Source organism: Pseudomonas triclosanedens (assembly GCF_026686735.1).
Lineage (GTDB): Bacteria > Pseudomonadota > Gammaproteobacteria > Pseudomonadales > Pseudomonadaceae > Pseudomonas > Pseudomonas triclosanedens.
This window is the reverse complement of the sequence record NZ_CP113432.1, coordinates 1,481,308-1,936,251: the sequence shown is the minus strand read 5'-3', so window position 1 is coordinate 1,936,251 and position 454,944 is coordinate 1,481,308. Positions and strand designations below refer to the sequence as shown.

Genomic DNA, 454,944 nt, shown 5'->3' with positions numbered 1-454,944 from the left:
GGTACCGATGGACCGCGGGCAAGCCCCCAGCGAAGGACGCCGCCCGCGCCAGGAGCCCCGCTCTTGGCCACTGAGCAAGCTCCACCCATCCTGCGGCGGAGCTCGATAGCGGCATTCGATGCCTTCGCCGGAGCGCGGCTTGCCCGCGCTCAAGCAAGCCTGCGGCCAGGGCCTCAGCCCTTCTTCTTCGCGTAGGCCGCTTCCAGCGCATCGTTGATGGTGCGCAGCACCTTAACCCGCGCAAACCGCTTGTCGTTCGCCTCCACCAGAGTCCAGGGCGCGATCTCCGTGCTGGTGCGGTCGACCATGTCGCCCACCGCGTCAACGTAGAGGTCCCACTTGTCGCGGTTGCGCCAGTCCTCCTCGGTGATCTTGAAGCGCTTGAACGGAATCGACTCACGCTCCTTGAAGCGTTCCAGTTGGGTCTCCTGGTCGATGGACAGCCAGAACTTCACCAGGACGATGCCGAAGTCCACCAACTGCTCCTCGAAGTCGTTGATCTCGGCATAGGCACGCAGCCAGTCGGCATCCGAGGCGAACCCCTCGACACGCTCCACCAGCACGCGGCCATACCAGGAACGGTCGAAGATGGTGAACTGCCGGCGTGCCGGGATATGCCGCCAGAAGCGCCACAGGTAAGGTTGCGCGCGCTCTTCCTCGGTCGGCGCGGCGATCGGCACGATGCGATACTGCCGGGGGTCCAGCGCATCGGTCACGCGGCGGATGGCGCCACCCTTGCCGGCGGCGTCATTGCCCTCGAACACGGCGATCAGCGAGTGGCTGCGGAAGCGCTTGTCGCGCATCAGCGTAGCCAGGCGCGCCTGCTCCTTGGCCAGTTGTTCCTTGTACTGGTCCTTGTCCAGGCTCAGAGTGAGGTCCAGCGCACCGAGCAGCCCCTTGTTGTCCAGGCTGGAGACCAGCGGCGCCGCGTGCGGCTGCGGCGTGGGCCGGGCCTTGAGCTTGAGCGCAGCCTGCAAGCCTTCGAGGATGGTGCGGCCCACCGTCAGGCTGCGGTAGCGTTCCTCGGCGCCCTCGACGATGTACCAGGGCGCATAGTCGCGGCTGGTGCGGCGCAGCACGCGCTCGCCATAGCGCACGAACTTGTCGTAGACCTCGCTCTGCTTCCAGTCCACCTCACTGAGCTGCCAGCTACGCTGCGGGTCGCTTTCCAGCGCCTTGAGCCGCTCCTTGAGCTGCTTCTTGGACAGGTGGAACCAGAACTTGAAGATCAGCGCGCCCTCGTCGCAGAGCATCCGCTCGAAACGCTCGGCTGCATTGATGGCGACGTCCAGGCGGCTGTCCTTGATCTCGCCGGAGACCCGCGCGTAAAGCATCTGGCTGTACCAGTTGCCGAAGAAGATGCCGATCCGTCCCTTGGGCGGCAGGCGGCGCCAGAAGCGCCACTGGGAAGGCCGTGACAGCTCCTCGTCGCTCGGCAGCAGGAAGCTCTCCACCTGGATCAGGCGTGGATCCATCCATTCGTTGAGCAGCTTGACCGTCTCGCCCTTGCCGGCGCCCTCGATGCCATTGATCAGGATGATCACCGGGAAGCGCGACTGCTGCTTGAGCTCGTACTGGGCTTCAAGCAGCGCCTCGCGCAGGACGATGACTTCCTTCTCGTAGGTTTCCTTGTCGATGGAATGACCGATTTCGGCGGACTCGAACATGCACCTCTCCCTGAAGTGAATCTGACGATGCTCCGGCGCGGCAGGAACACCCGATTCAGACTGCTAAATCTCTACAAGGTAGCGGATGTGACGCAGGCTGTCTGTGCGGAGGATCGGCTAAACTGCCGCCTTCGTTTCACTGCCAACCCGCATCACATGCCTGATATCCACAGTGCCCAGATCGACTGGGACGAGAACGGCCAGCCTACGTCCCGAACCTACGGCGACGTGTACTTTTCCCGCGCCTCCGGCATCGACGAAACGCGCCACGTATTCCTCGATGGCAACCGCCTGGCCGAACGCTTTGCCGCGCTGCCCGCCGGCGGCCGCCTGTGCATCGGCGAGACCGGCTTCGGCACCGGGCTGAACTTCCTCTGCACCTGGCAACGCTTCGAGGAGCTGGCCCCGGCGGATGCGCGGCTGCACTTCGTCAGCGTGGAGAAGTTCCCGGTAGCGCCGGACGACCTGCACCGCGCCCTGGCTCTGTGGCCGGAGCTGCTGCCCTGGTCGCGGCAGTTGCTGGCGCAGTATGTAGCGGTCAATCCCGGCTTCCAGCGCTTTGTCTTCGCCGGCGGCCGCGTGGTCCTGACCCTGCTGGTGGGCGATGTACTGGAAACACTGCCGGAACTGGACGCACGTATCGACGCCTGGTTCCTCGATGGTTTCTCGCCGGCGAAGAACCCCGAGATGTGGACCGACGCGCTGTTCGCCGAACTGGCCCGCCTCTCGGCGCCGGGCACGACCCTGGCCACCTTCACCAGCGCCGGCTTCGTCCGCCGCGGGCTGATTGCAGCCGGCTTCGTCATCCGCCGGACACCCGGTTTCGGCAAGAAATGGGAAATGTCGCAGGGCGAATACACCGGCAGCGAACAACCGACAGGCAAACCCTGGTATGCCCGCCCCGCCCGCCCGAAGGGGCCACGCACGGCACTGGTGATCGGCGGCGGCATGGCCGGCTGCGCCAGTGCAGCGAGCCTCGCCGCGCGCGGCTGGCAGGTGACGCTGATCGAACGACATGGCGCGCTGGCCGAGGAGGCCTCGGGCAATCCGCAAGGTGTGCTCTACCTCAAGCTCTCCGCCCACGGCACGGCGCTGTCGCGGCTGATCATCAGCGGCTTCGGCCACACTCGCCGGCTGATCGAGCGCCTGCAGGCAGGCACGCAATGGTCGGCCTGCGGCGTGCTGCAACTGGGCTTCGACGAGACCGAGACACAGCGCCAGGCGCAACTGGCCGCCGCCTTCCCCGCATCGCTGCTGCGCGTGCTCGACCAGAGCGCGGCCCAAGCCGTCGCCGGAGTCGGCCTGCCAGCCGGCGGGCTGTTTTTCCCCGAAGCCGGCTGGGTGCACCCGCCGGCACTCTGCCGTCTGCTGGCACAGCATCCGAACATCCGCGTGGTGACTGGCCGGCAGGTCCGCCTGCAACGCGATGCCGACGGCTGGAGCGCCTGGCACGGCGATGAGAAACTGGCCGCCGCGCCGGTCGCCATCCTCGCCACCGCCGCCCAGGTGCGTGACTTCGAGGGCGCCAGCAGCCTGCCGCTCAAGCGCATTCGCGGGCAGATCACCCGCCTGCCGGCAACCGCCACGAGCGAGGCGCTGCGTACCGTAGTCTGCGCCGAGGGCTACGTCGCACCGGCACGCGGCGGCGAGCATACACTCGGCGCCAGTTTCGACTTCAAGCGCACGGATACCGAGCCATCGCTGGAAGAACACCTGGGCAATCTGGAGTTGCTGGCGGAGATTTCCCCGGACTTGGGCCAGCGCCTGGGCGTCGCCACGCTGGATCCGGCAACCCTGGAAGGCCGCGCGGCGTTCCGCTGCACCACGCCGGACTACCTGCCGCTGGTTGGCCCGCTGGCCGAGCGCGCCGCCTTCGCCAAGGCCTACGCCATCCTCGGCAAGGATGCCCGGCAGGTGCCGGACACGCCCTGCCCCTGGCTCGACGGCCTGTACCTCAACAGTGCCCACGGCTCGCGCGGGCTGGTGACCGCCCCGCTGGCCGGCGAACTGCTGGCCGCCTGGCTGGACGACGAACCGCTGCCATTGCCGCGCTCCGTCGCCGAGGCCTGCCATCCGAACCGATTCTTCCTGCGCGAAGTCGTGCGCGGGCAGAACGCCTCCTGATCATCAGTCGCGGCACTCGCTGCCGCGACAAGCTTCCAGAGCGGACCACCGACATGGATGCACTACTGCTGGAATCTTCCGCCATCGGCCTGATCCTCGGCCTGCTGCTCGGTTTGACCGGTGCCGGCGGCTCGCTGGTGGCGCTGCCGCTGCTGCTCAGCCTGCACCTGCCGCTGCATGACGCGATTGGTGTCAGCCTGGGTGCCGTGGCGCTTTCCGCTGCGGTCGGCGCGGTGCCCCGGGCACGCCAGGGACAAGTGGCCTGGAGGCCGCTGTTCTGGCTGGTGATCACCGGCTGGCCAGGCAACGCCGCCGGCCAATGGCTGGGGCGCTACGTACCGGACTCGTGGCTGATCGTGGGCTTCTGCGTGCTGGTGCTCTGGTCGGCGTGGCGCATGTGGCAAGGCTCCAGCCAACCTCGCAAGGTCGGCAAGCCGATGCGCAACGGCCCGTTGCTCGGCGTCGGCCTGGCGGTGGGATTGCTCTCGGGACTGATGGGAGTAGGTGGCGGCTTCCTCATCGTGCCGGGGCTGCTGTGGTTCACGCCGCTGTCGATGCTGGCGGCGACGGCCACCTCGATGGCGGTGATCGCGCTGGTCTCCGGCGGCGGCTTCCTGCTCTACCTGAGCCACGCGCAACCGCCGCTGCCGCTGCTGGCCTGTCTCGCCGCGGGCGGTGCGCTGGGAGTGCTGTTCGGCAATCGCCTGGCGGTCCGCCTGGGTGGGCAGACCCTGCAGCGCCTGTTCGCCATGATGCTGGTAGCGGTCAGCCTGTCGCTGGCCGCGCAGAAGCTGCTGGGCTGAGGCTCAGAATTCCTCCTCCTCCGGCTCCGCCCCGACTTCCGGGGCTTCGAACAGTTCGGCGGCACGCAGCAGCCCGGCGAGGATGGCGTGCTGCTCCCATTCGGGCAGCCCGGCAAAGCGCTCCAGGGCATGTTCGGGCAACAGTTCCGGCGCGTTGCGCAACGCCCGCTGGCCCTCGCCCTCCAGGCTGAGCCATTGCTTGCGGCGGTCGTCGTCATCGCGGCGGCGGCTCAACAATCCCCGGCTCTCCAGCCGCGCCAGCGCGCTGGAAAGCGACGATTGAGACAGGGCTACATGCCTGGCCAACTGACCGGCGGTAATTTCACCCTCCAATTCCACCACCTGCAGGATCAGCAGGTGCAGCGGGGTCAGCTCGCCATCGCGCCCCAGGCTCTTGGAGTGCACCTCGGCCGCCTGCTGCAGCCGGCGCAGCGCCTGGAGCATCGAGAGGGCATGGGCATTGCGTGTCGGAGATTTGCTATCGGCCATGATCGTTCACCTGCGTCGTGAAACTTCCTCAATGAAATCAATTAGAACTCTCATCCAATCAGGCGGTCCTCCCCTAAGGCCCTCGTGAGGGGCCACCCACTCATCCCCAACGGAGAACCGGTAAGGACATGTGCGGAATAGCAGGAGAACTTCGCTTCGATAACCAGGCTGCCGATCTCGCGGCAGTCGAACGCATAACCCATCACCTCGCCCCGCGAGGCCCCGATGCCTGGGGCTTCCACAGCGAAGGGCCAGTGGCTCTGGGGCATCGGCGGCTGAAGATCATGGACCTGGCCCAAGCCTCGGGCCAGCCGATGATCGATACATCGCTGGGCCTGTCGCTGGTCTTCAACGGCGCCATCTACAACTACCCCGAGCTGCGCCGTGAGCTGGAAGCGCTTGGCTATTGTTTCTTTTCCGGTGGCGATACCGAAATACTTCTAAAGGGATATCACGCCTGGGGCGAACAACTATTGCCACGCCTCAATGGCATGTTTGCCTTCGCCATCTGGGAACGCGACAAACGGCGCCTGTTCATCGCCCGCGACCGCCTCGGCATCAAGCCGTTGTATCTGTCGCAGAACGGCCAGCGCCTGCGCTTCGCATCCAGCCTGCCGGCGCTGCTCAAGGGCGGCGACATCGACCCGGCGCTGGACCCGGTGGCGCTCAACCACTACCTCAACTTCCACGCCGTCGTGCCCGCCCCGCGCACGCTGCTGTCGGAGGTGAAGAAACTGCCGCCGGCAACCTGGATGACCATCGACGCCGACGGCCACAGCGAGCGTCATCGCTGGTGGTCCCTGGACTACGGCCCCTTGCCCGATGAGCGCGAACTGACCCCCGACGACTGGGAAGACCGCCTGCTCGCCAGCCTGCGCGACGCCGTCAGCGTGCGCCAGCGCGCTGCCCGCGAGGTTGGCGTGCTGCTTTCCGGCGGGGTGGATTCGAGCCTGCTGGTCGGCCTGCTGCATGAAGCCGGCGTGAACGACCTGCTGACCTTCTCCATCGGCTTCGAGGATGCCGGCGGCGAGCGCGGCGACGAGTTCCAGTATTCGGACCTGATCGCCCAGCGCTACGGCACCCGCCACCACCAGTTGCGCATCGATGAGAAGGAAGTCATCGCAGAGTTGCCGGCAGCATTCCGCGCCATGAGCGAGCCAATGGTGAGCCACGACTGCATCGCCTTCTACCTGCTCTCGCGGGAGGTATCACGGCACTGCAAGGTGGTGCAGAGTGGCCAGGGCGCCGACGAACTGTTCGCCGGCTATCACTGGTACCCGAAGGTGGCTGGCGCGAAGGATCCGCTGCAGGCCTACCGCGCGGCGTTCTTCGACCGCAGCCACGGCGAGTACCTGGACACCGTGCGCGAAGCGCTGCGGGTGGAGGACGTGGCCGGCCAGTTCGTCCGCGAGCATTTCGCCCAGCCGGGGGCAGACGACCCGGTGGACAAGGCGCTGCGCCTGGACAGCACGATCATGCTGGTGGACGACCCGGTCAAGCGTGTCGACAACATGACGATGGCCTGGGGCCTGGAAGCCCGCGTACCGTTCCTCGACTACCGCGTAGCGGAGCTTTCGGCACGCATCCCGTCGCGCTTCAAGCTCGGCGACGGCGGCAAGCAGGTGCTCAAGGCCGCCGCCCGCCGCATCATTCCCCGCGAGGTCATCGACCGTCCCAAGGGCTACTTCCCTGTGCCGGGACTCAAGCATCTGCAAGGCAACACCCGCGCCTGGGTCAGCGAACTGCTGCTGGACCCGAGCCAGGACCGCGGGCTGTTCGAGACAGCGATGTTCGACCGTCTGCTCAGTGATCCTTCGAGCGACCTGACGCCACTGCGCGGCTCCAAGCTCTGGCAACTGGCCGCGCTCAACCTCTGGCTGACCGAACAAGGCTTGTGAGGCCCAGGACGAATTCCTTCAGGGAGTGCATCATGAAGACCCATCTGAACCAACAGCGCCTGCTCAGAGGCCAGACGCCGACCTACGAACGGTTGCAGGCGCGTTTCGCCGGCGACCACGCCCAGGGCCACGAAGGCCCGCTGATCCTGCAATGCGGCTGGGGACGGCTGCTGATCGGGCATACCTTCGCCACCGCCGAACAACTGGCCGCGGAGCTGCTCAACGAACGGCCCGGCGAGCGCGATATCGCCCTCTACGTCGCAGCGCCCCAGCAAGTGCTGGCGCAGGCGCCGCAACAACTGTTCCTCGATCCCTCGGACGCCTTGCGTCTGTGGTTCACCGACTACCGCCCGGCGCGCCGGCCGTTTCGTGGATTCCGCATCCGTCGGGTGCACAGCGACGAGGACTGGGCGGCGATCAACCGCCTGTACCTGGCGCGCGGCATGCTGCCGGTCGATCCATCCAACGTCACCCCACGCCACCAGGGCGGCCCGGCTTACTGGCTGGCCGAGGACGACGAGACCGCCACGGTGATCGGCACGGTCATGGGCATCAACCACGCCAAGGCGTTCCGCGACCCGGAAGCCGGCTCCAGCCTCTGGTGCCTGGCGGTGGACCCACAATCGAGCCGCCCCGGCGTAGGCGAAGCGCTGGTCCGCCACCTGATCGAGCACTTCATGAGCCGCGGCCTGGCGTACCTGGACCTTTCCGTGCTGCATGGCAACCAGCAGGCCAAGGCGCTGTATCGCAAGCTGCGTTTCCGCGAGCTGCCAACCTTCGCCATCAAGTGCAAGAACGGCATCAATCAGTCGCTTTTCCTCGGCCCCGGTCCGGAGGAAGGGCTCAATCCGTATGCGCGGATCATCGTCGACGAAGCCCATCGCCGCGGTATCGAAGTGCAGGTCCAGGACGCCGACGCCGGTATCTTCACGCTGACCCAGGGGGGGCGGCGCATACGCTGCCGCGAATCGCTGTGCGACCTGACCAGCGCGGTGAGCATGAGCCTGTGCCAGGACAAGATCCTCACCCACCGAGCCCTGGAACGCAGCGGCCTGTGCCAGCCGCGCCAGCGCCTGGCGGGTAGCGCCAGGGAAAACGCCGAGTTCCTCCGCGAACACGGCGCCCTGGTGGTCAAGCCGGTGGACGGCGAACAGGGCCAGGGCGTCGCCGTGGATCTGCGCAGCCCCGCCGAGGTGGAGAACGCCATCGCCCACGCCAGGCAGTTCGACACACGCGTCGTGCTGGAGAGCTACCACACCGGCCAGGACCTGCGCATCGTAGTGATCGGCTACGAAGTGGTGGCCGCCGCGATCCGCCGCCCCGCCGAAGTGATCGGCGATGGCCGGCACAGCATCCGCAAGCTGATCGAAGCGCAGAGCCGCCGTCGCCAGGCCGCCACCGGCGGCGAAAGCCGCATTCCGCTGGATGGCGAAACCGAGCGCACCCTTGCCGCCGCCGGCTTCGGCTACGACGACGTGCTGCCCAGCGGCCAGCGCCTGGCCGTGCGCCGCACAGCCAACCTGCATACCGGAGGCACTCTGGAGGACGTCACCGAGCGCCTGCACCCGAAGCTTGCCGAAGCCGCGATCCGCGCGGCACGGGCGCTGGAGATCCCTGTCACCGGCCTGGACCTGCTGGTGCGCGAGGCCGACCAGCCCGATTACGTGATCATCGAGGCGAACGAACGCCCTGGCCTGGCCAACCACGAACCGCAGCCCACCGCCGAGCGCTTCCTCGATCTGCTTTTCCCGCTCAGCCGCGAGCTGCTGCACCGCGAATTCCACCCCGGCACGGAGGCTTCGGCATGAGCCCATTGCCACAACCCGACCTTAACTACCTGCAACGCGTGTTGCTGGAAATGCTCGCCATCCCGAGCCCCACCGGCTTCACCGACACCATCGTGCGCTACGTTGGCGAGCGCCTGGAGGAGATTGGCGTACCCTTCGAGATGACCCGCCGCGGCACCATCCGCGCAACGCTGGCGGGCCGCCGCAACAGCCCGGACCGTGCGGTCTCGGCGCACCTCGACACGATTGGCGCCATCGTCCGCGAGATCAAGCCCAATGGCCGGCTGGCGCTCGCGCCAGTGGGCTGCTGGTCGAGTCGCTTCGCCGAGGGGAGCCGCGTCACGGTGTTCTGCGAGAATGGCGTGCTGCGCGGCAGCGTACTGCCGTTACTGGCTTCCGGGCATGCGTTCAATACTGCAGTGGATACCCTGCCGATCAGTTGGGATCACGTCGAACTGCGCCTGGACATCTACACCGTGAGCCGCGCAGACAGCGAGACGCTGGGCGTGGCCATCGGTGATTTCGTCGCCTTCGATCCTCTGCCGGAGTTCACCGAGAGCGGCCACATCAGCGCCCGCCACCTCGACGACAAGGCTGGCGCCGCCGCGCTCCTGGCGGCATTGAAGGCCATCCGGGAGAGCGGCCGGGAACCGCCGATCGACTGCCATCCGCTGTTCACCATCACCGAGGAAATCGGCTCCGGCGCGGCGGGCGCGCTGCCGTGGGATGTCAGCGAATTCGTCGGGATCGATATCGCCCCCGTGGCCGAAGGGCAGAACTCCAGCGAGCACGCAGTGAGCGTGGCGTTGCAGGATTCCGGCGGACCGTACGACTTCCATCTGTCGCGGCACCTGCTGCGGCTCGGCGAACGCCATGAGATCGCCGTGCGCCGCGACCTGTTCCGCTACTACCACAGCGACGCACAGTCGGCGATCACCGCCGGCCACGACATCCGCACCGCCCTGCTGGCCTTCGGCTGCGACGCCACCCACGGCTACGAACGCACTCACATCGACAGCCTGGCCGCGCTAGCGAAACTGCTGACCGCCTACCTGCTCAGCCCGCCGGTGTTCGACAGCGACGCCAAGCCCCACGAAGGCACGCTGGAGCGCTTCAGCAAGCAACTGGAGCATCCGGTCCACATGGAAAGCACCACCCACGTGCCGCCGGTGGACGACCTGATCGACACCAGCGAAGACACCGACAAGAGCAGGGACTGAGGCTGCGCTCGCCGCCGCGCGGGGCTGCATGCCGCGCGGCGCCTTCGAGTGCCCCGCCATGCGGATTCCCTTTGATCTGATCGAAGCCGCCCTCGCCCGCCTGCTGGAAGACCGGCCGGTCCCGGAACTGGCGGACAGCTAGCCAAGAGTAACGGCTCGCACAGCGCCGCTCGAACGCCAGCGTCTCGGCTACATGAGCAAGCGGCATACCGGCAAGCACCCGGTCTAGCGCCTGACAGCAACCCCGCCCACCCCAGAAGCCCCACAACACCCTGGGTGCGCCCTGTTTCATTCTCGCGCAAATGAACTTAAATGGTCGCTAGGGACAACAACCTGCCACCGGAGCAATTGCAAACATCGGCCAACAGAATCTGAACAGCTACAAGCGCTACTGACCGTTTCATCCCCACCAGGCGCCCTTGGGCCACCCCATGCGCACATAAGGTTCCAACCGCCAGCCACGAGGATCGATATTCGTGAGCCGGCCAAGGTCCAGTGAACGGCATCGGCCAAACCGGACGAGCCAAGGATGAGCAATGAGCTACGTGGAGTTCGTGGGCACCGCTGATACCACTGCAGGGGCGATTGCCTTGGCATTCCTGCTGGCGGGAGGTTTGTTCTTCTGCGCCTGGCATGCGCTGCGTTGGCGTTGGCTGTTGTGGTTTGCGCTGGCTTACGGGCTCGGGGCCACGGCATTCGGGCTGCGCGGCGCGCTGCAAGTCGACGACTCGGCAGCCCCCATTTTGCAAGTCGCCTGGGTGACTGCCGCCCTGACCCTGGTGACGATGGGAATAGCCGGTGCAACGGGGGCATCGAACACACTGCGGAGCTGGACACTCGGGCTCAGCATCTTCGCCGCGGTTCTGGAAATTGACCTGTGGGCCATCGATCACCTTAGTGTGTTCGCAGCGCTGCACATCAGCGCCGTCTACTTCATCGGCTTCGGCCTCTTGACGATGGTTGCAATGCGCCGCGACTGGCAGGCCGGATACATCGTCGTGCTGGCGGCCCTGGGAATGCACCTCGGCGGTATCGCGATCATTTACCTGGGCTGGATCGAACCAATCACGGCGCAGAACCTGGGCACGTTGCCAGTGCTCATCATCGGATTGGCCATGCTGTGCACTCAGTTGCTGAAGCTGCATCGTCAGGAGCTGGCGCATGTCATCCAACTATGCGAAGCAAAAGCGCAACTCCAGGCGCTCAACCAAAGCCTTGAGGGCCAGGTAGCCGAGCGCACGGCACAGCTACAAAACTACAAACAGTTTCTTGACGACACTGTGCAAGCGCTGCCCGACGCCACGCTCGTATGCGACGCACTGAGCAACGTATTGCTCGCCAACCGCGCGGCAGCCGAATACTTCGGGGTATCCGCCCCTTCGGACCTCTCCGGGAAAAGAGCGTCCTCGCTACTCAAGAGACTGCGCACCCTGGATGGGGAAGCGGTATTCAGCGATTCGGGATTGGGAGTATTCGCCCATGAACAAGGCAGCATCGAATGCGGCGATGGCGAACGGTCACTCATGTTGCGCATGACACGGGTTCACGACACGGACTCCACCACCCTAGGCAACGAGTATGTCGTCATCTGTACCGACATCACCGGGCTGCGTCAGGCGCAAGCCGAACGCGATGAAGCCCTGCGCTTCATCACCCACGATATGCGCGCGCCCCAGGCTTCCACGCTCACGCTCATCGAACTGCTGCGCGTCAGCCCTGGTGCGGTAGAGCCCGAAGAGTTCACGCGCCGCATCGAGAGCAACGCCCGCAGGACACTGCAGTTGGCTGAATCCTTCTTACTCATGTCCAAAGTCCAGGAGGGCGAACTCCAGCTCTCCCCCTGCCATCTGGACGCCGTTCTTTACGAAGCGATCGATGGAGCCTGGTCAACGGCCAAGGCCAGCCAGATCGACATCAGAATTGACCAACCCGATGAGGGCGAAGTCCTTGCCGATACCGTGCTGTTGCAGCGGGCCCTGGCTAATCTGCTGGACAACGCCATCAAGGTCAGTCCGCGCGGTGCCGAAATCGTATGCCAAATCACTCACACCGCAGACTTGTGGCGCATCGACGTCATCGACCAAGGGCCGGGGCTGGATCCGCTACAGGTGCAGGCGCTGCACAAGCCATTCTCACACTCGCCATTCGGCTCACGGCACAAAGGCTTTGGCCTCGGCCTCGCCTTCGTATCAAAGGTGGCGCAACGACACGGGGGCAAACTCGTCGTTGACAGCACGCTCGGGCACGGCGCCCGATTCAGCCTGTTGTTACCGCTAAAGGCCCCCCAGAACTCATTGGCCGACCACACATAGAGGAATGATGCGGCCACGCAGTCATGGCGACTCCGCCACCCAATCAAGCCGAAGCAACTCCTCGTCGAAATCCTGCTGGCTATCGGCAAACCGCATGGAGATATCCCGAAACTCAACCTGCACCGCCTCGAAGGCATCCACCACATCGGGATCGAATTGCTGTCCCCGCCCCGCCAGGATGATGAGAGTCGCGTCATCATGCGACATGGCGGGCTTGTAAACCCGCTTGCTGATCAATGCGTCATACACATCGGCAAGCGCCATCAACCGGGCAGCGATTGGAATAGCATCGCCGGCCAGGCCCTGCGGGTAGCCACTGCCATCCCACCTCTCGTGATGACAATAGGCCATCTCCTTGGCAACTCGCAAAAAAGGCATTGAGTAACCCAGACGCTGTTCTGCCCGCTCGATTGCATCGCGGCCAATCGTGGTATGGGTTTTCATGATCTCCATCTCCCGGTGCGAAAGTCGGCCAGGCAACAAGAGAATGCGGTCTGGAATCCCCACCTTGCCAATATCGTGCAACGGCGCCGACTTGAAGATCGCCTCGATTGTTTCGCCGGTGAGCTGGTCAGCAAAGCGCGGATGAGCCCGCAGATGCTCGGCCAGGCATTTCACATAGTGTTGCGTACGCAAAATGTGGGTGCCTGTTTCATTGTCACGCGCCTCAGCCAGCGACGAAGTAATCAACAGCGTGACCTCCTGCACCCGGGCGATCTGCTCAGTGCGCCGTGCCACCTCCCTTTCGAGAAAAGAGGCCTTGTCACGGTACATTCCGGCCATGACGCCGACCGTCAGATGCGCCTTGACGCGCGAGAGCATGATCTCGGCCAATACCGGCTTGGAAATATAATCCACGGCCCCGGCGTCAAAACCCGCCGTCTCTTCGAGCGGCCCGGTCATGGCCGTGAGGAAAATCACCGGGATATCTCGCGTAGCCGCATCGGCCTTCAACCGCCGGCAAACGGCGTACCCGTCCATGCCTGGCATATCGACATCCAGCAGAATCAGATCCGGGCGAACTACAACCGCCAGGTGCAGAGCCTGCTCGCCGCACGTTGCCGCCTTGACGGTGTAATGCGGCCTCAATATATGGCTTATCAGCGTGAGGTTTCGTGCAACATCATCCACTACCAGGACGGTCTGCCTACCTCGTTCGTGATGCGTACTCATTTCACTTATCCCACGCTGGGTTCAGGCGCGTAATTTCGTCCAGTATCCGCAAAGCCAAGGGGTAATTGACCTCGTGAACAGCCTGCTGCAACTCATCAAAACGTTGCCCGAACATTGCCAGGAACACCGCCGCGTTATCGTCCCAAACCCATCTGGCCGTCATGTCGTTGCTCCGCAGCATTTCGCGCATTGCCGCCACGGCTCGCTGAGAGTCTGAATCAACGCCGGTTGCAGCCTCCCTCTCCGCCCCGGGCGGCGCTGCCGGCATTGCCGAGCGAATTGAACTCACCACAGAGGCCAACTCAGCTTCGAAGCGTGCCTGCAATTCAGGGTCGCCGTGCTTCTTGCGCAATGCCTGCTCCAGTTCAGCGGCGACCTGGGCACAGGCACTGGCGCCGATCGTTGCCGCGAGCCCCTTGCAGATGTGCACCATCCTGCCTGCCTTCTGCCAGTCACCGCGGCTAAGCGCTTGCGCCACCTGCTCAGCCGCTCCAGCCTGGTCGTGAGCGAACTCTTGCACAAATGTCAGGTAGGTATCGTATTTGCCCATGACATAGCGCAGCCCCGTATCCATATCCAGGCCCTGGATCACGATTGGCCAAGGTTCGGTCTGCTCCCGGGATGCGAGTGTCTTCTCCGCCGCATCGGCACCGCGCTCATTGCTGATCCAGTGCCGCAAGGTCTGCTGCAGGGTGTATGGCTCAACAGGTTTTGCGAGGAAATCATTCATGCCCGCCGCCAGGCAGCGTTGACGCTCATCCTCCATCACGTTTGCGGTGAGCGCGATGATAGGCAACTGCGCGAATTCGGGCCGCTCACGCAGTCGAATGGTGGCCTCGACGCCATCCATCTCCGGCATTTGAATGTCCATCAATATGGCGTCGTAGCTTTTCTGGCTCGCCATCTGGAGCGCCTGGCAGCCGTTGTCGGCAAACTCTGCCAGCACATCGAACTCCGCCAACAACTGCAACAGTACGTGCCGGTTCAGAAGATTGTCTTCCGCCACCAGTACGCGCGCGCCTTTCAAGCTACTGGCCGAAGAGGAGGCAGGTGCAGCCGGCGCAGGCGCCTCCTCGGTGCGAGGCCATAACGCCGCCCCCAGCAAGTCGGCTGGCACTGGCTTCAACAGCACGGTGTCGGCGCCCAGATCAAGCGCCTGCAACTGCTCATGCGCATAGGAAGTCACCAGAGCCAGGCGCGGCGCTGGCGTCAGCGCCAGGGTCTTAATGGCCGAAATCACCTGCAGCCCGTCCATTTCGCTCATGCGCCAGTCGACCAGCACAGCCTCGTAAGGCGTACCCACCTTCACAGCCGTCTGCAAGGCGGCTAGTGCGGCCTCGCCGTTAGCCGCCTCGCATGGCTCCGCGCCAAGGCTTCTCAATGCCTGGCACAGAGCCTGGCGATCGTGCGCGTCGTTATCGATCACCAGCACACGGCGATTGGCCTGTGTCGCCGCCTGCCAGATCTGTGGCGCGCCGTCGCGGCGCAACGGCAAAGTGAACCAGAACGTCGCACCCTTGCCGAACTCGCTGTTCACACCGATTTCGCCGCCCATCAGCTCGACAAGGCGCTTTGAAATCGCCAGCCCCAACCCCGTTCCGCCGTACTGGCGGGTCGTCGATTCATCGGCCTGGGTGAAATCCTGGAACAGCCTGGTTTTCTGCGCGTCGCTCAGACCAATCCCCGTGTCGAGCACAGAGAAGCGCAGCAGTACGTCCTTATCGTCTGCACGCAGGCACTCCACCGTCATGCTTACCCTGCCGCTGCGAGTGAACTTGACGGCATTATCCCCAAGGTTGAGGAGTATCTGAGAAAGGCGCAGCGAGTCGCCAATCAGCCCGTGAGGGATTGCCGCATCGACCTCAAGTGTCAGGTGCAGGCCTTTAGCCTGTGCGCGCTCGGCAAGCAGGTCCCGCACCTCATGGAGCATATTCGGCAAATCGAACGGTACCTTTTCAACCTTCAGGCAACCCGCCTCGATCTTCGAGTAATCCAGGATGTCATTGATGATGCCCAACAGGTGCTGGCTGGCCTGCATGATCTTGCGCACGTGGTCGCGCTGGCAGTCGTCAAGCTTCGTTCTTCCAAGCAAATGACCCAGGCCGTGAATCGCATTCATCGGAGTACGGATTTCGTGGCTCATATTGGCCAGGAAGCGCGCCTTGGCCTCCGTTGCTTCGTGCGCCATCTTCAGGGCGTCGTACAACGCCTGGGTCAACAGCGACTTCCAGCGCAAACTCAGAATCAGGAACAGCAGGAAGTACAGCGTAGAAAAGACGACCGACAGGGACTTGTGCAAACCCGGCTGCTTCGCCAACTCCAGAGCTGGCAGCCAGCCTTCCATCGCGCCCAAGGCGTGCAAGGCCACGAAAACGACCAACACACAGGCCTGCACAATACCTGCCCGCATCGAACCACCCAGCACGGTCGCGAAGGGCAAGACGGACATCCACCAGAACGCGGGTGAACCAACGCCACCCTGATAAACGGCATTAATCGTTACCATGACAAATGCCGAGCTGTTCATGAACAGCAGCGCACACCGATAGTTCCCCCAGCGCCATGCAATGAATGCCGCCACGGCAATGCCTGCAAAGTTCGTCAGTACATTGAGCAAGTGATGCGGCATTCCGTTATACAGGAAGAACACCGCATACACCGCCACAATGCACGTAATCATTGTCATGCCGTATATGAACATGCGTTTAAGAACCGGCTGCTCGATCGAGGCAAGCATTCCCTTACGCGACTGTCCATCTACAAACTGGCGAAGCATCAACTGGAACTCTCTATTGGCCATGACTGCCTCTTTAGAAGTTTTTATCGAGCTGCCCGGAGAGAAGTTTCAACTGATAAAGCGAACCCGCCACCCGGGCATTCGCGTCTTGCCAGGCATATTCATTTTGAGCCAGGTCACGCACCGCATTCATAACGTCCTGCCACGACTTTCGGCCGGCAATGAATTGCCGCTCATAAGAGCTGACTATCGAAGCACTGCTGTCGACCGAAGCACGCAGCGACTCGAGCCGGGCCTGGGTACCAAAGAAGGTTTCCACCTGCGCGTCCTGGAGTTTTCTCATCTCGCGAATGGCCGTACCGACATTTTCCTCGGCGGCCCCGACGCGGGTGGCTGCCGCCTTCGCCGCAGAAAACGAAGAGAATCCATTGCCGGGGGTGTAGCTCAACCCGATGAAGGCAGCCATTGAACGGTCGCCATTGTTGCTGCCATTGCCTCCCAGCGGCTGGTCCAGGCGCACAAACACCTCGGGCCAGCGCTCGGCTTGCCTGGCCTTCATCTGCTGCTCAGCCCGACTCACCGCATAGTGAGCAGTGACAACCAGAGGGGACTTGGCCGCCATCGCGGGCCAATCGGTGTCGGCATACTGCGCGGCTGCCATTTTCAGGTCCTGTACCGGCAAACGTTCAGGCTGGATGGAATCGATCGGCAACTGCGTGAGCTCCAACACCCCGCTGAGCTGCGCCAATGTCGCCAACGTAGTACGCAAGCCCACTTGAGCCTCCTGCAACTCCGTCTGCGCCTGCAATAGCCGCGCGTGCACCAGGTCGAGATCGATCTCGGGCGAGGCGCCAGTGGCCACACGTCTTTGCATGCTTGCCTGCAACTCTTCGAGCTTGGCAATCGTTGCGTGGGCCACATCGCGCTTGCCTGCAAAGGCCAGGAGCTGCTGCCACGCATCGATGATCTGTTGCGCCAGGCTCCACCATTGGCTGCGGATTGATTCGCGGGCAACCTGCTCGCCGACCAAAGCAGAGTCGATGCCCGCGCGGACCCGTCCGCCATCCCATATCGTCTGCTTCAACTGCACGGACGACCGGCTTTCATTCGAGTCCGTGCCGCGCTCCGCGCCCACAGTGAGTGACGGCAGGCGCTGGAGCTTCGCGGCCTCGACGTCCTGGCCCGCCGCCTTCACTTCGACACGCGCGGCCCCCAACGACGGATGGCTGCGCAGCGTTTCGTCCAGCAGTGATTGCAGCGTCAGACTCTCGGCACTGGTATCGCTGAAAGTATTGACAGTTGCATTGCCAGTACCACTGGCGATCAATAACACTGCCAATACGATCGGACGCAACGGCAACCTATTAATCGGACGGAGTCGACACGGGTCGGCTTTGAAGACTTTCATATTCATATCCCTCGTAAACAACGGATAGCCAATTCATGCAAATTGTCCCGTATCGAGTTCCGTCGCCCAATAAGGCAACAGTCAACAATTGCTGCCACTAAGCAAACAATTGCAAACGCCGCCGGTGACCTTCGTGTCGATAGAACGAAGCCCCCTTTAACAATCAATGGATTGCAAGCGAACCTATAACTTCATATGGCGAAGTTGTACTTTTGCTGCTCTTTCGGGGGCGAAAGTTGAACAGCCATACCCTGAGCCTCAATGAGGCCCTTGGTGATCTGAGCAAGATGCAGATGATGGCGCTGGGTGCGCCCCATGTGGCGGGAGCGGACGCTGAACCGGCTGCCCCGCCACCTTACGCTGCCGAGGGCAATCCCCCCTGCGGGCGGGTTTGATCCCTACCGATTCATACGCTGGGTGAGCCAGGTGATTCCCCGCCTGATCGTTCCGTGCGGGAATCCGGCAGCCAGGCGCGGGCCAAGCGGCCAATCCCTGCAATGACATAAATGAAAAACGGGGCACCGGCTTGCGCCGACGCCCCGTGGAAAAGTCGCCTTCCTGACCAGGGAACCGCGCACAACCCAAACGTCCGGGTTGTGCGCCTTCCCCTATCCGCCGAAGCGGAACCGAGGGTTACAGGACGGCACCGCTGTTGCTGCGCATGATCGCCTCGTCCAGCAACACCTGCGACTGGCCGTTGGTGCTGTTATACACGTCGTAGGTGTGGCCGCCGTGCGTCACAGTACCAGCCCTGGTCCAGTCAGCTGCGTTCCAGGACTGACCCAGTTGGACGGTATCGTCAGCTCCACCGGTGATCACCATCTGATGGCGACCGCCGCTGACCAGCCCTGTCCAGCCGCTGGCATTGTTGAACTGATCGACACCGGACTGGAGCACATCCGCCGCCGACAGCTTGAGCGTGTTGGCGCCCGTGCCATCGAGGAGGATCGAGTCAATGCGCAGGTCGGCGACCTTGTTGAGGTCGATGATCTGGTCATGGCCAGCCACATTCAGCGTCTTGAGGCCGCCAACGTCCTGCAGCAGGTGGGCCACTTCGCCGTTCTGCTCGACCACCGTAAGGTGCATGGTCTTCAGGACGCCCGACTCCTGGCCTTCCACCGCAGTCCGGAACTCCAGCGTGTGCTCGCCGAGGCTCAGGCCGTTGATCGTGCCGCCCCAGCCGCTGTCGTCCTGCGAGAAGCTGGCGATCAGCGAACCGTTGTCGTAGACGTTGACGGCGGCGCCGAGTCCATAATCGATCGAGCCACCCACCGAGACGCTGGTGGAGTCCGTGACCGCACCATCCTGCAGGGGGCCGGACCAACCGCTGACATCGTTGCTTGTGGTGAAGTTGTCATTGTTGATCGTGAACGAGTGGTTGTCGGAGCCAAACACCGTAATGAACGAACTCACGTTGGAACTCGTCCCCTCGGCGTGCGTCACGGTATCGACGACCCTCGCGGAGATAGCGTGGCTCCCGTGCTGGTTTACATCGACATCCATCGTCCAGGAGAGCCCGGATACCGTTGCGTAGCCGACCAGGGTGGCGCCGTCATACACAGCGAGCTTCTCGTTGGCTCCCAGGCCATCGGACAAACGACCGTAGTAGTGATTCACGCCGCCGTCGAAATCTCCGTAGGAAGTCTGGCCGCCGGAGCTGTAGGCCGTTGGCTGGGGACCGTCGAGGGTCACAACCTGGGTCGGGTGGTCACCCTGGACCGCAACATCCCACGCGGACGAAGCAGCACCTTGCTGGCCGGCTGTCGTCTCGACGCGCGCCGTCAGGGCGTGGCCGCCCAGCCCGAGGTTGCTAGTGGTGTAGGACCAGTGAGTGGCATCGATCATCGTGGCCACGCCCAGGCGGCTGGAGCCGTCGTACACCACCACCTGCTCACCTGTAGCCAGCGCGGCACTGACGGTGCCGTTCAGGCCGACAGTCGCGGCCGATGTCGTACCGCCATCGGTAATCGCTGCGTGCGAGGCCGGGTCGTTGACCGCAGTGATGGTCGCCGCCTGCGTCGGGGCCACAGCCGGCTCCACATTCACAGTGAAGGCAGTCGAGCGGACGTGAGCGTTGCCGCTGGCATCTTCCACCACAGCCGTCAGTTGGTGCGTACCAACCGCCAATGTGCTGGCGAAGCTCCAGGTGGTGCCGTTCAGCGTGGCGGTGCCCAGGCGAGTGGTGCCGTCGTAAATCACTAGCGATTCGCCCGGCTGCATGGCAGCCGAGAGCGTGCCGCCGAGCAACGGGGTGCCATCGTCGGTCACGAACTCGGTGGCCGTGGAGTTGGCCTTCAGGTTGCCCTGGACCCCACCCACATCGTCCTGGATCGTATCGAAGCCCAGGTGCAGCAGGTTGACCACCGCTGCCGGGCTGGCCGGGCCTTGGGCACCAGACAGCGTGCTCTCGACCCGTGCCGTCAGGTTATGCAGCCCGTCGGACCATACGACCTTCTGCAAGCCGGTGCGGGTATTGGTCAGATCCGTGAACGTCCATGTGGTGCCATTGACCGTAGCGGTGCCCAGACGCGTAGAGCCGTCGTAGATCGCCACCACCTCCGAGGAGAGCAACGCCCCGCTGAGCTGGCCCGACAGAGTGGGCGAGCGGCCGTCCACACTCACACCACCGTCATCGGTGTAGGCCACCGAACCGTCGCTGGTGATCATGAGCGTCGTCGTAACGGCAGGGGTGCCTACCTGGCAATCGACCGTATCGCTGACCACCGGGACATGCGTGGTGGAGTCTTCGATCCGGGCCGAAAGATGGTGCAGACCATTGGCCAAGGCCGCAGGCACCGAGTACGTCCAGGTGTGGTTGGCGTTGAGCGTTGCCGAACCCAGGCGAGTGTCGCCGTCATAGATGCCGACGACCTGGTTCGCCCGAAGGTCGGCGAGCACCGAACCGGTCAACGTCGGAGTGGCCGAGGACACGGAGACCGCGTTCGCGTCGATGGTGTTCTCGTAGACCGAGAAGGCCGGAGACGCTACACCGTCCACACCACCCAGCACGCGGGCCGTGATCGAGTGGTTGCCGCCCGCCAGCTCGTAGGCCGGGGTGAAGGTCCAACCCGAACCGCTGACGGTTGCGTAGCCCAGCAGTTCGCCGTTGTCGTACACACCCACCTTCTGGCCAGCCGTGAGGTTGGCGCTGAGGGTACCCACGATCTGCGGCAGACGGTTGTGAACATCCACACCGCTGGTGCTTTCACCACCGACGGAGGTAATGGCGGCCCTCTGGTGCGGCACGGCAGTATCGACCGTCAGGTTGTAAGAGGCCTGCGAGACCGGCGCATGGGTAGCCGAGTCCTCCAGCACGACGCGCAGTTGATGCTGCCCTGCGGCCAGGCCGGAGGTATTGAATGCCCACACGCCGTCGGCCACCGTCGCTGCACCGAGGTAGGTCGTACCGTCGTATACCGCGATCCGCTCCGACGCATCGAGCGCACCCTTGAGCAGGCCCGACAGTACCGGCGAGCTATCACCGCTCAGGCCGGAGGTAGCGCCATTGGCGGCCAGGTTGCCCTGTTGGGCACCCGTGCTGACAACCACCTGCTGGAGCTCGACAAACTTGATGTCGGCGTCGAACGACGCAGCAGGGCCATTGAGGCCGGATGCCGGGTTTTCCACCCGTACCGTCAGATTGTGCAGACCACCCTGGAGCGCTGCCGTGGTGTAGGACCAGGTGTTGCCAGTCACGGAGGCGGTACCCAAACGGGTTGCGCCGTCGTAGATGGCCACTACGTCGCCGGTATGGAGACCAGCCGACAGCGTGCCGGAGAGGGCCAGTGTGGTGTCGTCGGTGGACTGGCCGGCGCTCAGGTTGCCCTGCTGCACGCCGGCGTTGTCCGCCACGGCCACGATGGTCACGGTCTGGGTTGGGGCCAAAGGAGAGGCCACGTTGATGGTGTAGTTGCCCGAGAGGATGCGGTCGTTGCCGCTGCCGTCCTGGATATGGGCGCTCAGGGTATGTGCTCCCTGGGCCAGGCCGGTGCCCGGGGTGAAGGTCCAGGTGGTGCCGTTGACCACGGCGTCGCCGAGCCGGGTGGTACCGTCGTAGATGGCCACCTTCTCGCCTGCCGCCAGCGCCGCGCCGAGCGTACCGCTCAGGGTCGGGGTGGCATCGTCGGTGGTGCCGTTGTCTGCGACAGCGCCAACCACCGCGCCCACGTCATCGCCGACACTGCCGATGGCCACGGAGCTTTCGATGACCGCGAAGGCCGGGCTCGACGAGCCACTCAGGCCGCTGACGATGTTCTCGACGCGCGCCGTGAGGCTGTGCGCGCCGGACGCCAGTGCACCGGTGGTGTAGGTCCAGGTGGTGCCAGTCACGGTGGCGGTACCCAGGCGGGTACTGCCGTCGTAGATGGCCACCACGTCGCCAGCATTGAGGCCGGCCGACAGGGTGCCGGACAGAGCCAGCGTAGTGTCGTCGGTAGACTGGCCGGCGGTCAGGTTGCCCTGCTGGACGCCGACGTTGTCCACCGCAGCCACGATGGTCACGGTCTGGGCCGGGGCCGCTGGAGAGACTACGTTGATCACGACATTGCCCGAGACGATACGGTCGTGGCCGAGGCCATCCTGGATGTGGGCACTGAGGTTGTGCGCGCCCTCAGCCAACGGGGTGGCCGGGGTGAAGGTCCAATGGGTGCCATTGACCGTGGCTTCGCCAATCTTGGTGGCGCCGTCGAAGATGGACACCTTCTCACCCACGCCCAGCGCCGCATCCAGCGTGCCCTCCAGGGTCGGGGTGTGATCCTGCACGAGCGCATTTGCCACTACTTGAAGCGTCAGGGAGGAGACACCGTACCCGCCTTGCGAGGCCGAGTTAGCGATAGCGCTTTGGATGCCGCTGACATTGAAGTCGATGATGCCCAACTGGTCAGCCGACGAATGCTTCGCCTGCAGCACCGTCGCGATGATGTTGCCTTCCGCGTCATTGGTCAGCGAGACCTGAACGGCCTTGACGAAAATTTCATCGACTTTTTCAAGCCAGAACTTGACGACACCCGGTGTCGAGTTATCGAACAGGTAGACGCCGTAGGCGCTTACCCCGCCGACCTGCGTACCGCCGGACATGGCCGCGACCTGCGAAGCTGAGGTAATGCCGCTGACCAGCCCCGTGCCGATGATGGACCCCGTCGACTGTACGTACTGGTTGTAGGCAAGCTGGGTGGTGCTCGCCGAATCCGCCCTGATATTGCCCTGATCCACCGTGACTGCGAAGCCAATACCGTTCTCGATCGTCGAGTAGGCCGGGCTGGACGGGCCGTTCTGGCCGCTGACCGGGTTTTCGACGCGCGCGGTGAAGTTGTGCGCGCCGGAGGCCAGCGCGCCGGTGGTGTAGGTCCAGGCCGTGCCGGTAACGGTGGCGATACCCAGGCGGGTTGCGCCATCGTAGATCGCCACGATGTCGCCGGCATTGAGGCCAGCCGACAGGATGCCGGAGAGGGCCAGCGTGGTGTCGTCGGTGGAGCCGGCGGTCAGGTTGGTCAGGTTGCCCTGCTGTACGCCGACGTTATCCTCCACGACCACGATGGCCACGTTCTGGGTCGGGGGCACAGGAGAGGCCACTTTGACCGTATAGCTGGCGGAGACGACGCGGTCGTTGCCGCTGCCGTCCTGGATGTGAGCGCTCAGTTTGTGCGCACCGTCCGCCAGCGGGGTGGACGGGGTGAAGGTCCAGCCGGTGCCGTTGACCACGGCGTCGCCGAGCTTGGTGACGCCATCGTAGATAGCCACCTTCTCGCCGGAGGCCAGCGCCGCGTCGAGCTCGCCGTTCAGCGTCGGCATGGTGTCGTCGGTGATGTCCCCGTAGTCGACCGCACCGACCACCGCGCCTACGTCGTCGACGGCGCCGCTGATGGCGACGGCGTTCTCGACCGCCACGAAGGCCGGGCTGGACGGGCCGTTCAGGCCGCTGGCGGGGTTCTCGACGCGTGCCGTGAGGCTGTGCGCGCCGGATTCCAGGTAGCCGGTGAAGTAGGTCCAGTTGGTACCAGTAACGGTGGCGGTACCCAGGCGGGTGCTGCCGTCGTAGATGGCCACCACGTCGCCAGCATTGAGGCCGGCCGACAGGGTGCCGGAGAGGTCCAGCGTGCTGTCGTCGGTGGACTGGCCGGCGGTCAGGTTGCCCTTCTGCGCGCCGAAGTTGTCCGCCACGGCCACGATGGTCACGGCCTGGGTCGGTGCTACAGGAGAGGCCACGTTGATGGTGTAGTTGCCCGAGAGGATGCGGTCGTTGCCGCTGCCGTCCTGGATATGGGCGCTCAGGGTATGTGCTCCCTGGGCCAGGCCGGTGCCCGGGGTGAAGGTCCAGGTGGTGCCGTTGACCACGGCGTCGCCGAGCCGGGTGGTACCGTCGTAGATGGCCACCTTCTCACCTGCCGCCAGCGCCGCGCCGAGCGTGCCGCTCAGGGTGGGGGTGGCATCGTCGGTGGTGCCGTTGTCTGCGACAGCGCCAACCACCGCGCCCACGTCGTCGAGGGCGCCGCTGATAGCGACGGCGTTCTCGAGCGCCGCGAAGGCCGGGCTGGACGGGCCGTTCTGGCCGCTGACCGGGTTCTCGACGCGTGCCGTGAGGTTGTGCGCGCCGGATACCAGTACGCCGGTGGTGTAGGTCCACGCAGTGCCGGTAACGGTGGCGGTACCCAAACGGGTGCTGCCGTCGTAGATGGCCACCACGTCGCCAGCATTGAGGCCGGCCGACAGGGTGCCCGAGAGGGCCAGCGTGGTGTCGTCGGTGGACTGGCCGGCAGTCAGGTTGCCCTGCTGCACGCCGACGTTGTCCACCGCCGTGTCGATGGTTACTGTCTGGGTCGGGGTCACAGGAGAGACCACGTTGATGGTGTAGTTGCCCGAGAGGATGCGGTCGGTGCCGCTGCTACTCTGGATGTGGGCGCTCAGGGTGTGCACACCGTCCGACAGGTCAACGGTGGGAGTAAAGGTCCAACTGGTGCCATTGACCGTGGCCTCGCCGATCTTGGTGGCGCCATCGTAGATGGCAACCTTCTCGCCCGCGCCAAGCGCGGCATCCAGATGACCGGAGAATTCAGGCCGGTGATCGGCCGTCGGAGCATCGCTTACTCCGGTATCCAGGGTGAAGGTGGCCCCTTGGGCCGGGCCGTTGGACGGCGTCCTGCCATAGTTCACGACATTGCTGTCGGCCGTCAGGTCGGCCAGGGTGCGCCCGGAGAGCGAGGTGGTGCCGCCCAGGATCGTCAGGTTGTTGTTGTCGGTTGCGCCATACAGGCCGCCCACGTAGTGGATGCTCTCCACCGTGTAGTAGCCGCCCAGGTCGATCTGCAGCCATTCGGTCTGTGACCAGCCGCCGCTGGAATACTCGGCGTTCGGGTTGCCGTCCACTGCGCCACTGCCGTTGGTGCCGTTGTACGTGGTGACGGTCTTGCCACGAGCGACGTTGACACCGCCCGAGTAGACCTCGATCTCACCCGCCCTCAGCCACCAGCCCGAGATGTTCTCGCGCTGTACCAGGATGTAGCGAACGGATGGACCATTGCCAACCTCGGTACCCACGTCGTTGTATGCGGCGATCGTGGTGCCGTTCTCGACAACCGAGAAGGCCGGGCTGGACGAGCCGCTCAGGCCGCTGACCGAGTTTTCGACGCGGGCCGTGAGGTTGTGGGCGCCGGATGCGAGTGCGCCGGTGGTGTAGGTCCAGGTGGTGCTGCCGGTAATGGTGGCGGTACCCAGGCGGGTGCTGCCGTCGTAGATGGCCACGACGTCGCCGGTACTGAAGCTGGCCGACAGGGTGCCGGAGAGGGCCAGGGTGGTGTCGTCGGTGGATTGGCCGGCGGTCAGGTTGCCCTGCTGCACGCCGACGTTGTCCGCCACGGTGGTGATGGTAGCGGTCTGGGTCGGCGCCACGGGCGCGGTGATTGTGTTGATCGTGAAATTGGTCGAAACGATGCGGTCGGTGCCGCTGCCATCCTGGATGTGGGCGCTCAGGGTGTGCGCGCCCACGGCCAGGCCGGTGGTCGGGGTGAAGGTCCAGGTAGTGCCGTTGACCACGGCGTCGCCAAGCCTGGTGGCGCCGTCGTAGATGGCCACCTTCTCGCCCGCGCCCAGGGCGGCGCCAAGCGTGCCGCTCAAGGTCGGGGTGGTGTCGTCGGTGGTGCCGTTATTGGCCACCGCACCGACCACCAGGCCGGCATCATCGCTGACACTGCCGATGGCCACGGAGCTTTCGATGACCGAGAAGGCCGGGCTGGACGAGCCGCTCAGGCCGCTGACCGGGTTCTCGACGCGGGCCGTGAGGTTGTGGGCGCCGGATGCCAGTGCACCGGTGGTGTAGGTCCAGGTGGTGCCGGTAACGGTGGCGGTACCCAGGCGGGTGCTGCCGTCGTAGATGGCCACGACGTCGCCGACATTGAGGCCGGCCGACAGGGTGCCCGAGAGGGCCAGCGTGGTGTCGTCGGTGGACTGGCCGGCGGTCAGGTTGCCCTGCTGCACGCCGACGTTGTCCGCTACGGTGGCGATGGTTACGGTCTGGGTCGGAGGTACAGGAGAGATCACGTTGATGGTGTAGTTGCCCGAGAGGATGCGGTCGGTGCCGCTGCTACTCTGGAGGTGGGCGCTCAGGATGTGCGCGCCGTCTGCCAGCGGGGTGGACGGGGTGAAGGTCCAGGTGGTGCCGTTGACCACGGCGTTGCCGAGCTTGGTGGCGCCATCGTAGATGGCAACCTTCTCGCCTGCGCCGAGCGCCGCGCCGAGCGTGCCGGTAAGGGTCGGCAGATGGTCGTCGGTGGCGGCGCCGTTGTCCACCGCGCCAAGCACCAGGCCAATGTCGTCGCCGACGCTGCCGATGGCCACGGAGCTTTCGATGACCGCGAAGGCCGGGCTGGACGGGCCGTACTGGCCGCTGACGGTGTTCTCGACGCGCGCAGTGAAGCTGTGCGCGCCGGAGGTGAGGAGGCCGGTGAAGTAGGTCCAGTTGGTACCAGTAACGGTGGCGGTACCCCGGCGGATGCTGCCGTCGTAGATGGCCACGACGTCGCCGGTACTGAGGCTGGCCGACAGGGTGCCGGAGAGGTCCAGCGTTCTGTCGTCGGTGGACTGGCCGGCGCTCAGGGTGCCCTGCTGTACGCCGACGTTGTCGGTCAGCGTATCCAGAGTGACATGAATGGCGGAGGCATAGATGACGGTGAAGGGGGTGCCGTCCGCCTCTGCGATGTTGCCGGCCTTGTCAGTGAACTTGACGTGCGGCGTGTAGGTGTTATCTGGCAGCGGATCGGTGACCGCCACGGAGTAACGGCCCGCAGCATCGGCGGTGGCCGTGTAGGTGTGACCGTTGATCGTTACTTCTACCACGGCACCGGCTTCGGCAGTTCCCGAAATAACCGGCAAGTCGCTGGCGGTAATGCCGTCGCCCAAAATGCCCGTATCGCTGGACGGATCCAGTTGCGCAGTCGGTGTGCCAGAGGCGACGGTATCGATGGTGACGACCTGAACAGATACCGGGCCGACTACGTTGCCGGCCGCATCCACCAGTTTCGCTTCAATGTCGTGCTCGCCGTCGGCAAGAGCCGTTGCAATGGGGTAGCCCCACGCGCCGCCCGTCACAATGGCATAACCGGCGAACACGCCGTCTACGTAGACAGCGATACCGGTATTGTCTGGAGCCGAGCTGGTGCCCTGGATGACAAGGGTGTTGTCGTTGGTGATGTAGTCGGAGTCGCTTGCCCCGCTATCGTGCGAAATGTGGATGATGGTTACGGTCGCAGTGGCGAGCGGATCGGCAGAGCCGTCCGGCAGCAGGCTGCCTGAGGTGTCGACCGAGACGTTCAGGGTGCTGACCGGCGAGACATTGCCCGCAGCGTCGGTCTGCCGGACCTGAACAGTGTTCGCGCCTTCGGCAAGACCGGTGATCTGGGTACCCGTGCCATTCAGCCAGGTGGTGCCGCCATCGAGGGAGTACTGCCAGGAAGCGCCGGTTTCCAGACCGGTGACGTTGATGGTGCCGTTGCTGGTGATGCCGTCACTGGCGCTCACGCCGGTGTCGCTTTCCAGTGCCAGGCCGGGTGCTGCCGCAGCCGTGTCAACGGTGACGTTCAGCGTGCCGACCGGCGAGACATTGCCCGCAGCGTCGGTCTGCCGGACCTGAACAGTGTTCGCGCCTTCGGCAAGACCGGTGATCTGGGTACCCGAGCCATCCACCCAGGTGGTGCCGCCATCGAGGGAGTACTGCCAGGAAGCGCCGGCTTCCAGACCGGTGACGTTGATGGTGCCGTTGCTGGTGATGCCGTCACTGGCGCTCACGCCGGTGTCGCTTTCCAGTGCCAGGCCGGGTGCTGCCGCAGCCGTGTCAACGGTGACGTTCAGCGTGCCGACCGGCGAGACATTGCCCGCAGCGTCGGTCTGCCGGACCTGAACAGTGTTCGCGCCTTCGGCAAGACCGGTGATCTGGGTACCCGAGCCATTCAGCCAGGTGGTGCCGCCATCGAGAGAGTATTGCCAGGAAGCGCCGGCTTCCAGACCGGTGACGTTGATGGTGCCGTTGCTGGTGATGCCGTCACTGGCGCTCATGCCGGTGTCGCTTTCCAGTGCCAGGCCGGGTGCAGCGGCAGCCGTGTCGACGGTGACATTCAGCGTGGCAACCGGCGAGACATTGCCCGCAGCGTCGGTCTGCCGGACCTGAACAGTGTTCGCGCCTTCGGCAAGACCGGTGATCTGGGTACCCGAGCCATCCACCCAGGTGGTGCCGCCATCGAGGGAGTATTGCCAGGAAGCGCCGGCTTCCAGACCGGTGACGTTGATGGTGCCGTTGCTGGTGATGCCGTCACTGGCGCTCGCGCCGGTGTCGCTTTCCAGCGCCAGGCTGGGCGCTGCCGGAGCCGCTGTGTCGACGGTGACATTCAGCGTAGCAACCGGCGAGACATTGCCCGCAGCGTCGGTCTGCCGGACCTGAACAGTGTTCGCGCCTTCGGCAAGACCGGTGATCTGGGTACCCGAGCCATCCAGCCAGGTGGTGCCGCCATCGAGGGAGTATTGCCAGGAAGCGCCGGCTTCCAGACCGGTGATGTTGATGGTGCCGTTGCTGGTGATGCCGTCACTGGCGCTCACGCCGGTGTCGCTTTCCAGTGCCAGGCCGGGTGCTGCCGCAGCCGTGTCAACGGTGACGTTCAGCGTGGCAACCGGCGAGACATTGCCCGCAGTATCGAGCTCTCTGACCTGAATAGCGTATACACCATCGGCAAGACCGGTGATCTGGGTACCCGAGCCATCCAGCCAGGTGGTGCCGCCATCGAGGGAGTACTGCCAGGAAGCGCCGGTTTCCAGACCGGTGATGTTGATGGTGCCGTTGCTGGTGATGCTGTCACTGGCGTTGGCGCCGGTGTCGCTTTCCAGCGCCAGGCCGGGCGCTGCCGGAGCCGCTGTGTCGACGGTGACATTCAGCGTAGCAACCGGCGAGACATTGCCCGCAGTGTCGGTCTGCCGGACCTGAACAGTGGTCGCGCCTTCGGCAAGACCGGTGATCTGGGTACCCGTGCCATCCAGCCAGGTGGTGCCGCCATCGAGGGAGTATTGCCAGGAAGCGCCGGTTTCCAGACCGGTGATGTTGATGGTGCCGTTGCTGGTGATGCCGTCACTGGCGCTCACGCCGGTGTCGCTTTCCAGTGCCAGGCCGGGTGCTGCCGCAGCCGTGTCAACGGTGACGTTCAGCGTGGCAACCGGCGAGACATTGCCCGCAGTATCGAGCCCTCTGACCTGAATAGCGTATACACCATCGGCAAGACCGGTGATCTGGGTACCCGAGCCATCCAGCCAGGTGGTGCCGCCATCGAGGGAGTACTGCCAGGAAGCGCCGGTTTCCAGACCGGTGATGTTGATGGTGCCGTTGCTGGTGATGCTGTCACTGGCGCTCACGCCGGTGTCGCTTTCCAGCGCCAGGCTGGGCGCTGCCGGAGCCGCTGTGTCGACGGTGACATTCAGCGTGGCAACCGGCGAGACATTGCCCGCAGCGTCGGTCTGCCGGACCTGAACAGTGGTCGCGCCTTCGGCAAGACCGGTGATCTGGGTACCCGTGCCATCCAGCCAGGTGGTGCCGCCATCGAGGGAGTATTGCCAGGAAGCGCCGGTTTCCAGACCGGTGATGTTGATGGTGCCGTTGCTGGTGATGCCGTCACTGGCGCTCACGCCGGTGTCGCTTTCCAGTGCCAGGCCGGGTGCTGCCGCAGCCGTGTCAACGGTGACGTTCAGCGTGGCAACCGGCGAGACATTGCCCGCAGTATCGAGCCCTCTGACCTGAATAGCGTATACACCATCGGCAAGACCGGTGATCTGGGTACCCGAGCCATCCAGCCAGGTGGTGCCGCCATCGAGGGAGTACTGCCAGGAAGCGCCGGTTTCCAGACCGGTGATGTTGATGGTGCCGTTGCTGGTGATGCTGTCACTGGCGCTCACGCCGGTGTCGCTTTCCAGCGCCAGGCTGGGCGCTGCCGGAGCCGCTGTGTCGACGGTGACATTCAGCGTGGCAACCGGCGAGACATTGCCCGCAGCGTCGGTCTGCCGGACCTGAACAGTGGTCGCGCCTTCGGCAAGACCGGTGATCTGGGTACCCGTGCCATTCAGCCAGGTGGTGCCGCCATCGAGGGAGTACTGCCAGGAAGCGCCGGCTTCCAGACCGGTGACGTTGATGGTGCCGTTGCTGGTGATGCCGTCACTGGCGCTCACGCCGGTGTCGCTTTCCAGTGCCAGGCCGGGTGCTGCCGCAGCCGTGTCAACGGTGACGTTCAGCGTGCCGACCGGCGAGACATTGCCCGCAGCGTCGGTCTGCCGGACCTGAACAGTGTTCGCGCCTTCGGCAAGACCGCTGATCTGGGTACCCGAGCCATTCAGCCAGGTGGTGCCGCCATCGAGAGAGTATTGCCAGGAAGCGCCGGCTTCCAGACCGGTGACGTTGATGGTGCCGTCGCTGGTGATGCCGTCACTGGCGCTCATGCCGGTGTCGCTTTCCAGTGCCAGGCCGGGTGCAGCGGCAGCCGTGTCGACGGTGACATTCAGCGTGGCAACCGGCGAGACATTGCCCGCAGCGTCGGTCTGCCGGACCTGAACAGTGTTCGCGCCTTCGGCAAGACCGGTGATCTGGGTACCCGAGCCATCCACCCAGGTGGTGCCGCCATCGAGGGAGTATTGCCAGGAAGCGCCGGCTTCCAGACCGGTGACGTTGATGGTGCCGTTGCTGGTGATGCCGTCACTGGCGCTCGCGCCGGTGTCGCTTTCCAGCGCCAGGCTGGGCGCTGCCGGAGCCGCTGTGTCGACGGTGACATTCAGCGTAGCAACCGGCGAGACATTGCCCGCAGCGTCGGTCTGCCGGACCTGAACAGTGTTCGCGCCTTCGGCAAGACCGGTGATCTGGGTACCCGAGCCATCCAGCCAGGTGGTGCCGCCATCGAGGGAGTATTGCCAGGAAGCGCCGGCTTCCAGACCGGTGACGTTGATGGTGCCGTTGCTGGTGATGCCGTCACTGGCGCTCACGCCGGTGTCGCTTTCCAGTGCCAGGCCGGGTGCTGCCGCAGCCGTGTCAACGGTGACGTTCAGCGTGGCAACCGGCGAGACATTGCCCGCAGCGTCGGTCTGCCGGACCTGAACAGTGTTCGCGCCTTCGGCAAGACCGGTGATCTGGGTACCCGAGCCATTCAGCCAGGTGGTGCCGCCATCGAGGGAGTATTGCCAGGAAGCGCCGGCTTCCAGACCGGTGACGTTGATGGTGCCGTTGCTGGTGATGCCGTCACTGGCGTTGGCGCCGGTGTCGCTTTCCAACGCCAGGCCGGGCGCTGCCGGAGGGGTTACGTCGATATTGCCGGCATTGGTCGGCCGACTCACCTTGCCCGAAGAGTCCGTCTCGGTGACGGATACAGGGCCATTGGTGTGCATGGTTCGCGGTACGTCAATCCGCCAGCGGCCATTACCGTCCACAACATCAGTACTGGTGCTGCCGTCCGGCCAGGATACAGTGATGGTGTCACCCGGCTTACCGGTACCCGACACGTCCTGCTTACCGTCGCCGTCCTGATCACCGATCTTGGCCGACGGAGCGGACGGCAGATTGCTCGAGGGCGTGTTCGACGGAGCAGAGCGCTTCGACGAAGAACCGCCGCCACCGCCGCCACCGCCAGCCGCTGCCAGGCCAACAACACCCGCGCCGGCCAGCCCTACCGCCCACAGCGGGATGTCGCCTACCCCGAGAACTGATGAAGCGGGGGGAATCAGGCCTCCCTCAGGGCCTTCCGCAGTCAACGGCGAAATGCTGAAGTTCTCAGTAGTACCCGGCGCGGTATCGAAGTAACAGGGGGTCGCTACTGTGTCATCACTGTAGAACCCTTCCAGACTCACCACTTGCTGGCCGTCGACTTCGACCAGCAGGTCTTTCCGCGCCTTCCCACCACGCTTAACCGACAGATGCTCCGGCGGATTGCCGGTCGCAGAGTCAATCACGTCGTAATGCGCGCCCGGCTCGGCCTTGATCTTCACGATCTTCCCAGACTTGTCTGCAACAAGTTGGACAGTTTCAGTATGGCCGTTGGCCAGATGCTTACGAAGGAGCAGAGTCATTTTCATACCTCTATAGAAACCAGAATTCAAAACGCAACGACTAATTCTTTAATTGAGGGAAAGGTGAGGACATCACCCTCCCCTCTCAAAAGGGCCTAGGAATTTTCCGAAAAATTTAAGAGTTCGAATGGGGCTTGCCAGAGGCTCTGGACAAGCACCCGAATGATCGAACCCACAGGATTTGCAAGAGCACTAAAGTGCGCCATTGCACCGATAACTCCCTGAAATCCAAGATAGCCATATGCTCTCCCACCCAATACGGCTACCCAATAGGAAAATCGCAAACAATCCCTAACGGATTTCAAACAATCCCTAACAGATTCCAAACAATTCCAAACGCGGCTTGCCCGCGCCAATGCATGAGGATTCAGAAGTTCTTCCAGCGGGTATCGAGCCAGGCAGGGATGATTGGCGCAGGCTTTAATGCGGCAGTTTCAGGCTGCCGTTTGTGGGCTGGCCCTGGCGCAGCAGGTAACGCAGGCGTTGCGACCAAGCCAAGCGACAACGTCTGCCGGCAGCGCTGCCAAGGGATCATGGCAGCCCCTGTCCGTCTGCCAGGCGGCAAGGAGGGCTATGCCGTCGGCACTCCCAGCGCCTGGTTCCGCTCATTGCAATCTGCAGGCGCGCGGCGACTTCTTTACTGGCCGGTAGCGAAGCCCGCGCCACCTGGCAGGTAGGCCCCTGCCAGCCACGGAGGAACGGTCAGCGCTATAAATATCCGCGCCAACACCCGGCGCAGACAGCCTCAAGAAAAAGCCAGTACTTCAGCAGAAACAAAAAAGGCCGCAAAACGGGACATCCGCTGCGGCCTATATGATGGGTTGAATTGAGTTTAAATTTTAATTCATGCTCTTATTTCTCACTGAACAGCGACTAACTCAGCGTTCAGTCATCGCCTCAGATATTGTTTTGGTAATTGGCTTGATCAAATAGTTCAGAACCGTGCGATTACCCGTGCGCACATCAACCTGGCCAGTAATACCGGGTTGCAGATCCGTGCCGGGGATGCGATCACTGCCTTTGAGGCTAATGCGAATGCGGTAATAAACTTCTTCGCCACGTGCTGTCTTTTCGGTGAGGGCGTCAGGACTTACGAACGTGACCTGGCCTTTCAATACACCGAAGATGCTGTAGTCATAGGCGTCCAGCTTAACGCTGGCCGGTGCGCCTTTACGCACATATGCCACGTCGGCAGGCCGCAGCTTTGCCTCAAACACCAATTCACCATCACCGGGCACAATTTGCATGATCACATCCCCCGGGCGAACACTCGCGCCGACGGTATTAATGTCGATGTTGCGCACCACCCCGCTCATTGGGGCAACCAGTCTGGTGTGTTCGAGTAGCTCGTGGCGGTCGGCGAGCTCCTGCTCGCGAGTATTGAGGTCCTCTTCAGCCTTGGTCATTTCCGTCTGGGCATCCTGGAAATACTTGTTGTGCAGATTGACGAGCTGCCCCTCCAGCTCGGCCTGCTGGTGCTCCAGGCGCAACACGTCGGATTTGCCGACATCTTTGCTGTTCAGCAACGGACGCATGAGAGCGAGTTCAGCACGTACCGGGCGCAGGTTCTTCTCCAGGGCGGCCTCCGCTTCCTTGAGTGCACGCTGCCGAAGGGTGAAGAGTTCAGTCTGGTTACGTACGAATTCCGGGTAGGCATTCACTTCGGGAGGGAACTGCAGAGGACGGGAGAACACCTCTGCCTGCAGCCGAGCCAATGTCGCCTTCAATGCTATGACTTTGCCCTGGCTATCGTCGTTGGAGGCCTGTGCACGCGCTCGTTGCAGTTCAACCAACAACTGCCCCTTCTCGACGCGGTCACCTTCCTTGACCAGGACCGCGGAGATAATTCCCATGTCAGCCGGCTGAATGACTTGAGTTCCCGCAACAGCCACAATGCGACCGCTGGCATGCACAATTTCGTCGATACGCACCCAGGCAGACAAACTGATGGTGCCGATCAGCCCCAGGGAGGCGAGCACAATGAAAACTGCCGCCCTGCGCGACCCGCGCGTAGTTTTTGAGAGACGTTGCATGTTCATTACCTCGTAGTCATTACCTGCGCCGAAGGCGCAGAACGCGGCGCGGAGGGATTACCAGGCTGCGGCCTGTTCGAGGGGTTGCCACCGGGGCTTACCACCACACCTCCTTGCAATTGCCGCAATACAACATCGCGCGCACCATCCAGAACCACGCCCTGCGGGGTCAAAACCACAATCCGCTCTACCAGGCGCAACAATGCGTGCTTGTGAGTCACCAGCACTGCCGTAGCCCCATCCGCCATCGCCTGCTCAAGCGCAACAATGCAGCGCTCCTCGGTTTGCGAGTCCATGCAGGCAGTGGGCTCATCCAACAGCCAAACCTTGGGTGCCGACAGCATCAAACGGGTGAGTGCCACCAATTGCTTCTGTCCGCCAGACAAGCCCGCACCGCCTTCGGCGATAGGCAGATCCAGCCCTTTGGGGTGCCCCGCAATCAGAGCCTGGAGGCCAGTGGCCTGCGCCGCTCGCAGCACTTGCTCGTCGTCTTTCGAAGACAGGCCAAGCAGCAGGTTGTCGCGCAAGGTTCCGCCAAACAACGACACATGCTGCGGCAGATAACCGAGGACTTCGCTCAAGCGATCACGGCTGATCTGTTGAATATCCAATCCATCGAGCAACACCCTCCCTTGCTGCGGACAGTAGAAACCGCCGAGCAAGCGCAGCACTGTGCTTTTACCTGCGCCGATGGCGCCAAGAATGGCCACCCTCTCGCCAGGAGCGATTTCCAGACGAGGGATTGCAATTCCCTGACCTTCCGGGCCATAGGTGAATGCCACATCCTGGAGGGAAAGGCGCCCCTCAATCCGCTGCGGCACCAACGGGCGCTCGACTTCATGGTTGTCACACCGCAGGGCAAAGATGGCCTCAAGGCTCTTGTGTGCGGCCTTGGCGTTTGCCCATTGCACCAGCAACCCCGGGATCATGTTGACCGGAGTGAGTACGCGCCCGGACAAAATCGAGCAGGCAACTACCGCACCACTGGTGATGCTGCCCGTGGTAGCCACATAGGCGCCTGTGGCAACCATACATATGTAGGACAACTGCTGGAGCGCAGCACTCAGATACTGGGAGGTTTCACTCAGGTGGCGAATATCAGCATCCTGCCGTACGGATTCACGCGATAGATCGTTCCAGCGAGTGAGCACTTGCCACCCTCCGCCGCCAGCCTTGAGCGCCTCAGCACCGCTTACCGCTTCAACAAGAAGGCCGAGCTTGCGGTTACCGGCGCCGGTACCGGCCATCGCTGCCCGTTCAATGCGACTGCGAGACAACTGCCCCACCACAACGGCCAGTATCAGAAAGACCAGAGGCACCGCCGCTACGAAAGGACCACCGACCCAAAAGATCACCGCGAGAAAGAAGAGCGCGAACGGCGCATCCGAACAGGCAAACAGAGAGATGGCGGAATTGAATGCCCGGATGGTCTCGTAGCTGCGCAACTGCCCAGAAAGACTGCCAACCTGGCTAGGGAACTGATCCATGCGCAGGTTGAGCAGGCGCTCGAAGATCCCTGAAGACAAGTTAATGTCGATATGCGACAACGCTTCATTGACAATCGCCGAACGGGCCAGCTTGAGCAGCAGTTCCAGCACAATGGCAATCAACGCCCCCACCGACAGTACGATCAGGGTGGAAAACCCCTGGGTCGGGATAACCCGGTCGTAGACCTGCATGGAGTACAGCGACGTAGCCAGCGCCAGGATGTTACCCAGCACTGCAACCAGAGCGGCGTAAAAAACCCAGCGTCGATCAGCGAAAAAAGTTTCCTTGAAAAACGCTTTTGCACTGCGCCTTGCCGGCGCAACGCCGGATACTTCAACCTTGGTGAACTGCGCTCCTGGCTGCCAGTCGTGCGTATAGCCCAAGCCATCCGGCCCATCTATGCGCCAACTGCCGTCGGCGCCACGCGCCAGGACCACGCCCATTTCACCTTCAGGCGTGAGCATCAACATAGGCAGCATTGCCACGTCCGGCTCATCACTCCACCCACTCATCTGGAGCTTGCAGGCGTCGGACACCATAACGATCCAGGCACGCCAAGCCGCCGCAGGCATGGCATCGTCCGGAGCCTGATTGAGCAAAGCTTCAATCTGCGCCCGCGACAGCAATCCATCCTGCCTCGCAACCAGAGACAGGCGCCGTAACAACCAATCACCCTGGCGCTTGTTTCCGTTGGGTGATGCCGGCGACGACTTATCGCCCGCATCGCCCGTAGTAGTCATGTTCATGTTTCTGGCCCCGCTAAAAACTTATGAATCGGTGAATTTGCAGTACTCAATTTCAAGAGTCCTGCGTAGGAGATGCTTAAATTGTTGCTACGCGGAGCGCTTTGGCCAAGGCGGGCATTGCAAACATTTATCAGCAGAATCTGAACAATTCCAAACTCCCGTTATTACCCTCTTCCCAACCAATTTTTTAGAACAAACAATGGCCAGCATGAATAGTGAAATAGCCCCAAAAGGCTGAATCTCATGCGCCGCAACCATCTCTCCCCTGAACACCACAACCCAAACCGCACAAGCCAAACAGAGCATGAGGATTGAGTTTCGTGGAGTTCCTCCCAACCACCGACCCCCTTGGGTGTGCCATCGCGTCAACACTGGCGCTAACCGGGACGCTGTTCTTTAGCGCCTGGCGCGTGCATCGCTGGTACTGGCTACTGTCGTTTGCGCTGGCCTATGGCTTCGGGGGCGTGGCGTTCGGGCTCCGTGGCGTATTGCAGATCGGCGAGGCGAATGCCCCTTTCCTGCAGGTGGTATTGGTGGCAACTGCGTTGACGCTGGTGATGATGGGGATGACCGGCGCGACATCTGCGTCGGGCAATCTGCACCGCTGGGCGCTAAGGCTCAGCTTGCTGGTGGCGACGCTAGAAATTGGCTTAAGCGCCACCCATCAATTGAGCGTGCTGGCCGCTCTGTGCATCAGTGCTGTGTATTTCGTCGGCTTCGGCATCCTGACGCTAATCGCGGCGCACCGCGCCCCGCTTCCTGGCCATACGGTGGTGCTGACCACCCTGGCACTGTACCTGGGGAGCGTTGCAGCCACGCGACTTGGCTGGATCGAACCGGTTACAGCACAGAACCTTGGTGCATTACCCGTGGCCATGCTCGGATTGGCCATGCTGTTCACGCGGCTGCTAACTCTTCATCGGCAGACTCAGCCCTATGTCCCCGATTTATGCGAATCATGCGAAGTCCAGGCTCAACTCAGAGAGCTGAACCACTCCCTTGAGGAGCAAATAACAGAGCGCACGGCACAGCTCCACAATTACAGAAAGTTTCTTGACGATGCCCTGCAAGCAATTCCAGACCCTACGCTCATATGTGATGCACTCAGTAACGTGATATTGGCCAATCGAGCGGCTGCCCGCTATTTTCAGGTCAACACGCCGTCTGATTTATGCGAAAGAAAAGCCTCCTCGCTACTTAAGGGATTGCGTACCCTGGCGGGAGATTCGGTATTTGGAAAACTGGGACTGGGAATAATCGCGCACGAGCAGAACTGCATTGAATGCAACGATGGAGAGCGATCACTTTTATTGCGCATGACGCGCCTGCACGAAACCGTATCCATTACCCATGATGATGAATATGTCATCATATTTACCGACATCAGCGGATTGCGTCAGGCGCAAGCCGAGCGTGACGAAGCCCTCCGATTCATCACCCATGACATGCGCGCACCTCAGGCTTCGACACTTACGCTCATTGAACTGCTGCGCGTAAATCCGGATGCAGTCGAGCCCGAAGAATTCATACGTCGCGTTGAGAATAACGCTCGCAGAACGCTGCAACTGGCTGAATCCTTCCTGCTCCTGTCCAAAGCACAGGAAGGCGAGATCCACCTCTCCCCCTGTCAGTTAGATTCCATTCTTTATGAAGTGATAGATCAGGCGTGGTCAATAGCCCAAGCCTGCCGAATCGACATTAAACTCGACCGGCCAGATGAGGGGGAAGTCCTTGCCGATACCGCGCTATTACATCGAGCTCTCGCCAATCTGCTGGACAATGCCATCAAGGCCAGCCCACCCAATACCGAGATCGTTTGCCAAGTAACTCAATCGAATGATTCGTGGCAAATCAATGTCATCGACCAGGGACCGGGCCTGGCGCAGCACCAGGTGCAAGCCCTGCTCAAGCCCTTCTCGCGGTCACCAATAGGCTCAAGGCACAATGGTTTCGGGCTCGGCCTCGCGTTCGTATCCAAGGTGGCGCAACGACATGGTGGAAAGCTCACAATCGAAAGTACACTCGGAGTAGGAACTCGGTTCAGCCTGATCTTGCCGCTCAGAACCCCCTGTAACTCATAGAACAACGGAACAGCAAGGAGAAAGAAAATATGCATATGCGAATTGCCGCCCTGGATGATGACGCCGAACAATTGGCTCTTATTGAAACGGCCCTGTCGCTCTCAGGGTACGAAGTTATAGCTTTTGCAAAGGGCACGGAGCTGATTCATGCCCTGGCCCGCGATAGCTTTGACATGATCTTGCTCGACTGGGAAATGCCTACGATAAACGGACTGGACGTGCTGAGGGTCATCCGAACTGATCTGCAGATGGCAACTCCCGTCATGTTCATCACCAACCGCACCTCCGAAACCGACGTTATTCTTGGTCTCAATGAGGGCGCCGATGACTACCTCGCCAAACCCATGCGCACGGGAGAATTACTTGCCAGAGTGGCAGCGCTGCTGCGTCGAACCCAGGGCACGCAAATCGGCGACACTCCCCTGAAACTCAAGCACTATCTGATAGATCCCATTTCGCGCAGCATTCAAGTCAATGGCGACACCGTAACACTAAAACCCCGCGAATTTGAGCTCGCATTGTTTCTCTTCCGCCATGCAGGCGAACTGCTTTCACGGGCACATATCCTGCACAATATTTGGACACAAACCGAGCAAGCCAACTCAAGAACGCTCGATACACATATTTCCCGCTTACGCCGGCTGTTGAATCTGACAGCCACAAACGGCGTCCGCCTGAGCACTATCTACAGCTTTGGCTATCGCCTGGATATTCTGGATACGGTCTGAAGCATGGAGAAAGGAAACCAATCATATAATTCGAATAAACCAGAACAAGTCAGCACAATTCTGGTGGCTTGTTTAACACAACATAGTCCGGACGCAGCCAGTATATTTGCGCGTTACCGGACTTATGCATTTACAAGCGCCCCACGCCAAACTTCAAACTCCCGCCAGACTATCCACTGGTTCGACAAGACCAACAGCAGCATCAATCAGGCAATGCTGCCGGGCAATCATTCAAGATTTTTTTCCAATATAAATTGTGCTTACCCAGGTCCACCGTGAGGCTCGGCGTGGTGCAGGCCTTGGCGCTGATCGAGATCCCATCGGTCATCGTAAGCGTGTTGTAACGCGTACCGCCAGCAGTGCTGCCCGACACGCTATTCGCCCAGGACTCGGCAATCGGGGCTGGCAATGTGACCTGGCCTGTGGAAACCGGACCGATGACATAAAACTGGAAGTGAATATTGGTGATCCAGGCACCACCCGAAAAGGCGGCGCCAGGGGAATACCAGAACTTCAGGGAATTCCCCAGATAGACGGTGTTCTGGAAGTCGCTCCAGGCCTTCACGCCAATCCCTGGGACGTTGGTCTGGTAGATATCGGTATAGCCGGACGCCGTCATGGTTGATGTGAACTTGAGCATCAAATAGGTGGTGCCTGCGGAGCAGCTTATGGTGGCGGCTGTGCCATCGTAGGGACCATAGGTGGGGCCAATCGCCGTACCCGGGGCCACATCACGAGCGACGGATATGGTGGTACTGCCGAAGGTCCTGGACGCAGATGTCGTGGCCGAACTACAGCCTGCCCACGCAGTCTGCCCTGCGGCCAACATCGCGAATGAAAGCAGAAACTTGATACAACGATTCGAGAAACTCATTTGCTTTGCTCCAGAAGTCGGACCATTTGCAGGGCTGCCCATGGCGATGCTCACTGCCCGGTTGATGTTCAACGGCACACTGCCTCGACCGTGGTAAATGGCTCCGCCGCATCTTCGGCGCGCTTGGGTAACTGGTAATCGAGGCGACACTGGCGATCGGCGGTCTCGCCCCAACGCAGCGTCAATTGGCCGCCTTGCTCGGCTACGCGGACGAAGACGCTGCCACCCTGCCCCACTGTGCCGACTTCATGGCCTGCCTTATCCAGGGCCACTGCACCGAAGGGCAGTTCTTCGCCGTTGGCTCGGCGGGCGTTGATCAGGACGGCGCGACCGGTCTCGGTCTCGAAGGTCAGCTTCACTACGGCGCCAGCACGCGGCACGGTCTGCACACGGGTCGTCTGCAGTTGAACATCCATGGAGGTTCCTTCCGGGTCGAGGGTGACGTCATTCATGCGATAGGGCATCAGGCCGGTGGCCACGGCCTGACCGCTACCGTCGATGCGCCCCTCGCCGCTGCTGGAAACACGTGCACCCTTCGCGTTCCTGGCTTCGACGATGCCGATGGGGTTGCCGATGTCCTGGCTGGGCATGAACACGAGCCCGCCGGGGTGGACGACCAGGCCGCCCGATGCGCTGAGGGAGGCCTGCTTGTAGCTGCTGGACTGGCTATAGCTGCCACCCAGGTTGGCATTGGAGGCCTGCCAGCCGACGTTGCCAATGAATGTGGTGCCATCGCGGGTGTCGGAACGGCTGACCTGGGTGCCGTAGATGTACTGGTTGTGCTCGCCCAGCGACCCGCTAAGGCCGGCGTTGTGGCTGTCGCCATTGGCCTTGTCATGGGTGCTGGTCAGGCTGAGGGTGGCCGGATGCCGTGCGGAGGGACTACCCAGTGGCATCGACAGGTTGAGGGTGATCTGGCTGTCGTAGCCGTTGTTGTTGTCGTTGTGGGCGTTGTATGTGCGGGAGGCGGTCACGTTGACGTTGGCGCGCATTACACGGGTGTTGTAGCCAACGGAGAACGTTGTCGAGCCGGGTGCATCCCCCCAGTAACGGTCGCGGCTGGCGGTGACGTTGAGCTGGCCAATGCGCTGTCCCAGGTTCTGGTTGAGGGTCAGGGTCTGGCGCTGCTTGCTGCGCAAGTAGCCCACCGTATCCGGATTGCTGGTACCGGAACTCTTCATCAGATCATTCAGGGTGGCGGCGTCGACCAGATCCAGGTAACCGCTACTGGAGTAGCGGAAGGTCGCCAGAGCGAAGTCGGTGCCTGTCGAGGGGAAACTGCGCGAGTAGGCCAGGCGCGAGCTGTGGCCGGACTCCTGAGTATTGCCATACAGGTTGGCGTGGGACCGGCCAGTATGCTGTATGGCGCTCAGCTCAGGGCGCGAGTCGAGGGCCGAACAACACCACGCTGGCGCCGATCAGGCAGAGCGCCACACCCACCCAGTCGCTCCACAGTGGGCGGCTCTTCTCCACGAAGGCTAACCAGAACAGCGATGACGCCACATAGATGCCGCCATACGCGGCGTAGGCGCGTCCGGCGTAGTTGGCTTCGACGCGGGTGAGCAGCAGGGCGAAGACCGTCAGGCTGAGCAAGCCGGGGACTATCCACAGGGCGCTCCGGTCCAGCCGCAGCCACAGATAGAAGGCGTAGCAGCCGGCGATCTCGCAGAACGCGGCGAGGACGAACCAGAGGTAATTGATCATTGTTCGCTTCCCGGGCTCAGCCGCGCAGGCCGCCCTCGCGTTCCCAGGCGCAGCGCACTTTCAGTTCGCCTTCGCGCGGACTATGGAAGCCATTCTCGGACTCCCAGCGGAAGGTATGGCTGCCGTTGACTTCGGTTTCCAGGTGGACCACCGCGCTGGACCAGTACAGGCGGCGCAGCAGGGCTTCGAATTGCTCGACCCAGAGTTTCCACTCGTATTCGATGGTCTGGTAGCTGGCACCGAAATGGATCACCTGGGACTGGTAAAGACCGGCCCCTTCGGTTTCGCAGCGGCTGAACATCTCGCGGCCGAGGAACGGCCAGGCCTCCCCCATCGGCAGGCTGTCGAGCACCTTGCGGTTGGCGGCGCGGCGCAGGCGGCGCTCCATCGAGTCGCCGGGCCAGTCGCGGATGCAACCATAGACGATGGATTCGGACTGCAAGCGGGTTCTTCCTTCAATGACACCGGTGCCTTCTAACACAGGCCCGCCAACACGCAAAGCGCGAATCGACATCGATGCGCAATGGTCCGAAAAAGCAAAAGCCCCGCGACATTCGCGGGGCTTTCACCGGGGTCCAACGTACTTCAGCCAGGCAGGCCGGTAACTAAAACTAACCCTTTGCACCGGCCTGGGCAAGCCCCGCCTTGCGATGCACCGAAAGGGGGCGAAAATCATCGTTCGACACCCCCTCCAAGCCTGCCGGGCGGCACTAAAGGCACCCCCCAGGCTGCCCGGCAGGCCGGCGCAGCGTCGCTGTCAGGCGAGGTTGCGGCGCTTGGCCTGCATCTTCTCCGCCATCTTCGCCATCTCGTCGTAGATTGCCTGCGGGTTGTGCTGCTTGATCTGCCAGGCCATGCGGCCCTGTTCGTGGGGCAGGATCATGAAGGTGTCGCGGGCGACTTCCTGGTGGATGTAGTCGGCGATATCGGCGGCGCTGATCGGCGAGCTCTCCAGCAGCTTGCCGACCTGGCTCTTCATCTCCGGGCTGGGGCCGCGGAAGGAGTCCAGCAGGTTGGTCTGGAAGAACGACGGGCAGACCACATGCACCTTGACGTCCACCAGGCTCAGATCGGCCAGCAGACTCTCGGACAGTGCCACCACGCCGGCCTTGGCCACGTTGTAGTTGCTCATCGCCGGCCCCTGCATCAGCGCAGCCATCGAGGCGATGTTGATGATGCGTCCCTTGCTCTGCTCCAGCAGCGGCAGGAACGCCTTGCAGCCCTTGACCACACCCATCAGGTTGATCGATATCTGCCAGTCCCAGTCTTCCAGCGACAGCTCGCTGAAGAACCCGCCCGACGCAACGCCGGCGTTGTTGACGATTACATCAATGCCACCGAACTTCTCTTCGCAAGCCTGCGCCAGTTGGGTCAGTTGGCTGTAGTCGCGCACGTCGCAGCGCTGGGTGAAGCCATCGCCACCGGCGGCACGTACCAGCTTGAGAGTTTCCGCGAGGCCCGCCTCGTTGACGTCGGCCAGCGCCAGGTTCCAGCCCTCGCGGGCCCAGCGCAGTGCGATTTCACGGCCGAGGCCGGAACCGGCGCCGGTGATCATGATGCGGTTTTGCATAGGGAGGTTCGCCTTATCTGGTTCGGACAGTGAACCGAAGTGTAACCAAGGCTTTCCGCGCCCGGCGGTGACATCAGGGTGCTGAATGGCCGCGGCAAACCGCCGCCGCAGATGGCGAAACCTAGAGCAGCAGAACGCAGAGTTTGCCCAGCACCAGCGCCACCCCGGCGCAGATCAGCAGGTAGGCGGCGCAGTTGACCCGCTCATGGCGAAGCTGAGCGAAGCGCTGCACCCGATAGCGCAGCAGGAACAGGCCGAAGGCCAGGGGAACCGAAGGGCCGAGGAATGCGAACTGCCAGTAGCGCTCGGGCTGGCTCACCGGCTCCAGCGCGAATGAATCGGCCATTGGCAGCAACCCGACTCCGCACTGGACGACCAACCACAACAATCCCAGCGCGACCAGCACAACACCCGGCATCCTTTCGGCTCCATATCGGCAAAGGTCCGCTATGGTAATACGCCATCAACACCTGGGCTGTGCGACCAATCACCCCGTGGGCCGCACGGTTTGCCCAGGACGGGGCGTTGCGCAGTGCGTCACACATGCCCCAGCAGGACCAGGACCAGCAGCACCACCAGGACGACGCCGACGACGCTCGATGGCCCGTATCCCCAGTTGCGTGAGTGAGGGAAGACCGGCAGGCCACCGATCAGCAGCAGTATCAGTACGATCAACAGAATGGTCCCGAGTCCCATAGCATCTCTCCTCTTTCGTTCGACGAGGAGCGCGGCCCGTGCCCGGGGGCGCAAAGCCGGCGCCTGAAACTGGGACCGGGAGACGGATGGGAAGATTCAAAGAATCTCCACGCCGCCTCAGACCAGGTTGCGCGGCAGCGAGCCCTTGCGCAGGCGCAGGAACATCAGGGCAGTGGTGCACGCATCGCCGATGGCGGTATGACGGCCTTCGATGGGGATATCCAGGTTGCGCGCCAGGGTGTCGAAGCGCAGGTCCAGATGCAGGTCGGGGAAGCGCCGGCTCATCTTGCGGTAATACAGCTCGGAAACCTCGACCCGTGGATTGTCCAGGCGCAGGCCAAGCCGCTCGCGCAAGTGCCGGCGCAGGACGGCGACGTCGAACGACAGGTAGTAGCCGAGCAGCGGGCGGTCGCCGATGAACTCCACCACCCTGCGCAGCACCTCGTCCAGCGGCAGTTGCCCCTCCAGGTCAGCGCGGCGCAGCTTGTGAATGCGGATGGACTCGCCGTCCAGGCTAGGCGGCGCTTGCACCAGCAGTTCGAGGCGTTCGCCGAGGATCAGCTTGCCGCGCCGCACGACCACTGCACCAACGCTGAGGATATCGGCGCGGCGCGGGTCGAGGCTGGTTGTCTCCAGGTCCAGAGATACCAGTTCTTCGGCATCCGCTGGATCGTGTCTCCACCAGTAGAGGCGCCGCCGCCAGGTCGACCATTGGTGGTCGGGAAGACAAACGCAGGCGTTCATCGGGTCTCCAGATGGAATTGTCGAGTCAGACTCTGCTTGAACTTTTTCACCACATGCAAACCGTAGCGCAGCAGGTCGCGCTCGTGGCGGCTCAGACGCGATACGTCCAGCCCCTGCTCGCGGCCATCGCGTTGACCTGCCAGTTGCTGGCGCAGGCGCAGTTGCAGGAACAGTTCGAAGGATTCGGCGAGGTTGTCGGCCAGCGCCTCGTCCAGCACACCCAGCCGCTGGAGCGCCGCCAGGCGCGCAAGGGTGCCGCGTTCCGCCAGCCCCTCGCGCAGGGCGAGCGCGCGGGCGCCGTGGACGATCGGGAAGATGCCGCCACGCTTGATATCGAGATGGGCATCGTGGGTCTTGAGCTGGCCGAGGAAGGTGAGCGGCGTGTCGAACTGCAGTGCCGGTAACGCCAGATCGCTCAACCAGCGGATGTTGTCGCCGGCCAGTTCGCCCAGGCTCTCGCGCAGCCCCTCGAACAGTTGAAGGTTGCCGGCCACCGGCCAGGCGTCGGCGAGGATCGAAAGGCGCATCAGTTGCTCGGGGCGCCCCTGCAACGACACATCGAGCAGGTCGCGCTTCCACTCCGCCAGCGGCTTGCACCATTCGGGGCGACTGGCCATGACGCCTCCCGGGCACGGCGGGTAGCCAAAGTCCAGCAGCGCCGCGGAGAAGCGCTGCATCAACAGCAGGCCCTGCTCCGCCGGCAGGTCGTCGGCGAGGATCAGCGCATTGTCCTGGTCGGTCTTCAGCAATTGCTCGGCGCGACCTTCGCTGCCCATCACCATCAGACAGCAGCGCCCACGCAGGGCAGGCGGTACCTGCAGCTCGAAGAGACGCTCCAGCAGTTGTTCGTTGAGAGCACTGACCAGTTGCATGATGAAACGCAGGCGGATGCCGTTGCCGGCCAGCGTGGCGATCAGCGTATGCAGGGTTTCCGCCGCCGCGCGCAGTTCCATTTCGCTTTCCGCGCGGGCGATGCGCAGCGCCAGCACATGGGAGTGGGTGGAGAACAGGCTGAGCACCTGGGTCAGGTGCAGCAGCCCGACCACCTCGCCTTCCTCGCACACGGCGACCCGCTCGATACGCTGGCGGGTCATGAGGATCATGGCGTCGAACAGGAAGTCGCCCAGTTCGACATGGGACAGCGGACGGTGGGCCAGTGGGCCGATGTGCAGCTCCTCACCAAAGCCGTCGCGGAAATGCGCGGTCATCAGGTCGGTCCGGGTGACGATGCCCAGCTCGCCGTCTTCGCGCACCAGCAAGGCATCCGCGCCACGGCTCAGTTGCAGTCGCGCGGCGTCGCCCAGCGGCAACGTCGGTTCCACTTCGATGGCGGGCAGCAGGTGCTCGCGGGCGATGCGGGTCAGGATGAATTCGGCGAGGTTCTGCCCGTCGCGGCGCTCCAGTTGGCGCTTGCTCGCCAGGTCCGCCCGGAAGAAGCGCGCGAAATCGGGATTGCCGGCGCAGAGCTGGTGGAACACACCCGCCGGCAGTTCATAGACGATGCTCTCCTCCACCGCCTGGTAGCGATGCTTGCTGCTGCCGGAGAACAGGCCGCGCACATCGAACAGGTCTTCGGCGGCGTACTGGGCGAACAGCCTGCCGTCCTCGCCGCGCTCCTCGATCACACCCTTGAGCAGGACGAACAGCGACGGCACCGCCGCCCCGGCCTCCAGCAGCACTTCGCCGACGGCGTAGTAGCCGACGCTCAACGCGTCACGCAACTGCTCGCGCTCGAATGGCCGGAGCTGATCGAAGGGTGGTGAGGAAAAGTTGAAGTCGTCGGACATCGTGGCCTCCGGCTCGCATCATGGGGTCGCAAAAAAGCAGGGCCGGGGGCGTCACCGCCACCCGGCCCTCGACCGACAGCCTCAGGCTGTCAGTGGGCTACGGCACCAGTGGCGCCCAGGCCGGTCTGCGAACGGATGAACTGCGGGAAGAAGCGCGCACGCTCTTCGTCGGCAGCGGCAGACTTGTCGGTGATGGAGAAGAACCAGATACCGATGAAAGCCACGGCCATCGAGAACAGCGCCGGGTATTCGAACGGGTAGATGGGCTTATCGTGGCCGAGGATCTGCACCCAGATGGTCGGGCCAAGGATCATCAGCACCACCGCGGTGATCAGGCCCAGCCAGCCGCCGATCTTGGCGCCACGGGTGGTCAGTTTCTTCCAGTACATGGAGAGCAGCAGTACCGGGAAGTTGCAGCTCGCGGCGATGGAGAAGGCCAGGCCGACCATGAAGGCGATGTTCTGCTTCTCGAACAGGATGCCGAGAATGATCGCGACCACACCCAGGCAAACGGTGGTGATCTTCGATACGCGCAGTTCGTCCTTCTCGTTGGCCTTGCCGCCCTTCAGTACGCTGGCGTAAAGGTCGTGGGACACGGCCGAGGCGCCGGCCAGGGTCAGGCCGGCAACCACCGCGAGGATGGTGGCGAACGCCACGGCGGAGATGAAGCCCAGGAACAGGCTGCCGCCCACGGCGTTGGCCAGGTGCACGGCGGCCATGTTGTTGCCGCCCAGCAGGGCGCCGGTGGCATCCTTGAAGTCCGGGTTGGTGCTGACCAGCAGAATCGCTCCAAAGCCGATGATGAAGGTCAGGATGTAGAAGTAGCCGATGAAGCCAGTGGCGAAGAACACCGACTTGCGGGCTTCCTTGGCGTCGCCGACGGTGAAGAAGCGCATCAGGATGTGCGGCAGGCCCGCGGTGCCGAACATCAGCGCGAAGCCAAGGGAGAAGGCCGAGATCGGGTCTTTCACCAAGCCGCCGGGACTCATGATGGACTCACCCTTGGGGTGAACCTTGATGGCTTCGGAGAACAGGGTGCTGATGTCGAAGTTGACGTGCTTGAGCACCATGATCGCCATGAAGGTCGCGCCCGACAGCAGCAGCACGGCCTTGATGATCTGTACCCAGGTGGTGGCCAGCATGCCGCCGAACAGCACGTAGAGCACCATCAGGATGCCTACCAGCACGACCGCGACGTGGTAGTTCAGGCCGAACAGCAGCTCGATGAGCTTGCCGGCGCCGACCATCTGCGCGATCAGGTAGAAGGCCACGACCACCAGCGAACCGCAGGCGGACAGGGTGCGGATGTCCTTCTGCTTGAGACGGTAGGATGCCACGTCGGCGAAGGTGTATTTGCCCAGGTTGCGCAGGCGTTCGGCGATCAGGAAGAGGATGATCGGCCAGCCGACGAGGAAGCCGATGGAGTAGATCAGGCCGTCATAGCCAGAAGTGAACACCAGCGCGGAAATGCCGAGGAAGGACGCGGCGGACATATAGTCGCCAGCGATTGCCAGGCCGTTCTGGAAACCGGTGATGCTGCCGCCGGCGGTATAGAAGTCGGCAGCCGACTTGCTGCGCTTCGAGGCCCAGTAGGTGATGCACAGGGTCAGGCCGACGAAGGCGACGAACATGACGATGGCGGAGATATTCAGCGGCTGGCGCTGTACCTCGCCGGTGAGGGCGTCAGCCCAGATTGCGGGAGCGAAGGCGGCCAGCGCTAGGGCCGCTGTAATTCGGCCTTTCATTGCTGGGCCTCCTTGAGGACTTCCTGATTGAGGCGGTCGAACTCACCGTTCGCACGGCGCACGTAGATGCCAGTAAGCACGAAGGCAGAGAGGATCAGCCCGACGCCCATGGGGATGCCCCAGGTGACGGACGAACCGGCACTGATCTTCGCGCCGAGCAACTGCGGCTGGAAGGCAATGAGCAGGATGAAGACCACGTACAGGCCCAACATGATCAGGGAAAGCAGCCAGGCGAATCGCTCGCGCTTGGCTACCAATTCTTTGAAGCGCGGATTGGTATCAATCCGCTGGTAGATGCTGTCGTTCATTTTGTTCTTGTCCTCACAGCGGGGATGACGCGGATGTCGTCGTTTCCTAATTTATGTGTCCGCTGCAAGCGCTCCAGACGACTTTAGTCGTAGCGCGAACCTGATGAACGGCGAGGGTTTGCGAGGAAGCCCGGAATAGACACATCGGAATAAAAAAATCCCCCACGAACGTCGAAGTTCGCGAGGGATTTTCCTGTGCACGGGCTGGCGTCAGATGACGCTTACAGCCACTCCTTCACCCGATCCGGATGCGCCTCGACCCACTTCTTCGCAGCGACGTCGGGCTTTTCGCCATTCTGCACCGCGAGCATCACTTCGCCGATTTCCTGGCCGTCCTTCCACTGGAACTTCTTCAGGAACGCCCAGACTTCCGGCGCCTTCTTCTCCAGAGCCGGGTTGGCCACGCTGTCGACGTGTTCCTCTTCGCCGTAGACCTTCTTCGGGTCTTCGAGGAACTTCAGCTTCCACTTGGCGAACATCCAGTGCGGAATCCAGCCGGTGACGGCTATGGCCTTCTTGTCGTTCTCCGCGCGGGTCAGCTCGGCGATCATGCCGCTGCCGGAACTGGCCACCAGCTTGTAGTCCAGGCCGTAGTCCTTGATCGCCTGGTCGGTCTTGAGCATCACTCCGGCGCCGGCATCGATGCCGACGATGCGACCGTCGAAATCGGCTTTCTGCGCGTTGAGGTCCTCGATGCTGTTGGCTTTCACGTACTCGGGCACGATCAGGCCGATTTTCGCGCCCGGGTAGTTCACGCCCAGGTTGACCACCTTGTCCTTCATTTTCTCGTAGTAGGCGCCGTGGGTGACCGGCAGCCAGGCCGACAACATGGCGTCGAGCTTACCGCGCGCCACGCCCTGCCACATGATCCCGGCGGCGACCGGCATCAGCTTGACCTGATAGCCGAGCTTCTCGCGCATGATTTCCGCGGCCACATGGGTGGTGGCCACGCTGTCCGACCAGCCGTCTACGTAACCGATGGTGATCTCCGGCTTGGCCGCCGCTGCGGCCAGCCCCGCCGCCGCCGACAGCACAAGCCCTGCGCCCAGGCCCAACAGGCGTCGCATCATTCGCATGGTTTTCTCCCCTTGGTTTTGTGAGCGCCGGGCAGCCCGGCGCATGTCGCGGTCTTGGCCGCCCTTCCATCATCGGCGCGGACAACCGGGGGGCTGCTCTGAGAACGACACGCAACGGTCCGATAAGCGACAGAATCCAGCCATCCGCGACCCGCCCTGTCCATCCACGACGCCGGCCGTCTCCTATCGCGCCGATACGAACAGCCAATTACCCGGCAGGGCGGCACGGAACTAACCTCTTCTCAACAGAGAATCATTCTCAACTTGGAGAGAACACCATGCTCAAGACCGTTACCTTCACCCTGATGCACTTCGCTATCGCCTTCAGCGTGGCCTACGCCCTGACCGGCAGCGTGACCGTGGGCGGTCTGGTGGCGATCGTCGAGCCGCTGTGCAACGCGGTGGGCTTCCACTTCCACGAGAAGATATGGAAGCGCTTCGAGAACGGCTCGGCCAGCGAGACCGCGCCGACCCACAACTGGATTCACCGCCACGCGTGAGTGCCCCATCGGGGCACTGACGCCGCCGGGCGGCGTTGCTAAGATGCGCGCCTCGCCACGGCTCGCGTGCCTCAGCCTCCATGCCCCAGTCCTCGCGCTTTCCGCTTTTCCCCTACTGCCTCGCCCTGCTACTGGCCATCGTCGCGCTCTGCGGGCTCTGGTACGGCCTTGGCCAACCGGTGAACCTGCCGGATGCGGCGACGCCCACGCATAAGCTGCAATGCGCGTCGTACAGCCCGTTCGCCAAGGACCAGTCACCCTTCGATCAGCCGTTCGTACTGCGCCCACAGCAGATGGATGCCGACCTAGCACTGCTGGCGACGCGCTTCGACTGTGTGCGCACCTATTCGATGACCGGGCTGGAGCAGATCCCCGCCCTCGCCCGCAAGCACGGCCTGAAGCTGATGCTCGGTGCCTGGGTCAACGCCAATCCGGCGGACACCGACCGCGAGGTGAACGCGCTGATCAAGGCCGCCAACCAGTACCCGGACGTGGTGCAGGCGGTGATCGTCGGCAACGAGACCCTGCTGCGCAAGGAGGTCACTGCTCCCTACCTGGCCGGGCTCATCCAGCGGGTGAAATCGCAGGTTCGCCAGCCGGTGACCTATGCCGATGTCTGGGAGTTCTGGCACCGCCATCCGGAAATCGCACCGGCGGTGGACTTCCTGACCATCCACCTGCTGCCGTACTGGGAAGACAACCCGAGCGGCATCGACGATGCACTCGCCCATGTCGCGAAGATTCGCCAGGACTTCGGCCGCGAGTTCGCGCCCAAGGACATCCTCATCGGCGAGACCGGCTGGCCCAGCGAAGGCCGCCAGCGCGAGACCGCCCTGCCCAGCCGGGTCAACGAAGCGCGCTTCATTCGCGGTTTCGTGCACATGGCCGAGGAAAACGGCTGGCGCTACAACCTGATCGAAGCCTTCGACCAGCCGTGGAAGCGCCAGAGCGAGGGCGCCGTGGGCGGCTACTGGGGCCTGTTCAGCGCCGACCGCGAGGAGAAAGGCGTGCTCGCCGGGCCGATCAGCAACCTGCCGGGCTGGCCATTGTGGCTGGGGCTCTGCGGCGTGATCCTGTTCGGCGGGCTGCTGCTGGGCGGCCGTCCCGCCTCTGCCCGCAGCGCCTTCGTGTTGCCGCTGGTCAGCGCACTGGGTGCCGGCTGCATCGGCCTGTGGCTGGAGCTGTCGGTGATCACCAGCCGCTTCTGGGGCGAATGGCTCTGGGCGGCGGCGCTGGTCGGCCTCAACCTGCTGGTGCTGCTGCACGCCTGCCTGGCCTCGTCGGCCCGCACGGGCTGGCGATCGAAAGTTTATGAATGGCTGCAAAACCGCGCCGGCCTGTGGCTGGCGATCGCCGGTTTCGCTGGCGCAGTGCTGATGCTCGGAATGGTCTTCGATGCGCGCTATCGCAGCTTCCCCAGCGCGGCGCTGCTATTCCCGGCGCTGGTGTACCTGTGCCGACCGGCCGCGGCGCCACGGCGTGAAGCGCTGCTGCTGGCGCTGATCATCGCGGTCGGCATGCCCGCGCAACTGGCCCTGGAAGGAGCGAGCAATCTGCAGGCACTGGGCTGGGCGGCCGTAAGCCTGCTGCTGGTCGGCGCGCTGCTGCGCGGTGTGCGCCTGACGACTAGTCCGCGCCGTTCATCGCACCCTGCAGATAATCCCGCCGTCCCTGGTTGAGCCGCAGCAAGCAGCGATAGAAGACCTGCTGCGCGCCTGACGCGGCGGCGCCGGAATAGCCCACCTCGAAATCGCACTGGCGCTCGCTGAATGTCGCGTAGCGCCGGGCGGCGTCGCGCAGCGAGGAAACAGCCTGCTCGTGGTGAGTGCGGGTGATCCGGTCATCCCGCAGGCGCTGTGTGGAATGCGCGACGAGACGGTCTTCCAGGCGGCGAAGCTCCTGGTTGCTCTGGTAGTACAGCTGCGTGAGGCAGTGCACCGAGTCCGCACCGGAATTGGCCGCGATGCACGCTTCGCCTTCCGCGGGGAAATCCCGCGCCACTGCCAGTACCGGCAGCGCCAGCAGGAGCAGCACGCTGCGCCGGATCACGACGTCGCCCGGACCAGGCGCAACCCGGCCAGCACCACGGCGAACACGGCGAGACCGGCGTTATACAGCACCAGCGCCGGCAGCGTGACCAGCATCGCCAGCACTGCCAGCCACCAGCCGGCCCGGCGCGGGACGAAGAACGCCAGCAGTGCCAGCCCAGACGCCAGCTTGCCGAACACGCCGAAGTGGATCGCCCAGCCGAGCTGCGCACGCACACCACATTCCCAGCGCGTGGCCTCGTCGGCGCAGATGCCGACCCAGCGGCTGTCCTCCATCAGCCCGAAACGCACGCCATAGCTGGCGGCCAGCCAGAGCGCCAGGGCGAGCAGCAGGAGGATCACGGGCAATCGACGGGACATGGCGCCACTACTCCGGGCCGGCGGGGAAATCGGCGCCCAGCATAACCGGCGCCGGAGCCGATGCAAGTAGCCGCACACCTTGCGTAAACTGCCTCTCCCGATGGAGACACCGATGAAGCGATCGACCCAGTTCCTGCTTGTCTGCGTGGCGATCAGCTTCTGGTGGCTGTGGCCTGGCGGTCGGCAGCATACGCCGCCGCAGCCACAGCCGGGCCAGATGCTATCCAATGGCGGTTTCCGCGTGGCGGCGTACTCCATCTACCCGCTGCAGGATTTCAGCATCGAAGCCCGAGTACTGGGACGCGAGGATTATCGCCTGGACCGCGGGTCGGACCTCTCCCCCACCGACCTGGCACTGGGCTGGGGGCCGATGGCCGACCCGCAGGTGCTGTCCAGCATCCGCATTACCCAGGGTAATCGCTGGTACTACTGGCGCGCGGATTCCATGCCGATCCCGCGCCGCGAAATCGAAACCCACAGCGCCAACATGCACATGATCCCCGCCAATGACAGCGTGGCGCGAACCCTCGCCCAGGTCGGCAAGGACGACACCATTCGCCTGAGCGGCAAGCTGGTGCGCGTGGAGGCTGATGACGGCTGGCGCTGGATCAGCTCGCTGAGCCGCGAAGACACCGGCGCCGGCGCCTGCGAGCTGGTCTGGGTGGAGAGCCTGGAACGCCGCTAGGACGGTTGCCAGCGGCGGCGGCCACGGGGCATGCTCGAACATCCCACACTGCAAGGTGTTACCCATGCCGCGCGTTTCGCTCCGCCCCGCTGTCCCCGCCGATATCCCGCTGCTCATCGAGCTGATCACCGAACTCGCCGACTACGAGCGCCTGGTCCATGAGGTCAAGGCCGACGCCCAGCGCATGCACGAGCACCTGTTCGGCCCGCGCCCCTACGCCGAGGTACTGGTCGGCGAGGTGGACGGCGAAGCGCAGGGCTTCGCGCTGTTCTTCCACAACTACTCCACATGGCTCAGCCAGCCAGGCATCTACCTGGAGGACCTGTACGTCCGCCCCGCCGCGCGCGGTGCCGGGCTGGGCAAGGCGCTGCTCACCGAACTGGCACGGCTGGCAGTGGAACGCGGTTGCGGTCGGCTGGAATGGTCGGTGCTGGACTGGAACGAGCCGGCAATCGGCTTCTATCGCAGCCTCGGCGCCCTCCCACAGGACGAATGGACCGTCTATCGTCTTACCGGAGCGGCGCTGCATGACCTGGCCGGCAAGGCCTGAAACGCAACGTCGCACTTGTCGGCAATGCGCTGGTCATATTCGCCTGTCTCCCTAGAGTTGGCTTCTTTCCGAAAGGACTCCACATCCATGACACGTCTTTCACGCGCGGCCGTACTGCTCGGCTGCCTCGCCCTGGGTCTCGCCGGGCCGGCATTCAGCCGTGACGTCGACCTGGCCGGGTATGGCTACCCACTGGTCAACCCCTTCGAAGCGACCATCGCCACCACGCCGCCGGATCTGCGCCCGCAGTTGCCCGAAGACGGCGACATCAACCAGTCCGACTATGCGCTGAAGCTGCGCCCGGAGCGCGAGCACCAGTTGCCGGACAACTTCTGGCCGGTGAAGAAGCTGCACTACCGCCTGGCACGGCAGGACCATGAGGCGCCGCTGGTGTTCATCATCGCCGGTACCGGCGCGCACTACGCCAGCAGCACCCCGGAATACCTCAAGCGCCTGTTCTACGGGGCCGGCTACCACGTGGTGCAATTGTCCTCGCCGACCAGCTGGGACTTCATGGCCGGTGCTTCGCCCCACGCCACGCCGGGCTACTCCCCCGACGACGCCGACGACCTCTACCGCGTGATGCAGGCCGTGCGTGCCCAGCATCCGGAGCTGCCGATCAGCGATTACTACCTCACCGGCTATAGCCTGGGCGCCCTGCACGCGGCCTTCGTCAGCAAGCTCGACGAGACCCGCCGCAGCTTCAACTTCAAGCGCGTGCTGCTGCTCAACCCGCCAGTGAACCTCTATACCTCGGTGAGCAACCTGGACAAGATGGTGCAAACCCAGGTGAAGGGCATCAACGACTCCAAGACCTTCTACGAAGTTGTGCTGGGCAAGCTGTCACGCTACTTCCAGCAGAAGGGCTACATCGACCTCAACGATGCCTTCCTCTATGAGTTGCAGCAGTCCAGGCAGCACCTCTCCAACGAAGAAATGGCCATGCTGATCGGCGCGACGTTCCGCTTCTCCTCCGCCGACATCGCGTTCACCTCCGACCTGATCAACCGCCGCGGCCTGGTTACCCCGCCGAACTACCCGATCACCGAAGGCACCAGCCTCGAACCTTTCTTCAAGCGTGCCATGCAGTGTGACTTCGAGTGCTACATGACCGAGCAACTGATCCCCATGTGGCGCGTACGCTATGACGGCGGCAGCCTGCCGCAACTGATCAACCAGGTCAGCCTCTACGCCCTGCAGGACTACCTGCACGACAGCCGGAAGATCGCCGTGATGCACAACGCCGACGATGTCATCCTCGGCCCCGGCGACATCGGCTTCCTGCGCCGCACTTTCGGCGACCGCCTGACGCTCTACCCGCTCGGCGGCCACTGCGGCAACCTCAACTACCGCGTGAACGCTCAGGACATGCTGACGTTCTTCAAAGGACAGGATGCGCAGGCTCCGGGCCTGGCAACCGCGCAGACAGGGAACTGAATCATGCCATTTCGCCCTTCCTGGATTTTCGTCCTGGCGCTCGGCTGCGGCCTGGCCCAGGCCGACGATACGCCGACGCAACCGCTGCGCAGCAACGGCATGGTCACCGAACAGCCTGACGCCGACGGATTCAAGCACCCGCTCGACGCACTGAAGTTCAACCCCAGCCTCGATCAACGCGAGTTCGAGCGCGCCACCCTGGATGCGCTGAACGTTTACGACCCCTGGGAATCGTGGAACCGCCGGGTCTACCACTTCAACTACCGCTTCGACCAATGGGTGTTCCTGCCCGTTGTCCACGGCTACGAGTACGTCACCCCGCGCTTCGTCCGCACCGGCGTGAGCAACTTCTTCAGCAACCTCGGAGAAGTGCCGACCCTGCTCAACAGCATCGCCCAGCTCAAGCCCAAGCAGGCAATGAACAGCACCGCGCGGCTGCTGTTCAACACCACCTTCGGCATTCTCGGCTTCTGGGACCCGGCCAGCAGCATGGGGCTACCCAAGCTCAGCGAAGACTTCGGCCAGACCCTGGGCTACTACGGCGTGCCTGCCGGCCCGTATCTGATGCTGCCAATCCTCGGCCCGTCCAACCTGCGCGACACCGGCGGCCTGGTCACCGATTTCGTGGCGAGCCGGGAGGTGGACTACCTCAATGTTTCCACCCTGGGCAGCGAGTACTGGGAGATTCCAACGCTGCAGATCATCGACAAGCGCTACAGCACCAGCTTCCGCTATGGCCAGATGAACTCGCCGTTCGAGTACGAGAAGCTGCGCTACGTCTACACCGAAGCGCGCAAGCTGCAGATCAGCGAGTGACCGCAACCGCCGCCTTGTGCGGCGGTTTTCTTCCTCCAGAAACATCCATTGATTCGATTGATTTGGCGAAAAACTCGCAACCATTCATCCATCGTTCAGGACTAGGATGGCCTCATTCACAGATTGAGGAGGTTTCCATGTCTCGCTTGCGTACCGTGATCGACCAGCACATAGGCCACCCCGCCTCCGACGGCGCAGGCGTGCGCCTGACCCGCGTGATCGGCGGCCCCGGCCTCGAACGCTTCGATCCGTTCCTGATGCTCGACCAGTTCGACACGCAGAATCCGGACGACTACATCGCCGGCTTCCCGGCCCACCCGCACCGTGGCTTCGAGACCGTCACCTATATGCTCGAAGGCCGTATGCGCCACGAGGATCACCTGGGCAACCGTGGCCTGCTCAAGCCCGGCGGTGTGCAGTGGATGACGGCGGCCCACGGCATCATCCACAGCGAGATGCCCGAACAGGAAGAAGGCGCCATGCGCGGCTTCCAGCTCTGGCTGAACCTGCCGGCGAAGGACAAGCTGTCGCCGGCGGGCTACCGCGACATCGAGCCCGAAGACGTGCCCCGCGCCAGCACTTCGCAAGGTGTCGCCGTGACGGTGATCGCCGGCCGCTTCGACGATGGCGAAACCGCTCTGGACGGTGCCGTGCAACGTCCCGGCACCGAGCCGCACTACTACGACCTGAACCTGCCAGCCGGCGCATCGGTGACGCCGATCCTGCCCACCGGGCACCGGGTGATGCTGTACGTCTACGAAGGTTCGCTGCAGGTTCCGGGCGAACGCGGCGACGAGACCATCGCCACCAACCGCCTGGTGCGCCTGGGCCAGGGCGACGAGATTCGCCTGTCCAGCGACAATGGCGCCCGCGTCCTGCTGCTGGCCGGCAAGCCGCTCAACGAGCCCATCGTGCAATACGGCCCGTTCGTGATGAACAGCCGCGAGGAAATCGAGCAGGCTCTGCGCGACTACCGGGACGGCGTACTGGCGGTCTGACCGACACGCACGCAGGATGGTCAGGACGCAAGCCCCTAGAGGGACCAATCCTCCATTCCCAGAAAGCGCGCGATTTCCGTGCGCTTTTCCATCGCATCGCGATAGCCCAGCTCGATCAGAGCATTGCAGTATCCCGGCTCGAACAGCAGATAGCTCAACACACCCGCCCCGCTCGCCTTGGTCGCGCCCGGCCCGCGCAGGAACAGCCGCAGCGCGCTCGGCAGTTCGTGGCGAAACTGTGCGGCGATCTCATCCAGAGGCCGGCTCGGCGAAATCACCAGCACATCCACCGGCTGCAGGCCCAGCGCCTTGCGGCTCTTGCCTTCGGGAACCAGCGAACTCAGGTAGTTGATACGGTTGAGCAGTTCGATGTCGCCTTCCAGGCTATCGATGAAGGTGCTGTTGAGCAGATGGATGCCGACCTGCGCCAGGCTCGGTGGCTGCCCGGTCTGGTGACGGCCGACGGGCTCGTTGGCGTCGCCCTGGGCCGGATTGCCGCTCACACCGATCACCAGGATACGGTTGGCCCCCAGGTGCAGGGCCGGACTGATCGGCGCCTGCTGGCGCACTGCGCCATCGCCGAAATACTCGCGGTGGACCTTCACCGGCTCGAACAGCAGCGGGATCGCCGAACTGGCCAGCAGGTGCTCCAGTTGCAGCCGGGTCGGAACACCGACCCGGCGGTGTCGCAGCCAGGGATCGATGGTGGCGCGGCCCTGGTAAAAGGTCACGGCCTGCCCGGACTCATAGCCGAACGCGGTGACCGCGACCGCACGCAGGTTGCGGCGGCGCACGGCGGCGGCAATGCCCGAGAAATCCAGCTCGCGCTCCAGCAGATAACGCAGCGGCGTACTGTCCAGCAGCGCCACCGGCTGGCGCTTGCCCAACCCCAGAAGGCTGTGGCCGAGGAAACGCAGAGCCTGGACGACCACCCCGGGCCAGTCGGCGCGGTACACCTGACCGGTGCGAAACCCCTTCCAGACCGCGGTAAGGCGTTGCACGGCCGTCGGGAACGACAGCGCGCCGCACGCCAGCCCGACCGCATTGATAGCCCCCGCGGAGGTACCGACGATCACCGGAAAGGGGTTCTCGGCGTCCTCGGGCAACAGCTCGGCGATCGCCGCCAGCACACCGACCTGATACGCAGCCCGCGCACCGCCTCCGGAGAGGATCAGGCCGGTGACGGCGAGTGGATGCTGGGAACTGCTGGCGGAGTTGGTCACGGCTAAAGTCCTTGTCGCGTCGTATCCAGCTTGGCAGACGTGCCGTTCGACGCTGGCTACTTCTTCTTGTCGTAGAGCTTGGGCTCGCCTTCGGGGCGGCTCTTGAAGCGGCGGTGCGCCCAAAGGTACTGCTCGGGCTGACGGCGAATTTCCTGCTCGACCCAGCGATTGACGCGCAGGCAGTCGGCCTCCTCGCTCTCGCCGGGAAAGTCCTCCAGCGGCGGGTGGATGGTCAGGCGATAGCCGGAACCATCGGCCAGGCGCGATTGGGTGAACGGGCAGACCAGCGCGCGGCCCAGGCGGGCGAACTTGGTAGTGGCGGTGACGGTGGCGGCGTGGATACCGAACAGCGGCACGAAAATGCTCTGCTTGATGCCATAGTCCTGGTCGGGCGCATACCAGATGGCACGGCCGGCGCGCAGCACCTTGAGCATCGCGCGCACATCCTCGCGCTCGATGGCGGTGGCATCGTCGTTATGCCGTTCGCGGCCGCTGCGCTGGACGAAATCGAACACAGGGTTGTCGTGCTCGCGGTACATGCCATCGATGGTCTGCACCTGGCCGAGCAGCGCGGCGCCGATCTCCAGGGTGGTGAAGTGCATGGCCATGAGGATCACACCCTTGCCTTCGGCCTCGGCCTTGCGCAGGTGCTCCAGACCTTCAATGTGCGCAAGCTTCGCCAGGCGTGCCTTCGGCCACCACCAGCTCATGGCCATCTCGAAGAAGGCGATGCCAGTGGAGGCGAAGTTTTCCTTCAGCAGGCGCTTGCGCTCGGCGGCGGATAGTTCCGGGAAGCACAGCTCAAGGTTGCGCGCGGCGATGGCGCGCCGGCTGCCGACCACGCGGTACATCACGCCGCCGAGTGCGCGTCCCAGCCAGAGCAGCGCCGGATACGGCAATTGCACCACCAGCCAGAGTACGCCGAGGCCGAGCCAGAGCGGCCAGTGGCGGGGATGGAGGAACTCACGGCGAAAGGTGGGGCGGTCCATTGAACTTTCCGGTCACGATCGAAGCCCGACATTCTACCCTGCCGACACGTCCCGCGCTTCCCGCTGCAGGGGCCGCTGCCGTTTCGGCGCAAGGTACGTTGCCGCGCACCGCGCGAAATGCATCTGTGCCGCAGCCGCGGCGAAACGCCGGCGGCCCTTGGCAATCGGCCACGCTTGCGGCTGCCGGGGCGGTCCGCTATAAGTCCAACCATTTTGACGACGCAGTCCGACCATGAGCCAAGCTGACCTTCTCGACCACGATCCCGTATTCCAGCTCAAGGGCAGCATGCTGGCCGTCACCGTTCTGGAACTGGCCCACAACGACCTGCCGCGCCTGGACCGGCAGCTCGCCGACAAGGTCGCCCAGGCACCCAACTTCTTCCGCGACACTCCGCTGGTGCTGGCGCTGGACAAGTTGCCCGACGGCGAAGGCCAGCTCGACCTGCAGGGCGTGCTCGACATCTGCCGCCGCCACGGCCTGCGCACCCTGGCGATCCGTGCCAGCCGCGAGGAAGACATTCGCCTGGCCACCATGTTCGATATCCCGGTGCTGCCGCCGTCCGGTTCGTCCCGCGAGCGCGTCGTCGAGCCAAAGGACTCCACCCCGCAAGTGACTGGCGCCGCGCCGGTTCGTCGCCCGCGCGGCGAGAAATTGTCCGCGAAAGTCGTGGAGCAGGCCGCCGGCAGCGCACAGACCGCCGAGAAGCCTGCCGACACCCAGGGCGAGAAGCCCACCGAAACCATGACGCAAGCGCCTGCCGATACCCAGCAAGCGCCCGCCGCGGACGCTGTGGAAGCGGCCCCTGAAAAACCGGCCGAACCGCCGACGCCGGTGGTCCGTCCGACCAAGCTGGTAACCACCCCGGTACGCGGCGGCGTACAGATCTACGCTGCCGGCGGCGACCTGATCGTGCTCGCGCCGGTCAGTCCCGGCGCGGAACTTCTCGCTGACGGAAATATCCATGTGTACGGACCGATGCGCGGTCGCGCCCTGGCCGGTGTCAAGGGTGACACCAGCGCACGGATCTTCTGCCAGCAACTGGCTGCGGAACTCGTGTCCATCGCTGGAAATTACAAGGTCGCCGAAGACCTGCGACGCAGTCCGCAATGGGGTCAGGCAGTGCACGTCAGCCTGTCGGGAGACGTGTTGAACATCACCCGCCTTTAACGGATACTGCCGCGACTTTCAGGGACCAGAATTCTTCGTTTTTTCTTTGGGGTGAATCACCTTGGCCAAGATCCTCGTAGTCACTTCCGGTAAGGGTGGCGTCGGTAAAACCACCACCAGCGCAGCCATCGGCACCGGCCTGGCCCTGCGCGGCCACAAGACCGTCATCGTCGACTTCGACGTGGGCCTGCGTAACCTCGACCTGATCATGGGCTGCGAACGCCGCGTGGTGTACGACTTCGTCAATGTCATCAATGGCGAAGCCACCCTCACCCAGGCCCTGATCAAGGACAAGCGCCTCGAAAACCTGTTCGTGCTGGCTGCCAGCCAGACCCGCGACAAGGACGCCCTCACCCAGGAAGGCGTCGGTAAGGTCATCGAGGAACTCAAGCAAAACTTCGACTATGTGATCTGCGACTCCCCGGCAGGCATCGAGAAAGGTGCCCACCTGGCCATGTACTACGCCGACGAGGCGATCGTCGTGACCAACCCGGAAGTTTCCTCGGTCCGCGACTCCGACCGCATGCTCGGCCTGCTGGCCAGCAAGTCCGCCCGCGCCGAGAAGGGCGAGGAAGCGATCAAGGAGCACCTGCTGCTGACCCGCTATAACCCCGAGCGAGTCACCAAGGGCGAAATGCTCGGCGTGGAAGACGTCGAAGAAATCCTGGCCATCCGCCTGCTCGGTGTGATTCCGGAATCCCAGGCCGTGCTGAAGGCATCGAACCAGGGCGTACCGGTCATCCTCGACGAAGAGAGCGATGCCGGCCAGGCCTACAGCGACGCCGTCGAGCGCCTGCTGGGCAAAGAGATGCCGCATCGATTCCTCGATGTGCAGAAGAAAGGATTCCTGCAACGACTGTTCGGAGGACGTGAATGAGCCTTTTAGATTTCTTCCGCAGCCGGAAGTCGCAATCCAGCGCCTCTATCGCGAAAGAAAGACTCCAGATCATCGTCGCCCATGAGCGCGGCAACCGTTCGCAACCGGACTACCTCCCGCAGTTGCAGAAAGATCTGCTGGAAGTGATCCGCAAATACGTGCCCATCGACCAGGAACAAGTCCAGGTCGAGCTGGCCAACCAGGGCAGTTGTTCGATCCTGGAACTCAACATCACCCTGCCGGAGCGTTGATCCGGCCTGGGTGAACCTGCGGCGGCTTCGGCCGCCGCAGTCGTTTTTGCCTTCCCATTTCGTAACCGAGCCTCCATGCCGCTTTCCCAGATCGAATTCATTCACGAGGACGCCGCCCTTCTGGTGGTGAACAAGCCCACCCTGCTGCTCTCCGTGCCCGGCCGCGCGGACGACAACAAGGACTGCCTGATCACCCGCCTGCAGGAAAACGGCTACCCGGAAGCGCGCATTGTCCATCGGCTGGACTGGGAAACCTCCGGCCTGATCGTGCTGGCCCGCGATGCCGACAGCCATCGCGAGTTGTCCCGTCAGTTCCACGACCGCGAAACCGAAAAGGCCTACACTGCGCTGTGCTGGGGCGAACCGGAACTGGACAGCGGCCGCATCGAGGCCCCGCTGCGCTACGACCCGCCAACCAAGCCACGCCATGTGGTGGACTTCGAGCAAGGCCGCCACGCACTGACTTTCTGGCTGGTGCTGGAGCGCCACGGCAACTGGAGCCGCGTCGAACTCACCCCGATCACCGGCCGCTCGCACCAGTTGCGCGTGCATATGCTGAGCATCGGCCATCCTCTGCTGGGCGACCGACTGTACGCCGAAGGCGAGGCTCTGACCCTGCGCGACCGCCTGTGCCTGCATGCCAGCATGCTGGCCCTGACCCACCCGCAAACCGGCGAGCGCCTGCGCTTCGAGTCGCCCGCTCCGTTCTGACGCTTCGAGCTGCCGTAGTAGCGGACCTTGTCCGCGATGCGAATACCCCGCTCCTCACACAGGACCGCGCCTCAGGCCGCAGAATCCCCCATTTACGTTAAACTTCCGGCCATTCGCTGTCCGGAGTTACCCATGCGCGCAGAACTCAATCAGGGCCTTGTCGATTTCCTCGCGGCCTCCCCCACGCCTTTCCACGCTACCCAGACCCTCGCCCGCCGTCTCGAAGAAGCCGGCTACCAGCGTCTGGACGAGCGCGACGCCTGGCGCACCGAGGCCGGTGGCCGCTATTACGTCACCCGCAACGATTCCTCTCTGATCGCTTTCAAACTCGGCACCGCGCCGCTGCTGGAGAACGGCCTGCGCCTGGTCGGCGCGCACACCGACAGCCCCTGCCTGCGGGTCAAGCCCAACCCCGAACTGGTGCGCCAGGGCTACTGGCAGTTGGGTGTAGAAGTGTACGGCGGTGCCCTGTTCGCGCCGTGGTTCGACCGCGATCTGTCCCTGGCCGGTCGCGTCACCTTCCGCCTGGCCGGCAAGGTGGAAAGCAAGCTGATCGACTTCAAGGCACCGATCGCCGTAATCCCCAACCTGGCCATCCATCTCAACCGCGACGCCAACATGGGCTGGGCGATCAACGCCCAGACCGAGTTGCCGCCAATCCTGGCTCAGGTGTCCGCCGGCGAAACCCGTGACTTCCGCGACCTGCTCGGCGAGCAGTTGCAGGCGGAACACGGCATCACCGCCGATGCCATCCTCGACTACGAGCTGAGCTTCTACGACACCCAGCGCGCCGCCGTGATCGGCCTCGACGGAGCCTTCATCGCGGGTGCCCGCCTGGACAACCTGCTGTCCTGCTATGCCGGCCTCGAAGCCCTGCTGGCCAGCAGCGACGACTACAGCGGTGTGCTGGTATGCACCGACCACGAGGAAGTCGGCTCCTGCTCCGCCTGCGGCGCCGACGGCCCGTTCCTGGAACAGGTGCTGCGCCGCGTGTTGCCCGACGGCGATGCCTTCACCCGCACCGTGCAGCGCTCGCTGCTGGTTTCCGCCGACAACGCCCACGGTGTGCATCCGAACTACGCGGACAAGCACGACGCCAACCACGGCCCGAAGCTCAACGGCGGCCCGGTAATCAAGATCAACAGTAACCAGCGCTACGCCACCAACAGCGAAACCGCCGGCTTCTTCCGCCACCTGTGCCTGGAAAACGAAGTGCCCGTACAGAGCTTCGTGACCCGCAGCGACATGGGTTGCGGCTCCACCATCGGGCCGATCACCGCCAGCCAGATCGGCGTGCGCACTGTGGATATCGGACTGCCGACCTTCGCCATGCACTCGATCCGCGAACTGGCAGGCAGCCAGGACCTGCGCTACCTGACCAAGGTGCTCAGCGCCTTCTACGACAGCGCCGACCTGCCCTGACCAAAGGTCCGGCCCCCGTCGGGCCTTTTTCGTACAGAGCGTCTTTCCGGAGAATGGACATGCCCCTCGATGGAAGCTGCCTGTGTGGCGACATCGCCTATCAGGTCGACAAGCTCGACATGCCGATCGGCCATTGCCACTGCATGACCTGCCAGAAGGCCCATTCCGCGGCCTTCGCCAGCACCGCCGGGGCAATGCGCGAACACTTCCGCTGGAAGCGTGGCGAGGACAAGGCGGCAGCCTATAAATCCTCGCCCGGCAAGCTGCGCAAGTTCTGCCCGCGCTGCGGCACGCAACTGATCGCCGAACGCGCCGGCCAACCGCACGTCATCGTCCGCGTAGCGAGCCTCGACGACGATCCGGGTGCGCGGCCTGCGCGGCATATCTGGGTATCCCACGACCGGCCTTGGCTGGCACAGGACGGCATTCCCGCCTATCCAGAGTGGAGCCCGGATCGCTGAAGCGCCGCTGCCACGGCTCGCAGCGGAGCACTCCACACAGGATGGCGATCGAGCCGGTATCCACAGCCTGGGTATCGCTCATGCGCTACCCATCCTGTCGGTCGCCATGCCGCACCCTGCACGCCCGCTTTCAGTGCCAGAGGGTCAATCCGGCACTTCCACGCTGACGTGGATCGCGTCGTGCCGCCAGAACTCCAGGTCGCAATCGATGATCCTCCCGTGCTGGTCGCGGTTGATACGGGTGATACGCAGCGCCGGACTGCCATCGGCCACGCGCAGCACGCTGGCTGCCTCGCCGTGCAGCGCGGTAGGCACCATGTCGAAGCGCACGCGGCCATAGTGGATGTCATAACGGCTGGCATACAGCTCGGTCAGCGAGCAGGTCAGGTCGCTGTCGAGAATGGCGGGGAAGTACGCCGGGTTGAGGTAGTGCTCTACATAGAGCACCAGCCGACCATCCACCCGCCGCAAGCGGCGAATCTGGAACACGCTCGATAGAGCCGGCAGCTCAAGCAATTCGCAGATCGCCGCGCTGGCGGGAACCTGTCGCGCCGACAGCACTTCGGTGGCCGGCATCCGCCCCTGCCCCTCCACCATCGCATGATAGTGACTGCGCACCAGCGGGTTGTAGAGCAGGCGCGGTGGCGAAACGAACCAGCCACGGCGTTCCTCGCGGTAGATCAGCCCCTGCGCTTCCAGTTGGCCAAGGGCTTCGCGCAGGGTGATCCGCGTGGTGTCGAACAGCTCACTGAGCTTGCGCTCCGCTGGCAGCTTGCCGCCAGCGATGAGCAGCCCGCTATCGATCTGTTCGATCAGTGCCCGGCAGATCGCCGTCACAGTGGGTAGCGCCGTGTCGCGCATGCCAACTCCCTCTACTGGCCTAGTCCAGCCCCGAAATGGAGCATTTCGTCACCCTCGCGGGTCCTCGTCATCCTAGAAAACTCCCGTGACCGTCCCGTGACAGCAAGCATTCAAGCAGCGCTCGTGCCAGCTTTCGAGACCAGCGTAGCCCAGTGAAATCGCGGCATTGGCGATGGTCTACGCTTTCCTCCGATACCGCGCCGGACGGTCAGACAGCCACACCTGCCTCCAGGCCGGACATCAAACTGTCATCCAGGCCGCATAGATTGGCCTGGGTCTTGCTGATCTAGACCACAATTTTCCCGCGTCGGCGGATGCCGGACACGGACCAACCCTCACGATCGAAGGAGCACCGAATGAAACGCTTGCTTGCTTCACTGCTGGGATCGGCCATTGCCATCGGCAGTGGCCTCGTCATGGCGGCCGACGCCGACCTGCAATCGCTGGAAGCCGCCGCCCGCAAGGAGGGCCAGGTGAACAGCGTGGGCATGCCCGACAGTTGGGCGAACTGGAAGGACACCTGGAAGGACCTGGAAAGCAAATACGGCTTGAAGCACATGGACACCGACATGAGCTCCGCCCAGGAACTGGCCAAGTTCAAGGCCGAGGGCGAGAACGCCAGCGCCGATATTGGTGACGTCGGCGCAGCATTCGGCCCCATCGCCGTGCAGCAGGGTGTCAGCCAACCCTACAAGCCGAGCACCTGGGAACAGGTTCCGGAATGGGCCAAGGACAAGGACGGCCACTGGGCGCTGGCCTACACCGGCACCATCGCCTTCATCGTCAACAAGCAGTTGGTAAAGGACGTGCCGCATAGCTGGGCCGACCTGCTCAAAGGCAAGTACAAGGTCACCATCGGCGACGTCAGCGCCGCCGCCCAGGCCGTGAACGGCGTGCTGGCGGCCAGCATCGCCAATGGCGGCGACGAGAAGAACATCAAGCCGGGCCTGGACTTCTTCGCGCAGATCGCCAAGCAGGGCCGCCTGTCGCTGACCAACCCGGTGATCAACACCCTGGAGAAGGGTGAAGTGGAAGTCGGCATCGTCTGGGACTTCAACGGCCTGAGCTATCGCGACCAGATCGACCCGTCGCGCTTCGAGGTGCTGATCCCCTCGGACGGCTCGGTGATCTCCGGCTACACCACCATCATCAACAAGTACGCGAAGAACCCGAACGCCGCCAAGCTGGCTCGCGAGTACATCTTCAGCGATGCCGGGCAGACCAACCTGGCCAAGGGCAATGCACGCCCGATCCGCGCCGAGCACCTGACCCTGCCGGATGACGTGAAGGCCAAGCTGCTGCCCAACGAGCAGTACGCCAAGGCCCAACCGATCAAGGATGCCAAGGCGTGGGAAGAGACCTCCAAGCGTCTGCCGCGCATGTGGCAGGAGCACGTGATCATCAACATGCAATGACGCCCGGCCGCCCCGGTTCGCGCCGGGGCGGTTTCGCGCCCAGACGAAGACTTCTCCATGCGCCACGACGTCATCCTGGTCATCCTCGACGGCCTCAACTACAGCGTCGCCCATGACTGCATGGGCCATCTGCAGGCCCTCTGCAACGCCGGTCGCGGCCAGCTCTATCGCATCGAGTGCGAGCTGCCGTCGCTGTCGCGGCCGCTCTACGAGTGCATCCTTACCGGCGTCGCGCCTATCGACAGCGGCATCCTGCACAACGATGTGGTGCGCCTTTCAAACCAGCGCAGCCTGTTCCACTACGCTCGCGGCGCCGGCCTCACGACCGCCGCCGCGGCCTATCACTGGGTCAGCGAGTTGTATAACCGCGCGCCATTCGATGCGGCCCGCGACCGCCATACCCACGACGAATCGCTGCCGATCCAGCACGGCCATTTCTACTGGACCGACCATTACCCCGACTCGCACCTGTTCGCCGATGCGGAGTCGCTGCGCCGTCGGCATTCGCCGAACTGCCTCGTTGTGCATCCGATGAACATCGACGACGCCGGCCACAAGCACGGCCTGAGCACACCGCAGTACCGCAACAGCGCGCGGCATGCCGACATCATCCTCTCCGAATACCTGCACCTGTGGCTGGAGACCGGCTATCAGGTGATGGTCACCGCCGACCACGGCATGAACGACGACCGCAGCCACGGCGGCATCCTGGCGGAGGAACGCGAAGTGCCGCTATTCGTCTTCGGCGAGGCTTTCAGCCTCGATGACCAGGCGCGCCCGCGCCAGGTCGAGCTGTGCGGCACGTTGTGCGAGCTGCTCGGTGCCGCCCATGACAAACCGGTCTGCCGGGAGTTGCTCAAGGCATGAGATCGAATCGCGGAAAACTCATCGCCCTGCTCTTCCTGCTGCCCTTCGCGGTGTTCTTCATTGCCTTCCAGATCGCCCCGCTGGTGTGGGTCGCGGTCAACAGCCTGCGCGCCGGCGATGCCTGGGGGCTGGGCAACTTCGCCGAAATCCTGGACTCGCCGTTCTATCGCCAGGCAATCCGCTACAGCCTGGAAATCTCGATCTGGTCGAGCCTGATCGGCCTGCTCATCGCCGTGCTCGGCAGCTATTCGCTACGCCAGGTGGACAGCAGGCTGCGCGACTTCGTGATGGCCTTCGCCAACATGACCAGCAACTTCGCGGGAGTGCCGCTGGCCTTCGCCTTCATCATCATCCTCGGCTTCAACGGCGCCATCACGCTTCTGCTGAAGCAAGCGGGGATCATCGAAGACTTCAACCTCTACTCGAAGACCGGCCTGATCATTCTCTACACCTACTTCCAGATTCCGCTGGGGGTGATGCTGCTCTACCCGGCCTTCGACGCGCTGCGCGAGGACTGGCGCGAGTCTGCCGCCCTGCTGGGCGCCAACCACTGGCAGTTCTGGCGGTACATCGGCATTCCGGTGCTGACTCCCGCTCTGCTGGGCACCTTCGTCATTCTGCTGGCCAACGCCCTGGGCGCCTATGCCACGGTGTACTCGCTGACCACCGGCAATTTCAACGTGGTGCCGATCCGCATCGCCGGGCTGGTGTCGGGCGACGTATTCCTCGATCCGAACATGGCCAGCGCCCTGGCGATGTTCCTGGTAGGACTGATGACCCTGATCACCCTGGCCCACCAGTGGCTGTTGCGCCGGAGCTACCATGTCCAGAAGTAGGCTCTACCACCGCGTAGTGGTGTATGCGCTGTTCCTGCTGCTCCTCCTGCCGCTGGCCGCCACGCTGCTCTACTCGCTGGCGACTTCGTGGAGCGCGAGCGTGCTGCCCGACGGCCTGACGATGAAATGGTACCTGGCACTGTGGAGCGATCCGCGCTTCCTCACCGCCTTCGGCCAGTCGCTGCTGGTGTGCTTCGGCTCGCTGGTGCTGAGTGTGGTGCTGGTGCTGCCGCTGATGTTCGTCGTGCACTACTACTTCCCGCGTCTCGACGCACTGATGAACGTACTGATCCTGCTGCCTTTCGCGGTGCCGCCGGTGGTTTCCTCGGTCGGGCTGCTACAACTCTATGCCGCGGGCCCGTTGCCGCTGATCGGCACGCCGTGGGTGCTGATCGGCTGCTACTTCACCATCGCGCTGCCGTTCATGTATCGGGCGATCAGCAATAACCTGCAGGCAATCAACCTGCACGACCTGATGGACGCCGCTCACCTGCTCGGCGCCAGCACCTGGCAAGCCGCGTTGCTGGTAGTGCTGCCGAACCTGCGCAAGGGCCTGATGGTGGCGCTGTTCCTGTCGTTCTCCTTCCTCATCGGCGAGTTCGTCTTCGCCAACCTGCTGGTGGGCACCCGCTACGAAACACTGCAGGTGTTCCTCAACAACATGCGCAACAGCAGTGGCCACTACACCAGCGCGGTGGTGGTTTCCTATTTCCTCTTCGTCCTGCTGCTCACCTGGGCGGCGAACCGTTTAAGCAAGGACAAGGCATGAGCTTCCTCAGCGTCGAGACACTGAACAAGAGCTACGGCACAACCACGGTGTTCCAGGATATCGACTTTGCCGCCGAGCGTGGCGAATTCGTCACCCTGCTCGGTCCCAGCGGCTGCGGTAAGTCAACCCTGCTGCGCTGCATCGCCGGCCTGACACCGGTGGACAACGGACGCATCCTCCTCGATGGCGAGGACATCGTGCCCAAAAGCCCGCAGAAGCGCGGCATCGCGATGGTGTTCCAGAGCTACGCACTGTTTCCCAACATGACGGTGGAGCAGAACGTTGCCTTCGGTCTGCGCATGCAGAAGGTGCCAGCGGCGGAGTCCGCGCAGCGTGTGCGCGAAGCGCTGGAGATGGTCGAACTGGGAGGCCTGGCGACACGCTATCCGCACCAGCTTTCCGGCGGCCAGTGCCAGCGCGTGGCCCTTGCCCGCTCGTTGGTGACGAGACCGCGCCTGCTGCTGCTCGACGAACCGCTGTCGGCGCTGGACGCGCGCATCCGCAAGCACCTGCGCGAGCAGATCCGGCGCATCCAGCAGGAGCTGAAACTGACCACGGTATTCGTCACCCACGACCAGGAAGAAGCCTTGACGCTGTCCGACCGCATCGTACTGATGAATGCCGGGCGCATCGTTCAGAGCGGCGATGCGGAGACTCTCTACACCGCGCCGGAAAACGCCTTCGCCGCCGGTTTCATCGGCAATTACAACCTGCTGGAGGCGACCCAGGCCACGCAATTGCTGGACCGACCGTTCCGCCAGAAAGTCGCGATCCGTCCCGAATCCCTGCGCCTGAGCATGGAGCCGGGCGATGGCATTCCGGTTCGGGTACTCTCCCACAGCCTGCTGGGCAACGTGATCCGCTACCGGGTGGACGCCGCCGGCGTCGAGCTGACCGTCGACGTCCTCAACCGCAGCGCCGAGCGCCTGTACCCGGCCGGCAGCGCGCTCGGCCTGCACATAGATATCGAAAGCATTCGGGAGGTGGCCTGATGGCCCTGGTGATATTCGACCTCGACGACACCCTCATCGACGGCGACTGTGCGAGCCTGTGGAGCAAGCGCATGGCGGACCTCGGCTGGGTCGACGCGGAGTCGTTCCTCAAGCGTGACGCCGAACTGATGGGGCTGTACGCCGAGGGCAAGCTGCCGATGGAGGACTACATGGCCTTCAGCCTGGAGCCGATGGCCGGGCGCAGCGTGGAAGAAGTCGATCGGGAAGTGGAGGTTTTCGTCGAGGACGTGATCGAGCCGCTGATCCACAGCGATGCCTGCGCCACCCTCGCCCGCCACCGCGAGGCCGGCGACCGCGCCCTGGTGATATCCGCCTCGGGCGTGCATCTGGTGCAGCCGATCGCCGAACGCATCGGCATCGACGAAGTGCTGGCAATCGATCTCGAAGTGGTCGACGGCCACTACACCGGCCGCACCGTCGGCACCCTCACCTACCGCGAGGGCAAGGTCCTGCGCCTGCTCGACCTGCTGGAAGGCGACGACAGCCAACTGGCCGGCGCACACTTTTATTCGGACTCGCGCAACGACCTGCCACTGCTCAAGCTGGTTGGCCATCCGCATGTGGTGAATGCCGACCCGGTGCTCAAGGAGCACGCGCAGAAGATGGGCTGGGACGCACTCGACTGGCGCTGAGCCGGCTCAGCCGCGCAACGACTGGAGCATGTGTCGCTGGAGGCGCTGCTCCTCCTTCTCAAGGGAAAGATCGGGCGAACGCGCGGCATGCGCCAGCCCGTGCGCCAGGTTCTGCGCAACAGCCTGATCATCCCCCGCCAGAGCCGCTCGCAACGCCAGGCAACGTGCCCACAGGCTGGCGTATTCCCGTTGCAGACGGATGGGCAGCAAGTCCTCGAGCAGCCCTGCGGCACTTCGACTGGCCATCGCCTCGGCGAACGCCAGCTCGGCGTTCATCAGGCGCAGGATGTCGTAAAGCGGCCGCTGTACCAGTTCGGGAAGCGCCATGCGCTGCGCCTGGAACGGGGGATCCAGCGCGGCCGCTTCCTGCCAGCGTCCCTGGATCAGCAGCGCCTTGAGGCGGATGTACATCGCCACCAGCGGCATGGGCTGTTCCTGGGACTCCAGCAGGAGCAGGTCCGTTTCTGGCACCTCATCGGCACAGGTCCCTGCACATGCGAGCCCCATGAGCCGCGCGAACGCCAGCGCCGGGTGACGGGTATCGATTCCCCGACGCCAGCGCAGCCACCAGAGCCCATCGCTCACCAGTGGCTTGCGCTCTACCGGCAGCAGGTTGGCCAGCCCGAGGCAAGCGTTGCACACAGCCAGCGCCGTAAACAGGCCACGTACAACCCCCGGCGCCATCCACAGCGCGGAAAGCCCCAGGAGCATCGCCAGCAGAAGATTCGCCAGCGGGCCGCCAGCGACGAAGCGCAGATGCTGCTGGCGCCACGGACCGCGGGGATCGGCGAAAGCCAGTACGAAGCCCGACAGGCGCTGGTCTGCCTTGGGGCGCCAGCCGACGCTCCAGCCGCGACGCCTTGCCTGCAAATCCAGGCGCCCCACCCGCATGCGCAGCACTGTCATACCGCCCCGGCGCGCACCCATCAGGTGTCCGAGCTCATGGACGAACACCGACAGGTAGATGACCAGGAAGCCAAGGATGCAACCCGGGATCAGCCAGGCTGGCGCCGGCGGCATCGCCACGATGGTCAGCGCCATGCCAGAGATGGATGCCGCCAGGCTCAACGCCTTCTGCAGCAGCCTAAGCGGCTCGTTCAGCCAGCGCGGCAGCGACCAGAACCCGACCGGCGCCAGAGGTGCCCTCGTGGCTTCCTGCGTATCTGTCATGTCTGCGCTCCCTGCGCTTCGTATCGACTCAGTTCAGTTCGGGATCGATCACCAGCACGGCCTTGCCCTGCACCTGGTTGCTCGCCAGCGCGTCGAACGCGCTCTGCGCATCGCGGGCGGGGAAGGTGCGCTCCAGTTGCGGGTTCAGCTTGCCGGTTTCGAACAATGGCCAGACCTTCTGTCCGAGTTCGGCGATCAGCTGCGCCTTGAAGTCGGCATCGCGCGTGCGCAGGGTCGAGCCGATCAGTTGGATGCGCTTGCCAAGCAGCAGCGCCAGATCAAGTTCGGCCTTGCGGCCGCCCATCAGCCCAATGACCACCCATCGCCCATCGCGCCCGAGTATCTCCAGGTCCAGCGCCGCGTAGCTTGCCCCCACCGGGTCGAGGATCACATCGAACGGAGCGAAATCCCGAAGTGATTCGAGACTCTCGCCACGCAGAGCGCCACCTTCGGCGCCCAGGCTCTCGCAATAGGCCAGGCGCTCCGCGGTGCCGACGCTGACCCAGCATGGGCTGCCGAACGCCTTGCACAACTGGATCCCAGCGGAACCAACGCCGCTGGCGCCGGCATGCAGCAGCACCTTCTCGCCAGGCTGCAGCGCACCGAGCATGAACAGGTTCAGCCAGGCGGTGGCGTAGACCTCGGGCAACCCGGCGGCCTGCGCGAGAGACAGGCCCGCCGGCACCGGCAATACATGGCGCTCGTCCACCACTACTTCCTCGGCCATTCCGCCACCGGCGAGCAGCGCGCAGACGCGATCACCCACCTGCCAGGTACTGCCGGCGCCAACCTCGGTCACTACGCCCGAGCACTCCAGGCCTATGACGTCGCTGGCTCCCGGCGGCGGCGGGTACAGCCCCGCCACCTGCAGCAGGTCAGCACGATTGAGTCCGGCCGCGGCGACCTGAATGCGGATCTGCCCCTGTACGCAGGTCGGAGAAGCACGCTCGCCCCACTCCACCCTCCCTTCGATACCTTGCAATGCGTTCACGCTACCTCCATAGTGACCTTGCAGGGCCCGATCCGTAAGGTCGGGCCTTTTTTTCGCGCCGATTTCTCTTGCGATTGAACCCGGCGCCGCCAATTACGGCCTAATATGCGTCATAACTCCGCACTCAGTCGAATCAGCATGAAGCGATTTTTGCCCCGTACCGCCCTGTTGTTCATCCTCGGCGCAACCGCCCTGTCCTCGTTCGCAGCCACCAGTAGCCCGAACGTGTGGGATGGCCTGCAGCCGGATCGGGATCAGGTGATCGCCAGCCTCAACATCGTTGAGCTGCTCAAACGCCATCACTACAACAAACCGCCGCTGAACGACGATCGCTCGGCGAAGATCTACGACAGCTACCTGAAGACGCTCGATCCGGCGCGGATGTACTTCACCGCCGCCGATATCGACCAGTTCGCCCCGTGGCGCACCCAGTTCGACGACTTCCTCAAGAGCGGCGAGCTGGAGCCGGGCTTCACCATCTACAAGCGCCACCTCGATCGCCTGAAGGAACGCCTGGACTTCGCCCTGGCGGTACTCGGAAAAGGCGTCGACAAGATCGACTTCAGCACCAACGAAAGCCTCGATATCGATCGCGAGAAAGCTCCCTGGGCGAAGAACAGCGCCGAGCTGGACGAGCTGTGGCGCAAGAAGGTCAAGGATGAAGTGCTGCGCCTGAAGATCGCCGGCAAGGACAACAAGGCTATCCAGGAACAATTGACCAAGCGCTACAAGAACCAGTTGATGCGCCTGGAGCAGACCCGCAGCGAAGACATCTTCCAGGCCTACATCAACGCCTTCGCGCAGACCTACGACCCGCATACCCAGTACCTGTCGCCCGATAGCGCGGAAAACTTCGACATCAACATGAGCCTGTCGCTGGAAGGCATCGGCGCGGTACTGCAGAGCGACAACGACTATGTGAAGGTCGTGCGGCTGGTACCGGCCGGCCCCGCGGAGAAGAGCAAGCAGATCGCAACGTCCGACAAGATCGTCGGCGTCGCCCAGGGCAAAGGCGAAATGGTCGACGTGATCGGCTGGCGCCTGGACGAAGTGGTGAAGCTGATCCGCGGCCCGAAAGGCTCGCAGGTTCGCCTGGAAGTCATCCCGGCAACCAATGCGCCGAACGACCAGACCAGCAAGATCGTCACCATCACTCGCGAGGCGGTCAAGCTGGAAGACCAGGCGGCGAAGAAATCGGAAATCACCATCGACCATGAAGGCAAGAGCTACAAGCTGGGCGTGATCGACGTGCCGGCCTTCTACCTCGACTTCAAGGCCTATCGCGCTGGCGACCCGGACTACAAGTCCACTACACGCGACGTGAAGAAGCTGATCGGCGAGTTGCAGAAAGACAAGGTCGACGGCATCGTCATCGACCTGCGCAACAACGGCGGCGGCTCCCTGCAGGAAGCCACCGAGCTGACCGGGCTATTCATCGATCAGGGCCCGACGGTGCTGGTACGCAATAGCGACGGCCGCGTGGACGTGCTCAACGACGACGAAGGCAAGGCGTTCTACAACGGCCCGATGACCGTGCTGGTCAACCGCCTGTCCGCTTCGGCATCGGAGATCTTCGCCGGCGCCATGCAGGACTACCACCGCGCACTGATCGTCGGCGGCCAGACCTTCGGCAAGGGCACCGTGCAGACTATCCAGCCGCTCAACCACGGCGAACTGAAGCTGACCCTGGCCAAGTTCTACCGAGTCTCCGGCCAAAGCACCCAGCACCAGGGCGTGATCCCGGACATCAGCTATCCGTCGATCGTCGACGACAAGGAAATCGGCGAGAGCGCCCTGCCCGACTCCATGCCCTGGGACACCATCAAGCCGGTGCTCAAGGCCCAGGCAGACCCGTTCAAGCCATTCCTCGACCAGTTGCGTACCCGGCATGACGCCCGTACCGAGAACAACGCCGACTTCGTCTACGCCCGCGAGCGCCTGGCGCTGGCGCAGGAGCTGATGAAAGAGAAGACCGTCAGCCTCAACGAAGCCAAGCGCCGTGCCCAGCAGAGCAGCATCGAGAGCCGCCAGTTGGCGATGGAGAATGCCCTGCGCAAATCCAAGGGCCAGGAGCCGCTCAAGGAGCTGAAGAAGGAAGACGAGAGTGCCCTGCCGGAAGAGGACAAGACCAAACCGGAGGACGACGCCTACCTGACCGAGTCCGGGCACATCCTGATCGACTACCTGAATCTGGACTCTCAGGTCGCCAAACACTGATCGGATGTAATCAAACAGTCATGACGCTGTCGTGAAATGCAGGGGCCGGGAAACCGGCCCTTTGCATTTTCACCCAGCGAGAACCGTCATGACCGTCACCGAGCAGTTGAGCGCGCTGGACCAGATCCTCGCTCACGGCGACCTGCACTGCCTGTTCCAGCCTATTCTGTCGCTTTCCGAACGGCGCCTGGTCGGCTACGAGGCACTCACCCGCGGCCCTTCCAACGGCCCCCTGCATTCGCCACTGCCACTGTTCAGCATCGCCCGTAGCAGCGGACGACTCAGCCAGTTGGAATTACTCTGCCGGCGCAAGGCGTGCGCCCGCTTCCGCGACCTGAGGCTGGACGGCAAGCTGTTCCTCAACGTCTCCCCGGAATCTCTGCTGGAGCGCACCCACCAGCCCGGCCGCACGCTGCAGCTACTACAGACCTTCGGCATCTCACCGAACGACGTGGTGATAGAGCTCACCGAGCAGACGCCGATCGAGGACTTCAGCCTGCTCGACACGGCCCTCCACCATTACCGGGCGATGGGATTCTCCATCGCTCTCGACGACCTGGGCGCCGGCTACTCCAGCTTGCGTTTGTGGTCCGAACTGCGCCCGGACTACGTGAAGATCGACCGCCACTTCATCGAGGGAATCCACCAGGATGTGGTGAAGCGCGAGTTCGTCGGCTCGATCCTGAAAATGGCTCACGCCTCGCGGGCCCAGGTCATCGCCGAAGGCATCGAATTGCCGGAGGAGCTCGCGGTGCTTTCCGAGATGGGCGTCGATCTGGTCCAGGGTTATCTGTTCGGCCGCCCCAACGAGCAACCGCCTCGCGACGCCCGCAGCCTGCTGCCGGAAGTCGATGCCAGTGGCACACTGCTCGCCGACGAACAATCGGACCTGCAACCACTGCTGCTGGAGCAGCCAGCCGTGGGCGACGACACGCCCATCGGCGACGTGCTGGAAGCCTTCCGCGCCCAGGCCAACCTGAACTCGCTGGCAGTCCTCGATAGACACCAGCAACCAGTCGGCATCGTCCATCGCCACGCGCTCTCCGACGCCCTGCTCAAGCCATTCGCGCCGGAGCTGTACGCACGCAAGCCGATCAGCCGGCTGATGAGCACCGATTTCCTCGCCGTGGAACGCGGTCAGTCGCTGCAACAGGTCAGCCGGCTGCTAACCAGCCGGGCGCGCCAGCGCATAGAGGAAGATTTCATCATCACCGTGGGCGGCCGCTATGTGGGGCTGGGCCGGGTGATCGACGTGCTCAAGCTGATCACCGAGCAGAAAATCCGCCAGGCACGCCACGCCAACCCGCTGACCCTGCTGCCAGGCAACGTCCCGATCCAGCAATGCCTGAGCCGGCTGCTGCAACAGGGCCGGGATGCCGTGGTGTGTTACGTGGATATCGACAGCTTCAAGCCTTTCAACGACCTCTACGGCTACGCCCGAGGCGATGAAGTGCTGCTGTGCCTGGCGCAGTGCCTGGGCGAGCGGGTGGACCCGACGCAGGACTTCGTCGGTCATATCGGCGGCGATGACTTCATGCTGGTGCTCGGCACCCAGGATTGGCGCGAGCGCCTCAATCATCTGCTGGAAGATTTTCAGGGACAATGCCGGCGCTTCTACAGCCGCGAGCACCTCGAAGCGGGCTGCTTCGTCTCGCACAACCGGCAGGGACAGCGCGAGGAGTTTCCGCTGCTGTCATTGTCGATCGGCGTGGTGCATCTGCAATCGAGCGCCTGTGCACGCCTGGACGCAGGCCAACTCGCCGCGCTCGCATCGGAAGCCAAGCGGCATGCCAAGGCGATGCCCGGCTACAGCCTGCACATCCTCACCGCCGCCTGAGAATTTACAGCCCCAGTTGGCGAGCCCGTGCCTCGTAGCGGGCGGCCAGCTCCTCATCCGGAGCCAGGCCTGCACCACCAGCGCGGTACAGGTCCGCCAGCTTGCGCGCCGCAAGCGGATGCCCCCTCTCCGCGGCCTGTATCCAGTAGCGCGCGGCCTCTCCGGCATCGGCAGCCTGCGTGGTATCGCCCTTGAGCAACTGCACACCTACCTGATAGGCCGCCCTGGCGTCACCCGAAGCGGCGGCCAGGCGCAACAGGCGCAGTCCTTCCTCGCGGGCTCCGAAGCCTTGTCCACGGAACAGCAGCAGGTGGCCATAGAAACTTTGTGCGGCGCTATCACCCAGATTGGCCATACGCGAAAACTGGCCCTGCATCCATTGCCAGGCGCGCGGCTGGCGGACCAGCCACGGCCACCCCATCAGGCGGCGCGCCAGCCCATAGGCCAGGCGCGAACGCAGCCGCCAGAAGACTTCACGGGGCATCGCCACCTCAAAGCTCCTCGGGATACTGGAACTCGAATACCCGCACAACCTCCGCTGCATGCCAGGCGGCTGCGGCGGGGCCGTCCGGTGCACCGGAGAAACGTCCCAGACGCTCCACACACTCGAAGAAGCCCGTGCGCGGCAGGCGGCTGGCACCCTGGCTGATCACCAGCGAACTGCGCAGCGGACGGCCAGCACGGGCATCCAGCGCAGCGAGGTGCTCAAGGGCGGCGGTCAGAGTGGTCATTGCCGGTGTCGGTAGCTGCAGGCGCTCGATCAGCGCCCGGTAGGTCAGCAGATGACGCTGGCGGCGAGCGTCTTCCAGCTCACCGAGCAGGCCTTCCCAGTGCTTGCGGCTGATCTGTACGCTCAAGACCCGGACTCCCCGCTGCCCAGGGCACGACGCAGGCCGTGCTGAATGGCATCGCTGGCCTCGCGCTCACCGTTTTCGATGAGTTCGAGATAGGACGGACTGATGCCCACTGCCCGCGCCAACAGTTCGACGGACATGCCACGTGCTTCGCGCAGGGCTTTCCAGTTCGGGGCCTCGTCGGTTACGGGGGCAGCAGTTGGCCGGGCAATCTGCGCGGCGCCGCGGCCAGCGGCGGCCAGCAGTGCCTGGTACTCGGCCCAGGGAACAACGGCGTACTCCGCTTCGCCGTCACGCATGATGACTTGCACGTTCATGACAACACTCCTTGCAGGCCGCCATCTTAACAGCCTGATGCGCACCTGTGCCGGCTATACTGCTGCCGCCGTCACGTCCAACCGAACTTGGGAACCTACTTGCAGCGCTTCCTCCCTATCTGCCTCAGCCTGATGAGCGTCCTGTGCAGTGCCGATGAACTTCGCTGGGGTTATTCGCCCAGCAACGGCATGCCTTACGTGGAAAGTATTGACCACGAATTGACTCGTGGCTTCGTGCATGACCTGGGAGAAAGGGTCGGACAACTGCTGAACGTCGATGTTCGCTTCGTCGAGATGCCGGACAAGCGCATAGAGGCTTCGCTGCAACAGGGCGGCATCCATCTGCTGTGCATCAACAATCCGCAATGGATGAGCGCACCGCAGAAACTCCACTGGTCCCCCAGCCTGTTCGACGAAGAAGACGTTCTGGCGCAGCGCACCGACACCCCCATTCTTCGCGATATCGACACCTTGCGAGGACGTACCCTTGGCACCAGCCTGGGCTATGTGTATCCACAGCCGCTGATGGATGCGTTCGCCGGCGGCACGATCCACCGTAACGACGTCCGAAACCTGGAAACCCGCCTGCACATGCTGCAGCACGGACGGCTGGACGCCATCGTGGATATGCGCCGGCCGCTGGAGTTCCTGCTGGCAGAACACGCCGGGCTAGCCATCGCCGTCAACCGTGGAGCGCTGCAGCGCTACTCGATCTACTGCTCCTACGGCCCAGCCCTGCCGATCCCGGCAGTGCGCCTGGACACGGTGCTGCAGCAACTGGTGGACGACGGATCCATCCAGCGCATGCTGGCCAACCAGAGCCGGTGGCTGCGTCAGAGACGTTGAACTTCCGGCGGAGGCAGTTGCTTGAGCGCCTCGCGGGTTTCCACACCCTGGCCATCGCGCCATACCTTGAAGGCATCCAGCTCGGACTGCCAGCGCCGCACCACCCAGGCCAGCACGGCGAGATCATCGAGAAAGCCCACGCCAAACAACCAGTCGGGAACGAGATCGACCGGCGCGAGGAAATACAGCAACGCCGCCACGACAGAGACCAGCGCCTGGGTGCTGATGCCACGATAGTCACCGCGTACCCACGCCACCAGCAGCTCCTGAAGCAGCTTCAGGTCGTTGCGCGCCAGCTTGAGCCGGCCACTTTTCCTGGCCACGGCGAACAGCAGAGCGGGTATCCGACCTCGGGCCAGGAAGCGGCCGGCAAGGTCCAGGTAGCGATCGAATCCGGGAGGCTTTTTCATCTCGTCACCTCGTCAGAGAGCGCCAGACAGGAATCATTCAGGTTATCCACCTTTCCTGTGGATAACTCTGTTGAAAGACAGTTCCAATATCGCCCAAACGCCCGAACCATCAGGGCTACAGACAGATAGGCGATTTTTTATCCAGCCAAACAAATACTTTAAAAATCATGCAGTTGCGGCTATTCGATGGCCGCACGGATGTCAAGCACCGTGCGTAACTCCAACTGCGGCAAATATGTGCATAAGCGTAACACCAAGACGCCGGCCAGCCCCAAGGCGTCCGACGGCCTGCCTGCCGTTCCAGAGCAGGTTCCACACATATGAAAACGCCCCGTGAGTAACGGGGCGTTTTCATTGGTACGAAGGTACTCAGTTTTTCTTCGGAGCCTCTTCGGTCGCTTCAGGCTGGTTCTGATCCTTGATGCCGAGCAGCTCCAGGTCGAATACCAGCACGGAGTTCGCCGGAATGGTCGGGCTCGGGCTCTGCGCGCCGTAGGCCAGCTCACTCGGGATGTACAGCTTGATCTTCTCGCCGACGTGCATCAGTTGCAGTGCCTCGACCCAACCAGGAATCACACCGCCAACCGGAAGATCGATCGGACTGCCACGCTGGATGGAGCTGTCGAACACGGTGCCATCGGTCAGCTTGCCTTCGTAGTGGACGGTCACGACGTCGGTAGCCTTGGGCTGCGGGCCGTCGGCCTTCTTCACTACTTCATACTGCAGGCCGGACTTGGTGGTGATCACGCCTTCGCGCTTGCCATTGTCCTCAAGGAACTTCTTGCCGGCCTTGAGGGCGTCTTCGTTCAGCTTGGCGACACGCTCCTCGGCACGCTTCTGCAGGAAGGTGAAGGCTTCGGTCAGCTCTTCGTCGGTCAGCTTCTGCTTCTTCTTGCCGATGGCGTCTTCGATACCCTGGGCGACGGCTTTGGAATCCAGGTCATCCATGCCTTCCTGGGCCAGGCTCTTGCCCATGTTCAGGCCGATGCCATAGGAAGCTTTCTGCGCGGGGGTCTTCAGTTCCACTTCGGCGGCTTGCTTGTCGCAGCCCGCGAGAACCAGGCCGACCAGCGCGATCGCTGCCGCCAACCGATGTTGTTTCATGCTGAATCCTTGTTTGTGCGCCGTCATGGCAGGGTCTATGAAGCCGCGAGCTTATCAGGCGCTCGTGGCCAGTGGCTATGGGCAATAGGAACCCCTGCCAGGGGATAAGTTCCCACAGCAAACTTATAGGAAAATTAACGAGATATGTTCGAGAAGACGGTCAGAAAAACGCGAATGGGCGCACTTTTTCGAGCACAAATGAAAAACCCTCAGATATTTCTATCTGAGGGTTTTTGGAATATGGCGCAGCGGACGGGACTCGAACCCGCGACCCCCGGCGTGACAGGCCGGTATTCTAACCGACTGAACTACCGCTGCGTCGGACCTCGAGTTTGGTGGGTGATGACGGGATCGAACCGCCGACCCTCTGCTTGTAAGGCAGATGCTCTCCCAGCTGAGCTAATCACCCTTCACTCTCGAAGTGGGGCGCATTCTACGGAGGAGATTCGAGGCTGGCAAGCCCTTCGATGAAAAAAATTTTCAGATGTTCCAAAGGCTTAGATGACGGGAAAGGAATGACGAAACGGGGTTGGCCTGCATCGCGCCGAACGGAATAATGCGTCCTTTGTGTCCAGGAGTTAGCCCCTCATGTGGTTCCGCAACCTGCTCGTATACCGACTCACCCAGGATCTGCAGATCGACGCCGATACCCTGGAGAAGGCCCTGGCCAGCAAGCCGGCGCGCCCCTGCGCCAGCCAGGAGCTGACCACCTACGGTTTCTCCGCTCCCTTCGGCAAGGGTCCCGACGCCCCGCTGGTCCACGCCAGCGAAGGCTTCTTCCTGGTCAGTGCACGCAAGGAAGAACGCATCCTGCCCGGCAGCGTCGTGCGCGACGCGCTCAAAGAGAAGGTGGACGAAATCGAAGCCGCGCAGATGCGCAAGGTCTACAAAAAGGAACGCGACCAGCTCAAGGACGAGATCGTCCAGACTCTGCTGCCGCGCGCCTTCATCCGCCGCTCTGCTACCTTCGCCGCCATTGCACCGAGCCTCGGTCTGATCCTGGTCGACACCTCCAGCGCGAAGAAAGCCGAGGATCTGCTTTCCACCCTGCGCGAAGCCCTTGGCTCGCTGCCGGTCCGCCCGCTGACCGTGAAGGCCGCCCCCACCGCCACGCTCACCGAATGGGTCAAGACCCAGGAAGCCGCCGGCGACTTCTTCGTCCTCGACGAGTGCGAACTGCGCGACACCCATGAAGACGGCGGCGTGGTGCGCTGCAAGCGCCAGGACCTGACCAGCGAGGAAATCCAGCTGCACCTGACCTCCGGCAAGCTGGTCACCCAACTGTCCTTGGCCTGGTCGGACAAGCTGTCGTTCGTCCTCGACGACAAGGTGGCGATCAAGCGCTTGCGCTTCGAAGACATGCTACAGGAGAAGGCCGAACAGGACGGTGGTGAAGACGCTCTCGGCCAGCTCGACGCCAGCTTCACCCTGATGATGCTGACCTTCGCCGAGTTCCTCCCGGCGCTGATCGAAGCACTCGGCGGCGAGGCCATCCCAGAGGGCATCTGACCCCTGGCGGGCGCCGCACCATAGCGGCGCCCGAGACCACGACAATACAAGGAAAGCCCATGCGTGCCCTTGCCCTGCTCAGCCGCTTCTGCGGCAACGCCTTTCCGCTGCTGGTCCTGCTGTTCGCTGTGCTGGCGTATTTCCAGCCGGGCTGGTTCAAGGGGCTGACGGGCGCCATCGTTCCGTTGCTGGGCGTGGTGATGTTCGGCATGGGGCTGACCCTGAAGGGCGAAGACTTTCGCGAAGTCGGGCGCCACCCCGCTCGGGTGATCATCGGCGTCCTGGCCCAATTCATCATCATGCCGGGGCTGGCCTGGGTGCTGTGCAAGGTGCTGGCGCTGCCGGACGAAATCGCCGTCGGCGTGATCCTGGTCGGCTGCTGCCCGGGCGGCACCGCATCCAATGTCATGACCTGGCTATCGCGAGGAGACGTCGCGCTGTCGGTGGCGATCACCTCGACCACTACCCTGCTCGCTCCGCTGGTCACTCCGGCCCTGGTCTGGCTGCTGGCCTCGGCATGGCTGCCGGTGTCGTTCAGCGCGATGTTCATGTCCATCCTGCAGGTGGTCCTGCTGCCGATCGCACTGGGCCTCATCGTCCAGCGCATGCTGGGCGGCCGGACGCAAATGGCGGTGGACGTCCTGCCGCTGGTGTCGGTGGTCAGCATCGTGGTGATCATTGCCGCGGTTGTCGCCGCCAGCCAGGCGAAGATCGCCGAATCCGGCCTGCTGATTCTCGCCGTCGTGATGCTGCATAACGGCCTGGGCCTGCTGCTGGGCTATCTCACCGGTCGTCTTAGCGGCATGCCCCTGGCCCAGCGCAAGGCGCTCGCCATCGAAGTCGGCATGCAGAACTCCGGCCTCGGCGCGGCGCTGGCCAGCGCACATTTCTCACCGCTCGCCGCCGTGCCCAGCGCTCTTTTCAGCGTCTGGCACAACCTTTCCGGTTCCGTGCTGGCGGCGTGCTTCCGGCGCATGGAAGACAAGCAGAAATAGCACTGAATATTCCCCGCGGTTGCCATCGCCGCTCACGATGTGCAAAATACTGCACAAGTGAGGACGACCTCACCACCTTCCGGTGACCCAGCGGGGACGGCCCTATTACCTGCAACCGTCTGGAGTCCCCCATGTCCTGGATCATCCTGTTCGTCGCCGGCCTGTTCGAAGTCGCCTGGGCCGTCGGATTGAAGTACACCGAAGGTTTCACCCGCCCGCTCCCCACGGTACTCACCGTTCTGGCGATGGCTACCAGCGTAGGTCTGCTGGGCCTTGCCATGAAGAATCTGCCGTTGGGCACCGCCTATGCCATCTGGACCGGCATTGGCGCGCTGGGGACCGTCGCAGTCGGCATCTGGCTGTTCGGCGAATCGATGGCGCCGGTGCGCATGCTCAGCGTAGCGCTGATTCTGTGCGGGTTGGTCGGTCTGAAACTGAGCCATTGACGCTGCATCGATTTCGATGCCGGCGGGCTGTCGCTTTCCTGAAAATTTGTCGGTATGCTGCGGACCACTGTGTTTGCTTGGGTCACTGTGGCTCGTGACCTGGCGGGGTCATACCCCGCCACCCGGCTTCGACTGCACCTTGCAACTCAGGACGAGCGCGGACTTTCCGCACAACAATCTTCAATTGTTCAAGGTGTAATTCCATGTCGAATCGTCAGACCGGCACCGTCAAGTGGTTCAACGACGCCAAGGGCTTCGGCTTCATCACTCCGGAAAGCGGCAACGATGTCTTCGTGCACTTCCGCTCCATCCAAGGCACCGGCTTCAAATCGCTGCAGGAAGGCCAGAAGGTCTCCTTCATCGTTGTTGAAGGCCAGAAGGGCCTGCAGGCTGACGAAGTTCAGGTTATCTGAACCGCGACACGCCCATGAAAGAGCCCCGGCACTGCCGGGGCTTTTTCTTTGCCTGAGGAAAACTCAGCGCGCCGCGCCGCGCAGGGCCGCCACCTGTTCCTGAAGCCGCATGCGGCTGGCTTGCTCAGGCGCCAGCGGTTGCCCCGCCACTAGGCTGACCCGCGACCACAGCCGGCGGAAGAAGCCCTTCTGCGGATCGCGGCTGAAGAAGCTGCCCCACAGCCCCTGCAGCGCCATTGGAATCACCGGCACCGGGGTTTCCTCGATGATGCGCTCCACGCCCCCACGGAACTCGTTCATCTCGCCATCCTGCGTCAGCATGCCCTCGGGGAAAATGCACACTACCTCCCCTTCGCGCAGGTACTCGGCAACCTTGGCGAACGCCTTCTCGTAGGTCTCGGCATCTTCGTTGCGCCCGGCGATCGGCACCGCGCCCGCGGTACGGAAGATGAAGTTGAGTATCGGGATGCGGAAGATCTTGTAGTACATGACGAAGCGTACCGGCCGGCGCACGGAGCCCGCGATCAGCAGAGCGTCGACGAAGGACACGTGGTTGCAAACCAGCACCACCGGGCCTTCATCGGGAATGGCATCCAGGTTGCGGTGCTCGACACGGTACATCGAGTGGGTCAGCAGCCAGACCAGGAAGCGCATGGTGAACTCGGGCACGATCTTGAAGATATACACGTTCACCGCGACGTTCATCAGCGATAGCACGAGGAACAACTCGGGGATCGTCAGCTTCGCCACCGACAACAGCAGGATCGAGACGATCGCTGCGACCACCATGAACAGCGCGTTGAGGATGTTGTTGGCAGCGATCACCCGCGCGCGCTTGCTCTCCTCCGTACGCGCCTGGATCAGCGCATACAGCGGCACGATGTAGAAGCCGCCGAAGATACCGATGCCGAGGATGTCCGCCAGCACCGCCCACGACTGCGAATGCTCCAGCACCGCTAGCCAGTTGTGCGGCTGCGCACCCTGCGGGAAGTCGCCGGAGTGCCACCACAGCAGCACGCCAAACAAGCTCAGGCCGATGGAACCGAACGGCACCAGGCCGATCTCCACCTTCTTGCCGGACAACTTCTCGCAAAGCATCGAGCCCAGCGCGATACCTACGGAGAACACGGTCAGAATCAGCGTCACCACGCTCTCGTCGCCGTGCAACAGTTCCTTGGCGTAGGTCGGAATCTGCGTCAGGTAGACCGCACCGAGGAACCAGAACCAGGAGTTGCCCACCAGCGAGCGCGATACCGCAGGCCGCTGGCGCAGACCGAGCATCAGGATGCTCCAGGACTGACGGAAGACGTTCCAGTCGATGGCCAGCCCCGGCAACGCCGCCGCCGCGCGCGGGATGGCGCGGCTGGCGAGGTAGCCACAGGTCGCCACCAGCACTACCGCAATGGCAACACCGGCAGCGTAGTCCTGGCGCGACATCAGCACGCCCGCGCCGATGGTGCCGGCGAGAATGGCGAGGAAGGTCCCCATCTCAACCAGCGCATTGCCGCCCACCAGCTCATCCTCCCGCAGGTGCTGCGGCAGGATCGAATACTTCACTGGCCCGAACAACGCCGAGTGCGTACCCATCGCGAACAGAGCAAGGAACAGCAGTGGCAGGCTGCCCAGTGCGAAACCGGCCGCGCCGACGAGCATGATGACGATCTCCGCAAGCTTCAACGCACGCATCAGCGCATCCTTGTTGTACTTCTCGCCGAACTGCCCGCCGAGCGCGGAGAACAGGAAGAACGGCAGGATGAACAGCAAGGCGCAGAGGTTGACCAGCAGACTGCGATCGCCGGCGACGGTCAGGTGGTAGAGGATCGCCAGGATCAGCGACTGCTTGAAGATGTTGTCGTTGAACGCCCCCAGCAATTGGGTGACGAAGAATGGCAGGAAACGCTTCTTGCCCAGCAGGGCGAATTGCGAATGTTGAGTCATCGTCCTTGTTTACCTGCGTAATGGCCGCGTGGCCGGAATGACACCACGGATATGACGGCGATTGCGTGAAGGAAAGCCACATCGCCGATGCAAAATGTGTCATGCGGATATGAAAAAGCCCGTCACGGGGACGGGCTTTCGGCCAGGCGACGAACGTGGATCAGAAACCGACGCTGCCCTGCATGAAGAACGTGCGCGGCTCGCCCAGATAGATGCCCGCGTTGTTGTCACTGGAGCGCGTATAGCTCAGCTTGTCGAAGACGTTCTTCACCCCGGCGGCCAGCTTCAGGTTCGACAGTTGCGGACCGAAATCGTAGCCCACGCGGACATTCCACAGCATGTAGCCGGGGATATCGCCGTACTGGCCGTCGGCGCTAGGCTCAGTGATGTAGTTGTTGGTGAAGTTACCGTTCGAGTCGGTGGTCGGGCCCGGCGCGCGCTGCTTCGACTGGGCGAAACCATCGAGGTTGTAAGTCCAGCGATCGTGTTCGTAACGCAGGCCGACCGTGGCCACCTGGCGCGAATAGAGCGGCAGGTCGCGACCCTTGAAGCCGGGGATGTCGCCTTCGTAGGTCGCGCGGGTATAAGTCAGGGTGCCGTAGGCGGTCAGGCCCGATAGCAGCGGGTCGAGTGCTGCCATGTCATAGTGCACCGACGTCTCGACGCCCTGGTGCTTGGTCGCGCCAAGGTTGGTCCAGCCCACATCGTTACTGATGTATTGCAGCTCGTCGTCGAAGTCGATGTAGAACAGCGTGACCTCGCCGCCCCATACGCCATTGTCGTAGCGGGTGCCCACTTCGTAGGTCTTGGCCTTCTCCGGCTGCAGGCCGTTGGCCGTGTCGTTGCCACTGCCTCCCTGGCCGAGCTGGAAGTACTGCAGGCTGCCGAAGGACGTTTCGTAGTTGGCGAACAGTTTCCACTCATCGGACAGGTGATACATCACCGCCAGCGCCGGCAGCGGCTCGTTGTAGTCCTTGCTGCGCTTCTTCTCCTGTACCGGCTTGCCCTTGTTGTCGAGCACCGGACGATCATGCCAGTCGGTGGAGATGCTTTCGAAGCGGATGCCCGGGGTGACGGTCCAGTTGCCCACGTCGATCTTGTCGTCGATATAGATGGCGTTGGCTTCAGTGCCGCCAGTCCGGTCCTGATAGGTATGGCCGTCGGCTCCCTTGATCGGCACGGGCACGTTGTCGACCAGGCCGACCTGACTGGCTCGCTCGTGCATCGCTTCCTTCAGGTAGCGATAACCGACGCTGGCCTCCTGGGTGGTCGGGCCGACCATGAAAATCTTCGACACGCGCGGTTCGACGCCGAAGGTGTGGTAGTCGCGCGGATAGGACGCCAGTGTCTTGAGGTCGCGGTTCGCGATGTTGCTGCCGCGGAAGCTGTCGCTGTAGTAGGTCAGCACTTCCACCTGTGTCAGTTCATCGATCTGCCGCTTGTACCTGAGCGAAACGTCCTTGCGGCGGCCGGTGAAGTTGTCCCAGTCGCGCACGGACTGGTACGGATCCTTGTCGAACTGAGCCTGGGTCAGGCCTCCGGGCATGTCGGCGGAGCCGTCGTAGTAGTGGAAGTTGGCAGAAAACTCGTCGACGTCGGTGGGCGCCCAGTGGGTCTTGAACATCACGTCGTCGATGTCGGTGGCGTCGTTGCTGTCGCGGTAGCCCGCGCCCTTCACGCCCGAATACAGCAGTGCGGCGCCCATGCCGTTGTCGGCAGTGCCGCCGAGGAAGGCGTTGTAGAGCTTCTTCCAGCCGCCGTGGGAGGCAGTTTCCACGGTGCTGCCGACATCGCCGGAGAACTCCCTGGGAATCGCGCGGGTGACGAAGTTGATCACCCCGCCGACGTTCTGCGGGCCATAGCGCACGGAGCCGGCACCGCGCACGACGTCGACGCTGTCGAGGTTGCCCACTGACAGCGGGAACATCGACAGCTGCGGCTGGCCATAGGGCGCGACGGCAGCCGGTACGCCATCGATGAGCACAGTGGAGCGCGGCGACAGGCGCGAGGTGAGGCCACGCACGCCGACGTTGAGGGACACATCGCTGCCGCCGGTACCGTTGTTGTCCTGCACCTGCACGCCGGGAATGCCGCGCAGCACGTCGCGCACATTCTGCGCGCCCTCTTCGATCATCTTTTCGCGGCGCACCACGGTGCGGGCGCCGGGGTGGTTCTGCACCACCTGCTGATCGGCGTCGCCAAGCCAGTCGCCGACCACGGTGACGGTCTCCAATTCCTTGGTGTCTTCCTCGGCCTGCGCCGGCAGCAGCGGCGCGGCCAGGGTGATGGCGATCGCCAGGCGCGACCACGAACGGACTTGCGACATGCTTCCCCCTCCCCGGGTACTTCGTGAAGGGGGAGGAAATTAGAACTGATTGTAAATTTTGTAAATGCAAATGTATCGCAAATGACAAAATATTCCGGTTGACTCAGATTCTCTTTTCGTTATTTGAACGACACGCCTGCAAGTGCAACGACAGGCCAGCCAGCGCTGCGACAGATCACCAGAGCGTGGGCGGCGAACAATCAGACCGAGCGGAACGACCGAGCGCACGCCTGGCGGTACTCGCCAGGACCGACGCCATAAGCCTGCTTGAACTGCCGGCTGAGGTGGCTCTGGTCGGCGAAGCCCAACTGCGTCGCCACGTTTACCGGCATGCAGCCCTGCTTGAGCAGCGCCCTCGCCTGTTCCAGTCGGCGCTGCTTGAGCCAGGCGTGGGGCGGCAGGCCGGTGGCCTTGCGGAACACGCGGGCGAAGTGGAACGGCGACAGGCCGACGGCAGCGGCCAGTTCCTCCAGCGATGGCGGCTCCATCAGCCGCGAGCCTAGCAGTTCGCGGGCGCGCGCCACGGCCACCGGTTCGTTGCCAGCCGGTGGCGCTTCGGGAATCCGCGCGTGACGCTGGAACAGCAGCAGGAGCGCCTCGCGCCAGCAAGTCTGGCGCTGTAGCACGCTGGCGTCGGAGTCCACCAGGCGGTGAGCCGCGAACAGCGCCTGCACCAGCTCCGGATTGAACACCACACTGGCGTCGAACGACGGCGTGCCGCCTCTGCCCAGCTCCAGCTCCTCCAGCACGCCGGAGACCTGCGCCAGCTCCGGGTAGAAACCTCGGTAACGCCAGCCGGCGTCGTCGGCCTTGGAGCCGGTGTGAACCTCGTCGGGGTTGATCAGCACCACGCTACCCGACGGCGCGAAGTGCTCGGCGCCGCGATGGTGGAAGCGCTGCGCACCCTGCTCGATCATGACGAAGGCGAAGCCTTCATGGACGTGGGGCGAGAACACCTGCTCGATGTAGCGTGCATGCAGCAGCTCGACGCCACCCAGCTCCTGGGCCCGCCAGAACCGTGTCTTCTCACCGCTCGCGTTGCCTTGTGCCATCTCTCGTTCCACCGACTGCCCGCCGCAGGGCGGTCAATCACCTTACATCAGTGCCCTCAGCCGGAGAAACCAGCCTCGAGCGCGGCCTTCACCTGTGGCCACTCATGATCGGTGATGCTGTAGAGGATGGTGTCGTCGAGGCGCCCGCCAGCCAGCCGGCGATGATTGCGCAGCACGCCTTCGCGCACTGCGCCGAGCTTCTCGATAGAGCGCTGGCCGCGCTGATTGCTGGCGGCGGTCTTGAACTGTACGCGGACCATCTTCCAGCTATCGAAGGCATGACGCAGCATCAGGTACTTCATGGTGGCATTCAGGCCGCGGCCATGCTGCTCCTGGTCCAGCCAGGTGGCGCCGATCTCGCAGGCCGGCAGCGCCGGGAGGAAGTCCATGAAGCGCGTGGTACCGACGATCCGGTTGCCCAGCCGTACGACCAACGGTAGCGCGCGGCCATCACGCTGCTCCGCAAGGCCCTGGCGATACCAGTCCGGGCGCTGTGGCGCGCTCATGAACTGCAGCACCTCGCGGTTCGCTTCCGCCAGCGTCACCAGTTCCGGCACGTCGGCCTCCACCATTGGCTCCAGGCGCAAGGCCCCGCGCTGCAAGGTGATGGGTAACGGTCTGAACATGGCGCCCTCCTGAAGTGCGTCGACGCGAGAAACACGCTCCTTTCAGAGCGTAGCGGCTGCCCGAAGTGCCGCTCCCGGAAAGGGTCGCGACAGACGGGCGGCTCCGAAAAGGCGGGCACGCTACCAGCCCGGCATGCGCACCTCAAGCAAGAAGCGCGACACAGTACCACTGAGACATTGGTAGCAAGCGTCTGACACTTCTGAACTTTGGTGCGAAACTTCCTCTATGCCACAGCGCTCCTGCGGGGGAGCGAGTCATTTCCGGAGTTAGCATGTCGTTGTCCAGCGGGCTGATCGCTACGGTCGCCCTTCTCTACATGGCGGTCCTGTTCGCCATCGCCTTCTATGGTGACCGCCGCCGTGCCCCTCTTTCACCGCGTGTTCGCGCCTGGGTCTACAGCCTCTCCCTGGCGGTCTACTGCACCAGTTGGACATTCTTCGGTGCCGTAGGCCAGGCCGCCGGCCAACTCTGGTCATTCCTGCCGATCTACGTCGGCCCCGTGCTGCTGATGCTCTTCGCACCCTGGGTCCTGCAGAAGATGATCATGATCAGCAAGCAGGAGAACATCACCTCCATCGCCGACTTCATCGCCGCACGCTATGGCAAGTCGCAGGCTCTGGCAGTGGTGGTAGCGCTGATCTGCATTGTCTGCGTGCTGCCCTACATCGCCCTGCAGCTCAAGGGCATCGTGCTCGGAGTGAACCTGCTGATCGGTGCCGGCGCCGACGCAGGCGGCATCCGCGCCCAGGACACCGCGCTGATCGTCTCGCTGGTGCTCGCCCTGTTCACCATCGTCTTCGGCACCCGCAGCCTGGACGTCACCGAGCACCACCGCGGCATGGTTCTGGCAATTGCCTTCGAGTCGCTGGTCAAGCTCACCGCCTTCATCGCCGTCGGCATCTTCGTCACCTACGGTCTCTATGACGGTTTCGGCGACCTGCTGGACAAGGCCCGCGTCGCGCCGCAACTCGCCGAGTACTGGGAAGAAACCGTGCACTGGCCGGCGATGCTGCTGCAGACCGGCGTGGCGATGACCGCCATCATGTGCCTGCCACGCCAGTTCCACGTGCTGGTGGTGGAGAACATCGAGCCGCGCGACCTCAACCTCGCCCGCTGGGTATTCCCCGCGTACCTGGTGCTGGCCGCCCTGTTCGTGGTACCGATCGCGCTGGCCGGGCAGATGCAGTTGCCGGCCGGAGTCATCCCCGACTCCTTCGTAATCAGCCTGCCGCTGGCCGAATCCCATCCGGCGCTGGCCCTGCTGGCCTTCATCGGCGGCGCCTCCGCCGCTACCGGCATGGTCATCGTTGCCAGCGTGGCGCTGTCCACGATGGTCTCCAACGACATGCTGCTGCCCTGGCTGCTGCGCCGCAAAGGTGAGGCCGAGCAACCGTTCGAAGTGTTCCGCCACTGGCTGCTCACCGTGCGCCGGGTGAGCATCGCGCTGATACTCCTGCTGGCCTACGTCAGCTACCGCCTGCTGGGCTCCACCGCGAGCCTGGCTACCATCGGCCAGATCGCCTTCGCCGCCATCGCCCAGCTCGGCCCGGCGATGATCGGCGCCCTGTACTGGAAGCAGGCCAACCGCCGCGGCGTATTCGCAGGGCTCGCCGCCGGCTCGCTGCTGTGGGCCTATACGCTGGTGCTGCCGGTCGTCGCCAAGGGGCTGGGCTGGTCGCTGGAAACCTTCCCCGGCCTCGCCTGGCTCGCCGGTCGTCCGTTCGGTCTATCCATCGAGCCGCTGACTCTGGGCGTATTGCTGTCGCTGATCGGTAACTTCGCTCTGTTCGGCCTCGTCTCCGTATTTTCCCGAACCCGCGTCTCCGAGCACTGGCAGGCCAGCCGCTTCATCGGCCAGGAAATCTCCCAGAAGCTCAGCGCGCGCTCGATGCTCGCGGTACAACTGGAAGACCTGCTGATGCTCGCCGCCCGCTTCGTCGGCGAAGAACGCGCCCGGCAGAGCTTCATCCGCTTCGCCTACCGCCAGGGCAAGGGCTTCACTCCCAGCCAGAACGCCAACGACGAGTGGATCGCCCACACCGAACGTCTGCTCGCCGGCGTACTCGGCGCCTCTTCCGCGCGCGCCGTGGTGAAGGCTGCCATCGAAGGCCGCGAGATGCAGGTGGAGGACGTGGTGAAGATCGCCGACGAAGCCTCCGAAGTGCTGCAGTTCAACCGCGCCCTGCTGCAAGGCGCCATCGAGAACATCACCCAGGGCATCAGCGTGGTCGACCAGTCGCTGCGCCTGGTCGCCTGGAACCACCGCTACATCGAGCTGTTCGAGTACCCGGACGGGCTGATCTACGTTGGCCGGCCCATCGCCGACATCATTCGCTACAACGCCGAGCGAGGCCTGTGCGGGCCCGGCGATCCGGACCTGCACGTGGCCAAGCGCCTGTACTGGATGCGCCAGGGAACACCGCATACCTCCGAGCGGCTGTTCCCCAACGGCCGGGTGATCGAACTCATCGGCAATCCGATGCCCGGCGGCGGATTCGTAATGAGCTTCACCGACATCACCGCTTACCGCGATGCCGAGCAGGGGCTCAAGGACGCCAACGAAGGGCTGGAGCAGCGCGTTCAGGAGCGCACCTTCGAGCTCTCGCAATTGAACCAGGCGCTCACCGAGGCCAAGGGTAACGCCGAGGCCGCCAACCAGTCGAAATCACGTTTCCTCGCCGCGGTAAGCCACGACCTCATGCAGCCCTTGAACGCCGCCCGGCTGTTCTCCGCCGCCCTCGCTCATCAGGAAAAATTGCCCGACGAAGCCTCCGAGCTGGTGCGCCACCTCGATTCCTCACTGCGTTCGGCGGAAGACCTGATCACCGACCTGCTGGACATCTCGCGCCTGGAAGGCGGCCGGGTCAGCGCCGATCACGCGGCCTTCCCGCTGGACAACCTCTACGACACCCTCGGAGTGGAGTTCCGCGTACTGGCCCAGGAACACGGCATCGACTTCCACGTGCGCAGCAGCAAGCTGCGCGTGGAAAGTGACATCAAACTGCTGCGCCGGGTGCTGCAGAACTTCCTCACCAATGCCTTCCGCTACGCCAAGGGCCACGTGCTGCTTGGCGTGCGCCGCGAACCGGGGCACCTGCGCCTGGAAGTCTGGGACCACGGCCCCGGCATCCCGCAGGACAAGCTTCAGGTGATCTTCGAGGAATTCAAACGTCTGGACAGCCACCAGACCCGTGCCGAAAAGGGCCTGGGTCTCGGCCTGGCGATTGCCGACCGGCTATGCAAGGTACTGGGCCACCGCCTGGAAGTACGCTCCTGGCCCGGCAAGGGCAGCGTCTTCAGCGTCAGTGTGCCGCTGGCCCGCCAGCCGGCTCCGGTGGCGCTAAACGGGCACAAGGTGGAAGCCCCGGAGCAGCTCAACGGTGCGCAAGTACTGTGCGTGGACAACGAGGACAGCATCCTCGTCGGCATGAACAGCCTGCTCACCCGTTGGGGCTGCCGGGTGCTCACCGCACGCAGCCGCGAGGAGTGCCAGGCGCTGCTCGACGGCGATGCGCGCCCGCAACTGGCGTTGATCGACTACCACCTCGACGACGGCGAACTGGGCACCGACCTGATGGCCTGGCTGCGTACCCGTCTGGGCGAACCGGTACCCGGCGTGGTGATCAGCGCCGACGCGCGCCCGGAACTGGTGGCGCAGATACACGCAGCCGGCCTGGACTTCCTGCCCAAGCCGGTGAAGCCGGCGGCGCTGAGGGCACTGCTCAGCCGCCACCTCAGCCTGCGCTGAACCCCGCCCGGCCTGGCATACACGCCAGGCCGGGGGGCTCACGCCACCCGGCCGCGCCATTGCAATAGCACTACCCCGGCGATGATCAGCGCAATCGCCAGCACCCCTTCGGCGGATAAACGCCGCACCGGGAATCCTGCCCAGCCGAACTGGTCGCACAGCGCCGACATCAGCATCTGCCCGGCTACCACGCACGCCAGGAAAGTCGCCGCACCCAACTGCGGCGCCAGCATCACCGCCACCGTCAGGTAGGCTGCGCCGAACACACCGCCAAGCCAGCCCCACCAGGGCGTGCCGACGATGCCGGTAGCGACCGGCATCGGCACACGCAATGCCAGCAGCGCGACGATCACTACCGCCAGGCTAACGCCCAACGATGCCAGGCTGGCACTCAGCGGGTGTCCCAGTTGGCGGCCGAGCAGCGAGTTGCTGCCGGCCTGCAGGGCAACCAGCGCACCTACGCCGATGGCAGGCAACAGCAGAAGCAGTTTCGACATCGATGATCCTCCGTTTCTTGTCGACTGCATTGAGCTTCTGCTATCCATCTGGCGCATGGAAATTAAAGATCGGTACATATGTAATGCACTCCATTCATGACTTGCGCCGCATTGACCTAAACCTGCTGGTGATCCTCGACGCGCTGCTGGACGAGCGCCACGTCACCCGAGCCGCCGAACGCCTGGCGATGACCCAGCCAGCAGTCAGCCATGCCCTGAACCGTCTGCGCGATCTGCTCGGTGATCCCCTGCTGGTGCGATCCGGCAACCAGATGCAGCTCACCCGCCGCGCCTTCGAATTGACCGGGCCGCTGCGCGACCTCCTCGGCGGCGTGCGTCGGCTGGTACTGGGCGATGCCTTCGACCCGGCCAGCGCCGAGTTGAACCTGCGCCTGGGCATGTCCGACTACGGCGCCTGGGTCGCGCTTCCCGGCCTGTTGCGCGTGCTGCGCCAGGAGGCGCCGGGGATTCGCCTGGAGGTCTGCCAGGCCTCGCGGCTGGACATGGCCACGCAGGTTGCCAGTGGCGAACTGGACGGCGCGCTGGGCGTGTTCCCGCTGCTGCCAGAGGGGCTGCGTGCGCAGCGTCTGTTCGAGGAGCGCTTCACCTGCCTGTGCGCCGCAGAAACCCTTGGCGAGCGTACGCGCCTGACGCTGGACGAATACCTTGCCGCGCCGCACCTGCGGGTAGCCTTGCAGCAGAGCCCGGCGGAAGAGATCGACAGCCACCTGGAGCGCCTAGGCCAGCAACGCAAGGTCATCGTCACCGTGCCGCATTTCAGCGTCGCCCCGGCGCTACTGGCTGGCACCGACCTGCTGCTGACCATCGCCGAACGCATGCTCCCGGAGGACCTCGCCAGCCAGGGCCTGGCTCGCTTCGAACCGCCGCTGCAACTGGCGCGGATAGAATTCGTACAGATCTGGTCCGAGACCAGCCAGGATGACCCCGCGCGGCGCTGGCTGCGCGGCAAGCTGGCCGGTTTGACCTGCGGCAACCAGCCCGCGGGAGCCTGACCTAGACTGCCTGGACGCCCCTTTCCTACAGAAGAATCCACAACCCATGCTGGAAACCGTCCTGGATCTGACCACCGCACTCGCCATCGGCCTGCTCATCGGCACCGAACGGGGCTGGCGCCAACGCGACAGTGACGATCTGCGGCAGATCGCCGGCCTGCGCACTTTCGCCCTCGCCGGCCTGCTCGGCGGGCTTGCCGCCCTACTTGGTGGGCATCTGGGCGTGGCGGTATGGGTTGCGGTGCTCGGTGCCATCGCCCTGCTCGCCCTGGCCGGCTATCTGGGCGACCTGCGCCGCAGCGGCGACCAGGGCATGACCAGCGAAATCGCCCTGATAGCCACCTTCGTCCTCGGCAGCCTGGCGGTCACCGACCAGCGCCTGCTGGCCGCCGGCTGCGCGGTCGTGGTGGCGCTGCTGCTGAGCCTCAAGGAGACCCTGCACACCGCGCTCAAACGGCTGACCTTCGAAGAATTGTCCGGTGCCTTCAAGCTGCTGTTCATCTCGGTGGTGCTACTGCCGGTACTGCCCAACCAGGGCTACGGCCCCTGGGAGGTATTCAACCCCTACGCCACCTGGTGGATGGTGGTGTTGATCGCTGGATTGGGCTTCGCCGCCTACCTAGCCATCCGACTGGTCGGCGCGCGCAAGGGTCTGCTGATCACCGCATTGCTGGGCGGCATCATCTCCTCCACCGCCATGACCCTTACCCTGGCGCGCCTGCACGAACGCCGCGCGCTCGAACCACTGCTGGCGAGCGGCTTGCTGGCCACCTCGGCGCTGATGTTTCCCCGGGTGATGCTGGAAATCGGCGCGCTGAACCCGGCGCTGCTAGGCCGCCTCGCCCTGCCGCTGAGCGTTGCTACGCTGGTCTATGCCGCCGGCGCGTTCTATCACTGGCGCCGCTCCCGCGAGTCGAACAGCGTGGCAGGTACCGAAGCCCCGCTGCGCAACCCCTTCGAGTTGATGCCGGCATTGCGCTTCGCCGCTCTGCTGGCGCTGATCCTGTTCCTCGTCGAAGCGTCAAGGCGCTACCTTGGCGACGTGGGGGTCTATCTGGTGTCACTGATTTCCGGCCTGGCCGATGTGGACGCCATTACCCTGTCCCTCGCCCGCGGCGCCCAGGGTGACCTGGCGAACAGTGTCGCCGCCCAGGGCATCGCCCTGGCGGTGCTGAGCAACAGTGTGGTGAAGGGTGGGCTGATCCTGGTGGCCGGCGGGAAGCGGCTGGCGCTGCTGACGCTGCCGATCTGCGCGGCCGGCCTGCTCTGCGCCGGAGCAGTCCTGCTCGCGATGTAGCCGCCGGCCCAGGTTACTCGGGCGTTTCCAGACGCCGCAGAATTTCGCCGACACGCTCGCCGAGCATCTCGTTGGCCGAACGCTTCAGGCCACGTGCCAGTTCCACCAGCACCACCTGCTCGGCCACTGGCCGCAGGCGCTGGAACACTTCGGCGAGCCGCTCCAGGTCCGCCGCGCCCGGCAACAGGTCAGCGCCGGGCTTGTCCACCAGGTGAGTCACCACCAGGCGCACGATACCGGCGGCCAGGTGCTCGGTATCGCTGCGCAGCACCGCAAGATGATCGAGCAGAGCCGCCAGCGGGATGCCGGCGCGGTAAAGCTCGACACCAGCATTGAACAAACGCGGACTGGGGATACTGATGCGCTCGCCATCGAAAGCCAACAGCCCTTGCGCCAGAGCCTGGTCGATCACCGAATCGTTCAGTTCGCCACCGAAAAGCGCCTGCAGCTCGCTGAACTCGATGCTGCCGGGCGACTCCAGGTTCCACGGGCCGACGATGGCCTCGTCGAGCCCCAGTACATGGTCCAGATCATGGCCACGCTCCCAGCTTTCGAGCAGTTCCCTGATATTGGCGATGTTGTAGCCGCGCTCCAGCAGGCGATTGATCAGGCGCAAGCGGCGCAGATGACTGGCGAAGTACACCCCGGCCCGGCCACGACGCTCCGGAGGCGGCAGCAGGCCGCGATCCTGATAGGCACGCAGGTTGCGCACCGTGGTGCCGCCCTCGCGGGCCAGCTCATCCACCGTGTATTCGCGCTCGTCCTCCATCCCGGACGATGCATCCTCCGGGCGCTGGAGCAGGCGTTGCAGGAGATTCAGGGGTGTGCTCATGGGCCGGATGATAGCCAGCGTCGCCGCCACGCCACAATCCAAAGAACTAATCCCTTGGTGATCCGCCGCACAGCCCGGACGCCCAACCAAAGACGGGAAGTGCATCGCCGCGACTCCACCCGATCCGGCACAAGCCGCGCCGACAGCGGCTTACCGACGAGGTAACACAAAACCCCGGCGCGCACGGCATAGCGCGAAGGCCGCCAATGGGTCAGCATCGATCGTGACATTGCTCAATGTCACGATAACAACAACCAGCCTGGAGAAAGTCATGTCCCAAGGCGCCTGGGTGCCCACTCCCGAAGACCTGCGGCACTTCCGCGACATTCAGCAACTTGCCTACCGCTGCTGCGAAACCATTGCCGGCGAATTGCGCCCGGGCATCAGTGAGCGCGAAACCGCTGCACTGATGAAGACCTGGCTACTCGATCACGGCGTACGCGACTGGTTCCACCAGCCCTTCGCCTGGTTCGGCCCGCGCACCTCATTCAAGGGCTTCGACGGCCTGCGCCATTTGGGAGGTTTCAACCTGGCCTTCTACCCTGGCAAGCAGCGCCTGGAAGAAGGCATGCCCTTCATCCTCGACTGCGCGCCGACCCTGGGCGCGTACACCGCCGATGTCGGCTATTCCGGTGCGCTGGGCAGCAACCTGCTGGTGGAGCGCCTGATGGACGACCTCCTGGCCCACCGCAACCTGATCGTCGAACAGGTACGCCAGCGCCTGCCGCTGGCCGAGGTCAGCCAGTCGGTCGACCGCCTCTGCCAGCGCCAGGGCACGCTGCCGCGGCACAAGGCCTATCCGTTCGAAGTCCTGGCGCACCGGGTGGAGAAGCTCGGCGCGCGCAATTCCGGCCCATCGGTGGCGCGCTTTGGCGTACGCAACATCGCCACGCTGATGAAGAACGCCCTGATCACCGGCCGCCGCGAGGGCTGGTCGCCGCTGTGGTCGAGCAACGACCGCTCCCGACACGCTCCGACGCCCGGCCTCTGGGCAGTGGAGCCGCACCTGGGCCTGCGCGGAGTGGGAGCGAAATTCGAGGAGCTGCTGGTGGTCACAGAGGACGACGCCTACTGGCTCGACGACGACCTGCCCCATGTCCGCCGCTGGCTGGCGCGCGGGCTGATCAGCGCTCCGGCGCGGCGGGAGGTGGCATGAACGCCATGCTGGAGAACGCGCTGCCCGCCCCGGAGCGGCTGGATGTGCAATCGGGCGACGTGCGCCTTGCGGTGTGGCGCTGGGGCGACCCGAGCCTGCCGATGGTGCTGTTCGTCCACGGCTACCCGGACAACCACGAGACCTGGCTACCGCTGATCCGCAGCCTTGCCGGGCGGTTCCAACTGGTTGCCTACGACGTGCGCGGCGCCGGCGAATCGGACAAGCCGCGCAAAACCCGCGACTATCGTCTGGAACTGCTCAGCCGCGACCTGAAGGCGGTGCTCGATACGGTCAGCCCGCAGCGCGCGGTGCACCTGGTCGCCCATGACTGGGGTTCGATCCAGACCTGGGAAAGCGTCACCGATCCCCAACTGCGCACACGCATTGCCTCCTATACCAGCATTTCCGGCCCCTGCCTGGATCACGTCGGTTTCTGGATGCGTGATCGCCTGCGGCGCAGGACGCCACGTGCGCTACTGGAAATGTTCAGCCAACTGCTGCACTCCTGGTACATCTACTACTTCCATCTGCCACTGCTGCCGGCGCTGTCCTGGCGGCTGGGCGCGGCCCGGCTGTGGCCTCAGTACCTGCGCAGGGTAGAGGGCGTGTGCAACCCGCGGATCAATCCCCATCAGGCCAGCGACGGCGAACATGGGGTGAAGCTCTACCGGGCCAATTTCATCACCTCTATCTTCAAGCCACGCAAACGCCACACCGAAGTGCCGGTGCAACTGATCGTGCCGACCCGCGACCGCTACGTCGGCCAGCAACTGTTCCAGCAACTCTCGCTGTGGGCGCCCCGCCTGTGGCGGCGCGACGTTACCGCCGGGCACTGGCAACTGCTGGCGGAACCGAGCCAGTTGGCGCGCTGGATCGGAGACTTCGTCCAGCACATCGAGGGCGGCGAGGCCGGCCCCGAATTGCAGCGCGCCGCGCTCAAGCCCGGTTCCGGCCCGTTCGCTGGCAAGCTGGTGGTAGTCACCGGCGCAGGTGGCGGCATCGGTCGCTCGGCCCTGCTCAGCTTCGCCGAGCGTGGCGCCAGCGTTCTGGCCGCCGACATCGACCCGGCAGCCGCCGAGCGCAGCGCGGAACTGGCCCGGGCGCTTGGCGCCAGCGCTTTCAGCTATTGCGTGGATGTCGGCGACAGCGCTGCGATGGAACGCTTCGCCCACTGGGTGAAAAGCAGCCTGGGCGTGCCGGACGTGGTGGTCAGCAATGCGGGCATCGGCATGGCCGGGCCGATGCTCAAGACCAGCCCGGAAGAATGGGAGCGCCTGCTGCGCATCAACCTGTGGAGCGTGATCGATGGCTGCCGCCTGTTCGGCCAGCAGATGGTGGATGCCGGCAAGCCCGGCCACCTGGTCAACGTCGCCTCCGGCGTGGCCTTCGCACCCTCGCGCAATTACCCGGCCTACGCCACCAGCAAGGCGGCGGTGCTGATGCTCAGCGAATGCCTGCGCGCAGAACTGGCAGGACGCGGCATCGGCGTCAGCGCGGCCTGCCCGGGCTTCGTCGATACCGGCATTGTCCAGGCCACGCGCTTCGCCGGCCTGGATGACCAACAGCAGGCCAAACATCGCGCCAAGGTGCAGCGCTTCTATCGCCGGCGCCGGCTCAGCCCCGACACCGTCGGCGAGCGTATCGCCGATGCGGTGCAACGTAATCAGCCAGTAGTGATGGTGGGCAGCGAAGTGCACCTGGGCGCCCTGCAATGGCGCTTCATGCCCTGGCTGTCGCGCCTGTTCGCCCGCCTCAACCTCACTGTTTGAGAGCCCTCATGAACGACCATCATCACAAGCTGGTGCAACGCAAGGTGCAGTTCGACTACAACAACTCGCCGCTGCACTGGATTCCCGGCGAACCCGAGGCGTCGCACGCGATCAACGTCATCCACATGATGTTGCCGGCGGGCGAGCTGTGGTTCTGCCGCCTGTACAACAAGGCCCTGCCCTTCGTGAAGGAAGGCAATCTGCGCGACGACGTGCAGGGGTTCATTCGCCAGGAGGCGATGCACGCGCGTGCCCACTCCGGCGCACTTGAGCGCTACCTGAGCCACCACGGTATCGATTCGACGCGCTACCTGAAGGTCATGGACTACCTGTTCGGACAATTGCTCAGCGACACCCCGCTGGGCTTCACGCTGTTCAACCGCACGTCCTGGCTAAAGCGCTGGTGGATTGGCCAGCGCTGCGCCATCGTCGCAGCGGTGGAGCACTTCACCTGCGTGCTCGGCAAGTGGATTCTCGAAGCCGATGCACTGGATCGCGCCAAGGCCGACCCGGTACTGCTCGATCTGTTCCGCTGGCATGGCGCAGAGGAAGTGGAGCACCGCAACGTCGCCCACGACCTGCACGTGCACCTGGGTGGCAGCTTCGTCAGCCGCCAACTGTGGATGTTCGTGGTCCTGCCGCTGATCATTTACCTGTTCGCCTTCGGCACCCGCACGCTGTCGAGACAGGACCCGAGCATCGCCAGGCCACGGTCGTTCGCTGCAATCTGGCGTGACGGTTCGCGAAACGGCGTGATGCCGAAGATCAGCTCGGTGATCACCAGTTTCATTCGCTACTTCAAACCCTGGTACCACCCGGATCACGAAGCCAATACCCAGGAAGCGCTGGATTACCTGGCCCGCTCGCCGGCCGCCAGCCGCGCGGCGCGCGCCTCCTAAGGCACCTGCCCGCGTGCCCGCGCAGTGGTGGCGCGGTGCATCGCGATCGCATACTGCGGCATCCACCACTCGATACAGGGATGCCGCCGTATGCCGATGGGAACCTACCCTCTCCACCCCGCCCTTGCCTCCCGCGTGGAGCGTCTGCCGGAACAGGTGGACGTGGTCATAGCCGGCAGCGGCATCATGGGCTGCGCCACCGCCTGGTATCTCGCCGGGCAAGGCATGAGCGTACTGGTGCTGGACAAGGCCGGGCTGGCCAGCCAGCAGTCGACCCGCGCCTGGGGTTTCGTCCGCCAACAGGCGCGCGATCCGGCGGAAGTACCGTTGATGATGGCCGCCATTCCCCTCTGGGAACGCCTGGAGGAAGACCTGCAACTTCCGCTGGAGTGGCGCCAGGGCGGCTGCCTGTACCTGGCTGAAACCCCCGAGCAACGACAGAAATACGAGGACTGGCTGAAAATCGCCTCCAACTTCGGCCTTGATACCCGCCTGCTCGGCCGCGCCGAGGTCACCCGACTGATGCCTGCACTGGCCGATCCCGGCCTTGGTGGCCTGTACACCGCCAACGATGGCCAGGCCGAACCGCGCCGCGTTGCGCCGGGCTACGCGCTACGCGCCAGCGAGCGCGGAGCGATGTTCATCGAAGGCTGCGGCGTCACCGGCATCGACCGGGCCGCCGGCAGCATCTGCGGTGTACAGACCGAGCGCGGCTATGTGAAGACCAAACACCTGCTGGTTGCCGCGGGCGCCAGTAGCTGGCGGCTGGTCGAGAGCCTGGGCCTGGAGCTGCCGCAGCAGGCCGTGCGCTGCACCGTTTCACGCACCAGCCCCGGCCCGGATGTCGGCGCGCAGAGCTTCATCGGCCACGGCATCGGCTTCCGCCAGCGTACCGACGGCAGCCTCAACCTCGCCGACGAAACCCAGGCCGACATCGACCTCAGCCTCGACTACCTGCGCGGCGCGAAGCACTACCTGCCGCACCTGCCAGCCAACCGCGCGAGCTTCTCCTTCAAGCTCAACGGCGCACTGCTGCACGACCTGCGCCAGCGCCTGCCCGGCTCCGAGCGCAGCGTCAACGGTGCGGTGCTGGGTGAGCGCGATCCACAGGTGGCGGCGAACCCGTCCCGTGTCTTCGCGGCACAGAGCAACCTGGCCAAGGCCTTCCCGGCCTTGCGCGGGGTAAGAGTTGTGGAGAGCTGGGCGGGCCTGATCGACGTGCTGCCCGACGGCATACCGGTGCTCGACGCGCCAGCGGAAGTGCCGGGTCTACTGATCGCCACCGGCTTCTGCGGGCATGGCTTCGCGATGGGGCCGATCGCCGGCAGGCTGATGAGCCAGTGGCTGCTGGATGGCCAGCCGGGCATGGACCTGCATGCGTTTCGCCTGCGGCGGTTCGCCGATGGCACGGCGGGCAAGCCCTATTCGCTGTTCTGAGCAGCCACGTTGCGCGAGTGCATGATTGCTGCCCGCGAAGCGCATGGCTCGAAGCCAGCACAAGCGGGAGCCACGCGCCAGCACAGAGGCGACTGCTTTGTGGTGGGCGGCGCGCAGCGATCTCCATCGAGCGGCGCGCAACCCTGCTGAGAGGTATCGCAAGCAATGGCCAGGCACACCATCGCGCCTGCAGCACCAGCTACTCCCCTTCCCCCACCATCTGCGAATCGTCGCTCAAGGCACGCTCCAGCCAATCCGTCGGCAGGCTCTTGCTCGCTCGCGCGCCCAGCAGCTTAACCTGCTCAGCGCGGCTGATCAGGTTGCCGCGTCCCTCGCTGAGCTTGTTGCGCGCAGCCGCGTAGGCCTTGTCCAGTTGTTGCAGGCGGGTGCCCATCTCCTCGAGGTCCTGCACGAACAGCACGAACTTGTCGTACAACGCGCCAGCGCGCTCAGCGATTTCGCGAGCATTCTGGTTCTGCCGCTCCTGGCGCCAAAGACTGTCGATCACCCGCAGTGTCGCCAGCAGCGTGGTCGGGCTGACGATCACGATGTTGCGTTCGAAGGCTTCCTGGAACAGGTTCGGCTCAGCCTGCAGTGCCGCCGAGAAGGCCGCTTCCACCGGCATGAACAGCAGGACGAAATCCAGACTGTGCAGGCCCTCCAGGCGTCGGTAATCCTTGCCGGAAAGCCCCTTCACATGATTGCGCAGCGACAGTACGTGCTGCTTGAGGGCCTGCTGGCGGATCATCTCGTCGTCGCTGGAAACGAACTGCTGGTACGCCGTCAGGCTGACCTTGGCGTCTACCACCACCTGCTTGTCGCCGGGCAGGCGGATCAGCACATCGGGCTGGAAACGCTCACCGTCGGGAGCCCGCAGGCTGACCTGGGTTTCGTATTCGCGGCCCTTCTCCAGACCGGCATGTTCGAGCACCCGTTCGAGCACCAGTTCGCCCCAGTTGCCCTGAGTCTTCTGCCCCTTGAGCGCACGGGTCAGATTGGTGGCCTCCTCGCCCAGGCGCAGATTGAGTTGCTGCAAACGCTCCAGCTCCTTGCTCAGCGAGAAGCGCTCGCGGGCCTCCTGCTGGTAGCTTTCTTCCACCCGTTTCTCGAAGGACTGGATGCGCTCCTTCAGCGGATCGAGCAATTGTCCCAGGCGCTGCTGGCTGGACTCGGCGAAACGCTGCTCGCGCTCGTCGAAGATCCTGCCGGCCAGCTCGGCGAACTGCGCGCGCAACTCGTCCCGCGCCGCCTGCAAGTCACCCAGGCGCTGCTGGTGGTTGTCCTGCTGTTCTCGCAGTTCGGCAGAAAGCGCCGCGTGCTCGGCGGACAGCCGACGCAGTTCGGCCTCCTTGTCGGCACGCTCTGCCTGCAAATCCTGCTCGGCCGCCCCCAGCCGCTCGCGCTCCTGCCGGGCCAGCTCGACCTCCCGGCGCAACGCCGCGGCCTCGGCAGACAGCTCAGCATGCCGAGCACTCAGGCGCTGGAATGCCTCGCGGTCCGCGTCAGCCTGAGCCGATAACCCATCCTGCATCAGCTGCGCATTGGCCAGACGCTCGCGTAGCAGGCTCGCCTCCTGCTCCATGACAGCGCGCTGCGATTGCAGACGCCAGGCGAGCGCCGCCATAGGCAACAGACCGACGAGCGCACCGAGCAACAGGGCGGAGAGGTCGAGGGACATGCAGTACTCCAAAGCGGAAAAATCGATCGCGCAATACTAACAGTCGCCCAGGCCGGGGCGCTTGGCGGTATCCGAAGGCCCTGGAACGCAGCCCCAGAGCAAGCGCTCGGGACAATCCACAGAAGCTGTGGATAACTTTGTGGGAAACGTGATGAAAACACGCCCCACCCCCGGTGGAACGTGGGCGCATGACAGATTGGTGATTTTTTCACCAATCAAAATTTTCTTTATTTTTCAATAACTTAAAAAACGCAAGAGAAAGGAGACAGTGGCGAAGTGCAATGTTGCAAGGGGTTGACAGCGCGCATCAGCATTGTGCACAAGTGCACGCCAGACGGCAGCGGACCGCCCTGTTTCAGGGCAGACAGTGAGAAACCGCGGCAAGCAGGCAGGAAGAGGCCCGGCTATCCGGGCGAGGCGCGCGCGGGAATGAATACAGACAGGCGCAGCCGCCCTGCCGATGCGAGACGCTTGCTCATACCCACTCGACTCGCCGGCGCGCGAGCCGCCCGGTGAGTCCGGCCTTGGGTGGATTAGGCAGCGGAGCGGCCTGCCGCTCTGCGGCGCAGGCCCGGGCGAAAATGCGTTCAGCCGCGCTGCGGCTGCCGCAATCGAAGAAGAACTGGTTCAGGTAAACCCGCCAGCGACGACTATCGCTGGGATGGATGGCTATCCGTATGTCCACGGTTGCACTCCCTGCGTGACCATCCGGAACCTTACACCGCCCCCCGTGACAGGATGCCGCGGAACGACGGACGGTCAGGCCGGGTACGGCAGCCGCCCGTCCACCAGATATCGCTCGCGCGTGAACACGCGCGGCGTGTCCGGCACCTGTCCGTGCTTGAATGCCACATACTCTGCGGTGGTCTCGCACAGCCAGGGCGCCAGGTTGCGCGGGCGCTTCTCCATGAACGCCGAGGGTGCGTACAACGCCACGTTCACCCCGCGCTGGGGGCAGCGCGCAGAGCGGTACTCGAACGCCTCGACCCCGGCTTCCCGCATTGAACTGCCCAGGCCCTGGGTAACCCGGTAGTCCGCCGGGTCGCAAAGCTCGGCCTCGTACTCGCTGAAGGGCGGCAATTGCAGGCGCACGCCACGCTGTACCTGGAAGCGCGCCTCGAACGACGCATGTTCGGAGAGAATCCGGCCGCTGGGCGGCGGCGCGCTCATGCCCTCCCAGAGAACGAAGCGGTAATAGGCCGACTCGGCCATCGCCGTCTCCAGCTTGAGTGCCGCATAGAACAGACTCGGCTCATGGCGCCGGCCAAAGCGCGAGCCCCAGCGCAGCGGGGGGTAGCGAAACGGCGTTTTCAGCAGATAGTGCAGGCTCTCGGCGGACGGCGGCACGCGGGGTTTGCTGGTTTCCAGCAACTCCTCCAGCAGCGCCTGCTCCTCAAGGGTATCCACCAGTTGCAGGGTGGCCACCTGCCCCTGGCTTTCCACCAGCCGCACGAGGCGGCCGCGAATCGGCCCTACGACGGCGTCCTGCTCGTGCCTCGCCCAGATCTCGGCACCTTCCATTCAAACCTTGCCCCGAATGGCATCGAGGTACTCGATCACCGTTACCAGCCCCTGCACCCGCTCCATAAGTTGCAGTGGAACACCGCCCAGATGTCGGTTCTCGGTACGCAGGAAATGGCGCATGTCTTCAAGATTGCCGCCGAACAGGGCGAACAGGGCCCGATAGATGCGTACCAGCAGCAACGCCAGTTCACCGGTCTTGCTGTCCACCCGCAAGCCGCCCTGCTTCCAGCGGCTGACAGCGCTGCGATCCACACCGACAATGGCCGCCAGCTCCTGCTGGGTCATCGCCAGGTGTTCGCGGGCAGTGAGAACCGCCTTGGCCAGAACGGCATCCGCGGCAGGGCTTTCACGCAAGAGTGCGCTCATGGCGACCTCCTCTCATCTCGTGCATTTAAAGCAAATATACCACTCAATGTTCAAAAAACACGAGACGAACATACTCCTTCAACAAGACCTATCGCCTCATCGCGGCAAAGCCACTAGGATAGGCCGCCCGATCGACTACACCCTCGCAATGAACAAGCAGCAGGTCTATCAACGCATTCTTGCCCGGCTCGCGGAAGATCTGGAGATCGCCATCCGCGCCGCCAACACGGCTCACGAAACCGCGACCCACGAAGAGAACGTCGCCGAGAACAAGTACGACACGCTCGGCCTGGAAGCAGCCTATCTGGCTGTCGGTCAATCACGCCGGGTCGAGGAAATCCGCCTGGCGCTATCGCGGTATGAGAGCCTGCAACTGCGCGATTTCGACATTGAATCCGGTATCCAGGTCAGCGCGCTGGTGGAACTCGCCAACGATAGTGGCGAACAGCTCTGGGTATTTCTCGGTCCCGACGCCGCGGGCCTGAAGGTGCAGCAGGATGGCCGCGAGGTTCTGGTCATCACCAGCCGCGCTCCGCTGGGAGGCGCCTTGCTACACCATCATCCCGGCGACGAACTGGAAGTCGGCCAGGGCCGCAACCTGCAGCGCTACGAAATCATCGAGGCCTACTGACTCTCCCCTCTGCGGAAACGCCCTGGCGCATCACCGAAGACCTGGTGGAAAGCACGACTGAACGCCGCCTGCGACTGGTAACCGACTTCCAGCGCGATGGCCGTCAGGTCCAGGCTCGAACTGCGCAGCAGCTCGCGCGCACGCTCCATGCGCAGGCGCGCCAGCATCGTCCCGGGTGGACCGCCGGCCAGCCGCTCGAATGTGCGGCTGAAGGTCGCCCGCGACATCGCCGCGCAGGCTGCAAGCTCCTCCACGCTCCAGTTCCGCGCCAGATCGGCGAGCACAGCGGACCACACCGGTCCGAGGCGCCGATCCGCCAGCAACGCCAACGCCCCGCGCGGCTGATTCTCGACGGCCAGATAAGCCCGCAGCACGAGCGTGAAGAGTGCGCCGGACAAAGTATTCACCAGCGTCTGCGCGCCCTCCAGGCCACCCTCGGCCTCGCTGCGCAACAAGGCCACCAGCGCAGGCAAAGCACCTTGCGCCGAGTCGCCGGCCTCTGAAAAGGAAACCAGTATCTGCTCCGGAAGCGCGCTCATCAGGCTCGCCTCCGGCTGGTAATGGAAGCTGCCGCAAAGCATGTCCAGGGCTCCGATACCTTCGCCGCCACGTATCACCGGCAGGCTGCCATCACTCGTGGAAGCCGGAGCGCCGAGCACCACGCCCGGCGTCACGCCATGCAGCGCATGGGCGCTGCCGCGGGGCAGCAGCAGGATATCCCCCGCGCGCAATCGTTGCCGCACGCCTCCAGCGAGCTCGAGCCAGCACTCCCCCTCAAGAAGCAGATGGTAGGACGCCAACCCGGCGTCGGCAGCAGCGTGCTCCAAAGTCCAGGCGCCTTGTAGCTGGCAACGCAGGTCCAGCGTGCCCCGCAGCCCGGCCAGGGCGATTAATCGGTCCAGTGCGGTCATTCGAGCGATTCGATCAAAAAGCTGAGCGGAATGAACAAGTCAGTCCCAACATCCTGACGCAGACTAAGCTTCAAGGCCACACAACCTCATCCCGGCCTCCAAGGAGAAGCACCATGCTGAACAACTGGTCCGAATACATCCCCGCCGTGAAAAAGGCTTTCGGCGCCCTGGGCAAGAAACATCCAAAGATGATCACTGCTTACCAGGCGCTGGAAACAGCGGCTGCAGACGGCGATGCGCTGGACGCCAAGACCCGTGAACTGATCTCGATGGCCGTCGCCATCACCACCCGCTGCGACGGCTGCATAGGGGTTCATGCAGAGGCCGCCCGCCGGGCGGGCGCAACCGAAGCCGAAGTCGCCCAGGCCCTGGCCACCGCGATCGCCATGAACGCTGGTGCTGCCTACGTCTACTCCCTGCGTGCGATGGAAGCCTTCGACCAGACGCAGAAATGAGCCATTGCCCGCGACGCGCCCCGGCGTCGCGGGCTCGCCTCTTTCCAGAACCGTGACGATGGGGTATCAGTGGCGCCTGCCCACGACAAGCCGCGCACCATGCCTCAGACGTCTTACACCCCCAGCTTCTGGAAACTCACCTTCGCAGTCGCCATCGGCATCTGGCTCGGCAGCATGGCCGTGGCCGCTACGGCCTGGCTGATCTGGCGCGACATCCCACCCTTCATGGCCACGCGCACAACCGCTCCGCCCGTCGCGGCACCCACCACACCCCCTCCATCGCGCAGCAACGAAGAAATGTTCCAGCAGTACCTGCAACGCCAGCAGGCCATACAGGAACAGCAGAACCGTCAAATCGAGAAATCAGAGCAGCAAAAACGCTTCAACAGCGCGCCATGCCAGTTCTGGCGACAGCAGTACCAGGCAAACCCGACTCAGACGAATCGAGAGAAAATGGACGGATATTGCGGATGATTGAAGGAAAGCCCAGCACCGGGCTGGACTCGAGATCATTGCTGCTGCAATGCGGTGAAAAGGGACGAAGCGGTCATGCTTTCGATGAAGTGTTTCGAATCATCGACCTCAACAATACGGACTACAGGTCGTACGCATGGAACACCGTGCCTGAGGCTCGAACAGTGCCACTTCGAAAAGTACCGCCCAGAAAAGACAGAACCCCTGAAACGCTAAGCATTTCAGGGGTTTCGGCCATATGTAATGGCGGAGAGATAGGGATTTGAACCCTTCAAAAATGTGCACACGTCTGCACATTCCCTTCACTATCAATCAGTTACGAAGCACGCCTAGCACTCTTAACCACTGTTTCCCACTGCGTTTTCGACACTTTTTCGACACCTGATTCCGGCTCAGATGCCGACCAGGCAATAGCGGATCAGAGCCGCTTCCACGTCCTGTTTCTGCCGCAGGACCAGCTCGACTGCAATCGCATTGTCGTGCTCATACACTTCGTAGAACACACGGTATCCGTCGTGATTAAGCTCACGGTAACGAGTGACACCCAGGTCGCTCGCCTGGCGGCTGACCGGGTAGCCGACAGGGGCATTCTGCAGCCTGGTCAGAATGTCATCGATCAACGTATCGATCTTGGCTGCAGCCACCTCGGCAGGATGGTACTCGGCCAGGTGCTCTTCCTGATCCTGAATACTGAAGACTGCTGTCTCGGTGAAACGGACATCGAGGATTGTCATTGGGCAGTTACTGCTGAGTGCGTCTTTTGGCCAGACGGGCCTTCAGCTCATCAGCAGAGCAATGCTTACCTTCAGTGTACTCGCGCGATCCCATCGCCAGCAGCTTGACCAGGGCTATCGCCTGATCACGGCGCTTACGCTCTGCGTAGGACTCCACCACCATTGTCGGTACGCCGTTCTGCGTGACGACCATCGGCTCGTCCAGCTCCAGATCCGCAGCATGCCGCTTCAGGTAGCTGATCGTTTCAACCCGCATGGTTGAACCTCCTTACAATGTCCCGGCGAACCAGCCAGGATTAAAGCTGCAGGTTAGTCCAAATTTAGACCGTATAGCAACCAAGCCAGGCTCAGGCAGCCATACCGTATCGGACATACCTCTCCTCCAACTTTTTAGCCAGGTGCTTCTTCAGCCAGGTCGTGGATCTGCCTTTCTCCCGGTAGTACTCCTCGATCAACGGGAACACCGGCAACGACTTAAGCGCGGCCCAGCAGGACAGAAAGTCCATGCGATTGCGCGCAAAGAGCGTGATGGCGTTGCCCAGCATCAGCTCTATGTTCTTTCCCGAGAAGCCCCGTGCCGTCTTGTAGTAGCGACGGTAGAAGAAGCGGTCGACTGGGCCGAGGAACCGCGCGTCGCTGCGCAACAATGTCCATAGAGGGTCCACGTAGCCCGGTCGATGCAGCAGCCGGAAGTTATCCAGACCGTACTCGAAGAGTCCCTGCAGGTGCTCGGCCAGTTCGGCAAAGGTGGTGGATCCCAGAACTGCGCCAGAGGCATCACAGGATCCTTGGGCAAACTGCTCGATCACGGAATGATGAAAGCGGAACTCCAGACGGTAAACCTCCTGTTGTGGGTCGTAGTTGGACGGATCCACATCAAAGGGATTGTCCTGGTCCTGCCAGCGGCTTTCCCAGTAATCCAGCTTGTCCACCGCTTTGGCCTGGCGGGTCTTGTTGTACAGCGCGCACTGCATGGCGGAGGCCGAACCAAACAGGAAGGACTGGCCTCTGCCGTAGGTCGCGGCCAGTTCATCAAAGACCACAGCGCCGATGCCATCGAACTGGCGCACGTTGCGGGACTTGCAGCGCATGCGACTGACGAGGCTGGCAGGGGGAGTCCATCCCTGGAAATCTACTGCCAGATGAACTGCGCATTGCCTGGGCTCAACCGCTACGAGGATCTCGCGAGCCAGGTCATTGAGCATCACCTGCAGGTTGGCTGGCGAATGCTGCTCGATCAGGTGTGGACTGACCTCAATCTTCAAGTGAGGACCAGGTGATTCAGCTTTGACGTTGTAGTTCTTGATCAACAGGACCAGGCCGGTATCTGCGTTCTGCAGCTTGAACTGATAGCCAGAGTCCCGCCCTACCCGTCCGGGGTGCCATTGCAGGCCAGCGAATCTCACCAGTTCGGTTGACTCGAACAGTGCGAATACCTCTGGACGAATCACGCCGGTATACAACTGACGAACCGTATCGACATGACAGCCGAGGATCCGCACGCCTGAAAGGTCGACGGAGGATCCATTACCCGGGTCCAGGAAGAAACGCCCCGTTGCTGACTCTTCAAAATTGCCCGAATCGTCGAAATGAATGCGGATCAGATCTTTGGGTGCCTTCATGGTTGATGCCTTCGTGTGTTCGTGTGTGTCGATGCAGAAACTGTTTAAAGACGTGCTACAGGGTCGTCTGCCGCGCCTCCTGCCTACCGCTCGTGCCTTACGCTCCCGGCCGGAGGCGCGGCGCCGACTCAAAACGGAAACGCCGCCACCGGCTGCATCACCTGCAGGGCGGTGAGAAATCCCAGGGCGTAGGCGAGTACGAGCAGCCCAAGGGCGTTGATCAGGCCGTGCAGGGTCATTTGGCGTTCCTCCAGGGGCGTGAGGCGTATTCGGTATCGGGCACGATGGTCAGCGCGCCAGGTGCTGCGGGCGGGGCGCTGGCAGGCGCGGTGAGGGTGGCGCTCGGTAGTGCGGTTGGTATCGTGTTGGCCAGGTTCAGGGCCTGTTTGCCGCCACAGGTGACGGTCTGCTTCCACTTTTCGTAGGCCAGTTCGGCCACGCATTCGCCCTTGGCGGTGACGTGGTAGCCGGAGCCGATCAGTTGCCAACTGGTCAGTTCCAGATGGCGGCCTTCGGGGTCATCCAGGGCGAACAGGTAGAGGTCGCCCCTGGAGGGTCGATAGGCGTGGGCGAGGATGCTGATGCGTCGATCGGCAAACGGATGGGCGCTCAGGTCAGCAGTCGCACCAGTTGCCCCAGCAGGTAGAAAACCAGCAGGAAGAAGCCCAGTCGCAGCAGGACGCGCCGCAGGAGCCACAGCAGGGCCTTGCTCAGTGGGCGCGTCAGCAACAGGCACAGGCTCGGCAGTGGCCGCAGCAGGCTCAGGGCGGAAGAGGCTGCCAGGCCAATTAACGATGACATAGCCAACAGAACCGGCCAGCAGTGCCAGTAGAAGAACCAGCTTAGGCGACCGGAGCAGGCTTTTGCCGGCCTTGGTGTCCTGGGTCTTGCCGGTGGCGGTGGACTGGTAGAGGGCGAAGGTCTGCTTTCGGATTCGCTTGTATTCGATGATGGTGCCATCGGCGGGTGGCCGGTTGAGCTGGGCGTCATGCTGGGCCTCCTTGTAGCGACCCGGGATGCCGATCACGGCGAGGTTGGAATGCCGGTAGGCCATCTCGCAGGTCATGCGGATGTCGTCGCGGATGTAGCTGATGTTGGGGGTGGTGAGGACGATGTCCCAGTTGAAATGCCGGTGGCGGGTCCAGGCATCCAGCCAGCCCATCGGTCTGTCCGCCTCATGGGCGGCCTCGGGACCGCCGGGGAGGTCGAATTTCTCCAGGTCCTTCTCGCGCCAGGACTTGGGAAACAGCAGTTGGGTTTCGTCGAAGATCAGGAACGCGCCCCGCGGTGCCCACTGGAACCAGGTGCGCATGCGTTCGAGGTCGGCCAGCGATTCGAGATCGAGGTTGATGATTTCAGCGGTGTTGGGCAGGTCCGGGAAGACCGTATAGGCCCGCTCCAGGGTGAAGCCGCGCACGTTGGTGATGATGACGCGGCCTTCCTTGAGGGCCGGGACGGCATCGTCCTGTATGGCGCCGGAGGTTTTGTACGAGCCGTTGGGGCCGTGGTGAATCTTGATGGACATGCTTCACCTCCCGATGATCGGCACGAAGCGCATGCAGAAGCGGGTGGCGGCAGCGGTCATGATGATGTTGAGCGCCTGGGGAATGCCGAAGAACGCCAGGCCCGCCGCAATGGGGGTCGGGAGCGCGGCGTACATGCCCCTCACCATCGCGGGGATGCCCAGGCCATCGATCAGCTCGCGCGCTACGGTGAAGCTGACTTCGAGCAGCAGGATGAAGGTTTGCAGGGTGCTGTAGATGATGGCCTTGGTCACCACCACCAAGCCGTCTTTGACGAAGTCGTAGATGCCTTGAGCGAAGAAGTCCCAGATCCACTGGAAGAAGCCGATGATCTGGTCCAGAAAGCCGGAGAGCCATTCCATAAGTCACTCCTTCAGGATGATGAACGCTGCGATCAGCGCAGCCATGAGCAGCAGCGCCAGACGCAGGTAGGAGAGTTGGGAGGAGTAGTCGGCGACGCACAGGCGGTAGGATTTTCCCCAGACGTTGATGGCCTCACAGGGCAGTTGGCCGCCGCCGGTAGAGAGCTGGAGATCGAAGGCGCCCTTGAGCTGGTCGATGCTGCCCTTGACCGCGTCCTTGAGTTCTTTCTTGGCGTCCTGAATCTTCTGGTCCCATTCCTGGTTGGCCTCGTCCCAGCTACCGGCCTCGGGCTCGCTCAGGGTGCCGGAGGGGCCTTGGCCCTGGCAGCCGTTGAGGTCTTTGGCGGGGTCACATTGGCCTTCGCCTTCGCCTTCGCCGTCTCCGTTGCCATTGCCGGAGCCATCGCCGTTACCGGTTCCATCGCCGTCGCCTGTGCCGGAGCCGTCGCCATCACCCGAGCCGGAGCCATCGCCACCGCCGGGATTGCCGCCGCCTGAGCTGCCATCACCGTCGCCCTCGCCGCTGCCATCGCCACTGCCATCGCCTGGGTTGGAGGGGTCGGCTTTGACGCAGGTGGTTCCAGACCATGCCCACCCCTCCGGGCAGCCGGGGTCATTGGGATCGGAGGGCGGTACGGAGGGGTCGGCTGGGTCGGTCGGCGGGTTGAGTTGGTCGCCGGTCTCGGAAAACTGGTAGGCGTCGGCGGGGCAGTTCTCCCCGGTGCCATTCAGGATGTAATTGCAGAAGCCCTGGGTGGTGGAGCCTTTGACGAAGTAGCAGCTCGTGGAACGCCCCGTTTCGCTGGCGTACGGGCATTGTTCGTAGCAGGCGGTGGGGGCGCCGCTGTCGGCGATGTAGTTGCGGCCACCGGAGCTGATGACGGGTGAGTCCGGGCCCTTGGCGGGGAACGGTTCGCCCTGGGTCCCGGTGCAATCACGTGGGGGCGCTTTGCAGGCGCCGGTCTGGGCGTCGTATTCGGTCCCTTCATCGCAGCCGTTGCCGCCGCGAACAACCAGGCCCAGGGAAAAGTCAGGGGAGGCGCTGCTACGCCCACGGCAGTTGGCCTGTTCGGCGGAGAGCATCACGAACTTGGTGTAAGTGCCTGTCGGCATGTCCGGGTGCGCGGCATTCCAGCGTGCAGTCGAGTCCTGGCAGGCGGAGAAGATGTCGGGATATTTAACACTCCCCCCGGCCTCCAATGGCTTCCAGTAATAGGACTCCGCAAGACTGGTGCGGCTGATCAGGAGCAGCAGAAACAGCGCGGCGGCTACGAGACGAGACATGGCAGTCTCCAGGGAAAAAGAACCCCGCCGAAGCGGGGTCCAGGTCCGGCTACAAGGTGAGTGGGGTTAGAAGAATTCGCCGCAGCGGTACCCGGTGATGAAGGCCCCGGCGAAGAACGCCCCCAACCACACCGACCAGAGCACGGGTTACGCCTTGCGCAGCATGCTGTAGATCAGGCCGGCTACCGCCAGGATGACCAGGGCGCCCACAACGGCGGTGCCGATGGTTTCCATGTTGGTCTTGCCGGTGTCGATGGCCGATTCCACCGCGCTGGTGTCGATGGCGAAGGCCGGCGCGGCGCTGGCGGCAGTAACGGCCCCGGCGATGCACAGGTTGCGGAACGAGCGGATCGGGTTGAACTGGGCGATCTGTTGCTTCATGCCTTTCATGGTGTTTCCTCTCTATCTGGCTTTACGAAGAAGTGACGCGACCCAGCCAGTCAAAAGCCCCGTCACGAAGGCTCCCAGGACGCCAGCGGCACCGATGCCGAAGGCTTCCGGGGAGAAGCCGCCGTTGACCAGCAGGTCGACGTAACCTGCGGCCTCCGGCGGAATGAGGTAGGCCTGTTGCCATTCGAGGTGCTGGCACTGCATGAGGCCGTCCGCCGTGGACGCCCAGCCGGTGCAGACCTGAATGGCAACTACTCCTGTCATTTACGCGGCGGCCTTGCTGTTCGATGGCATGGGTACAACGCCGAGCAGATGCGGCTGGCTCTTGCCGCCAGCGGCGTTGACGAGGGTGGCGATGAACTTGCGTTGCCCCGGCTTATCGAGGTCGGTGATCTGGTCGAAAACGGAGGGCTCCGCCGTGACCTTCTGAACGAGGTAGCCACGGTTCTGCAGGCGCTCCTGTTCGGTCATGGGTTCGCGGGCAATAATCGCGGAGCAGTAGGTGCGGCCTTCGACGGTGATTTTCTTGACGTTGAGGCACAGCGCAGTGAGTTCGAATTGCATGGTGTTTCTCCTGTCTCGCCCTTTTTCGGGCGTGAGTTGGCCCGCTGCTGCAATGCGGCTGGTTTGCCGTTCATTCAGCGGGGGTGTTGGTGCTCGTTGGTTTCGGTGGTGCGGGCTGCGGATCAGGTCAACACAAAGGGGCGCTGCCCCTTGTCATCCCCGCCCTCGCCGGGTGGCAGGTGCGCCGGGTGCAGAGCCCCCGGCACACCCGCCGTCAGGCTGTTCAGGGTGGCGCGCGGTCAAGGGTTCGCTTCGCCCGGCGCTCCGTTTGTCCGAGCGGTAAGGCATGTTCGGACAAGCCGGTGCGGCGGCCCTTGACCGGGTCAGCCCAGGCGCGGACGGTGTGGCGAGCGTGGTAACGGCCCACCACCAGCGCGTATGCAATGAGCAGCAGCCAGACGATCAGGTGCGGCACCGAGTTAGAGGTCATGACTCAGCCCTCCAGCTCGAAGGGGTCGCGGATGGGGACGAAGGGCGTCGGCTTGCCACTGTCGTACACAACGTGCCAGTACTTCGGCGGTCAGCGACTTGGGTCGTGCTTCGCGCAAAAGGAACGGCGATGGCAGAACCAGCGGCCATCGAGCAGATAAGGGCGCCCAGGGGGCTGGCAGTCGGCGCACACAGACTGGTTGGGCAATACGGGCCCCAGCCTTGTGACAAAGCACACAGAGCAGTCGCAGCCCGGTGCGTGTGGGCGATACAGGTAGTACGAGAGTATCTGCATCTCTCATAGCCCCCTCCCCTCTGTTGCGAGCCAGTAGGCGCCATAGAACAGGGTGGCAAGCGCTACCGAGGGGATGACCCAGAGCAGCAAAGCCCGCAGGGTGCTGATGACAATATGGAATACGAAGGTCTCTTCAACAGGGCGCAGGGCTTCGAAAGCCAGGCCTAACACCATTGCGAGAGCGGCGGTCACGAACAAGTAATTGAGCATGCTGCCATCTCCTTGCTGATCCAGAGAAACCCGCTCTTCATCGTCAGTCCTCCTGCTCAAGCAGGTGCTTGACCACCAAAGCGACGTTGACCATGCGATGGCGACCGAGGCGAACCGTGGGCAGATAGCCCTTGTCGATCCAACCGCGCACGCGGTCTTGGTCGTCTTCCATGCGGATCCAGATAGCGAACTGGCGCCACGGCATCAGAGGTGGGCAGTTCACGAATTGCTCGGGCTTGAGTTCTTCCACTTCCATGCACATTCCTGCACTATGATCTTCTGCAAAGGTTCCTTGAACTATCTTCAAGGCAAGATCAAGGTACTAGTTGCTTGAATATAGTTCAAGGAACTTATGTACACTTTAAAGACGATTGTTGAATGATTAGAGCGCGGCTTATAGCTATTTGGGATAAAAAAGGGCTCAGTGCTACGGAGCTAGAAAAGCTCACAGGAATCGACAGGAGTAACTGGTACTCGCTTCGGAACGGTAGGCGACGAGCAAACGAGGATGACATTGCTGCTATCGCAGAAGCTTTTCCCGAATATGCCTACTGGTTAGTGACCGGCAAGCTTGCTCCTTCAATTGGGCAAACGAGCCCAGACTACGACGAGGCTGATAAAAAATTGCAGGCACCCAGCGCGGGGTAATGCTGACCAAAAAGGCAGCACAGCGTTGGTTTAGTAAAGAATAGGGCTCTCAGCAGGGCAAACAAAGAAGTCAAACAGCTGCAGAATCCAAGAACTGGTGGCGCGTACTTAAAGGAACTAAATATGCCAAGAAATGAAAAAGTCATCAGCGTATTTGTGGCATCCCCTGGAGATGTAAAGGATGAAAGACAAGTTCTAGAGGAAATAATATTAGAGCTCAATAAGACTTGGAGCAGAACGCTAAATCTTAGATTAGATCTATTACGTTGGGAGACAGATACAACTCCAGCCTTTGGAGAATATCCCCAAGACGTGATCAACAAACAGATTGGTGACGATTACGATATTTTTATCGCAATTTTCTGGGGACGTTTCGGCACACCAACACAAGAAGCCAGCTCAGGCACTGTCGAGGAATTTGAGCGAGCTTACAAAAGGTTCTCAGAAAAAAACGAAGATATCGACCTAATGATCTACTTCAAAGATCAACCAATCCCTCCATCTCAAATAGACCCTAGTCAAATTGCTAAGATCCAGGAGTTTAGAAGAGGGCTTATTGAGAAAGGTGGATACTATTTCTCATTCGATAGCTTAGATTCATTTGAGTCCGTGGTTAGAACTCACCTGAGTAAAGCGGCCCAGAAATGGGCAAATGCCATTCCCAATACAGATGCAAGCCGCAATACAGAAACCACGGAAATGCATGACGAAGTAGACTTTGGATACTTTGACTACATCGACATATACGACAGCAACATGGCTACAAACTCGGCAGCTGTAGAAACAGTCTCAGCCGCAACAATAAGCTACTCAGACCAACTTAGGCGCAGAACGGAGGAAATGCGCGAGACAAGCTTACTCGAGGAAAATGCAAGAATCGCTAAAGCTAGAAAAATATTCAAATTAACCAGTGATAACATGCATCGCTATAGTGATACTGTCGAATATCAAACCAAGATATTGAAGGAGACAAGAACAGCAGCTTTCCATGCTTTAAGCTAAGCAATTTCGCTAACATTTGAAGTTAACGAAGAAATTGAACACAATAAACTAAAAACCTCCTTAGATAACCTATTCAAATCTATTACCGAAGTCCTCGACGGCGCTATAAGCTTTCGCGACAACTTTGAGAGAATGCCACGACTAATTTCCGAACTCAACAAAGCCAAGAGAAGAGCTCGCGATGCAACAGACAATGTAATTCTAGAACTGCGAGAAACTCAAGGTTCGATACACCAAGTCCTCAAACTCTTGAACAGGGAATCGCCTATCTAGCCCCAAGCTCACCCATGTTTAATCCCATGCAAAGCAACATAAAAGCTTTGACATGCGCAATCAAACGTGAAAAAGGATTTCAATGAAAAGGAACATTCAATACACAGAACTAAAAAGAATCGCAAAACAGTACAATAACATCTTTGAAAACCACTTAAACAAGCGCTCTCTCAAAAGCAAAAAATTTTGGTCGTCGGTAAGCCTTGCGGCATGTGTTCCATCACTTTATTGCACAGGCATTTATCTATTCATAAAAGGCAATCTCGCCCTCTCATTTACGGCCCTTTTTCTGCTATACATATCCGAAGTAATAGCCTTAGCGCTGAAGGTAGCTCACGACGAAGAACAGACTGCCGAAAAAATCCGAAGAGCCAGGCTCCCACCACCTAGTAAGCAAGGTATCATTCTTGATGACTCGGAATGTCGCCGCGCTTGGTTGGCCAGAGAAATTGCCTTACCACCTACAAGCTATCCACTCCTCGCCGCCGAGTTTGAAAGAATAGAAGGACAAATCTCTCGGCAGGAGAGACTTCTTTCCGGCTTGGACACACGCTTACTTAGGTATGTGGCGAAAGTACCCAGAACGCTGATACTTTTTCTCCTTCCAATACTTGGCGGCCTACTAACTTTTGCCGGGCAGAGTTTGCTTACGAACCCTGAAGCCTTCAACCTCTCTGATCTTAGCAACATCAAGAACATCGGTTTCATAACGCTCTCCGCCAGCATTCTAGCAGGAGGAATATTCATCCTAAGTTTTTTGCTATCTCTCCTAATAAGCCTTGGAAGCTTTATACTTGATACAGTTAGTCTTCACGGCTGTAGTGCCAGAAGCAGAACAAGGTTCAAGCGCGACCTGTATATCTACAGTGAGCTGTTTCCCGAGATAGAAAGCTCCGGAGTTAAATCACCATCCACTGCACGCTTTCTGCACAGCGAAGCACAGTAAGGGCGAGATTTTGATTTCGTGGCGTGCATGTGCTCCCTATGTCGTTTTGCGGAGGTGGATATGGGGATCGAGCACATGGAGAATGGGCGCTGGCTGGTCGATGTCGAACCTATCAAAGGAAAGCGCTTCCGGAGGCAATTTAAGACTAAAGCAGAAGCGCAACGCTTCGAAGCCCTAATGCGTCAGCGCCTGGCGCAGAACCCGGAATGGAACCCACAGCCCAAGGATCGGCGGCGACTGTCCGAGTTAGTCGAGCGCTGGCGTATTCTGCATGGTCATGCGCTGAGCGATGGCGAGAATCGCGCGCGGCTGTTGCTGCAGCTGGCAGATGACCTGGGGGATCCGGTAGCGCTGCAACTGACAGGCAACCAATACACGGAGTACCGGGCGCAGCAACTGGCCTCGGGCGCGCATGGCAAGACGTTGAACAACCGCCTGGGCTATCTGCGGGCGGTGTACAACGAGCTGCATCAGTTGGGCGAGATCGACTACGCGAATCCGCTGCTGCGGGTGAAGTTGCTCAAGCTCCAGGAGCGGGAATTGACCTGGTTGGCTGAGGAACAGATCCGCACGCTGTTTGAAGCCATCAGGAAGCGCTGTAAGACGCCGCACGTGGAAATGGTGGCAAGGGTCTGCCTGGCGACAGGAGCACGCTGGGGAGAGGCTGAGGGGCTTGTTCCTGGACGTGTGCGCGGCGGTTGCGTGACCTTCGTGAACACGAAGTCGAAGCGGGCTCGGTCGGTGCCTATCGATAGCGTCCTCGAGGTCGCCCTGCAGGATCACTTCGCACGGCACGGCGCTTTCTCGAACTGCCGTAACAGCTTCGATCAGACCATCAAGACCTGCATCGCCCTTCCCGCCGGCCAAGCATCCCACGTGCTGCGCCACACCTTCGCGTCGCACTTCATGATGAATGGCGGGAATATCCTGACGCTGCAGAAGATCCTGGGGCATACGTCACTGGCAATGACGATGCGCTATGCACACCTATCGCCGGATCACCTGCAGGATGCGGTGAGGCTCAATCCGACACGGGCTCTTTCGGGGCTCTGGGATTGAGTCGCAGATAGAGGAAGGTTGGTCTGTCCCAGAACTGGTGGACAGGTAGTTAAGAGTTACTGCTCGCATAGCGCCGCTCAAACTCTATCGGACTGAGATAGCCCAGCGTCGAGTGGGGGCGGCGTGCCGGCATGCACCTAGTCTACCGCATCGCGTTTGAAGGATTCGGGAAAACGTCGTCTGGTCTGGGTCATGAACACTCCTTGCGGTGGACATTTTCCACCGTAAGTCACTGTCCACTCAGTGCGGGACAGTCCACCCCTCCCTCTAGGCCGAAGGGACGTTTTGGCGGCAGGGATGACACTGGTGACGTCAAGTAATGAGCAAGGCCCCATTCGGGGCCTTGCCTATTCCACGAACAATCTGCGCGAACTATTGCCAGTTCGCAGCGATCACCACCTCCAACTGTTGTCGCTGATCTGTCGTCAGATTCGACTCGCCCCCTGTAGGTACACCAAACGCTGCCATTGCATTGACTAGGTTTTGAACCTGACCTTCCAGAAGCGTCTTGCCATCTGCAGTAGCGATCTGGCCAAGGCGGTAGGTGCTGCCGGAATACCAGCTGGATACCGTCACCTTGTCGCTAGTACCAATCACGCTGACTTCAAGATTGCTACCGCTCTGGCGGAACCAGAGCTGATCGGAATTTATCCCATCAGCGAATACCAACTGATCTAGGGAATTGGTATCGGTATGGTAGTTGTAGACTGTGTCTTGGCCGGCGCCTCGCTCGAAGAGGTACACGTCGCTACCAACACCCCCGGAGAGGTAGTCGTTACCCGCACCGCCGATCAGGGTGTCGTTACCATCCTCACCGTACAGAGTGTCGTTGCCCAGACCACCCTTCAGCACATCTTGCCCAGCGCCACCGTACAGCGTGTCGTTACCGACACCGCCATCCAGGTCATCGTCACCGCCGTAGCCATTGATAGTGTCGTTACCGGCACCACCACTGATGGTGTCGGCAACGGCATAGCCGTAGAGGATGTCGTTGCCATCGGTGCCCTGCTGCGCCAGGGCTTTGACCTGAGCAATGTTCCAGGCCGTGCCATCGGCGAAGCGCACTTCTTCCAGGCGATAGCTACCGGCTGCGTCACCGTTGAAGTAGCTCTGCACCGTGATCTGGTCCGTGCTGTCTTTCAGACGCAGGATCAGGTAGTCGCCAAAGCGCGTTACCATGATGTCACTGGCCGCGATGTCGGCCCCAAACTCGATGGCATCGACCTTACTAGTGCTGGTGTCGTAGTTGTAGACCGTGTCCTGTCCCCAGCCACGCTCGAAGCGGTACACGTCGCTACCGGCATCACCACTCAGATAGTCGTTGCCCGCACCACCGATCAGGGTGTCGTTGCCGTTGGCACCGAAGATGCGGTCATCACCTTCATTGCCCAGCAGTTGGTCGTTGCCGTCGTCTCCGTAGAGCGTGTCGTTGCCCAGACCACCCTTTAGCACATCTTGCCCAGCGCCACCGTACAGCGTGTCGTTACCGACACCGCCATCCAGGTCATCGTCGCCGCCGTAGCCATTGATGGTGTCGTTACCGGCACCACCACTGATGGTGTCGGCAACGGCATAGCCGTAGAGGATGTCGTTGCCATCGGTGCCCTGCTGCACCAGGGCTTTGACCTGAGCAATGTTCCAGGCCGTGCCGTCGGCGAAGCGCACTTCTTCCAGGCGATAGCTACCGGCTGCGTCACCGTTGAAATAGCTCTGCACCGTGATCTGGTCCGTACTGTCTTTCAGACGCAAGATCAGGTCGTCGCCAGAGCGCGTTGCCACGATGTCACTGGCTGCGATGTCGGCACCAAACTCGATGGCATCGACCTTACTAGTGCTGGTGTCGTAGTTGTAGACGGTGTCCTGTCCCCAGCCGCGCTCGAAGCGGTACACGTCGCTACCAACACCCCCGGAGAGGTAGTCGTTACCCGCACCGCCGATCAGGGTGTCGTTACCATCCTCACCGTACAGAGTGTCGTTGCCCAGACCACCCTTCAGCACATCTTGCCCGGCGCCACCGTACAGCGTGTCGTTACCGACACCGCCATCCAGGTCATCGTCGCCGCCGTAGCCATTGATGGTATCGTTACCGGCACCTCCACTGATGGTGTCGGCAACGGCATAGCCGTAGAGGATGTCGTTGCCATCGGTGCCCTGCTGCACCAGGGCTTTGACCTGAGCAATGTTCCAGGCCGTGCCGTCGGCGAAGCGCACTTCTTCCAGGCGATAGCTACCGGCTGCGTCACCGTTGAAGTAGCTCTGCACCGTGATCTGGTCCGTACTGCCTTTCAGGCTCAGGATCAGGTGGTCACCGGAACGGGTTACCGCGACGTCACTGACCGCAATGTCGGCACCAAACTCGATGGCATCGACCTTACTAGTGCTGGTGTCGTAGTTGTAGACCGTGTCCTGTCCCCAGCCGCGCTCGAAGCGGTACACGTCGCTACCGGCATCACCACTCAGGTAGTCGTTGCCCACGCCACCGATCAGGATGTCGTTACCATCCTCACCGTACAGGGCGTCGTTGCCCAGACCACCCTTCAGCACATCTTGCCCAGCGCCACCGTACAGCGTGTCGTTACCGACACCGCCATCCAGGTCATCGTCACCGCCGTAGCCATTGATAGTGTCGTTACCGGCACCACCACTGATGGTGTCGGCAACGGCATAGCCGTAGAGGATGTCGTTGCCATCGGTGCCCTGCTGCGCCAGGGCTTTGACCTGAGCAATGTTCCAGGCCGTGCCATCGGCGAAGCGCACTTCTTCCAGGCGATAGCTACCGGCTGCGTCACCGTTGAAGTAGCTCTGCACCGTGATCTGGTCCGTGCTGTCTTTCAGACGCAGGATCAGGTAGTCGCCAAAGCGCGTTACCATGATGTCACTGGCCGCGATGTCGGCCCCAAACTCGATGGCATCGACCTTACTAGTGCTGGTGTCGTAGTTGTAGACCGTGTCCTGTCCCCAGCCACGCTCGAAGCGGTACACGTCGCTACCGGCATCACCACTCAGATAGTCGTTGCCCGCACCACCGATCAGGGTGTCGTTGCCGTTGGCACCGAAGATGCGGTCATCACCTTCATTGCCCAGCAGTTGGTCGTTGCCGTCGTCTCCGTAGAGCGTGTCGTTGCCCAGACCACCCTTTAGCACATCTTGCCCAGCGCCACCGTACAGCGTGTCGTTACCGACACCGCCATCCAGGTCATCGTCGCCGCCGTAGCCATTGATGGTGTCGTTACCGGCACCACCACTGATGGTGTCGGCAACGGCATAGCCATAGAGGATGTCGTTGCCATCGGTGCCCTGCTGCACCAGGGCTTTGACCTGAGCAATGTTCCAGGCCGTGCCGTCGGCGAAGCGCACTTCTTCCAGGCGATAGCTACCGGCTGCGTCACCGTTGAAGTAGCTCTGCACCGTGATCTGGTCCGTACTGCCTTTCAGGCGCAAGATCAGATCGTCGCCAAAGCGCGTTACCACAATGTCACTGGCCGCGATGTTGGCCGCAAACTCGATGGCATCGACCTTACTGGTACTGGTATTGGTGTCGTAGTTGTAGACCGTGTCCTGTCCCCAGCCGCGCTCGAAGCGGTAGACGTCGCTACCGGCATCACCACTCAGGTAGTCGTTACCCGCGCCACCGATCAGGGTGTCGTTGCCAGCTTCCCCGCGAAGCGTATCGTTCCCTGTTCCACCAGCCAGGAAGTCATTTCCAGCCCCCCCGTACAGCGCGTCATTCCCATCAAGGCCAAATAGGTAGTCTTGCTTATCTTTGCCCGACAGACTCTGATTACCGGCCGCACCTAGCTGTAGCCCAATTCCTAGCGCATTAATCTTTGTAATCTCATCCGAACTCAGGCTGGTCACAAAACGTTCGACGAGAGGATTCAGCTCAGTAATGGCCCTGCCAGCCATTTGCTGAGTAACGAACTCCAAGAGATCAGTCGCGCCGTTGACGTGGTTGTTGTCGAAGGTGGTTTGGAACAGTGTGGCCACTTTACTGAAATCAAGGCCAAGGCCGTTTTCGTCAAGGGTGACACCTATTGCCTCGACGTAAGGCCGCAGGCGGGTCTGGAGCAGCAGTCCGTTGTAGATGGACTCTCTCAAGGACTCATAGGCCTGATTGATGAAGTTCGCCTGGCCTTCGTTCAGCACCAGGTTTTTCTCGGTTAACGTCCAGTGAGAGGCGATGGATGCACCACCGCTCTGGGTCCCACCGTTGTTGCTGATCGCGCTACCCGAGATGTTCGTCAGTGATGCGCCGGACTTGACACCTAAGCGGCTCAAACCACCACTGCCGTTCTCTTCCTTAGTGAAGTTGAAAAAATTCTGCGCGTTGAATACTTCCAGAAGACGCACGCGCTCAAGCAGAGTTTTCTGCTGAAGCTGAGCGGTGGTTGGACCACTACTGATCGAGCCCGGATCGATACTCCCGGAAGAGGCACCACTGCCCCCACCTGAGAACCCCAAGTCCTGCTCCCACGACCATTCGAAGTCTACAGTCATGACACCGGTAGACAGATCGCTGACCCGTTGCTCGAAGGTCCGATAATTCGAGCTACCAGCCCACTCACTCAGCAGGCTATCGAGCAAAGCCATCTGCTGCTCTCGGGTTTGAGCACCGGCATATTCAGCTAGCACTCCTTTGAGCGCAGAATTTTGCATACTGGCTTCACGCAGATCCCGCACTGCCCCGGACCCTTTCATGTCCGGGAGAGCTTTGGCCGCCTCATCTAGTGGTAGATGATCAGTGAACTCTCGATAGAAGGGGTTAGACGCAAGATCCAGATTGCCGGCGATGCTTTGATTTCCGTTGACCGCGCCAATCGAACCGTCGTCCCGCACAAAACTACCAATGGCACTGATAATGTTGCCGTTGCTGTTTTGATTGCTGGCAGTTGCCGTGAGATTGATGGAAGTGATGTGGTGATCGGCGAGCGACTTCAGTTCGTTGACCTGACTGACTCCGTCCTGATTCAGATCTTGCCATACACGTACATTCGCGAACTGGGTGTCATTGGCATCAAAAACACCATCGCCATTGGAGTCCAAGTCCTTGAGAGCATCAAACCCATTTGTAGCTTTTTGGCCATTGGATTTGAGGAAGTCCACTCCAAAAAGTTCAGCACCATTGTCTATTTTTCCATCGCCGTTACGATCCAAAGCAAGGAATCCGTCGTCTTTAGCAGCCCAGCCAGTACCGGTTTTTAACCCGTCGCCATCAAAGTCAAATGTTATTCCTGCAGTTGAGTCAACGGTTTCAATACCGTCGCCGTCGAGATCAAGAACTAAAGGGTCAGCTCTAAGGACAAAGCTATTGGCGGAAGTGAAATACTGGCTAACAGTATCCCAAATTCTTCCCCCGACATCGTCTCCATATATAGCCCCAGCAATTCCAGCTATAACCGAAGTGATTGCCAGGGCCGTACCTGATATTGGAAGAGTCGCTACAATCCCTACAGCCACCACGCCACCTAGGGTTGCATAAAGCAAAGAAGTTGACTGTTTCCCGACCTCATTCCAGTTTTCGTCGCCAACAGCCTTGCCAAGCTGATAAATAGTAATTGCCTCTCCCAGCGGCATCTTACTTCCTATCTCCCCAAATATGCTTTTAAATTGGGCTGCATCCATGTTGCTCGTGATCTTACTTTCCACGCCCGCCGCAATATCTCCGACAGCCTTAGCGGTCGCCTTAAATGCATTGGCACTATCCACACTCCCTGCTAAAAGGGACTTTTCAGCATAACGTTCAGCTAGGGCTTCTTTCGCCCGAAGGTCATAAGCCATTAGCTCAGCTGTTTTTTTATATCGCTCGGAATCGCTTAGCTCAGCCTCAGAAGCAAGCTCCTTCGCCTTTTGAAGAGTTTCCTGCTCTATCTTTGTGACTTCCAGTTTGTAATCTTGAACATCTTTGTCCTGTTGAGTCTGCGGCACGTAGAATCCCTCCGTTATTTAAATAATTTAAATCGCGCAAACCTTCAATCGAGAAATTACCATCTAGCGTTGATCAGAAAACAACTCCAACCAAGCATCAAGCTAGCAAGGCTTGGAGGTCTTAATTTTAATAACAAGAGCCATGCAGTATGATATCCCACAGAATACTAGAGAATATAACATATCAAAAACAAGCTGACTCCCACTCAAGACTCCCCGCAATGCGTACCCCATTTGGTGTGGAAATATCCCATTACGCAAAGAAAACCCTTGATAGAACGAGTTACAAGGGAAATATGAAAATGCCAGAAGAATTAGAGCGACCGAAGCGAGGAGGCCACCAGTAATCACACTAGAGCCATTTCGGCTGGACTGCATCTCCTCCCTAGTATATTTTCCAAATTTCAAATAGAAGAGAGTCCCGACAATACAAATCGGCACCCCTAGAGCGACAGATATAGCTCTACTGCTGTCAACCCAAAATCCATCACTATTAGCACAGGTAAATGATATAAGCATATCTCCCGGAAATTTTGCCAGCTGATCACCATCAGGCGCAGAGAAATAGCCAAACAAGAGCATCGTAATGAAATTAAAAAAAACGAGGCACAAACTTACTCTTCCAACGGGCATATTCATCCTCTATCGCTCAATTAAGCTTTCGCTCACATACTGTTTTAATGGGCTAAGGAAGTACTCGATAACCTTTCGCCTGTCCGTTTTAACTTCGGCACTCACTGCCATTCCCGGCATTAATGGCACATCCGTACTTGCAATTCGAATATGGTTCTGGCCAAGTTGAATGCGCATACTATAGAGCAACCCGTGCCTCTCATCTTCGATCGCATCCTCTGAAACACTGATAACCCGACCATGCACTACGCCGTACTTGGTGAAAGTGAAGGTCTCCACCTTGATCTCCACTTCCTGCCCTGGACGCACAAATCCGATGTCCTTGTTCTCAAGCATGGCTTCCACTTCGACCGGCTGGTCATTGGGAACAATGACCATCAACGGCTGAGCCTCAGTAACAACACCACCATTGGTGTGGATTGCCAGTTGCTGCACGGTGCCATCGACTGGAGAGGTGAGGCGAGTTAGTCGATCCCGTCGTTCAGCCTTGAGTAGCTCTTGAGTAAGTCCTGCTGCCTTCTGCTCGGATTCGTGCTGCAGATCGAGCATGGTGCGTCGAGTCTGGGCAATGACACTTTCTCGACGCTGCTCGGCTTCACGTCGTGATGCGTCCAGTTCGATAACGCGCGCCTGTTGGACGGCGAGTTCACGATGCTGATCGAGTCTGGCTTGTTCCTTTTCCAGCCAGGCGTGTTTTGCCACAAAATTGCGCTCCAGAAGACGCTTGTAGTCAGTGGCCAGTTGCTCAGCGATCGGCAAGGTCTGCCGTAAGGAGTCAACGGTCGCCTGAGCGGCACGAATCTCCGCAGCGCGTTGATCTATCGTCGCCTGGGTTTGCCCCACATTGCTGCTCAGCTCCAGATACTGCCCCTGAAGCCACAACTGAGCTGCCTGGCGCTGGTTCTCGGCAACATCAGGTAAACGAGGAGTCAGTGGCCGTGGCGGCTGGGCAGTACGAATCGACTCCAACAGCGCTGCCGCCCTCGCGGCATCAATCCGAGCGGCTAGCAAGTCTGTCTTCAGCCGCTCCACATCCGCGCCTGTTTGGCTGCCGTCCAGTTCTACCAGCAGATCTCCAGCTTTTACCTGCTGGCCGTCGTAGACATGAATGTCCTTTACCACCGCCACATCGCTTGGCTGGATCACCTTAGTCTTGCCACTGGGGATGATTTTGCCCCGGGCAGTGGCGACAACATCGATCTCGCCGAGGCATGCCCACAACACGGCCAATGCCGAGAAAGCAATGATCGACCATTTGATATAGCGAGCAGCGGGGTGAACCGGTTGCTCTTGCAATGACAGCGCTGCCGGGAGGAATTGCACCTCGTGCGGCAAACGCACCGGTGCCTCCATCTGCTTGCGGTTTCGCCATGCATGCGACCAGGTGCGACGGTAGCGATTGAGCAGTTCGCGTTTGGCGCTCATGCCTGGCCCCCTTGCTGCAGGCGGTGCAGCCGCGAATAGTGGCCGGCCTGCAGCGTGAGCAGCTCGCCATGAGTGCCCTGTTCGACGATTTGGCCACGATCCATGACGATGATTCGGTTGGCGTCACGAACGGCACTTAAGCGGTGAGCGATGATTACCACTGTGCGACCTTGACAGATAGCTTTCATGTTCTGCTGGATGACGCGTTCGGATTCATAGTCCAACGCACTGGTCGCTTCGTCGAAAATCAGAATGCGCGGATTACCGATGAGTGCTCGTGCGATGGCGATTCGTTGCCGTTGGCCGCCCGACAATGAAGAACCGTGCTCGCCCACTACGGTGTCGTAGCCTTCCGGAAGCTCCAGGATGAACTCATGCGCCCCTGCCAGCCTGGCGGCTTGCATTACCGCCTCCATAGGGGTGCCCGGATCTGTCAGCGCGATGTTTTCCCGGATACTGCGGTTGAACAGCAAGTTATCCTGTAACACCACGCCAATCTGACGACGCAATGAACTGACGTCGGCCAGTGCAAGGTCCATCCCGTCGACCAACACCCGCCCACGCTCAGGAACATAAAGTCGCTGCAGCAGTCGGGTCAGGGTGCTCTTGCCGGATCCCGAGCGCCCAACGATGCCGATTACTTCACCAGGGCGAATGGCGAGGCTGACTCCGCGAAGGACCTCCGAACCATCAGGCCGGTAGCGGAAATGCACCTGGTCAAACTCGATCTGGCCACGAAGCGCCGGCAGCGTACTGCGGGTAGCCTGGGCCAGTTCGGTCTGGCTGTTAAGGATGTCGCCCAGGCGCTGCACGGAAACGCCGGTTTGTTGGAAGTTGGTCCATAGCTGGGCGAGCCGCATGATGGGTTGCGCCACTCGTCCGGCCAGCATGTTGAACGCCACTAACTGCCCGACAGTCAGTTGGCCATCTATTACCAGGCGAGCTCCCAGCCAAAGCGTCGCTACGGTGACCAGTTTGCCGATCAGCGAAACACCTTCGTTAGCGAACGTGGACAAGGTCTGGGTCTTGAAACTGGCCGATACGTAGGCCGCCAGTTGGTTGTCCCACTTGCGGGTGACTTGCGGTTCCACTGCCATGGACTTGAGTGTGTCGATGCCATTGATCGACTCCACCAGGAACGCCTGGTTCTCCGCGCCGCGGCTGAAGCTTTCCTGCACTCGCGCCCGCAACAGTGGTGTGATCAGCAGCGAAAGCACGAAGTACAATGGTAACGAGAGGATCACTACCAGGGTGAGCCATCCGCTGTAGAAGAACATCACCGCGATGAACACCACGGAGAACAGCACGTCGAGTAACAGCGTGATGGCGTTGCCGGTCAGGAAGCTGCGGATGTTTTCCAGTTCCCTGACACGCGCAACGGAGTCGCCTACCCGGCGGGCCTGGAAGTAGGCCAGAGGCAGGCTGACAAGATGCCGGAACAGGCGCGCACCCAGTTCGACGTCGATCCGGCTCGCCGTATGGGCGAAGACGTAGCTGCGCAGCCCACTGAGAAGCGACTCGAACAGCATGATGCCCAACAGGCCAACTGCCAGGACATCAAGCGTGGAAAGCCCCCGATGGACCAGCACCTTATCCATCACGACCTGGAAAAATAGTGGCGTCAGTAGCGCAAATATCTGAAGGACGAAGGAAGCAACCAGTACCTCCCCCAGCAGCTTGCGGTACTTGACGATGGCGGGGATGAACCAGGTGAAGTCGAACCTCGACAGCTCGGAAGCCTGCGAGGCCTCTGAACGGAACAACAGCAGCTCGCCAGTCCATCGTGCTTCGAGTTCTTCCTGGCTGATGATCTCGGGGCGTTGCACCAGCGGGCTTTGAATCAAGGCCTTGCCCTGATCGATCCGAGCGATGATGAAGTAGTCACCGTCATTGCTTCGCGCGATGGCGGGCAAAGGCGTTTGTGCCAGTCGGTCAAAACGGGTTTTAACTGACTTGGCTTTGAGACCGAGCTTGCGTGCAGCCAGCAGCAGATCGGCGCTCCCGAACTGAGCACCTGGCGGCATGAATTCATGAGCCAGTTGATCAGCAGAAGCAGCAAGGCTGTGAAAACGGGCCAGCATGACCAGGCAGATCAAGCCGGTATCCGGCGCCTGAGATTGTTCTTGCTCTGGTGGTAGCGCTTCGGTACTGGACATGCGGGTTTTCCTGGCGTGTCAGAGAGGACAGGCCAACTGGGTCAGAGAAGAGGTAGTGGGTGCAGGCTGTTTGCCCGAAGCGGAGAGAGCTTCGGCAATCAACTCCCGGTAGCCGGTCAAGCCGGCTTCAACGCTGTAACGGCACGCGGTTTCGCGCGCTTCGGCTCGTAGAGCCTGCTGGGCCTGCGGACTATTCAGGGCGTGCAGCACTTGATCGGCGATCCCTTGGGTATCGAAGAAGTCGACCAGATAGCCGTTTTCCCCATGCAGCACTACTTCCCGTACCGGGGCGGTATCCGAGCCGATTACCAGGCACCCCGAGGCCATTGCTTCGAGCATCGACCAGGACAGGACAAAGGGGTAGGTCAGGTAAACGTGAGCAGCCGAGACCTGCAGTACCTTGCAATAAGTTTCGTAAGGGACCTTGCCCAGAAAGTGCACACGCTCGAGGTCGACGGGCACTTCGCGCAACATTCGCTTACGCCAGTTTGCAGCGTCTTTAGGCTTGCCACCGTAGCTGACGTCGTCTCCCCCGATTATCACTATCTGAGCGGTACGATGCTCTTTCAGGATTCGCGGCAAGGCTCGCATGAAGTTGTGAAATCCCCGGTATAGCTCCAGGTTCCTCGCGACATAAGTGAGAACGGGCTGGCCGGCTTTTAGTTCGAGCCCGGAAGGAAGTACCAGACTGGCTTTCGGATCAGGTCTGAGCTGCCGAGTCGGAATACCTTCGTGAACGACCCTGATCTTCTGCAGATATGGCTCGGGATGCACACTGCGCTGCCAGTGAGTTGGAGATATTCCCCAATCACACTGTTGCAGGTTCAGAAGGTGCAGCGCGTTACACGTGTTGAGCCTGCAATTGCCATCGAGCGAGGCGGGGAATTCCGGGTCAAATCCTGCATCTGCCCCCTGAGTGCGGTAATAGAATTCGCAGAAATGCACCAAGGGGACATCAGGAAAGACGTCCTTCACGTAGAGCGTTTCGCCCCACGCAGGGTGGCCCAGAATGACGTCCGGGCGAAAACCTTCGGCTTTGAGCTTCTGGATTACTCGCACGACCTGCTGGCCGTGCAGAACAGCCGACTCGAAAGGTTGCAGGTAAGGATGTGTCTGCGAAGATGCGACACGATGCGGTCGATATCGGTATAGCTCGATACCTGCCATGCCTGGGGCGGTGTCCCGGCCAATGGCAACGACGCGATGCCCGGACTGCGCTGAAAAATACTGCGCTATATATCGAAACTGACCGGGGAAATTCTGGTGGATGAGCAAGAGGTTCACGAGGGGACCTCTTACCATACCCGGCTAGGCGCGGGAGCGCGCACGCCAATTGATATCCGTATCGAATTGATAGCCCGCATGCATCCATCCGTGGTGTGCAGGGTATGAAGACAACCGGCCAGAACTCAGGCTCGGCTCAGAGAGCAATAAATAGCGCACTCATAGCACTTTGTCATCCTTTGTGACGGATCTGACACACACATCAAAAAGCTATCCATCGACATTTTATGACGCTCTCTCGGGGGAGGGAACGTGCCACTGATCGCTGGGTGAAAGTCCGCTATGGGTCGATTGCTGCCTGTCACGAGGGGCTGCAAGCTACCGATCCATAATCATCAGAAGTAATCAACACTCAGGGACGTACGTTATGAGGCGTCCTCTGTCGGTCATGACGACCCAATGTGATTGGTCAAATCCGATGCAAACGATGGTCAAGTCGAATGCAATCAGGTGGTCAAGTAAGTGCAATTGCGCACCCTAATTTCGGGCGAAGAGTCATAGATGGACTGGATGACTAGCTTTCGAATGGCCTCGTTGATGCCACCGATGAGGAGCACGCAGAGGACTATGACGCCGAAGGATAGGAATACCTTTGCGAATCTCATGACCACCATCCCTGGTTCGTTTGAGCGAGTGTATTCCACGGGGGTCTGCGCTGCCGAGAGCGTGTCTGATCCTTTCGACACTTTTTCGACACTGCCCCTAGTGCAGAAAAGACAAAGCCCCTGAAACTCTAAGAACTTCAGGGGCTTTGGCCATATGTAATGGCGGAGAGATAGGGATTTGAACCCTAGGAACCATTGCTGGTTCAACGGATTTCGAATCCGTCCCGTTCGACCACTCCGGCATCTCTCCGTGCGGCGCGCATCATACCAGCTTGAAGTCCGAACGCGAAGCTTTGTTTTCGGATTTTTTTCGTGGTATCAGGTGCTTGCGTGCCTTTGTGAATTTACAGCGGCACGCCGAGACGGTGAGCTACTTCTTCGTAAGCCTCGATCACGTCACCCAGGCCTTGGCGGAAGCGGTCCTTGTCCATTTTCTTGCGGGTTTCCTTGTCCCACAGGCGGCAGCCGTCCGGGCTGAACTCGTCGCCCAGTACGATCTTGCCGTGGAACAGGCCGAACTCGAGCTTGAAGTCCACCAGCAGCAGGCCGGCATCGTCGAAGAGCTTGCTCAGCACTTCGTTGACCTTGAAGGAATAGGCCTTCATTTCGGCCAGTTGCTCCAGAGTCGCCCAGCCGAAAGCCTGTACGTGGGATTCGTTGATGAACGGATCGCCCAGGGCGTCGTTCTTCAGGAACAGCTCGAAGGTCGGCGGAGTGAGCTGCAGGCCCTCTTCCACGCCCAGACGGCGTACGAGGCTGCCGGCGGCGTAGTTGCGCACAACGCACTCGACCGGGATCATCGCCAGCTTCTTGACCAGCACTTCGTTGTCCGAAAGCAGTGCGTCGAACTGGGTCGGAATGCCGGCGGCTTCGAGCTTTTGCATGATGAAGGCATTGAACTTGTTGTTCACCATGCCCTTGCGATCGAGCTGCTCGATACGCTTGCCGTCGAACGCCGAGGTGTCGTTGCGGAACAGCAGGACGAGGCGGTCGGCGTCATCGGTGGTGTAAACCGACTTGGCCTTGCCGCGATAGAGTTCTTCGCGTTTTTCCATGATGGGCTCCGCTTGCTTGAATGGATGGGCTCAGGCGATCGTTCGCCAGTCGAGTCCCGAATGCTGATCGGCTACCTGCAGCCAGTCCGGGTCGCACCCCAGGGTGTCGACAAAACTTTGCCGGGCCAACTGCGGCGAGTTGTTCTTTTCGCTGAGATGCGCCAGCACCAGGTGCTGTAGGCTTTCCCAGCCCAGCTGCGCCACCAGTTCGGCGGCCTGCCGGTTGTTCAAATGCCCCCACTGGCCGCCGACACGGGCTTTGAGTGGGTAGGGATACGGTCCGCGGGCCAACATGTCGCTGTCATGATTCGACTCGATGATCAACGCGTCGAGGCCACGATAGCACTCCAGCACCTGCGCCGTGGCGGCCCCCAGATCGGTGAGCTGGCCAAAGCGCTTCCGGCCATCGGAAAACACGTACTGCAGTGGCTCTCGCGCATCGTGGGAGACGCTCACTGCAGTGACTTCCAGGTCTTTCAGTACCAGGCGATCGCCGCATGAGAGCAGCCCCGCCGGGGCCACCGGCTTGCGCATTCCCTGCAGAGTACCGGCGCTGAGATACACGGGTATTCGATGGTGTCGGACAAGCAGTTCGACGCCGTTGATATGATCGGAATGCTCGTGCGTGACCAGGATCGCATCCAGCTGCCCGGGCTCAAGGCCCAGGCGCGCCAGACGGCGGATGGTTTCACGTAGCGGGAATCCGCAATCGATCAGTATCCGGGTGTCAGAACTGCTCACCAAGGCCGAATTGCCCCGGCTTCCGCTCCCCAGGACCGCGAAGCGCATTCCGCATACTCTCCTGGAGTTTTTCCAGCACACCCTGCGCGACATCAGCCGGCGCGGAGGTGTTGATGTCTTTGTCGACGGTGACCTGCACCGTGTTGTTCACGCTGGTCAGGCGGACCTGATAGCGCTGCGCCTTGGCATCTTCCTCTTCCTTGGTCTTCTCGCCACCGCCGAACAGGCGGCTGAAGAAGCCAGGCTTCTCTTCGTCCTTCTTCTTCGCCCCTTCGGCGATGTTGACATAGTAGACGCCGAGGCTGCGGTTGAGGTCGTCGACACGGATGTCGGCGCGATCCAGGGCACGGCCTACGCTGACCCAAGCACGATCGAAGTCGGAATCCACGGTAAGCACCGGGTTGCCGCTGCCGTCCTTGCTCAGGTCGGCGCTGCCGGGCGTGTCATAGGCCGAGTGTGCGGCGAGCAGGGAGACGGAGCCGCCCTTCTCGGCACTGGTAGCCATGCTCGCCAGCATTTCGTCCAGCAGCGCGGCATCGAGGCTCGGCACAACAGGCTTGGACGGCCAATCGGCACTGGCAGTGCTACCCGCCGGGCGGGTTTCGCTCAGCACGTAGACTTCACTGGTGTTGGTCTGTACGCCTGGCTCGATACGGACACGAACGCGGGTTTCGCTATCGGGCTCGATACCGGAAACACGGCTGTTCAGGCGACGCGCAAGGGGCGCGGACAACTGGCTGAGCGGTTGCCAGTTGGTGCTGAACTCGCCAGTCTGCGGGCGTTCCTGAGCGATGGAGAAGCCGTTGTCCTGGAAGAACTGATGGGCTACCGGCCAGACTTCCGCCGGAGGACGCTGGGCGATCAGCCAGCGCGAGTCGCCGCTCTTCTGCAGGCTGAAGTCGCTGACTTCGCCGGCGCCACCAGCCAGCGGCTGCGGACGCGGAACCTCGAACTCACCTTCCTTTTCAGTACTGGTGGCGACGTTCATCGGGATGGGCAACAGCGGATCCAGCGGCTTGCTCTGCAGGCCTTCGGGAACCTTCATCGGTGCCGTTTCGCGGGCATTGAGATAATCATCGCCGCGATCACGGAAGTAACCGTCCGGGCCCCACAGCCAGCCGCAGCCGGAGGTGTTGCCGATGACAAGGGCGAGCGCAGTCAGTCCTGCCAGTCGCTTCATGCGAGAGAGCTCCTTAAGCCAGAACGCCGGTCTGGCGCATGGCCTGACGCAGCGGCTCGTGGCAACGTGGGCTGAGCCAGGTCAGGGGCAGGCGGATACCTTCGGGAATCAGCCCCATTTCATGAAGGGCGAACTTCACCGGAATCGGGTTGGACTCGATGAACAGCGCCTTGTGCAGCGGCATCAGGCGGTCGTTGATCGCGCGGGCTTCGCCGGCATCGCCACGCATGGCGGCAGCGCAAAGGTTGCTCATGGCGCGTGGCGCAACGTTGGCGGTTACCGAGATGTTGCCCTTGCCGCCCATCAGCATCAGTTCAACGGCAGTGGCGTCGTCACCGGAGTAGACCAGGAAGTCCTTGCCGACACGGTCGAGCACTTCCTTGCCGCGCTGCAGGTCGCCGGTGGCTTCCTTGATGCCAATGATGTTCGCTACTTTCGACAGGCGTTCGACGGTTTCAGGCAGCATGTCGCAGGCGGTACGGCCCGGCACGTTGTAGAGAATCTGCGGAATCGCTACGGCTTCGGCGATGTGGCGGAAGTGCTGGTACAGGCCTTCCTGGGTCGGCTTGTTGTAGTACGGGGTCACCAGCAGGCAGGCATCGGCGCCACCGCTCTTGGCGGCTTCGGTCAGCTCGACGGCTTCGCGGGTGGAGTTGGCACCGGTACCGGCGATCACCGGAATGCGGCCGTTGACCTGGTCGACCACGCGACGGATCACTTCCAGGTGCTCGCTCACGTCGAGAGTGGCCGATTCACCTGTGGTGCCGACCGCTACGATGGCGTTGGTACCTTCCTGCAGGTGGAAGTCCACCAGCTTCGCGAGGCTGTCCCAATCCAGTCGACCCTGAGCATCGAAGGGGGTGACCAGCGCCACCATACTGCCCGCAATCATGCAACCGCTCCTGCCGGAAAAAGAAAGCCGTAATGGTACTGTCGCCACCGGCCACGCACAAGCTGACAGCAGCGTCCCGCGAGCGGTCAGACATTCCCCTCATCGGCGCTTTTCGCTACCCTGCTTCCTTTGTCGATGCGGCCTGCTCGCCGCCATTCCCAGGAAAGCTGCATGTCCACCTCCCACCCTCGTGAACAATTTCTTCTGATCAGTGCGCTGGGCCCGAACCCGATGGAACTGACCAGCGTGCTGTGCCGCACCTGTGTCGATAACCGTTGCTCGGTGATCAGCAGCCGCCTGACCCGCCACGGTGAATTCAGCGCGGTGGTCCTGCAGGTCGCCGGTAGCTGGGACGCTCTGGCGCGCCTGGAAGGCGGCCTCCCCGCGATCGCCAAGCGCCACGGCTTCACCCTCAGCGTGACCCGCAGCAATGCCCATGTCACCCGAGCCCAAGCCCTGCCCTACGTCGCGTACGTCAGCGCGGTGTACCGTCCGGACATACTCAATGAGCTGTGCCAGTTCTTCATCGATCACAACATCGAGCTGGAGAACCTCACCTGCGACACTTACCAGGCGCCGCACACCAATACCAGCATGCTGAATGCCACCATTACGGTGACCTTGCCGGCCGGAACACAGATCAGTTGGCTGCGCGACCAGTTTCTCGACTTCGCCGACGCCCTGAATCTGGACGCCCTGATCGAGCCCTGGCGTCCGCAGCACCCCTGACCTATAGGAGAGCCTCGTGGCAGTAGAACTGAACAAAGCCGTCGCCGACTTCCAGGCACAAGCCACCAGCGGCGTCGAAGTCCGCCTGTCGGAACTGAAGGGCAAGCAGGTCGTGCTGTACTTCTACCCCAAGGACAGTACGCCTGGTTGCACCACCGAAGGCCAGGGCTTTCGCGACCAGTATCCGGCGTTCCAGGCCGCCAACACTGTGGTGTTCGGGGTTTCCCGAGACGGCCTGAAATCCCACGAGAACTTCAAGTGCAAGCAGGAGTTCCCTTTCGAGCTGATCAGCGACAAGGACGAAACCGTCTGCCAGCTGTTCGACGTGATCAAGCTGAAGAAACTCTACGGCAAGGAATACATGGGTGTGGACCGCAGCACTTTCCTGATCGACGCCAACGGTGTGCTGCGCCAGGAATGGCGCGGCGTGAAAGTACCCGGCCATGTCGATGCAGTGCTGGCCGCGGCACAGGCCTTGAACAAGGGCTGAGCCACCCGTAGACATGAAAAAGGCCCCGCGAGGGGCCTTTTTCATGTCTATCACATCAACGGGCTGACCTGTGGTTCCGGCTCCGGCTGTCTCGGCCAGGCATCCAGCACCGCCTTGACCAGGGTTGCCAGAGGAATGGCGAAGAATACGCCCCAGAAGCCCCAAAGCCCGCCAAACAACAGTACGGCGCAAATGATCGCCACCGGATGCAGGTTCACCGCCTCGGAGAACAGCAACGGAACCAGTACGTTGCCATCCAGCGCCTGGATGATCGCGTGAGCGACCATCAGGTAGATGAACTGGTCGCTCCAGCCCCACTGGAATAGTGCAATCAGCGCCACCGGCACGGTCACCACCACTGCGCCGATGTAGGGCACCACCACCGACAGCCCGACCAATAGTGCGAGCAGCGCCGCATAGTTCAGGCCCAGCACCACGAACGCGATATAGGTCACGACGCCCGTGATGAAAATCTCGACGACCTTGCCGCGGATGTAATTGGCGATCTGCTGATTCATCTCCACCCAGACCTGCTTCATCAGCCCGCGCTCACGCGGCAGGTAGCGACGGAACCAGTGGTAGAAGCGCCGACGATCCTTGAGGAAGAAGAACACCAGGATCGGCACCAGCACCAGATAGATCATGATGTTGACCAGCACCGGCAGGCCCGAGAGCGAGAACGTCAGCGCCCACTGGCCAAGCTGCCCAAGCTCGCTGCGCGCCGCCTCGATGATACGCAGCACCTGCTCCTCGGTGACCATGTCCGGATATCGTTCCGGCAGCATCAACAGCACCACCTGCCACTCGCCCAGCATCCGCGGAAGCTCGTTGAGCAGCGTGAACAGTTGCTTCCATACCAGCGGGACCAGCACCAGCAGAAACACCGCCAGCAGCCCAAGGAACAGTGAATACACTAGCCAGACGGCGAACAGGTGCGGCACGCGCAGGCGCTCAAGCATGCCGACCATACCCTGGATCAGGAAGGCGATCACCATCGCAGCCAGCACTGGCGCGAGCATGCCGCCGAATGCCAGGATGACGCTGAAGCCGAGCACCAGAATGACCGCCAGCACTATCGCCTCCTCGTCGGAGAAATAGCGCTGCATCCAGTCCTGCAAAACCTTAAGCATGAAACGACCTGCGAAACAGATGGAATGCGCCTCCGTCGCACGGAGGCCCGATGTTGCGCTCGCTACTTCTTGCGCAGCCAATAGCGATAGACGCCCGCTTCGACCTCTTCGCGGAGCAGCGAGTGCCCTGCAAGTTCGGCGAATGCGCGAAAATCGCGCTGCGAGCCGGCGTCGGTGGCGATCACCTTGAGGACCGCGCCGCTGGGCAGCCGATTCAGCTCCAGCTTGGCCTTGAGCAGGGGTAGCGGACAATTGAGACCGCTGGCATCCACTTCCGCGTCACAGGCGTAGATGGGCGGCGAGGGCTGAGACATCGGGACACTCTCCGTACAAGGCGCTCAAGAATACCGAAAGCATTGGAAAAGTAACCAGGCGCATCGTTCGTGCCACTCGTTAGTCCTGCCTTCAGCGGTGGGCCCTCCAACGAAAATCCAGTGGCACAAGCCCATCGTGCACCATGCTGCAGTTGCGTTCTGGCAACCTAGGCATTCACAACGACCTGCGGCTAAAGTAGAGCCTTTCTCGGAACGAGCCCTGTGTACATGAAAGTACTGCGCCCTGCCCTGCTCTCCATCGCCTGCGCCCTTGCAACGCCCGCGATGTCGGACGACCTTCCTTCCCTGGGCGACGCCAGCTCATCCATCGTTTCTCCAGAGCAGGAATTCCAGCTCGGCCGGGCCTGGCTGAGCATGCTGCGCAACCAGGTCGATTCGCTGAACGACGCACAATTGAAGGATTACGTAGAGTCCACCGTCTACCGCCTCGCCGAGTCGAGCGAACTGCAGGACCACCGCCTGGCGTTCATCCTGATTCGCGACAAGCAGATCAACGCCTTCGCCGCCCCCGGCGGCGTGATCGGCGTCAACGGGGGCCTGTTCCTCTATGCGCAGACCGAAGGCGAATACATCGCCGTACTCGCCCACGAACTCGGCCACCTCAGCCAGCGCCACTTCGCTCGCGGCATCGAGGCCCAGCAGCGTATGCAGATTCCGGTGATGGCGGCCATGCTCGCCGGCATCGTGGCCGCAGCCGCAGGAGCCGGCGACGCCGGCATTGCAGCGATCGCCGGCACGCAGGCAGCGGCGATCCAGAACCAACTGCGCTTCTCCCGGCAGAACGAACAGGAAGCCGACCGCGTCGGCGTTACCACGATGGTGCGCGCCGGCTACGACCCTCGCTCCATGCCAAACATGTTCGAGCGCCTGGCCCGCCAGTACCGCTACGAAGGCAAGCCGCCGGAATTCCTGCTGACTCACCCGGTGACCGAATCGCGTATCGCCGATACCCGCAACCGCGCAGAGCAGTACCCCAAAGGCGGCAAGGAGGACACCCTGCGCTACGAACTGATGCGCGCCCGTGTCCAGTTGATGTTCGAGGAAACTCCGGGAATGGCCGGCAAGCGCTTCCGCGCAGTCCTGGATGACGACCCGAAGAACGATGCCGCGCACTACGGCCTGGCTCTCTCGCAGATCCGCATCGGCCAGTTGAACGACGCCCGCAGCAGTCTCCAGCAACTGCTGGCGAAAGCGCCCAACGACATCAGCTACAACCTGGCGATGGTCGACCTGGACGTCACGGCCAACAAGCTGCCCGATGCCCAGAGCCGCGTACAGCGGCTGCTCAGCCAGTTCCCGGAAAGCTATCCGCTGATCCAGGCCCAGGCCGACCTGATGATGAAGACCAATCGCGCAGCCGAGGCGGAGAAAACGCTGTTCAAGCTCTCCCAGCGCCGTCCGCTCGACCCGGACGTCTGGAGCCGCCTCGCCGATGCCTGCACCCTCAGTGGCAACGCCATCGGCGTGTACCAGGCCCGCGCCGAATACTACGCGCTGACCGGTGACTACAAGCAGGCAATCGAGCAACTCGACTTCGCCAAGCGCCGCGCAGGTGGCAACTTCACGCTCGCTGCTCGCCTGGACGCGCGCCAGCAGGAGTTCCGCGACCAGCAGCGTATCCTCAAGGAAATGATGGGCCGCTGATTTCCAAGCCGTACCATGAAAAAGCCCGGCATTTGCCGGGCTTTTTCATGGTGCTTCCAAATCAGGCGTTACCTGCCAGCTTGAGCTTGGCCGCATGAGTGAAGTCGAGCATGCGCTTGAGCGGCTTGATCGCCTTCGGAATCAGCGCCGGGTCGACAAAAATTTCGCCACTGCCCTCTTTCAGGCACGCCAGGGTGCGCTCCAGGGTGTTCATCGCCATCCACGGGCAATGCGCGCAACTACGGCACGTCGCGCCGTTGCCAGCGGTAGGGGCTTCGATGAACTCCTTGCCCGGGCACAGTTGCTGCATCTTGTAGAAGATGCCGCGGTCGGTGGCGACGATGAAACGCTGGTTAGGCATCGTCTGCGCGGCCTTGATCAACTGGCTGGTAGAGCCCACAGCATCGGCCAGTTCTACCACTGCTTCGGGCGATTCCGGGTGCACCAGTACCGCGGCATCCGGATATAGCGCCTTGAGATCTTGAAGTTGCTTGGCCTTGAATTCCTCATGGACGATACAGGCGCCGTCCCACAGCAGCATATCGGCACCGGTTTCACGCTGGATATAGCGCCCCAGATGCTGGTCCGGCGCCCAGAGAATAGGTTCGCCGTTATCCATCAGGTGCTCGACGATTTCCACCGCGCAACTGGACGTCACCACCCAGTCCGCACGGGCCTTGACTGCGGCCGAGGTGTTTGCATAGACCACCACGGTACGCTCCGGATGCTGGTCGCAGAACGCCGAAAACTCTTCCACCGGGCAACCCAGGTCCAGGGAACAGGTCGCCTCCAGCGTCGGCATCAGTACACGCTTTTCCGGATTGAGGATCTTCGCGGTCTCCCCCATGAAGCGCACACCAGCCACCACGACGGTCTGTGCCGGATGCTGGTTGCCGAAGCGAGCCATTTCCAGCGAGTCTGAAACGCAACCACCGGTCTCCTCGGCCAGAGCCTGGATCACCGGATCGCAGTAGTAGTGCGCCACCAGCACAGCGTTCTGCGCCTTCAGCTCAGCGGCGATGGCTGCACGGTAGTCAGCCTCCTCCTGGGCAGTCAGCTCCCTGGGCTGCTTGGCAGCCAGATGGGCCTGAACCAGAAGGCGTTCGGGAATCTGGGACATCGTGTGCAAACCTCAACAGACGCAAATCTGATTATGCCGGCCATTTTATCATCGAGCCCGGGCCGACGAAGCAACCGGACGCCCAATGGCTAAGCACAGCCAACCCGCTATCACGAGCCAGCCCCCAGGCTATCCGGGCTGAGCGCCAGGAATCGATCCAGCTCGGCCGGAGTCCCCAGCACATGCACATCCGTAACGGCGAGATCGGAAATGGAAATCTTGCACCCTTCGGCAATCATCTGCCGGTAGAGAGGGGCAATGTAACGCTCGCCGCGAACCAGGTTTTTCTCGTCGGAGAAGAACTGCTCATAGGCGTGGACATAGCCTGTGGCATCCGCAAACCAGTAGAGACCGATGGAAGCAAAGTCCGAAATCTTCTGCTTCTCTGCCAAATCCACAGCCCAGCCATCCTCCCCCAGCGCCACGAAACTCCAATGTTCGCCGGGAACCTGGAAGCACGGCACCCAGCCATCGGAACCGGCACGAATATGCTCTGGCTTAAGAGCATTCGGAACAACATAGGTGTCGATGTTGTAGACCAGCAAAGAGCCGTCCGGGTGCCACAGGTCGCGCGAGACATAGGCACTGGTGGCCTGGCCATCGGTAACCTGGTCCAGCTCCAGCACTCGCACATCCGCAAGGCCAAGCGCTTCGCTACGCTGCAGAACGTACTCAGCCGAATTGTTTTCCTTGAGACAGACGAAGATCACCCGGCTTTCGGCATCGAAAAAGTTCTTCAACGACAGCATTGACCAATCGAACAGGCTACGACCGTGCGCCATGATTTCATACTTGGGAACGGTATAGCCCGCCTCGTAGAAACGAGAGCCACGACCGGCCATAGTGATAACGACGTTCTGCATGCTCGCAGTTACTCCTGCCCCAGCAATTTATGGATTTCCTCTTCGCTCATACTGAGGAACTCATCCGGGCGCACAGCCCGATCATCGATGTAGAAGCCCTTGGTACGCGGCCAGGGCTTGCCGAACAGGATCTCGTCGTACGGCACATCCCACTTGGCCAACCACTCGAGCAGTACCGGTGCCGTGTGCTTGTTGATCAGCCCCAGGCTACCGCCATGGGTTTTCATGTTGCGCGCAGTGAACAACAGGATCCGATACCCCTTGGACTGATATTCTCGAAGCTTGTCGATCATCGACTGGCGGGGTAGCAACTCGGCATATGACTGATCAGCGGTCTTGATATCACAGAGCGTGCCGTCGATATCGACAACCAATACCCCGTCCATTTCCTCAAAGGCTGTGTTCACCTTCTACCTCGTCAAGAATCTGATGGGCTTTCAGCATGAAAGCGATCACTTTGTTCGGATAATCGATGTGCAGCGGCAACATGGAAAGGAACAGTGATGCCTCCCCAAGGCGCATGATCCGGGGCTCGAAGCCCATTTTCCGGACCTTCTGCAGGAATAATGGCTTCAACGAGGAATGGCCGCTGTGGCGCAAGCGCAACACCAAATCGTTGGCGTCAGAGAAGCCTACGTCGTACAACCCGTTATTGATGAAGTCATAATCTCCCATGACGCTGTGCGACACCTTGCACAGGTCATACAACGGGTGTGTCCACAACTCTGCCTCACTCACCGCCCCCTTGGGGTCGATCAGCTTGAGCAGATAACGCTGCTGGTCGTACAACAGGTTGGAGAAGCATGGATCACCATGCCCCACCACTAAGGAATCGGTAGCGAAGCCCTTCCGATACCGCTGATACAGCCTCAGGTAACGCGCCAGTTGCCGATTGATGTCGAGCGCCGGCGTTGCACTGGTAGCCAACTGATTGATCCGCAGCCCTTCTTCGCTTGTAAGAAACTGCCTGATCCTCGCTTCGAGTTTGTTGACGAACAGATCCTGGGCGATTTCGAGCGAGCGATCCCTGGAGCATTTCTGCCTGGGGCGCTCGGCGAGAAAGAACAGCAGACGCTCAACGAAGGGCTCGAACGTCTCGGCATCAAATGCACCGTGCACCCATTGCAGGGCAGCATCCGCCAAGTAATAGCGCAGCATCTTGTACGAGGCCCGATCACCCTCGTCCTGATAATCGAAGGGCTGGATCAACCACGGGCGCATGGACTCCGGCACCAAGCCATAGAAAGAGTACTCGGCCAGCATCTTTCGTTTGTCGCTTGAGCTCTTCGTATAGTAGTAAGAGTCGATCTGCACCTCGTTGAAATGGCGCGTAGCGGTCGATCCGCTGGTAAACGACAGAAAGTCACGGATCCTATCCAGATCCAGCGGCTCCACCGACTGGACACGCTGGCTTCCCTGCCACGCCCTATCCCATAGATGCAGCGGGCTTGCCTCGAACGCCGTCCACTGGTCCACGAGAAAATGCGCGTTCCGCAGAAAGACCAGTAGTGGTTTGTAGAGGCGGTCGGTGAAATCCTCCTCTGCGTAGGGAATACGTTCAACGAGCTGTGTCAGGCGCTCCGGCAGAGCAAAACCGGCCCGCGCTGCAATAATACATACCGCTGTACTTTCTCCGCTGGACTCCAAGGTCTGACGCAGGACCGCCATGTCCTCATCGTTACGCAGATGAACCAGGTGCGGGCGAGCCCACTCCGGCAATGCTGCACGAAAATACTCAACCAGAGTACGGCGCTTGAAGATGATATCGCCAAAACGGCGACGTCCTACCAGGCTACTCACCTCGCCCCGGGTAAATTCACGATCATCCAGGATCAACAAAAACATCTGACGAGAATCCGGCACGTCACGACCTCTGCAGTTTGAATCGCACCGAGAAGCACACGGCGCCAAGGAAAATGAGTGTCAACGCTACCAGCGCTAGCGACTGGTAAATGCCAAAGGCCTCGGTATTACCTACCCCACCACCCGGCAGGCTGGACAGAAGGCCAGAGACAAACAACGTGGCGAAATTCGGCTCACCAATCGAGAACTCATTGATGAACAGCGCCAGCGCCAGGATTTCCAGGGCCCAGACCAGCAGAGACAGCAACAGGAAGCCAGAGAGGCGGCCTTCCAGCGAACGGTGGATATCCTGCTCCAGCAAGCGCAACGAGTGGCTGGTTCGCAGCAGCCACAACCCACGAGCGCTATGGCTGGCCAATACAAGATGGCGGTTCAGATATACAGAGACCTTGGCAACCGCGAAGATCGCCAGCAACCCGAAGACACTAGCCAGAACAAATAGAATGAAGACGATGCGCATGGCGGGTGGAATGCTGATGTTGAAGACATAGAGCCCAAGAATGAAGGCTGCGATGACGAGTACATCTCCGAAGCGTTCGGCCAACCACACTGCAAAGGCCTTTCGACGCCCGCCGTAAACCTGGAAGAAGGCCGTCAATCGCAGCACTTCGCCGATCTTGAACGGCAGGAAACTGCTGGGGAATGCCGTCAACGTATGGGCAGCCATCAGCGGAAATACCTTATCCCTCTCATCAAGCGTCAGCAGCGTCAGTCGAAAGATGCGCACGATATGCGAGCAAAGATAAAGCGACATCACCCCCACGAACTCGGCCACACGCTCACTCGCTACAAAGTCCGCCAATGAAGACTTGTGCAGCCAGAGCCAGCCGAGGATCACTGCCAGCAAGATCCCCAGGTAGCAGCGAACGGTACTTTTCATCTGGACGCCGAGCCCTGGCGGTGCTGGATCTTCCCGCTATAGCTATCAAAAGGCTTGGCGCGCATTTCCCCACGGAGGAACCCACCGCGCTTAAAGAAATATCCGGCCAGAAGCCCGAGCACCTTGAATGCCTGGCGGAACAGTCGGACATTGGAAAGCTGGTCCTCCTCGCGCCAACTGATCGGGAAGAAGCGCACTTTCTGCTTACGATAGTAACTGGCGAGGAGCATGACGTAGTTGAACGTCAGGTCGTCCGGAAAACCCTTGTAATAGAACTCTCGCAAGGTTGAAACACGGTACAGATTAAGGCCTGAACCGAGATCGTAAATACTGCGGAGCACAACCAGAGAGAACAACGCGTTATATACGCGATTTCCGAAAGTTCGGAAGAACGAATAACCCTGGAGCCGGCTACCCGCCATGAAGCGCGCGCCCAGCAGGCAGTCGACATCCTGATGCTTTCCAGCCTCCAGCTCGGGAATCAGGTCGTGAATATCCGCCTGATCATCACCGTGAAGAACGACAATATAGTCATAGCCGTTCTCAACGGCATACCGCATGGCCGCCTTATGCGAGCCGCCCAGGCCATAGTTGTCATCATTACGCCAAGCGATGAATTCGCTCTGTACGAGCGTCTCGCTGCCCTGGCGAATAGCGGCTTCAAGCGTAGCGTCCGGAGAACGATTGTCCACGACGATTACCGTTTCGACCCAAGACTGGACCTTTGCATCGAACTGCTGAAGCACGCGGGGAATCTGTGCTTCACAGCGATAAGCTGGGATGAATACAAGTATGCGGGGCTTATTTTCCATGCGTCACGGCGCCTTGATCTTATTCATAAAATGAGTGAGAAACTTCATGAAAATGAAATTAGTTACGAGATTAAATGGGGTCACGAAGATCTTTGCGGCAACAGCCGCTTCGCCGCCAAGCAGCGAAGAAATCGCCGGATCGCCAAAAACTCGGACCATTAGATTGAGACAGTGCGAATACACCAGGATCGACAGAAACTGAAATGCCCAATAGAGCAGCAAAAAGCGCGAGCCAGCCCTACCAGTTGCCCGGAACACGCTCTTCAATGAGGTGAACCAAACGAACGTCACGCCCACATAAGAAGATATAAAGTTAGCCACTGCCGGAGAGATATCAAACAGCTTGACCAGCAGCGTATAAGTACTGAAATCACACAACCAACCCAGCCCGGATAGAAATACAAACCCCATGAACTGTCGTATATACTGAAGGCTCTGTTGCCTGACGGGGAAAATCACTTTAACGCCCCCTGCTGTTCGCTCAATTCAGGCTCGATAATGATTTGCTTCAGAGTCAGCACACCATGATTTTCAAACCATGTACGAACCTCGAGTTGAGGTACTTCTTCCTTCAACTCAAAGGTGAAGCGCAACAACCGATCCTCTCCCGCAGGCATTTCGGAGCTAGCTAGCGAGACAGGATTTTTTGGGTCGGCAAAAATACCGACATCTGCTTTATTCCCCGCCACCGTTGCCGAGTAGAGGACTGTCGCCTGGTAGCGTCCAGCAGGAACCCTGATGTAAGGTCCATAAGAAAGAAACCCGATCGGATCAATTCCGGCCTGAGCGACTCTCGTCGTGCCCACAGCCTTACCAAGCTGACCAGGCAGTTGATCGGCGGTCGCCACAAACCGCCCTCCTCGGCCCAACGCAAACAGAAGAGGATCCAAATTCTTCTGTACAACCTCATTCAGCGCCAAGCTGTCGTACAGCCAAACCTCTGAATCAGTATTCGCACAACTCACAACTTTGCTGGGTGCGGGGATGAGCCGTCCAATGGTTTCCGGCGTCAGATCGAACGACGAAACAGTTCCCGATCGCCGCAGAATTGCGAAATTATAATAATCAAAGCCGTATCTACCTGGATCAACGAGAGGGCCGAGGCTCATCATCTGAAAACGCGGGCTCACATTATTATAAACAGGCAGTATGTGAACTGGCTTATCCACCTTGTAAGCCACACCACGAGCATTCCAAAAATCAGCGATACCGCCGCGAAGCTCAAACCCATCAGCAGAGATCTGGTTCAAACAATTCCCGACCCGATCAGAATCTCCCGAAATGCCCTTATGAAGAACATCAGAAAAATCACTTCGCCCTGTCGAGTCAAATCGATTCTTTGCTGTAAGCAGCCCCATAAATACGAGCAGCAGAATGGCAAGCCAGGCAGCCCATCCAGACCAACGCAGATTAAAGCTACCCCGCGAGTCGATCATGGCTATGCAAAGCAAGACACCCAAGACTACCGGAAACGCAAAATACCTGTATCCCCAAAGATCTACGAGCCCACCCGAGAGCACCGCACCCGCCACATTGACTGGAAGCACGATCAACAAGAACAGCACGCAAAGGCTATAGCGCTGCCTTACATCCGAAAAATTGGAGCTGAACAGTGGATACTTACCCACATGTTCTCCACGCAGAGACTTCAGACTGAAAAGCCAATCGAGCACTACCCAAGCCATGCCTACAACGACCAGCACCGCAAGAGAGAATGTGTAAATATTATCCGGTGAAAAAGTGAGTTTCGTTGCCTGGACAAGCACATTGTAGGAGTTTAGCGCCGCATCAATTGTCATTGGGGCACGCCCGGCCAAGGCATCGTAAGGCAACAACTCCTTGTTAATTACTGTACCCAGAACCTGCCCAGCGATTACAACAAAAACGATCCAGACAACTGATTTAATCCTGCGCCTACCAACGAGAAGTACCAATATTGACGCAATGGACAGGACAATCAGCGGCAGCACAAAGGAAAGTGCAAATACCGAGGTCGAGGCAGCCCCCAGCATAGCGCCAACGAATACCCATACGGACCTCAGCATCCCACCCTTGCGCCAGAACTCAAGAGAGAATGCCATACAGAAAAGAGGAAAGAACAGTGCAGCAAAATGATTATTGGTGCTATTGAAGAACAACCACATACCGGAGTTTGAGGCAACCAACAAAGAAACACCAACTAACAGGACGATTGCCAGCCTTGCATTGAGCGAGACCTCTCCCATAAGCATAGTAACGAAGCGCGTAGAAACCCAAGCCAACAGTAATGCCTGTACAAGGCAAACAAAGACGACTCGCTCCATTACGCCAGGAAATACAAAGTAACCAATTGCGTAGGCCAACATATCCGGGAAGTAGGCAGGCGCAGGAGTTATTTTCCAGTCAAACCAACTTCCACCGTGGACAAAAATATCCACCATAATATTATCGAGAAGCGTCAGATCACTTTGAAGATAAGTCTTGAAAAACAGAAGCACAGGCATGACAGCCAGAACAAGCCAGGCTACAAGTAGACGATTCATTTATATCCAACTTCCCCAATCTGCTCCGCACATCAAGCATGCAGCGGAGCCTTCCAAGGCACTCCGTGCCCATGCAAAGCAGCTCAGAATTTCTCGAAAACACAGCGTTTGAGAAGCAGCCGGTTTTCTAACCTACATTTGGCACTACGCTTCGTTTGATGTCAGATTTTTCTGAAAGCCATCATTGGGATTGTACTTTTCTTCGCCAGGCCAGACTAGAGTATTTCCGAAGGCACTGTCAGGGACATACAGCCCTGCCACGCCGCAGCAAGGTGAATGCCTACTAGCTGCGGGGCGCGGATTTCTACGAGAAGGAAGGGCTTACGAAGGGGCGGCGGGAAGGCGAAGCAGCGAGGCGCATCTGGCAGCATATGGACGAACCGTCCGGCTAGATCCGATGACAGAAATAAAAAGCCCCAGCTGCAGCCAGCTGGGGCTTTGAATGTTGGTGGGTCGTGTAGGATTCGAACCTACGACCAATTGGTTAAAAGCCAACTGCTCTACCGACTGAGCTAACGACCCAACGCGAGGCGTATAATACTGATTTCTAACGTAAAAACAACACCCCTCGGAAACTTTTTTCAGAAGTATCGCGTCGGGTCGTCAACTCCTGCCATCGAGAAGCCTTCGGAACGCAGCCGACAGCTATCGCACTTACCGCATGCTCGCCCGTCATCGTCAGCCTGATAGCAGGACACCGTCAGGCTGTAGTCCACGCCTTGCGCGATACCTGCCTGAATGATCTGCGCCTTGGAAAGGAACTGCAGCGGCGCCTGGATGCGGAAGCCATCACCTTCGACCCCGGCCTTGGTCGCGAGATTTGCCAAGCGTTCGAAGGCCTCGACGAACTCTGGCCGGCAGTCCGGGTAGCCGGAGTAGTCCACGGCATTAACGCCAATGAAGATATCGCGCGCCCCCAGCACCTCCGCCCAGCCGAGGGCGAGAGAAAGAAACACCGTATTTCGTGCGGGCACATAGGTGACCGGAATGCCTTCGCCTGGCGCCTCAGGTACGTCGATACTGCTGTCGGTCAGGGCCGAGCCACCAATACCATTCAGATTGAGGCCAATCACCTTGTGCTCGATCACTCCCTGCTGGCGAGCCACTCGCTCGGCTGCCTGCAATTCGGCGCGGTGGCGCTGGCCGTAGTCGAAGCTCATGGTGTAGCAGGCATAGCCCTCGGCCTTCGCCAATGCAATCACGGTGGCAGAGTCTAGGCCGCCTGATAGCAGAATTACGGCTTTCTTATCAGTCATGAAGAACATCTCCTCCGTGCTCAGTGGCCCGGCTCGTCGTTCCAGAGAATCTTGTGGAGCTGCAGTTGCAGACGGACTGGCAGGTTGTCTGCCACGATCCAGTCGGCAAGGGCACGAGCGTCGACCTGTCGGTGACTGGGAGAGAACAGCACCTCACCTGCGCGCAGCTCCAGGCGATACTCGATGAGCTTGGAAACCGCCCAGTCGTAGTCGTCGCGGGAGCAGATGACGAACTTCACCTGGTCGTTTTGCGTGAGCTGCGCAATATTCTCGTAGCGATTACGGGCGACTTCGGCGGAGCCAGGGGTCTTCAAATCTAATACCCGGCTGACGCGACGATCCGTAGCGGAGATGTCGAGTGCGCCACTGGTCTCCAAAGAGACCTCGTAACCGGCATCGCACAAGTGCCGCAACAGCGGAACGCAATTGGGCTGGGCCAATGGCTCGCCGCCAGTGACGCAGACATAGATAGGTTTGTAGCTCGCGATACGAGCGAGAATGGTCTCGATGGACAGGATCTCGCCGCCGCTGAAGGCATAAGCGGTATCGCAGTACTGACAGCGCAGGGGACAGCCAGTCAGGCGTACGAACACCGTCGGCAAGCCGGCGGTGCGCGTTTCCCCCTGCAACGAGTAGAAAATCTCGGTGATTCTCAGAGTCTGTTGCATATCAGCCACGGGCGTGACGGCGATACAGGCCATCCGCCTCCGTTGCGTTGGAGTCGTGGGCGCGCGTCAACGCACCCGGCATATCCGGAGCGACGCAGACATCAGCGGAGCTGAAACCACTGGCGCTTCCGGGGGGCGGATTCTAACGAAAAAACCCGCGACAAGCGCGGGTTTCGGATTACGTGCGGGAGACTTTCACTTCAGGTTCTTGAGGTCCCGCTGAGACAACTGAGCGGCGGAGCTGCCCGGATACTGGGCGATAACCTGCTGGAGAATACCGCGGGCCTTGTCGGTGTTACCCAGACGACGCTCGACATCAGCGAGCTTGTACAGCGAATCCGGCACCTTGGCGCTACTCGGATAAGCCTGACTGACACGGGCGAAAGCCTGACCAGCGCCCTGCAGATCACCCTTGGCAAGGTTCACTTCGCCCAGCCAGTACTGGGCATTGCCGGCGTATTGGCTGTTTGGGTACTTGCGCAGGAAAGCCCCAAAGGCCTGACTGGCCTTGTCGAAGTCCTTGGCCTTGATTAGATCGAAGGCGGCATCGTAGTAGAGCTTTTCCTTTGCCGGATCGCCCGGCTCGCTGCTGGCGGCAGGCTGCTGAGTAGCGGCGGCTGCGCCGGCACCTGCAGCAACTCCGGCACTAGCGCCAGCAACTGGAGAATTCTGTTGAGCAGCACTGGCCGAACCGGCACCCGCACCACCGGAAATCCGGCTGTCAAGGTCCTGATAACGCTCCAGGTTTTCCTGCTTCATCTGCTGGATCTGGTTCTGCTGCTCTTCGAGCATGCCGCGCAGCCGGGACAACTCGTCCTGCATCTGCTGCAACTGCATGAACAGCTGTGCCTGTCCGGAGACGGGAGTTGTCATCCCGCCTCCGGCATAGGCGCCCTCTGCACCTGCGGTGCCATAACCCGAAGGCGGCGCGCTGGCATAGCCACCGCTACCGTCCTGTACCGGAACCGCGGCCGCCGCCATCAGGGGCAGACCGCATGCCAACAAGGTCAGAAAACGCAGGCGCATCGGCATCACGTCTTACTTCTTCAGCTCAACGCGACGGTTCTGGGCCCAGGACTGCTCGTCGTGGCCAGTAGCAACCGGACGCTCTTTACCATAGGAAACCAGTTCCAGTTGAGCCGGCGAAACGCCCTGCAGAACCAGGTAGCGTTGAACGGCCTTGGCACGACGCTCACCCAGAGCCATGTTGTACTCACGGGTACCGCGTTCGTCGGTGTGACCTTCCAGAACTACGCGCTGACCGGAAGATTTCAGGTCCTTGGCGTGTACGTCCAGAGCGCGCATGGCTTCCGGCTTCAGGTCGGAGCTGTCGTACTCGAAATAGAAGGTGGTGATAGCGCGCAGAGCAGCTTCGTCGCTCAGGGAGCCGTCAACGGCACCGCTGTTGGCACCGTAGCCTGCGTTCGGATCAACGCCGCCATTGGCGCCTTCACCAGTAGCATCGCCTTTCTTGGACGAGCAGCCTACTGCAACGGCCATGGCGAGGGCGATAACGGCAAATTTGCCGAATTTCAGCATTTCCATCATGTAACTCCTAATGAACCCCAGTGTATAAATTTGAAACAGTTGGCAACCGTCAGTTCAGGTAAGGGGACCAGGAAGGCTCGCGCACGTCGCCTTGAGCGGTGGGTAGCGGTAACCGAACACGTCCGTTGATGCTCACGAGCATCAACACGCCCCGGTCCTGCTGGCGGGTGGCATATATTAGCATCGTGCCATTGGGCGCAACAGTGGGCGAGTCGTCCAGAGTAGTGTTGGAAAGTACGCGCAGACTGCCGCGCTGAAGGTCCTGGGCCGCGATCTGGAAGTTGGTGAAACCGTCCTGGCGGTGAACCATTACGAGAGTTTTCTCATCCGCGGAAAGTTTCGGGTTGGCGTTGTAGTTGCCAATGAAAGTTACGCGGTCGGTTGCACCGGAGTTGACGTTCATTTTGTAGATCTGCGGCTTGCCACCGCGATCCGACGTGAAGTAAAGGGTCGAACCATCCTTGCCCCAGAAAGGCTCGGTGTCGATGGCGCCATTATTGGTCAGACGCCGCAGTTGACGGCTTCCCAGATCCATCACGTAGATTTCCGGGTTGCCATCGCGGGACAGCACGAACGCCAGGCGGTTGCCATCCGGGGAAAACGCCGGTGCACCGTTAAGGCCTTCGAAGTTGGAAATCTGCTCGCGGCGACCGGTATCGACATACTGCATGAAGATGCGCGGACGCTTCTGCTCGAAGGACACGTAGGCGATACGACGACCATCAGGGGAGAAGCGCGGCGACAGGATCGGCTCGCGAGACTGAAGCAGGGTCACCGGGCGAGCACCATCATAGTCGGCACGCTGCAAGGTGTAACGAGTATTGTCCACCGAGAAACGCTCCGCGGTCACATAGAGCAACTTGGTGGAGAACGCGCCCTTGATACCGGTGAGCTTCTCGAACGACTGGTCGGCGATGTAGTGCGCCATATCACGCATCTGTTCGGTGGTACCGCCCACGTTGCCGGTCATGACCTGCTGCTGAGTCGCCACGTTGAACAGCGCGTACTGGATCTGCAGACGACCGCCGGCCGGTACGATATTGCCGATCAGCACGTATTGCGCGCCAAGAGCTTGCCAGTCGCGGTAGATGACCTCGCTGGCCTGGGCCGGCTGGCTGATCATGTTCTGCCGCGGGATCGGCTCGAAGTAGCCGGAGTTACGCAGATCATTGCCGATGATGTTCGACATATCCTCGGGCAGAACGTTACCGCCCTGCCAGCCGAACGGAACTACGGCAATCGGTACGGCCGCGTCGCGACCGCTGGAGATCACCAGCGGGTCGGCGGCCTGCGCGACGCCGGCCACCAAAGCCAGGGCGAACAGCGCGAAGCGAATCAGGGTGCTCACAGACTTAAATCCTCCGGTTTGAAGACGATGCGGCGTTGACGGTAGAGACTATCGAACGTCGCACGATCCAGTTGTTGCATCTCGGGAATCCTACCGACGTTACGCACCGCAGCCACCGCAGACGCATCGAACGGTTTGTCGCCGCTCGAACGGGTCACGCTGGCATTGGTGATGGTACCGTCCGGCAACATCTGGATCAGCACCTCTACGCTCATTCCGTTACGCGCCGATGGCGGGCGGTTCCACTGCTCGCTCACCAGCTTGACGATCAGATCATCGAGGCTACCAGCCACTTCGTTGCCCTGCTCGTCAGCCAGAGCCTGCTGCCGCTGCGTATCGTCCGACAGCAGTTCAGCCAGCGCCTGGGCCTTCTTGTCTTCCTGCGCCTTGCGGGCAGCCGCCGCAGCGGCTTTCTTCTTGGCCGCCTCGACTGCTGCGGCCTTCTTCTTGGCCTCATCGGCTGCCGCTTTCTTCTTCGCGTCCTCAGCGGCCTGCTTCTTGGCCTCTTCCTCGGCCTTCTTCTTGGCGATATCAGCCCGCTGCTTCGCTTCGGCCGCCTTTGCCTCGGCCGCCTTTGCCTCGGCCGCCTTCTTGGCTGCGGCAGCATCAGCAGCCTTCTTGGCCTCTTCTGCCTTCTTGGATTCGGCAGCCTTTTGAGCCGCGTCGGCCTTCTTTTGTTCCTCGGCTTTTGCCGCAGCTATGGCCTGCTGCTCAGCCTTTTTCTGCTCCAACTGCTCTTGCTCGTACTGGCGCGACGAAGTCTTCTTCGCCTCGCCGGCGATCTTCTGGTTGGTCTGCTGGGTTGCCTGGCTCTTGGATTTCAGCTGGTACAAGGTCGCCTGAACGACCGGCCGCGAAGGCGGCAGCTCAGGTGTCATTGCCCAACTGACGAAGAGCATCGCGAAGATCAGGACGTGCAGGACTACGGCCAGAACGATCGGCCAGAAGTAGCTTTCCGATGGAGAGCGCTCGAGCTGGTGCATCAAGTCCCCGGCGCCTCGGTAATCAGACCGACATTGCCGACACCGGCCTTCTGCAGGCCGCCCATGACAGCCATGACCGAACCGTAGTCGACGGCTTTGTCACCACGGACGAAGACCTGGACTTTCTTACCCTGACGACTGTTCTCGGCCATGATTCCGGAAGCAGCGTTGACCAGTTGATCGAGGGATACAGCTGTCTGGCTGCCCTTGCCCTGATCGGGATCGACCTCGGACCCCATATTCCAGTAGTAGGTCTTGTCGGCCTTGATGGAGATGGTGAGAACGCGGGAGTCGTTGTCCTGCGGCAGCGCCTCACTGGAAACCTTGGGCAGGTCGACCTTGACCCCCTGGTTGAGCATAGGCGCGGTCACCATGAAAATGACCAGCAGCACCAACATCACGTCGATGTAAGGCACCACGTTCATTTCGGCGACCGGCTTGCGCTTGTGACGAACCCTTGCCATATCGGCTTACCTCTTACGTCGTCTTCAATCGTCGCTGGTATGCACTTTGCGGTGCAGGATGGCCTGGAACTCGTCGGCGAAGGTGTAGTAGCGGCCGATCAGAGTTTCCGCGCGAGCGGAGAAGCGGTTGTAGGCGATAACCGCCGGGATCGCCGCGAACAAGCCAATCGCAGTAGCGATCAGCGCTTCAGCGATACCCGGCGCCACGGTGGCGAGGGTTGCCTGCTGCACAGCAGCCAGGCCGCGGAAGGAGTTCATGATGCCCCACACGGTACCGAACAGACCGATGTACGGGCTGGTGGAACCAACAGTGGCAAGGAACGGCAGGCTGGTTTCCAGCTTTTCTTCCTCGCGGGAGATTGCAACGCGCATGGCACGGGAAACACCTTCCATCACCGCATCCGGATCGACGCCGGCCTGCTGGCGCAGACGGGAGAATTCCTTGAAACCGGCACGGAAAATCTGTTCCACGCCCGAATCCGGGTCGGGATTGCTGCCTGCCTGGCGATAGAGCTTGGACAGGTCGATGCCCGACCAGAAGCGCTCTTCGAAGTTTTCCAGGGCTTTCTTGGCCGAGCGCATCATATTGCTGCGCTGGAAAATCATGATCCACGAAGTGACCGAGGCGGCCACCAGGGTCAGCATGACCAGCTGTACCACGATGCTGGCGTTACTGATCAAGCTCCACATGGAAGTATGGTCGACGACGTTCGGTTCCACGTTAATCTCCTGCTGAAAGGGTGTCCGGACTGCCGGCAAATGCCGCACGCAACACATCTGGGATAGCGCGGGGTTTCAGGTTGTCCGCCCGCACGCACGCCACCAGGAATCGCCCCTCGCAGAGCAAGGTCGAATCCGACGCCCGCCGAACCTGTTGACGAAACCTCAGGCTCGCGCGGTTCAATTCCTCGACTTCGGCACTGACCAGCAGCTCGTCATCCAGACGGGCGGGCGCGTGGTAGCGCGCCTCGGCCGAGTGAACGACGAAAAGCAGGTTCTCTCCCGCCAGCTGTGACTGGGCGAAGCCCAGGTCACGCAGCCGCTCGGTACGAGCCCGCTCCATGAACTTGAGGTAATTGACGTAGTAGACGATGCCGCCGGCATCGGTGTCTTCGTAATAGACCCGATACCGCATCTGGAACGGCTGACCCCCGTGTTGCGCGCGCATACTCTAGAACCAAGTCAGGGCTTTGCCAATCGGCAATCGCCCACAAATGCAATTAATTACCATCTTCAGGGGAAAACATATCCGACGTTGCCCCCTCCCCCATCCGCTTCGGCACGTTCAGGCCGAAATGCAGATACGCGTGCCGGGTAACTACACGGCCTCGCGGCGTACGCATGATGTAACCCTGCTGGATCAGATACGGCTCCAGCACATCCTCGATCGTGTGTCGCTCCTCACTGATCGCAGCGGCCAGGTTATCAATCCCCACCGGGCCACCATCGAACTTGTCGATCATGGTCAGCAGCAGGCGACGGTCCTGGTGATCGAAGCCCCGCTCATCCACGTCCAGCAGGTTCAAGGCCTTGTCAGCCACATCACTGCTGATGTGCCCCGTACCGCGCACCTCGGCGAAATCACGCACGCGACGCAACAGCCGGTTGGCGATACGCGGCGTACCGCGGGCGCGCCGGGCGATCTCGTAGGCCCCGGCAGGCTCGATTTCCAGACCAAGAATGCCCGCTGATCGAGCGACGATGGTGGACAGGTCATCCACTCCGTAGAACTCAAGACGCTGCACGATGCCGAAGCGGTCACGCAAAGGATTGGTCAGCATGCCAGCCCGAGTAGTCGCCCCCACCAGGGTGAAGGGCGGCAGGTCCAGCTTGATCGAGCGGGCTGCAGGGCCTTCGCCGATCATGATGTCCAACTGGAAGTCCTCCATCGCCGGGTACAGGACCTCTTCAACAATGGGGGACAGCCGATGAATCTCGTCGACGAACAGGACGTCGTTCGGCTCGAGGTTGGTCAACAGCGCGGCCAGGTCGCCCGGTCGTTCCAGCACCGGGCCGGAAGTGCTCTTTAGCGACACCCCCATTTCCTGAGCGATGATGTTCGCCAGAGTGGTCTTGCCCAAGCCGGGCGGCCCGAAGATCAGTGTGTGATCCAGCGCCTCGTTCCGCCCCTTGGCCGCCTGAATGAACAGTTCCATCTGCTCACGCACCACTGGCTGACCGATGTACTCGGCCAGCTTCAGCGGGCGGATAGCGCGGTCGAACTGCTCTTCGCGGTCGCGCCCGGAACCTGCGGAAATCAGGCGATCAGCTTCGATCATCGATAGGTACCTAGACCATGCCTTTCAACGAGCGGCGTATGAGCTCTTCGCTCGACAATCCCTCTTCCTGTACTGCCGCCACGGCGCGACTGGCCTCCTGCGGTTTGAAACCCAGTGCGATAAGCGCACTGACAGCATCGGATTCGGCGCTTGAGACTGCGGTGACCAACTTCGGTTCCACCACCAGCGGTGCGATCGAGGGAATATTTTCCCAGGCCTTGAAACGGTCTTTGAGCTCAACCAGCAAACGCTCGGCGGTCTTCTTGCCCACTCCCGGGATCTTCACCAGGGTGGAAGTGTCCTGCGCCTGAACGCAGCGTACCAGCTCATCGACTTCCAGACCCGACATCAGTGCAAGAGCAAGTTTCGGCCCCACTCCGTTGAGACGTATCAGCTCGCGGAACAGCTCGCGCTCACGCTTTTCGGCAAAGCCATAGAGCAGGTGCGCATCCTCACGCACCACCAGATGCGTGTGCAGCGTCACCGGCTCACCGACACTCGGCAAGCGATAGAGCGTGGTCATCGGCACTTCCAGCTCGTAACCCACACCATTCACATCGACGATCATGTGTGGCGGCTGTTTCTCCACCAGCGTGCCGCGCAGGCGTCCAATCACAGGTCCATATCCTTAAACAAGCTTGAGTCGGAGGTTACAGGCGCAAACGCCCACCGCGCCGGCGCGCGCCAACCAGCCCATGTGGCAGCAGGCTTTGCCGGGTGTGCGCGTGACAGAGCGCAATGGCCAAGGCATCGGAGGCGTCGATCTGCGGCTTCTGCACCAGCTTGAGCAAGTGCATCACCATCATCTGCACCTGCTGCTTGTCCGCACCGCCGGTACCGGCGATAGCCTGCTTGACCTGGCTGGCGGTGTACTCGGCGATCAGCAAGCCTTCCTCCGCCGCCGCCACGATAGCTGCGCCTCGCGCCTGCCCGAGCTTGAGGGCGGAATCGGCATTACGCGCCATGAAGACCTGCTCGATGCCCATCATGGTTGGCCTGTAGGTCTGGATGACCTCTCGCACGCCGCGAAACACAATCTGCAAACGCTCGTGCAACTCGCCATTGCCAGTACGGATGCAACCAGAGGCGACGTACTCGCACCCCCGTCCCGTGTCGCGCACCACGCCGAAGCCGGTGATGCGCGAGCCAGGGTCGATTCCGAGAATCAGGGTCATATCCGTTCGATCACACCTTGTAGCGCCAGGCCAGATATCAAAAACCGGAAGCGGGAGACGCCGCATCCGACCACCCCCGCTTCCGGCTTCATCGTTGCGCCGGTGAACGGATCAGCCCAGTTGGGCCATCACCTCATCCGGAATATCCGCATTGGAGTAGACGTTCTGCACATCATCCAGGTCTTCGAGCATGTCGATCAGCTTGAGCACCTTCTGCGCGGTTTCAAGATCAAGCGTCGCGGTAGTCGACGGGATCATGGTGACCTCCGACTCCTCCCCTTTGAAACCAGCCTCGGCCAGCGCCTCGTTGACCGAAATGAAGTCAGTGAAGCTGGTGAACACGTCAATGGATCCGTCATCGTTGACCACCACGTCGTCAGCACCAGCCTCCAGCGCAGCATCCATCAGGGCTTCTTCGTCAACACCCGGCGCGTAGCTGATCTGACCCTTGCGCTCGAACATGTAGGCCACCGAACCATCGGTACCAAGGTTGCCGCCGCACTTGCTGAAAGCATGGCGCACTTCGGCCGCGGTGCGGTTGCGGTTGTCGGTCATGGCTTCGACGATGATCGCCACGCCGCTGGGCGCGTAACCTTCGTAGGTCAGCTCGGCCATGTTGTCCGCTTCGCTGGAACCCACGCCACGCTGGATGGCGCGGTCAATGGTGTCGCGGGTCATGTTGGCGGTCAGCGCCTTGTCCACGGCCAGACGCAGACGCGGATTGTCTGCGGGAACTCCACCACCCTGCTTGGCGGCAACGGTCAGCTCACGAATGAGCTTGGTGAAGATCTTGCCCTTCTTGGCGTCCTGACGTTCCTTGCGGTGCTTGATGTTGGCCCATTTGGAATGACCAGCCATAACTCACTCCGTATCGCTTGTTTCGGCACGCGGCTCCCGATGACGAGAGCCGCTGCAGGTTGAATCGACTTACTCGGCAGCCTTCTGCTGCTCGCGCAGGCGGATGTGCAGCTCGCGCAGCGCCTTGCCATCCACGGTCCCCGGAGCCTGCGTCATAACGTCGCCAGCGCTCTGGGTTTTCGGGAAGGCGATGACTTCGCGGATCGAGGCCGCGCCGGTCATCAGCATCACCAGACGGTCCAGACCGAAGGCCAGGCCACCGTGCGGCGGCGCGCCGTACTTGAGGGCGTCGAGGAGGAAGCCGAACTTCTCTTCCTGCTCCGCATCGTCGATGCCCAGCACGCGGAATACAGCCTGCTGCATGGCCTTGTCGTGGATACGGATGGAACCACCGCCCAGTTCGGTGCCGTTGAGCACCATGTCGTAGGCACGGGACAGCTTGTCGGCCGGGTTGGCCTCAAGCTCTTCCGGAGAGCACTTGGGCGCAGTGAACGGGTGGTGCAGGGACGTCAGGCTGCCGTCGTCGTTCTCTTCGAACATCGGGAAGTCCACAACCCACATCGGCGCCCACTCCTTGGTGAGCAGCTTGAGGTCATGGCCGACCTTGATACGCAGCGCGCCCAGGGCATCGCAGACGATCTTGGCCTTGTCGGCGCCGAAGAACACGATGTCGCCGTCGACCGCACCGACGCGATCGAGGATCACGTTCAGGTTGGCTTCCGGGATGAACTTGACGATCGGCGATTGCAGGCCTTCCACGCCCTTGGCGCGTTCGTTGACCTTGATGTAGGCCAGGCCCTTGGCACCGTAGATGCCGACGAACTTGGTGTAGTCATCGATCTGGCTGCGCGGCATGGAGGCGGCGCCCGGTACGCGCAGGGCGGCGACGCGGCCCTTCGGATCATTGGCCGGGCCGGAGAAGACCTTGAACTCCACTTCCTTCAACTGATCGGCAACGTCGACCAGCTCCAGCGGGATACGCAGGTCCGGCTTATCCGAACCATAGCGGCGCATGGCTTCTTCGAAGGACATGTGCGGGAACTCGTCGAACTCGACGTTCAGCACCTCCTTGAACAGCTGGCGAACCATCTTCTCGGTGATCTCGATGATGTCGCTTTCGTCAAGGAAGCTGGTCTCGATGTCGATCTGGGTGAACTCCGGCTGGCGGTCGGCACGCAGGTCTTCGTCGCGGAAGCACTTGGCAATCTGGTAGTAGCGGTCGAAACCGGCCACCATCAGCAGTTGCTTGAACAACTGGGGCGACTGCGGCAGAGCGAAGAAGTGCCCCGGATAGGTACGGCTCGGCACCAGGTAATCGCGCGCGCCTTCAGGGGTCGGGCGGCCAAGGATCGGGGTTTCGACATCGAGGAAACCATTGTCATCCAGGTAACGGCGGATGCTGCTGGTGATGCGTGCACGCAATTTCAGCTTGGCGGCCATTTCCGGGCGACGCAGATCGATGAAGCGGTAACGCAGGCGTGTTTCCTCGCCCACATCGGAGTATTCGTCCAGCGGGAACGGCGGAGTCTCGGCCTGGTTCAGCACTTCCAGCTCGTAACCCAGCACTTCAATGGCGCCGGAAGCCATGTTGGCATTGCGCGCGCCTTCAGGGCGCAGGCGTACCTTGCCGGTAATCTTCACCACGTACTCGCTGCGCACGCGGTCGGCCTTGGCGAAGGTCTCGACACGATCCGGGTCGAACACGACCTGGGCCAGGCCCTCGCGATCACGCACATCGAGGAAGATTACCCCGCCGTGGTCGCGGCGACGGTGGACCCAACCGCAAAGAGTGACTTCCTGGCCGTCCAGGCTCTCGTTCAACTGGCCGCAATAATGGCTGCGCATCATGGTGTGTTTCGCTTCTCGAAAGTCTTGAATTCTAGGGAACCGCTCATTCGCTGGCGGAGCAGCCGCCACCACCGCATCCGGTGGCCGGACAGGCCGCAGGAGCATCACCGGAAGCCAGATTCTTCTTCGCTCCGGTCTTGAAGTCGGTCTCGTACCAACCGCGTCCGCCCAGACGGAAGCCTGGCGCCGACAACATCTTCTTCAATTCAGGGGCCTGGCAGGCCGGGCAATCGACCAACGGCGCATCACTGAACTTCTGAATGGCTTCCAACTGATGTGCGCAGGATTGGCACTGATATTCGTAAATCGGCATCGGACACCTTGGCTGAGACAGCGCCACGGGCCCGCATCCCGCGGCAAAGGCGCGGATTATAGCCTGAAAAATCCAAGGCTTGCAGCCAGCCCAACATACGCTGCTCGCGCCCCCACAACTGCCAATTCAATAGAATCTGCCTATCGGGTACCTTGACAGATGCCAAGAGGATTGCGCGCGCAGCGATGTTAGCCTGACCCCCGAGAAACCAATCGACAGACGAACGATGAGGAGGTCGCCGTGGAAATCAACATTGGAATCGCTGAACACGATCGCGCCGTCATTGCCGAAGGCCTGTCACGACTACTGGCCGACACCTACACACTCTACCTGAAGACCCACAACTTCCACTGGAACGTCACCGGCCCGATGTTCAACACTCTGCACCTGATGTTCGAAGGACAGTACAGCGAGCTCGCGCTGGCGGTCGACAGCATAGCGGAGCGCATTCGCGCACTGGGCTTCCCCGCACCGGGCACTTATGCCGCATACGCCCGACTCTCCTCGATCAAGGAAGAGGAGGGCGTGCCGGATGCAAGCGAGATGATCCGACAACTGATACAGGGACAGGAAGCAGTGGTACGCACCGCACGCGGCCTGTTCCCGCTGCTGGACAAGGTCAACGACGAACCGACCGCCGACCTGCTAACCCAGCGCATGCAGGTGCACGAGAAGACGGCCTGGATGCTCCGCAGCCTGCTCGCCAGTTGATGCGTATATAGAAAGAAGCCCGCCTCGAGACGGGCTTCTCCTCTCTGCAAACTGCCTAAGCGGTTGATTTGAGTAGCTTACTGGATTGCGGTTAAATACGACCGTGCGCGCCCGCGCATAGGCCGTCCGGCACGCTTTCACCACTTTACTCGGCGCTGCACCGGTGGACGGCTGTTTCCTAGTTACCGCCAAGGTGAATCCGTAGCCATGTTGAAGATCGTCCACTTACTGTCGGGCATTGCAGCCCTCCTGCTGTCGCTGGTCCCCAGCTTCCGCAGCGATGCACTCCCCTACCTGCAACAGAGCGATGCCATTTATCTGACCCTGCTCGGCCTGACCAGCGTGCTGCTCGCGCCAAGCCTCAGCTCAAAGCAACCCTCTGCACTGCAGAGCCTCTCGAGCGCTCTGCTCGTCCTGGCCATCGTGCTGCAGATACTGATCCTGCTCGCACCGCTGCCATTCATCGGCGAACAGCCCGCGATCCTCCTCCCCCTGCTGAGCCTGGCCGCGGCAGTGGCGCTGCAGTGGATCGCCAGCCTGAAGAACAGCAGGCCAGCCCCCAGCTACATTCCAACCAGCGATGAAAACCGCGAAACCGGCACGGTGAAGTGGTTCAACACATCCAAGGGCTTCGGCTTCATTTCCCGCGACACCGGCGAAGACATCTTCGTGCACTTCCGCGCCATTCGTGGAGAAGGTCACCGCATCCTGATCGAAGGCCAGCGCGTTGAGTTCTCCATAGTCCAGCGCGACAAGGGACTTCAAGCCGAAGATGTGATCGCAGCCCTCCCCAACCGCCGCTGAACCGCCATAACGAAAAGCCCGCCAGATGGCGGGCTTTTTCATGTCTCTTAGTAATGCGGCGGAGGCGCCTCGTCCTCGGACACGCCAACCTGCCCCTGAAGATCCTCGAGGCGCTTGATCAGAGCCTGCATCTGCAGGCGCAACCGCTCGATCACCCGCTCCTGCTCATAGACCACATCGCTCAGGGTCTGCAGCGCATCGTCCTGGAACGCCAGCCGGCTCTCCAGGTCAGCCATACGATCTTCCAGCTCCATCACTCACTCCTGCGCGAAACGGAAACCATCGCCAAGCGCCATGCCCAGCTTCTCGCGAACTTCCGCCAACTCATCGACGGAGTAAGGCACCGCGGGATGACGGCCCCAGACCGGCCCCGGCCAGGCCGCGTCGTCACGGCGACGGACGATTACATGCACATGCAGCTGACTGACGACGTTACCAAGATTGGCAACATTCATCTTGTCGGCACAAAACGTATCCTTGAGGATTTCCGCCAGTTGAGTAGCCTCTCGCCAGAGTTGCTGCTGATCATCGGCATCGAGCTGGAACACCTCGCTGACATCTTCGCGACGCGGCACCAGGATGAACCACGGGTACTGCGAGTCATTCATCAGCAGCAGGCTGCTCAAAGGAAAATCCCCCACCAGGACTGTGTCCTGCTTCAGACGGGAATCCAGGACGAACATAACCACCTCTCCTGTTCGACGAACGCGTGAAATAAGACCAGCCCCGCACAAGGACTAAAGGGCGCGCAGAATACTAGAGCAGCCGCCCAACGAACACGCCCGCCGGACGCACTCTCACAGAGCGCACCCCTGACAGCCCTGCCCCAGCTCCGTGCACAGACGACAGAACAGATTCCGACAACAGGCCGCACGATGCGATTTCACGTACAAGAGCGCTGAAAAACGTAGAAAAATCGTCAAATCAGTACGCACCGTCAAAAACCGAGTCAAACACCACATCAAGCTGTTTATTGCAAAACCGCAACGGAAACCGTGAAATGCGCTATCGCACCGCAGTTCTTGCGATGCACAGCGGCGACAGTGCAGTTGTGCACGGTTGTTGCTAGGGAGGAAGGACTCGCCGCCGTCCTCGTGCCTGGATACCGACACGATCATGGCGCCGAACTGAACCAGAAAGTGGTCAATGGAGAACCGAACCACACTGACTGACGCGTCGAACGAGATGCGGCAAACGGGGAGTGCAATCTCTTTTTGCAACATCGAAGCTACCTGAATGCGACATAGTTCATGCAGGTTTGCGACAGTCCCGTAAAGTTTTCGCGTGATTAATTGGGCAACTATCGCCAAGGCTACACGCGTGCTATAAGTTAGCGCCGACAAAAAGAAAGAGCCGTCACCGCGGCACTGTGATGGCAGATAATTTCAAAACCAAAGGAGCAATCACAATGAAAGTGATGAAGTGGAGCGCCATCGCCCTGGCGGTTTCTGCAGGCACCACGCAACTGGCAATGGCCGAACCCTTCGTAGGTAATCAGGCTGATTCCAAAGGCTTTGTCGAAGACAGCAGCCTGAACTTCCTGGTTCGCAACTACTACTTCAATCGCGATCAGCGCAACGGCGGCGGCAACGTTGCCGACTCTTCCAAAGCCAGCGGCTACAAGAACGGCTACCGCGAAGAGTGGACCCAAGGTTTCTGGGGCAACTACAGCTCCGGCTTCACCCAGGGCACCGTAGGCTTCGGAGTTGACGCCTTCGGCTACCTCGGCCTGAAACTGGACTCCGGCCGCGGCCGTACCGGTACAGAAAACCTTGCAATCAGCGACGACGGCACTCCGCAAGACTCCTTCGGCAAAGCCGGCGCCGCCGTCAAGGTCCGCGTATCCAAGACCGAGCTGAAAGCCGGTGACATGCAGCCGACCGCCCCGGTCTTCGCCGTTGGCGGCACCCGCCTGCTACCCCAGACCGCTAGCGGCCTGGCCATCATGAGCAGCGAGATCGACGGCCTGGATCTGGAAGGCGGTCACTACTACTCCGGCACCAGCCAGAACGACACCAGCCACGACGGTGAAATCTGGGCGAACTACGCTGGCGAATCCGCCAAGACCGCCGATTTCATCGGCGGCAAGTACGCGTTCAACGATAGCTTCAGCGCATCCCTGTACGGTGCCAAGCTGGAAGACATCTGGAACCAGTACTACGTCAACCTGAACTACACCCTGCCAATCGCCGACAACCAGTCCCTGGGCTTCGACTTCAACTACTACAACACCCAGGACGAAGGCAAGTCGAAAGCTGGCGACATCAACAACAACACCTTCTCGCTGGCTGCCGCGTACACCATCAGCGCGCACACCTTCACCCTGGCCTTCCAGAAAGTGAATGGCGATACCCCGTTCGACTACATCGGTATCGGCGACAACAACAAGGGCGGCGATTCGATCTTCCTCGCCAACTCCGTTCAGTACTCCGACTTCAACGGCCCGGGCGAAAAATCCTGGCAGGCTCGCTACGACCTGAACATGGCCGAGTACGGCGTACCCGGCCTGACCTTCATGGGCCGCTACATCAACGGTAAGGACATCGACGGCACCAACGTTGACCTGTCCACCAGCGCCTATGTCGTGCACAACGACGACGGCACCGTCTCCTCGCTTTACGGCAAGGACGGCAAGCACCACGAGACCAACCTGGAAGCCAAGTACGTGATTCAGGAAGGCGCTGCGAAGGACCTGTCCTTCCGCATCCGTCAAGCCTGGCACCGCGGCAACTCCGACCAGGGCGAAGGCGACGTGGACGAATTCCGTCTGATCGTCGACTACCCGCTGTCCGTTCTGTAATACAGAGCGAACTGCAGGTAACTAAAAAGCCCGGCTTCTGCCGGGCTTTTTTATTACCACTTACCTACAACTTCGAACGTATCTGTTACATCGGCAATACATAAGTACCCGTTACATGAGCGACCAATTCCTGAGGATTGCTCACGGAATAGACAGACACCTCGCATACCACTTGACGACGCCCCAGTTTTAATATTTTTGCCTCTGCCAGAAGGTCCTCCGGCTTGGGCTTGCTGAGAAAGTTAATATTGAGATTGGAAGTAACGGCCATCTCGACATTCTCCAACTGTGCCAGGATCACCGCATACATGGCCGCGTCCGCCAGTGCCATGATGGTCGGCCCGGACACCGTTCCACCTGGACGAACCAGTCGCCCGTGGAACGGAATGCGCGCAAACGCACTACGCCCCTCCAACGCTTCGATACGGAAGTCCATGTCATCCGCCATAGGCAATCCCGCCCGGATGAACGCCTGCACTTGCGCCGCATTCAGTCGACTCACCTTGCTCCTCCGTCTCTACCCGCCGCGCCCTGTACGCAGCCAGACCTGCACCGTACAATGCCCAGCCTATATCCCCTTCGCAACCGACAAAACGGCCAAAGATGCGTACCAGTCAGTACCTGCTTTCCACACTGAAAGAAACCCCTTCCGATGCGGTCGTCATCAGCCACCAGCTGATGCTGCGCGCCGGCATGATCCGCAAGCTGGCGTCCGGTCTGTACACCTGGCTGCCACTGGGTCTGCGGGTACTGCGCAAGGTGGAGAACATCGTCCGCGAAGAAATGAACGCCGCCGGTGCCCTGGAAGTGCTGATGCCTGCCATCCAGCCCGCCGAACTCTGGCAGGAATCCGGGCGCTGGCAGCAGTACGGCCCCGAACTGCTGCGCCTGAAGGATCGCCATGACCGCGACTTCTGTGTCGGCCCGACCCACGAAGAAGTCATTACCGACCTGGCACGCAACGAGTTGAACAGCTACAAGCAGTTGCCGATCAACATGTACCAGATCCAGACCAAGTTCCGTGACGAGATCCGTCCGCGCTTCGGCCTGATGCGTGGACGCGAGTTCATCATGAAGGATGCCTACTCCTTCCACACCAGTCAGGAGTCGCTGCAGGCGACTTACGACGTCATGTACGACGCGTACAGCAAGATCTTCACCCGCCTGGGGCTGGATTTCCGTGCAGTACAGGCCGACAACGGCTCCATCGGTGGCAGCGGCTCCCATGAGTTCCACGTGTTGGCCGGCTCCGGAGAGGACGACATCGTCTTCGGCGAGTCGACCGACTACGCAGCCAACATCGAGAAGGCCGAAGCACTGCCCCGCGAAACCGCTCGCGGCGCGGCCAGCGAAGAACTGCGCCTGGTCGATACCCCCGATACCAAGACCATCGCCGCACTGGTCGAAAAGTTCGGCGTACCGATCGAGAAGACCATCAAGACCCTCGTGGTACATGCCGCCGAGGAAGGCAAGCTGATCGCCCTGATCGTTCGTGGCGACCACGAACTCAACGAGATCAAGGCAGGCAACCATCCGCTGGTGGCCAGTCCCCTGCAGATGGCCAGCGAAGCGGACATCAAGGCCGCCATTGGCGCAGCTCCCGGCTCCCTCGGCCCGCTGAACCTGCCGCTGCCCTGCATCATCGACCGCTCCGTCGCCCTGATGAGCGACTTCGCCGCAGGCGCCAACGTCGATGACAAACACTACTTCGGCGTGAACTGGGAACGTGACCTTCCGGTACCGGAAGTCGCCGATCTGCGCAACGTCGTGGAAGGCGACCCAAGCCCGGACGGCAAGGGCACCCTGGTGATCCGTCGCGGCATCGAAGTCGGCCACATCTTCCAGCTCGGCACCAAGTACAGCGAAGCCATGAAGCTCTCCGTACTGGGCGAGAGCGGCAAGCCGGTTACCCTGATCATGGGCTGCTATGGCATCGGCGTATCCCGTGTAGTCGCTGCGGCCATCGAGCAGAACTACGACGACCGCGGCATCCTCTGGCCAGCCGCCCTGGCACCCTTCCAGATCGCCATCGTGCCGATGAAGTACGAGAACGAAGCCGTTCGCGCCGCCGCCGACAAGCTGTATGCAGACCTCACCGCCGCTGGCTTCGAAGTGCTGCTGGACGACCGCGACAAGAAGACCAGCCCCGGCGTGAAGTTCGCCGACATGGAACTGATCGGCATCCCGCACCGCATCGTGGTCAGCGAGCGCGGCCTGGAAGAAGGCGCCCTGGAATACAAGGGCCGCCGTGACACCGAGTCGCAGAGCGTATCGCTGGCCGACCTGCAGGCGTTCATTACCGCCAAGATCCGCAACTGAGCAGAACGATGTTCCCCCGAAGTACCTCCAGCCTCGTGGCTGCCGCCTTGTGCGGCAGCCTTCTGCTGAGCGGCTGCGCCAACCAGCTGCCGCAACGCAGCGAGCATGAAGAACGAGTCGAGCGCAAACTGCTCGACCACAGCCTGCAGATCGACGTAGGCACTCCCGGCGTACTGGAGCTGCCACAGCGGCGCATCCGCGTGCAGGAGCAAAAGACCTTCGAAGTCACCGAGTTCGAAGTTACTCGCCGGTATGACCGCTACACCCCATATCAGGGCTGGCGCAAGGCTTACGAGATGCCGCTGGGCGTCGTTGCATTCGTCGCCGGCATCGGCGCCAACGTGGTCAACGTCTTTGCCCTCGGCAACCTGCCGGAAAGCGTCACCCACGGCTGGATCCGCTACGGCATCGACGGCATGAACCCGTTCATGAACGTACAGTCCAACGGCCGCGCAGAACAGAACCTGGCGAAGATCGATGAGCGCCAGCTCGACAAGCGTATGGAATACTCGAGCCTGCCCTGGTCCGAACGCCCGGTTACAGTCACTGCCGGCAAGAACTCCCAGGAACTGCTGACCGACCGTCACGGCATCCTGCGCCTGAACCTGCTGGAAGGCCCCTTCAGCGATGAAGAAGTCAGCCGCATCAGTCGCCTGCAGTTCAGCGTCCAGGACCCTCAGGACGATGCTCGTGCGGACGCCAGCCTGATGGTCAGTCGCTCCCTGCGCGGCAAGTTGCAGGAAGCCCATCGCCTGATCTATGACGACCTGGAAGGTGACGACGTGCACCACTGGGTGCATCGCGTGAAGCGCCTCTCCGAGCTAGGCCTGGAAGAGGAAGCCAGCGAGCTGGAACAGAGCCTGATCGAGCTGACCCGCAACGACCCGGAGCTGCAGAAGGAATTCCTTCACAGCCTGATGACCGATGCGGGGCGCCTGGCTGCCGACCCGGGCGCCGCCAGCAACTGAGGCCAGGTCATACTCAGCGACGAACGATGAAGCCGGTGACGCCCTGAGGCGTCATCGGCTCCAGCTCAACAGCGCTCACCTTCGCCTTGACCGGCCCGCGCGCCAGCCACTTCTCAAGTTCACGCACCGCGCCCTCCTCCCCCTCCAGCAGCACCTCGACCCGTCCATCGTCGAGATTGCGTACCCAGCCGTCTATATCCAGCCGTTCCGCCTGCTCCTGAGTGCTCTGGCGGTAGAACACGCCCTGAACCTTGCCGCTGATGTAGCCGTGCAGACAAACTCTCGCCATCTAACGCTTCTCCTCTCGCAGCGCAGACAGTCGTGCCGTAAGGCCGGCGGCCGTCTGCTCACCCAGTAACTGCTCTCGCACCTTGCCCTCAGGATCGATGATGTAGGTTACAGGCAGAGCCTCGCTGCGCGGCAACTCATAGCGCTGCGCCGGATCGTCAGCGAGCACCGTGAAATCGATGCCCATCGTCTGCGCCGATTTGCCAAGATCGGCATCGCGCAGCCCATCGAAATTGACGCCCAGCACACGATACCCCTTGCCCTTCCCCTCCTTCGCCAGCCGATTCAGCTCGGGAATCTCCGTCCTGCAGGGCGCACACCAGTCCGCCCAATAATTAATGACTAGCCACTGGCCATCGATGCTTGCAGCAGGTACTTTCTGTCCATGCTGATCGGTGCCATAGTCCGCCGAGCAGCCAGCCAGGATCAGGCCGGCGAACAATCCAATCAAAATACGGAGCCGCACTCCCATGCCTTCAATCCTCGTGTATGCGGGGTGGTCATGACGCTAAACACATTGCGTCTGGAGGTGCCGGACATCCTCGAAGAGGATTCCGACGCGATGAGCAATCTGGCGGCCGGACTCCTCGAATCTCGCCGCCTGCCTCTGCAAGAAGGACTACAGAAGGCCCTGGGCACACTGTTTCGCCTCAATCGGTGCGCGCTGACCTTACTGGAAAGGCAACGCGCCCTGCAAAGCCTGACCGAAGAATACCGCCACTATTCGCAACTGATTCGCCAGGACAAGCTCCTGCCGGCGCTGTTCGTGCATTTCTGCACCGAACTCGCAGCGGGCTTCAAGCGCCTGCTGCTGCAAATACTGCACGGGCACAAACCATCGCGTCCGCACATGGCATGGTGCCTGTACATGGCGCAGCATTTTCTCGCCCAGGCATTGCTTCGCCACTACCAGCAGTACCAGCAGCCACCGGGCTCGCTCTGGCGCGACAGTCACCTGCTGTACTGGATCGGCGAACATCAGGACTGCCTCGACGAGCCGGTAGCCGCCGCGTTCGACCCGACTCCGGCCGGTACACTGCGCGGCCTATACCAACAGACCTTGCTACTGGCATTGAGCAACCCGTTTCACCTGACCGAAGGCGAAGCCCCGCAACTGTTCAGTGCCCTGGCGTCCCTTGCCGCCCTGGCTCGCCTGCAAGCCTGGGATGAAGAAGAACAGGAGAGCTACCTAGTCGATCTCGGATCGGACCAACCGTGCATCAGCCATGAGCAGGCCGGCGATGCGCCGGCCGAGCAACTGCGCAGGCTTGAGCTTGGCGCCCTACTGATAGCCCTTCACGACCCGGCACCGCTGCGCAAGCTCGACCAGAGCCTCTTGCTGGAGCGCGTTCGCCATCATTGGCTGGGGCATCAGGAACGTCGCCACGAACGATCCGAGCAGAGCGGCAGTTGCCGATTGGTCGTGGGGCTCGCCACTATCCAGCAGCATCTGCTGACCGCCGACACACTCAACTGCTGCCCTGCCACGCTGCTGGACACCAGCCCCGGTGGCGCACGCATCAATTGCCCTGGCAATCGGGCTGGCCAGTTTCCGGTCGGCCAGCTCCTGCTGATCCTGAACGACAACGGCACCCCCACACTGGCCATCGTTCGCTGGCGGCACCTCAACAGCGATGGGTTGCACCTGGGCCTGCGGTACCTGAAAGGGCTTCCCCGTCCGGTCTGGCTGCGCAGAGCGCCCGACGCCCAGCGTCATCCCGGTGTACTGCAAAGCACCCCGGAGCCGGGCAATGGCTGGTACCACGGGCTCTGGCTGCAACAAGGGCACTTCGTGGAAGGCGAAAACCTCTGGCTGCAATTGGCCAGCTTCGACAACCAGACAATCCTGCCGCTACCGAGCGCGAACCTGAGCACGCCGCAAGTATCCCGACACCCTCTGCGCCTCGCCTGAAAGCTGATTTGGGAGACAGGTCACAGCCAAGATCGGCAATAGGCCCGGTTTGCTTGGAAGTGCCTACTTATAATTCGGACAGTTCGCTCGGACAATCCGAAAAATCCACATAGCCGCCTCCAGGCAGCACCACAGAATGCGGAAGGCGCTACGCACGCCTCCCTTCATCGACAGGATCGCCAGATGCAGCCGACCGACCAGCTCGTCAGCAAGGTTCCCAACCATATCGTCACCAGCGCTCGCCCCGCGAACGCATCCAATGGAGGACGACTGGCCGACTACAACGTTGCTGCGTGGCTGCATATGCCCGGCGTGGCGGACCTGCCGGTGAGCCTGCTGATCACCTATCGGGACGGGGAGAAAACTCGGGAAGTGCCGGTGGATCACGGAACAGTGAATGCACAGAGTCGCATTCTGCTGTCAGGCATCGCTCGCTTACCGTTCAACCAGCGCATCGAAGATATGCAGGTAAAGCTGAGAACGGCGATCAACCTGTCGCGCCTGGTCGTCGAAGAGTTGTTCGTGCAAGCAGTCGAGCCGCAGGAAAGCGCCGCGCGCCCGGTCGCGACCAGCCTCTGATCAGCCCAGCTGACGCACCTGGGCTGCCGGCTCGGACTCGACATCCACGGCAACAGGTTTAGCCTCCTCGTGCACCATCGGCAGCAGGGATTCCGGCCAACTGCTGAACTGCAGACCAGTGATTCTATTCAGCCTTTCCAGCGCGCTCTGAGGGTCGCGCTGATGCAGGTGTACTACTTTTTTCTGGTCGTTGTTCATGGGTTCGCTGGCCTTGAAGGAACTTCGGCAGGACATCAGTGTCCTGCCAGAGCCATAGCCAAAAGCGTGCCAATCCTCGACTCGCCATGATTGGCGCGCCCTACGCAATGTACGAAACGTCTTAGGCGTCAGATTCGCCCGAAACTGACGATTTATGTCACTCGGAATGTGACGGCTTCAACCATTCGGCCAGACTGGCGCCAAAAAGTGCCTGCCGTTCCGCCTGGTACTGCTCCAGCGTCTCCCGCAGTGCCGGATACCACGGCTCATCCAGTTCGGCGGGCAGCGCGTCCAGGCACGGCAGCGGCCAGGGGCTGCGATTGAGCAGGTGATGCAGCCGATAGCTGCCCAGGTCGCGACAAAGCACCCACGAGGCGCTCGTGGCACCAACGCGGCAGACCAGTTGCTCGCTCTCCAGGAAATCCAGAATCTCCTCCCACTCGTCCTCCGGAAGCAGCCAGCCAGCGCGATGAAGATGCTCCAGGCGCGTCGGCACGCCGTGCCGCTGCCGATCGAAAAACACCCGCAGTACGCCCAGGATCACCAGCAGGCGCGGCAACGCGCGGCGGCGCCAGAGCCGGGTGGACGACAGGTTGCACACCAACTCCGCGCCGAACAGCACGATCAGCCAGGACAGGTAGATCCACAGCAGGAACAGCGGAACCGTGGCAAAGGCGCCATAGATCAGCTTGTAGCCGGGGAACAGACTGACATACAGGCCGAACAGCGACTTCGCCGCCTCGAACAGAATCGCCGTGAACACCCCGCCGGCCAGCGCATGGCGCGCCGGAACCCGTGCGTTGGGCACCGCCGCGTAGATCAACGTGAACGCCGCGACACTGAACAGCAGCGGCATGAACTTCAACAGCGTAGCCGCCCCAGGTAGCGCGTGCGGCCCTGAGAGCAGCGACAGCGACGTGATGTAGGTGGATACGGCGAAGCCGGTCCCCAACAGCAGCGGACCGAGGCTGAGGATCGCCCAGTACAGCAAGAAGCGAGCGACGCCACGGCGTGGCTGGCGAACCCGCCAGATCGCGTTGAAGGCCTTCTCGATGGTGACCAGCATGGTGAACGCAGTGACCGCCAGGAACGCCACGCCAAGCCAGGTCAGGTGCCGTGCCTGCACGGTGAAATTGCGTAGATAGGCCTCCACCGCCTCCCCCGTGGATGGCACGAAGTTGCGGAACACGAATAGCTGGATGCGCTCCCCCATGCCCTCGAACGCCGGCACGGCGGACAGCATCGCGAACGTTACGGTCATCATCGGCACCACCGCGAACAAAGTGGTGTAGGTCAGCGCAGCAGCGCTGTTGGGAGCCCTGTCGGCGAGAAAGCGCCGGACCAGGTAACGGCCGAACTCGACCATCTCCTGCAAACGTTCGTGCATGAATTGTCCTTTGGGCTGCACTTCTAAATCAGTCCCCGTAGATCGCGCCGCACGACAGCGGTTCAGTCCAGTCCGAGGAGGCGGTTAGAATAGCCGCCACTTCATCGGCCTTGCGAGTCCCGGCATATGAGTAAAATTTCACTGCTCCACAATCCCCGCTGCTCGAAATCCCGCGGCGCCCTCGAACTTCTCGAAGAACGCGGTATCCAGCCGGATATCGTGCGCTACCTGGAAACCCCGCCCAGCGCGGATGAACTCAAGGCCCTGCTCGGCAAGCTCGGTATTCGCGCGCGCCAATTGCTACGCACCGGGGAGGACGAATACAAGAGCCTCGACCTGGCCAACCCGGCACTGAGCGACGACCAGTTGATCGATGCAATGGCCAGCCATCCCAAGCTGATCGAACGCCCGATCCTGATCGTCGGCGACAAGGCTGTGATCGGCCGGCCGCCGGAGAGGGTACTGGAGATACTGCCTTGAGTACGCCCTACATCCTCGTTCTCTACTACAGCCGCCACGGCGCCACCGCCGAAATGGCCCGGCAGATCGCCCGCGGCGTGGAACAGGGCGGCCTCGAAGCTCGCGTGCGCACAGTACCGGCGGTTTCCACCGAATGCGAAGCAGTCGCTCCGGACATGCCCGCCGAAGGCGCGCTCTACGCCACTCTGGACGACCTCAAGGACTGCGACGGGCTGGCGCTGGGCAGCCCGACCCGCTTCGGCAACATGGCTGCGCCGCTCAAGTATTTCCTCGATGGCACCAGCAGTCTCTGGCTGACCGGCGGCCTGGTCGGTAAACCCGCGGGGGTGTTCACCTCTACCGCCAGCCTGCACGGCGGGCAGGAAACCACCCAGCTCTCCATGCTGCTGCCGCTGCTGCACCACGGCATGATCGTCACCGGCATTCCCTACAGCGAACCAGCTCTGCTGGAGACCCGTGGCGGCGGTACGCCCTATGGCGCCAGCCATTTTGCCGGCGCGGACGGCAAGCGCAGCCTGGACGAACACGAAATTACCCTGTGCCGTGCGCTGGGCAAGCGCCTAGCCGAAGTCGCCCGCAAACTGGAGAGTTGAATGGCCCGCAAGAACAAACCGCTGCCGTCGATCGATTGGCTGAAACCCCGGCTGGCCGCCAGCCGCGCCATCGCCCTCGGCAGCTTCATCGGGCTGATTCTGCTCATCGCCATCTGGGACCTGCTGTTCACCGATGCCCACGGTGCCGCCCACTGGGTTCCGTGGGCCGTGCTGGCATTCAAGCTGCTGCCACTGCTGGTGGTAGCCCCGGGCCTGCTGATCGGTAGCGCGCGCGGCCACGCGTGGACCTGCTACGTGATCAACCTGTACTTCATTCTCGGCGTGCTCAACGCCTTCGATCCGAACCACGCCATCTTCGGCTGGGCCGAGATCATCCTCAGCGTCACGTTGTTCTGTTCGGCACTGCTGTATACGCGCTGGCGCTTCCAGTACGACCGTGTGCGATCTGGCGAAGGCCAGCAAGACGCGGCGCAAGCCAGTAGCGTGTGAGGAACACCCCTGGGCTTACCAGCCCAGGGTTTCTTTCAGGAAGGGAATGGTCAGCTTGCGCTGGGCCTGCAGCGAGGCCTTGTCCAGCTCGTCCAGCAGGTCGAAGAGGAACTGCATGCTGCGCGCACCGCGGGTGAGGATGAAGCGCCCCACCTCGTCGGTCAGGTGCAGGCCACGGCGCGAAGCACGCAGTTGCAGAGCGCGAAGCTTCTCCTCGTCGGTCAGCGGGTGCAGTTGGAAGATCAGCGAAAGCGTCAGCCGCGACTTCAGGTCCGGCAGCTTCACCGGCAACTCGCGCGGCGACACCGAAGCCGACAGCAGCAGCTTGCGCCCGGAGTCGCGCAGACGGTTGAACAAGTGGAACAGCCCTTCTTCCCACTCACGCTTGCCAGCCAACGCATCGAGATCGTCCAGGCAGACCAGCTCGCGCTGCTCGAGATTGTCGAAGATTTCCGGACCATACGGCACCAGATCGGCCATCGGCAGGTAGACCGAAGGCTCGCCGAGCTGTTCGGAGCGAATACAGGCCGCCTGCAACAAGTGGCTGCGCCCCACGCCTTCCCCGCCCCAAAGATAGATCAGGCTTTCCGTCCATCCCGCTTCAGGCTCGCATAGACGCTCGACATAGCCGAGCGCCGCAGCGTTGGCGCCGGGATAGTAGTTGGCGAACGTTGCGTCATCACGCAGACGTACGCTTAGGGGGAGCTGCATCGGAGTCATGCGGGCCGGGCGTTTCTTCAATCGCTTGTGGTGGGCCGTGGTGACTGAAAGTTTATACAAATCAGAAGGATGACGCAGCTATTCGGTGCGACTCAGAGCGGCTGCGCGTCCAGCGCGGGCCTGAACCCGCGCCGGAGAAGGGATTCACCAGTGGAAACGCAGGACGTTCTGGCGAGGAGCCGCGGGGTTCGGAACCGGCTGGCCGTTGGCGTCAACCGCCGGCTGGGCCGGTTCGGCAGGCGCTTCCTGCAGACGGGCCAGGGCCAGTTGCGCACGCAGTTGCTCGGGGCTGGCGGTCACCCGATAGACCAGATTTCCACCCTGCACCAACACCAGCTTGGCCCCCAGCGGCTCCAGCAGGCGCGACACCTCGGCATAGCGGGCCAGATCCGCGCCTTCGATCTGCAGTACCTGAGCCGAAGCAGCGCCGGAAGAACCGACAAAACGCTGGGACAGACGCTGGGAAACCGCCAGCATCACCGCATCGGCCAGCGCATCGGGCGTATCGCCCTGGGCCTGCCCCTGCTCGCGGCTGTCGCCCATCCACACACGCCAGTTCGCGCTCCACTTGCCATCGGCTTCCCTGGCGTCCACCGCCAGCAACGCGTCCGCGCCATAGCGCTCGGAGGCAGAAAGCAGCGCATCGGGTTGTGCAGCGTTGAGGTTCTCGGCAGTACCGACCTGCTGCTCGCTCAGATCGGCCATCGGCAGGCGCAGCGGCAGACCGCGGCGCTGAGCGGCGCGGTTGAGCGGCGCGGAAGCCTCCTGGCTATCGCCGACCAGGCTGCTGCCATTGGCGCTTTCATTCAGCCACCACACCAGCACGGACGGACGGCTCGCGCTCCACACAGGCAGACCGGCCTGGCGCAGCGCATTGTCGGTGGCGGTCGGGTCGAAATCGACCACCAGCGCCATCGGCGGACCTTCTTCGTAGCCGTACTGGCTGATCAGTTGTTGCGGATCCTTGAAGTACCCGGCCAGCGCCGGGCTCTGCAGGCCACGCGTATCGCCGGTCAGGCGCTGCACCAGAGTCTGCAGCGCACGGGTCAGGCCAGCGTTGCGTTCGTCCGGTTGCTGGGACGCCACCGGCTCGTGCACCTGGTAGAGGTTGCCAAGCGTTTCAGCGAAGGCGGGCAGGCTGAGCAGCGACAGGCAGAGGATCAACAGGCGGGTGGTCAGGCGCATGGTGGGCTCTCACGGGGGAAATCGGGATGCCGGCCAGCAATCAGACGGCAAGGAAAGGCCTATACCTTAAACAGCCGTCCAGCCAGCGGCAACAGCGCGAGATGGCCGCTGCCGGGCAAGCCTGATAAAATCCCGCGCCTCCCGCGCAGGCCGGGAAGCGCGAACGGCGCGCCCGGCGGCAAGACGAATCATCCCTTCTATAGGCCTGGATTTATGAGCAACAAGCAACCCTCGTTGAGCTACAAGGACGCCGGTGTGGACATCGACGCCGGCGAAGCCCTGGTCGAACGCATTAAAGGCGTCGCCAAGCGTACTGCGCGTCCGGAAGTGATGGGCGGCCTGGGTGGCTTCGGCGCTCTGTGCGAAATCCCGGCCGGCTACAAGCAGCCCGTACTGGTCTCCGGCACCGATGGCGTCGGCACCAAGCTGCGTCTGGCGCTGAACCTGAACAAGCACGACAGCATCGGCCAGGACCTGGTCGCCATGTGCGTCAACGACCTGGTTGTCTGCGGCGCCGAGCCGCTGTTCTTCCTCGACTATTACGCCACCGGCAAGCTCAATGTCGACGTGGCCGCCACCGTAGTCACCGGCATCGGCGCCGGCTGCGAACTGGCCGGCTGCTCCCTGGTCGGTGGTGAAACCGCCGAAATGCCGGGCATGTACGAAGGCGAAGACTACGACCTGGCCGGCTTCTGCGTCGGCGTGGTGGAAAAGTCCGAAATCATCGACGGCTCGAAAGTGGTTGCCGGCGACGCCCTGATCGCCCTACCCTCCTCCGGCCCTCACTCCAACGGCTACTCGCTGATCCGCAAGATCATCGAAGTCTCCGGCGCCGACATCGAAGCCACCCAGCTCGAAGGCAAGCCCCTGGCCGACCTGCTGATGGCCCCGACCCGCATCTACGTCAAGCCGCTGCTGCAGCTGATCAAGCAGACCGGCGCAGTCAAGGCGATGGCTCACATCACCGGTGGCGGCCTGCTCGACAACATCCCGCGCGTTCTGCCCGACAACGCCCAGGCCGTGATCGACGTAGCCAGTTGGAAGCGCCCGGCGGTATTCGACTGGCTGCAGGAAAAAGGCAACGTCGACGAGACCGAGATGCACCGTGTGCTGAACTGTGGCGTCGGTATGGTCATCTGCGTCGCCCCGGACCAGGTCGAGGCCTCCCTCAAGGCCCTGCGTGACGCCGGCGAACAACCGTGGGTCATCGGCAGAATCGACGCCAGCGCCGCCGATGCCGAGCGTGTAGTCCTGAATAACCTGAAAGGCCACTGATGTCCGCTACTTGCAATGTCGTGGTGCTGATTTCCGGCTCCGGCAGCAATCTGCAAGCATTGATCGACAGTCTCGCCGACGCCCCGTCGTCGGCGGTGATCCGCGCAGTGATCTCCAACCGCGCGGATGCCTACGGTCTGGAGCGTGCGCGCCAGGCCGGCATCGAGACCTGCTTCCTCGATCACAAGGCGTACGCCGACCGTGAAAGCTTCGATGCCGCACTGATCCAGGCCATCGATGGTTTCCACGCCGACCTGGTACTGCTCGCCGGTTTCATGCGCATCCTCAGTCCGGGCTTCGTCCGTCACTACCAGGGGCGCCTGCTGAACATCCATCCCTCCCTGCTGCCCAAGTACAAGGGCCTGCACACCCACCAACGCGCGCTGGTGGCTGGCGACGCCGAGCACGGTTGCAGCGTGCACTTCGTCACGGAGGAACTTGATGGAGGACCACTGGTCGTACAGGCGGCAATCCCGGTACAGTCTGACGACACGCCGGAGACGCTGGCACAGCGCGTCCACACTCAGGAACATCTGATCTACCCGCTGGCCATGCGCTGGTTCGCCGAAGGCCGTTTGCGCCTAGGCGAACATGGCGCCATGCTGGATGACGAGCCGCTGGCTGCGTCTGGCTACCCGTTCCGAACCTAGGAGATCCGCAATGCGTAGAGCCCTGCTGTTCCTCATGGCCGTGCTGGCGATGCCGGCGTACGCCCTCGAGCTGCAGCCGTTCGAGGCCAGCTATACCGCCGACTGGAAACAGATGCCGATCAGCGGGACCGCATCCCGCAGCCTGAAGAAAGTCGACGGCAGCCGCTGGGAACTCGACTTCAAGGCCTCGATGCTGCTTGCCAGCCTCACCGAGACCAGTACCTTCAAGCTGGAAAACGACACCTACCTGCCGCTGACCTATCGCTGGGCCCGCGAAGGCCTGGGCAAGAACAAGCAGACCGAGCTCGATTTCGACTGGACCGAGAAGCAGGTGCTGGGGAATGATCGTGGCGACCAGGTCCGCCAGCCGCTGAACAAGGGCCAGCTGGACAAGTCCACCTACCAGCTCGCACTGCAGCATGACGTTGCCGCCGGCAAGAAGAGCATGAGCTACCAGGTGATCGAGGGTACCGACACCGATACCTACGACTTCCGCGTTCTGGGCGAGGAGAAAGTACGCACCCAGGCCGGCCTGATCACCGCCATCAAGGTCGAGCGCGTGCGCGACCCCACCAAGAGCAACCGCAAGACCATGCTGTGGTTCGCCAAGGACTGGGATTACCTGCTGGTCCGCCTGTATCAACAGGAAACCGACGGCAAGGAATACCAGATCATGCTCAAGGAAGGCACCGTGAACGGCAAGACCGTCACCGGCGAGAAAGGCTGATCCACGCACCGAAAACAAAAAGCCGGGCACATGGCCCGGCTTTTTGTTGCCTGCGAATTATGACGCCTTGCGCTTGAAGCGGCGGGAGATCCAGCCGATGGCCAGCGCCGGCACGATCCAGAGCTTCTTCAGCAGAACCAGCAGCATGGCGAACAGCCCGGCCTTGGCCGCCACCTTGCCGGCGATCAGCGCACCCAGGCCATAGGCGGCAACCTTGTCCACGCTCGGGTTGAAGTCGAGGTAGCGGCTGCCTGGATTGAACTCGGCCATCGCCAGCACCTTGCCGACGTTCTTCTCGATTTCCGGCAATTGCTCCATGCTCGCGACGAAGTTGAGCACTAGCACACCTTTGCGTCCCAGCACACGGATGTTGTAGTTCAGCGTGTGTTCCCTGGCATCGCCAAACTGCAGCTCCTTCGCCCAATAGAGTTTCTTCTCCGCCGCGTCATAGCGCGGTGGCGCCGCCCAGCCGATCAGTTGGATCGGCTCGAAACCCTGTTTTTCGCGCTCCGGGTTGGATTCGCGCAGATCACCCTGCATGTCCTTGAGCATCTGGGTGTAATCGATCTTCTCCGCGTCCTCGTCGGACACATAGCCGCTCTCCTCGTACTCAACGGTGACCGCCCATGATTCCTTGTCGAAGGGCGAAATGCCCGCCGGCATCAGCATGCCCAGCGGCTGCTCCTCGCTCGGCGGGTTGCCCCAGGCTTCGAGCACTCGCTCGGCGTCCGCACCATCGAGGAAGACAAAGGAGTCCGGCAGGTCGAAGGTGGCGAGGTTGTCACCGACCACCACCTTACCCTTCTTAAAATGCAGGCTGGCGACGAAGGCTTCGGGGCTCATCTTCTCCTGCGAATCGCTGGCAACTACCGGTGTAGCTCCGGGGGCTTCGCTCTGCTCCGGAGCAACGGGAGCCGCGAAGGTCGGTGCGGCAACGGACTGGGCGAGCAAGGCGATGAGGAAAAGGGCTTTGCCATCCATAGAAGGAAATCTCCTGAGTCGATGCGTGATTCCGGACGCCTGATGCGACACCGGGGGACAGAATTGTCGCATCGAGCCATCGCTATCTGTAACAGGAAATTTCCTAAGTACTGCACCGCACACATGAAAAGGCCGGGCATATCCCGGCCTCTCTGTCACACGACAAGCTCACGGCTGGCTGGCGATTGCCTTCTCCACCGCCGCCTGCAGCTCGGGATCATCCGGCTTGGTCAGGCTGGAGAACTCCGCCACCACCTTGCCCTGGCGATCCACCACATACTTGAAGAAATTCCAGCGCGGCACCTGATCGGCCTGGGCCGCCAGGTCCTTGAATAGCGGGATCGCATCGTTGCCGCTTACAGGCTGTACCGACGTCATGTTGAAGGTGACGCCATAGTTGCCGTAGCAGACCTTGGCCGTCTCCGCGGCATCGGCCGCCTCCTGCTTGAAGTCGTCGGACGGCACGCCCAACACCTCCAGGCCCTGGTCCTTGTACTTCTGGTAAAGCGCCTCCAGCCCCTTGAACTGGGGCGTAAAGCCGCAGTGGCTGGCGGTATTCACCACCACCAGCGGCTTGCCCGCATACAGCTCGCAGAGATCGAGCACATCCTTGGAACGCAACTTGGGCAGTTCACCCTGAGTCTTGAGCAACGCCGGGCATTCGGCAGCCTGTGCCGCCAGTGGCAACAGCAGGGTCAGGGCAAGCAGGGAAACACGAGTGTGCATGGCGATAGTCCTCGAATCATCCCGTCACGCTACGCTGCGCGGCGCACCTCAGCAACTGCCCATGCCCAGTTGCATCAGCGCCAGCCCGCCGCGCTGCCAGCCCCACCAGGCAAGGCCGGCCAGCGCAAGCAGCAGCACCAGCAGCAGGGCAATCATCAGCGAGCGCTTCACACCGCCTCCAACGCGCCGGGACGCTGCACCGGGCGTTCGCGCACCGGCCAGTTGAGCAGGCCAGCCAGCAGGCTGAGCAGGATGGAAATCTGCCAGACCAGATCGTAGTTGCCGGTATGGTCATACACATAGCCGCCCAGCCAGCCACCGAGGAAGGCGCCGATCTGGTGGAACAGGAAGGTGATGCCGCCGAGCATCGACAGGTTGCGTACACCGAACAGCGTGGCCACCGTGCCATTGGTGAGCGGTACGGTCGACAGCCACAGCAGCCCCATTGCGATACCGAAAAGGTAGGCCGTCCACACCGTCAGCGGTGCCCACAGGAAGGCGAGAATCACCACGCCGCGCAGCAGGTAAAGGGCGGTAAGCAGCCTGGGCTTACTCATGCGCCCACCGAGCCAGCCGGCGATGTAGGTGCCAAACACATTGAACAGCCCCACCAGCGCCAGCACCGTGGTGCCGACCGAGGCCGGCAGGTGACGGTCCACCAGATAGGCCGGCAGGTGCACACCGATGAAGACAACCTGGAAGCCGCAGACGAAAAAGCCCAGCGACAGCAACCAGAACCCCGAGTGGCCGACCGCCTCGCGCAGTGCCTCGCCAAGGGTCTGCTCATGCCCCTGCATCGGCAGCGGCTTGTCGCGCATCAGCGCCGCCAGCGGCACGATCAACGCCACCAGCAGACCAAGCGCGAGCAGTGCGGCGGACCAGCCGAGCCAACCGATCAGCCCGAGCGTACCCGGCAACATCGCGAACTGGCCGAAGGAACCCGCTGCCGCCGAAATGCCCATCGCCATGCTGCGCCGCTCCAGCGGTACCGCGCGTCCCACAGCGCCGAGGATCACCGAGAACGACGTGCCCGACAGGCCGATGCCAATCAGCAGCCCCGCGCTCAGCGACAGGCTGAAAGCCGAGTCGGAGTACCCCATAAGCACCAGGCCGATGGCATAGAGAATGCCGCCCACCAGCACCGTGCGCATCGCGCCGAAGCGGTCGGCAATGGCGCCGGTGAACGGCTGGGCAATACCCCAGATCAGATTCTGCAGGGCGATGGCGAAGGCGAAGGTCTCGCGCCCCCAGCCGAACTCCGCACTCATCGGCGCCAGGAACAGGCCGAAGCCGTGGCGGATGCCCAGGGAAAGGGCGAGGATCAGGGCGCCGGACAACAGTATCCAGAATCCCGTACGCGACAGCTTCGACATCACTTGCTCCTGTGCGGGTATATACCCGCTTCTAATCGGTATTTCGCCCTGCACGCAGGCGGCAGCTAACTGTCCAGCGTAGCCAGCTCGTCCAGCAGGGCTTCCAACTGGCGGCGCTTGTCATCGCCCAGGTGGGCAGCCACATCCTGCTGAGCCGCGTCCCAGGCCTCGCGGCCACGCATGATGCGTTCGAGACCGGCCGGCGTAAGCACCACAATGCGGTTACGCAGATCCGCTCCTTCGTCCAGGCGCACCAGGCCCTCACTCTCCAGCGGTCTGAGATTGCGCCCGAGGGTACTGCGGTCCAGGCCCATTGCATCGGCCAGGTCGGAGATGCTCGGCTGCTCCAGCCGTGACAGGTGCCGTAACAGGGAGAATTGCGCAGTCGTCAAGCCGACGCCCTTCAAGGCATCGTCGTAAACGCGAGTCACCGCCCGGGCCGAGCGGCGCAGCTTGGTGCAAAGGCATTGGGTCGTCAGCATGAATGCGTGTATATACCCGCAACCAACGGATCGTCAATGGCCGGCGCAACCGATTGTCCCATCTGCCAGCACCTCGCGTTGAAACAGCCAAGGGCATCGCACCGGGCCAGCCGTATAACTGCGGCCATCCAGCCCCGCGCCGTCGACGGGGCGCATCACGGCCCGAGGTTCCCGATGCCCGTCTACAAAGCTCCGCTGCGCGACACCCGATTCCTCCTCAATGAAGTCTTCGACTTCCCCAGCCACTACCAGAACCTGATCAACGGCGGCGAAGCGACCCCGGACATGGTCGACGCCATCCTCAGCGAATGCGCAAAACTCTGCGAGGAAGTGATCGCCCCGCTCTACCACAGCGGCGACGAGGAAGGCTGTCACCTGGAGAACGGCGAAGTACGCACGCCCGCAGGCTTCAAGGAAGCCTATGACGCTTACGTAGCCGGCGGCTGGCAGGGCCTTTCGCATCCGGTGGAATACGGCGGCCAGGGCCTGCCGATGAGCCTGGGCGCGCTCAAGCAGGAAATGATGGGCACCGCCAACTGGCCATTCTCCATGTATCCGGGCCTGTCGCTGGGCGCGATGAATACCGTCATGCAGCACGGCACCGAGGAGCAGAAGCAGACCTACCTCACCCCGCTCACCGAAGGCCGCTGGGGTGGCACCATGTGCCTCACCGAGCCGCAGTGCGGCACCGACCTGGGCCAGGTGAAGACCCGCGCCGAAGCCAACGCCGACGGCAGCTACGCCATCACCGGCACCAAGATATTCATCTCCTCCGGCGAGCACGACCTCACCGAGAACATCGTGCATATCGTCCTGGCCAGGCTGCCCGACGCACCGAAAGGCACCCGCGGCATCTCCCTGTTCATCGTGCCGAAATTCCTCCCCGGCGAGTCTGGCAGCCTGGGTCCGCGCAACGGCGTGACCTGCGGCGCGCTGGAAAAGAAAATGGGCATCAAGGCATCCGCCACCTGCGTGATGAATTTCGACGGCGCCACCGGCTTCCTCATCGGCGAGCCGAACAAGGGCCTGGAATGTATGTTCACCTTCATGAACAGCGCGCGTATCGGCACCGCCATCCAGGGCGTGGCCACCGCTGAACTGGCCTACCAGGGCGCGCTGGCCTATGCCCGCGAACGCCGTTCCATGCGCGCCCTGTCAGGCACCAAGGAGCCGAGTGAGATCGCCGACACCCTCATGCACCACGGCGACGTGCGGCGCATGCTGCTCACCCAGAAAGCCGTGGCCGAAGGCGGCCGCGCGCTGATCTACCTGGCCACCCAATACGCCGACAAAATGATCCAGGGCCTGCTCACCAACGACAACGCCGAGTACGACCGCTGGGACGACAAACTCGGCTTCCTCACCCCGATCCTCAAGGGCTGCCTGACCGAACTGGGCCTGGAGAGCGCCAACCTCGGCATGCAGGTGTTCGGCGGCCACGGCTACATCAAGGAACACGGCATGGAGCAGATCGTCCGCGATGCGCGGATCGCCACGCTCTACGAGGGCACCACCGGCATCCAGGCACTGGACCTGCTCGGCCGCAAAGTGCTGCTGATGACCCAGGGCAAGGCCGTGCGCGACTTCACTGCACAGGTAGCGAAGTTCGCCGTGGACCTGCTGAAACGGGAGCCAGCCATGCGCGGCCGCGCGCTCACATTGCTCAAGCTATGCGCGCAGTGGAACCTGCTGACCCTGCGCATCGCCCTCACCGCCCGCAAGCAGCGCGACCTGGTGAGCACCGCCAGCCACGACTACCTGATGTTTTCCGGTTACGTCGCGCTGGCATACGCCTGGGCATTGCAGGAAGCGGCGGCGCGCAAGCGCCTGCGCCAGGGTGGCAGCGAATCGAGCGACTTCTACAAGGCAAAGATCGCCACCAGCGACTTCTATTTCGCCCGCCTGCTGCCCCGCGCCAAGGGCCACGCATCGGCGATGGCCAAGCCAGTACGGTCGGTGATGGGCCTGAAGACAGAGCACTTCGCCTTCGATTGACCGGCTGGATCGAATCCGACGGCCCGGACGCTAACCCGTCGCACCTCGCAGTATGGCGATCCGGGACTCAAACGGCTCATCCAACGCTGAGCGCATGCCCCATTACGGGTTATTCGCCCAGGGGACAATGAATACAGCGAGCAAGACAGTTGCTCTCACAGAGGTATGCCGGAACCGGATCAGAGCGCCAGCGCCACCAACACCGCGCACTCGATCAGCTCCACCATAGCCCCGGCGGTATCCCCCGTGGTACCGCCCAGGCGCGCGATGAAACGGCTGCGCAGCCAGACGAAAGCCACCAGAGCAACCGCCAGCGCCAGCATTCCACTGAGCCCCAGCAGCACCATCAGTGCAGCATTGCCGGCCAGTACCCAGGGCATGGCATCGCGCGGCAAATGATCGGCCAGCGCCTGGCCCAGGCCACCTCGCCGCGCGTAGCCGGTGGTGAAGAACAGCAGTGGCAGCGCACAACGCGCCAGCCACGGCGCCAGCAGCAACGCCCAGTGCTGATGGCTGCCGAGGATCGCGGTGATGGCGGCGAACTTCAGCAGCAGCACGACGACCAGCGTAACCACCGCCGCCGGCCCGCAGCGCGGATCCTTCATGATCGCCAGGGTGCGCTCCCGGTCGCCCAGGCCACCGATCCAGGCATCCGCCGTGTCGGCCAGGCCATCCAGATGCAGTGCCCCGCTGATCGCCACCCAGACAGCCAGCAGCAGCGCGCCCTGCAACAGCAGGTGCACGCCGCCGAGCAACTCGCCCAGCCCCAGCAGTACCGCGCCGATCAACAGGCCCACCAGCGGATAGAACAGCGTCGCCCGGCCGAACTGCAACGGCGTAGGCATATGCGCCAGGGGCACCGGCAGGCGGGTCAGGAACTGCAGCGCAACCAGTGGCAGGCACCAGTCGCTGAGCGGCTCGACGGGCACGCGCTGCTCCGCCTCGCGCACCGGCTCCTCGGGTTCCTCTCGCCTGGGTTGATGTCCGCTCATTGCCGCTCCGTAGGCTGGATTCGCCAGCCTTCGCCATCACGCGTCACTTCCAGCGACAGATACTCGCCGTGGGCGACCGCCACCTCCAGCAGGCGCCGCGCAGGCAAACCGCCAGCCAGCGCACCGAGCAGGCGCATCACACCGCCGTGGGTCACCACCAGCACCGTCGTGCCCGCATGCGCGTGGTACAGCCGCTCCAGCGCATTGAACACACGGGCTTCGAAAGCTTGCAGCGGTTCGCCGCCGGGTGGCGGGAACGCGTAGGGATCGGACCAGAAACGCCCCAGCGCCTGCGCATCACTCTCCATCAGAGTAGCTGGCGAAATGCCTTCCCAGTGGCCGAAGTCCAGCTCGCGCAGGTCGCCATCCAGGCTCAGCGGCAAGCCGTGGCGCGTCGCAAGCTCCTCGGCGAACGCCGCGCAGCGCCGCAGGGGCGAACTGACCAGAGCCGACCACCGGCATGTCTCGCCGACCGACGCGCGCATCTGCGACCAGCCAGCCTCGGTCAACGCATCGTCCAGGCGCCCGCGAAAGCCACCGCCCAGCTCGGTTTCGCCGTGGCGCAACAGGTGCAGGTGCAGCGTCATGCCGGACGATCCGAAACCGCCGCTTCGGCGAACGTCGCCATCCCACTGTGCAAGCGGCAGGCCTGGCGCAGCAGCGGCACCGCCAGCGCCGCGCCGCTGCCCTCCCCCAGCCGCAGGCCAAGGTCCAGCAACGGCTGGGCGTCCAACGCCGAGAGCACCCGATCATGCCCCGGCTCCGCCCCTGCATGGGCGAACAGCAGCCAGTCGCGACAGCCCGGATTCAAGTGTGTCGCGCACAACGCGGCGGTACTACAGATGAAACCATCCACCAGAGTCGGAATCCCCTTCTGCGCGCAGGCCAGGTAAGCGCCGACCAATGCGGCGATCTCGAAACCGCCCAGGCGGCACAGCGCCTCGAATGGCTCGTCGCAATGCACCCGGTGCAGCTCCAGCGCACGCTCGATCACCTCCACCTTGCGCGCCACACCCTGCGCATCCAGCCCGGTGCCGGGGCCCACCAGCGCCTGGGCCGGCTCGTCCAGCAGCGCACAGGCCAGCGCGGCAGCAGCGCTGGTGTTGCCGATCCCCATCTCGCCGCCGATGAACAGCTCGCTGCCGGCCTGCTGCGCCCGACGCACCGATTCGCGCCCGGCCTCCAGGGCGATCAGGCATTGCGCGGCCGTCATCGCCGGCTCACGGGTAAAGTTCGCGGTGCCCGCGCCGACCATCAGATGCCGCACGCCAGGCAGCGGTTCCAGCGGCGTCGCGGTGCCCAGGTCGATCACTTCCAGGCGTGCATCCAGATCGCGCGCCAGCACGCTGATCGCCGCGCCGCCGCGTACGAAATTGCGCAACATCTCCACGGTCACCGCCTGCGGATAGGCCGACACACCCTCCGCCACCACGCCGTGGTCGCCAGCGAACAGCGCGAACCAGACGTGCTCCAGCGATGGCCGCTCGCGGCCTTGCAGCCCAGCCAGACGCACGGTCTCGTCCTCCAGGCGGCCCAGCGCGCCACGTGGCTTGGTCAACTGGTCCTGACGCGCGGCGGCCTTGTCCTGTGCCACGCGGTCGATCGGCTGACAGCCCTGCAGCCACCATTGCAGACTCATAACGCTTCCCCTTTCAGAACCATCGGCAGGCCGGCGACGGTGAACACTACCCGCTCGCTGATTTCCGCCAGCGACTGATGCAGCCAGCCGGCCTCGTCCACGTACCGGCGGCTCAGTTCGCCCAGCGGCACCACGCCCAGCCCGGTTTCATTGCTGACCAGAATGGTCCGCCCCGGCAGGCGCGGGAGAATCTCCAGCAGGGCATCGATCTCGCTCCGCAGGCGCCAGCCGTCCTCATGCAGCAACAGGTTGGTGACCCACAGCGTCAGGCAGTCCACCAGCACGCATCGCTGTGGATCGGCCAGTCGCTCCAGCGCATCAGCCAGTGCCAGCGGCTCCTCCAGCAGCCCCCACTGCGCAGGACGGCGTTCGCGGTGCTGGAGGATACGCGCGGACATCTCGCCATCGCCGGCCTGTGCCGTCGCGACGTAGGTGACTGGCAGGCCGCTTTGCAGCGCCAGGCGCTCGGCCAGGCGGCTCTTGCCCGAACGGGCGCCGCCGAGGATCAGTTCAAGCATGGATTCTCGCTCCTGCGAAAAGCAGGCTTTTCATAACCCGCACAGCGACTTCAGCCGTGCGGTATCCAGATACGCCTCGACCTGGTCGGCCAGACGCTCGATATCGCGCTCGCGCAAGGCGTGGTAATCGATGCTCCGCACCTCGCGCAGCCCGGCCCAGCGCAGCAGCGCCGAACAGGCGGCCGGTGACTCGAACAGCCCGTGCAGGTAGGTTCCCAGCACCTGCCCGTCGGCGCTCACGGCGCCATCGACGCGCCCATCGCTCAGGCGCACCGCCGGAAGCGCCAGCGCCGGGCCCTCGGTGACGCCCGCATGAATCTCATAACCGCTCACCTGTGCATCTTCCAGCGCCAACCGGCCACTGACGTTGCGCAACTGCTTCTGCGCCTCGAGTACCGTGTGAAAGTCCAGCAGGCCAAGCCCGTGGCTCTCCCCCGCCGTGCCTTCCAGGCCATGCGGATCCGCCAGGGTGCGGCCGAGCATCTGCAGGCCGCCACAGATTCCCACCAGCTTGCCGCCATAACGCAGGTGGCGCTGCAGCGCGGCCGCCCAGCCCTGTTCGCGGAGAAACGCAAGGTCGGCGCGCACACTCTTGGAGCCCGGCAGGATGATCAGGTCGGCCGGCGGCATCGGCTGGCCGGGGCCGACGAACATCAGCTCCACCTGCGGGTGCAGGCGCAGCGGGTCGAAGTCGGTATGGTTGCTGATGCGCAGCAGCACTGGCACCGCCACGCGCAGGCGCTCGCCGGTCTTGGCGGCCTGGCGGGTATCGATGGCGTCCTCGGCTTCGAGATGGAAGTCCATCAGGTACGGCAGCACGCCCAGCACCGGGACGCCAGTGCGCTCCTCCAGCCAATCGAGGCCGTTCTGCAGCAGTGCGATGTCGCCGCGGAAGCGGTTGATCACAAAGCCCTTCACCCGTGCCCGCTCGGACTCGGAAAGCAGTTCCAGGGTACCGACCAGATGGGCGAACACGCCGCCGCGATCGATGTCGGCAATCAGGATCACCGGGCAATCCACCGCCTCGGCGAAGCCCATGTTGGCGATGTCGTTGGCGCGCAGGTTGATCTCCGCCGGGGAGCCGGCGCCCTCCACCATCACCACCGGATAGCGCGCCGCCAGACGCCCGTGGGATTCCAGCACCGCCTGCATCGCCACGCGCTTGTAGTCGTGGTAGGCGGCGGCGTTCATGCTCGTCACCGCGCGGCCGTGGATGATCACCTGAGCGCCGATGTCGCTGTTGGGCTTGAGCAGCACCGGGTTCATGTCGGTATGCGGCGGCAGGTGACACGCCTGCGCCTGCACCGCCTGGGCCCGGCCGATCTCGCCGCCATCGGCTGTCACCGCGCTGTTGAGCGCCATGTTCTGCGGCTTGAACGGCGCCACCGCCACGCCCTGGCGGCGCAGCCAGCGGCACAGCGCAGTCACCAGCGTGCTCTTTCCGGCATCGGAGGTGGTGCCCTGCACCATCAGCGTCGCCCCCATCCGTGGGCTCATCGCAGATTCTCCATCTGGTTGAAAGTGAACAGGCCGCGCTCCAGCCGCTGCCAGCCAGCCTCGTCCGGCGGCAGGCCGAAGCGCAGGCTGGCAGGGGTTTCGAAGAGGCGCACGAGAATGCCCTGGCGTGCCAGATGGTCACGCAGCGCCTGGCTGCGCATCGACACCACCCATTGGAACAGGGCGGTACCTCCTTGTGGAGCGAAGCCATACTCGCCGAGCAGGCCGGCCAGGCGCCGGCTGGCACCGCTCAGGTCGCGGCGGCGCTGGATCTGCGCATCCTGGTCACCCAGCACCGCCTGCGCCACCCAGCGTGTCGGGCCGCTCACCGCCCAGGGACCGACCAGTTGCGCGAGGGCCGCGAGCAGGCGCGGCTCGGCAAACGCGAAGCCAAGCCGGGCACCTGCCAGGCCGAAAAACTTGCCGAACGAACGCAGTACCACCAGCCCGGGGCGGCTGGCGCAGCGGGTCACCAGGCTCTGTTCCGGCGTGCAGTCCATGAACGCTTCATCCACCACCAGCCAGCCGCCTCGTTCCAGCAGCCGCGTGTGCCATTCCAGCAGCACACCCGGCTCGATGCGCCGGCCAGTGGGGTTGTTCGGGTTGACCACCACCAGCACATCGAAACGCTCCAGATGCTGCGCTACCTCGTTCTCGCTCACTTCCCGCAGGATGTGCCCGGCAGCGCGCCATGCCTCGGCATGCTCGGCGTAGCACGGCGACACGACGCCGACCTTGCCGGGTCGGCGCATGCGCGGCAGCAACTGGATCGCCGCCTGGCTGCCCGGCAGCGGCAGCAGCTTCTCGGCGCCGTAGTAGCGGCGCGCGGCGGACTCAAGGCCATCGCTGTCCTCCGGCAGGCGCATCCAGGCGCTGGCCGGCACGCTCGGCAGGCTCCACGGCCAGGGCGAAATGCCGGTGGACAGGTCCAGCCACTCGGCGAGCGGAATGCCGTACTCCTGCGCCGCAAGGCGCAGCCGGCCACCATGTTCGAGCATTCAGAGCACTCCCAGAATCAGGATGACCGCCAGCCACAGCAGTACCCCCTGGCGCACCAGGGCCAGGGCACGCCAGATGTCCTGGGCGGTCGGAGCCGGACCTTCGCCCAGCGTCGGGCGTTCGTGCAGTTCACCGTGGTAGCGCGCCGCGCCGCCCAGCGAAACGCCCAGGGCGCCCGCGCCGGCGGCCATCACTGGGCCGGCGTTGGGGCTGTCCCACCGCGGCGCCTGCATGCGCCAGCAACGCAGAGCCTGGCGGGTGCGCCCGAGCAGCGCGTAGGTCAGCGCTACCAGTCGTGCCGGAATGTAGTTGAGCACATCGTCGATCTTCGCCGCCGCCCAGCCGAAGCGCTCGAAGCGCGCATTGCGGTAGCCCCACATCGCGTCGAGGGTATTGCTCAGGCGGTACAGCACCACGCCCGGCGCACCGGCCACGGCGAACCAGAACAGCGCGGCGAACACCGCATCGCTGCCGTTCTCCAGCACCGACTCGGTAGTGGCGCGGGCAACAGCGGTTGCATCCAGCTCGGCGGTCTCGCGGCTGACCATGTAGCCCACCCGCAGGCGCGCCTCGTTCAGGTCGCCGGCACGCAGCGCCAGCGCCACCGGCTCGGCGTGTTCGCCCAGGCTGCGCAGGCCGAGGGCGGCATACAGCGCCAGCACCTGCACCAGCCAGCCTGCCTGAGGCAGCAGGCTGAGCAGCAACGCCAGCAATGTCAGCGGCACGACCGCGATAACCCATGCGGTGACGCCGTGGCTGCGCCAGCCCAGGCCCGGCGTTTCGCCCGGCGCCAGCTCGTCACCCGCCGCCCGCGAGCGGTTGAAGCGGCGCTCCAGGCGATCCGCCAGGCGCCCGAACGCCACCAGCGGATGCCAGCGTTTCGGCTCCCCGAACAGTGCATCCAGGGCAACACCGGCCACACTCAACAGCGCCAGGCTCATGGCTGAACTCCCCACCGGTCTTCGAACACCAGCTCGGCCAGCGGGCGCGGCTGCCGCCAGCCTTCGAGGACCAGCATCGGCGCCGGATAGAACGCTTCCACCGGTCCCAGGCAAATCACTGCCACCGCCTCGGCGCCCTCGGGCAGGCCGAGCAACCCGCCCAGCGCCCGCGGGTCGAACAGCGAGACCCAACCCATGCCCAGCCCTTCGGCGCGCGAAGCCAGCCAGAGGTTCTGGATCGCGCAGGACAACGATGCCAGGTCCATCTGCGGCAACGTGCGCCGGCCGAAAACGTGCGGCTCGCGGCCATCCATCAGCGCCGCCACCAGCAGCTCGGCGCAGTCGAGTACGCCCTCCACCTTCAGCCGCATGAATTCGGCGGAACGCTCGCCCAGCGCCTGGGCGGTGCGCAGACGCTCATCCTCCACCAGCCGATGGATCGACTGGCGCAGCTCGGGCCGGGTGATGCGGATGAAACGCCACGGCTGCATCAGCCCGACGCTGGGCGCCTGGTGCGCCGCTTCCAGCAGGCGCGCGAGCAGTTCGGGCGCCACTTCGCCGCCACTGAAGTGGCGCATGTCACGGCGCTCCGCGATGACACGGTAGAGCGCGGCGCGCTCTTCAAGGCTGTAGGCGTGCTCGGTCATGGTTTCAACAGTGCCACGGCTGCGTCCGGGGCGGACGGCAGGTAGAAGTGGATATAGGACGCGGTCAGACGGCCAAGACGGAACACCGCCTCGGCCACCGGCTTGTCGTTCGGGCATACGCCACGGGCCAGCGGCGCTTGCGCGCTGTCCAGCAGGGAATGGTGGAAGGTGTGGCCGCGCAGGGTACCTTCAGGCAGCGTCACCGCCTGCAGTGCCAGCGCGGCGAGGCGCTTCTGCATGCGCGCCTCGCCGGGCAGCAGGCCGAGCAGCTCGGCGCGCTCTCCCGCCGCATCGGTCAACGCCTCCAGCAGATAGAGCATGCCGCCGCACTCGGCGAGGATCGGCTTGCCGGCGGCATGGTGCGCGCGGATGGCCCCGGCCATCGCCTGGTTCGCGGCCAGCCTGCGCAGATAAAGTTCCGGATAGCCGCCGGGCAGGTAAAGGCTGTTGACCACCGGCAACGCCGCATCATCGAGCGGCGAGAAGAAGGCCAGTTCCGCGCCCAACTCGCGCAGCAGATCAAGGTTGGCCTGGTAGATGAAGGCGAACGCGTTATCGTGCGCCACGCCGATACGCACACCATCCAGGCGAGCGACGGCTGGCCCGGTGCCGGGTGCGGCGAAACTCACCGGCGGCGGAAGCTCGCTGCTGGCACTGGCCGCCAGGGCATCGGCGGCGGCGTCCAGGCGGGCATCGAGGTCGGCCAGCTCATCGGCCTGCACCAGCCCCAGGTGACGGCTGGGCAACTCCACCGCGGCATCGCGCGGCAAGGCACCGTACCAGCGAATCCATGCAGGCAGGCTGTCGCGCACCAGATCGCGGTGGCGCTCGCTGCCGATGCGGTTGGCCAGAACGCCGGAGAACGGCAGGTCCGGCTGATAGGTCGCCATGCCCACGGCCAGGGCGCCGAAGGTCTGGGCCATCGACTGGCCGTTGATCACCGCCATCACCGGTACGCCGAATCGGCGCGCCAGGTCAGCCGCCGACGGCGCGCCGTCGAACAACCCCATCACGCCTTCGATGAGAATCAGGTCGGCCTCCCCTGCCGCTTCCCAGAGCAAGCGCCGGCTCTCGCCCTCGCCGACCATCCACAGGTCGAGCTGATAGACCGGCGCACCGCTGGCACGGGCGAGGATCATCGGGTCGAGGAAGTCCGGGCCGCACTTGAACACCCGCACCTTGCGCCCGAGGCGCGTATGCAGGCGCGCCAGGGCGGCGGTCACGGTGGTCTTGCCCTGCCCGGAAGCCGGAGCGGCGATCAGCAGTGCGGGGCACTGGCGGGACGGAGCGTTCACCTCAGAATTCCACCCCTTTCTGCGCCTTGATGCCGGCCTTGAAGGCGTGCTTCACCAGGCCCATCTCGGTCACCGTATCGGCGGCTTCGACCATCGCCGGCAGCACACCGCGCCCGGTGGCGACCACATGCTGCATCGGCGGGCGGGCGGCGATGTCGGCCAGCACTGTATCCAGTTCCAGATAGCCGTGCTTGAGGGCGATGTTCAGCTCGTCGAGCACCACCAGCCCCACCTGCGGGTCATTCAGCAATTGGCGGGCGATGCCCCAGGCCGCCTGGGCCTTGGCGATATCGCGCTGGCGGTCCTGGGTTTCCCAGGTGAAGCCCTCGCCCATCACGTGGAAGCTGACCTCCTCCGGGAAGCGCCTGAAGAACGCCTCTTCGCCGGTGCTAGCCGCGCCCTTGATGAACTGCACCACGCCCACCCTCATGCCGTGCCCCAGCGCGCGGGCGACCATGCCGAAGGCCGAGCTGCTCTTTCCCTTGCCATTGCCACTGTGGACCAGGAACACACCCTGCTCGCCCTGCGCCTGGGCGATCTTCTCATCGACCACGGCTTTCTTGCGCTGCATGCGCGAACGGTGGCGTTCGTCCTTTTCCGGGGATTCGCTCATCGGTCTTGCTCCTCTCATAGGGCCTGGTAGCGCACGCCGAACAGCACGGCGCGGCCGGGCTGCTCGTAGCCCCGGGTCGTCTGGTAGTCGGCGTCGAACAGGTTGCTCAGGCGTGCCTGCAGGCGCCATTCGGGGCTGAGCTGGTATTCGCCGCGCAGGTCCAGGGTGGCGAAGCCGCCCAGGCGATCGTTGTTGGCCAGGTCGTCGTAGCGACGCCCTTCGGCATGCAGGCTGGCACCCAGGCTCAGCGCGTCGAAGCGTCGGTCCAGGTCCAGGTTGAACAGTTGCCGGGCGCGGCGCGGCAGGTCGTTGCCGCGGCTGCCGCTGGCGCGGCTTTCCGGGTCCAGCAGGCTTGCGTTGGCGCTCCAGGTCCAGTCGCGCCACTGGCTGCCCAGTTGCAGCTCCACACCGCGGATGCGCGCCTGGTCGATGTTGTCCGGGGCACGCAGGGCCGAGTCGTAGGCGATCAGGTCGTCCACAAGGGTGCGGTACAGGTTCACCGCCCAGTGTCCCCAGCCGTGGCGTCCGTCCACGCCGAGCTCGATGCTGCGCGAGGTTTCCGCGTCCAGGTCGGGGTTGCCGTAGCCGGGGTAGTACAGTTCGTTGAAGGTCGGCGCCTTGAAGGCCGTGCCGTAGCTGGCGAAGGCGCGCATGGCATCGCTCAGCGCATACCCCCAGGCCAGGTTGCCGGTGTTGCGGCTGCCGAACTGCTGGTTATCGTCGTGGCGCAGGCTCAGTTGCCAGTCGTGGCGGCCGGCGCTGCCCAGGTACTGGGCGAAGGAGCCGCGGTTGTCGCGGGAGCTCACCGCATAGTCGGTTGAGCTGCTCAGTTCGTCCTGCTGCCAGTCGTAGCCCAGGGTCAGCGTGTGGCCCGGCGCGAAGTCGATATCGTTCTGCCAGGACGCCGTATCCCGGCGGCTGTCGAAGCGCGAGTAGAAAGCGCCATCCTGGTAGGCATCGGACTTGTCCTCGCTGCGCCCGGCGGACAGCGTCACCCGCCAGGGCTCCAGCGGAGCGAAACGCGCATTGCCGCCGATCACCCGCAGCACGCCGTCGTTGTAGGCATCGAAGCCTTGGGTACGGCGGCTGTTCACGGTGTCGAAGTCATTGTGCGAATCGGTTTGCAGCAGGCTGCCATCCAGCTCCAGGCCGTTGCCGAAGCGATAGCCGGCACGCAACGAGCCGGAAAGGTTGCGGTAACCGTCGCGGTCCGGCTCATGGCCGCTGGCGCCGTTGGCCTTGGCGTCGATGCCGGCGGTGTCCAGGCTGGAAACGCCGAGACTGAACCAGCCGCGCCCATCGCCGGCGGAAACGCCCGCGCCGCCTTGATAAGTACGCTGGCTACCGGCGCCGGCGTAAGCCCAGGGGCTGAACCCTGCCTGCGCGCCCTTGCGCGTGAAAATCTGGATGACCCCGCCGATGGCCTCGGAGCCGTAAAGACTGGAGCGCGGCCCGCGCACCACCTCGATACGTTCGATCAGCTCCACCGGCAGATCCTGGAACGACGCGCCGCCAGAGGACACCGAGCCGGCCTTGACGCCATCGATCAGCACCAGCACATGGTCGGATTCGCTGCCACGCAGATAGAGGCTGGTGGCCTTGCCGGGGCCGCCATTGCTGGCCAGGGAAATACCCGGCAGCCGGCGCAGCAGGTCGGGAACCGATTGCGCCTGGCTGCGCTCGATGTCGGCGCGGTCCAGCACGCTGACCGAAGCGAGCGCCTGCTCGGTGCGGCGTTCGGTGCGGGTGGCGGTAATCAGTTGATCGTCGAGCGCCAGCGGCTCGCCGGGAGCCGCCTGGCCGATGCAGGAAAAGCCGCCCAGCGCCAGGGCTGTCGGCCATAGAAGAAAATGCTTCACGTGTACTCACTCCGCCGCTCTCACCCGCGCGGCTCTGACCAGTAAAGGCAGGCGGAGGACGGAAACGCCCCGGGGCACGGAGGCCGGCCAGAGCGAGCGACAGCGCCTCCCGCGATGCCATGCGTGCAGCAGGCCGGTCTCCGGGCTTGCGAGTGGAGCCTTGGCAGACTCCCGGAGCCGCGCCTTCCCATGCCTGCGGCACAGTGGCGAAATGCGGCTCGATGCTCGCTTACCGTTGCGGGGGCAGCGCCGGAATGTTCGACCCGGCGGGGTCGAATTCACCGGCTTCCCTGTTTCACCCCCGACTTGCACCGGGGGCACCTGAAGCAGGCGCGCAGCTTAGTGGCTGTCGCCAGCCACGGTCAATTGCGGCGACCTGTCACCCCCTGGGTGAAAAAGCGTGCCGGCGCGAACGCCGTTGCCTCCTGGCACCAGCGCAGCCAGATCGAACGCAACTGGCCGACAGCGGCCCGTGCCTGTCGGCGCTGGCCTTCCAACAGCCAGCGATTGTCCTGCAGCGCCATCAACAGGGCGTCCTCGACCTCATCCAGCGCGTGCTGCCGGCCACTACGCGGCCCGCCGTCGAGCAGCAACTGCCGCAACCGCGCCAGATAGGCGTCCCGCGCTCGCCGCAGCGGCCCGCGTGCGCTACCCAGGCTATCGCGCAGGAATAACACTTCATCCGCCAGCGCCAGACCGAACAGCCCGCCCCGCCACTGGGCACGGCGTTCCTGCGGCAGGCTGTCCTGGTATTGCACCAGACGCAGCAGACGGTCGGCACTGCGCCCATCGAACCAGGCCTCCAGCCTGGGCAGCGGCCCACGGGTCAGCCGTGCCAGGTCGGCCAACAGCGCACCGAGCACCCGGCGATAGTGGCGCCGCCCTGGCCGCAGCTCCACCAGGTTGAACACCAGCACCGCGAACCCCACGCCCAGCACCGTCGCCAACGCCGAATTGAGGAAGTGGTCCAGGTCATAGACCATCTGATTGCTCGGCCCCACGTTCTTCACGAAGAAGATGCAGAAGGCCGAGGCCATCGCGGCGATGGTTGGCCGTGTCATGCACAGCGCCGCAATGAACAGCGGTATGCCGAGCACGCTATAGAGCGCAGCGAATCCTTCGCACAGCGGCAGGATCAACAGCACGGCGACAGCCGCCACGGGAATCGAGATGAGGATGCCGCGCAGGAAGTTCAGCCCCGCGCCTGCAGGTTTATCGCGGCCGGCGAACAGGCTCAACACCACACCGGTGATGGAAACCGCGCCCAGACCGCTGGGCCAGGCGCTGACCACCCAGAACCCCGCCACGCAGAGAAATGCCAGGGCACTGCGCAGGCCGAACAGCAGCCCGCGCTCGACGTCCCGGTGCCAGACGATCAGCGCCGGCGCCTCCCGCGGCACTTCACCATAAAGCAGCGCCTCCAGGCTGCGCCGGGATTGCCGGCCCCGCTCCAGCACCGCCAGCAGATACTCCAGGTAACCGCGCTCCTGCACGCTCGCTACGCTCGCCAGCGCATCCAGCAGGCGTTCCCGGCAGGCGGCGAAATCCGGTTGTTCCAGGCATTCGCGCACCTGCTCGCGCCAGGGCCGCACGGCCAGCTCGGCCGCGGCGTCGAGCAACCGCCCCTCCCGCGCAACCCGGCGGGCGGCGCGCAACAGGCCAAGCAGGTCGGCATTCAGTGCCCGCAATGCAGGTACTCGCCTGCGTCCCGTGGGGCCTTCGAACCACGCCTGCTCCTGCCGCCCATCCAGCTCCAGAATGCTGCCCAGGGTGGCGATCAGCGCCGCGTGCTCGTCAATGCCCAACATTTCCGCGGACGCCGCCTTGAGCGTCGAAGACCAGACCTTGCGCGCCTGCTCCAGCAATTGCTGCTCCGTGCTGCGCGGCCATAGCAGCACGCTGACCAGGGAGGCGCAGGCAATCCCCAGTCCGATCTCCGAACAACGGGCCACGGCCTGGTCGAAGACCGTCAACGGCGCTGCCGAGGCAGGCAGCGCAACGATCGCGGCGGTATAGCCGGCCAGCACGAAACCGTAGGACGAAAAATTGCGCAGCATCGACGCCCCGGCGGTGCAGAACGCCAGCCACAGCGCCATCGCCAGCAAAAACGGCAACGGCGCCTGCCCCAGCCAGGCAACCAGGGCCACCGACATGACCGCCCCCGTCAGCGTGCCGAGCAGGCGGAACACACTCTTGGCCAGCACCATGCCGCTCAGCGGCTGGCTGACCACGAACACCGTGACCAGCGCCCACTGCGGCTGCTGCAACTGGAAGAGGAACGCCAGATAGAGAGCGATCCCGCCCGCCAGCACGGCCTTTACGGCGAACTGCAGATCGGCCACCCGAGGGCGTAAGATGGCCTGGGCGAATGCAGACAACGAGGGAGGCAGAGCAAGCATGACGAGACCACCGGCAGAAACCGACTGGCCGGATTTTAGTTAGCTTGCTAACAAAGTCCAGAAATATCCCGTTACGAGAACCAGGACCACCCGACGAATGGCTCCATCAAAGAACTTCGCTAGACTCCCTGCATGATCGCAACCGCTCAAGCCGGCCAGCTCCGGCTGGACTCATCCGCCGCTCAGACACTGCTGCACGTCAGCGGTGACTGGACGCTTGCCCATCTCGCCAGCCTGCAGCAACAGATGCAGGGGCTGGCTGAGCAGCGGCAGAACATCGCCACTCTCGACTTCAGCGAACTCGGCGCCCTCGACACCGCCGGCGCCGCGCTGCTCGCCGAAGTCATCGGTAGCGCGCGAATGAGCCGGCTCGACCAGATCGCCCGCAACCTGCCGCCCGAGCGCCAGGCACTGCTGCGCACCGTGGGTAACGCCATCACCCAGTGCCGGCTCGATGAAAAGGCGCCGCCGCCGGGCAACGCGCTGGGCGATGTGCTCGAACGCATCGGCATCGCCACCGTCGCCTTCTGGAACCATCTGGTCGGCGTGCTCGGTTTCATCGGCCTGACCCTGCAGACGCTGATCCGCGGCCTGCTGCGCCCACGCAGCTGGCGGCTCACCTCGCTGGCCGCGCACATGGAGCAGACCGGCCTGGACGCCGTGCCCATCGTCGGCCTGCTGACTTTCATGGTCGGCGCCGTAGTGGCCTTCCTTGGCGCCACTGTGCTGCAGAAGTTCGGTGCGACGATCTACACCGTCGACCTGGTGGGCTTCTCCTTCCTGCGGGAATTCGGCGTGCTGCTCACCGCCATCCTGCTCGCTGGCCGCACCGCCAGCGCCTTCACCGCGCAGATCGGCTCGATGAAGGCCAACCAGGAGATCGACGCGATCCAGGCCCAGGGCCTCGACCCGGTGGAGCTGCTGGTACTGCCGCGCGTACTGGCACTGCTGCTGACCCTGCCGATGCTGACCTTCCTGGCAATGATCTGCGGCCTGCTCGGCGGTGCCGTCGTGTGCGCACTGAGCCTGGATATCTCGCCGCGCATGTTCCTCAACATGCTGCAGAACGACATCGCCGTGCAGCACTTCCTGGTCGGCATCGTCAAAGCCCCGGTATTCGCCTTCATCATCGCCGTGATCGGCTGCCTGGAAGGCTTCCGGGTCAGCGGCAGCGCGCAGTCCGTCGGCCAGCACACGACATCCAGCGTGGTCCAGTCGATCTTCGTGGTGATCCTGCTGGACGCGATGTTCGCGTTGTTCTTCATGGAGATGGGCTGGTGAGCGAACCGATCATCGTCGTCCGCGACTTGGCCAACCGCTTCGGCACCCACGCGGTGCACGAGCACCTCGACCTGGATGTGATGAAGGGTGAGATCCTCGGCGTGGTCGGTGGCTCGGGTACCGGCAAGTCGGTGCTGCTGCGCAGCATCATCGGCCTGCGCCAGCCCAGCGAAGGCAGCGTCGAAGTGTTCGGCGAGAACCTGCTGGAGCTTTCCAGCGAACGCCGCTCCAAGCTCGAACGGCGCTTTGGCGTACTGTTCCAGAATGGCGCGCTGTTCTCTTCGCTGACGGTGAGCGAGAACGTCTGCCTGCCGCTGATCGAGCATGCCGGGCTGTCGCGCGCCGACGCCGAGTTCATCGCCAAGGTGAAGATCTCGCTCGCCGGCCTGCCGCCGGACGCCGGCGCCAAGTACCCCGCCGAGCTTTCCGGCGGCATGGTCAAGCGCGCGGCGCTGGCCCGCGCCCTGGCGCTGGACCCGGACATCCTGTTCCTCGACGAACCTACCGCCGGCCTCGACCCCATCGGCGCCGCGGCCTTCGACCAACTGATCCTGACCCTGCGCGACGCCTTCGGCCTCACGGTGTTCCTGGTCACCCACGACCTCGACACCCTCTACACCATCTGCGACCGCGTCGCCGTCCTGTCGCAGAAACGCGTGCTAGTGGTCGGCCCGCTCGAACAGGTCGCCGAAACCGACGATGCCTGGGTCCAGGAATACTTCCACGGCCCGCGTGGCCGTGCCGCACAGCAGGCCACGGAACACCTGCGGGAGGAACGCTGAAATGGAAACCCGTGCCCATCACGTGCTGATCGGCCTGTTCACCCTGATCGTCTCGATCAGCGCACTGCTCTTCGCGCTGTGGCTCGCGCAATCGAGCAACGACCAGAAGTTCAAGCTCTACGACGTGATCTTCAACGAAGCAGTGACCGGCCTCTCCGAGGGCGGAACCGTGCAGTACAGCGGCATCCGCGTGGGCGACGTGGTATCCCTGCGCCTGGATCCGAACGACCCGCGCAAGGTTCGAGCGCGCATCCGCGTGTACGACAGCACGCCGATCCGCGAAGACACCCGCGCCAAGCTGGCACTCACCGGTGTCACCGGCCAGGCCATCATTCAGCTCTCCAGCGCGGCCCAGGACAGCCCCCCGCTGGTCAGCCAGGACGGCAGCATCCCGGTGATCAAGACCATCCCGTCGCCGCTGGCCAAGCTTCTCGCCAACGGTGAAGACATCGCCACCAACGTCAACAACCTGATCAACAACGTGAACCGGATGTTCTCCCAGGAGAACGTCGACCGCATCAGTCGCGCCCTGGACCACATCGACCAGGCTACCAGCGTGGTCGCCGAGCAACGCGGCGACATCCGCAAGACAGTGCAGGAACTGGCCGCCGCCAGCGAACAGGCACGCCTGACCTTTGCCAACGCCAACGCCATGCTCGAACGTGCCAACCAGACCTTCGGCGCCAAAGGCCCGGCCATCCTCGACGACGCCCAGAAAACCCTCGCCGCCCTGCGCACCAGCAGCGAGCGGGTCGAAAAGCTGCTCGACAGCAACTACGACTCGGTCAATGGCGGCATGAGCGGCCTGGGCGAGATCGGCCCGGCCGTGCGCGAACTGCGCTCCACCCTGGAAGATCTGCGCGGCGTCACCCGCCGCCTGCAAGAGAACCCCGCCGGCTACCTGCTCGGTCGCGAACGCAACAAGGAGTTCCAGCCATGACCGCCCTTCCCCGCCTGCTTGGCGTTACCGCGCTGCTTGGCCTGCTCGGCGCCTGCTCGATATTCCCCGAAGCGGAAAGCCCGAACTTCTACCTGCTACCAGCAACCCAGCAGCCGGCGCACAGCGCTACCCAAGTGGACTGGTCGCTGCGGGTCAGCGCCCCCACCGCCGGCCTTGCACTGGATACCAACCGCATCGCGGTGGTGCCCCAGGGCAACCAGCTGAGCAACTACCAGGGCGCCCGCTGGAGCAGCCGCGCCCCCAATCTTCTGCGCGACCGTCTGATCGACGCCTTCACCGCCAACGGCAGCGTCCGCGCCCTGAGCAGCGACGAAACCAGCCTGCAGGCCGACCTTGACCTGACCGGCGAGCTGCGGGCCTTCCAGAGCGAATACCAGAACGGTAAGCCGGTGATCCACATCCGCTACGAGGCCCGCCTGGTGCGCACCCTCGGCCAGCGTATCGTCGCCTCGCGCAGCTTCGAGGTCCGCCAGCCGGTAGAAGGCAAACAGGTTCCCGAAGTGGTCAGCGCCTTCGGCAAGGCCAGCGACCAGCTCGCCGCGCAGGTGGTGGCGTGGACGCTGCAGCAGGGGCAGGCGCAGAAGCTGGCGCCGTAACTGGAATGTCCGCTACGCGGCATTCCACGTAGCGCCAGTCGAGATCCCTGCTGCAGCCTGAGGGCTGCACGCAGGCATTCCCAAGTCAGGTTCGCTCGATCCTTCACAGCACGCGGTGGCTAGAAGGGCACCGGCGCCGACGTCCGGCGTGTCAATGCCGGGTTGCCGTCAGTCGCAGCGATACGGGCTCTCGCCGGCCAACTCCTCGTTGGTCTCGACGTCGCGGATCGTCACAACTGCCTTTGGGTAGACGGAGCAGATCGAGTTGCGGACGGTGTAGATGCCGCTGCCGTGGGCCAGGAATTTGCCCTTGCTCAGGGCGTTACCCGACTCATCCTTGGCGGTGACCTCGTAGTTGCCGGTCATGGTGATGCAGCCACCAAGGGCTAGCAGGGCGAGTACAGGGACGAGATATTTCATGGCTTCTCCTTGCTACGCGATGCGCCGGGTGGGTGGCGCGATCGTCGTTCCTTGACGGGTTCGCGAAAGCGGGTTGCTCACTTGAATGGCCACCTCCGCGGCGGCGGAAGCTTCGACCCGGAGGGATCGACGCAGTTCAGCCAGCGGGCCCGCTGACATGCTGGCTGGAAGAGGTTCCCGGACGAAAGGTTGCCTCAGCGCTTGCCCATCGAGCGGCGCGAACCCCGGGGGTGCGGCGGGCGGTATTCTGCCTTGTCGTGCGCCTTGCGGTGCTGGTAGGCAGTGCTGGCCTGCTTCTGGGCGGCCAACGCGGCCCTGGCCAGTTCGGCCAGGGAGAGTTTCGGCTCGTCGGAGGTGGTTTCCGCGCTTTCGTCGCGCGGCGGCTGGGAAGACGTCATGGGATCGACCGGAGTGTTGGAAGTGAAACGGCGCACATGATAGCCGATACACCTCCGTTTCGGCTTCTGCGGCACGCGATCCTCAGGAACCAGCGGTCGGCGGGAAGATGGTACCCGGACGGGTGACGTACTCGGCGGCCTCTTCATTGGTCATCACCCAGATCTGGCTGATGCGATTGTCCAGCCCGACTTTGATGCCGACGAACCTGCCGTTGATCTTGGGCAGAAGCCCGTAAACCATGAAGCGGTTTTCTTCGTCGCGGATACGCACGGAGACCGAAAGCGGGTAGCTGATGGTCTTCTTGTACAGCCCAAGGGTCAGCACGCGGCGCAGCAGGCTGGGCTTGGGACGCTGCAGGGTGATCACCGGGTACTGGGCACTGTAGACGTACCCGACCATCATGCCCGACGGGAGCACCCGGTCCGCATGCGCCGGGGCGATGAAGCCCAACCCAAACGCCAACGCCGCCAGCCAGCACAGGGCCAGCCGGCGCAGGGACCGGTGAAAACGCCTGGTGGTGTGCAGCACGGTAGTTATCATGGAGTCCGCCCCTGGAATGCCTGATTTATCGTTATGCCCCGCACGCAGATGGCCGGGTTTGCGCACGGAGCGTAGCGGTTCCCGGCGCGGCTGTCCGCACATTGATTCACAGGCTAGCGACCACGGCACACTCCGGGCAGCTTCACTTCTGTTGCTGGAGATGAACGCCCGATAGCGAAACGCCAAGAACACGCTGGTCTGGAATGCCGAGCAGATGCTGTGGCGAGTCCGCCTTGTCGACATCGATCCAGATGCTCTGCAACGGCTTACCAGGGCATACCGGTACGACAAAATCATTCGCCTGGCCCGAGCGCAGTTGTCGTGCATCGTTCCGGCCCCCCCTGCACAATCCTGACGCAGGCGTACCTCCACCGGCCTTTCGGCGCTGGCGGCGAGCGGGGTCAGGGTCAGCCGGTATTCGCACGAGCCCTCACGGCAAGTCGCCGGCACCGGCAGGTCCAGGCGAGCCTTCGGGCCAGACCATACCTGGCCAGGCTCCACGAAGTACCAACCCTCCCCCAGCATGAATATCGAATCGAGAGAGTTCGCTTGCGGGAGGGTGGGCACGATCGTGCCCTGCAACCATTCGTCCCGCAGACGCTGCACAGACTCGGAGGATGCAAGACGTACCGTGGCGAACAGCTCGCCATCCTCGACCGCCACGGCAGGCTGGCTACGCAGCAGTTGCAGGAGCTCTTCGCGCTGCTGCCGAATCTGGTGCGGGCAATGGAAGTCAGGAATCAGTTTTGCGTTTTCTCTCTGTTCGGCACTCATGCGCATTTCGGTCTGATCGATACATGGCCACCAGTGGGCAGACCACAGCAGGTTGACATAAGGGATCACCAGCACATCCGCTTCGCCATTGAGCAACAGTCGAACCAGGGCACTCGCGTCGCCAGACGGTACAGCCGGCCCCGCTCCCAGCATCTCGGTTGGCCAGCGAGTTCGGGCCTGTTCCCCTCCCTTGTCGCCACCGACATTGAAGGTTCGCACCCCAAGGCTCGGCGCCAGGTAGTTGGCCAGGAAGTCGTTGCCCCAGGGTATGAACGCGACCATTTCCCCTGGCTTGACTCGCTCCATGAGTGGATTGCGCATCTGCTCGTCGATGCGACTGAACATGGTGCGCGCATCGAGCCCCGCTCGCAGGTGCGCAATCGGATGCGGCAGGTTGAGCAGGATCAGCACGCCGAACATCCCCCAGCACAAGCGCTTGTTGCGCAGCGCCGGCAATTGCAGCATCAGCAGGCACCAGACGGCGAACAATGCGAGCGCCGACCAGCGATAGGACGCACGCATAGCGCTGAATCCAGGGAGGTGAGTCGACAACCAGGCGCTACCAGTCGGCGCAACGGCGCGTTCGGCGGGCATCAAGGGGTTGAGCGTGACGGACATCTGGTCCGATACGTTCTGCGGTTTGATCGAATTGATCTTCAACGACGGCCCCAGCGCCAGATAAAGCGCCAGCAGTGCGCCAGCAAGCAGCGCAAAGGCCATCGCGCGGCGACGGCGCAGCACGGCGAGCGCCAGGCAGGCGGCGAGCAGCAGGGGGAGTGCGAAGGTGGTCTGCCAGGTGGAGGCATCGCCGTAATAGCGCTCGGTCGTGCGTAGAAGGCTCATGCCCAGAAGGTCAGGAAGCCACAGGATGCCCTGGCTGGGAATGACCAGGAAACTCAGGTCCACTCCCCAGCCGCGGAAGAAGTCTATTGGCGACCGATCAAACCCAGCGGTGCCGACATAACGGGTGTAGAGCAGGTAGGCCAGAGCAAAGCCCAGGATGTGCACCGGCAGTGCATTGCGCAGCAACCACATCCGCTCGTGCGCCCGGGTGACGCAGAGATAGGCCAGCGTAAGGCTCGCCCCCGCCGCGAACATCATGAAGGTGTAGCCGTCCATGAACACGGCAATGATGGTAACCAGCGGGTACAGAGCCCGAGCTCGCCACACATTGCCCGAAGCGTCGACGAGACGGGTCAGTGCAAGGAAGTAGAACGGGAGCAGGGCTATCCCCAGCGAGAGCATGCTGTAGTCGGAATGCGCCCAGATCACCGGCAGGCTGGTCCAGAGCGCGGCACCGAGTATTGCGAGATAGTCATTGCCCCCCATCTGCCGCGCCAGCCGGGAGGCCGAAAGAAACGCCACGATCAGCCAGAAGGCAACCATTGCGGAGTAGGCATCCGCCGGCGCCAGGCCAAGACGCAGCAGCAGGCTGGTAGGCCAGGCGCCGGCCAGCCCGAAGGCTATCGCACCGCCGGCGGGCATGCCGAAGTACTGCGTGTGCAGCGCGGTCAGTCCTTGGTTGGCGAATGCTTGGGCGAATCCGGTCGTCCATATCGCCTGCCCCAGGGTCGGCGTCAACAGCCCTGGCAGGGCGTTGTTTACGATCAGCACGCAAAGAATCGCCAGGCATCCCAGGACGAGGCGACTCAAGACGCTTGCAGATATCCGGCTCATTCACACTTCCTTGAATCGGCGCCGCGCATTGCCAGTGCGGCCAAGAAGAAAAGCAGATCCCCGAGCACTGTCACCAGACGTCCGAGGATGACGGCAAGCAGAAGGTCGGCTTCCGCGACCCAGGGTTTGAGAAGTACCAGCAGGACCAGCTCCCGCACCCCTACGCCTGCTGGAGCCCCAGGCGTCACCAGGCCCACCAGCCAGGCGATGACGAAGGCACCGGCGATGACCGGCCAGGCGCTGGGAAGGATGGTCGAGGCGGGGCTGACGAAGGTGGTCAATACAACGAAGATGGCAGATGAGACCAACAGGAACACGAGCAGGCTGACAATCGCCTGGCTGGCCTGTCGCCCCAGAAGTCGCCGAACAGCCAGAATACCGATGGACACCGCCAGTCCCCACAGCAGCGCTCCGGCGAACCAGCCTGCGGAGGGCAGCAGCACTGGCAACAACAAGGCACTGAAGAGCGCCCCGGCAACAGCCAGAAGCACGAGTTCCAGGAAGATCGCAGTGGCCAATGGACGTGCGGGCCAGCCCGCCGCCATGCCGAGAGCTTGCCTGCCGGCGATGTGGAAGACATTGCCGGGCAGGTACTTGGCAAGTTGCGAGAGGCCGTAGGCATGCAGCACCCAGCGCAGCGTGGCATTAATGCCTCCACGCGCCAGCAGACGCCACCAGGCAAACGCGAGGAATCCGTTGGCGCCGCCATAGAGCAGCGCCAGCCCGGCAATCCCGAGCCACTGCCCTACGCCCAGGGCCGCCGGGTCGAACTGCTCGCCGTACTGACGGATCCGCAGCGCAACGAACAGCACACCGAGCACCGCCAGAGCACTGCCACCCCAGTGGAGCAGCTTACGCATCGACTTGGGCATTTCAGCGCAACGGACGGCAGAGCAGCATAGTCCAGGGCAATGGCGAGCGGACTTCGACGACTTCGAAATACTGGGAGACCCAACGGACGAAACCGTTCTTCGACCAATGCTGCAAGTGTCCCGGTGTATTACCCAGGCTCCCGATGTACTTGCCCCGCGCGAGGTTCAATGCGCACCACAAGGGCTCCCGTGGCACGCTGACGATCAGGTGCCCGCTCACGACCTTCTGCAGAGCCCGAATGCCGGCATCCGGGTCTTCCAGGTGCTCAAGTACTTCGCAACAAACCAGCAGGTCTGCGGAATCCACATCAGGTTGCAGGTCGTAGATGCTCTTCACTTCGAACAGCTGTTCCGCACCGGCCACGCGACCTTCGGCGTTCTCTTTAGCCAGCGCGATGGCCTGAGCGGAAAAGTCGCAGCCCCGGGCTTGTCGCCCCTCCTCTTGCCAGCGCAGCACCCAATAGCCTTCGCCACAGCCAACCTCGTGAATGGACGCGGGCTCCGCACGCTTCACCAGGCCAGACAACGACTTCTCGAAGCCAGCCATGATCCGCCGGACGATCCAGTTACCGGACCCGTACTTGTCGTAGGCGTTTCCAACGACGATACCGTTTTCCCGGATGCCTCCGGCTACCTTGATCCCCATGCCCCCTCCATTTGCTGCTTGCCAAAGGTTCCTGGCGTTACTTGCGCTCGGTGTTCGAGGCGATCTCGGCAACCTTGACCCGCACGTCTTCCATCAGTTTCCGGTTGGCTGACAGCAGGTCGGCGACAAAAGCGATCAATAGTGTCTGGAAACCCATTCCCATCAGAGCGCCAGCCAGGATCAACGACTGGACGTGACCGTCGCCGGCGCCCGCCAGATACTTCCAGAGGAATCGCAGACCGATCAGGAAGCCCGCCATGAAAAGCGCAGCCCCGATGGTGCCGAAGAAGCGGAACGGTCGGTAGACGATGAAGATCCGGACGATAGTGACGATGCTGCGCTGGATGTAAGAAGGAATGCTCTTCACCAGTCGCGAGGGGCGCAGATCGCCATTGACACGAATGGGTACCGAGACCACGGTGAGGTTCTTCTGCCCCGCCTGGATGATTGTTTCGAGGGTGTAGGTGTAATTGCTGAACACCATCATGCGCTGCGCGGCGATGCGACTCATCGCCCGGAAACCACTGGGAGCGTCCGGCACAGTAGTCTTGCTGGCGACACGTACCACCCAGCTACCCAAGCGCTGCAACGCTTTCTTTATAGGGGAGAAATGCTCGATGGCGCTGATCGGTCGGGCACCGATCACCAGGTCGGCCCGGTGCTCGATGATAGGCAAGGTCAATGCCGGAATGTCGGCAGCGCAGTACTGGTTGTCGGCATCGGTGTTCACGATGACATCCGCGCCCAGACGCAGGCAAGCATCGAGCCCGGTCATGAACGCCTGTGCCAGCCCCTTGTTGCCCGCGTGGCGTACTATGTGGTCCACGCCGTTGGCCTTGGCCACTGCCACCGTGTCGTCATCGCTACCATCGTCGATGATCAGCCATTCGACGTGAGTAAATCCCTCGACTTCCCGCGGCAGTTCAGCCAGGCAAACGGGCAAAGATTCAGCCTCGTTGAGGCACGGAATCTGGATGATCAGCTTGCGCTGTGGTGTCTGCTGCATTGGAGACCTGCACTTCCTCTCAAGTTTGAACAACATCCAGTGAGGATGAACGGCACATGCCTGCACCCTGCCTCTAACCTGTTGTTTCTCCTTCCGAAAGAATAATTACATCAATATTTCAGTACTTAAGAAAGAACAAAGAGACTTTTCAGTCACAATCGTACGGAGCCATCTGACAGAGCGGACCTAACCGCTTCCAATGTCAGAGCCCTTCTTCCGCCCCTCCGTTACAACGAGGCCATCGATGAACTCCATCCGCACCGCCCTGGCAAGCCTCCCTCGTCTCGAACTGGCCGGCGGCCCCACTCCCCTGGAAAAACTGGAGCGCCTCTCGGCCCACCTGAGGCGCGATGTCTATGTGAAGCGCGACGACACTACGCCGTTCGCCCTCGGCGGTAACAAGGTGCGCAAGCTCGAATTCCTTGCGGCCGATGCGCTGCGCTCGGGTGCCGACACGTTGGTAACTGCAGGCGCCATCCAGTCGAACCATGTGCGCCAGACGGCAGCGGTGGCGGCGAAGCTTGGCCTGCGCTGCGTGGCGCTGCTGGAAAACCCGATCGGAACACAGAACCTCAACTACCTGAGCAACGGCAATCGCCTGCTGCTGGATCTGTTCGGCACAGAAGTCGAACTGGTCGCCAACCTGGATAACGCCGACGAACTGTTGCTGCAGAGCGGCGAACGCCTGCTGCGCGAGGGCCGCAAGCCGTACCTAGTTCCCATTGGTGGCTCCAATGCGCTGGGGGCAATGGGCTACGTTCGCGCAGGCTTCGAACTGGCGGAGCAGATTCGACTCAGCGGTCAGCGCTTCGCCGCCGTGGTGCTGGCCTCCGGCAGCGCCGGCACTCATGCGGGGCTCGCCGTAGCGCTGGCCGAGGCCATGCCGGAGTTGCGGGTGATCGGAGTGACGGTTTCGCGCACCGACGCCGCGCAACGTCCGAAAGTAGAGGGCCTGATCCAGCATACGCTGGAGTTGCTCGGACAAGGCTCCCGGCAAGCGCCGAAGGTTGAACTGTGGGATGAGTACTTCGCGCCACGCTACGGCGAACCGAACGCCGGCACGCTGGAGGCAGTGCGACTACTGGCCAGCCAAGAAGGGCTGCTGCTCGATCCGGTCTACACAGGCAAGGCGATGGCTGGTCTGCTCGATGGAATCGCCCGCCGACGTTTTGCTGCCGACGGCCCCCTGCTGTTCCTCCATACGGGTGGTGCACCGGCGCTTTTCGCTTATCACCCGGTAGGCCGACACGCCGACGCATAAATCTAAGTATGTAACTTTTCATTATTTTATTGCATAACAACTATGACCCTACAGTCGCCACACGTTGACTAACCTGCTTAAAACACCAAAGACGGGGCTCACCATGATCTTCACCGCACTGCGACGCCATTTCGTTCTTGCCAGCCTGACCCTCACCCTGGGTGCCGGCCTCTTCGGCCAAGCCCTGGCCGCCGACGACCTGCTCGCCCAGATCAAGGAGAAAGGCGAAGTCCGGGTCGGACTGGAGGGCACCTATCCACCATTCAGCTTCCAGGACGAAAACGGCAAGCTCGCCGGCTTCGAAGTGGACTTCTCCGACCTCATCGCCAAGGAGCTTGGCGCCAAGGCCAAGCTTCAACCGACCAAGTGGGACGGTATCCTCGCCGCGCTGGAGTCCAAGCGCCTGGACCTGGTGATCAACCAGGTGACCATCTCCGAGGAGCGCAAGAAGAAGTACGACTTCTCCGAGCCATACACCGTCTCCGGCATCCAGGCGCTGGTGCGCAAAGGTGACGAAAGCAAGTACGACGCACCCGAGAAACTGGCGGGCGTGAAGGTTGGCGTCGGCCTGGGCACCAACTACGAGCAATGGCTGAAGGACAACGTACCGAAGGCCGATGTGCGCACCTACGAGGATGACCCGACCAAGTTCCAGGACCTGCGCAGCGGCCGCATCGACGTGATTCTGGTGGACCGCCTGGCCGCCTTCGACATGGTCAACAAGACCAATGGCGCCATGGCCCTGACCGGCGCTCCCTTTGCCCGCCAGGAAGCCGGCATAGCCCTGCGCAAGGGCAACCCGGAACTGCTCGCTGCGCTGAACAAGGCCATCGAGAAGCTGCGCGCCGACGGCACTCTCAAGCAGTTGTCGGAAAAATGGTTCAAGGCTGACGTGACCCAATGATCGACGCAAGCCTGCAGCTTGCGCTGGATTCCGCGCCCTTTCTGCTCAAGGGCGCGGTCTTCACGGTAGTCCTCAGCGTAGGCGGCATGTTCTTCGGACTACTGCTCGGGTTCCTCTTCGCGCTGATGCGCCTGTACGGCCCCCTTCCTCTCCGCTGGCTTTCCCGCATCTACGTGTCGTTCTTCCGTGGCACGCCGTTGCTGGTCCAGTTGTTCATGATCTATTACGGCCTGCCGCAACTGGGCATCGAGCTCGATCCGCTGCCAGCGGCGCTGATCGGTTTCTCGCTGAACATGGCTGCCTATGTGTGCGAAATCCTGCGTGCCGCCATCGGCTCGATCGACCGTGGCCAGTGGGAGGCGGCATCCAGCATCGGCATGACCCGCGCCCAGACCCTGCGCCGGGTGATTCTCCCGCAGGCCGCGCGTACCGCCTTGCCGCCGTTGGGCAACAGCTTCATCTCGCTGGTCAAGGACACCGCGCTGGCTGCCACCATCCAGGTTCCGGAGCTGTTCCGCCAGGCACAACTGATCACCGCGCGCACGTTCGAGGTCTTCACCATGTACCTCGCCGCCGCGCTGATCTACTGGGTGCTCGCCAGCATCCTCTCGCACCTGCAGAACCGACTTGAAGACCGGGTCAACCGCCACGACCGGGAGCACGACGCATGATCGAGGTACGCCAACTGACCAAGCAGTTCCGCGGCCAGGAGGTGCTCAAGGGCATCGACCTGACCGTCGAGGCTGGCGAAGTGGTCGCGATCATCGGCCCGAGCGGCTCGGGCAAGACTACCCTGCTGCGTTGCCTGAATCTGCTGGAGACACCCAATGGCGGCACCATCCAGGTTGGCGATATTCACATTGATGCCTCACGCCCGCTGAGCAGCCAGCAGGGCTTGATCCGCAAGCTGCGCCAGCACGTGGGCTTCGTGTTCCAGAACTTCAACCTCTTCCCCCATCGCACGGCGCTGGAGAACGTGATCGAGGGGCCAATTGTGGTGAAGAAGGAACCCCGCGCCCAGGCCGAGCAGCGCGCGCGCCAGTTGCTGGCGAAGGTCGGTCTGGCCGGCAAGGAAGATTCCTACCCCAGGCGCCTTTCCGGCGGCCAGCAGCAGCGGGTCGCCATAGCTCGGGCACTGGCCATGCAGCCTGATGTGATTCTGTTTGACGAACCGACCTCCGCACTCGACCCGGAACTGGTCGGTGAGGTGCTGTCGACCATTCGCGGCCTGGCCCAGGAAAGGCGCACGATGGTCATCGTCACACACGAAATGAGCTTCGCCCGCGACGTGGCGAACCGGGCGATCTTCATCGACAAGGGCGTGATCGTCGAACAAGGCGACGCCAAGGCGCTGTTCGCCAACCCGCGTGAAGAGCGCACCCGCCAGTTTCTAAGCAAGTTCCTCGCCCCGAGTGAGCAATTCACAAACAATCCAATTATCAGATAAATAAACACCGATATTTGCGCTTTTTAATCGATCGGATACGAGAGAACATAGCCCCATGAACCGCGCGGCCAGGCCTCTACGCCAGCCGCGCCCCACGAGGACTATGCCATGATCGAACGCAGACCCTTCCAGCAACTCGGCGGCGCCAACCACGGCTGGCTCAACGCCAAGCACCACTTCTCGTTTGCCGAGTACTACGACACCGAGCGCATGGACTGGGGCAACCTGCGTGTCTGGAACGATGATGAAATCGCCGCCGGCACCGGGTTCCCGCCCCATCCGCACCGCGAGATGGAAATCATCACCTATGTCCGCCAGGGCGCGATCACCCACCAGGACAGCCTGGGTAACAAGGGCCGCACCGAAGCGGGCGACGTACAGGTGATGAGCGCCGGTACCGGCATCGTGCACTCGGAGTACAACCTCGAGAAGGACGTGACCAGGATCTTCCAGATCTGGATCATCCCCTCGGTACGCGGCGGCACGCCGTCCTGGGGCGCCAAACCCTTCCCGAAAGGCGACCGCGCCGGCCGCTTCGTCACCTTGGCCAGCGGCTACGAAAACGACACCGATGCCCTGCGCATCCGCGCCGATGGTCGACTGGTCGCAGCCACGCTGAAAGCCGGCCAGAGCGCCGAGTACGAGCTGGGCGAGGATCGACGCGCCTACCTTGTGCCGGCAACCGGCAAGGTGGAAGTCAACGGAGTGACCATCGACGCACGCGACGGAGCAGCCATCGCTGACGAGAAAGTGGTGAAGGTGACAGCGCTGGAGGACAGCGAAGTCATTCTGGTCGACGTCGCCTGACCCACAGCGGTAGAAAATGAAAAGGCACGCCAAGCGACGTGCCTTTTTCATGACGCCTGCGCTGTCGTCAGACTACACAAGCAATGCGTCGACGATCACGGCGACGGCGATACCGACCAGAACTCCAGCGGCGATTTCGACCTTCGTATGTCCCATGCGCTCGCGCAAAGGCTCGCACCCAGAAGCATCTGCAGCCAACCGATTGATCGCCACTGCCTGTTTGCCAATCTGGCGACGCAGGCTATTCGCATCCAGCATCACGATGAACGCCAGGGTGATCGCCACGCCGAAGGCGGGCTGATCCATTCCCTCCCTGAAGGCGATCAACGCTGCGATGCTGCTGACGATGGCGCTGTGATTGCTGGGCAACCCACCGTAGCCGATCAGCCCGAAGGCCGGCTTGCCGGCCTTGATGCTGTTGACAAGGAACTTGGTACAGCCGGCGACGAGCCAGGCAAGAAATGGCGTCAATAGGTACGCGTATGTCTTCATACGGGCATCCCCGGCCACAACGCCCACACACAGACGCCTATCCACAGGACAACGGTGAACAACAGTTGCCAATCGGCCAGCAGCGCGTCAGTCGGAGACTCTCCACCGTCCAGCGCCTCGACGACGTACCAATAGCGGAACAAGCCGAACAGCACCAGCGGCACAGTGACCACGAGGTCTGGCTTCGCCGACATCACGAACATGCTGTAGAACACCAGCGCGCCGGTGGCGGAGATTTCCGCGTAGCGATCCACCAGTGACAGTGAATAGGTTTCCAGCACCTTGCGCGCACCCGCGCCGTTCTTGCTCAGTTCCTGCCGACGCTTTACCGCGGCGAGGTAAAGCGCCAGGCACAGGGTGGTCACGAACATCCATGCCGAAACCGGCACGTCCAGCGCCATCGCTCCGGCATACACTCTCAGCACGAAACCTATGGCAATGGTGAAGATGTCCACAACGGGCTGGTGCTTGAGGACGAAGGTATAGGCGAGGTTCAGCAGCATGTATGCAACGATCACCGCCAACACTTTCGGGGTGAGGAACCAGCCACAAAGCAGCAGCGCATAAAGACCGCCGAGCAATATGAGCGCAACGGGGATGGACAGGATGCCGGCGGCAAGCGGCCTGGAGCTGGATTTCACAGGGTGCTGGCGGTCTCGCTCTATGTCGTGCACATCATTGACGATATAGGTCGCCGACGACGCGATGCAGAACAGCAGCACCGCCAGGAGCGCGTGACTTATGGCATCGGAGTTGAGAAACTCGCCGGAAAAAACCAGCGGCGCAAGGACGAAGCCATTCTTGACCCACTGCTTCGGGCGCATCAGCTTGATCAAGCCGCGCAGCTGCGCTCCCAGTGAATGAGTCACTATCGTTTCCTGCATACAACCATCGCCCCTTCCCCTGCGGTCCCGAAGACATTCCACACAATGAAAATCGCGATAACGTACGCAATTCTTGCCCTGATCGCTACCGTTGCGAACATTGGCGCCCAGGACATAGTGATCCGCGGGTATTCAGGGGCCTATGCGATTCTTCTCTCGATCATCGTCGGCACCGGTGTTGGGCTAGTGATCAAGTACGTTCTCGACAAGCGGTACATCTTCCGCTTCCGCGCCCGCGACGCCGTTCATGACGGCCAGACCTTCGTGCTCTACACCATCATGGGGCTGGCAACGACCGTCATCTTCTGGGGCTTCGAATTCACCTTCCAGCACATTTTCCAGTCCGACGGAATGCGCTACCTCGGAGGCGCAATCGGCCTGGCCATCGGTTATGTAACCAAGTACCACCTGGACAAGCGATACGTATTCCGAACCGCGGAGGCCGCTTGAGACCCGTCAGCTCCTGGGGAAGGCTGGACGCCCTCCCCCACAAAACCACCCCCCTGAACGACCCCGAGCGAGTTGCCAGCACCCTGGCCAGCAGCCAGAAACCCGGCCTTGCCTTCGGCATGGGCCGCAGCTACGGCGACGCCTGCCTCAACCCGCACGGCACGTTGTGGATGACCGCGGGCATGGATCATCTCATCCAGTTCGACGATGAGAGCGGCCGCCTGGTCTGCGAAGCCGGAACCCTGCTGCGCGACATCCAGCGACTGACAGTGCCGCGCGGCTGGATTCTCCCGGTCACGCCGGGCACGCAGATCGTGACTGTGGGTGGTGCGATCGCCAACGACGTGCATGGCAAGAACCATCATGTCCTCGGCTCGTTTGGCGACCATGTACGACGGATCCGCCTCGCCCGAACCGACGGCAGCATCATCGACTGCGGCCCTGAACTGCAAGGCGACTGGTTCTGCGCCACGGTCGGCGGGCTGGGGCTGACAGGTGTGATGATCGAAGCCGAACTGCAATTGCGCAGGGTCTCCGGCCCGTGGCTCGACACGGAAACCATCCCGTACGCCAACCTGGACGAGTTCTTTGCACTGGCCGACAGCTCCGAGGCAGATTGGGAGCAGACGGTTTCCTGGATCGACTGCCTGTCAGGCGACAGTAGCCGCGGCATATTTCTTCGCGCGAACCCCAGCGCCCAGAAACACGGCCCCCTCCCCAGAGAGCGCAAGCTGAGCATGCCGTTCGTGCCTCCGGTCTCGCTGGTGAATGGACTGTCGCTGCGCCCCTTCAATGCTGTCTACTACCATCTGAACCAGCGCCGCGCCGGACGTAGTCTCGCCCACTACGAGCCCTTCTCCTACCCGCTGGACAACATCCTCGAGTGGAACCGCATGTACGGCCCGAGGGGGTTCTACCAGTACCAGAGCGTCGTGCCACGCTCATCCGGCCAGGAGGCCGTGCAGGCCATGCTGACCGCGATTTCCGACGCGGGAGAAGGTTCGTTCCTCGCAGTGCTCAAGACCTTCGGTGACCGCCAATCGCCAGGCATGCTGAGCTTCCCGCAGCCGGGCGTAACCCTGGCACTGGACTTTCCGAATCGTGGCGAACGCACACTGCGCCTGCTCGACCGCCTCGATGCCATCGTGCGTGAAGCGAAAGGTCGACTGTACCCGGCAAAGGATGCGCGCATGCCGCGCGACCTCTTCGAGTCGGGCTACCCCCGGCTGCAGGAATTCCACACCTATCGCGACCCCGGCATCAGCTCGGGGCTATCTCGCCGCCTGCTAGGAAGCTGAAGTGAACAGGAAGAACATCGTCATCGTAGGAGCCACCTCTGCCATCGCCGAGCACTGCGCCAGACAATGGGCGCAAGGCCAGGAAGTCGACATGACTCTGATCGGCCGCGATCTGGAGCGCCTGGAGCGAATCGTCAGAGATCTGAAGGTCCGCAGCCCGAACTCAGACATTCGCAGCATGACAGCGGACTTCCTCACCCCGACCGCCATCCAGCAAACCGTCGACACGGCACTGGCCGGCCGCACAGCCGATATCGTGCTGATCGCCCACGGGTCCCTGCCGGACCAGGACGCCTGCCAGAACGACCTGGCAGCCGCGCACCAGGCAATGGAAGTCAACGCCCTGTCGCCAACGCTCTATGCCGAAGCTTTCGCTGCGCACATGGCGCGCGCGAACAAGGGCACGTTGATCCTGATCGGCTCCGTCGCCGGGGATCGCGGGCGTAAATCCAACTATGTCTACGGCGCGGCCAAGGGCCTGGTAACGCGCTACGCCCAGGGCTTGCAGCATCGCTTCGCTGGAACCGGAGTAAAGGTCCTGCTGGTCAAGCCCGGTCCTACCGATACCCCGATGACCGCACACCTGAAGCGCGATGGAGCCCAACTGGCTCCGGTGGAGGATGTCGCCAGCGAAATCGTCCGGGCCGTGAGCAAGGGCGCAACGACGCTCTACACGCCTCGCAAGTGGCAACTGATCATGATGATTATCCGGCACCTGCCAGCAGTGATCTTCAACAAGATGAACATCTGAGACCTGCGGCGGCTCCATCCCGCCAGTGGGGCTGCCCCTCAGCGCTTGCGGCAAAGACTCATGCCGTCGCCCAGCGGCAGCAGCGAATAATCGACCCGAACGTCATCCCTGAGCGCCAGATTGAGCTGCTGGATCGCACGCGTATCGGCGCTCTCAGGCTGCGCTTCCAGCACCCTCCCGCTCCACAGAACATTGTCGAACACCGCCAGCCCGCCAACGCGCAACAGGCTCAGTGCGTATTCGAAGTAGGCCGGATAGCGGGCCTTGTCGGCGTCGATGAAGATCAGGTCGAAGCTGCCCTCCTGACCGTCAGCCAGCAGACTTTCCAAAGTGGATAGCGCCGACCCCAGGCGCAGTTCGATGCGCAACTCCACGCCTGCTTCACGCCAATATTTCCGGGCGACGTCGTTGTAGTCGCCAGGCAGGTCGCAGCAGAGCAGACGCCCATCGTCCGTCAGCGCCTCTGCCATGCACAACGCACTGTATCCAGTGAAGGTACCGATCTCGAGAAGGCGGCGCGCTCCGAGCAGCTTCACCAACAGAGCGAGAAACTGCCCCTGCTCAGGAGCAACCTGCCAGCGCGATGTCGGCAACGCCGCCGTTTCAGCGCGCAGACGAGCCTTTAGCGGAGAGTCCCGCAGGGAAACATCGAGCAGGTATTGATAGAGGGCGTCGTCCAGATTGAGCGTACGGGTAGTCATGGCCCCTCCCGATCGATTCAGGGATGAAGGGCGAGACTCTGCGCTGCGAGTACACGCTTTGCTTCGAGGAAAGCCTTCTGCCAATAGGCACTGTCGAGGCTGTCCAGGCGCACGGTTCCGCCCGTTCTGGGCGCATGAACGAAGCGCCCTTCGCCGACATAGATACCCGCATGACTGACACCTCGCCCACCACTGGTGGCGAAGAAGACCAGATCGCCGCTTTGCAGGCCATCGCGGGAAATGGTCGGGGCACGCATGCTGATCATCTCCCGCGTAGAGCGCGGCAGTTGCAAGCCAGTTGCATCGCGGTAGACATAGCCGATCAGGCCGCTGCAATCGAAACCGCCGTCGGGAGTGTTTCCACCCCAGCGATACGGTGTACCGACCAGACCAATAGCACGAATCAGAACGTCATCAGCAGCTTGGGAGTTGTAGGCAGACAGCGATGGCGCGTTCACCACGGGAGGCGGCGACGGCGGCGTGCGACTGGCACAGGCGGCCAGGGAGGCAAGTGCAACCAGGAGAATGAGACGCTGAGGAGCAAGCATATGATGGCATCCCCGTTAAGGAATGCCATCACTTTGCACTGACAGTGAGTTGAACGCAATACTTAAAGTAAAACTTTAAGTTCAGCGAACTGCCGTCTTCGGCTGGTAGCCAGGCTCGAGCACTCGCTTGGCCTCCATGTAACTCAGGCGCCAGTAGCTCTCGTCCAGGCTATCCACCCGCACACCACCACCGCGACGGCTGGCCGAGTGGATGAACTGGCCGTCACCGATATAGATGCCGGCGTGGCTCACCCGACCACGTCCACGATTGTTGAAGAAGATCAGGTCGCCGGGTTGCAGGTCTTCTTTCGAGACCAGCGGGACGTCCATATTGATCAACTCGCGAGTGGAGCGCGGCAGGCTGATGCCGGCTTCTTCGCGGAACAGATAGCCCACGAAGCCGCTGCAATCGAAACCAGTCCGTTCCGACTTTCCACCGAAGCGGTACGGAGTACCGATCAGCGAAAACGCACGATCCAGAATGTCGGATACGTGCTCGGCCGAACTGCCGTTATAGTTTTTGGCCCCCTCGTTCTGCGACTCATTCGCCAGCGTTGCCTTGTGCTGGTCAATCTGAATTGCGGCTCGGCTGGTCGGCGCTACAGCTACCTGGCCCGGCTGCGATTCCGGCGAATGGCTGGCACAAGCTGCCAGCAACAGAACGAAACTCATGGGCACGAGGGGTGCGAAGCGTTTAAGCATGGGCACGACCGTGTCTCATTAGTTCCATTTATTAGCGGGTTAATTTGCCCGCTCAATTAGATCAATGCAAGTTTTTTATCGCGGAATGTGACTCAGCAGGCGCGGCAAAATGTCTAAGGCTCGACCCACCATTCTTTCTTCGACCACCGGACTCAGATCGGTCAAACCCGGATTCACCTCGGCTGTGAAGCCCCCCGCGGCCTTCGTGCGCAGCACCGGCTCGATGATGTAGGGAAAGCTCGCGGTAGTCCCCACCAGCAACACCGCGTCGAATCCCTTGCGCAGCTCCGTGTAGAGCGTATCGATCGCCGCCTCCGGCAACATTTCCTCGAAGAGCACCACCGGCGGACGCAGCACACCAGCGCAGCGCGCGCACTTCGGCGGCAACGGCCGGCTCAGGTGCTCGGCAAGCCCGGCACTCTCCTGGCCGCAGGACTGGCAGTACAGCGGAGCCAGTTCACCGTGAATCTCGATCAGTCGCTGCGCTGGCGAACCTGCCTGGCGATGGAAGCCATCGATATTCTGGGTCAGCACCCAGCACTGGGGTTTGCGGCGCTGCAACTCGGCAATGGCATCGTGGCCGGCGTTTGGACGGGCGCCAAGACAAGCCCGGCCCAGCTCGGCAAGATACTTCCAGCACAGCCCCGGCTGGTCGCGCAGCATCGGCCCGGAAAGGGCGGATTCGATGGGCACCCCCTCCACCGTACGGCCGTTGTACAGACCACCCAGGCCACGATAGGTCGGCATGCCGGAGTCGGCGGAAAGACCAGCCCCTGTGATCACCAGGATACGCTCGGAGCGGGCCAGCACCGCACCGGTACGCTCGATCGCCAACTCCATGCACCCTCCCTTTACCCGGCCTCAGTGGTTGACCGTGTGCGCCAGCATCACCGAAAGCTGGCACAGCGGACGACCGCTCTGCTCATGCCATTGATTGAACGCCGCCTGCACCAGCGCCAGGTTTTTCAGACCGGTGGGCGCCTTGTCGATGATGCCCTGGGCCTTGAGCGCGGCGACCATGTCATCGGTGGGGATGAATGTGTCCTTTCCAGCCATGCGCAGGAAGCGTGGCGCGGACAGCCCGCCCAACTGGTTGCCACGCTTGCTCAACAACTTCCACAACCCGACGATATCGGTGCCCGGCCACTGCGCCAACAGCCTGCCGAAGCTGCCGTATTCTGCCGCGAAATCGAGCACCATCTGCGCGTTGCGTGGCACGCTCTTGAGTTTGCCCAGGTGACGAATCAACCGGGCGTCCTGCATCAGGTTCTCCAGCCGTTCGCCCCCCATCAGCACCACCTTCTGCGGATCGAAGCCGAAGAAGACTTCCTCGAAGGCCGGCCACTTGGCGTCCACCAGACTGTGCTTCAAGCCGGCACGAAAAATACGCAAGCTGATCAGCGACAGATAGCGGTCGTCACTCACCCTCTCCAACTCGGCCAGCGACTTCGGCTGTGGCAGCCGGGCCTCCAGCGCTGCCACCGAGCCGAAACGGTTCAGACAATACTCATACAACCACTGGTAATCGCGCATCGGGCGTCCTTGCGGGGGATCAGAGGTTCATCACATCGAGGAAGCGCGGAGTGGCGGTCTCGTCGATGCGCAGACTCGCGAAGTCGAACAGGTTGCGATCGGCCAGTTGCGACGGAACCACGTTCTGCAACGCGCGGAACATGATCTCGGTACGGCCCGGCGACTTGCGCTCCCAGTCCAGCAGCATTTCCTTGACCACCTGCCGCTGCAGATTCTCCTGCGAACCGCACAGATTGCAGGGGATGATCGGAAATTCCTTGAGTACCGAGTAGGCTTCGATGTCCTTCTCGCTGCAGTATGCAAGCGGGCGGATCACCACGTTGCGACCATCGTCGGACAACAGCTTGGGCGGCATCGCCTTGAGGGTGCCGCCGTAGAACATATTGAGGAAGAAGGTTTCCAGGATGTCGTCGCGGTGATGCCCTAGGGCCATCTTGGTCGCACCGATCTCGTCGGCATAGGTATAGAGAGTGCCCCGACGCAGGCGCGAGCACAGCGAACAGGTCGTCTTGCCCTCCGGGATCTTTTCCTTCACCACCGAGTAGGTGTCCTTCTCGATGATGTGGTACGGCACACCGATGGACTTCAGGTACTGCGGTAGCACGTGCTCGGGGAAGCCTGGCTGCTTCTGGTCCATGTTCACCGCGACGATCTCGAACTGGATCGGCGCCACCTTCTGCAGGTACAGCAGGATGTCCAGCAATGTATAGCTGTCCTTGCCGCCTGACAGGCAGACCATGACCTTGTCGCCATCCTCGATCATGTTGAAATCGGTGACCGCTTCGCCGACCTGGCGGCGCAGGCGCTTCTGCAGTTTGTTCTGATTGACCGAAAGGGTGCTGGCCATTGTGCTCTGGAATCCGGGGGCAAGACGAAAAGCTGACTATTTTACGCGCAAAGCGACGCATACCCCAGCCCCTTCGGCAGCCCGATGCTAGGCTCAGGCAATGACATCCGATCTCGACTACAGCCTCGACCTCGCCGATCAACTCCTGCAACTGCTTCGCGAGGCGCCCGACGGCATCTCCGAATTCCAGCTCATCCAGCAGCTGAAGGCGCGGCATTCCACACACATCCCCAACCTGGCGCTGACCGACAAGCTGGTGCTGTTCCGTACCCACTTCCTGGTGTTCAACGCGCTCTACCGGCTACGCGACCGTCTCTGGGCGGAAAACGCCGCGCACCTGGAAATCGGCCCTCTGCAGATCCGTCTATCTCCCTACATGGGCGGGGCGCAGGCGCTGGGCGAGCAGGACTCCCTGCGTGCCTATTACCTCGACGAAAGGCACCTGAAGGAAACCACCGAGCGCGATGTGGAGAAACTGCTGGAGAGCTTCTGGACGCGCATGCAGGGCAACGAGGAGAAAGCCGCCGCGCTAGCCCTTTTCGAGCTGGAAGACGGCCCTGTGGACTACGCGCTGATCAAGCTGCGTTACCGCCAGTTGGTCAGCCAGCATCACCCGGATCGCGGCGGCAGCACGGCGCGCCTTCAGTCGATCAACAAGGCGATGGAAATTCTGGAGCGCTATTACAGCCGCCCGTGAAGCTTCCATTTGCTCTAACTCCACGGACGACGCGGCTTCCAGCCATTCCTATACTGCGTCATAAGGTCGCATAGGTCGGCCGGACACCGGATCACGCTGGATACGCGTCTGCGGCGTCTAGCTGGGGGGCGACCTTCTATAAGAAGAGGAGAATGCTGACATGATCCATCATGTATGGGGGCTCTTCACCCATCCCGATCAGGAATGGCAGGACATCCGTGGCGAGGAAGAATCCATCAGCCACATGTACCTGACACACGTTTTGATCCTCGCTGCCATCCCGGTGATTTCCGCCTACATCGGCACCACACAGGTGGGCTGGGTACTAGGCAACGCCGGACCGGTCAAGCTAACCGCTGCCAGTGCGATCCAACTGACCGTGATGACCTATATCGCCATGCTCGCCGGTGTTGCCGTGATGGGAGCGTTCATCCACTGGATGGCTCGCACGTATGACGCTTCGCCGTCGCTCACCCAATGCATCGTGTTCGCCGCGTACACCGCAACTCCGCTGTTCATCGGCGGCCTGGCGGCACTGTATCCGCACCTGTGGCTGGGCATGATCGTCGGCACCGCCGCGATCTGCTACACGGTATACCTGCTCTATGTCGGTATCCCGACTTTCATGAACATTCCGAAGGATGAAGGCTTCCTGTTCTCCAGCTCGGTATTGGCGGTGGGCCTTGTGGTGCTGGTAGCAATGATCGCTATGTCGGTGATCCTCTGGGGCAGCGGCATCGGCCCGGAATACACCTGAACCTCACCCTGAATGAAAAACCGGGCCCATGCGGCCCGGTTTTCCTTTATGCGGTCCTCATTCGCAGAATGAGGGGGCAACTTGTGCTGGCCGCGCATGTCGATAGGTAGCGCTGCGCCCCGTCATCCTGCGGCCTGGCATTGGGAGCCTGCCGGCAGACCGGGCAAGATCGCCCCGCCAACGCCGGCTTGCCTGAAACTCCTCCCGGCTTGCCTGAATCTGCAGGCCGGACGAGTGGCCACGAGAAATCCTCCACCAGTGCTCCGACTACGGCATAATCTGCCCCCGTCGGAGAACCACTGTATGCCTGAACAGCTCAACGCTCGCGTCGAAGCCTGCTATCAGCAGGCCGAAGCCTTCTTCCAGCGACGCTTTCCGCGTCCGGAAATCAGCTTCCGGCTACGCGGCCAGAAAGCCGGCGTTGCCCACCTCGATGAGAATCTGCTGCGCTTCAACCCGCAGTTGTACCGGGAAAACCACGATCATTTCCTGCTGCAGACCGTGGCCCACGAAGTGGCCCACCTGATCGCCCACCAGATGTTCGGCCCGCGCATCCGCCCGCATGGCGAGGAATGGCAACTGATCATGCGCGGCATCTACGGCTTGCCGCCAGACCGCTGTCACACCTATGAGATCAAACGCCGCCGGTCCACTCGCTACCTGTACCGCTGCCACTGCGGCGAAGGCAACGAATTCCCCTTCTCCGCCCAGCGCCACAACCTGGTTGCACAGGGCCGCCGCTACTACTGCCGGCGCTGCCGCGCGACGCTGGTGTTCACTGGCGAAACGCGCCGCGAGTGATGCCGCTCAGGCGATGACCTTCGCCGCCCTCAGCGCCTGTATCTGCTCGCTCGAATAACCCAGTTCCGTCATCACCTCGCCAGTGTGCGCCCCCACTGCCGTGCCGATATGACGCGGCTCAGGCAGGCCGGCGGAGAAGCGAATCGGGCAAGCCATCTGCCGCTGCACACCTCCCTTGCCATTGGGCACCTGGGTGACTACGCCACGGGCGCGCAACTGAGGGTGCTCCACTGCCTCGGACATCGACAGCATCGGTTCGACGCATGCATCCAACGCTGCGAAGCGCTTCTGCCATTCGGTAAAATCCTGCTTCTCGAACTCGATGGCGATCTCGCGCTTGAGTGCCTGCTGGTCTTCCGGTTTGGATGAAAGCCCTCGTGCAGCCAGCTCCGGGCGGCCGATGGCAGTGCAGAACTGCTGCATGAACTGCGGCTCCAGGCTGCCAACGGAGAACCAGCGACCGTCGCGGGTGCGGTAGTAGTCGTAGAAGCTGCCGCCGTTGAGCGCCAGGGCCTCCATCTCCGGCTCGACCCCGGCGGCGAGATAGCCCGCGCCGGCCATGCCATGCAGGCTGAAGGCGCAATCCGTCATGCTCACGTCCACATATTGCCCTTCCCCCGTCTGCTGTCGATGGATGACCGCCGCCAGCAGGCCCATCACACCGTGCAGTGAACCGCCACCAATATCCGCCAGTTGTACGCCCAGCGGCAGCGGGCCACTGTCGCGGCGCCCGGTGTAGCTCGCAACGCCAGCCAGGGCCAGGTAATTGATGTCATGCCCGGCGCGGTCACGGAACGGCCCGGTCTGGCCGTAGCCGGTGATGGATACGTAGATCAGTTTCGGATTGATCGCCTTCAGCGCCTCATAACCGACGCCGAGCTTGTCCATCACGCCGGGGCGGAACTGCTCCAGCACGATGTCGTATTCCTGCACCAGTTGCTTCACCACTTCCACCGCCTGCGGCTGCTTGAGATCCAGGCCGATGGAGCGTTTGTTGCGATTCAGATAGGCATGGCTGGCCGAGGTGCCGTCGACATGAGGCGGCAGCACGCGCACCAGATCCATCCGCGAGGGCGACTCCACGCGCAACACTTGCGCGCCCATATCCGCCAGCAACAGCGAGGCGAACGGCCCCGGCAGCAGGGTGGAAAAATCCAGAATCTTCAGCGACGCGAGCGGGCCTTGCATGGGAAATCCTCGTTCGATCAGAGCTTGAATACGTGCCGGGCGTTGCCGCGCAGGAATTTCTCGCGCACCGCCTCGGGCAGCGCCAGTTCATCGACCTGGCGCAGGCAGCGCTCCAGCGAAAGCTGTGGGAAGTTGCTGCCGAACAGTACCTTGTCCTGGCCGTAGGTTCGCATGAACTGCAGCAGTTGCTGCGGGTAATAGCGTGGCAGATAGGCCGATGTGTCGATGTAGACGTTGTCGTGCTTCCAGGCAACGCCGATCATCTCGTCGGTCCAAGGGTGGCCGATGTGCCCGGCGACGATGCGCAGCTCCGGGAAGTCCAGCGCTACCTCGTCCAGGTATGGCACCGGGCGGCCGGTTTCCGAGGGCATCAGCGGGCCGGTGTGGCCAACCTGGGTACAGAAGGGAATGTCCAGCTCGACGCATTTCGCATACAGCGGATAGTAGAGTCGATGGTTGGGCGGCAGCTTCCACAGCCAGGGCACGATGCGCAACGCCTTGCAGCCCAGCTCCAGCACAGCGCGCTCCAGTTCGCGCACCGCATCCATCGGCCGGTTCAGGTCGACCGTGGCAACACCGACGAAGCGTTCGGGAAACGCACGGGTATACTCGGCCACCAGGTCGTTGTCGAACACCCAGCCTTCGGGCCTGCACCAAGCCGCGAGCATCAGCTTCCCAACCCCGGCGCGGTCCATCTCCGCCACTGTCTGCTCGGGTGTCAGCGGCTGGTCCAGCAGATGCGCCGATCCGGACTTCTCGAACAGGCGCACCACCTCCGGCAACAACTCGCGGGCACGCCCATTGGCGGGCTGCGCCCAGGCGTCGATCGCTCCCATCATGGCATTCATGGCTTGGCTCTCCTGACGTTCGCGCGGGGTGAGCGGTAGCCCGGGCACCACGCCCGGGCACCCTGTCTCAGAGCTTCATGCCGCGGCTGATGATCTCCTTCATGATCTCCGAGGTGCCGGCGAAGATGCGCTGGATGCGCGCGTTCGCATACATCCTGCAGATCGGATACTCCCACATGTAACCCCAGCCACCGTGCAGTTGCACGCCTTCGTCCACCACCTTGCACAGCAGCTCGGTGGTGAACAGCTTGGCTTCGGCGGCAACTTCCGCGGTGAGTTTCTTCTGGTTGTGGTCCAGTACGCAGCGATCGGTGAAAACTTGCGCCACGTCGATCTGCGTGCGCATCTCCGCGAGCTTGAAGCGGGTGTTCTGGAAGTGCGCCACCGGGCGATCGAACGCCTTGCGCTCCTTCACGTACTCGATGGTCGCCTGCAACGCCGCCTCGGCACCGGCCACCGCGCCGCAGGCATTGGTCAGGCGCTCCTGGGCGAGCATGTTCATCAGGTAGAAGAAACCGCCCTTGGCATCACCCAGCAGGTTTTCCTTCGGCACCTTGACGTCGTTGAAGAACAGCTCGGCGGTGTCCTGGCTCTTCATCCCCAGCTTCTTGAGATTGCGCCCCCGCTCGAAGCCCGGCATGCCACGCTCCACCACGAACAGCCCCATCGCGTGCTTGTTCGATGGGTCGGTCTTGGCCGCAACGATCACCAGGTCGGCCAGCAGGCCATTGGAGATGAACACCTTGGAACCGTTGAGGACATAGTGATCGCCCTTGTCCACTGCCGTGGTGCGCATGCCGGCCAGGTCAGAACCGGCGGAAGGCTCGGTCATCGCCACCGCCAGAATGCTCTCGCCACGGATGATGCCCGGCAGCCAGCGCGCCTTCTGCTCAGCATTGCCGTATTCGGCGATGTAGGGACCGCACAGCGCCGAGTGCAGCGGAATCATGAAGCCCGGCTCGTTGATGGCCGCCAGTTCCTCGCACATGATCTGCTCGTAACGGAAGTCCTTCAGCCCGGTGCCGCCGTACTCCTCCTCCGCCCAGGGCAGCAGGAAGCCCATCTCCCCCGCCTTGCGCCACACGCTGCGATCCACCACGCCGGCCTCCTCCCATTCCTCCTGGTGAGGCACCACTTCCTTGTCCAGGAAGGTACGGAACGCGTCGCGGAACAGGTTGTGCTCGGTTTCGAAATGATTACGCAGCATGATCGACTCCCGGTGGGTTGAGTGCCCGCAGGGTAGGTGCTCGCCGCGCGAACCCTCAATGACGCCAGCGCTCAGGGTCGATTGACGCAATCGGCCAGGGGATGCGAGCGTGGTACCCCGATCACGAACATGGAGCGTTCCACGATGCAGATCCGCCGCTTCCGGGCCAGCGACTACCCCGCCTACGAGAGCTGGTTCGACGACGAGCTGCTCAACGAGCAACTCGGGCCGATGGATCGCGAATGGCTGGAGTACGTGCTGCATGACAGTACCGGCGCGCAATACAGCATCCTTCGGCAGGCAGAGCTGGTAGCGGTGGTCGGTATCTGCCTGCCAGTGGATGGACACGCCTACTACTTCATCACAGACCTCGCGGTACGCCCGGATCTGCGCGGTGAGGGCATCGGGCGCAACGCGCTGGGGCTGCTCCTGGCGCATCCCGACCTGCAGGACAGCACGCTGTGGCGCGCCGGCGTGATGCCCGACAACCCCGCCGCCCAGGCCTTCTTCACCCACCTGGGCTGGGCACGGCGCGAGGCGCAAACGCCCTTCGACGAACTGATCGAGTTCGAATACCAGCGCCAGCCGGCGGTGCCGGGGTTTCGCTGACTGAGCACGCATTCTTGAGGTCTGCCAAGCGTGCACGGATTCCCGACTCCCATAAAAAAACCCCCGCCGAGGCGAGGGTTCACACAAAGGAGTCAACGGTACAACGAGTTGTTCTTAGAACACGTATTGCAGACGGGTCACGATGCCGTTGCCGTCATCGTCGCCGTTGGCGTTGCGGATGCCGTCGGTGCTGACGTGAACGTAGTCCAGGGAGACCTTCACGGCTTCGTTGGCGTACCAGTTCACACCGATGGTGTTGGTGCTGGCCTTGGTGTCGCCAACGTCGCGGGTGGCGGTGGCCACTACAACGTTCGGGTCATCGACCTTGATGTGGTCGTAGCGGTAGAAGACTTCCCAGGCACCGATTTCCTTGTTGGCCGGCTTGATGGTGTCGAACTTGGCGCCATCGAGCTTGTACACGCGGGATTCACCGGTGATGGTGTAGGCCAGTTGGCCGTAGTAGCCATCAGCCTTGATGTCTTCATAGGCGTCGGCATCAGCCTTCAGCTTGCGCTTGAGGTACTCGGCCTGAGCGGAGAACGGGCCAAAGGCGTAGGCCAGTTCGGCGCCCCAGGTGGAGTCGTCCTTGTAGGAACCAGCCGGGCTCAGGGTAGCGCCGCCGAAGGTAGCGCGGTTGCCGTTGTCGCCAGCGTCGTTACCACCGTTGGTGGCCACGCCACGCATGCCCAGACGCGGACGAATGCGGGAATCGAAGGCGGTGTCATTCAGGTCGCGGTAGGCGTAGTCCACACCCAGATGCAGGACGTTGCCATCGGTGTTCATCGGAGCGAACACACCGCGGAAGTTGAACTGCTTGACACTGTCGCCGTCGGTGTCGTCGGCGTCCTTGGCGAACACGCCAGCGTCGACGTAGGCCATGTTGGCGATCACGCCGCCAACCTGGGCGCCCATGCCGTCCTGGTGGGTGTTGACCCAGTCAGCCAGTTCGTAGGCCGAAGTACGCTCGGTGGCGGTGACCCATTTGGAGCTGGTGGCTTTTTCCAGGCCGAAGTCCGGGTCGAAGCGGCCGAACTTCAGAGTGACCGGGGCGAAGCCGGTGTAGCTGAAGGAAGCTTCGTCGAAGTAACCATTATCGGAGTTACCCGAGTTGTGGGACATGTCGTAGTTGATCTGGTATTTCCAGTCTTTGTAGACAGTGCCACCCAGTTCCAGGTACGCACGGCGGAAGTAGGCACCGTCAGCGTAGTCGCCGTTCTTGGTGTAGAAACCATCGAAACGGCTGTAATCCGCTTGCAGACGGCCACCGAGCTTGAAGCTGAACTCTTTGTCGGTGGTGCCGACCTCAAGGCCGCCCTTGGTCTTGATTACGATATCGGCGCCATCGGTGGTGACTGTGCCTGCGAAAGCCTGGGCGGAAACGGCCAGTGCAAGAGCAGTGGCGACGTAACCGGCGAAGTGCTTACGGATCATCGAAGATTCCCCTTAATGGTATTTAGCGTTGAACACGCCGAGTGCCTGGCTGCTGCGCGGCCCCCAAGGTCACGCACAGGCCGTCTGGCGGCCCCCGTTTGTGTTGCTGGGAATCTTGGCGAGGGGTTATTTCAGCTCCGTTGCTCGTAGATAAAACTTTTATTACAAAGGAACTTTTGATTTCCTTGCGTCATAACGCCGCAAGCCCGTGCCCCCTCGGGGTTCCAGGTACTTTTCGCACGCGGCTTTGGCGGTATGCTTCCGCCTTCCCCGTAAAGATCGCCCGCCCTCAGGCCCGCCCATGCACGAACTCCAACCTTTGATCCAGCAGCACGGCCTCACCCTGCTGTTCTTCAACGTCCTGCTGGAACAGCTCGGCCTGCCAATTCCCGCCTATCCGGCGCTGATCGTCGCTGGCGCACTGGCGTTGCAGGGCAGCGGCGTGCCACTAGGCCAGGCGCTGGCAGTGGCGGTGATCGCCTGTCTGATCGCCGACCTGATCTGGTTCTGCGCCGGACGTCGTTATGGCGGCTTCATGCTGCGCAGTGTGTGCAAGGTGTCGCTATCGCCGGACAGCTGCATCCGCCAGAGCCAGAGCCTGTACCTGCGCATCGGCCCGCGCGCCCTGCTGATCTCGCGTTTCCTGCCCGGCGCAAGCGCCCTTACCACCACGATGGCCGGCATGACCGGCACCCGCCTGCACCGCTTCCTCGGCTATGACTGTGCCGGCGCAGCGCTCTGGGCTGGCTCTGCCCTGATGCTGGGAAGCATCTTCAGCGACGCAGTGGACCGCGTGCTCGGCTGGCTCACCGAATACGCCAGCGTGGGCGTAGCAGCGCTGCTGGGCGGCTTCGGCCTGTTCATCGCCTGGAAATTCTGGCAACGCACCAGCCTGTTGCGCCGTACTTCGCGGATTCCGCGCATCAGCGTCGACGAACTGCGCGCCCGCCTGGAGAACGACCAGCCGCCACTGATCCTCGATGTGCGTGCACAGCTCGATGGCGAAGCCATTCCCGGCTCCATTCCGTTCGGACTGGATGCGCCGCTGGATGAACTGCGCGACAGCCTGGGCGACCGCGATGTGGTGATCTACTGCGCCTGCCCGCGAGAAATTTCCGCTGCGATGCTGGCAGAACGGCTGAACGCCTCCGGGCACGCTCGCACCTGGGCGCTGTCGGGCGGGCTGGATGCGTGGCATGCACGGAGTCGACACTGACGCGCAGGGACGGGGAACTGCTCGCGAGGCGCCCGGCCATCAATCATCGCGGACGACGAGGCGTTCTCCCCTCGCCCGGCTCTATCGCCGCGCGCTGTCCCGGCGCAGTTCGGCAAGATGGTCCGCCAGCCGCTCGGCGTCCGCCCGGGGCAGTTCCGGCAGTATGCGCAGGGCACCCTGCATCAGACGCATCTGGCGCAAGTAGCGCCGGCAGTTGCGGCACAACAGCAGGTGACGGCGCAGAGCGAGTTTCTCGCGAAAGCCCAGTTGCTCGTCCAACAGATCGCTGGAGCGCGCCACCAGCTCCTTGCAGGTCAGCATTCTCCGGTCTCCTCGAAGTGCTCGACAGTAGCGAACACCTTCAGCCGCGCGCGATGCAGCAGCACCCTGACATTGGAGAGCGAAACCTCCAGAAGATTACAGATCTCCTCCAGCTCCAACCCCTGGCGCTCACGCAACAGCAGCACGCTGCGCTGCAGTTCGGACAGGCTGGCGAGCGTCCTTTCCAGGCATTCGCGCAGCTCCTCCTCCGCCAGCAGCGCCTCCGGGGAGTCCTCATGCCAGGCGAACGGAGCCCAGCTCCAATGGCCATCGGCGGCGAAACGGTTGTCGTCGATACTGCCGTGGGGCGCAGGCGGGTCGTCCAGCGATACCTCACGGCGAATCCTGCGCAGTCGGGTCTTGGCGGTATTGGCGGTAATGGTCAGCAACCATGTCTTGAGGCTGGAGCGCCCCTGGAAGCCATCGAGATTGCGCACGGCGGCGAGCCAGGCGTCCTGCACCACTTCATCGGCCTGGGCGCTGCCGACGATGGCGATGGCGACAGCACGCATCGCACCCTGGCAGGCGGCTACCAGGGTGCGGAAAGCCTGCTGGTCCCCTGCCAGCAGGCGCGACAACAGCTCGCTGTCGTCGATCTGCACAATCAGAGCTTGCGCAGGATCACGCTGCCGATGGAATAGCCGGCACCGAAGGAACTCAGCACACCGATGGAGCCGGCGGCGAGGTCGTCCTGGTACTTGTGGAAGGCAATCACTGAGCCGGCCGAGCTGGTGTTCGCGTAGGTGTCGAGGATGACCGGCGCTTCATGGGCTTCGGCGTCGCGGCCAATGAGCTTGCGGGTGATCAGCAGGTTCATGTTCAGGTTGGCCTGGTGCAGCCAGAAGCGCTTGACGTCGCTCACCGGGATGTCGTTCTGGCCCAGGTGCTCGCCGATCAGTTCGGCCACCATCGGGCAGACGTCCTTGAACACCTTGCGGCCTTCCTGCACGAACAGCTTGTCGCGGGTGCCGATACCCTCTTCCGCCGCGCGGTTGAGGAAGCCGAAATTGTTGCGGATGTTGTTGGAGAACTGGGTCAGCAGCTTGGTGCTGACGACCTCGAACTGATGCGCGCTGGTGGCCTGATCGGCGCGCTCGACGATCACGGCAGTGGCGGCATCGCCGAAGATGAAGTGGCTGTCGCGGTCGCGGAAGTTCAGGTGGCCGGTGCAGATTTCCGGATTGACCATCAGGATGGCGCGCGCCTGGCCGAGCTGCACGCTGTTCACTGCGGCCTGGATGCCGAAGGTGGCCGAGGAGCAGGCGACGTTCATATCGAAACCGAAGCCCTGGATGCCGAGGGCGGCCTGTACCTCGATGGCTACCGCCGGGTATGCGCGCTGCAGGTTGGAGCAGGCGACGATCACGCCGTCGATGTCAGCCGCAGTACGGCCGGCGCGCTGCAGCGCTTCCTTGGCGGCATGTACGGCCATCTCGCAGAGAATGCCCCAGTCATCATTGGAGCGCTCCGGAATGCGCGGCACCATGCGCTGCGGATCGAGGATGCCTTCCTTGTCCACCACGAAGCGGCTCTTGATGCCGGACGCCTTTTCGATGAACGCCGAGCTGGATTCGGCCAGGGGCTCCATCTCACCGTTGGCGATGGCTTCGGCATGCTGCTCGTTGTGACTGCGGACATAGCTGTTGAAGGATTCCACCAGTTCATCGTTGGAGATGCTGAACGGCGGGGTATACAGGCCGGTTCCGCTGATCACGACTTTATGCACGGTCAATCCTCTTCTCAATCTGAGCCGCCGGGCCAGGCGGCAGGGTTAGGCATCAAAGTGCCCGCGCAATGCGCCGGCACTGGATATTCTTGGGCTCCGCGTCGCGGCGCGGATACCCGGGGGATGTAACAGGGCAGTGTGCCATCCCACTCGGCAAGCGGCACCTTTGGCCGCCCGGCGGTTCACGGCAGCACCCTGGGTGCACCCGCTGGTCGCTGATTATGCTGCAATTTTCGCCGAAAAGTCGCCGGCAAAGCGCAGTGATTCCGCCACTTTCCGTAATAAAGGCTCGTACTCCCGGCATGTCTCAATCGATTGAAAATCTGCAAGAGCACCATAGGAACGTCTGGCGCGCCTGAATTGGCGCGGTCCCATATCCTTTGGCCATTACCCAAGGAGACTTAAGGATGACTGACGTGTCCCGTCCGGAAATGGACGAACAGACCCTTGAATTCGCCAATCAGGTGATCGATCTGGCCCGCCAGGGCGATACCCAGCGCCTCGCCGGCCTGCTGCGCCAGGGCCTGCCGGCCAATCTGCGCAATCACAAGGGCGACAGCCTGCTGATGCTGGCGAGCTACTACGGCCATCGCGAGACAGTGGAGACCCTGCTGGAACATGGCGCCGATCCCGACCTGCGCAACAACGCCGGGCAGTCGCCACTGGCCGGCGCCGCGTTCAAGGGCGACTTGCAGATGGTCCGCCTGCTGCTTGCTGGCGGAGCCGATGTCGAAGGCGCCTCTCCCGACGGCAAGACTGCCCTGATGATGGCCGCAATGTTCAACCGTCCGGAAATCCTCCGCTGCCTGCTGGCCCACGGCGCCAATCGCGAAGCCCGCGACGCCGGCGGCCTGACACCGCTGGCCGCGGCGAAGATGATGGGCGCCGCCGATACCCTGGCGCTGCTGGAAGCCGTCTGAATCTGCCTGCGCCTCCGCGCCAGCACCGCCGGACAAGCCTTGTGAACAGCGAGCGCCGGTCGGCTGTCGGAAGAACGGTCGAGTGATCCACCAGTCTCGCCACATCACCTCAGGCCCAACGGGCGCCTGCCGCGAATCTGGCGACACACCGTGCTCAGGCGGGGTCGCTGCAGACCAGCCGATTGCGTCCCTCGGCCTTGCCACGGTAGAGGCGGCGGTCAGTGCAGCGATAGAGCTCGGCCGCGTCCAGACCATCCGAGGGCCATTCCGCCAGGCCGAATGTGGCGGATAGATGAATGCGCTGGCCGAGGTAGTCCATCGGTATCCGCGCCACTTCCTGGCGCAGCGCCTCTACCAACGGCTGGGCATCGAAGCGATCGGTGAACGGCAGGAGGATGCCAAACTCCTCCCCGCCCAGGCGGCCGATCAGGTCGGTGGCGCGCAGCCGATGGCGCAGGCACTTGCACAGGTGCTGCAGAGCCTTGTCGCCGGCGTCGTGCCCCCACTGGTCGTTGACACACTTGAAGTGATCGACGTCCAGCACCACCAGTACCAGCCGGGTGTCATAGCGCGCCGCCTCCTGGATACAACGCTGCAATGCACGCTGGAAACTCTCGCGGCTGGCCACGCCGGTCAGTGCGTCGGTGAGCGCCAGGTGCCGCAACTGCTTGTACGCATCGGCGCGGCGGCTCTCGTAGACATGCATGAATGCGATCACCAGCAGGCCACAGAAAATGCCATTGCCGATATCGATCAACCCGGTCGCATCGACACGTACCTGGTTGACGTGCAGGTACAGGCCCGTCGCGACCGCCATGAACGGAACCGCGAGCAGGAACCCGTGCACCTTGCCTAGCAGCAGGTAGGCCATAACCGGCATCAGATAGACCCAGACGAAAGCCGTGGCCGATGCGTTGGGCATGACGATGATGTAGAGGATGAAACAGAAGGTCGGCAGCAGGTAGGCGAGGATCCACGGCACCAGCCGCTGCACGCGCGCGAGCCGTTGCGAGGCCCACAGCAACAGGCCACAGGCGATCACTTCAATACCGGACAGCCAGGGATTGCCAGCCAGGAACTGCAGGACCGAGAACACCCCCAGGGTCAGCCCGGTACAGGCAAAAATCAGCCGCATCAGCAGCCGGTGATCGGCTTCCTCCAGCCCTGTCGGGCCGGTGCTGGGCTCGAAGAGTCGCTCGGAATCGCTGTTGCGCCGCATCTATAAAGCCCTGCTCCTTGGATCGGCCACCTGCATGTCGGCCGCCCTTGCGCAAGCCGGACTGCGGGCCCGCCTCGCACTGACTGAAGACTACAGCAAAATTTCCCGCCTGCGCGGGGGCACGACGGAATCACCCAGTCCTTGGCCGATTCACGGCAGGATCGTCTCGTCTGGGCTAGCCTTCGCTGCATCATTCGTGGAGGAAGTCTATGCGTTCGATTCTTGCTGCTGTCCTGCCGTTGCTGGTGCTGTCCGGTTGTGCCTCGTACCAGAGCGACGAAGTACAACCCGTTCCCGCCGACCGACTCCTGGCCTACCAGGAGATGGGACAGGGCAGCGTGAAAATCGATGTCAGCCGCGATGTCGGCTTCCTGGGTGGCGGCTGCTACGTGGCGCTCACCATCGACCAACAGGTGGCCGCACGCATCGGTGCAGGCGAGTCGGCGAGCTTCCACGTGCCGGCAGGCCAGCACGTGGTCGGCATCATCGGCGACAAGGATGGTGACGGCCTGTGCAGCAAGGCCATGCTGCGCCGCGAGCTGCTGATGACGCTGGAGGAAGGCAGCGACACGCGCTTGCGAATCAACAGCGACAACCGCAAGGGCTTCGATATCAAGCCTGCGACCGAATAAGGTCCCGCCGTCGTGGCGCGTCTCAGCCGTTCAGACGAGCGACGAGGCGCGCCTGCAGCTTTTCCAGCTCCCCTGCATCGGCCTTGTTCGCCGCGTGGATCCCCAGACCTTCGCCGGCATAGCGCGGCACGATATGCACGTGGATGTGGAACACCGTCTGCCCGGCCGGCGCACCGTTGAACTGGGCGACCTGCACGCCATCCGGGTTGAGCTCGTCGACGATCACTCCGGTCAGGCGCTGCACCACACGCATTACCTTGCACAGCGCATCGGAATCGACGTCGAGGATATTGCGCGCCGCGCTGCGCTTGGGGATCACCAGGGCGTGGCCATAGGATTGCGGGAACAGATCAAGGAAGGCGAGCACGTCGTCATCCTCGTACAGCTTGTAGCAGGGCGCATCGCCGCGAATGATCTGGGCGAAGATATTTTGCGAATCGTAGGTGCCTTGCAGGCTCATGGTCAGCTCCTTCTCCGGTGACTATGGGGCCGCACCATACCGCTTTGTCGCGTGCCGGTCATGACCGGAAGCGCGCTGAGGTCTATCCTGTGGGCCTGCTTGCGATCCTGCGAGCCGGGACCGCAGTACTCGGCACGCAGCCGCAGATCGCACTTTACCTGCTGTGGACGAGCATCGCGGCGACTGCCAACCCCCTGCGACCGACGCGCAGCAGATCGAAAGCGGGCTCTCAGCCCTCTCGTTGACCCGTCTGGAGTATGCATGTCCGACCTTTCCGCGTTCCCCATCACCCACAAATGGCCCGCCGCACACCCTGACCGCCTGCAGCTCTACTCGCTGCCCACGCCCAATGGCGTGAAGGTATCGATCATGCTGGAAGAGCTCGGCCTGCCCTACGAGCCGCACCTGGTCAGCTTCGAGCGTAACGAGCAGATGTCCCCGGAGTTCCTCTCGCTGAACCCGAACAACAAGATCCCCGCGATCCTCGATCCCAACGGCCCGGACGGCAAGCCGCTGGCGCTGTTCGAGTCCGGCGCGATTCTGCTCTACCTCGCCGACAAGACCGACTCGCTGATCGCCCCCGGCCCGGCTGGCCGCTACGAGACGCTGCAGTGGCTGATGTTCCAGATGGGCGGGATCGGCCCGATGTTCGGCCAACTGGGCTTCTTCAATAAATTCGCCGGCAAGGAGATCGAAGACAAGCGTCCGCTCACACGCTACGTGGACGAAGCCAAGCGCCTGCTTGCGGTGCTCGATCAGCGCCTGGAAGGCCGCGACTGGATCATGGGCGAGCGCTACACCATTGCCGACATCGCCACCTTCCCATGGATTCGCAACCTGGTCGGCTTCTACGAAGCGGGAGAACTGGTCGAGTTCGACAAGTTCAAGAACGTCAAGCGCGTGCTGGAACGCTTCCTGGCGCGGCCGGCGGTACAACGCGGGCTGACGATTCCGAGGCGAGACTGACTCGGTCACGGCGCCGGACTGTTCCGGCGCCGACTTCACCCCTTGCCCGTTCGCTTTCTCCAGGCATTTGGAAAAGGAGTCTTCCATGCCCCGTCCACCCTGTCCCTGTTATTGCTCGCCTTGGCCCTGAGCGGTTGCCAGGAGCCACCGCCCCCGCCCAAGCCAGCCCCCAGGTGGGCAACGATCGACACCTACAAGCTGTCCCTGCGTATCCGTGAGGACGTCATCCAGAAGAACCCGATGCCGGCTGGCCTGGAGCAAAGCTACCGGGAGCAGCGCGATGAGGCCGGACGCACGCGCGTCGCACTTCGCCGACTGAGTCGGGAAGGAACCGAGCGCTGCCTGAACGCCAGGAAACCACAAGCCATGCCGTCTTCGGCCGAAACCGAGACCAGGCTGGCGCGTCAGCGACTGGTCAATCAGGCCGCCTGCACACAGGAAGTAGTACCTGAAGCTGGATACCAGCCTGGCAGCCTACAAGGCGCTGGAGGAAAAATGGCAGGAATACGAGAGGACGACCCAACAACTCACTAACAGGGCGATGCGGGATTTCGTCAGACAATATGCCAAAGAGCACGATCTGGAGCTGATCATCGCTAACGCCAGGCCCGATACCATCGTCTACAGCGAGTCAGGCCAACTGCTGGATGTAACGATGGGTCTATTGGCGCAACTGGACGAAAAAGCCAGTCAGCAACCCCGGACGCCCAGGCAATAACCCGACGCCATTGCCAAGTCGCTTCCGCCCGGGCCTGAACGGCCCGGGCGGAAGCCTCGCGATATCAGGCCTCGACCTGGCTCCACTGCTTGCTCAGGCGCTTGTCCGACACCGGCACCTTCGTCCCCAGTTGCTGGGCGAACAGCGACACGCGGTACTCCTCCAGCATCCAGCGATACAGCGTCAGCTCCGGGTCGCGCTTGCCTTCCTGGGCGTGCTTGGCCAGGCGTGCCGAATACTGCTCCCAGTAGCCGGCCATCTCGCCGCTCCACACGCGGTCGCGCTGGACCTGCCCTGCCACCTTGTCCAGGCGCTGCTCGACCGCCTTCAGGTAGCGCGGGTATTCCTTCAGCCACTCCAGCGGCGTGTCGCGCACGAAGCCGGGGTAGACCAGCTTGGCCAGTTGCCCCTTCACGTCGTTCAGCGGCACCGTCATGGCGAGGTCAACCTTGCCCTTGAAGCGCTTCTGCAAGCCGTGCCAGAGCTTGAGGATTTCCAGGGTCAGACGGGCGATGCGCTCGGCGTGTTCGGTCCAGGCACCGCGTTTCTTCTCCGCCAGGGAGGCGAGCCCGGCACCATCGCGTGGCAGGTTGCTTTCGCCGTCGAGAATGGCGCTGTCCAGGCTGGCCAGCAGAATGTCTTCCACCAACGATTCGACGCGGCCCAGCTCGCGGTAGAGCAGGCCCATGTCGGTCTGCCCCGGCAGCTTGCTGCGCAGGAATTTGGCGGGTTCGGCGAGCTGTTGCAGCAACAGGCGCTGCAGCGCGCGGCGATGCTGATAGTCGGCTTCGGCCTGGGTCGGGAAGCGGCTTTCCTTCACCACACCGGCCTCTTCCACCAGTGCCGGGTAGACCGTCATCGACAACCCCGCGACCTTCTGCTGGACCTTCTCCGCCACCTCGCCAAAGCCCTTGGCTTCCACCGGCTTCTGCGGCTTGTCCGCCTGCGGGATCGCCAGTGCGGCCTGACTGGCCTCGGCGAAGCGCGCAGTCAACTCGGCGAGGTCACGGCCTTCGCCGAGGAACTTGCCACGGGCGTCGACCACTTCGATGTTCATCCGCAGGTGGCTTTCCACCTGAGTCTCGGCTTCCGCCCAGGCCTCTTCAGGTACGCGGCTACCGGTCATGCGCTGCAACTCACGGCCAAGGGACTCGGACAACGCACCTTCGGCAAAGACCATCTTGCCCAGTGCAGCACGTACGAAGTCAGGCACCGGTACGAAGTTCTTGCGGATCGCCTTGGGCAGGCTGCGCACCAGCTCGATGCACTTGGCCTCCAGCAGGCCCGGCACCAGCCACTCCAGGCGCTCGGCAGGCAGTTGCGGCAGCAGCGGCGCCGGCACACGCACGGTCACGCCGTCACGTGCGTGGCCGGGTTCGAAGTGATAGGACAGCGGCAGTTGCAACTCACCCAGGCGCAGGCGGTCCGGGTAGAGGCCGGCGGTGACTTCGCTGGCGTCACGGGCAAGGACGTCTTCCTCCCGCATGATCAGCAGGTTCGGCTGCTGCTTGTGCTCGCGCTCGTACCACTTCTCGAAGCTGGCGGACTGGTAGATGTCTGCCGGCAGACGCTCGTCGTAGTAGGCGAACAGGGTTTCCTCGTCAGCGAGAATGTCGCGACGACGGGCCTTGGCTTCCAGCTCGTCGAGCTTTTCCAGCAACTGGCGGTTGGCAGACAGGCACTTGGCGCGGCTGTTGATCTCGCCGCGCACCAGCGCCTCGCGGATGAACATCTCGCGCGCTACCGGCGGGTCGATCGGCCCGTAGTGCACGGCGCGACGACCGATGATGATCAGGCCGTAGAGAGTGACCTGCTCGTAGGCCACCACCTGGCCACGGCGCTTCTCCCAGTGCGGCTCCAGGTAGTTCTTCTTCACCAGGTGCCCGGCCAGCGGCTCCAGCCAGTCCGGCTCGATCTTCGCAACCATGCGGGCGAACAGCTTGGTGGTCTCCACCAGTTCGGCGGCCATTATCCACTGCGGCTTCTTGCGGCCGATCACGCTGGAGGGGTGAATCCAGAAACGCCGCTGACGCGCACCGAGGTAGTCGCCCTCTTCCGCCTTCTGGCCGATCTGGCTCAGCAGGCCGGAGAGGATCGCCTTGTGCACGGCGGCGTAGTCGATGTCGCGGGCCTTCGGTTCATCCGCCCTGGCGACTGGCTGGCGGCCGCGATTGTCGTGTGCCCTGGCCTGTTCGCGGGCGGGCTCGCTCTTGCGCGCGGCACCTTCTGCCTTGCTGCCGAAGGGCAACTGCAATTCGCGGCAGATCAGCGTCAGTTGGCGGTGCGCATCGCGCCACTCGCGCAGACGGAGGTAATTCAGGAAATTCTTCCGGCACCAGTTGCGCAGCGGGTTGGAGCCCAGCGCCTGACGCTGTTCCTCGAAACCGCGCCAGAGGTTGATCAACGCGGCAAAGTCCGAGTCCGGGTCCTTCCACTGCGCGTGGGCCTGGTCGGCAGCCTGCTGGCGATCCATCGGCCGCTCGCGCGGGTCCTGCACCGACAATGCGCTGGCCACGGTAAGCACTTCCGGCAGGCTGCCCAGTTGCGCCGCTTCCAGCAGCATGCGGCCCAGGCGCGGGTCGATAGGCAGGCGCGCCAGTTGCCGGCCCAGCGGCGTGAGCTGGCCTTCGCGGTTTACCGCAGAGAGCTCCTGCAGCAGGGTGAAACCGTCGTTGATTGCCTTGCCATCCGGCGGCTCGATGAAGGGGAAGGCCTCGATGTCGCCCAGGCGCAGGTGGAGCATCTGCAGGATCACCGCCGCGAGGTTGGTGCGCAGGATTTCCGGATCGGTGAAGGCCGGGCGGCCGTTGAAGTCCTCCTCGCTGTACAGGCGCACGCAGATGCCCGGCTCGACCCGGCCGCAACGGCCCTTGCGCTGGTTGGCGCTGGCTTGCGAAATGGCCTCGATGGGCAGGCGCTGGACCTTGGCGCGGTAGCTGTAGCGGCTGATGCGGGCAGTGCCGCTGTCGATCACGTAGCGGATGCCGGGTACGGTGAGCGAGGTTTCCGCGACGTTGGTGGCGAGCACAATCTTGCGGCCCGGCATGGGCGCGAAGATTTTCTGCTGCTCGGCCGGAGTCAGGCGTGCATACAGTGGCAGCACTTCGGTGTGGCGCAGGTTGGCCTTACGCAGCATATCGGCGGCATCGCGGATTTCACGTTCGCCCGGGAGGAACACCAGCACGTCGCCAGGACGCTTGCCGACTTCGCGCTCGTGTGCGGCGATCTCGTCCAGCGCGCGGAGGATGCCCTGGTCCACGGAGAGGTCGTCGAACAGCGCTTCACCGTCCTCGTCCACTTCCGCCGCCAGCGGGCGGTACCAGGTTTCCACCGGGTAGGTACGGCCGGACACCTCGACGATGGGCGCATTGCCGAAATGCTTCGAGAAACGCTCCAGGTCGATGGTCGCCGAGGTGATGATCAGCTTGAGGTCCGGGCGGCGCGGCAACAGCGTCTTGAGGAAACCGAGGAGGAAGTCGATGTTCAGGCTGCGCTCGTGGGCTTCGTCGACGATGATCGTGTCGTAGCGCTCCAGGTAGCGATCGTGCTGGGTTTCGGCCAGCAGGATGCCATCGGTCATCAGCTTGATCAGTGTGCTGTCGTCGCTCTGGTCCTCGAAGCGCACCTGGTAGCCGACCAGCGAGCCCAGCGGCGTGCCGACTTCCTCGGCGACGCGGGTGGCGACGCTGCGGGCAGCGAGACGGCGCGGCTGGGTGTGGCCGATCAGGCCGTGGACGCCGCGGCCCAGTTCCAGGCAGATCTTCGGCAACTGCGTGGTCTTGCCCGAGCCGGTCTCGCCGGCGACCACCACCACCTGGCTCTTTTCCAGCGCGGCCTTGATCTCGTCGCGCTTGGCGGCGATCGGCAGGCTGTCGTCGTAGCGGATCGCGGGAATGCTCGCACGGCGCGCCTCGACCTTGGCACAGGATGCCTGGAAGCGCTCGGCCCACTGGGCGAGCTTGGCTTCGTCAGGGTGCTTGCGCAGTTCATGGAGCTGCCGGCGCAGGCGATGGCGGTCGCGGATCAGTGCGTGATCCATGCGCTGCAGGAGCTGTTCGGGAGTCGGCGTGCTGTCTGTGGTCATCGGCTTCGCGGGCATCAGGCGGGAGCGGCGCGAGCTAGTGCGGAGCCGGTCCCTGGAATGGGCTGTCATGGCGACAATCCGCGAATTGTCGCAAAAGACCGGCACGGGCCGCCATGCCGATTACTGAGCGACCACGAACGCAGAGGGCGGCGAGCCTGCGCCAGCCCCAGAGATAACGGATCGGGACGCGAAGTTCAGATACGCTGAATGAACCGTCCCGACCCGCCATCAATGCCACCCGATGGCAGCCGCTCAGATGCGGAACTGGCCCACCAACTGGCGCAGGCGCTCTCCCAGGCCATTGAGTTCGGTTGCCGTACGGGCGCCCTTCGCGGCGTCTTCCGCCACGCTGTCCACACCACCGGCGATCTGGTGCACGCTGCGGTTGATTTCCTCGGCCACGGCGGTCTGTTCCTCGGCGGCACTGGCGATCTGAGCGTTCATCGAGTTGATGGTGCCGATCAACCGGGCAATGGCGTCCAGCGACTGTCCGGCCTGATCGGCCTGGCCACGGGTACGCTCGGCCATCTGGCTGGCGCGCAGCATGGCATTCACCGAGCCGGCGGTAGTGCCTTGCAGACGGTCGATCATCTGCTGGATTTCACCAGTGCTCTGCTGGGTACGGCTGGCCAGCGCGCGAACCTCGTCAGCCACCACGGCAAAGCCACGGCCGGCCTCCCCCGCCCGCGCAGCCTCGATAGCGGCGTTGAGCGCCAGCAGGTTGGTTTGTTCGGCGATGGAGCGGATCACCTCCAGCACACCGACAATGCCCTGCACGTCCTGGCGCAAGGTGTCGAGGGATTCGCTGCTGCTGCGCACCTCGCCCACCAGTTCGTTGATCTGCGCCACGCACAGGTCCACTTCACGCTTGGCCGCCTGGCCTTCGCGATCGGTCTGCTGTGCCGCATCGGCAGCCTGCTGGGCGCTGCGCGCCACTTCCTGGGCCGCGGCGGTCATCTCGTTGATTGCGGTGGCGACCTGATCGGTCTCGTGCCGCTGGCCATCCATCGCCCGCTCGGAGCGCTGCGCCTGCTGGGCAACATCGCCGACCAGCCCGGACAGTTGCTGGGTAGTACCGGCCACCTGCTGCACCAGCAGGTGGATCTTCTCGACGAAGCGGTTGAACGAGCCGGCCAGCTCGCCCAGTTCGTCCTGCCGCGCGAGGCTCAGGCGGTGGGTCAGGTTGCCGTCGCCGGCAGCCATGTCATCGAGATTGTCGCGTACTTCAACGATGGGCTGCACGATGGCCCGGCTGAACAGCCCGGCCAGCAGGCCGATCACCACCAGCAGCGCCAGCGCGGAACCGCCCATGAGCAGCAGCAGGTCGTTGATCTTCGACTCGAAGGCATCGCCGGCCTGCTGCGCCTCGCGCTCGACATCGTCGAGATTGAGCGAGGTGCCGAACACCAGGTTCCACTTCGGCAGGTAATGGGCGTAGCCGATCTTCGGCACGATGCTGTTGCCGCCCGGCAGCGTGAAGCTGTAGCGCACGTAGTGCTTGCCGCTCTGCCCCGCCCCGACCAGTTCGCGGATCGCATAGACGCCGTTGGGGTCGCGGTAACCGCTGAAGTCCTCCCCCAGGCGCTCGTCGCTGGTGCCCTGGAAGACACGCACCGCGCGGCTGTCATAGCCCCAGAAGTAGCCGCCGTTGCCATACTGGAGGCGTTTGAGGATCGCGACGCCCTGCTCACGGGCCTGCGCATCGCCTTCGGCAGCCGCCTGGTAGACCGGCCCGACAGCGGCAAGGGCAACGTCGACAAAGTTTTTCAACTGCGCTTCGCGGTCATGGGTGAGGTTTTCCCGTATCTGCGCTTCCTGCTGGGTCGACAGGCGATTCAGCGCGACCGTGGCAATGGCACACAACAGGATCGTGAGGAGCAGGATCGGAACGATGGCCAGGAGCAGGACCTTGGCGCGAAGTCGCAGTGCAGTGTTCAAGGCGCGATACCTCAAGCAGACAGGGGCAGCCGCAATCGTGCGGGCATCAAAAAACCCGCCTTGCGGCGGGTTTCCTGTTTATCGGCTCAAGCCTTGAGTTTCTTGAGTTCCTCATCGCGCAATTCGCGGCGGAGGATCTTGCCGACGTTGGTAGTCGGCAGGCTGTCGCGGAACTCCACGGCCTTGGGACGCTTGTAGCCGGTGAGGTTGTCGTGCATGTGCTGCATGACCTGCTCCTTGGTCAGGGTGACGCCCGGCTTGGACACCACGAAGACCTTGATCGCCTCGCCGGACTTCTCGTCCGGGATGCCGATGGCGGCACATTGCAGTACGCCCGGCAGGGTCGCGAGCACGTCTTCCAGTTCGTTCGGGTACACGTTGAAGCCCGACACCAGGATCATGTCCTTCTTGCGGTCGACGATGCGCATATAGCCGTCTTCCTGGATGATCGCGATGTCGCCGGTACGCAGCCAGCCATCCTTGTCGAGGATTTCGTCAGTGGCTTCCGGACGCTGCCAGTAGCCCTTCATCACCTGCGGGCCCTTCACGCACAGCTCGCCACGCTCGCCCAGCGGCAGGTCCTGGCCGTCATCGCTGATGACCTTGCACAGGGTGGACGGAACCGGAATGCCAATGGTGCCGATCTGGATGTTCTGGAACGGGTTGACCGACACCACCGGGCTGGTTTCGGTCATGCCGTAACCTTCGCAGATGGAGCAGCCGGTGACTTCCTTCCAACGCTCGGCGCTGGCCAGTTGCAGCGCCATGCCACCGGACAGGGTCAGCTTCAGCGCGGAGAAATCGAGCTTGCGGAAGTCGTCGTTGTTGCACAGGGCGACGAACAGGGTGTTCAGGCCGACGAAGCCGGTGAACTGCCACTGCGACAGCTCCTTGACCATGCTCGGCAGGTCGCGCGGGTTGGTCACCAGGATATTGTGGTTACCGGTGAGCATCATCGCCATGCAATGGAAGGTGAAGGCATAGATGTGGTACAGCGGCAGCGGCGCGATGAGGATCTCGCAGCCTTCCTGCAGGTTGGAAGCCATCAGTTCCTTGCACTGCAGCATGTTGGCAACCAGGTTGCGGTGCGTCAGCATCGCGCCCTTGGCCACGCCGGTGGTGCCGCCGGTGTACTGCAGCACAGCCACGTCGTCGGCCTTGGGCGAGACTTCCGCCACCGCCTTGCCACGGCCCTTGGCCAGCACGTCGGTCAACTTCTGCGCCTGCGGCAGGTTGAAGGCCGGCACCATCTTCTTGATGTACTTGACCACGCTGTTGACGATGAAGCGCTTGAGCGGCGGCAGCATGTCACCCACTTCGGTGACGATGACGGTACGAATGCCGGTCTTGGGCAGCACTTCCTCGGCCAGGTGCGCCATGTTCGCCAGGCACACCAGCGCCTTGGCGCCGGAGTCGTTGAACTGGTGTTCCATTTCCCGCGCGGTATACAGCGGGTTGGTGTTGACCACGACGAGGCCGGCACGCATGGCGCCGAAGACCACGACCGGGTACTGGAGCACGTTGGGCAGTTGCACGGCGATGCGGTCGCCAGGCTTGAGATCGGTGTTCTGTTGCAGATAGGCCGCAAAATCCCCGGAGAGCGTGTACAGCTCGCCGTAGGTCAGGGTCTTGCCCAGGTTGCTGAAAGCAGGCTTGTTTGCAAAACGTTGGCAGGACTCTTTAAGCACCGCGAGGATGTTCGGGTACTTGTCAGCATTGATCTCGGCAGCGATACCAGCTGGGTATTTGTCCTTCCAGAAATTGTCGGTCATGGAAGCCCACTCCTAAGCAACAGCTCATCTTTACCGCGTATGCGGTTCGTTGTTGTGTTTGTGTCGCCTTCCCCAAGGCAGGGAGCGAAAAGCGGGCCGAGAGTAGCAGCTTTGAGAAACACCGACCAGCACCAAACACGGCCTTGCCAGTCAAAAAAATGACCGAAAGCACATCACTCGGTCATTTCCGTTCAACTCGTCGGAAAAGCCCATTGTAGAGGGCCCGAAAGCTTGTTGGATTGTCTGACAAGATCGAGTTCCGACGACTGGAACCGGAAAAAAGACCGGGGACTGCGGCCAGACCAGCCCCTGGCGTGAATCAGAATCGTCAGGTTCAGATCAGGCGATTTCAGACATTTCCACGCAGCGTCCTTTCACTACGCAGACTTCAATGATCCACCTCAACATCAGCCCGGCGCGATTCCCGCAGAGTGCCTTTGCACTCTCCAGGAGAACCCTCATGTTTCCCGAATACCGCGAAAAGATTACCCGCCTGAAAACCGAAGACCCGCATTTCGCCAAGCTCTTCCATAGCCACAATGATCTCGACCAGGAGATCAAGAACATGGAAGCCGGCATCACCCCCGCCTCGCACGACACCATCGAGGCGCTGAAGAAGCAGAAGCTGCAGCTCAAGGACGAGCTCTACGAAATCCTGCGCAAGAAGGATGGCTGCTGCCAATGCGGCAGTGGCGCCTGTGGCGGCTGACCAGCTCTGCTCGGCTCTATCAGCGCAAACGCTCCATCCCCAGCCACCGGCTGGGATTGTTCATTCCATAGGCTGAAGTCTTCCATCGCCTCGATTGCTGCGTCGCGCGGGCCAGACGACGATCACGCCTCTCAATGCCGGCGCCATGAATGAAAAAGGGGGCTGATCCAGGATCAGCCCCCTTTTTCATTCGCTCACGCATCAGGCGGTTTCGCGCAGCTCCCGGCGCAGGATCTTGCCCACCGGAGTCATCGGCAGGGCGTCCTTCAGGACGATATGCTTGGGCACCTTGTAGCCGGTGAAGTTTTCCTTGCAGTAGGCCTTGAGCTCCTCGACTGTCACGCCGCCTTCACGGGCAACCACGAACAGTTTCACGGCTTCGCCGGACTTCTCGTCCGGTACGCCGACGGCAGCGCAGTTGGCGACTTTCGGGTGAGCCATGACCACGTCTTCGATCTCGTTGGGGTAGACGTTGAAGCCGGAGACGATGATCAGGTCCTTCTTGCGGTCGACGATGCGGACGAAGCCGTCGGGGTCGATCACGGCGATGTCCCCGGTCTTAAGCCAGCCTTCGGCATCGAGCACCTCGGCGGTGGCTTCGGGGCGCTGCCAGTAGCCTTTCATGACCTGCGGCCCCTTCACGCACAGCTCGCCACGCTCGCCAATGCCGACGTCGTTGCCGTCGTCGTCGATCACTTTCAGCGCGGTGCCCGGCACCGGAATACCGACTGTCCCCAGGCGCGCCTTGTCGCCGTAGGGGTTGGTGCTCACCACCGGAGAGGTTTCGGTGAGACCGTAGCCTTCGACCACTGAGCAACCGGTCATGGCCTTCCAGCGCTCGGCGGTAGCGGTGACCAGGGCGGTGCCGCCGGAGTTGGTGACCTTGAGGTTGGAGAAGTCGAGTTCCTTGAACTCCGGGCGGTCCATCAAGGCAACGAACAGGGTGTTCAGGCCCAGCAGCGCAGAGAAGCGCCACTTCTTCAGCTCCTTGATGAAGCCGGGGATGTCGCGCGGGTTGGTGATCAGTACGTTGTGGTTGCCGTTGACCATCATGCACATGCAGTTCGCGGTGAACGCATAGATGTGGTAGAGCGGCAGCGGCGCGATCATCACCTCGTTGCCCACCTGCATCAGTGGCTTGCCATCCGGACCGTGCTGCTGGAGACAGGCATGGACCTGCTGCATGTTGGCGACCAGGTTGCCGTGGGTGAGCATGGCCCCCTTGGCCACGCCGGTGGTACCGCCGGTGTACTGCAGCACCGCGATGTCTTCCAGGCCGACCTTGACCGGCTGCAGCCCGTGGCCACGGCCCTTGCCCAGGACATCCTTGAACGATACCGCCTGGGGCAGGCTGTAGTCGGGCACCATTTTCTTGACGTGCTTGACGACGGTGTTGACCAGCAGGCCCTTGAGCGACGGCAGCATGTCACCCATGCGCGCCTCGATCAGGTATTCGATACCGGTGTCGGGCAGCACTTCCTGCACCAGCTTGCCGAACAGGTTCACGTAGACCAGCGCGCGGGCGCCGGAATCCTTGAACTGGTGTCGCATCTCGCGAGCGGTATACAGCGGGTTGGTGTTGACCACCACGAGGCCGGCACGCAGGGCACCGAATACAGCGATGGGATATTGCAGGATGTTGGGCATCTGCACGGCGATGCGGTCGCCGGGCTTGAGGTCGGTGTTCTTCTGCAGGTAGGCGCCGAAGGCTGCGGACAGGCGGTCCAGCTCGGCATATGTCAGGGTCACACCCAGGTTACTGAACGCCGGACGGTCGGCGAACTTCTTGCAGGAGCGCTCGAACACTTCCACCACGGACTTGTAGGCCGCCAGATCGATGTCACTGGGCACACCGGCCGGGCGTTTGTCGTTCCAGAAATCAGGTTGCATTTGTTCTTGTCCTCATACCTGAGCGAAACCGAACCGCCGTTGCGGTCATTCGACGGAAGCTAGCAGTTCCCCCGGTCAGCGCAAAGACTCCAGCGTGCGTCATTGACTGCGTGAATCTTCCTCCACCGTCCCGCTGTAGCGCGGGATAGAGCATGCCGCCTGGGTTTGCAGAAAGACGGCGGCATTCAGCGCAATCCATACAGAAGATGTCCGACCGCGCGGCACCAGGCAAAATTCGCCTCGGCAGTGGCACGGACATCTGTAAACTGCGCCTCTTCGGCGATGATCGCCGCGTCTCACCTTCGCTCGACGATAATACGTACAACAAACGGGAAGGACCCATGCCCTACGCTGCCTACTGGCTGAACGCCAGCGACGAGACACCGCTGTACACCCGCCACTGGGCGCCGGAAGGCCCCTCGCGCGGCGCGCTGATGCTCTCCCACGGCATGGCCGAGCACGCTGGCCGCTACGAGCGACTGGGCCTGACGCTGAACGCCGCCGGCTACCATCTGTACGCCATCGACCAGCGAGGCCACGGCCGCACCGCCGAGAACGGCGAGCCTGGCCACTACGCCGACCACGGCGGCTGGGGCAAGGTGATCGGCGACCTGCATACGCTGAACCGGCACATCCGCGAGGAACACCCAGATCTGCCGATCATCCTGCTCGGCCACAGCATGGGCAGCTACATCGGCACCGCCTACCTGATACAGCACAGCGCCAGCGTGAAGGCGGCGGTGCTGTCCGGGTCCAACTACCAGCCGGTGGCGCTGTACCGCACGGCACGACTGATCGCCCGCTTCGAGCGTTGGCGCCAGGGCCCGCTGGGGCGCAGCGCGCTGATCGAGTTTCTGTCGTTCGGCTCGTTCAACAAGGCGTTCAAGCCGAATCGAACGCCCTTCGACTGGCTCAGCCGTGACGTTCAGGAGGTCGACAAATACGTTGCCGACCCGCTGTGCGGCTTCCGCTGCAGCAACCAGCTCTGGCTCGACTTGCTCGGCGGGCTGGCCGATATCACACCGGTCGAGCACATCTCCCGCATCGACGCTGCGCTGCCGCTGCTGGTGATCGGCGGCGACCGCGATCCGGTGAGCCAGGGCAAGCGCCTGCGCGATCTGGCCCAGGCGATGACCCGGGCAGGGGTTCGCGACGTCCAACTGAAGATTTACCCCGAGGCCCGTCACGAGTTGTTCAATGAGACCAACCGCGACGAGGTCATCCGCAACCTGATCGGCTGGCTCGACGCGCATTGCCCCGTCCGCCAGGCCGAGACTACCGAGGAGCCTCTATGACCCAGGTACAGAACGTCCCTTACGAAGAGCTCGAAGTCGGCCAGAAGGCGAACTTCCAGCGCAGCGTTGGCGAGCGCGACATCCAACTGTTCGCCGAAGTCTCCGGCGACCGCAACCCGGTGCACCTGGACGCCGACTATGCTGCCACCACGCTGTTCAAGGAGCGCATCGCCCACGGCATGCTCAGCGGCGCGCTGATCAGCGCCGCAATCGCCACCACCCTGCCCGGCCCGGGCACTATCTACCTCGGCCAGAACCTGCGTTTCACCCGCCCGGTAAAAATCGGCGACATGCTCGACGTAGAGCTGGAAGTGCTGGAAAAACTGCCGAAGAACCGCGTGCGTATCGGTACCCGAGTGCTCAACCAGAACGGCGAGGCAGTCGTGGAAGGCGAAGCCGAAGTGCTGGCGCCCAAGCAGAAGCTGAACATCGAACTGCCGGCGCTGCCGCCGATCACGATCGGCTGAGAACGACTACCCTCGGCGCACTCTGCGGCGCCAGGCAGACTGAAGCGTTATCCGGGGCCGGCCTATTGGCCCCGGAAACTTGTATACAGTTTTACTCTCATCTACCCTGCCAAGGTCATTTCTTCATCCATCTGGGATAACCGAAGGCCATCTGCCCGAAACCCCATCGCCGGGAATCGGAGCCATCATGGACCTTCGACTGCTGTTGCTATCGCTGTGCACCTTCGCCGCCGGCCTCGCCGAGGCCATCCTCACCGGCATCCTGCCGTCGCTCGCCAATGATCTGGGCGTCTCGCTCAGTCTGGCCGGCCAGCTCACCAGCCTGTTTTCCCTGAGTTTCGCCATCGCCGCCCCCGTACTGGGCTGGCTGACCCGTGGAGCCGACTGCCGGCGCCTGCTGGTGGTTACCCTATTGGTGTTCGCACTCTTCAATACCGGCGCGGCGCTCAGCTCCGGCTACACGACGCTGCTACTGATGCGCATCGGCATGGCCGCCTGTTGTGGGCTGTTGATCATGCAGGCCAGCCTGCTGGCGGTGGAACTCGCCCCACCTGCCCAGCGCGGCCGCGCCATCGGCCTTATCTTCATGGGGATCAGCGGCTCGCTGGTACTCGGCGTGCCAGCCGGCGTGCTGGTCGACGACTGGTTGGGCTGGCGCTGGATCTTCGCCGCCATCGCCCTCTACTCACTACCGCTGGCGGCACTGCTGCACGTCGCCCTGCCGCGCCGCACAATGGGCAGCCCGGCCAACGGTGCGATGTACCGGCGCCAGCTACGCAACCCCGTACTGAGCCTCGCACAGACGGTATCGATCCTCCTGCTGGGCGGGCACTTCACCCTGTTCGCCTACATTACGCCGTGGTTCCAGCGGGTCGCCGGCATCGACGACAGCCAGCACATCGCGCTGACATTGCTGTTGATCGGCCTGGCCGCTATTGGCGGCGGCTACCTGGGCGGATGGCTGAGCGACCGCATCGGCCACCGCCGCGCTCTGGTCGTCGTACCGGTGCTGTTTGCTTCGGCAATGCTGGCAATTCCGCTGAGCCTCGGCCATCCGTGGATGCTGCTGGCCGCACTGATGGTCTGGAGCACCATCAGTTGGATGATTTCGCCGGCAGTACAGAGCTACCTGCTGGCCAGCGACCCGGCCAGCGGCACCGCCGGGATCGCGTTGAACACCTCGGCCATGCACCTTGGCGTGGCCCTCGGCGCGGCGCTGGGTGGCATGGTGATCAGCCTGGCGGGGATCGTCTGGGCACCGTGGGCCGGCCTCGCACTGGTGGCACTGTCGGTGCTCTGCGCGGCGCTGTCCTGCTGGTTGCAGCGCGAGCCGGAAAAGGCGCCGCTCACTGCTCCTTCACGGTGACGCTGGCGGTCATCCCGGCGCTCAGATGCACACCGTCGGGAATCCTGCCCAGGCGAATGCGCACCGGAATGCGCTGGGCCAGGCGGACCCAGTTGAAGGTCGGCTCGACGTTGGCCAGCAATTGGCTGTCGGGGATCGCGTTGCGGTCGGTGATGCCGCTACTGATGCTTTCCACGGTACCGTCGATGGGCGTGTTGCCGCTCATCAGCACGACCTGTGCGGGCTGGCCGACTCGAATGCCGGGGAGCTTCGTCTCTTCGAAATAAGCGGTGACGTAGAACGACTTCTGGTCCACCAGCGCCATCACCGGCTGGCCGGTCTGCGCGTAGTTGCCCTGAGCCAGGCGCAGGTTAGTCACCTGTCCGTCGCGCGGGGCGCGCATTTCGCTGCGGGAAAGGTTCAGCTCGGCCAGGTGCACCTGGGCCAGCGCCTCGTCGTACTCACTCTTGGCAATGGCGGCATTGATCTGCGCGGTCTCCTTGTCCTCGGCGCTGATCGCCGCAATCCCCAACCGGTTGCGCCGCGACGCTTCGCTCTGCCGCAGCAGGTACTGTTGATGTCGGGTTTCGGCCAGAGCCTTCGCCTGCTCAAGATTGGCGGCATAGCGCTCGTGGTCGATGCGCATGATCAGATCGCCGGCCTTGACCTGCTGGTTGTCCTGCACGGCCAGATCGGTGACCCAGCCGGAAACGTCGGGGGCAATCACCACCACATCCGCCCGTACCCGCGCATCGCGGGTCCACGGTGAGAGCATGTAGTAACGCCACAGCCAGGTGCCTGCGAGTACGGCGGCGACTACCAGAACCAGGGTGATGGCTACGCGAAGGTATCCGCGCATGCGAACTCTCCTCTCAAGATATGCCGCTCAAAGCCCAGGTGATGCCGCAGAGAATCAGCACGAACAGGGCGCAGTCGAACAGCGCCTCGTGCCAGATCCAGCGCCCCAGCGGCGTGACCTGCAGCAAAAGGCGCAAGGCCACGGTCGCCCCCAGGGCGAGCACCGCATAGATGAACAACGGGCTGAGATAGACGCCGCCCCAGCCCCACTCATGCAGCCCCATGCCGCTCCTCCAGTTGGCACCATGAGCGCCAGGTAAGCCGCAACTGCGCGAGAGCGGCAACCGCCAGGCGGTTGGGCTCATTGTCTCTGACGCGATCCTGCGCCAGCGCCTCCTCCAGCGGCCGACAGATGGCATCCAGGCTTTGCTCGCGGCCCTCACCAGGCCCGCGTTCGAGTATGCCACCCAACTGGGCGAGGAACTGGTCGCGGGCCTTGCGCAATGCGCCGCGCGCACCGTTCAGGCAGGCTCGCATGTGGATCAGTTCGTTGCCCATGTCCAGCGCCAGCAGACCGTCCTGCCAGCGCCGCTGCTCATCTCTGGGCAGCAATGTGTAGTGTCGCGCAAGGCGGATCAGGCGGTCCGCCATGCGTCCGCCGAACCAGTTCTCCGCCTGCGCCAGCGGACGCCGGGTCAGGCGTCCGAGGTCTACGCAGGTCGCTGCAATCAGGCGCCGGTTCAGCCAGTCGGGCGGCAGCGTCAGCAGACGGAATACCAGCACCGCGAAACCGACCCCGATGACGATCCCCTGGGCCGAATTGAGTAACGTCGCCAGGTCGTACTGCATCAAGTTGCTGGGTGCGACCAGGGTGATGAAGTGAATCGAGAAGGATGTAGCCGTCCCCGCCAGCGCCGGCGTCGCCATGCCCAGCAAGGCGAAGAACAGGGGCACGCCAAGCGCCATGCAAAGCAGCGGAAAACCGTTCCATTGCGGCAGCAGCCACTGGCTGACCAGCGCGGCGGCCGGCACCGCATAGAGAATCCCGCGCAGGAAGCCCAGGCCGATGGTCACTGCGTTATCGCGATTGGCGAACAGGCTGCAGATTACCGCGGCCAGCAACATGCCTCCGGTGGCCGCAGGCCACGCCGTGGCCATCCAGAAGGCCGACATGCCGAGCAGCGCCAATGCACTACGCAAGCCATAGAAAGGCGCCATCAAGCCATCACGGTGCCAGGACAGCGTGCCAGTCTCCCGCTCATCCACTTCCCCCGTCGCCACCGCGCGCATGGCCCGCTCGGCCTCCTCCGCCTTGCGCAGCAGAAGAGCGCAGCGGGTCAGGCAATAGCGCAGGTCGTTGGATAGCGACTCATCGGTGCCCGCCTGCCCCAGCCGCTCGCCCAACGCACGGATTGCCTCCGCATGCGGCTCTTCCAGCACCCGCTCCAACTCCGCGATCCAGGGTTGCAGGAGCACGGCATCGCCGGCATCCAGCACGCTACGCTGGCGAGCCACGCCACGGGCAGTGCGCAGCAGGCTGAGCAGGTCGCGCGACAGCACGCGCAACGCCCGCGAGCGCTGGCGACCGCGATAGCCTTCGAACCAGGCGTGATCGCGCTGCACATCCACTTCAACGATCTTGCCCAATGCCTGGAGCAGCCCCTTGATCTCCCGCGTTTCACTACCGATCTCGCTGCGAGCGGCCTGCATTCCGGATAGCCAGGTGGCGCGCGCCTGCCTGTCGAGGTTCGCCTCGACCCGCCGCGGCCAGAGGATCGCGCTGACAGCGGAAGCGCAGAGAATGCCCAGGCAGATTTCCGTACTGCGCGCCACGGCCTGATCGAAGACATCCAGCGGATGGCTGATCGCAGGCAAGCCGATGATCGCTACGGTGTAGCCCGACAACACGAAAGCGTAGGAAACATGATTGCGCAACGTCGTCGAAGCCGCCGTACAGAGCCCGAGCCACAAGGAGATGGCTATCAGGAAAAGCCAGGGCGTCTGGGCGAACAACGCGATCATCACCACCGACATGGCGGTACCAGCCAGGGTGCCGATCAGACGGAACAATCCCTTGGCGACCACCATGCCCGACAATGGCTGGGACACGATGAACACTGTCATCAGCGCCCACTGCGGCTGTTCGAGGTCGAAGCGGAAGGCACACCAGAGCGCCAGGCCGCCGGCCAGGAGGGTCTTGATCGCGAATTTCAGCGCCAGCGGGTCCGGCGCCAGGAATGCCTGTAGCGAGGGTCGCACGCGGTCTCTCGAAAACGATCCAGGGTCTACCGATAAAGATAGCCGGCAACCGGATACGAAGATGATTGCCCGCACAATTATTAGCAGACTAACAAAATGTCATCCAGACTTTTCCGAGGCAAAAAAACGGGCGACCTAAGTCGCCCGAAGTGCCTTGCGTGCTCTGTGTATCTGGGAGGAATCAGCTCTTCTTGTTGCTGTCCTTCCAGATGAAAATTCCAACCCCGCCGAAGAAAAGGACCATGAGTCCTACGGTAACGATGCCTGCGAGAACCACTTCGTCGATGAACATGATGCTGGCCTCCTGTTGCCTACACCGTCTGGGGATGGGTGCAGATTACCGGCAGCCGGACAGGCGAAATTGACCTGGATCAATGGTCACAAAAGCCTGCTTCGGCAAGCCCTGGAGCACTGACTCAGATCAACTTAAAAGACGGCACGGGTGCGGTGGAAAGCCGCGCGAACCGGGCGATTCGCGGGAAATGGCGAGGTACGGAGGGAGGAACTCAGCGCTTCTTCGGCTTGCTCTTGCCTTTCTTGCGCGCCTTGCCCAGTGGCAATGCTTGCTCGAATGCCTTGCGCACATCCTGCAGGCGCTTTTCGTGCAGATCATGGATGCGCTTGTCGCGCTCGGCGGAGAAGTCGATCAGGTTTTCGTCGTTACTCATGACAATGCACGTACCAGGCGGAAGGTCAGGTTCAGGCGTGGCGCGACCGGACGGCGGGTCTTGGCCACCTGATGCTGCCAATGATGCTGTGTCGCGCCGGACATGACCAGTAGAGATCCGGGCGGCAGATCGATGGAATGTTCGATTGCATTGCGGCCCTTGCGGCGCAGATCGAAACGGCGCGCACCGCCCAGGCTCAGAGACGCCACCAGCGGATTGCGCCCCAGTTCGGACTCGTCATCACTGTGCCAGCCCATCGAGTCCTGACCGTCGCGATAGTAATTGAGCAGTACGCCATTGAGTGCTTGGCCGACGCTTGCGCTCACTCGCGAACGGATTTCTGCAAGCAGCGGCGTCCACGGCAACGGCTGATGCGTCAGCCCGGAATAGGTGTACGCAGCCTCCGGATCGCCATACCACGCGAGCAACCGTGGCACCGGGTACTCACGCCCATGCAGACGCACGCTGGGTTGCTCCCAGGGCGTCTCGGCGAGCAACTGTTCGAACCATTGCCGTGCGCATGTCGGCGGGCACCAGTCAGGGATCAGGCGCAGCTCGGCATCAGGCAACAGGATCGGAACGTCATCGAACAGCATGAGGGCTCAGGGTGATTGGAAAAGCCTACAGCTTACTCCAGGGCGCCTTCAGACCTCGATATCGATCCACAGCCCCTTGCGTGGCGCATCCTGCACCTCGTTCAGTTCCCCAACTTCCTCCAGCTCGCCCAGTGCCTCCCCTTCCGGCGTGCCGTCGCTCGCCTGTTGCCGTTTGCGGCGACGCTGGTACTCCTGTTCGGGCATTCCCTCGGCTGGGCGACGCTCCAACTCCACGCCAGCATTGCCCGCACTGGGCTGCGGCGGGCTGACCGGGGCGACATCCGGTCGCGGCTTGGGTACGTCCTGCTGTGCAGTGACCGGTGCCAGACTGTGGGGAATTGGCGGCAACATGTGAAAGAGTCCTGTCGGAGTTCCTCTGATCAGGCTATCGGCGCGAACACTACAGACTTGAGCCCGCATCGCTACACTTCCATAGGTTTGCGGTGACTCTATCGGCAACGCCCGATACCCAGCGCCCGCGCAGGCGCATCCACCAGCCGGCCCGAGTTTCGGACGACCGGAGCCATCATCGGCCATCGCTGAATGCCGCGCGTTCCGGTACCATAGCCGGCTTTTTTTGGGAGGTGTCCATGGCGCAGTATCAACCGGGTCAACGCTGGATCAGCGACAGTGAGGCGGAACTTGGGCTGGGGACCATCCTGGCGCTCGATGGCCGTCTGCTCACGGTGCTCTATCCGGCTACCGGTGATACCCGCCAGTACGCCGAACGCAATGCGCCGCTAACCCGCGTGCGCTTCTCTCCCGGCGACGAGATCACCCACTTCGAAGGCTGGAAGATGACCGTTCGCGAAGTGGACGAGGTCGACGGGCTGCTGATCTACCACGGCATCACCGCCCAGAACGACCAGCGCACCGTGCCGGAAACCCAGCTATCCAACTTCATCCAGTTCCGCCTGGCCAGCGACCGCCTGTTCGCCGGGCAGATCGACCCGATGTCCTGGTTCGGCCTGCGCTACCACACCCTGGAACACCGTACCCGTCTGCTGCAGTCTCCGCTCTGGGGCCTGGGTGGCGCTCGCGCGCAACCCATCGCCCACCAGTTGCACATCGCCCGCGAAGTCGCCGACCGCATGGCGCCTCGCGTCCTGCTGGCGGACGAAGTGGGCCTGGGCAAGACCATCGAAGCCGGCCTGGTGATCCATCGCCAACTGCTCTCCGGACGCGCCAGCCGCGTGCTGATCCTGGTGCCGGAAAACCTGCAGCACCAGTGGCTGGTGGAAATGCGCCGCCGCTTCAACCTGGAAGTCGCACTGTTCGACCGCGAGCGCTTCGTCGAGAGCGACGCCAGCAATCCCTTCGAGGATAGCCAGCTCGCGCTGGTAGCACTGGAGTGGCTGCGCGAGGATGAACGCGCCCAGGACGCGGCCTGCGCCGCCGGCTGGGACCTGCTGGTCGTGGACGAAGCCCACCACCTGGTCTGGCACCCGGAGCAGGCCAGCCCCGAGTACCAACTGGTCGAGCAACTGGCGCAGATCATACCTGGCGTCCTGCTGCTCACCGCGACCCCGGAGCAACTCGGCCTGGATAGCCATTTCGCACGCCTGCGCCTGCTCGATCCGGACCGTTTCCACGACCTGGAAGCCTTCCGTGCAGAGAGCAGCCAGTACCGTCCAGTGGCTGAAGCCGTGCAGGAGTTGATCGATCTGGGACGTCTCTCCCCCGCCGCCCGCGATGCCATCCACGGTTTCCTCGGCAGCGAAGGTGACGAGCTGCTGGCCAGTGTAGAGGCCGGCAACGAAGATGCCCGCGCGCGCCTCGTGCGCGAGCTCCTCGACCGCCACGGCACCGGCCGCGTGCTGTTCCGCAATACCCGCGCCGCCGTGCAGGGCTTCCCGGAGCGCCAGCTTCATCCTTACCCGCTGGCCAACCCGATCGAATACATGGAGCTGCCGCTGGGCGAGCATCCGGACCTCTACCCGGAAGTCAGCTTCCAGGCCCAGGCCGAGGACGGCGACGAAAACGCCCGCTGGTGGCGTTTCGATCCGCGTGTCGAATGGCTGATCGACACGCTGAAAATGCTCAAGCAGTACAAGGTGCTGGTGATCTGCGCCCACGCCGAGACCGCACTGGACCTCGAAGATGCGCTGCGCCTGAAGTCCGGCATCCCGGCCACCGTGTTCCACGAAGGCATGAGCATCCTCGAGCGCGACCGCGCCGCCGCCTACTTCGCCGATGAAGAATTCGGCGCCCAGGTGCTGATCTGCTCGGAAATCGGCAGCGAAGGCCGCAACTTCCAGTTCGCCCACCACCTGGTACTGTTCGACCTGCCGGCGCACCCGGACCAGTTGGAACAGCGTATTGGCCGTCTCGACCGCATCGGCCAGAAGCACACCATCCAGATCCACGTCCCGCACCTGGAAAACAGCCCGCAGGAACGTCTGTTCCAGTGGTACCACCAGGCGCTGAACGCGTTCCTCAATACCTGCCCCACCGGCAACGCGCTGCAGCACCGCTTCGGCCCGCGCCTGGTGGAACTGCTCGACGGCGGTGACGACGATGCGTTCGCCGCCCTGCTGGTAGAAGGCAAGGCTGCCCGCGAAGCGCTGGAAGCCGAGATGCACAGCGGCCGCGATCGCCTGCTGGAGCTGAACTCCGGCGGCGCAGGCGAAGGCGAGGCGCTGGTGGCGGAGATCGAGGAGCAGGACGACCAGTTCGCGCTGCCGATCTACATGGAAAAGCTGTTCGACACCTATGGCATCGACAGCGAAGACCACTCCGAGAACGCTCTGATCCTGCGCCCGAGCGAGAAGATGCTCGACGCCAGCTTCCCGCTGGGCAACGACGAAGGCGTGACCGTCACCTACGACCGCGCCCAGGCCCTGGCACGCGAGGACATGCAGTTCCTCACCTGGGAGCATCCGATGGTGCAAGGCGGCATGGACCTGGTGCTGTCCGGCTCGCTTGGCAACACCTCGGTAGCACTGATCAAGAACAAGGCGCTCAAGCCCGGTACCGTACTGCTGGAACTGCTGTTCGTCAGCGAAGCCGTAGCGCCGCGCGCGCTGCAGCTCGGCCGCTTCCTGCCGCCAGTGGCGCTGCGCTGCCTGCTGGACGCCAACGGCAACGACCTGTCGTCCCGCGTGTCCTTCGACACCCTCAACGACCAGTTGGAAAGCGTACCGCGTGCCAGCGCCAACAAGTTCGTCCAGGCCCAGCGCGATGTGCTGGCCAAGCAGTTCAGCGTCGCCGAGACCAAGATCGCACCGCGTCACGCCGAACGCGTTGAGCAGGCCCGCAAGCAACTGACCGCAACGCTCGATGAAGAACTGGCACGCCTCACCGCGCTGAAAGCCATCAACCCGAGCGTCCGTGACAGCGAACTGGATGCGTTGCGCAAGCAGCGTGACCAGAGCCTGGCGATGCTGGATAAGGCGTCGCTGCGCCTGGAGGCGATCCGCGTACTGGTCGCCGGCTGATCCAGCCGCGGCACCAACGAAAGAAGCCGCCATCGGGAAACCGTTGGCGGCTTTCTTCTTGTTGGCGAGGGGTAGCTCCTGGTGGAAACACGCCGTTACAGCGCTCTATCCCCGGCACATTCGGGTGTACCGGCTACTATTGACGCTGCGCAAGGGATTCTCGCCCTTGGAGGGATAGAGTTTTCCTACCAAGCCACTCATTGAGGGATACACCATGTACGAGCGCATTCTGGTTGCGGTGGACGGCAGCCCGGTTTCCGACCGTGCCCTGGTCGAAGCAGCGAAGCTGGCTCAGCTTAGCGGGGGCGAACTTCGAGTCATCACCATCGTCGACAGCCCGCTGCGGCACCTGCCCGACTACGCCGTTTACTACAACCCCGAACCTCTGCGCGAAGCTGCGCTGAAAGCGGCGGACGACATCCTGGCCAAGGCCAAGGAGAAGATCGCCGAGTTCCCGGTCAAGTCGGTATTCGAGCGTGTCTGCCAGGAGCGCGCCAGCGAAGAGATTGCCGAGCGGATCGAAATCGAGGCCGACGCCTCCAAGGCTGACGTTATCGTCATGGGCACCCACGGTCGCCGTGGCGTGCGCCGCCTGATGCTGGGCAGCGTGGCCGAAGGTCTGATTCGCGTCAGCAACCGTCCGGTGCTGCTGGTACGCGACAAGTAAAAAGTCTGCAGTCGATTCGGAAAGGCCCTGCGGATCTGCGCAGGGCCTTTTTGCGAAGGCAGGACACTCCCAACAACCTACCGCCATCTGATGAGCAGCAACGACAAGCAGCCTACCTCCGGCAAAACCATCCCCACCTGGATCTACAAGGCGTGGTTGTTCAGCGGCCTGGGCTGGAGCCTGATCGTGCTCTTAAACCTCAAAGACCGCCTCGACTGTGTCCATCAGTTGTCAGGGGCCTGCTATCCGCAAAGCAGCGATCTGATGCTTGCCCTTCAGGCATTGAACGCCTTGGCCGGATTCCTGCTGGCCTGGATCAACCGGCGCCGATCCCGTTTGCGACTGCTCCAATGAAAAAGGCCCTGCGGTGAAAGCCGCAGGGCCTTTGTTTTTGCCGCGCCCGCTTACTGGGCGACGGTCATGTTGCGGCGACAGGAGTGGAAGATATCCAGGTCCGGCTGGTACAGGCTGGTGCGCACCCCATAGAGACCAAGCACCGAATGGAACAGGTTGTCGTGGCTCAGTTCGTCCGCCTTGGCCTTGCCCTCCAGGCAACCACGGTCGATACCCAGGCTGCCCAGCGCCCCATTGCCGAACCACATCACCATCGGCACGTGAGTCTGCGCCTTCGGCGCGATGGCGTAGGGCGCGGCGTGCAGATAGACACCGTTCTCGCCCAGTGACTCACCGTGGTCGGACACGTAGACCATCGAAGCATCGAAGCGGCCTTCGTTATGCCTGAGCAACTCCACCACCCTGGACAGGAAGAAGTCGGTATAGAGGATGGTGTTGTCATAGACGTTCACCAACTCTTCGGTGCTGCAACTGCCAAGCTGGTTGGTGCGGCAGACCGGCGTGAAGCGCTCCATCGACTTCGGATAGCGGTCGTAGTACTCCGGGCCGTGACTGCCATCGGCATGCAGGACGATGATGGCGTCATCCTTCAGCCCATCGATGTAAGACTGCAGGTTCTGCAGCATGGCTTCGTCGAGACAGTTCTTGCCGTCGCAGAACGGGCCGGGCTGGTTCTTCGGGATATCGCGGTTCGGCACTCGCAGGCAGGTGCCCTTGCAGTCGCTGTTGTTATCCAGCCACAGCACCGACACACCGACGCGCTGCAGGACGTCGAGCAGCCCCTGGTAGGTTTTGCCCTTCTTGTCGCTATAGTCCTCGCGCGGGAACTTGGAGAACATGCAGGGTACCGACACTGCCGTCGAAGTGCCGCAGGAGCTGACATTGGGGAAGTTGATGATGTCGAGCTTCGACAGCTCCGGGTTGGTCTCGCGGGCATAACCGTTGAGCGAGAAGTGATCGGCGCGGGCGGTCTCGCCCACCACGAAGATCATCAGCGACTTCTTGCCATCGGCGCGCACGCGACGCGCCATCACGGCGTCTTCGCCGATCGGCTGCACCACCAGGTTTTCCTTGATGCCCAGGCGCTGCTTGGTGTACTTGCCCACCGCGTAGATGTAGTTGGTCGGGTTGATGAAATGCGTCAGCTTGTCTTCCTGGCGGAACACCGGGGCATAGGTGGAATAGAAGCTGCCCACGCTCACCGCGATCACCACCACGCAACCGACAACGACCAGCACCTTGCCGAGCAGCCCGCGGAAGAATGGCCGGTAGGTCACCGGCGTCAGCCAGATGATCGCCGCCGGCAGTACGCCCAGCACCAGCAGATAACCGACCATGCGTGCGCTGAACAGCGCGGCAGCCTCGCCGGGATTGGTCTCGAAGACGTTCTGCACCATCACCGTATCGATGACGACGCCATAGGTATTCATGAAATAGGCCGCGCCGGCGGACACCAGCGCCACCAGCGTCAGCGCCGGCTTGAGTAGGGGACGGAACGACACCAGGGTCAGCAGCAGGGTGAAGGCGGCCCACAGGAAGAAGGCGAAGGAGACGAAGAACGCCACGCTCTTGGCGCCCTGCATCGGTACCAGGTTGTTCAGCGCCTTCCAGGTTGCGACGTTATAGAACAGCACCAGAGCCAGGGAAAACAGCAGAACCAGCCGGTTCGAACTGATCTGCGGAAAAAGACGGCGCTTGCCCTCGGCCATCGAGTGCACTCCTTGGGTCAATCGGATTGGAAAACGGCGGCGACCAGGCCTCCCCCGTCGGCCGCGATACTCTAGCGGCAAGTTAGTCAAAAAAGTGTCAAGCCGCCCACCGATTCCAGCTCAATCCGACCAGGCGCGAGCCTCTCAACCGTACGTCGGTACCGATTCGCCTGTCCGTCGGAAAGGCAGACCGCCGCTTGCAGCCCCATCGGCACCCCCTAGACTGACATCAAAGTGATATCTAACAGCGCCCGGCACTATTCCCCCGACATCAGGAGCTTCAGCTATGGATTGGCAGAAGGACGCCGTACCCGACGCTGTTCTGCTGGAGTGCACGCACAGTCCCGGACTGGTGCTGCTATCCATCCTGATTGCCTGCGTAGCCAGCTTCGTCGCCCTGGGCATCGCCAACCGAGTGGCCCGCACGCGCCGCCCCAGCCTGCGCTGGCAATGGATCGGCGGCATCAGCCTGGGCAGCGGCATCTGGTCGATGCACTTCGTCGCCATGCTCGCCTTCCGCCCTGCCGTACCGGTGCACTACAGCACCGGTCCGACATTGCTCTCGCTGCTCATCGCCATCGCTGCCTCGGCATTCGCGATGCGCCTGCTTTCCCGTGCCGGGCTCAGCCCACTGCAATACTTGCTGGCCGCTTGCTGCATCGGCGCGAGTATCGCCGGCATGCACTATGCCGGCATGGCTGCGATCCAATCGCCGCCAATGCAGCACTACGACCCGTTCCTGGTGGCGCTGTCGGTGCTGCTGGCGATCCTGGTAGCCTATGCCGCGCTGGTGCTCACCCCCGTCGTCAATCGCCAGTCGGCCGAGCGGCGCTGGATTTACCAGATCGGCGCGAGCCTGCTACTGGGTGGCGCGATCTCCGGCATGCACTACACCGGCATGGCGGCACTCACCTTGACCCTGCCGAACTGGGTGGTACCGGTCAGGGACGCAGCCCAGGGCAACGCCATCCAGCTCGGCCTTATGGTTGGCCTGCTCGCGCTGGCAGTAGTACTCGCCGGCCTCTGGGCGGCCTGGATAGAGGAAAGTCTGGAAAGCAAGGAAAGCGAACTGCACCGGGTCAACACCCTGCTCAGTCAGCTCGACCACGCCAATGCCTCGCTGCAGCAACTGGCGCGCTTCGACGGCCTGACCGGCCTGCATAACCGCACGGCGCTGAACGACGAATTCGCCATACGCCTGGAGCGCAACCGGCAGAAGGGCCAGGGCATGGCCGTGATCCTGCTGGACCTGGACCACTTCAAGCGGGTCAACGACTCCCTGGGCCACGCCGCCGGCGACGAACTGCTGTGCATCGTCTCCGGACGCATCCGCAGCGCCCTGCGCAGCTCCGACCTGCTGGCGCGCTTCGGCGGCGACGAATTCTGCATCCTCGCCGATCTGGGCGAGGACCATGAGGCGCGGATTCTTGCCCAGCGCCTGATGCAGCGCATGAAGGAACCCATCACCACCGCCGGGCGCAGCCTGGTGATGACGCTGAGCGTCGGCATCAGCCTGTTCCCCAACGATGGTGTCCAGGCGGAAGAACTGCTCAAGCACGCCGACCTCGCGCTCTACCAGTCCAAAGGCAATGGGCGCAACGTCACTCACTTCTTCAGCCCCCACCTGAAGACCAAGGCCACTCAGGAACTGCAACTGGAAGAAGAGCTGCGCAAGGCACTCTGGGACGACGAGCTGGTGCTCTACTACCAGCCGATCCTGCGTATCGACCAAGGCGGCGTCGAACAGGTGGAAGCGCTGGTGCGCTGGAAACACCCGGTTCATGGCCTTCTCGCGCCGGACCGTTTCATAGGCCTGGCGGTAGCCAACGGTCTGATCGGCGCCCTCGACGCGTGGGTTCTTCGCCATGCCTGCAAGGATCTGCGCCGCCTGCACGAGCTGGGCTTCGCCGAGCTGCGGATGGCAGTGAACTGCTGCGCCAGCAACCTGGGCCGCGACAGCCTGGTGGAAGAAGTGCAGCGCACCCTGGAAGAAGCCGGCCTGCCCCCGCACTTCCTGGAGCTGGAAGTCACCGAGAACGCAGTGATGGCCAACATCAGCCAGGCCATTCCCCTGCTCAACCGCCTGCGCGAACTGGGCGTGAGCCTGTCGGTCGATGACTTCGGCACCGGCTACTCGTCGCTGTCGTACTTGCGGCAGCTACCGCTGGATGCCTTGAAAGTAGACCGCTCGTTCATCCGCGACGTACCGCAGTCCCGGCATGATGGCGAGATCGCCCAGGCAATCATCGCGATGGCGCAGAAGCTGCACCTGAAGGTGATCGCCGAAGGCGTCGAGTATCCGCAGCAACTAGCGTTCCTGCGCGACAACCATTGCGAACTGGCGCAGGGCTACCTGTTCAGTCGGCCGCTGCCGTTCTCCGCGCTGGTGGAGTTTCTCGACGCCTACCGCGAAGGTACCGGCTCAGAGCGCCTGCGCAGCCAGGCTTGAACGCCACGCCGGGAGCCAGCGCAACGAATCGGCAGTAGTGCCGGTGGGCCGGTACTCGGCGCCCAGCCAACCGTCGTAACCGACATCGCCGAGCACCTGCAGCGGCGCCTCGAAATCCGTCTCGCCGGACCCCGGCTCGCTCCGCTCGGGATAGTCGGCGAACTGTACGTGGCCGATCTGCCCCATCAGCGCGTAGATGCAGTCCACCAGCTCCAGCCCCATGCGCGCCATATGGTAGAGATCGAGCTGCGCCCGCAAGTTCTCCCGCGCCACACGCTCGAGCATGTCCTGCAGGTGCTCCGGCGTATTGAGCAGGAAGCCCTTCATGTCGTGGCAGTTGATGGCCTCCATCAGCACATCGGTACCGCTGCCGGCGAACGCATCGCAGGTGGCACGCAGGCGCGCGGCGAGGGTCTGCAGCGCCACCTCGCGGTCCAGCCCTTCCACCAGCCGCCCCGCCAGCACGTTGACGTGCTGCGGCTTGACGATGCGCGCGTACTCCAGGGCCTGTGCCAGCGCCGCATCGAACTCGCCCTGGAGCTCCGGGACGGCAGCCAGGCCGGGGCCGCCACGCATCAGGTCGCCTGCGGGCAGGTTTATCAGCACCAGCGGCAGGCCGGCGGCGTCCAGCGCGGCCTTCAACTGTTCGGCGGGAACGTCATAGGGGAACTGGATTTCCACGCCCTCGAAGCCGGCCTTCGCCGCCGCGCCAATGCGCTCCAGCAGCGGGACTTCGGTAAACAGCAGGGACAGGTTGGCGCAGAGTTTCATGATCACAGCTCCTTCGGCTGACGGTATTGCTCGACCAGGGTAGCCGGGTCGCGTTCTAGGTTGCCCTGGCTGCCGTGCAAGCGCATCAGTTGCGCGGCAAGGCCGCTCATGGGCGTGGCCGAGCCTTCTTCGCGGGAGAGCTTCACGGCGGTATCCAGATCCTTGAGCAGCGTGCGGACGTGCCACTTCACCGGCTCGAAACGGCTCTCGGCCATCTGCGGTGCAAGGATCTGCAGCGGTTTGGAATCGGCGAAGCCACCGGCCAGCGCCGGTGCGATAAGGCCGGCATCGACGCCGGATTTCTCGGCCAGCGCCACCACCTCGGCGATCACCAGCGCATTGCAGGCGACGATCATCTGGTTGCACACCTTGGTCACCTGACCCGCACCGATATCCCCCATTCGCGTCAGGCGCTGGCCAAGGTTTTCCAGGATCGGCCGTATGCGCTCGATGTCGTCCGCCCGGCCGCCTGCCATGATCGCCAAGGTGCCCGCCTCGGCCCCCTGCGTTCCGCCGGACACCGGCGCATCGATCCAGCGCATGCCGGTCCGCGCCTCAAGCTCGGCGGCCATTTCGCGGGTGGCGGCCGGCTCCAGGCTGGAGAAGTCCACCAGCAACTGCCCGGCGCGCGCTCGTTCAACGATCCCACCGGCACCGAACACCACCTCGCGCACGGCGGCGGTATCGGCCAGGCAGAGCATCACCACCTCGGCATCCGCGCACAGTTGCTCGGGGCGCTCAACGGCCCTGGCGCCCTCCCCCGCGAGCAGCGCGCGCTTGCCGGCAGAACGGTTCCAGACGGTCAGCGGATAGCCTGCGGCGAGCAGGCGGCGCGACATCGGCACGCCCATCAGGCCGAGACCGGCGAAGGCAATGGAAGGCAAGGCAGACATCTGTAACTCCTGTCAGGCAAAATAGCGGGCACGGGGGCGGCCATCTTAACCCCCGCGAGGCCCAAGGCCGAGCCTGCCGGTAGGCGCGTGAACCCAAGGTCGGGGAACACGCGGGCAGACCGCCACTATACTTCCCAGGCTTTTTCCGCTATTGAACCGGAGACTGCTCCCATGCTGAAACGCACCCTGGCGCTCGCCGCCTGCTTTGCGCTGTCCTTCGCTGCATCCGTTACCCATGCCGAAGCCCTCAAGGAACTCAAGGTCTCGGCCATCCCTGACGAAGCCCCCACCGAACTGCTGCGCAAGTTCAAGCCGCTGGGTGCCTACCTCGAAGAACAACTGGGCATGCCGGTGAAGTTCATCCCGGTTTCCGACTATGCCGGGGTAGTCGAGGCCCTGGCTTCGGACCGCCTGGACATGGCCTGGCTGGGCGGCTTCACCTTCGTCCAGGCGCGCCTGAAGACCGGCAACGCCATCCCGCTGGTGCAGCGCGAGCAGGACCAGCAGTTCACCAGCAAATTCATCACCGCCGACCCGAATGTGAAGTCGATCCAGGACCTCAAGGGCAAGACCTTCGCCTTCGGTTCCGTGTCCTCCACCTCCGGCAGCCTGATGCCGCGCTACTTCATGCAGAAGGACGGCGTGGTGCCCGAGCAGTTCTTCTCCCGCGTGGCCTACTCCGGCGCCCACGACGCCACCGTCGCCTGGGTCCAGGCCGGCAAGGTCGACGCCGGCGTGCTGAACGCCTCGGTCTGGCAGAAGCTGGTTGACTCCGGCAAGGTCGACACCAGCAAGGTGAAGGTCTTCGCCACCACCCCGACCTACTACGACTACAACTGGACCGTGCGCGGCAACCTCGACCCCGAGCTGGCGGAGAAGATCAAGAAAGCCTTCCTCGCGCTCGATCCGAGCAAGCCGCGTGACAAGGAAATCCTCGATCTCCAGGCGGCCAGCCGCTTCATCGAGACCAAGCCCGAGAACTACAAGGGCATCGAGGAATCGGCACGCGCCGCCGGCCTGCTGAAGTGATGCTGCGACTGACCGGCGTGGAGCACATCCACGCCAACGGCCAGCGCTCGCTCGCCGGTATCGATCTCGCCGTCGATGCCGGTGAACGAGTGGCGGTCATCGGTCCTTCCGGCGCAGGCAAGACCACCCTGCTGCGCATCCTGGCCACCGCCCTGCAACCTTCGGCGGGTAGCTACGAAGCGCTCGGTACCCTGCCCTGGACGCTGAGCGGCAACGCCCGCCAGCGTCTGCGCTCGCGCATCGCCCTGGTCCACCAGGCACCGCCGCTGCCGCCGCGCCAGCGCGTGGTCACCGCCGTACTCGCCGGGCGCCTCGGCCAATGGCCGCTGTGGAAGAGCCTGGCCAGCCTGCTCTATCCGCTGGACAGCGCCGGCGCACGCACCGAGCTGCAACGTCTGGACCTGGGTGACAAATTGTTCGAGCGCTGCGACCAGCTCTCCGGCGGCCAACTGCAACGCGTCGGCATCGCCCGTGCGCTGTACCAGCGGGCCGAACTACTGCTGGCGGATGAACCCGTCTCGGCAATGGACCCGGTACTCGCCGGCCACACCCTCGGCGTGCTCAACCGCGAAGCGCAGAGCCGTGGCGTGACCCTGCTCGCCAGCCTGCACGCGGTCGACCTGGCGCTGGAGCATTTCCCCCGCATCGTCGGCGTCCGCGACGGCCGCATCGCCTTCGACAAACCCGCGGAGCAGGTCACCCCGGACGACCTTCGCGCGCTGTATGCCAACGAACAACTCGGCCAACAGGCATCCGCATCGCCAGTGGGTGCTCCGGTAGTGGTGCAGATTCCACGATGCTGACCACATCCAATCGCGACCCGGCGGCGCTGCCACGCCTGTTGCTGACACTGCTGGCCCTGGTCCTGCTGTGGCCGGGGCTGCGCTTGTCAGAGCTGGACATCCCCGGCCTGTTCAGCGGCGACAACGCACGGACGATGGCGAACTTCCTCGGCGGCTTCTGGCCGCCGGCCCATGACGACGAATTCCTCCGCCTCCTCGGCCGCGCTACCCTGGAAACCCTGGCCATCGCCACCGCCGGCATGGCCCTGGCGTGGCTGATCGCCTTCCCTGCCGCGCTGCTGGCCACCCGCGCGCTGTCGATCTCGGCGTTGCCGCGCAACGGCCTTCCCGCCTGGTGGGCCCGCGCATTGCGCTGGCCGGTGCGCGGTGTGCTGATCCTGCTGCGCAGCGTGCCGGAAATCGTCTGGGCGCTGCTGTTCGTCCGCGCCGTGGGGCTCGGCCCGACCGCTGGTGTGCTGGCCATCGCCATCACCTACGGCGGCATGCTCGGCAAGGTCTACGCGGAAATATTCGAATCGGTCGACCCGCGCCCGACCCGCGCCCTGCTGCTGGGCGGCGGCTCGCGTTTGCAGGCGTTCGCTTATGGTGTGCTGCCGTCGGCGGCCCCGGAACTGGTCTCCTACACCGTCTACCGCTGGGAATGCGCGATCCGCGCCTCGGTGGTGATGGGCTTCGTCGGGGCCGGCGGCCTCGGCCAGCAGATCGACCTGTCGTTGCGCATGTTCGCCGGCGGCGAGGTGGCCAGCATCCTGCTGACCTTCCTGCTGCTGGTGCTCGGAGCCGACCTGCTCAGCCGCTTCCTGCGCGGGAGGCTCGAATGACCGGCCTGCTGCGCAGCCTGGGCTGGCTGCTGCTCGTCGTGGCGGCGGCCGTTGCCTCGTTCGCCTACCTGCAGATGGATACCGGCGGGCTGTTCAGCGCCAAGGGACTGGGCCAGATGCTCGCCTACGCGCGTGACTTCCTCTCGCCGGACCTTTCCGTCGCGCACCTGCGGGGCATCGGCCGGGGAGTGCTGGAGACCCTGGCCATGTCGGCCATCGGAACGTTGCTCGCGGCATTGCTCGGCATGCTGGTCGCACTACCGGCTGCGGGCCGTTTCGGGCGGGGCGCACAGAGCCTGTCGCGGCTCTTGCTCAACGCCCTGCGCGCGGTACCGGAGCTGGTCTGGGGCGCCTTGATGGTGCTGGCCGCCGGACTCGGCCCGAACGCCGGAACGCTGGCACTGGCGCTGCACACTGGCGGCGTGCTGGGCCGGCTGTTCGCCGAAGCCCTGGAAAACACCCCAACCGCCCCCGCCGAAGCCGTGCGCCTGGCTGGCGGCGGACGGGTCGCGGCGTTCGCCTATGGCACGCTGCCCGGTGTCTGGCCGCAACTGGTGGCCTACACCCTGTACCGCTGGGAGAACAACATCCGCATGGCCAGCGTGCTCGGCTTCGTTGGCGCGGGCGGGCTGGGACAGATGCTGTACTTCAGCCTGAGCCTGTTCCAGCAGGCTCAGGCCGCCACGGTGATTCTCGCCATGCTGTTGCTGGTGCTGGGCGTCGATACCTTCAGCGCATGGGCCCGGCAGCGCTGGGTGAGTACGTAGAAAAACAGCGCGCGAGCCAGTACGCCACGCAACAAAAAGCCCGGCACATGGCCGGGCTTTTTTCGAATACGTATTTTACGAGTCGCCGTGAATCACCTTGTCCAGGTCGATCGGATCGCCGGGGTTGGTGCCGAGCTTCTGGCGGATGTCCTCGAACATCGCGTCATACTCCTTGTGGTTGCGCACCACGGCGCCAAAACGCGGATGCAGGCCATGCTTCTGCGCGATGCGGGTGGCATCGCTGGCGAAGTTGAAAGCCTGCTCCTTGGGCATGTCCCACTCTTCGGTAAAGGCGTTGCGGTCGATTTCGCCTTTCATGGTGAAGTGCATGTAAACGCCCTTCACCGCATCCCTGCGAATCTCGTAATAGATGTGAGCGTCAATTTCCTGCTGATCCAGCCCCGGCATGGCCTGGAGGTGCAGATGGCCCGGTTCGAACATGGCGAATCTCCTTCTATGGAATCACGACAGTCTAGCCCGCCTTTGTGAATTGGAAATCGCCCTGTGTCAGTGCACGGTATCTTTTCGAACTCTTTCTTGAACCAGCACCCACGGAGCGATCACCACGGCCCACAGTTCGGGATCGCGCGCCAGGAAATCCTCGGCCTGGCGCTCGTCGACCCGGTTCAGCGTACCGCTCTGCAACCAAGCCGCAACCTTGGTCTTGTCGTCCTCGGCCACGCCCATCGCGACCTCTACAAGATCGGCGTCGGCGGCGACGTTGAGCAAGGCGCCGCGGGCGAAGAATGGCTGCAGTTCCTGCCAGGAAATCTTCGCGGTTTCACCGAGCAACTTGGCATAGAGGGTGCTAGCTTGTTCAGTCATGGATCTCACCTGGAAAACAATCGGCGCCATGATAGCGCCGGGACCGCTCCAGGCAAGGTTCGAACGGCGCTTTCGGCGGTCACGCAACGCCCTTGGGGGCCGATCGGGGGAGCGCCGTTATTTTGTACATTTGTTTCAATCTTGCGACATACGCTCGGCCAGCCCGCCGCCCCCCGCTTTTCAATCGGTGAAGCGGCACTCTACACTGTACCGGTACAGTTGCCGGTGGGCCTGCCCGGGGCAATCCCGGTCCGGACGCCTAGGCGACCCAGGACTACAAAAACGAAAACACAAGAAGAGTGGAGCACTATGAAAAAGGGTACTCAGCGTCTTTCCCAGCTGTTCACCGCCTTGGCACTCGCCGGCGTTGCCAGCTACTCCATGGCCGCCGACACCATCAAGATCGCTCTGGCCGGCCCGGTGACCGGCGCCGTCGCCCAGTATGGGGAAATGCAGTTCGTTGGCGCGAAGATGGCCATCGAGCAGATCAACAAGGCCGGTGGCGTAAACGGCAAGCAACTCGAAGGCGTGGTCTATGACGACGCTTGCGATCCCAAGCAGGCCGTGGCCGTTGCCAACAAGATCGTCAACGATGGCGTCAAGTTCGTCGTTGGCCACCTGTGCTCCAGCTCCACTCAGCCAGCGTCCGATATCTATGAGGACGAAGGCGTCATGATGATCACCGCGGCTTCCACCAGCCCGGACATCACCTCCCGCGGCTACAAGCTGATCTTCCGCACCATCGGTCTGGACAGCCTGCAAGGCCCGACCGCCGGCAAGTTCATCGCCGAACACGTCAAGCCCAAGACCGTGGCCGTGATCCACGACAAGCAGCAGTACGGCGAAGGTATCGCCACTGCCGTGAAGAAGACCCTGGAAGACGCAGGCATCAAGGTAGCCCTGTTCGAAGGCATCAACGCCGGTGACAAGGACTTCTCCGCGATGATCGCCAAGCTCAAGCAAGCCAAGGTCGACTTCGTCTACTACGGTGGCTACCACCCGGAGCTGGGCCTGATCCTGCGCCAGGCTGCCGAGAAGGGCCTGAAGGTCGGCTTCATGGGTCCGGAAGGCGTCGGCAACAAGGAAATCTCCGCTATCGCCGGCCCGGCCTCCGAAGGCCTCTACGTGACCCTGCCCAAGTCCTTCGACCAGGATCCGAAGAACAAGGCCCTGGTTGACGCGTTCAAGGCCAAGAACGAAGACCCGAGCGGTCCGTTCGTGTTCCCGGCATACGCCGCTGTGGAAGTCATCGCCGAAGGCATCAAGAAGGCCGGCAGCGAAGACACCGACAAGGTTGCCGCCGCACTGCGCGCCAATACCTTCGAGACCCCCACCGGCACCCTGGCCTTCGACGAGAAGGGCGACCTGAAGAACTTCAACTTCGTGGTCTACCAGTGGCACAAGGACGGTTCCAAGACCGAAGCCAAGTAAGCCACCCGCCGACACACAAAGCCCACTGCCCCTGCAGTGGGCTTTGTTTATCCGAGTATTCCGGGGGTCCGTCGCGCCACAAGCGCCGCTTCACGCGACGCCCGAGGAGTTAGGTAATGCCTGAGCTCTATCACTACCTGCAACAGCTGATCAACGGCCTCACCGTCGGCAGCACCTATGCCCTGATCGCCATCGGCTACACCATGGTCTACGGCATCATCGGCATGATCAACTTCGCCCACGGCGAGGTGTACATGATTGGCTCGTACGTAGCCTTCATCGTGATCACGGGGCTGGCGATGATGGGAATCGTGAGTCTTCCTGTCGTCATCATCTGCACCTTCGCCGCCGCCATCATCGTGACAAGCGCGTATGGCTACAGCATCGAACGAATCGCCTATCGGCCCCTGCGTGGAAGCAACCGGCTGATTCCGCTGATCTCCGCGATCGGCATGTCGATCTTCCTCCAGAACGAGGTATTGCTCGCCCAGGACTCCAAGGACAAGGCAATCCCCAGCCTGCTGCCGGGCAATTTCGTGATCGGTGCCGACGAAATGACCGGCGTGACCATTTCCTACATGCAGGTGCTGATCTTCATCGTCACCCTGCTGACCATGTACGGCCTGTCCATGTTCATTTCCCGTTCCCGTCTGGGCCGCGCCTGCCGTGCCTGCGCCGAGGACCTGAAGATGGCCAACCTACTGGGGATCAATACCAACAACATCATCGCCCTGACCTTCGTGATCGGCGCCACCCTGGCCGCCGTGGCCGCGGTATTGCTGGGCATGCAGTACGGCGTGATCAACCCGCACATCGGCTTCCTGGCCGGCATCAAGGCGTTCACCGCCGCGGTGCTGGGCGGCATCGGCAGCATTCCGGGCGCCATGCTCGGCGGGCTGGTGCTCGGCGTGGCCGAAGCCTTCGGCGCCGACGTGTTCGGTGACCAGTACAAGGACGTAGTGGCGTTCACCCTGCTGGTACTCGTCCTGTTGTTCCGCCCCACTGGCCTGCTCGGCCGCCCGGAGGTGGAAAAGGTATGAGCCAGAAACTCAAGACCGCATTCTTCAGCGCCCTGCTGGTGATGGCCGTCGCCTACCCGGTGCTCGGCGTAAAACTGAGCGTAATCGGCATCGGCCTGCAGCTGGAGGGCGTGAGCGCTGCCACCCTGTGGACCATCGCCGCGTGTGCCGTAGCCATGTTCATCTGGCAACTGGTGCGTGACCGCTTCGCCTTCGGCGGCAGTGTGAAACAGGCATTGTCGCACCCGCATACCAGGCTGGCCGAACGCCTGACCCATGCCTCGGTACAACGAAAGATCATCTTCGGGCTGATCGTCGTCGCCCTTGCCTGGCCGTTCTTCGGCTCGCGCGGCGCGGTGGACATCGCCACGCTGATCCTGATCTACGTGCTGCTGGGTCTGGGGCTCAACATCGTGGTGGGCCTCGCCGGCCTGCTCGACCTTGGCTACGTGGGCTTCTACGCCGTGGGCGCCTACAGCTATGCGCTGCTGTCGCACTACTACGGGCTGGGCTTCTGGGTGTGCCTGCCGATCGCCGGCCTGATGGCCGCGTTCTTCGGCTTCATCCTCGGTTTCCCGGTATTGCGCCTGCGAGGGGACTACCTCGCCATCGTGACGCTGGGCTTTGGCGAGATCATCCGCATCCTGCTGCGCAACATGACCTGGCTGACCGGCGGCCCCAACGGCATCAGCAACATCGAGAAGCCGACCCTGTTCGGCCTCACCTTCGAACGCCGAGCCCCCGAGGGCATGCAGACCTTCCATGAGTTCTTCGGCATCGCCTACAACTCGAACTACAAGGTCGTGTTCCTCTACCTGGTCGCGCTGCTGCTGGTGCTGCTGGTGCTGTTCGTGATCAACCGTCTGCTGCGCATGCCTCTGGGCCGAGCCTGGGAAGCGCTGCGCGAAGACGAGATCGCCTGCCGCGCCCTCGGCCTCAACCCGACGCTGATCAAGCTCTCCGCCTTCACCCTCGGCGCCTGCTTCGCCGGGTTCGCCGGCAGCTTCTTCGCTGCACGCCAGGGCCTGGTGACTCCGGAATCATTCACCTTCATCGAGTCGGCCATCATCCTCGCCATCGTGGTCCTGGGCGGCATGGGTTCCCAGCTCGGCGTCATCCTGGCCGCCGTGGTAATGATCCTGCTGCCGGAGCTGATGCGCGAGTTCAGCGAGTACCGCATGCTGATGTTCGGCGCCCTCATGGTGCTGATGATGATCTGGCGTCCGCAGGGGCTACTGCCCATGCAACGCCCGCACCTGGAGTTGCGTAAATGAGTCGACCGATTCTTGAAGTATCCGGCCTGACCATGCGCTTCGGCGGCCTGCTGGCCGTCAACGGTGTGGCACTGAAGGTCGAAGAAAAGCAGGTGGTCTCTATGATCGGCCCGAACGGCGCCGGCAAGACCACCGTGTTCAACTGCCTGACCGGTTTCTATGCACCTACCGGGGGCGAGATCCTGCTGCGCGGCGAAGCCATCCAGGGCCTGCCGGGCCACAGAATCGCCCACAAGGGAGTGGTGCGGACCTTCCAGAACGTGCGCCTGTTCAAGGAGATGACCGCGGTGGAGAACCTGCTGGTGGCCCAACACCGGCATATCAATACCAACTTCCTCTCCGGCCTGCTCAAGACCCCGGCCTTCCGCCGCGCGGAAGCCGAGGCGCTGGACTATGCCGCGCACTGGCTGGAAATTGTCAATCTCAAGGACGTCGCCAACCGCCCGGCGGGTACCCTCGCCTATGGCCAGCAGCGCCGCCTGGAGATTGCCCGCTGCATGATGACCCGTCCGCAATTGTTGATGCTCGACGAGCCGGCCGCCGGTCTGAACCCTCGGGAAACCGAGGACCTCAAGGCACTGATCGCCATGCTGCGCGCCGAACATGGCGTTACCGTGCTGCTGATCGAGCACGACATGAAGCTGGTGATGAGCATTTCCGACCATATCTATGTGATCAACCAGGGCACGCCACTCGCCGACGGTGCGCCGGAAGAAATCCGCGACAACCCGGATGTGATCAAAGCCTATCTGGGGGAGGCCTGAGTCATGCTGAAGTTCGACAAGGTTTCCACCTTCTACGGCAAGATCCAGGCGTTGCATGAAGTCAGCATGGAAGTCCAGCAGGGCGAGATCGTGACGCTGATCGGTGCCAACGGCGCCGGCAAGTCCACCCTGCTGATGACCCTCTGCGGCTCGCCGCGCGCCTCATCCGGCAGCATCACCTATATGGGTGAGGAACTGGTCGGCAAGGAATCCTCCGTGATCATGCGCAAGAGCATCGCCGTCGTGCCGGAAGGCCGCCGCGTGTTCGCCCGCCTGACCGTGGAGGAGAACCTGGCGATGGGCGGCTTCTTCACCAGCAAGGGGGACTACCAGGAGCAGATGGACAAGGTCCTGACTCTCTTCCCGCGCCTGAAGGAACGCTTCAACCAGCGCGGCGGCACCATGTCCGGCGGTGAGCAGCAGATGCTCGCCATCGGTCGCGCGCTGATGAGCAAGCCCAAGCTGCTGCTGCTCGACGAACCATCCCTGGGCCTTGCGCCGATCATCATCCAGCAGATCTTCGACATCGTCGAACAACTGCGCCAGGAAGGCGTTACCGTCTTCCTCGTCGAGCAGAACGCCAACCAGGCGCTGAAGCTCGCCGACCGCGGCTACGTGCTGGAGAACGGCCACATCGTCATGCAGGACACCGGCGCCAACCTGCTGGTGAACCCCAAGGTACGCGACGCCTACCTGGGCGGCTGACGTACCGCATGGCAAGGCAAACGGCCCTTCGGGGCCGTTTTTCTTTGCCGTGCGATCAGCCCGCCACCTGCTCCGCCACCTCGCTCTGGGCGATGAACTCCAGCATCTTCTCGCTGCCGTCGAGCAGATCGGCGTGAATTGCCGCGCGCGCCGTCGCGCCATCGCCCTCGCGCAACGCCCGCAGCACCTCCCAATGGTGCTCGATGGCCATGCGCTCATTGAAATCGGCGTAAGCCTGGGCGATCAGCGGGCCGGTGCGCATCCACAGGCTGTCGAGGAAAGAACGCAGCAACGGCATGCCGGCGATGTCGGCCAGGGCGAAATGGAATGCCTGGTTGAGCTTGAGCGCCAGCACCAGATCCTCAGCATGGATCGCCGCGAGGTTGTCGCGGATGTTGGCTTCGAGCAGGTCCAGTTGCTCGGCGCTGGCCTGCGCGGCGGCGGTCTCGGCGGCAAGACCTTCCAGCGCCACGCGGATACTGCGGATTTCCAGGTATTGCTCGCGGGTCAGCAGAGGGACGCGGATATCGCGCGGTGTCCGCAGTACCAGCGCCTGCTCCTTGGCCAGTTGCAGAATCGCATCGCGCACCGGCGTGACGCTGGTGCCCAGTTGCTGGGCCAGGTCGCGGATGCGCAGGCGGTCGTCCGGCTTGAAGCGGCCGGTGATCAGCGCATCGCGCAGCAGCGCGTATACGCCACTGCCCAGGCAGGAATGGTTCAGCCCTTCTATCGGGTAGGTCATCGCAATCTCGTGACAGGGTGCGGTTTCAGCCGCGAATGATGGTCGCTGCCAACGACGAATGCCAGCGCCGGTCAGACATGCTGGCCGCCGTTGACATGGATTTCCGCGCCATTCACGTACGACGCACCGCTTGTGCAGAGGAAGTGGATCAGCGAGGCGACCTCCTCCGGCTTGCCCAGGCGGTGCATCGGGATGTCGCGCTCGACGATCAACTCGGTGCCCGAAGACAGGATCGCCGTATCGATCTCCCCCGGCGCGATGGCATTGACCCGCACGCCGTGTGGGCCGAAGTCATGGGCCATCTCGCGGGTCAGCGCCGCCAGCGCAGCCTTGGAACAGGCATAGGCGACACCCGCGAAGGGATGCACGCGGGAACCGGCGATTGAAGTGACGTTGATCACCGAGCCCTTCGCCGCCTTCAGCTCGTCGAACAGCCCGCGCGCCAGCAGCGCGGTCGAAAACAGGTTGACGTTGAACACCTTCAGCCAGGTGCCGTAGTTGCTCTCCAGTACGCCCAGGCGCGCGCCTTCCGGGCCCTTCGGCGAAATACCTGCGTTGTTCACCAGCGCATGCAACTGCCCGCCGAGCTTTTCGCGGATCAGCGGCAGGTTGGCCTGCACGCTATCGATGTCTTCCAGGTCGAGGTGGATGTGGTTGATCAAGCCTTCGGCCCACGGGCATTCGGCGCTCCAGTCCTGGCGCGAGGCGGTGAATACGCGCCAGCCGGCTGCGTTGAAGTGCTTCACCGTGGCATGGCCGATACCGCGGCTGGCGCCAGTGAGCAGCAAGGTCCGGGTCTGATTCATGGTGTGCTCCGATGTCCGTTTCGCAATCCGATGGCAAGAATAAAACATGATGCATCATGTTTTGGAAGGTGTTTTAATGCCTCCGTCCCACTCGCACAACAACAAGAACCCGGAGGACATCCCATGACCGACCGCACCTGCGCTCCACGCTCCTCTCCCTGAGGCCCCGGGCAATCGGCCGGCCTGCCAGCTAGGGCCGTCCCAGCCCCTCTTGAAGCTGCCCTCTGACTACCGTGGCCACAGCGGCCCGACCTGGAGTAATCGCATGTTCAAGAAAGTTGCAGCACTGATGTTGCTGGCCGGCGGCGCCGCCCAGCTCCACGCCGAAACCCTCACCGTAGTGTCATTCGGTGGCGACAACAAAGTGGCCCAGGAAAAGGCCTTCTACAAACCCTTCGCCGAGCAGGCCAAGGTCACCGTCCAGGGCGCCGAGTACAACGGCGAGATGGCCAAGATCAAGGTCATGGCCGACACTGGCAAAACCAGTTGGGACGTGGTCGAAGTGGAGTCCCCGGAACTGATGCGTGGCTGCAGCGAGGGCCTCTTCGAGCAGCTCGACTGGTCCAGGCTCGGCAAACAGGGCGACTTCCTCGATGCCGCCGTGAGCGACTGCGGCGTGGGCATCTTCATCTGGTCCACCGTCCTCACCTACGACGCCAAGAAACTCGCCAGCGCGCCCACCAGTTGGGCCGACTTCTGGGACGTCAAGAAATACCCCGGCAAGCGCGGCCTGCGGCGCGGCGCCAAGTTCACCCTGGAATTCGCCCTGGAAGCCGACGGCGTGAAACAGGCCGACCTGTACAAAGTGCTCGGCACCAAGGAAGGCGTCGACCGCGCGTTCAAGAAGCTCGACGAGCTCAAGCCCTACATCCAGTGGTGGGAAGCCGGCGCACAGCCGCTGCAATGGCTGGCCGCGGGCGACGTAGTGATGACCAGCGCCTACAACGGCCGTGTCGCCACCGCCCAGAAGGAAGGCCGCGACTTCGCCATCCAGTGGAACGGCAGCATCTATGACCTCGACCACTGGGCCATCGTCAAGGGCAGCCCGAACAAGGAACTGGCCGAGCGCTTCATCGCCCTGGCCAACAAGCCCGAGCACCAGAAGGTCTTCGCCGAGAACATTCCCTACGGCCCGACCAACAAGAACACCATCCCGCTGATCGACCCGGCCATCGCCACCAAACTGCCCACCGCTCCGCAGAACCTGGAGAACGCGCGGGCAATGGACACCGAGTTCTGGATCGACCACGGGGAGGAACTGGAACAACGCTTCAACGCCTGGGCGAGCAAGTAAGCGCCGCCACCCCGCCCGGTCTCGCGCCGGGCGGGGTGGCGCGACTCGCCGGGCGGCTGCACGATTGACCTGCTGGACCCGCTGGAGAAGTACCCGTGCCCCTCAACACTGCCCCCGCTCAAGATCACCTGCTGGAAGCGGCCCCCGCCCAGGTGAGCGACACCCAGGCCGCTGCCATCGCCGCCGAATGCTTCGGCCTGCATGGCACGCCGACCAGGCTCGCCGGCGAGCGTGACCTGAATTTCCAGATCGGCGACGGACGCGGCGAATCGCGCCTGCTGAAACTGTCCCATCCGCTGGAAGACCCGCAAGTGGTGGACTTCCAGAACCGCGCACTGCTGCGCGTGGAAGCCGCCGACCCGACACTGCCGGTACAGCGCGTCTACCCCGCGCTGAATGGCGAATACCAGGTTTCGGTGGAAGTCGACGGACAACCGATGCTCGCCCGCCTGTTCTCCTTCGTCGACGGCCTGCCGCTGCACCGAGTGCAACAACGCAGCCGCGCCCTGCGCGAGAACCTTGGAGACGCCCTGGCGCGGCTGGGCATTGCGCTCGACGGTTTCGAACACCCGGCCTCCGGCCACGAACTGCTGTGGGACATGAAGCACGCCTCGCGCCTGCGCCGCCTGCTGACCTACATCGAAGACCGCGACCAGCGCGCGCTGGTCGAGCGTTTCCTCGACAACTTCGAGCGCCATGCCCTGCCCCGCCAGGCCGGGCTGCGCGCCCAGGTGATCCACAACGACCTCAACCCGCACAACGTGATCGTCGACGCCGCGCACCCCGAGCGGCTGCGCAACATCCTCGATTTCGGCGACATGGTCCACGCCCCGCTGATCAACGACCTCGGCGTCGCCGCCGCCTACCAGGTAGGCGAGCCCGACGCACCGCTGGGCACCGCCGCCGAAATGATCGCCGCCTACCATCGCCGCCGGCCACTGCTGGAAGCCGAGCAGGAAATCCTCGCCGACCTGATCGCCACGCGGCTGACCATGACCCTGTGCATCACCGCCTGGCGCGCCAGCCTGCATCCCGAGAACCGCGACTACATCCTGCGCAACACGCGCCACGCCTGGCAGGGCCTGCGGGGCCTGGCCAGCCTGAGCCGGGAACAGGCCCAGGAACAGATCGCTGCCGCCTGCCACGCCGCCGCCAACCCTATCGCCACTGGTAGAGAGGAGCCCCGTCCATGACCATGCCCAACGGATTCAGCCAGGCCGATGCCGACCGCCTGAGCGACGAGGAGCGCCACCTGATCGAACGCCGCGAGCGTCTGCTCGGGCCGGCATACCGGCTGTTCTACGAACGCCCGCTGCATACTGTGCGCGGCGAGGGCGTGTGGCTCTACGACAAGCAAGGGCGCCGCTACCTGGACGCCTACAATAACGTCGCCTCCATCGGCCACTGCCACCCGCGCGTGGTACAGGCCATCGCCAGCCAGGCGGCAGTGCTGAACACCCACACCCGCTACCTCCAGGAAGGCATCCTCGACTACGCCGAAGACCTGCTCGGCACCTTCCCCACCGAACTGAGCCAGGTGATGTTCACCTGCACCGGCAGCGAGGCCAACGACCTCGCCCTGCGCATCGCCCGGCAATACACCGGTGGTACCGGCGTGATCATCACGCGCTTCGCCTACCACGGTGTCACCGGCGATATTTCCGAGCTCTCACCGGCTCTCGGCAGCGGCATCACCCTGCCCGCCCACGCCCGCACCGTGCGCGCTCCGGATGCCTACCGCCTGGGCGCGGAGAACGTCGCCAAAGCCCTCGCCGACGACGTGCGCTCCGCCATTGCCGACCTGCGCGCCCACGGCATCAAGCCTGCCGCGCTGCTGCTCGATGGCATCTTCGCCAGCGACGGCGTGTTCCCCGACCCGGCCGGCTTCCTCGCCGATGCGGTGAAAATCGCTCGCGAGGAAGGCCTGCTCTACATCGCCGACGAAGTGCAATGCGGCTTCGCCCGCACCGGCCTGAACATGTGGGGATTCCAGCGCCACGGCGTAGTGCCAGACCTGGTAACTCTCGGCAAGCCGATGGGCAACGGCCAGCCGATCGCTGGCGTCGTCGCGCGCGGGGACATTCTCGAAAGCTTCGGCCGCAACGTGCGCTACTTCAACACCTTCGGCGGCAACCCGGTGTCCTGTGCTGCCGCCCAGGCCGTACTCGACGTGATCCGCGACGAACACCTGCAGCAGCGCTCGCAGCGCATCGGCGAGCTCCTTCTGGACGGCATGCGCAAGCTCGCCGAGCGGCATGAACTGGTGGGCGACGTACGCGGCGCCGGGCTGTTCCTCGGCATGGAACTGGTAACCGATCGCACCGCCAAGACTCCGGCCGCCACACAGACCCGCCGGGTAGTCAACGCCATGCGCGAACGCGGCGTGCTGATCAGTGCCGCCGGCCCGCTGGAGAACATCCTGAAGATTCGCCCGCTGCTGGCCTTCGAGCAGGAGCACGCCGAGCTGTTCATCGACACGCTGGACCAGGCGCTGGGCGAAGTCGCCGGCTGATCCGCAAGGCAATACGAAAAGGCGAGGGCCGCAGCGCGAGCCTCGCCTTTTCATGTCCGCGGATCGTGATCAGAAACGTACACCGACGTTCACCATCGCCGCCGCATTACCCAGCACCACCAGCTCGGTGCCGACCCGCCCCAGGTTGGCGCCAAGCGACGGAATGATCGCCGGCGCCACGCCGAAGCGGTTGAGCGGGATCTTGTCGCGATAGTCGCCGCGATATCCCTGCAGCGCACCGCCGGTCACCTTGGCGTAGAACGGCGTGCCATCCCAGTCGAAGCGCTTGCCGGCGTAGGCATAGTTGGAGCGCTGGCTGAACGAGTTCTTGAAGGTCGCGCCGCCCCAGACCACACCGTCGGCACGGTTGCGCTCCAGGCCGATCAGTTCCTGATGGTTGTTGTGCTCCGGGTCGTTGCTCCAGTGCGTGGTGTAGACACTGGTCTGCAGGTACCAGAAGCCCTCGCTGCCGGCCTGGGCGGCAGCACAGCCGAGGGTCAGCAGCAGAGCGAGCAGAAGGCGGCGCATGGCGCATCCTCCGTTCAGAGGGCGACGCGGCTGGCGCCGTTGACGGTCATGATGCGAACGCGATCACCGATGCGGAACTGCTGGGCCGGATCGACCGCCTGCACATAGGCGCGGGTAGCGCCGCTGTCTTCGCGAACGACGATCTCCACGCCCTGGGTACGGGTGATGCCCTCTTCCACCGCCGAGCCCGCCGCGCCGCCGGCGACACCGCCGAGGATGGTGGTGATGGCCTTGCCACGACCGCCGCCGATGGAGTTGCCGGCGATACCGCCGACAGCAGCGCCAGCCAGGGTGCCGATGGGCGTCTTGGTGCCTTCGATCTGCACCGGACGCAATGATTCGATGGTGCCCATGCGGACGTTCTGCACGGCGTGGGCGTCAGCGCGGGAGTAGCTCGAACCGGAGAGGTTCGACGCGCAGCCCGTCAGGACCAGAGTGGAAGTGGTGAACAGTGCGGCAAGCAGCAGAGTGGGACGGTTCATGGTCAGCACCTCGAAGGGCTTTCAAAAAGGATGAGCAAATGCTACGGTCCTGCCCCTGAACTCCCCCTGAACCCTCTCTGAACCAACGCTGAACGAACCTCTCCGGCGCCGAACGCCCCCAGAAGCGGCCTTCGTCAGCCCTCCAGTGCCACCAACTGCCGGCGACTGCGCTCGAACCAGCGCAACAGATAGTCGGCCAGCAACTGCGTGCGGCGCGGCAGGCGCCCCTGGTAGGGATGGATGAGAAACACCGGCTGGGTGCGGGTCTGATAGTCGCGCAACAGCCAGACCAGGCGGCCCTCGGCCAGTTCCTGCTGAATCATGTAGGAGGGCAGTCGGCTGATGCCCGCCCCCGCCAGCGCGGCCTTCTTCAGCAACGTGTAGTGATTGCTCGCCAGCACGCCGCCGACGGACACCCGGAACAGCTCATGGCGACGCTGGTAAAGCCAGACGTCATGATCCGGGTAGTGGGTGTTCTGCAGGCAGGAGTGCCCGCCCAGCTCCGCCGGCGATGTCGGAGCGCCGTGTTCCTCCAGGTAGGCCGGCGTCGCGCAGGTCAGTTCCTGCAAGGCGAACAGCGGCCTCGCCACCAGGCGCTCGTCACCGGCCATGCTGCCGGAGCGAATGGCCAGGTCGAAGCCATCCGCCACCAGGTCGCGGCGCTCGTTGGACAGATCCAGCTCCAGGCGAATGTCCGGGTACTCACGGGAAAACTCCATCAGCCAGGCATCGAAGAAAGTCTCCCCCAGAGACACCGGCACACTCAGGCGTACCGTACCCTGGGCTTCTTCCTGCAACGCCAGCACTGCGCGCCGCGCCCGCGATGCCTGGGCGTTGAGTGCCTGCACTTCCGGCAGTAGCGCCGTGCCAGCGGCCGTCAGCGACAGGCGCCGGGTGGTCCGGTGCAGCAGTGTCGTTCCCAGCGCGTGCTCGAGCGCCGATATGCGCTTCGACAGTTGCCCCTTGCTGCATCCCAGGCGCTCCGCGGCACGGGTGAAACTGCCGCTTTCCAGCAGGATGGCGAAGGCGGAAAGGTCTTCCAGATCGCCGGCTATTGTTTCCATATGAAAACCAAAGGTTGTCAATTGGCAGGATTATCACAACGAAATGCCACTCTAGACTGGCCCCGTCTTCCCTACAAATCCCCTCGGAGCTTTCATGAAAATCATCCTGATCGGTGCCAGCGGCACCCTGGGCAAGGCGGTTGAGGCTGAACTGGGCCAGCGCCACGAAATCATCCGCGTCGGCCGCAATAGCGGCGACCTGCGGGTGGACATCACCGATAGCGCGTCGATCCGCGCGCTGTTCGAGCAGACCGGCGGCTTCGACGCACTGGTCAGCGCCGCCGGCAAAGTGCATTTCGGCCAGCTCGACGAAATGGGCGAAGAGGAGATGGCGGTCGGCCTGAAAGACAAGCTCATGGGGCAGGTGAACCTGGTACTCATCGGCAGCCGCTACGCCAACGACGGCGCCTCCTTCACCCTCACCAGTGGCATTCTCAGCGAGCAGCCGATCGTCCTGGGCAGTTCGGCCAGCCTGGTCAACGGCGCGCTGGAAGGCTTCGCACGCAGCGCCGCGCTGGAGCTGCCGCGCGGCCAGCGGATCAACGTGGTCAGCCCGAACGTGCTGGTGGAGTCGATGGAGAGCTACGCACCGTTCTTCCGTGGCTTCAAGCCGGTTCCGGCTGCGGACGCGGCGCTGGGCTTCGCTCGCAGCGTAGAAGGGGCGCAGACCGGGCAGGTCTACAAAATCTGGTGACGGTGGCGTGGAGCGACGCGATATCCATCGACGAACCGGTGAGCGTTGCCGGCGGGTAGCACCTCGCTCCACCCATCCTGCGGCTCCGCGAGCCAACTGGCGCGCAGGCTCGCGAACGGAACCTCACTCGGTCTTCCCCGCATAGCAGACCGGCGAACTCCCCTCGGCCTGTTTCTCCAACTCGTCTTCGAGGAATTCCGCCAGCACCCGCGCGTTGTTGTGTTCCTCATCCTTCGCGCCATAGAGCAGCGTCAGCGTACCCTTGCGGGCCAGGTCCAGCAGGCCCATCCAGTGCTCCGGGTGAGCGTTCAACTCAGCGTGATAGGCCGTTCGAAACTCCTCGAACAGGCTCGGGTCATGATGGAAGCGCTGACGCAGTTCATTGGACGGCGATGCGTCCTTGGCCCAGTGCTCCAGATGCAGCGCCTCTTTGCGGATGCCCCTTGGCCAGAGGCGGTCCACCAACACCCGCTGGCCGTCTTCCGCGGCCGCCGGCTCATAGGCTCGCTTGCAACGAATCATCGACTTTCTCCTGCACAAGTCCTTGAGATGCCCGGCCTCGCTCGGTAACGTGAGCCCACTTTCGAGGGAGTCCGTCCATGCGATCCAGCCGTTTCATCCTCTACAGCCTGCTACCTCTGTTCGCCGCCTGCCAGGTGTGGACACCCGACAAGACCGACCTTAACGCCAGCACCCGCCTGCAGGGCGAACTGAGCCAGCAGGACGGCAAGCTGGTCTTCCGCAGTTGCAGCGAGCAACGCCGCTTCAGTATCGAGGATAGCGGCAACACCGGCCTGCCCCGTGAAGCCAAGACCCTCTTCGAGGATGGTGCCAGCACCCTGTTCGTCGACCTGCGCGGAAACTTCAGCGGCAGCACCGCCGCCGGCACCGACGGCAAGCTGGAAGTCAGCAAGCTGTACCGTCTGCAGAATGAAGGCGCCGGCTGCGACGACCCGAACTTCAAGCGCAGCATCGTCCGCGCCCACGGCAATGAGCCGGGCTGGAGCGTGCTGATCAACAACCAGGGCCTGCTGCTCGAACAGCCCGGCAAACCCTCGCTGGTAGTGCCCTACATCGCGGAAGGCCTGCCCAACGGCAGCACCAGCTACTCCAGCGAAGCCAACGGCGAGAAGCTGGAGCTGTGGGTCGCCCCGGCACGTTGCCAGGACGGCATGAGCGGCGCACTGAGCAACCTCTCCGCCGAGCTGCGCGTGGACAGCCAGGTCATGCACGGCTGCGCCTACCCGGGCGGTTCCAGCGGCGACTGACCACCCCGTGGCGGGGTTATCCCCGCCCAGTTTCAGAGCGCGCGTTCAGCAGCCTGGCGCGCATGGATGGCGGTGGTATCGAATAGCGGCACCTTCGCATCCTGCGGGCCGACCAGCAGGGAAATCTCGGTACAGCCGAGGATCACCGCCTGGGCGCCGCGCTCTTGCAGCGAGGCAATCACTTGCCGATACGCCTCGCGCGATTCATCGAGAATCCGCCCCAGGCAGAGTTCTTCGTAGATGATCCGGTGCACCACCTCGCGCTCCTTGTCCGGGGGCGTGAGCACCTGCAACCCGAAGCGCTCGGCCAGGCGGTCCTTGTAGAATGCTTGCTCCATCGTGAAGCGCGTTCCCAGCAGGCCGACCGTCGTGATCCCCGCCTCGCGGATCGCCTCCGCAGTCGGGTCGGCAATGTGCAGCAGAGGGATGTCCACTGCCGCCTCGATGGCTGGCGCGACCTTGTGCATGGTGTTGGTACACAGCACCAGGAAGTCCGCGCCCGCGGCCTTCAGCGCGCGCGCCGCATCGGCCAGCATCCGCCCGGCCGCGTCCCAGTCGCCGGCATGCTGCAGGCGCTCGATGTCGTGGAAGTCGACGCTGTACAGCACGATCTTCGCCGAGTGCAGCCCGCCCAGGCGTTCCTTGATGGTCTGGTTGATCTGCCGGTAGTACGGAATGGTGGATTCCCAGCTCATTCCGCCGATCAGGCCAATGGTGTTCATTTCAGGTCTTTCCTTGTTCAGATGTATCCCTTGCGCTCAGCAAAGGCCATGCGCGGGAATCTCCCCGGGCAATCCGCTGCCCTCTTCCGCGCACTCACGCACCGCGGCGATCAGCGGATCGAGGTCGAAGCCCTGGGAAATCAGCCAGAGCGGGTTGTAGTAGGTGGTCTCGTAGCGCTCGCCACTGTCGCAGAGAATGGTCACCACCGAGCCGCTCTCACCACGGGCCACCATCTGCCGGGCGACCAGCAGCGCACCGATCAGGTTGGTGCCGCTGGAGCCACCGACACGCCGCCCCAGCCGCTGCGCCAGGTAGTGCATGGCCGCCAGCGAAAGGTCATCGGGCACCTTGCAGCAGGCATCGATCACCTCGGGCAGGAACGACGCCTCGACGCGCGGCCGGCCAATACCCTCAATGCGCGAGCCGTAGCTCAGCGACAGGTCGCGGTCGCCGCTGCAGTAGCAATCGAAGAACACCGAGCGCTCGGCATCGGCGCACATCACCCGGGTGTCATGGCGGCGGTAGCGGGCGAAGCGTCCGAGAGTCGCCAGGGTTCCGCCGGTGCCGGGGCTGGAGACCAGCCAGGCCGGCTCCGGGAAGCGCTCATGGCGCATCTGCTGGAAGATCGATTCGGCGATGTTGTTGTTCGCCCGCCAGTCGGTGGCGCGCTCGGCGTAGGTGAACTGGTCCATGAAGTGGCCGCCGGTTTCCCTGGCCAACCGTTCGGATTCGGCATAGATCTGCGTCGGGTCTTCCACCAGGTGCGACTGGCCGCCGTAGAAGGCGATCTGCGCGATCTTCTCCTTCGAGGTGGAAGCCGGCACCACGGCAATGAACGGCAAGCGCAGCAGCCGCGCGAAGTACGCCTCGGAAATCGCCGTGGAACCGCTGGACGCTTCGATCACCGGCGCACCGGGGCGCAGCCAGCCGTTGCACAGCGCATACAGGAACAGCGAGCGCGCCAGGCGATGCTTGAGACTGCCAGTGGGATGGCTGGACTCGTCCTTGAAATACAGGTCGACGCCGGGCAGCCCCGGCATCTCCAGCGGGACTAGGTGGGTGTCGGCACAGCGCTGGAAATCCGCCTCGATGATGCGGATGGCCTCGCGGGTCCAGTTGCGGTCTTGGGCGGGCATGTCGATACCTCTCCGTTGGCTGTGGGTCAGTCCAGTACGCCGGCCGGTGCGGTGGGCGACGCGCTGCGCCACTGGCTGAGGCCGACCCCGGCGAACACCAGCGCAGCCGCCAGCGCCTGCTGGCCGGTAAGCACCTCGCCGAGCAGCAGCGCAGCGAAGATCAGGGTGAACACCGGGATCAGGTTGATGAAGCCGGTCGCCTGGCTCGCCGGCAGGCGGCTGACGCCGAAGTTGTAGAGACCGTAGGCACCTACGGTCACCACGCTGCCAAGATAGACCAGCGCCAGCAGGCCGCTGATGCCGGGCATGCTCGGCAATCCGGAACTGACCAGCGCCAACGGCAGGAAAAACAGTGAACCGATGAACGCCTGCATGGCCGTCAGGATGAACGGCGAATAGCGCGCCGACAGATGCTTGAGCAGCAAGGTGTAGCCGGTGGCGCAGAGCATCGCCAGCAACTCGTAAAAGTTGCCCAGAAGCGGATTGGGCGCATGCCCATTCGCCTCACTGGCCAGGGTCAGCCACAGCGCGCCGAGCACCGCCAGGGCGAAGCCCAGCCACGTGTTGCGGGCGATCTTCTCGCGCAGCAGGAAGAACGCCCCCATCGCCACCAGCAGCGGCAACAGTGCCGTGATCATGCCGGCCTGGGCGGCGCTGGTGTGCTGTAGCGCGAGGGATTCGAAGATGAAATACAGGCACGGCTCGCATGCTGCCAGCGCGAGCAGCCATTTCCAGTCGCCCGGCCGGTAATCGATTCGCCCACGCCAGCGCCAGGCGACGAGGAAGATCAGACTGCCGAGGGCCATGCGCGCGAAAATCACCCACATAGCCGGCATTTCCTGGAAGGCGAATTTCAGTGCAATGAAGGAACTGCCCCAGAGCGCCATGGCCAACACCAGACACGCCAGGGCGAACGGCCGGGATTGCTGCATGGGACGCTCCAGTCAGAAGAACGTCTGGAGTATAGGAGGCCAGCGGCGCGCACCGACAGATACAGAATCGCGGTGAAACTGTATGGGCGAAATGCCTGCAAGCAGGCACGCCGCCCCGGCGGGAACTTCGCCCTTACTCCCAGGGCTTGCCCTCGGTACCCGGCTTCACCGGTGCGCGCTGTTGCATGGCAGCCTTGGCCAGCAAATGCGCACTGATCGGCGCGGTGATGAACAGGAACACGGTGATCAGCAGTTCATGCAGGCTGACGCCCTCGCCACGGGTGCTGAAGTACAGCATCGAGGCCAGGATCACCCCGCCCACGCCCAGGGTGGAGGCCTTGGTCGGTGCGTGCAGGCGGGTGTAGAAGTCCGGCAGTCGGTACAGGCCGATGGCGCCGAGTAGGGCGAACAGGCTGCCGGCAAGCAGCAGCAGGCAGACCAGCGCTTCGATCAGAACACTCATTCGATGATGTCTCCGCGCAGCAGGAACTTGGACAGGGCCACGGTGCTGACGAAACCCATCACCGCGATCAGCAGCGCCGCCTCGAAGTACAGGCCGCTGCCCTTCCACATGCCGAACAGCACGATCAGCGCGATGGCTTCGATCGACAGCGTGTCCAGCGCCAGGATGCGGTCGGCCGCGCCCGGGCCGCGAATCAGCCGGGCCACCGTCAGCAGCACGGCAAGCCCGAGCAGCGCCAGGCAAACGGGAATCATGTAGCCGAGCATTCGAACACCTCCTTCAACGGCGCCTCGTAGCGGGCCTTGATGTCGGCCACCAGTGCCTGCGGGTCCGGCACGTCAATACCGTGGACCAGCAGGGTCCGGCGGTCCGCGCTCAGGTCGGCCGAGCAGGTTCCGGGCGTCAGGGTGATGACACTGGCAAGGATGGTGATGGCCAGGTCATCGGTCAGCTCCAGCGGGATCTCCACGAAGCCGGGTTGCAGGCGGCTGCGCGGCCCCAGCACCAGCTTCGCCACTTGCAGGTTGGCCACCACGATGTCGTACAGAACCAGCGCGATGAAGCGCAGCAGCAGGCCCGGCCGGCGGATGCGCGGCGCGGACAGCAGCAGGTTGCGGCACAGCAGCGGTAGCGCCAGGCCAAGAAATGCGCCGAGCACCCAGTGCCCCAGGGAAAAATCGTTGACCATCAGCAGCCAGCTCAGCAGCAGAACCACGCTGAGCAACGGATGCGGCAGAACGCGCCGGATCATGCGCCACCTCCCAGAAGGATCGCCTGGGTATAGAGGCCGACATCCAGCAATTGCGCCGCCGTCGCCTGCGCATAGCCCAGCAGCGGCCGCGCAGCGACCACCATCAGCGGTGCGCTGGCCAGCAGGCCGAAGGTCGCCAGCATCTTCACCGGCTCACGCTCGGCACTGCCCAGCACCGTACGCCCAGTGCGCCAGAACAGCGTGCTGCCCGCGCGACTGAGAGCGACGATAGTGACCAGGCCACTGACCAGCACCACGCTCCACAGCGCTATGGCTTCGCTGCCGCCGCTCACCGAGCGCAGCAGCATCAGCTTGCCGATGAAGCCCGAAAGCGGAGGCAGGCCGGCAACGGCAATGGCACCAAAGAAGAATGCGCCGCCCAACAGATGCGGTTGCAACAGCGCCGGGCCCTGAACCAGGCGGCCCCCCTTGTCGCCGCGCTGGCGGGCGATCAGGTCGGCGAGCAGGAACAGCCCGCCCGCGACCCAGATACTGTGCAGCATGTAGTAGAGCGCCGCCGACAGAGCCGCCTGGGTGCCCAGCGCCAGCGCCGCCAGCAGGGTTCCGGCGGAAACCACCACCAGGTACGACAGCAGGCCCTGCAGCGTGGTGGCAGCCAGCGCACCGAGCGCACCGGCGACGATGCCCGCCAGCGCCAGCGGCCAGAGCCACGCCTGTGCCACGTTGGCCAGCTCGCCGGCCTGGTCGCCGAAGATCAGCGTGTACACCCGCAGGATCGAGTAGATGCCCACCTTGGTCATTATCGAGAACAGCGCAGCCACCGGCGCACTGGCCTCGGCGTAGGCCTTGGGCAACCAGAAGTACAGCGGCAGCAGTGCCGCCTTGAGGCCGAACACCACCAGCAGCAACAGCGCCGCGGCGTGTACCAACGGCGCTTGCCCGGCGTTCAGCAACGCCACGCGCTCGGCCATGTGCGCCATGTTCAGCGTGCCGGTGATGCCGTAGAGCGTACCCACCGCGATCAGGAAGAACGCCGAACCCACGAGGTTGAGCACCACATAATGCACACCCGCGCGCACCCGCCCCGCCCCGCCGCCGTGCAGCAGCAGTGCATAAGAGGCGATCAGCAGGATCTCGAAGAATACGAAGAGGTTGAACAGGTCACCGGTGAGGAACGCCCCGTTCAGGCCCAGCAACTGGAACTGGAACAGAGCGTGGAAGCGCTTGCCGCGGCGGTCGTCGCCACGCAGCGCGTAGACCATCGACAGGCTGGCCAGCAATGCCGTGGCCGCCAGCATCAACGCGCTCAGGCGATCCAGCACCAGAATGATGCCGAAGGGCGGTTGCCAGTTGCCCAGCGCGTAGTACTGGATCGCGCCACTGTCGGCCTGTTGCAGTAAAACCGCGGACAGCGGCAGCAACGCCAGCGTGGCGAGCAGCGACAGGCCACGCTGCAAACGCTCGCCCAGAGCACTGGCGAGCAGCAGCAGGCAGCCGGCGAACAGCGGCAACAGGACCGGCAGGATCAGCCAATGATTCATCGATCCAGTCCTCCTTCCTGGCCGTTTCCGCCGTCGACATGGTCACCGCCGGTTTCCGCCTGCCCGCGCAGGGCGAGGACGATCACGAACGCAGTCATGGCAAAGCCGATGACGATGGCGGTCAGCACCAGCGCCTGGGGAATCGGGTCACCGGCGTCGGCGACCTTGCCGATCACCGCCGGGTCGCCAGCCAGCCGGCCCATCGCGAAGAGGAACAGGTTGACCGCATAGGACAGCAGGGTCAGGCCGAGCACGACCGGGAAGGTCCGCGCGCGCAGCAACAGATAGACGCCACTGGCGGTCAGCAAGCCGAGGGAGATGGCGAACAGCGCTTCCATCAGAACGCCTCCTTGGACAGCGAGGGCGTACCCGGCGGCGCGGTCAACCCGCCAAGGCCCGAAAGAATGAGCAGGGTCGCCCCCACCACTGTGAAGTACACGCCCAAGTCGAACAGCATCGCGGTGGCCAACTCGATCTCACCGATGAGCGGAATATTGAAATGGCCGAATGCGGAGGTCAGGAACGGGAAGCCGAAGAACCAGCTGCCCAGCCCGGTGAGACCGGCGACCAGCACGCCGAGCCCGGCCAGGCGGCCGTAGTCCAGCGGCAGGCGCGTGCTCACCCAGCGGTTGCCGCAGGCGATGTATTGCAGGATCAGCGCGACCGAGGTGATGAGGCCGGCGATGAAACCGCCCCCCGGCAGGTTGTGGCCGCGCAGGAAGATGAACACCGAGACCAGCAGAGCCAGGGGCAGCATCAGCCGCGACAGCACCGAGAGAATCGGCGGGAAGCGATCCGCTGCCCAGACGCGGCCCGCCTCATCGTGCTCGCGGCGCAGCAGGCGCAGGCCGTCGAGCAGGGCGAAGATCCCCACTGCGGCAATCGCCAGCACGGTGATCTCACCGAGGGTATCGAAACCACGGAAGTCGACCAGGATCACGTTCACCACGTTATGGCCGCCACCGCCGGCAACGCTGTTTTCCAGGTAATAACTGGCGATGCTGTCGTATGGACGGGTCAGCACCGCATAGGCCAGCAGGGTCACCATCACCCCGGCGCCGACCGCCACCACGAAGTCGCGCAAGCGACGCAGGCTGCTGGAGGCGGCAGGTGTACGCGCGGGCAGGTAGTACAGCGCCAGCATCAGCAGAACCATCGTTACCACTTCGACCGACAACTGGGTCAGCGCGAGATCCGGTGCGGCGAAACGGGCAAAAGCCAGGGCCACCAGCAGGCCGCCGATGCTCAGGATGATCAGCGCGATCAGGCGCTCGCGGTGGAACCATACGGTGAGCGGCCCGCACAGCCCAAGCAGCACCAGGCCCAGGGCTGTGATGCCGTCCAGCGAGGCCTGCTCCCGCGTGCCTTCGACACCCGATAGCGGCGCGAGGCCGACGAACACGACGACCACCGCCGCCAGCACCAGCAACATGGCGTAACGCTGCAACGAGCCGTTTTCGAGGAGATCGGTACAGCGCCCAGCGAAGCGCACCACGCGCTGCACCTGCTGCTCGAACACCAGCTTGGCATCCACCGCAGGCAGGCCGGCGTACCAGTCGAACAGCGGCTTGCGCAGGACGTAGAGCAGCACACCGCCTGCAGTGGCGACGAAGCTCATCGCCAGCGGCGCATTGAAACCGTGCCAGATCGCCAGGCTGTACTCGGGCAGCGGCGCATTCAGGCTCGATGCGGCGGCACCGGCCAGCAGAGGGCCGACGATCAGCGACGGCATGATCCCCACCAGCAGGCAGATCAGCACAAGGATCTCCACCGGCACCTTCATGTAGCGCGGCGGCTCATGGGGATGCGGGTTGGGCAGGTTGATCGGTTCGCCGTTGAAGAATACGTCGTGGATGAAGCGTACCGAGTAGCTCACCGAAAACAGCGCCGCTACCGTGGCCAGGGTCGGAATCACCCAGTTGAAACCGCCCATCATGTTCTGCGCCAGGGTCTCGCCGAAGAACATTTCCTTGCTGAGGAAGCCATTGAGCAAAGGTACGCCGGCCATTGACGCTGAGGCCACCATCGCCAGCACCGCGGTATGCGGCATGTACTTCCACATGCCGTTGATGCGGCGCATGTCGCGGCTGCCGGTCTCGTGATCGATGATGCCAGCGGCCATGAACAGCGAGGCCTTGAAGGTGGCGTGGTTAATGATATGGAAGATCGCCGCGACGTTGGCCATCGGCGAGTCCAGGCCGAACAACAGGGTGATCAACCCCAGATGGCTGATGGTCGAGTACGCAAGCAGGCCCTTGAGGTCATTCTGGAACAGCGCCATGAAGGCGCCCATCAGCAGCGTCGCAAGCCCGGTCAGGCTGACCAGGTAGAACCACAGGTCATTGCCCGACAGCACCGGATACAGGCGCGCCAGCAGGAACACGCCGGCCTTGACCATCGTTGCCGAATGCAGATAGGCGGAAACCGGCGTCGGCGCCGCCATTGCATGGGGTAGCCAGAAGTGGAACGGGAACTGAGCGGACTTGGTGAACACACCCAGCAGCACCAGGCACAGTGTCACCGGGAACAAAGGACTGGCCAGCAGCGCTTCCCGGGCAGCCAGCACCTGACTCAGCTCGAAGCTGCCGACGATGTGGCCGATCAGCAGGATACCGGCGAGCAGCGCGAGACCGCCGCCACCGGTAACCGCCAGCGACATGCGCGCACCCTTGCGGGCATCCGAGCGGTAGCCCCAGAAGCCGATGAGCAGGAACGACGACAGGCTGGTCAGCTCCCAGAACACCAGCATCAGCAGCAGGTTCTCGCTCAACACCACGCCGAGCATGGAGCCCATGAACAGCAGCAGAAATGCGAAGAAGCGCCCGGCGGGTTCCTTTTCGGACAGATAGTAGCGGGCATAAAGGATGACCAGCAGGCCGATCCCGAGAATCAACAGAGCGAAGAGGAAACCCAGGCCATCCAGGCGCAGACTGAGATTAAGCCCCAGTTCCGGCAGCCAGGGCGTGCCGACCACCAGTGCCTCGGCGCCGAGCACCGCGCGCTGGCTGAACAGCAGGAGCAACCCGGCAAGCGGCACCAGGCCGGTCGCCGCCGCGCAGGCACTACGGCCGAAGCGCTCGCTCAGGAGCGGCAGCAGCACTCCGAAGAAAGGCAGCGCAATGATCAGCGCCAGAATCATGACCCACTCCTATTCGCCGCCGCGCGGCCTCCATACAAACGACCCGGCGGCAAAGCGGCCGGCGAACGAAGGCAACGATTATCCATATCTATCGATTACATGTCATGAATTGAACTATTACTAAAATTCAGGCCGCGAAGCTCGCCTCCCGCAAGCCGCGCAAGGGGAATCGCTCCCCCGAAAACGATAGCGCGCGACGGCCAGAACGGCGGTCGCGCGCTGAAAGGCTGCCTCGCGGCAGCCGTCGATACCGGTCAGTGGCTGACGCGGCTGGTACCGTTGACAGTCAGGATGCGCACACGCTCGCCAACTCGGAACACGGCGCCCTCGTCGACCTGCTGGACGTAGGCGCGGGTGCTGCCGTCGTCCTCGCGAACGGTGATCTCCACACCCTGAGTGCGGGTCAGGCCTTCCTCGGTAGCGGCACCGAGCAGGCCGCCAGCCACGGCGCCGATGATGGCGGTGACATAGCTCCCCTTGCCGCCCCCGATGGCGCTGCCGCCAATACCGCCAACTGCGGCGCCGGCAACGGAGCCGATCGGCGTCTTGGTGCCTTCGATCTTGACCGGCCGCAGGGCCTGGATGGTACCCATGCGAACGTTCTGCACGGTGCGTGCTTCTTCGCGGGTATAGGTGTCGCCAGTCAGGCTGGACTGGCAACCACCGAGGGTCAGGGCCAGCGCAGCGAACGTCACGGCGAACAGGGCAGATTTACGCATGTAAGAAACCTCCGGATAGGGCTACGAATATTAGACTCCGACGACAGCCCCGCTGTCACGCCAGGCCTGGCAACAATCTCGCTCGGTTCAGCTTGCATACAGTTTGAGCCAAATGCGACGAATGCGCCTGTCTTGGCTCAGCTTTATGTGCATTGCCGGATCGGCTACGGTAGGCGCCCTCACGAGGAGCGCTCATGGATTACTTCATCATCGTCGTCACCACGGCCACCGGTCTGTACTTCCACTGGTGGATCTACTGGCGCATTCGCCGCTGGATGGACCGCGATCTCGCACTCTCGCTGGCCGGCAACGATCCCGCCAAGCGCACCTACATTCTGGAGCGCCTGGAAGAAGCCAAGCGGCAGCGCGTCAAGCGCCGCGACCTGCCGCAATGGCTCCAGCGAGCCGCGGACGATTACCGCGCAGCCTGAGCCACGGACCAGAATCGCGCCAGCGCCTCGGCGCGATTCTCCAGCTCCGGCGCGGCCTGCGCGCATGCCTGGGCCAGGCTGACAGGCCCCGGCACCAGGCTGAACGCCGCCTCGATCCCTTCCTCACGCAGCTCCGCCAGCCCTTCGCCCAGGCTGCCCGCAAGGGCTATCAGCGGCACACCGTTGCGTTTGGCGAGGCGTGCCACGCCAACCGGCGTCTTGCCGTGCAGGCTCTGACCATCCAGCCGCCCCTCGCCGGTGATCGCCAGCGCGGCGCCCTGCATGGCCTCCTCCAGCCCGGACAGCTCCGCGACCAGCTCGATGCCCGGCCGGAAGCGTGCCTTGAGGAAGGCGCGGCTGGCGAAGCCCAACCCGCCCGCCGCACCGACGCCGGGGAACAGGCTGTGATCCTCGCCCAGGGTTTTCGCGGCAACAGCGGCGAAATGCCGCAGTGCCTCATCCAGTTGCTCCACTTGCTCCGGAGTGGCGCCCTTCTGCGGACCGAAGACCGCGGACGCACCGCGCGGACCGCACAACGGATTGTTCACATCGGCGGCGACTTCGATCTCTACCTGCTTCAAGCGTGGATCCAGCCCGGACAGGTCGATGCTCTCCAGCGTGGCGAGAGCTGCCCCGCCATCACCGAGCTCCGCCCCCTGGGCATCGAGGAAGCGCACACCCAGCGCCTGCAGCAGCCCCAGCCCGGCATCGTTGGTGGCGCTGCCACCGAGCCCGAGAATGATCTTGCGGGCACCGGCCTGCAGCGCCTCACGCAACAGTTCGCCAGTGCCACGACTGGTAGTGCGGGCCGCGTCGCGCTTGCGTTCAGGCACCCAGTGCAGACCGCTGGCGGCGGCCATCTCGATCACCGCCGTCGCGTCGTTCAACCAGCCCCAGTGCGCGGTCACCGGCAGCCCGAGCGGACCGCAGACCCGGCATTCGCGCCGCTCTCCGGGCTGCGCGGCGAGCACGGCATCCACCGTGCCCTCGCCGCCGTCGGCCATCGGCCGCAGCACGAGTTCATCCGATGGCCGCGCACGCAGCCAGCCACGCGCGATGGCTTGCGCGGCATCCGGAGCGCAAAGGCTTTCCTTGAAGGAGTCAGGAGCGATCACAACTTTCATCGAACGACCTCACGAGCAACGTCTTCGGCTGATCCTGCAGCATCCCACCGACACCTCACAACAGCACCAGGCTCAGCAGCCATACCGTCAGCATTCCCGCCACGCCCTGCACCAGCGTCGCCGCAGTCTGCGCGCGGTACGCGGTGGAGACGCTCATCCGGCTGAAGCGCGTGACTACCCAGAAGAAGCTGTCGTTGGCATGGGACACCGTCATGCTGCCAGCGCCGATGGCCATGACCACCAGAATGCGCCCCATCTCGCTGTCCAGCCCCAGATCGCCCAGCAACGGCGCCACCAGCGCCGAGGTGGTGACCAGCGCCACCGTGGTCGAGCCCTGGGCGGTTTTCAGCGCGGCGGCCACGATGAAGGGCATGAACAGGCCGATGCCCAGGCTGGACAGGGTACTGCCCAGGTAATCGCCCAGCGGAGTGACTTTCAGCATGGCGCCGAATGCCCCGCCAGCACCAGTGATCAGCAGGATCGGCGCGGCAGCATGCAGACCGTCGGAGACCCGCTCCTGGAAGTCATCGCGACGCTGCCCCGGCTTGAGCAGGGTGCACGAAAGCGCCAGGCCCACCAGCAGAGCCACCACTGGCTGGCCGAGGAAGCTGAAGGCCGAGAACAGCGCGCCATCGCCCAGCGGCTTGCTGGGGAACACCGCCACCGAGCCGAGGCAGATCAACAGGATCGGCACCAGAATCGGCGCGAAGGCTTTCCCGGCACCGGGCAATTGGCCGTAACGAGCCCGCAGCTCAGCGAATTCGACCGCCTCCTCTTCCTCATGGCCTTCGGATTCCAGCGGCACATCGCGCCCCACGTAACGATTGGCCCACCACATGCCCGCCATCGCGGTGACGAAGGCCACCAGCAGACCGACGGCGATCACCAGGCCAAGGCTCGATTCCAGCCCGAGGTTCCCCGCGGCGGCGATAGGTCCGGGAGTCGGCGGCACAAAGGTGTGGGTGGCGTACAAGCCGGTGGCCAGAGCAACGCTCATGGCGATGCTGGACACACGCATGCGGGCCGCCAGGGCATTCTTCAGCGAATTGAGGATGACGAAGCCGGAATCGCAGAACACCGGGATCGACACCAGGTAACCGATGATCGACATGGTCAGCGTGGGGAATCGCTCCCCCAGCAACCTGATCACATACTCGGCCATGCTGATGGCCGCGCCGCTACGCTCCAGGATGACGCCGATGATGGTGCCCAGCACGATCACAATGCCGATGTAGCCAAGGATCGCACCGAAGCCGCCGGTGATGGTCTTGACGATTTCCAGGCTGGGTACCTGGTAGGCAAAGCCGGCGATGAAGGCAGCCGCCAGCAGGGCGAGGAAGGGATGCAGCTTGAGCCGTGTGGTGGCGAGGACGATGAAGGCAATCAGTGCCAGGAGAATCAGAACCAGTCCCATGATTAACCTCTCTGATAGGCAAGGCGCGCCAGGACGACGGCAAGCCGCTGCCATCGGCCAGGTGCATTACCGGGTCGCTAGATGTGCCGCACGCGCACGCTGATCCGAGCGAAGGGAAATGGCTTTCCGTGCCTGGGATCTACCGGGACGGGGCGTCGCTTGATGCCACGGCCCCACCGGCTATTGGAAGGACGCCCGGAACGGACGCCTGGAAAGATGGCTGACGGCCTCGCCCGCCGAATCGCTCAGGGTGCGAGGCGCTCGCGGACCCAGGCGCCGTTCTCGAAGCGGTAATTGAGACGGTCATGCAGGCGGCTCGTGCGGCCCTGCCAGAACTCGATGCGGCTGGGAATCAGCCGGTAGCCGCCCCAGAATTCGGGACAGCTCGGCGCTGAATCGGCGAAGCGCTTTTCGGTATCCGCGAGCAATTGTTCCAGCTCGCCACGCCCATCGATCACCCGGCTCTGCGGGGATGCCCAGGCGCCCAGGCGGCTGCCCAGCGGACGCACACGGTAGTAGGCGGCGGATTCTTCCACGGAAACCTTCTCGACCCGCCCCTCGATGCGAACCTGGCGCTCCAGCGCCGGCCAGAAGAAGGTCATGGCGGCGCGCGGGTTGCCCCCCAGTTGCTGCCCCTTGGCACTTTCGTAATTGCTGAAGAAGGTGAAGCCTCGGTCATCCAGGCCCTTGAGCAGGAGTACCCGACAGTGCGGCTGGCCGTCGGCGTCCACGGTGGCGAGCATCATCGCGTTGGGCTCGACCGGCAACTGCTCGGTCTTAACCGCTTCCTCGAACCACTGGTGAAACAGGCCGAACGGTTCGGCCGGGGCCTGGGCTTCGCTCAACCCGTCACGGGTGTATTCGCGCCGCATATCGGCCAGTGTCTGGGCCATCGAAAGTCTCCTTCGAAACGAAGCCCCTAGCTTATCCAGAGTTGCGCCTTTGCGCTTGATCCACGACAAGCGACATCCCGCCCCGGAATGCCGCCAGCCGCTCGACAGGTGCGCCGTTCGCGGCGCGGGGATCAGTTGTTCTGCGCCAGCGCCAGCAGGCTGGTGCGCTGGGTCAGCAGCACCTCCACGCGGCGGTTCAGCGCACGCCCCTCGGCACTGCCGTTGTCGGCGCGCGGCAGGCTTGACCCGACCCCCTTCAGGCGCAGGCGATCGGCGCCCAAGCCGCTGAGGCGGAAGATCGACGATACCGCCTGGGCGCGTTGCAGGCTGACCTTGTCGTTGATCGTCTTGTCGCCGCTGCTGTCGCTGTGACCGAGCACCAGCACGCCACTCTCCGGATCGTTCTGCAGCATCTTGGCGACGTTGCCCAGCGGGCCGAGAGTCACCGGCAGCAGCAGCTCAGGGCGCTTAGGATTGAATGAGCCATCCACCGGGGCGATCAGCACCAGCGCGTTTTCGCGGCGCTCGACGGTGAACTTGCTGCCAGCCACTGCGGCACGCAGGGTCTTCTCGTGCTGGTCCAGCCACTCCTTGCTGACCTGGACGTTCTGCGGCCTGGTCGCCTTGTCAGCCTCGGCCTTGCCCTCGCTCACGCCGAACGGCCACCACCAGTGACCGCCAGGCTGCTTGCTGCCAGCCTCGGCGACCTTGGGCGCTTCGACAGGCTTCTTCTCCGGTGCAGGCGCAGCGGCGGTAACCTCGTTGCCGGCACCGAACGGCCACCACCAATGGCTGCTGGCGGCGCCTGGCGCGGCGGCGGTGTTTTCCTGATCCTTGGCCTGGAACTGGCTGCAGGCGGAAAGGCCGATGCAGAGGACGAGAGTCGAAGTCTTGAGCAGTCTCATGGGGGCGATCCACCGAACGGGACGGAAACGGTACGGGTGCGAGGCGCGCGCAGCGGTGCCGCAACCTCAGCAATCAGCTTAAGAATTGAGCATAACTTACTCAGTTGGAACGAGATTTTAATCTCGAACTGACGAGCGGTGCATTCCATCGCCGCTGGGAAGACCGCCGCAAGGAAGGAGCGCGGAGGCCGTACGGAACGCCTATTCGAAGGCTTCGCGGGAGGAAGGTTCCTCCCGCCCGTCGTTACAGGCAGTCGCCGACGACACGCGCCAGTTTCTGCGCGCGAGGGTCCATCAGCACATACGGACCCAAGGTGTTGGTGACAAAACCGAAAGCCAGCTCGCGCTCGGGATCGGCGAAGCCGATGGAGCCGCCAGCCCCCGGATGGCCAAACGCCTGCGGGCCGAGACCGTAGGTGGCGTTGGCCACTTCGGGCTGGTCAAGCATGGTCCCGAGCCCGAAACGGGTGCAAGTCAACAAAGTTCGATCTTCACCCAGCGCGTGCTCGCGGGTCAGCTCGGCGAGCAGCACCTCGTCGAGCAGCCGCCCTTGCAGCAGGCCACTGTAGAATCCCGCCAGCGAACGCGCGTTGCCGTGACCGTTCGCCGCAGGCTGCTGCATGCGCCGCCATTCGGGCTTGTTGGTACTGGTGAGTATCGACGGCGGATTGGTGAAAGCGCGGGTAGAGAGCGCCGCCGGCTCGGTCATCATGGTCCTGAGCAGGCGCTGCGCCGCAGCGTCGCCCAGATTGCCCTTGCCGCGGGCGATGTGCGCCACACGGTAAAACTCGTCGTCATCCAGGCCGATGTGGAAGTCCAGGCCGAGCGGCGCGGCGGTGCGCGCGACGATGGCGTCGCCCGGTTCACGGCCATCCACGCGGCGGATCACTTCCCCCACCAGCCAGCCATAGGTGATCGGTGCGTAGCCGTGCTCCGCGCCGGGGGTCCACCAGGGTGTCTCGGCGGCGAGCGCGGCGGTCATGGTCGGCCAGTCGTACAGCGCTTCAGGCGCCAACTGCTCGTGGATCGCCGGCAGGCCGGCGCGATGGCAAAGCAACTGGCGCACGCTGATGTCCTGCTTGCCAGCCTGGCCGAACTCCGGCCAGTAGCGCGCCACTGGCGCATCGAGGTCGAGCTTGCCCTCCCCCACCAATTGCAGCGCAGCAACGGCGGCGAAGGTCTTGGTGCAGGAGAACAGGTTGAGCAGCGTATCGACCTGCCAGTCCTGCCCCGGCTCCTTGCCCGCGCTGCCGGCCCAGAGGTCGACCACCCTCTCGCCACCCACCTCGATGCAGAGCGCAGCACCGCGTTCCTGCGGATTCTCGAACAGCGCGCTGAAGGCGTCGGCAACAGGGGTGAAGCGGTTATCGCAATGGCCGTGCAGGGTCATCGGTATCTCCAGTGGGTGGACCGAAAACGAAGGGGCGGAGCGGCCATTCTTCCAGCGCGCCCCGCCCCTGTGAACCCCGCTTAAGACGGGTATCGAACAGACGAATGCCGTGTCATTGACTGTCGGCCTGCTCCTCGTCGTTGCCATCGTCGTCGGAAGGCGCGGGATTGGGTTCGGGCTCCGGAGGCGCCTTCGCCGCCGCCCGCGCCTGATCATCGATGACCTTGCGCGTCTGCAGGTTGGCCTTGCGCACTGCCTCGACGAAGCCGGTGAACGGCAGGTCGGTGATCCCCACCAGGCCGATATGGCCGTTCTCGCCATCGAGCAGGCGGCCGGTTACCGGCTGGTCGAGATACTGGAACCAGTGCGCGCCGACGATGTTCGGCTGCTTCGCCGCTTCGGCCAGGAAGCGCTGGTAGGCTTCGCCGCGCTGCTGCTCGTTGTAGACCTCGGCGACGCCTCCCCAGAAAGGGCCACGGTCGCGGGAGCCGAAGTGGAACTCGGTGATCAGCACCGGCTTGTCCAGGCTGCGCACGTAGTCGGCGTCGAAGCCCTGCTGCGGCAGCGGCACATAGAGGTTGAAGCTCAGAACGTCGCAGTACTGGGCGCAGGATGCCAGCGCCTCCGGCGTGCTCACGGCGAAACGCGGACCGAGCAACAGGTGGTTCGGTGCATGCCACTTCAGCGAGTCCTTCAGCGTCTTGAAGTACTGGTCGGCGTACAGCCGCAGGAAGGCGCTGTAGTCTTCGGCAATCGCCGGATGCGCGTCATCCGGCTGCGGCGCCTGGTAGCCCGGCGCGTCGATATCTTCCCAGGCGCCGAGGGGCACGCCCCAGGCTTCGGCGAGCGCCTCGTGCTCCTTGTACTTGTCTTTCAATTGTTTGATGAACGCCCGCTTGGCCGGGCTGTCGGTGGACAGCTTCAGCGCGCCGAAGGCCAGCGCGTAGCGAGCCTGGGCATCGTCGCCACGACCGGCCCAGGCGAGTTCGTTGTCGGCGTAGTAGCCAAGCAGCCAGGCATCCTCGCGATGGTCGCGGGCAGCGATGGCGATGGCGCGCTCGGCGGCCATCGCAAAGCGCGGATCGAACGGGTCGGGCATGGCGCCCCACCAGTCATAGCCAGTGCTGACGGTGGCGTAGTCGCCACTGATCGACAACGGCACGCTATAGGGCATGCGCGGCACCTCGGCGAACGCCGGATCGCTCCAGTCGCCGAGGGTATTGAAGCCCCAGGCGCCGAGGCGCTGGAGGGTGCGCTCCTGCCAGGCGGCGGCCGCGGCATCACCGGTCAGCCCGCCATCGGCGCGGAAGCGGTTGGCGGCATAGAAGTCATACCAGCGGCCATTGCCGAAGGCGCGGCCCTGCTGGGCGCCCACACCGCTACGGTCGTCTCGCTGGCCGTAGAAGGCAGCCAGCGGATCGCCTTCCTTCGGCAGACTGGAGAACATGTATTCGCGGCCTTCGACGTAGGTTTGGCTACTGTCGGCATTCACCGCGTTGACGCCCAGCGACCAGAACGAATGGCCTTCTGGAGTCACCAGCCACCAGCGGCCATTGCGTTTTTCGGTGCGGAAGAAGCCGGTACTCTCGAAGGCAGGGCCGTCCAGCAGACCGCCGAATGCGTCGCGACCGGGCTCCGGCTGCCATTTCTTCAGTTGTTCGCCTTCGGCCTTCCAGGCGCTGGCCAATTGCTCGGCACTCTTCACCTTCTCCGGCCAATCGCCCCGACTGGCCTGGCCGAAACCATCGACGATACCGGTGTACGCCTTGTGCCACTCATCGCCACCGGCGTAGGTGCCGAAGCGGCCGACGAGTATGTCCTGCGCCGCCTTGGGTGCATTCAGGTAGATCTTCACCGCGCCAACCTGGCTGCGATTCAACTCACCCGTCACCTTGGCGGCCAGCAGCAGACGCTGCCCATCCAGCATCACCGGCATCGGCACGCCGGCGCGCATACCGAAGTTTTCCGGCGCGGTCGCCCGCAGCGGAACCAGCAGGGTCTGCGCCGGGCCTGGCGGCAACGCGATACTCGCATGCAGGCCCGGCGCGCCGCCCACGCCTTCGATCTCGACTTCCAGGGTGATCGCCCAACCCATCGCGTTCTGGATGCGCAGGCTCATGCTGTCGGCCTGGGACCAATCCCAGCTACCGCTGGCGGGTGCCAGGCGCAAGGTCGGTTGCGGCGCGGGATTGAAGTTCACCCGTCGGAGGATTTCGCCCTCGGGCGTGGCCTCGGCCGTGGCGCTGGGCAGGTCGGCGTTCTGCGTGGAAATGCTGACCACCGCCATCGGCTTGACGAAGTTGAACAGGGTGTCATTGCTGCCAGCCGCAACGGCCGGGGTACTGGCGATGGCCAGACTGAGCAGCAGCGGCAGATGCCAACGCGAAGCGATCATGTGTCCTCGTCCTTACTGCACGCTCGCCGCGAGGCGAACGCTGAATTCAACCACGAAGGTTTGCCCGCCCGGCGCCCGGGCCTCTTGCGAGCCGGGGCCGTGCAGGCTGGAGCAAAGCACGGCGGAAGCTGGCTCGAGGGCGGAGTTTATACACTGTGAATACGTACTCCGGGCCAGCTTCCGACGCAGTTACACCGACGCACGGCGGATCAGGATTCGATCATGCGATTTCACGGCGGAACGGGGGCAGCGCATTGAGGATGGCCTTGCCGTAGCGCTGCGTCACTACGCGTCGATCCAAGAGGCTGATGGTGCCCCTGTCCTGCTCGGTACGCAGCAGGCGCCCACAGGCCTGCACCAGTCGCAGCGAAGCGTCCGGCACGGCGATCTCCATGAACGGATTGCCGCCGCGCGCCTCGATCCACTCCGAGAGCGCCGCTTCCACCGGGTCGTCCGGCACGGCGAAGGGAATCTTGGCAATCACCACGTGCTCGCAGTAGGCACCCGGCAGGTCGACACCCTCGGCGAAACTGGCCAGGCCGAACAGCACGCTGGTTTCACCATCGTCCACGCGGGATTTGTGCTTGTTCAGAGTCTCCTGCTTGGACAGGTTGCCCTGGATCAGCACGCGCTTGCGCCAGTCCCGCTCCAGGCCGTCGAATACCTCCTGCATCTGTTTGCGCGAAGCGAACAGCACCAGCGAGCCACGCGCACCTTCGAGCATCGCCGGCAACTCGCGGACGATGGCGGCGGTGTGCGCTGCCGCATCGCGGGGGTCGGCCTTGAGATCCGGCACACGCAGCACGCCGGCATCGGCATGGTGGAAGGGGCTCGGCACCACGGCGGTCACTGCCGCGCGCGGCAAGCCAGCGCGCATCCGGTAGCGGTCGAAGGTGCCCAGCGCGGTGAGGGTCGCGGATGTCACCAGTACGCCGTAGGCGACGTTCCACAGGTTGCGGCGCAAGGCCTCGGCGGCGAGGATCGGGCTGGCGTTGGCTTCGATGTCGTAGTAGCTGCCGCTCTCGGCGAGGGTCAGCCAGCGCGCCATCGGCGGGCTGTCTTGCGGGTCTTCGCAGGTGAAGGCGGTCCACAGCTCCCAGTTGCCCTGGGCACGCGCCAGCAGGCTGCCGAACAGCGGATACCATTCCTCGGCCTGGTGGCTGGCGATACCGACGCTGCCCTCCCCGGACATGGCTTCCTTGAGCAGCTCGGTCAGGCGGGTAAAGAGATCGGTGAGCCTGGAGAAGCCCTTCTTCAGCTCGATGCCCATCTCGCGGATGTGCTCGGGGATCACCCCTCCCTCGAAGCGATGGCGTGGCCGCTCGCGGCCCTCCATGTCTTCGCCGGCACGGAAGTCGCCGATTTCCTCGCAGGCGGTGAACATGAACTGCTGGTGGGTGCGCAGGTCGCGGGCCAGTTCCGGCACCTGTTCGATCAGCCGGCCGAGGTCGCCAGGCAGCGGGTTCTGCGCCAGAAGCTTGGTCAGGTTCTTTTCCACCTGGCCCAGCCAGTCGGCGGTGGCATGCAGACGGGTGAAGTGGGCGAAGTGGCCGATCGCCTTGTCCGGCAGGTGATGGCCTTCGTCGAACACGTAGATGGTATCGCGCGGGTCGGGCAGGATCGCGCCGCCACCCAGGGCGAGGTCGGCCAGCACCAGGTCATGGTTGGTGACGATCACGTCGACCTTGGTCATGCCCTCGCGTGCCTTGTAGAAGGCACATTGCTGGAAGTTCGGACAATGGCGATTGGTGCACTGGCTGTGATCAGTGGTGACCTGCGCCCACTGCGTGTCCTCGATGGCCTCGGGCCAGGAATCACGGTCGCCATCCCAGCGGTTGCCGGCCAGGCGCTCGATCATCTGGTTGAACAGCTTGCTGGAGGTTTCGTCCACGTCGATGCGGAAGCCCTCTTCCTCGAACAACTGCGCGGTGGCGCTTTGCGCCTGTCCTTCCTGCAGCAGGTGATCGAGCTTGGACAGGCACATGTAGCGCCCGCGCCCCTTGGCCAGGGCGAAGCTGAAGGACAGGCCGCTGTTGCGCAGCAGGTCGGGCAGGTCCTTGTGGACGATCTGCTCCTGCAGGGCGACGGTGGCGGTGGCGATCACCAGGCGCTTGCCGGCGGCCTTGGCGCACGCGATGGCGGCGAGGCTGTAGGCAACGGTCTTGCCAGTACCGGTTCCCGCCTCGACGGCGACCACCGCGGCATCGCCCAGACGATGGCCTTCTTCGTCGCTGTCGATGGTGCCGAGGACCTTGGCCACTTCGGCGATCATCAAACGCTGGCCGTAGCGTGGCTTGAGTTCCTTCGCCTCGAGGAAGCGCGTGTAGGCGCCCTGGATCGTGGCCTTGAGTTCGGTGCTGAGCATGGACTTCCCGGGCTCCGGACGCGCCTGTGCGGGCACATCCGGATGCTGGATGAATTTTGGTAATAGGGGTCTGTTGACGTTTCGTCACAGCCGCGACGGCGTCACTTTTTGCGCGGGGCAAGGCGCGAGGAGAGAGGTTTGGTCATTCGGACGAACGACGAGCAACACGGCGCCGCGCAAAAAATGGCCTTTCCCTCGGGCTGCGCGGCAAATGGCGCCATGCTGCGTTCCGGGACTTGCCAAGGGAACGACCATTGCCTGCATCCCGCGCCTCGCCTGGCGCCATTTGTCGCGGCAAGGCGGCTCGCGACGAAACGTCAACAGACCCTTCGGGGCGGCTATGATAGCGCGCTTGCATTCAATCACCAGCGGAGATCGTCCGAATGACACCCTTTGCCCCCGTCTATGCCCTGCACGTCCTGGCCGCCCTGGTCTGGGTCGGCGGGATGTTCTTCGCCTGGATGGTGCTGCGCCCGGCGGCCGTCGCAGCGCTGGAGCCACCGGCAAGACTGAAGCTCTGGCTGGAAGTGTTCCCGCGTTTCTTCCGCTGGGTTTGGGCGGCGGTGGTGCTGCTGCCGGTAACCGGCATGGGCATGATGCACCTGAGCTACAGCGGTATGGCCGCCGCACCGCGTTATGTCCAGGTAATGATGGGCTTGTATGTGGCGATGCTGGCGCTGTTCGTGCGCATCCAGGCACTGCAACTGCCGGAACTGCGCCGCGCGGTGGACGCGCAGGACTGGCCGGCTGGCGGCGCCGCGCTGGGCAAGATCCGCCGCACCGTAGGCATCAACCTGCTGATCGGCATGGCACTGGTGGCTTTCGTCGCCGCACGTCCACACTGGTAAATCCAATGGCCCGCCCGGTTGCCGGGCGGGCCCGCACTTGAGAACGGCGCTTCAGAAGCGCTTCACGTCCAGACGGCCTTCACTGCCCTTCGGCCCCTCCGTGCCGGCCTTGCCTTCCGCGCCAGGCTTCTCGCCCGCCACCGAATAGAACCAGCAGCCCTTCTCGCCGCTGCGAGCACCGGCCTTGCCGGGTTTACCGCCCGCCCCGCCGGCGCCGCCTTCCAGGCGAACCTTGACTCGCTGGACGTCGAAATGCTCGGGCACTTCCAGACGTACCACCCCCCCCGCAGCGCCGGGCTGGCCGTTGGCGCCATCCTGGCCATCGCCAGCGGAGCGGCCGCTGCCCCAAAGGCAGCCCGAGGTCTGCGCGCTACCGCCATCGAGGCCGTCGTAACCCGGCGCCCCCACACCGCCGCGAACATCCACCAACAGATTCTCCACCTGCACGTCCTGCAGGTGCAGAATCAGACTGCGCCCTGCGCTGGCCGGTTTGCTGAAGCTGCCCGAACCACCCTGGGCGGCGATCACGCTGCCGTCGGCCAGGTTGCCATGCAGCACTTCGATCCGCAGGGTATCGGTACCGGGGAAAACGCCCAGGCGGGCATTCTTCGCCAGGTCCAGCTCGCCGATGCGCAGCTCCTTGACGCGCGCCGGAATCAGCAGTGCACCCTCGCTACCCACGCTGATGCGGTCCAGGCTCAGGCTGTCGCCCTTCACCGGCAGGCGCAGCACCGTGTTGGGCTCGACCGAGACGGAGCCGGCCGCCAGACAGCTCAATGGCGCGAGCAACGCCAGGCCCAGCAACGACTTACGCATGGGTATCTCCTTCTACTTTTGCGGTTGCCGGTTGCTCCGCCGCCGGCTGCGGCAGAGTGGCGAAATGGAAGACGCCAAACAGCAGGATCTGCAGGCGATCAATCCCCGGATGCGGACGGCCGCGCAGACGGCCACGCAGGGCCAGCGCCTCGATGATGTGGATCAGCAGGACCAGCGCGCCGGCCACATTGAGCAGCGTGCCGAAGGGATGTGCAAAGGGCTGGATGAGGTTGGCCAGCACCGCCAGCCAGAACAGCAGGGCAATCACTTTGCCCAGGCCCAACAACGCTTTCATGAGATGCCCCCGTTTTTTCTTTGCCGGGGAACATACCCTTCCGCCGGGAGCGATGCCAGTGGCATGCCACTATGACAAAGGGGGCCAACCGGCCCCCTTTGTCTACTACATCACGACTGGATCACTGACGCGTGATCTTGATTTCCACGCGACGGTTCTCGGCACGCCCTTCCTTGGTCTTGTTGTCCGCGACCGGCTGGCTCTCGCCATAGCCTTCGACCGACTTGATGCTGCTGGCGGGAACGCCGGCATCCACCAGATAGTTCGCTACCGCGTGAGCGCGGCGCTCGGACAGTTTCTGGTTGTAGGCATCAGTACCGATGCTGTCGGTGTGACCGGAAATGTTCAGCTCGGTGGTGGCGGCTTCACCCTTCAGGCGAGTGGCGATGGTGTCGAGCTTGTCTTTGTCCTGCGCATCGACTTTCGACGAGTCGAAGGCGAAGTGCAGGTCACGCACGACGATGGTTTCTTCCTTGGGTAGCGGCGCCGGTGCAGGCTCCGGAGCCGGAGCGGGCGGCACGACGGCCACTTGTTCTTCAGCACCATGCACCCAGCAGTAGGACGCTCCCAGCACACCACCAATCAAGGCACCCCAACCTGCCCAGGCGCTGCTTTCCGTGGCGCCCAGACCAGCGCCGCCGACACCGCCAACCACTGCGCAAGTCGGCCAGTCGGATTTCTGCAACCCTGCGCAACCGGTGAGCAACGTGCTTACCAGTAGCAGGGGTAAAGCGGTCCTTGTGATGCTCATAAATTCATCTCTCCTCTAATGATCGGGTCTTGACCGACAATTACCGAGTAAAGACGGCACTGACAGAATGCGCCAGCACTAGGCCATAAGGGTGTCACACGCTAGTCTTCGCGCATCTGCCATCGTTTTCGACGAGACCCATGATTTCATCACGTACACCGCAACAAGCCCTCGCCGCCCTGCTCGACCGCTACCAGCCGCAACGCCTGCTGCTGGTGGGCGCCAGCCAGATCCCGACGGTGGACGCGTTCCTTGCGGCACATCCGGATTGCGAACTGTCGCACGCACCGGCAGGAGAGTTGCCGTCGGACCTGGCCGCGCGCCGCTATGACCTCGCCCTGCTGGCGGATTGCCTGGAGCACCTGCCGCGCCGCGAAGCGCAACATCTGGTGGGCGGCATCCGCAACCTCAACAGCAGCCGCGTAGCCGTGCTGGTCGACCTCGAAGCAGCCCAGGCGGAAGACACTGACTTCTACGCCCTGGCCATGCAGGCCAGCGAGCGATTCCAGCGCGATGAGCAGGTCATCACTCTGTTCACTTACGATCTTCACGAATACAAGCAGGTCCCGGACTGGCTCAATGCCAAGTTCTGGGCCAACCCGGAAAACTTCGGCAAGTACTGGTGGTGACCATGATCGAACCGACCTGCCCCTGCGGAAGCGGTCGTCCGCTACCCGACTGCTGCGGACGGCTACACGCCGGCCAGAGCGCAGCCACTGCCGAGGCGCTGATGCGCTCGCGCTACAGCGCCTATGCGCTCGGCCTCGTCGACTACCTGCGCGACACCACGCTGCCAGCCCAGCAGGCCGGCCTGGACCTGGACGCGATCCGCGCCTGGAGCCTGGGCAGCACCTGGCTGGGCCTGGAAGTGGAAAGCCATGAAGTACTCGGCGGCCAGCCGGAACATGCACGCGTTACCTTCATCGCACGCTGGCACGACGGTACTGGCGAACACAGCCATCGCGAGTGCTCCGGGTTCGTCCAGCGCGGCGGACGCTGGTACTTCCTCGATCCCACCGTGCCGATGAAACTCGGTCGCAACGACCCATGCCCCTGCGGCTCTGGCGGCAAGCTGAAGAAGTGCTGCGGCCCTTGGATCGAATGACAGCCTGGCGCCCGCCCCTTGGGCGCACCGGCGCTCTGGGCTAGAATCCGCGCTTTTTCCCGGGGCGCGCCTGAATGCCGCACCGGCGCCCTTGCGGAACTTCGCCATGCTGCTGACCGTTCTCTACATCATCGCCATCACCGCCGAAGCAATGACTGGCGCCCTGTCCGCCGGTCGCCGCAGCATGGACCTGTTCGGCGTGGTGCTGGTGGCCTGCGTGACGGCACTGGGCGGCGGCTCGGTTCGCGACATGCTGCTGGGGCACTACCCGCTGACCTGGGTGCGCCATCCGGAGTACCTGGCGCTCACCGCCGCAGCGGCGCTGGTGACAGTGTTCATCGCACCGCTGATGCGCCACCTGCGCTCGCTGTTCCTCGCGCTCGACGCCGTGGGCCTGGTGGCATTCACCCTGATCGGCTGCCAGGTCAGCCTGGAGATGGGTCACAGCCTGCTGATCGCGGCGGTCAGCGGCGTGATCACCGGGGTATTCGGCGGCATCCTGCGGGACATCTTCTGCAACGACGTACCGCTGATCTTCCGCCGCGAACTGTATGCCAGCGTCTCCTTCGCCAGCGCCTGGTGCTACCTGATCTGCCTGCAGATCGACGTACCGAAGGAACAGGCCATGCTGATCACACTGTCGGCCGGCTTCCTGTTCCGCATGCTGGCGATCCGCTTCCGCTGGGAAATGCCCAAGTTCGTCTACAAGGACGACCCGCACCAGGGCGACTGATCACTCCGCCAGCTTCAGATGGCTAGTGTCCGGCGCAGGGCCTGCCGGAGCAGCCTTTGCCTGGCCCATGTCGCTGCCGACCGGCGCCAGGCTGAACTGACTCAGATCCACCCTGGGCGCCTGAGCCTCGGCCTTCTCGTCCTGCAGGTCCGCCCCAACCGGCGCGAGGCCGAAATCCGGCGCCTCGACATCGGCGAACGCCGCCATGTACTCGTCGCGCGGAGCGACCTTCAGGCCTCCCGGAGCCGCTACCGTTGCCGGCTGCACAGGGGCAGCAGGTGCCGCGGGCGGCGGTGGCGCCAACTCGATCTCCTCGATCTGCGCATCCATGTCCACCACCTCGACCACCGCACCGGCGCGTTCGATCACGCTGCGGTACTTCTCGGCCGACGCTTCGTCCAGGTTGTTCTTGATCACCATCCGGCGGCCCGAGAACAGCAGTTCGATGCGCTGCGCATCGGCCTGGAACAGTTTCGCCAGGTTGGCCTTCACGGTATCCAGTTGCCCCCCCGGGACAATCTGCCCCGAGAACGCGATCTCATAGCGGCTCATTATCACTCTCCTGTGTTAACCCGCCGGTTACATTCGGCCAGTATGGTGCAGCTTCTTTTAACGTAACAACAACTTGCAGCCGAGCAGGTGCTTGGTACACTGGGGCGTCTTGGGGGATAGACATGAATTATCAGGCGCAAATGATAAGAATTCTTAGCCTGTTCTGGTTGTTCAGCCTAGTGTCGGGTTGCAGCTGGATGGCAGGCGATTTCGTACAACCAGAAGTGAAGCTGGTGAAGGTTGACGTCGTCAAAGCACGCCTGCTGGAACAGGAGTTCACCCTGTACTTCCAGATCGACAACCCGAACGACTTCAGCCTTCCGGTACGCGGCCTGGCATACAAGATCAAGCTCAATGATGTCGAGCTCGCCGAGGGCGAGTCGAGCACCTGGTTCACAGTCCCCGCAAATGGCCATGAAAACTTCCAGATCCCAGTGACCACCAACCTGTGGCGGCACATGAAGTACATCGTCAAGCTGCTGGAAGACCCCGACAAGCCGATCCGCTACCGCCTGGATGGCGAAGTGAAGACCGGCCTGCTGTTCGGCAGAAGCGTGCACATCGCCCGCAATGGCGAGATAATTCCCGGCGATTTCATCCCCGAGTGAGCTTCATCATGAGCCAGGAACCCCACGTACACGGTCCGAACTGCAATCACGACCATGACCACGACCATCACGACCACGGCCATGTGCACGGTCCGCACTGCAGTCACAGCCACGAGCCGGCGCGTAATCCGCTGAAGGACGTGGGCCGCAACGACCCATGCCCCTGCGGCAGCGGCAGCAAGTTCAAGAAGTGCCACGGCGCCTGACCGAAGCCCGCCAGCATCTTCCGAAGGCCCGCCCAGCGCGGGCCTTCTGCTATCCGGCCAGACTATTGGCCAGTGCCTGAAATTCCCGCCGCGCGCGGCTTGCGCGGCATCCCCTGGCTCACTAACGTAGCGCCTTTCCACTCCACGCGATTTCTGTGCAGGAGCACACTCACATGGCCCCGCGAGCCTTCCGCCAGCTTCCCCGCTTCGGCCTTGCCGCCACCCTCAGCGCCGCAGTCAGTCTTACCGGCTGCCAGAGCTGGCTGAACGACCGCTATTCCGACAGCCTGCCCCCAACCACCGGGGTGCAGCCGATCAAGGGGCTGGCCGACAACGTGTCGATCCGCCGCAACTCGCTGGGCATGCCGCTGATCGAGTCCAGCAACTTCCACGACGCGCTGTTCACCCTGGGCTACGTCCACGCCAGCGACCGCATCAGCCAGATGGTCGGCCTGCGCCTGATGGCCCAGGGCAGGCTGTCGGAGATGGTCGGCCCCGGCGCGCTGGAAACCGACCGGTTCATGCGCACAGTGAATCTGAAGAAGGCCGCCGACGCGCTCTACGCTGGCTCCTCGCCACGCATCAAGCGCTTCTTCGAGACCTACGCGCGTGGCGTCAACGCCTACCTGTACCGCTATCGCGACAAGCTGCCGATGGACCTCGCCGAGTCCGGCTATCGCCCCGAATACTGGAAGCCGGAAGACTCCGCGCTGGTCTTCAGCCTGCTCAACTTCGGCCTGGCGGTGAACCTGCAGGAAGAGATCGCGTCGCTGGTGCTCGCTCAGAAGGTCGGGGTCGACAAACTGCCGTGGCTGACGCCCATCTATCCGGACGAACCGCTGCCGTTCGAGGAAGCAGACAAGCTCAAGGGCTTGCGCCTGGACGGCAGGATCGCCGGCCTCGATGCCCTGGATCGCGCCGCCGGCCAGGTCGCCGCGCTGCAGATGATGGGCGTCGCCGCCTCCAACAATTGGGCCATCGCCCCGCAGCGCAGCCGCAGTGGCAAGAGCATTCTCGCCAACGACACCCACCTGCCGCTGTCCATGCCGTCTGTGTGGAACTACGTGCAGATACGCTCGCCGAAGTTCAGCGCCGCGGGCGTCTCCATCGCTGGGGTGCCAGGCGTGGTAGCTGGCTTCAACGGCAAGCTGGCCTGGGGCATGACGATGGTCATGGGCGATAACCAGGACCTCTTCCTCGAGCAGGTGAAGCGCCAGGGCAACAAGCTCTACTATCTGGCCGACGGCCAGTGGAAGCCGGCCATCGAGCGCAACGAAACCTTCTTCATCAAGGGACGCAGCCCGGTTCGCGAGACGATCTACGAGACCCGCCACGGCCCGCTGCTCAACAGTGCGCTGGGCGAGCGCAAGCACGAACTGCAACCGCTGCCGCTGTCCAGTGGCTACGGCATCGCCTACCAGAGCATCCAGGCGGAGTCCGACCGCACCCTGGACGCCTTCTTCGACCTTTCCCGAGCCAAGAACGTCGAGCAGGCCTTCGACGCCACCCGCGACGTACGCGCGATGGCGCTGAACATCCTGTTCGCCGACGAAAAGGACATCGGCTGGCAGGTCACCGGGCGCTTCCCCAACCGCAAGGAAGGACGCGGCCTGCTGCCCTCTCCCGGCTGGGATGGCCGCTACGACTGGGATGGCTACGCCGACCCGATCCTGCATCCGTCCGACCAGGACCCGGCGCAAGGCTGGCTCGGCACCGCCAACCACCGCACCGTGCAGCCTGGCTATGGTGCACAGCTCTCCAGTTCCTGGTACTACCCGGAGCGCTACGAGCGCATCGCGCAACTGGCCGGTGCGAGCAAGAGCCACGACTACCGCAGCATGATCGCCATGCAGTACGACCAGACCACGCCCTTCGCCGGCAAACTGCAGGCGATGCTGGACGCCCCGGGCATGGCGCAGCCGCTGAAGAAGGCCATCGACGCCCTCCCCGCCGACCAGCGTGCCCGAGCCCGCGAAGCGCTGGACCGACTGATGGCCTTCGACGGCAAGCTCTCGCCAACCTCCGGCGATGCCGCGCTGTACGAAGCCTTCCTGCAGGAAAGCAGTAAGCAGATCTTCCTCGACGAGCTCGGCCCGGAAGACAGCCCGTCGTGGAAAGCCTTCGTGGAGAACGCCAACCTCTCCTACTCGGCCCAGGCCGACCATCTGCTCGGCCGCGACGACAGTCCATTCTGGGACGACACCCGTACCCCGCAGAAGGAAGACAAGCCAGCGATCCTCGCCCGCAGCCTCGCCGCAGCCACGGCCCTCTGCGAACAGAAGCTGGGCAGCGATCGCCGCGCCTGGCAATGGGGCAAGCTGCATACCTACGAATGGGTCAGCGACAGCACCAAGATGGCACCCAACCTGAGCGCCGGCGAGCGCGCCAGTCTGGGCGCGATCAAGGGCTACCTCGACCGCGGCCCGTACCCGGCCGGCGGTGACCACAGCACCCTGAACGTCTCTGCCTACCACTGGGGTTCGGACTTCGATACCTGGCTGATCCCGGCCATGCGCATCATCGTCGACTTCGGCCAGAGCGAGCCGATGATCGGCCTCAACAGCAGCGGCCAGTCCGGCAACCCGGCCAGCCCGCACTATGCCGATGGCATCGATGCCTGGCTGAAGGGCAACTACATGACCTTCCCCTTCCAGTCGCAGAATCTGGAGAAGGTCTACGGCGTGAGACGCCTGACGCTGGTGCCGCAAAAGTAATCGGCTGAATTTTTTCCAGGAGCGGGAACTTGTTTCCCGCACCGGAAGTCAGAACTGTCGACTTACTCCATGATCATTTTCGGGCACCCCTTGGGTGCCTTTCTTTTTTCCCGCCTCACCTGCGCTGTACTCCCTTTCCGCAAGAAATTCCCCGGCACGCACTCCCACATCCAATTCACCTGGAGTCTTCGTCATGTCCGAATCCCTTTTCGTCCTCACCGGCGGCCCCGGCGCCGGCAAGAGCACGCTGCTCGAACACCTGCATCGCCAAAGCGGCCTGAACATCGTCGAAGAAGGTGGCCGCTCGATCATTCGCCAGGAAATTGCCCTCGGCGGCGATGCACTGCCCTGGGCGAACCGTGCGGCCTTCTGCCAGAAGATGTTCGAACATGCACTGGAAAGCCGGGACCAGGCGTTGAAGGCCGGCGGAATCTGGCTGTTCGACCGGGGCCTGCCGGATGTACTCGGCTATGCGCGCCTTTGCGGCCTTGCAGCCTCAGTGGAGCTACTGCGCGCGGCGCAAGAACTGCGCCACGCCCGGACGGTCTTCCTCGCCCCGCCGTGGGAAGCCATTTATTGCAATGACACGGAACGCCGCCAGGATTTCGCCGAGGCGCAGAGAACGGCGACGGTGATGCGCGCGGTCTACGAGGAGCTGGGCTATCGAGTCGTGGAATTGCCGCTGGAGAGCCTGGAGGCGCGAGCGGAATTTCTTCTGGCACGGCTGGGCGTATAGGCGCCTGAGCAGAGGCGCTTTCGCAGGGGATGCCCTCACCGTCAGGCAGGCAATAAAAAACCGGGCCACGGCCCGGTTTTGGTCTGCGCGGGAAGATCAGGCCTTCGGCAGGGTAACCCCAGTCTGCCCTTGGTACTTGCCGCCGCGATCGCGATAGGAAACCTCGCAGGCTTCGTCAGACTGCAGGAACAGCATCTGCGCAACGCCCTCGTTGGCGTAGATCTTCGCCGGCAGGTTGGTGGTGTTGGAGAACTCCAGGGTCACGTGTCCTTCCCACTCCGGCTCCAGAGGGGTCACGTTGACGATGATGCCACAGCGCGCGTAGGTGCTCTTGCCCAGGCAGATGGTCAGCACATCGCGCGGAATGCGGAAGTACTCCACGGTGCGGGCCAGGGCAAAGGAGTTCGGCGGAATGATGCAGACATCGCTATTGATGTCCACAAAGCTCTTCTCGTCGAAGTTCTTCGGATCGACCACCGCCGAGTGGATGTTGGTGAAGACCTTGAATTCAGCGGCGCAGCGCACGTCGTAGCCGTAGCTGGAAACACCGTAGGAAATCACCCGGCTGTCATCGGCACCGCGAATCTGGCGCTCGACGAACGGCTCGATCATGCCGTGTTCCTGAGCCATGCGGCGAATCCACTTGTCCGATTTGATGCTCATGGCGGGTGTCCTGTGAGGCGGTTGAAAAAAGAAGGCGAATCTTACCGGGGCAGGCCCTTCGCGGCAAAGGGCCGGCGGTCACACCCGGAAGCTCATCTGCAAGAGTGATCTCAGTCGTCGCTGATCGAGATGCTCGGCATGGCTGGCGCCGCCTTCTCGCTCAGGGCGATGCGCGCACCAACGCTGCGGGCCATTTCCTGGTAGATCATCGCGAGCTGGCTTTGCGGGTCGGCAATGACGGTCGGCTTGCCGCCGTCGGCCTGCATGCGGATGGCCATCGACAGCGGCAGCGAGGCCAACAGGTCGACTCCATACTGCGCGGCCAGCTTCTCACCGCCCCCCTCGCCGAACAGATGCTCGGCATGGCCGCAATTGGAGCAGATGTGCACCGCCATGTTCTCCACCACGCCCAATACCGGGATGTTGACCTTGCGGAACATCTCCACGCCTTTCTTGGCATCCAGCAGTGCCAGGTCCTGCGGGGTGGTGACGATCACCGCACCGGCCACCGGGACTTTCTGCGCAAGGGTCAACTGGATGTCACCGGTGCCCGGCGGCATGTCGATGACCAGGTAATCCAGGTCGTTCCAGGCGGTCTGGGTGATCAGTTGCAGCAGCGCGCCGGAGACCATCGGGCCACGCCAGACCACCGGGGTGTTGTCGTCAGTCAGGAAGGCCATCGACATGACCTCGACACCGTAGGCTTCCAGCGGGATGAACCACTTCTGCTCGCGGATCTTCGGCCGGGTGCCTTCGGCGATGCCGAACATGATGCCCTGGCTGGGACCATAAATGTCCGCATCCAGGATGCCGACCCTGGCACCTTCGCGGGCCAGCGCCAGCGCGAGGTTGGCAGCGGTGGTGGACTTGCCCACGCCCCCCTTGCCGGAAGCCACGGCAATGATGTTCTTCACGTTGCTCATCCCCGGCACCTGCGCCTGCGCCTTGTGCGCGGCGATGCGGGTTTCGACCTTCACCTGCGCCGACGCAACGCCGTCCTGGGCCTCCAGCGCCATCTGCACGGTCTGCGCCAGGCCGTTCTTGAACAGACCTGCGGCATAACCCAGCTCCAGCGTAAGGGCGATTCGCCCAGCCTGGATGTCGAGGTCGCGCAGATAGCCGGCTTCCAGCAGGTTCTGGCCGGTGTGGGGATCGATGATCTGGCGGAGGACGGTCTCCACCGTGGCATGGGTGACGGCGCTCATGGCTACTCCCGATGAAAGACTGAGCAGGATAGGCGGGCATCTTACGCCTCTCGCCGCGCCGTTGCTCGCGCTCATCGGCCGCAAGGTGCCCGACGCCTACTGCCAGGCGGCATACGGATGAAAAAATTGGTTCGGCCCTATATAGTTGCCGACTTCCCTCGTTTTTCCGGAACGGCCGATCATCATGTCCGAAGCCCGCAAGATCCTCGTCACCAGCGCCCTGCCCTACGCCAATGGTTCGATCCACCTGGGTCACATGCTGGAGTACATCCAGACCGACATCTGGGTGCGTTTCCAGAAGATGCGTGGCAACCAGGCGGTGTATGTGTGCGCGGACGACGCCCACGGTTCGGCCATCATGCTGCGTGCCGAGCGCGAAGGCATCACCTCGGAGCAGTTGATCGACGGCGTGCGCGCCGAGCACATGGCCGACTTTTCCGACTTCATGGTCGACTTCGACAACTACCACTCGACCCACTCGGAAGAGAACCGCGAGCTGTCCTCGGCCATCTACCTGAAGCTGCGCGAAGCTGGCCACATCGCGACCCGTCCGGTGACCCAGTACTTCGACCCGGAAAAGCAGATGTTCCTGGCCGACCGCTTCATCAAGGGCACCTGCCCCAAGTGCGGCACCGCCGACCAGTACGGCGACAACTGCGAAGCCTGCGGCGCGACCTACTCGCCCACCGAACTGAAGGACCCGAAATCGGCGATCTCCGGTGCTACTCCAGTACTCAAGGAGTCGCTGCACTACTTCTTCAAGCTGCCTGACTTCCAGGCAATGCTGCAGCAGTGGACCCGCAGTGGCACCCTGCAGGACTCGGTGGCCAACAAGCTCGCCGAGTGGCTGGACGCCGGCCTGCAGGAGTGGGACATCTCCCGCGATGCGCCCTACTTCGGCTTCGAGATTCCCGACGCACCGGGCAAGTACTTCTATGTCTGGCTGGACGCGCCGATCGGCTACATGGCCAGCTTCAAGAACCTCTGCGTGCGCCGCCCGGAGCTGGACTTCGACACCTACTGGAAACAGGGTTCCGACGCTGAGCTGTACCACTTCATCGGCAAGGATATCGTCAACTTCCACGCTCTGTTCTGGCCGGCCATGCTCGAAGGCGCCGGTTACCGCAAGCCGACCGCGCTGAACGTGCATGGCTACCTGACCGTCAACGGCCAGAAGATGTCCAAGTCGCGCGGCACCTTCGTCAAGGCGCGCACCTACCTGGACCACCTGGACCCGGAATACCTGCGCTACTACTACGCCTCCAAGCTGGGCCGCGGCGTCGACGACCTCGACCTGAACCTCGAAGACTTCGTGCAGAAGGTCAACTCCGACCTGGTGGGCAAGGTCGTCAACATCGCCAGCCGCTGCGCCGGCTTCATTCACAAGGGCAACGCCGGTGTGCTGGTCGACGCCAACCCGGCGCCGGAGCTGGTGGAAGCTTTCAGGAACTCAGCGCCGAGCATCGCCGCCGCCTACGAGGCCCGCGACTTCGGCCGCGCCATGCGCGAAATCATGGCCCTGGCCGACCAGGCCAATGCCTGGATCGCCGACAGGGCACCGTGGTCGCTGAACAAGCAGGAAGGCAAGCAGGACGAGGTGCAGGCTATCTGTGCCCTGGGCGTCAACCTGTTCCGTCAGTTGGTAATCTTCCTCAAGCCCGTGCTGCCGAAACTGGCCAAAGCCGCCGAAACCTTCCTCAACGTCGCCCCGCTGAAGTGGAGCGACCACGAGCAACTGCTGGCCAATCACCAACTGAACCCGTTCAACCCCCTGATGACCCGTATCGAACCCGCGAAAATCGAAGCCATGATCGAAGCCTCCAAGGAAGACCTCGCCGCCGCCAACAAGCCCGCCGGTAACGGCGAGCTGACCAAGGATCCGCTGGCCGCGGAGATCAACTTCGACGCCTTCGCCGCCGTCGACCTGCGCATCGCTCTGATCGAGAAGTGCGAGTTCGTCGAAGGTGCCGACAAGCTGCTGCGCCTGTCCCTGGATATCGGCGACGAGAAGCGCAACGTGTTCTCCGGTATCAAGAGCGCCTATCCGGACCCGAGCAAGCTCGAAGGCCGCCTGACCCTCTATGTGGCCAACCTGGCCCCGCGCAAGATGAAGTTCGGCGTGTCCGAAGGCATGGTCCTGGCGGCAGGCCCCGGCGGTGAAGAAATCTACCTGCTGAGCCCCGACAGCGGCGCCAAGCCGGGACAGCGCGTCAAGTAAACCCGCCCGCCCCCCGAAAACGCCGGCACATCGCCGGCGTTTTCGTGTGCGATGACCGTCACACCCGTTCGCGCCGGACAATCGCTAGACTGGCCGCCCTCCGAAGGACTCAACGCTCGCGCGAGGAACTGCCGATGGCCTCCTGCTGTGACTTTCCGATCATCCGGCCATGAAGAAATCCAATATCGTCTTCACCGCCCTGCTAAGTGGGGGCGTGCTCTACAGCGTCCTGCACCACAACCCCGTTTACCGTGACCTCTACGCCAACCGCGAAGACTGTCTGAAGGACTGGGGCTCTACTCCCAACGCCTGCGAACCTGAGCCCGGCAACGGCTCCAGCGGCGGCTACTACGGCGGCTACCGAGGGCCGACCTACGAGGAAGGCTCGCGGCCCGGGACCGCGCAGAACCACAAGGTGCAATCGCGCCAGCTCGTCACCCGCGGCGGTTTCGGCTCCTCCGGCGCACGCTTCTCCGGAGGCGGCTGATGCGCCGCCTAGCCGTCGAACCCCGCGCAAACTGGCGGGAACGTTGCGAAGCGGTCGGCTTCACCTTCCATAGCATCGATGGGCGCTACTGGGACGAATCGGTCGCCTACGAATTCAGCCTCGAACAGATCGAGACGCTGGAAGCCGCCAGCGAAGACCTCCACCAACGCTACCTGGAGTGCGTCGACTGGGTAGTCCGTACCGGCCATTTCGAGCCATTCCACCTGCCGCCGGGCGCCCGCGAAGAGATCATCCGCTCATGGCGGCGGCAGGACCCGAGCCTGTATGGCCGCTTCGATTTCTCCTGGAACGGCCAGGGGCAGCCGAAAATGCTGGAGTACAACGCCGACACGCCCACCGGCCTGCTGGAAGCCAGCGTGGTGCAATGGCAGTGGCTCAACGACGTCGACCCGCAAGCCGACCAGTTCAACTCGCTGCATGAGAAACTGGTCGAACGCTGGAAGGCCCTCGCCCCTTCGGGGCTGGTGCACTTCACCGCCATCGACGGCCACGAAGAGGACACCGGCAACCTGCTGTATCTGCTGGATACCGCGCACCAGGCCGGTATCCAGACACGTTACGTCCCCCTCGAACTCATCGGCCATCACGCGGCGCGCGGCACCTTCATCGACCAGTACGAACAGGACATCCGCCACTGCTTCAAGCTCTACCCCTGGGAATGGCTGCTGCAGGATGACTTCGGCCAGCATGTCGAGCGCAGCGGTACCCGCTTCCTGGAGCCGGCATGGAAGCTGCTGATGTCCAGCAAGGCCATGCTGCCGATCCTCTGGAAGCTCAACCCAGGCCATCCCAACCTGCTGCCGGCCAGCTACCGCGACGACCTGCCCGGGCGACTACGTGCGCAAGCCGCTGTATTCCCGCGAGGGCGAAAACATCCGCATCGTCGCCGAGCACCTGCAAATGGAAAGCGATGGCCCGCACCACGATGCGCCCTGCATCTACCAGGGCTATGCACCGCTGGCCGAATACGACGGCAACCATGCGGTACTGGGCTGCTGGGTCATCGACGGCCAGGCCGCCGGCCTGGGCATCCGCGAGGACGCGAGCCCCATCACCCGCGACAGCAGCCGCTTCGTCCCCCACTATTTCGTCTGAGAACCCGCCATGAACCTGCTCCAGACCCTGCCCGACTTCCTCGCCTACTTCGCCTCGGCCATCGGCCTGTTCGGCCTGTTCACCAGCCTCTACGTGCGCCTGACGCCCTATGCGGAAATCCAGTTGATCCGCCAGGGCAACATCAGCGCCGCAGTGGCGCTGATCGGAACCCTGATGGGCTTTGCTCTGCCGCTGGCCAGCGCCATCGCACATAGCGTGAGCCTCATCGACATGCTCACCTGGGGAGGCATCGCCATGCTCGTGCAGATGCTGGTGTTCCTCGGCTTGTCGCGCCTGGTACCGGAGTTGGAGGACGGTATCGCCGGCAACACCCTCGCCCACGGCGTGCTCCTCGGCGGTGCCTCGCTGTGCGTGGGTCTGCTGAATGCGGCGTGCATGGTCTACTGATGCCCTTGCGCACCGGCAAAGCCGGTGGCCGCCCCACCGGCTTCTTCGTTGCTCCCGCCACGACCGCTAACCGCAGATGCTGACGTATCCGGGCCGCCAGCCGGCGCCTGCACTACCCTTAGAATCCAGGCGCACTCCCCCGGCTTGAGCCATGGTTTCGCCTTCCGGATAATGAGCGCCCTTTTCACCGCCCACTCGCTGCGCACGGTAGTTTCGATGACCGAACTCGCCCTCATCCTGGTCAGCGCCATCCTGGTGAACAACTTCGTGCTGGTGCAGTTCCTGGGGCTGTGCCCGTTCATGGGCGTATCGCGCAAGATCGAGACAGCCATCGGCCTGTCGCTGGCTACCACCTTCGTCCTGACCCTGGCTGCGATGTGCAGCTACATACTGCAGCGCTACGTGCTGCAGCCACTGGGCCTGGAGTTCCTGCGCACCATCGGTTTCATCCTGGTGATCGCCGTAGTGGTGCAGTTCACCGAACTGCTGGTGAAGAAAAGCAGCCCACTGCTGTACCGCGTGCTGGGCATCTTCCTTCCGCTGATCACCACCAACTGCATCGTGCTTGGCGTCGCACTGCTCAACGCCCACAAGGCGGACTACGGCTTCATCCAGTCCACTGCCCAGGGCTTCGGCGCGGGCCTGGGGTTCTCTCTGGTACTGGTGCTGTTCGCCGCCCTGCGTGAGCGCATCGCCATTGCCGATGTGCCCAAGCCGTTCCAGGGCGCGGCCATCGGCATGATCACCGCCGGCCTGATGTCGCTGGCGTTCATGGGCTTCACCGGGCTGCTCAAGCCATGACCAGCGTATTGCTGGCCATCGCCGTGCTGACGCTGCTCTGCCTGGCCAGCGGCGCCCTGCTCGGCTATGCGGCGGTACGCCTGCGAGTCAACGGCGATCCGGTGGCCGAGCAGATCAATGCGCTGTTACCGCAGACCCAGTGCGGCCAGTGCGGTTACGCCGGTTGCAGGCCATACGCCCAGGCCATCGCCGACGGCGACGCAATCAACAAATGCCCACCCGGTGGCGCCGCGACCATCACCGCCATCGCCGAACTGCTGGATGTCGAACCTCTGGCGCTGGACGCCGCGGAAGAACCCCCGCCGCGCGTCGCCTACATCCGCGAACCCGAGTGCATCGGCTGCACCAAGTGCATACAGGCCTGCCCGGTGGACGCCATCGTCGGCGCCGCCCGGCAGATGCACACCGTGATCGCCGATGAATGCACCGGTTGCGACCTGTGCCTGGAACCCTGCCCAGTGGATTGCATCGAAATGCGCGACCTGCCACCGGACATCGGCCAGTGGAAGTGGCCGCTGCCCAGCGCAGGGCTGATCGCCTCCGACCGGGAGCAAGCCGCATGAACGCGCAGGTCTGGGACTTCCCCGGCGGTATCCATCCAGCCGACAACAAGCGCCAGTCCACCGCCGCGCCAATTCAGCATCCGCCGCTACCCACCCGGCTGATCCTGCCGTTGGCGCAGCATATCGGCGAGCCGGCGCGCCCCTGCGTGGAAGTTGGCCAACGGGTGCTCAAGGGTCAGCTCATCGCCGAGCCCGGCAGCGCCATCAGCGCCGCGCTGCACGCGCCGACCTCAGGCATCGTGGCCGCCCTGGGTGAGCAGCCCTATCCGTACGCATCCGGGCTGCCCGCGCCAGCCATCGTGATCGACGCCGACGGCCACGACGAGTGGGCCACGCTGGAACCCTGCGCGAACTACGGGACCGTCACCGCCAGCGACCTGCTGGAACGCATCCGCCTCGCAGGAATCGCCGGCCTCGGTGGCGCAGGCTTCCCCACTGCGGCAAAACTGGCCACGCGCCCGCAGGACGACCTGCACACGCTGATCATCAACGCTGCCGAGTGCGAGCCGTACATCAGCGCGGATGACATGCTGATGCGCGAGCGCGCGCAGATGCTGGTGCAAGGCATCGACATCCTGATGCACATCCTGCAGCCGGAGCAGGTGCTGCTCGGCATCGAAGACAACAAGCCCGAGGCCCTGGCCGCCGTGCAGGCGGCGCTGGGCGAACGCAATGTCGCGCTGCGCTCGATTCCCACCAAGTATCCGTCCGGCGGCGAACGCCAACTGATCCAGGTGCTCACCGGCCGCGAGGTACCCTCCGGCGGCCTGCCGGCGGATATCGGCATGCTCTGCGTGAACGTCGGCACCGCCGTGGCAGTGGCCGATGCCATCCTGTACGGCAGACCGCTGATTTCCCGCGTCACGACGCTGACCGGCGCGGCCCTGGCCAATCCGGGCAACGTCGAAGCACTGATCGGTACGCCGGTTGGTGTACTGCTCGACTTCGCCGGACTCGACTCTTCGAAACTCGACCGCCTGATCATGGGCGGGCCGTTGATGGGTGTGAGCCTGCCTTCGCTCGACGTGCCACTGCTCAAGACCAGCAACTGTCTGCTTGCGCCCACCCGCGACGAACTGCCGCCGGCCCCACCGGCCATGCCGTGCATTCGCTGCGGCGACTGCGCGCAAGTCTGTCCCGCATCCCTGCTGCCGCAGCAGTTGCACTTCTTCGCGCTGGGCGAAAACCACGAACAACTGCATGCGCACAATCTGTTCGACTGCATCGAGTGCGGCGCCTGCGCCTACGTCTGTCCATCAAGCATTCCGCTGGTGCAGTACTACCGCGCGGCCAAGGCCGATATCCGCGAACTGGAGCGGCGTCAGTTGAAGGCCGATCAGTCCCGCCTGCGCTTCGAGCAACGCCAGGAGCGCCTGCGCCACGAAGAACAACGCCGCGCCGCCGAACGCCAGGCCCGCCAGGAACGAGCCGCCCGCCTGCGCGAAGAGGAGCTCGCTCCGGCCCAGACGGAGGCACTGGCGGCACAGGCGGTCATCGAGCGGGTGAAGTCCGAGAAATCCGTGGGCAACGCACCGGACCAGCTCAAACGGCTGAAGATCGAGGCAAGCATGGCCCAGGTTGCGCTGAAGAAAGCCGAAAGACAGCTCGCCAGCCACGACACCGGGCAGCTACGCGCCCAGGTCGCCGAGCTACGCGATCTGGCCGAACAAGCCAAGGCAGCGCTGGCCGCCGCCGAAGCCTGCGACAAGGCTGCCGCATCGCCGGCGGCACCGCTGCCAGTCGCCGACGACGGTGCCCTGAAAAAAGCCCGGATCGACGCTGCGATGGCCCGCGCTCGGTTGAAGAAATCCGAGAAAGCCTTCGGCGAGTCACCGACCGGCGAACAACGCGCCACCCTCGAATCCCTGCGTGAAGAGATCGAGCGTATCGAACAGCATCTCGCCGGGCTGCAAGCCGCCGCTCCCGCCCCGCCACAGGAATCGCCCAGCGAAGGTGTTCTGGCGCTGCGGCAGGCCAAGCAACACTACGTTGCCCAGCGCGATGCCTTGCGCGAGGCAGAGCGCAGTGGTGCCACCGAGGCGGACATGGCCAGGCTGCGTGTAGCGCTCGCCGACGCGGAAAGCGCACTGCACGCCGCAGAGGACGCCAGCGGCAAGGCGCCGCCGGAACTGGTACGCACCGACAAACGCCCGGTCAACGCAGCCATGCGCGCGGCCAAGACCGAACTGGCATACGCCCGCGCCGACCTGAAGAAACTCGAACGCGAAGGCGCCGACGATACCGTCCTGGCCACCGCCCAAGCCCGCTTGCAGGCGGCTGAGCGCGCCCTGGCCAACGCCTCCGGTGAGGAATGACATGAAGCTGCCCCGCATCACCTCACCTCATACCACTGGCGCCAACCGCACGCAGAAAATCATGCTCACCGTGCTGGCCGCCTGCGCGCCCGGTGCGCTGGCACTGATCGCGTTGTATGGCGTCGGTACGCTGTTCAATCTGCTCTGGTGCAGCCTCATCGCCCTTGCCACCGAGGCGATCATGCTCAGGCTGCGCGGCCGGCCGCTGGCCTTTTTCCTCAAGGACGGCAGTGCACTGGTCACGGCCGTGCTGCTGGCGCTCACCCTGCCGCCCTATGCGCCCTGGTGGCTGAGCCTGGTGGCGACGGCCTTCGCGCTCATCTTCGGCAAGCACCTGTATGGCGGCCTCGGGCAGAATCCGTTCAATCCGGCGATGCTAGGCTATGTCGTGGCCCTGGTGTCGTTCCCGCTATACATGAGCCAGTGGCCGGCCCCGGATAATGCACCCGGCCTGGTCGATGGGTTGCGGCAGATCTTCGGTATCTCCAGCCAGGCGCCGGATGCCTGGGTCGGCGCCACTGCGCTCGACGTGCTGCGCAACAACAACAGCCTGACGATGGAGGAACTGGCCAGCCAGTCTGCCGCCTTCGGGCATGTCGGCGGGCGCGGTGTGGAGCTGGTGAACCTGGCGTTCCTGGCTGGCGGCCTGTTCCTGCTCTGGCGCAAGCTGTTCACTTGGCACGCACCGGTGGGCATGCTCGGCGCCCTGCTCGTCATGAGTCTGGCGTTCTGGAACGGCACAGGCTCGGACTCCCACGGCTCTCCACTGCTGCATCTGTTCTCCGGCGCCACCATGCTCGGTGCGTTCTTCATCGTGACCGACCCGGTTTCCGGCGCCACCAGCAATCGCGGGCGACTGCTGTTCGGCATCGGCGTCGGCATGCTCACCTACATCATCCGCGCCTGGGGCGGTTACCCCGATGGCGTCGCGTTCGCCGTGCTGCTGATGAATCTCGCCGCACCAACCATCGACTACTACACGCGCCCGCGCACATACGGGCACAAGAAGCCCGAGCGCGGCTTCAAGCTGGGGGACTGAGATGAGCGATCTCTCGCAGGCCGCCCGCTCGATGCTGAAGAACGCCCTGGTGCTCGGCCTGTTCGCCGTGGTCACCGTCGGCGTTGTGGCGCTGGTCCACCAGTTCACCCGTGAGCGCATCGACATCGCCCAGCGCGAGGCGCGTGGTCGGGCCCTGCTGGAACTGCTGCCCGCCGGCAGCTACGACAACCACCCGCTGGACAGCCAGGTCGAGGTGTTCGATCCCAAGCTGCTTGGCCGCAACGAGCCCGCCGCCGCCTTCGTCGCCCGCCGCCAGGGTCAGGCTACCGCGATCATCCTCCAGGCTACTGCGCCGGACGGCTACAGCGGCTCGATCCAGCTACTGGTCGGCGTCAGCGTCGAGGGTCGTTTGCTCGGCGTACGCGTAGTCGCGCACAAGGAAACCCCGGGCCTGGGCGACAAGATAGAGCTGGGCAAGAGCGATTGGCTGCACGGTTTCGACGGCCGCTCGCTGGACAATCCGGGCGAGGCCGGCTGGCGTGTGAAGAAGGACGGCGGACAGTTCGACCAGTTCGCTGGCGCCACCGTCACCCCTCGAGCAGTGGTCAAGGCCACTCATCTGGCACTGCAATACTTCGATGCGCACAAGGCGCAGTTGCTGGCCCCCGCGGCCTCGGGAGACGCGCATGAGTGATCCGGGCTACCGCGAAATCGCCCTGCAGGGGCTGTGGAAAAACAATCCTGGGCTGGTGCAGTTGCTGGGGCTTTGCCCGCTGCTGGGCACCAGCAATTCGATGGTCAACGCGCTCGGGCTTGGCCTGGCCACAATGCTCGTACTGGCCTGCTCCAACGCCACGGTGGCGCTGATTCGCCGCGCCATCAGCGAGGCCGTGCGCCTGCCGGCGTTCGTGCTGATCATCGCGGCACTGACCACCTGCATCGAACTACTGATGCAGGCATGGACCTTCGAGCTGTATCAGGTTCTGGGCATCTTCATTCCGCTGATCACCACCAACTGTGTGATCCTAGGCCGCGCCGAAGCCTTTGCCTCGCGAACCGGTGTCGCCCGCGCAGCCTTCGATGGCCTGATGATGGGCGGCGGTTTCGCCCTGGTGCTGCTCGCCGTCGGCAGCGTGCGCGAGCTGCTCGGCCACGGTACCCTGCTGGCCGACATGAACCTGCTGTTCGGCCCGACGGCGGCCCATTGGAAGATCCAACCGTTCGCGCATTACCAGGGCTTCCTGCTGGCCATCCTGCCGCCCGGCGCCTTCCTGGTGCTGGGCCTGCTGATTGCGTTGAAGAACCGTATCGATGAAAGCCTGGCGGAACGCGCCAAGCCGCAAGCGGACGACGAACCCGCTCCCCAGCGGCAGCGTGTCCGCGTGACTGGAGTGATCGAATGAATGCTGCCAAGCGCGCGGAGATTTTCCGCCGTCTGCAAGAGGACAACCCCAACCCCGAGACCGAACTGGCCTACAGCACGCCATTCGAGCTGCTGATCGCGGTGGTGTTATCCGCCCAGGCCACCGACGTGGGCGTGAACAAGGCCACTGCGAAGCTCTATCCGGTCGCCAATACCCCGGAGGCCATCTATGCCCTGGGGGTCGAAGGGCTTTCGGAGTACATCAAGACCATCGGCCTCTACAACAGCAAGGCGAAGAACGTCATCGAGACCTGCCGCATCCTCATCGAGAAGCATGGCAGCCAGGTACCGGACAACCGCGAAGATCTCGAAGCCCTGCCCGGTGTCGGTCGCAAGACCGCCAACGTGGTGCTCAACACCGCTTTCCGGCAGCCGGCGATGGCTGTGGATACGCACATTTTCCGGGTTTCCAATCGCACCAACATCGCCCCGGGCCGCAATGTGCTGGAGGTGGAGCGCAAACTGCTCAAGTTCGTCCCCAGGGAATACCTGCTGGATGCGCACCACTGGCTGATCCTGCACGGCCGCTATGTATGCAAGGCGCGCAAGCCGCAATGCGGTAGTTGCCGCATCGAAGACCTTTGCGAATACAAGCACAAGACGTCTGACGATTGATTGCTATCGCGGAAAGCAGCCTGACCCATTGAAAAAATCTTTTTTACCGCTGGCCCCATTGTCGATATAAGGGGCGCCAACACACCCCCGTGTTGGAGCGACCCTTATGGCAACCGACAAAGAAGACCTCGAGCTCGAGGACGAAGTCAGCACGGAAGACAGCGACGACGCCGTCGAAGCTTCGGCCGAAGTCGCCAAGACCAACCTGACCAAGCGCCGCATCATCGACAACTATCTCGAAGAGCGCCGCCTGCAGCGTCAGCTGTCCGACTACGATTTCGACCTGTAAGTCCGCCCCGAATGAAAAGCCCCGCATCCGGCGGGGCTTTTTGTTTTCCGGTGTCCCGACTCAGGCGCGCTGCACCACTCGATAACACGGTTCGTAGGCCGCGCCACCGGGCAGTTTCATCCGATGCTGCTCGACGAACGCCTGCAACAGTTTGTCCAGTGGCTCCATGATCGCCGCATCGCCGTGAATCTCGTAGGGACCATGCTGCTCGATCAGGCGAATCCCCTTGTCCTTCACGTTGCCGGCGACGATGCCGGAAAACGCCCGACGCAGGTTCGCCGCCAGTTCGTGCGCCGGCACATCGCGCCCGAGCTGGAGGCTTGCCATCTTCTCGTGGGTTGGATCGAACGGGCGCTGGAAGCCCTCGTCGATCTTCAGCAGCCAGTTGAAGTGATAGGCATCGTTGCGCTCGCGGCGGAACTGCTTGACCCGCTTGAGGCCCTCGCTCATTTCCCGCGCGACTTCCACCGGGTCGTCGATGATGATCCGGTAACGACGCTGCGCGGCCTCGCCAAGGGTTGCCCCGACGAAGGCGTGCAGTTGTTCGATATACGCCGACGCGCTGCGCGGGCCGGTGAGGACCAGCGGGAACGGCATGTCCTGGTTGTCCGGGTGCATCAGGATGCCCAGCAGGTAGAGGAACTCCTCCGCCGTGCCGACGCCGCCGGGGAATACGATGATGCCGTGGCCGATACGCACGAAGGCTTCCAGGCGCTTCTCGATGTCCGGCAGGATCACCAGCTCGTTGACGATCGGGTTCGGCGCCTCGGCGGCGATGATCCCCGGCTCGGTCAGGCCCAGGTAGCGGCCTTCGGTGTTGCGCTGCTTGGCATGGCCGATGGTGGCGCCCTTCATCGGTCCCTTCATCACTCCCGGTCCGCAGCCCGTGCAAACGTCCAGACTGCGCAGGCCGAGCTCATGGCCAACCTTCTTGGTGTACTTGTATTCGTTGGTGCTGATGGAGTGGCCCCCCCAGCACACGACGATCTTCGGCTCGGCGCCAGGCCGCAGCGCACGGGCGTTGCGCAGCAGGTGGAAGACATAGTCGGTAATGCCGGCCGAGGTATCCAGGCCGAAGCGCTGGCCGTTCAGTTCATTCTGGGTGTAGACGATGTCGCGCAGGGCGCTGAAGAGCATTTCGCGGGTGCTGGCGATCATCTCGCCATCGACGAAGGCATCGGCCGGCGCGTTGAACAGCTCCAGGCGCACGCCACGATCCTGCTGGTGGATTTCCAGTTCGAAGTCTCGATAGGCGTCGAGGATGTGCTTGGCGTTGTCGATCTGCGTGCCGGTATTGAGAATGGCCAGGGCACACTGGCGGAATAGCTTGTAGGTACTGCCCGAGCCCGCTTCGCTGAGCTGGTGCACTTCACGTTGGGAAAGAGTTTCAAGGCTGCCCTTGGGGCTAACCGACGCATTGTTTACCGGTCTTGGGGACATGCTGTATTCCGTGACAGGGACACCGGGCGCCGAGGCGCGGGGTATCCGGAAAATCGGTGCGACCGTCCATCGGCCGTCATCGCAAGGGGCGACGCAACGGGGTTCTCCGGTCCGCAGCGTTGCTCCTTCTGAATGTGACAAGCGAATGGCGGAAACTGCTTCGGCAATCGACGCATCCTGCGCCGACGCCACTTGAGTATGAACGCTCCGCCGTTCTTCTGATGACAGTGCGCAAAAGAAAAACCCCGCCGGGATGGTGGGGTTTTCCGTACAAGCCTGGTGCGGAGCGAAAGCTCAGTCCTTGCGCTGCGGCGACAGCAGTTCGATCTTGTAGCCGTCCGGGTCCTCGACGAAGGCCAGGATGCTGGTGCCGTGCTTCATCGGCCCCGGCTCGCGGGTGATCTTGCCGCCGCGGGTGCGAATGTCCTCGCAGGCCTTGTAGACGTCAGCCACTTCCAGTGCGATGTGTCCATAGCCGGTGCCCAGCTCGTACTTGTCCACGCCCCAGTTGTAGGTCAGCTCGATGACGCTATTGTCGTCTTCGTTGCCGTAACCCACGAAGGCCAAGGTGAACTGGCCATCCGGATAATCCTTGCGACGCAACAGGGTCATGCCCAGGACTTCGGTGTAGAAGGCGATGGATTTGTCCATGTCGCCAACGCGCAGCATGGTGTGCAGCAGTCTCATCGGTTCTTTCCTCATCAGGTGCCCGGAGTGCGGGCTCATAAACACAAACCCCGGCTCGTGGCCGGGGTTTGCTTGTCACGGGAGAGGCAAGCTTATCAGAACAGCTTGCGGCCCTTGTTCGCGGCAATACGCATGCGCAGCGCATTGAGCTTGATGAAGCCCGCGGCATCGGCCTGGTTGTAGGCGCCGCCGTCTTCCTCGAAGGTCGCGATGTTGGCGTCGAACAGCGAATCCTCGGACTTGCGGCCGACCACGATGACGTTGCCCTTGTACAGCTTCAGGCGAACCACACCATTCACGTGCTCCTGGGAAGCATCGATCATCTGCTGGAGCATCTCGCGCTCCGGGCTCCACCAGTAGCCGGTGTAGATCAGCTTGGCGTAGCGCGGCATCAGCTCGTCCTTCAGGTGAGCGACTTCGCGGTCCAGGGTGATCGACTCGATGGCGCGGTGTGCCTTGAGCATGATGGTGCCGCCGGGGGTCTCGTAGCAGCCACGGGATTTCATGCCGACGTAGCGGTTCTCGACGATGTCGAGACGGCCGATGCCGTTGGCACCGCCGATGCGGTTCAGTTCGGTCAGGACCTGGGCCGGGGTCATGTCCTTGCCGTCGATGGCAACGATGTCGCCCTTGCGGTAGGTCAGCTCGATGTAGGTCGCGGTGTCAGGGGCGTTCTCCGGGGAGACGGTCCACTTCCACATGTCCTCTTCGTGCTCGGTCCAGGTGTCTTCCAGCACGCCGCCTTCATAGGAGATGTGCAGCAGGTTGGCGTCCATCGAGTACGGCGATTTCTTCTTGCCGTGGCGCTCGATCGGAATGTTGTGGGTTTCGGCGTAGTCCATCAGCTTCTCGCGGGACAGCAGATCCCACTCGCGCCAGGGAGCGATCACCTTCACGCCCGGCTTGAGCGCGTAGGCGCCCAGCTCGAAACGCACCTGGTCGTTGCCCTTGCCGGTCGCACCGTGGGAAATGGCGTCGGCGCCGGTCGCGTTGGCGATCTCGATCAGGCGCTTGGCGATCAGCGGGCGAGCGATGGAGGTACCCAGCAGGTACTCGCCTTCGTAGACGGTGTTGGCACGGAACATCGGGTAGACGAAGTCGCGGACGAACTCTTCTCGCAGGTCCTCGATGAAGATCTCTTTCACACCCATCTGCTTGGCCTTGGCGCGGGCCGGCTCGACCTCCTCGCCCTGACCCAGATCGGCGGTGAAGGTCACCACTTCACAGTTATAGGTATCCTGCAGCCACTTCAGAATTACGGAGGTGTCCAGGCCACCGGAATACGCCAGGACTACCTTCTTCACGTCCGCCATGCCACTCAACTCCACGGGGGTTGTCACGAAAGGGATCGATTCTACTGCCCGCTCAGGATAATTTACAGAGGCGCGACAGCTTTTGACGACAAAGCGACAAATACTATCGTCGGTGCGACTAGCTGCCGCAGCCTAACCCCTGGGCACAGGCGCCGTGGCGGGTGAGCCCGCGGCGGGTGGTGCTCCCTCCGTCGAAGCCGCTTGCGGAGCCGCTGGCGCGGGCGCGCTCGGCGCAGCCGGGGCTACCGGCTCCTCTTCGACGACCGGGCCGCGCGACAGGTTGACCGTCACCCGGCGATTGCGCGCCCGGTTGGCCTCGGAGCTGTTCTTCACCAGCGGGTAGCGCTCGCCATAGAAGCGTACGGTGATCTGCGACTCCGGTACCCCCTGGGACTTCAGGTACTCCATCACCGCGATGGCGCGGCGGCGCGACGTGTCGCGGTTGGTCAGGCGGTTGCCGCTGTTGTCGGAATGGCCATCCAGCTCGATCCGGTTCACGCTCGGATCGGCCTTCATATATTGCAGGATGATGTCCAGCTTGGAGCGTCCCAGGGCATCCAGCTCGGTGCCTCCGCCGGGGAAACCAATCTGGCTCTGCCTGACCTGGTCGAAATTGACCGGAAGCATTTTCGTCGAGCAATCCTGAAACTGCGCGTATCCGGCAGCGAACCGGGTCGGAAGCAATCGCACCAGCAGGCGCTCGCCATCGCGGGTACGGTGCCTGACCTCCGGCGTCCGCCCCTCCAGCAGGCCACTGAGCAGGCGGCCGGCCTGCTGTTGGGTGCTGTTGAACGGGACATCGCCAGAGCCGACCTGCACCGCTCCCAGATTCACATCGCCCTGTCCCGGACGCCACGGCGGCGCAGCCGCCAGCAACGTTGCCGCGCCACGGCCAAGCCAATCCTGCTGCGGCTTGAGACGGAAGGTCGGCTGCTCGCCGGCGCGCCAGACGAACTCGCCCAGGCCGAAGCCCGCCACATTCTGCGACAGCCGGCACTCGAACTGATCGCCGGCCACCGTCCACTCGGCGCTTTCCAGGCGCGACTGGAATGTCAGCCCCCAGGCCGGAAGGCTGGCGCAAATGGCGAACAGAAAGAGAGAAGGTTGGCGCACGGCGGGTTCCACACGAGCTGAGATGAATTCCCTGAAACTATCGGTCGAGCACGGCAAAACTTGATAGCGAGTGCCGCCGCCGGCCTTTTCCGGTAGCATTTCCCCACTCTTTCCGCTGCAACCCGCCTTCCTGGAATCCGCATGTCCGACCGCCTGACACTCCTGCGCCCCGACGACTGGCACATCCACCTGCGCGACGGCGCCGCACTCGCGCAAACCGTCGGCGACGCCGCCCGCACCTTCGGCCGCGCCATCATCATGCCGAACCTGGTTCCACCGGTACGCAACGCCATCGAAGCCGATGCCTATCGCCAGCGCATCCTTGCCGCCCGTCCGGCCGGCAGCCGCTTCGAGCCGCTGATGGTGCTCTACCTCACCGACCGCACCGCTGTGGAAGATGTGCGCGCCGCCAAGGCATCCGGCTATGTGCACGCCGCCAAGCTGTATCCGGCCGGCGCCACCACCAACTCCGATTCCGGCGTGACCAGCATCGACAATATATTCCACGTCCTGGAAGCGATGGCCGAAGTTGGCCTGCCGCTGCTGGTGCATGGCGAAGTGACCCGTGCGGAGGTCGACGTGTTCGACCGCGAGAAGCGTTTCATCGACGAACATCTGGCCCGCGTGGTCGAGCGCTTCCCGACTCTGAAGGTGGTGTTCGAACACATCACCACGGGCGATGCCGCACAATTCGTCATGTCCGCCCCAGCCAACGTCGGCGCCACCATCACGGCCCACCACCTGCTCTACAACCGCAACCACATGCTGGTTGGCGGTATCCGTCCGCATTTCTATTGCTTGCCGATCCTCAAACGCAACGTACATCAGGAAGCGCTGCTGGACGCGGCGGTAAGCGGCAGCCCGAAGTTCTTCCTGGGCACCGACTCGGCCCCCCACGCTCGCCACGCCAAGGAAGCCGCCTGTGGTTGCGCCGGCTGCTACACCGCCTACGCCGCTATCGAGATGTATGCCGAAGCCTTCGAACAGCGTAATGCGCTGGACAAGCTGGAAGCCTTCGCCAGCTTCCACGGCCCGGATTTCTACGGCCTGCCGCGCAACAGCGACCGCATCACTCTCGTGCGCGACGAGTGGGAAGCCCCGGCAAGCCTGCCGTTCGGCGACTACGAAGTGGTTCCGCTGCGTGCCGGCGAGAAGCTGCGCTGGCGCCTGCTGGAGACCGAGGCATGAGTGACGAGAACGAAGTCTTCGAGGAAGAGCTGGACGGCAGCTTCCCGCCCGGCCCTCGCCACCCGATGGCGCGCCGCTTCCGCGGCTACCTGCCGGTCGTGGTGGATGTAGAGACCGGCGGGTTCAACGCCGCTACCGACGCACTGCTGGAAATCGCCGCCGTCACCATCGGCATGGACGAGAGCGGCTATCTGTTCCCGGAGCACACCTACTTCTTCCGGGTGGAACCGTTCGAGGGGGCCAACATCGAGCAGGCGGCACTGGAGTTCACCGGTATCAAGCTGGACCACCCGCTGCGGATGGCGGTGCAGGAAGAGCAGGCGCTGACCGAGATATTCCGCGGTGTGCGCAAGTCGCTGAAGTCCAACGGCTGCAAGCGCGCCATTCTGGTGGGCCACAACAGCAGCTTCGACCTCGGCTTCCTCAACGCCGCAGTGGCTCGCAGCGGGGTGAAGCGCAATCCGTTCCACCCATTCTCCAGCTTCGACACCGCGACCCTCGCCGGCCTCGCCTACGGCCAGACCGTGCTGGCAAAGGCCTGCCAGACGGCAGGTATAGAGTTCGATAACCGCGAGGCGCACTCCGCCCGTTACGACACCGAGAAGACCGCCGAGCTGTTCTGCGGCATCGTCAACCGCTGGAAGGAATTCGGCGGCTGGATGGAGGACGATCACTGATCGCTCCCTCGATAAAGAAAGCCCCTTCGATGAAGGGGCTTTTTTCTTTCCGGCCAGAATGTATCGCGCCCCAATGAAAAGCCCCGCCGAAGCGGGGCTTTTCATTGCAGAACAGCCTTACAGCTTGTCGGCATGCTCCGCCAGGTAGGTGGCAACACCTTCGGGCGATGCGGTCATGCCCTTGTCGCCCTTCTTCCAGTTGGCCGGGCAGACTTCGCCGTGCTCTTCGGTGAACTGCAGGGCGTCGACCAGGCGCAGCAACTCATCCATGTTACGCCCCAGCGGCAGGTCGTTGATGATCTGCGAACGCACCACGCCATTCTTGTCGATCAGGAATGCGCCGCGGAATGCGACACCTTCTTCGGACTCGACGTCATAGTCCTTGGCGATCCGGTGAGTGATGTCGGCAGCCAGGGTGTACTTGACCGGGCCGATACCGCCCTTCTCCACCGGGGTGTTGCGCCAGGCGTTGTGGGTGAAGTGGGAGTCGATGGACACGCCGATGACTTCAACGTTGCGTGCCTGGAACTCAGGAATGCGGTGATCCAGCGCAATCAGCTCGGACGGGCAGACGAAGGTGAAGTCCAGCGGGTAAAAGAAAACCAGGCCGTACTTGCCCTTGATGGCCTCGGACAGAACGAAGCTGTCGACGATTTCACCATTGCCAAGAACCGCGGCCACATTGAAGTCGGGAGCTTTCTTACCTACGAGTACGCTCATTCCATATCTCCTGATTTGGTGAGGACGCGAAGGAGTGAAAACGCCCTCCAGCTCGATACGACCGGCTCCACGGGCTATCCACTCCAGTGAGGTTGCCATGATACACCTCGATCTTCGAACACGTCCGAAGACCTAACTCATTGAGCGATATGACCATTTGTCAGCAGCCTCTGTTACGTCCCCGACAAACTTTGACAATCATTCTCATTAAGATTAGTATCGCTTCCAACAACCCCACAGCGACTTGTAGTGCAACCATGTACGTCTGCCTCTGCCAAGGTGTCACCGATACCCAGATCCGCGATGCTATCTACGACGGCGCATGCAACTATCGCGAGGTGCGCGAATGCACCGGCGTGGGCACCCAGTGCGGCAAATGTGCCTGCCTTGCCAAGCAGGTCGTTCGCGATACTCTCGGCGAACTGCAAAGCGCACAAGCGATGAACTACAACCTCGCCTACGCTGCGAGCTGATTGGCGCTACCGCCGGTCGGCCAAGCGAAAAACTCCGAAGAACCGGGCCTGGCCCGGTTTTTTTGTGCCTGCAATTCAGCGTTTTAGCGCCGAATTGCGTAATGAAAACATTCGCATTCATATTCCTTTTTATAACAAATTCAAGCACTTATGTTTGACAGATAGTTATAAGCGGACCACACTTTCAGTCTCTCCCACTCCACACGGCAGGACTCCGGCATGAAAGGCGACAAGAAAGTTATCCAGCACTTGAACAAGGTCCTCGGCAACGAGCTGATCGCCATCAACCAATACTTCCTGCACTCGCGCATGTGGAACGACTGGGGCCTGAAGCGCCTTGGCGCGCACGAGTACCACGAGTCCATCGACGAGATGAAGCACGCCGACAAGCTCATCGAACGCATCCTGTTCCTGGAAGGGCTGCCCAACCTGCAGGATCTGGGCAAACTGCTGATTGGCGAGAACACTCAGGAAATGCTGCAGTGCGACCTGAATCTCGAACTGAAGGCCGCCAAGGATCTGCGAGATGCCATCGTGCATTGCGAAAGCGTGCACGACTATGTGAGCCGCGACCTGCTCAAGGACATCCTCGAGTCCGAGGAAGAACACATCGACTACCTGGAAACCCAGCTCGGCCTGATCCAGAAGGTCGGCCTGGAAAACTACCTGCAGTCGCATATGCACGAAGACGACTGATCAGGCATGCGGCACCGGCGCGGTTGTGGACGCCGGTGCCCTTCCCTTCTAGCCGTTCGCCCTGGGCGGACGTCGCACCAGTGATGCCTTCAGCGCCAACCCCGCGCACAGCCCCACCACCACCAGTAACGACAGACGCAGCCCAACGTGCTCGGCGAGGAAGCCGATCAGCGGCGGCCCCATCAGCAATCCCCCATACCCGAGCGACGCTACGGCGGCGACTCCGCTGGACGGTTCGACGCCCGGACGATTGCCCGCCGCACCGATCAGCACCGGCACTACGATCGACAGACCCGCGCCCACCAGGGCGAAGCCTGCAATTGCGCCACCAACCCAGGGACTGAACAGTGCCAGCAGCATCCCGCTGCAAGCGAGTAACGCCAGGGTGCGAACCAGAGCCTCGTCGGCGAAGCGAACGCGCAGGCGATCACCGAACAGCCGCCCCAGCACCATCGTCGCCGAGAATGCCGCGAAGCCCAGCGCAGCCACTCGCTCGGACGCGCCCAGTACCTGATGCAGCAACAGCGCCCCCCAGTCCGCTACCGCACCTTCGGAAACAAATGCGCACAAGGTCAGCAAGCCGAGACCGATCAGCCCCGGTGGCGGCAGGCGCCAGCCGCGTTTGGCCGGTGCCTGCTCCAGCGCGGATTCCGGTCGTCCCTCGAACAAATGACGTGCGAAGAATGGCAAGCCCGCCACGGCAAGCAGCGCCAACAAGGTGAAATGCCAGATCGGAGCCAGCCCGGCGAATGCCGCGGCACCAACGGCGCCGGCCAGCCCGCCGAGGCTGTACATGCCATGCAGGCCGGAAATACAGGGCCGCCCGATGCGGCGCTCCACTTCCACAGCCTGGGTGTTCATCGCCACGTCCATACAGGCGAACGTCAGCCCGACCAAGAGGAAACCCGCCGCCAGTTCCCAGACGTTCCGCGCCAGCCCGAGCAGCGGGAAGCAGGCCATCAAGGCCAACCCGGAAGCGACGGTGATCGCCCGGCTGCCATAGCGGCGCACCAGCGCGCCGGCGAAAACGAACGCCAGCAGCGCACCGAAGCCCGCTCCCAGCAACGCCTGGCCAAGCTGCTGCTCGTCCACGGCGGTCATGCTCTTCAGCGCGGGTATGCGCCCCATTACGCTACCGTGAACCAACCCACCCATGGCGAAACAGTATCCGCACGCCCAGCGCGCGGCATTGGCCCGCGATTGTTCAGTCATTTGTTTCTTCCCAAAAACAAAGCCCCGCCGAAGCGGGGCTTTGTGCGACAGCACGAAAGACTCAGGCGTCGGCCTTGCCTACGGCGTCCTTGATCAGCGGTTGCAGCTCACCCTTTTCGAACATCTCGACCAGGATATCGCTGCCGCCGACCAGTTCTCCGCCAACCCAAAGTTGCGGGAAGGTCGGCCAGTTGGCGTACTTGGGCAGGTTGGCGCGGATTTCCGGGTTCTGCAGGATGTCGACGTAAGCGAACTTCTCGCCACAGGCCATCAGCACCTGCGAAGCGCGGGCCGAGAAGCCGCACTGCGGAGCATTCGGCGAGCCCTTCATGTACAGCAGGACAGGGTTGTTGGCGATCTGTTCTTTGATGGTATCGATGATATCCATGAACTTCCTCGGCTGAACTATCAGATACTGACCCGGCGGCGCCACGGGCGGCGTTGGCCGGCACGGTGGGCGCATTGTACTGCAAAGCCGAGCGCTACGCTCGGCTTTGCAGGCAGGTGGCGACGGCCTGTCAGGCCGCTTCGACCTCCACCGGTACGCCGTTCAGCGCCGTATTGCCGGAGAGCGCATCAAGGTGGCGCTCATCCGTCAGATCGTTCGCACTCGCCCCGCCCTGTTCGCGTGCAATGGCCAGTTGCACTCCCGGTCTGGCATGCCCCCAACCATGCGGCAGACTGACCACGCCGACCATCACCTCATCGCTGGCAGCCACTTCGATCTCGATACTGCCGACCCGCGAGCGCACCCGCACTCTCTGACCGTCTACCAGGCCACGGGACGCCAGATCCCGCGGGTGCATGAGCAATTGATGACGCGGCTTGCCCTTCACCAGGCGGTGGTAGTTGTGCATCCAGGAGTTATTGCTGCGTACGTGCCTGCGACCGATCAGCAACAATTGGTCCAACGCCGGAACCTGAGTGTCGGCGAAGCGGCGCAGGTCACCCAGGAATATCTCCGGCGCCGCCTCGACGCTGCGGCTTGTGGTCTTCAGACGGGGCGCCAGATTCGGCTTCAGCGGTCCCAGGTCCAGCCCGTGCGGATACTCGCGCAACCGTGCCAGATTCAGCTTGCGCTCGGACGCATCGCCAAATGGTCCGAAGCGCAATCCCATCTCGATCATCTGCTCCGGCGCCATCGTCGGCTTCAGTTCGGTCCCCATGCGCTCGGCATAGGCGCGGGCCAGGCCGACGAAGATTTCCCAGTCATGCAGCGCCCCATCGGGTTTGGGCAGCACCGCCTCGTTGAAGCGAGTGACGTTGCGTACCGCGAACACGTTGAAGGTGGTGTCGTAGTGATCGTGCTCCAGCGGCGCCGTGGGCGGCAGGATCAGATCGGCGTAGCGGGTGGTTTCATTGATGTAGAGGTCAATGCTCAGCATGAACTCCAGTCCGTCCAGCGCCTGTTCCAGGCGTCGCCCGTTTGGAGTGGACAGCACCGGGTTGCCGGCTACGGTCACCAGCGCGCGCACCTGCCCCTCGCCCTCGGTCAGCATCTCTTCCGCCAAAGCCGCGACCGGTAACTCGCCACCATACTCCGGCAGCCGGGAGATCCGGCTTTGCCAGCGGTTGAAGGCGCCACCGGCGGTCGTCGCCACCAGGTCCACCGCAGGCGTGGTGCAGAGCGTGCCACCAACCCGGTCGAGATTGCCGGTCAGCAGGTTGATCAGTTGCACCAGCCACTGACAGAGGCTGCCGAATACCTGGGTGGAAACGCCCATGCGGCCATAGCAGACAGCTTTGTCAGCTGCCGCGAAATCCCGCGCGAGCTGGCGAATGTCCTCCGCCGGAACACCGCAGCGTACCGCCATCGCGTCGACCTTGAACGGCGCCAACGCCGCGCGCACGGTGTCGAGGCCGTTCACCGGCAAGTGAGTGTCACGGGTCAGCCCTTCGCTGAACAGCGTATCGAGCATGCCCAGCAGCAGCGCTGCATCTTCTCCCGGACGGACGAACAGGTGCTGATCGGCGATCGCCGCGGTTTCCGTTCGCCGAGGATCGACGACCACCAGACGGCCGCCTCGGTTCTTCAGCGCCTTCAGGCGCTTCTCCACGTCAGGCACAGTCATGATGCTGCCATTGGAGGCCAACGGGTTACCGCCGAGGATCAGCATGAAATCGGTATGGTCGATGTCCGGAATCGGAATAAGCAGACCGTGACCGAACATCTGCTGGCTGACCAGGTGGTGCGGCAACTGGTCGACGGAGGTAGCCGAGTAGCGGTTGCGCGTCTTGAGTTGGCCAAGAAAATAGTTGCTGTGGGTCATCAACCCATAGTTGTGCACGCTGGGGTTGCCCTGGTAGACGGCAACCGCGTCGTTGCCATGACGCTCACGGATATCCTTCAGGCGTGCGGCAACAAGCTCGAAAGCCTCGTTCCATTCAATCGGCTGCCATTCACCGCCAACTCGCCGAACGGGCTGACGCAACCGGTCGGGATCGCTCTGGATATCCTGGAGAGCCACAGCCTTGGGGCAGACATGGCCGCGGCTGAAGCTGTCCTGCTGGTCGCCCTTGATCGAGACGATGCGCTCGCCTTCGGTCTCGATAGTCAGACCGCAGATCGCTTCGCAGAGATGGCACGCACGGTAATGGAGGGTCTTGCTCATAGCTCGCCTCGTCTTTGTATCGCCGGCGCTCGTGGCGTGCCGGTCGTCTTGTCGAGCGAGAACTATGGAACGCGGATGTGGCGAACGCCACTAGCGTCAGTCGGGTGAATCAGAGGACATCAGGCGTGAGGATTGGAGAATACTGCGCCGGTACCCAGGCGCCCGCGCAGGACGCCTGCGAGAGGGTTCCGCAGACAGTCCGGACAATGGATTACCCTGGATCGATCCCTTGCTTGACGTCGACCTTCTTGAAGTTGAAGTCGTCCTGCTCGTTCATTTCGTTGCGGCAGCCTTGGCGCTGGAAACCGGGTCGGGTACAGCCAGGCCCGGACCGCCGGGATTCGCCACCGTAGCTCACGCCACCGGCGAACTTGATGAAGCTGAAGCGCACATTGGCCAAGGACTGGCCGCTGGTCTTCCCATCTACGCCGCCGCCAGCTTTCAGATCGCTCTTGACGTTACCAGCCACCGGGGCGGGCTGGCTGAGTTGTAGCTGGTGCAACCGCTGGCAGCGGCGATGAGGGTGGCAATGGCGGCGGACAAACAACACATAAAGAACAAATTCGCCATCCTCTTGATGGCGACGAGAAGCGATCAATCGAGTCACCGACGGGTCTGTCGGTGGCACCCTCAAAGTTCGTAGGAATGGTCCCGGCGCAGCTCCAATGTCCTTCCGGGCGAAACTTGCATCAATGCGTAATTTCCTTATAGGATCGCGCCTTCCCCAATTTTCCGCTCCATGCGGTCCCGCCGCAGGTTCAGCCCGTTTTTTCTCACGAAATCCGGTCGGTACCTCGGCCCGATTCTGAGAATAAGTAGTAGGTACGAACCATGAGCGCACGGCACTTCCTCTCGATGCTGGATTACACGACCGACGAGCTTCTCGGTCTGATCCGCCGCGGCAGCGAGCTGAAAGACCTGCGTGACCGAGGCGTGCTCTACGAGCCGCTGAAGAACCGTGTGCTGGGCATGATCTTCGAGAAAGCCTCGACCCGTACGCGGATCTCGTTCGAAGCCGGCATGATCCAGCTCGGCGGCCAGGCGATCTTCCTCTCCCCGCGCGACACCCAGCTCGGCCGTGGCGAGCCAATCGGCGATGCCGCCCGGGTAATGTCGCGGATGGTCGACGCTGTGATGATCCGTACCTTCGCCCACAGCAACCTCACCGAGTTCGCCGCCAACTCCCGCGTACCGGTGATCAACGGCCTGTCGGACGACCTCCACCCCTGCCAACTGCTGGCCGACATGCAGACTTTCCACGAGCATCGCGGCAGCATCGCGGGCAAGACCGTGGCCTGGATCGGTGACGGCAACAACATGTGCAACAGCTACATCGAGGCGGCGATCCGCTTCGACTTCCAACTGCGCGTCGCCTGCCCGGCAGGCTACGAGCCGAACGCGGGGTTGCTGGACCTGGCCGGCGACCGCGTAAGGGTCGTGCGTGACCCACACGAAGCAGTGGCCGGCGCGCATCTGGTGAGCACCGACGTCTGGGCCTCCATGGGCCAGGAAGACGAAGCCGCAGCCCGTCTGCGCCTGTTCCAGCCATATCAGGTAACACGTGCACTGCTCGACGGCGCGGAGTCGGATGTACTATTCATGCACTGCCTGCCGGCCCACCGTGGCGAAGAGATCAGCGAAGACCTGCTGGACGACGCGCGCTCGGTGGCCTGGGACCAGGCGGAAAACCGTCTCCACGCCCAGAAGGCCCTGCTCGAACTGCTGGTCGAGCACGCCCACTACGCCTGAGAACCCGTGCATCGTCGTCCTGCGCTTGCCGATGCGACGCAGGTCGCAGGTATGCGGCAGGCGTAGACTGCGCATCCTTACCTGCTCCCGCCCTGCCCGGACTGCGCGCGGCGAGATTCTGATCCGGTTCCGAGTTCGATGACCAAATCGCTGCTGCTCAACCTCGACGATCTTTCCTGTGGCTATGAACAGCAGCGCGTGGTGCAAGGCGTCAGCCTGCACCTGAACGCCGGTGATATCGGATGCCTGCTCGGCCCTTCCGGCTGCGGCAAGACTACTACCCTGCGCGCCATCGCCGGGTTCGAACCGGTTCAGGGTGGCCGCATCGAGCTGGCCGGTGAAATAATTTCCCGTCCGGGCTTCACACTGGCCCCGGAGAAGCGCCGAATCGGCATGGTGTTCCAGGACTACGCACTGTTCCCGCACCTGTCCGTGGCGGAGAACATCGCCTTCGGCATCCGCAAGCACCCCGAGCGCGCACGCATCGTCGACGAACTCCTGCAACTGGTGAAGCTCGACGCTCTTGGGCAGCGCTTCCCCCACGAGCTTTCCGGCGGCCAGCAACAGCGTGTCGCCCTTGCCCGCGCACTGGCCCCGCAACCGCAACTGCTGCTGCTCGACGAACCCTTCTCCAACCTCGACGTGGAACTGCGCCGCCAGCTCAGCCACGAGGTGCGCGACATCCTCAAGGCGCGCGGCACCAGCGCGATCCTGGTCACCCACGACCAGGAAGAGGCATTCGCCGTCAGCGATCACGTGGGTGTATTCCACAACGGCCGGCTGGAGCAGTGGGATACCCCCTTCAACCTCTACCACGAACCGCAAACGCCATTCGTGGCCAGCTTCATCGGCCAGGGCTACTTCATTCGTGGACAGATGCGCGGGAACGACTCGGTGCAGACCGAGCTCGGTCTCCTGCGCGGCAACCGCGCCTACAGCCTCCCCGACGGCAGCGCAGTGGACGTCCTGCTGCGCCCGGACGACCTGGTCCCGGCCACCGATGGCGCTCTCAAAGCGAAGATCGTCGGCAAGTCATTCCTCGGCGCGGCGACGCTCTACCGTCTGCAATTGCCTACCGGGACTCAGCTCGAATCGATCTTCCCCAGCCACGCCGACCACCAGCCCGGCGACGAGGTCAGCATCGGCGTGGCCGCCGAGCACCTGGTGCTGTTTCCGGCACGCGGCAGCGTGGAAATCCAGCGACCGATCTGAATGCCTTCAGCCCAGTTCGCGCTGAAGCTCGGGCAACAGCGCGAACAGATCGCCCACCAGGGCGTAATCGGCGATCTCGAAGATCGGCGCATCGGGATCGAGATTGATCGCGGCGATGACCTTGGCGTCCTTCATGCCCGCGACATGCTGCACCGCCCCGGAAATACCGATAGCGAGATACAGCTCCGGCGCGACGATGCGGCCGGATTGCCCAACCTGCAGCTCGGCCGGCGCGAACCCCGCATCCACCGCCGCCAGCGAAGCGCCAACCGCAGCCTGCAACCGATCAGCCAGCGGATAGAGCAAGGCAAAACCCTCGGCGCTTTGCAGGCCACGTCCACCAGCGACTATCACTCGCGCCGACTCCAGCGCGGGCCGCTCGAAAACCGGGTGTTCCTCCGCCAGCCAGCAGGAGAGGCCCAGCTCACCAGGACCGGATACCGCCTTCCGCTCCGCACGGCCGCCCTCCTGCGGAGCCGGGTCGAACGCCGTCGGCCGGATACCAAGCACCTTCACCGCGCCCTCGCAACGCACCGTCGCGATGGCGTTACCGGCGTAGACCGGGCGCTTGAAGGTAGACTCGTCGAGTACCTCGATGACGTCCGAGACGGCATCGACATCCAGCAGCGCGGCGATGCGCGGGAGACAGTTGCGCCCGCAAGCGTTCGCCGGGGCGAGGATATGGCTGTAGCCCGGCGCCAGTTGCAGCACCAGTGCGCTGAGATTCTCAGCCAGCAGATGATCATAGGCAGGATCGCCAGCCAGCAGCACGCGCTCGACGCCGGCGATGCGACCGGCATGTTCCGCCAGCTCATCCAGCCCACTGCCGGCCAGCAGCAGGTGAATCTCGCCGCCGATCTGCCGGGCCGCACTCAACGTGCTCAACGTCGCCGTCGCCAACTGCGCCGGCGCCTGGGCCGTGGCCCCGAGGTAGTCCGCAATGACCAGAATCGCCATCTTCCGCTTTGCCTCCATCCATGCGAACCACGCCGGGCCTGACACGGTTCCGCAGGCTCAGAAGCCTAGCCGATAGCGCCAGGCCGGCCTCCGGGCACAGGTCAAAGAACCAGTCGGCCGCTGGCGACCAGGCGCGAGTGGCCCGCGATGCTCACCCGGTCGCCATTCAGCCGGCACCACAGTTCGCCACCGCGCTCCGAACACTGGAAAGCGCGCATCTGCAGCTTGCTCAAGCGCTGCGACCAATAGGGAATCAGACTGCAATGGGCTGCACCGGTCACTGGGTCTTCGTTCAGGCCGATGGCGGGGGCGAAAAAGCGCGATACGAAGTCATGGCTATCGCCGCGCGCGGTCACGATCACCCCGAGGTAAGGCATACGCGCCAGTGCCGCGAAGTCCGGCGAACAGCTACGCACTGCCTGCTCCGACTCCAGCAACACCAGCAGATGCGACGTGGTGCTCAACGCATCCACAACCGGCATTCCCAGCGCCTGTTCCAGCTCGACGGTACTGCCCACCTCGCTTGGCGGCTGCGCCGGGAAGTCCAGCGCCAGCCGGCCATCCTCGCGGAATACCCGCAACGGCCCGGACAACGAATTGAGCTCGAGATAATCGCCCGGCTCGCCGAATACCTCGAACAGCACATGCGCGCTGGCCAGCGTCGCATGGCCGCACAACGGCACCTCGGCAGTCGGCGTGAACCAGCGGATGCGCCAGCCATCGGCCTCGTCAACCAGGAAGGCGGTTTCCGACAAATTGTGCTCGGCGGCGATCTTCTGCATCAGTTCATCGGCCAGCCAGGCATCGAGGCGATAGACCATCGCCGGGTTGCCGGCGAATGGGCGGTCGGTGAAAGCGTCCACCTGGTGGAAGTCGAGTTGCATGGCAGTCTCCTGGTCAGTGATGCCCCGAGCATGACAGAAGCCGACGGACGGCGAACGATACAGAATGGACCAGACAGCGCTCAGGGACGGCCGATTGGCGCGAACGTCGCGGCGGTCAGGCCGGCCAGCGTCGCGGCGCTCAGCTCCACCTCCAGCCCACGCCGGCCGGCACTCACATGGATGGTCTCGAAGCCTTGGGCGGACTCGTCGATGAACGTGCGCAGGCGCTTCTTCTGTCCCAGGGGGCTGATGCCTCCCACCAGGTAGCCAGTGGCGCGCTGCGCGGCATTGGGGTCGGCCATATCGGCCTTCTTGACGCCGGCGGCGTGGGCCAGCGCCTTCAGATCGAGCGTACCGGCGACCGGCACCACCGCTACCAGCAGCTCCCCCTTCTCGCTGGCTGCCAGCAATGTCTTGAACACACGGGCCGGATCGAGATTGAGCTTCTCGGCGGCTTCCAGTCCGTAGGACGGCGCCTTGGGATCGTGCTCGTAGCTCAGCACATGATGTTCGGCGCGGTTCTTCTTCAACAGATCGATGGCGGGAGTCATGATCGGACAGGCTTCTCGCAAGCGGATTTCCATCGCATAACAGTAAGCCAAGCCGTAACGCCCTGCACGGCCATCGCTTCACCCGCGCAGGCGAATCCCGTATGTTCTGCGCCAATCTCCGTCCGGCCCATATGGCCGGACAGCCGAACGGAATCCGCACAAGGCCGCCGCCATGACCGACCTGAAGAACAAGAAATACGTCGTCGCCCTCGACCAGGGCACTACCAGCTCCCGCGCCATCATCTTCGACCACGATGCCAACGTCGTCAGCGTGGCCCAACGCGAGTTCGCGCAAATCTACCCGCAGGCCGGCTGGGTCGAGCATGACCCTATGGAAATCTGGGCCACCCAGAGTTCGACGCTGGTGGAAGCGCTGGCCCAGGCCAGCATCAGCGTCTCCGAAGTGGCAGCCATCGGCATCACCAACCAGCGTGAAACCACCGTGGTGTGGGACAAGGCCACCGGCCGGCCGATCCACAACGCCATCGTCTGGCAATGCCGGCGCAGCGCGGCAATCTGCGAACAGCTCAAGCGCGACGGCCTGGAAGACTACATCCGCGAAACCACCGGCCTGGTCACCGACCCCTACTTCTCCGGCACCAAGCTCAAGTGGATCCTCGACAACGTCGACGGCACCCGAGAGCGCGCCCGGCGCGGCGAGCTGCTGTTCGGCACCATCGATAGCTGGCTGATCTGGAAGCTCACCGAAGGCGAAGTGCACGTCACCGACTACACCAACGCCTCGCGCACCCTGATGTTCGACATCCACAAGCGCGACTGGGACGAGCGCCTGCTCGCGGCCCTCGGCATTCCGCGGGCGATGCTGCCGCAGGTGCGCGCATCGTCCGAGATCTACGGCCACGCCAAGGTCGGCGGGCTCGGAGTGCACCGCACGCCGATCGCAGGTATCGCCGGCGACCAGCAAGCCGCGCTGTTCGGCCAGATGTGCGTGGAACCGGGCCAGGCGAAGAACACCTACGGTACCGGCTGCTTCCTGCTGATGAACACCGGCGCCAAGGCCGTGAAATCCACCCACGGCCTGCTCACTACCATCGCCTGCGGCCCGCGCGGCGAAGTGGCCTACGCACTGGAAGGCGCGGTGTTCAACGGCGGCTCCACCGTGCAGTGGCTGCGCGACGAGCTCAAGGTGATCAACGACGCCCACGACTCCGAGTACTTCGCCACCAAGGTCAAGGACAGCAACGGCGTCTACCTGGTCCCGGCGTTCACCGGCCTGGGCGCGCCCTACTGGGACCCGTACGCCCGTGGCGCGCTGTTCGGCCTGACCCGTGGCGTGAAAGCCGACCACCTGATCCGCGCCACCCTCGAATCCATCGCCTACCAGACCCGCGATGTGCTCGACGCCATGCAGCAGGACGCCGGCGAAGCGCTGCGCGCCCTGCGCGTGGACGGCGGCGCAGTGGCCAACAACTTCCTCATGCAGTTCCAGGCCGACATCCTCGGCACACCCGTGGAACGTCCGCAGATGCGCGAAACCACGGCGCTCGGCGCCGCTGTGCTGGCGGGGCTGGCGTGCGGCTTCTGGGGGAGCCTGGCGGAGCTGAAGAACAAGGCGGTGATCGAACGGGTGTTCCAGCCGGCCTGCGACGAAGCCGAGCGCGCGCGGCTGTATGCGGGATGGAAGAAGGCGGTTGAGCGCACCCGCGGCTGGGCGGCAGACTGAGCAAGCTGACGACACTTCGCCCTCGCTTGCGATTTTGACGCAGAGGTCTTGTCCCGATGTCCGACTGGATTGTGATGATTACCTTGAGCGAAGCTCCGGACAGGGAGTGGTATCTGCGAAAGGCAGGCAAAGGGTTGAGTCTCACCCCCGCACCTGACGAAGCCAAACGACACCCGACTGCCGAGGACGCCCGACTAACGCTTGGGCTGGTCGACAGTTTCCCGAATGCACGCGGGCGCATTGAGCAACTGCCCTCTGCGCCATAGCATTCCAGGCCGCCGCCCCATTCAACGAGCGAACCGCATGAACCTGCCACCCCGCCAGCAAAGCATTCTCGACCTGGTCCGCGAACGCGGCTACCTGAGCATCGAAGAGCTCGCCCAGCAGTTCGCCGTCACCCCGCAGACCATCCGCCGCGACATCAACCAGCTCGCCGAACAGAGCCTGTTGCGCCGCTACCACGGCGGCGCGGCCTGGGATTCGAGCATCGAGAACACCGCCTACAACACCCGTTCCGACCAGATGCGCGACGAAAAACAGCGCATCGCCGACGCCATCGCCAGCCACGTGCCGGACAACGCCTCGCTGTTCATCAACATTGGCACCACTACCGAAGCGATTGCCCGCGCCCTGCTCGGCCATCGCAACCTGAAGATCATCACCAACAACCTGCATGTCGCCAATATCCTCGGTGGCAAGGACGACTTCGAAGTACTGATCGCCGGCGGCACCGTGCGCAGCGATGGCGGCGTGGTCGGCCAGGCCGCCGTGGACTTCATCGAGCAGTTCCGCGTCGACTTCGCCCTGGTCGGCATCAGCGGCATCGACGACGACGGCAGCCTGCTGGACTTCGACTACCAGGAAGTGCGCGTTTCCCGCGCCATCATCGATAACGCCCGGCAGGTCTTCCTCGCCGCAGACTCCAGCAAGTTCGGGCGCAACGCCGTGGTGCGCCTGGGGCCGATCTCCCTGGTCAGCCGCGTCTTCACCGACAGCCCGCCGCCACCCGCCGTGGCACGCCTGCTGAACCAGCACAAGGTGCACCTCGAGCTCGTCTGACGCCTCGGGTTCAACTTCGAAAATACTGACGAATGCCTGCTCGTTTTCTCTCAGGCGGGCTGGTCATACTTCATTCATCGAACTAAGATATTTTCGAATTCGAACATAAATGTGTTCACTTTCCATCTCGAGGCCGTCCCATGAATCCCACTGGCAAGCGCAACGCGCCCTTGGCCGAAGTCTATGACCTTGCCGTCATCGGTGGCGGTATCAACGGCGTGGGCATAGCAGCCGATGCCGCCGGACGGGGCCTCTCCGTGTTCCTTTGCGAACAACACGACCTTGCCAGCCATACGTCATCCGCCAGCAGCAAGCTGATTCACGGCGGCCTGCGCTACCTGGAACACCACGAATTCCGCCTGGTGCGCGAGGCTCTCGCCGAACGCGAAGTCCTGCTCGCCAAGGCCCCGCACATCGTGCACCCGCTGCGCTTCGTCCTGCCGCACCAGCCGCACCTGCGCCCAGCCTGGATGATCCGCGCCGGCCTGTTCCTCTACGACCACCTGGGCAAGCGCGAAAAGCTTCCGGCGTCCCGCGGCGTGCGCTTCGGCACCGACAGCCCGCTGCAAGCGCAGATCACCCGCGGTTTCGAATACTCCGACTGCGCAGTGGACGATGCGCGCCTGGTGGTGCTTAACGCCATGAGCGCCCGCGAGCACCACGCGCATGTCCACACCCGCACCCGCTGCGTCAGCGCGCGGCGCAGCAAGGGCCTGTGGCACCTGCACCTGGAACGCAGCGACGGCAGCCTCTACTCGGTCCGCGCCCGCGCGCTGGTCAACGCCGCCGGCCCGTGGGTCGACCGTTTCCTGCGCGACGAACTGCGCCAGCGTCCGCCCTACGGCATTCGCCTGATTCAGGGCAGCCACCTGATCGTGCCGCGCCTGTACGACGGCGAACACGCCTACATCCTGCAGAACGAGGACCGGCGCATCGTCTTCGCCATTCCTTACCTGCAGCACTTCACACTGATCGGCACGACCGACCGCGAATACCAGGGCGACCCGGCGCAGATCCGCATCAGCCAGGAAGAAACCGACTACCTGCTCACCGTGGCCAACGCCCATTTCAAACGACAACTGGGACGCGAAGACATCCTCCACAGTTTCTCCGGCGTGCGCCCGCTGTGCGACGACGAGTCCAACGACCCATCCGCCGTCACCCGCGACTACACCCTGGCACTGGACAACACACCAGGCGAAGCGCCCCTGCTGTCCGTGTTCGGCGGCAAGCTCACCACCTACCGCAAACTCGCCGAAGCCGCGCTGGAGCAGCTCGCTCCGCACTTCCCCGGCATCCTCGGCAAGACCTGGACGGCCACCGCCCCGCTACCGGGCGGCGAAGCGATGAGCAGCGTGGAAGACCTCGCCATCCAGTTGATGGACAGCCTGCGCCAACTCGACCCCGCCCTCGCCCACCGCTGGGCCAGCACCTACGGCAGCCGCATCTGGAACCTGCTGGACGGCGCACGCAACCTGAGCGAACTGGGCGAACACCTCGGCGGCGGGCTCTATGCCCACGAAGTGGAATACCTGTGCCGGGAAGAATGGGCACGCAGCGCGGAAGACATCCTCTGGCGTCGCACCAAGCTCGGCCTGTTCCTCAATACCGAACAGCAACGCCGCCTGGAGCGCTTCCTGGAAAGCGAAAACCCGCTGCAGCCGCGGACGAAAGTCGCCTGAGTCCATCAGCCTCATCAGCCAGCTCCCTGACCAGAAGCTGGCGTAGCGTTACAACACAGGCAGGGCCGGCTTCGCCGGAAGAGTCGTGGTTTCAGTGTTGCCGCTGAAGCCGGTTGAGTCGGACTGGCGATTTACCTGGCACATACTCGAACCGGAATGGGATGACATCCAGCCATGCTGGAAACTCTGTTCAGCAATTGCAGAATTCCCCGCCTTGCAGCTCACCGCGAAGACTGAGTGACGCTGGAGCTACCAGCAGCCAATGGCGGATAATGCCGACGCCACCGCCCCGGTGGCGTCGCTGCATTCGAGAACCCCGTGGACCTGATACTCAAGGCAACCCTCGGCGCCGGCGTGGTGCTGATCCTCGCCGTGCTGGCGAAGACGCGCAATTACTACATCGCCGGGCTGGTGCCGCTGTTTCCCACCTTCGCCCTGATCGCTCACTACATCGTCGGCAAGAACCGTTCGCTGGACGATCTGAAGAGCACAATCGCCTTCGGCATGTGGTCGATCATCCCCTACTTCGTCTACCTCGCCGCGCTTTACCTGCTGGTGGATCGCCTGCGCCTGGAGCTGTCGCTGGCGATGGCCACGCTGGCATGGTTGGTGGCTGCCTCGCTGCTGGTGGGCGTCTGGGTGCGCCTGCACTGAATCAGGCGCGTTCGGCCAGACGGGCTTCCAGTTCCTCGATGCGTCCCAGCAGGCGGTCGCGTTCGGCGCGTTCGGCGCTGATGTCTTCGAACACACTGATCAGATGATCGGGCAGGCCGTCCTGGCGGCGCCGCTGCAGCGAAGTCCGCACGCGAACCCAGAGGAAGCTGCCGTCGCGACGGCGCACGCGCTTCTCCACCACGTAGCGGTCGAAACTCCCGGCCAGCAACTGGCGCAGCAGTTCAAGGTTCTTCGCCAGGTCATCTGGGTGGGTGATTTCCTGGAAGGTCATGCCGTACAGCTCATCGGCGCTGTAGCCGAGCAGTTCGCAGAGGCTGCCGTTGACCCGTTGCCAGCCGCCATCCAGGCCGATGTAGGCGAGCGCGCCCCAGGTCAGCTCGAAGATCGCGCGGAAGCGTTCCTCGCTGTTGCGCAAGCGTTCCTCGGTGGTCATCCGCTCGGTGTTGTCCATGCTGATGCCGACCATTTTCACTGGCCGTCCAACCGCGTCCTGAACCACCGTTGCGCGCGAGGAGATCCAGCGCAGGCCGCCGTCGGGCTGGTAGATGCGGAAGTCACACTCGCAGGTGCCACCCTCGGCGATGGCGCGGTCATACATGGACTGCATGGCTGCCACGTCCTCGGCCGGCAGGTGGCGCCAGAAGTCCGGGTTGGAGGTGACGGTCCAGCCATACACCGCCTCGACGTTGGGCGAGTAGGTCACCTCATCGCTGATCAGGTTCCACTCCCAGGTGACGATGCGGGCGCCCTCCTGGGCAAGCTTCATGCGCGTTTCGCTTTCCATGATTTCCGCAGTGTAACGGCGACGCAGATCGGTCATCGGCAGTTCGATCGGCTGGGCATCCTGCACGCTGCGCAGTGCTTCTTCACCGTAACGCAGCCAGATCCAGTTGACCTTGAGGAAGTCCGCCAGCTTGCGCAGATTGTCGTAATCAATCTCGCCGCCCTTGGTCCACTTGTGCACCGCCGTGCGCGAAATGCCCAGCGCCGTACCCACAGCCTGCAGAGTCAGCTTGTTGTGTTCGAGCAGTTCCTTGAGGCGGAAGGCGAAGCTGTTTTCCTGCATGAGCGAAGCGGTCCCTGGATTTGTTCGAGGGCCGCAGTATACACATCTGTCAACTGATGGATTACAGAAAACCAGGCTGGATTTCCGGGAGATCGGCCGACTTCCCTGGGTGTTCGCAGCGAGGATGGCCGGGGCTTTCCGGGCTCTCGCGCTCGCAAGCAGCCCGGAAACGGCGGTCCCTCAAGATCAGAGATCGATCACCAGGCGCTCGCCGCGAGCCCGCGAGACACAGAGCATCAGAGTCTGCTGTGAGGCTTTCTCTTCGTCGGAGAGATACTGGTCGAAGTGCTCCGCCTCACCTTCGAGGATGCGTGTCTCGCAGGTGCCACAGACACCTTCGCGGCACAGGCAGTCGACCTGCGCGGCCTTCACGTTCTCGATGGCCTGGATGATCGTCATGCCCTCCTCCACCCGCAACTCGCGGCCAGAGCGGCCCAGCACCAGGGTGAAGGCGCCACCGCTGGCCGGTGCTGCGGCGAACTGCTCGAAGTGCACGCGCGACTCGGCGATGCCGGCTTGCTTCGCGCCTTCGATAACTGCGTCGATCAGCGGTTTCGGCCCGCAGACGTAGACATGCGCATCGGCCTCCAGCGACGCGAACAGCCCGGCAAGGTCCAGACGGCGCTCAAGGCTGTCGATGTAGAAGCGCACGCAGGCGGCATGCGGGCCATCGGCCAGCTCACCCTGGAACGCGCCGTGTTCCGGGCTGCGGAAGGCGTAGTGCAGTTCGTAGGGCACAGCGGTACCTTCCAGCTCGTGAAGCTGGGACAGGAACGGCGTGATACCGATGCCACCGGCAATCAGCACATGGCGGCCCGCCGTGGGGTCGAGCGCGAACAGGTTGTTCGGAGTGGAAATGGTCAGCGTCGTACCGACCTCCACTTGCTGGTGCATGAAGGCCGAACCGCCCCTGGACTGCTCTTCCAGGCGCACGCCGATCTGGTAGTGGCTCAGGTCGCGCGGGTCGCTCATCAGCGAGTAGGCGTTGCTCAAGCCACCGGGCATCTGCACGATGACGTGGCTGCCGCCGGTGAAGGCCGGCATCGGCTGGCCATCTTCGCGGGCCAGGGTGAAGCGCTTGATCTGCGGGGTCGCCTGTTCCACGGCGGTCACCCGCACGCTGAACATCTGATATGTATTGGCCATCGTTCACCTCAACTGCGACACGGGGCGACAGCCACGCCGCCCCGGCTATTCCCTGCCCGGCTCACACCGCCAGGCAGAGGTACTTGATTTCCAGATAGTCCTCGATGCCGTATCTGGAGCCTTCACGCCCCAGGCCGGACTGCTTCACCCCACCGAACGGCGCGACCTCGTTGGAGATCAGCCCGGTGTTGATCCCGACCATGCCGTATTCCAGTCGCTCGGCGACCCGGAACACGCGGGCCAGGTCGCGGCTGTAGAAGTACGCCGCCAGGCCGTACAGGGTGTCGTTGGCCAGTTCGATCACCTCGGCGTCGGAGGAGAAGCGCACCAGGGCCGCCACCGGGCCGAAGATTTCGTCCTGCAGCAGGTCCATGCCGGGGCGAATACCGCCAAGCACGGTTGGCTCGAAGAAGTTGCCGCCCAGGGCATGGGGCTTGCCGCCCAGCACCAGCTCGGCGCCCTTGGCGGTGGCGTCGTCCACCAGGCTCTGCACCTTGCTCACTGCCTTGTCGGTGATCAGCGGGCCGATCTGCGTGTTCGGCTCCGCACCGTGGCCGACCGCCAGCTCGCGCACCCGCTCGACGAAGCGCGCGGTGAAGCGCTCGTACACCGCGTCGTGCACATAGAAACGGTTGACGCACACGCAGGTCTGCCCGGCGTTGCGGTACTTGGCGATCAGCGCACCCTCGACCGCCGCCTCGATATCGGCGTCCTCGAAGACGATGAACGGGGCATTGCCACCCAGCTCCAGCGAGACCTTCTTGATGGTGTCCGCGCATTGCGCCATGAGCAGGCGGCCAACCGGTGTCGAGCCGGTGAAGCTGAGCTTGCGCACCAGCGGATGGCCGGTGAGCTGCGCGCCGATCGCTGGCGCATCGCCGGTCACCACGTTGAGCACACCCGCCGGCACGCCCGCGCGCTCGGCCAGCTCAACCAGCGCCAGCGCGGAGAACGGCGTCTCGTTGGCCGGCTTGATCACCATCGTGCAGCCAGCGGCCAAGGCCGGCGCGGCTTTGCGGGTGATCATCGCCGCCGGGAAGTTCCACGGGGTGATGGCGGCGCACACGCCGATGCCCTGCTTGATCACCAGCAGGCGCTTGTCCGCGGCCGGGCTCGGGATCACGTCGCCGTAGATGCGTTTGCCTTCTTCGGCGAACCACTCGATGAAGGAAGCGGCGTAGCGGATTTCGCCCAGCGCTTCATGCAGCGGCTTGCCCTGCTCGAAGGTCATCAGGCGCGCCAGGTCTTCTTCGTGTTCGAGCAGCAATTCGAACCAGCGGCGCAGGATCTGCGCGCGCTCCTTGGCGGTCTTCGCGCGCCAGCCTTCCAGCGCGGCGTTGGCGGCTTCGATGGCGCGCACGGCTTCGGCGCCGCCCATCAGCGGCACGCTGCCCAGGCGCTCGCCGGTGGCCGGGTCATGCACGTCCAGGCTGCGGCCGTCGTCGGCGTCGCACCAGCGCCCATCGACGTAGGCTTGCTGGCGGAACAGTTTGCAATCGTTGAGTTTCACGCAAGGTACTCCGCGAGATGCCGCCGGCCGCAGAGGTCGGCGGCGAGCTGGATCAGTCGAGGTGGGCGACGGCGATCAGGTTGTGGAAGTGGGCGATGCCGTGCTCGCTGATGCCGGAGCGCTCCTTGTCCACCATGATCCGGCCCTGGCCACGGTAGCCACGGGACTTCAGGCCCTTCTGCACGCTCTCGACCAGGCGCAGGTCTTCCGGACGGAAGACTTCGCGGTACCAGTCGATCAGCTTCTGCTGCTCTTCGGTGATGTCCTTGTTGAGGAAGTAGATGTCGTAGTGCTGCAGGGTGGTTTCTGCGTCGACCGGGAACTCGTAGATCACGGTCATGAAGTTGGCGCCCGGCGGCACGTTGAACATGGTGCACGGCCAGGCCCAGAAGCCGGCGAAGGACGGATCGGAAACCGATTCGTCGACCTTGAACGACTGCTCGGAGGACTTGGCGATGCCGTACTGCAGCGACCAGTTGCCGTGCAGAGTGTGGGTGTACTGGCCGACGTCCACGGAGTCAGCGAAGCTCGGGTGAGCCGGGCCGCAGTGGTAGCACTCCATGTAGTTGTCGACGATGGACTTCCAGTTGGCCGGAGTGTTGCTGACGAAACGCGCTGCCAGGTGCAGGTCGTCGATCACGCCGCAGGCCTGGCGCATGCGCGCTTCCAGGCCCGGCAACTGCTCTTCGACGCTGCCGGCATTGAGGTCCATGTTGATGAAGATGAAGCCTGCGTACTCCTCGACCTTCACCGGTACCAGGCTGTAGTCGCCCTTGTCGAAGGCTTCGACCTGATCGCAGTTGCGCACGTGGGTCAGTTCGCCGTCGAGCTTGAAGGTCCAGGCGTGGTAGGGGCAGGCGATGACGTTCTTGGCGATGCCGCCGGTGCCTTCCAGGAGCTGGTGGCCACGGTGCGGGCAGACGTTGTAGAAGGCGCGCAGCACGTCGTCGCGGCCACGGATGACGATGATGCTCTCGCCGATCACCTCGCGGACGATGTAGGCGTTCTTCTGCGCCACCTCGCTGCGGTGCCCCATGCAGATCCAGCTGTGGGCGAAGATCTTTTCCTTCTCATGCTCGAAGACGGCATCGCTGGTGTAGAACTTCGCCGGGATGGTGTAGGCGTGGTTCGGGTTGTTGCAGAAATCGGCGGGCAGGCGTTCGAAATCGGTCATCTTGCTATCTCCAGGCTTCATCGACTCGCGGCGAGGCGGTCGGTTTACTTGTTAGTTAACTGCAACCCGATGGTTAACAGAGCAGGCAAAAAAAAGCCTGCAGGTGGCGCCGCCCTCGGGCTGGCGGCGCCACGCAGGAATCACTGGGCGAGCGCCACCGGTTCACTCAGCGGCTTACCCACAGGCGCCACCTCCGGTTGATGCTCAAGGTCGGCCATCGCCGCCGCCTCTTCCTCGATGCGGTAGGCCGGCATGTTGCCGTAGTCCTGCAACATCCACTTGAAGAAGCCGTAGACCTTCACCAGCAGGATCAGCGTGAACGGAATCGCGGTGAGCACCACGGCGGTCTTCATGGTCGACAGGGAGGCCTTGGCGAACAGCATGGCCAGCGGCACCAGGGTCAGGGTCACGCACCAGAACAGACGATGGGTCGGCGTCGGATCGTCGCCTTCCTGCAGGTTGCGGGTGCTGGTGGCGGCAACGGCGTAGGCCGCTGCGTCCATGTGCGAGGCGCAGAACACGGCCATGATGAACAGGTACACGGCGAGGAACACCTTGCCCATTGGCAGCGCTACCAGCAGGGCTTCCACCGCGCTTTCGCCACCCTGTTCGCTGAGGATCTTCGGCACGTCGATGGCGCCGCTGATGAACTGGTGCATGCTGTAGCTTTCCAGCGCGCCGAAGAAGAACCAGCAGCCCAGGCTACCGCCCAGCAGCAGGGCGAACACCACTTCCTTGATCTGCCTGCCACGGGATACGCGGGTCACGAACATCGCGACGCCTGGCGCGTAGGACACCCACCAGAGCCAGTAGAACACCGTCCAGTTGCGGGTGAATGCGCCGTCGCCCGCCGGGTCGGTGAACAGGCTCATGTGCACGTAGTTCTGGATCATCAGGCCGATGCCGTTGGCGGTGTTGTTGATGGTGAACTGGGTCGGACCGACCAGCAGCACCACCGCGGCGAACACCAGCGCGCCGTAGCAGACGATCTTGCTCAGCTTCTGCAGGCCGCCGTCGATGCCGATGTAGGAGCTGAGGGAGAACAGAATGGCAATCACGCCGATCACCATGACCTGCACGAAGAAGGTATCGGGCGTACCCATCAGCCCGGACAGGCCACGGGTCAGGGTCGATGCCGTGAGCGCCAGGGAAACGGTGAGCGCCCCCATCATGGTCAGCAGGAAGATCAGGTCCACCACCCGGCCAACCGGGCCGGTGGCTTTGAAGCCGGTGACAGCCTCGACGATGGACGCCAGGTTCAGGCCGCTCTTCTTGCGCACATGGAAGTGGTACGCCATCGCCAGCGAGGCCAGGGCGTAGATCGACCAGGCGCTGATGCCCCAATGGAAGAACGAGTAGCTGACGCTGTACTCCAGAGCCTCCCGCGACTGCGGCGCGATATTCAGGCCCGGCGACTGGTAGTAGTAGGCCCACTCCATGACGCCCCAGTAGAGAGTCGAGGAACCCATACCCGCGCAGATGAACATGAACACCCAGGTGGCGGTGGAGTATTCCGGCTTGCCACTGCCCAGACGGATGTTGCCGTACTTGCTGAATGCGATGTACAGCACCGCCAGCGAGCTGCCGAAGATCAGCAACTGGACGCCGGTACCGAAGGAACGGGTGGAAAACTCGAACAACTGATTAGCGGCATGCTCCGCCTCCGCCGGGAAGGCGGCGAGGCCGACCACGGTGAGCAATACCGCTACGAGGCTCACGGTGATCAGGAATACATCGACCTTTTTATTCTTGTGGGACATCAGGCGTCTCCTGGATGTTTTTGTTGTGCTCCGCATCCGGCGCAGGCAGGCGCATGGAGGCGAAGTGCAGCGCTAGGGCAGGTTGACGTTTCTCCTATCTATCAACCATTGGTTAACAACGATCTATTGGTTAACAGTGTGCGGTGATTTGCCACACAACGCAAGAGCAGGCCATCGGCTGACGGTGACGCCACCCTCCATCCGAGTGACGCCACCCCACGGTTGCCGATGGCTCAGTTGGCGACGATCTCGGCGATGGCCTGGCCGACCGCCTGCGTCGACAGCTTGCCGCCCATGTCGCGAGTCACCTCACCGCCGGCGATCACCTGCTCGATGGCACCGAGAATGTCGTCATGGGCGGCGCGGTAGCGCTCGTCGCCCTGGCCGAGGAACTCCAGCATCAGCGCGCCGGACCAGATCATGGCGATAGGGTTGGCAATGTTCTGGCCGAAGATGTCCGGTGCCGAGCCGTGCACCGGCTCGAACAGAGAGGGGAAGTTGCGCTCGGGGTTGAGGTTGGCCGACGGCGCGATACCGATGGTGCCGGCACACGCCGGGCCGAGGTCGGAAAGGATGTCACCGAACAGGTTGGAGGCGACCACCACGTCGAAGCGCTCTGGTTGCAGCACGAAGCGCGCGCAGAGGATGTCGATGTGCTGCTTGTCCCAGGTGATCTGCGGGTACTTCGCCGCCATCGCCTCGGTGCGCTCGTCCCAGTAGGGCATGCTCACCGCCATGCCGTTGGACTTGGTCGCCGAGGTCAGGCGCTTGCGCTCGCGGGTCTGCGCCAGCTCGAAGGCGTACTTGAGGATGCGGTCCACGCCACGGCGGGTGAACACCGACTCCTGCAGCACGAACTCGTTCTCGGTGCCTTCGAACATGCGGCCGCCCAGGGACGAGTACTCGCCCTCGGTGTTCTCGCGGATCACCACGAAATCGATGTCGCCGGGTTGCTTGTTGGCCAGTGGGCACGGCACGCCGGGGAACAGACGCACCGGACGGATGTTCACGTACTGATCGAAGTCGCGGCGGAACTTCAGCAGCGAGCCCCACAGGGAGATGTGGTCCGGTACTTTCTCGGGCCAGCCGACCGCACCGAAGTACAGCGCATCGAAGCCCTTGAGCTGCTCGAACCAGTCGTCCGGCATCATCTTGCCGTGTTCCAGGTAGTAGTCGCAGCTGGCCCACTCGAAGTGTTCGAACTCCAGCGCCAGGCCATGCTTGCGCGCAGCCGCCTGAACCACGCGCAGGCCCTCGGGAAGGACTTCCTGGCCGATACCGTCACCGGGAATGGCAGCGATTCTGTATGTCTTGCTCATGGGGCACCCTTGCAGATGGGATGGGGAAGTAGTGCCGGCCATGCTATAAGTCGACGAATCAAACATAATCTCCACTTCTGTGGATTCTTGAATCACAAATCGTGAACAATCTGCCGAACCTGGAAGACCTCAACGTCTTCGTCCATGTCGTCCGCCGTTCCGGCTTTGCCAGCGCCGCCAGCGAGCTGGGCATGTCCACAGCCTTCATCAGCAAGCGCATCCGCCTGCTTGAACAGAACCTCGGCGTGCGCCTGCTGCACCGCACCACCCGTCGGGTATCGGTGAGCGAGGACGGCGAGCGCGTCTATCAATGGGCGCTGCGCATACTCGACTCGGTGCAGCGCATGGGCGACGAGGTATCCGCGCTGCACCGCGAACCCAGCGGCCAGTTGCGCATCGCCAGCAGCCTTGGCCTGGGCCGGCGCTTCGTCGCCCCGGCGCTTTCGGAACTGGCAGCCCGACACCCGCAACTGGACATCCGCCTGGACGTACAGGACCGCCTGGTGGACCTGCTCGACGAGGGCTTCGACCTCGACGTGCGGGTCGGCAACGAAATCTCCCCGCACCTGATCGCCAAGCCACTGGCGCGCAATCGCCGGGTGCTCTGCGCGGCGCCCGCCTACCTCGAGCGACGCGGCACTCCGCGCAGCCTGGCGGAACTGGCCGGGCACGACTGCCTGGTGATCAAGGAGCGCGACCACCCGTTCGGCGTCTGGCACCTGCAAGGCCCGGGAGGCGAGGAAAGCGTGAAAGTGACCGGGCCGCTGTCATCCAACCACGGCGAAGTAGTGCACCAGTGGTGCATCGACGGGCGCGGTATCCTGTTGCGCTCCTGGTGGGACGTCCACGACAGCCTGGCCGACGGCCGGTTGCAGCGGGTGCTGCCGGAATACCAGCAGCCGGCGGACATCTGGGCGGTGTACACCGCACCATTGGCCGGCTCGGCCAAGGTGCGGGTGGCGGTGGAGTTCCTGCGCCAATACTTCACCGAGCGCTACAGCCTGCCGGACGCCTGAGCGCCAGCCATTTTTCTGCCGCGGACGGCGCTCCATGCGGGGAAGTGCGGCAGGGTTACAGTTGGGCGACGTGGCCACCGCCGCCCTGGTGCGCGCGCAAGTATGGCAATACTGCGCTGAGCAGCGGCTCCTTGAAGTCTTCCTGGAAGCGGTGCGCCATGCCAGGAATCAGCCTTAGCTCCGAGCCGCGAATGTGCGCCGCTACGTGCACCCCGTGCATGACCGGCAGCAGCGGGTCCGCGGTGCCGTGGACCACCAGCGTCGGCACCTCCAGGCGGTTGAGCAGCTCCACCCGGCTCGGCTCGGCAAGGATCGCCAGCATCTGCCGCTGCACGCCCTCTGGATTGAAGGCGCGGTCATAGGAGCGCGCGGCCTGTTGCAGCAACTGCTGCCGGTCGTCACGCACCTCCGGGCTGCCGAGCGCGGCAAGCAGGTCGGCCTGCTGTTCGATGGCTTGCTCGCGACTGGCCGCCTCGCGCCGGGCCAGCAGGCGCAGCAGCGCTTCACTGGGTGCGGGCAGGCCCTGGGCACCGGAGCTGGTCATCACCAGGGTCAGGCTTATCACCCGCTCCGGCGCGAGATCAGCCACATGCTGGGCGATCATTCCGCCCATGCTCGCCCCGAGTACATGGGCGCGACGAATGTGCAGGGCATCGAGCAGGAGCAGTGCGTCACCGGCCATGTCGGTCAGGCTGTAGGGCGCACTCACCGGCAGGCCCAGGCGGTAGCGGATGACTTCGTAGGTGAGATTGCCGCTGGGCGCAGGCACTCGCCAGGCCGACAGGCCGACGTCGCGGTTGTCGTAACGGATCACGCGGAAGCCCTGCTGGCAGAGCGCTTCCACCACCTCGTCCGGCCAGTGGATCAGTTGCCCGCCCAGCCCCATGATCAGCAGCAGCGTTGGGTCCTGCGGACGACCGACGCTCTGGTACGCCAGACGCACATCGCCCAGGTCCACCAGATCGGTCGGTACCCGGGGATCGCAACGATCGCCGGCAAAGGAGAGTGAGGGCAGTCCGCATACAAGGGCGACCGCCAGCAAGAAGGCACGCATGAGTGAAAATCCGGAACGCAAAACCCCAGTGGAACGGGATTCTGATGAATTTCCGTCGCTCGCTCTGCCACAACCGCATGACAGTTTCGTGAAACGCGCCGAGCGGTCATCGACCAGGCACAGCGCGCCCTGAAGCACGACACTCAGGGAGAGCCTCCTCGCGCCGTCAGCGAATCAGGCGAACTCGCGGCGCAACTGACGCGCCGCCGCCACCAGATTGATCAGCGCCGCCTCGGTCTCCGGCCAGCCGCGCGTCTTCAACCCGCAGTCGGGATTCACCCACAGTCGCCCGGCCGGGATGCGCTGCGCCGCCTTGCGCATCAGCTTGACCATTTCCTCGGTGGACGGCACGCGCGGCGAGTGGATGTCGTAGACGCCCGGGCCGATCTCGTTGGGATACTCGAACGCCTCGAAGGCATCCAGCAGCTCCATGTCCGAGCGCGAGGTCTCGATGGTGATCACATCGGCATCCATCGCGGCGATAGACTCGATCACATCGTTGAACTCGCTGTAGCACATGTGCGTGTGGATCTGGGTTTCGTCGCGCACGCCGGATGCACACAGGCGGAACGCCTCGGTGGCCCAGTCCAGGTAGGATTTCCACTGCTCGCGGCGCAACGGCAGGCCCTCGCGGAACGCCGCCTCGTCGATCTGCACGATGCGGATGCCAGCACGCTCCAGGTCCACGACCTCGTCACGGATCGCCAGCGCCAACTGGCGAGCCTGCTCCTCTCGGGAAACGTCCTCGCGTGGGAAGGACCACATCAGCATCGTCACCGGGCCAGTGAGCATGCCTTTCATTACCTTGTCGGTAAGGCCCTGGGCGTAGCGAATCCAGTCGACCGTCATCGGTCGCGGACGGCTCAGGTCGCCATAGATCACCGCCGGTTTCACACAGCGCGAGCCATAGCTCTGGACCCAGCCGAAGCGGGTGAACAGGTAGCCGTCGAGCTGTTCGGCGAAGTACTCGACCATGTCGTTGCGTTCGGCCTCGCCGTGGACCAGCACATCCAGGCCCAACCCTTCCTGCAGTTCGACCGCATGGCGGATTTCGCTGTGCATGGCTTCGGTATAGTCGGCAGCCGACAGCTTGCCCTGACGGAACGCCTGGCGTGCCAGACGAATCGCCGGGGTCTGTGGGAACGAGCCGATGGTGGTGGTCGGGAACAATGGCAGATCCAGCCCGGCGCGCTGCTTCTGGATACGGACGGCGAACGGCGAAAGGCGTTGCGCATCCCGGGCACCGATCGCCTTCAGCCGCGCCTGCACCTCGGGCTTGTGAATCCGCGGCGAAGCGGCGCGGCTGGCCTGCATGGCGCGGCTCTCGGACAGGGCCGCGAGCACATCCGGCGCCTCGGGCTGCTCCAGCGCACGGGCGAGCACAGCGACCTCGCCACACTTCTGCACGGCGAACGCCAACCAGCTTTTCAGTTCGGCATCCAACTGATCTTCACGGGCAAGGTCCACCGGGCAATGCAACAGCGAACAGGATGGCGCCACCCACAGCCGCTCACCGAGCCGCTCATGGGCGTGGCGCAGCACGTCCAGGGCCTGCTCCAGGTAGCAACGCCAGACGTTGCGGCCGTTCACCAGCCCCAGCGACAGCACCTTGTAGGACGGCAGGCGGTCGAGAATGGTCGGGTACTGTTGCGGCGCTCGCACCAGGTCGATGTGCAGCCCATCCAGCGGCAGGCTGGCGGCCAGGCCGAGCGAGTCTTCGAGACCGCCGAAATAGGTGGCCAGCAGCTTCCTCAGCGGTTCGCGCTGGAGAATGTTGTAGGCACGCTCGAAGGCATTCTTCCAGTCCTGCGGCAGGTCGAGCACCAGGATCGGTTCGTCTATCTGCACCCACTCCACGCCCTGTGCGGCAAGGCGCTGGAAGATCTCGCCATAGACCGGCAGCAGGCGTTCGAGCAGGTCGAGCTTGTCGAACTCGGCGCCCTTGGCCTTGCCCAGCCAGAGGTACGTCAGCGGACCGATCACCACCGGCTTGACCTTGTGGCCCAGCGCCAGCGCTTCATCCACTTCTTCGAACAACTGTTCCCAGCTCAGCTGGAACTGCTGGTCGGCGCTGAACTCCGGGACCAGGTAGTGATAGTTGGTGTCGAACCACTTGGTCAGTTCCTGGGCGAAACCGGGCTGCCCCTGGGCACCGCCACAGCACGCATCGCCACTGCGGCCACGGGCCATCGCGAACAGCGTGTGCAGGGTCGGCTTGCCATCCTGCGGGCGGAAGCGCTCGGGAATGGCGCCGAAGGTCAGCGAGTGAGTCAGCACCTGGTCGTACCAGGCGAAATCGCCCACCGGCAACAGGTCGATGCCGGCGTTCTTCTGCAATTGCCAGTGCGCGGCGCGCAGCTCGCGCCCCACTGCGCGCAGGCCGGCTTCATCCAGCTCCCCTCTCCAGAAGGCCTCCTGGGCCTTTTTCAGTTCGCGATCGCGACCGATACGGGGAAAACCGAGGGTGTGGGCCAATGCCATGCCGAAATCTCCAATGCGTCAGTTGAGCACATTGTCGACAGGCCACCGTTCATGAGACAAACTCAATTCCTTCGCTTTGAAATCAAGTTTTCCTCATATTGAGGTCGAGGCCGGCATCATGCTTGAACTCCGTCACCTGAAAACCCTGCACGCCCTGCGTGAGGCCGACAGCCTCGTGGAGGCCGCAGAGCGCCTGCACCTCACCCAGTCCGCACTCTCCCACCAGTTCAAGGAACTGGAAGACCGTCTCGGCCTGTCGCTGTTCATCCGCAAGACCAAGCCGGTGCGCTTCACCAGCGCCGGCCTGCGCCTGCTGCAACTGGCCGATTCCATGCTGCCGCAGCTACGCAGCGCCGAACGCGACCTCGCGCGCCTGGCCGGCGGCACCGCTGGCCGACTGCACATGGCCATCGAGTGCCATAGTTGCTTCCAGTGGCTGATGCCGACCATCGACCAGTTCCGCGATGCCTGGCCGGAAGTGGAACTGGACCTCGCCTCGGGCTTCTCCTTCGCCCCGCTGCCGGCGCTGGCCCGTGGCGACCTGGACCTGGTAGTGACCTCCGACCCGGTGGAAATCGCCGGCATCACCTACGTGCCGTTGTTCACCTATGAGGCGCTGCTGGCGGTGGACAACCAGCATGCGCTGGCCGGCAAATCCTTCATCATGCCCGAGGATCTGGCCAACCAGACGCTGATCACCTATCCGGTGGAACGCGACCGCCTGGATATCTTCACCCGCTTCCTCGAACCGGCCGACGTCGAACCGGCGCAGGTACGCACCTCCGAGTTGACGGTGATGATGATGCAGTTGGTGGCCTCCGGACGCGGCGTCTGCTGCCTGCCCAACTGGGCGCTGCACGAGTACAGCTCGCGTGGCTACGTAACCGCCAGGCGTCTGGGCGAGAAGGGCCTGTATTGCACCCTGTTCGCCGCGATCCGCGCCGACATGCTCGACGCGCCCTTCATGCGCGACTTCCTGCTGACCGCCAAGGACACCTCTTTCGCCACCCTGGAAGGCGTGAGCGCGGCCAAGGGCTGACAGGCCCACGCGGATAAAAAAAGCCCGCCATCGCTGGCGGGCTTCAAAGGAGTCAACGATTGACTAGTCGATCAATCATTACTACGCCACGACGAATCGTCGCGTAGGACAAATCATCGATTACTTGCAGGAAACATCCAATAGGCATTCATCAATGTAGGAATTAACCTCTGCTCATTGGGATAAAGCCCACAGAACGAGCTATCGCTCACTCGCGCCGCCGGCATCCGGTACATCGCTGCAAGCCGATCCTCACGCCTTTCCCGCCGCCCTTTCGTGCTCCGCGACCCACGCCGCATCGCGTTCCGCCACCCTGGCGAATGCAGGCCGCGCAGTCATCCGCTCCACGTAGCGCTGGAATACCGGCAGGTTGGGCACCACGCCGAAACCAATGGTCCAGTTGAGCGCCGAACCCCAGAGGATATCGGCAGCGGTCATACGGTTGCCGAGCAGGTACGGCCCCTCTTCGAGTTGATCGGCCAGTGTGCGTATCACGCTGTCATAGTCGCCGTAGGGACTCATCGCCGACGGCGCCGGGTCACGCTTGAGCGCGCGGTCCACCACCGCGGGTTCGAAGCTGGAGCCGTAGAACACCGTCCAGCGCAAGTACGGACCACGCAGCGGATCATCGAGCGCAGGCGCAAGACCGGCTCGGGGGAACAGGTCGGCGAGGTACAGGTACACCGCACCCTGCTCCGTCACCAGCGCATCGCCGTGGCGAATCGCCGGCACCTTGCCCAGCGGGTTGATCGCCAGGTAGGCCGGCTGGCGCTGCTCGCCGGCCTTCATGTTGATCAGTTCGAGGTCGTAGTCGGCACCCAGTTCCTCCAGCAGCACCAGGGTGCCGCTGGAACGCGTACGGGGCGAGTGATAGAAGGTGATGCGGGACATGACGGGTTCTCCTCGGGCTCCGCATGGAGTCCCCAGCATAGCCCCCCCGCGCCGTCATGCCTCCTCGAAGTTCATCTCCGGCGGCTGCTGGCGGAAACCGCCGGTGATCACCGCGAGGTAGATCAGGCCGATCGCCAGCCAGGAAACGCCGAGCCAGATAGCCAGGTGGTCGAGGCTGACCATCAGCCACAGGTCGGCGAACAGACCGATCAGCGGGAACACCAGGAACAGCACCAACTCACGCAGGCCGCGCCGTTGCGCATTCAGGTAGTAGTGGAAGATCACCGACAGGTTCACCAGGCTGAAGGCCAGGAACGCGCCGAAGTTGATGAACGAAGTAGAGGTGGTGACATCCATGTGCAGCGCCAGCAGTGCTACCACGCCGCACAGCACGATGCTGTTCACCGGCGTCTCGAAGCGCTTGCTGATGCGCCCGAAGAACGGTCGCGGCAGCACGCCGTCGCGGCCCATCGCGAAGAGCAGGCGCGAGGCACTGGCCTGGGCCGAAAGACCGGAGGTGAACTGGCCGACGATCAGGCCGATCAGGAAGAAGCTGACGAACAGGTCGCCACCGATGTTGCGGGCGATTTCATAGGCGGCAGAGTCCGCATTCTGGAATTCCACCGACGGGTGCGCCAACTGCACGAAGTAGCTGGCTGCGACGAAGATGCTGCCACCGATCAGGGTGATCAGCAGGATCGCGCGAGGAATGGTCTTGCGCGGCTCGTGGGTTTCCTCGGTCAGGGTGCTGACCGCATCGAAACCCAGGAACGAGTAGCAGGCGATGGCGGCGCCACCCATGATCAGTGGCAGTTGGGTGCCTTCCTTGAGGAACGGCTCCAGGGTCCACAGCGGCCGGCTGGCATCCCCCGTCACGTAGTGGATGGCAAGCCCGACGAAGGCCAGCAGCACGAGGAACTGCACCAGCATCAGCACGCCGTTGATATTCTTCGCCAGACGCAGGCCGACTACGTTGATCGCCGTGGTCACGCCGATGAACGCCAGCACCCAGAGGGCCTGCGGCACGGCCGGGAACGCCGAATGCAGATACGCGGCACCGATCAGCCAGATGGCCATCGGTAGGAACAGGTAATCCAGCAGCACGGCCCAGCCGGCAAGGAAGCCCAGCCTTGGACTGATCGACTTGCGCACATAGGTATAGGCGGAACCGGCTACTGGAAAGGCGGCGGCCATGCGCCCATAGCTCAGTGCGGTGAACAGCATCGCCACCGAGGCGACCAGGTACGCCGAGGGCACCACGCCGCGAGTGACGTCGGCAAGAATGCCGAAGGTGCCAAGGACGATGATCGGGGTCATGTAGGCGATGCCGAACAGCACCACCGAACCCAGCGACAGGGTTCGTTTCAATCGAGCCATTACTGCTTACTCCGCGTTGTGTTTGTTATGGCAGTGAAAATGCTGGCTTGCGCTCACCCGCAAGCCTCGCGGGCGCTCGCAGGCGCCCGTCGTTCTGGCGAATCGCTGTAGCGGCGCGCCCCTGCGCCACGGTGCATCAGACAGGAATGATCAGCTCGCGCAGGCCACCTTCGTGCTCGAGCATCTCGCCCGGCAACGCGAAGCGGCGCTCGGCCAGGTAGCTGTAATCGCGGCGCGCTTGCGCCAGGCGTTCGAAGTCCAGCTCGACGATTTGCCGGCACTCCTCACGGCCGGCCTCGCAGATCAGGTGTCCGAAGGGATCGACCACGGCGCTGCCGCCGGCGAACACCAGGTTGTCGTCGCCTTCGCCAACGCGGTTGACCATCACCGCATAGGCCTGGTTTTCCATGGCGCGGCCCATGATCGCGGTGCGATGGGTCGGACCGTAGGGGTCCATGTTGCCGTTGGTCACGATGATCAGCTCGGCGCCCAGTTGGCCAAGGGCGCGGGCCGACTCGGGGAACTCGATGTCGAAGCAGATCACGATGCCTACGCGGATGCCGTTCCACAGGCAGGTGGCATAGCGGTCGCCGGGGGTAAAGATGCCGCGGTCCGACGCCCACAGGTGCGTCTTGCGGTACTTCATGGCGATGCCTTCGGGGGTGATCAGCAGCGTAGTGTTGTAGAAGCGTCCGTCGGCGGCCTCGGCGAAACCCACGGTAACGCTGATGTTCTTCTCCTTCGCCGCGCGCTGCACGGCCTGCACGCTGGGGCCGTCGATCGGCTCGGCGATGGAAGCGATGTTCGCCTGGGTGGGGAAGCCGGTCAGTTGGGTCTCGGGAAACACCACCAGTTGGCTGTCCGGGGCACAGGCGTGGATCGCCTCCAGGGTACGGGCCAGGTTCCAGGCCACGTCACCATCACGGCCGGCGAGTTGGACGAGTTCTACTTTCATGGGGCTTCCTCGGGTTCTTGTCTTTCAGTGACCGGGCGCTGCAAAAGGCTCAGAATGCGCACCGCGCCGGCTCACGAATCTGTTCACCATCCCGCCAGCCGAAGCAGAACAAGGCGAGATCAAACGAAAATGCGCGGCCTGAAGACTGGATGAGCATTTTCAGGTTGTTTCCAACGCCGCTCTGCCGACCCGCGGCGGATCGTCAGCAGGTTCAGGGCATCCGCCGAGTATGCCGGCCACACCACCACTGGGGTAATTACGCCCGCGTGGTAACCCAACGGGGGTAGAGTCATGAGCCTTTCCCTTCAGGACATCGCCTGGCACCGCTCGGTCGGGCAACTGATCGAGGCGCTGGACAAGCCGAACTTCTGGACTTCGCTGGTGCGTCTGCTGGGCCAGTATGTGCCCTTCGACAGTTGGGTCGTGCTGCTCTTCAGCAATGGCAGGCCGCAGGTGTTCGCCGAATGCCCGGGCGAGGATGGCGGGCCGGACCCGCTGTTCCAGGACTACCTCAAGGGTCTCTACCTGCTCGACCCCTTCTACATCGCCAGCCGGGAGGCGCCCGGCAGCGGGCTGTTCCGCCTCGATGACGTGGCACCGGAGATGTTCGAGCGGACCGACTACTACCAGCGCTACTTCAGCCTCAACGTAGTGGCCGACGAAGTGCAGATCAACGTCCAGCTCGACGGCGAGCGCACCCTGTGCTGCTCGGTTGGCAGCAAGGGCCGCTTCACCCCCGAACAGATCGCCGTGCTGGCCCTCGTGCAGCCGTGGGTCGCCGCCCTGATGCGCCAGCGCATGGCCTTCGAACACGCAGGCAGCGCGCCCCCCGCGCCGCGCTGGCAGAACCGCCTGGAATCCACAGCGCAGCAAATGGAAACCCCGCTCACCGCCCGCGAACTGGAAGTCGGCCGGCTGATGCTCAGCGGCTGCTCCAGCAAGGAAATCGCCCGCAAACTGTCGATCTCCGCCGAAACCGTGAAGGTCCATCGCAAGCACATGTACGCCAAGCTCGGCATCAAGTCGCAGTCGGAACTGTTCTCGTTGTTCCTGCAGGCGCAGGGCTGATTATCAGTTGCTGCGCTGCAAGAGAGAGTGCGACCGGTCAGTGGCTCGGACCAAATGCCCTGCCAGGCGGATCGCAGGCTGGTCGACATAGCGCTCGAACAAACTCGCTATCAACAACAACAACGGCAGTATGACGATGAAGGTAGTCAGGATCGCTGGCAGCATCGTTGAGCGAGTGAACACGACGTTGAACACCGAGCAGCCAAGCGTAAACAATATCGGAAAGTGCACTAAGTAAAGGCTGAAGGAGATTTTCCCAAGCCACCGCAAGGGCCTAGCAGAAGCAAGCCTGCGTAACGGTGACGACAGGCAGATACCCAGCATGATCACGATTGCGGTGAGGATGTCGCGGAACTGTTCTGGACTTGTGGCCTGCGCATAGGTGATCGAGGCGAGCGCTCGCAGCAACGTGCCACTAGCCCAGGTGCCCAGTAGGGAGGACATCAGCACACCAATGAATAACAAAATAATGCCGATGGTTGGATTGAACTCGCGCGACAGCCACCTCTCTCTGCTGTGATAAGCGACAAAGCCCAGCAGAAACAAAGAGAACTGGCCGGTCCCGGTCACCAGAAGCGCACAGCAGAAGATCCCGATGAATACTGAGCGCGCCAGCAGATTCCGCGCCGCAGCCAGGAACAAGACGAGCAGCGACCCCCAGAACTCAATGTGCAGCGTCCATAAAGGGGGGTTTGAAGAGGTCGATATGGCGGGAAGCGACAGTACCGACCAGTTGGAGAATATCGACTGCCCCCCATATCCCAGCAACATGGAGTTCAGGCCAATCTCTCGCAGCAGAGCCAGGGGTGCAGTATCAATGTGATAGAGCCAGGCTGCCCAGGGCGAGCCGGTAACAGCCTGGGTGTGCTCCTTGGCACCCTGGAAGGCGAAGAACAACCCGAGCGCGAAGACCGCGGAGACGGCGACTGGAAGAAATAGTCGGATGAAGCGTTTGAGGGTCTGTGCCGGAAGCTGTTGAACCTTGTTGTCGAAGGCCCCTGCGAGAACGAAGCCGCTCATCAGAAAGAATATAAAGACGGCTGTGTAGCCATCGATCAGGAAGAACAGCGGCGTGTGGCTGAGTACCGACTCCAGTGGATAGTTACCTTCCTGGGCCACTCGCGCGAAAGCGGGAAAGAAAATGGCGCAGAAATGCAGTAGCACTACCTGCAACGCCGCAAGGCCACGGATTCCGTTGATAAATTCGAACTGTTCCTTCTGGCCTGCCATTCATATCTCCATCAACACGTATTGCGTTCTCCCATCAAAAAGGGAGCGTGCATTCTATTCATTCAGCGGCAGTCAGACAGATGAAAATGCTGAAGGCAACTTATGAAACACTGCTGATCAGCTTACCGATAGCAACGGGAGTCCCCCATCATCGACTCGCCCGGCGTCCTTTCTGATTCGGGTCCATGCTTGAGGGCAGGAGGAATTCCCCATGAGCCTCAGCGTCTTCGATATGTTCAAGCCCGGCGTCGGGCCTTCCAGTTCGCACACCGTCGGCCCGATGCGGGCCACCCGTGAGTTCGTCGACCGCCTGCGGGCCAATGGCCGGCTGGAGCGCACGAAGGCCGTCGAGGTGCATCTCTACGGTTCGCTCAGCGCCACTGGCAAGGGCCACGCCACAGACCGCGCGTGCCTGATCGGCCTGCTCGGCATCGATCCGGCGGAAGCCGACCCGGCCAGCCTGGCACCGCAGGTGAACGACATCCTCACGCGCCACCGCCTGCGCCTGGGCGGCATGCACGACATCGATTTCGACCCAGCGCGGCACCTGGTCTTCCACGACGACAGCCTGCCCGCACATCCCAATGGCTTGCGCCTTTTGGCCTTCGACGCCGCCGGCAAGGACATCGACGAACGCGTCTGCTACTCCGTCGGCGGCGGTTTCGTGGTGGACGAGGCGGACTTCAACACCGACCGCGCCCTGCCCGACAACCCCATGCCCTACCCCTTCCACAGCGCCGAGGAACTGCTGACGCTGTGCCACCGGCACGGTTTCAGACGCATCAGCGACCTGATGTGGGCCAACGAGCTGGCCGTACGCAGCGAGACGGAAATCCACGCCGGGCTCGCCCACATCTGGGACGAAATGCAGGCCTGCGTACGCCGAGGGCTGGAGACCGAAGGCACGCTGCCCGGCGGACTCAAGGTGCGTCGTCGTGCCCCCATGCTCCATCGCCGGCTGAACGAGGCCGACAGTGGCAACCTGATCGCCAGCACCCTCGGCGCGATGGACTGGGTGGACCTCTGGGCGCTGGCCGTCAACGAAGAGAACGCAGCCGGCGGACGGGTAGTGACCGCGCCCACCAATGGAGCGGCAGGCATCGTTCCGGCGGTGTTGCACTACTACGCGCGCTACGACACCAGCGCCAGCACAGATGCAATCGAACGCTACCTGCTCACCGCTGCTGCCATCGGCATCCTGTGCAAACTCAACGCGTCGATTTCCGGCGCGGAGGTCGGCTGCCAGGGTGAGGTCGGCTCTGCCTGCGCGATGGCCGCCGGCGGCCTGGCGGAAGTGCTTGGCGGCAGCCTGGAACAAGTGGAGAACGCCGCCGAAATCGGCCTGGAGCACAACCTCGGGCTGACCTGCGACCCCGTCGCCGGGCTGGTGCAAGTGCCGTGCATCGAACGCAACGCGATGGCCTCGCTGAAGGCGATCAACGCCGCCCAACTGGCCTTGCGCGGCGACGGCCAGCACCTGGTATCGCTGGACAAGGCCATCGACACCCTGCGCGATACCGGGCGCGACATGATGGACAAGTACAAGGAAACATCCAGGGGCGGCCTGGCGGTGAACGTGATCGCCTGCTGACGGGCCGGTTCATTGCGCGTCCCGAGACAAGCCTTTTCGCACCGGGAGAAAGTCGTTAGCTAGCTTTCTTTTTCCTTGTCTTCGGGCTAACGTCGCTGCGCCAGAACAACAAATTCCGCTCCGAAAGCCCCTGCGTTGACCTCCGCCCAAGCAGCCTGGCGCATTGCCTGCCATGCTCTGTAGCGGTCCTTTCGGCCCCCCTACCGTGTTCAGCCCGACGACTGGAGACTCCATGAACCTGTCGCTCCTAAGCCGCTACGCCTTTTTCGCCGCGTGTGTCCTGTTCACCCTGTTCAGCCTGCCCTTCCTGGGCCACGACTGGGTCTGGCCCTTCACCCTGACGACCCTCGCCCTCAGCGTGCTGGGCATCTTCGACCTGTTGCAGGAACGCCACGCGGTACGCCGCAACTACCCGATCCTCGGCAACATCCGCTATCTGGTCGAAGCCATCCGCCCGGAAATCCGCCAGTACCTGCTCGAAGGCGACCAGGAAGCGCTACCCTTCTCGCGCGCCCAGCGCGCCCTGGTGTACTCGCGGGCGAAGAACGAGACCGCCGACAAGCCCTTCGGCACGCTCATCGACGTCTACCAGTCGGGCTTCGAATTCATCGCTCACTCGATCCGCCCGGCCCCGGTGGCCGACCCATGCACCTTCCGCGTCACCGTCGGCGGCCCGGAGTGCAAGCAGCCCTATTCCATCTCGGTGTTCAACATCTCGGCGATGAGCTTCGGCTCGCTGAGCGCCAACGCCATCCGCGCGCTGAACAAGGGCGCCAAGATGGGCGGCTTCATCCATGACACCGGCGAGGGCAGCATCAGCCCCTATCACCGCGAGTACGGCGGCGACCTCACCTGGGAACTGGGCAGCGGCTATTTCGGCTGCCGCAACGACGACGGCAGTTTCAGCGCCGAGCGCTTCGCCAGACAGGCGGTCGACCCGCAGGTGAAGATGATCGAGATCAAGCTCAGCCAGGGCGCCAAGCCCGGCCACGGTGGCATCCTGCCCAAGCACAAGGTGACTCCGGAAATCGCCGCCACCCGCGGCGTGCCCCTGGGCCAGGACTGCATCTCGCCGTCCTCGCACAGTGCCTTCAGCACACCCAGGGGGCTGCTCGACTTCATCGTGCAGCTACGCGAGCTGTCCGGCGGCAAGCCGGTGGGCTTCAAACTGTGCATCGGCCACCCGTGGGAATTCATGGGCATCGCCAAGGCCATGCACGAGACCGGCATCCTCCCCGACTTCATCGTCGTCGACGGCAAGGAAGGCGGCACCGGCGCCGCGCCACTGGAGTTCACCGACCACATGGGCCTGCCGATGCGCGAGGGCCTGCTGTTCGTGCACAACACCCTGGTAGGCCTGGGCCTGCGCGACAAGATCCGCATCGGCGCCAGCGGCAAGATCGTCAGCGCCTTCGATATCGCCAGCGTGCTGGCAATGGGTGCCGACTGGGCCAACTCGGCGCGCGGCTTCATGTTCGCCATCGGCTGCATCCAGTCGCAGAGCTGCCACACCAACAAGTGCCCAACCGGCGTGGCCACCCAGGACCCACTGCGCCAGCGCGCGCTGGTGGTGCCGGACAAGGCCGAGCGGGTCTACAACTTCCACCGCAACACCCTCAAGGGCCTGGCCGAGATGATCGCCGCCGCCGGCATCGAGCATCCGTCGCAACTGGAAGCCAGGCACCTGGTGCGCCGCGTCTCGGCCACCGAGATCCGCCTGTTCTCGCACCTGCACTACTTCCTCAAGCCCGGCGAACTGCTCTCGGGCAACATCGAAGGCGAGTTCTACGAACGCATCTGGCGCATGGCCCGCAGCGACAGCTTCGACGCGCTGGCCGGCTGACACCGCAACGAAAAAGGCCCCGGCAACCTTCACCAGGTCGCCGGGGCCATTCAAAGACATCAGATGGTGCGCGAGAAGCGCTCGCTCTGCCTGCCGCCCAGGTAGGCATCGAACGCCATCGCCACGCTGCGCATCATCAACTGCCCCTGGGGCAGCAACACCAGCGCATCGTCCTGCAACGCCACCAGCCCGTCGCCAACCTGCTCCTGCAACTGGCGTAGCGCATCCGCGAAATACTCCGTGAAGCGAATGCCGTGGCACGACTCCAGCGCCGGGTAGTCCACGCGGCCGTGGCACATCAGCGCGCCGATCACCTCGCGGCGCAGGCGATCGTCGTCAGTCAGGCGGTACCCCTTGTGCACCGGCAGCAGCCCCTCGTTGATGCGGGCGTAGTACTGCGACAGCTCTTTCACGTTCTGCGCGTAGGTGTCGCCGACCTTGCTGATCGACGATACGCCCAGCGCGATCAGGTCGCAGTCGGCGTGGGTCGAATAGCCCTGGAAATTGCGCTGCAGCGTGCCGTTGGCACGGGCCACGGCCAGCTCGTCACCGGGCCGCGCGAAGTGGTCCATGCCGATGTAGAGGTAGCCCTCCTGCGTCAGCCGGCGGATCGTCAGCTCCAGCAGTTCCAGCTTGCGTTCCGGCGGCGGCATGTCCTCGCGGCGGATCAGCCGTTGTGCGCGCACGCGCTCGGGCAGGTGCGCATAGCTGTAGGCGGCGATACGGTCGGGGCGCAGCGCGACGAGCTTGCCCAGGGTGGCGTCGAAGCTTTCCACCGTCTGCAGCGGCAGGCCGTAGATCAGGTCCACGGAGACCGACTTGAAGCGCGCCTCGCGGGCGGCCTGCACCAGATCGAATATCTGCTGCTCGCTCTGCACACGGTTGACCGCGGCCTGGACCTTTTCGTCGAAGTCCTGCACGCCGAAGCTCAGGCGGTTGAAGCCCTGCGCACGCAACTCGGCGATACGTTCGCGGCTGATGGTGCGCGGATCGACCTCGATGGAAAACTCGTGGGCGTCGCTCTCATCCAGGTTGAAGTGTTCGCGCAGGCAATCCATCAGCTCGCAGAGCTGCTCGCCGGTCAGGTAGGTCGGGGTACCGCCGCCCAGGTGCAACTGGGTGAGCTTGCGGGTGCCGTCGAACAGCGCCGCCTGCATGGCGATCTCGCGCTTGAGGTAGCCGAGGTACTCGACCGCACGGTGGGTCTTGCGGGTGATGATCTTGTTGCAGGCGCAGTAGTAGCAGAGGCTCTCGCAGAACGGGACATGGATGTACACCGAGAGCGGCTTGGACGGTGCCTCGTTGCTGCGCCGCGCCGCCGCGCGGTAGTCATCGGCGGCGAAGGCGCCGTGAAACTGCGGTGCGGTGGGATAGGACGTATAGCGCGGGCCGGGGCGGTCGTACTTCTCCACCAGCGCGCGGTTGAAACTCATCGGTTCGGGCATGACACGGGCTCCTCAGGCGCAGACAGCCCGTCGCTGCCGGCGCCCCAGCACGATACACAAGTCACGCTACACCGCTGCTGTGCAGGATCAAGAACCCGCAACGGCCCGGCCTGATCGACGGTTGCACGAATCTTCCAGACAGCCAGCGCACGCGCGCTATTCTGTCCGACCGGGCAAGCGAGGCGAAAACGGCCCATGCACAAAGACAACTGGATCGACCTGCTGCAGGATGCCGACACCGGCATCCAGAGCCTGCGCGCGCACTTCAAGGGCCACGCCTACGACCCACACTGGCACGACAGCTACCTGGTCGGCTTCACCGAATCCGGCGTCCAGCAGTTCCGCTGCCGGGGCGAGCGCCACATCAGCACCGCCGGCAAGGTGTTCTTCCTCGAGCCCGGGGACATCCACGACGGCGACGCGCCCACCGAAGGTGGCTTCACCTACCGCATGCTCTACCTCGACGCGCCCTGGCTGGAACGCGAGATCGCCACGCTGTTCGAGGAAGCTCCAGCCAACTGCCAGTTGGGCGTGCCGCAATTGCTGTTCGACGACCCGCTGCTGGTGCGACGCATCGACGAAGCCTTCCAGGCGGTACACGCCGCTGACCTGAAGATCGTCCGCCAGAGTGCCATCGACGACCTGCTCGACGGCCTTACGCGGCGCCTGCAATGGCGCCAGCGCAGCGCCCTGCAACCGCAACTGCCGCTGGTGGCGCAACGCGCACGGGACTACCTGCACGCCAACCTGACGCAGGACATCGGCCTCGACGACCTGGCCCGCGCCTGCGGTTGCGACCGTTTCCGCCTGACCCGCGCCTTCAAGCTGGCCTTCGGCCTGCCGCCGCACGCCTACCTGATCCAGCTACGGCTGGCCCGTGCCCGCCAGTTGCTCGGCCGTGGCATGGCACCGGCGGACGTCGCCGCCGACCTCGGTTTCGCCGACCAGAGCCACCTGGGCCGCTGGTTCCGTCGCGCCTATGGGGTCACGCCCGCCTACTACCGCAAGCGCTGCTCACAGCTCCCAGACTGAGCCCGCCGCGCTGGCGAGAATGAGGCTTCCGCCGATTCACCGGAGCCACCTCGGCCACATCAGCCAATGGCTGCCATTCTGCTGCTCGCCGTCGTTGCCGCGAACACTCCCGGCCCGGCGCCCCTGCCGGTGTTCAGCAACGGCGCACGCTTGGGCTGGAGCGCGGCGCTGCCGATCATCCTCGGCGGTTGCGCAGCGGCCACCATGCTTGTGCTGGCCGTGGGCTGCAGCCCCTGAGCTTCAGAAAATGCCGCCGCGCAGCAGAAAGGCGCGCAGGTGTTCGATGAACGAGTGAATCCTGCGCGTAGCCCGGCGGTTGCTGGGGTACACCGCGAGAATCTGCGCGCCGAAGGTATCCGGCTCGAAGAAGAAGTCATCCAGCACCGTCACCAGGCGACCCGAGCGCAAGTGCTCCAGCACACTCCAGCGCGGACACGGCAGCAACCCGTGCCCAGCCAGGCAGGCGGTCAGCAGCACAGCCTGGTTATCGCTGCTCAGCCGCCCGCTGCGCGGCGTCGAATAACGCTCGCCGTCCACCTCGAACCACCAGCGGTCGTCCAGCGCCGGGTGGCGGTAGACCAGGCAGTCATGCTCGGCGACCTCCCGAGGGTGCTGCGGCACGCCCCGCCGCGCCAGGTAGGCAGGGCTGGCGCAGAGGGCGATGCGGCTCTGCGCCAGGGGCTGGGCGATCAGCCCCGGCAGATTGCTGTTGCCCATGCGCAAAGCCAGGTCGTAGCGCCCGTCGAGCAGGTCGAGATAGCTGTCGGACAGATCGACCTGCAAGCGAACATCCGGGTTCTGTTCGAGGAATTCGGCGCAGGCCTGGTCGAGAAATACCGGCCCGACGATCAGAGGCCCGGTGATGCGCAGCACGCCCCGCAGGCTGTGATGCAACTGGGCAATTTCTTCGGTGGTCTCGCGCATCCGCGCCAGCACTTCGCGGGCACCATCCAGGTAGAGCTGGCCAGCCTCGGTCAGCGACATGCTGCGCGTGGTGCGCTCGAACAACCGCGCACCCAGCTCGATCTCCAGCAGCCCGATGGCCTTGGTGACGGCCGAAGGAGTCTTGCCCAGCCGCTCTGCGGCGCGGCTGAAGCTGCCGGTTTCGGCACTGGCGACGAACATCTCCAGGCTGCTGAACTTGTCCATATTCGTTCCAAACGTTCACAAGTGTTATGAGCGATAGCGCCTTTCGAGCCGCCGGCCGCCTCGATAGCCTCTTGTGCAGACCAATAAAAATCAACCGGTACACAAGGGGAAGTCATGCATACGTTGCTCAAAGGCGCGCTGGCGGTTGCCATTGCACTAAGCACTTTGGAAGCACAGGCACAGAACGCAGACCTGATCCTGCTCAACGGCAAGGTCTTCACCGCCGAACCCGGCCAAGCGCTGCAACAGGCTGTCGCGGTAGCGGACGGCAAGGTCCTGCGGGTCGGCTCCAACGATGAGATCCGCGCCCTGGGCGATGCCGCCAGCAAGGTCGTCGACCTGGGCGGCAAGGTGGTGATGCCGGGCTTCATCGACAGCCACTCGCACTCCATCTTCGGCGGCCTGGAACTGATCTCCGCCAGCATGCAGGACGAACAGCTCGAACTGGATGCCTTCGTCCAGCGCCTCGGGCAGGACCGCGACAGCGGCAAGGCGCGGGTTGGCGACATCGTCGTGATGAACGGCATGAACTCCACCTACTGGTCCCAGGCCGACGGCCTGGCCAAGCGCCTGAACCGGGGCGAATGGGCCAACCTGCCGGTAGTGCTGATCGGCAGCGACCACCACACCGCCTGGGCCAACGCCGCCATGCTCAAGCGCGCCGGCCTCGACGCCAAGCGGGTACGCGGCCTGAGTGAACTGGAGCAGCGGAACGTCGCCCACGACAAGGACTTCAACCCCACCGGTTTCGTGGTCGACTCGGGCTTCGACCTGGTCGCCGCCGCAATGCCGGCCGCCGACGCGAAGACGATGGACCGCGCGGGCGTCGCCGCCGTGAAATACAACAACAGCCTGGGTATCACCGCCTGGATGGACCCGGCAGCCAACGGCAGCCCGGGCGATGCGCTGTTCAACATCAAGCCCACCGAGAAGACCGTCGGCGTACTGCCGGTGTACCGCGACCTGGCGCGCGAAGGCCAGCTCACCGCGCACGTCGCGGCGCTGCTGGTGGCCAATCCGAAGAGCCGCCCGGCCGACCTCGACACGCTGGACAAGGTGCGCCAGCAGTTCCAGGGCATTCCCAACCTGACCCTGCCAGGCATCAAGGTCTTCGCCGACGGCGTGATCGAGTACCCGGCCCAGTCGGCCGCGCTGCTGGAGAACTACAAGAACAGCCACAAGCCCGGCGAACTGCTGATCGATCCGAAGCATTTCGGCGAACTGGTCAGCGCTGCCGACGCCCGTGGCTGGCTGGTGCACATCCACGCTATCGGCGATCGTGCGGTGCGCGAATCGCTCAACGGCATCGCCCAGGCGCGCAAGGACCGGCAGAGCGGCATCGCCCACTCGATCACCCACCTGCAACTGGTGAACCCGCAGGACTTCCCGCGCTTCAGGCAACTGGGCGTGATCGCCTCGATGCAGCTCGACTGGGCCACCGCCGAGGCCTACACCGTGGAGCTGGTGAAGCCTTACATCGCCGACGATGCCTACCGCTACATGTACCCGGCGAAGTCGCTGCTGAACAACGGCGCGGAAATCGCCGGCGCCAGCGACTGGCCGGTGTCCACCCCGGACCCATTGAAGGCGGTGTACCAGGCGGTCACCCGCCAGGGTCAGGAAGGCGTGCTCATTCCCGAAGAGCGGGTCGACCGCCAGACCATGTTCTACGCCTACACCCGCAACGCCGCGCAGGCCATCGGCCTGGGCCAGAAAATCGGCAGCCTCGCCCCCGGCAAGCAGGCCGACCTGGTCGTGCTCGACCGCGACGTATTCACCGTGCCCGACCAGGAACTGGCCGAGGCCCGCGTGCTGCGCACCCTGTTCGAAGGTCGCGAAGTCTACCGCGCCGACGACGTACCGGCTCTCTGACGAGCCGGGCTCCCGCGCCGGGGTCCGAACAGCCCCGGCGCCTTGCCCGCCAGCCCAGCCCCCACCTCGCCTCCCGGCAACGCCGGGAGGGCTGGCGCTGCGCGGGATTTTTCGCACTGCCCCACAGACAATCACAACAAAGGGACATCCGCATGAACCGCCCGCAATGGCTTATCGGCGCGCTGCTCGCGTGCGCACCGCTCACTCCGGCCCTGGCCGTTGAACTCAACCAGGACTTCGCCCTGCAGATCGACGCCACCGTCGCCAGCGACTACCGCACCCGCGGTATCTCGCAGACCCAGGGCGACCCCGCCGCGCAACTCGGCCTGACCCTGCAGCACGCCAGCGGCCTGTATCTGGGCGCCTGGACCTCCAATGTCGACTTCGGCTACGACTTCAAGACGCGCCAGGAAATCGACTACTACGGCGGCTGGTACTGGCAGGCGAATGACGAGGTAAGCCTGGACCTGGGCTACATCAAGTACACCTATCCGAAGGAAAGCCAGTTCAACCAGAGCGACGTGTACGCCATTCTCCATGCCTATGGTTTCGAGGTGGCGGCCTACTACGGCGACGACTACCCCACCTACTTCGGCGACCGCCAGGCCAACCTCTACACCTACGTCGCCTATGACGCGGAACTGCCAGCCGAATTCAAGTTGCGCATGCGCTACGGCCGCAACGATGCCAAGGACCCGCTGTACCTGTCGGCCAGCGGCGATACCCGCGACACCTACCATGAATGGGAAGTCAAACTGAGCCATGAACTGGCAGGACTGGACTGGGCGGTGAGCTACATCGACACCGATCTGTCCCAGGCCGAATGCCTGAACACCTTCGGCTTCGAGGACGCCTGCACGGCCACTGTGGCAGCCAGCGTCTCGAAGACCTTCTGAAGCAGGCGCTGCGGACACATTCGCGCCGCTTCCCTCACATGGGCGCCGGCCTCAGCCGTTGGCCAGCGAGTACAGGTTGTACTCGACCCAGCCAGGCCCCAGGCGCCCTTCCCCCACTGCCAGCAGATGGTTCAGCCAGCGGTAGCGTTCATCGCCTACCTCGAAGCGCGGCTGGATCATGAAATAGGTGTCGCCGAACTCGGTGCTCTCGCCACGGGAGACCGAGGTGATGATCTTCGGATTGGCCACCAGCAGGCCGTTGTGCTGCATGAGAATCCGCGCGCCGTCCTGGGTGCGCAACACCAGGCGCACTTCCAGGTGCCAGCCGCCGTCGTTGTCCACCAGGATCCAGTCACCGCCGCCCGGCAACACATCCCCGCTCAGGCGCCGGCCCTGGAAGGTGCCGCCACCGGCAGCCGATATCAGCCGCTGCCCCTGCGGCACCCGGCCGATATCCACCGGCACGCTCGCCTTCACGTTCATGCTCATCAGAGGCTCGAGTTTCATCCACAGCTCCTGCGCAACATCCTCATAGACGCATGAGTAAAGCAGCCGACCGCCGCTCCGGCCACGTCGCTCCTCAACCGAAGCGGTAGCGCAGCAACCGCCCCATGCGGCGCAACGCCGGAATCGCCAGGGTGATCCGGTAGATCAGGCGCATGCCCAGCGACAGCCGCGATATCTGCACCGGATCGTAGGCGGCGACGGCCTCGACGAAACGCAGCGCGGGCACCTGTGCTACCAGATCAGCGGGATCATCCAGGCCCCAGCGCAGGATGGCGCCGGTCTTGCGGATCATCGGGTTGCGCTGCAGCAGACGGATACCGAAGCGCGTGTAGCCATCGAAGACCAGCTCGCCACTGCCGCAATGAGCTACCAGCGCGCGCAGCAGCCAGGGCACCTGCCCTGCCTCCACGTAGGGCAGCACACCCTCGGCGACGATCAGCACCGGACGTCCCGTCGGTACCGCGCGCCACCAGTCCGGCGCAGTCAGCGCAGCCGGCAGCAGGTGACAATTCTCCCGAGCGGGGTACAGGCGCTCGCGCAAGGCGATCACCTCGGGAAAATCGACCTCGAACCACTGCACCGTCGACGGCGGGTCGATGCGGAACACTCGGCTGTCCAGCCCGCACCCCAGTTGCAGGACCACCGCCTGCGAATGCCGGGCGAGGAAGTCGCGCACCCAGTCATCGAACAGCTTGGCGCGCAGTGCGATGCCGACCTGCTCGGCGCGGCCGATGTGCAGGCGCTCGAAGTCATAATCGATGCGCTCCAGCGTCTGTCGGGCGAGGTGATCGTGCAGCAGGCTGTCCGCCAGCTCGCACTCCTTCGCCTTGGCGTAGAGCGTGATCAGCAGGGTCTCCGGCGTACCACGCAGGCCGATGCGTTCCACGTCACTCGTGCAGGTAATAGAGCTTGTTGATGATCGCCCACTGCGAACCGACCCGCAGCAGCGACAGGTAGTCGGTGAAGCGCATGCCCATGAAGTCGTCCGTCACCTTGGCCACCGCGCTGTCGCCGGTTATATCCAGCGACTTGAGTTCCCACACCGGCGGCGCGCCTTCGGCGGGCGGCGACTCGGCCTTGATCGCGCCGATGAAGTCGTCCAGCGAGGCCCACTCCAGCTCGCCGTGGTAGTTGCCGATGATCTTGCAGGATGGATGGAACGCCTGGCGCAACCGCGCTTCATCGGCGAACGTCATGCCCTCCACGTAGTCCGTGAGTACTCGGTTGATGGCGGCGCTGTCGGCCGTGTAGTTGCTCATCTGTGCTGCCCTCCCTGCCGGTGCGCCCGGCCATCCGAGCAAGGCTAGCACCGCCCCCCGGCCGCGCCGCTGGCGGCGACGACCGGGGCTGCAGAATGGCCTCAGACCACTGCGAGATGCCGCTTGCGGGTCGGCGGCGGAAAGGCGGCGTCGAGGCTTTTCAGGTCTTCGGCGCTCAGCCTCAGTTCCAGGGCGGCGGCGTTGTCGCGGACGTGCAGCAGATCTACGGCTTTGGGAATGGCAATCACGCCCGGCTGGTGGATCAACCAGGCCAGCGCCACGCGCGCGGGCGTTGCGTTGTGGCGGGCGGCGATCTCCACCAGGCTCGGATGATGCAGCAGGCGGCCGCCCTGTCCCACCGGGCAGTAGGCCATCAGCGGCATGCGCTGCTCCTGGCACCAGGGCAGCAGGTCCCACTCGATGCCACGCTCCTCCAGGCTGTACTGCACCTGATTGGTGGCGCACGCCGGCTCGCCGAGTTCGCGCATGTCGTCGAGATCGAAGTTGGACACGCCCCAGCGGCGGATCTTGCCGGCCTCGCGCAGACGCTCGAAGGCTTCCACGGTTTCCTCCAGCGGATACTGGCCGCGCCAGTGCAGCAGGTAGAGGTCCAGGCAGTCGGTGCGCAGGCGTCTGAGGCTGCGCTCGCAGGCATCGGGAATGCCGCGCCGGCTGGCGTTGTGCGGGTAGACCTTGCTGACCAGGAAAAGCTGGTCGCGCAGACCGGCGATGGCCTCGCCGACCACCTCTTCCGAACCGCCCTCGCCATACATCTCGGCGGTGTCGATCAGGGTCAGGCCGCGCTCGATGCCCTCGCGCAGCGCCGCCACTTCCCGCGCACGCTCGGCGCGGTTCTCGCCCAGGCGCCAGGTGCCCTGGCCGATGGCAGGAACCTGGGTGCCATCGGCGAATGCCACTGTATTCATCTCGTGTTCCTTGTCGTTGGGTTCGGGGATCACGGGGCCAGCCGCCATCAAGGCGGCGGACCGATGATGGTAGCGCAGCGCTCAGGGTTTCGTGTCATGCAGCGCCTGCGCCAGTTCGCGGACGGCCCGGCCGCTGTGTACGCCGGGGAACAGATGGGTGAAAGGCAGCGCCACGAAGCGATCCTCACGCACCGCGCGCAGCCGCGAGAGCGCGGGATCGGTGCGTAACGCGCGGATTTTCTGCGCAGCAGGAGACCAGAGCGCGTCAGCCAGCAGGATCACATCCGGATCACGCGCCAGCAATTGCTCGACGTTGGCGGTGAAGCCTCGCAGGTCGACGTCCTCGAACAGGTTGCGCGCACCGGCGGCGCGCAGCAGTTGGCTGACCATGCCCCGGCCACCCTGGCTTTGCAGATCGTTGTCGAAACTGTCGAGGTAGAACACCCGCAGCGGCCTGGCACCAACAGCGATCTGCGCGGCGCTCTCCAGTTCGCGGCGCTGGGCCTCGATCAGCGCCTGCGCCGTTGCCTGTTCACCCAGCAGTTCGCCCAGCGTGGCCAGGTCGGATTCCACACCGGCGAACAGGTCATCCCGGTGCACCGGGCAACCGCCATCCAGCAGATAGCTGGCGATACCGCGGCCAGCCAGTGCGCCGCGCGACAGGCTGCCGAAGTCGAAAGCCGAGACGAAGCCCGCCACCACCAGATCGGGCCTCAGCGCATATACCGCCTCCGCCGACGGGTACTTGCGGGCGACCAGCGGCACGCCCCGGTAGCGCCCGTCGCGCACGGCGATGCCGTCGTCGTCGAGATAAGCGACGCCAATCAGCCGTGGCCCGGCGCCCAGCGCCAGCAACAGGTCGGCGGCGTGCTGGTTGAGGGCGAGGATGCGCTGCGGCGGCGCGGCCATGCGCCAGTTCTGGCCACAGTTTCGATAGTCCCCGGCGATAGCGTTCCCGCCGCCGAGCAGCAGCGCCAGGGCCAGCAGGCGAACGATGTGCGTCACTGGTCGTCCTCCACACGCAGCGCGGCCACGGGCACGCCGTCGCGCAGGTGCTCGTGGACGATCAGGCAGACCTGCTCGTCGCTGTGCACGCCATACCAGACGCGCTGCGGATACACCGTGAGAATCGGCCCCCGGTTGCACGGAAACTGGCAGCCCGTGCGAGTGAGCAACGCGCCACCGGCGTTCTCGTACAAGCCCAGGCGTTGCAGCTCGCGGCGCAGGGTTTTCCACAGCGGCAACGCGCCCCGCCGCACGCAGCGCGGCCCGGTGCAGAGGAACAGGTGATGACGGTGCGGCGGCGGCGCGGACCAGTCCGGCTGCGCAGCTACCGCGCCCACTCCGCGGCACGCGACCTGCTGCGCGGGATCATCGATGGCCGCCAGCACCGCCGCGGTGTCCAGGCCGCGCCGGCCCAGCGCCGAGGTGGTGACCTGCGGCGCCTGCGGATGCTCCTGTGCCAACGCCGCCACTTCGGCACGCAGCCAGTCGAGGTAGGCACCGTCGGCGGTGGGTTCGAGGTCCACCAGCAGCAGCTCGCGGGGCTCCCCAAGCAATGTCCGGATGCGCGCCCACAGCCCGTCGAAACCATCGCTGGTGTCGATGCGCTCGACAGGCCTGGCGAGCCGGGATGCCACATCGCGATGCAGGCGCTCGCCCTGGATGCCGTGCAACGGACCGACCAGCAGGATCGTCATGTTTCGCGCCTCAGAAGGTGAAGGTGTAGCGCAGCTCGGCGGTGCGCGGGCGGCCCAGATAATCGACCTGGCGCAGACCGTTGGAGGTACGGCCTGTGGCGTAGTCGCGGTCGAGCAGGTTCTCCAGCAGCAGGCTCAGGCGATGCTGATGGGCGCCATCGAGATAGCGGAAGGCATCGCCATCGAGCACGGCATAGTGGCCATAGTCGTCGCCCTGCGCGCTCATCATCGAGCCGACATAGCGCGACGCCACTCCAACGCCCCAGAGGTCGTCCTGATAGCCCAGGCGAACCCGCGCGAAGAAATGCGGGACGTTGTTCACCGTCACGCCGTCGCGGCTATCCACCAGGTTGCGCGTGGCGTCCGCCGAAACCTGCCAGTTGCGGCCGAACTGCCACTGGCCGTTGGCCTCCACGCCGCGCACCTCGATCTCACCATTACCGTTCACCCACTGATCGCCAGCCAGGGTGATGAGGTCGGTGATCTCGCGGCGGAACAGCGTCATGCTGCCGCTCCACGGCTGGTCGAACAGCGAACCGGTGTAGTCCAGGCCCAGCTCGGCGTTGCGGCTGCGCTCGGGCTTGAGGTCGCGGTTGCCCATCTCGTCGCCCGGTTCGTTGACGAACAGTTGCTCGGCGGTGGGCAGCTTGAACGCGGTACCGAACTGGCCGCGCAGCTTGAGCCGCTCGCTGAGGTCATAGAGCGAGGTGAGCATCCACACGGTGGCGCCCTCGCCGCCGGACATCTCCTCGCGACGCACGCCCAGGCTCGGATGCCAGTCCGGCAGCGCGTCGATGCGTGGGCGCAACTGGGCGTACAGCGCGTGGGATTCGGCCTTGTCGTTGTCGATGATCAGCACATCGTCCTGGCCCTTGTACCACTGGTTGTCGTTGCCGAAGACCAACTCGTGGCCGCCAGCCAGACGAGCCTTGCCCTCCAGTTGCGCACCCCAGTCGGTGAAGCCCCAGTAGTCGTTGTGGTTGAGCGTCCGGGTGCCGCCACCTTCGAGGTTGTAGACGCGGGTATAGCGGGTATCCCAGTCGTTGATGTGGGTCTTGGCGAACCAGCTGAAGTCCTCGCCCAGGCTCTGCTGGAAGGTGGCGGTGGCGATCTGCTGGACACGGTCGTTGGTGGTATGGCGGTTGGACGTCGGACGGGCGAAGTCCAGGTCAGCGTCGGCGTACTGGTAGAACAGCTCCAGGCGCGAGGCGTCGCCAAGAGCCTGGACGGCCTTGCCGCCGAACACGTTGACGTTGTAGGAGCGGCGCTTGTCGCTGACCGTGTCGGTCATGTCGCGGTCGCGGAACGGCTGGTAGCCATCGGAGCGGTTATGGCTGACGTAGGCCATCAGGCCGAGGTCGCCCAGGCCGTTCTGCACGACTTTCTCCACGCGGGTGTCGCCGCTGCGGCCCTTGAAGGTGTCCAGGCCGAGGTTCACCTCGCCGGCGGTCTGGCGGCTGTGCGCGCTGCGGGTGACGATGTTGATCACCCCGGATACAGCCTGGGTGCCGAACAGCAGGCCCTGGCCACCCTTGAGCACTTCGATGCGTTCCACCGCGGTGGTCGGCAGGGTGTCGAGGTAGATGCCGCCGTACAGGCGATTGTTCAGGCGCACACCGTCCAGCAGGATCAGCGTGTCGTCGTTGCGCCCGCCGAGCAGCGAGTAGGTGCCGTAGTCGAACGGGCCGTTCTTCGGCACCACGAAGAGCCCTGGCACGTACATCTGCAGGACGCGGGTGATGTCGGCGCTGGGGCCGGCGCGCTCGATCTGCTGGCGATCGACGACCTCCAGCTTGCTGCCGTAGAGCGCCATGTCGGCGACGGTGGTGGACTCCACCGAAGGCGCGCTGACGATCTCGTCGGCAAGGCTCAGCGGCGCCGCGTCCAGCGCGGGGCTGAGGCACAGGCAGGCCAGGGATAACGAAGGAGTCCAGCGCGAAGCGCGCAGGGAATCGGGGAAAGGGAAGTGCAAGGTGATCGCCTCGAAATGGATATTTCGCAGGCGGCGCAGCGACACCCGGAACGAGCGTGCCCCGGGAACCGGCTCACGCCCGCCCACCGCGGGTTTGCCAAACTCGTTCCGGGCCGGTCTCCGGGCTTGCGAGGGTCCTGGGGCATCCGCCTTCCCATGCCGTGGCACAGTGGCTCGATGGATGCTCCGCTCGCTTACCGTTGCGGGGGCAGCGCCGGACTGATCGCACGAGGGCGACGCACCGGCTTCCCGTTTCACCCTGCGCACGGCGGCGTAGGGCACCTGAAACGTCGGAAATATGAACACTCGGGGCGGGAAAGCGTCAAGGTCGCGGCTTGCCGCCGGGCAGGCCGAGGGCGGGCGGCACCCTTGGCGCGCCGGCTACGGATGTGTTTCGAAACCTGTCAGTGCCAGGGGTCGTAGGTGCCGAAGCTCCAGATATGGCCTTCCGGGTCACGACAGGTGAAACCCTGGCCGCCGTAGTCCTCGTCCTTGATGTCGATGACGATCTGGGCGCCACCAGCCACCGCCGCGCGGTACAGCACCTCGGCATCCTTCACCACCACGTAGATGCTCTGGGTGCAGCCGCCAACCTCGTCGGGCTGGCGCATCAGGCGGCCGTATTCGTTGTCATGCAGCGAGCCGAGCATCACCAGCCCGCTGCCATCCTCCAGCACAAGCTGCGCATGGGCGATGCCGCCATGCTCGTCGGCCACCACCAGTTGCCGCTGGAAGCCGAAGGTAGCGCACAGCCAGTCGATGGCACGGGGCGCATCGCGGTAGCGCAGACAGGGAATGATGCTGGGGCGGACAGCGGCAACGGGCGTGGGCATGGCGATCTCCGGCACGGAACGGCAGCGATGCTTCCAGCATAGCCAGCCACGCCCGGCCGCTCAGCGCTGCGCGGCGACCAGCAGCAGCATCGGCCGCTCGCGCTCCTCGGCCAGCGCCGGGTCGGCCTGCACCTGCGAGGCGCTCGGCCCCCAATCCTCCACATGACGCAGGCTCAGGCCGGCGCCCAGCAGCGCGTTGAGTACGCTGCCGAGGGTGCGGTGGTACTTGAGCACGTCGGTAGCCAGCCAGTCGGTGCGGCGCTCGCCTTCTTCCTGGTAGTGGTCCACCGGCCAGCAGCGCCGGCCGTCGGCATCGACTATCCAGCCGGGCTTGAGCGAGGCCATGTAGATGGGGTGCTCGATGGAAAACACCAGGCTGCCGCCGGGGCGCAGCGAGTCGTGCACGTTGCGGAAGAAACGCGGCAGGTCCCGGAGGTAATGCAGTGTCAGCGAGCTGTAGGCCAGGTCGAAGGCCGCTGTGGGCAGGTCGAGCTGGTCGAGGTCGGCGTGGAAGTAGCTCACCTGTGCCGCCCCGGTGGTCTGCCGCGCGCGCTCAAGCATCTTCTGCGAGACGTCCAGCCCACTCACTGCGCGGGCGCCCTGTTGCGCCGCGTAACGGCAGAACCAGCCGTAGCCGCAGCCCAGGTCCACTACGTCCAGGCCCTCCAGAGGCGGCAGCAGCGCGCGCAGCGATGCCCACTCCGGCGCGCCGTCCAGGCCATGCAGCGAGCGCGGCAGTTGCGCGTAGCCGGCGAAGAAGTCGGGGTTGTCGTAGATGTTCTGCGCCATGAGTGGCACCTCCCTTTCCTCAGTGCGAAGGGTCGATTGTCGGAGCCAACGGCACGAGCGACAACCCAGGGAGATCAATGTCCGTCCATGCAAGCGCAATTTCCTGCAAGACCGGCACGGTCGCAGCCCCTAACCTGCGAGCAACAGCCGATGAGGAGAACCCGCATGACACAACGCCAACCGATCAACCTGCAGGAAAAGCTGGCCCGCCTCGACGAAGCCTGGCAACCGCGGGTGATCGCGGAGATGAACGACTACCAGTTCAAGGTGGTGAAACTCGACGGCGACTTCGTCTGGCACAGCCATGCCGATACCGACGAAACCTTCATCGTGCTGGAGGGTGAATTGCGCATCGACTTCCGCGACGGCCCGGTAACCCTGCGCGCCGGCGAGATGTACGTGGTGCCGCGCGGCGTCGAGCACAAGCCGTTCGCCGAGCGCGAGGTAAAGCTGATGCTGATCGAGCCGCGCGGTGTGGTGAATACCGGTGACGCCGGTGGCGAGCGGACGGCGGAGAATGATCGATGGATCTGAGCGCCGCTCTGTCCGCGCCTGGCGCTCCAGCAGGTCAGGATGGACGCCCAGTGCCTTCGCGACTTTTCCCCGAGTGGGCCTGCGTGGCCGGACGGCAGCTTCCTGCTGGGCGTGGGCGGACTGACTGATGCCGATTCGCTCGGCCATCTCGGCCTGAGTCAGCCCCAGGTGCCTGCGTCACGCGCCGATGGCGGTCAGCCCCGGGCCGCAACCTCAACCTGTCGCGCACCGAACCGCTTGCGGTAGTCACTCGGTGCCATTCCGGTGATCTTGCGGAAGGTGCTGCGGAAGGTACCGGGGTCCAGGTAGCCGACGCTGAAGGCGATGCGATCGACCGTGCCGTTGGTGAACTCCAGCAACTCCCGCGCTTTGCCGACCCGCAGGTGCTGGCAGTACTCGGTGGGCTTCAGCCCGGTGGCCGCACGGAAGCGGCGGAGGAAGGTGCGCTCCTCGAGGCCCGCCTGGGCGGCCATCGCCGGCAGGCTGACGTCCACCGCGCCATTGGCCTGCAGCCAGTGCTGCACCTTGAGGATCGCCGCGTCGCCATGCCCCAGCAGCGGCGCGAAGTTGCTGCCGCAGTGCTGTGCGCTGTCACTGTGCTCCACCACCAGGAAGCGCGCCGTGCGCGAGGCGATGCTCGGGCCGAGAAGCCGGTCGACCACCCGCAGGCCGACTTCCGACCAGGCCATCAGGCCGGCCGAGGTGATCAGGTCGCCGTCGTCGACGATGGGCTTGTGCGGCTCCAGACGCACCTTGGGAAAGCGCCTGGCGAAGGCCTCCGCGCCACTCCAGTGGGCTGTTGCGGAGCGGCCATCGAGCAGCCCGGCCTCGGCCACCAGCAGCCCGCCGATGCACACCGAGCCAATGATCGCACCGGCACCGTGGCGCGCCGCCAGCCACTGGGTGAGATGATGCACCGGCGTAGCTTCCGGCAGCCCGAACAGCGATGGCGGCACCAGGACCGCCGCCAGCCGGCCATCGCTGTCGTCCGGCCACTCCGGATGAGTATCGAAAACCCGCCGCGGCTCATCGCCCGGCTCCGCCGCCCAATGGCTGATGCGCAAGCCCGGCAGCCGCGCGCCCGCCTGCTCGCCGGCGATGCGCTCGGCCACCGTGAACAGGTCGGTCAACCCGTGCAGTGCCGCCGTCTGTACGCCCGGATAGAGCAGCAGGCCGATTTCGATGACGGACCGTTGCGCAACCATTGTCACTTTACCCCTCGTTAATGTCGTTCCAACTGATCCCCGAAGCGGGCACGCGGGTCGATACTGGCGCCACATCCCAACCACGCCAGAGGACACGGAACATGGCCAGGCAAGCGCTCATCCTAGTGGATATCCAGAACGACTACTTCCCCGCCGGCAAATGGCCGCTGGTCGGCATCGAAAACGCCGCCGACCAGGCAGCCAGGGTGCTTGCCGCCTTCCGCGAGCGCGGCGATCTGGTCGTCCACGTGCGGCACGAGTTCACCCGCGACGACGCACCGTTCTTCACCCCCGGCAGCGAGGGCGCGAAGATCCATCCAAAGGTCGCCAATCTGCCGGGCGAGCCGGTCGTGCTCAAGCACTTCGTCAACTCGTTCCGCGATACCGACCTCAAGGCGATCCTCGACCAGCACGGTATCGAATCGCTGGTAGTGGTGGGCCACATGAGCCATATGTGTGTCGATGGCGCCACCCGCGCCGCCGCCGACTTCGGCTATCCGGTGACGGTCCTGCACGACGCCTGCGCCACCCTCGACCTGGAGTTCAATGGCGTCAAAGTACCGGCCGCGCAGGTCCACGCCGCCTACATGGCATCGCTGGCGTTCGCCTATGCCGAGGTGATTTCCACCGCGCAGTACCTGGACCGCTGAGCGGCCCTCGCGACGGGGGGCAAAGCGCCTCCCTTCGCCACCTCGGGGTGAGCGAGGGCACAAACGCGCGGTCGACGGAACGGGACGTGAGGCACCGCCCAACACTCAGGAGGCTTTCCGCTATCATCGATGGCTCACCGCCCCCGAGAAGGACATCCCATGAGCGTCTCCTCCATCGTCATCCTGGCCATCATCGCCGGAGCCATCTACCTGCTGATAAGCGTCTTCAACCGCCTGGTGTCGCTGCGCAACCGCTACCAGAACGCCTTCTCGCAGATCGAGGTGCAACTCAAGCGCCGCTACGACCTGATCCCAAATCTGGTGGAAACCGCCAAGGCCTATCTCAAGCACGAACGGGAAACCCTGGAAGCCGTAATCTCCGCCCGCAACGCCGCCGTGGCGGGCCTCAAGGCCGCCGCCAGCCAGCCGGGCGATGCAGCGCGCATGGCCCAGTTGGCCAGCGCGGAAAGCGCCCTGGGCGGCGCGCTGGGGCGCCTGAACGTCACCCTGGAAGCCTACCCCGACCTCAAGGCCACGCAGAACCTGCAACAGGTCAGCGAGGAGCTGTCCAGCACCGAGAACAAGGTCGCCTTCGCCCGCCAGGCCTACAACGACGCGGTGATGGAGTACAACACCTACCGCCAGTCCTTCCCTGCCAACTTCCTGGCCAGGACCTACGGCCATATCAGGGACGCCAGCCTGCTGGAGTTCGAAGACAGCAAGGAAATCCAGGCCGCGCCGAAAGTCGCTTTCTGATGCACTGACGCGGAACGCTCGATGAACTTCTTCGAACACCAGGACCGCGCCCGGCGCCAGACCGGGCGTCTGGTCCTGCTGCTGAGTGTCGCGGTGATCTGTCTGGTGACGATCACCAGCCTCGCCCTGGGCTGGCTCTGGCGCCACCTCGGCGAGCCGGCGCTACACCTGACCTCGCGCACCTCCCTGCCAGATCCGGAACTGTACCTGTCGGTGGCTGCCGTGATCGTCGGCGTGGTCGCCTCAGGCGCGCTGTACAAGCAGATCCAGCTCAGCGCCGGCGGCAAGGTGGTGGCCGATGCTCTCGGCGGGCGCCTGCTCAACCTCAGTGCCAGCAACGCCGACGAGCGCCGCCTGCTCAACGTCGTCGAGGAAATGGCCCTGGCCTCCGGGTCGCCGGTACCACCGGTGTACGTGCTGGAGGACAGCTCGATCAACGCCTTCGCTGCCGGCCTTACCCCGCGCGATGCGGTGATCGGCATCACCCGAGGCGCCATCGAGCAACTCGAACGCAATGAACTGCAGGGCGTGATCGCCCATGAGTTCAGCCACATCCACCACGGCGACATGCTGCTCAACACACGCCTGACCGCCCTGCTGCACGGGCTGCTCCTGCTGGGGCTGATCGGCGGCACCCTGTTGCGCGGCTGGAGCGAGACCAGCAGCGGAGTTCGCATCAGTTCCCGCAGCAGCAACAGCAACAGCAACAGCAAGGACGGCGGCAGCGTGGTACTGCTGGTGATCGGCTGCGGCGTGGTGCTCTACGTGCTGGGCTACATCGGGACCTTCTTCGGCCAGTTGATCAAGGCCTCGGTCAGCCGCCAGCGCGAGTTTCTCGCCGATGCCTCGGCGGTACAGTTCACCCGTGATCCGTCGACCATCGCTGGCGCCCTCAAAAAGATCGGCGGCAACCCACTCGGCGCGCTGCTCGGCGCGCCGCGCGCGGCGGAGTTCAGCCACCTCTACTTCGGCGACGGTGTGGGCAGTAGCTGGTTCGATACCCACCCGCCATTGAAGGAGCGCATCCGTCGCGTCGAGCCGGGCTGGGATGGCAACTACCCGAAATTCCAACCGCGCCTGGACGTGGCACTGATGGACAAGGAAGCCTGGACCGCTGCCGTCACCGGCCAGACCTACCAGCCGGATGCCGCAGCGGTGGCGATCGCCGCCGTCGGCGCACCGTCCGTCGTCCACCTGCAGGAAGCCCGCAACACCCTGCAGCGCCTGGACGAACGCCTGCGCCGCGCTGCCCACGATAGCGAGGGCGCGCAAGCATTGATCTACGGCCTGCTGCTGGACAGCGAGCCGGCCCTGCGCGCGCGCCAGTTGGAACAGATCAAGGCACGCCTGGATCTGAGCCTCGCGCTGCAACTGGACCTGCTGGAGGATACCCTGCTCCGGCTAGACCCCGGCCAGCGCCTGCCGCTGCTCGACCTCGCCATGCCGGCACTGAAGCAGCTCGACGCGCCGGGGGTACTCACCCTGCGCGAGAACATGGCATTGCTGATCAAGTTCGACGGCAAGGTAAAATTGCTGGAATGGACGCTGCTGCGCATCGTCGAACGCAACCTGCGGCCCAGTGGCACAAAGATCGGCAATGTCGCGCTGGCCGATCTCGCCGACGAATCCGCCACCCTGCTGGCCTTCCTCGCCCGCATGGGAGAAGCCGGCCACCCGGAGACCGAACAAGCCTTCGCCGATGCCTGGAACGGCCTGCCCTTCTCGCCCCGTGCACTACCGGCGGCAGGCAATCTGCGCGACCTGGAAGCGGCACTCAAACGCCTGGAGCAACTTCGCCCGCTACAGAAGCCTCAGCTGCTCAAGGCCCTGGCCCGCTGCGTCGAGCACGACGGGCGCATCAGCAGCGGCGAAGCGGAACTGATGCGAGCGGTGGCGGATATCCTGGATTGCCCGATGCCGCCCTTACTGGCGACCTGACACCCACCTTCGGCAAGCCGCACGATGCCCGGCCGATTGCGGGCAGAATCCGCTGGTACGAAGGGACCGAATACGGCAATCGAAGCTGGTCGTCCCATCGGCATGGATGCGCGATCATCGATGGGCATCGCTCCGTTCCCCCCATCCTACGGCGCTCACCGCAGGATGGGCGGAGCCTGCGATACCCATCGGAGCCACACGGCGCTCGACGGGCATGTCCGCTCCCCGACTCTACCAACCTGCCAGGGCGGGACTCCTGCACTGCCCTGGCTCGCGAAGATACTCAGGGAACCACCCGCAAAGAAAAAGGGCCTCCGAAGAGGCCCTTGTTCATCCGCTCAACCGACCGTCAGGCACGGCTGGCGACGCTGCCCTGCTCACCTTTCGGCGCCAGGTTCAGCGCGTAGTACAGCACCGTCAGCAGCATCAGGAAGGCCGGGCCGATGTACAGCGCGATGCGGGTATCCTCGAAGAACGCCATCAGCACAACGACCAGCACCAGGAAGGCCATCGCCAGGTAGGAGCTGATCGGGTACAGCCACATCCTGAACTGCAGCTTGCCGGCTTCGGCGGCGCTCAGGCCGCGACGGAACTTCAACTGGGCCAGCAGGATCATCGCCCAGGTCCAGATCGCACCGAAGGTGGCGATGGAAGTCACCCAGGTGAACACCTTTTCCGGCACCAGGTAGTTCAGCAGCACGCCCAGAAGCAGCGCGACGATGGAGAGCAGCAGCGCGTTGCGCGGCACGCCACCCTTGGAGGTCTTGGCGAACGCAGCCGGGGCCTGGCCGTGCTGGGCAAGGCTGTAAAGCATGCGGCCGGTGCTGAAGATGCCGCCATTGCAGGACGACAGCGCGGCGGTGATCACCACGAAGTTGATGATGCCGGCGGCAGTCTTGATGCCCAGGCGCTCGAAGGTCATCACGAAGGGGCTGCCCTGGGTGCCGATCTCGTTCCACGGGTAGATCGACATGATCACGAACAGGGCGCCAACGTAGAACAGCAGGATGCGCCAGAACACCGAGTTGATCGCGCCCGGGATGGTCTTCTGCGGGTTCTTCGCTTCACCGGCGGTGAGGCCGATCATTTCCACGCCAAGGTAGGCGAACATCACCATCTGCAGCGACATCAGCACGCCTGTGATGCCGTTGGGCATGAACCCGCCATTGCTCCACAGGTTGGAGATGCCGGTGGCGATGCCGCCGTTGCCAAGGCCGAAGAGGATCATGCCGCCACCCACCAGGATCAGCGCAACGATGGTGACGATCTTGATCAGGGCGAACCAGAACTCGAACTCACCGAAGGCGCGTACCGCCACCAGGTTGATGGTGCCCATGCTGGCAAGCGCGGCCAGCGCCCATATCCAGCGCGGCACGTCGGGGAACCAGATGCCCATGTAGATCGCCACCGCGGTGATCTCCGCCACGCAGGTCACCAGCCAGAGGAACCAGTAGTTCCAGCCGGTCAGGTAGCCGGCCAGCGGGCCGAGGTAGTCCTGGGCGTAGCGGGCGAAGGAGCCGGCAACGGGATTGTGCACGGCCATCTCGCCAAGGGCGCGCATGATCACCAGGATGGCGAGGCCGCCGATGATGTAGGAGAGCATGATGGCCGGACCGGCCATCTGGATGGCCTTGGCGGAGCCGAGGAACAGGCCGACGCCGATGCAGGCGCCGAGAGCCATGAGACGGATGTGCCGCTCATTGAGATCCCTTTGGAGATCGTGGGACGACATGGTGGTGCAACCTCATTTTGTTCTTGGGGAATATCAGCTGCGGACTCTGAGCGTCGTCGGGATGCGGAAACCCCGGAAAGGCTTCGCCACCGCGCCGGTCGGTACGGAGGGGAAGTATCTGGAGCGTCCAGGACGGCACACCGGAAGAGGCTGCCCGCTCTTGTGAAGCGGACGTAGGCATTGCGGGAGAACCACGGCTGAGGTCGCTGCCGAATTTACACAAGTCCTGCGATGGCGTCTGCACGCTTTCGGTGCGATTTGACCAAAGGCCAGGTGGCGCGTCGCCGCATCGACCTCCCGGATGCGGCCTGGGCAGCTCAGGAGCAGGCCGCCTGCAACTCCAGCAACAGCGAACAGGGCTGGCCGCTTTGCGGATGGCGCGGCTCGCGCAACCGACACAGGCGCCAGCCACTGGCGCCGAGAAGTGCCAGCCACGATTCCAGCGTGCGGAAGAACCAGGGCATCGGAGTGCTGAACGAATCGCCAAAGGCAGCGAAGGTCTCCAGCCGCCAACCATCGAGATAGGGCTGGCCGCCGCAGGCAACCCAGGGGTGAACCGTCTGGATCAGCAGCCGGCCAGCGGGAGCGAGCCGCTCGCGCAGGGCGCCCAACAGTGGCTCGACATGCTCGTCGAGCAGCGCGAAATTGCACACCAGCACATCGAACCGCCCCAGCGCGTGGCCATCGTTGACGAGGTCGTCGTAGTCCATCACCTCGAATCGCCCGCCGCCCAGTTGGCGCGCCGCCTCGACCAGGGGTTCCGACGCATCGACTCCGACACACAGGCTGCCCCGCTCGGCCAGCGCGCGGCACAACCAGCCTTCGCCGCAGCCCAGGTCGAGCACACGTGCTGCCAGCCCCCCGGCGATGGCCGCGAGAATCGCCGCATCGGTGACCAACCGCCGGCTTTCGATGCGCTGCTCGCGCACCGCGGCGGTCCAGGCGCCGGCATTGGCCTGCCAGCTTTGGCGGATCAAGGATCGCTGGTCGGTCATCTCCATCTTTCCAACCCCGAAGAGCTCAGCGCCCCATTACCAGATGCCCAGCCCTGGTTGCCAACCCAGCGATGCGGGCAATCGAGCAGGCTGCCCAGCAGACCCACCTGCCGCGTACTCATGCCCGGCTCCCGCAGCAGTTCACGAGAACGGCATCGTGCAGAATCCTGTTCTCCACCTAGCTCCCTGAAACTCAGCAGCACCGATCTGCCGCTGGCGAAAACCTCGTCGTGCGTCCGAGACCCGAGCTTCGCCAGAAGCTGCCGAACCCCATCGCACAACGCATCCATGAGCCGCGCCTCACTGGCCACGCCACGCCTTGGGCACCGCCAGCCCCTTGGGTGGCGGTGTCTGCGGCTGAACCTCGCGGCAACCCGCATCACGGAACGGCCCGCCAATCCGGATCCAGCCTTCCCCCGGCGAGGTCTGCTGGCAGGTATAGCTGCCGTCCACCTTGCTCTGCCAGCGATAGAACGGCATCGGCGCAGCGTTGGCGACCTGCCAGGCCAGCAAGGCTGCGGGAAGAAGCAAAAATACCGAACGCATGGTTTCACGATCCTGTCGAAATACGCAGGACCATTGCACCTGCTGGCCGTCGGCAAATCAATCCACTTCGCCAGCACAAGCGCCCGACGGCGCGCAGATTTTCCGCCGCAGACTACTCTGGAAATAGGAAGGCCGCCCGCATGGGGCTTTCGCGGCGTCAGGAGCGGCGCCGGTCATCACGTGGGCGGAGTCCGCTTACCTAGGCTGTTGTCTGAGCATGGGCAGGTCGTGAAGATGGATAGCTCGAAGCATTCCGGTACGCATTCAGCAGCTCAGCCGGGTCGCTCGGAGCCCGGTATTTCCGCAACGAAACCTCACCATCACCGCTTCCTGCTCCTGTTCCTGTTCCTTCTGCCGCTGCTCGCCACCATCGGCGCGGCGCTGCTCTATGAGGCGAGGACCTCCAAGCTGCAAGCGCGCGAACTGTCGCGCTATGCCAGCCACCTGACCTGGCAACGGGTGCAAGGCCCCAGCAGCGCGGTGGTGTATCCACAAAGCGGCCCATTCGACCGCAGGTTGGGCTACCAGCAAATGCCGGTCTTCCTCGACCGCCTGCACCAGCGCAACTTTGCCACCCTCAGCCAGACGCGCTTTTCCGAGCCGCTGATACAGTACACCAGCCACGGCCTGTTTCCGCCCTACGCCGAGAAGGCCCAGGCCGGTATAGACATCGCCGACTGCCGTGGCCTGCCGATCTACAACTTCCGCTATCCACAGCGGCTCTATGCCAATTTCGAGAGCATTTCGCCGCTGATCGTGCAGAGCCTGCTGTTCATCGAGAACCGCGACCTGCTGGACAGCGAGCGCCCCTACCTGAACCCGGCCATCGATTGGAGCCGCTTCATCCAGGCATCGCTCGCCCAGGTGGGCAAGATCGTCGGCCTCGGCAACCATGCTCCCGGCGGCAGTACGCTCGCCACGCAGATCGAGAAGTACCGGCACTCGGAAGACGGTCGCACCAACTCCATCACCGACAAGCTGCGGCAGATGGCCTCCGCCAGCGTGCGCACCTACCAGGGCGGCGCGGAAAACCTGGCGGCACGGCGCAATGTGGTGCTCACCTATCTCAATTCGGTGCCGCTCTCGGCGCAGCCGGGATACGGCGAGGTCAGCGGCCTGCCGGACGGCCTGTGGATCTGGTACGGCGCCGACTACCAGCAGGTCAACCAGTTGCTCAGCGCGCCACCGGCCAGCGGAGTGTCACTTGCCGAACAGAGCAAGGCGCTGCGCCAGGTGATCTCGCTGATGATCGCCCACCGCCGGCCGTCCTGGTACCTGGCGCGCGGGCGCGACCAGTTGTCCGCGCTGACCGACAGCTACCTGCGCCTGCTCGCCCAGTCCGGCGTCATCGACGCCGCGCTGCGCGACGCGGCCCTGAAACAGCGACTGGAGTTCCGCGACCCGCGCAACCAGCCCACCGTCACTCCGCTGGAAAACAACAAGGGCGTGACCCTGGCCCGCACCCGCCTGGCCGGCATGCTCGATGTGCCTCTCTACGACCTGGACCGCTTCGACCTCAGCTTCACCACCACCCTGCAGCACGAGCTGCAGGAGCAGGTCACCACCTACCTGCGGCGCCTTTCCGACCCGCAATTCGCCGCGCAGATCGGCCTGTTCGGCGAGCACCTGCTGTCCGAGGACAAGACCCAGGACGTGCGCTACAGCTTCACCCTGTTCGAGCGCACCCCCAGCGGCAACCGCGTGCGCGTGCAGACCGACAACACCGAGCAGCCATTCGATATCAACGAAGGCAGCAAGCTGGAACTGGGCTCTACCGCCAAGCTGCGGGTGCTGGCCAGCTACCTTGAAACGGTCGCCGAGCTGCACCGTGACTACGCGCAGATGCCCACCGCCGAACTGCGCAAGGTGCCGGTGGAACCGCTGGACTTCATCAGCCGCTGGGCGATCGACTACCTGATCGCCGCCAAGGACCGCAACCTGCCGGACATGCTCGCCGCGGCCATGCAGCGCAAGTACTCCGCCAGCCCCTACGAAAGCTTCTTCACCGGCGGCGGCATCCACACCTTCAGCAACTTCCGCAAGGAAGACAACGGCCGCATTCCGACCATCCAGGACGCCCTGCGCGAATCGATCAACCTGCCCTTCGTGCGCCTGCTGCGCGACCTGGTGCGCCACGATATCTACGCCAACTCCGGCAGCAAGGTCGCGGTCCTGGCCGATGACAAGGACCCGCGCCGCCGCGCCTATCTCGATCGCTTCGTAGACAAGGAAAGCCAGACCTACCTGCTGCGCTTCTGGCAGAAATACAAGGGCAAGAACGCCGACGAACGCCTCGACACCTTCCTCGACGGCCTCCGCGCCTGGCCAGTCCGGCTGGCCGCGATCCACCGTTACCTGCAACCGCAGGCGGACCTGCCGGCTTTCACCGCGTTCCTCCAGGACCGCCTGAAAAAGGGCAACTACGCCGGAGAAAAGCTCACCGACAAGCGCATCGCCGACCTCTATACCCGCTACGGTCCCGGGGCGTTCGACCTCAACGACCAGGGCTACGTCGCCCGGGTGCACCCGCTGGAACTGTGGCTGCTCGGCTACCTGCAACGGCAACCGGCGGCCAGCTTCAACGACGCGGTGGCGGCCAGCCAGGCGGAGCGTCAGCAGGTCTATGGCTGGCTGTTCAAGTCGCGCCACAAGTACGCCCGCGACAAGCGCATCCGCATCATGCTGGAGGTGGAAGCCTTCCTCGACCTGCACGAGCAGTGGAAGCGGCTGGGCTATCCGTTCGACCACCTGGTGCCGTCGCTGGCCACTGCGCTGGGCAGTTCCGGCGACCGCCCCGCCGCCCTCGCCGAGCTGATGGGGATCATCCTCAACGATGGCATGCGCCTGCCGACCCTGCGCATCGACAGCCTGCACTTCGCCGCCGACACCCCATACGAAGCCAGCCTCGGGCCGCAGTCCAACAACGGGCGGCAGGTCATGACCTCGGAAGTGGCCCAGGCACTGCGCACGGCGCTGTCGCAGGTAGTGGACGCAGGCACGGCGCGACGGCTGTCGGGCAGCTTCAAGCTGGCCGACGGCAGCGCGCTGGTGATGGGCGGCAAGACCGGCACCGGCGACAACCGCATCGAGAGCGTGACCCGCAGCGGCTGGGTGAAGAGCTCCAAGGCAATGAACCGGACCGCGACCTTCGTGTTCTACCTCGGCCCACGGCATTTCGGCACGCTCACCGCCTACGTCGCCGGCAGCGAGTCGGACAACTTCAAGTTCACCTCGGCACTGCCGGTACAAGTGCTCAAGGGCATGGCGCCGATGTTGCAGAGCTACCTGGAGCCGGGAATCAGCACTGGCTGCCAGGAGCCGATCGACAACCTGCGGGTGAGTTGGCGCTGAGCAGGCGAACCAGGCACCCTGCGTCGCGGGCTCGGTTCACTTGCCCTGAGCGGTCTTCACGTACAACGCCTCGACCTGCTCCCGCGCCCACGGCGTGCGGCGCAGGAAGGTCAGGCTGGACTTGATGCTCGGATCGTTCTTGAAGCAGCGGATGTCGATGCGCTTGGCCAGGCCTTCCCAGCCGTACTGCTCGACCAGGCGGTTGAGGATGGCTTCCAGCGTCACGCCATGCAGCGGATTCTTCGGTTTTTCGGTCATGATTCTGCGTCGTCGGGTGGCAATGCGCGGCACCTTAACACCACGGCGTCACGCTCGCAGCCCGGCAACACCGGCGATGATCAGCACCACCGAGACCAGCTTGGTCACCGTCAGCGCTTCGCCCAGCAGCAGGAAGCCGAAGAACACCGTGCCCAGGGTGCCGATGGCCGTCCAGACCGGGTAGGCGATGCTCACTGGCAACTGGCGCATCGCCAGGGTGAGGAAGAAGATTCCGCCAATCACCGCAAGCACCGTCACCACCGTTGGCAGTGGCCGGGTGAAGCCCTCGGCGTATTTCATCGACACCGCGAACACCACCTCGAACACCGCTGCCACCATCAGCATCACCCAGGCCATCATGGTCTCGTCCATTGGCTTTCGGCGAGGCTGGCCAGTTCCCGTTCGGCCTGCTGGCAGGACGCCCTGAAGGCATCGGGATTGCCCTCCTCCCCCTCGGCGGCGATCACCTTCACATCCTCGATACCGAGGAACCCGAGGGCGACACGCAGCCAGGTATCGGCATGGTTCATCCATTCCAGTTCACCACCCGGCCCCATTCCGGCACCGCCACGGCTGGTAACGATCAGCGCCTTGCGCCCCTTCAGCAACGGCTCGTACTGCGCCTCGCCATCCTCTATCCGCAGATCGAAGGTGCGCCCCAGGCGGACGACCTGATCAACCCAGGCTTTCAGGCCGCTGGGCACACTGAAGTTGTACATCGGCGTGGAGATCACCAGCAGGTCGTGGTCGAGCAGTTCGTCCACCAGTTGATCGCTCAACGCCAGGTCCGCCTGCATGGTCAGCGGCCGATTGCCTGGTTCGGAGTGGAACGCCGCCGCGATGAACGCCTCGTTCACATGCGGAAGATCGGCGCGACCGACCTCGCGGCGAGTGATCTTCGCCTGCGGCAACGCGGCGAGAAAGCCTTCCGCCAGGCGCCGGGAATGGGAACGCTCAGCACGCGGACTGGCATGAATGGCAAGAATCCTGTTCATCCATAATTCCTTCATCGGGTATACACTGCGGAGGTCTCTTAATTGCCCCGCCTTGCCACCTAAGCTATTTTCAGGCTGTCGCACGGACAACTGAGGAAAACTTCCTTCAGATGAATACATCTCACCCGTAGAGCATCATATGTTCGCCAACCTGCCCCTGCCGGCCCTGCGCACCTTCGAATCCGCCGCTCGCCAGCTCAGCTTCAAAGCCGCGGCGCAGGAGCTCTCGGTCACGCCCACGGCGGTTTCCCACCAGGTACGGGCGCTGGAAGACTGGCTTGGCCTGCCGCTGTTCGAGCGCCTGCCGCGCCAGGTGCGCCTGACCGATGCCGGCGAACGCCTGTTCCGCAGCCTTCATGGCGCGCTGCTGGAGGTTTCGCAGAGCGTCGACAGCCTGCGGCCGCAACGCAGCGCCAGCAGCCTGACAATCTCCACCACGCCGGCCTTCGCCGCGCTCTGGCTGGTGCCGCGCCTGGGGCGCTTCTATGCGCGTCACCCACAGATTCGCCTGCGCCTGGACAGCCAGTGCGAGCTGCTCGACCTGCAGCAGGACGCCAGCGTCGACCTGGCGATCCGCTACGGTTTCGGCGACTACCCGCGCATGCACAGCCAGTTCCTGCTCGGCGAGCGCTTCGCGGTGTATGGCGCGCCGTCGCTGGTGGCGACCGCGGATGTGGAAGTGCCGGAGATGATCTGTGTGCGCTGGTACAACTCCGAGCTTTACGAGCGCGGCTGGAAGGCCTGGTGCGCGGCGGCCGGCGAGGAATGCCTGCTGACCCAGGCGGTGCAGCGCGAGTACGAGGAAGAGTTCTACGCACTGCAGGCCGCCATTGCCGGGCAAGGTCTGGTGCTAGCCAGTTCGCTGCTGGTATCGGAGTGCGTGGAAAAGGGCCTGCTGGTGCCCTATCGCCCGGACATCAACGTCCCCGGCGCACGCTATACCGCGCTGTGCGTGCCGGGACGCGAGCGTCATCCGCCAGTGCGCGCCTTCCTCGACTGGCTGGCCGAGGAAGCGATGCAGGCTGCCGACCCGCTGATCGACAACGCCGCCTGAAGCGTGCCGCTGCACCCGATCGCGCCGGCGTCGCCGTGCGCGATCGGGCTGCCGTGCGTAGAATTACGCCTGCCGCTACAACAATTCTTCTTCGCCACCGGCACGCCGCCCCCGACCGAGGGTGATTCAGGCGTGGACGGCGGCACGGCCTGAGCCCCACTTCACCTCAGGATTCCCATGAATACCGCGCAAGACATCCGCACCGGCAGTTGGCCGAACGTCATCGCCCTGGCGCTCGCCGCCTTCATCTTCAACACCACTGAGTTCGTCCCGGTGGGGCTGCTCAGCGACATCGGCGCAAGCTTCGAGATGCGCCCGGAACAGACCGGCCTGATGCTCACCCTGTATGCCTGGGTGGTCTCGCTGACCTCGCTGCCATTGATGCTGATGACCCGCAATATGGAGCGCCGCCGCCTGCTGGTGGTGATTTTCTGCCTGTTCATCGCCAGTCATCTGCTTTCAGGTATCGCCTGGAACTTCGGCGTGCTGATGCTCAGCCGCTTCGGCATCGCTTTCGCCCATGCGGTGTTCTGGTCGATCACCGCATCGCTGGCAGTACGCGTCGCACCGCCCGGTCAGCAGGCGAAAGCCCTCGGCCTGCTGGCCACCGGGACCATCCTGGCGATGGTGCTGGGCATCCCGCTGGGCCGCGTGCTGGGCGAGGCGCTCGGCTGGCGCGCAACCTTCCTCGCCATCGCCGGCGTGTCGGTCGCCGTGGTGCTGTGGCTGGCGCGCTCCCTGCCGCTGCTGCCCAGCCAGAACTCCGGCTCCCTGCGCAGCCTGCCGCTGCTGGTGCGCCGGCCCGCGCTGGTATCGATGTACGTGCTGACGGTGCTGGTGATTACCGCGCAGTTCACCGCCTACAGCTACATCGAGCCTTTCGCCCGCGAGGTCGCCGCGCTGGATAGCTGGCATACGACGCTGCTGCTCCTGCTGTTCGGCGGCGCGGGCGTGTTCGGCTCGATCCTCTTCAGCCGCTACAGCGAACGCTTCCCGCGCGCCTTCCCGTGCACCGCCATCGCCGTGCTCGGCGGCTGCCTGCTGCTGCTTCTGCCGCTGGCACATTCGTCGGCGGCGCTGCTGGCGCTGAGCCTGTTCTGGGGCGCGGCGATACTCTGCTTCGGCCTCGCACTGCAAGCCAAGGTGCTGCAACTGGCGCACGACGCCACCGACGTGGCGATGGCGATGTTCTCCGGCCTGTACAACGTTGGCATCGGCGGTGGCGCGCTGCTGGGCAGCCGGGTGGCGGCAGGCGCCGGGTTGCAGTGGATAGGCTACGTCGGCGGCGCGCTGGCGATGGCCGGCCTGCTGCTCTGTGTGTTCGCTTGCTGGCGCTATGCGGCGCCGATGAGCGGCAGGCACACATCGAGCTGATGCTCGGAGCGCCCCTGGGCGGGCAAGAAAAAGGCCGCGGCCCCTTTCGGGACCGCGGCCTTTTCGTTTCAGCCAAGCGCGTCAGCCGATCAGCGGCTGGACGCTACCGCGCCTTCCGGCAGGTGCGCCTGGGCGTACTCCGCCTCGGCTTCCTCGAAGCGCTGGATCATCGACCTGGACGGCGCGGAACCGATCAGGCTGAAGACCACGATGGAGAGGCTGGAGAGGATGAAGCCCGGGATGATCTCGTACAGGCCGAGCCAGCCGAACTGCTTCCAGACGATCACGGTGACCGCACCGACGATGATGCCGGCCAGGGCGCCATTTCGGGTCATGCCCCGCCACAGCACGGAGAACAGCACCAGCGGTCCGAAGGCGGCACCGAAACCGGCCCAGGCGTAGGACACCAGGCCCAGTACGCGGTTTTCCGGGTTGGCGGCCAGGGCGATAGCGATCAGCGCTACCAGCAGCACCATCGCGCGACCGACCCAGACCAGTTCGAGCTGGCTGGCATTCTTGCGCAGGAAGGCCTTGTAGAAGTCTTCGGTCAGCGCCGAGGAGCACACCAGGAGCTGGCAGCTCAGGGTACTCATCACCGCGGCAAGGATGGCGGACAACAGGATGCCGGCGATCCACGGGTTGAAGAGGATCTTGGCCAGTTCGATGAAGACGCGCTCGTGGTTCTCACCCACAGCGCCAGCCTGCTCCGGATGCGCCTGGAAGTAGGCGATGCCGAAGAAGCCGACGGCTACGGCACCACCCAGGCAGAGAATCATCCAGGTCATGGAGATGCGACGGGCAGCCGGGATCGACTTCACCGAGTCGGCGGCCATGAAGCGCGCCAGGATGTGCGGTTGGCCGAAGTAGCCCAGGCCCCATGCCATCAGCGAAATCACGCCGACGAAGGAAGCACCCTTGAGCATGTCGAAGTTGGCCGCGTCCTTCAGCTCGATGGCGGCGAAGGTCGGTTCTACCCCGCCGGTGGCGAACAGCACGATGACCGGCGTGAGGATCAGCGCGAAGATCATCAGCGAAGCCTGCACGGTATCGGTCCAGCTCACCGCCAGGAAGCCACCGACGAAGGTGTAGGCGATGGTGGCGGCGGCGCCGGCCCACAGCGCGGTCTCGTAGGACATGCCGAAGGTGCTCTCGAACAGGCGAGCGCCAGCGACGATGCCCGAGGCACAGTAGATGGTGAAGAACACCAGGATAACCAGCGCCGAGATCACCCGCAGGATGCGGCTGTTGTCCTCGAAGCGGGTGCTGAAGTAATCAGGGAGAGTCAGGGCGTTGCCGTTGTGCTCGGTGTGCACACGCAGGCGGCCGGCGACGAACAGCCAGTTCAGGTAGGCACCGGCGATCAGGCCGATGGCGATCCAGCTTTCCGAGATACCCGACAGGAAAATCGCCCCCGGCAGGCCCATCAGCAGCCAGCCGCTCATGTCCGAGGCTCCCGCCGACAGCGCGGTAACGAAGCTGCCGAGGCTGCGGCCGCCCAGGATGTAGTCGGAGAAGTTATTGGTGGAACGGTAGGCGGCCAGGCCGATCAGGACCATTGCCGCGATGTAGACCACGAACGTGATCAGGGTTGGCGTGTTGACGCTCATGGGGACTCCCCTACAGCTTGTTTTTATCCAGATCCGCAGGGTGTCGCGGATCCTTGACTGTAGGCCGGTGCTGTTGGCTCCGGCCGGTTAGCGCTTGCCCTCCAGCAAGCCGGGAAGCGCGTGACTCCAGATGGAGCCGAACCGCTACGCGACCCGTCGCAGGCTCCACCTCATCCCTGCGGCGGTACTCCTGCAATCGCCGTCTCACCACGGCGACCCTGGCGCGCCGTCACCGTTGGCGACGACTGCCATCCGGGTAGAACCCGGTTGTTCGTTCAGGCCCCCGCAGGAGCGCCAATGGCTCTGCCAGCCGGACGAGCGAACGCGGTTAGCGTCCGCCGGTCGACGGCGGCGAAGCGAAATAAGCTGTGTTCAGGTGCGCGGCTGGCGCGCGAGGGCGCGGATTGTACAGAAAGCCGGAGAGTGGGTTGCACCATCCCGACCGATGACGGCGCAGCGCCGCGAACGGGCATCGATGGCCGCGCCGCTGGCGAGATGGCTGCGCCGCTATGGGGCACGCCGCTGGCGATGACTGGACCGGTGATGGGCATGCTGCCCCTCCCGCGTATCGGACTGGATGTTGTTTTTGCTCTATACCGGGTTGCACTTTGGAATACCAAGCAACGCGGGTGACGGACTCTATGGGTTGCACCTCAATATTTTCTTGCAGAAAACTCCGGATTTTTTCCAGGAAACTCCGACATGAACTGACCATTCAGTCAGATGCAGATCCTGGAAGCGCTCTGCCCTCAGCCTCGGCGCAAGCTGCGCGGAGTCAGACCGAGGTAGCGGCGCATGGTGGTGGTCAGCGCGCTCTGGCTGGAAAAACCGCACTCACCCGCCACCCGCACCAGCGGCAGGTCGCTCTCGCGCAGCAGGCGTGCGGCGCGATCCAGGCGCTGGCGCAGCAGGTACTGGTGCGGCGTGAGTCCGACGCGATCCTTGAATTGCGCGTGGAACTGGCTGGGGCTGAGACAAGCGACCTGGGCCAGTTCGACCACCGTGATGCGGCGGGCAAGATGTTCGCCGATATAGGCATCGAGCCTGGCAAGGTCCAGCGGCCCGCCGCGCGTCGCCCGCTCCTCGCCGAACAGTCGCAGGTGCAGGGCACGCAGCAACACGCCGCCCAGGGCTCGCGCCAGCAGAGGGTCGTGGCCGTAGCGGGCGATCTCGGCACCGGCATAGCTGAGCAGGTGCTGGAAATCGGCATCGAGCGTCGGATAGCGCGGTGCCTCGAACAGCCGCGCGAGCAGGTCGCGGTCCTGCGGGCCAGTGCCGGCCTCGTCGAGATCGAGGATCAGCATGCGGTTGTCGCCAATGCCGGCGAACCCGTGCGCCACGTCTCCCGGCACCAGGCAGGCTCGCATCCGGCATACCTCGCCGCCGCGGCCCTGCACCTCGAACTCGGCGCGCCCGCTGAGCGACATCACCAACTGGTGATGGCCGTGGGCATGGTGGTGAGCCTGATCGGACAGGCTGGCGAGGCGGGCTTCGAACATGGCGCGAGCTGATCAAATTTTGCGCATGTTACGTGAGTTGCACCTTCCTGCCCACTCCGGGTTGCACTTCTTCCATCCGAGCGTTCGCGACAGGCGCTGATTAAAAACCCGATCGTATAACCAGCATCGATTTGCAAACTTCCAGTCATGTTATGTTATAACAAAAAATCATTTCCCCAGCGAGCCCAGTGCATTCCGGTCACTTGGGAGGGGATCGCTTTGCCAGAAGAAAAAACCAGGAGTTCGTCATGTCCCACTCTCTCTTCCGCCCGCGCTGGCGTCTCGCCCCATTGGGCCTGGCGTTGTGCGCCGGCGCCCCGACACTGGCCGATGCCGCCCCCGCGGAACTGGAGCCGCAGTTGATCACCGCCAACCCGCTGGGTGACACCTCGCCAGCCGCCCCCAGCAGCGCGCTGCAGGGCGATGACCTGACCCTGCACCAGAAAGGCAGCCTCGGCGAAACGCTGAACGGCACGCCCGGTGTCTCCTCGACCTGGTTCGGCCCCGGTGCCAGCCGCCCGGTGATCCGCGGCATGGACGGTGATCGCATCCGCATCCTGCGCAATGGCGTTGGCGCGCTGGACGCCTCCTCGCTGTCCTACGACCACGCCGTGCCGGAAGACCCGAACGTGGTCGAGCGCATCGAAGTCGTACGAGGTCCCGCCGCCCTGCTCTATGGCGGCAACGCCATCGGCGGCGTAGTCAACAGCTTCGACAACCGCATCCCCAGCGATCCGGTGGATGGTATCCACGGCCGGGGCGAGTTGCGTTACGGCGGCTCCGACACTACGCGCAGCGCCGCTGGCGCGCTGGAAGCCGGGGATGGCAATTTCGCTCTGCACCTGGATGCAGGCTCCCGTGAGTTCAACGATCTGCGCATCCCCGGCTACGCGCACTCGGCACGTCAACGGCAGATCGACGGCGATGAGCGCAAGCATCGCGTGGACAACAGCGACGGCCGCCAGGACAGCGGCGCCATCGGCGGCAGCTACCATTGGGATCACGGCTACGCCGGCCTCTCCTATAGCGGCTATGACAGCAACTACGGCTCACCCGCCGAAGATGACGTGCGCCTGAAGATGCAGCAGGACCGCTACGCCTTCGCCTCGGAAATCCGCGATCTCGACGGCCCCTTCAGCTCGGTGAAGCTGGACGCGGCCTACACCGAATACCAGCACAAGGAAATCGAAGACTGCGAAACCGGCACCACCTTCAAGAACGATGGCTACGAAGCTCGCATCGAGGCACGCCACAAGCCCATCGGCCCGCTGGACGGCGTGATCGGCGCCCAGTTCGCCAATAGCCGTTTCTCTGCGCTGGGCGAAGAAGCCTTCGTGCCGCACACCGAGACCGACAGCGCCGCGCTGTTCTTCCTGGAAAACTGGCAGGCCACCGAGCGTCTGGCACTGAACCTGGGCGGCCGGGTGGAGAACACCCGCATCGACCCGGACGCCAAGGATAACGAGCGCTTCGCCGAGAACGACAATTCGCGCAGCTTCACCGCCGGCAGCCTGTCCAGCGGTGCGGTCTACAAACTGACGCCGGTCTGGTCGCTGGCCGCCACCCTCGCCTATACCGAGCGCGCGCCTACCTTCTACGAGCTGTATGCCAACGGTGCCCACGCCGCCACCGGCACCTATGAAGTGGGCGACGCCGACGCGAGCAAGGAAAAGGCCGTCTCCACCGACCTCGCCCTGCGCTTTGACAGCGCTCGCCACAAGGGCAGCGTCGGCGTGTTCTACAGCCGCTTCTCCAACTACATCGGCCTGCTGGCCAGCGGACGCTATCGCGACGAAGAAGGCGCAGTGGTTGCCGCCGGCGACGACGAGGCGCTGCCCGAGTATCTCTACAGCGGCGTGAAGGCGGACTTCTACGGCGTCGAAGCGCAGGACCGCATTCACCTGCTGGAAAGCCCCTACGGCCGTTTCGACCTGGAACTGTCCGGCGATTACACGCGGGCGAAGAACAAGGACACCGGCGAGGCCCTGCCGCGCATCGCTCCGCTGCGGCTGAACAGCGCACTGCTCTGGGAACTGCAGCAATGGCAGGCGCGCGTCGAAGTCGAGTACGCCGCCGACCAGAACCGAGTACCGGACAACGAACTGCGCACCGACGGCTACACCACCCTCGGTGCCAGCCTGGGCTATCGCTTCGACCTGGGCGATAGCCGCTGGCTGGCCTTCGTCAAGGGCGAGAACCTCACCGACCAGACCGTTCGCTACGCCAGTTCGATCCTGCGCGATAGCGTGCCGGCCGGTGGGCGCGGCATCCAGGCTGGGGTGAAGGTCGCGTTCTGATGTTCTAGAGCTGACGCCCGGCGTAATCCCGGGCGAACTGCGCGGCGATCCGTCCGGAACGCGATCCGCGATGCGTCGCCCAGCGGATCGCCGCCTGTTCCCATTCGGCCTGCTCCACGGCGCCCAGGCCGTGGTACTCCAGCCAGCGAGCAACGGCGTCCAGGTACTGCTCCTGGCTGAACGCATAGAAGGATATCCACAGGCCGAAGCGCTCGGAGAGCGACACCTTTTCCTCCACGGCTTCGCCGGGATGCAGCTCGCCGCTTTCGCTGCGCTGGAAGGCCAGGTTGTCCTCGGCGCGCTCGGCCAGCAGGTGGCGACGGTTGGAGGTGGCATAGATCAACACGTTGCCGGACTGCCCGGCCACCGAGCCGTCGAGCACTGTCTTCAGGCCCTTGTAACCGGTTTCGCCATCCTCGAAGGACAGGTCGTCGCAGAACAGGATGAAGCGCTCCGGGCGATGGCGCAGCAGATCGATGATCTGCGGCAGGTCGGCCAGATGCTCCTTGTCGACCTCGATCAGACGCAACCCTTCGGCCCGGAACGCATGCAGGCAGGCCTTCACCAGCGAGCTCTTGCCAGTGCCACGCGCTCCGGTGAGCAGCACGTTGTTGGCTGGCCGGCCAGCGACGAACTGCCGGGTGTTCTGCTCGATCAGCGCCTTTTGCCGGTCAACGTTGCGCAAGTCGTCGAAGGCGATCAGCGCCGGTTCGATCACCGGCGTCAGGCGTGGCAGGCCCTGGCGATATTCCCAGAGATGAGCGATGGCACCCTCCTCCAGCGCCAGCTCGGGACGTGCCGGCAGGGATTGTTCGAGCAGCCGGGCGATGCGGGCCAATTGTTCTGAAATGGCGGGGATGTCGGTCATGGCGAAGATCATCGAAGCGGATAGGGACTGTTCAGCAGCCTAGCGATCGGAGAAAGTGGTCGTCTAACGACAAACAGGCAGCCAGATGCGCAAAAAGGACATTTCAGTCGACCGCGCGCCGAATCATGGCGACGAGCGTGCCGCCAGCCCGGTCGCCGCTGTCGCCCTGGACTTCCCGGACGGCCATGAAGTACCCGCCCACAGCCATCACCGCGCGCAACTGTTGTACGCGCTGCGCGGCGTACTGGTGGTGGGCAGCGCCAGCGGCCAGTGGGTGGTGCCGGACAATCGCGGCCTGTGGATTCCCGCAGGGGTCGAGCACTGGACCCGCATGGTCGGCGACGTGCAGGTCCGCACGCTCTACGTGGAGCCGGACAGCGCCCCGCACCTGCCGCGCAACTGCTGCGTGCTGGCGGTTTCGCCGCTGCTGCGCGAACTGATCCTGGCGGCGCTGTCGATCAGCGGCGATGTGACGCCGGACTCGCGGGATGGCCGAGTCCTGGGATTGCTGCTGGACGAATTGCGCGAAGACCCGGTACTGCCGCTGCATCTGCCGTTGCCGGCGCATCCGCGCCTGCGCGCACTGTGCCAGGCCATCCAGCTCCAGCCCGGAGCCAGCGGCGGGCTCGCCGACTGGGCACGGCGGGCGAACGTCGATACCAAGACAGTGCAACGCTGGTTCTTCCGTGAAACCGGACTAACCTTCGGCCAATGGCGCCAGCAGGCACGACTGCTGGCGGCGCTGGAACGCCTTGCCCTGGGAGACAGCGTGCTGGCCGTGGCGCTGGAAGTGGGCTACAGCACGCCCAGCGCCTTCAGCGCGATGTTCAGCCGGCAATTCGGCCGCCCGCCCAGTGATTTCCAGCGACCGCGCCAGCCAATCCGGCCATAGGCAATCTCCTGCAACATCCACTTGCAGCATGGGATTGAAACCCCGTGCCGGCTCCCCATCTAGACTGTCATGTTCAATCAGTCAGGTGCCTCATGAGCGACCACGACGAGATTCACGATATTCACAGCGCCGAGGAGGTCAGCAACACCGGGCTGGTGCTGCCGGGCCAAAGCCTGCCGACCACGGTGTATGTCATTCCGATCCATAATCGCCCGTTCTTCCCGGCACAGGTGTTGCCGGTGATTGTCAACGAGGAGCCCTGGGCGGAAACCCTCGAATTGGTGGCCAAGACCGAGCATCACAGTCTGGCGCTGTTCTTCATGGACAACCCGCCGGAGGATCCGCGCCACTTCGATCCCAACAGCCTGCCCGAGCACGGCACACTGGTGCGCGTGCACCACGCCAGCCGCGAAGGCGGCAAGCTGCAGTTCGTCGCCCAGGGCCTTTCGCGGGTGCGCATCCGTGGCTGGATCAAGCGCCACCGCCCGCCCTTCCTGGTGGAAGTGGACTACCCGCACACGCCCAGCGACCCGAGCGACGAGGTGAAGGCCTACGGCATGGCCCTGATCAACGCGATCAAGGAGCTGCTGCCGCTCAACCCGCTGTACAGCGAAGAGCTGAAGAACTACCTGAACCGCTTCAACCCGAACGATCCGTCGCCGCTTACCGATTTCGCCGCCGCGCTGACCACCGCCCCGGGCGCCGAGCTGCAGGGCGTGCTGGACACCGTGCCGATCCTCAAGCGCATGGAGAAGGTATTGCCGCTGCTGCGCAAGGAGGTGGAAGTCGCGCGCCTGCAGAAGGAGCTGTCCGCCGAGGTGAACCGCAAGATCGGCGAACGCCAGCGCGAGTTCTTCCTCAAGGAGCAACTGAAGATCATCCAGCAGGAACTGGGGATCACCAAGGACGACAAGAGTGCCGATTCCGACGAATTCCGCGCCCGCCTGGAGGGCAAGGTCCTCCCCGAGCAGGCGCGGAAGCGCATCGAAGAGGAACTGAACAAGCTGTCGATCCTGGAGACCGGCTCGCCGGAATATGCGGTAACCCGTAACTACCTCGACTGGGCCACCTCGGTGCCCTGGGGCGTGCTGGGTACCGACAAGCTCGACCTGAAACACGGGCGCAAGGTGCTGGACAAGTACCACTCCGGCCTGGACGACGTGAAAGACCGCATCCTCGAATTCCTGGCCGTGGGCGCCTTCAAGGGTGAGATCGCCGGCTCCATCGTGCTCCTGGTCGGCCCGCCCGGCGTGGGCAAGACCAGTATCGGCAAATCCATCGCCGAGAGCCTGGGGCGGCCGTTCTATCGCTTCAGCGTAGGCGGCATGCGCGACGAGGCCGAAATCAAGGGGCATCGCCGCACCTACATCGGCGCCCTGCCCGGCAAGCTGGTGCAAGCGCTCAAGGATGTGGAGGTGATGAACCCGGTGATCATGCTCGACGAGATCGACAAGCTCGGCAGCAGCTACCAGGGAGACCCCGCCTCGGCACTGCTGGAGACCCTCGATCCGGAGCAGAACGTGGAGTTCCTCGACCACTATCTGGACCTGCGCCTGGACCTGTCCAAGGTGCTCTTCGTCTGCACCGCCAACACCCTGGATTCGATCCCCGGCCCACTGCTCGACCGCATGGAGGTAATCCGTCTCTCCGGCTACATCGCCGAGGAGAAACTGGCCATCGCCAAGCGCCACCTGTGGCCCAAGCAGTTGGAAAAAGCGGGGGTACCGAAGAGCCGCCTGTCTATCAACGACGCAGCCCTGCGTGCGGTGATCGAGGGCTACGCCCGTGAAGCCGGCGTGCGGCAACTTGAGAAGCAGCTAGGCAAGCTGGTGCGCAAGTCGGTGGTCAAGCTGCTGGAAGACCCGGAGTCGAAGGTGAAGATCGGTGCCAAGGATCTGGAGGAGTACCTCGGCATGCCGGTGTTCCGCACCGAGCAACTGCTCTCCGGCATCGGTGTGATCACCGGCCTGGCCTGGACCAGCATGGGTGGCGCTACGCTGCCTATCGAGGCGACGCGCATTCACACGCTGAACCGGGGCTTCAAGCTCACCGGCCAGTTGGGTGAGGTGATGAAGGAGTCGGCGGAGATCGCCTACAGCTACATCAGTTCGCACCTGAAGAAGTACGGCGGCGATCCGGCCTTCTTCGACCAGGCCTTCGTCCATCTGCACGTGCCGGAAGGCGCAACCCCCAAGGACGGCCCCAGCGCTGGCGTGACGATGGCCAGCGCACTGCTGTCCCTTGCGCGCAACCAGGCGCCGAAGAAGGGCGTGGCCATGACCGGCGAGCTGACGCTCACTGGCCAGGTGCTGCCGATTGGTGGCGTGCGCGAGAAGGTCATCGCGGCGCGGCGGCAGAAGATCTTCGAGCTGATCCTCCCGGAAGCCAACCGTGGCGACTTCGAGGAGCTGCCGGAATACCTCAAGGAGGGCCTGATCGTGCATTTCGCGAAGCGCTTCGGCGAGGTGGCGAAGGTGCTGTTCCCGGTCTGACGCGCCGAGGCCCGCTCCTCTCGGTCGAGAGGAGCGGGCCATCGTACAAAGATGCCGCACACCTGAATCGAAGCTCATCGCAGGAGGGACGAAGCGATAGCCATAACGCCCCACGATGGCTTTCGCTTCGCTCCATACCATCCTGCGAGTTTCGGACCCGCGCCGGCGGCAGGCCGGAACAGGGATCATCAGCGCACCACGAAGCGACACAGCAACACCCCGTCCAACCCCACCTGAAGCGGACGAAGTCCACTCCCCCTCCGATTGCGATATCCTGCGGCCCAATCTGGTCCCCACTCCAGGAGTCGTCATGCCGTCGTACCGCCTGTTGCTCCCCGTCTCCCTCGCCCTGCTCGCTGGCTGCGCCGGGCAGCCCAAACCCGTGGTCACGCTGGAAAATGCCAGCGAGTGCAAACCGCTGGAGCTGCATCAGGGGCAGGAGCTGGTGCTGATCCTGCCGAGCAATCCCACCACCGGCTTCCGCTGGGAAATGCGCAATGCCGCTGCCAGCGTGCTACGCAGCCTCGGGCCGGAGGTCTACAGCAATCCGGAAGACGCCGGGCTGGTCGGCAGCGGTGGCGAATCCACCTGGCGCTTCCGCGTCGTCGCCACCGGCGAGGACAAGCTGGAACTGGCCTACCGCCGTCCCTGGGAACCGGAAGTAGCTCCCGCCCAGACCTTCGACTGCCCGATCAACGCGCGCTGATTCGCCGCCGAAGCGGCCAGCAAGGCGCCATAAGCCGCTCGCGCTGGCGCCTTCGGCCTGTGCCCGCGGCCGCCGCTGCGGCACAGTGGACGCACATTTCCTCGGGAGGGAACCCCATGCGCTGGGCACTTCTGGCACTCATCGGCGGCATCGCCTACCTGTCCGCCGTCACCCTGGACCTGCCGCTATTGCGCATGCTGTGCAAACCGCTGCCGGTCCTCGCCCTGCTGCTGTGGATCCTCAGCACGCCTGCCGACGCCTACCGGCGCTGGGTCGCCATCGGCATGGCGCTGTCGATACTCGGCGACATCCTGCTGGAGTGGCCGATCAATGCCTTCGTGCCGGGCCTCGCCGCTTTCCTGCTGGCGCACCTGGCCTATCTGGTTGCCTACCTCGGCGACACGCGCCGCCTGGCGCCGGCCGGCCTGCTGTTCGCCGCCCTGCTCGGCGGCGGCCTGTTCGCCCTGCTAAGCAGCCGTGGCCTCGGCCCGCTGCTGCTGCCCATTGCACTGTACAGCCTGACCATCAGCTGCATGCTTTGGCGCGCCACCGCTCGCCTCGGCGTGCCGTCGATCGGCAGCGCCAGCCGGATCTTCGCCGCCTTCGGCGCCCTGCTGTTCGTCAGCTCTGACGCGATGATCGGCATCAGCCGCTTCGTCGCGGCTTTCGATGGCTCGTCCTACGCCATCATGCTCACCTACTGGCTGGGCCAGCTTGGTATCGCCGCCTCCGTGACAAGCCGTCATCTACCTCTGCCATACTCCTCGGGACAGCCCACTACCCGAGCATGACATGCTGCGATTCGCTTCGCCGGCCCTGCTTCTGTGTATCGCCCTGGCCACCAGCGCCGAGCCGCTGCGCCTGGCAGTCGACGATTGGTGTCCGTACATCTGCCCGGACGATCCAGACCGACCGGGCTACCTTCTCGAAGCCCTGACGCTCGCCCTCGAACAAAGCCCGACCTTCGAACCGCTGCCCTGGCCACGGGCCCTGCAAATGGCCCGCGAGGGGCTGGTAGACGGCGTAGTCGGCGCCTATCCGGAAGAAGCCGACGGCCTTCTGATCGGCCACGAGCCGATAGGCTGGGTGACCATGCGCTTCTACACCCGTGCCGACAGCCAGTGGCGCTACACCGGCCCGGACTCGCTCGACGGCCAGTCCGTGGGGCTGGCCCAAGGCTATTCCTATGGCCCGCAAGTGGATGCCTGGCGCGCCGAGCACCTGGAAGATCATGAGCAGGTTCAAATACTTAGCGGCGAACGAGTACTGGAGCGCAATATCCAGAAGCTGTTGCTGGGGCGTATCAGCGTGCTGCTTGAAGACCGCCAGATCGTCGAGCACTATCTTCATCGCAACCGTCTGTCCGATCGCATTCGAACGGCCGGACAGCTCGCCGATAAACGCCCCATGTACGTCGCCCTCAACCCGCAACTGGAGTCTGTCAGGGAGCGCCTGGACGAGCTCGATGATGGCCTGCGCGAGCTCCGTCGGGATGACCGCTGGAGACCGCTGATGCAAGGATACGGGGTGGTCCTCGAGTAGTCTTGGCGGCCGCGAGAAAAGTCCGGCACAGAGGTTTGGCATCGGCTATAGATCAATAACAAGAGACTGCAATAAGGGGAGCTCCATGCGTGCAGTAGTTCGCTCGACGATGTTGCTGGGAGCGTGCCTGATGCTCTCTGCCTGCGGCAGCCTGCTGCCCAGCGAACGTGCGGAAGTGCAGTCACCGTTCCTGGACTACCAGGATGCACAGAGCCGCTTCAACCAGGTCGATCCGGGAAAGACTACCCGCTCGCAGCTCTATGCGCTGGGCTTCGATCCGTTGTCCCAGGGCAACGCGAAAATGCTGTCGTTCATCGACGTGCGCCTGATGTTCGTGCAGCCCAACATCCCCATCGATTACCTGCCTGACGGCTTGATCACCTGCCTGCAGGCCAAGGATCGCTGCGTCGGCTACTCCTTCGATTTCAGCAAGACCGACAGCCAGCGCGTCGGCAGTTTCTGGGCCGACATCTTCAACTTCCGCAAGCGCCGCGAGGTGCAAGGCTGGTCGTTTCGCCCGGTATTTGTGCTGATCGACGACGTGGTGGTGCACAAGACCAGCAATGGCGAGCCGAACATTCGTCGTCGCGAGGACAAGAAGAACCCGCTCGGCCCGCTGCAGGGCGCCGGTGAGTACTTCTCCGACCAGCTCAAGTGAGCCTCGTCCGCCAGGCTTGGGCACTCCCGCCTGCCTCGGCTACAATGCGCGCCCCGGCAGCCGGGCGCCCGGCGCCCGCATTACCCGCAGCGTTTCGAGGCCCCATCCGCGTGAGCGAATCCGACCGCATCTTCGCCCAGCCGCAATCCCACGTTCCCGACTTCACCTTCAACGAGGACGTGGTGCGCGTCTTCCCGGACATGATCAAGCGATCCGTCCCGGGTTACCCCACCATTGTCGAGAACATCGGAGTGCTCGGCGCGCGCTTCGCCATCCCCCATAGCGTGCTGTACGACCTCGGCTGCTCGCTGGGCGCGGTGACTCAGGCGCTGCGCCGACATGTTCGGACCGAGGGCTGCCGCGTCATCGGCGTGGATAACTCGGCGCCGATGATCGAGCGCTGCGGCGAATACCTTCGCGCGCAGGACGCCATGTACCAGGAGCTGTTGCCGGTCGAGCTGATCGAGGCGGATATCCTGAAGATGGACTTCCAGCCCTGCTCGCTGATCACGATGAACTTCACCCTGCAATTCATCGCCCCCGAGCAACGCCCGGAACTGCTGGCCCGCCTGCGGCAGAGCCTGCTGCCGGGCGGGGCGCTGATCCTCTCGGAAAAACTGCGTTTTGCCGACGAACAGGAACAGGCACTGCTCACCGACCTGCACATCGACTTCAAGCGTGCCAATGGCTACAGCGAACTGGAAATCGCCCAGAAGCGCACCGCCATAGAGAACGTCATGCGCCCCGACACCCTGGAAATCCATCGAGAGCGCCTGTCGGCCGCCGGTTTCTCCAAGGTGATTCCCTGGTTCCAATGCCTCAACTTCGCCTCCCTGATTGCCCTGCCATGATCGACCGCTTCGACCTCGACCGCCTGAGCCAGGAACTTGCCGGCACTTCGCTGCACGCCTGGGCCCAGTCCCTGTCCGCCCAACTGACGGCCAAGGTCGAGGATGGCCACGGCGACCTGGAGCGCTGGCTGGCAGCCGTGGACCGCCTGCCAGCACTGGCTCCGGCGGTGACCGAGCTGCGCGAACGCTTCAGCCTGGAAGGCACCTGCGACGAGGCCACGCGCGACCGGCTCAAGCAGGCCCTGCAAGGGTTGATTCCCTGGCGCAAGGGGCCGTTCAACCTGTTCGGCGTACACATCGATACGGAGTGGCGCTCGGACTGGAAATGGGAGCGTGTCTCGCCGCACATCGACCTGATGGGCAAACGTATCCTCGATGTGGGCTGCGGCAACGGCTACTACCAGTGGCGCATGCTCGGTGCCGGCGCGCGCAGCGTAGTGGGTGTCGATCCGAACTGGCTGTTCTTCTGCCAGTTCCTCGCCATGAAGCGCTACCTGCCCACTCTGCCAGCCTGGCATCTGCCGCTAACCCTGGAGGAGTTGCCGCCGGGCCTCGAAGGCTTCGACACGGTGTTCTCGATGGGCGTGCTCTATCATCGCCGCTCCCCCATCGACCATCTGCTCGCCCTGAAGGACTGCCTGCGCCGTGGGGGCGACGTGGTACTGGAAACCCTGGTGGTGGAGGGCAACGTCAACACCGTGCTGGTGCCCGAAGACCGCTACGCACAGATGCGCAACGTATGGTTCCTGCCCTCGGTGCCGGCGCTGGAGCTCTGGTTGCGTCGCTCAGGCTTCAGCGAAGTGCGCTGCGTGGACGTCAGCCGCACCTCCATAGAGGAACAGCGCGCCACCGACTGGATGCGCTATCAGTCGCTGCCGGATTTCCTCGATCCGCGCGATCACAGCCGCACCATCGAGGGTCTCCCCGCGCCGCTGCGCGCCACACTGGTGGCGCGCAAGCCTTAGTTTTCTGCCGGGTTCGGTGATCAGCGGTTCGCCGCTGCCACGATCAGCGCCTTCATTTCCGCCACCGCCTGCTTGAAGCCGACGAATAGCGCGTGGGCGACAATGGCGTGGCCGATGTTCAATTCGTTGATCCCCGCAATGGCCGCTACCGGCTCGGCATTGTGGTAGTGCAGACCGTGGCCGGCGTTGACGATCAGGCCGTGGGACAGGCCGAATTCGACGCCATCACGGATACGGGCCAGCTCATGTGCGGCTTCCGCCGGGCTGTGCGCATCGGCGTAGCGGCCGGTGTGCAGTTCGATGGCCGGGGCGCCGACGCGAGCGGATGCCTCGATCTGGCGCGGGTCCGGGTCGATGAACAGCGAAACCTCGCAACCAGCGGCAGCCAGGCGCTGCACTGCCGTGCGAATGCGGGCTTCCTGGCCCGCGACGTCCAGGCCACCTTCGGTAGTGAGCTCCTGGCGAGTTTCGGGAACCAGGCAGGCATGGGCCGGGCGAATGCTCTCGGCGAACACCATCATTTCCTCGGTGACGCCCATCTCGAAGTTCATGCGGGTCTGCAGCACCTCGGCCAGCACGCGCACATCGCGGTCCTGGATGTGGCGACGATCCTCGCGCAGATGCACGGTGATTCCGTCAGCGCCGGCTTCCTCGGCATCCAGCGCGGCTTTCACCGGATCGGGATAGCGGGTGCCACGGGCTTGGCGCAGCGTGGCAACGTGGTCGATGTTCACACCCAGAAGAATACGGTTGGCTTCAGTCACGGGAGTTGTCCTTGCGATTCATGAATAACTCGCGGCTGACCAGCGGTCGGCCGCCAAGATGGGGTGCCAGGGCCTGGCGCATAAGGCGCTTGGCCGCAGCCAGGGCGCCGGGAGCGCTCCAGTCGGCCTCGGCCAGGGCCAGCAGGTCGGCACCGTGGAACAGGCCAGGCTGCAGGCTGCCCACCGGTTCGAAGCCCGAGTCCGGCAGCAGGCGATAGAGCCCCTCGGGCGCTACCGGCTGGCCGGCGATGTCGCTGTCCAGGGAGAAACCATAACCCAGCTCGTCCAGCAATCGCCATTCGAAAGCACGCAACAGCGGCTCCAGCGGCTGCCCGGCGGCAAGCAACGGCAACGTCGCGTGATAGTGCTCGAACAGCGCGGGATGCGGGTCTTCCGCCGGCAGCAGACGGATCATCAGCTCATTCAGGTAGAGGCCGCTGAACAGCGCCTCGCCACTCAGCAGATTGGGAATGCCGTTGGCCTCCAGGCGCGCCACGTTCTTCAGTTCACCCCGGCCACGGAGCTCGACTTCCAGCGGCACGAAGGGCCGCGCCAGCGCACCGGCCTTGCCCCGTGCACCGCGCAATACGGCTCGCAAGCGACCCTGCGGGGTGAGGAAGTCCACCAGCGCACTGGTTTCCTTATAGGCACGGCTATGCAGGACGAAGGCTGGCTGGGCGGGAGAAGCGAGGCTCATGGCGCTGCGCCTGGACAGGAAGTCGGGAAGCGGGCGCACTCAGGCGCCCGGAGGTAAACCCCGCGATGCGCTCGCGGGGTGGCGTGGGTCAAAGGTCGCCGTAGCCAAGCGAGCGTAGCGCCCGCTCGTCGTCGGACCAGCCACCCTTCACCTTGACCCAGAGGTTGAGCATGACCTTGGAGTCGAACAACACCTCCATGTCCTTGCGCGCATTCTGGCCGATGCTTTTGATGCGCTCGCCCTTCTCGCCGATGATGATTTTCTTCTGGCCGTCACGCTCGACCAGGATCAGCGCATGGATATGCAGGATGGGGCCGTCCTGCTTGAACTCTTCGATTTCCACCGTGACCTGGTAGGGAAGCTCGGCGCCCAGTTGGCGCATGATCTTCTCGCGCACCAGTTCGGCAGCCAGGAAACGGCTGCTGCGGTCGGTGATCTGGTCTTCAGGGAAGAAGTGCTCGCTTTCAGGCAGGCGCTCGGCAACCAGGCCTTCCAGCACGTCGAGGTTCTGCCCGTGCTGGGCGGAAATCGGCACGACTTCGGCGTTGGGCAGTTGCTCGGCCAGCCATTGCAGGTGCGGCAGCAGCTCACCCTTGTCTTCCATACGGTCGACCTTGTTCACCGCCAGCAGCACCGGGCAACTAACATACTTGACCTTGTCGTAGACCATCTGGTCTTCGTCGGTCCAGCGATTGCGGTCGACGACGAAGATCACCACGTCGACGTCCTTCAGCGCAGCACTGGCCGAACGGTTCATGTATCGGTTGAGCGCCTTGTCGTTGTCCTTGTGCAGGCCGGGAGTGTCGACGTAAACCGCCTGCACGTCACCCTCGGTCTTGATGCCCAGCAGGGTGTGGCGAGTGGTCTGCGGCTTGCGCGAGGTGATCGCCAGCTTCTGGCCAAGGATGTGGTTGAGCAGAGTCGACTTGCCGACGTTGGGACGACCGACGATGGCGACATAGCCGCAACGGACGGACTCTTGTTGATGATCGTGCTGGTCCTGCTCGTGCTCACTCATGGCCATTCTCCACGCCCAGGGCTGCCAGAGCGGCGGCGGCGGCCACCTGCTCGGCGATGCGACGGCTGCCGCCGTGACCGTGGGTCTTGTCATTCAACAGGGCAACTTCGCACTCGACGAAGAAGGTGCGGCAATGCGGCTCGCCCTGGATATCAACCACGTCGTAACGCGGCAACTCGCACCCGCGCGACTGCAGGAATTCCTGCAGGCGGGTCTTGGGGTCTTTGTTGGTGTCTACCGGGGTCAGCTCGCGCAATTGCGGGCCCAGCCAGGCCATGATCCGCTCGCGGGCGGAATCCATGCCGGTATCCAGATAGATGGCGCCGATCAGCGCCTCCATTGCATCCGCCAGAATCGACTCGCGGCGGAATCCACCGCTCTTCAGCTCGCCGGAGCCCAGTCGCAGGTAGTCGCCCAGCTCGAAGCCACGGGCCAGCAGGGCCAGGGTCTCGCCCTTGACCAGGCGCGCGCGCAGGCGCGAAAGCTGGCCTTCGCGAGCCTGGGGGAAATGATTGAAAAGGGCTTCGCCGATAACGAAGTTGAGGATGGCGTCACCCAGGAACTCCAGACGCTCATTGTTGCGCCCGGCGAAACTGCGATGGGTCAGCGCCAGGACCATCAGGTCCTGGTCGCGAAAGGTATAGCCAAGCTTGCGCTCGAGTCGATCCAGGCTGTTACTCACGGCATTCGTACACGGGTTTCTTTGTCAAAGTGGACCACCAGATCGATGTTCTTGATCAGCGGCTCGCGTTTTTCGTACTGGAGGTGCGCGCGGAACTCATTGTTCTCCTGCTTGACCTCCAGAATATCTTCCAGCTTGAGGTCGCGGACGCCATTGATCAGCATTGCCTTGCCTACATAAGTGTAGAACTCCGGAATGGTGCGAACATCCGCGGCCTTGTCGGTTTCCACCGAGGTGATGGCCTTTTCGATGGAGTAGTAGTCAAGGTAGTGCGGAATGATCTTGAACGCAGTACTGGCCAGGAACGCCACAACGGCGAGCACCAGCATCCAGTTCAGCAACGACATCCCCTTCTGCGAACGTGCGTACGTCATATCGACCTCATGTCGGTGTAGTTCTTATTCCCGCCAACCGCGGCGGCTCCAAGGACAAGCGGGGCTGCCTCGCTCCCCGCGTGCAGCCCCGCCCGGGTTTCTAGCACCGTTCGCCGCCTGAAGGCATCGAACGTCTCACAACTCAATGAATCACGCCGACCCGAGAGAAGTTTGGCAGGTTGCGCTGCTTGGGCTCCGGCCAGCTCATCCACACGGCAAACGCCTTGCCGACGATGTTGTGGTCCGGAACCATGCCCAGCAGGTCCTTCGGAATCTTCGGGTCGTTCCAGTAGCGACTGTCGTTCGAGTTGTCGCGGTTGTCGCCCATCATGAAGTAGTGGTCGGCGGGAACCTTCCACTGCTTGCCCGGCTCGATGCGGTAACGGGTCATTTCCTTGCGGATCATGTGTTCGGCGGCGCCCAGCTTTTCCTTGTACAGCGTGACGCTACCCAAGGTGCCGGGTTCCTCGCCCATCAGCGTCTCGGCGACCAGTTGGTCGTTGATGTACAGGCGCTTGTCGCTGGTATAGCGGATGGTATCGCCCGGCACGCCGACCACACGCTTGATGTAGTTGATGTTCGGGTCGCTGGGATAGCGGAACACCATGACATCGCCGCGCTGCGGATCACCCACTGGGATCACCTTGGTGTCCAGCACCGGCAGGCGGATGCCATAGGCAAACTTGTTGACCAGAATGAAATCCCCGACTTCCAGGGTCGGCTTCATCGATCCGGAGGGAATCTGGAAAGGCTCGACCAGGAAGGAACGCAGCACCAGCACGATGAACAGTACGGGGAAGAAGGACTTGCCGTATTCGACCAGCACCGGTTCCTTGTTCAGTTTTTCCAGCACTTCCGGATCAGGCTCGCTAACCGTGCCTTCGTAGGCGGAAATGGCTGCCCGGCGACGTGGAGCGAACAGCACCAGGTCTACCAGGGCGAGAACGCCGCACACAGCAACGGCAATCACCAGCAACAGCGGGAAATTCAGGGTCATAGGGTTCAACTGTCCACTTTGAGCACGGCGAGGAAGGCTTCCTGCGGAATCTCCACGCTACCGACCTGCTTCATCCTTTTCTTACCGGCCTTCTGCTTTTCGAGCAGCTTGCGCTTACGGCTCACGTCACCGCCATAGCACTTAGCCAGCACGTTCTTCCTGAGCGCCTTGACCGTCGAACGGGCGATGATCTGTCCGCCGATGGCCGCCTGAATCGCGACGTCGAACATCTGCCGCGGAATCAGTTCCTTCATCTTTTCCACCAGTTGGCGCCCCTTGTAGGGGGCGTTGTCGCGGTGGACGATCAGGGCGAGGGCGTCAACCTTCTCGCCGTTGATCAGCACATCGAGACGCACCAGGTTGGCCGGCTCGAAGCGGTCGAAGCTGTAATCGAGCGAGGCATAGCCGCGGCTGGTGGACTTCAGGCGGTCGAAGAAGTCCAGAACCACTTCGTTCATCGGCAAATCGTAGATCACCTGGACCTGGCCGCTGAGGAAGTGCATGTCGCGCTGTACGCCACGTTTCTCGATGCACAGGGTAATGACGTTACCCAGGTGCTCCTGAGGCACAAGGATGGTGGCGCGACAAATTGGCTCACGCATCTCGTCAATGGACGAAAGGTCGGGCAGCTTGGACGGGTTGTCGACATACAGGATGTCGCCGTTCTTCTGCACGATCTCGAAGATCACGGTCGGCGCGGTGGTGATCAGGTCCAGGTCGTATTCGCGCTCCAGGCGCTCCTGGATGATCTCCATGTGCAGCATGCCGAGGAAGCCGATGCGGAAGCCGAAGCCCAGGGCTTCGGAGCTTTCCGGCTCGTACTGCAGCGCGGCGTCGTTCAGGGTCAACTTCTGCAGCGCTTCGCGGAAGTCCTCGAAATCGTCGGAGCTTACCGGGAACAGGCCGGCATAGACTTGCGGCTTGATACGCTTGAAGCCCGGCAGCACTTCCACGTCCGGGGTGCTGGACAGGGTCAGGGTGTCGCCCACCGGCGCGCCAAGAATGTCCTTGATGCCGGCAATGATGAAGCCTACTTCACCGGCCTTGAGGTCGGCGGTCTCGGTATGTTTCGGGGTGAAGACGCCGACGCTGTCCACCTGATGGACCTTGCCGGTGGACTTCACCAGGATCTTGTCGCCCTTCTTGACGCGGCCATGCTTCACGCGCACCAGAGAGACCACGCCCAGGTAGTTGTCGAACCAGGAGTCGATGATCAGCGCCTGCAGGGGCGCCTCGATCTCGCCTTCCGGCGCGGGGATGGCGGTAACCAGGCGCTCCAGCACATCTTCCACGCCCATGCCACTCTTGGCCGAACAGGCTACGGCATCGCTGGCATCGATGCCGATGATGCTTTCGATCTCGTCCTTCACGCGGTCCGGATCGGCTTGCGGCAGGTCCATCTTGTTCAGCACGGGCATGACTTCCAGGCCCTGCTCGATGGCGGTGTAGCAGTTGGCAACCGACTGAGCTTCGACACCCTGCCCGGCGTCCACCACCAGCAGCGCGCCCTCGCAGGCCGCCAGCGAACGGCTGACCTCGTAGGTGAAGTCGACGTGGCCGGGAGTGTCGATGAAGTTCAGTTGGTAGGTCTTACCGTCCTTCGACTTGTAGTGCAGCGTGACGCTGTGCGCCTTGATGGTGATACCGCGCTCGCGCTCCAGGTCCATCGAGTCGAGTACCTGCGCCTCCATCTCGCGGTCGGACAAGCCGCCGCAGATCTGGATGAAGCGGTCGGCCAGAGTCGACTTGCCATGGTCGATGTGGGCAATGATGGAGAAATTGCGGATATGACTCAGATCACTCACGGCTGAACACACTCGGAAGGCTGGAGGCGGCAATCCGCCGAAAAATAGCCGGGGAGTTTACTCGAATCCCGCACCGTCCGTCACGTCCGCGCCGGATGGACAGGCATGAAAAAAGGGCGGTGAAGACCGCCCTTTTTTGGTGCCAGCCTTACTCGGCCAGCTTGAAGGTAATGAAGCTCGCACGCCCCTGGCGCAGTACGCGCATGGAGATGGAGCGATCCTTCGGCAGTGACTTGGCGATCTCGGTGAAGGTCTTGGACGAGTCGACCGCACGATTGTTCAGGTGCGTGATGACATCCCCAGGACGCAGGCCGACCATCGCCGCCGGACCGCCCTGCACTTCCTTGATCACCACACCGCCCTTGATGTCCATCGACTTGCGCTGCTCACTGGTCAGCTCTGCGACAGTCACGCCCAGACGGTTGCTGCTGCGCTCGGCACCCTTGCCCTCCACTGCGGCGACTTCTTCGTCGTCATCCGGCAGGTTGCCGATCGACATGTTCAGCGTCTTGCGGTTGCCATCGCGAATGACCTCCAGCGTTGCCTTGTCACCCGGCTTCATGTTGCCCACCAGGTGCGGCAGGTCTGCCGACTCATTGATGGTCTGGCCATTGAGGCTGAGGATCACATCGCCAACCTGCAGGCCACCCTTGGCGGCCGGACCGTTTTCGACCAACTGAGCCACCAGCGCACCGGACGGCTTGTCCAGACCGAAGGACTCAGCCAGATCCTTGTTGACCTCCTGAATCACCACACCAAGCCAGCCACGGCTGACCTTGCCTTCTTTTTTCAGCTGATCGGCGACGTTCAGCGCCACATCGATCGGAATCGCGAAGGAAAGCCCCATGAAGCCGCCGGAACGAGTGAAAATCTGCGAGTTGATGCCGACCACCTCACCCTGCAGGTTCAGCAGCGGGCCACCCGAGTTGCCCGGGTTGATGGCTACGTCGGTCTGGATGAATGGTACGTAGTTCTCGTTCGGCAGGCTGCGGCCCTTGGCGCTGACGATACCGGCAGTCACCGAGTGGTCGAAGCCGAACGGCGAGCCGATGGCCAGCACCCACTCACCTACCTTGAGCTTGTCGGAATCGCCCAGCTTGAGGGTCGGCAGGTTCTTGGCATCGATCTTCAGCACGGCGACGTCGCTGCGCGGATCGGCACCGACCAGCTTGGCCTTGTGCTCGCTGCGGTCAGAAAGACGTACGAGAATCTCGTCGGCATCCGCAACCACATGATTGTTAGTAAGGATGTAACCATCGTCGGAAATGATGAAGCCCGAACCCAGCGACTGGGCCTCGCGCTGCTGCCCGCGGGGCGCCTGGCCCTGACCGCGCGGAATGCTGCGCTCGAAGAACTCGCGCAGGCCCGGAGGCAGGCCGTCCAGATCCGGAATGCCCATCTGGGCACTGGCACGATCCGGAAGCTTCTGCGTGGTACTGATATTGACCACTGCCGGCGACGCCTTCTCCACCAGCGGCGTGAAGTCCGGTAGTTCGGCTCGCGCGGTAACCGTCAGGCTCAAGGCCACCAGGGCAACCAGCGCAGCCATGCTGCGTTTCAGGGTTTGCATTGACTACAGCTCCCGTGATGTTGATTGGGAAAGACACTAAACCGGGCCGAGAGGCCCACCGACCAGCGCGCGCAGCACAACCGGTTGCATCGCTGGATCATCCGAATGGCGCCGCGCCACACGACGCACGAACAGCCAGGCAAGCAGGAACCCCGCCAACCCGGCCAATATGATCAAGGATTCCCCAACACCGAAGCGGGCCGCAAGAAGCGCCAGCGCGAACAATCCGAGCAAGGGAAGAAGATAGAAGAGCAAGGCACTCTTCACGAGAATACCCTCGCCTACGCCCAGCACGACTTCATCGCCAGGCGCGAGTTTCAGCGAAGATAGGGCGCGCACGCGGCCACCCCTGCCACCAACACCCAGACGAGCCAGGATACCCTGGCCGCAGCCGGCATTGGCCGAACATCCAGAGCAGGTGGAGCGACGCAGCGTTTCGACCCAGACCGCTCCGGACTCGACCGCTATCACCCTCCCCCTCTCCTCGATCACTGTGGCTGGGCTCCCGATGGGCGCATGGAAAGCGCCACCCGCTCAGCCGTACCGCTGGGAATCTCGCCAACCACGGTCACCATCGTCCCACCGTCTTCGCTGGCGAAACGCCTAGACACTACTGTTGTAGGCCCCAACTGCGTACGCGCATCATCAACCTTGGCGCCATGCAGTGGTTCGAGGAAAACAGAGAACCGGGCCAGGCCGTCGCCATAGGCCAGGCATAGAACCTGGTCGTTCGAGACCGGACTGCGTTGCTGCAGAGTGCTGTTCAGGGTGAAACCCGGCGGAACCCACTCGGAATGCCAGCCGGTCGTCACACTCGCATCTTTGAGCTCCTTCACCGGCTGACAGGCCGCCGCCGGCTGCAATTGGGCATCGTCAGGTGCGGTCAGCTCAATCCGGGTGAACTGGAGTCGTTCGATGATCTGGCCCTTGTCGTTGAGCAGAAGCGACTTGAGCGGCAGTCCGGTTTCCTTGTCCAGGTGAAGCTCGAAGCCGTAGCGATGCTGATCACGCGGCAACACAGCAAGTACCACCGCCGGCCGGTCGGCGATACGCGATTCGCCAGCGATTCGGATGTCGTACCAGGAAGAAAGCTCCTGCGGATTCAGCCGGCGCGCCGGCCAAAGCTCGCCGCCAGCCACCTGCCCGGCCATGCCGCCACCCACGCACTGCGTGACGCCATTGACTCGTAGCACCTCCTGGCGCGGACCATCGGCCTGCACGAGGCGCTCACGCACCGAACCATCGGCATCGACCCGATGCCAGACGTCGTGCGTCGAGAAGGCGCCGCTGCGCTCGTAAACGAAAGTACCCTGGAAGTTCTGTTGCTGATCCGCCTGAGAGAGGCGCTTGATCCAGTCCAACGCATCAGCGGCCTGCACCGGCAATGCCAGCAGACCGCCAAAGATGAACAGCAATGCTGTAGTAGCGCGCATTTCGCTCCTTAAGGTCGCAATCAGCGGCTTTCCAGGCTCGCGGCGCGTGCATACGGCAGAGCACTGTCAGTGCCACTCACGGTGGACTGTTGCGCATGCTGGCGCAGGTAACCCGGAAGACGCTGCTCATGCCAGGTGGTCTGCCCGCTCTGGGCATTGGTAATCACCTGCGGCGCCTCGTCCTGAGTGTAGCCTGCCAGTACCGCCGGCCCCTGCACCTGCGGCAACGCGATCTGCGGAGTGGCACTCTGCTGGGCCAGGCCGTTGGCAACGCTATCGTCCTGATGATACAGGCGAACACCCGCCAGCACGGCCAGGGTCACGGAAGCGGCAACCGCCAGGCGACCGACATTGCGCCACGGGTTGCGGCTGCTCGGCGCAGGGGCGGCCTCATCGGCCAGCGCAGCGGAAACCGCAGCGGCGATGTCCAGTTTCGGCATGACCGGCTCATGGTGCATCACTGCCCGAGCCAGTTGATAACGGGACCAGGTGGTCCGCAATTCGGCGTCCTCGCCGCAGGCTGCAAGCACACGCCGCAGCTCCAGCTCATCCGCTTCGTTATCCATTACAGCGGACAGCGATTCCTGCAGGGCTTCACGACTCATAGCGGTACCTCTCTTGGCTGTTGCCGCTGTATCAGACTTCTTCATGCAACAAAGGCTGCAAAGCTTTGTCGATCGCTTCCCGCGCACGGAATATCCGTGAGCGGACCGTTCCCACCGGACACTGCATCACGGTGGCGATATCCTCGTAACTCAACCCTTCGAACTCACGCAACGTCAGTGCCGTGCGCAGGTCCTCGGGCAACTGCTGGATGGTTCGATGAACGGTTTCCTCGATCTCATCCCGCAGCATGGCTCTTTCTGGCGACTCGATGTCCTTCAGGGCATGGTCACCCTCGAAGAACTCCGCGTCTTCCGCCGTGACATCACTGTCCGGCGGCCGCCGACCGCGCGCTACCAGATGGTTTTTCGCGGTGTTGATGGCGATACGGTACAACCAGGTATAAAAGGCACTGTCGCCGCGGAAGTTACCCAAGGCGCGATACGCCTTGATGAACGCTTCCTGTGCAACATCCTGGGCCTCCTGGGCGTCGTGCACGAAACGCACGATCAACCCGAGAATCTTGTGTTGGTACTTAAGTACCAACAAATCGAATGCCCGCTTGTCTCCGCGCTGTACCCGTTCAACCAGTTGCTGATCCTGTTCCTGGGTTAGCATGAATGCTCCTCTACGAACTCGGAGGAGCTTCGAGCACCCTGGTGAATCGTCCTGCCAAGATAGACTCGGGACTTCTGCAAAAGTTCTCCCCTCCAAGCATGCGCCGCACAGTTTTTTCACTTTGGCGGCAACCGGACCCAGACATGTGTCCGCAGCCCGTTGAATTCAACTGTATCGGGCGAAACACCCGCACCGCCGCCGCACAGTCCGAGCCCGTGCGAAAAACGACTTAAGGTATTCCGTGTTGGAACCGGAACGACTAAAAAAGTTCCGGCGATTTGCCACGATCCGACACCTTCGCTGCGCCCCCGGGCGATCTCGTTCCACGGCATGAACGGAAGCTCCGCACTGCGACTGCCGTTCGCTCCGGGCGCCTCGGGTGTCATCGGTTCGCCAGTATTGTGCCGCGCCCCCCTTCTATATACTAGGGCGCCTTTTTGGTGGAGCCGGATATGAGTCAGCACTTCCAGCACGATGTATTGGTAATCGGCAGCGGGGCCGCTGGTCTGACGCTCGCCCTGACTCTGCCTGCGCATCTGCGTATCGCCGTGCTCAGCAAGGGCGAACTGTCCCAGGGTTCGACCTTCTGGGCGCAGGGCGGGGTCGCCGCGGTACTGGACGACACAGACACCGTCGAGTCCCACGTCGAGGACACCCTGGTTGCCGGCGCCGGCCTCTGCCGCGAGGATGCGGTGAAGTTCACTGTCGAACACAGCCGCGAAGCCATCCAGTGGCTGATCGAACAAGGTGTGCCCTTCACCCGCGACCATGAGCCAGGCAAGGAAGACAACAGCTTCGAATTCCACCTGACCCGCGAGGGCGGCCACAGTCACCGGCGCATCATCCATGCCGCGGATGCCACTGGCGCCGCGATTTTCAACACGCTGCTGGAACAGGCGCGCAAGCGGCCGAACATCGAACTGCTGTCGCAGCGTGTAGCGGTCGACCTGATCACCGAGCGCAAACTCGGGATGAACGGCCAGCGCTGCCTGGGCGCCTACGTGCTGGACCGCAGCACCGGCGAGGTGGACACCTTCGGCGCGCGCTTCACCGTGCTCGCCTCCGGCGGCGCCAGCAAGGTGTACCTCTATACCAGCAACCCGGACGGCAACTCCGGCGACGGTATCGCGATGGCCTGGCGCGCCGGTTGCCGGGTCGGCAACCTGGAATTCAACCAGTTCCATCCCACCTGCCTCTATCATCCGCAGGCCAAGAGCTTCCTGATCACCGAGGCCCTGCGCGGCGAAGGCGCATTGCTGCGCCTGCCCAACGGCGAGCGTTTCATGCAGCGCTTCCACACGCTGGGCGAGCTCGCGCCGCGCGACGTCGTGGCCCGCGCCATCGACCACGAGATGAAACGCCTGGGCATCGACTACGTCTACCTGGACATCAGCCATAAACCAGCCGATTTCATCCGCGAGCACTTCCCCACCGTCTACGAGCGCTGCCTGGACTTCGGCATCGACATCACCCACGAACCGATCCCGGTGGTGCCCGCCGCGCACTACACCTGCGGCGGCGTGGTGGTCGACCAGCACGGCCACACCGATGTACCGAACCTCTATGCCATCGGCGAAACAACCTTCACCGGCCTGCATGGCGCCAACCGAATGGCGAGCAATTCACTGCTGGAATGCTTCGTCTATGCGCGCTCGGCAGCAGCCGACATCGTCGAGAAACTCGCGACCGCACCAAGGCCGGCCGGCCTGCCCAGCTGGGACGCGAGCCAGGTGACCGACTCGGACGAGGACGTGATCATCGCGCACAACTGGGACGAACTGCGGCGCTTCATGTGGGACTATGTCGGCATCGTCCGCACCAACAAACGCCTGGCACGCGCGCAGCACCGTGTGCGCCTGCTGCTGGACGAGATCGACGAGTTCTACAGCAACTACAAGGTGAGCCGCGACCTGATCGAATTGCGCAACCTTGCCCAGGTGGCAGAGCTGATCATCAACTCCGCCATGCAGCGCCGCGAGAGCCGTGGCCTGCACTACACCCTGGACTACCCCGGGCTACTGCCCGAGGCCCGCGACACTATCCTGGCACCGCCCACCTATTGCGGCTGAAGCGCAGGCGAACCCGCAGGCGGCGGTGCAGGTCCGGCGCCAGCGCGCCTGCGGGAATACAGACGCTGCGCTTCAACCAGCCGCCCGGAAAACGAAAGCGCAGCACGATCATCGACGGCAGCGCCAGGCTGTCGGCAACCAGTTGCACCGGTTGCCAGCCATCACGTTCGCTCCACAACTGCCAGCCATCTGCGTCATGCCGCAGGCCGCGCATGGACGACGGCGCACACAACAGAATCTGGCGCGGCAGCACGTATCCCGCATGCAGCGCACAGGCCAGCAGACCGAGGCAGCTCAGGAGCCAGGGAATGGCGCCGAGAAACAGCGCCAGCACTGCGAGCGACTGCGCAGCGAGATAGGCCACCAGCAACCGGATGGACGGTCGCCAGTGGCACTCGAAGGGATCACTTTGGCTGGACACGGTCCAGAATCATGCGGACGATGCGACGCAGATCAGCGTCATCCGGCTCGCCACGCTGCATGAACCAGCCGAACATGTCCTGATCCTCGCACTCCAGCAGCTTGCGGAAACGCGCCTGATCATCGGCCGGAAGGCCGGGGTAGACCTCTTGCACGAAAGGCACCAGCAGTACGTCCAGCTCCAGCATGCCACGGCGGCTGTGCCAGAAGAGGCGTTTGAGTTCGATTTCGTCGGTCATCTGCAGGTCCTCGGCAATACATCGAATCGCTCGCGTGGCCTTGGGCCGCCGGGAGCCGAGCGGCATTATACGCATGCCACAGGTTCCCGGCACCCGCTGACAAGGCGCGGTCCCGCGCTCTATCATGAGGCCCCTAACTTTCTTACAGCCGAATCGTGATGGCCGACTCCGCTTTCTTCACACTCCTCGATCACGAAGGGATTCTCGCCGTACGCGGTGCAGATGCCGCCAAATTCCTCCAGGGCCAGTTGACCTGCAACCTCAACTACCTGGACGCGGAAACCTCCAGTCTCGGCGCGCGCTGCACCCCCAAGGGGCGCATGACCTCCAGCTTCCGCATCGTCGCCGAAGGCGACGGCTATCTGATGGCGATAGCGCGTGAACTGATGGACAGCCAACTCGCCGACCTCAAGAAATATGCCGTGTTCTCCAAGGCCAGCCTGTCGGAGGACAGCGCCCTGTGGGTGCGCGCAGGCCTGGACGGCGCCGATGACCTGCTCGGTGAACTGGGGCTTGTACTCGACGGACAGGCGGACCGAGTGGCGCGCAGCGATGGCCTGATCGCCATCGCCCTTGGCCAGGGCCGCAGCGAACTGTGGATGCCAGCGGAGCGCTCGGCGAAGGTCGTCGCTCGGCTTGCCGGCTCGCTGCGCCAGAGCAGCCTGAACGACTGGCTGCTCGGCCAGGTTCGTGCCGGCATCGGGCAGGTATTCGGCGCCACCCGCGAGCTGTTCATTCCGCAGATGATCAACCTCCAGGCCGTCGGCGGCGTGAGCTTCAAGAAGGGCTGCTACACCGGCCAGGAAATCGTCGCGCGCATGCAGTACCTCGGGCGTCTGAAACGCCGCCTGCATCGCCTGGCGCTGGATGCTGAAGACCTGCCCGAGCCGGGCCGCGAGCTGTTCTCGCCAGTGCACGCCACCAGCGTTGGCGAAGTAGTGCTGGCCGCACGCGCGGCAGAGGGCGTGGAACTGCTGGCAGTGCTGCAGGACGATGCCGTCGCCGATGGCCGCGTCCGCCTCGGCGAGGCCGAGGGCCAGCCGCTGCGCCTGCTGGACCTGCCCTACGTGCTGGACAGCGACCGCGAGATCCAGCGCTGAGAGCCGCCGGACGGGGAGCCCGGCGGCCCCACATACGATTTGGTGATGCAAATAACCGACGGTTGATGCGGCACCGTGCACAATGCGGCCCGGCCCTCCGGGTCGCTCGGCAACACGACTCACCAAGAAGCAACATCAGACCCAATCAGGAAGAGCCATGAGCAAGCTTGCCGACAAAGTACAACAGGAACTGCTGCGGGCCATCGACAACGACGAACTGGTGCTGCCGACACTGCCGGAAGTCGCCCTGCGCGTGCGCGAAGCGGCGGAAGACCCGGACATCAGCATCCAGGCGCTGAGCAAGGTAATCGGCAACGACGCTGCCCTCACCGCACGCATCATCAAGGTGGTGAACAGCCCGCTGCTGCGTACCAACAAGGAAATCACCGACCTGCAGATGGCGATCAGCCGCCTTGGCATCAACTACACCTGCAACCTCGCCACCGGCCTTGCGATGGAGCAGATGTTCCAGGCCACTTCCGACGTGGTCGACCGCAAGATGCGCGAAGTGTGGAACAAGAGCACCGAGATCGCCGGCATCTGCCACGCCCTGTGCCGCCACTACACCCGCCTGATGCCGGACCAGGCCACCCTCGCCGGCCTGGTGCACCAGATCGGTGTGCTGCCGATCCTCACCTACGCCGAGGAACACAGCGAACTGCTGGCCGACTCAATCAGCCTCAACCACGTCATCGAGCGCATCCACCCGATCATCGGCGACCGCATCCTCAAGGCCTGGGACTTCCCCGCGCCGATCGCCGCAGTGCCGGGCCAGCACCTGGACTTCACCCGCGACTCGGCCAAGGTCGACTACGTGGACATCGTCCAGGTCGCCACCCTGCAGAGCTACCTGGGCAGCCAGCACCCGTATACCGAACTGGACTGGAGCAGCATTCCCGCCTTCGCCAAACTCGGCCTGGACCCCAAGGCCAACCTGAAGGAAGACGAGGACCTCTCGGCGGCGATGGAAGCCGCGATGAGCATGCTGCAGTAAGCACTCCCTAGCCCCCCGCGAAACCCGCCACTCAGGCGGGTTTCTACCTTCCAGGCTCAGCCCGCCGCGGCGTCCGCCGGAAAACTCACTCGCACCAGCAATCCGCCCAGCGCCCCCTGCGCAAGTTCGATGCGGGCCCTGTGTGCGCTGCAGATCTCGCCCACGATCGCCAACCCCAGGCCGGTGCCCTGCTGGCGGCGGCGATAGAAACGGCGGAACACCTTGTCGCGTTCCTCCGGCGGAATCCCGGGACCATCGTCTTCCACTTCCAGCCCGGCGGGAGCCAGCACGCGGATGATCACATTGCCGTCGGCTGGAGCATGGGCGATGGCATTGTCCACAAGGTTGCTGAGCAGCTCGTTGAGCAGGGTCGGATCGCCCTTCACCCACACCGGCTCATCGGCCTCCAGCGCCAGCGCGACGCCCCGCGCATAAGCCAGCGGCGCCAGAGCCAGCCCCAGCTCCCGCGCCAACTGCCCCAGCTCGATACACTCGCCGGCTCCCTCGGCGATGGCGCGCGCACCGCTCTCGACCCGCGCCAGCGACAACAACTGGTTCGCCAGGCCGGTCACCCGGTCGGTGTTCTGCACCGCCTCCACCAGGGTGGCGCGCCATTGCTGCGGATCCTGCTCGCGCAGGCCAAGCTCCAGCCGCGCCTTGAGCGCCGCCAGCGGCGTACGCAGCTCATGCGAGGCTTCGGCAATGAACTGCGACTGCCGGTCGAACAACCCGCGCAGGCGCAACGTGAAATGGTTGAGCGCCGCCACCAGCGGACGCAACTCGCGCTGCACGCGAACCTCCGGCAGCGGCCGCAGGTCATCCGGCTGGCGCTCCTCCACCGCCGCCCGCAGGCGGTCCAGCGGGCGCAGGCCAGCGCTCACCGCATACCAAACCATCAGCAGCGCGGCGATGGTCGACAGCGCCAGGTTCAGCAGCGTATCGGCGAGCAAATTGCGCGCCAGCCGCTCGCGGGCGCCGAGGGTTTCCGCGACGCGAATCTCCGCCATGCCGTTGACCGTCGGCTGGCTGACCGGCTGCTGCAGGCTGACCACCCGCACACCCTGCCCCTGGTAACGGGCGTCATAGAACTTGGCCAGCGCCGGATAATCATCGGTGCGTGGCGTATCGCGCGGCGGTGCCGGCAGGCTCTCGTAGCCGGATATCATCCGCCCCTGCGGGTCGATCACCTGGTAGAAAATGCGCCCGGCGCTGTCGTACTCGAAGCTGTCCAGCGCCACGTAGGGCACATTCGCGCGCAACGTGCCATCGCTGGCGTAGAGCCCGTCGGCGATATCCCGCGCAGAGGCCAGCAACGTGCGGTCGTAGGCGATGTCGGCGGCGTGCCGGGCACGCCAGTAGGTCACCGCGCTACCGATCAGCAGCAGTACCAGCAGCATGCCGCCCAGCCGCCAGAGCAGCCGGCCGCGCAGGCTGCCCACACCGAGAAAGCCCCAGCGGCGCTCAGCCATCCTGAGCCTCAAGCAGATAGCCCAGACCACGGAAGGTGACGATACGCACCGAGCTGCCTTCCAGCTTCTTGCGCAGACGGTGCACATAGATTTCGATGGCATCGGCGCTGGCGTCCTGGTCCAGGCCGAACACCTGTGCCGCCAGTTGCTCCTTGCTCATCACCCGGCCGGGACGGGCGATCAGCGCCTCCAGCACCGCTTGCTCGCGGGACGTCAGATTCATCGCCTGCCCGGCCAGCGAAAAACGCCGCGCGCCAAGGTCGTAGACCAACTCGCCGCACCGTTGCTGCTGCTCGCCACCGAGCACACTGCGCCGCAGCAGCGCCTTCACCCGCGCCTCCAGCTCGGTCAGCTCGAACGGCTTGGCCAGGTAATCGTCGGCGCCCAGGTTCAGCCCGTGCACACGATCGCGGACTTCGCCGCGCGCGGTGAGCATCAGCACCGGCAGCGTCTTGCCACGCTCGCGCAAACGCGCCAGCACCTGGAAACCGTCCATCCGCGGCAGGCCGACATCGAGGATCGCCAGGGCGTAGTCCTCACTGGCCAGGGCCAGGTCCGCGGCGACACCATCCTGCAGCAGATCCACGGTCCAGCCTGCGCCCTTGAGCGCCTGGGCGACGCTTTCGCCCAGTTGGGGATGGTCTTCGACCAGAAGAATTCGCACGCGGATCTACCCCTCGGGCAGCAGGATCGGGACCGCAGTTTACCCATCCGCACGCCGCTGTGAATGGGCGAAATTCGCTGAAAAGACTGCGAAAGGTAGCTGAAAGCCTGGTGAAAGCTTAGCCCGTTAGCATCGCCCCCAAGCGGCGAAGACTGCTCAAAGCGAAAGGCGGCGTGGTGCCCTTTCGTGACAACAACAAAAATCGGAGACCACACATGTCCACTGTCCAGCCCCTGGCTGCACTGGCTGCCCGCAAGCCTTTACCTGCCTGTACGACACCTGCCCGCGCAAGCGCCCTGCTGGCCCTCGCCGGTCTTGCGCCAATGTGCAACGCCGCCGGCTTCTTCGAAGACAGCAGCGCCAAGCTCAGCACCCAGAACATCTACTTCAACCGCGATTTCCGCGACGGCTCCGGCCAGTCCAAGCGTGAAGAATGGGCGCAGGGTTTCATCCTCGACTTCCAGTCCGGCTACACCCCCGGCACCATCGGCGTAGGCCTGGATGCAATGGGCATGCTCGGCCTCAAGCTCGACTCCAGCCCGGACCGCACCGGCACCGGCCTGCTGCCGACCCACGACGACGGCCGCGCCGCCGACGAGTACAGCAAGCTCGGCCTCACCGCCAAGTTCAAGGTCTCCGAGACCGAACTGAAGATCGGCAGCCTGATCCCCGACCTGCCGACCCTGCAGCCCAACGACAGCCGCCTGTTCCCGCAAACCTTCGAAGGCGGCCTGCTCAACTCCACCGACCTGCCCGGCCTGGACTTCACCGGCGGGCGCCTGGAAAAAGCCAAGGACCGCGACTCCACCGACTTCCAGGACCTCGCGTTGAACAACAAGAACCGCCGATTCTCCGGCGGCAGTGCCGAAGGCGATCATTACGACCTCGCCGGCGGCGACTACAAGTTCACCGACAACCTCACCGGCCGCTATCACTACGCATCCCTGGACGACGTCTACCGCCAGCACTTCGTCGGCATGCTCGCCAGCTTTCCTTTCGGCGAAGGAAAACTGAGCGCCGACGTGCGTCTGGCGATCAGCGACGACGAGGGTGCGGCCCGTGGCGGCAAGATCGACAACCGTGCCTTCAACAGCATGTTCAGCTACGCCCTGGGCTCCAACAAGTTCAGCGCCGGCTGGCAGCAGATGAGCGGCGACACCGCCTTCCCGTATATCGACGGCAGCAACCCCTACCTGGTGAACTTCGTGCAGATCGGCGACTTCGCCGACACCGACGAGCGATCCTGGCAACTGCGCCACGACTTCGACTTCGCCGGCGTCGGCCTTCCCGGTCTGACCCTGATGAACCGCTACATCAGCGGCGACGATGCCAAAATCAACGGCATGGACGGTCATGGCAAGGAGTGGGAACGCAACACCGACCTGAAATACACAGTCCAGAGCGGCCCGTTGAAGGACGTCGCAGTGCGCCTGCGCAACGCCACCTATCGGTCGAGTTTCGCCCGCGATGCCGACGAAACCCGCGTCTACCTCAGCTACTCGCTGGCGATCTGGTAAACCCACGACAACAAGAGAGGAATTGCCCATGTCCACTGTCCTGCGCAACCTGACCCTGGCCGGCGCCACCTTGCTGTTCGCCGGTAGCCTGATCGCCGAGCCCAAGCGCCCGGAATGCATCGCCCCCGCCTCACCCGGCGGCGGCTTCGACCTCACCTGCAAGCTGGCGCAAAGCGCCCTGGTCGACGAGAAGCTGTTGTCCAAGCCGATGCGCGTCACCTACATGCCCGGCGGCGTTGGCGCCGTGGCCTATAACGCGGTGGTCGCCCAGCGTCCCGCCGACGGCAACACCATCACGGCGTTTTCCAGCGGCTCGCTGCTGAACCTTGCCCAGGGCAAGTTCGGCCGCTTCGACGAGAACGCCGTAAAGTGGCTGGCGGCGGTCGGCACCAGCTACGGCGCCATCGCCGTGCCGGCGGACTCGCCGTACAAGAACCTCGGCGACCTGGTCACCGCACTGAAGACCGACCCGAGCAAGGTGGTGATCGGCTCCGGCGGCACCGTCGGCAGCCAGGACTGGATGCAGACCGCGCTGATCGCCAAGGCCGCCGGCATCGACCCCAGGCAACTGCGCTACGTAGCCCTCGAAGGCGGCGGCGAGATCGCCACCGCGCTGCTGGGCGGGCACATCCAGGTCGGCAGTACCGACATCTCCGACTCCATGCCGCATATCCGCGCCGGCAAGATGCGCCTGCTGGCGGTGTTCGCCGAGGAACGCCTGAAGGATGAAGGCATGACCGACATCCCCACCGCCAAGGAACAAGGCTACGACATCGTCTGGCCGGTGGTGCGCGGCTTCTACCTCGGGCCGAAGGTGAGCGAGGAGGACTATGCGTTCTGGAAAGACGCCTTCGACAAGCTGCTGGCCTCCGAAGACTTCGCCAAGCTGCGCGACCAGCGCGAGCTGTTCCCCTTCGCCATGACAGGCCCGGAGCTGGACGCCTACGTCAAGCAGCAGGTCGCCCAGTACAAGCTGCTCGCCCGCGAGTTCGGCCTCATCCAGTAACGCCCCGTGCGGCGTCGCCGGGCCAGTGCGCCCGGCGACGCAGGAGTCTTTCCCATGTCGCAAACCAGCCTCTACCAGCGGCTGTTCGCCGGCGCCTGGCTGATCGCCTGCGTCACGTTCGCCCTGATCGCCTGGAACTACCAGGCACCGTTTTCCTACGAACCGGTCGGCCCGCGCGCCTACCCGCTGCTCTGCCTTGGCCTGATGGCCGCCGGCCTCGCCTGGCTGATCGTGCGGCCCACGCCGATCCATCGCGAAGAAGACGAGCCGGCACTCGAAGGCGCATTGCTGCTCAAGGTAGTGCTCTGCGTCGCACTGCTGACGGTCTACGCCGGCCTCTTCGAGCCGCTCGGCTTCATCCCGTCGAGCGCGCTGATCGGCGCCTTCATCGCAATGGTCTACGGCGGCCGCCCATTGCCCAGCGTGATCACCGCATCGCTGCTCGCCATCGGCATGTACCTGCTGTTCGACCGCACCCTGGATGTCCCGCTGCCGCTGGGCGTTCTCGACCCCCTGCTGTGAGGATCGATACATGGAAACGCTGAGCTACCTCGGCCAGGGCTTCGGTGTCGCCCTGAGCCCCTACAACCTCGTCACCGCGCTGATCGGCACCCTGATCGGCACCGTCGTCGGCCTGCTCCCCGGCCTTGGTCCGATCAACGGCGTAGCCCTGCTGATTCCAGTGGCCTTCGCCCTCGGCCTGCCGCCGGAATCGGCGCTGATCCTGCTGGCGGCTGTGTACCTGGGCTGCGAATACGGCGGACGGATCTCCTCGATCCTGCTGAACATTCCGGGGGAAGCCTCCACCGTGATGACCACCCTCGACGGCTACCCGATGGCACGCAAGGGCATGGCCGGCGTGGCGCTGTCGCTGTCGGCCTGGAGTTCGTTCATCGGTGCCTTCATCGCTACCTGCGGCATGGTGCTGTTCGCCCCGCTGCTGGCCAACTGGGCGATCGCCTTCGGTCCGGCCGAATACTTCGTGCTGATGGTCTTCGCCATCGTCGCCCTCGGCGGCCTGGCCGGCGACCGTCCGCTGAAGACCCTGCTGGCCGCCCTGCTCGGCCTGTTCCTGTCCAGCGTCGGCATCGACGCCAACAGCGGCGTGTACCGTTTCACTTTCGACAGCATCCACGTATCCGACGGCATCCAGTTCGTCGTGCTGGTACTGGGCCTGTTCTCGGTGAGCGAAATCCTCCTGCTGCTGGAAAAAACCCACCACGGCCACAAGATGGTGGAAGCCAGCGGCCGCATGCTGTTCAACGTCAAGGAAGCCGCATCGGTCGCCCTCGTGAACCTGCGTTGCGGGGTGCTCGGCTTCGTCATTGGCGTGCTGCCCGGAGCCGGCGCCACGCTGGCCAGCGCCGTGGCCTACATGACCGAGAAGAAAATGGCCGGCGACAAAGGCAAGTTCGGCCAGGGTGACATGCGCGGCCTGGCCGCCCCGGAGACCGCCATCGGCGCATCCGTCTGCGGCGCGATGGTGCCTATGCTGACCCTAGGCGTTCCCGGCTCGGGCACCACCGCGGTGATGATCGGCGCGCTGACCCTGTACAACATCACCCCTGGCCCGCTGCTGTTCCAGGAGCAGCCGGACATCGTCTGGGGCCTGATCGCCTCGCTGTTCGTCGCCAACGTCATGCTGATCATCCTCAACGTACCGATGGTCCGCGTGTTCACCCGCATCCTCGCCGTGCCGAACTGGGCACTGGTGCCGGCCATCGCGATCATCACCGCCATCGGGGTGTTCGCCGTCCACGCCACCACCTTCGACCTGTTCCTGATGGTCGCCATCGGCATCCTCGGCTACATCCTGCGCAAGCTGGACTTCCCGCTGTCGCCGCTGTTGCTGGGCTTCATCCTCGGCGGGCTCATGGAGCAGAACCTGCGCCGCGCGCTGTCGATCTCCAACGGCGAGCTGGGCATCCTCTGGTCCAGCCCGATCACCCTCGGCACCTGGGCACTGGTCGCGCTGATGCTCGTCCTGCCGCTGTACCGCGCCTGGCGCAAGCGCACCCGCCGCGCCCAGGTCGAACTGGCGGATGCGTAACGTGGCCAACTGGCGCCTGTTCTGGGCAACGCCCCTGATCGGCGCCATTGGCGGCTGGCTGGCCAGTCTGGTCGGCTGGCCGCTGCCGTGGATGATCGGCTCGTTGCTGGCGGTGATGCTCAGCCGCTGCCTGTTCGACTGGCAACTGGCGGAAGTCCCCGGTGCGCGCAAGGCCGGGCAATGGGTGGTGGGTACCGGCATCGGCCTGCACTTCACTCCGGCAGTGGTCGAGCAGGTACTGAACCACGGCGCCATCGTCGTGATCGGTGCGCTCGCCACCACACTGTCGAGCCTCGCCGCCATCGTCCTGCTGCGGCGTGCCGGCGAGGACCGCGCCACCGCGTTCTTCGCCAGCATGCCCGGCGGCGCCAGCGAAATGGTCAACCTCGGGCTGCGCCACGGCGCGCAGTCCAGCCGGGTGGCGGCAGCGCAGAGCCTGCGCCTGCTGCTGGTAGTACTGCTGGTACCGGCAGCCTTCGCCTGGCTGCTGGAAACGCCGGCGCCGACGACGCACGCAAGCCACGTCGACTGGTCCTGGCTGGCCTTGCTGCTGCCCGCCGGTGCGCTGGTCGCACTGCTCTGGCAGAAGCTGCGCCAGCCCAACCCCTGGCTGCTCGGGCCGCTGCTGGTGAGCGCCATCGCGGCCATCGCCGCCGACCTGCAGATCGGTCTGCCGGCGGGCAGCAGCTCACTGGGGCAATGGCTGATCGGCAGCGCCCTGGGCTGTCATTTCAACCGCAGTTTCTTCCGCAGTGCCCCGGCTTTCGTGGGCCGCAGCCTGGTCTGCACCTTGTGGATGATGCTTGTGGCGGCGCTGGTGGCGGAGTTGATCGGCTGGCTCGGCCCGCTGGATCACCAGTCGCTGATGCTCGGCATGATGCCCGGCGGCATCGCCGAACTGAGCCTGACGGCCGAAGCGCTGCAGCTCTCGGTTCCGCTGGTCACCGCATTGCAGGTATTGCGCCTGCTGCTGGTGCTGTTCCTGGCAGAACCCTGTTTCCGTCTCTGGCAACGTCGCGCCGAGGCGTTGGAGTAGAAGTGCCACGCTCGCCGGGCTGAGTTTCCCGGCGACTTTCAAGGCCCGCCCCCCGCGCGGGCCTCTTTTTTTCCGAGAGCGAACCTCAGAGCGGCGGCAAGGCCCAGTCGATCGGCGCCAGGCCGTGCTGTTCGAGAAACTTGTTGGTACGGCTGAAATGGCCGTTGCCGAGGAAGCCGCGATACGCCGACAGCGGCGAGGGATGCGCCGACTTGAGCACCAGGTGCTTCTGCCCGTCGATCAGCTTCTGCTTGCTCTGCGCATGGGAACCCCAGAGCAGGAATACCAGGTTCTCGCAGCGCTGGCTGACCACCTCGATCACCTTGTCGGTGAATGGCTGCCAGCCCGCATTCGCGTGGGAGCCGGCGCGCGCCTGCTCGACGGTGAGCGACGTGTTGAGCAGCAGCACACCCTGTTCCGCCCAGTACTGCAGGTAGCCGTGGCTGGGGATCGGCAGGTTGAGGTCGCGCTGCAACTCCTTATAGATGTTCTGCAGCGATGGCGGCGTCGGCACGCCCGGCTGCACCGAGAAGCACAAGCCGTGGGCCTGGCCGGGGCCGTGGTACGGGTCCTGGCCGATGATCACCACCTTCACCTTTTCCAGCGGGGTGGTGTTGAGCGCGTTGAAGATCAGCGGGCCGGGCGGATAGATCACCTTACCGGCAGCCTTTTCCGTACGCAGGAACTCGCCCAGTCGCTGCATGTAGGGCTTGTCGAACTCCTCGCGCAGGGCTTCCTTCCAGCTCGCTTCCAGTTTTATCCGATCGTCGTTCATGGGATCCCCACAGTCTCGCAAGCGCGCCACGTTAGGTAAGCGTGCCGGGCCTGTCAATCGACGGACTGACGCGCCCGCGCAGGTGCCTGACGCCATCGGTGTACGACCAAAAGCCAATGGGCGGCACCGCCGGCTCTGTGCACAGTCGTTCACTCGCTTCACCCGCCAAAAACAAGAACAGGGAACGAACATGCGATTTCTGACTGCCGCACTCTCGCTGGTGGCTGCCTTCAGCTGCCTGGCGCAGGCCGCCGAGCCGATCACTCTCGGCCTCAACTACCCGCGCACCGGATCGTACAAGGAAGAAGGTCTCGCGCAGATGCGCGGCGCTCTTTTGGCCATCGACGAAATCAACGCCCACGGCGGCGTACTGGGCCGGCCGCTGCGGCTGGTCAGCAAGGACACCGCCTCGCGCCCCGAAAAAGCCGTGCGCAATGTCGACGAGCTCGCCGCCGAGGGCGCCGCCATGCTCTTCGGCGGAGCCTCCAGCGCGGTGGCCATCGCCGCCGGGCAGCGCGCCGCGGAGAAGAAGCTGCTCTATTTCGGAACCCTCACCTACTCCAACGACACCACCGGCAAGGACGGCCAGCGCTACATGTTCCGCGAGTGCAACAGCGCCTGGATGAGCGCCCGCGCCCTCGGCCAGTACCTGAACCGCACCTTGCCGGACAAACGCTACTTCTACATCACCGCCAACTACACCTGGGGCCTGACCACCGAAAGCTCGCTGCGCCAGTACACCGGCACGCAGGACATCGCCCGGCATCCGTCGATCAAGGTGCCGTTCCCCGGCGCCCGCCTGTCCGACTACCGCGACGCCCTCTCCCAGGCCGCCGCCAGCAAGGCCGACGTACTGGTCCTGGCGCTGTTCGGCGAAGACCTCGTCCACGCCATGCGCATCGCCGACGAACTGGGCGTGACGCGCGACCACCAGATCATCGCCCCCAACCTCACCCAGAGCATGGTGGAACTGGCCGGACCGGGCCTGATGCAGGGTGTGATCGGCACCGAGCCCTGGACCTGGCGCGTGCCCGAGCGCGAAGGCTCGGCGCGCGGCCAGGCGTTCGTCCGCGACTTCGCCGAGCGCTACGGCGTCTACCCCGCCAGCTCATCCGCCTCGGCCTACAGCATCGTCTACCAGTGGGCCGACGCCGCCAAGCGCAGTGGCAGCCTCGACAGCGAGGCGCTGATCAAGGCGCTGGAAGGCCACCGCTATAGCTTGCTCAAGGGCGAACAGCAGTGGCGCGCATTCGACCACCAGAACGTGCAGAGCGTCTATGTGGTCAAGGTCAAGCCACGGGAAGACGTGCTGCGCGACCGGCTGCACCAGGACTACTTCGAAATCATCGAACGCATGGACGGCAAGGAAGCCGCGCCGAGCCTCGCTGAATGGCAGGCCGAACGCAGCGCCGCCGGCAAGCCGCTGACCCTGCAGTGAACCTTAACCGGCGTGCAGCGCCCGGTAGTGACTGGGCGCCATGCCCACCACGCGCTTGAACAGCCGCGAAAAGTAATAGGCATCGGCATAACCCAATTGCTCGGCAACCTGGCGCACTTCCAGGTTGCCCTGGTCGAGCAGGCGGCAGGCGTGGGTCATCTTCAACCGGATGAAATCCTGGATCGGCGCCTGGCCAGTCAGCGCGCGGTATGTCTTGGCGAAGTGGAAGCGCGACAGGCGGAACTGTGCGGCCAGCTCGTCCAGGTTCAGCGCGTCGTGCAGATGCTCGCGCATCAGCGCCTGCACCGCCTCCACATCCAGCACCCGCCCGGACTTCAGCCGCGCCCGCGCCGGACGCAGCGCCAGCGATGTCAACAGGCTCTGCAGCAGGTGCGCGGCATGGATGAAGTGCGGCAGGCTCAGGCCCTGCCGGCGCAACGCCAGCAGCGCATCGAACTCGCCGAGCAGGCGCGGCTGCACGCCGACCCGCAGGCGCGGCGACTTGCCCAGCGGGCGCAGGAACTCCTCGCTCAGCCGCCCTTCCAGGTGCACCCAGAAGATCGACCACGGCCGCTCGGCGTCGGCACCGTAGGCATGCGCGCGCCCCTTGGGCAGCACCAGCAGATCGCCACCGGCGACCTCTAATCGTCCATCCTCGGTTTCCAGCCAGCCATGCCCCGCACTGCAATAGATCAGCAGGTGATCCTCCGGGACAGCGCGCTCCATGCGATGGCCCGCCGCCGCCGGGTAATACCCCAACGCCAGCGGATAGCAGGCCTGGCCGAGTGGATGGCGATCCAGCGCGCGGCGCAGTCGCGGCGGAGTGATGAAGCGCACGCCCTGCTGTGGCAGCGGCCAGGACGAAGTGAGCGGACGGGACATGGCGGTATTTCCGCAGACACTAATGCCAAGATCGTCCATCCCCTGCACAAGATCGTCAATCCACAGCCGCCGGCGCAACCGCTATAACCGATGGAAAATGTGCACGACAAGAACAATGAGGTAGCTGCATGAATTTCGATCTGTCCGAAGAACAACGCCTGCTGGTGGACAGCGCCCGCGCCTTCGCCAGCCGCGAACTCGCGCCCCACGCCGCCGAATGGGACCGCCAGCACCACTTCCCGGTGGAAGTGATCCGCCGTGCCGCCGAGCAGGGCTACCTGGGCCTGTACATCGCCGAGGAAGATGGCGGCCTGGGCCTGTCGCGCCTGTCTGCCTCGCTGATCTTCGAGCAACTGGCCGCCGGTTGCGTGGCCACCACGGCCTACATGACCATCCACAACATGGCCAGCTGGATGCTCGCCAGCTTCGGCGACGCCGCACTCAAGCAGCAGTGGCTGCCCGGTTTGATCGGCGGCGAACTGCTGGCCTCCTACTGCCTCACCGAGCCGGACGCCGGCTCCGACGCCGCGCACCTGCGCACCCGCGCCAGGCGCGACGGAGATGAGTACGTGCTCGATGGCGCCAAGACCTTCATCTCCGGCGCCGGCAGCACCGACGTGCTGATCGTCATGGCGCGCACCGGCGTGGACGGCGCCAAGGGCATCTCCTGCTTCCTGGTGCCGGCCAATGCCGAGGGCATCCGTTATGGGCGCAATGAAGACAAGATGGGCTGGAAGGCCCAGCCAACCCGCACCATCACCTTCGAAGGCGTGCGCATCCCCGCCGGCAACCGGATCGGCCCCGAGGGCCAGGGCTTCGTCTACGCCATGAAAGGCCTGGACGGTGGCCGCCTGAACATCGCCAGTTGCTCGCTCGGTGCCGCCCAGGCGGCACTGGAGCAGTCATTGCGCTACGTCGAGGAACGCAAGCAGTTCGGCAAGGCGCTGGCCGAGTTCCAGGCCCTGCAATTCAAACTCGCCGACATGCTCACCGACCTCACCGCCAGCCGGCAGATGGTGCGCCTGGCCGCGCACAAGCTGGACCACAAGGACGGCGAGGCAACCCTGTATTGCGCGATGGCCAAGCGCTTCGCCACCGACCGCTGCTTCGCCCTGTGCAACGACGCCCTGCAACTGCACGGAGGCTACGGCTACCTCAACGACTACCCGCTCGAACGCTGGGTACGCGACAGCCGCGTGCACCAGATCCTCGAAGGCACCAACGAAATCATGCGGGTGATCGTCGCCCGCCGCCTGCTCGAACAGGGTGCGATGCTGGATCGCCTGCTCTGAGCAGGCGATCCGGGATTGGAAAAACCGCCCAGCCCTGCGGGCGCTATCGAACAGATAGGACATGGACGCACCACTATGCACGCGCCTAATGTCCCAGACACATCAGACCGCCCACCGGCGGCACCGACAAGGAGCCACACCATGAGCAACGCCCTGGAACCCTACAAGCCCGGCGTCTTCGACCTGACCCACAAGCTGACGGTGGAAAAGCACGGCCACACCGCGCTGATCACCATCAACCATCCGCCTGCCAACACCTGGGACCGCGACTCGCTGATCGGCTTGCGCCAGGTCGTCGAACACCTCAACCGCGACGACGACATCTACGCCCTGGTGGTGACGGGCCAGGGGCCGAAATTCTTCTCCGCCGGTGCCGACCTGAACATGTTCGCCGACGGCGACAAGGCCCGCGCCCGCGAAATGGCGCGCCGCTTCGGCGAAGCCTTCGAGGCACTGCGCGACTTCCGTGGCGTCTCCATCGCCGCGATCAACGGCTACGCCATGGGTGGCGGGCTGGAATGTGCCCTGGCCTGCGACATCCGCATCGCCGAACGCCAGGCGCAGATGGCCCTGCCGGAAGCCGCTGTGGGCCTGCTGCCCTGTGCCGGCGGCACCCAGGCGCTGTCGTGGATGGTCGGCGAAGGCTGGGCCAAGCGCATGATCCTCTGTGGCGAGCGCATCGACGCGGAAACCGCGCTGCGCATCGGCCTGGTCGAACAGGTCGTGGACACCGGAGAAGCGCGCGGTGCCGCCCTGCTGCTGGCTGCCAAGGTCGCCCGCCAGAGCCCGGTAGCGGTGCGCACCATCAAACCGCTGATCCAGGGCGCCCGTTCGCGCGGCCCCAACACCTGGCTGCCGGAAGAGCGCGAGCGCTTCGTCGATCTGTTCGACGCCGACGATACCCGCGAGGGCGTCAACGCCTTCCTGGAGAAACGCGAGCCGCAGTGGCGCAACCAGTAAGGGACCGACCATGAATGTGATGTTCGAAGAACGCCCCGGCCTGCACGGCTTCCGCATCGGCATCGCCACGCTCGATGCCGAGAAGAGCCTCAATGCCCTGAGCCTGCCTATGATCGAGGCGCTCAGTCATCAACTGAAAACCTGGGCCGAAGACGCCCAGATAGCCTGCGTGGTACTGCGCGGCAATGGCGGCAAGGCGTTCTGCGCCGGCGGCGACGTGCGCAAGCTGGTCGATGCCTGCCGCGAGCAGCCCGGCGAAGTCCCGACCCTCGCCCGCCGCTTCTTCGCCGACGAGTACCGCCTGGACTACCTCATCCACACCTATCCGAAGCCGCTGCTCTGCTGGGCTCACGGCTACGTGATGGGCGGTGGCATGGGCCTGATGCAGGGCGCCGGTGTACGCATCGTCACCCCGAGCAGTCGCCTGGCGATGCCGGAGATCAGCATCGGCCTGTATCCCGATGTCGGCGCCAGTTGGTTCCTCGCCCGCCTGCCGGGCAGTCTCGGCCTGTTCCTCGGCCTGACCGCCACGCAGATGAATGCCCGCGATGCGCTGGACCTGGACCTGGCCGACCGCTTCCTGCTCGACACCCAGCAGGACGACCTGATCGACGGCCTGGTGCAACTGAACTGGCGCGAGCAGAGCGACGTGCAACTGCACAGCCTGCTCCGCGCACTGGAGCGCGAGGCCCGCGCGGAACTGCCGGAGGCCCAGTTGCTGCCACGCCGCGAACGTCTCGATGCACTACTGGACTGCGCCAGCGTAGCCGACGCCTGGCAGGCGCTGACCGCCCTCGCCGGGGACGACGATGCACTGATCGCCCGCGGTGCGAAGACGCTGGCCTCGGGCTGTCCGCTGACCGCCCGGCTGGTCTGGGAACAGATCCGCCGCGCGCGCCATCTGTCGATCGCCGAAGTGTTCCGCATGGAATACGCAATGAGCCTGAACTGCTGCCGCCACCCGGAATTCCCCGAGGGCGTGCGTGCCCGGCTGATCGACAAGGACAACGCCCCGCACTGGCACTGGCCGGATATCGCTGCCATACCTGATGCAGTAGTGAATGCGCACTTCGACGCCACCTGGGAGGGCGAGCACCCGCTGGCAGACCTCTAGCCGGCCCCTTCCACCGCAGGTTGAGGCCTACCACGCGCGCCTCCTCCTGCGGGCTCTCCCTGCACTGGAGTGCCTGTCGTCCAACAGGAGGAAACCGCATGCAAACCATCGCCTTCATCGGTCTCGGCCACATGGGAGCGCCTATGGCCGCCAACCTGATCAAGGCTGGCTACCTGCTGCGCGTGTTCGATCTGGTGCAAAGCGCCATCGACGGCCTGGTCGCCCAGGGCGCCAGCGCGGCGCGCAGCGCCCACGACGCGGTGGACGGCGCCGACGTGGTGGTGACCATGCTGCCGGCCAGCCAGCACGTCGAGGGCATCTACCTGGGCGACGAGGGACTGCTGGCCCACATCGCGCCCGGCACGCTCGTGCTGGAGTGCTCCACTATCGCCCCCGCCTCAGCCCGCAAGGTCCACCAGGCCGCCGCCGAACGCGGCATACCGATGCTCGACGCGCCGGTATCCGGCGGCACCGGTGGCGCCATCGCCGGTACCCTGACCTTCATGGTCGGCGGCGATCCGGAGGTGCTCGAACGTGCCCGTCCGGTGTTCTCTGTCATGGGCCGCAACATCTTCCATGCCGGGCGCGACGGCGCCGGCCAGGTAGCCAAGGTGTGCAACAACCAGTTGCTCGCCGTGCTGATGATCGGCACCGCCGAATCCCTCGCCCTGGGCGCGGCCAACGGCCTGGACCCAGCCGTACTGTCGGAAATCATGCGCCGCAGCTCCGGTGGCAACTGGGCGCTGGAGGTCTACAACCCGTGGCCCGGGGTAATGGAGAACGCCCCCGCGTCGCGCGGCTACACCGGCGGCTTCATGGCCTCGCTGATGACAAAGGACCTCGGGCTCGCCCAGGAAGCCGCCCAGGTCAGCGGCAACAGCACGCCGATGGGCAGCCTGGCGCTGGCGCTGTATCGCCTGTTGCTCAAACAGGGGCACGGCGAGCAGGACTTCTCGGTGGTGCAGAAGCTTTTCGACTCCTGAGGCGAAATCCGGCGGCTGGCAGCTACGCTCGAGCAGACCGATACCTCTCGACGCCGGAGCCCCGCCAGTTGAAACACTTCCTGCTGCGTTACCGCTTCCGCCTGCTGCTGGGCTCGATCATCCTGGTCGTCGCGCTGCTGGCCTTCCCCTCGCCACCGCTGCCGCTGGAACTGGGCAGCCTGGTGCTGATGGTGCTGGCGGCGCTCAACACACTGCGCATCCGCAGCACACTGTTCCACTTCATCTGCCTGGCCGGCACTGTCAGCCTTGGCATGCTGTTCATTCCCAGCGACTGGAACCTGCAACCCCTGCTGCACCAGGGCATCCCGCAGGTGTGCTTCTACCTGCTGCTGGTGGTGGCACTGTTCCGCCGCGTCACCCAGGAGCGCCCGGTCACCGGCGAGCTGCTCTACGGCCTGTGCTCGCTTTACCTGAACTTCATACTGGTGTTCGCCTTCGCCTACAACCTGATCGAGCAACTGTGGCCGAACAGCTTCACCGGCAATGCCCCGCTGCACCTGGACAGCTTCATCTACTTCAGCATGATCACCCTCACCACCATCGGCTACGGCGACATCGCCCCGGTGTTCCCGCTGGCTCGCCTGCTGGCCGGCGCCGAAGCCATCATGGGCGCGCTGTTCATCGCCCTGGCGGTGGCGCGCGGCCTGAGCCTGATGAGAGATCAGGACGAAGGATTGTGAAGCAGGACTTACGAGTGCATGGCAATGACGGGCATTTATCCGCCACCACCAAACGCCGAAGATGATTCACCCGTCGCAACCGCGCGACCTCCCGCGAAAAGGTGATTCCATGAACATTGCCCTGATCGGCGCCACCGGCCACGTCGGCCACTACTTCCTCGAAGAAGCCCTGCGCCGCGGCCACCGCGTCACCGCGCTGGTCCGCGACCCAGTGAAACTGGCGGCACGCGACAACCTCAAGGTGGTCCAGGCCGACGTCTACGATCCGGCGCAGATCGCCCGCGCCGTCGCCGGCCACGACGTGGTGGTCAGCGCCTTCAATGCCGGCTGGGGCAACCCCGACATCCGCGACGCCCACGCCCGCGGCAGCCGCGCCATCGTCGACGGCGTGAAGGCATCCGGGATAAAGCGCCTGCTGGTCCTGGGCGGCGCCGGCAGCCTGGAAATCGCTCCCGGCCAGCGCCTGGTCGATAGCCCGGCATTCCCCGAGCAGTGGAAACAGGGCGCACTGGGCGCCGCTGACGCGCTGGAACAACTGCGCGCCGAGCGGGAGCTGGACTGGGCCTTCCTCAGCCCGGCAATGCTGCTCGAAGGCGAGACCCGCACCGGCAGCTTCCGCATCGGCGCAGACCAGGTGCTGTTCGACGACAAGGGCGAAAGCCGTATCTCCCTGCCAGACCTTGCCGTAGCGATGATCGATGAAGCCGAACAGGCCAACCACCACCAGCAGCGGTTTACCGTGGCGTACTGATCGGCGTCGGCGGGTTCACGGACAAGGTCCGCGCCTGCGCAAGCAACGCACGCCAGCGCTGAAGCCTGACGCAGGACAGGTGGAGACCGTTGCGTGATCGTTGATGGGTGGAACGCAGCGATACCCATCCGTTGCGCGCCACTCCACCCGCGGCGACGCTCCTGCGAAACCGGTTAGCCCGGTCCGCAGGAGTGGATGCCAGGCCGATCAGCGCTCCCGCAGCGCCTCCGCCCTGGCCCGCAGGATGGGCTTGAGCAGGTAGCTCAGGATGCTTTTCTTGCCGGTCATGATGTCTACCGTGGCGATCATCCCCGGGATGATCAGCAGCGGCTTGTCGTCGCTGCCCAGGTGGCTTTTGCGAGTGCGCAGCTTGATCAGGTAGAAGCTGTTGCCATCGTCGTCGGTGACGGTGTCGGCGCCGATCTGCTCAAGATCCGCCTCCAGTCCGCCGTAGATGGTGTAGTCGTACGCGGTGAACTTGACCATCGCGTGCTGCCCCGGCCGCAGGAAGGCGATGTCCTGCGGGCGGATGCGCGCCTCCACCAGCAGGGTATCGTCCAGCGGGACGATTTCCACCAGATCGCTGCCTGGCTGGATCACCCCGCCAATGGTATTCACCAGCAGTTGCTTGACGATGCCGCGCACCGGCGAGGTAACCAGCGTGCGGTTGACCCGGTCTTCCAGCGCCTTGCCGGTGGCCTCGGCCTTGCTCAGGTCGGTACGCGCCTCGTTGAGTTCCTTCAGCGCTTCGCTACGGAAGCGCGACTGGGTCTCGGCGACCTTGCGCTCGACTTCCTTCACCGCCGCCTCGGCGCGCGGGATAGCCAATGTGGTGGCATCGAGCTGGCCGCGGTTCTCCACCTCCGAACGCTTCAGGCGCAGCAGCTCCACCTGCGACATTGCGCCCTGCGCCACCAGTGGCGCGGACATGGAAATCTCTTCGCGCAGCAGGCCCAGGCTGTTGCGGTACTGCGCCTGCTTGGAAACGAACTCGCGCAGCTCCTGCTGCTTCTGCACCAATTGCTGCTCCAGGCCGGCGACTTCGTCCTTGAGCTGCTGCTGGCGGCTGTGGAACAACGCCTCCTCGCTGCTGGCCTGGCCGGGCACCTTGGCGCGCACGTCGTCGGGAATGTTCAGCGGGCGGTCTTCCACCTCGGCGGACAGGCGCTCGACGCGCAGGAACATGGCCAGGCGATCAGCCTCGGTCTCGCCGACGTTGGATTCGAAACGGGTCGGGTCCAGGCGCATCAGTTGCTCGCCGGCCTGCACCACTTCGCCTTCGCGGACGAATATCTGCGAGACGATGCCGCCTTCCAGGTTCTGGATCTTCTGCACCTTGGAGGACGGGATCGCCTTGCCCTCGCCACGGGTGACTTCGTCGATTTCGGCGAAATGTGCCCACAGGCCGAGGAACAGCACGAAGCCGATCAACACCCAGATGGTAAGCCGCACCACGCGCGGGGCATCTTCCACCAGTGCCTTGCTGACCTCGGGGAGCGGCTGGCCGGAGAGGTTGTCGCCGCCCTTGAAATAGCCGCCGATGGTGTGACGAATGCTGCCTTTGGGATCAAGCGACACTGATCTGCCCCTTCTTCAATGCGTCCATCACCACGTCCTTCGGACCGTCGGCGATGATGCGCCCCTTGTCGATGATCACCAGGCGATCCACCAGGCTGAGCATGGAAGCACGGTGCGTGACCAGCAGCAGCGTCTTGTCACCGATGATTCCGTTCAGGCGCTGTTTCAGGCGCTCTTCGCCGGCGTTGTCCATCGAGCTGGTCGGCTCGTCCAGCAGCAGGATCGGCGGGTCGAGCAGCAGCGCGCGGGCCAGAGCAACGTTCTGCCGCTGGCCGCCGGAAAGGCTCAGGCCGCGCTCGCCGACCTGCAGTTCGTAGCCTTGCGGGTGCAGCCGGACGAACTCGTTCACGCCGGTCAGCTCGGCCACTTCCAGCACACGCTCGTCATCGACGTAGCGTGCCCCGCAAACCAGGTTGTCGCGCAGTGTGCCGCTGAACAGGCTGATGTCCTGCGGCACGTAGCCTATGTTGTGGCGCAGCTCGCTGATGTCGAGCTGGCGCACGTCGGCGCCGTCCACCAGGAGGTTGCCGCTCTCGGGCTGGTAGAGGCCGACGATCAGCTTGGCCAGTGAGCTCTTGCCCGAGCCGCTGCGGCCGATGATGCCGACCTTCTCGCCGGGGCGTATCTGCAGGTTGACACCATGCAGCGCTGCCACCTGCTGGTTGGGATAGACGAAATCGAGGTCGCGCAGCTCGATGCCGCCACGCAGTTGCGAGCGGGTCAGCGGACGCTCCTCGGCGCTGCGCTCCTGCGGCAGCTCCATCATCTGGTTGGTGGTTTCCATCGAGAGGCGCGCCTGCTGGTAGCGCTGGATCAGCCCGGACAACTGCGTCAGCGGGCCGAGGGCGCGCCCATTGAGCATGTAGCAGGCGATCAGGCCACCCATCGACAGGTCGCCGGCGATGATCAGGTAGACGCCGCCGATGATCATGATCACGCCGGCCAGCGCCTGGATCAGCACGGTGATGTTCATCGCCAGCGACGACAGCAGCTTCACCCGCAGCTCCAGGCGGCTGAGGGTGCCGATGGTCTGTTCCCAGAGGTACTGGCGCTCGCTTTCGGCGTTGTTCACCTTCACCGCGTCGAGGCTGGCCAGGGTTTCGATCAGGCTCGACTGGCGCTCGGCGGAGAGCGCCATCGTGCGGTTCATGGTTTCCACCAGCGGTTTCTGCAGTATCCAGCCGAGGCCCGCGGCCAGCGGGAACGCCACCAGCGGCACGAACACCAGCGGCCCGCCGATGATACCGATCACCAGAAGGATCAACAGGGTGAACGGCAGGTCGATCAGGGTCGTGAGGGTCAGCGAGTTGAGGAAGTCGCGTAGCGTCTGGAACTCATGGATATTCTGCGCAAAGCTGCCGACCCGCGCCGGGCGGAACTTCATGCTCATGCCGACGATGCGCTCGAACAGCGTCGCCGAGATGATCAGGTCGGTCTTCTTGCCGGCCAGGTCCAGGCACAGTCCGCGCATGGTCTTGAGCAGCAGGTCGAACAGGTAGGCACCGCTGATGCCGATGGCCAGCACCCACAGGGTGGCGGCGGCCTGGTTGGGCACCACGCGGTCGTACACGTTCATCACGAACAGCGGCGCTGCCAGAGCGATCAGGTTGATCAGCAGGCTGGCGGCCACCGCGTCGACATAGAGCCAGCGCGAACGCTTGAGGGTATCGCGGAACCAGTGGCGGGCCCGCGGGATGAGCTCGCCGTGCTGCAGGTCGAACTTGTGCTGCGGCTGGGCGAAGAACGTCTGGCCACTGTAGTCCTCGGCGAGCAACTCACGCGTCACGCGCACCTCGCCGCCGTCGCTTTCGCTCAACAGCAAACGCGCCTGGCCATCGGCATCCCACCCCAGCAGCACCGCGCAGCGGCCTTCGCGCAACAACAGCATGGCCGGCAGCGCAAGCGCCGGGATCTGCTCCAGCCGCCGTTGCAGCAAGCGCCCCTGCAAGCCGGCGCGAGCGGCCGCGCGTGGCAGCAGCTCGGCGGAGAGGCGCTGCCCCGGCAGTGGCAGGCCGCTGGTCAGCATTGCCCGGCTGGCCGGCTTCTGGTGCAACTGACAGAGCGTCAGCAGGCTGTCCAGCAGCGGGTCATCGAGCAGACCGCGCGGATCGTGACTGGAGGAAACTCGACTGACTTCTTGATCCACGCGTAGACACTCTCGGTTGGGGGCTGCCTTGGCCGGGCCTTGGCAGCGGCTCAGTTCAGGCCCGGCAGTTGTACTTGCGGCTTGATGTCGTTACTCACCACGGTCGCCATCGGCGCAACCACACCCTGGCTCTTGAGCAGTTCGCCCAGGGTGGCCTTGATGCGGTACTGGGTGAACAGTTCGGTGTACTTCAGGTCGACCAGGCGGCGCGAAGCGTTGAACAGTTCGTTCTCGCTGTCCAGCAGATCGAGCAGCGTGCGCTCGCCGATGGTGAACTGCTTCTGGTACGCCTCGCGCACACGGGTGCTGTAGTCCACGTACTGGCGGGCAATTGGCAGTTGGTCGCGGGCGTTGGCCAGGGCGTTCCAGGACAATCCGAGTTCCTCGTTCAACTGGCGCAGGGCGTTGTTGCGGATATCCAGCGCCTGGCTGGCCTGGTAGGACTTGGCTTCCAGCTCGGCCTTGTTGCTGCCACCGGCGAACAGGTTGTAGCGCATACGCAACATGGCCTGCCATTCGTTGTTGTGGCCCGGATCGCCGTCGACGTTGTTATCGGCACCGCGCGAAAGTTCTGCATCGAATCTCGGATAGAAGGTCGACTTCGCCGCTTCGTACTGCTTCTCCGCCGCCGCCACATCCGACTCCGCCGAACGCAGGATCGGACTGTTTTCCAGCAACTGGCGGCGAGCCGCCTGCAGGTCGGCCGGCAGTTGGCCGCTCAGGCCGGCCGGCTCATCCAGATCCACTGGCTCGCTGCCGACCACGCTGTAGTAGTTGGTGCGCGCATCGGCCAGGTTGGTCTGCTCGGTAAACAGATTGTTCTGCGCCTGGGCCAGGCGCGCCTCGGCCTGATCCTGGTCCGCCAGACGACCGACGCCGCGCGCGCTGCGCAGGCTGATCTGGTCGTAGACCTGCTGGTGGCGCTTCAGGTTGGCTTCGGCCAGGCGGACCATTTCCTGGCGGCGCAGCACGTCGGTGTAGACCTGGGCGACGTCCAGCGCGGTGCGCTCGGAAGTGCCGAGCAGCGCATACGCCCGGGAATTCACAGTGGCCTGCTGGCGGCCCACCTCGCTGGAGGTGGCGAAGCCGTCGAACACCATCTGCTGCAGGCGCAGGCTGGATTCGCCGCGGTTCATGGTCTTCCAGTGATCGTTGCCCTGGGCTCGGGTGGATGGCGAATCGGTACCCTCGCGGCCATAGCCACCCAGCAGGTCGACAGACGGCAGATAACCGCCCTGCGCGGCGCGAAGCTGCTTGTCGGCAGCCAGCCGGCTGTTAACGCCGGCCTGGATTTCCGGGTGGTAGTCCATCGCCTTCTGCATCGCTTGCGAGAGCGTATCGGCGTGGGCAGGCAGGACGAATGAAAGGGCGAAGGGCACTACAGAAGCGAATCGCAGGCGCATGGGAAAACATCCTTATCAGAGAGATAACCGCAGCGATTCGATTTCCGCAAAAGGCGTCAAAAGACTGGCGAATAGCTGCAAAGGGCTCATCAAAAACCGTGATGCAATTCACGCTAATTTTTTTACGTGAACGCCCGATATCAAAGTGACATCGATTTGCCAATTGTTTAGGATGGCTGGCGAATGGTCAATACATTGGCATATACGCAATTTCGATTGGATATAAGCCAATAGATTGACGCCAGATATTTCGCTCTGAGTGACAAGGGAATGTGCCCCTGATGCCGATATCCAGAAATCGGCCCGGCTGGCACACCAGGTAAGCCTCATCAGGAGAAGTTCATGAGCAGCGTCGTCGCCGTCGTCAAAAGCATCATCGGACAAGTAGTTGCGGTATCCCCCGAGGGTGCCCAGCGTGTCCTCGTCGAAGGTGACCGCATCTACCAGGGTGAACAGCTGGTCACCGGTGCTGCCGGCGCCGTGACGCTGGATACCGGCGATGGCCGTACGGTCGATCTGGGCCGCGATAGCCAATGGAGCGGTGCCGATCTGCCACACAACACTCCTGCACATGCGCAGGCGCAGCCCACCACACCGAGCACCGAGGACCTGCAGAAGGCCATCGCCGCCGGCCTCGACCCGACCCAGGCCCTGGCCCCCACCGCAGCCGGTCCGAGCGCGGCCTCCTCCGGCGGCTCCGGCGTAGCCGGCGGCAGCCACAGCTTCGTGATGCTCGACGAGACCGCGGGCCGGGTCGATCCGACCGTAGGCTTCCCCACTGCCGGCGCTGGCCAGACCTTCGGCCTGCTGCAGCAGGAGCAGGCCCTGCTCGCCGACACATCGAACCAGCCGTCGCCGAACAACGCTCCGCAAGGCCAGGACGCTGCGCTGGTGACAGACGAAGATACCCCGGTCAGTGGCCGCCTGGTCGCCAACGATCCCGATGGCAACCCGCTGCGCTTCGACCTGGGCGACAGCCCGCGCAATGGCACCGTCGTGGTCAACCCCGATGGCACCTATACCTACACCCCGGGGCAGAACTTCAACGGCAACGACAGCTTCACCGTGATCGTCGATGACGGCCAGGGTGGCCGCGACACCATCACCGTCAATGTCGGCGTGAACCCGGTGAACGACGCGCCGGTTGCCGTCAATGACGGTCCGGTTTCCGTCACCGAAGACACCCCGGCCACCGGCAATGTGCTGGCCAACGACACCGATGTCGACGGCGACGTTCTAACCGTCACCGGTTTCACCTTCGGCGGCACCACTGTCAACGCCGGTCAGACTGCCACCGTTAACGGCGTCGGCTCCCTGGTGATCAAGGCCGACGGCAGCTTCATCTTTACGCCGGCACCGAACTACAACGGCCCGGTGCCAACCGCGACCTATACCATCACTGACGGTTCGATCACCGCCTCGGCGAAGCTGAGCTTCTCCGATGTCACCCCGGTGAATGACGCACCGGTTGCGGTCAATGACGGCCCGGTCTCGGTGACCGAAGACACCCCGGCCACCGGCAATGTGCTGGCCAACGACAGCGACCCGGAAGGCGATGCGCTGACCGTCACCGGCTTCACCTTCGGCGGCACCACCGTCAACGCAGGCCAGAGTGCGACCATCAACGGCGTCGGCAGCCTGGTCATCAACAGTGACGGCAGCTTCACCTTCACCCCGGCGCCGGACTACAACGGCCCAGTGCCAACCGCCACCTACACCGTCAGCGACGGCAAGCTGAGTTCCACGGCGGCGCTGAGCTTTGCCAACGTCACCCCGGTCAACGATGCGCCGCAGACCAACGACAACAGCACCACGGGCAACGAAGACTCGCAGCTCATCATCAAACTCAGCGGCTCGGATATCGACGGAAACGTCGACCACTTCATCATCAAGACCCTGCCGGCCAATGGCACCCTGATGTTCAACGGCGTGGCGCTGGCCGTTGGCGACAGCGTCCCGGCCACCGGCAATACCGCCTCCGTCACCTTCATGCCCAACGCCAACTGGAACGGATCCAACAACTTCCAGTTCGCCGCCGTGGACAACCTTGGCCTGGAAGACCCAACTCCAGCCACCGGCACCATCACAGTAAACCCGGTGAACGACGCGCCGGTTGCGGTCAACGATGGCCCGTTCTCCGTGACCGAAGACACCCCGGCCACCGGCAATGTGTTGACCAACGACACCGATGTCGATGGCGACGTTCTGACCGTCACCGGCTTCACCTTCGGCGGCACCACTGTCAACGCAGGCCAGAGTGCGACCATCAACGGCGTCGGCAGCCTGGTCATCAACAGTGACGGCAGCTTCACCTTTACGCCTGCACCGAACTACAACGGCCCGGTGCCAACCGCGACCTATACCATCACTGACGGTTCGATCACCGCCTCGGCGAAGCTGAGCTTCTCCGATGTCACCCCGGTGAATGACGCGCCCGTTGCGGTCAATGACGGCCCGGTCTCGGTGACCGAAGACACCCCGGCCACCGGCAATGTGCTGGCCAACGACAGCGACCCGGAAGGTGATGCGCTGACCGTCACCGGCTTCACCTTCGGCGGCACCACCGTCAACGCAGGCCAGAGTGCGACCATCAACGGCGTCGGCAGCCTGGTCATCAACAGTGACGGCAGCTTCACCTTCACCCCGGCGCCGGACTACAACGGCCCGGTGCCAACCGCCACCTACACCGTCAGCGACGGCAAGCTGAGCTCCACGGCGGAGCTGAGCTTTGCCAACGTCACCCCGGTCAACGATGCGCCGCAGACCAACGACAACAGCACCACGGGCAACGAAGACTCGCAGCTCATCAT

General features: G+C 63.6%; 428 protein-coding genes, 4 tRNA genes, 3 pseudogenes and 2 riboswitches (1 of these 437 only partly in view). Of the genes and pseudogenes, 180 read left to right on the top strand and 255 right to left on the bottom strand.

From position 1 onward, the window contains the following. Positions 1-173 precede the first annotated feature (173 nt). Complete coding sequence (gene pap / locus OU419_RS09155) at positions 174-1,667, bottom strand: polyphosphate:AMP phosphotransferase (RefSeq protein WP_254471844.1); 1,494 nt, start codon at positions 1,665-1,667, stop codon at positions 174-176. Between the two features lie 156 nt (positions 1,668-1,823). On the opposite strand from pap, the gene mnmC reads away from it, so the two are divergent. Beyond that, positions 1,824-3,791 (top strand): bifunctional tRNA (5-methylaminomethyl-2-thiouridine)(34)-methyltransferase MnmD/FAD-dependent 5-carboxymethylaminomethyl-2-thiouridine(34) oxidoreductase MnmC, encoded by a 1,968-nt coding sequence (gene mnmC / locus OU419_RS09150; RefSeq protein WP_254471842.1) that lies wholly within the window; start codon positions 1,824-1,826, stop codon positions 3,789-3,791. A 53-nt stretch (positions 3,792-3,844) separates the two neighbouring features. Then, complete coding sequence (locus OU419_RS09145; RefSeq protein ID WP_254471840.1) at positions 3,845-4,594, top strand: sulfite exporter TauE/SafE family protein; 750 nt, start codon at positions 3,845-3,847, stop codon at positions 4,592-4,594. A gap of 3 nt (positions 4,595-4,597) precedes the next feature. On the opposite strand, the gene OU419_RS09140 is transcribed toward OU419_RS09145, so the two are convergent. Then, entirely contained in the window at positions 4,598-5,083 is a 486-nt protein-coding gene (locus OU419_RS09140; protein WP_254471838.1) for a MarR family winged helix-turn-helix transcriptional regulator, read from the bottom strand. A 128-nt stretch (positions 5,084-5,211) separates the two neighbouring features. Here OU419_RS09140 and OU419_RS09135 point away from each other — a divergent pair, with 128 nt between their 5' ends. The 4 genes from OU419_RS09135 (at position 5,212) to OU419_RS09120 (ending at position 12,300) form a co-directional block, all read left to right on the top strand. Then, positions 5,212-6,981: an N-acetylglutaminylglutamine amidotransferase gene (locus tag OU419_RS09135; RefSeq protein WP_254471837.1), complete on the top strand. Its 1,770-nt coding sequence runs from the start codon at positions 5,212-5,214 to the stop codon at positions 6,979-6,981. 32 nt (positions 6,982-7,013) lie between these two features. Further along, positions 7,014-8,789, top strand: coding sequence for an N-acetylglutaminylglutamine synthetase (gene ngg, locus OU419_RS09130; protein WP_254471836.1), 1,776 nt, complete (start codon positions 7,014-7,016; stop codon positions 8,787-8,789). Beyond that, positions 8,786-9,988 (top strand): osmoprotectant NAGGN system M42 family peptidase, encoded by a 1,203-nt coding sequence (locus tag OU419_RS09125; protein WP_254471834.1) that lies wholly within the window; start codon positions 8,786-8,788, stop codon positions 9,986-9,988. Before ngg ends, OU419_RS09125 begins: the two co-directional genes overlap by 4 nt. Positions 9,989-10,524: 536 nt before the next feature. Continuing rightward, entirely contained in the window at positions 10,525-12,300 is a 1,776-nt protein-coding gene (locus OU419_RS09120) for an ATP-binding protein (protein ID WP_254471833.1), read from the top strand. A gap of 21 nt (positions 12,301-12,321) precedes the next feature. Here OU419_RS09120 and OU419_RS09115 read toward each other — a convergent pair whose 3' ends face one another. The 6 genes from OU419_RS09115 to OU419_RS09090 all read right to left on the bottom strand — a co-directional run bounded on the left by OU419_RS09115 (position 12,322) and on the right by OU419_RS09090 (position 36,456). Further along, on the bottom strand, positions 12,322-13,473 hold the full coding sequence (locus tag OU419_RS09115) for an HD-GYP domain-containing protein (RefSeq protein WP_254471831.1): 1,152 nt from the start codon (positions 13,471-13,473) through the stop codon (positions 12,322-12,324). Position 13,474: 1 nt separating this feature from the next. Beyond that, on the bottom strand, positions 13,475-16,273 hold the full coding sequence (locus tag OU419_RS09110) for a response regulator (protein ID WP_254471830.1): 2,799 nt from the start codon (positions 16,271-16,273) through the stop codon (positions 13,475-13,477). A gap of 10 nt (positions 16,274-16,283) precedes the next feature. Further along, positions 16,284-17,618 (bottom strand): TolC family protein, encoded by a 1,335-nt coding sequence (locus tag OU419_RS09105; RefSeq protein ID WP_254471829.1) that lies wholly within the window; start codon positions 17,616-17,618, stop codon positions 16,284-16,286. 633 nt (positions 17,619-18,251) lie between these two features. Then, on the bottom strand, positions 18,252-32,189 hold the full coding sequence (locus OU419_RS09100) for a beta strand repeat-containing protein (protein ID WP_268173312.1): 13,938 nt from the start codon (positions 32,187-32,189) through the stop codon (positions 18,252-18,254). Positions 32,190-33,067: 878 nt separating this feature from the next. Next, on the bottom strand, positions 33,068-34,222 hold the full coding sequence (locus OU419_RS09095; protein WP_254476739.1) for an HlyD family efflux transporter periplasmic adaptor subunit: 1,155 nt from the start codon (positions 34,220-34,222) through the stop codon (positions 33,068-33,070). Between the two features lie 5 nt (positions 34,223-34,227). Then, entirely contained in the window at positions 34,228-36,456 is a 2,229-nt protein-coding gene (locus OU419_RS09090; protein WP_254476738.1) for an ATP-binding cassette domain-containing protein, read from the bottom strand. Between the two features lie 320 nt (positions 36,457-36,776). On the opposite strand from OU419_RS09090, the gene OU419_RS09085 reads away from it, so the two are divergent. Next, positions 36,777-38,537 (top strand): sensor histidine kinase, encoded by a 1,761-nt coding sequence (locus OU419_RS09085; RefSeq protein WP_254476737.1) that lies wholly within the window; start codon positions 36,777-36,779, stop codon positions 38,535-38,537. A 29-nt stretch (positions 38,538-38,566) separates the two neighbouring features. Beyond that, positions 38,567-39,265 carry a response regulator transcription factor gene (locus OU419_RS09080; RefSeq protein WP_254476736.1) on the top strand — a complete coding sequence of 233 codons (699 nt, stop codon included), beginning with the start codon at positions 38,567-38,569 and terminating at the stop codon, positions 39,263-39,265. Between the two features lie 202 nt (positions 39,266-39,467). Here the strand turns inward: OU419_RS09080 and OU419_RS09075 are convergent, their stop codons facing one another. The 12 genes from OU419_RS09075 to OU419_RS09020 form a co-directional block, all read right to left on the bottom strand. Beyond that, positions 39,468-40,139: a hypothetical protein gene (locus OU419_RS09075; protein ID WP_254476735.1), complete on the bottom strand. Its 672-nt coding sequence runs from the start codon at positions 40,137-40,139 to the stop codon at positions 39,468-39,470. Positions 40,140-40,207: 68 nt separating this feature from the next. Further along, complete coding sequence (locus OU419_RS09070; protein ID WP_254476747.1) at positions 40,208-41,434, bottom strand: fimbria/pilus outer membrane usher protein; 1,227 nt, start codon at positions 41,432-41,434, stop codon at positions 40,208-40,210. Positions 41,435-41,513: 79 nt separating this feature from the next. Next, positions 41,514-41,843, bottom strand: a complete 330-nt coding sequence (locus OU419_RS09065) for a YnfA family protein (protein WP_254476734.1) — start codon at positions 41,841-41,843, stop codon at positions 41,514-41,516. 16 nt (positions 41,844-41,859) lie between these two features. After that, a complete protein-coding gene (locus OU419_RS09060; protein WP_254476733.1) occupies positions 41,860-42,285 on the bottom strand; it encodes a hypothetical protein in 426 nt (141 codons plus the stop codon). 315 nt (positions 42,286-42,600) lie between these two features. Continuing rightward, positions 42,601-43,413 (bottom strand): SDR family oxidoreductase, encoded by an 813-nt coding sequence (locus tag OU419_RS09055; protein ID WP_254476732.1) that lies wholly within the window; start codon positions 43,411-43,413, stop codon positions 42,601-42,603. Positions 43,414-43,534: 121 nt separating this feature from the next. Then, a complete protein-coding gene (locus OU419_RS09050; protein WP_254500672.1) occupies positions 43,535-43,831 on the bottom strand; it encodes a hypothetical protein in 297 nt (98 codons plus the stop codon). 119 nt (positions 43,832-43,950) lie between these two features. Then, the gene (locus tag OU419_RS09045; protein WP_254476730.1) at positions 43,951-44,109 is read right to left on the bottom strand and encodes a DUF3309 family protein; all 159 of its coding nucleotides are present in this window, start codon (positions 44,107-44,109) and stop codon (positions 43,951-43,953) included. Between the two features lie 117 nt (positions 44,110-44,226). Continuing rightward, positions 44,227-44,853 (bottom strand): 3'-5' exonuclease, encoded by a 627-nt coding sequence (locus tag OU419_RS09040; RefSeq protein ID WP_254476729.1) that lies wholly within the window; start codon positions 44,851-44,853, stop codon positions 44,227-44,229. Further along, complete coding sequence (locus OU419_RS09035) at positions 44,850-46,640, bottom strand: putative nucleotidyltransferase substrate binding domain-containing protein (protein ID WP_254476728.1); 1,791 nt, start codon at positions 46,638-46,640, stop codon at positions 44,850-44,852. Before OU419_RS09035 ends, OU419_RS09040 begins: the two co-directional genes overlap by 4 nt. An 89-nt stretch (positions 46,641-46,729) precedes the next feature. Then, positions 46,730-48,385 (bottom strand): cation acetate symporter, encoded by a 1,656-nt coding sequence (locus OU419_RS09030; protein ID WP_254476727.1) that lies wholly within the window; start codon positions 48,383-48,385, stop codon positions 46,730-46,732. Then, on the bottom strand, positions 48,382-48,693 hold the full coding sequence (locus OU419_RS09025) for a DUF485 domain-containing protein (RefSeq protein ID WP_254476726.1): 312 nt from the start codon (positions 48,691-48,693) through the stop codon (positions 48,382-48,384). Before OU419_RS09025 ends, OU419_RS09030 begins: the two co-directional genes overlap by 4 nt. A 221-nt stretch (positions 48,694-48,914) precedes the next feature. Then, positions 48,915-49,769 (bottom strand): glycine betaine ABC transporter substrate-binding protein, encoded by an 855-nt coding sequence (locus OU419_RS09020; protein ID WP_254476725.1) that lies wholly within the window; start codon positions 49,767-49,769, stop codon positions 48,915-48,917. A 278-nt stretch (positions 49,770-50,047) separates the two neighbouring features. On the opposite strand from OU419_RS09020, the gene OU419_RS09015 reads away from it, so the two are divergent. Beyond that, positions 50,048-50,269, top strand: a complete 222-nt coding sequence (locus tag OU419_RS09015) for a DUF2061 domain-containing protein (protein ID WP_254476724.1) — start codon at positions 50,048-50,050, stop codon at positions 50,267-50,269. An 80-nt stretch (positions 50,270-50,349) separates the two neighbouring features. Continuing rightward, positions 50,350-51,948, top strand: coding sequence for a glycoside hydrolase family 17 protein (locus OU419_RS09010; RefSeq protein WP_254476723.1), 1,599 nt, complete (start codon positions 50,350-50,352; stop codon positions 51,946-51,948). Here OU419_RS09010 and OU419_RS09005 read toward each other — a convergent pair. Beyond that, positions 51,896-52,318 carry a lysozyme inhibitor LprI family protein gene (locus tag OU419_RS09005; protein ID WP_254476722.1) on the bottom strand — a complete coding sequence of 141 codons (423 nt, stop codon included), beginning with the start codon at positions 52,316-52,318 and terminating at the stop codon, positions 51,896-51,898. The genes OU419_RS09010 and OU419_RS09005 overlap by 53 nt on opposite strands. Beyond that, entirely contained in the window at positions 52,315-52,677 is a 363-nt protein-coding gene (locus OU419_RS09000; protein WP_254476721.1) for a hypothetical protein, read from the bottom strand. The genes OU419_RS09005 and OU419_RS09000 overlap by 4 nt, the downstream gene beginning before the upstream one ends. Before the next feature lie 112 nt (positions 52,678-52,789). Here OU419_RS09000 and OU419_RS08995 point away from each other — a divergent pair, with 112 nt between their 5' ends. The 5 genes from OU419_RS08995 to OU419_RS08975 all read left to right on the top strand — a co-directional run bounded on the left by OU419_RS08995 (position 52,790) and on the right by OU419_RS08975 (position 57,163). After that, positions 52,790-53,362, top strand: a complete 573-nt coding sequence (locus OU419_RS08995) for a hypothetical protein (RefSeq protein ID WP_254476720.1) — start codon at positions 52,790-52,792, stop codon at positions 53,360-53,362. Between the two features lie 64 nt (positions 53,363-53,426). Further along, entirely contained in the window at positions 53,427-53,912 is a 486-nt protein-coding gene (locus OU419_RS08990; protein ID WP_254476719.1) for a GNAT family N-acetyltransferase, read from the top strand. An 87-nt stretch (positions 53,913-53,999) separates the two neighbouring features. After that, entirely contained in the window at positions 54,000-55,349 is a 1,350-nt protein-coding gene (locus OU419_RS08985) for an alpha/beta fold hydrolase family protein (protein ID WP_254476718.1), read from the top strand. 3 nt (positions 55,350-55,352) lie between these two features. Beyond that, entirely contained in the window at positions 55,353-56,165 is an 813-nt protein-coding gene (locus tag OU419_RS08980; protein WP_408004932.1) for an MlaA family lipoprotein, read from the top strand. A 137-nt stretch (positions 56,166-56,302) separates the two neighbouring features. Then, positions 56,303-57,163: a pirin family protein gene (locus OU419_RS08975; protein WP_254476717.1), complete on the top strand. Its 861-nt coding sequence runs from the start codon at positions 56,303-56,305 to the stop codon at positions 57,161-57,163. A 35-nt stretch (positions 57,164-57,198) separates the two neighbouring features. Here the strand turns inward: OU419_RS08975 and OU419_RS08970 are convergent, their stop codons facing one another. Together OU419_RS08970 and OU419_RS08965 are read right to left on the bottom strand one after the other, a co-directional pair. After that, entirely contained in the window at positions 57,199-58,386 is a 1,188-nt protein-coding gene (locus tag OU419_RS08970; RefSeq protein WP_254476716.1) for a patatin-like phospholipase family protein, read from the bottom strand. A 56-nt stretch (positions 58,387-58,442) separates the two neighbouring features. Continuing rightward, complete coding sequence (locus OU419_RS08965; protein ID WP_254476715.1) at positions 58,443-59,375, bottom strand: lipid A biosynthesis lauroyl acyltransferase; 933 nt, start codon at positions 59,373-59,375, stop codon at positions 58,443-58,445. A 232-nt stretch (positions 59,376-59,607) separates the two neighbouring features. Between OU419_RS08965 and minC the strand changes: the two genes are divergently transcribed. From minC to OU419_RS08935, 6 genes are all read left to right on the top strand, one after another. Next, on the top strand, positions 59,608-60,543 hold the full coding sequence (minC, locus tag OU419_RS08960; RefSeq protein ID WP_254476714.1) for a septum site-determining protein MinC: 936 nt from the start codon (positions 59,608-59,610) through the stop codon (positions 60,541-60,543). Between the two features lie 61 nt (positions 60,544-60,604). Further along, complete coding sequence (minD, locus tag OU419_RS08955) at positions 60,605-61,420, top strand: septum site-determining protein MinD (RefSeq protein ID WP_254476713.1); 816 nt, start codon at positions 60,605-60,607, stop codon at positions 61,418-61,420. Beyond that, positions 61,417-61,671, top strand: a complete 255-nt coding sequence (minE, locus tag OU419_RS08950; RefSeq protein ID WP_017522035.1) for a cell division topological specificity factor MinE — start codon at positions 61,417-61,419, stop codon at positions 61,669-61,671. The genes minD and minE overlap by 4 nt, the downstream gene beginning before the upstream one ends. Positions 61,672-61,746: 75 nt before the next feature. Beyond that, positions 61,747-62,382 (top strand): RluA family pseudouridine synthase, encoded by a 636-nt coding sequence (locus tag OU419_RS08945; RefSeq protein WP_254476712.1) that lies wholly within the window; start codon positions 61,747-61,749, stop codon positions 62,380-62,382. Between the two features lie 132 nt (positions 62,383-62,514). After that, on the top strand, positions 62,515-63,804 hold the full coding sequence (locus tag OU419_RS08940) for a M18 family aminopeptidase (protein ID WP_254476711.1): 1,290 nt from the start codon (positions 62,515-62,517) through the stop codon (positions 63,802-63,804). A 53-nt stretch (positions 63,805-63,857) separates the two neighbouring features. Next, positions 63,858-64,265 (top strand): GFA family protein, encoded by a 408-nt coding sequence (locus OU419_RS08935; protein ID WP_254476710.1) that lies wholly within the window; start codon positions 63,858-63,860, stop codon positions 64,263-64,265. Between the two features lie 144 nt (positions 64,266-64,409). On the opposite strand, the gene OU419_RS08930 is transcribed toward OU419_RS08935, so the two are convergent. Further along, complete coding sequence (locus tag OU419_RS08930) at positions 64,410-65,126, bottom strand: UTRA domain-containing protein (RefSeq protein ID WP_254476709.1); 717 nt, start codon at positions 65,124-65,126, stop codon at positions 64,410-64,412. 356 nt (positions 65,127-65,482) lie between these two features. Between OU419_RS08930 and OU419_RS08925 the strand changes: the two genes are divergently transcribed. The 6 genes from OU419_RS08925 to OU419_RS08900 are packed head-to-tail and all read left to right on the top strand — an operon-like array spanning position 65,483 to position 70,658. Continuing rightward, positions 65,483-66,541, top strand: coding sequence for an ABC transporter substrate-binding protein (locus OU419_RS08925; RefSeq protein ID WP_254476708.1), 1,059 nt, complete (start codon positions 65,483-65,485; stop codon positions 66,539-66,541). A gap of 57 nt (positions 66,542-66,598) precedes the next feature. Then, a complete protein-coding gene (locus OU419_RS08920) occupies positions 66,599-67,408 on the top strand; it encodes an alkaline phosphatase family protein (RefSeq protein ID WP_254476707.1) in 810 nt (269 codons plus the stop codon). Further along, positions 67,405-68,244: an ABC transporter permease gene (locus OU419_RS08915; RefSeq protein ID WP_254476706.1), complete on the top strand. Its 840-nt coding sequence runs from the start codon at positions 67,405-67,407 to the stop codon at positions 68,242-68,244. The genes OU419_RS08920 and OU419_RS08915 overlap by 4 nt, the downstream gene beginning before the upstream one ends. Then, positions 68,231-69,013, top strand: coding sequence for an ABC transporter permease (locus tag OU419_RS08910; protein WP_254476705.1), 783 nt, complete (start codon positions 68,231-68,233; stop codon positions 69,011-69,013). Before OU419_RS08915 ends, OU419_RS08910 begins: the two co-directional genes overlap by 14 nt. Further along, positions 69,010-70,005: an ABC transporter ATP-binding protein gene (locus OU419_RS08905; protein WP_254476704.1), complete on the top strand. Its 996-nt coding sequence runs from the start codon at positions 69,010-69,012 to the stop codon at positions 70,003-70,005. Before OU419_RS08910 ends, OU419_RS08905 begins: the two co-directional genes overlap by 4 nt. Beyond that, entirely contained in the window at positions 70,005-70,658 is a 654-nt protein-coding gene (locus tag OU419_RS08900) for an HAD family hydrolase (RefSeq protein ID WP_254476703.1), read from the top strand. Before OU419_RS08905 ends, OU419_RS08900 begins: the two co-directional genes overlap by 1 nt. Positions 70,659-70,664: 6 nt before the next feature. On the opposite strand, the gene OU419_RS08895 is transcribed toward OU419_RS08900, so the two are convergent. Both OU419_RS08895 and OU419_RS08890 read right to left on the bottom strand, forming a co-directional pair. Then, entirely contained in the window at positions 70,665-71,828 is a 1,164-nt protein-coding gene (locus OU419_RS08895; RefSeq protein WP_254476702.1) for a M50 family metallopeptidase, read from the bottom strand. A gap of 28 nt (positions 71,829-71,856) precedes the next feature. Continuing rightward, complete coding sequence (locus tag OU419_RS08890; RefSeq protein WP_254476701.1) at positions 71,857-72,819, bottom strand: NAD(P)H-quinone oxidoreductase; 963 nt, start codon at positions 72,817-72,819, stop codon at positions 71,857-71,859. Between the two features lie 138 nt (positions 72,820-72,957). On the opposite strand from OU419_RS08890, the gene OU419_RS08885 reads away from it, so the two are divergent. Together OU419_RS08885 and OU419_RS08880 are read left to right on the top strand one after the other, a co-directional pair. Then, entirely contained in the window at positions 72,958-75,036 is a 2,079-nt protein-coding gene (locus tag OU419_RS08885) for a carboxy terminal-processing peptidase (RefSeq protein ID WP_254476700.1), read from the top strand. Positions 75,037-75,124: 88 nt separating this feature from the next. Beyond that, on the top strand, positions 75,125-76,873 hold the full coding sequence (locus tag OU419_RS08880; RefSeq protein ID WP_254476699.1) for a bifunctional diguanylate cyclase/phosphodiesterase: 1,749 nt from the start codon (positions 75,125-75,127) through the stop codon (positions 76,871-76,873). 4 nt (positions 76,874-76,877) lie between these two features. Here the strand turns inward: OU419_RS08880 and OU419_RS08875 are convergent, their stop codons facing one another. Genes OU419_RS08875 through OU419_RS08865 form a run of 3 tightly spaced genes read right to left on the bottom strand, consistent with a single transcriptional unit; the run spans position 76,878 to position 78,044 of the window. Beyond that, positions 76,878-77,357 (bottom strand): SEL1-like repeat protein, encoded by a 480-nt coding sequence (locus OU419_RS08875; protein WP_254476745.1) that lies wholly within the window; start codon positions 77,355-77,357, stop codon positions 76,878-76,880. A 7-nt stretch (positions 77,358-77,364) separates the two neighbouring features. Continuing rightward, a complete protein-coding gene (locus OU419_RS08870; protein WP_254476698.1) occupies positions 77,365-77,730 on the bottom strand; it encodes a hypothetical protein in 366 nt (121 codons plus the stop codon). Continuing rightward, the gene (locus OU419_RS08865; RefSeq protein WP_254476697.1) at positions 77,727-78,044 is read right to left on the bottom strand and encodes a helix-turn-helix domain-containing protein; all 318 of its coding nucleotides are present in this window, start codon (positions 78,042-78,044) and stop codon (positions 77,727-77,729) included. The genes OU419_RS08870 and OU419_RS08865 overlap by 4 nt, the downstream gene beginning before the upstream one ends. A 132-nt stretch (positions 78,045-78,176) precedes the next feature. Between OU419_RS08865 and OU419_RS08860 the strand changes: the two genes are divergently transcribed. Then, entirely contained in the window at positions 78,177-78,890 is a 714-nt protein-coding gene (locus OU419_RS08860; protein ID WP_254476744.1) for a substrate-binding periplasmic protein, read from the top strand. On the opposite strand, the gene OU419_RS08855 is transcribed toward OU419_RS08860, so the two are convergent. The 4 genes from OU419_RS08855 to OU419_RS08840 form a co-directional block, all read right to left on the bottom strand. Continuing rightward, positions 78,878-79,300 carry a YkvA family protein gene (locus OU419_RS08855; protein WP_254476696.1) on the bottom strand — a complete coding sequence of 141 codons (423 nt, stop codon included), beginning with the start codon at positions 79,298-79,300 and terminating at the stop codon, positions 78,878-78,880. The genes OU419_RS08860 and OU419_RS08855 overlap by 13 nt on opposite strands. A gap of 369 nt (positions 79,301-79,669) precedes the next feature. Next, positions 79,670-80,404 carry an FKBP-type peptidyl-prolyl cis-trans isomerase gene (locus OU419_RS08850; RefSeq protein WP_254476695.1) on the bottom strand — a complete coding sequence of 245 codons (735 nt, stop codon included), beginning with the start codon at positions 80,402-80,404 and terminating at the stop codon, positions 79,670-79,672. Positions 80,405-80,645: 241 nt separating this feature from the next. Beyond that, positions 80,646-80,722, bottom strand: a tRNA-Asp gene (locus tag OU419_RS08845). Between the two features lie 15 nt (positions 80,723-80,737). Further along, a tRNA-Val gene (locus tag OU419_RS08840) sits at positions 80,738-80,813 on the bottom strand. Between the two features lie 179 nt (positions 80,814-80,992). Here OU419_RS08840 and rdgC point away from each other — a divergent pair. The 4 genes from rdgC (at position 80,993) to OU419_RS08820 (ending at position 83,767) form a co-directional block, all read left to right on the top strand. Then, entirely contained in the window at positions 80,993-81,913 is a 921-nt protein-coding gene (gene rdgC / locus OU419_RS08835) for a recombination-associated protein RdgC (protein WP_254476694.1), read from the top strand. Positions 81,914-81,972: 59 nt separating this feature from the next. Next, complete coding sequence (locus OU419_RS08830; RefSeq protein WP_254476693.1) at positions 81,973-82,908, top strand: bile acid:sodium symporter family protein; 936 nt, start codon at positions 81,973-81,975, stop codon at positions 82,906-82,908. Positions 82,909-83,039: 131 nt separating this feature from the next. Further along, positions 83,040-83,354, top strand: coding sequence for a quaternary ammonium compound efflux SMR transporter SugE (sugE, locus tag OU419_RS08825; RefSeq protein ID WP_254476692.1), 315 nt, complete (start codon positions 83,040-83,042; stop codon positions 83,352-83,354). A 203-nt stretch (positions 83,355-83,557) separates the two neighbouring features. After that, positions 83,558-83,767 (top strand): cold-shock protein, encoded by a 210-nt coding sequence (locus tag OU419_RS08820; RefSeq protein WP_024763416.1) that lies wholly within the window; start codon positions 83,558-83,560, stop codon positions 83,765-83,767. Positions 83,768-83,830: 63 nt separating this feature from the next. On the opposite strand, the gene OU419_RS08815 is transcribed toward OU419_RS08820, so the two are convergent. The 4 genes from OU419_RS08815 to OU419_RS08800 all read right to left on the bottom strand — a co-directional run bounded on the left by OU419_RS08815 (position 83,831) and on the right by OU419_RS08800 (position 89,709). Then, positions 83,831-85,705, bottom strand: coding sequence for an MFS transporter (locus tag OU419_RS08815; RefSeq protein WP_254476691.1), 1,875 nt, complete (start codon positions 85,703-85,705; stop codon positions 83,831-83,833). A gap of 160 nt (positions 85,706-85,865) precedes the next feature. Further along, positions 85,866-88,031 carry a TonB-dependent receptor family protein gene (locus tag OU419_RS08810; protein ID WP_254476690.1) on the bottom strand — a complete coding sequence of 722 codons (2,166 nt, stop codon included), beginning with the start codon at positions 88,029-88,031 and terminating at the stop codon, positions 85,866-85,868. 200 nt (positions 88,032-88,231) lie between these two features. Continuing rightward, positions 88,232-89,083 (bottom strand): AraC family transcriptional regulator, encoded by an 852-nt coding sequence (locus OU419_RS08805; protein WP_254476689.1) that lies wholly within the window; start codon positions 89,081-89,083, stop codon positions 88,232-88,234. A 56-nt stretch (positions 89,084-89,139) separates the two neighbouring features. Further along, positions 89,140-89,709 (bottom strand): GNAT family N-acetyltransferase, encoded by a 570-nt coding sequence (locus OU419_RS08800; RefSeq protein WP_254476688.1) that lies wholly within the window; start codon positions 89,707-89,709, stop codon positions 89,140-89,142. 272 nt (positions 89,710-89,981) lie between these two features. Here OU419_RS08800 and OU419_RS08795 point away from each other — a divergent pair, with 272 nt between their 5' ends. Then, positions 89,982-93,458 (top strand): PAS domain-containing hybrid sensor histidine kinase/response regulator, encoded by a 3,477-nt coding sequence (locus tag OU419_RS08795; RefSeq protein ID WP_254476687.1) that lies wholly within the window; start codon positions 89,982-89,984, stop codon positions 93,456-93,458. Positions 93,459-93,496: 38 nt separating this feature from the next. On the opposite strand, the gene OU419_RS08790 is transcribed toward OU419_RS08795, so the two are convergent. Continuing rightward, positions 93,497-93,955: a DMT family transporter gene (locus OU419_RS08790; protein ID WP_254476686.1), complete on the bottom strand. Its 459-nt coding sequence runs from the start codon at positions 93,953-93,955 to the stop codon at positions 93,497-93,499. Between the two features lie 83 nt (positions 93,956-94,038). Between OU419_RS08790 and OU419_RS08785 the strand changes: the two genes are divergently transcribed. Both OU419_RS08785 and OU419_RS08780 read left to right on the top strand, forming a co-directional pair. After that, positions 94,039-94,968, top strand: a complete 930-nt coding sequence (locus OU419_RS08785) for a LysR family transcriptional regulator (RefSeq protein WP_254476685.1) — start codon at positions 94,039-94,041, stop codon at positions 94,966-94,968. A 46-nt stretch (positions 94,969-95,014) separates the two neighbouring features. Beyond that, positions 95,015-96,265 (top strand): MgtC/SapB family protein, encoded by a 1,251-nt coding sequence (locus OU419_RS08780; RefSeq protein WP_254476684.1) that lies wholly within the window; start codon positions 95,015-95,017, stop codon positions 96,263-96,265. A 13-nt stretch (positions 96,266-96,278) separates the two neighbouring features. On the opposite strand, the gene OU419_RS08775 is transcribed toward OU419_RS08780, so the two are convergent. Then, the gene (locus OU419_RS08775) at positions 96,279-96,977 is read right to left on the bottom strand and encodes a MerR family transcriptional regulator (RefSeq protein WP_254476743.1); all 699 of its coding nucleotides are present in this window, start codon (positions 96,975-96,977) and stop codon (positions 96,279-96,281) included. 391 nt (positions 96,978-97,368) lie between these two features. Between OU419_RS08775 and OU419_RS08770 the strand changes: the two genes are divergently transcribed. The 4 genes from OU419_RS08770 (at position 97,369) to OU419_RS08755 (ending at position 102,358) form a co-directional block, all read left to right on the top strand. Next, on the top strand, positions 97,369-98,253 hold the full coding sequence (locus OU419_RS08770; protein WP_254476683.1) for a M24 family metallopeptidase: 885 nt from the start codon (positions 97,369-97,371) through the stop codon (positions 98,251-98,253). Then, complete coding sequence (locus OU419_RS08765) at positions 98,250-100,022, top strand: SDR family oxidoreductase (protein ID WP_254476682.1); 1,773 nt, start codon at positions 98,250-98,252, stop codon at positions 100,020-100,022. Before OU419_RS08770 ends, OU419_RS08765 begins: the two co-directional genes overlap by 4 nt. 8 nt (positions 100,023-100,030) lie before the next feature. Beyond that, positions 100,031-100,921, top strand: a complete 891-nt coding sequence (locus tag OU419_RS08760) for a metal-dependent hydrolase (protein WP_254476681.1) — start codon at positions 100,031-100,033, stop codon at positions 100,919-100,921. A gap of 90 nt (positions 100,922-101,011) precedes the next feature. Continuing rightward, complete coding sequence (locus tag OU419_RS08755; protein WP_254476680.1) at positions 101,012-102,358, top strand: NAD(P)/FAD-dependent oxidoreductase; 1,347 nt, start codon at positions 101,012-101,014, stop codon at positions 102,356-102,358. A gap of 199 nt (positions 102,359-102,557) precedes the next feature. Here the strand turns inward: OU419_RS08755 and rmuC are convergent, their stop codons facing one another. The 4 genes from rmuC to OU419_RS08735 all read right to left on the bottom strand — a co-directional run bounded on the left by rmuC (position 102,558) and on the right by OU419_RS08735 (position 105,926). Continuing rightward, on the bottom strand, positions 102,558-103,922 hold the full coding sequence (rmuC, locus tag OU419_RS08750) for a DNA recombination protein RmuC (protein WP_254476742.1): 1,365 nt from the start codon (positions 103,920-103,922) through the stop codon (positions 102,558-102,560). A gap of 589 nt (positions 103,923-104,511) precedes the next feature. Then, positions 104,512-104,721, bottom strand: a complete 210-nt coding sequence (locus OU419_RS08745) for a hypothetical protein (protein WP_254476679.1) — start codon at positions 104,719-104,721, stop codon at positions 104,512-104,514. 74 nt (positions 104,722-104,795) lie between these two features. After that, a complete protein-coding gene (locus OU419_RS08740; RefSeq protein ID WP_254476678.1) occupies positions 104,796-105,557 on the bottom strand; it encodes an RES family NAD+ phosphorylase in 762 nt (253 codons plus the stop codon). Continuing rightward, the gene (locus OU419_RS08735; RefSeq protein ID WP_254476677.1) at positions 105,558-105,926 is read right to left on the bottom strand and encodes an MbcA/ParS/Xre antitoxin family protein; all 369 of its coding nucleotides are present in this window, start codon (positions 105,924-105,926) and stop codon (positions 105,558-105,560) included. It lies immediately after the preceding gene. A 148-nt stretch (positions 105,927-106,074) separates the two neighbouring features. Here OU419_RS08735 and OU419_RS08730 point away from each other — a divergent pair, with 148 nt between their 5' ends. Continuing rightward, positions 106,075-106,557 carry a GreA/GreB family elongation factor gene (locus OU419_RS08730; protein WP_254476741.1) on the top strand — a complete coding sequence of 161 codons (483 nt, stop codon included), beginning with the start codon at positions 106,075-106,077 and terminating at the stop codon, positions 106,555-106,557. On the opposite strand, the gene OU419_RS08725 is transcribed toward OU419_RS08730, so the two are convergent. Continuing rightward, entirely contained in the window at positions 106,551-107,468 is a 918-nt protein-coding gene (locus OU419_RS08725) for an AraC family transcriptional regulator (protein WP_254476676.1), read from the bottom strand. The genes OU419_RS08730 and OU419_RS08725 overlap by 7 nt on opposite strands. 113 nt (positions 107,469-107,581) lie before the next feature. Between OU419_RS08725 and OU419_RS08720 the strand changes: the two genes are divergently transcribed. After that, positions 107,582-107,923, top strand: coding sequence for a carboxymuconolactone decarboxylase family protein (locus OU419_RS08720; RefSeq protein ID WP_254476675.1), 342 nt, complete (start codon positions 107,582-107,584; stop codon positions 107,921-107,923). A gap of 69 nt (positions 107,924-107,992) precedes the next feature. After that, complete coding sequence (locus OU419_RS08715; RefSeq protein ID WP_254476674.1) at positions 107,993-108,397, top strand: hypothetical protein; 405 nt, start codon at positions 107,993-107,995, stop codon at positions 108,395-108,397. A gap of 392 nt (positions 108,398-108,789) precedes the next feature. Here the strand turns inward: OU419_RS08715 and OU419_RS08710 are convergent, their stop codons facing one another. The 13 genes and pseudogenes from OU419_RS08710 to OU419_RS08650 all read right to left on the bottom strand — a co-directional run bounded on the left by OU419_RS08710 (position 108,790) and on the right by OU419_RS08650 (position 116,066). Then, positions 108,790-109,131 (bottom strand): type II toxin-antitoxin system RelE/ParE family toxin, encoded by a 342-nt coding sequence (locus tag OU419_RS08710; protein WP_254476673.1) that lies wholly within the window; start codon positions 109,129-109,131, stop codon positions 108,790-108,792. A gap of 7 nt (positions 109,132-109,138) precedes the next feature. Further along, positions 109,139-109,387 carry a type II toxin-antitoxin system Phd/YefM family antitoxin gene (locus tag OU419_RS08705; protein WP_254476672.1) on the bottom strand — a complete coding sequence of 83 codons (249 nt, stop codon included), beginning with the start codon at positions 109,385-109,387 and terminating at the stop codon, positions 109,139-109,141. A 91-nt stretch (positions 109,388-109,478) separates the two neighbouring features. Next, the gene (locus tag OU419_RS08700) at positions 109,479-110,753 is read right to left on the bottom strand and encodes a hypothetical protein (RefSeq protein ID WP_254476671.1); all 1,275 of its coding nucleotides are present in this window, start codon (positions 110,751-110,753) and stop codon (positions 109,479-109,481) included. 235 nt (positions 110,754-110,988) lie between these two features. Continuing rightward, positions 110,989-112,278 carry a zonular occludens toxin domain-containing protein gene (locus OU419_RS08695; RefSeq protein ID WP_268173310.1) on the bottom strand — a complete coding sequence of 430 codons (1,290 nt, stop codon included), beginning with the start codon at positions 112,276-112,278 and terminating at the stop codon, positions 110,989-110,991. A 3-nt stretch (positions 112,279-112,281) separates the two neighbouring features. After that, positions 112,282-112,638, bottom strand: coding sequence for a DUF2523 family protein (locus OU419_RS08690; protein WP_254476845.1), 357 nt, complete (start codon positions 112,636-112,638; stop codon positions 112,282-112,284). 3 nt (positions 112,639-112,641) lie between these two features. Beyond that, positions 112,642-113,922 carry an attachment protein gene (locus OU419_RS08685; protein ID WP_268173309.1) on the bottom strand — a complete coding sequence of 427 codons (1,281 nt, stop codon included), beginning with the start codon at positions 113,920-113,922 and terminating at the stop codon, positions 112,642-112,644. 147 nt (positions 113,923-114,069) lie between these two features. Beyond that, positions 114,070-114,312 carry a major capsid protein gene (locus OU419_RS08680; protein WP_254476843.1) on the bottom strand — a complete coding sequence of 81 codons (243 nt, stop codon included), beginning with the start codon at positions 114,310-114,312 and terminating at the stop codon, positions 114,070-114,072. 12 nt (positions 114,313-114,324) lie between these two features. Continuing rightward, positions 114,325-114,576: a hypothetical protein gene (locus OU419_RS08675; protein WP_254476834.1), complete on the bottom strand. Its 252-nt coding sequence runs from the start codon at positions 114,574-114,576 to the stop codon at positions 114,325-114,327. After that, positions 114,577-114,876: a hypothetical protein gene (locus OU419_RS08670; RefSeq protein ID WP_254476833.1), complete on the bottom strand. Its 300-nt coding sequence runs from the start codon at positions 114,874-114,876 to the stop codon at positions 114,577-114,579. It abuts the gene before it with no gap. A gap of 223 nt (positions 114,877-115,099) precedes the next feature. Continuing rightward, complete coding sequence (locus OU419_RS08665) at positions 115,100-115,306, bottom strand: hypothetical protein (protein WP_254476832.1); 207 nt, start codon at positions 115,304-115,306, stop codon at positions 115,100-115,102. Between the two features lie 3 nt (positions 115,307-115,309). Next, positions 115,310-115,600, bottom strand: a pseudogene (pflM, locus tag OU419_RS08660) (lysogeny maintenance protein PflM). 3 nt (positions 115,601-115,603) lie between these two features. Next, positions 115,604-115,810, bottom strand: coding sequence for a hypothetical protein (locus OU419_RS08655; protein WP_254476831.1), 207 nt, complete (start codon positions 115,808-115,810; stop codon positions 115,604-115,606). Positions 115,811-115,853: 43 nt separating this feature from the next. Further along, a complete protein-coding gene (locus tag OU419_RS08650) occupies positions 115,854-116,066 on the bottom strand; it encodes a DNA-binding protein (protein WP_254476830.1) in 213 nt (70 codons plus the stop codon). Positions 116,067-116,188: 122 nt separating this feature from the next. Between OU419_RS08650 and OU419_RS08645 the strand changes: the two genes are divergently transcribed. The 4 genes from OU419_RS08645 (at position 116,189) to OU419_RS08630 (ending at position 119,738) form a co-directional block, all read left to right on the top strand. Beyond that, a complete protein-coding gene (locus OU419_RS08645; RefSeq protein ID WP_254476829.1) occupies positions 116,189-116,458 on the top strand; it encodes a helix-turn-helix domain-containing protein in 270 nt (89 codons plus the stop codon). A gap of 123 nt (positions 116,459-116,581) precedes the next feature. Next, positions 116,582-117,460 (top strand): DUF4062 domain-containing protein, encoded by an 879-nt coding sequence (locus tag OU419_RS08640; protein WP_254476828.1) that lies wholly within the window; start codon positions 116,582-116,584, stop codon positions 117,458-117,460. A 355-nt stretch (positions 117,461-117,815) separates the two neighbouring features. After that, positions 117,816-118,679 carry a hypothetical protein gene (locus OU419_RS08635; protein ID WP_254476827.1) on the top strand — a complete coding sequence of 288 codons (864 nt, stop codon included), beginning with the start codon at positions 117,816-117,818 and terminating at the stop codon, positions 118,677-118,679. Between the two features lie 60 nt (positions 118,680-118,739). Further along, positions 118,740-119,738, top strand: a complete 999-nt coding sequence (locus OU419_RS08630) for a phage integrase (RefSeq protein WP_254476826.1) — start codon at positions 118,740-118,742, stop codon at positions 119,736-119,738. A gap of 372 nt (positions 119,739-120,110) precedes the next feature. Here OU419_RS08630 and OU419_RS08625 read toward each other — a convergent pair whose 3' ends face one another. The 9 genes from OU419_RS08625 to dapA form a co-directional block, all read right to left on the bottom strand. Next, positions 120,111-125,663, bottom strand: coding sequence for a calcium-binding protein (locus OU419_RS08625; protein WP_268173308.1), 5,553 nt, complete (start codon positions 125,661-125,663; stop codon positions 120,111-120,113). A gap of 642 nt (positions 125,664-126,305) precedes the next feature. Then, entirely contained in the window at positions 126,306-127,721 is a 1,416-nt protein-coding gene (locus tag OU419_RS08620; protein ID WP_254471424.1) for an HlyD family type I secretion periplasmic adaptor subunit, read from the bottom strand. After that, positions 127,718-129,877, bottom strand: a complete 2,160-nt coding sequence (locus OU419_RS08615) for a type I secretion system permease/ATPase (protein ID WP_302328909.1) — start codon at positions 129,875-129,877, stop codon at positions 127,718-127,720. Before OU419_RS08615 ends, OU419_RS08620 begins: the two co-directional genes overlap by 4 nt. 18 nt (positions 129,878-129,895) lie before the next feature. Next, positions 129,896-131,161 carry a glycosyltransferase family 4 protein gene (locus tag OU419_RS08610; RefSeq protein WP_254471425.1) on the bottom strand — a complete coding sequence of 422 codons (1,266 nt, stop codon included), beginning with the start codon at positions 131,159-131,161 and terminating at the stop codon, positions 129,896-129,898. 765 nt (positions 131,162-131,926) lie between these two features. Beyond that, positions 131,927-132,016, bottom strand: a tRNA-Ser gene (locus OU419_RS08605). 94 nt (positions 132,017-132,110) lie between these two features. Next, positions 132,111-132,821, bottom strand: coding sequence for a phosphoribosylaminoimidazolesuccinocarboxamide synthase (gene purC, locus OU419_RS08600; RefSeq protein ID WP_038803299.1), 711 nt, complete (start codon positions 132,819-132,821; stop codon positions 132,111-132,113). Positions 132,822-132,851: 30 nt separating this feature from the next. Continuing rightward, entirely contained in the window at positions 132,852-133,610 is a 759-nt protein-coding gene (locus tag OU419_RS08595; protein ID WP_254471426.1) for an MBL fold metallo-hydrolase, read from the bottom strand. Next, complete coding sequence (gene bamC, locus OU419_RS08590; protein WP_254471428.1) at positions 133,549-134,742, bottom strand: outer membrane protein assembly factor BamC; 1,194 nt, start codon at positions 134,740-134,742, stop codon at positions 133,549-133,551. The genes OU419_RS08595 and bamC overlap by 62 nt, the downstream gene beginning before the upstream one ends. 13 nt (positions 134,743-134,755) lie before the next feature. After that, positions 134,756-135,634: a 4-hydroxy-tetrahydrodipicolinate synthase gene (gene dapA, locus OU419_RS08585; protein ID WP_254471429.1), complete on the bottom strand. Its 879-nt coding sequence runs from the start codon at positions 135,632-135,634 to the stop codon at positions 134,756-134,758. Positions 135,635-135,805: 171 nt separating this feature from the next. Between dapA and OU419_RS08580 the strand changes: the two genes are divergently transcribed. Next, positions 135,806-136,363, top strand: a complete 558-nt coding sequence (locus OU419_RS08580; RefSeq protein ID WP_254471430.1) for a glycine cleavage system protein R — start codon at positions 135,806-135,808, stop codon at positions 136,361-136,363. Between the two features lie 16 nt (positions 136,364-136,379). After that, a complete protein-coding gene (locus tag OU419_RS08575) occupies positions 136,380-136,853 on the top strand; it encodes a peroxiredoxin (RefSeq protein ID WP_254471432.1) in 474 nt (157 codons plus the stop codon). A 50-nt stretch (positions 136,854-136,903) separates the two neighbouring features. Here OU419_RS08575 and OU419_RS08570 read toward each other — a convergent pair whose 3' ends face one another. Together OU419_RS08570 and OU419_RS08565 are read right to left on the bottom strand one after the other, a co-directional pair. Beyond that, complete coding sequence (locus tag OU419_RS08570; protein WP_254471434.1) at positions 136,904-137,983, bottom strand: AI-2E family transporter; 1,080 nt, start codon at positions 137,981-137,983, stop codon at positions 136,904-136,906. A gap of 62 nt (positions 137,984-138,045) precedes the next feature. Continuing rightward, positions 138,046-138,297: a sulfurtransferase TusA family protein gene (locus OU419_RS08565; RefSeq protein ID WP_254471435.1), complete on the bottom strand. Its 252-nt coding sequence runs from the start codon at positions 138,295-138,297 to the stop codon at positions 138,046-138,048. Positions 138,298-138,525: 228 nt separating this feature from the next. On the opposite strand from OU419_RS08565, the gene OU419_RS08560 reads away from it, so the two are divergent. Continuing rightward, positions 138,526-139,962, top strand: coding sequence for a M48 family metalloprotease (locus tag OU419_RS08560; RefSeq protein WP_254471436.1), 1,437 nt, complete (start codon positions 138,526-138,528; stop codon positions 139,960-139,962). A gap of 61 nt (positions 139,963-140,023) precedes the next feature. Here OU419_RS08560 and nadA read toward each other — a convergent pair whose 3' ends face one another. From nadA to OU419_RS08440, 24 genes are all read right to left on the bottom strand, one after another. Beyond that, a complete protein-coding gene (gene nadA / locus OU419_RS08555; protein ID WP_254471437.1) occupies positions 140,024-141,082 on the bottom strand; it encodes a quinolinate synthase NadA in 1,059 nt (352 codons plus the stop codon). A gap of 110 nt (positions 141,083-141,192) precedes the next feature. Beyond that, a complete protein-coding gene (locus OU419_RS08550; RefSeq protein ID WP_254471438.1) occupies positions 141,193-141,945 on the bottom strand; it encodes a glycosyltransferase family 2 protein in 753 nt (250 codons plus the stop codon). Between the two features lie 8 nt (positions 141,946-141,953). Beyond that, positions 141,954-142,352: an HAD family hydrolase gene (locus tag OU419_RS08545; RefSeq protein WP_254471439.1), complete on the bottom strand. Its 399-nt coding sequence runs from the start codon at positions 142,350-142,352 to the stop codon at positions 141,954-141,956. Beyond that, the gene (locus OU419_RS08540) at positions 142,336-143,790 is read right to left on the bottom strand and encodes a hypothetical protein (protein ID WP_254471440.1); all 1,455 of its coding nucleotides are present in this window, start codon (positions 143,788-143,790) and stop codon (positions 142,336-142,338) included. Before OU419_RS08540 ends, OU419_RS08545 begins: the two co-directional genes overlap by 17 nt. Before the next feature lie 19 nt (positions 143,791-143,809). Continuing rightward, a complete protein-coding gene (locus tag OU419_RS08535) occupies positions 143,810-144,688 on the bottom strand; it encodes a lysylphosphatidylglycerol synthase domain-containing protein (protein ID WP_254471441.1) in 879 nt (292 codons plus the stop codon). Then, on the bottom strand, positions 144,685-145,500 hold the full coding sequence (locus tag OU419_RS08530; protein ID WP_254471442.1) for a glycosyltransferase family 2 protein: 816 nt from the start codon (positions 145,498-145,500) through the stop codon (positions 144,685-144,687). Before OU419_RS08530 ends, OU419_RS08535 begins: the two co-directional genes overlap by 4 nt. A 3-nt stretch (positions 145,501-145,503) precedes the next feature. Continuing rightward, positions 145,504-145,959, bottom strand: a complete 456-nt coding sequence (locus OU419_RS08525) for a GtrA family protein (protein WP_254500540.1) — start codon at positions 145,957-145,959, stop codon at positions 145,504-145,506. Next, positions 145,956-148,022 carry a hypothetical protein gene (locus tag OU419_RS08520; protein WP_254471444.1) on the bottom strand — a complete coding sequence of 689 codons (2,067 nt, stop codon included), beginning with the start codon at positions 148,020-148,022 and terminating at the stop codon, positions 145,956-145,958. The genes OU419_RS08525 and OU419_RS08520 overlap by 4 nt, the downstream gene beginning before the upstream one ends. Before the next feature lie 446 nt (positions 148,023-148,468). Next, positions 148,469-148,544, bottom strand: a tRNA-Lys gene (locus OU419_RS08515). A 59-nt stretch (positions 148,545-148,603) separates the two neighbouring features. Then, entirely contained in the window at positions 148,604-149,278 is a 675-nt protein-coding gene (gene queC / locus OU419_RS08510; protein ID WP_254471445.1) for a 7-cyano-7-deazaguanine synthase QueC, read from the bottom strand. Between the two features lie 20 nt (positions 149,279-149,298). Further along, positions 149,299-149,946 (bottom strand): 7-carboxy-7-deazaguanine synthase QueE, encoded by a 648-nt coding sequence (gene queE / locus OU419_RS08505; RefSeq protein WP_254471446.1) that lies wholly within the window; start codon positions 149,944-149,946, stop codon positions 149,299-149,301. A gap of 195 nt (positions 149,947-150,141) precedes the next feature. Beyond that, positions 150,142-150,978, bottom strand: coding sequence for a tol-pal system protein YbgF (gene ybgF, locus OU419_RS08500; RefSeq protein WP_254471447.1), 837 nt, complete (start codon positions 150,976-150,978; stop codon positions 150,142-150,144). A 6-nt stretch (positions 150,979-150,984) separates the two neighbouring features. Continuing rightward, positions 150,985-151,491 carry a peptidoglycan-associated lipoprotein Pal gene (gene pal, locus OU419_RS08495; protein ID WP_254471448.1) on the bottom strand — a complete coding sequence of 169 codons (507 nt, stop codon included), beginning with the start codon at positions 151,489-151,491 and terminating at the stop codon, positions 150,985-150,987. Between the two features lie 52 nt (positions 151,492-151,543). Next, positions 151,544-152,842 (bottom strand): Tol-Pal system beta propeller repeat protein TolB, encoded by a 1,299-nt coding sequence (gene tolB / locus OU419_RS08490; RefSeq protein WP_254471449.1) that lies wholly within the window; start codon positions 152,840-152,842, stop codon positions 151,544-151,546. Next, on the bottom strand, positions 152,839-153,828 hold the full coding sequence (tolA, locus tag OU419_RS08485; RefSeq protein WP_254471450.1) for a cell envelope integrity protein TolA: 990 nt from the start codon (positions 153,826-153,828) through the stop codon (positions 152,839-152,841). Before tolA ends, tolB begins: the two co-directional genes overlap by 4 nt. Beyond that, on the bottom strand, positions 153,825-154,289 hold the full coding sequence (gene tolR / locus OU419_RS08480; RefSeq protein ID WP_254471451.1) for a protein TolR: 465 nt from the start codon (positions 154,287-154,289) through the stop codon (positions 153,825-153,827). Before tolR ends, tolA begins: the two co-directional genes overlap by 4 nt. Before the next feature lie 24 nt (positions 154,290-154,313). Then, a complete protein-coding gene (gene tolQ / locus OU419_RS08475; RefSeq protein WP_254471452.1) occupies positions 154,314-155,009 on the bottom strand; it encodes a protein TolQ in 696 nt (231 codons plus the stop codon). 1 nt (position 155,010) lies between these two features. Continuing rightward, positions 155,011-155,457 (bottom strand): tol-pal system-associated acyl-CoA thioesterase, encoded by a 447-nt coding sequence (gene ybgC, locus OU419_RS08470; RefSeq protein WP_254471453.1) that lies wholly within the window; start codon positions 155,455-155,457, stop codon positions 155,011-155,013. Positions 155,458-155,509: 52 nt separating this feature from the next. Continuing rightward, positions 155,510-156,568: a Holliday junction branch migration DNA helicase RuvB gene (gene ruvB / locus OU419_RS08465; RefSeq protein WP_254471454.1), complete on the bottom strand. Its 1,059-nt coding sequence runs from the start codon at positions 156,566-156,568 to the stop codon at positions 155,510-155,512. 10 nt (positions 156,569-156,578) lie between these two features. Next, a complete protein-coding gene (gene ruvA, locus OU419_RS08460; RefSeq protein WP_254471455.1) occupies positions 156,579-157,184 on the bottom strand; it encodes a Holliday junction branch migration protein RuvA in 606 nt (201 codons plus the stop codon). Between the two features lie 34 nt (positions 157,185-157,218). Further along, positions 157,219-157,743 (bottom strand): crossover junction endodeoxyribonuclease RuvC, encoded by a 525-nt coding sequence (gene ruvC / locus OU419_RS08455; RefSeq protein ID WP_254471456.1) that lies wholly within the window; start codon positions 157,741-157,743, stop codon positions 157,219-157,221. Positions 157,744-157,854: 111 nt separating this feature from the next. Further along, positions 157,855-158,601 carry a YebC/PmpR family DNA-binding transcriptional regulator gene (locus OU419_RS08450; RefSeq protein WP_254471457.1) on the bottom strand — a complete coding sequence of 249 codons (747 nt, stop codon included), beginning with the start codon at positions 158,599-158,601 and terminating at the stop codon, positions 157,855-157,857. A 69-nt stretch (positions 158,602-158,670) separates the two neighbouring features. Further along, positions 158,671-160,449, bottom strand: coding sequence for an aspartate--tRNA ligase (gene aspS / locus OU419_RS08445; RefSeq protein ID WP_254471458.1), 1,779 nt, complete (start codon positions 160,447-160,449; stop codon positions 158,671-158,673). Positions 160,450-160,492: 43 nt separating this feature from the next. Further along, the gene (locus OU419_RS08440) at positions 160,493-160,762 is read right to left on the bottom strand and encodes an FmdB family zinc ribbon protein (RefSeq protein WP_254471804.1); all 270 of its coding nucleotides are present in this window, start codon (positions 160,760-160,762) and stop codon (positions 160,493-160,495) included. A gap of 240 nt (positions 160,763-161,002) precedes the next feature. On the opposite strand from OU419_RS08440, the gene OU419_RS08435 reads away from it, so the two are divergent. Together OU419_RS08435 and OU419_RS28905 are read left to right on the top strand one after the other, a co-directional pair. Then, complete coding sequence (locus tag OU419_RS08435; protein ID WP_254471459.1) at positions 161,003-161,473, top strand: Dps family protein; 471 nt, start codon at positions 161,003-161,005, stop codon at positions 161,471-161,473. 207 nt (positions 161,474-161,680) lie between these two features. Next, entirely contained in the window at positions 161,681-162,277 is a 597-nt protein-coding gene (locus OU419_RS28905) for a cold-shock protein (protein ID WP_302328910.1), read from the top strand. Between the two features lie 47 nt (positions 162,278-162,324). Here OU419_RS28905 and OU419_RS08425 read toward each other — a convergent pair whose 3' ends face one another. Next, complete coding sequence (locus tag OU419_RS08425; RefSeq protein ID WP_254471460.1) at positions 162,325-162,531, bottom strand: SlyX family protein; 207 nt, start codon at positions 162,529-162,531, stop codon at positions 162,325-162,327. 3 nt (positions 162,532-162,534) lie between these two features. Next, positions 162,535-162,960, bottom strand: a complete 426-nt coding sequence (locus OU419_RS08420) for an HIT family protein (RefSeq protein WP_254471461.1) — start codon at positions 162,958-162,960, stop codon at positions 162,535-162,537. Between the two features lie 725 nt (positions 162,961-163,685). Here OU419_RS08420 and OU419_RS08415 point away from each other — a divergent pair. Beyond that, the gene (locus tag OU419_RS08415) at positions 163,686-165,077 is read left to right on the top strand and encodes an OprD family porin (protein WP_254471462.1); all 1,392 of its coding nucleotides are present in this window, start codon (positions 163,686-163,688) and stop codon (positions 165,075-165,077) included. Positions 165,078-165,162: 85 nt separating this feature from the next. Here the strand turns inward: OU419_RS08415 and OU419_RS08410 are convergent, their stop codons facing one another. Next, complete coding sequence (locus OU419_RS08410) at positions 165,163-165,570, bottom strand: PaaI family thioesterase (protein ID WP_254471808.1); 408 nt, start codon at positions 165,568-165,570, stop codon at positions 165,163-165,165. 110 nt (positions 165,571-165,680) lie between these two features. Here OU419_RS08410 and OU419_RS08405 point away from each other — a divergent pair, with 110 nt between their 5' ends. Further along, positions 165,681-167,396, top strand: a complete 1,716-nt coding sequence (locus OU419_RS08405; RefSeq protein WP_254471463.1) for a proline--tRNA ligase — start codon at positions 165,681-165,683, stop codon at positions 167,394-167,396. Between the two features lie 8 nt (positions 167,397-167,404). Then, complete coding sequence (locus tag OU419_RS08400; protein WP_254471464.1) at positions 167,405-168,364, top strand: hypothetical protein; 960 nt, start codon at positions 167,405-167,407, stop codon at positions 168,362-168,364. A gap of 13 nt (positions 168,365-168,377) precedes the next feature. Here OU419_RS08400 and OU419_RS08395 read toward each other — a convergent pair whose 3' ends face one another. Together OU419_RS08395 and OU419_RS08390 are read right to left on the bottom strand one after the other, a co-directional pair. Next, positions 168,378-168,653, bottom strand: coding sequence for an acylphosphatase (locus OU419_RS08395; RefSeq protein WP_254471465.1), 276 nt, complete (start codon positions 168,651-168,653; stop codon positions 168,378-168,380). Continuing rightward, a complete protein-coding gene (locus OU419_RS08390) occupies positions 168,654-169,124 on the bottom strand; it encodes a TlpA disulfide reductase family protein (protein WP_254471466.1) in 471 nt (156 codons plus the stop codon). It lies immediately after the preceding gene. Between the two features lie 30 nt (positions 169,125-169,154). Here OU419_RS08390 and OU419_RS08385 point away from each other — a divergent pair, with 30 nt between their 5' ends. Further along, the gene (locus tag OU419_RS08385) at positions 169,155-170,564 is read left to right on the top strand and encodes a PilZ domain-containing protein (protein WP_254471467.1); all 1,410 of its coding nucleotides are present in this window, start codon (positions 169,155-169,157) and stop codon (positions 170,562-170,564) included. Between the two features lie 183 nt (positions 170,565-170,747). After that, complete coding sequence (locus OU419_RS08380) at positions 170,748-171,143, top strand: hypothetical protein (RefSeq protein WP_254471468.1); 396 nt, start codon at positions 170,748-170,750, stop codon at positions 171,141-171,143. Here OU419_RS08380 and OU419_RS08375 read toward each other — a convergent pair whose 3' ends face one another. Further along, positions 171,144-171,377, bottom strand: a complete 234-nt coding sequence (locus OU419_RS08375) for a hypothetical protein (protein ID WP_408004931.1) — start codon at positions 171,375-171,377, stop codon at positions 171,144-171,146. A gap of 121 nt (positions 171,378-171,498) precedes the next feature. Next, a complete protein-coding gene (locus OU419_RS08370; protein ID WP_254471470.1) occupies positions 171,499-172,728 on the bottom strand; it encodes a YihY family inner membrane protein in 1,230 nt (409 codons plus the stop codon). Between the two features lie 126 nt (positions 172,729-172,854). Here OU419_RS08370 and arsC point away from each other — a divergent pair, with 126 nt between their 5' ends. The 3 genes from arsC to OU419_RS08355 are packed head-to-tail and all read left to right on the top strand — an operon-like array spanning position 172,855 to position 174,251. Next, positions 172,855-173,208, top strand: coding sequence for an arsenate reductase (glutaredoxin) (arsC, locus tag OU419_RS08365; protein WP_254471471.1), 354 nt, complete (start codon positions 172,855-172,857; stop codon positions 173,206-173,208). Then, complete coding sequence (gene wrbA / locus OU419_RS08360; protein ID WP_254471472.1) at positions 173,205-173,801, top strand: NAD(P)H:quinone oxidoreductase; 597 nt, start codon at positions 173,205-173,207, stop codon at positions 173,799-173,801. The genes arsC and wrbA overlap by 4 nt, the downstream gene beginning before the upstream one ends. Then, positions 173,802-174,251 (top strand): DUF2069 domain-containing protein, encoded by a 450-nt coding sequence (locus OU419_RS08355; protein ID WP_254471473.1) that lies wholly within the window; start codon positions 173,802-173,804, stop codon positions 174,249-174,251. Between the two features lie 15 nt (positions 174,252-174,266). On the opposite strand, the gene hda is transcribed toward OU419_RS08355, so the two are convergent. Then, a complete protein-coding gene (gene hda / locus OU419_RS08350; RefSeq protein ID WP_254471474.1) occupies positions 174,267-174,971 on the bottom strand; it encodes a DnaA regulatory inactivator Hda in 705 nt (234 codons plus the stop codon). 144 nt (positions 174,972-175,115) lie between these two features. Then, positions 175,116-176,156 carry a DUF2066 domain-containing protein gene (locus OU419_RS08345; RefSeq protein ID WP_254471475.1) on the bottom strand — a complete coding sequence of 347 codons (1,041 nt, stop codon included), beginning with the start codon at positions 176,154-176,156 and terminating at the stop codon, positions 175,116-175,118. 213 nt (positions 176,157-176,369) lie between these two features. Between OU419_RS08345 and purM the strand changes: the two genes are divergently transcribed. From purM to OU419_RS08330, 3 genes are read left to right on the top strand one after another with little or no spacing between them, the layout of a single operon-like run. Next, complete coding sequence (purM, locus tag OU419_RS08340) at positions 176,370-177,431, top strand: phosphoribosylformylglycinamidine cyclo-ligase (protein WP_254471476.1); 1,062 nt, start codon at positions 176,370-176,372, stop codon at positions 177,429-177,431. Next, positions 177,431-178,081, top strand: coding sequence for a phosphoribosylglycinamide formyltransferase (gene purN, locus OU419_RS08335; RefSeq protein WP_254471477.1), 651 nt, complete (start codon positions 177,431-177,433; stop codon positions 178,079-178,081). Before purM ends, purN begins: the two co-directional genes overlap by 1 nt. A gap of 10 nt (positions 178,082-178,091) precedes the next feature. Further along, on the top strand, positions 178,092-178,808 hold the full coding sequence (locus OU419_RS08330; RefSeq protein WP_254471478.1) for a DUF3108 domain-containing protein: 717 nt from the start codon (positions 178,092-178,094) through the stop codon (positions 178,806-178,808). A 57-nt stretch (positions 178,809-178,865) separates the two neighbouring features. On the opposite strand, the gene OU419_RS08325 is transcribed toward OU419_RS08330, so the two are convergent. From OU419_RS08325 to OU419_RS08305, 5 genes are all read right to left on the bottom strand, one after another. After that, positions 178,866-179,789 (bottom strand): DUF2167 domain-containing protein, encoded by a 924-nt coding sequence (locus tag OU419_RS08325; RefSeq protein ID WP_254471479.1) that lies wholly within the window; start codon positions 179,787-179,789, stop codon positions 178,866-178,868. A gap of 168 nt (positions 179,790-179,957) precedes the next feature. Further along, positions 179,958-180,515, bottom strand: coding sequence for a glutathione peroxidase (locus OU419_RS08320; RefSeq protein ID WP_254471480.1), 558 nt, complete (start codon positions 180,513-180,515; stop codon positions 179,958-179,960). A 48-nt stretch (positions 180,516-180,563) separates the two neighbouring features. Next, positions 180,564-180,686: a hypothetical protein gene (locus OU419_RS08315; protein ID WP_268173363.1), complete on the bottom strand. Its 123-nt coding sequence runs from the start codon at positions 180,684-180,686 to the stop codon at positions 180,564-180,566. Continuing rightward, positions 180,683-181,879, bottom strand: coding sequence for an MFS transporter (locus tag OU419_RS08310; protein WP_254471809.1), 1,197 nt, complete (start codon positions 181,877-181,879; stop codon positions 180,683-180,685). Before OU419_RS08310 ends, OU419_RS08315 begins: the two co-directional genes overlap by 4 nt. Positions 181,880-181,953: 74 nt before the next feature. Further along, on the bottom strand, positions 181,954-182,370 hold the full coding sequence (locus OU419_RS08305) for a MarR family winged helix-turn-helix transcriptional regulator (protein ID WP_254471481.1): 417 nt from the start codon (positions 182,368-182,370) through the stop codon (positions 181,954-181,956). Between the two features lie 174 nt (positions 182,371-182,544). On the opposite strand from OU419_RS08305, the gene OU419_RS08300 reads away from it, so the two are divergent. Further along, on the top strand, positions 182,545-184,365 hold the full coding sequence (locus OU419_RS08300; RefSeq protein WP_254471482.1) for an acyl-CoA dehydrogenase C-terminal domain-containing protein: 1,821 nt from the start codon (positions 182,545-182,547) through the stop codon (positions 184,363-184,365). A gap of 179 nt (positions 184,366-184,544) precedes the next feature. Here the strand turns inward: OU419_RS08300 and OU419_RS08295 are convergent, their stop codons facing one another. From OU419_RS08295 to OU419_RS08240, 12 genes are all read right to left on the bottom strand, one after another. Next, entirely contained in the window at positions 184,545-185,210 is a 666-nt protein-coding gene (locus tag OU419_RS08295; RefSeq protein ID WP_254471810.1) for an adenosylcobinamide-GDP ribazoletransferase, read from the bottom strand. A gap of 143 nt (positions 185,211-185,353) precedes the next feature. Next, positions 185,354-185,944: an alpha-ribazole phosphatase family protein gene (gene cobC / locus OU419_RS08290; RefSeq protein WP_254471483.1), complete on the bottom strand. Its 591-nt coding sequence runs from the start codon at positions 185,942-185,944 to the stop codon at positions 185,354-185,356. Next, a complete protein-coding gene (gene cobT / locus OU419_RS08285) occupies positions 185,941-186,996 on the bottom strand; it encodes a nicotinate-nucleotide--dimethylbenzimidazole phosphoribosyltransferase (RefSeq protein ID WP_254471484.1) in 1,056 nt (351 codons plus the stop codon). Before cobT ends, cobC begins: the two co-directional genes overlap by 4 nt. Continuing rightward, the gene (gene cobU / locus OU419_RS08280) at positions 186,993-187,514 is read right to left on the bottom strand and encodes a bifunctional adenosylcobinamide kinase/adenosylcobinamide-phosphate guanylyltransferase (protein WP_254471485.1); all 522 of its coding nucleotides are present in this window, start codon (positions 187,512-187,514) and stop codon (positions 186,993-186,995) included. Before cobU ends, cobT begins: the two co-directional genes overlap by 4 nt. 30 nt (positions 187,515-187,544) lie before the next feature. Next, the gene (locus OU419_RS08275; protein WP_254471486.1) at positions 187,545-189,011 is read right to left on the bottom strand and encodes a cobyric acid synthase; all 1,467 of its coding nucleotides are present in this window, start codon (positions 189,009-189,011) and stop codon (positions 187,545-187,547) included. Then, positions 189,008-190,009, bottom strand: a complete 1,002-nt coding sequence (gene cobD / locus OU419_RS08270) for a threonine-phosphate decarboxylase CobD (protein ID WP_254471487.1) — start codon at positions 190,007-190,009, stop codon at positions 189,008-189,010. The genes OU419_RS08275 and cobD overlap by 4 nt, the downstream gene beginning before the upstream one ends. After that, positions 190,010-190,951: an adenosylcobinamide-phosphate synthase CbiB gene (gene cbiB / locus OU419_RS08265; RefSeq protein ID WP_254471488.1), complete on the bottom strand. Its 942-nt coding sequence runs from the start codon at positions 190,949-190,951 to the stop codon at positions 190,010-190,012. After that, positions 190,948-191,598, bottom strand: a complete 651-nt coding sequence (gene bluB / locus OU419_RS08260) for a 5,6-dimethylbenzimidazole synthase (RefSeq protein WP_254471489.1) — start codon at positions 191,596-191,598, stop codon at positions 190,948-190,950. The genes cbiB and bluB overlap by 4 nt, the downstream gene beginning before the upstream one ends. Then, positions 191,595-192,893 (bottom strand): cobyrinate a,c-diamide synthase, encoded by a 1,299-nt coding sequence (locus OU419_RS08255; protein WP_254471490.1) that lies wholly within the window; start codon positions 192,891-192,893, stop codon positions 191,595-191,597. The genes bluB and OU419_RS08255 overlap by 4 nt, the downstream gene beginning before the upstream one ends. A gap of 1 nt (position 192,894) precedes the next feature. Then, positions 192,895-193,506 (bottom strand): cob(I)yrinic acid a,c-diamide adenosyltransferase, encoded by a 612-nt coding sequence (gene cobO, locus OU419_RS08250; RefSeq protein ID WP_254471491.1) that lies wholly within the window; start codon positions 193,504-193,506, stop codon positions 192,895-192,897. A 14-nt stretch (positions 193,507-193,520) separates the two neighbouring features. Then, entirely contained in the window at positions 193,521-195,365 is a 1,845-nt protein-coding gene (gene btuB / locus OU419_RS08245; RefSeq protein ID WP_408004930.1) for a TonB-dependent vitamin B12 receptor, read from the bottom strand. Between the two features lie 114 nt (positions 195,366-195,479). Then, positions 195,480-195,705, bottom strand: a riboswitch (cobalamin riboswitch). 22 nt (positions 195,706-195,727) lie between these two features. Continuing rightward, positions 195,728-197,764 carry an FUSC family protein gene (locus OU419_RS08240; RefSeq protein ID WP_254471492.1) on the bottom strand — a complete coding sequence of 679 codons (2,037 nt, stop codon included), beginning with the start codon at positions 197,762-197,764 and terminating at the stop codon, positions 195,728-195,730. Positions 197,765-197,896: 132 nt separating this feature from the next. On the opposite strand from OU419_RS08240, the gene OU419_RS08235 reads away from it, so the two are divergent. From OU419_RS08235 to OU419_RS08220, 4 genes are read left to right on the top strand one after another with little or no spacing between them, the layout of a single operon-like run. Then, positions 197,897-199,045 carry an ABC transporter permease gene (locus OU419_RS08235; protein WP_254471493.1) on the top strand — a complete coding sequence of 383 codons (1,149 nt, stop codon included), beginning with the start codon at positions 197,897-197,899 and terminating at the stop codon, positions 199,043-199,045. Continuing rightward, positions 199,042-199,827, top strand: a complete 786-nt coding sequence (locus OU419_RS08230; protein ID WP_408004929.1) for an ABC transporter ATP-binding protein — start codon at positions 199,042-199,044, stop codon at positions 199,825-199,827. Before OU419_RS08235 ends, OU419_RS08230 begins: the two co-directional genes overlap by 4 nt. 1 nt (position 199,828) lies before the next feature. Next, positions 199,829-200,767 (top strand): MlaD family protein, encoded by a 939-nt coding sequence (locus tag OU419_RS08225; protein WP_254471494.1) that lies wholly within the window; start codon positions 199,829-199,831, stop codon positions 200,765-200,767. Further along, entirely contained in the window at positions 200,764-201,384 is a 621-nt protein-coding gene (locus OU419_RS08220) for an ABC-type transport auxiliary lipoprotein family protein (RefSeq protein ID WP_254471495.1), read from the top strand. The genes OU419_RS08225 and OU419_RS08220 overlap by 4 nt, the downstream gene beginning before the upstream one ends. Before the next feature lie 168 nt (positions 201,385-201,552). On the opposite strand, the gene OU419_RS08215 is transcribed toward OU419_RS08220, so the two are convergent. The 6 genes from OU419_RS08215 to OU419_RS08190 form a co-directional block, all read right to left on the bottom strand. Then, entirely contained in the window at positions 201,553-201,804 is a 252-nt protein-coding gene (locus OU419_RS08215; protein WP_254471496.1) for a hypothetical protein, read from the bottom strand. A 194-nt stretch (positions 201,805-201,998) separates the two neighbouring features. Further along, positions 201,999-202,202 carry a hypothetical protein gene (locus OU419_RS08210; RefSeq protein ID WP_254471497.1) on the bottom strand — a complete coding sequence of 68 codons (204 nt, stop codon included), beginning with the start codon at positions 202,200-202,202 and terminating at the stop codon, positions 201,999-202,001. 82 nt (positions 202,203-202,284) lie between these two features. Continuing rightward, a complete protein-coding gene (locus OU419_RS08205; protein WP_254471498.1) occupies positions 202,285-205,194 on the bottom strand; it encodes a hypothetical protein in 2,910 nt (969 codons plus the stop codon). Further along, positions 205,191-206,054: a hypothetical protein gene (locus OU419_RS08200; protein WP_254471499.1), complete on the bottom strand. Its 864-nt coding sequence runs from the start codon at positions 206,052-206,054 to the stop codon at positions 205,191-205,193. Before OU419_RS08200 ends, OU419_RS08205 begins: the two co-directional genes overlap by 4 nt. A 13-nt stretch (positions 206,055-206,067) precedes the next feature. Next, entirely contained in the window at positions 206,068-206,712 is a 645-nt protein-coding gene (locus OU419_RS08195; protein ID WP_254471500.1) for a class I SAM-dependent methyltransferase, read from the bottom strand. A 37-nt stretch (positions 206,713-206,749) separates the two neighbouring features. Further along, the gene (locus OU419_RS08190; RefSeq protein WP_254471501.1) at positions 206,750-207,718 is read right to left on the bottom strand and encodes a glycosyltransferase family 2 protein; all 969 of its coding nucleotides are present in this window, start codon (positions 207,716-207,718) and stop codon (positions 206,750-206,752) included. 244 nt (positions 207,719-207,962) lie between these two features. Here OU419_RS08190 and OU419_RS08185 point away from each other — a divergent pair, with 244 nt between their 5' ends. The 5 genes from OU419_RS08185 to OU419_RS08165 all read left to right on the top strand — a co-directional run bounded on the left by OU419_RS08185 (position 207,963) and on the right by OU419_RS08165 (position 212,137). Beyond that, complete coding sequence (locus OU419_RS08185) at positions 207,963-208,979, top strand: D-cysteine desulfhydrase (RefSeq protein ID WP_254471502.1); 1,017 nt, start codon at positions 207,963-207,965, stop codon at positions 208,977-208,979. Between the two features lie 103 nt (positions 208,980-209,082). Then, complete coding sequence (gene tcyJ, locus OU419_RS08180) at positions 209,083-209,883, top strand: cystine ABC transporter substrate-binding protein (protein WP_254471503.1); 801 nt, start codon at positions 209,083-209,085, stop codon at positions 209,881-209,883. Beyond that, positions 209,880-210,554: a cystine ABC transporter permease gene (tcyL, locus tag OU419_RS08175; RefSeq protein ID WP_254471504.1), complete on the top strand. Its 675-nt coding sequence runs from the start codon at positions 209,880-209,882 to the stop codon at positions 210,552-210,554. The genes tcyJ and tcyL overlap by 4 nt, the downstream gene beginning before the upstream one ends. Next, positions 210,551-211,330, top strand: a complete 780-nt coding sequence (gene tcyN, locus OU419_RS08170) for an L-cystine ABC transporter ATP-binding protein TcyN (protein WP_254471505.1) — start codon at positions 210,551-210,553, stop codon at positions 211,328-211,330. Before tcyL ends, tcyN begins: the two co-directional genes overlap by 4 nt. A 108-nt stretch (positions 211,331-211,438) precedes the next feature. Continuing rightward, the gene (locus OU419_RS08165; RefSeq protein WP_254471506.1) at positions 211,439-212,137 is read left to right on the top strand and encodes a pirin family protein; all 699 of its coding nucleotides are present in this window, start codon (positions 211,439-211,441) and stop codon (positions 212,135-212,137) included. Positions 212,138-212,209: 72 nt separating this feature from the next. Here OU419_RS08165 and OU419_RS08160 read toward each other — a convergent pair whose 3' ends face one another. Further along, positions 212,210-212,629 carry a divergent PAP2 family protein gene (locus OU419_RS08160; RefSeq protein WP_254471507.1) on the bottom strand — a complete coding sequence of 140 codons (420 nt, stop codon included), beginning with the start codon at positions 212,627-212,629 and terminating at the stop codon, positions 212,210-212,212. Next, entirely contained in the window at positions 212,626-213,498 is an 873-nt protein-coding gene (locus OU419_RS08155; RefSeq protein ID WP_254471508.1) for a decaprenyl-phosphate phosphoribosyltransferase, read from the bottom strand. The genes OU419_RS08160 and OU419_RS08155 overlap by 4 nt, the downstream gene beginning before the upstream one ends. Positions 213,499-213,558: 60 nt before the next feature. Between OU419_RS08155 and OU419_RS08150 the strand changes: the two genes are divergently transcribed. Genes OU419_RS08150 through OU419_RS08140 form a run of 3 tightly spaced genes read left to right on the top strand, consistent with a single transcriptional unit; the run spans position 213,559 to position 216,012 of the window. Further along, a complete protein-coding gene (locus OU419_RS08150) occupies positions 213,559-213,963 on the top strand; it encodes a GtrA family protein (protein ID WP_254471509.1) in 405 nt (134 codons plus the stop codon). Next, a complete protein-coding gene (locus tag OU419_RS08145) occupies positions 213,960-215,261 on the top strand; it encodes an FAD-binding oxidoreductase (protein WP_254471510.1) in 1,302 nt (433 codons plus the stop codon). Before OU419_RS08150 ends, OU419_RS08145 begins: the two co-directional genes overlap by 4 nt. Before the next feature lies 1 nt (position 215,262). After that, positions 215,263-216,012 carry an SDR family NAD(P)-dependent oxidoreductase gene (locus OU419_RS08140; RefSeq protein WP_254471511.1) on the top strand — a complete coding sequence of 250 codons (750 nt, stop codon included), beginning with the start codon at positions 215,263-215,265 and terminating at the stop codon, positions 216,010-216,012. A 38-nt stretch (positions 216,013-216,050) separates the two neighbouring features. Here OU419_RS08140 and OU419_RS08135 read toward each other — a convergent pair whose 3' ends face one another. From OU419_RS08135 to ttcA, 6 genes are all read right to left on the bottom strand, one after another. Next, entirely contained in the window at positions 216,051-216,713 is a 663-nt protein-coding gene (locus tag OU419_RS08135) for a class I SAM-dependent methyltransferase (RefSeq protein ID WP_254471512.1), read from the bottom strand. 17 nt (positions 216,714-216,730) lie between these two features. Next, complete coding sequence (locus tag OU419_RS08130; RefSeq protein WP_254471513.1) at positions 216,731-217,261, bottom strand: C40 family peptidase; 531 nt, start codon at positions 217,259-217,261, stop codon at positions 216,731-216,733. Positions 217,262-217,342: 81 nt separating this feature from the next. Continuing rightward, complete coding sequence (locus OU419_RS08125) at positions 217,343-217,969, bottom strand: C40 family peptidase (RefSeq protein WP_254471514.1); 627 nt, start codon at positions 217,967-217,969, stop codon at positions 217,343-217,345. 69 nt (positions 217,970-218,038) lie between these two features. Continuing rightward, positions 218,039-218,803, bottom strand: coding sequence for an NAD-dependent protein deacylase (locus OU419_RS08120; RefSeq protein WP_254471515.1), 765 nt, complete (start codon positions 218,801-218,803; stop codon positions 218,039-218,041). A 21-nt stretch (positions 218,804-218,824) separates the two neighbouring features. Next, entirely contained in the window at positions 218,825-219,496 is a 672-nt protein-coding gene (locus OU419_RS08115; protein ID WP_254471516.1) for a DNA-3-methyladenine glycosylase I, read from the bottom strand. A gap of 19 nt (positions 219,497-219,515) precedes the next feature. Continuing rightward, on the bottom strand, positions 219,516-220,343 hold the full coding sequence (gene ttcA, locus OU419_RS08110; protein WP_254471517.1) for a tRNA 2-thiocytidine(32) synthetase TtcA: 828 nt from the start codon (positions 220,341-220,343) through the stop codon (positions 219,516-219,518). Positions 220,344-220,443: 100 nt separating this feature from the next. Between ttcA and OU419_RS08105 the strand changes: the two genes are divergently transcribed. The 3 genes from OU419_RS08105 to OU419_RS08095 all read left to right on the top strand — a co-directional run bounded on the left by OU419_RS08105 (position 220,444) and on the right by OU419_RS08095 (position 222,598). Beyond that, entirely contained in the window at positions 220,444-221,040 is a 597-nt protein-coding gene (locus OU419_RS08105) for a DNA-J related domain-containing protein (RefSeq protein WP_254471518.1), read from the top strand. Between the two features lie 160 nt (positions 221,041-221,200). Continuing rightward, positions 221,201-221,797, top strand: coding sequence for a Yip1 family protein (locus OU419_RS08100; protein ID WP_254471519.1), 597 nt, complete (start codon positions 221,201-221,203; stop codon positions 221,795-221,797). Positions 221,798-222,100: 303 nt separating this feature from the next. Then, positions 222,101-222,598: a SprT family zinc-dependent metalloprotease gene (locus tag OU419_RS08095; RefSeq protein ID WP_254471520.1), complete on the top strand. Its 498-nt coding sequence runs from the start codon at positions 222,101-222,103 to the stop codon at positions 222,596-222,598. 6 nt (positions 222,599-222,604) lie between these two features. Here the strand turns inward: OU419_RS08095 and OU419_RS08090 are convergent, their stop codons facing one another. The 3 genes from OU419_RS08090 to OU419_RS08080 form a co-directional block, all read right to left on the bottom strand. After that, a complete protein-coding gene (locus tag OU419_RS08090) occupies positions 222,605-223,786 on the bottom strand; it encodes a CaiB/BaiF CoA transferase family protein (RefSeq protein WP_254471521.1) in 1,182 nt (393 codons plus the stop codon). 17 nt (positions 223,787-223,803) lie between these two features. Further along, positions 223,804-224,634, bottom strand: a complete 831-nt coding sequence (locus tag OU419_RS08085; protein ID WP_254471522.1) for an amidohydrolase family protein — start codon at positions 224,632-224,634, stop codon at positions 223,804-223,806. A 67-nt stretch (positions 224,635-224,701) separates the two neighbouring features. Beyond that, positions 224,702-225,841 carry an acyl-CoA dehydrogenase family protein gene (locus OU419_RS08080; RefSeq protein ID WP_254471523.1) on the bottom strand — a complete coding sequence of 380 codons (1,140 nt, stop codon included), beginning with the start codon at positions 225,839-225,841 and terminating at the stop codon, positions 224,702-224,704. A 129-nt stretch (positions 225,842-225,970) separates the two neighbouring features. On the opposite strand from OU419_RS08080, the gene OU419_RS08075 reads away from it, so the two are divergent. Next, positions 225,971-226,450: a GNAT family N-acetyltransferase gene (locus OU419_RS08075; RefSeq protein WP_254471524.1), complete on the top strand. Its 480-nt coding sequence runs from the start codon at positions 225,971-225,973 to the stop codon at positions 226,448-226,450. A 114-nt stretch (positions 226,451-226,564) separates the two neighbouring features. Here the strand turns inward: OU419_RS08075 and OU419_RS08070 are convergent, their stop codons facing one another. Further along, entirely contained in the window at positions 226,565-227,881 is a 1,317-nt protein-coding gene (locus OU419_RS08070) for an OprO/OprP family phosphate-selective porin (protein WP_254471525.1), read from the bottom strand. A 301-nt stretch (positions 227,882-228,182) separates the two neighbouring features. Here OU419_RS08070 and OU419_RS08065 point away from each other — a divergent pair, with 301 nt between their 5' ends. Continuing rightward, a complete protein-coding gene (locus tag OU419_RS08065; RefSeq protein WP_254471526.1) occupies positions 228,183-229,097 on the top strand; it encodes a VTT domain-containing protein in 915 nt (304 codons plus the stop codon). A gap of 81 nt (positions 229,098-229,178) precedes the next feature. Here OU419_RS08065 and OU419_RS08060 read toward each other — a convergent pair whose 3' ends face one another. Genes OU419_RS08060 through OU419_RS08050 form a run of 3 tightly spaced genes read right to left on the bottom strand, consistent with a single transcriptional unit; the run spans position 229,179 to position 231,144 of the window. After that, positions 229,179-229,418 carry an anti-sigma factor family protein gene (locus OU419_RS08060; protein ID WP_254471527.1) on the bottom strand — a complete coding sequence of 80 codons (240 nt, stop codon included), beginning with the start codon at positions 229,416-229,418 and terminating at the stop codon, positions 229,179-229,181. Beyond that, a complete protein-coding gene (locus tag OU419_RS08055) occupies positions 229,412-230,023 on the bottom strand; it encodes an RNA polymerase sigma factor (RefSeq protein ID WP_408004950.1) in 612 nt (203 codons plus the stop codon). The genes OU419_RS08060 and OU419_RS08055 overlap by 7 nt, the downstream gene beginning before the upstream one ends. Further along, the gene (locus OU419_RS08050; protein WP_254471529.1) at positions 230,023-231,144 is read right to left on the bottom strand and encodes a beta-ketoacyl-ACP synthase III; all 1,122 of its coding nucleotides are present in this window, start codon (positions 231,142-231,144) and stop codon (positions 230,023-230,025) included. Before OU419_RS08050 ends, OU419_RS08055 begins: the two co-directional genes overlap by 1 nt. Before the next feature lie 407 nt (positions 231,145-231,551). Here OU419_RS08050 and OU419_RS08045 point away from each other — a divergent pair, with 407 nt between their 5' ends. Further along, positions 231,552-232,064: an ankyrin repeat domain-containing protein gene (locus OU419_RS08045; RefSeq protein ID WP_254471530.1), complete on the top strand. Its 513-nt coding sequence runs from the start codon at positions 231,552-231,554 to the stop codon at positions 232,062-232,064. Positions 232,065-232,218: 154 nt separating this feature from the next. On the opposite strand, the gene OU419_RS08040 is transcribed toward OU419_RS08045, so the two are convergent. Further along, positions 232,219-233,283, bottom strand: coding sequence for a GGDEF domain-containing protein (locus OU419_RS08040; protein ID WP_254471531.1), 1,065 nt, complete (start codon positions 233,281-233,283; stop codon positions 232,219-232,221). Between the two features lie 209 nt (positions 233,284-233,492). Between OU419_RS08040 and OU419_RS08035 the strand changes: the two genes are divergently transcribed. Then, positions 233,493-233,915 (top strand): 3-isopropylmalate dehydratase, encoded by a 423-nt coding sequence (locus tag OU419_RS08035; RefSeq protein WP_254471532.1) that lies wholly within the window; start codon positions 233,493-233,495, stop codon positions 233,913-233,915. A 22-nt stretch (positions 233,916-233,937) separates the two neighbouring features. Here the strand turns inward: OU419_RS08035 and OU419_RS08030 are convergent, their stop codons facing one another. Next, entirely contained in the window at positions 233,938-234,375 is a 438-nt protein-coding gene (locus OU419_RS08030) for an HIT family protein (protein ID WP_254471533.1), read from the bottom strand. A gap of 261 nt (positions 234,376-234,636) precedes the next feature. Between OU419_RS08030 and OU419_RS08025 the strand changes: the two genes are divergently transcribed. Next, a complete protein-coding gene (locus OU419_RS08025) occupies positions 234,637-235,341 on the top strand; it encodes a glutathione binding-like protein (protein ID WP_254471534.1) in 705 nt (234 codons plus the stop codon). A 782-nt stretch (positions 235,342-236,123) separates the two neighbouring features. Here OU419_RS08025 and hrpA read toward each other — a convergent pair. The 3 genes from hrpA to fadD1 all read right to left on the bottom strand — a co-directional run bounded on the left by hrpA (position 236,124) and on the right by fadD1 (position 243,853). After that, positions 236,124-240,143 (bottom strand): ATP-dependent RNA helicase HrpA, encoded by a 4,020-nt coding sequence (hrpA, locus tag OU419_RS08020; protein ID WP_254471535.1) that lies wholly within the window; start codon positions 240,141-240,143, stop codon positions 236,124-236,126. A gap of 252 nt (positions 240,144-240,395) precedes the next feature. Then, positions 240,396-242,081: a methyl-accepting chemotaxis protein gene (locus OU419_RS29100; protein WP_254471536.1), complete on the bottom strand. Its 1,686-nt coding sequence runs from the start codon at positions 242,079-242,081 to the stop codon at positions 240,396-240,398. Between the two features lie 86 nt (positions 242,082-242,167). Then, positions 242,168-243,853, bottom strand: coding sequence for a long-chain-fatty-acid--CoA ligase FadD1 (gene fadD1 / locus OU419_RS08010; RefSeq protein WP_254471537.1), 1,686 nt, complete (start codon positions 243,851-243,853; stop codon positions 242,168-242,170). Between the two features lie 460 nt (positions 243,854-244,313). Between fadD1 and OU419_RS08005 the strand changes: the two genes are divergently transcribed. After that, positions 244,314-244,562, top strand: coding sequence for a YdcH family protein (locus OU419_RS08005; protein ID WP_254471538.1), 249 nt, complete (start codon positions 244,314-244,316; stop codon positions 244,560-244,562). A gap of 201 nt (positions 244,563-244,763) precedes the next feature. On the opposite strand, the gene fadD2 is transcribed toward OU419_RS08005, so the two are convergent. Then, a complete protein-coding gene (gene fadD2, locus OU419_RS08000; RefSeq protein ID WP_254471539.1) occupies positions 244,764-246,452 on the bottom strand; it encodes a long-chain-fatty-acid--CoA ligase FadD2 in 1,689 nt (562 codons plus the stop codon). Between the two features lie 341 nt (positions 246,453-246,793). Between fadD2 and OU419_RS07995 the strand changes: the two genes are divergently transcribed. The 3 genes from OU419_RS07995 (at position 246,794) to OU419_RS07985 (ending at position 249,580) form a co-directional block, all read left to right on the top strand. Beyond that, entirely contained in the window at positions 246,794-247,747 is a 954-nt protein-coding gene (locus OU419_RS07995; RefSeq protein WP_254471540.1) for an alpha/beta hydrolase, read from the top strand. After that, positions 247,744-248,214 carry a MaoC family dehydratase gene (locus OU419_RS07990; protein ID WP_254471541.1) on the top strand — a complete coding sequence of 157 codons (471 nt, stop codon included), beginning with the start codon at positions 247,744-247,746 and terminating at the stop codon, positions 248,212-248,214. Before OU419_RS07995 ends, OU419_RS07990 begins: the two co-directional genes overlap by 4 nt. A gap of 187 nt (positions 248,215-248,401) precedes the next feature. Continuing rightward, positions 248,402-249,580, top strand: coding sequence for an MFS transporter (locus OU419_RS07985; RefSeq protein WP_254471542.1), 1,179 nt, complete (start codon positions 248,402-248,404; stop codon positions 249,578-249,580). On the opposite strand, the gene OU419_RS07980 is transcribed toward OU419_RS07985, so the two are convergent. From OU419_RS07980 to OU419_RS07955, 7 genes are all read right to left on the bottom strand, one after another. Continuing rightward, positions 249,561-250,418 (bottom strand): efflux RND transporter periplasmic adaptor subunit, encoded by an 858-nt coding sequence (locus OU419_RS07980; protein WP_254471543.1) that lies wholly within the window; start codon positions 250,416-250,418, stop codon positions 249,561-249,563. The genes OU419_RS07985 and OU419_RS07980 overlap by 20 nt on opposite strands. A gap of 13 nt (positions 250,419-250,431) precedes the next feature. After that, a complete protein-coding gene (locus tag OU419_RS07975) occupies positions 250,432-250,641 on the bottom strand; it encodes a DUF1656 domain-containing protein (protein ID WP_254471544.1) in 210 nt (69 codons plus the stop codon). After that, positions 250,628-252,616, bottom strand: a complete 1,989-nt coding sequence (locus OU419_RS07970; protein WP_254471545.1) for an FUSC family protein — start codon at positions 252,614-252,616, stop codon at positions 250,628-250,630. Before OU419_RS07970 ends, OU419_RS07975 begins: the two co-directional genes overlap by 14 nt. A 181-nt stretch (positions 252,617-252,797) precedes the next feature. Further along, entirely contained in the window at positions 252,798-252,908 is a 111-nt protein-coding gene (gene ccoM / locus OU419_RS28900; RefSeq protein WP_302328914.1) for a cytochrome c oxidase subunit CcoM, read from the bottom strand. 214 nt (positions 252,909-253,122) lie between these two features. After that, the gene (locus tag OU419_RS07965; RefSeq protein ID WP_254471546.1) at positions 253,123-253,284 is read right to left on the bottom strand and encodes a hypothetical protein; all 162 of its coding nucleotides are present in this window, start codon (positions 253,282-253,284) and stop codon (positions 253,123-253,125) included. Continuing rightward, the gene (locus OU419_RS07960) at positions 253,281-253,880 is read right to left on the bottom strand and encodes an alpha-ketoglutarate-dependent dioxygenase AlkB family protein (protein ID WP_254471547.1); all 600 of its coding nucleotides are present in this window, start codon (positions 253,878-253,880) and stop codon (positions 253,281-253,283) included. Before OU419_RS07960 ends, OU419_RS07965 begins: the two co-directional genes overlap by 4 nt. Positions 253,881-253,928: 48 nt before the next feature. Next, entirely contained in the window at positions 253,929-254,231 is a 303-nt protein-coding gene (locus OU419_RS07955) for an aspartate-semialdehyde dehydrogenase (protein WP_254471548.1), read from the bottom strand. A 233-nt stretch (positions 254,232-254,464) separates the two neighbouring features. Between OU419_RS07955 and rapA the strand changes: the two genes are divergently transcribed. From rapA to OU419_RS07940, 3 genes are all read left to right on the top strand, one after another. Beyond that, entirely contained in the window at positions 254,465-257,317 is a 2,853-nt protein-coding gene (rapA, locus tag OU419_RS07950) for an RNA polymerase-associated protein RapA (RefSeq protein WP_254471549.1), read from the top strand. A 214-nt stretch (positions 257,318-257,531) separates the two neighbouring features. After that, positions 257,532-257,984, top strand: coding sequence for a universal stress protein (locus OU419_RS07945; RefSeq protein WP_254471550.1), 453 nt, complete (start codon positions 257,532-257,534; stop codon positions 257,982-257,984). A 90-nt stretch (positions 257,985-258,074) separates the two neighbouring features. After that, positions 258,075-258,338, top strand: coding sequence for a hypothetical protein (locus OU419_RS07940; RefSeq protein ID WP_254471551.1), 264 nt, complete (start codon positions 258,075-258,077; stop codon positions 258,336-258,338). Between the two features lie 50 nt (positions 258,339-258,388). Here the strand turns inward: OU419_RS07940 and OU419_RS07935 are convergent, their stop codons facing one another. Then, positions 258,389-260,047 (bottom strand): phosphoethanolamine transferase, encoded by a 1,659-nt coding sequence (locus OU419_RS07935; protein WP_254471552.1) that lies wholly within the window; start codon positions 260,045-260,047, stop codon positions 258,389-258,391. 286 nt (positions 260,048-260,333) lie between these two features. Between OU419_RS07935 and OU419_RS07930 the strand changes: the two genes are divergently transcribed. Next, positions 260,334-262,496, top strand: coding sequence for a putative bifunctional diguanylate cyclase/phosphodiesterase (locus OU419_RS07930; RefSeq protein ID WP_254471553.1), 2,163 nt, complete (start codon positions 260,334-260,336; stop codon positions 262,494-262,496). On the opposite strand, the gene OU419_RS07925 is transcribed toward OU419_RS07930, so the two are convergent. Together OU419_RS07925 and OU419_RS07920 are read right to left on the bottom strand one after the other, a co-directional pair. Beyond that, entirely contained in the window at positions 262,470-263,267 is a 798-nt protein-coding gene (locus OU419_RS07925; RefSeq protein WP_254471554.1) for a hydroxypyruvate isomerase family protein, read from the bottom strand. The genes OU419_RS07930 and OU419_RS07925 overlap by 27 nt on opposite strands. A gap of 2 nt (positions 263,268-263,269) precedes the next feature. Then, positions 263,270-264,160, bottom strand: coding sequence for an NAD(P)-dependent oxidoreductase (locus OU419_RS07920; RefSeq protein WP_254471555.1), 891 nt, complete (start codon positions 264,158-264,160; stop codon positions 263,270-263,272). Positions 264,161-264,331: 171 nt separating this feature from the next. Here OU419_RS07920 and OU419_RS07915 point away from each other — a divergent pair, with 171 nt between their 5' ends. Genes OU419_RS07915 through phnE form a run of 4 tightly spaced genes read left to right on the top strand, consistent with a single transcriptional unit; the run spans position 264,332 to position 267,580 of the window. Next, positions 264,332-265,189 (top strand): putative selenate ABC transporter substrate-binding protein, encoded by an 858-nt coding sequence (locus OU419_RS07915; protein ID WP_254471556.1) that lies wholly within the window; start codon positions 264,332-264,334, stop codon positions 265,187-265,189. Further along, positions 265,186-265,992, top strand: a complete 807-nt coding sequence (locus tag OU419_RS07910) for a phosphonate ABC transporter ATP-binding protein (protein WP_254471557.1) — start codon at positions 265,186-265,188, stop codon at positions 265,990-265,992. Before OU419_RS07915 ends, OU419_RS07910 begins: the two co-directional genes overlap by 4 nt. After that, positions 265,986-266,813, top strand: a complete 828-nt coding sequence (locus tag OU419_RS07905) for a PhnE/PtxC family ABC transporter permease (RefSeq protein ID WP_254471558.1) — start codon at positions 265,986-265,988, stop codon at positions 266,811-266,813. Before OU419_RS07910 ends, OU419_RS07905 begins: the two co-directional genes overlap by 7 nt. Further along, positions 266,810-267,580 (top strand): phosphonate ABC transporter, permease protein PhnE, encoded by a 771-nt coding sequence (phnE, locus tag OU419_RS07900; RefSeq protein WP_254471559.1) that lies wholly within the window; start codon positions 266,810-266,812, stop codon positions 267,578-267,580. The genes OU419_RS07905 and phnE overlap by 4 nt, the downstream gene beginning before the upstream one ends. Positions 267,581-267,655: 75 nt before the next feature. On the opposite strand, the gene OU419_RS07895 is transcribed toward phnE, so the two are convergent. After that, positions 267,656-268,021 carry a DUF5064 family protein gene (locus tag OU419_RS07895; protein WP_254471560.1) on the bottom strand — a complete coding sequence of 122 codons (366 nt, stop codon included), beginning with the start codon at positions 268,019-268,021 and terminating at the stop codon, positions 267,656-267,658. 66 nt (positions 268,022-268,087) lie between these two features. Beyond that, positions 268,088-268,405: a DUF2288 domain-containing protein gene (locus tag OU419_RS07890; protein WP_254471561.1), complete on the bottom strand. Its 318-nt coding sequence runs from the start codon at positions 268,403-268,405 to the stop codon at positions 268,088-268,090. Between the two features lie 309 nt (positions 268,406-268,714). On the opposite strand from OU419_RS07890, the gene OU419_RS07885 reads away from it, so the two are divergent. The 5 genes from OU419_RS07885 to OU419_RS07865 all read left to right on the top strand — a co-directional run bounded on the left by OU419_RS07885 (position 268,715) and on the right by OU419_RS07865 (position 273,598). Next, a complete protein-coding gene (locus tag OU419_RS07885; protein WP_254471562.1) occupies positions 268,715-269,836 on the top strand; it encodes a branched-chain amino acid ABC transporter substrate-binding protein in 1,122 nt (373 codons plus the stop codon). 116 nt (positions 269,837-269,952) lie between these two features. Continuing rightward, complete coding sequence (livH, locus tag OU419_RS07880) at positions 269,953-270,876, top strand: high-affinity branched-chain amino acid ABC transporter permease LivH (RefSeq protein ID WP_254471563.1); 924 nt, start codon at positions 269,953-269,955, stop codon at positions 270,874-270,876. After that, positions 270,873-272,129, top strand: coding sequence for a high-affinity branched-chain amino acid ABC transporter permease LivM (locus OU419_RS07875; protein WP_254471564.1), 1,257 nt, complete (start codon positions 270,873-270,875; stop codon positions 272,127-272,129). The genes livH and OU419_RS07875 overlap by 4 nt, the downstream gene beginning before the upstream one ends. Next, a complete protein-coding gene (livG, locus tag OU419_RS07870; protein WP_254471565.1) occupies positions 272,126-272,893 on the top strand; it encodes a high-affinity branched-chain amino acid ABC transporter ATP-binding protein LivG in 768 nt (255 codons plus the stop codon). Before OU419_RS07875 ends, livG begins: the two co-directional genes overlap by 4 nt. A gap of 3 nt (positions 272,894-272,896) precedes the next feature. Further along, the gene (locus tag OU419_RS07865; protein WP_254471566.1) at positions 272,897-273,598 is read left to right on the top strand and encodes an ATP-binding cassette domain-containing protein; all 702 of its coding nucleotides are present in this window, start codon (positions 272,897-272,899) and stop codon (positions 273,596-273,598) included. Positions 273,599-273,653: 55 nt separating this feature from the next. On the opposite strand, the gene OU419_RS07860 is transcribed toward OU419_RS07865, so the two are convergent. Further along, positions 273,654-274,340, bottom strand: coding sequence for a GntR family transcriptional regulator (locus tag OU419_RS07860; RefSeq protein ID WP_254471567.1), 687 nt, complete (start codon positions 274,338-274,340; stop codon positions 273,654-273,656). Positions 274,341-274,411: 71 nt separating this feature from the next. Beyond that, entirely contained in the window at positions 274,412-275,146 is a 735-nt protein-coding gene (locus tag OU419_RS07855; protein ID WP_254471568.1) for an SDR family NAD(P)-dependent oxidoreductase, read from the bottom strand. A gap of 265 nt (positions 275,147-275,411) precedes the next feature. Here OU419_RS07855 and OU419_RS07850 point away from each other — a divergent pair, with 265 nt between their 5' ends. The 3 genes from OU419_RS07850 (at position 275,412) to OU419_RS07840 (ending at position 278,952) form a co-directional block, all read left to right on the top strand. Beyond that, entirely contained in the window at positions 275,412-276,440 is a 1,029-nt protein-coding gene (locus tag OU419_RS07850) for an ABC transporter substrate-binding protein (RefSeq protein WP_254471569.1), read from the top strand. A gap of 95 nt (positions 276,441-276,535) precedes the next feature. Continuing rightward, on the top strand, positions 276,536-277,633 hold the full coding sequence (locus OU419_RS07845) for a phosphotransferase (protein ID WP_254471570.1): 1,098 nt from the start codon (positions 276,536-276,538) through the stop codon (positions 277,631-277,633). After that, complete coding sequence (locus tag OU419_RS07840) at positions 277,630-278,952, top strand: aspartate aminotransferase family protein (RefSeq protein WP_254471571.1); 1,323 nt, start codon at positions 277,630-277,632, stop codon at positions 278,950-278,952. Before OU419_RS07845 ends, OU419_RS07840 begins: the two co-directional genes overlap by 4 nt. Before the next feature lie 69 nt (positions 278,953-279,021). Here the strand turns inward: OU419_RS07840 and OU419_RS07835 are convergent, their stop codons facing one another. The 3 genes from OU419_RS07835 to OU419_RS07825 form a co-directional block, all read right to left on the bottom strand. After that, positions 279,022-279,480 (bottom strand): sn-glycerol-3-phosphate transporter, encoded by a 459-nt coding sequence (locus tag OU419_RS07835; RefSeq protein ID WP_254471572.1) that lies wholly within the window; start codon positions 279,478-279,480, stop codon positions 279,022-279,024. Between the two features lie 14 nt (positions 279,481-279,494). Then, positions 279,495-279,962 (bottom strand): outer membrane lipoprotein, encoded by a 468-nt coding sequence (locus tag OU419_RS07830; protein ID WP_254471573.1) that lies wholly within the window; start codon positions 279,960-279,962, stop codon positions 279,495-279,497. Between the two features lie 134 nt (positions 279,963-280,096). Beyond that, a complete protein-coding gene (locus OU419_RS07825) occupies positions 280,097-281,026 on the bottom strand; it encodes a LysR family transcriptional regulator (protein WP_254471574.1) in 930 nt (309 codons plus the stop codon). A gap of 94 nt (positions 281,027-281,120) precedes the next feature. On the opposite strand from OU419_RS07825, the gene OU419_RS07820 reads away from it, so the two are divergent. After that, positions 281,121-281,720 carry a short chain dehydrogenase gene (locus OU419_RS07820; RefSeq protein ID WP_254471575.1) on the top strand — a complete coding sequence of 200 codons (600 nt, stop codon included), beginning with the start codon at positions 281,121-281,123 and terminating at the stop codon, positions 281,718-281,720. A gap of 123 nt (positions 281,721-281,843) precedes the next feature. Here the strand turns inward: OU419_RS07820 and OU419_RS07815 are convergent, their stop codons facing one another. Continuing rightward, the gene (locus OU419_RS07815) at positions 281,844-282,242 is read right to left on the bottom strand and encodes a DUF488 domain-containing protein (RefSeq protein WP_254471576.1); all 399 of its coding nucleotides are present in this window, start codon (positions 282,240-282,242) and stop codon (positions 281,844-281,846) included. Between the two features lie 77 nt (positions 282,243-282,319). Between OU419_RS07815 and OU419_RS07810 the strand changes: the two genes are divergently transcribed. Further along, positions 282,320-282,988, top strand: a complete 669-nt coding sequence (locus tag OU419_RS07810; protein ID WP_254471577.1) for a COG3650 family protein — start codon at positions 282,320-282,322, stop codon at positions 282,986-282,988. A 32-nt stretch (positions 282,989-283,020) separates the two neighbouring features. On the opposite strand, the gene OU419_RS07805 is transcribed toward OU419_RS07810, so the two are convergent. The 10 genes from OU419_RS07805 to OU419_RS07760 form a co-directional block, all read right to left on the bottom strand. Further along, positions 283,021-283,710, bottom strand: coding sequence for an aspartate/glutamate racemase family protein (locus OU419_RS07805; RefSeq protein WP_254471578.1), 690 nt, complete (start codon positions 283,708-283,710; stop codon positions 283,021-283,023). Between the two features lie 36 nt (positions 283,711-283,746). Then, on the bottom strand, positions 283,747-284,847 hold the full coding sequence (locus OU419_RS07800; RefSeq protein WP_254471579.1) for a PLP-dependent cysteine synthase family protein: 1,101 nt from the start codon (positions 284,845-284,847) through the stop codon (positions 283,747-283,749). A gap of 26 nt (positions 284,848-284,873) precedes the next feature. Next, positions 284,874-285,779 (bottom strand): DMT family transporter, encoded by a 906-nt coding sequence (locus OU419_RS07795; RefSeq protein WP_254471580.1) that lies wholly within the window; start codon positions 285,777-285,779, stop codon positions 284,874-284,876. Positions 285,780-285,912: 133 nt separating this feature from the next. Then, on the bottom strand, positions 285,913-286,242 hold the full coding sequence (locus tag OU419_RS07790) for a Na+/H+ antiporter subunit G (protein ID WP_254471581.1): 330 nt from the start codon (positions 286,240-286,242) through the stop codon (positions 285,913-285,915). Further along, positions 286,239-286,508 carry a K+/H+ antiporter subunit F gene (locus OU419_RS07785; RefSeq protein WP_254471582.1) on the bottom strand — a complete coding sequence of 90 codons (270 nt, stop codon included), beginning with the start codon at positions 286,506-286,508 and terminating at the stop codon, positions 286,239-286,241. The genes OU419_RS07790 and OU419_RS07785 overlap by 4 nt, the downstream gene beginning before the upstream one ends. Further along, complete coding sequence (locus OU419_RS07780; RefSeq protein WP_254471583.1) at positions 286,493-286,993, bottom strand: Na+/H+ antiporter subunit E; 501 nt, start codon at positions 286,991-286,993, stop codon at positions 286,493-286,495. The genes OU419_RS07785 and OU419_RS07780 overlap by 16 nt, the downstream gene beginning before the upstream one ends. Then, positions 286,990-288,495 carry a monovalent cation/H+ antiporter subunit D gene (locus tag OU419_RS07775; RefSeq protein ID WP_254471584.1) on the bottom strand — a complete coding sequence of 502 codons (1,506 nt, stop codon included), beginning with the start codon at positions 288,493-288,495 and terminating at the stop codon, positions 286,990-286,992. The genes OU419_RS07780 and OU419_RS07775 overlap by 4 nt, the downstream gene beginning before the upstream one ends. Further along, on the bottom strand, positions 288,492-288,833 hold the full coding sequence (locus tag OU419_RS07770) for a Na+/H+ antiporter subunit C (RefSeq protein ID WP_254471585.1): 342 nt from the start codon (positions 288,831-288,833) through the stop codon (positions 288,492-288,494). Before OU419_RS07770 ends, OU419_RS07775 begins: the two co-directional genes overlap by 4 nt. Continuing rightward, complete coding sequence (locus OU419_RS07765; protein ID WP_254471586.1) at positions 288,833-291,634, bottom strand: monovalent cation/H+ antiporter subunit A; 2,802 nt, start codon at positions 291,632-291,634, stop codon at positions 288,833-288,835. The genes OU419_RS07770 and OU419_RS07765 overlap by 1 nt, the downstream gene beginning before the upstream one ends. Before the next feature lie 254 nt (positions 291,635-291,888). Next, positions 291,889-292,353, bottom strand: coding sequence for an outer membrane lipoprotein (locus OU419_RS07760; RefSeq protein WP_015476213.1), 465 nt, complete (start codon positions 292,351-292,353; stop codon positions 291,889-291,891). Between the two features lie 194 nt (positions 292,354-292,547). On the opposite strand from OU419_RS07760, the gene OU419_RS07755 reads away from it, so the two are divergent. After that, positions 292,548-292,784 carry a hypothetical protein gene (locus tag OU419_RS07755; protein ID WP_254471587.1) on the top strand — a complete coding sequence of 79 codons (237 nt, stop codon included), beginning with the start codon at positions 292,548-292,550 and terminating at the stop codon, positions 292,782-292,784. Here OU419_RS07755 and OU419_RS07750 read toward each other — a convergent pair. The 7 genes from OU419_RS07750 to dinG form a co-directional block, all read right to left on the bottom strand. Then, positions 292,769-293,908, bottom strand: coding sequence for a glycerate kinase (locus tag OU419_RS07750; protein WP_254471588.1), 1,140 nt, complete (start codon positions 293,906-293,908; stop codon positions 292,769-292,771). The two genes, OU419_RS07755 and OU419_RS07750, sit on opposite strands and share 16 nt — an antisense overlap. A gap of 55 nt (positions 293,909-293,963) precedes the next feature. Continuing rightward, a complete protein-coding gene (locus tag OU419_RS07745; protein WP_254471589.1) occupies positions 293,964-295,322 on the bottom strand; it encodes a GntP family permease in 1,359 nt (452 codons plus the stop codon). A gap of 245 nt (positions 295,323-295,567) precedes the next feature. Then, a complete protein-coding gene (gene pdxH, locus OU419_RS07740; protein ID WP_254471590.1) occupies positions 295,568-296,215 on the bottom strand; it encodes a pyridoxamine 5'-phosphate oxidase in 648 nt (215 codons plus the stop codon). Between the two features lie 131 nt (positions 296,216-296,346). Next, on the bottom strand, positions 296,347-297,120 hold the full coding sequence (locus OU419_RS07735) for an OmpA family protein (RefSeq protein WP_254471591.1): 774 nt from the start codon (positions 297,118-297,120) through the stop codon (positions 296,347-296,349). A gap of 244 nt (positions 297,121-297,364) precedes the next feature. Beyond that, positions 297,365-298,510 carry a serine hydrolase domain-containing protein gene (locus tag OU419_RS07730; RefSeq protein ID WP_254471592.1) on the bottom strand — a complete coding sequence of 382 codons (1,146 nt, stop codon included), beginning with the start codon at positions 298,508-298,510 and terminating at the stop codon, positions 297,365-297,367. Positions 298,511-298,622: 112 nt separating this feature from the next. Next, complete coding sequence (locus OU419_RS07725; protein WP_254471593.1) at positions 298,623-300,905, bottom strand: beta-galactosidase; 2,283 nt, start codon at positions 300,903-300,905, stop codon at positions 298,623-298,625. A 220-nt stretch (positions 300,906-301,125) separates the two neighbouring features. Further along, positions 301,126-303,270 (bottom strand): ATP-dependent DNA helicase DinG, encoded by a 2,145-nt coding sequence (gene dinG, locus OU419_RS07720; RefSeq protein WP_254471594.1) that lies wholly within the window; start codon positions 303,268-303,270, stop codon positions 301,126-301,128. A 383-nt stretch (positions 303,271-303,653) separates the two neighbouring features. Between dinG and OU419_RS07715 the strand changes: the two genes are divergently transcribed. Beyond that, positions 303,654-304,118 (top strand): CopD family protein, encoded by a 465-nt coding sequence (locus OU419_RS07715; RefSeq protein ID WP_254471595.1) that lies wholly within the window; start codon positions 303,654-303,656, stop codon positions 304,116-304,118. Positions 304,119-304,169: 51 nt separating this feature from the next. On the opposite strand, the gene OU419_RS07710 is transcribed toward OU419_RS07715, so the two are convergent. The 3 genes from OU419_RS07710 to OU419_RS07700 form a co-directional block, all read right to left on the bottom strand. Beyond that, positions 304,170-304,934, bottom strand: coding sequence for a collagen-like protein (locus tag OU419_RS07710; RefSeq protein ID WP_254471596.1), 765 nt, complete (start codon positions 304,932-304,934; stop codon positions 304,170-304,172). After that, the gene (locus OU419_RS07705) at positions 304,927-305,229 is read right to left on the bottom strand and encodes a DUF1145 domain-containing protein (RefSeq protein WP_254471597.1); all 303 of its coding nucleotides are present in this window, start codon (positions 305,227-305,229) and stop codon (positions 304,927-304,929) included. The genes OU419_RS07710 and OU419_RS07705 overlap by 8 nt, the downstream gene beginning before the upstream one ends. A 121-nt stretch (positions 305,230-305,350) precedes the next feature. Then, entirely contained in the window at positions 305,351-305,980 is a 630-nt protein-coding gene (locus tag OU419_RS07700; RefSeq protein WP_254471598.1) for an OmpA family protein, read from the bottom strand. 140 nt (positions 305,981-306,120) lie between these two features. On the opposite strand from OU419_RS07700, the gene OU419_RS07695 reads away from it, so the two are divergent. From OU419_RS07695 to OU419_RS07685, 3 genes are all read left to right on the top strand, one after another. Beyond that, entirely contained in the window at positions 306,121-306,609 is a 489-nt protein-coding gene (locus OU419_RS07695) for a DUF6231 family protein (RefSeq protein ID WP_254471599.1), read from the top strand. A gap of 2 nt (positions 306,610-306,611) precedes the next feature. Further along, positions 306,612-307,085 carry a YchJ family protein gene (locus tag OU419_RS07690; protein ID WP_254471600.1) on the top strand — a complete coding sequence of 158 codons (474 nt, stop codon included), beginning with the start codon at positions 306,612-306,614 and terminating at the stop codon, positions 307,083-307,085. Positions 307,086-307,191: 106 nt separating this feature from the next. Further along, positions 307,192-307,818, top strand: coding sequence for a trimeric intracellular cation channel family protein (locus OU419_RS07685; RefSeq protein WP_254471601.1), 627 nt, complete (start codon positions 307,192-307,194; stop codon positions 307,816-307,818). Here OU419_RS07685 and OU419_RS07680 read toward each other — a convergent pair whose 3' ends face one another. Next, a complete protein-coding gene (locus tag OU419_RS07680) occupies positions 307,819-308,370 on the bottom strand; it encodes a hypothetical protein (protein ID WP_254471602.1) in 552 nt (183 codons plus the stop codon). Between the two features lie 122 nt (positions 308,371-308,492). Here OU419_RS07680 and OU419_RS07675 point away from each other — a divergent pair, with 122 nt between their 5' ends. From OU419_RS07675 to OU419_RS07665, 3 genes are all read left to right on the top strand, one after another. Next, positions 308,493-308,978: an LEA type 2 family protein gene (locus tag OU419_RS07675; protein ID WP_254471603.1), complete on the top strand. Its 486-nt coding sequence runs from the start codon at positions 308,493-308,495 to the stop codon at positions 308,976-308,978. An 8-nt stretch (positions 308,979-308,986) separates the two neighbouring features. Further along, complete coding sequence (locus tag OU419_RS07670) at positions 308,987-309,184, top strand: SEC-C metal-binding domain-containing protein (RefSeq protein WP_254471604.1); 198 nt, start codon at positions 308,987-308,989, stop codon at positions 309,182-309,184. 173 nt (positions 309,185-309,357) lie between these two features. Then, entirely contained in the window at positions 309,358-311,898 is a 2,541-nt protein-coding gene (locus OU419_RS07665; RefSeq protein ID WP_254471605.1) for a penicillin acylase family protein, read from the top strand. A 48-nt stretch (positions 311,899-311,946) separates the two neighbouring features. Here the strand turns inward: OU419_RS07665 and OU419_RS07660 are convergent, their stop codons facing one another. Next, a complete protein-coding gene (locus tag OU419_RS07660; protein WP_254500542.1) occupies positions 311,947-312,093 on the bottom strand; it encodes a hypothetical protein in 147 nt (48 codons plus the stop codon). Here OU419_RS07660 and OU419_RS07655 point away from each other — a divergent pair. Continuing rightward, positions 312,092-312,634, top strand: coding sequence for an AAA family ATPase (locus OU419_RS07655; protein ID WP_254471606.1), 543 nt, complete (start codon positions 312,092-312,094; stop codon positions 312,632-312,634). The genes OU419_RS07660 and OU419_RS07655 overlap by 2 nt on opposite strands. A gap of 96 nt (positions 312,635-312,730) precedes the next feature. On the opposite strand, the gene dcd is transcribed toward OU419_RS07655, so the two are convergent. Both dcd and apbC read right to left on the bottom strand, forming a co-directional pair. Continuing rightward, on the bottom strand, positions 312,731-313,297 hold the full coding sequence (gene dcd, locus OU419_RS07650; RefSeq protein WP_254471607.1) for a dCTP deaminase: 567 nt from the start codon (positions 313,295-313,297) through the stop codon (positions 312,731-312,733). Positions 313,298-313,407: 110 nt separating this feature from the next. Further along, entirely contained in the window at positions 313,408-314,502 is a 1,095-nt protein-coding gene (apbC, locus tag OU419_RS07645) for an iron-sulfur cluster carrier protein ApbC (RefSeq protein ID WP_254471608.1), read from the bottom strand. A gap of 184 nt (positions 314,503-314,686) precedes the next feature. Between apbC and metG the strand changes: the two genes are divergently transcribed. From metG to OU419_RS07580, 12 genes and pseudogenes are all read left to right on the top strand, one after another. Continuing rightward, on the top strand, positions 314,687-316,720 hold the full coding sequence (metG, locus tag OU419_RS07640) for a methionine--tRNA ligase (protein WP_254471609.1): 2,034 nt from the start codon (positions 314,687-314,689) through the stop codon (positions 316,718-316,720). 169 nt (positions 316,721-316,889) lie between these two features. Continuing rightward, positions 316,890-317,207: a hypothetical protein gene (locus OU419_RS07635; RefSeq protein ID WP_254471610.1), complete on the top strand. Its 318-nt coding sequence runs from the start codon at positions 316,890-316,892 to the stop codon at positions 317,205-317,207. Then, positions 317,207-318,323 (top strand): annotated as a pseudogene (locus OU419_RS28895) (glutathionylspermidine synthase family protein). Before OU419_RS07635 ends, OU419_RS28895 begins: the two are co-directional and overlap by 1 nt. 9 nt (positions 318,324-318,332) lie before the next feature. Continuing rightward, a complete protein-coding gene (locus OU419_RS07620) occupies positions 318,333-318,731 on the top strand; it encodes a DUF350 domain-containing protein (RefSeq protein WP_254471611.1) in 399 nt (132 codons plus the stop codon). A gap of 216 nt (positions 318,732-318,947) precedes the next feature. Next, a complete protein-coding gene (rsxA, locus tag OU419_RS07615; RefSeq protein WP_254471612.1) occupies positions 318,948-319,532 on the top strand; it encodes an electron transport complex subunit RsxA in 585 nt (194 codons plus the stop codon). After that, positions 319,529-320,095 carry an electron transport complex subunit RsxB gene (gene rsxB, locus OU419_RS07610; RefSeq protein ID WP_254471613.1) on the top strand — a complete coding sequence of 189 codons (567 nt, stop codon included), beginning with the start codon at positions 319,529-319,531 and terminating at the stop codon, positions 320,093-320,095. The genes rsxA and rsxB overlap by 4 nt, the downstream gene beginning before the upstream one ends. After that, positions 320,092-322,410 carry an electron transport complex subunit RsxC gene (rsxC, locus tag OU419_RS07605; protein WP_254471614.1) on the top strand — a complete coding sequence of 773 codons (2,319 nt, stop codon included), beginning with the start codon at positions 320,092-320,094 and terminating at the stop codon, positions 322,408-322,410. Before rsxB ends, rsxC begins: the two co-directional genes overlap by 4 nt. Before the next feature lies 1 nt (position 322,411). Then, the gene (locus tag OU419_RS07600) at positions 322,412-323,449 is read left to right on the top strand and encodes an RnfABCDGE type electron transport complex subunit D (protein WP_254471615.1); all 1,038 of its coding nucleotides are present in this window, start codon (positions 322,412-322,414) and stop codon (positions 323,447-323,449) included. A gap of 1 nt (position 323,450) precedes the next feature. Continuing rightward, a complete protein-coding gene (gene rsxG, locus OU419_RS07595; RefSeq protein ID WP_254471616.1) occupies positions 323,451-324,104 on the top strand; it encodes an electron transport complex subunit RsxG in 654 nt (217 codons plus the stop codon). Then, on the top strand, positions 324,097-324,813 hold the full coding sequence (locus OU419_RS07590; RefSeq protein WP_254471617.1) for an electron transport complex subunit E: 717 nt from the start codon (positions 324,097-324,099) through the stop codon (positions 324,811-324,813). The genes rsxG and OU419_RS07590 overlap by 8 nt, the downstream gene beginning before the upstream one ends. Beyond that, positions 324,810-325,448 (top strand): endonuclease III, encoded by a 639-nt coding sequence (gene nth, locus OU419_RS07585; protein WP_254471618.1) that lies wholly within the window; start codon positions 324,810-324,812, stop codon positions 325,446-325,448. Before OU419_RS07590 ends, nth begins: the two co-directional genes overlap by 4 nt. Positions 325,449-325,554: 106 nt before the next feature. Next, positions 325,555-325,737, top strand: a complete 183-nt coding sequence (locus OU419_RS07580) for a PA3496 family putative envelope integrity protein (protein WP_254471619.1) — start codon at positions 325,555-325,557, stop codon at positions 325,735-325,737. A gap of 60 nt (positions 325,738-325,797) precedes the next feature. On the opposite strand, the gene ppnN is transcribed toward OU419_RS07580, so the two are convergent. The 4 genes from ppnN to OU419_RS07560 all read right to left on the bottom strand — a co-directional run bounded on the left by ppnN (position 325,798) and on the right by OU419_RS07560 (position 330,290). After that, a complete protein-coding gene (ppnN, locus tag OU419_RS07575; protein ID WP_254471620.1) occupies positions 325,798-327,177 on the bottom strand; it encodes a nucleotide 5'-monophosphate nucleosidase PpnN in 1,380 nt (459 codons plus the stop codon). Between the two features lie 294 nt (positions 327,178-327,471). Then, a complete protein-coding gene (gene gloA / locus OU419_RS07570; protein ID WP_254471621.1) occupies positions 327,472-327,864 on the bottom strand; it encodes a lactoylglutathione lyase in 393 nt (130 codons plus the stop codon). A gap of 95 nt (positions 327,865-327,959) precedes the next feature. Beyond that, on the bottom strand, positions 327,960-329,177 hold the full coding sequence (locus OU419_RS07565) for an argininosuccinate synthase (protein WP_254471622.1): 1,218 nt from the start codon (positions 329,175-329,177) through the stop codon (positions 327,960-327,962). Positions 329,178-329,309: 132 nt separating this feature from the next. Then, entirely contained in the window at positions 329,310-330,290 is a 981-nt protein-coding gene (locus OU419_RS07560; RefSeq protein ID WP_254471623.1) for a flagellar protein MotY, read from the bottom strand. Positions 330,291-330,431: 141 nt separating this feature from the next. Here OU419_RS07560 and pyrC point away from each other — a divergent pair, with 141 nt between their 5' ends. Together pyrC and rnt are read left to right on the top strand one after the other, a co-directional pair. Next, positions 330,432-331,478, top strand: a complete 1,047-nt coding sequence (gene pyrC, locus OU419_RS07555) for a dihydroorotase (protein WP_254471624.1) — start codon at positions 330,432-330,434, stop codon at positions 331,476-331,478. Continuing rightward, entirely contained in the window at positions 331,475-332,155 is a 681-nt protein-coding gene (gene rnt / locus OU419_RS07550) for a ribonuclease T (RefSeq protein ID WP_254471625.1), read from the top strand. Before pyrC ends, rnt begins: the two co-directional genes overlap by 4 nt. Positions 332,156-332,272: 117 nt before the next feature. Here rnt and OU419_RS07545 read toward each other — a convergent pair whose 3' ends face one another. After that, positions 332,273-332,875 (bottom strand): peroxiredoxin, encoded by a 603-nt coding sequence (locus OU419_RS07545; protein WP_254471626.1) that lies wholly within the window; start codon positions 332,873-332,875, stop codon positions 332,273-332,275. A gap of 257 nt (positions 332,876-333,132) precedes the next feature. On the opposite strand from OU419_RS07545, the gene OU419_RS07540 reads away from it, so the two are divergent. Together OU419_RS07540 and bfrB are read left to right on the top strand one after the other, a co-directional pair. Next, positions 333,133-333,348 carry a bacterioferritin-associated ferredoxin gene (locus OU419_RS07540; protein WP_254471627.1) on the top strand — a complete coding sequence of 72 codons (216 nt, stop codon included), beginning with the start codon at positions 333,133-333,135 and terminating at the stop codon, positions 333,346-333,348. A gap of 219 nt (positions 333,349-333,567) precedes the next feature. Beyond that, positions 333,568-334,044 carry a bacterioferritin BfrB gene (bfrB, locus tag OU419_RS07535; RefSeq protein WP_254471628.1) on the top strand — a complete coding sequence of 159 codons (477 nt, stop codon included), beginning with the start codon at positions 333,568-333,570 and terminating at the stop codon, positions 334,042-334,044. A gap of 48 nt (positions 334,045-334,092) precedes the next feature. Here bfrB and OU419_RS07530 read toward each other — a convergent pair whose 3' ends face one another. From OU419_RS07530 to OU419_RS07515, 4 genes are all read right to left on the bottom strand, one after another. Further along, positions 334,093-335,256, bottom strand: a complete 1,164-nt coding sequence (locus OU419_RS07530) for an MFS transporter (protein ID WP_254471629.1) — start codon at positions 335,254-335,256, stop codon at positions 334,093-334,095. Positions 335,257-335,317: 61 nt separating this feature from the next. Next, positions 335,318-335,644, bottom strand: a complete 327-nt coding sequence (grxD, locus tag OU419_RS07525; RefSeq protein WP_254471630.1) for a Grx4 family monothiol glutaredoxin — start codon at positions 335,642-335,644, stop codon at positions 335,318-335,320. Between the two features lie 130 nt (positions 335,645-335,774). Continuing rightward, entirely contained in the window at positions 335,775-337,868 is a 2,094-nt protein-coding gene (locus OU419_RS07520; protein ID WP_254471631.1) for a molybdopterin oxidoreductase family protein, read from the bottom strand. Between the two features lie 211 nt (positions 337,869-338,079). Continuing rightward, on the bottom strand, positions 338,080-338,475 hold the full coding sequence (locus tag OU419_RS07515; protein WP_408004928.1) for a hypothetical protein: 396 nt from the start codon (positions 338,473-338,475) through the stop codon (positions 338,080-338,082). A gap of 224 nt (positions 338,476-338,699) precedes the next feature. Between OU419_RS07515 and argF the strand changes: the two genes are divergently transcribed. Beyond that, positions 338,700-339,617 carry an ornithine carbamoyltransferase gene (argF, locus tag OU419_RS07510; RefSeq protein ID WP_254471632.1) on the top strand — a complete coding sequence of 306 codons (918 nt, stop codon included), beginning with the start codon at positions 338,700-338,702 and terminating at the stop codon, positions 339,615-339,617. Positions 339,618-339,755: 138 nt separating this feature from the next. Continuing rightward, on the top strand, positions 339,756-340,829 hold the full coding sequence (locus tag OU419_RS07505; RefSeq protein ID WP_254471633.1) for an ABC transporter ATP-binding protein: 1,074 nt from the start codon (positions 339,756-339,758) through the stop codon (positions 340,827-340,829). A 6-nt stretch (positions 340,830-340,835) separates the two neighbouring features. On the opposite strand, the gene OU419_RS07500 is transcribed toward OU419_RS07505, so the two are convergent. The 3 genes from OU419_RS07500 to ybaK form a co-directional block, all read right to left on the bottom strand. Next, positions 340,836-341,786, bottom strand: coding sequence for an electron transfer flavoprotein subunit alpha/FixB family protein (locus OU419_RS07500; RefSeq protein ID WP_254471634.1), 951 nt, complete (start codon positions 341,784-341,786; stop codon positions 340,836-340,838). 101 nt (positions 341,787-341,887) lie between these two features. Further along, positions 341,888-342,670: a PhzF family phenazine biosynthesis protein gene (locus tag OU419_RS07495; protein ID WP_254471635.1), complete on the bottom strand. Its 783-nt coding sequence runs from the start codon at positions 342,668-342,670 to the stop codon at positions 341,888-341,890. A gap of 80 nt (positions 342,671-342,750) precedes the next feature. Further along, positions 342,751-343,221 (bottom strand): Cys-tRNA(Pro) deacylase, encoded by a 471-nt coding sequence (gene ybaK, locus OU419_RS07490; protein WP_254471813.1) that lies wholly within the window; start codon positions 343,219-343,221, stop codon positions 342,751-342,753. A gap of 172 nt (positions 343,222-343,393) precedes the next feature. On the opposite strand from ybaK, the gene glpK reads away from it, so the two are divergent. The 4 genes from glpK (at position 343,394) to OU419_RS07470 (ending at position 348,300) form a co-directional block, all read left to right on the top strand. Further along, positions 343,394-344,905 carry a glycerol kinase GlpK gene (gene glpK, locus OU419_RS07485; protein WP_254471636.1) on the top strand — a complete coding sequence of 504 codons (1,512 nt, stop codon included), beginning with the start codon at positions 343,394-343,396 and terminating at the stop codon, positions 344,903-344,905. A gap of 303 nt (positions 344,906-345,208) precedes the next feature. Beyond that, the gene (locus tag OU419_RS07480; protein ID WP_254471637.1) at positions 345,209-345,964 is read left to right on the top strand and encodes a DeoR/GlpR family transcriptional regulator; all 756 of its coding nucleotides are present in this window, start codon (positions 345,209-345,211) and stop codon (positions 345,962-345,964) included. 140 nt (positions 345,965-346,104) lie between these two features. Continuing rightward, a complete protein-coding gene (glpD, locus tag OU419_RS07475; RefSeq protein ID WP_254471638.1) occupies positions 346,105-347,646 on the top strand; it encodes a glycerol-3-phosphate dehydrogenase in 1,542 nt (513 codons plus the stop codon). A 327-nt stretch (positions 347,647-347,973) separates the two neighbouring features. After that, positions 347,974-348,300 carry a GlpM family protein gene (locus OU419_RS07470; protein ID WP_254471814.1) on the top strand — a complete coding sequence of 109 codons (327 nt, stop codon included), beginning with the start codon at positions 347,974-347,976 and terminating at the stop codon, positions 348,298-348,300. Position 348,301: 1 nt separating this feature from the next. Here OU419_RS07470 and OU419_RS07465 read toward each other — a convergent pair whose 3' ends face one another. The 6 genes from OU419_RS07465 to OU419_RS07440 all read right to left on the bottom strand — a co-directional run bounded on the left by OU419_RS07465 (position 348,302) and on the right by OU419_RS07440 (position 356,296). Continuing rightward, positions 348,302-349,387, bottom strand: a complete 1,086-nt coding sequence (locus OU419_RS07465; RefSeq protein ID WP_254471639.1) for a PAS domain-containing protein — start codon at positions 349,385-349,387, stop codon at positions 348,302-348,304. Positions 349,388-349,573: 186 nt separating this feature from the next. Further along, on the bottom strand, positions 349,574-350,533 hold the full coding sequence (locus OU419_RS07460) for a PDR/VanB family oxidoreductase (RefSeq protein ID WP_254471640.1): 960 nt from the start codon (positions 350,531-350,533) through the stop codon (positions 349,574-349,576). Positions 350,534-350,594: 61 nt separating this feature from the next. Then, on the bottom strand, positions 350,595-352,043 hold the full coding sequence (locus tag OU419_RS07455) for an NAD-dependent succinate-semialdehyde dehydrogenase (protein WP_254471641.1): 1,449 nt from the start codon (positions 352,041-352,043) through the stop codon (positions 350,595-350,597). Between the two features lie 52 nt (positions 352,044-352,095). After that, positions 352,096-353,217 carry an aromatic ring-hydroxylating oxygenase subunit alpha gene (locus tag OU419_RS07450; RefSeq protein ID WP_254471642.1) on the bottom strand — a complete coding sequence of 374 codons (1,122 nt, stop codon included), beginning with the start codon at positions 353,215-353,217 and terminating at the stop codon, positions 352,096-352,098. 140 nt (positions 353,218-353,357) lie between these two features. Next, on the bottom strand, positions 353,358-354,977 hold the full coding sequence (locus OU419_RS07445; protein ID WP_302328917.1) for a BCCT family transporter: 1,620 nt from the start codon (positions 354,975-354,977) through the stop codon (positions 353,358-353,360). Positions 354,978-355,210: 233 nt separating this feature from the next. Next, on the bottom strand, positions 355,211-356,296 hold the full coding sequence (locus tag OU419_RS07440) for a tartrate dehydrogenase (RefSeq protein WP_254471643.1): 1,086 nt from the start codon (positions 356,294-356,296) through the stop codon (positions 355,211-355,213). 101 nt (positions 356,297-356,397) lie between these two features. Here OU419_RS07440 and OU419_RS07435 point away from each other — a divergent pair, with 101 nt between their 5' ends. Then, a complete protein-coding gene (locus tag OU419_RS07435; protein WP_254471644.1) occupies positions 356,398-357,312 on the top strand; it encodes a LysR substrate-binding domain-containing protein in 915 nt (304 codons plus the stop codon). 55 nt (positions 357,313-357,367) lie between these two features. Here OU419_RS07435 and OU419_RS07430 read toward each other — a convergent pair whose 3' ends face one another. Together OU419_RS07430 and metE are read right to left on the bottom strand one after the other, a co-directional pair. Beyond that, complete coding sequence (locus OU419_RS07430; RefSeq protein WP_254471645.1) at positions 357,368-358,366, bottom strand: alpha/beta fold hydrolase; 999 nt, start codon at positions 358,364-358,366, stop codon at positions 357,368-357,370. Positions 358,367-358,540: 174 nt separating this feature from the next. Beyond that, positions 358,541-360,847 (bottom strand): 5-methyltetrahydropteroyltriglutamate--homocysteine S-methyltransferase, encoded by a 2,307-nt coding sequence (gene metE, locus OU419_RS07425; protein WP_254471646.1) that lies wholly within the window; start codon positions 360,845-360,847, stop codon positions 358,541-358,543. A gap of 118 nt (positions 360,848-360,965) precedes the next feature. Between metE and metR the strand changes: the two genes are divergently transcribed. Next, a complete protein-coding gene (gene metR / locus OU419_RS07420; RefSeq protein ID WP_254471647.1) occupies positions 360,966-361,886 on the top strand; it encodes a transcriptional regulator MetR in 921 nt (306 codons plus the stop codon). A 252-nt stretch (positions 361,887-362,138) separates the two neighbouring features. Here metR and OU419_RS07415 read toward each other — a convergent pair whose 3' ends face one another. The 3 genes from OU419_RS07415 to OU419_RS07405 form a co-directional block, all read right to left on the bottom strand. Continuing rightward, the gene (locus OU419_RS07415; protein WP_254471648.1) at positions 362,139-362,777 is read right to left on the bottom strand and encodes a glutathione S-transferase family protein; all 639 of its coding nucleotides are present in this window, start codon (positions 362,775-362,777) and stop codon (positions 362,139-362,141) included. Positions 362,778-362,831: 54 nt separating this feature from the next. After that, complete coding sequence (locus OU419_RS07410; protein WP_254471649.1) at positions 362,832-364,154, bottom strand: APC family permease; 1,323 nt, start codon at positions 364,152-364,154, stop codon at positions 362,832-362,834. 136 nt (positions 364,155-364,290) lie between these two features. After that, entirely contained in the window at positions 364,291-365,109 is an 819-nt protein-coding gene (locus OU419_RS07405; protein ID WP_254471650.1) for a carbon-nitrogen hydrolase family protein, read from the bottom strand. Positions 365,110-365,400: 291 nt separating this feature from the next. Here OU419_RS07405 and OU419_RS07400 point away from each other — a divergent pair, with 291 nt between their 5' ends. Beyond that, complete coding sequence (locus tag OU419_RS07400) at positions 365,401-366,177, top strand: helix-turn-helix transcriptional regulator (protein WP_254471651.1); 777 nt, start codon at positions 365,401-365,403, stop codon at positions 366,175-366,177. A gap of 3 nt (positions 366,178-366,180) precedes the next feature. On the opposite strand, the gene OU419_RS07395 is transcribed toward OU419_RS07400, so the two are convergent. Further along, complete coding sequence (locus OU419_RS07395; RefSeq protein WP_254471652.1) at positions 366,181-367,407, bottom strand: acyltransferase family protein; 1,227 nt, start codon at positions 367,405-367,407, stop codon at positions 366,181-366,183. 211 nt (positions 367,408-367,618) lie between these two features. On the opposite strand from OU419_RS07395, the gene OU419_RS07390 reads away from it, so the two are divergent. Both OU419_RS07390 and OU419_RS07385 read left to right on the top strand, forming a co-directional pair. Continuing rightward, positions 367,619-368,998, top strand: a complete 1,380-nt coding sequence (locus OU419_RS07390; RefSeq protein WP_254471653.1) for an L-serine ammonia-lyase — start codon at positions 367,619-367,621, stop codon at positions 368,996-368,998. A 232-nt stretch (positions 368,999-369,230) separates the two neighbouring features. After that, positions 369,231-370,841, top strand: a complete 1,611-nt coding sequence (locus tag OU419_RS07385; protein ID WP_254471654.1) for an FMN-binding glutamate synthase family protein — start codon at positions 369,231-369,233, stop codon at positions 370,839-370,841. A gap of 59 nt (positions 370,842-370,900) precedes the next feature. Here the strand turns inward: OU419_RS07385 and hemN are convergent, their stop codons facing one another. Continuing rightward, positions 370,901-372,286 carry an oxygen-independent coproporphyrinogen III oxidase gene (gene hemN, locus OU419_RS07380; RefSeq protein WP_254471655.1) on the bottom strand — a complete coding sequence of 462 codons (1,386 nt, stop codon included), beginning with the start codon at positions 372,284-372,286 and terminating at the stop codon, positions 370,901-370,903. A 195-nt stretch (positions 372,287-372,481) separates the two neighbouring features. On the opposite strand from hemN, the gene OU419_RS07375 reads away from it, so the two are divergent. Together OU419_RS07375 and OU419_RS07370 are read left to right on the top strand one after the other, a co-directional pair. After that, positions 372,482-373,318: an AraC family transcriptional regulator gene (locus OU419_RS07375; RefSeq protein ID WP_254471656.1), complete on the top strand. Its 837-nt coding sequence runs from the start codon at positions 372,482-372,484 to the stop codon at positions 373,316-373,318. 66 nt (positions 373,319-373,384) lie between these two features. Next, positions 373,385-373,555 carry a hypothetical protein gene (locus OU419_RS07370; RefSeq protein WP_254471657.1) on the top strand — a complete coding sequence of 57 codons (171 nt, stop codon included), beginning with the start codon at positions 373,385-373,387 and terminating at the stop codon, positions 373,553-373,555. A gap of 3 nt (positions 373,556-373,558) precedes the next feature. Here the strand turns inward: OU419_RS07370 and OU419_RS07365 are convergent, their stop codons facing one another. Continuing rightward, on the bottom strand, positions 373,559-374,467 hold the full coding sequence (locus tag OU419_RS07365; protein ID WP_254471658.1) for a LysR family transcriptional regulator: 909 nt from the start codon (positions 374,465-374,467) through the stop codon (positions 373,559-373,561). 114 nt (positions 374,468-374,581) lie between these two features. Here OU419_RS07365 and OU419_RS07360 point away from each other — a divergent pair, with 114 nt between their 5' ends. Further along, positions 374,582-376,339, top strand: a complete 1,758-nt coding sequence (locus OU419_RS07360) for an amidohydrolase (RefSeq protein ID WP_254471659.1) — start codon at positions 374,582-374,584, stop codon at positions 376,337-376,339. A 152-nt stretch (positions 376,340-376,491) separates the two neighbouring features. Further along, positions 376,492-377,235 carry a TorF family putative porin gene (locus tag OU419_RS07355; protein WP_254471660.1) on the top strand — a complete coding sequence of 248 codons (744 nt, stop codon included), beginning with the start codon at positions 376,492-376,494 and terminating at the stop codon, positions 377,233-377,235. Between the two features lie 51 nt (positions 377,236-377,286). Here the strand turns inward: OU419_RS07355 and OU419_RS07350 are convergent, their stop codons facing one another. The 9 genes from OU419_RS07350 to OU419_RS07310 all read right to left on the bottom strand — a co-directional run bounded on the left by OU419_RS07350 (position 377,287) and on the right by OU419_RS07310 (position 385,221). Next, positions 377,287-377,742, bottom strand: a complete 456-nt coding sequence (locus tag OU419_RS07350; protein ID WP_254471661.1) for a DUF3237 domain-containing protein — start codon at positions 377,740-377,742, stop codon at positions 377,287-377,289. 73 nt (positions 377,743-377,815) lie between these two features. Then, entirely contained in the window at positions 377,816-378,628 is an 813-nt protein-coding gene (locus OU419_RS07345; RefSeq protein ID WP_254471662.1) for a class I SAM-dependent methyltransferase, read from the bottom strand. Between the two features lies 1 nt (position 378,629). After that, positions 378,630-379,001 (bottom strand): nuclear transport factor 2 family protein, encoded by a 372-nt coding sequence (locus OU419_RS07340; RefSeq protein WP_254471663.1) that lies wholly within the window; start codon positions 378,999-379,001, stop codon positions 378,630-378,632. A gap of 101 nt (positions 379,002-379,102) precedes the next feature. Further along, the gene (locus tag OU419_RS07335; protein ID WP_254471664.1) at positions 379,103-379,927 is read right to left on the bottom strand and encodes an aldo/keto reductase; all 825 of its coding nucleotides are present in this window, start codon (positions 379,925-379,927) and stop codon (positions 379,103-379,105) included. Between the two features lie 81 nt (positions 379,928-380,008). Beyond that, entirely contained in the window at positions 380,009-380,932 is a 924-nt protein-coding gene (locus OU419_RS07330) for an ABC transporter substrate-binding protein (protein ID WP_408004927.1), read from the bottom strand. After that, a complete protein-coding gene (locus OU419_RS07325; protein ID WP_254471665.1) occupies positions 380,929-381,627 on the bottom strand; it encodes a (2Fe-2S) ferredoxin domain-containing protein in 699 nt (232 codons plus the stop codon). The genes OU419_RS07330 and OU419_RS07325 overlap by 4 nt, the downstream gene beginning before the upstream one ends. A gap of 10 nt (positions 381,628-381,637) precedes the next feature. Beyond that, positions 381,638-383,599: a TonB-dependent receptor plug domain-containing protein gene (locus OU419_RS07320; RefSeq protein ID WP_408004926.1), complete on the bottom strand. Its 1,962-nt coding sequence runs from the start codon at positions 383,597-383,599 to the stop codon at positions 381,638-381,640. A gap of 94 nt (positions 383,600-383,693) precedes the next feature. Next, positions 383,694-383,900: riboswitch (cobalamin riboswitch) on the bottom strand. A 103-nt stretch (positions 383,901-384,003) separates the two neighbouring features. Continuing rightward, entirely contained in the window at positions 384,004-384,432 is a 429-nt protein-coding gene (locus OU419_RS07315) for a VOC family protein (RefSeq protein WP_254471666.1), read from the bottom strand. A gap of 60 nt (positions 384,433-384,492) precedes the next feature. After that, the gene (locus tag OU419_RS07310) at positions 384,493-385,221 is read right to left on the bottom strand and encodes a class I SAM-dependent methyltransferase (RefSeq protein WP_254471667.1); all 729 of its coding nucleotides are present in this window, start codon (positions 385,219-385,221) and stop codon (positions 384,493-384,495) included. Positions 385,222-385,386: 165 nt separating this feature from the next. Between OU419_RS07310 and OU419_RS07305 the strand changes: the two genes are divergently transcribed. Continuing rightward, positions 385,387-385,755 carry a cupin domain-containing protein gene (locus OU419_RS07305; protein WP_254471668.1) on the top strand — a complete coding sequence of 123 codons (369 nt, stop codon included), beginning with the start codon at positions 385,387-385,389 and terminating at the stop codon, positions 385,753-385,755. Between the two features lie 87 nt (positions 385,756-385,842). Here the strand turns inward: OU419_RS07305 and OU419_RS28890 are convergent. Both OU419_RS28890 and OU419_RS07300 read right to left on the bottom strand, forming a co-directional pair. Further along, a pseudogene (locus tag OU419_RS28890) lies at positions 385,843-385,902 on the bottom strand (hypothetical protein); the annotation flags it as partial. 47 nt (positions 385,903-385,949) lie between these two features. Further along, positions 385,950-386,960, bottom strand: a complete 1,011-nt coding sequence (locus tag OU419_RS07300) for a GlxA family transcriptional regulator (protein WP_254471669.1) — start codon at positions 386,958-386,960, stop codon at positions 385,950-385,952. A 101-nt stretch (positions 386,961-387,061) separates the two neighbouring features. Between OU419_RS07300 and OU419_RS07295 the strand changes: the two genes are divergently transcribed. The 3 genes from OU419_RS07295 to OU419_RS07285 all read left to right on the top strand — a co-directional run bounded on the left by OU419_RS07295 (position 387,062) and on the right by OU419_RS07285 (position 390,304). Next, complete coding sequence (locus OU419_RS07295; RefSeq protein ID WP_254471670.1) at positions 387,062-387,610, top strand: cysteine hydrolase family protein; 549 nt, start codon at positions 387,062-387,064, stop codon at positions 387,608-387,610. 159 nt (positions 387,611-387,769) lie between these two features. Beyond that, positions 387,770-388,366, top strand: a complete 597-nt coding sequence (locus OU419_RS07290) for a LemA family protein (RefSeq protein WP_254471671.1) — start codon at positions 387,770-387,772, stop codon at positions 388,364-388,366. Positions 388,367-388,387: 21 nt separating this feature from the next. Continuing rightward, entirely contained in the window at positions 388,388-390,304 is a 1,917-nt protein-coding gene (locus tag OU419_RS07285) for a M48 family metallopeptidase (protein ID WP_254471672.1), read from the top strand. 349 nt (positions 390,305-390,653) lie between these two features. Here OU419_RS07285 and OU419_RS07280 read toward each other — a convergent pair whose 3' ends face one another. From OU419_RS07280 to OU419_RS07270, 3 genes are all read right to left on the bottom strand, one after another. Further along, positions 390,654-392,036 carry an amino acid permease gene (locus OU419_RS07280; RefSeq protein WP_254471673.1) on the bottom strand — a complete coding sequence of 461 codons (1,383 nt, stop codon included), beginning with the start codon at positions 392,034-392,036 and terminating at the stop codon, positions 390,654-390,656. A 317-nt stretch (positions 392,037-392,353) separates the two neighbouring features. Then, positions 392,354-393,031 (bottom strand): class I SAM-dependent methyltransferase, encoded by a 678-nt coding sequence (locus OU419_RS07275; RefSeq protein WP_254471674.1) that lies wholly within the window; start codon positions 393,029-393,031, stop codon positions 392,354-392,356. Between the two features lie 300 nt (positions 393,032-393,331). Continuing rightward, positions 393,332-393,577 carry a hypothetical protein gene (locus OU419_RS07270; RefSeq protein WP_254471675.1) on the bottom strand — a complete coding sequence of 82 codons (246 nt, stop codon included), beginning with the start codon at positions 393,575-393,577 and terminating at the stop codon, positions 393,332-393,334. Positions 393,578-393,811: 234 nt separating this feature from the next. Here OU419_RS07270 and OU419_RS07265 point away from each other — a divergent pair, with 234 nt between their 5' ends. Next, positions 393,812-396,928, top strand: coding sequence for a transglycosylase domain-containing protein (locus OU419_RS07265; RefSeq protein WP_254471676.1), 3,117 nt, complete (start codon positions 393,812-393,814; stop codon positions 396,926-396,928). 36 nt (positions 396,929-396,964) lie between these two features. Here the strand turns inward: OU419_RS07265 and OU419_RS07260 are convergent, their stop codons facing one another. The 3 genes from OU419_RS07260 to OU419_RS07250 are packed head-to-tail and all read right to left on the bottom strand — an operon-like array spanning position 396,965 to position 398,181. Further along, positions 396,965-397,186 carry a VF530 family protein gene (locus tag OU419_RS07260; protein WP_254471677.1) on the bottom strand — a complete coding sequence of 74 codons (222 nt, stop codon included), beginning with the start codon at positions 397,184-397,186 and terminating at the stop codon, positions 396,965-396,967. Positions 397,187-397,234: 48 nt separating this feature from the next. Then, a complete protein-coding gene (locus tag OU419_RS07255) occupies positions 397,235-397,543 on the bottom strand; it encodes a DMT family transporter (RefSeq protein WP_254471820.1) in 309 nt (102 codons plus the stop codon). Then, positions 397,543-398,181: an FMN-dependent NADH-azoreductase gene (locus tag OU419_RS07250; protein WP_254471678.1), complete on the bottom strand. Its 639-nt coding sequence runs from the start codon at positions 398,179-398,181 to the stop codon at positions 397,543-397,545. Before OU419_RS07250 ends, OU419_RS07255 begins: the two co-directional genes overlap by 1 nt. Positions 398,182-398,320: 139 nt before the next feature. Here OU419_RS07250 and OU419_RS07245 point away from each other — a divergent pair, with 139 nt between their 5' ends. Continuing rightward, a complete protein-coding gene (locus tag OU419_RS07245) occupies positions 398,321-399,235 on the top strand; it encodes a LysR substrate-binding domain-containing protein (protein WP_254471679.1) in 915 nt (304 codons plus the stop codon). A gap of 177 nt (positions 399,236-399,412) precedes the next feature. Continuing rightward, entirely contained in the window at positions 399,413-400,609 is a 1,197-nt protein-coding gene (locus OU419_RS07240; protein WP_254471680.1) for a sugar transporter, read from the top strand. 89 nt (positions 400,610-400,698) lie between these two features. Here the strand turns inward: OU419_RS07240 and putP are convergent, their stop codons facing one another. Beyond that, on the bottom strand, positions 400,699-402,216 hold the full coding sequence (gene putP / locus OU419_RS07235; protein WP_254471681.1) for a sodium/proline symporter PutP: 1,518 nt from the start codon (positions 402,214-402,216) through the stop codon (positions 400,699-400,701). A 297-nt stretch (positions 402,217-402,513) separates the two neighbouring features. Here putP and OU419_RS07230 point away from each other — a divergent pair, with 297 nt between their 5' ends. Then, a complete protein-coding gene (locus tag OU419_RS07230) occupies positions 402,514-402,849 on the top strand; it encodes a hypothetical protein (protein WP_254471682.1) in 336 nt (111 codons plus the stop codon). A gap of 116 nt (positions 402,850-402,965) precedes the next feature. On the opposite strand, the gene OU419_RS07225 is transcribed toward OU419_RS07230, so the two are convergent. Beyond that, positions 402,966-403,715: an AraC family transcriptional regulator gene (locus tag OU419_RS07225; RefSeq protein WP_254471683.1), complete on the bottom strand. Its 750-nt coding sequence runs from the start codon at positions 403,713-403,715 to the stop codon at positions 402,966-402,968. Positions 403,716-403,963: 248 nt separating this feature from the next. Between OU419_RS07225 and OU419_RS07220 the strand changes: the two genes are divergently transcribed. Beyond that, complete coding sequence (locus OU419_RS07220) at positions 403,964-406,012, top strand: TonB-dependent receptor (protein WP_254471684.1); 2,049 nt, start codon at positions 403,964-403,966, stop codon at positions 406,010-406,012. A 4-nt stretch (positions 406,013-406,016) separates the two neighbouring features. Here OU419_RS07220 and OU419_RS07215 read toward each other — a convergent pair whose 3' ends face one another. Further along, positions 406,017-406,880: an ATP-binding protein gene (locus tag OU419_RS07215; RefSeq protein ID WP_254471685.1), complete on the bottom strand. Its 864-nt coding sequence runs from the start codon at positions 406,878-406,880 to the stop codon at positions 406,017-406,019. 85 nt (positions 406,881-406,965) lie between these two features. Between OU419_RS07215 and OU419_RS07210 the strand changes: the two genes are divergently transcribed. The 8 genes from OU419_RS07210 (at position 406,966) to cmoB (ending at position 414,986) form a co-directional block, all read left to right on the top strand. Beyond that, entirely contained in the window at positions 406,966-407,772 is an 807-nt protein-coding gene (locus OU419_RS07210; RefSeq protein WP_254471686.1) for an AraC family transcriptional regulator, read from the top strand. A gap of 92 nt (positions 407,773-407,864) precedes the next feature. Beyond that, positions 407,865-410,264: an endopeptidase La gene (gene lon, locus OU419_RS07205; RefSeq protein WP_254471687.1), complete on the top strand. Its 2,400-nt coding sequence runs from the start codon at positions 407,865-407,867 to the stop codon at positions 410,262-410,264. A 310-nt stretch (positions 410,265-410,574) separates the two neighbouring features. After that, positions 410,575-410,970 (top strand): protease inhibitor I42 family protein, encoded by a 396-nt coding sequence (locus OU419_RS07200; RefSeq protein ID WP_254471688.1) that lies wholly within the window; start codon positions 410,575-410,577, stop codon positions 410,968-410,970. Positions 410,971-411,086: 116 nt separating this feature from the next. Next, a complete protein-coding gene (locus OU419_RS07195) occupies positions 411,087-411,761 on the top strand; it encodes a lysoplasmalogenase (protein WP_254471689.1) in 675 nt (224 codons plus the stop codon). Between the two features lies 1 nt (position 411,762). After that, positions 411,763-412,512, top strand: a complete 750-nt coding sequence (locus OU419_RS07190) for a substrate-binding periplasmic protein (RefSeq protein WP_254471690.1) — start codon at positions 411,763-411,765, stop codon at positions 412,510-412,512. An 85-nt stretch (positions 412,513-412,597) separates the two neighbouring features. Beyond that, on the top strand, positions 412,598-413,170 hold the full coding sequence (locus tag OU419_RS07185; RefSeq protein WP_254471691.1) for a hypothetical protein: 573 nt from the start codon (positions 412,598-412,600) through the stop codon (positions 413,168-413,170). A gap of 110 nt (positions 413,171-413,280) precedes the next feature. Beyond that, complete coding sequence (gene cmoA, locus OU419_RS07180) at positions 413,281-414,021, top strand: carboxy-S-adenosyl-L-methionine synthase CmoA (RefSeq protein WP_254471692.1); 741 nt, start codon at positions 413,281-413,283, stop codon at positions 414,019-414,021. After that, on the top strand, positions 414,018-414,986 hold the full coding sequence (cmoB, locus tag OU419_RS07175; protein ID WP_254471693.1) for a tRNA 5-methoxyuridine(34)/uridine 5-oxyacetic acid(34) synthase CmoB: 969 nt from the start codon (positions 414,018-414,020) through the stop codon (positions 414,984-414,986). The genes cmoA and cmoB overlap by 4 nt, the downstream gene beginning before the upstream one ends. A gap of 20 nt (positions 414,987-415,006) precedes the next feature. On the opposite strand, the gene pdxJ is transcribed toward cmoB, so the two are convergent. From pdxJ to rpoE, 12 genes are all read right to left on the bottom strand, one after another. After that, positions 415,007-415,750, bottom strand: coding sequence for a pyridoxine 5'-phosphate synthase (pdxJ, locus tag OU419_RS07170; RefSeq protein WP_254471694.1), 744 nt, complete (start codon positions 415,748-415,750; stop codon positions 415,007-415,009). Next, entirely contained in the window at positions 415,743-416,447 is a 705-nt protein-coding gene (recO, locus tag OU419_RS07165) for a DNA repair protein RecO (protein WP_254471695.1), read from the bottom strand. The genes pdxJ and recO overlap by 8 nt, the downstream gene beginning before the upstream one ends. Before the next feature lie 88 nt (positions 416,448-416,535). Beyond that, positions 416,536-417,465, bottom strand: a complete 930-nt coding sequence (gene era / locus OU419_RS07160; protein WP_254471696.1) for a GTPase Era — start codon at positions 417,463-417,465, stop codon at positions 416,536-416,538. Continuing rightward, the gene (gene rnc / locus OU419_RS07155) at positions 417,458-418,147 is read right to left on the bottom strand and encodes a ribonuclease III (protein ID WP_015476094.1); all 690 of its coding nucleotides are present in this window, start codon (positions 418,145-418,147) and stop codon (positions 417,458-417,460) included. Before rnc ends, era begins: the two co-directional genes overlap by 8 nt. Further along, entirely contained in the window at positions 418,144-418,521 is a 378-nt protein-coding gene (locus OU419_RS07150) for a DUF4845 domain-containing protein (protein WP_254471697.1), read from the bottom strand. The genes rnc and OU419_RS07150 overlap by 4 nt, the downstream gene beginning before the upstream one ends. Before the next feature lie 142 nt (positions 418,522-418,663). After that, positions 418,664-419,518, bottom strand: a complete 855-nt coding sequence (gene lepB, locus OU419_RS07145; protein ID WP_254471698.1) for a signal peptidase I — start codon at positions 419,516-419,518, stop codon at positions 418,664-418,666. A 5-nt stretch (positions 419,519-419,523) separates the two neighbouring features. Continuing rightward, a complete protein-coding gene (lepA, locus tag OU419_RS07140) occupies positions 419,524-421,323 on the bottom strand; it encodes a translation elongation factor 4 (protein ID WP_254471699.1) in 1,800 nt (599 codons plus the stop codon). Positions 421,324-421,471: 148 nt separating this feature from the next. After that, on the bottom strand, positions 421,472-422,893 hold the full coding sequence (locus OU419_RS07135; RefSeq protein ID WP_254471700.1) for a DegQ family serine endoprotease: 1,422 nt from the start codon (positions 422,891-422,893) through the stop codon (positions 421,472-421,474). 36 nt (positions 422,894-422,929) lie between these two features. After that, positions 422,930-423,385, bottom strand: coding sequence for a SoxR reducing system RseC family protein (locus tag OU419_RS07130; RefSeq protein WP_254471701.1), 456 nt, complete (start codon positions 423,383-423,385; stop codon positions 422,930-422,932). Then, on the bottom strand, positions 423,382-424,326 hold the full coding sequence (locus OU419_RS07125) for a MucB/RseB C-terminal domain-containing protein (RefSeq protein ID WP_254471702.1): 945 nt from the start codon (positions 424,324-424,326) through the stop codon (positions 423,382-423,384). Before OU419_RS07125 ends, OU419_RS07130 begins: the two co-directional genes overlap by 4 nt. A gap of 20 nt (positions 424,327-424,346) precedes the next feature. Further along, positions 424,347-424,931, bottom strand: a complete 585-nt coding sequence (locus tag OU419_RS07120) for a sigma-E factor negative regulatory protein (RefSeq protein ID WP_254471703.1) — start codon at positions 424,929-424,931, stop codon at positions 424,347-424,349. 31 nt (positions 424,932-424,962) lie between these two features. Then, complete coding sequence (rpoE, locus tag OU419_RS07115) at positions 424,963-425,547, bottom strand: RNA polymerase sigma factor RpoE (RefSeq protein ID WP_015476086.1); 585 nt, start codon at positions 425,545-425,547, stop codon at positions 424,963-424,965. Between the two features lie 452 nt (positions 425,548-425,999). On the opposite strand from rpoE, the gene nadB reads away from it, so the two are divergent. After that, complete coding sequence (gene nadB, locus OU419_RS07110) at positions 426,000-427,616, top strand: L-aspartate oxidase (protein WP_254471704.1); 1,617 nt, start codon at positions 426,000-426,002, stop codon at positions 427,614-427,616. On the opposite strand, the gene OU419_RS07105 is transcribed toward nadB, so the two are convergent. Together OU419_RS07105 and OU419_RS07100 are read right to left on the bottom strand one after the other, a co-directional pair. Next, complete coding sequence (locus OU419_RS07105) at positions 427,585-428,037, bottom strand: protein YgfX (RefSeq protein WP_254471705.1); 453 nt, start codon at positions 428,035-428,037, stop codon at positions 427,585-427,587. The genes nadB and OU419_RS07105 overlap by 32 nt on opposite strands. Continuing rightward, positions 428,021-428,275 (bottom strand): FAD assembly factor SdhE, encoded by a 255-nt coding sequence (locus tag OU419_RS07100; protein WP_254471706.1) that lies wholly within the window; start codon positions 428,273-428,275, stop codon positions 428,021-428,023. Before OU419_RS07100 ends, OU419_RS07105 begins: the two co-directional genes overlap by 17 nt. A 158-nt stretch (positions 428,276-428,433) precedes the next feature. On the opposite strand from OU419_RS07100, the gene ygfZ reads away from it, so the two are divergent. Then, positions 428,434-429,375: a CAF17-like 4Fe-4S cluster assembly/insertion protein YgfZ gene (ygfZ, locus tag OU419_RS07095; protein WP_254471707.1), complete on the top strand. Its 942-nt coding sequence runs from the start codon at positions 428,434-428,436 to the stop codon at positions 429,373-429,375. Positions 429,376-429,532: 157 nt separating this feature from the next. Further along, entirely contained in the window at positions 429,533-430,369 is an 837-nt protein-coding gene (locus tag OU419_RS07090) for an HDOD domain-containing protein (protein WP_254471708.1), read from the top strand. A gap of 56 nt (positions 430,370-430,425) precedes the next feature. Here OU419_RS07090 and OU419_RS07085 read toward each other — a convergent pair whose 3' ends face one another. Both OU419_RS07085 and OU419_RS07080 read right to left on the bottom strand, forming a co-directional pair. Next, positions 430,426-431,838: a sensor histidine kinase gene (locus tag OU419_RS07085; RefSeq protein ID WP_254471709.1), complete on the bottom strand. Its 1,413-nt coding sequence runs from the start codon at positions 431,836-431,838 to the stop codon at positions 430,426-430,428. Next, entirely contained in the window at positions 431,831-432,502 is a 672-nt protein-coding gene (locus OU419_RS07080; RefSeq protein ID WP_254471710.1) for a response regulator, read from the bottom strand. The genes OU419_RS07085 and OU419_RS07080 overlap by 8 nt, the downstream gene beginning before the upstream one ends. 215 nt (positions 432,503-432,717) lie before the next feature. Between OU419_RS07080 and OU419_RS07075 the strand changes: the two genes are divergently transcribed. Genes OU419_RS07075 through OU419_RS07055 form a run of 5 tightly spaced genes read left to right on the top strand, consistent with a single transcriptional unit; the run spans position 432,718 to position 438,111 of the window. Next, the gene (locus OU419_RS07075; protein WP_254471711.1) at positions 432,718-434,019 is read left to right on the top strand and encodes an OprD family porin; all 1,302 of its coding nucleotides are present in this window, start codon (positions 432,718-432,720) and stop codon (positions 434,017-434,019) included. Between the two features lie 28 nt (positions 434,020-434,047). Then, the gene (locus tag OU419_RS07070; RefSeq protein ID WP_254471712.1) at positions 434,048-435,025 is read left to right on the top strand and encodes a Bug family tripartite tricarboxylate transporter substrate binding protein; all 978 of its coding nucleotides are present in this window, start codon (positions 434,048-434,050) and stop codon (positions 435,023-435,025) included. A gap of 54 nt (positions 435,026-435,079) precedes the next feature. After that, the gene (locus OU419_RS07065) at positions 435,080-435,547 is read left to right on the top strand and encodes a tripartite tricarboxylate transporter TctB family protein (protein WP_254471713.1); all 468 of its coding nucleotides are present in this window, start codon (positions 435,080-435,082) and stop codon (positions 435,545-435,547) included. Between the two features lie 10 nt (positions 435,548-435,557). Continuing rightward, positions 435,558-437,075, top strand: a complete 1,518-nt coding sequence (locus OU419_RS07060; RefSeq protein WP_254471714.1) for a tripartite tricarboxylate transporter permease — start codon at positions 435,558-435,560, stop codon at positions 437,073-437,075. Beyond that, positions 437,068-438,111, top strand: a complete 1,044-nt coding sequence (locus OU419_RS07055) for an AbrB family transcriptional regulator (protein ID WP_254471715.1) — start codon at positions 437,068-437,070, stop codon at positions 438,109-438,111. Before OU419_RS07060 ends, OU419_RS07055 begins: the two co-directional genes overlap by 8 nt. A gap of 85 nt (positions 438,112-438,196) precedes the next feature. Here the strand turns inward: OU419_RS07055 and ung are convergent, their stop codons facing one another. Continuing rightward, on the bottom strand, positions 438,197-438,886 hold the full coding sequence (gene ung, locus OU419_RS07050; RefSeq protein ID WP_254471716.1) for a uracil-DNA glycosylase: 690 nt from the start codon (positions 438,884-438,886) through the stop codon (positions 438,197-438,199). Positions 438,887-439,076: 190 nt separating this feature from the next. On the opposite strand from ung, the gene OU419_RS07045 reads away from it, so the two are divergent. After that, on the top strand, positions 439,077-440,324 hold the full coding sequence (locus OU419_RS07045; RefSeq protein WP_254471717.1) for an ABC transporter substrate-binding protein: 1,248 nt from the start codon (positions 439,077-439,079) through the stop codon (positions 440,322-440,324). Between the two features lie 3 nt (positions 440,325-440,327). On the opposite strand, the gene OU419_RS07040 is transcribed toward OU419_RS07045, so the two are convergent. Further along, positions 440,328-441,206, bottom strand: a complete 879-nt coding sequence (locus OU419_RS07040) for an AraC family transcriptional regulator (protein ID WP_254471718.1) — start codon at positions 441,204-441,206, stop codon at positions 440,328-440,330. A 128-nt stretch (positions 441,207-441,334) separates the two neighbouring features. Here OU419_RS07040 and OU419_RS07035 point away from each other — a divergent pair, with 128 nt between their 5' ends. The 6 genes from OU419_RS07035 (at position 441,335) to OU419_RS07010 (ending at position 447,007) form a co-directional block, all read left to right on the top strand. Continuing rightward, entirely contained in the window at positions 441,335-442,498 is a 1,164-nt protein-coding gene (locus OU419_RS07035; protein ID WP_254471719.1) for an isobutyryl-CoA dehydrogenase, read from the top strand. Positions 442,499-442,639: 141 nt separating this feature from the next. Further along, positions 442,640-443,458 carry an enoyl-CoA hydratase gene (locus OU419_RS07030; RefSeq protein WP_254471720.1) on the top strand — a complete coding sequence of 273 codons (819 nt, stop codon included), beginning with the start codon at positions 442,640-442,642 and terminating at the stop codon, positions 443,456-443,458. A 10-nt stretch (positions 443,459-443,468) separates the two neighbouring features. Beyond that, positions 443,469-444,572, top strand: coding sequence for an enoyl-CoA hydratase/isomerase family protein (locus tag OU419_RS07025; RefSeq protein WP_254471721.1), 1,104 nt, complete (start codon positions 443,469-443,471; stop codon positions 444,570-444,572). 98 nt (positions 444,573-444,670) lie between these two features. Next, on the top strand, positions 444,671-445,555 hold the full coding sequence (mmsB, locus tag OU419_RS07020) for a 3-hydroxyisobutyrate dehydrogenase (protein WP_254471722.1): 885 nt from the start codon (positions 444,671-444,673) through the stop codon (positions 445,553-445,555). 68 nt (positions 445,556-445,623) lie between these two features. Beyond that, entirely contained in the window at positions 445,624-446,256 is a 633-nt protein-coding gene (locus OU419_RS07015; protein WP_254471723.1) for a potassium channel family protein, read from the top strand. A 109-nt stretch (positions 446,257-446,365) separates the two neighbouring features. Next, complete coding sequence (locus OU419_RS07010) at positions 446,366-447,007, top strand: NAD(P)-dependent oxidoreductase (protein WP_254471724.1); 642 nt, start codon at positions 446,366-446,368, stop codon at positions 447,005-447,007. 207 nt (positions 447,008-447,214) lie between these two features. Here OU419_RS07010 and OU419_RS07005 read toward each other — a convergent pair whose 3' ends face one another. The 3 genes from OU419_RS07005 to OU419_RS06995 are packed head-to-tail and all read right to left on the bottom strand — an operon-like array spanning position 447,215 to position 452,134. Beyond that, complete coding sequence (locus OU419_RS07005; RefSeq protein WP_254471725.1) at positions 447,215-448,585, bottom strand: HlyD family type I secretion periplasmic adaptor subunit; 1,371 nt, start codon at positions 448,583-448,585, stop codon at positions 447,215-447,217. Further along, on the bottom strand, positions 448,575-450,731 hold the full coding sequence (locus tag OU419_RS07000; protein WP_254471726.1) for a type I secretion system permease/ATPase: 2,157 nt from the start codon (positions 450,729-450,731) through the stop codon (positions 448,575-448,577). The genes OU419_RS07005 and OU419_RS07000 overlap by 11 nt, the downstream gene beginning before the upstream one ends. Before the next feature lie 50 nt (positions 450,732-450,781). Continuing rightward, a complete protein-coding gene (locus OU419_RS06995; RefSeq protein ID WP_254471727.1) occupies positions 450,782-452,134 on the bottom strand; it encodes a TolC family outer membrane protein in 1,353 nt (450 codons plus the stop codon). A 342-nt stretch (positions 452,135-452,476) separates the two neighbouring features. Here OU419_RS06995 and OU419_RS06990 point away from each other — a divergent pair, with 342 nt between their 5' ends. Then, positions 452,477-454,944, top strand: the start of a protein-coding gene (locus OU419_RS06990; RefSeq protein WP_268173296.1) for a retention module-containing protein. 6,847 nt of this gene lie beyond the right edge of the window; 2,468 of the gene's 9,315 nt are visible here — the first part of the coding sequence; the start codon lies at positions 452,477-452,479; its stop codon lies off the right edge, out of view.

Excerpts from the sequence above, each read along its gene's own strand:
- cobT (WP_254471484.1), bottom strand. The coding sequence starts at position 186,996 with ATGAGTCTGCAATGGTGGCTGCAGGGCTGTCAGCCGATCGACCGCGTG.
- OU419_RS08860 (WP_254476744.1), top strand. The coding sequence starts at position 78,177 with ATGAGCGTCCTGTGCAGTGCCGATGAACTTCGCTGGGGTTATTCGCCC.
- OU419_RS08345 (WP_254471475.1), bottom strand. The coding sequence starts at position 176,156 with ATGCGCCTGACCACCCGCCTGTTGATCCTCTGCCTGTCGCTGCTCAGC.
- OU419_RS07045 (WP_254471717.1), top strand. The coding sequence starts at position 439,077 with ATGCGATTTCTGACTGCCGCACTCTCGCTGGTGGCTGCCTTCAGCTGC.
- OU419_RS07980 (WP_254471543.1), bottom strand. The coding sequence starts at position 250,418 with ATGCGCGGATACCTTCGCGTAGCCATCACCCTGGTTCTGGTAGTCGCC.
- hrpA (WP_254471535.1), bottom strand. The coding sequence starts at position 240,143 with ATGACCACAGACAGCACGCCGACTCCCGAACAGCTCCTGCAGCGCATG.
- OU419_RS08780 (WP_254476684.1), top strand. The coding sequence starts at position 95,015 with ATGCTGGAAACCGTCCTGGATCTGACCACCGCACTCGCCATCGGCCTG.
- OU419_RS08560 (WP_254471436.1), top strand. The coding sequence starts at position 138,526 with ATGAAAGTACTGCGCCCTGCCCTGCTCTCCATCGCCTGCGCCCTTGCA.
- OU419_RS09030 (WP_254476727.1), bottom strand. The coding sequence starts at position 48,385 with ATGAAAGGCCGAATTACAGCGGCCCTAGCGCTGGCCGCCTTCGCTCCC.
- OU419_RS08790 (WP_254476686.1), bottom strand. The coding sequence starts at position 93,955 with ATGTCGAAACTGCTTCTGCTGTTGCCTGCCATCGGCGTAGGTGCGCTG.
- OU419_RS08530 (WP_254471442.1), bottom strand. The coding sequence starts at position 145,500 with ATGGAAAATAAGCCCCGCATACTTGTATTCATCCCAGCTTATCGCTGT.
- OU419_RS08675 (WP_254476834.1), bottom strand. The coding sequence starts at position 114,576 with ATGACAGGAGTAGTTGCCATTCAGGTCTGCACCGGCTGGGCGTCCACG.
- nadA (WP_254471437.1), bottom strand. The coding sequence starts at position 141,082 with ATGTCCCAGATTCCCGAACGCCTTCTGGTTCAGGCCCATCTGGCTGCC.
- lepB (WP_254471698.1), bottom strand. The coding sequence starts at position 419,518 with ATGACCCTGAATTTCCCGCTGTTGCTGGTGATTGCCGTTGCTGTGTGC.
- OU419_RS07675 (WP_254471603.1), top strand. The coding sequence starts at position 308,493 with ATGAATTATCAGGCGCAAATGATAAGAATTCTTAGCCTGTTCTGGTTG.
- OU419_RS07580 (WP_254471619.1), top strand. The coding sequence starts at position 325,555 with ATGGCAACCGACAAAGAAGACCTCGAGCTCGAGGACGAAGTCAGCACG.
- OU419_RS07310 (WP_254471667.1), bottom strand. The coding sequence starts at position 385,221 with ATGGCGCAGAACATCTACGACAACCCCGACTTCTTCGCCGGCTACGCG.
- OU419_RS08595 (WP_254471426.1), bottom strand. The coding sequence starts at position 133,610 with ATGCGCTTCGCGGTCCTGGGGAGCGGAAGCCGGGGCAATTCGGCCTTG.
- OU419_RS07135 (WP_254471700.1), bottom strand. The coding sequence starts at position 422,893 with ATGCAAACCCTGAAACGCAGCATGGCTGCGCTGGTTGCCCTGGTGGCC.
- OU419_RS07465 (WP_254471639.1), bottom strand. The coding sequence starts at position 349,387 with ATGCAGGAAAACAGCTTCGCCTTCCGCCTCAAGGAACTGCTCGAACAC.
- livG (WP_254471565.1), top strand. The coding sequence starts at position 272,126 with ATGAGTCGACCGATTCTTGAAGTATCCGGCCTGACCATGCGCTTCGGC.
- OU419_RS08685 (WP_268173309.1), bottom strand. The coding sequence starts at position 113,922 with ATGTCTCGTCTCGTAGCCGCCGCGCTGTTTCTGCTGCTCCTGATCAGC.
- OU419_RS08320 (WP_254471480.1), bottom strand. The coding sequence starts at position 180,515 with ATGCACACTCGTGTTTCCCTGCTTGCCCTGACCCTGCTGTTGCCACTG.
- OU419_RS09035 (WP_254476728.1), bottom strand. The coding sequence starts at position 46,640 with ATGTCCGACGACTTCAACTTTTCCTCACCACCCTTCGATCAGCTCCGG.
- OU419_RS08370 (WP_254471470.1), bottom strand. The coding sequence starts at position 172,728 with ATGCACGAACGTTTGCAGGAGATGGTCGAGTTCGGCCGTTACCTGGTC.
- OU419_RS07850 (WP_254471569.1), top strand. The coding sequence starts at position 275,412 with ATGTTCAAGAAAGTTGCAGCACTGATGTTGCTGGCCGGCGGCGCCGCC.
- metR (WP_254471647.1), top strand. The coding sequence starts at position 360,966 with ATGCTTGAACTCCGTCACCTGAAAACCCTGCACGCCCTGCGTGAGGCC.
- OU419_RS07370 (WP_254471657.1), top strand. The coding sequence starts at position 373,385 with ATGGCTGCCATTCTGCTGCTCGCCGTCGTTGCCGCGAACACTCCCGGC.
- bamC (WP_254471428.1), bottom strand. The coding sequence starts at position 134,742 with ATGAAGCGACTGGCAGGACTGACTGCGCTCGCCCTTGTCATCGGCAAC.
- OU419_RS07765 (WP_254471586.1), bottom strand. The coding sequence starts at position 291,634 with ATGATTCTGGCGCTGATCATTGCGCTGCCTTTCTTCGGAGTGCTGCTG.
- ygfZ (WP_254471707.1), top strand. The coding sequence starts at position 428,434 with ATGGCCGACTCCGCTTTCTTCACACTCCTCGATCACGAAGGGATTCTC.
- OU419_RS08620 (WP_254471424.1), bottom strand. The coding sequence starts at position 127,721 with ATGAGCGCCAAACGCGAACTGCTCAATCGCTACCGTCGCACCTGGTCG.
- arsC (WP_254471471.1), top strand. The coding sequence starts at position 172,855 with ATGAGTAAAATTTCACTGCTCCACAATCCCCGCTGCTCGAAATCCCGC.
- OU419_RS08695 (WP_268173310.1), bottom strand. The coding sequence starts at position 112,278 with ATGTCCATCAAGATTCACCACGGCCCCAACGGCTCGTACAAAACCTCC.
- mmsB (WP_254471722.1), top strand. The coding sequence starts at position 444,671 with ATGCAAACCATCGCCTTCATCGGTCTCGGCCACATGGGAGCGCCTATG.
- OU419_RS07245 (WP_254471679.1), top strand. The coding sequence starts at position 398,321 with ATGTTCGCCAACCTGCCCCTGCCGGCCCTGCGCACCTTCGAATCCGCC.
- apbC (WP_254471608.1), bottom strand. The coding sequence starts at position 314,502 with ATGAGCGCCGTCACCCATGCCACGGTGGAGACCGTCCTCCGCCAGATC.
- OU419_RS07185 (WP_254471691.1), top strand. The coding sequence starts at position 412,598 with ATGCGTGCAGTAGTTCGCTCGACGATGTTGCTGGGAGCGTGCCTGATG.
- OU419_RS08150 (WP_254471509.1), top strand. The coding sequence starts at position 213,559 with ATGAAAATCGCGATAACGTACGCAATTCTTGCCCTGATCGCTACCGTT.
- OU419_RS08160 (WP_254471507.1), bottom strand. The coding sequence starts at position 212,629 with ATGAAGACATACGCGTACCTATTGACGCCATTTCTTGCCTGGCTCGTC.
- OU419_RS08065 (WP_254471526.1), top strand. The coding sequence starts at position 228,183 with ATGCACGAACTCCAACCTTTGATCCAGCAGCACGGCCTCACCCTGCTG.
- OU419_RS08720 (WP_254476675.1), top strand. The coding sequence starts at position 107,582 with ATGCTGAACAACTGGTCCGAATACATCCCCGCCGTGAAAAAGGCTTTC.
- tcyN (WP_254471505.1), top strand. The coding sequence starts at position 210,551 with ATGATCGAGGTACGCCAACTGACCAAGCAGTTCCGCGGCCAGGAGGTG.
- OU419_RS07040 (WP_254471718.1), bottom strand. The coding sequence starts at position 441,206 with ATGTCCCGTCCGCTCACTTCGTCCTGGCCGCTGCCACAGCAGGGCGTG.
- bfrB (WP_254471628.1), top strand. The coding sequence starts at position 333,568 with ATGAAAGGCGACAAGAAAGTTATCCAGCACTTGAACAAGGTCCTCGGC.
- OU419_RS08295 (WP_254471810.1), bottom strand. The coding sequence starts at position 185,210 with ATGCCTACGCCGTTGCAGTTCGGCCGGGCGACGCTGTTCTATCCGCTG.
- OU419_RS08875 (WP_254476745.1), bottom strand. The coding sequence starts at position 77,357 with ATGCCCCGTGAAGTCTTCTGGCGGCTGCGTTCGCGCCTGGCCTATGGG.
- OU419_RS08120 (WP_254471515.1), bottom strand. The coding sequence starts at position 218,803 with ATGGAGTTGGCGATCGAGCGTACCGGTGCGGTGCTGGCCCGCTCCGAG.
- OU419_RS07440 (WP_254471643.1), bottom strand. The coding sequence starts at position 356,296 with ATGAGCAAGACATACAGAATCGCTGCCATTCCCGGTGACGGTATCGGC.
- OU419_RS07075 (WP_254471711.1), top strand. The coding sequence starts at position 432,718 with ATGTCCACTGTCCAGCCCCTGGCTGCACTGGCTGCCCGCAAGCCTTTA.
- OU419_RS08205 (WP_254471498.1), bottom strand. The coding sequence starts at position 205,194 with ATGAGCCGGATATCTGCAAGCGTCTTGAGTCGCCTCGTCCTGGGATGC.
- OU419_RS07755 (WP_254471587.1), top strand. The coding sequence starts at position 292,548 with ATGGATTACTTCATCATCGTCGTCACCACGGCCACCGGTCTGTACTTC.
- OU419_RS07365 (WP_254471658.1), bottom strand. The coding sequence starts at position 374,467 with ATGGACAAGTTCAGCAGCCTGGAGATGTTCGTCGCCAGTGCCGAAACC.
- OU419_RS07500 (WP_254471634.1), bottom strand. The coding sequence starts at position 341,786 with ATGGCGATTCTGGTCATTGCGGACTACCTCGGGGCCACGGCCCAGGCG.
- OU419_RS08810 (WP_254476690.1), bottom strand. The coding sequence starts at position 88,031 with ATGTCGCAAGTCCGTTCGTGGTCGCGCCTGGCGATCGCCATCACCCTG.
- rsxA (WP_254471612.1), top strand. The coding sequence starts at position 318,948 with ATGACCGAACTCGCCCTCATCCTGGTCAGCGCCATCCTGGTGAACAAC.
- OU419_RS07120 (WP_254471703.1), bottom strand. The coding sequence starts at position 424,931 with ATGAGTCGTGAAGCCCTGCAGGAATCGCTGTCCGCTGTAATGGATAAC.
- OU419_RS09080 (WP_254476736.1), top strand. The coding sequence starts at position 38,567 with ATGCATATGCGAATTGCCGCCCTGGATGATGACGCCGAACAATTGGCT.
- cobD (WP_254471487.1), bottom strand. The coding sequence starts at position 190,009 with ATGCTCGAACATGGTGGCCGGCTGCGCCTTGCGGCGCAGGAGTACGGC.
- OU419_RS07620 (WP_254471611.1), top strand. The coding sequence starts at position 318,333 with ATGAACCTGCTCCAGACCCTGCCCGACTTCCTCGCCTACTTCGCCTCG.
- OU419_RS08035 (WP_254471532.1), top strand. The coding sequence starts at position 233,493 with ATGCGTTCGATTCTTGCTGCTGTCCTGCCGTTGCTGGTGCTGTCCGGT.
- OU419_RS07285 (WP_254471672.1), top strand. The coding sequence starts at position 388,388 with ATGAACTTCTTCGAACACCAGGACCGCGCCCGGCGCCAGACCGGGCGT.
- OU419_RS08550 (WP_254471438.1), bottom strand. The coding sequence starts at position 141,945 with ATGCAGAACGTCGTTATCACTATGGCCGGTCGTGGCTCTCGTTTCTAC.
- minC (WP_254476714.1), top strand. The coding sequence starts at position 59,608 with ATGAGCCAAGCTGACCTTCTCGACCACGATCCCGTATTCCAGCTCAAG.
- OU419_RS09140 (WP_254471838.1), bottom strand. The coding sequence starts at position 5,083 with ATGGCCGATAGCAAATCTCCGACACGCAATGCCCATGCCCTCTCGATG.
- OU419_RS08945 (WP_254476712.1), top strand. The coding sequence starts at position 61,747 with ATGCCGCTTTCCCAGATCGAATTCATTCACGAGGACGCCGCCCTTCTG.
- OU419_RS07270 (WP_254471675.1), bottom strand. The coding sequence starts at position 393,577 with ATGCGTTCGGTATTTTTGCTTCTTCCCGCAGCCTTGCTGGCCTGGCAG.
- OU419_RS09025 (WP_254476726.1), bottom strand. The coding sequence starts at position 48,693 with ATGAACGACAGCATCTACCAGCGGATTGATACCAATCCGCGCTTCAAA.
- OU419_RS08910 (WP_254476705.1), top strand. The coding sequence starts at position 68,231 with ATGTCCAGAAGTAGGCTCTACCACCGCGTAGTGGTGTATGCGCTGTTC.
- purC (WP_038803299.1), bottom strand. The coding sequence starts at position 132,821 with ATGGAAAAACGCGAAGAACTCTATCGCGGCAAGGCCAAGTCGGTTTAC.
- OU419_RS07065 (WP_254471713.1), top strand. The coding sequence starts at position 435,080 with ATGTCGCAAACCAGCCTCTACCAGCGGCTGTTCGCCGGCGCCTGGCTG.
- cbiB (WP_254471488.1), bottom strand. The coding sequence starts at position 190,951 with ATGAGCCTGGCGCTGTTGAGTGTGGCCGGTGTTGCCCTGGATGCACTG.
- OU419_RS08085 (WP_254471522.1), bottom strand. The coding sequence starts at position 224,634 with ATGAATGCCATGATGGGAGCGATCGACGCCTGGGCGCAGCCCGCCAAT.
- OU419_RS08820 (WP_024763416.1), top strand. The coding sequence starts at position 83,558 with ATGTCGAATCGTCAGACCGGCACCGTCAAGTGGTTCAACGACGCCAAG.
- OU419_RS08210 (WP_254471497.1), bottom strand. The coding sequence starts at position 202,202 with ATGACGTCTTCCCAGCCGCCGCGCGACGAAAGCGCGGAAACCACCTCC.
- OU419_RS07190 (WP_254471690.1), top strand. The coding sequence starts at position 411,763 with ATGCTGCGATTCGCTTCGCCGGCCCTGCTTCTGTGTATCGCCCTGGCC.
- OU419_RS08980 (WP_408004932.1), top strand. The coding sequence starts at position 55,353 with ATGCCATTTCGCCCTTCCTGGATTTTCGTCCTGGCGCTCGGCTGCGGC.
- OU419_RS07860 (WP_254471567.1), bottom strand. The coding sequence starts at position 274,340 with ATGACCTACCCGATAGAAGGGCTGAACCATTCCTGCCTGGGCAGTGGC.
- OU419_RS09125 (WP_254471834.1), top strand. The coding sequence starts at position 8,786 with ATGAGCCCATTGCCACAACCCGACCTTAACTACCTGCAACGCGTGTTG.
- OU419_RS09090 (WP_254476738.1), bottom strand. The coding sequence starts at position 36,456 with ATGAACATGACTACTACGGGCGATGCGGGCGATAAGTCGTCGCCGGCA.
- OU419_RS09110 (WP_254471830.1), bottom strand. The coding sequence starts at position 16,273 with ATGGCCAATAGAGAGTTCCAGTTGATGCTTCGCCAGTTTGTAGATGGA.
- OU419_RS07430 (WP_254471645.1), bottom strand. The coding sequence starts at position 358,366 with ATGCGTGCCTTCTTGCTGGCGGTCGCCCTTGTATGCGGACTGCCCTCA.
- OU419_RS07935 (WP_254471552.1), bottom strand. The coding sequence starts at position 260,047 with ATGGCCGAGGGCAAGCGCCGTCTTTTTCCGCAGATCAGTTCGAACCGG.
- OU419_RS08380 (WP_254471468.1), top strand. The coding sequence starts at position 170,748 with ATGCAGCCGACCGACCAGCTCGTCAGCAAGGTTCCCAACCATATCGTC.
- OU419_RS08690 (WP_254476845.1), bottom strand. The coding sequence starts at position 112,638 with ATGGAATGGCTCTCCGGCTTTCTGGACCAGATCATCGGCTTCTTCCAG.
- OU419_RS08725 (WP_254476676.1), bottom strand. The coding sequence starts at position 107,468 with ATGACCGCACTGGACCGATTAATCGCCCTGGCCGGGCTGCGGGGCACG.
- OU419_RS09045 (WP_254476730.1), bottom strand. The coding sequence starts at position 44,109 with ATGGGACTCGGGACCATTCTGTTGATCGTACTGATACTGCTGCTGATC.
- OU419_RS07680 (WP_254471602.1), bottom strand. The coding sequence starts at position 308,370 with ATGAGCCGCTATGAGATCGCGTTCTCGGGGCAGATTGTCCCGGGGGGG.
- OU419_RS07725 (WP_254471593.1), bottom strand. The coding sequence starts at position 300,905 with ATGATCGCTTCGCGTTGGCATCTGCCGCTGCTGCTCAGTCTGGCCATC.
- OU419_RS07990 (WP_254471541.1), top strand. The coding sequence starts at position 247,744 with ATGACCCAGGTACAGAACGTCCCTTACGAAGAGCTCGAAGTCGGCCAG.
- OU419_RS08580 (WP_254471430.1), top strand. The coding sequence starts at position 135,806 with ATGTCCACCTCCCACCCTCGTGAACAATTTCTTCTGATCAGTGCGCTG.
- OU419_RS07820 (WP_254471575.1), top strand. The coding sequence starts at position 281,121 with ATGAAAATCATCCTGATCGGTGCCAGCGGCACCCTGGGCAAGGCGGTT.
- OU419_RS08570 (WP_254471434.1), bottom strand. The coding sequence starts at position 137,983 with ATGCTTAAGGTTTTGCAGGACTGGATGCAGCGCTATTTCTCCGACGAG.
- OU419_RS07315 (WP_254471666.1), bottom strand. The coding sequence starts at position 384,432 with ATGCCCACGCCCGTTGCCGCTGTCCGCCCCAGCATCATTCCCTGTCTG.
- OU419_RS07010 (WP_254471724.1), top strand. The coding sequence starts at position 446,366 with ATGAACATTGCCCTGATCGGCGCCACCGGCCACGTCGGCCACTACTTC.
- OU419_RS08450 (WP_254471457.1), bottom strand. The coding sequence starts at position 158,601 with ATGGCTGGTCATTCCAAATGGGCCAACATCAAGCACCGCAAGGAACGT.
- OU419_RS07055 (WP_254471715.1), top strand. The coding sequence starts at position 437,068 with ATGCGTAACGTGGCCAACTGGCGCCTGTTCTGGGCAACGCCCCTGATC.
- OU419_RS07125 (WP_254471702.1), bottom strand. The coding sequence starts at position 424,326 with ATGCGCGCTACTACAGCATTGCTGTTCATCTTTGGCGGTCTGCTGGCA.
- OU419_RS07965 (WP_254471546.1), bottom strand. The coding sequence starts at position 253,284 with ATGAGTAACGACGAAAACCTGATCGACTTCTCCGCCGAGCGCGACAAG.
- OU419_RS07715 (WP_254471595.1), top strand. The coding sequence starts at position 303,654 with ATGACACCCTTTGCCCCCGTCTATGCCCTGCACGTCCTGGCCGCCCTG.
- OU419_RS09000 (WP_254476721.1), bottom strand. The coding sequence starts at position 52,677 with ATGTCCCGTCGATTGCCCGTGATCCTCCTGCTGCTCGCCCTGGCGCTC.
- OU419_RS08095 (WP_254471520.1), top strand. The coding sequence starts at position 222,101 with ATGCCTGAACAGCTCAACGCTCGCGTCGAAGCCTGCTATCAGCAGGCC.
- OU419_RS07150 (WP_254471697.1), bottom strand. The coding sequence starts at position 418,521 with ATGACGTACGCACGTTCGCAGAAGGGGATGTCGTTGCTGAACTGGATG.
- OU419_RS07225 (WP_254471683.1), bottom strand. The coding sequence starts at position 403,715 with ATGTTCGAAGCCCGCCTCGCCAGCCTGTCCGATCAGGCTCACCACCAT.
- OU419_RS08795 (WP_254476687.1), top strand. The coding sequence starts at position 89,982 with ATGTCGTTGTCCAGCGGGCTGATCGCTACGGTCGCCCTTCTCTACATG.
- pdxH (WP_254471590.1), bottom strand. The coding sequence starts at position 296,215 with ATGGCCCAGACACTGGCCGATATGCGGCGCGAATACACCCGTGACGGG.
- OU419_RS08705 (WP_254476672.1), bottom strand. The coding sequence starts at position 109,387 with ATGCGGGTTGAAACGATCAGCTACCTGAAGCGGCATGCTGCGGATCTG.
- rsxB (WP_254471613.1), top strand. The coding sequence starts at position 319,529 with ATGACCAGCGTATTGCTGGCCATCGCCGTGCTGACGCTGCTCTGCCTG.
- OU419_RS08670 (WP_254476833.1), bottom strand. The coding sequence starts at position 114,876 with ATGCAATTCGAACTCACTGCGCTGTGCCTCAACGTCAAGAAAATCACC.
- OU419_RS09040 (WP_254476729.1), bottom strand. The coding sequence starts at position 44,853 with ATGAACGCCTGCGTTTGTCTTCCCGACCACCAATGGTCGACCTGGCGG.
- OU419_RS08920 (WP_254476707.1), top strand. The coding sequence starts at position 66,599 with ATGCGCCACGACGTCATCCTGGTCATCCTCGACGGCCTCAACTACAGC.
- OU419_RS08655 (WP_254476831.1), bottom strand. The coding sequence starts at position 115,810 with ATGCTCAATTACTTGTTCGTGACCGCCGCTCTCGCAATGGTGTTAGGC.
- OU419_RS07805 (WP_254471578.1), bottom strand. The coding sequence starts at position 283,710 with ATGAACACCATTGGCCTGATCGGCGGAATGAGCTGGGAATCCACCATT.
- lon (WP_254471687.1), top strand. The coding sequence starts at position 407,865 with ATGAGCGACCACGACGAGATTCACGATATTCACAGCGCCGAGGAGGTC.
- OU419_RS07390 (WP_254471653.1), top strand. The coding sequence starts at position 367,619 with ATGAGCCTCAGCGTCTTCGATATGTTCAAGCCCGGCGTCGGGCCTTCC.
- OU419_RS08640 (WP_254476828.1), top strand. The coding sequence starts at position 116,582 with ATGCCAAGAAATGAAAAAGTCATCAGCGTATTTGTGGCATCCCCTGGA.
- ppnN (WP_254471620.1), bottom strand. The coding sequence starts at position 327,177 with ATGTCCCCAAGACCGGTAAACAATGCGTCGGTTAGCCCCAAGGGCAGC.
- OU419_RS07855 (WP_254471568.1), bottom strand. The coding sequence starts at position 275,146 with ATGAATCAGACCCGGACCTTGCTGCTCACTGGCGCCAGCCGCGGTATC.
- OU419_RS09105 (WP_254471829.1), bottom strand. The coding sequence starts at position 17,618 with ATGAAAGTCTTCAAAGCCGACCCGTGTCGACTCCGTCCGATTAATAGG.
- ybaK (WP_254471813.1), bottom strand. The coding sequence starts at position 343,221 with ATGACTCCCGCCATCGATCTGTTGAAGAAGAACCGCGCCGAACATCAT.
- nadB (WP_254471704.1), top strand. The coding sequence starts at position 426,000 with ATGAGTCAGCACTTCCAGCACGATGTATTGGTAATCGGCAGCGGGGCC.
- OU419_RS08190 (WP_254471501.1), bottom strand. The coding sequence starts at position 207,718 with ATGCAGCAGACACCACAGCGCAAGCTGATCATCCAGATTCCGTGCCTC.
- OU419_RS08165 (WP_254471506.1), top strand. The coding sequence starts at position 211,439 with ATGATCGAACGCAGACCCTTCCAGCAACTCGGCGGCGCCAACCACGGC.
- OU419_RS07995 (WP_254471540.1), top strand. The coding sequence starts at position 246,794 with ATGCCCTACGCTGCCTACTGGCTGAACGCCAGCGACGAGACACCGCTG.
- OU419_RS08850 (WP_254476695.1), bottom strand. The coding sequence starts at position 80,404 with ATGAAACAACATCGGTTGGCGGCAGCGATCGCGCTGGTCGGCCTGGTT.
- OU419_RS09075 (WP_254476735.1), bottom strand. The coding sequence starts at position 40,139 with ATGAGTTTCTCGAATCGTTGTATCAAGTTTCTGCTTTCATTCGCGATG.
- OU419_RS07955 (WP_254471548.1), bottom strand. The coding sequence starts at position 254,231 with ATGTTGCCGCCAATTCCCCACAGTCTGGCACCGGTCACTGCACAGCAG.
- OU419_RS07450 (WP_254471642.1), bottom strand. The coding sequence starts at position 353,217 with ATGACCGATTTCGAACGCCTGCCCGCCGATTTCTGCAACAACCCGAAC.
- OU419_RS08420 (WP_254471461.1), bottom strand. The coding sequence starts at position 162,960 with ATGTTCGTCCTGGATTCCCGTCTGAAGCAGGACACAGTCCTGGTGGGG.
- rdgC (WP_254476694.1), top strand. The coding sequence starts at position 80,993 with ATGTGGTTCCGCAACCTGCTCGTATACCGACTCACCCAGGATCTGCAG.
- OU419_RS07940 (WP_254471551.1), top strand. The coding sequence starts at position 258,075 with ATGAGCAGCAACGACAAGCAGCCTACCTCCGGCAAAACCATCCCCACC.
- OU419_RS09065 (WP_254476734.1), bottom strand. The coding sequence starts at position 41,843 with ATGATCAATTACCTCTGGTTCGTCCTCGCCGCGTTCTGCGAGATCGCC.
- OU419_RS08220 (WP_254471495.1), top strand. The coding sequence starts at position 200,764 with ATGACCGCCCTTCCCCGCCTGCTTGGCGTTACCGCGCTGCTTGGCCTG.
- OU419_RS07750 (WP_254471588.1), bottom strand. The coding sequence starts at position 293,908 with ATGAAAGTTGTGATCGCTCCTGACTCCTTCAAGGAAAGCCTTTGCGCT.
- OU419_RS08300 (WP_254471482.1), top strand. The coding sequence starts at position 182,545 with ATGCCCGTCTACAAAGCTCCGCTGCGCGACACCCGATTCCTCCTCAAT.
- OU419_RS08355 (WP_254471473.1), top strand. The coding sequence starts at position 173,802 with ATGGCCCGCAAGAACAAACCGCTGCCGTCGATCGATTGGCTGAAACCC.
- OU419_RS07255 (WP_254471820.1), bottom strand. The coding sequence starts at position 397,543 with ATGGCCTGGGTGATGCTGATGGTGGCAGCGGTGTTCGAGGTGGTGTTC.
- OU419_RS09135 (WP_254471837.1), top strand. The coding sequence starts at position 5,212 with ATGTGCGGAATAGCAGGAGAACTTCGCTTCGATAACCAGGCTGCCGAT.
- ung (WP_254471716.1), bottom strand. The coding sequence starts at position 438,886 with ATGAACGACGATCGGATAAAACTGGAAGCGAGCTGGAAGGAAGCCCTG.
- OU419_RS08275 (WP_254471486.1), bottom strand. The coding sequence starts at position 189,011 with ATGAGCCCACGGATGGGGGCGACGCTGATGGTGCAGGGCACCACCTCC.
- OU419_RS07840 (WP_254471571.1), top strand. The coding sequence starts at position 277,630 with ATGACCATGCCCAACGGATTCAGCCAGGCCGATGCCGACCGCCTGAGC.
- OU419_RS07695 (WP_254471599.1), top strand. The coding sequence starts at position 306,121 with ATGATTTCATCACGTACACCGCAACAAGCCCTCGCCGCCCTGCTCGAC.
- OU419_RS08240 (WP_254471492.1), bottom strand. The coding sequence starts at position 197,764 with ATGCTTGCTCTGCCTCCCTCGTTGTCTGCATTCGCCCAGGCCATCTTA.
- OU419_RS08895 (WP_254476702.1), bottom strand. The coding sequence starts at position 71,828 with ATGACAGATACGCAGGAAGCCACGAGGGCACCTCTGGCGCCGGTCGGG.
- OU419_RS07760 (WP_015476213.1), bottom strand. The coding sequence starts at position 292,353 with ATGCGTAAATCTGCCCTGTTCGCCGTGACGTTCGCTGCGCTGGCCCTG.
- OU419_RS08540 (WP_254471440.1), bottom strand. The coding sequence starts at position 143,790 with ATGTTTTTGTTGATCCTGGATGATCGTGAATTTACCCGGGGCGAGGTG.
- OU419_RS08060 (WP_254471527.1), bottom strand. The coding sequence starts at position 229,418 with ATGCTGACCTGCAAGGAGCTGGTGGCGCGCTCCAGCGATCTGTTGGAC.
- OU419_RS08630 (WP_254476826.1), top strand. The coding sequence starts at position 118,740 with ATGGGGATCGAGCACATGGAGAATGGGCGCTGGCTGGTCGATGTCGAA.
- OU419_RS07945 (WP_254471550.1), top strand. The coding sequence starts at position 257,532 with ATGTACGAGCGCATTCTGGTTGCGGTGGACGGCAGCCCGGTTTCCGAC.
- pyrC (WP_254471624.1), top strand. The coding sequence starts at position 330,432 with ATGTCCGACCGCCTGACACTCCTGCGCCCCGACGACTGGCACATCCAC.
- OU419_RS07505 (WP_254471633.1), top strand. The coding sequence starts at position 339,756 with ATGACCAAATCGCTGCTGCTCAACCTCGACGATCTTTCCTGTGGCTAT.
- OU419_RS08975 (WP_254476717.1), top strand. The coding sequence starts at position 56,303 with ATGTCTCGCTTGCGTACCGTGATCGACCAGCACATAGGCCACCCCGCC.
- OU419_RS09100 (WP_268173312.1), bottom strand. The coding sequence starts at position 32,189 with ATGACTCTGCTCCTTCGTAAGCATCTGGCCAACGGCCATACTGAAACT.
- OU419_RS07800 (WP_254471579.1), bottom strand. The coding sequence starts at position 284,847 with ATGCCCGCCCAAGACCGCAACTGGACCCGCGAGGCCATCCGCATCATC.
- OU419_RS07260 (WP_254471677.1), bottom strand. The coding sequence starts at position 397,186 with ATGACCGAAAAACCGAAGAATCCGCTGCATGGCGTGACGCTGGAAGCC.
- putP (WP_254471681.1), bottom strand. The coding sequence starts at position 402,216 with ATGAGCGTCAACACGCCAACCCTGATCACGTTCGTGGTCTACATCGCG.
- OU419_RS07890 (WP_254471561.1), bottom strand. The coding sequence starts at position 268,405 with ATGACTGAACAAGCTAGCACCCTCTATGCCAAGTTGCTCGGTGAAACC.
- OU419_RS09020 (WP_254476725.1), bottom strand. The coding sequence starts at position 49,769 with ATGCGAATGATGCGACGCCTGTTGGGCCTGGGCGCAGGGCTTGTGCTG.
- OU419_RS09145 (WP_254471840.1), top strand. The coding sequence starts at position 3,845 with ATGGATGCACTACTGCTGGAATCTTCCGCCATCGGCCTGATCCTCGGC.
- OU419_RS08615 (WP_302328909.1), bottom strand. The coding sequence starts at position 129,877 with ATGTCCAGTACCGAAGCGCTACCACCAGAGCAAGAACAATCTCAGGCG.
- OU419_RS07290 (WP_254471671.1), top strand. The coding sequence starts at position 387,770 with ATGAGCGTCTCCTCCATCGTCATCCTGGCCATCATCGCCGGAGCCATC.
- OU419_RS07745 (WP_254471589.1), bottom strand. The coding sequence starts at position 295,322 with ATGGGACTGGTTCTGATTCTCCTGGCACTGATTGCCTTCATCGTCCTC.
- OU419_RS07905 (WP_254471558.1), top strand. The coding sequence starts at position 265,986 with ATGCTGACCACATCCAATCGCGACCCGGCGGCGCTGCCACGCCTGTTG.
- OU419_RS07705 (WP_254471597.1), bottom strand. The coding sequence starts at position 305,229 with ATGAAAGCGTTGTTGGGCCTGGGCAAAGTGATTGCCCTGCTGTTCTGG.
- OU419_RS07265 (WP_254471676.1), top strand. The coding sequence starts at position 393,812 with ATGGATAGCTCGAAGCATTCCGGTACGCATTCAGCAGCTCAGCCGGGT.
- OU419_RS08130 (WP_254471513.1), bottom strand. The coding sequence starts at position 217,261 with ATGCTTGCTCCTCAGCGTCTCATTCTCCTGGTTGCACTTGCCTCCCTG.
- OU419_RS07085 (WP_254471709.1), bottom strand. The coding sequence starts at position 431,838 with ATGGCTGAGCGCCGCTGGGGCTTTCTCGGTGTGGGCAGCCTGCGCGGC.
- cmoB (WP_254471693.1), top strand. The coding sequence starts at position 414,018 with ATGATCGACCGCTTCGACCTCGACCGCCTGAGCCAGGAACTTGCCGGC.
- queC (WP_254471445.1), bottom strand. The coding sequence starts at position 149,278 with ATGACTGATAAGAAAGCCGTAATTCTGCTATCAGGCGGCCTAGACTCT.
- OU419_RS07775 (WP_254471584.1), bottom strand. The coding sequence starts at position 288,495 with ATGAATCATTGGCTGATCCTGCCGGTCCTGTTGCCGCTGTTCGCCGGC.
- OU419_RS07030 (WP_254471720.1), top strand. The coding sequence starts at position 442,640 with ATGAGCAACGCCCTGGAACCCTACAAGCCCGGCGTCTTCGACCTGACC.
- OU419_RS08090 (WP_254471521.1), bottom strand. The coding sequence starts at position 223,786 with ATGCAAGGCCCGCTCGCGTCGCTGAAGATTCTGGATTTTTCCACCCTG.
- OU419_RS08535 (WP_254471441.1), bottom strand. The coding sequence starts at position 144,688 with ATGAAAAGTACCGTTCGCTGCTACCTGGGGATCTTGCTGGCAGTGATC.
- OU419_RS07200 (WP_254471688.1), top strand. The coding sequence starts at position 410,575 with ATGCCGTCGTACCGCCTGTTGCTCCCCGTCTCCCTCGCCCTGCTCGCT.
- OU419_RS08405 (WP_254471463.1), top strand. The coding sequence starts at position 165,681 with ATGCGTACCAGTCAGTACCTGCTTTCCACACTGAAAGAAACCCCTTCC.
- gloA (WP_254471621.1), bottom strand. The coding sequence starts at position 327,864 with ATGAGACTGCTGCACACCATGCTGCGCGTTGGCGACATGGACAAATCC.
- OU419_RS09055 (WP_254476732.1), bottom strand. The coding sequence starts at position 43,413 with ATGCAAAACCGCATCATGATCACCGGCGCCGGTTCCGGCCTCGGCCGT.
- OU419_RS07415 (WP_254471648.1), bottom strand. The coding sequence starts at position 362,777 with ATGTCCCGCATCACCTTCTATCACTCGCCCCGTACGCGTTCCAGCGGC.
- OU419_RS07520 (WP_254471631.1), bottom strand. The coding sequence starts at position 337,868 with ATGAGCAAGACCCTCCATTACCGTGCGTGCCATCTCTGCGAAGCGATC.
- OU419_RS07925 (WP_254471554.1), bottom strand. The coding sequence starts at position 263,267 with ATGAAACTCTGCGCCAACCTGTCCCTGCTGTTTACCGAAGTCCCGCTG.
- OU419_RS07875 (WP_254471564.1), top strand. The coding sequence starts at position 270,873 with ATGAGCCAGAAACTCAAGACCGCATTCTTCAGCGCCCTGCTGGTGATG.
- OU419_RS08105 (WP_254471518.1), top strand. The coding sequence starts at position 220,444 with ATGACATCCGATCTCGACTACAGCCTCGACCTCGCCGATCAACTCCTG.
- OU419_RS08635 (WP_254476827.1), top strand. The coding sequence starts at position 117,816 with ATGAAAAGGAACATTCAATACACAGAACTAAAAAGAATCGCAAAACAG.
- recO (WP_254471695.1), bottom strand. The coding sequence starts at position 416,447 with ATGAGCCTCGCTTCTCCCGCCCAGCCAGCCTTCGTCCTGCATAGCCGT.
- OU419_RS08305 (WP_254471481.1), bottom strand. The coding sequence starts at position 182,370 with ATGCTGACGACCCAATGCCTTTGCACCAAGCTGCGCCGCTCGGCCCGG.
- OU419_RS08565 (WP_254471435.1), bottom strand. The coding sequence starts at position 138,297 with ATGTCTCAGCCCTCGCCGCCCATCTACGCCTGTGACGCGGAAGTGGAT.
- tolR (WP_254471451.1), bottom strand. The coding sequence starts at position 154,289 with ATGGCAAGGGTTCGTCACAAGCGCAAGCCGGTCGCCGAAATGAACGTG.
- OU419_RS07375 (WP_254471656.1), top strand. The coding sequence starts at position 372,482 with ATGCACAAAGACAACTGGATCGACCTGCTGCAGGATGCCGACACCGGC.
- pal (WP_254471448.1), bottom strand. The coding sequence starts at position 151,491 with ATGGAAATGCTGAAATTCGGCAAATTTGCCGTTATCGCCCTCGCCATG.
- OU419_RS08995 (WP_254476720.1), top strand. The coding sequence starts at position 52,790 with ATGAAGCGATCGACCCAGTTCCTGCTTGTCTGCGTGGCGATCAGCTTC.
- OU419_RS07545 (WP_254471626.1), bottom strand. The coding sequence starts at position 332,875 with ATGAGCGTACTCGTAGGTAAGAAAGCTCCCGACTTCAATGTGGCCGCG.
- OU419_RS08070 (WP_254471525.1), bottom strand. The coding sequence starts at position 227,881 with ATGATCCGTAAGCACTTCGCCGGTTACGTCGCCACTGCTCTTGCACTG.
- OU419_RS06995 (WP_254471727.1), bottom strand. The coding sequence starts at position 452,134 with ATGCGCCTGCGATTCGCTTCTGTAGTGCCCTTCGCCCTTTCATTCGTC.
- OU419_RS08915 (WP_254476706.1), top strand. The coding sequence starts at position 67,405 with ATGAGATCGAATCGCGGAAAACTCATCGCCCTGCTCTTCCTGCTGCCC.
- OU419_RS08235 (WP_254471493.1), top strand. The coding sequence starts at position 197,897 with ATGATCGCAACCGCTCAAGCCGGCCAGCTCCGGCTGGACTCATCCGCC.
- OU419_RS07600 (WP_254471615.1), top strand. The coding sequence starts at position 322,412 with ATGAAGCTGCCCCGCATCACCTCACCTCATACCACTGGCGCCAACCGC.
- OU419_RS07495 (WP_254471635.1), bottom strand. The coding sequence starts at position 342,670 with ATGCAACTCGACTTCCACCAGGTGGACGCTTTCACCGACCGCCCATTC.
- OU419_RS09015 (WP_254476724.1), top strand. The coding sequence starts at position 50,048 with ATGCTCAAGACCGTTACCTTCACCCTGATGCACTTCGCTATCGCCTTC.
- OU419_RS07700 (WP_254471598.1), bottom strand. The coding sequence starts at position 305,980 with ATGAGCATCACAAGGACCGCTTTACCCCTGCTACTGGTAAGCACGTTG.
- phnE (WP_254471559.1), top strand. The coding sequence starts at position 266,810 with ATGACCGGCCTGCTGCGCAGCCTGGGCTGGCTGCTGCTCGTCGTGGCG.
- OU419_RS09050 (WP_254500672.1), bottom strand. The coding sequence starts at position 43,831 with ATGCCGGGTGTTGTGCTGGTCGCGCTGGGATTGTTGTGGTTGGTCGTC.
- glpK (WP_254471636.1), top strand. The coding sequence starts at position 343,394 with ATGACCGACCTGAAGAACAAGAAATACGTCGTCGCCCTCGACCAGGGC.
- OU419_RS07540 (WP_254471627.1), top strand. The coding sequence starts at position 333,133 with ATGTACGTCTGCCTCTGCCAAGGTGTCACCGATACCCAGATCCGCGAT.
- dcd (WP_254471607.1), bottom strand. The coding sequence starts at position 313,297 with ATGAGCATCAAATCGGACAAGTGGATTCGCCGCATGGCTCAGGAACAC.
- OU419_RS09115 (WP_254471831.1), bottom strand. The coding sequence starts at position 13,473 with ATGAGTACGCATCACGAACGAGGTAGGCAGACCGTCCTGGTAGTGGAT.
- OU419_RS07795 (WP_254471580.1), bottom strand. The coding sequence starts at position 285,779 with ATGCAGCAATCCCGGCCGTTCGCCCTGGCGTGTCTGGTGTTGGCCATG.
- OU419_RS07025 (WP_254471721.1), top strand. The coding sequence starts at position 443,469 with ATGAATGTGATGTTCGAAGAACGCCCCGGCCTGCACGGCTTCCGCATC.
- era (WP_254471696.1), bottom strand. The coding sequence starts at position 417,465 with ATGAGTGAGCACGAGCAGGACCAGCACGATCATCAACAAGAGTCCGTC.
- OU419_RS07325 (WP_254471665.1), bottom strand. The coding sequence starts at position 381,627 with ATGACGATCCTGCTGGTCGGTCCGTTGCACGGCATCCAGGGCGAGCGC.
- OU419_RS08865 (WP_254476697.1), bottom strand. The coding sequence starts at position 78,044 with ATGAACGTGCAAGTCATCATGCGTGACGGCGAAGCGGAGTACGCCGTT.
- OU419_RS07960 (WP_254471547.1), bottom strand. The coding sequence starts at position 253,880 with ATGCTGTTCGATGACGTTCCGATCCTGTTGCCTGATGCCGAGCTGCGC.
- OU419_RS08030 (WP_254471533.1), bottom strand. The coding sequence starts at position 234,375 with ATGAGCCTGCAAGGCACCTACGATTCGCAAAATATCTTCGCCCAGATC.
- OU419_RS07835 (WP_254471572.1), bottom strand. The coding sequence starts at position 279,480 with ATGCGCCGCCTTCTGCTCGCTCTGCTGCTGACCCTCGGCTGTGCTGCC.
- cobU (WP_254471485.1), bottom strand. The coding sequence starts at position 187,514 with ATGCTTGAACTGATCCTCGGCGGCGCCCGTTCGGGCAAGAGCCGCCTG.
- OU419_RS07730 (WP_254471592.1), bottom strand. The coding sequence starts at position 298,510 with ATGACCCTGCACGGCCATTGCGATAACCGCTTCACCCCTGTTGCCGAC.
- OU419_RS07885 (WP_254471562.1), top strand. The coding sequence starts at position 268,715 with ATGAAAAAGGGTACTCAGCGTCTTTCCCAGCTGTTCACCGCCTTGGCA.
- OU419_RS08215 (WP_254471496.1), bottom strand. The coding sequence starts at position 201,804 with ATGAAATATCTCGTCCCTGTACTCGCCCTGCTAGCCCTTGGTGGCTGC.
- OU419_RS08905 (WP_254476704.1), top strand. The coding sequence starts at position 69,010 with ATGAGCTTCCTCAGCGTCGAGACACTGAACAAGAGCTACGGCACAACC.
- OU419_RS08760 (WP_254476681.1), top strand. The coding sequence starts at position 100,031 with ATGAACGACCATCATCACAAGCTGGTGCAACGCAAGGTGCAGTTCGAC.
- OU419_RS07930 (WP_254471553.1), top strand. The coding sequence starts at position 260,334 with ATGGATTGGCAGAAGGACGCCGTACCCGACGCTGTTCTGCTGGAGTGC.
- OU419_RS07790 (WP_254471581.1), bottom strand. The coding sequence starts at position 286,242 with ATGAGTGTTCTGATCGAAGCGCTGGTCTGCCTGCTGCTGCTTGCCGGC.
- OU419_RS08940 (WP_254476711.1), top strand. The coding sequence starts at position 62,515 with ATGCGCGCAGAACTCAATCAGGGCCTTGTCGATTTCCTCGCGGCCTCC.
- OU419_RS08045 (WP_254471530.1), top strand. The coding sequence starts at position 231,552 with ATGACTGACGTGTCCCGTCCGGAAATGGACGAACAGACCCTTGAATTC.
- nth (WP_254471618.1), top strand. The coding sequence starts at position 324,810 with ATGAATGCTGCCAAGCGCGCGGAGATTTTCCGCCGTCTGCAAGAGGAC.
- sugE (WP_254476692.1), top strand. The coding sequence starts at position 83,040 with ATGTCCTGGATCATCCTGTTCGTCGCCGGCCTGTTCGAAGTCGCCTGG.
- OU419_RS08930 (WP_254476709.1), bottom strand. The coding sequence starts at position 65,126 with ATGCGCGACACGGCGCTACCCACTGTGACGGCGATCTGCCGGGCACTG.
- OU419_RS07915 (WP_254471556.1), top strand. The coding sequence starts at position 264,332 with ATGCTGAAACGCACCCTGGCGCTCGCCGCCTGCTTTGCGCTGTCCTTC.
- OU419_RS07220 (WP_254471684.1), top strand. The coding sequence starts at position 403,964 with ATGTCCCACTCTCTCTTCCGCCCGCGCTGGCGTCTCGCCCCATTGGGC.
- hemN (WP_254471655.1), bottom strand. The coding sequence starts at position 372,286 with ATGCCCGAACCGATGAGTTTCAACCGCGCGCTGGTGGAGAAGTACGAC.
- OU419_RS07565 (WP_254471622.1), bottom strand. The coding sequence starts at position 329,177 with ATGGCGGACGTGAAGAAGGTAGTCCTGGCGTATTCCGGTGGCCTGGAC.
- purM (WP_254471476.1), top strand. The coding sequence starts at position 176,370 with ATGAGCAACAAGCAACCCTCGTTGAGCTACAAGGACGCCGGTGTGGAC.
- OU419_RS07685 (WP_254471601.1), top strand. The coding sequence starts at position 307,192 with ATGCTGCTGACCGTTCTCTACATCATCGCCATCACCGCCGAAGCAATG.
- OU419_RS08400 (WP_254471464.1), top strand. The coding sequence starts at position 167,405 with ATGTTCCCCCGAAGTACCTCCAGCCTCGTGGCTGCCGCCTTGTGCGGC.
- OU419_RS07985 (WP_254471542.1), top strand. The coding sequence starts at position 248,402 with ATGGACCTTCGACTGCTGTTGCTATCGCTGTGCACCTTCGCCGCCGGC.
- argF (WP_254471632.1), top strand. The coding sequence starts at position 338,700 with ATGAGCGCACGGCACTTCCTCTCGATGCTGGATTACACGACCGACGAG.
- metE (WP_254471646.1), bottom strand. The coding sequence starts at position 360,847 with ATGGCATTGGCCCACACCCTCGGTTTTCCCCGTATCGGTCGCGATCGC.
- OU419_RS08075 (WP_254471524.1), top strand. The coding sequence starts at position 225,971 with ATGGAGCGTTCCACGATGCAGATCCGCCGCTTCCGGGCCAGCGACTAC.
- OU419_RS07355 (WP_254471660.1), top strand. The coding sequence starts at position 376,492 with ATGAACCGCCCGCAATGGCTTATCGGCGCGCTGCTCGCGTGCGCACCG.
- OU419_RS07815 (WP_254471576.1), bottom strand. The coding sequence starts at position 282,242 with ATGATTCGTTGCAAGCGAGCCTATGAGCCGGCGGCCGCGGAAGACGGC.
- OU419_RS08395 (WP_254471465.1), bottom strand. The coding sequence starts at position 168,653 with ATGGCGAGAGTTTGTCTGCACGGCTACATCAGCGGCAAGGTTCAGGGC.
- OU419_RS08650 (WP_254476830.1), bottom strand. The coding sequence starts at position 116,066 with ATGGAAGTGGAAGAACTCAAGCCCGAGCAATTCGTGAACTGCCCACCT.
- OU419_RS08805 (WP_254476689.1), bottom strand. The coding sequence starts at position 89,083 with ATGGCACAAGGCAACGCGAGCGGTGAGAAGACACGGTTCTGGCGGGCC.
- OU419_RS08990 (WP_254476719.1), top strand. The coding sequence starts at position 53,427 with ATGCCGCGCGTTTCGCTCCGCCCCGCTGTCCCCGCCGATATCCCGCTG.
- OU419_RS07300 (WP_254471669.1), bottom strand. The coding sequence starts at position 386,960 with ATGGTTGCGCAACGGTCCGTCATCGAAATCGGCCTGCTGCTCTATCCG.
- OU419_RS07385 (WP_254471654.1), top strand. The coding sequence starts at position 369,231 with ATGAACCTGTCGCTCCTAAGCCGCTACGCCTTTTTCGCCGCGTGTGTC.
- OU419_RS08100 (WP_254471519.1), top strand. The coding sequence starts at position 221,201 with ATGATCCATCATGTATGGGGGCTCTTCACCCATCCCGATCAGGAATGG.
- OU419_RS08080 (WP_254471523.1), bottom strand. The coding sequence starts at position 225,841 with ATGCTGCGTAATCATTTCGAAACCGAGCACAACCTGTTCCGCGACGCG.
- OU419_RS07780 (WP_254471583.1), bottom strand. The coding sequence starts at position 286,993 with ATGATCCGGCGCGTTCTGCCGCATCCGTTGCTCAGCGTGGTTCTGCTG.
- rpoE (WP_015476086.1), bottom strand. The coding sequence starts at position 425,547 with ATGCTAACCCAGGAACAGGATCAGCAACTGGTTGAACGGGTACAGCGC.
- OU419_RS07830 (WP_254471573.1), bottom strand. The coding sequence starts at position 279,962 with ATGAACCGTCCCACTCTGCTGCTTGCCGCACTGTTCACCACTTCCACT.
- OU419_RS08005 (WP_254471538.1), top strand. The coding sequence starts at position 244,314 with ATGTTTCCCGAATACCGCGAAAAGATTACCCGCCTGAAAACCGAAGAC.
- OU419_RS08195 (WP_254471500.1), bottom strand. The coding sequence starts at position 206,712 with ATGGGGATCAAGGTAGCCGGAGGCATCCGGGAAAACGGTATCGTCGTT.
- OU419_RS08115 (WP_254471516.1), bottom strand. The coding sequence starts at position 219,496 with ATGCGCGATTACCAGTGGTTGTATGAGTATTGTCTGAACCGTTTCGGC.
- OU419_RS07655 (WP_254471606.1), top strand. The coding sequence starts at position 312,092 with ATGTCCGAATCCCTTTTCGTCCTCACCGGCGGCCCCGGCGCCGGCAAG.
- OU419_RS08740 (WP_254476678.1), bottom strand. The coding sequence starts at position 105,557 with ATGGAAGGTGCCGAGATCTGGGCGAGGCACGAGCAGGACGCCGTCGTA.
- OU419_RS08770 (WP_254476683.1), top strand. The coding sequence starts at position 97,369 with ATGTCCCAAGGCGCCTGGGTGCCCACTCCCGAAGACCTGCGGCACTTC.
- OU419_RS07250 (WP_254471678.1), bottom strand. The coding sequence starts at position 398,181 with ATGAACAGGATTCTTGCCATTCATGCCAGTCCGCGTGCTGAGCGTTCC.
- OU419_RS07660 (WP_254500542.1), bottom strand. The coding sequence starts at position 312,093 with ATGACGAAGACTCCAGGTGAATTGGATGTGGGAGTGCGTGCCGGGGAA.
- tcyJ (WP_254471503.1), top strand. The coding sequence starts at position 209,083 with ATGATCTTCACCGCACTGCGACGCCATTTCGTTCTTGCCAGCCTGACC.
- OU419_RS08885 (WP_254476700.1), top strand. The coding sequence starts at position 72,958 with ATGAAGCGATTTTTGCCCCGTACCGCCCTGTTGTTCATCCTCGGCGCA.
- OU419_RS07735 (WP_254471591.1), bottom strand. The coding sequence starts at position 297,120 with ATGAGACTGCTCAAGACTTCGACTCTCGTCCTCTGCATCGGCCTTTCC.
- OU419_RS07480 (WP_254471637.1), top strand. The coding sequence starts at position 345,209 with ATGAACCTGCCACCCCGCCAGCAAAGCATTCTCGACCTGGTCCGCGAA.
- OU419_RS08680 (WP_254476843.1), bottom strand. The coding sequence starts at position 114,312 with ATGAAAGGCATGAAGCAACAGATCGCCCAGTTCAACCCGATCCGCTCG.
- OU419_RS07305 (WP_254471668.1), top strand. The coding sequence starts at position 385,387 with ATGACACAACGCCAACCGATCAACCTGCAGGAAAAGCTGGCCCGCCTC.
- OU419_RS08880 (WP_254476699.1), top strand. The coding sequence starts at position 75,125 with ATGACCGTCACCGAGCAGTTGAGCGCGCTGGACCAGATCCTCGCTCAC.
- OU419_RS08665 (WP_254476832.1), bottom strand. The coding sequence starts at position 115,306 with ATGACCTCTAACTCGGTGCCGCACCTGATCGTCTGGCTGCTGCTCATT.
- OU419_RS08925 (WP_254476708.1), top strand. The coding sequence starts at position 65,483 with ATGAAACGCTTGCTTGCTTCACTGCTGGGATCGGCCATTGCCATCGGC.
- OU419_RS07920 (WP_254471555.1), bottom strand. The coding sequence starts at position 264,160 with ATGTCTGCCTTGCCTTCCATTGCCTTCGCCGGTCTCGGCCTGATGGGC.
- aspS (WP_254471458.1), bottom strand. The coding sequence starts at position 160,449 with ATGATGCGCAGCCATTATTGCGGCCAGTTGAACGAGAGCCTGGACGGC.
- OU419_RS07785 (WP_254471582.1), bottom strand. The coding sequence starts at position 286,508 with ATGCTCGGCTACATGATTCCCGTTTGCCTGGCGCTGCTCGGGCTTGCC.
- OU419_RS07460 (WP_254471640.1), bottom strand. The coding sequence starts at position 350,533 with ATGGCCAATACATATCAGATGTTCAGCGTGCGGGTGACCGCCGTGGAA.
- pap (WP_254471844.1), bottom strand. The coding sequence starts at position 1,667 with ATGTTCGAGTCCGCCGAAATCGGTCATTCCATCGACAAGGAAACCTAC.
- OU419_RS07635 (WP_254471610.1), top strand. The coding sequence starts at position 316,890 with ATGAAGAAATCCAATATCGTCTTCACCGCCCTGCTAAGTGGGGGCGTG.
- OU419_RS08900 (WP_254476703.1), top strand. The coding sequence starts at position 70,005 with ATGGCCCTGGTGATATTCGACCTCGACGACACCCTCATCGACGGCGAC.
- OU419_RS07090 (WP_254471708.1), top strand. The coding sequence starts at position 429,533 with ATGAGCAAGCTTGCCGACAAAGTACAACAGGAACTGCTGCGGGCCATC.
- OU419_RS07295 (WP_254471670.1), top strand. The coding sequence starts at position 387,062 with ATGGCCAGGCAAGCGCTCATCCTAGTGGATATCCAGAACGACTACTTC.
- fadD2 (WP_254471539.1), bottom strand. The coding sequence starts at position 246,452 with ATGCAACCTGATTTCTGGAACGACAAACGCCCGGCCGGTGTGCCCAGT.
- OU419_RS08390 (WP_254471466.1), bottom strand. The coding sequence starts at position 169,124 with ATGGGAGTGCGGCTCCGTATTTTGATTGGATTGTTCGCCGGCCTGATC.
- OU419_RS07100 (WP_254471706.1), bottom strand. The coding sequence starts at position 428,275 with ATGACCGACGAAATCGAACTCAAACGCCTCTTCTGGCACAGCCGCCGT.
- OU419_RS08755 (WP_254476680.1), top strand. The coding sequence starts at position 101,012 with ATGCCGATGGGAACCTACCCTCTCCACCCCGCCCTTGCCTCCCGCGTG.
- OU419_RS07405 (WP_254471650.1), bottom strand. The coding sequence starts at position 365,109 with ATGAAAGTAGAACTCGTCCAACTCGCCGGCCGTGATGGTGACGTGGCC.
- OU419_RS07770 (WP_254471585.1), bottom strand. The coding sequence starts at position 288,833 with ATGGAAGCGCTGTTCGCCATCTCCCTCGGCTTGCTGACCGCCAGTGGC.
- OU419_RS08800 (WP_254476688.1), bottom strand. The coding sequence starts at position 89,709 with ATGTTCAGACCGTTACCCATCACCTTGCAGCGCGGGGCCTTGCGCCTG.
- OU419_RS08185 (WP_254471502.1), top strand. The coding sequence starts at position 207,963 with ATGAACTCCATCCGCACCGCCCTGGCAAGCCTCCCTCGTCTCGAACTG.
- OU419_RS07895 (WP_254471560.1), bottom strand. The coding sequence starts at position 268,021 with ATGTTCGAACCGGGCCATCTGCACCTCCAGGCCATGCCGGGGCTGGAT.
- OU419_RS09120 (WP_254471833.1), top strand. The coding sequence starts at position 10,525 with ATGAGCTACGTGGAGTTCGTGGGCACCGCTGATACCACTGCAGGGGCG.
- cobC (WP_254471483.1), bottom strand. The coding sequence starts at position 185,944 with ATGACGCTGCACCTGCACCTGTTGCGCCACGGCGAAACCGAGCTGGGC.
- OU419_RS07210 (WP_254471686.1), top strand. The coding sequence starts at position 406,966 with ATGCGCAAAAAGGACATTTCAGTCGACCGCGCGCCGAATCATGGCGAC.
- OU419_RS07590 (WP_254471617.1), top strand. The coding sequence starts at position 324,097 with ATGAGTGATCCGGGCTACCGCGAAATCGCCCTGCAGGGGCTGTGGAAA.
- OU419_RS07825 (WP_254471574.1), bottom strand. The coding sequence starts at position 281,026 with ATGGAAACAATAGCCGGCGATCTGGAAGACCTTTCCGCCTTCGCCATC.
- OU419_RS09095 (WP_254476739.1), bottom strand. The coding sequence starts at position 34,222 with ATGCAACGTCTCTCAAAAACTACGCGCGGGTCGCGCAGGGCGGCAGTT.
- OU419_RS08325 (WP_254471479.1), bottom strand. The coding sequence starts at position 179,789 with ATGGATGGCAAAGCCCTTTTCCTCATCGCCTTGCTCGCCCAGTCCGTT.
- ngg (WP_254471836.1), top strand. The coding sequence starts at position 7,014 with ATGAAGACCCATCTGAACCAACAGCGCCTGCTCAGAGGCCAGACGCCG.
- OU419_RS07410 (WP_254471649.1), bottom strand. The coding sequence starts at position 364,154 with ATGGCTCGATTGAAACGAACCCTGTCGCTGGGTTCGGTGGTGCTGTTC.
- livH (WP_254471563.1), top strand. The coding sequence starts at position 269,953 with ATGCCTGAGCTCTATCACTACCTGCAACAGCTGATCAACGGCCTCACC.
- minE (WP_017522035.1), top strand. The coding sequence starts at position 61,417 with ATGAGCCTTTTAGATTTCTTCCGCAGCCGGAAGTCGCAATCCAGCGCC.
- OU419_RS08415 (WP_254471462.1), top strand. The coding sequence starts at position 163,686 with ATGAAAGTGATGAAGTGGAGCGCCATCGCCCTGGCGGTTTCTGCAGGC.
- ybgC (WP_254471453.1), bottom strand. The coding sequence starts at position 155,457 with ATGCGCGCGCAACACGGGGGTCAGCCGTTCCAGATGCGGTATCGGGTC.
- OU419_RS07670 (WP_254471604.1), top strand. The coding sequence starts at position 308,987 with ATGAGCCAGGAACCCCACGTACACGGTCCGAACTGCAATCACGACCAT.
- glpD (WP_254471638.1), top strand. The coding sequence starts at position 346,105 with ATGAATCCCACTGGCAAGCGCAACGCGCCCTTGGCCGAAGTCTATGAC.
- OU419_RS07865 (WP_254471566.1), top strand. The coding sequence starts at position 272,897 with ATGCTGAAGTTCGACAAGGTTTCCACCTTCTACGGCAAGATCCAGGCG.
- OU419_RS08520 (WP_254471444.1), bottom strand. The coding sequence starts at position 148,022 with ATGAATCGTCTACTTGTAGCCTGGCTTGTTCTGGCTGTCATGCCTGTG.
- purN (WP_254471477.1), top strand. The coding sequence starts at position 177,431 with ATGTCCGCTACTTGCAATGTCGTGGTGCTGATTTCCGGCTCCGGCAGC.
- OU419_RS07035 (WP_254471719.1), top strand. The coding sequence starts at position 441,335 with ATGAATTTCGATCTGTCCGAAGAACAACGCCTGCTGGTGGACAGCGCC.
- OU419_RS07710 (WP_254471596.1), bottom strand. The coding sequence starts at position 304,934 with ATGCGTAAGTCGTTGCTGGGCCTGGCGTTGCTCGCGCCATTGAGCTGT.
- OU419_RS08830 (WP_254476693.1), top strand. The coding sequence starts at position 81,973 with ATGCGTGCCCTTGCCCTGCTCAGCCGCTTCTGCGGCAACGCCTTTCCG.
- bluB (WP_254471489.1), bottom strand. The coding sequence starts at position 191,598 with ATGACCGAGCACGCCTACAGCCTTGAAGAGCGCGCCGCGCTCTACCGT.
- OU419_RS09010 (WP_254476723.1), top strand. The coding sequence starts at position 50,350 with ATGCCCCAGTCCTCGCGCTTTCCGCTTTTCCCCTACTGCCTCGCCCTG.
- OU419_RS08040 (WP_254471531.1), bottom strand. The coding sequence starts at position 233,283 with ATGCGGCGCAACAGCGATTCCGAGCGACTCTTCGAGCCCAGCACCGGC.
- OU419_RS07360 (WP_254471659.1), top strand. The coding sequence starts at position 374,582 with ATGCATACGTTGCTCAAAGGCGCGCTGGCGGTTGCCATTGCACTAAGC.
- fadD1 (WP_254471537.1), bottom strand. The coding sequence starts at position 243,853 with ATGACCGACAATTTCTGGAAGGACAAATACCCAGCTGGTATCGCTGCC.
- queE (WP_254471446.1), bottom strand. The coding sequence starts at position 149,946 with ATGCAACAGACTCTGAGAATCACCGAGATTTTCTACTCGTTGCAGGGG.
- OU419_RS07230 (WP_254471682.1), top strand. The coding sequence starts at position 402,514 with ATGGCTCTGCCAGCCGGACGAGCGAACGCGGTTAGCGTCCGCCGGTCG.
- OU419_RS08425 (WP_254471460.1), bottom strand. The coding sequence starts at position 162,531 with ATGGAGCTGGAAGATCGTATGGCTGACCTGGAGAGCCGGCTGGCGTTC.
- tcyL (WP_254471504.1), top strand. The coding sequence starts at position 209,880 with ATGATCGACGCAAGCCTGCAGCTTGCGCTGGATTCCGCGCCCTTTCTG.
- OU419_RS08735 (WP_254476677.1), bottom strand. The coding sequence starts at position 105,926 with ATGAGCGCACTCTTGCGTGAAAGCCCTGCCGCGGATGCCGTTCTGGCC.
- OU419_RS08330 (WP_254471478.1), top strand. The coding sequence starts at position 178,092 with ATGCGTAGAGCCCTGCTGTTCCTCATGGCCGTGCTGGCGATGCCGGCG.
- ccoM (WP_302328914.1), bottom strand. The coding sequence starts at position 252,908 with ATGTTCATCGACGAAGTGGTTCTCGCAGGCATCGTTACCGTAGGACTC.
- OU419_RS08700 (WP_254476671.1), bottom strand. The coding sequence starts at position 110,753 with ATGAAGGCACCCAAAGATCTGATCCGCATTCATTTCGACGATTCGGGC.
- OU419_RS07530 (WP_254471629.1), bottom strand. The coding sequence starts at position 335,256 with ATGACTGAACAATCGCGGGCCAATGCCGCGCGCTGGGCGTGCGGATAC.
- rsxG (WP_254471616.1), top strand. The coding sequence starts at position 323,451 with ATGAGCGATCTCTCGCAGGCCGCCCGCTCGATGCTGAAGAACGCCCTG.
- OU419_RS08855 (WP_254476696.1), bottom strand. The coding sequence starts at position 79,300 with ATGAAAAAGCCTCCCGGATTCGATCGCTACCTGGACCTTGCCGGCCGC.
- OU419_RS07340 (WP_254471663.1), bottom strand. The coding sequence starts at position 379,001 with ATGAGCAACTACACGGCCGACAGCGCCGCCATCAACCGAGTACTCACG.
- OU419_RS07350 (WP_254471661.1), bottom strand. The coding sequence starts at position 377,742 with ATGAAACTCGAGCCTCTGATGAGCATGAACGTGAAGGCGAGCGTGCCG.
- OU419_RS08375 (WP_408004931.1), bottom strand. The coding sequence starts at position 171,377 with ATGTCCTGCCGAAGTTCCTTCAAGGCCAGCGAACCCATGAACAACGAC.
- OU419_RS08765 (WP_254476682.1), top strand. The coding sequence starts at position 98,250 with ATGAACGCCATGCTGGAGAACGCGCTGCCCGCCCCGGAGCGGCTGGAT.
- OU419_RS07060 (WP_254471714.1), top strand. The coding sequence starts at position 435,558 with ATGGAAACGCTGAGCTACCTCGGCCAGGGCTTCGGTGTCGCCCTGAGC.
- OU419_RS08385 (WP_254471467.1), top strand. The coding sequence starts at position 169,155 with ATGACGCTAAACACATTGCGTCTGGAGGTGCCGGACATCCTCGAAGAG.
- OU419_RS08225 (WP_254471494.1), top strand. The coding sequence starts at position 199,829 with ATGGAAACCCGTGCCCATCACGTGCTGATCGGCCTGTTCACCCTGATC.
- OU419_RS07400 (WP_254471651.1), top strand. The coding sequence starts at position 365,401 with ATGAGCCTTTCCCTTCAGGACATCGCCTGGCACCGCTCGGTCGGGCAA.
- OU419_RS07215 (WP_254471685.1), bottom strand. The coding sequence starts at position 406,880 with ATGACCGACATCCCCGCCATTTCAGAACAATTGGCCCGCATCGCCCGG.
- ruvC (WP_254471456.1), bottom strand. The coding sequence starts at position 157,743 with ATGACCCTGATTCTCGGAATCGACCCTGGCTCGCGCATCACCGGCTTC.
- OU419_RS08985 (WP_254476718.1), top strand. The coding sequence starts at position 54,000 with ATGACACGTCTTTCACGCGCGGCCGTACTGCTCGGCTGCCTCGCCCTG.
- OU419_RS08965 (WP_254476715.1), bottom strand. The coding sequence starts at position 59,375 with ATGGACCGCCCCACCTTTCGCCGTGAGTTCCTCCATCCCCGCCACTGG.
- OU419_RS07335 (WP_254471664.1), bottom strand. The coding sequence starts at position 379,927 with ATGAATACAGTGGCATTCGCCGATGGCACCCAGGTTCCTGCCATCGGC.
- OU419_RS08785 (WP_254476685.1), top strand. The coding sequence starts at position 94,039 with ATGCACTCCATTCATGACTTGCGCCGCATTGACCTAAACCTGCTGGTG.
- OU419_RS08025 (WP_254471534.1), top strand. The coding sequence starts at position 234,637 with ATGTCCGACCTTTCCGCGTTCCCCATCACCCACAAATGGCCCGCCGCA.
- OU419_RS08200 (WP_254471499.1), bottom strand. The coding sequence starts at position 206,054 with ATGCGTAAGCTGCTCCACTGGGGTGGCAGTGCTCTGGCGGTGCTCGGT.
- ybgF (WP_254471447.1), bottom strand. The coding sequence starts at position 150,978 with ATGCCGATGCGCCTGCGTTTTCTGACCTTGTTGGCATGCGGTCTGCCC.
- dapA (WP_254471429.1), bottom strand. The coding sequence starts at position 135,634 with ATGATTGCGGGCAGTATGGTGGCGCTGGTCACCCCCTTCGATGCTCAG.
- OU419_RS07395 (WP_254471652.1), bottom strand. The coding sequence starts at position 367,407 with ATGGCAGGCCAGAAGGAACAGTTCGAATTTATCAACGGAATCCGTGGC.
- OU419_RS08440 (WP_254471804.1), bottom strand. The coding sequence starts at position 160,762 with ATGCCGATTTACGAATATCAGTGCCAATCCTGCGCACATCAGTTGGAA.
- metG (WP_254471609.1), top strand. The coding sequence starts at position 314,687 with ATGTCCGAAGCCCGCAAGATCCTCGTCACCAGCGCCCTGCCCTACGCC.
- OU419_RS07280 (WP_254471673.1), bottom strand. The coding sequence starts at position 392,036 with ATGTCGTCCCACGATCTCCAAAGGGATCTCAATGAGCGGCACATCCGT.
- ruvB (WP_254471454.1), bottom strand. The coding sequence starts at position 156,568 with ATGATCGAAGCTGATCGCCTGATTTCCGCAGGTTCCGGGCGCGACCGC.
- OU419_RS08815 (WP_254476691.1), bottom strand. The coding sequence starts at position 85,705 with ATGACTCAACATTCGCAATTCGCCCTGCTGGGCAAGAAGCGTTTCCTG.
- grxD (WP_254471630.1), bottom strand. The coding sequence starts at position 335,644 with ATGGATATCATCGATACCATCAAAGAACAGATCGCCAACAACCCTGTC.
- OU419_RS08645 (WP_254476829.1), top strand. The coding sequence starts at position 116,189 with ATGATTAGAGCGCGGCTTATAGCTATTTGGGATAAAAAAGGGCTCAGT.
- OU419_RS07810 (WP_254471577.1), top strand. The coding sequence starts at position 282,320 with ATGCGATCCAGCCGTTTCATCCTCTACAGCCTGCTACCTCTGTTCGCC.
- rnt (WP_254471625.1), top strand. The coding sequence starts at position 331,475 with ATGAGTGACGAGAACGAAGTCTTCGAGGAAGAGCTGGACGGCAGCTTC.
- OU419_RS07240 (WP_254471680.1), top strand. The coding sequence starts at position 399,413 with ATGAATACCGCGCAAGACATCCGCACCGGCAGTTGGCCGAACGTCATC.
- OU419_RS07665 (WP_254471605.1), top strand. The coding sequence starts at position 309,358 with ATGGCCCCGCGAGCCTTCCGCCAGCTTCCCCGCTTCGGCCTTGCCGCC.
- rsxC (WP_254471614.1), top strand. The coding sequence starts at position 320,092 with ATGAACGCGCAGGTCTGGGACTTCCCCGGCGGTATCCATCCAGCCGAC.
- OU419_RS07070 (WP_254471712.1), top strand. The coding sequence starts at position 434,048 with ATGTCCACTGTCCTGCGCAACCTGACCCTGGCCGGCGCCACCTTGCTG.
- OU419_RS07975 (WP_254471544.1), bottom strand. The coding sequence starts at position 250,641 with ATGGGGCTGCATGAGTGGGGCTGGGGCGGCGTCTATCTCAGCCCGTTG.
- OU419_RS08710 (WP_254476673.1), bottom strand. The coding sequence starts at position 109,131 with ATGACAATCCTCGATGTCCGTTTCACCGAGACAGCAGTCTTCAGTATT.
- OU419_RS08135 (WP_254471512.1), bottom strand. The coding sequence starts at position 216,713 with ATGACTACCCGTACGCTCAATCTGGACGACGCCCTCTATCAATACCTG.
- mnmC (WP_254471842.1), top strand. The coding sequence starts at position 1,824 with ATGCCTGATATCCACAGTGCCCAGATCGACTGGGACGAGAACGGCCAG.
- OU419_RS07445 (WP_302328917.1), bottom strand. The coding sequence starts at position 354,977 with ATGTCCCACAAGAATAAAAAGGTCGATGTATTCCTGATCACCGTGAGC.
- OU419_RS28905 (WP_302328910.1), top strand. The coding sequence starts at position 161,681 with ATGTTGAAGATCGTCCACTTACTGTCGGGCATTGCAGCCCTCCTGCTG.
- hda (WP_254471474.1), bottom strand. The coding sequence starts at position 174,971 with ATGACTCCGATGCAGCTCCCCCTAAGCGTACGTCTGCGTGATGACGCA.
- ttcA (WP_254471517.1), bottom strand. The coding sequence starts at position 220,343 with ATGGCCAGCACCCTTTCGGTCAATCAGAACAAACTGCAGAAGCGCCTG.
- OU419_RS07690 (WP_254471600.1), top strand. The coding sequence starts at position 306,612 with ATGATCGAACCGACCTGCCCCTGCGGAAGCGGTCGTCCGCTACCCGAC.
- OU419_RS08935 (WP_254476710.1), top strand. The coding sequence starts at position 63,858 with ATGGACATGCCCCTCGATGGAAGCTGCCTGTGTGGCGACATCGCCTAT.
- OU419_RS07275 (WP_254471674.1), bottom strand. The coding sequence starts at position 393,031 with ATGACCGACCAGCGATCCTTGATCCGCCAAAGCTGGCAGGCCAATGCC.
- OU419_RS08730 (WP_254476741.1), top strand. The coding sequence starts at position 106,075 with ATGAACAAGCAGCAGGTCTATCAACGCATTCTTGCCCGGCTCGCGGAA.
- cobO (WP_254471491.1), bottom strand. The coding sequence starts at position 193,506 with ATGAGCGAATCCCCGGAAAAGGACGAACGCCACCGTTCGCGCATGCAG.
- OU419_RS07195 (WP_254471689.1), top strand. The coding sequence starts at position 411,087 with ATGCGCTGGGCACTTCTGGCACTCATCGGCGGCATCGCCTACCTGTCC.
- dinG (WP_254471594.1), bottom strand. The coding sequence starts at position 303,270 with ATGCTCAGCACCGAACTCAAGGCCACGATCCAGGGCGCCTACACGCGC.